Here is a 460233-nt window from a genome sequence, read left to right as displayed (position 1 = left end):
ATCGGGTGGCGGCCAAGCAAGGGCTGTGGGCAGTGCAGTCCTCCTCTTCTGCACTGTCGACGGAGTATGGTGGCACCGCCCTGCCAATGGCAATTTACTCCTGGTTGAACGCACAAGCCCCGCCGGTCCTTGAGCAGGACCGGCGGGGCTTGGGTGGTGCTGTGGCGCAGTTACTTGGCCATGTGGAGTGCGAGGTAGGCCTTGATGACCTGGTTGAACTCGGTGGCGCGCTCAACCTGGGACCAGTGGCCGCACTGGTTGAAGATGTGGGAATCGGCAGTCGGGATGACGGCCTGGAGTTCGTGGGTGCGAGTCACCGGGATGACAACGTCCTGCATGCCGTGGATCAGCAGTACCGGGATCTGAAGCTTGCTCAGGACATCGAAGTCCAGCGGCAGAGCGTCGCGGTCGCGGTCTCGTGCCGTGACAACTTCGACGAGACGATCGCTGGCGGTGTCGTTCAACGCCGAAGCGTAACGCAGGGAGACGAGTTCGTCGGTGACTAGGGACTTGTCGACAACGAACTGCTCCAGGGTGCGGCGGATGCCGGCCTCGGAGAGTTCGGGCTTGGCGTGTCCGGAGAGTGCTGCGGTCTTCTTGGCTCCGCCGGTGCCCATGGAGACGATGCCGAGCAGACGCTCGGGAAAGTCGATGGCGAACTGCATGGCGACCCAGCCGCCGATCGAGTTGCCGACGATCCAGGTCTTCTCGATGCCCAGGGCGTCGAGGACGCGGACCGCGTGGCGGACCCATTCCTTGATCCCGTATTCGATGCCCTCGGGCACGACGGTCTGGCCGTAGCCGACGGAGTCGATGGCGATGCAGCGGCCGGTCTCGGCTAGTTCGGGGAGGTTTAGCCACCAGTTGGCTGCGGCCGTCACTCCGGTTCCCGAGCCGTGCAGGAAGAGCATCGGGGTGCCCTCGCCGAGCTCGTGGTAGTGGGTGATTTCGCCTTCGGCGGTTTGAAGCCACTTGTCTTCGAGGCCGAAGAAGGCGTCGGTGGTGTAATCGGGAATCTGAGTGACTGTCATCGTGAAACTCCTAAGTTGGGACTCATGCACAAGGATGCTGGCTTGCTTCAACCCTAGACGCGGAGGGCTTGGAGATGGATGGGTTGTGCCATCCTTCGGCACACAACGAGGACCTGTTACCTCGGGGGATGGGCAGATTTTGCCGTGAGACTGGCACAAAGGTGCATTAGTGCAAATTTTGTGTCGTGATCAAGGTGTAGTCCGCGACTTGGGTACATCGGCTGCAACACGCGATGATAGAGAGCAATAAACCCTCCCCGAAGGATTGGCCGTTCCCATGAGTATTGATTCCATCCTGATCATTGGAGGCGGCCTGGCCGGATTCACCGTGGCTCAGAACCTACGTACCCGCGGTTACACGGGTCAACTGAGCATCATTGACCCGGAGGGGATTCCCTACGACAGGCCTCCGCTGAGCAAGGGCTATCTGCTGGGGGACAAGGATGCGTTGGGCATCGAGTTGGCCCCGGCGGCGTGGTTCGCCGAACACGAGGTCACATTGGTGAGCTCCACGGTGCGTGAGTTGTTGATCGAGCCGCTGGGTGTGGAGCTCTCCGATGGTTCGCAGCTGCTGGCTGACCGTCTGGTGTTGGCCACCGGTGGCACCGCGCGTCCGCTGCCTGTGGACGGCGGGGACCTGGATACAGTTCTGGTGCTGCGCAACCGGGATGATGCAGATGCGTTGCGAGCCAAGCTGCGCCCTGGGGTGCGGCTGGCCATCATTGGCGCTGGACTCATCGGAGCGGAGGTTGCGTCCTCCGCGCTGCACTTTGGTGCGCAGGTCACCCTGATTGATCCGGTGGACCCGCCGTTGGTCCCGGCCGTTGGCGAAGAACTGGCCAAGCGCCTGCACGAGATGCACACCCAAGCCGGAATCACGCTGATTAACGGCGCCCCAAATCGTATTTCTCGTACTGTTGATGGCCACCTGGTCGAGCTTCAGGATGGCAGCAGCGTGGAATGCGACGAGGTATTGGTGGGCATCGGCATCATCCCCAATGCGGAGTTGGCCCAGGCCGCGGGACTCGCCAACGAAAACGGCGTATTGGTCGATGAAAGCCAAAAAACTTCCCACCCCTTTATTTACGCGGTGGGTGATGTCGCCCGGGTGAAAACTTCTGATGGAACGCTGCTGCGCCGGGCCGAACATTGGGAGCATGCTATGAATACCGGTGCAACGGCTGCCGCGGCACTGCTGGGCCAGGAACTGCCGGTGCACGGTGCCTCCTGGTTCTGGTCGGACCGCCACGGGACCCATGTGGAGGGGACCGGAGATATGAATGCTCCCGGAAAAACCATCCTGCGATCCATTGAGGGTCAGCCGATGGCAGCTTTCCGCGTGGATGACTCTGGAGCAATGCAAGGCGCAGCGGCCATCGACGGGGGACTGACGATCAGGGCGGCACGGCGCATCATCGACAAGGGCATCGTGGTTGACCCCGAGCAACTTGCCGATCCCGGCATTCCACTGAAAAAACTAGCGCGCTAAATTCCTACCGGGCACCGGGGATGGCTACTCTTCGGGCAGGAATCCCTGCAGTCGATCCACGGCCTCATCGGTGCCCAACTCGGCGCGCTGCTCAGTATTGGCCCAATAGTGGTTGATGGCTCGGTGCAACTGATCCGGGTTAGCGGCAAGCTCGTGAATGGTGATGGCCAAGGGTTTTGGGCTTCGGCCGTTCTGGGCGTGGGGCAGCACCAGGATCCATGCCGGTCCACGTTTGCCCAGGGGCTTGCGGCGGGGTGGATCTGCCGCCTCGATGTCCGCGACGTCGTTCCAATAGATTTCTCGGGTGCCGCGTGAACTATGGATGACAATGCGGCTGCGAGTGAGGTAGACCCCCGGCTCCTGGGCGGTGACGGCCAGCCGGGCCATGCGGATCCCGCGGTTCAATACGTACACACCGATCGCCAGCAGCAGCGCCGTCAGAGCAAGGATCAGGCCTCGGGGTTCGTAGTTGTGGATGAGCAGTAGTCGGGCGCTCAGTGACACCGTCGCCACCAGAATCACCACCGACAGTCCCATGATTGCTGCCGCGCCCTTGGCAGAAGTGCGGAACATCGGGAACCAGGTGGCGGCCCGCGGTCCGCTACTGGTGAGAACGGCCATGTTTACCACGGCGCGATCCGCGGGTGAACGCCGGAAAGCAGCGGCCACACCCAGCAAAAGGGCCAGCGCGCTTGCCAACAATCCGGTGGCCAACACCGACTTTTGACTCAGCAGGGCATAGGTCCCGCTGCCGGCCAAGAAGGCTAAAAGAATAAACGAGGCGAACAAATGGTGAGCAAGACGCCAGCCACTGTGCCGTGGTGCCCACAGCGACGGACTAGATTCCATTTTGCTCATGTCAGTAGCCTAATCCGCACTCACGAGGAAAGCCGCACCAAATGCAGAATTGTCGCGAGACATGCACTGCACAGCGCAGGTAAATTTCGCCTACGATAAATGCACTATGAAATCGATTCGCAAAAACGGAAAAATGATCGCCTGGGTGCTCATCTGTGCCCTAGCCCTATCGGTTGGGGCCGGCTTGGTTTCGGTCGTGGTCTAGATGCCGCGCAACTCCAACGACTCCACGGCGCTCAGCGGTGGTGAAGGCTCGCTTCCCGAAGCTTTATCTGTTCCCACAAAGGATGTGACCCGTGGGTGGGTCGCCTCGATTGTGGCCATCAATATCGGTATCAATGTCATCTTCTTTGCACCCATCAACGTCCTGTTGGGCTTGCAGGCTACCGCGATTGATGCTGGATCCAAGGAAGCCATTCTCTCCCTGGTCACGGCCTGTGGCGCGTCGGTGGCCTTGGTAGCCAACCCACTTTTTGGGGCCTTGTCAGATCGCACCGTCTCGAAGATGGGCCGTCGCTCCCCATGGATTCTTGCCGGTGCGATCCTCGGTGCCGCATCCTTGCTGCTGCTCTCCGGAGCCACCACCGTCGCTCTGATGCTCTTGGGCTGGTGTGCCCTGCAGGCCGCAGCCAATGCCGCCTATTCAGCCGTGACGGCAACCATCCCTGACCGAGTTCCTGAAGGTCGGCGTGGCGGCATTGGTGGTCTAGCCGCCATGGGTCAAACCGTTGGTGTGCTCCTGGGTGCCGTTGTCGGTTTCGTGATTTCCGGAAACATTGCTGTTGGATACATGATTTGTGCCGCTGCCCTGATTGTTTCGGTCATTCCCTACGTCCTGCGGCCCAACGATCCCGTGCTGCCGCGAGAGTTTCGTCCTTCCTTCAACGTCGTAGATTTCCTCAAGGGCTTCTGGATCAACCCGCTCACGCACCGCGACTTCGGGTGGGCCTGGCTGACGCGGTTCATGATGAACACCGGCAATCAGATGACCATTGTCTACCTGCTCTTCTTCCTTACCGATGTGGTGCGCTATCCGGATCCGGCCGGTGGGGTACTCATTCTGACCGGTGTTTATGCCGTCATGGTCATCATTAGTGCCGTCATCCTGGGACCCATCAGTGATAGGTCCGGGAAACGGAAGATCTTTGTCATCATCTCCTCGATCGTGATCGCTTGTTCGGCATTGATCATCGCCGTCACCCAAAACTTCACCGGAGCTCTGATCGGAGCGGCCGTGTTGGGCCTTGGGTTTGGCGCTTACTTGGCCGTGGACTTCGCGCTCTTAACGCAGGTTCTGCCCTCTGCTCGCTCCCGCGGGAAAGACATGGGCGTGATCAATGTTGCCAATTCGCTACCGCAGGTCATTGCCCCCACGCTCGCATTCATCTCCGTGCGGATCCTGGGCGGCTACACTGCCCTGTTTATCGTGGCCGCCATCATCGGCATCTTCGGTGCGCTGTTGGTACGCAATATCCGTTCCGTCCCGTAATTGGGCGAAATGCGGATCCTGACGGATCGGCACCCGACGTTAGGCTGATGACATGGCATGGTTACGCGAAGCTCCGTTTGGCTGGGCGTTCCTGTTCCTCTTCTTGCTGTCGATGGCCCGGGCCAACGTCACCTATTGGGCTGGCCGAGGCATCGCGGCAGGAGTGAAGCACACCAAGTTCCAACATGTGCTGACCGGACCGATTTACCAACGCGCGGAACGATTCATGCAGCGCTGGGGCGTTTATGCCGTACCACTGTCCTTCATGACGGTTGGCATCCAGACAGCAGTCAACGCCAGTGCCGGTGTCTCGCGCATGCCCTTGTCACGCTACCTGCCCGCGGTCATCGTGGGATGCCTGATCTGGGCCACCATTTATTCCACCGTCGGAATGGCCGTGGTGTACGCCTGGCTTGCGCTGGGTTGGCAATGGATCGTGGCAGGTGCGCTGGTACTGGGCATCGTTACGGTCATCTGGATTCGACACCGCAGAAAAGAACGCTGAGTCACCTGCGCGCATTCTGCGGCGCGTTGTGGGTATTGGTGAATATTCATCGATAGCATTCGGAAAACTCATGAATGATTGCGAAAGTAGGGCAGGATCGTGGCCGTCGCTGCACGGAATTACCAGCAAGGAAGCTCGGTGGAGCTTGATGACATCGACCGCGGCCTGCTGCGCATGCTCACGGAGAATTCCCGCCGCACCAATAACTCCCTGGCCGAGGAGTTGGGCATTGCCCCCTCAACATGTTTGGCCCGACTGAATGCCTTGCGCTCCGCCGGGGTGATCCGCCGCTTCACGCTGGAAATCGATCCCGAGGTTCTGGGCCATGCACTGGAGGCGCTGATCTTCGTGAAGATCCGGCCCGGGGCTCGTCACCTCATGTCGAGTTTCGCCGAGGAGATGCGCGCCAAACAGGGCGTCACCCAGTTGTTCTTCCTCGGTGGAGCGGATGACTTCCTGATTCACGTTGCCGTGCGCGACTCCAAGGACGTGCGCCAATTTGTGCTTGATAACCTCTCGGCGAACCCTGCGGTGGCCACCACCCAGACGTCCTTAGTGTTCGAGCACAGCCAGGGCGCGGTGCCCTGGCTGTAACGCGGTGCCCCTTCTACCAAGACGTCTCGCGCGGCCGCCCTTCCTCGTAGCCTGCGGCTGACTGCACACCGACGATGGCTCGTTCGCGGAATTCAGTAATGGAATCGGCCCCGGCATAGCTGAAGGCGGATCTGACGCCCGAAATAATCGAATCCACGAGGTCCTCAACACCAGGGCGCTGCGGGTGCAGATACATGCGTGAATGCGAGATGCCCTCCTCGAAGAGTGCAGCCCGGGCACGCTCAAAGGCGCTCTGATGGCGGGTGCGCTGGTTGACCGCACGCGCCGAGGCCATGCCGAAGCTCTCCTTGAAGAGTCGGCCCTCGCCGTCCGAAGCGAGGTCACCAGCGGATTCATAGGTACCGGCAAACCATGAGCCGATCATGACCGAGGCAGCCCCGGCGGCCAAGGCCAGAGCCACGTCACGAGGGTACTTAACTCCTCCGTCGGCCCAGACCTCGGCACCTAATTCGCGGGCGGCTTGTGAGCATTCGAGCACGGCCGAGAACTGTGGGCGTCCCACTCCCGTCATCATTCGCGTGGTGCACATGGCGCCGGGGCCAACGCCGACCTTGATGATGTCTGCACCGGCGGCGATTAAATCCCGGGTGCCTGCGGCCGAGACAACATTCCCGGCGGCAATCTGGATGCGGCGCCCGGTCTGGGCGGCAAATTCATCGCGGGCTGCGGCTGCCAGCGGCAGGGCCTCAATCATTTTTTCTTGGTGACCGTGGGCGGTATCAAGCACGATGACATCCACGCCGGCGTCAAGGAGCTCCCGGGTCTTGGTCTTCACATCTCCGTTGATTCCTACGGCAGCTCCAACCATCAGTCGGCCTTGCGGATCAACGGCGGGGGAGTATAGACCCGAGCGCAGAACACCCTTGCGCGTGAGCACTCCTGCCAAATGTTCGCCGTCCAGTACCGGGACCATAGGCAGGTGGCGGGTTGAGAGAGTTTCGAACACCGAATCCAGATCCGCCGACTTGTCTACCGTGATGATTTCGGAGGTCATCACCTGGTGGATCGGGGTGAAACGGTCCACCTCGAGGCAGTCCTTTTCAGCGATGATACCTACCGGCCGGTGTCCGTCCAGAACGACGGCGGCACCGTGTGATCGTTTGCCCAAGAGTGCCAGAGCGGTGGAGACGGAATCATTAACGTCCACGATGATGGGCGTTTCGAACACCGTGTGAGCGCCCTTAACGCGAGCGACCATGTCTTGGATGGCCGATAGGGAGATATCTTGTGGAAGGATCGTGATCCCTCCACGCCGTGCCACGGTTTCGGCCATGCGCTTGCCAGCCACCGCCGTCATATTGGAGACCACTAGCGGGATGGTCGTGCCCACGGAGTCTGGCGTCAGCAGATCGACCCCGGAGCGGGAGACCACGGCGGAACGCGAGGGAACCATAAAAATGTCGTTGTAGGTCAGGTCATGTGTCGGCTCTAGGCCATTAAGGAACTTCACTTGCTCAGGCTACCGCCGAGTGTGACGAACGCGCGTGAGGCGCATCACGTTCCGCAGTGGAGCGGACAATCAACTGAGCAGGTGCTGTGCGCTGTGCCGAGTTTTATCAGTTGTCGTGCGAGGTGAAGGGATACTGTGAATTAGGTGCAAAAACCGGCACTAATTTGTTGTGCGGTTTTGGGGTTACCGTATGGGCAGGAGCGGTTCGAAATCCGTGTAACCGCCAGTTCGAGGAGCAGCACCATGACCGTCACCGTGCCAGTTACCGAATGCGCAGTTTCCAATTGTTCGTTTAACGACCACACCCACTGTGGTGCCGCCGGCATCACCATTGGCGGGGCCTCGGACCATGCCCAGTGCGCCACGTTCATCGACACTGGTGTGCATGGTGGGTTGCCCAAAATTCTTGCATCCGTAGGAGCCTGCCAGCGCGCCGAATGCTCCCACAACGAGGGCTTGATGTGTGCAGCTGACTCGGTGCGGGTGGGGCCCGGCGCGGACAGCGCGGATTGCCTCACCTACGAGCACCAGTAGCCACGGTCGATTCACTGTGAAAAAAGGGGGCAGCCGCCGATCAGCGGTTGCCCCCTTTTTTGCGTGTTTGGGATGTCAGGACCGCGGCGGCCAGCATCTAGTTCGACGAGAAATTTTTGTTGCATTCGTCCGAATTCTCAGACCGCGGTTGAGGTGCTGACTTGCGGTGACCAGGATTTCGTAGCGTCCGCGGAGGGATTTTCCTGATGGTCTCTTTCAAAATTGTTGAACAACATCTTGTCAAGATTGTTCAACAACCTGTAATGTACCGTACATCGCTCCTCCCTGTGACAGCAGTCACCCGCACCCCTTGATGGATGGATTCTCATGGCTATTCCAAGCGTAAAACCGAAGCTCAGCCCTTCAGCCAGACGCACCGCAATGCTCGGTGCCATGTTCCTTATGGCCACCAGCGCCATCGGTCCGGGCTTCATCACCCAGACCACCGAATTCACGGTCAGAATCGGCGCCTCGTTCGCCTTCGCGATCGTCGTCTCGATCCTGGTGGACATCGCTGTCCAGCTGAACGTGTGGCGAGTCATCGGGGTCTCGGGCCTGCGCGCCCAGGAGCTAGGCAACAAAATTCTTCCCGGTATCGGATGGGGCCTATCGGCACTGGTCTTCATCGGTGGCATGGTGTTCAACATCGGCAACATCGCCGGGACCGGCCTGGGGGCCAACGCCATGATGGGTATTGACCCCAAGGTTGGCGGCATCATCTCCGCCGCGGTCGCCATCCTCGTCTTCCTGTCCAAGCGCGCAGGCATGGCGCTGGACAAGATCGTGGTCATGCTCGGTGCCATCATGATCTTGCTGATGCTTTACGTGGCCATCGTTGCCGCACCCCCGGTGGGCGAGGCCCTGAAAAACTCGGTCATGCCGGAGAACATCGACTTCCTGATCATCACCACCCTGATCGGCGGCACCGTTGGCGGCTACATCACCTATGCCGGCGCCCACCGCATGCTCGATTCCGGCGCTGCCGGCGTAGAGAACGTCAAGGACATCACCAAGACCTCGATCTTGAGCATCATCGTCACCGGCGTGATGCGCGTGCTGCTCTTCCTGGCCATCCTCGGCGTGGTTGCCGGCGGCGTTGTGCTCACCAGTGACAACAAGGCTGCCGAGGCCTTCGGCCACGCAGCCGGCGAGATCGGCATTCGCTCCTTCGGCGTGATCCTCTGGGCCGCGGCCCTGACCTCGGTGATCGGCGCCGCCTACACCTCGGTTTCCTTCATCACCAAGTCCACCACTCCCGAGCGCACCCGCAACCTGATCACCGTGGCCTTTATCGCTGTCTGTGCGGTCATCTACCTCTTCTTGGGTCAAGCCCCGCAGACGCTGCTGATCTTCGCCGGCGCCTTCAATGGATTGATCCTGCCCTTCGGTTTCGCGATCCTGCTCTGGGCAGCATGGCGCCGTCGTGACCTGCTTCAGGGATATGTCTACCCCAAGTGGCTGCTGATCATCGGAGTGCTCACCTGGTTGCTGACGCTCTTCCTGGGCTGGAACTCACTCGCTGGCCTGTCCAAGCTTTGGGTCTAATCCTCGGATTCCCCTCGCACCACGACACCGCCCGTTAGCCAAAGGAAAGGCACCGTTATGACCACGAGCCCCGAGACCCACCAGCTGCCGCCGGATCGTGCTGCGCTGTCACCAGCGTCAGCCCGTCAGCTCTTCCGTGACGGACTGGTGGTACCGACAGCAGGATTCTCCCTCGGTTACGCTCAGGCGAACCTGATCATCGTGCCCAAGGCTCAGGCCTTCGATGTATTGCTCTTCGCCCAGCGCAACCCCAAGTCGTGCCCGATTCTGGGAGTGCTGGACGCCGGCGAGGTCAGCGGTGAGTTGCTGCACGGCGGGGATATCCGCACCGATGTGCCTGCGTACATTGTTTATGAGAACGGTGTGAAGGTCGCCGAACCCACGGACCTGTCCGCGTACTGGCGCGATGACCTGGTGACGTTCATTGTCGGCTGTTCGTTTACCTTCGAGACGGCGCTCATGGAGGGCGGAATCTCGGTCGCCCACATCGATCAGGGCGTGAACGTGCCCATGTATAAGTCAAACATCCGCTCGGTCTCGGCCGGATCGATGAGCGGGCCCATGGTCGTTTCGATGCGCCCGATCCCGGCCTCCCAGGTGGCCGACGCCGTGCGCATCACCTCACGCTACCCAGCCGTCCACGGGGCACCGGTGCACATCGGCAACCCCGAGGAACTGGGCATCACAGATCTCTCGAAGCCCGACTTCGGAGACCCGGTCCAGATCCCGTCCGGGTATATCCCGGTCTTCTGGGCCTGTGGAGTCACCCCGCAGGCAGCGGTCATGGAATCTAAACCGGTGCTGGCCATTGGCCATGCTCCGGGGCACATGCTCATCACCGATGCCAAGGACAGCAACTACCTGGTTCCCTAGGGGGCCGCGGGTAAGTACCCACAAGGCATCAAGGAAGGACCCGTTCCCCCCAAAACGGGTCCTTACTTGATGCCTTTAAAGCTCGGCTTCCGCGCTGTCGTTTGCCTCCAACAGCCACTGTTCTACCTGATCCACGAGGTCTGCCTTTGCCTCCGCGTCCAGGAACGAAGACGTGATCGAGTTCCGTGCCAGGGTGGCCCGTTCCGAACCGTTCAGGCCAAGTGCCTGATGCACGGCCTCGAAGTTGGCATCAAGATAACCGCCAAAGTACGCCGGGTCATCGGAATGAATCGAGACCATCAAGCCACGCTCAAGCATTTTTTTCAGCGGGTGGTCCGCCATGGTATCAACGGTGCGCAGCCGGACATTTGAAAGCGGGCAAACGGTCAGTGGCATCTGCTCGGTCACCAAACGCTGAACCAGGGCGTCATCCTCGAGGCAACGAATGCCATGGTCAATGCGCTCAACCTTGAGCAGATCCAGTGCTTGGATGATGTATTCGGGAGGACCTTCCTCGCCAGCGTGCGCCACCACGTGCAGGTTGTGCTCACGGGCAAAGGCGAAGACCTCCTGGAAGAGGACCGGTGGGTAACCAAGTTCGGAGGAATCCAGCCCGATTCCATCAATCTCGTGCTGCTGCTCCACCATCAGGCGCAGGATCTCCATGGCAGATTCGGCCGGAGCATGCCGCCAGAAACAGGCGATGAGTTGGTGGGTAATCCCGAAGAGCGCTTCGCCTTCACGAAGCCCGGAGCGGATGCCACCGATGACCTCAGCCAGCTCGATTCCGCGTTCCAGATGAGCCTGCGGATCAAAGAACAATTCAACATGCCGCACGCCGGATGCGTGGGCCCGGCGCAGGTAGGCGATGGTCACATCATGAAAATCGCCTCGAGTCCGCAGCACGGCAAGGTTGGTGTAGTACAGATCGAGGAACGTCTGCAGATTGCTGAAGTTGTACTGTTCCTGGAGATGTTCCAGCGATGTCCACGGAAGAGTGACGGCATTCTGCTTCGCTAGACGGTCGATGACATCGGGCTCCAGCGTCCCTTCAAGGTGGATGTGCAATTCGGCAACTGGCAACTTCATGTAACTGACTCCTTGAGGTGTTTGAATAACGATAATCCCTTAGACCCGATCGCTTGGTGCCACGCTCCCGGTAAGAGCCTATTTGTGCGGGACGTCATGGACATCGGCCGTGCACTTTGACCATGAAACACTGAAACAAGAAGCGCTTGAATCGAGGATGAGTAGGGCCTCGGACTCCGCGGACCCACAAAGATGTGAAGGCAGAATAGTGACAGTGCATCCCGGACGTAAAAGAGCATGGTTTCCCGCCGCGCTGAGTTTGATGCTGGTGGGCTGGGGCGCCAATCAGTTTGTTTCGCTGCTGGTGTTCTATCGGCAAGAACACGGTTTCTCCGAGCTCATGGTGACCTCGATGCTGGGCATTTATGTCGTTGGTCTGGTGCCAGCGCTTCTACTCGGCGGGCGGTATTCGGACCGAACAGGGCGCAAGCACATCACGCTCTTCGCTATTGGCCTCTCCATGGCTGCCAACGTGGCCATGATGGGCTCGGTCTTCGGCACCTTCCCACTATTCGCCGGACGATTCATGGCGGGCATTGCTACCGGGCTGGCGATGGCCGCGGCCACCAGTTGGGTAAAGGAACTGTCCCAAGCCCCATGGGACACCACCTCCGCTGCCGGATCGGGTGCGCGGCGTGCCTCGCTACTGACCAGCGCCGGTTTCTGGCTGGGACCGGTCGTGGGCGGACTATTGGCTAACTATGCTCCGGCTCCAGCGATTCTGCCCTTTGCCCTGCACATCATCTTGTGCGTTCCCTTGCTCTTTATTGTGGCCAAACTGCCCGAGACTCGGATCGCCAGCGAACTCGGAGATGCCCACCACGTGCCATTGGAGCATCATCCACATTCTGCTCGACGGTTCGGGGCCGTCGTCGCACCGGCTGCCCCCTGGGTCTTCGCCGCGGGGACCACCGGATTCGCCGTGGTGCCTGCGGTGATTCCGGGGTTGGGGGATGGACGCCTAGCGTATGCCACTCTCGCGGTGGCGATTACGCTGGGCCTCGGGGTACTGATCCAGCCCTTGGCCAGGCGGCTGGACACTGTGCTCAGTGCGAGGTCGCTGCTGACCGGAACCACCACGGCCTTTGTGGGGTTAGCTACCTTGCTGGCGGCAATCCTGCTGCACAACCCGGCACTTGGACTGGTGGCCTCGGGGATCTTCGGATGCGCCAATGGCCTGTTGATGGTGGGAGGCCTGCTGGAAATTCAGCGGATGGCAGCCCCTCACGAGCTCGGCCAACTCACCGGCTACTTCTACACGCTGGCCTATGTCGGTTTCTTAACCCCGACGATTGTCGCCCTCTTGGCCCAATGGATCACCACGTCCTGGATCATCGCTGGCATGATGGTCCTCTGCCTCGGATCCATGTTCGCCATCACCTTCAACTCGCGCAAGTTTCTGCCACATCACCTCGTAGAGGTCGATAGCGAGTAATCCGCTCGCGGCACCAACGGAATCGAGTCTTAGCCCCAATTTCGCCTGTGCCTGCGCGACGGACTAGAGCACTGTCACGGTGATTCGCAACGCGGCAGGGGATGGCACGTGTTCGGCTAGCACGTCGAAGATGCGTGACTGTACGGCGGTGGCGACCTCAACGGCGTTGGAGTGATCCTCGATGCCGATATCCAGCTCGGTGTTAACGAATTCTCCGCGGAACGTGATTCGCAAAAATTCATATTGGGCGGGCTGCGATCCGACAAGGGTCATCCACGTCGAATAAGGCGGGGGATGAATGGTGGAGACACCCGGCACACCCCGAGCGGCACTCACCACCAGGGCTCGAACCGGCTGCGGGATCACGGCGATGGGGCTCGGATCAATGCTCATGAATGACGTCCTCCACAGAGATGTCGATGGCTCCAAGGGAAATGCCGATGCGTTCCGCAAAATGTGTCAGCAGTGCTTCGCGCGCCTGTTGTGCCAATGCAGTGCCGTCCTGACCGGCCTCGATGGCAATTTTTAGGGATAACGAGATGGTGTCCGGCAGCTCGCCGGGCAAAATCTTATGGCTCCCCAGCGAGATGTACGGCAATTGATCAACCGCGTCTCGAAGCGTTTCGAGCAATAGATAGCCGCTGATCATGAGGGGTCCGTGCGGAGTGATCCGGATGGTGAAGCGGACGCCGCGGCGGACCTCGGTGCGGACTCGATCCATGACTCGGTCCAAAAGTCCGCCGAGTAGTTCCTCATCTGCTTCCGAGTCAGTTTCGGCGCTCCACTGTCCAGCGGCCAACGATAGAGTGGCAAGTCGTTTTCGTTGAGCTTGGCAGTTGGGGCAACCTTGTTCGTGCTCGTCCGCTGGTTCGGAAAGCTTGGACCACAGCTCGTCTTCGGTGCGTTCACAGCTGTAGGGATTCTCTGGCAATGCTCTCACCTCCATGGCTGCATTCTTTCAGCAAGGGTAGTACGTGCACGAGCGATCCGCCCACGTACCGTGGCTACGGGTTCACCGACGATCTCAGAAATGCTGGCGTAGGACAAATGGTGAATCTCCTTCAGAACCCAGGATTCGCGTTGATTTTGGGGGAGCTCGCCTACATAGCGTCGTAAATCCAGCATAGCGACCCGGTTCTCTGCGTATGTTTCCGGAATTTCGGTGCTGCGCTGTCCGTGAAGCGGAACGGATCCGGTGCTGTTCTCCTCGGTATGCAGGTCATGCGGCACGGGTGTCCGTTTGCGTAGGTGATCGATGCACCGGTGTCGGGCAATTCGATATAACCAAACGCCCAAAGCCTCGGAAGATTTTAATGTCGACAGCTGACGCCAGGCGCCTAGATAGACATCTTGCAATACATCTTCGGCTTCGCTCGAGGATCCCAGCATGCTTCTGCAGAATCGCAGCAATCCGTGCTGATGAAGTTTCAACAGTTTCTCAAAGGCACGCGCATCGCCGGATTGTGCTCGCGCGACCAGTGAACGGATTTGCTGTTCGTCTGGTTTTTCAGAACCCGGCATGGCACCTTCCTTCAATTCCCATAATGATTAGGCGAGCTAGTTACTTTTCGGTAGCACCAAATCTACGTGCAAATCTTTAGAGAGCAAACCTTCGGATGTTGGCGCGCCAAGAAACTTTCAAAGTTTTTTCGAGAAGGGCGTGACGAATTCCCCTTGGCTCTCGTCTGTATCTGTGTAAGACATCGAATCTCACGAAGAAACGGATGGACGAACAATGTCTGAGAACAACAACCGAGCCCTTCCCAAGACCACCGAGGAAGCCAAGGCCGCTGAGTCTGTAGCTGTGCAGGAACGCCCCAACGGGCCACTGCACACCGAGTTTGGTTCAACCACCATTGCCGACACCGTGGTGCAGAAGCTCGCTGGCATCGCTACCCGTGAAGTCCCCGGCGTATACGCCATGGGCAATGCCGCACGGCGTGCACTGAACTCCCTGGCAGAACGTATTCCAGGATCACAGACCAATGTCAGTGGCGGAGTCACGATCGAAAAGGGCGAACGCCAAACCGCCATTGATGTGAACGTTGTTGTCGAATACGGCGCAGCGATCGCCGAAGTCGCCGAGGAAATCCGTCGCAGCGTCATCACTGCCGTCGAGCACGGCACCTCACTTGAGGTCCTCGAGGTAAACGTGAACGTCAGCGACGTCCACTTGCCAGAGGACGACGAAGAAACCACCGAGCGCACAGATCGATTGGCCTAATCCCATGACCACCACCCGTTTCAGTGTCGTGGTGGGATTGGTGCTGGGAACCGTGTGGGTGTTTGGCGGGTTCTGGGCAATGATCCTCGTGGCAGTCGTTGCAACGATTGCTTTTTGGGTCGGCCGACTTCTTGAAGGTCGACTAGATCTCAATGAAATTGTTGGCCGGCTTCAGGGGCGACGCTGAATATGATTGGCGACGGCACTGATCCGGCCCAGCGCGGACGACTGAACATCGACGTGAAGGTGATCCAACGGATCGCGGCGAAGGCGGCTGCTCGGCACCCACATGTGGGTGCCAGCAGTGGCGGGTTGCTGGGAATCGGTGAAAAGCGCGATTTTGGTGCGTTGCCACCGGTTGAAGTGAACCTCGCCGGCAATATCGCCTCGGTCAAGCTCAAGGTGGGGATTCGATTCCCCGCGGATTTGCGCAACATTACTGCGGAGATTCGCTACGGAATCATCAACGACCTACAGCGATTCACCGGTGTCACCGCGGCTCCGGTCGACATCGATATTCAGTGGCTGGAGAACGCGCCCGCGGCAAGGAGGATCCTATGAATACCGCACCCCTAGCGCAGACGCGCTCTTCATCGTCGGCTGCCGGCCACCGGTCCACGCGATGGCTCGCTTCTGGCATCGTCGCCCTGCTACTCGGGGCCGCAGCAGTCGGACTGATTGCCATGGGCATCAACCGGTATCGAGATGGACAATGGCCAGAAGCCATTGAATCTCTGTCTCGAGACAGCTCCCTGACGTGGGGGAGTGCTTGGGGCTTGGCCGGCGCTATCGCTCTGGTGATCATCGGACTAACCTTGCTGCTCCTTGCGCTTCTGCCGGGGCCACGACGCAACTTCGTGGTGCCGTCCGATGACCTGGGTGCGGTTCGGATCAATGCCGCAGGTATTACCCGACTCATTGAGCACCGCACCGATTCGATCGATGGCGTGACCAATGTGAAGGTCCGAACTCAGCGTGGATCGGTCGCGGTAAACGTGTCCACTCCGCTGCGTGAAACGGCGGAACTTCGACGGATCGTTAAAACAACGACCGAAGCGGTGCTGCAGGAGAGTCTCCAGCCACCATTACCGCGCATTAACGTCAATGTCAGGAGCCTGTCATGAGTCGATCACCGGGCGTGGGAAACCGAGTCGCCTTGAGCCTGTGGGCTTTGGTGCTTCTTGGAGCTGCGAGTTGGGTGCTGGTGCCCGCAGTGGCGAGCCTCCTAGAGGCGAAGCTTCCGACCGGAGCCGAAGGCACGTGGCTTGCTCAGCCGTCGCGACGCATTCTGGATGTTCCAGGAAGTATCGCCGCCGAGCCGTGGTTTGCCGCCGCGGTCATTGGGCTGGGCGTTCTGCTGCTGCTGCTGGCGGTTGCTTGGTTGATCAGGCAGCTTCCGCGCTCATCTCGGGCTGGCACCTTGAAACTGTCGAACGACGTCGTCGCGGGGGTCACTCTGATGGAGCCCAACGTTTTGGAGCGGGCCTTGAAGCAGATGGCTGAGGAAGATCCGGCCGTGCACAGCGCACAGGTGACTTTGCAGGGCAGCGCATCATCCCCGGCCCTGGCCGTACATCTCACCACCGAGCCCTGGGCACAATTGCCAGAGCTCGCAACGGCCGTCAGTGACCGCCTTCGTGAGGCAGTGCGCATTTCGCTACGTGAGGATTTGCGTTCGCTCACCCTAGATTTTTCCGTAGCACGTAAACAGCGCCAACGCTCTGAACGATCAGATTTGGCGAGAACCGCATCATCGGGGGACGAAGCATGAGAAACAGGATTTTGATGGGCATTGGAGTGTGGGTGCTGGGTTGGCTCCGCGGAAAATACCAGCGTCGTCGGGGACAAACCCCGACGAAAGATCAGTAACACTAGCTCTTCACTCGCACGAGTAGTAGGCAAGAACTTAGGAAGTAGGACATTATGTCGATTTTGGGTTGGATTCTTATAGGACTTATTGCCGGTGCACTAGCCAAGGCCATTCTGCCGGGCCGTCAGGGCGGGGGCTGGATAGCTACACTCGTTCTGGGCGTCGTCGGCGCACTTGTGGGTGGCTTCATCGGAAACTCACTCTTCAGTGTCGGACTGGAGGAATTCTGGTCGATCCAGACCTGGCTCGTAGCCACCGGCGGCGCTATCGTGGTGTTGCTGGTTTGGGGAATGATTACCAAGAACCGCAAAGCTTAAGCATCACTAGCTAACAAATTTAGGTAGGGCCCCCGGAAAATTATCTGGGGCCCTACCTTTGTTGCAGGCGCCCTAGCGCAGTGCGCGAGGAGGGACGGGCTATTCAGTCCGCCACAAATCGATAGCCCATGCCGGGCTCGGTGAGCAGGTATCGTGGTTCGCCGGGAACCGGTTCTAGTTTTTTGCGAAGCTGTCCCAAATAAAGACGTAGGTATCCGGTTTCCTTGATGAGATGTGGCCCCCAGACCTCGAAGAGTAGCGTCTGTTGAGTCACTAACTTTCCGGGGTTTTTGAGCAATACTTCTAGGACTCGCCATTCGGTTGGGGTCAAGCGCACCGGATGTGGCGGAATTCCGCGGGTGACCTGCTTTCCGGCCAAATCGACACGAACATCTCCAAATTGAATGGACGGTGCCTCGGCAACGCCGGGAGTGCGCCGCGAGAGAGCCCGAATCCGGGCCAGTAGTTCCTCCGTGGAAAATGGCTTGGTCACGTAGTCATCGGCACCAGCATCCAGAGCCGCAACCTTGTCCGAGGCATCACTGCGGCCAGATATCACCAGAATCGGAATCGTGGACCAGCCGCGCACAGCAGCGATCACCTCCAGCCCGTCCAGTTTCGGCATACCCAAATCCAGCATCACCAAATCAGGATGCGTATCCACCGCGAGACGAACCGCTGCTGCGCCATCCGCGGCAGTGACCACTTCATAGTCATAGGCACCCAGAGTAATGCGCAAGGCACGCAGAATCTGCGGATCATCGTCGGCGATTAGGATCTTCATGGGTCTGGGCCTTAACTAGATTCGGCGGTCGGTCGGATCGTGCTTTCCTCTGGCACGGACGGCAGTGACAGTACCATCGTTAGGCCCCCGCCAGGAGTGTCCTCCGCGGCCAGTGAGCCACCCATGCCCTCGGCAAAACCGCGGGAAAGTGCCAGACCAAGACCCAAGCCCGTGAGATTATCGGTATCCCCGTGGCGTTGGAACGGGACGAAAACCGCATCCTTTTCGGCGGCCGGGATGCCCGGGCCAAAATCAATGACACGGACCTCGATGCGCCCGGCAAATTGGCTGGCGGACAGGATCGGGCGCCGGGTCCCCGCCCCGTGGCGCAGCGCATTGAGTAAAAGGTTCACCACGATGCGTTGCATCAAGACTGAATCCGCCGTGACCTGCGCCAGATCCTGTGGCACCTCAACCTCGATATCCGCCGGGCCCAGCCCCGCCTCCTCGAGCGCGGGCAGCAGCACATCCTCCACCGAGATCAGGGTCTTGTTTACCCCCAGCATGCCGGCCTGCAGGCGCGAAACATCCAACAGATCCGTCACCAGCACCGAGAGTGCGTGCAGTGACTCGTCGGCTGTTTGAAGCAGTTCGGCCCGATCCTCTAATCCATAGGCAACCTCGGTGGAACGCAGTGCGGTCACGGCAGTGGTTGCAGCCGCCAATGGGCGGCGCAGATCGTGCCCCACGGCCTGCAGCAGGGCGCTGCGCACCTTGTCGGCCTCGGCCAGCGGGCCCAGTTCGCTGGCAGCGGCGGAGACGGTCCTGAAATCCAGGACCGCCTCCAATTGTGAGACGATCGCCGCCAGGGCACGACGGTCGGAGGCCGGAAGGTCCCGCCCGTAAAGCTCCAAGGTCGCATTAGCGCCAATCGGCACGGTGTCGTTCGCGGAGTCGGCCCCGGGGTTTCCTGCCACATGGATCTCGCCGCTGCTTTCCACCAGCCGAACTCCCTGCAGAGAGAACGCCTCGCGGGTCTGGTTCACCAGCGCTTCCAACGCATCGGCCCCGCGCAACACGGACCCGGAGACGGTGGCCAGCAGCGCAGACTCGGCAACGGATCGCGTTGCGATACGGTGCCGCCTGGCCGCCTGGTCCACCACTACGGAGACTAGCGCGGCAATCAGGATGTAGAGGATCAGCACCACCAGGTGCGTGGGCTCGGCAATGGTGATGGTGTAAAGCGGGTCGATGAAGAAGAAATCCAGGGTCAGTCCGGAGAGCAGCGCCGCGAAGACCGCAGGGAAAAGCCCGCCGACCAAGGCCACGATGACCACCAACAACTGGTAGGCCAGCACCTGCACGGTGATCGCATCGTCCGAGGACTGCAGCGCCTGCAGGAACCAAGTCAGCAGCGGTCCGCCCACCAGCGCCAACCCGAATCCGGCCAGCATCCGGCCTCTAGGCAGCGCCCCGCGCGAACGCGGGAGCCGGTGCCCGGCGGCCGCCGCCGCGTGGTTGACCATGTGCACATCGATGTCCCCACTCAACCGCACGATCCCGGCCCCGATGCCCGGCCCGGTCAGCGCTGCGGCGATCTTCGAACGCCGTGAGGCACCGATGACCAGCTGCGTGGCGTTCGAGGCTCGCGCGAACTCGACCAGCGCGGTGGGCACGTCCTCCCCGATCACCTGGTGGTAGGTGCCGCCCAGTCGTTCCACCAGCAGGCGCTGGTCCGCCAGCACCTGTGGACGGGCTGCCAGCAACCCGTCGGGGGTGCTCACGTGCACCGCGGAAAGTTCTCCGCCGCTGGTGCGGGCAGCGATCCGTGCCCCGCGGCGCAGCAATGTCTCGCCTTCCTCCCCGCCCGTCAATGCGACCATGACGCGTTCGCGGGTGTCCCAACGGGTGGAAATCCCATGTTCGGACCTGTACTTCTCCAGGGCCGAATCGACCTCGTCGGCCAGCCACAGCAACGCGATTTCGCGCAGCGCTGTGAGGTTGCCCAGGCGGAAGTAGTTCGAGAGCGCCGCATCGATGCGCTCGGGCGGGTAGATGAGCCCCTCGCCGAGCCTGGTGCGCAGGCCCTGCGGGGTCAGGTCCACCAGCTCGATCGCATCCGCGGCCCGCAGCACCGAGTCGGGGATCGTTTCGCGTTGGGTGGCCCCGGTGATATCGCGCACCACGTCAGCCAGGGACTCGATGTGTTGCACATTGACCGTGGAAATGACGTCGATTCCCGCGTCGAGCAGCTGATGCACATCCTGCCAGCGTTTCTCATTTCCGCCGGTGCCCACATTGGTGTGCGCCAGTTCGTCCACCAGGGCGATCTCCGGTGCCCGGGCCAGCACCGCGGCCAGGTCCATATCTCCCAGGGACACCCCGCGATGGGTGAACTCGCGCCGGGGGACCAGCTCCAGTCCTGTGACCAGGGCGGCTGTGGGTTCCCGTTCATGGGTTTCCACCAGTGCCAGGACCACGTCGCGGCCCTCGTCCGCCAGCCGGTGGCCCTCCTGGAGCATGGCATAGGTCTTCCCGACTCCGGGGGCGGCACCCAGCATTACCCGCAGCGTTCCGCGTGTCATGTGCTAATTCTCCAACCCCAAAAGCGCTATGTTCAGCTTCAACACGTTTACTCGGGGTTCCCCGAGGAACCCGAGGTCCCTGCCCGTGGTCTGCGCGTGCACCAAGGTGATCACCTCCGCCGGTTCCAGGGAGCGGGCAGACGCCACCCGTGCCGCCTGGCCCAGGGCGTTGGCCACGGAGATGTCTGGGTCCAATCCGGAGGCCGATGAGGTCAAGGCATCGGCGGGAACCACGGTGATGCCGGGGTTTTGCGCCAGATAGCTCGCCTTGGCCTCGGCGATGGCCTTTAGGAAGACGGGGTTCTCCGGGCCGAAGTTGGACCCTGAAGAGGCCTCGCCGTCATAACCGTCGCCCGCGTTCGAGGGGCGCGGCTGGAAGAAGGAAGGGTCGGGGTTTCCTTCCTTGTCGGTGAATCTCTGCCCGATCAGGGCCGAACCCACGGGTGCTGCGCTCTGGGCGGGCGCATCGAGCATGGAGCCGTTGGCTTGGGCCGGGAAGGCGAGCTGCCCCACGGTGAGCATCAGTGCGGGGAAGAGCACCCCGAGCAGAAGGGAGAAGATGAGCATGGTGCGCAGAGACACCCAGAAGGTGCGGGGCCAGGATCGTATGGTAACCATGAGGTGGTGAAAACCATTACCTTTCGAATGAAAATCGGTGGGTGGTTGGGGGGTGAAGAGGTGCGCCCTAGAACCCGGGGAGCAGGGACACGAGCATGTCGATGAGCTTGATGCCGATAAACGGAACCACCACCCCGCCGAGCCCGAAGACCAGCAGGTTGCGGTTCAGCGTGGCGGCCGCTGACCGCGGACGGTATTTCACCCCGCGCAGCGCCAGCGGGATCAGGAAGATGATCACCACCGCGTTGAAGATCACCGCGGAGAGGATCGCGGAGGCAGGGGTGGACAGGGACATGATGTTCAGCACCGCGAGGCCCGGGAACACCACGGAGAACATGGCAGGGATGATCGCGAAGTACTTGGCCACGTCGTTGGCGATGGAGAACGTGGTCAGTGCGCCACGGGTGATCAGCAACTGCTTGCCGATGCGCACGATGTCGATGAGCTTGGTGGGATCCGAATCCAGATCCACCATGTTCCCCGCCTCCTTGGCAGCCGAGGTGCCCGAGTTCATGGCCACACCCACATCCGCCTGGGCGAGCGCGGGGGCGTCGTTGGTGCCGTCCCCGGTCATCGCCACCAGGTTTCCACCTGCCTGTTCGGTCTTGATCAGCTCCATCTTGTCTTCCGGCGCGGCCTCCGCCAGATAGTCATCCAGGCCTGCCTCCGCGGCGATGGCTGCTGCGGTGCGCGGATTATCTCCGGTGATCATCACGGTGCGGATGCCCATGGCACGAAGTTGCGCGAAGCGTTCCTTTAATCCCTCCTTGACCACGTCCTTGAGGTAGATCACCCCGAGCACCGCGGCCGTATCCCCGGTGCGGGTGGCCACCACCAGCGGGGTGCCGCCGAGGGCGGAGATCTTCTCGATGACCTCATCTAGTTCCTTGGCCCGCGATGCATCCAAGGGTGCAACCTCATTGACCCAGGCGAGGATCGATGAGCCGGCACCCTTGCGCAGGGCACCGCCGTCGGGGAAATCGACACCGCTCATGCGGGTCTGGGCGGTGAACTCGATGGCTAGGGACGCGGCGTCCGCAGCTGGGACAACACCTAAGGTGGCGGCCAGGGCCACGATTGATTTGCCCTCGGGCGTCATATCGGCGCTCGAGGCCGCGGAGGCAGCACGTGCCAGCTCAAGCTCGGTGCATCCGTCCAGCGGGTGGAATTCCGCCGCCTGGCGGTTGCCGTAGGTGATGGTGCCGGTCTTATCCAGCAGCAGCGTTGTCACATCCCCTGCGGCCTCCACCGCGCGGCCCGAGAGGGCCAGCACGTTGTGCTGGATGAGCCTATCCATCCCGGCGATACCGATCGCCGAGAGCAATGCCCCGATGGTGGTGGGGATCAGGCAGACCAACAGGGCGATGAGCACCGGCAGCCCCACCGCGGCGTTGGAGTAGGCGGCGATCGGGTTCAGCGCCAGCACCACCACCAGGAAGATGATCGACAGGGTGGCCAGCAGGATGTTCAGCGCCACCTCGTTGGGGGTCTTCTGGCGTTGCGCGCCCTCGACCAGCCGGATCATCTTATCGACCAGCGAATCGCCCACTGCAGTGGTGATCCGCACGAGGATCGAATCCGAGATGACCCGGGTGCCGCCGGTGACGGCCGAGCGGTCGCCACCGGATTCGCGAATGACCGGGGCCGATTCTCCGGTGATGGCCGATTCGTCAACGGCCGCGATGCCGCTCACGATTTCCCCGTCACCCGGAACCAGTTCTCCGGCGACAATCAGGACGTGATCGCCGATGCGCAGCTCGGTGGAGGGGACCAGGGTCGTTTGCTGGTCGGTGCCGGAAGGATCCGCTCTCGGATCGTAGTGATCCAGGCGTGCGGCAAGGGTGCTGGTGCGCGATTGGCGCAGGGAAGCGGCCTGGGCCTTGCCCCGGCCCTCGGCGACCGCCTCGGCGAGGTTGGCGAAGAGCACCGTCAACCACAGCCACAGGGCCACCATGGCGGTGAAGCCGGCCGGGGTGTCGGCAGTCGAAGCCCCGGGATCGGCCGGCAGGAACGGCTCGGCTACAGCCAGTGCTGTGGTGAGCACCGCGCCAACAAGCACGATGAACATGACGGGGGAGGACCACATCTTCCGCGGATCCAGTTTCTTGAAGGCACCGGGCAAGGCAGCCCGCAGTTGGGCGAGGTTCAGTGCACCTTGCCGTGGAGGATGGGGTTGGTCAGTGGCATCGGACCGGTGGTCGACGGGCGGTTCGAGCGGAGGCTTGGTGAGTGTGGACATTGGAATCTAGAGCAACCCTTCGGCGAGTGGTCCCAGAACAAGGACCGGGAAGAACGTCAGCGCTGTGACGATGAGGGTGATGCTGCCCAGAAGCATCGAGAATTGGGGCTTGTGGGTGGGAAGGGTTCCGGCGGTGGAGGGGACACGATCCTGTGCTCCCAGGGTCCCTGCCAGGGCCAGCACCCAGAGGATGGGCAGGAATCGGCCGAGCAACATCACCAGGCCCAGCGTCGTAGTGAGCCATGGGGTGTTTGCTGTGAGCCCGGCAAAGGCCGAGCCGTTGTTGTTGGCCGCTGAGGTGAATGCGTAGAGCACCTCGGAGAATCCGTGCGGGCCGGGGTTCAGGATGGACACCGATTCGATCTCCGCACGGATGACCGGGATCGCGAAGCTGATGGCGGTGAAGGAAAGGATCAGCGTGGGGACCGTGAGCAGGTAGAGCGAGGCAAGCTTGATTTCGCGTGTACCGATCTTTTTGCCCAGGTACTCGGGGGTGCGGCCCACCAACAGTCCGGCGATGAACACCGTGATGATGGCCAGTACCAGCATGCCGTAGAGTCCGGACCCGACACCTCCCGGTGCCACCTCGCCGAGCATCATGTTCAACAACGGCAGCATGCCGCCCAGCGCGGTGAAGGAGTCATGCATGGAGTTCACAGCACCGGTGGAGGTCAGCGTGCTGGTGGTGCCAAAGAGCGTGGAACCGCCGATGCCAAAGCGTTGTTCCTTGCCCTCGAGCGCGGCGCCCGCGGCCTGTGGACCGGTTCCTGCTCCGGCATATTCGAGCAGGGTCAGTACGGTGAGGGAGATGAGGAAGAATCCGCCCATCACAGCCAGGATCGTGTAGCCCTGCTTCTTGTTTCCAACCATGACCCCGAACGTGCGGGTCAGCGCGAAGGGGATGGCAAGCATCAACACGCACTGGAACAGGTTGGTCAGGGGCGTGGGATTTTCGAAGGGGTGGGCGGAGTTGGCGTTGAAGAATCCGCCGCCGTTGGTTCCCAGAAGCTTAATGGCTTCCTGCGATGCCACGGGCCCGCCGGGGATGGATTGCACACCACCGCTGAGCGTGGTGACATCGGTGAATCCATTCAGGTTTTGGATCACCCCGCCGGCCATCAACAGGATAGCTGTGATGGCGGAGAGGGGCAGCAGCAGGCGCATGATGCCACGGATAAGATCCACCCAGAAATTCCCCAGGGTCAGGGTGCGTCGTGCCGCCAGGGAGCGGATCAAGGCCACGGCGACCGCGAGGCCGACAGCGGCGGAAGCGAAGTTCTGCACTCCCAGGCCGACCGCCTGAACCAGGTAGCCCATGGTTGATTCCCCGGAGTAGGACTGCCAATTGGTGTTGGTCACGAAGGACGCTGCGGTGTTGAAGGCGAGCCCCTGCGGAACCGCAGGCAGGCCCAGGGCCAGTGGCAACCAACCCTGGAGGCGTTGGAGCGCGTAGAGCAGGAGGACCCCGACCAGGGAGAATGCCAGGATGGATCGAGCGTAGGCCTGCCAGGTTTGGGAGGCGGAGGGATCCACGCCGATGATCCGGTAGAGGCCGCGTTCGACCTTAGTGTCCCGGGTGGAGGTATAGACCCGGGCCATGTAGTCGCCCAACGGGCGGTAGAGAACCGCAAGGACCAAAACTAGGGTCGCCGCCTGGGCGATGGTGAACCACATTAGAATCGCTCCGGCTTCAGCAGGGCAACCACGAGATACACGACACCCGCGATGCCCAGGGCGAGGGCGGTCAGCTCAAAAATGATCAAAGCTTCTCCACCGCCCGGACCAAGAGTCCCAAGGCCCCGAAGAACGCGAGGGTGGTGAGTAGATACAAGATGTCGAGCATGATGAACGACGGCCTTCCTGAGGGAAACGGTGATGATGTTTCCATCAGATACCCGCCGAGGTGCCGTAACGTCGATCCTCACGAATTCCTTACGCCCACCGACCAAAGCCATACGCCGAACTGACGGCAACAGTGGTGTTGGACACCGGCTAGGTCAGCTGGTGACTACCAACTCCAGCAGCGGCAGCGCACAGGAAACACGGTCCAGATCCAGCAGTGGAGCTCTTTGGCCGGCTGATTCCACACGGTTGTTCTTTCCAGTGTCATCGCACCAATCAGGAACGAAGGGCGTTGCGGAGACCCAGTAGTGACCGGTTTTACTCGCCGTTGGGACCACCAACGAGTAGCTAAATGCCCCCGCGTCGCTCATGGGTGAGAGCGCGGTGGAGAGGATCTGAGAATTACTGTCCAGCAGCTCGATGTGTACCTGAGCGTTCGTGCCGTACCGCGGGTTGCACGTGGCATCGGGTGCCGAAATACTTACGCTTGAGCCCGCTCGCACACTCTGGGAGCTGAGCTTATAGGGTGGTGGCATGCATCCACCGCTCCGTTCAAAAACCACTGAACAAGCTGTCGTGCCCAGACCTAGGCCCATGACCATCGCACCGACGAGCAAGAATCGGGTGCGATCGGGCAACCGAAGCGTTGTCACCGCGAAGTAGTTCATCTTCCCAGTGTTGATCGCGGCCACGCACTTTGACCAGCAACCTGCTTGATCGTTGGGCAGTTGTTGCTTTATCGGTGGGCAGTGGGAAGCTCCGTGGCTGGCGATCCGCCAGCCACGGAGTGCAGCATCATGAGTCGGGTGGGTGACTAGATATAGATCTCCGCTTTTGCTGGCGACCTCGTGTCCACGAACACCGATTCGTCTAGATGCGAGACCGAGGTTTTGCCAACGAAGCCCATGGCGCCCTTGAATTCATCGCGGAAGATCGTAAAGGCCTTTTCGACGGCTGCTTCACCGCCGGTGGCGAGCGCGTAGGCAAACGGGCGACCAGCCAGAGCGGCAGTGGCCCCGAGGCTCACGGCCTTGGCCACGTCGTGACCACGACGAATTCCTCCGTCGATATAGATTTCAGCACGGCCTGCCACCGCGTGGACGATGGAGGGCAGAACGTCGATGGTTGCCGGTTGAGAGTCGAACTGACGGCCACCGTGGTTAGAGACGAAGATTCCGTCCGCTCCTTCGTCGACGGCTCGAGCAGCGTCCTCGGCATCCATGATGCCCTTGATGACCAGCTTGCCCGACCACTCCGAGCGGAGCTTGGCGAAGTCATCCCAATTGGCCGACGCGTTCTTGTTTTCTGCCATCCAACTGTTCATCTCGCTCATGCGTAATGGGCGGCCGTCAATGTTGTAGTTTCCATAGGTCATTTTGCGGCCCGTGAGCCAGCGCCAGACCCATTCCGGACGTGTGGCGGTGTTGAAGTAGTCCAGGACTGGTGGGCGGGGCGGCATCGACAATCCGTGGTGCAGGTCGCGCTCACGCTTGCTCGATGACCCAACATCACCGGCCACCACCAGCGTTTTGACCCCGGCGTTGCGTGCTCGCTGAACGTAGCGATGAGTTTCGGCTTCGTCTTTCCAAAACGCCATCTGCGCCCAAAGATGTTCGGGGGCCACCTTCATCACTTCTTCAAGTGAGCATCCGGCCCACGCACTATGAATAAAGATGGTCCCGGCGCGCACCGCCGCCCGGGCCACGGCCGGGTCCGAGCCCGGATGGAAGATGGTCAGCATACCCATGGGGGAGACCATCAGTGGAAGATCGATGTTTTGTCCCAACACCGTTGTGGAGGTGTCGATGTTTGCAACATCAATCATGGAACGCTGTCGAAGTTGAAGCCTGTTCAGTTGGGCTTCATTGGCCTTGAGCGTGATCTCATCCAGGGCCCCGCCTTCGAGGTAATCCGAGATCATCTTAGGGAGTTTCTTCCGTGAGGCCAGCCGGTAGTCGTTAAGGCTGACGATCCACTTGTTCCTCATGCTTGTTGCTCCAATGCGGGGTTCAGGACGGGAGTCAAAGTACTTTTGCGAGAAATTGTTGAGTCCGGTGATGCTGCGGGGATTCCAAAACCGTGCGCGGATTTCCGTGTTCAACAACGTATCCGTCGTCCATGAAGATGAGATGGTCTCCAACTTCACGGGCGAAGCCCATTTCGTGGGTCACCACGATCATGGTCATGCCGCCTTCGGCGAGGCCGCGCATGACATCGAGTACCTCACCCACCAGTTCCGGATCCAGCGCGGAGGTCGGCTCGTCAAAAAGCATGAGCCGCGGCTCCATCGCTAGGGCCCGGGCAATGGCAACACGCTGTTGTTGTCCGCCCGAGAGTGATGCCGGGTAAGAGCCAGCCTTACTGGAGAGCCCGACTCGATCCAAGAGCTTTAACGCACGATTCTTGACGATGCTGCGGCTTTCCTTCTTCACACGAAGCGGAGCCTCACAGATGTTCTCGAGCACCGTCATATGGGGGAAGAGATTGAAGCTCTGGAACACCATGCCAATGTTTGCCCTCGACCTGGCTACCTCCGCATTTGATTGTAGATGAACACGGCCGTTCTTGACCTTGACCCCAATAGGTTCGCCCTCAACCAAAATGTAGCCGCCATCAAGGGTCTCCAGCTGGTTGATACACCGAAGGAACGTTGATTTTCCTGACCCGGAAGGCCCAATGATGCAGGTGACATCGCCCCTAGCGATGGTTAGATCGATGCCCTTGAGCACGTTGAGCGCACCGAAGTTCTTGACCACTCCGCGCGCCTCGACGACGATGTCGTTCATTTCGAGGTCTCCTGTGTCCTGTTGCGAATGCGGAAGGCGTTGATGACTCGTTCTCGATCCCATTTGGGTACGGGCCTGCCCGAACCGCGGTTGTAATGCCGTTCAATGAAGTACTGCCCGATGCTGAGGATGCTGGTCATCAGCAGGTACCAGAGACTTGCGGCAATGAGCAGCGGGATGGTCTTGAAGTTGGCGCTGTAGACCAGTTGCGCCGAATACAGCAGTTCGGGAAATGCCAATACGCTGACCAACGACGTGGTCTTGAGCATGGAGATTGTTTGATTGCCGGTGGGCGGGATGATGATCTTCATGGCCTGCGGAAGCACGATGCGCCGCAAAACGGTCAAGTTTCTCATGCCCAGTGCATTCGCCGCTTCGGTCTGCCCACGATGGACGCTGATCAGTCCCGCACGAACGATTTCGGACATATAGGCGCCCTCGTTGAGGCCCAATCCCAAGATCGCAGCCAAGAACGGTGTGATCAACGTGTTGGCGTCCACCGAGAAGAATTCGGGGCCAAAGGGAACTCCGATGATGATGCGAGGGTAGATCGCGGCAATGAAGCCCCAGAACAGCAGCTGAACAAAGACGGGAACACCACGGAAGAGCCAAATGAAGAAGGATGCCACCGCGGCCACAACGATGTTTTTGGACAGTCGTGCCAAGGCTAGGGCGACACCAATGACGATGCCGACCACCATGGAGATAATCGTCAACTGAAGGGTGCGCAGCAACCCGGTAAAGAGTCGTTCCGAGGCGAACCAGCCGAAAACTACGTCCCACTCAAAACGTGGGTTGGTGATGAGCGAATGGGCGACAACAAATACGAGGAAGAGCACGATGCCGGCGGTGATCCAGCGGGCGATGTGCAACTGCCGTGGGCGCTCGAGCAATAACGACCGGTCCACGGCATCGTCTTGTGTCAGCTCGTCGGTGGGTGTGTTGATGGAGCTCATGATGCTATTGCGCCTTATTAAAGGCGAAGTCGCTGATGGCTCCGCCGCCTACGCCCCACTTGTCCAGAATCTGCTGGTAGATACCGCTTTCTTCCAATGACTGCAGACCGAGCTCAATGGACTTTTCGAGCCCCGCGCCCTTTTTGAAGCCGATGCTGACCGGGGAGACGTCCAATTCACCCAAGACTTCGATCTGCCCTGCCTGCTGCACGGCATAGGCAAGCGTCGGGCCGTCAACGTAGACGGCGTCGATGCGTCCGGCGGTCAGGGCCAGATTTGGCGCCTGCATGTCCGCGTAGGTCAGAGGGATGATAGCTTCTTTTCCAGCCTTGGTGCATTTAGTGGACAGATCCGGCAGTCTCTTGAGGTCTTGGAAAGAACCCTTAAGTACTCCAACCTTCTTGCCGCACAGGTTGTCGAGTGCGAGTTTCTGCGGGTTGCCCGGCATCACGCCGATGCCGCTTCCGGACTGGTAGTAGTCAACGAAGTCCAAAACCTTCATACGCTCTGTGGACGGTGACATCTGCGAAACTGCCATGTCGAACTTTCCGGCGGCAATGCCCGGAATGATGGCGTCAAACGGGCCGCTGCTGACCGAAACGTCAAGACCCATGGCTTGACCCAGAGCGACGGCGAGTTCGGCGTCGATCCCGATCGTGGTGGTGCCATCCTCTGCCGCAAAGTGGAGTGGCGGTGAGCCCTGGCTCATCGTGGCGATCATCGTCCCTTTGTCACGAATAGCCTGGGGTAGGGCATCAGCGGCTGCCTGGTCAGTCTCGGCTTTGGGGATGACGATTTCAGAGGCCGAGGCCGAGGGATCCGTGGGTTTCGGATCATCGGGATTGGAGCAGCCGGTCAGGCTGAATGCAGCAAACGAGAGCGTAACGACTGCCAGCATCGTTGTTCTAAGTGGTTTTTTCACGGTTTGAGCACCTTATGTTGAAGCTTCGGAGTTGTCTCGGAGGAAGAGTCAATGCATGTAGAGAGTTCAAAGGAAAACGTGCGTGTGCTGGACCTGATGCGGAAATCCACACCCATCTATTCACCAGAACGTCCGAGGTGTGATTCAAGTCATGTAATCTTGAGCTATATCCTGCATCCTACACGATTTGGTACGGATTGAAATTGATCCGAGCCACCATGTTCAACACCCGCCCCGACTGGCACGGCAAGCGTCACAAGGGCCAGGTCCCGACGAATTTTTAGACAGTTCTGGCCATCAAAATTCGAATAGAATTCGGTCATGAGTCAAAGTTCTTCCCCCTTGGGAGTCTCCATGCTGCAGAAACGCCAGGTCCTTGCTGACCACGTCTTTGAGGCAGTGCTGTCACTGCTACTTGATGGGGAAGTGGCTACGGGTTCTGCACTGAGCATTGATGGCTTGGCCAAGCGCTTTGATGTTTCTTCCACGCCCGTGCGTGAGGCTTTAGCTCGACTCGAATCAACCGGAATGGTTCGACGTGAGGCCCTTCGCGGTTACAAGGTCACGGCCGGACCCACTGCCGAAGATGTCACCGACCTGCTGGTAACGCGACAGGTCCTAGAACCTGCCATGACGGCCTTGGCCTGCAAACGGGCAGATGACAATTTTGTTGCCGAACTTCGAGCCATCAATGCAGAACTCGAACGCTCGCGCCACGGAGGCGAGTCGTTTGTGGGTTACCGGCCGTATTGGAAAGCTGACGAACTTTTCCACCGACATATCGCCGAGTATGCGAACAACGAATTCTTGCTCCGAGCCTATGGATCTGTTGAGGGGCATATCCAACGGTTCAGACTTTTGGTTCACAATGACGAGGTCAGTGGTGAACACACGATCGGTGAGCATCAAGTGATCATTAACGCCTTCGCCGACCGGGACGAAACCGCGGCCAAGGAAGCAATGACCGCACATATCGCCGCCATCACGGCTCGAGCCGTGGACCTGCCCGTGTTCAACAAGCCCAACGAACAAGATTCGGTCTAAACCAGCCTGATTCCAAGCTCGTTGCGGTGGTGTTTTGGCGAACGGAAACGGCCATAACCAAGTCATAGCTAGGCCGTCGGACCTTGATATTTGGGCAGGGTAACGGGAATCCAAGGAAAATGCCAGAGCACGAAGAACAGCGGCTCGCTCATGCATAAAGCGCCCAGCCGAGCCTGTTAGTGTTCCAAGGGTTGTTCCAAAAGCTGGGAGTAGATGTTGCAGAAAAAGTTTGTTATTTCCTTGGCCCTGATCGCCTCGTTGGCGTTCACGGCTGGATGTAGTTCCGCCGCCGAATCAGATCCTGCCGCGGTCTCAAGTTCCGCCGCGGCTCCGGCCTCGGCCCCCACCCCCGATCTTGCCGGTGTCCCGGAGATCGTTGCGACGGTTAACGGTGAGGAGATCACCAAAGCGGACTTCACGCGGATTTATGAAACCCAGTTCGCGCAGGTTCAACAGCAGGCGCAAAGTTCCGGTCAAGAACTTGATCAAGCGCAGCTGCGAAAGCAAACGGCCGAAGGCCTGGTGAATACCGAGCTGTTGATCCAGGAGGCAGCCAAGAAGAAGATCTTTGCCACGGACAAGGATCTTGACGCTGCACTGGCCGATGTCGCCAAATCTAATGCTGTTTCCACGAAGGAATTCCTGAGCACCATGAAATCTCAGGGGCTCGATGAGGACGCGGTACGTTTGCAGCTCAAAACCCAGCTGGAAGTCGAACGGCTGATCGCCAAGGAAATCGGCGATTTCAAGCCCAGCGAGAAGGATCTCAAGGCCGCCTACAAGGTGGTGGAGGAGCAGTTCGCCGCGCAGGGAGCCACCGATGCAGCGGCCGCCAAGGCCCCTTCTTACAAAGAGATCAAGTCGGAGCTCTCTCAGCAGCTGAAGTTGCAGAAGGAAAGCGCTTCGGTGAAAAAGTACGCAGCGCAACTGCGCAAGACCGCGAAGATCACCACCAACATGTAGTCGTCGGTGGCAGTGCTAACTGATTTCCTCGGTCTCGAGGTGCTCCAGCAGCTCGGCCTCGGCCCGATCTAGATATCCGCGCAAGGATTCGGCGGCTTGCTCCCGGTCTCCGGCCTGTAGCAGCTCAACGAGTCCCGCGTTGAGTTGAACGTAGTGCGAGTGGAAGTCCGGGGCATCAATCATGGAGTGGAAGACCAGGCGCATCTGCGCCAGGACCTTGCCCATCAACTCCTGTAAATGGATGCTGCCGGTGGAAGCCACCAATGCCTGGTGGAAACACTGGTTGGCGTCGGCCATCTTGGCGATGTCACCGGCGTCGAGTGCGGCACGGGCATCAACGATGATTGCGGCCAAGGCCGCGACATCCTGCTTCGGCCCCCAGAGGATGGCAGCGGGTTCGATCATTCTGCGCACCGCGTAGATCTCCCGCACGCCGTCGGCACCGGGGGAAGCCACAAAGACGCCACGATTGGGGATTCGGGTGATGATCAGTTCCTGATCCAGGACGCCGAAGGCCTCGCGCAGGGTATTGCGTGAAATTCCCAGTTCTCCCGAGATCACCTGCTCGGAGAGTTTGGCTCCGGGAAGCAGCTGCCCCTCGGCAATGCGCGCGCGCAGCACCGCGGCGACCCAGGCACCGGTGTGTGCGTGGGTCGAGCCCTCGGCGAGGGCCAATGAGGAAAGCGCTGCGTTCAAAACCATCCCACCAATCTAATCGAGTCTCGCCGTACCCCTAGCAAGCGTTAAGCGATGGAACCGAGCGCTTCGCCGCGAGCGATGGTAGCACCTGGCTCCTGTGTGCCGCGCGTGAAGGTCCCGCCGCGATGTGCAGGGATGGTCGATTCCATTTTCATGGCTTCGAGCACCGCCACGGTGTCGCCCTCGGCAACTACCGCTCCATCCTCAATGACCCACTTCACCAGATTGCCGTTCATCGAGGCCACCACGGTCGCGCCGTCGCTGGCGGCCGGCAGGGAGACTCCAGCGGCGTTGAGGGCGGCACCGGCTCCACCGTGGCGGATGGCGTCAACCAGTGAGGCGGGCAGACCCAGCCCCATCGATTTTCCGTTGACCTCAATGGTCAGGGTTTCGCGTTCTGCCCCCGGCTCGGCAGCGGCGATCTCGGGAGAAGAGGCGAGCTCTTCGGCGAACTCGGATTCGATCCAGGTGGTGTACACCCCGTAGCGCTCGTTGTTCGTGAAGTCGGCATTGCGCACCACCGCACGGTGGAAGGGCAACACGGAGGGGACTCCGGTGATGACCATTTCATCCAATGCCACCTTGGCCCGGCGCAACGCCTGCTCGCGGGTCGCGCCGGTAACAATCAGCTTGGCCATCAGCGAATCGTAGTGCGAGGGAATCACCGAATTGGTGCGCACGCCCGAATCCACGCGTACTCCGGAACCGGTCGGTGCCTCAAAGGCGGTGATGCGGCCGGGGCCGGGCAGGAAGCCGCGGGCCGGGTCCTCGGCATTAATTCGGAACTCGAAGGAGTGACCGGTGGGAACCGGGTCCTGCGTGAAGCTGATGGCCTCACCGGCGGCAATCCTAAATTGCTCGCCCACCAGGTCAACACCGGTAGTTTCCTCGGTGATCGGGTGTTCAACCTGAAGTCGGGTGTTCACCTCCAGGAAGGAGATCAAACCGTCCGGGGCCACCAGATATTCGACGGTTCCGGCACCGTGATAACCAGCCTCTGCGCAAATGGCCTTGGCCGATGCATGGATGGAGGCACGCTGCTCATCACTCAGGAACGGGGCGGGTGCCTCTTCAACAAGCTTCTGGTTGCGGCGCTGCAGCGAGCAGTCGCGTGTGCCGACCACTACAACGTTGCCGTGGGTATCGGCCAGTATCTGGGCCTCAACGTGGCGCGGCTTGTCCAGGAAGCGTTCGACGAAGCATTCTCCGCGGCCGAAGGCCACGGTGGCTTCGCGGACTGCCGATTCGAAGGCGTCGTCGATGTCCTCGAAGTTGCGCACTACCTTGATGCCGCGTCCACCGCCGCCGAAGGCCGCCTTGATGGCCACCGGCAGACCGAATTCTTGGGCGAAGGCCCGGACCTCGGCACCGGATTCCACCGGTCCGTCGGTGCCCGGCACCAGCGGGGCTCCGGCGCGCACCGCGATCTCACGCGCTGTCACCTTGTTGCCGAGCGCACGGATGGATTCGGGGCTCGGGCCGATCCAGCTGAGCCCGGCGTCGATCACGGCCTGAGCAAAGTCGGCGTTCTCGGACAGGAAACCATACCCCGGGTGCACCGCATCGGCCCCGGAGAGCTGGGCGATTGCCAGGATCTTTTCGATGTCGAGGTAGGTTTGGGCGCCGCTTGTCCCGTTCAGTGGGTAGGCCTCATCGGCGCGACGCACGTGTAGTGCATCGGCGTCCGGGTCCGAGTAGACGGCCACGGACATCAGGCCATGATCCGCTGCGGCACGGGCAATGCGGACGGCGATTTCGCCGCGGTTGGCGATCAGTACTTTTTTCATGCCGAGACTCCTTGGTGGTTTGTTGCCCGTGACGATGTTGGACGATGGGTGAGCGGGTCAACCAGCTCAAAGTGGAGGCGTGCGCCGGGCGGTAATTGTGCGGCTGCCGGTAGGTCCTCGGCGATGACCGTGGCGATCACCGGGTAACCTCCGGTAACCGGATGATCGGCCAAAAATAGGACCGGTAGTCCGGAGGGTGGGACCTGCAGAGACCCCACGGCTACGCCCTCACTGGCCAATTCCCCGGTGCGGATCCGCTGTAGGGGAGCTGCGCCATCGGTGAGTTGGAGGCGAACACCCACGCGGTTCGATTCGGCCGAAGCGATCCAGTCCTGCGAGGTGAGACGTTCTAGTCCGGCGGGGCCGAACCAGTCATCTCGCGGTCCGGCGCTGATGCGCAGCGTGAACACACCGTTGGCATCGGGCACCGGCAGCGTGGAGGGCTCCGGGTTGCCCACCACGTGGGAGCCGATGATGGCCCCGATAGGCAGGATGCTGCCCGTGATGAGGGGTGCCGGACCGATCCCGGACATCGAGTCGGTGGAGCGCGAGCCCAGCACCGGGGTTACATCGATGCCTCCGCGGACACCCACGTAACTGCGCAGTGCGGATCCGGTGGGGCTCAGCCGCAGCGTTTCGCCGTTCAGCAGGGCAAAGGGAGTGTTCATCTCCACGCTACGGGTCTCATGGAAATCATCGTCCTGCGCGGCGGTGATGAGCAGTTCTGCGGTGGCGCCGGTGACGGCCAGCACCGCATCTTCGTGAGCCAAAAACGTTGCCGTACCCAGCAGATTTTCCACCACTGCCGCGGAGGCCACATTGCCCACCAATCGGTTGGCGGCGCGTGCGGAGGAGGTATCTGCTGCTCCCGCAGCGGAAACGCCCAGATCACCCAATCCCACGCGGCCCAGATCTTGGATCAGTGACTGCAATCCGGGATCCAGCACCTCAAGGTGCGCACCGCTAAGAGCGGGAACATTTTTGGGTTCGCTGGGGGCCGCGCCCGTTGACATCGTCAGTGAAGTGCGTGAGGCGATGAACCGCACGCGGTCCTGCGGACGGATCAGCGCGGGGTTTTCCCGCTGAAGGTCCCAGAGCACGGCATCGGTGTGCCCGATCAGCTGCCATCCGCCGGGGGACTGGCGGGGGTAAACCGCCGAATAGTCACCAGCCAGAGCCACGGCTCCGGAGGGCACGACCTTGCGGGGGGTGTCGCGGCGCGGCACGTTAAGTGTTTGGTTCTCGCCACGTAGGTAGGCGAACCCGGGGGCAAAACCACCAAATGCGGCACGCCAGATCTGCGCGGTGTGGGCGTTGATGACGCCTTCGATGCTCAGCCCGGTGAGCGCTGCCACCTCGGCGAGGTCTTCGCCGTCGTAGTGCACCGGGACCTCAACCAGAGACCCGCTGTCCGTGGGGGCGGAGCCGAGTTCCAGTGCCGGGATCAGTGCGGCGATCTTTTGAGCCGCGGCCCAGGAGTCGGTTTTGATAAAGATGGTGGAGGCGGCTGCCAGCACATCAAGTTGCCCCGGCAGTGGGGCGGTCTTGAGCAGGGCGGCCAGAGCCAGCACCGAATCAAGATCCGAGAGTTCTACGAGTACCGAGCGCGTGCCGGCAAAACGGGTGTTGAGGATGCTCATACGAAGCTCTTGATTGTGATGCCGGCATTGATCAGACCGGCCCGTACGGCGGCGGCCATGGCCACGGCACCGGCGGTGTCGCCATGTACGCAGATACTTTCGGCTTCCATGGGGATCACCGTTCCGTCGATGGCCACGACGGTCTTTTCGGTGGCCAAGCGGATCATGTTGGCAGTGACAATCTCTGGGTCGTGCAGTACGGCGTTGGCCTCGCGGCGGGAGACCAGGGTGCCGTCGGGGTTGTAGTTTCGATCAGCAAAGGCCTCGGCCACCGGACGCAGACCAGCGCTCTTGGCCTTGGCTAGGGCCACGGAGCCGGGCAACAGCAGCACCGGAAGATCGGAGCCGAAGGCGCGGATGGCGTCAATGACGGCTTGGGCGTGGACCTCGTGATGCACGATGGTGTTGTAGAGGGCACCGTGTGGTTTGACGTACTTGATGGTGGAGCCTGCGGCCCGGGCCAGAGCCTCAAGGGCACCAAGCTGGTAGAGCACATCATCTGCCAGTTCGGTGGGGGAGCAGTCCAGGAACCGGCGGCCAAAGCCGGCGAGGTCGCGGTAACCCACGTGAGCGCCGATGGTGACATTTGCACCCACGGCATCTCGGCAGGTTTGGGCAATGACGCTGGGGTCTCCCGCATGGAATCCGCAGGCGACGTTCGCCGAGGAGACGGAGGCAAAAATGGCAGCGTCGTCACCCATGGTCCAGTTGCCGAAAGATTCTCCAACGTCGGAATTCAGGTCGATGTAAGTCATTTGTGACCCCCGTCTCGTGGTTGTGTTTCATTAAGAATGCACTACGAACGCAGATTGTTCAACAATCCACCGACATCTTTTTGTGGGCGGGGCCAATCCGCGGAAAAATTGGTCGTGGTGTATCGGGCGCTGACGTGCCTAGGATGGGAAAACATAGGGGCAGGGTCCCGATTACGGGGCAGCGTCCGGACCAAGGGATGTGGGTACATGAGATTTATCTTTGAGGTCGACATGAACACCGAGGCAATGAAGCTTAATCCCGAGGCCGAGCTGGGCCGGGTGCTGCGGTATTGGGCCGGGAACCTGAAAAATTATCCAATGGAGCCGGGCACCGGCGAAGAGATCGTTGATAGCGAATACAAGGATGCCGGCAGCTGGGCCATCGTGGGTGACTAGCCGATCCGTCGTCCCGACTGCCGCGCGTCACCGGATGCACGGAAAGATCACTGCAAGAATGTGACTCATGGATTTACAAGTCATCACCACCGTTGTTGCAGGGTTGCTATTGGCCGTCGCCGTAGTTGGAACCATCGTCCCGGTGCTTCCCGGAAGCCTGCTGGCCATTGGCACGCTTTTGGCCTGGGCATGGATCATCGGCAGTCCCGCGGCATGGTGGTGCGCGGGCATTGGAATGGCACTGGCGCTCGCCGGGTTCAGTGCCTCCGCGGTACTGACCGGACGCAATATGAAACAGCAAAAAATTCCGCGCGGATCGATCGCGCTGGGTATCGCGCTGGCGGTGGTGGGAATGTTCGTCATTCCCGTGCTGGGCTTGTTCCTGGGTTTTGCGCTGGGTCTGGTGCTGGGCGAATTTGCTCGACGTAAGGACTTTGGGGCAGCCTTGGCCGCCTCCGGCTCGGCACTCAAGGCCATGGGATGGGGAGTTCTGGTTGAGTTTGGTGCCGCGGCGCTGGCCTCATCGATCTGGATGATCGGCGTGATCGCGCACTTTATGACCCGCTAGCCTCCTTTGTGGGGCCCGCCACGCATTTCTGGCGGTCTAGACCACAGGCCCCTGTGAGCTTGCCAACCGAAAGGTGGATATATCGCCCTCGGCGCAAAAAACGCACGTAACCTCAAAGAGAAGATGGAAAATCTTGCGGGTGTGTAGTTCCCCGCTCAAGCGATTTTTGAGGGGTTAGCTATGCGTTTGGCACAAAGAAGAATGCCGCTGGGCGAGGACATCTTGCTGGCACGTCACGGCTCGAACATCGCCGAGATGACCCAAGACCGCAAGCACAATCTCACCCGAGCACGTCTGTGTGATGGAAGCATTGACACCGCCTCGAACCACCTGGTGAACCTCAACGCCATGGCATCGCTGACCCCGGCCGAGCGGATGAGCAAGGTGGCCGAGAACTACACCGAAGATCGACTTTTGGTCAGCCGCAGCGAGATCCGCTTCATGGCCAAGTTGTCAGGGATCTGGTTGGTCGCATCAAGCGCCCTGATCATCGGATTCGGTTGGGCAATCTACAACTACGGTGATCCGGAAATGCTCGTGCAGATGATGAACACCCCGATTATGTAATCACGGTCCGCACCACCCTTGACGCCTTGTTGGCACCGCCCTTCGGATGATCCGGAGCTGGTACCGACGGGGCGTTTTTTGTTTCTGTGGTGCGGCTCGGTGCTTGCGGAATAAGAATCCCGAATCAAACGCAGATGACGACGGCGGAGATCGTGGCCCGGGGTTAACGTCATGATCGAGGACCAAGCAAAACACTGGCCAACGTTGCTTCGGCACTGATGGTCTTTATGATTGCTGCCATTCTTCCGCGCTAAGGTGATGACTACTGAAGGTGCCCCAGAACTCCCCACGCGGTCGAAAAATGGAGATCACACGATGTCGGTATTGCCCGAGCCCACAACCAACCGTTCACGGACCATCCACTTCCAGAGTCCCGAATCGGACAAGGCCAAGGTATTTGAGCGCAGCGGAATCGAACAACTGCGTGCCATCGCCTCGGGGCTCGTCGCGGCGCCGCCGATCAGCAGTCACATCGGGTTGGGATTTGTTTCCGTCGCCGATGGAGACGTGGTGATGACCGCGGAACCTGACGAATCACACTACAACCCCATCGGATCGGTCCACGGCGGGTTCTTCGCCACGGTCCTGGACTCCGTGTGCGGATGTGCCGTCCACAGCACGCTGCCGGTGGGAGTCGGATACACCAGTCTGGAAATCAAGGTGTCATTCCTGCATCCCATCACCGCCGAAACCGGCACCGTCACCGCTCATGGGTGGGTCACCCGGCGAGCCAAGAATGTGGCCTTCGCCGAAGCTGAAATTCGGGACACCGAGGATCGGGTGCTGGCCACTGCCTCGAGCACGTGCCTGATTATTTACCCGAAGAGCGCGGCTACCGGCACTCCGAGCAGCGTCGTCCGGGACTGATCGGCGGCGTCGTCGCGAGCCAGCGTGAACGCTGCTCGGGCACAACGGCGTTTGATGCTCTTGACTACGTGTTACCGGGTGAAGGTGAGGTGGATGGTGCCGCTCTCGGCGACTTCTGTTCTCACCTTGTGCGTAAGGTCCAGGCCAGGCAGCTCGTCCCACAACCGGGTTCCTCGGCCAAGCATAATGGGGGCGACCAAGAGGTGCAGGTCATCAATCAGGCCGGCACGTAGGAACGCGCGCGCGGTGCCCATTCCACCGCCGACGCGCACATCTAGACCGCCCGCCGCTTCTCTCGCTTCGGCCAGCACGTCTTCGATGGGGCCGCTGCGGAAGTGGAACGTGGTTCCGCCCTCCATCGGGATCGACGGACGTGGTGCGGTGTGTGTCAGGACGTATACCGGTGCGCCGAACGGCGGCCGGTCGCCCCACCAGCCCTTCCACTGCGGATCGTCGGGGAACGCATGCAGGCCGAACATCGACGCGCCCATGATTTCCGCCCCGACGCCCTCAAAAAACGCCGCGGCGTAAGCATCATCGATTCCGGTCGTGCCGCTACCGGTGGTGTCACCGAAAACGTTCTGACGGAATGTGCGGGTCGCGGAGTAGGCCTCCGTGAGGCGGCCCCAATCATCGCCCATCGGATTTTCGGGTGACTGGCCGGTCGTCGAGGTGTATCCGTCCAGCGCAACAAACAGGTCCATACGAACGCGTGTCATATCTATTCTCCTTCGGGGATGGTGCCGGTTAGATGGGTGACGAGCCGGTCGGCATGGTGTTGAGCGTCGGTTCGCGAGACCTTCCGGTCAGCTGATGCCGGTGCCATTCTCCGGTCGATGCGGGCGCTAGCGAGGACTATTCAGACTCGGAATCGTCGTTTTTTGTGGTCGGCAAAGCCTTATCTGCGGCTGGTGAACGCTGAGAGGCATACTTACCAATTTTGACTAGCACCCACACGACGAGTGCTAGAGAGGCGAATCCTACGATATAGATGATGATGTCGTAGGCGTTTAGTTCCAGGGGGTTCATCTGGCAAGCGTACCTAGTCGCGCTGCGTCTGCGCAGGACGACCATTCCCGAATCAGGTGTTTGGCTGCATTGGCTACCTCCGTGGCTAAACGCGCGGGCATGACTCAGCTGGGACCTATCCGAAAATGGACGGCTCTATGGGCTCACTTGTGGCCGGCATCGCGGTGCAAGAACTCCGTAGGCACGTCCTTAATCGAGTTCTGCGTTCGCCAAGAGTCCGGTAATCATGGCTCGCAAACCAGTGATGAAGGCATCCTCGGCACTGTTGTTTCCGGTCGCTCGTTGCGCGGCTAGGGCGCCCTCGAAGTGGGGGATATTTCCGGCGTTGGCTCCCGGGTCAAAGATATCCAAGGGTGCGGTGGCGTCGAGTGCGGACCCGAAAATGAACGACTCGATGGCAACGATGCTCGGGATGATCTGTGACTGCTTCCAGCCTGCTCGGGTGAAGCCGGCGGCAACTTCCTCGTACATCTGAAGCGTCCGTGGGGACCCGGAGACCGGTAAGACGGCAATAAGCGGAATTAGGGGCGCGTGATCAACAAAAATATCGCGGTAGCTCGCCGCCCAGCGAAGCAGGGCCTGCTCCAGCGGATGTGTCGCGAAGGCCGAGGAGTCGACCCCGTCCATCACGATTTCCTGGATCCATTGCATGAGTTCCTGTTTGGATTCCACGTGGTTATAGAGCGCCGACGGTGAGACGCCGAGTGCCTTGGCCACCGCTGACATGGTCAGGGCGGTGTAGCCGCCGGAGGTCACTAGCTTTAGTGAAGCCCGTGCGATCAGTTCGCGGTCAAGCACGCCCGAGCGCGGGCGACCGACGCGGCGCCGTGGCGCCCCGCCGGGAGTAGCTGATTCCTGCATTAAAGTCCGCTCCTGACGTGGTCCACTTCACAACGGCCCATCTTATGATCTACCATTGAACCAGTCTAGTAAATGAACGTCATTCATTTAGTAATCGAAAGAAGTGGGCATCATGACTATCCTGGATCGCGACGTCGTTATTATCGGAGCCGGCCCCTCGGGCCTGACCGCAGCCTACGAGCTGCGCAAGGCGGGCAAGTCCGTGGCCGTGCTGGAGGCCCGCGATCGTGTTGGTGGTCGCACTTGGAGCCAGAACATGGACGGGGCCACCATCGAAATCGGTGGCCAGTGGATTTCTCCTGACCAAACCGGGCTGTACTCGCTGATCGAGGAATTGGGCATCGAGACGTTCGAACGCTACAAGGAAGGCGCCTCCGTCTACCTCGCGGACGACGGAACCCGCTCGGTCTACACCGGCGATGACTTCCCGGTGGCCGAGTCAACCGTTGCCGAAATGAACAAGCTCATCAAGGAAATGGACCGACTGACCGCGCAGGTGGATCCCGACGCTCCCTGGGCGCATCCGCAGGCGGCCGAGCTGGATATGATCTCCTTCCACCACTGGCTGCGCACCATCTCCGGTGACGAGGTAGCCTGCAACAACGTTGGCCTGTTCATCGCCGGTGGCATGCTCACCAAACCCGCACACACTTTCTCCGCACTGCAAGCACTGTTGATGTCCTCCTCCGCGGGATCCTTCTCCAACCTGGTTGACGAGGACTTCATCCTTGACCGCCGCATGGTCGGCACCATGCAGGGTGTTTCCATCGCCGTGGCCGAACGACTGGGCGAGGATGTCTTCCTGAACAACCCGGTACTTAAGCTCGACTGGTCCGAGGATGGGGTCACTGCCTACGGCACCGACGTCACGGTGCACGCCAAAAAGGTGATCATCGCCGTGCCGCCGAACCTGTACTCGCGCATCTCCTACAACCCACCGCTGCCGCGCCGCCAGCACGTGACCCATCAGCACCAGTCCATGGGCCTGGTCATCAAGGTGCACGCAGTCTACGAGACCCCGTTCTGGCGCGAAGAGGGCCTCTCGGGTACCTGCTTCGGCCCCTCGGCGATCGTGCAGGAACTCTACGACAACACCTACCATGAGGAAACCACCGGCACCCTGGTCGGCTTCATCTCCGATCTTCAGGCCGACGCCATGTTCTTGCTTCCCGAGGCAGAGCGCAAGGACGCCATCCTGGCCTCCATGGCCAAATTCCTGGGTGCCAAGGCGTTAGAGCCGAGCGTCTTCTACCTCTCCGACTTCGGTGCCGAGGAATGGACCCGCGGCGCCTACGCCACCAGCTACGATCTGGGCGGGCTGTTCCGCTTCGGGCCGGACCAGAACAAAAACGTCGGCCCGATCTACTTCTCCTCCTCGGATCTCGCCGGCGAAGGCTACCAGCACGTTGATGGTGCGGTTCGGATGGGACGACGCACAGCGGTACGCATCAACGCAGCCATCGAGGGTACCGAGCCAGCGGCGAATTACGACGGAGTGAAATCCCTCTTCGGCACCCTCGCCGCGTCCGGAAACTAAGCGTCATGCGCTTACTTGTTGGATACACCGCCGATGACCGGGGTGCCGAAGCAATCGCTTTGGCCAGTGCCCTGGGCGGAGAAGGTGCTCACTTGGACGTAGCCATCGTGCTGCCGCAAAGCACCCCGTTTTCCGCCAGCTACCCCGGGGGAGACCACGGTTACCGGTCGATCCTGGCCGAAAAAATTGATGGCTGGGCACAAACTGCCCTCGGCCTCGTACCCGCGGGAATCAGCGCCCGAGTGATAGCCCGCTCGGTGGCTTCCCCCGCGCAGGGGTTGATCCTGCTGGCACAGGAAACTGGTGCCCGGGCCATCGTGCTGGGTGGCCGCGCACGCCACGTGGCTGGCTTCTTTGTACCCGGCTCGGTGGCCAGTTCGCTGCTTCATGCCTCCCCGGTTCCGGTGGCCATGGGCAATCCGGGTGCCGTGGCCGCTCTGGCTCGAGCGGGTGGAAAGTTGGGACGGGTTACGGCATTTGTCGGAACGCGTGCCGGTGCCCGGGGAGTGATCCAGGCCGCCGCCAGTGCCGCTGCACGTCGGCCACATCTCACGCTGCGCGTGGTGTCCCTCGTGGCCCAGGATGAGCTCGGCGAGGGGAAAACTGACCTGCCAACGGCCATCTCCGCGGCCGAAGCACGGGTGCGCGATGTGCTCACCGAACACCGGATCGAAGCGGAAATTTCCATTGCCTCCGGAAATAGCATCGACGATGCCATTGCGGAGTTGGAGTGGAATGACGGCGATATTGCCTTCGTTGGCTCCAGCCGTCTAGCACGTAAAAAACGGCTTTTCCTCGGCTCAACGGGTCAGCGCATTTTGCGCACCCTTCCGGTTCCCCTCGTGGTGGTTCCCAAGAACCACACCTCGGAGCCAACGCAGTCCTAAACCCACCCGCCGCACAACGCTGGATACTCACCCTCGGATTTTTTTGAAGGTGAGGTGCCCTCCACCGTCCGGATGAAGGAAGAAAAACATGAGTCGTGAATCAGCGACCGAGGCCAGCTCGGTATCAACGGGGGAATCCGGTCTGGGTGAGAAGGGCCTGTCCAAGGGAACCGTCGGTGTGATTGGTGCCGTGGTCATCGGAATTTCCTGCATCGCCCCCGCCTACACCCTGACCGCCGCACTCGGCCCCACCGTGGCGGAGGTGGGCACCCAGCTACCGGCCATCTTCATTGCCGGCTTCCTGCCCATGCTGCTGGTGGCCCTGGGCTACCGCGAGCTGAATGCGGCCATGCCCGACTCGGGTACCTCCTTCACCTGGGCGACTCGGGCCTTTGGCCCGTGGATCGGCTGGATGGGCGGCTGGGGGTTGATCGCGGCAACCGTCATTGTGCTGTCAAACCTTGCTGCGGTGGCCGTGGACTTCTTCTACATCCTGCTGGCTCAGCTCACCGGAAATGCGGGAATCGCGGAACTGACCAAAAACCTGTGGGTCAACATCCCCACCACGTTGATTTTCATCGCCGCCGCCTGCTGGATTTCCTATCGCGGCATGCAAACCACCAAAACCTTCCAATACGTGCTGGTGGCCTTCCAGCTGGTGGTGCTCGCCTGGTTTGCCATCGCCGCATTCAGCCACGTGAACAACGGCACCGCCTTTGATCCAACACCCATCTCGCTGGACTGGTTTAACCCCCTAGCGGTTGAATCCTTCGGTGCCTTCGCCGCTGGTGTTTCCCTGTCGATCTTCATCTTCTGGGGCTGGGATGTCACCCTGACCATGAATGAAGAAACCAAGAATCCGGACAAGGTACCTGGCCGCGCGGCAACACTGACGGTACTGATCATCATGGCCATTTACATGATCATTTCCTTGGCAGTGATCGCTTATGCGGGAACCGGCACCACGGGATTGGGCGCGGGTAACCCGGATAACCAAGAATCGATCTTCGCCGTCTTGGCGGGCCCGATCATGGGCCCGTTTGCGATCCTGATGTCCCTGGCCATTCTCTCCTCCTCGGCCGCGTCGCTGCAGTCCACGCTGGTCTCTCCGGCTCGTACGCTGCTGGCCATGGGGTACTACAAGGCATTGCCCGATGCGTTTGGCAAGATCTCTCCGCGCTTCATGTCCCCGTCGGTGGCCACCATCACCGCCGGAGCCGCGGCGGCCGGTTTCTACGTCATCACCCGGTTGTTGAGCGAAAATGCCCTCTGGGACACCATCACCGCCCTGGGCCTGATGATCTGTTTCTACTATGGAGTCACCGCGCTGGCCTGCGTCTGGTACTTCCGACGTGAGTGCTTTAGCTCGCTGCGCAACTTCTTCTTCAAGTTCCTAGCCCCGCTGGTGGGCGGCGTGATCCTGTTGGTGATGTTCCTGAGTACCGCACATGACTCGATGGATCCGGATTACGGATCGGGTTCCAACATTGGCGGTCTGGGCATGGTGTTCATCCTCGGCATGGGCGTGCTGCTACTAGGTGTTGGCATCATGGTCTACATGCGGATCAAGAGCCCCGGATTCTTCAAGGGTGAAACGCTCAAGCGACTGAAATAACCGCCGCAGAATTTCTTCGCACCACCGAACGCTGTCCACCGGATGCTCTTGGCCTCCAGAAGGTGGGCAGCGTTTGGTGCGTTCAGCCCGAGCGTCACCGTGGGCATGGGAGAATTGAGGCTAACGATGCCCCAGTGGTGAGTATCAAACACCCCAGCGAAGAAAGAGAGCCATGAACGAGGAACTTGTGGTGCTATTGGCCGCCGATGGCACCCGCATTGGAACCGAGGCCAAGGCGCGTGTGCACACCGAATCCACGCCCCTGCATCTGGCCTTCTCCTGCTACCTCTACAACGACGAGGGGCAGATCCTGCTGACCCGTCGGGCGCTATCTAAAAAAACCTGGCCCGGAGTGTGGACCAATTCCTTCTGCGGCCACCCCGGGGTTGCCGAATCCTTCGAGGCGGCCATCGCGCGGCGTGCCGAGCAGGAATTAGGCACACACATCACGCAAGTTCGCGAGCTGCTTCCCGACTTCGCCTACCGCGCGGTCGACGCCTCGGGCATCGTGGAAAACGAAATTTGCCCTGTCTTCACCGCACGGATCTCCGGGGAGCTGGCACCACATCCGGACGAGGTTGCCGAATACGTCTGGGTGACGCCAGCTGATCTGTTGACCGCGGCCACGGCAACACCCTTCGTTTTTTCGCCCTGGCTGCTGGAACAAATTACCCAGGGTTCACTCAAAAATATCTAAGCACTCCCCACGTTGCCCCGCCGGCATCCATTGGTGGGTGTGCCAAAGCATCAAATTTAGTAGGAAGACCTAGTAAATTTGGAGCCTTCCTAGTAGTCTCGCGATGGAGCACACAGACCAGCATCGCAAGGAGAACTCGGATGAAGATCGTGGTTTTGATCAAGGCGGTTCCCGACACCGCCGATGAACGAATCCTGGACCCGCAGACCTATCGCGTTGACCGCGAGGAAGGCGACCAGATCATTGACGAAATCACCGAACGAGCCCTCGAACTGGCTCTGAGTGTTAAGGACCGGGACAAAACCACGGAGGTCATCGTGGCCACCATGGGTCCGGCGCACGCCATCAAGGCCATTCGCAAGGCGCTGTCCATGGGCGCGGACTCCGGGATTCATGTGCTTGATGACTCCCTGATTGGGGCGGACCTCGTCCTCACCGCGGCCACGCTGGCCGCGGCGCTACGCGATCTCGGCGCGGAGCTGATCATCGCCGGCAACGAATCCACCGACGGCCGCGCTGGCATGCTGCCGGCCATGCTGTCCGAACACCTCGGCCTTCCCCTGCTCGGCTCGCTGACAACCGCTGAGATGAGTGCGCAGGGCATCAGCGGCCAACGGCAATCCGAGGCCGGAACCCAGGAAGTCACCGCTACCTACCCGGCGATCATCACCGTCACGGAACGTTTTGCCGAGGCCCGATTCCCCAACTTCAAGGGCATCCTTGGTGCCAAACGCAAGCCCGTCGCCACAAAATCTGCCGCAGAACTTGGCGCTGGGGCCCAGAGCCTGACTACCGTGGCCCAGATCCTTCCGCGGCCGGCGCGAAGTGCCGGAGCCAAGATCATCGACGACGGCCAGGGCGCCGACGAACTGATCACCTTCCTCACCGCCCGGCACCTGATCTAGCAAAGGCACAGCCATGGAAAACATTGTTGTACTCATTGAACTCACCCATCAGGCTCACCCCACCGCAGCCGGACGGGGACTGCTGGCTCTGGCCTCCCGGTTAGGCACCCCCGTTGCGCTCACCGTCAGCGATACTGAACTACCACCGGAAACCATCACCACGTTGGGCCAATGGGGAGCCGCACGCATTCACGCGGTGCAGAGCCCAGATGCCACTACCGTGCTGCTTACCCCGCTAGTGGATGGGCTCAGTGATGCGGTGCGCACCCATGCACCCCAAGCGGTGCTCACCTCCGCTTCGGTGGATGGCCGCGAGGCCGCAGCCCGGCTGGCGGTACGCACCGGTTCCGGCATTTTGGCCGATGTGCTTGATGCCAGTGTGCAGGACTCGGTGATCACCACCGTGCATTCGGCCTTTGGTGGCGCCTATAGCGTGCAAGCCAGTGTGCCCGACGCCATGCCGATCATCACCGTGCGGATCGGGGCGATCGACGATGGGGCTCCAGCACTCACCCCGGAGCTCACCCGCGTGGTGTTAGAACCCGGTAGCTGCGCGTCCGCCACCATCACCGCTCGCACCGATGCCCCGGAAACCTCGGCACGCCCTGAACTGCGCGGCGCGGCCACTGTGGTCTCCGGTGGCCGCGGACTAGGCTCTACTCAGAACTTTGTGCTGGTGGAGGAGTTGGCCGATGCGCTCGGTGGTGCAGTTGGTGCATCCCGTGCCGCGGTCGACGCGGGCTACATGGCCCAGACGGCGCAGGTCGGACAGACCGGCGTCAGCGTTGCCCCGCAGCTCTACATCGCGCTGGGAATTTCCGGGGCGATCCAACACCGAGCCGGCATGCAAGGATCCAAGACCATTGTGGCGATCAACAAAGACGAGGATGCACCCATCTTCGAGATCGCCGACCTGGGCATCGTGGGCGACGTCTTTAGCATCGTCCCGCGGGTCATCGAGCTCCTCAAGGCTCGTGCCTAGCCCACATCACCACATCACGAATCCAAGGAACAATTCATGAGTGCACGATCCACCTCCAGGAACAAGCTGCCAACCAGCACCTTGGCGCGCGCCGGCATCATTGCCGGCTCCCTGATCATCGTCTTGGTCATCGGCGTGCTGGTTGCACGCTGGCTGGTGGGCATGGAGGGCGTGAAGAGTTGGATGGAAACGTACACCGGGCACTCCGAGCTGCCGGTGAACACGCCCGTCGGATTCCCCGCATGGCTGGGCTGGCAGCATTTCCTCAATCTCTTCTTCCTGGTATTAATCGTGCGCACCGGCATGGCCGTGCGCACCACCACCCGACCCGCGGCCCACTGGGTACGCAATAACAAGGGGCTGATCCGCACCAAGGGTGCCCCGACCCGCATCAGCCTGGACCTCTGGTTCCACCTCACCCTTGATGCGCTGTGGGTACTTAACGGGATTATCTTCATCGTGCTGCTCTTCGCTTCGGGCCAGTGGGCGAGGATTGTGCCCACCAGCTGGGACATTATCCCCAATGCCCTTTCGGCCGGCCTCCAGTACCTCTCGCTAAACTGGCCGACGGAATCCGGCTGGGTCAATTACAACGCGCTGCAGGTGCTGGCCTACTTCGTCACCGTCTTTATTGCCGCCCCGTTGGCGATCATTACCGGTCTGCGGATGTCGGGTGCCTGGCCCAAAAAGGCTGTGGCACTGAATAAGGCCTACCCCATGGAACTTGCCCGGGCACTACACTTCCCGGTCATGATCTACTTTGTTGCCTTCACCGTGGTGCACGTGGCGCTGGTGCTGGCCACCGGTGCCCTGCGGAACCTGAACCACATGTACGCCTCCAACAACTCGGACGGTTGGACGGGGCTGATCCTGTTCATCGTCTCCATCGTGGTGATCGTGGGCTTCTGGTTCCTGGCCCAGCCCGTCTTCCTTCGCCCGGTGGCCTCGCTCACCGGAAAGGTCGGCAAGTAGTACCGGCTGCGCATTTTCTTCCATCCCGCCCGCCAGATTAGTAGCAGGAGTCGAGCATGTTTGAACTCACCGAAGAGCAGCAGGCCATCACCGAGATGGTCTCCGACTTCGCCACCGAACACATCGCCCCGCAGGCAGCGGCCTGGGACCGGGACCACCATTTCCCCATCGACGTCCTGGCCGAGGCCGGGTCGCTGGGTATGGGCGGGATTTATGTGCGCGAGGAGTTCGGTGGCTCGGGCATGAGCCGACTGGATGCGGCGCTGATCTTCGAGGAGCTGGCCAAGGCCGACCCGACGATTGCCGCATACATTTCCATTCACAACATGGTGGTGTGGATGATCGACAAGTTTGGCAACGACGAGCAGCGCGCGGTGTGGGTTCCGCAGCTCTGCACCATGGACATGCTGGGTAGCTATTGCCTCACCGAGCCAGGAGTCGGCTCCGACGCTGCAGCACTGAGCACCCGGGCCGTGCGCGATGGGGACTTCTACGTCCTGAACGGGACCAAACAATTTATTTCCGGCGCCGGGTCCTCGGGTCTCTACCTCGTGATGGCGCGGACCGCCGACACCGGCAGCGCAGGTATCACCGCCTTCTTAGTGCCCGACGGAACGCCGGGGCTGTCCTTTGGTGCGCTGGAGGCCAAGATGGGCTGGAACGCCCAACCCACCCGACAGGTGGTCATGGAAAACCTCAGGATCCCGGTGGGTAACCGGCTGGGGGAGGAAGGGACCGGATTCGGGATCGCCATGCGGGGTCTGAACGGTGGCCGCGTGAATATCGGTGCCTGCTCGATTGGCGGAGGTCAGGCGGCCTTGGATAAATCCATCGCCTACCTGAAGGAACGTGAAGCCTTCGGGAAACCGCTGATCGCTCAACAGTCCCTGCTCTTTGCGATCGCCGACATGGAGACCGAGCTGGAAACCGCACGGACCATGATTTGGCGTGCCGCAGATGCTTTGGAACGCGGGACCGCTGACACCGTGCGCCTGTGTGCCATGGCCAAGCGGGTGGCTACCGATGCCGGATTTAATGCGGCCAATACGGCGCTGCAGCTCCACGGCGGCTACGGTTACCTCAGCGAATACGGGATCGAGAAGATTGTGCGGGACCTTCGGGTGCACCAGATCCTGGAGGGCAGTAACGAAATCATGCGCCTGGTGATTGGGCGTTTGGCCGTGGAGAAATAACGTTCCGGACGGTCAACGGGGTCCGGGGTTCTGCAACCACTGTGTGGTCGAAGAACCCCGGTCCGTGCGGTGGGTTATGGCCCTTATGCGGTGGGGATGACGGCGACTGCGTCGATCTCCACCAGAAAATCGCCCAGAAAGGATCCGACGGTGGTGCGCACCGGATACGGCTTGAGCACGAACTGCTCGTAGATCGAGTTGAAGCCCGAGGAATCACGGCCCGGGTGATGCAGGTGCACCGTGGTCTTCACCACGTGTGAGAAGTCCAGATGGTGGGCCGCCAGCACGGCCTCAAGGTTGGCCATGGCCCGAGCCGTTTGTTCCTCGATAGTGATCCCAACGGTTTCATCGGTGATTGGGTCGTGCGGAGTCTGCCCGGCCGTGAAGAGGAAGCCGTTGGCGATGATGCCCTGCGAATAGGCCCACGACGGCGGCGGTGCGTGACTCGTGGAGATAGCTTGGCGCAGCGGGTGGGTGGTGTCTTTCATGAAAGCTTTTCCTATCGTGTTCGTGATGAGGGGGGAGAAAAAAGATTTAGAGGACCTTGGAGAGGAAGGCCTTGGTGCGTTCGTGTTGGGGGTCATCCAGGACTTGGGAGGGCGGCCCTGACTCCACCACGACGCCTTGGTCCATGAAGATGACATGGTCAGCGACCTGGCGGGCGAAAGCTAGTTCGTGGGTCACCACCACCATGCTCATGCCCTCTTCGGCCAGATCCTTCATGACGTCTAGGACTTCTCCGACAAGCTCCGGATCCAGCGCGCTGGTGGGCTCGTCAAAGAGCATCAGCTTGGGTTTCATGGCCAGCGCACGGGCGATCGCCACGCGCTGTTGTTGCCCGCCGGAGAGCTCCTGCGGGTAGGAACGCCCGCGATCGCCCAGCCCCACCCGGTCCAGCAGGACCTGGGCCTCGGCGATAATTTCCTTGCGGGGCCGCCCCTGGACCTGGATGGGTGCCTCGATGATGTTCCCCATGATCGTCATGTGCGGGAACAGATTAAAGCGCTGGAACACCATGCCCGAGGCCCTGCGGGAAGCCGCGGTCGCCTTGTCCCGCATCTCATGCAGGCGACCGTTGCGCTCCTCGTAGCCGACCAATGACCCATCGACGTAGAGGCGCCCGGCGTTGATCTTTTCTAGGTGGTTAATGCAGCGCAGGAACGTGGTCTTGCCCGAACCGGAGGGGCCGATCAGACAGGTGACCGAGCCGTGTTCGACCCGAAGATCGATGCCCTTGAGAATTTCGAGGTTTCCGTAGCTCTTGCGAACTCCCTTGGCCTCGACCATGGCGGTGCTCATCATGCGCTCCTGACTTTTCGTGAACGCTTGCGCTTGATGACCGAGTCAAAGCCGCGTCCGTAGTGACGTTCGAGTTTTTCTTGGAAGAAGCTCAGGATCGTGGTCATGAGCAGGTACCAGAGGCTAGCGACGATCAGCAACGGGATCGTCTGGTAGTTCTCCGAGTAGATGATCTGCGCGGAGTACAAGAGGTCCGAGATGGCCAGCACCGAAACCAGCGAGGTGCCCTTGAGCATCGAGATGACTTGGTTGCCGGTCGGGGGCAGGACCACGCGCATGGCCTGGGGCAGAATGATGCGGCGCATCAGCTTGGACCCGCTCATGCCCAGCGCCTTCGAGGCGTCGTATTGGACCCGGTCCACCGAGCCGATCCCGCCGCGAATGATCTCGGCCATGTAGGCGGCCTCGTTCAGCGACAGACCCAGCAGCGCGGCCCCCAACGGGGAAATCAACACGTTTGCCGAGCCCAGCACCATCGAGGGGCCGCCAAAGGGTAGCCCCAAGGCGATGACCGGGTAGAGCGCGGCGATGTTGTACCAAAAGATCAGCTGGACCAGCAGCGGGGTGCCGCGGAAGAACCAGATGTAGGCCCGGGCGATCATGCTCAGGATCGGGTTTTCGCTCAATCGCATGATGGCCAGCACGGCGCCCAGGCTGATACCGACGCTCATCGAGACGAGGGTCAGCACCAGGGTCAACACCGCACCGGTGAGGATGCGCGGGGCGAAGAGATATGAGGCGACGACGTCCCAGTGATAGCGGTCATTAAGCGCCACATCGATGGCCGCCAGGGCCGCGACGACGACAATAAGAACGGCAATGGCGTTGCGCACGGGGTGTTTCAACGCAATGACCGGTGCCGATTCCTCGACGGCGGTGGCCGGAACGTGCCCGGCCTGTTCAAGAGGTTTCTGGGTTTGCATGATATTCACTCCCATTACTGCGCGAAGTTGACGCGAGCGTCGGTAATGGCGCTGGTTTCCAGGCCGTACTTGGCCAGCACCTGCTGGTAGGCATCGGACTTGATGATCTCGGCCAACGCCGCCGCCACGGAATCCTTGAGTGCGGAATCAATGGGAACGCCGGCCGCAACAGAGGTGAAGTCATACTCCGAGGCGATCTCGATGCTCGGATTCTGCGCGACAGCAAAGCCAAGGATGGGCGAATCGGCAAGCACGGCATCCTGGCGTCCGCTGGTGAGTGCGGAGATGGCCTGACGGGTGTCCTGATACTGGTTGGAGACGATTTCCGGCTTGCCCGCCTCGACGCATTGATTGTTGTAGTCCGGAACGTTGACGGTGAGCTGGTAGGAGCCGGTGAGCAGCCCCACCTTCTTACCGCACAGGTCCTGGTACTTCTCAATTCCGGCCGGGTTGCCCTGGGCCACGGCGACCGAGGTGCCCATCTGCATGTAGTCGACGAAGTCAAGGACCTTCATGCGTTCCTTGGTGGGAGTCATGGAGGAGACAGTCATGTCGTACCTGTCGGCGGCCATTCCCGGGATGATCGAGTCGAAGTTGGCCACCTGGATCTGGACCGTGAGCCCCAGGGACTCGCCGATCAGCCGGGCAACGTCCGGGTTGATCCCGGTCATGTCCTGGGTGCCGGGAATGTAGAACTGCGTGGGCTGCTCGTTGGTGGGAATGCCCACGCGGAGGGTCTTGGACGCCTTCACAGATTCCGGCAGCAGCGCGATGGCGGCCTCGTTGAGCGCGATCTGCGGCACGGTGGTGCCTGTGGCCTCGGATTCCCCTGAGGCCGGGGTCTGAATGGCGGAGCAGGCCGTCATAGCCAGAAGGGCGCCCGCCGCCAAGGCGGTCGCTGCAGCAAAGCGGCCGCGCCGTGAACGGAGGCGGATTGACTCGTTTTTCATGGTTACAGGCTCGATTCTGCATAGCTGTGGTTGGTCGACGTGGCCCTCGTTGCCCCTGCGGTGGGGAAGGCGTCGGAATAGTGGCGCAGTAGTTCGCGGCCGTCGGTGCGAAGTTCCTCGATGCTGGTGACGCCGAGCATCATCATGGCGCGCATCATCTCGTCACGGAACAGGTTGATGACGTGGGAAACGCCGGCCTCGCCGGCGGCGGCCAGACCGTAGAGGTACGGGCGGCCGATGGAGCAGGCGGTTGCGCCCAGGGCAATCGCCTTGACCATGTCCGAACCGCGGCGGATGCCGCCGTCGAGGATGATTTCCATCCGCCCGTCCACCGCTGCAGCGATATCCTCCAGCACGTCCAACGGTGAAGTCATATGGTCGAGCTGGCGTCCACCGTGGTTGGAAACCTGGATGGCGTCGAATCCGTACTCGGCCGCAAGTGCCGCGTCTTTCGGGTTGACCACGCCCTTGAGGATGATCGGTCCGCTGAAGCGCATGCGGATCTCGCGCAGGTCCTCCCAGTTGGTGGGCTCGTAGGCGCCCGCGAGCAGGGTGCGCCACATGTCCGGGCTGGACGCGAGCGGGCCTGTGGGCTCCTCGGCATCGAGGTTCGGGAAGGCAATGGCGTCGTTGGCCAGGAATCCCAGAGCCCAGCGCGGGTGCAGAGCGCCTTCCACAACGGTTTTGGGCTTGATGGTAGGCGGGGCGGTGAATCCGTTGCGGTAGTCGCGTTCGCGGTGGCCGATCGAGCGGCAGTCGACGTTGACGATCAATGCCTCGTAGCCGGCGCGGGAAACACGGTCCAAAACCGCCTGCAATTCGACCTTATCGGCGATCGGCTCAAGATTAAACCAGCGGCGAAGCCCCGGGGCGGCTGCGCTGACATCCTCCATGGTGGTGGTGCTCAGGTGCGCTAAGCCGTAGGGGATTCCCTGAGCCAGGGCGGCTCGCGCCACAGCGGTTTCGCCCTTGGGGTTGAACAGCCGGGTGCCGCCGGTGGGGGAGAGGTAGAACGGAAGCGACGATGGGCCGCCCAAAAGGGTGGTGCCGAGGTCCATCTTGTCGACCGAACCCCACTTGGGCATGAACGACCAATCATCGAAAGACGAGCGGTTTCGGCGCATCGAAAACTCGTCCTCGCCGCCGCCTTCGATGTAGTCAAAGATTGACTTGGGAAGGCGTTTCGATGCGAGTTTACGCATGTCAGCCACGTTGTGGCAGCTTCTGCGGAGCCTTTCGGCTGTGGACCGGGCCGGGGTCTGGAAGGACGCGAGCGCCGTGATGTCTTTCAATCGCATGGTGGGGTTTCCTCATATCCGTGGCTGGGAACGTCTACTGTTCGCTGCATCAATAGTGACCCACATCTCGGCGCCGGAATATGTACATACCTACATAAGATCCTCGATTCTCTTGTGATAAGTTCCAAGCATGGACTCACAAGAGCGGGACCGGTCGGTTTCGGAACACAGTGCGGGTACGGTACGGCTGGCGGACTGCATCCAGTTCATGCAGGCGGACCTCGTTCACGCCAATCCCACACCGGAGAACTTGGCACACGAGGTCACCGACGTACTGATGTATGACCCGTTGGATGAGTGGACGAACGCGGATAACCGCATCATTCTCGCCGTCGGGTTCGCCTATGGATCGGCGGATTTTGACCAGTTGCTGCACCGGGCTGCCAACAGCAACGCGGCAGCTGTCATCGTCAAGGCGCACGGGGCACATATCGAGCAACTTCGTGATGCCGCGGTCCGCCATGAATTGGCTGTATTGGTAGCACCAGGGAATGCGGACTGGACGCGACTGGTGGCACTGGCCAGGGCCTCGGTGGTCGGTGCCGCAGCAGATTCGGTATCGGGTGTCCGATTGGGGGACCTGTATGCCTTTGCCAATGCCGTCGCATCGATGACCGACGGGGCTGCAAGCATCGTCGATCCGCTGGGGCGAATCTTGGGGTATTCCACCTTGCCCGGCCAGCCGATCGACGAATTGCGCCGCGTCACGACCCTCGCGCTCCAGGAAAGCGGCGCACCGGCCTTTGATGCTGACTTCAAGGCGGTCTACGCCGCCGCCGAGGCGCTGTATATCCCCTCCACCAAGGAGGGAGTGGCACGATTGGCGCTGGCTGTGCGAGCCGGGGGTGAGTTGTTGGGTTCCATCTGGATCATTGAACCGGGTGAAGGGCGCCAGCAAGCGGCGCTGGAGACGCTGAACCGCATGGCCCCGCTGGCCGGTCTGCACATGCTGCATGCACGTTCGGCCTCCGACTTTGGCGAACGCCGAAACGGGGATCTCATTCGAACGTTGATCGACGACCCCGAGCATGCATCCTTTGCCGCTGCCCAGCTTGGCCTGGATATTAATCAGGGGCTCGCTGTCGTGGCCCTGACCATCGCCCAGCCCCAATCTGGAAGCCTTGACGCAGTGCGCGAAATCCATCGCTTACTGCACCTAGTCACCACCGTGTGTAACGTCAGGTTCACGACCAGCCACAGCGCCCTCATCGGCTCGGTGGTCTACGCGCTATTTCCCTGTCAGGGCGAGGAACCGAGAGCAACGCAGCGCCGCATCGTGCACGAGATTGCCGCCTACGGCCATTCCATCAGTCCACACCCGTTGGTTGCTGCGGTGGGAAGTATAGCCCGCCGGATCCAGGACCTCCCGGAATCGCGGGAAAGTGCATCGAAGACTCTGCAGTACCTCTTGGGCCAATTGGCACAGCAGGTTCCTGATCGTGACGAAAAGACGTCAGCGGTGGCACTTTTTGAGGACCACCGGATTCCGCTGGGCCTGCTGCAGGTGGGGAAGTTCATGCACGAGCGGGGACTTGCCGGGCCGGACCAGTTGGCGGCTGTTCAGGCCTATGACGCGGACAACCAGACCGATTATGTGGAGACGCTGCGGGCTTATCTGGCCAGTAACGGCAGCATCTCTTCCATGGCAGGGACGCTCAATGTCCACAGCAACACAGTCCGCTACCGCGTTGCGCAGCTGGCGAATATCTTTGGTATAGATTTAGCTGATTCGCAGAAGCGCCTGTGGCTGTGGTTGCGCCTGGTTACCGAGGACTTGGGATATCAGATGAACCCGCAGGCAAGGCGCGGGAAGTAGCGGTCCCGGAACCCCTGGCCCGCCGGCTCGGGCGGAAGATTATTTCCCTGCCCAAGCGGTCGCTTGAACCTCAACCAGAAGCTTGGGTGCCAGCAGTGGGGCGACGATGGTTGCACGCGACGGGCGGTGGCCGCCGAAGGTGTCAACCCATGCACGGTTGTATTCGCCGGCCATGGCAGCATCGTTGATGTACACCGTGGCAGTGGCGACGGCATCGAGCCCGAGCCCATAGCCGGCCAGTACCCTCTGCAAGTTCTTGAGGGTCTGGACAGTTTGCGCGTAGATGTCACCTTCGCCAACCAAGACTTTGTTTTCGTCCTTGGAAACCATGCCCGAAACGAAGATAAAGTCGCCAGCGCGGGTGGCACTCGGGAACGGGCTTGTCTCGAGGGTGATACCTGCAACGTCAATATTGGTGAGGCCTGAAGTGCCCATGGTGTTCCTTAATTGGAAGTCGTTCGGTGGCGAGGTGATGCGCAGAACAAGCCTAGAGCATCGGGCATTTAGCCGGGGCTTGGTACATCGTTGAGCCGGTTAATCTAGGTGATCCAGCAGCGCCGTGGTGCGGTAGGGAATAACGTCGCGCAAAATCATTGAGGTGGACGTCCGGGTGATGCCGGGGCAGAGGCGGATCTCCTCGCTGACTCGGTACAAATCATCGGGGTCCTTGGCGACGGCGCGAATCAAAAGATCCGTGTCGCCGGCCGGAGCTACACATTCAAGGACCTCGGGAATCAGGCTGAGTGCCACAATAGCTTCTTCCAGATGCGCCTGATCAAGCTCGGCGCTGACCACGGCCGAGACTCCGCGGCCCACCGAAGAGGGCTTCACACGGCTGGAATTTGGACGCAAGGCACCGGAGCTTGCGAGTCGTTCCATGCGGGTTTGTACGGTGCCGCGGGCCAGACCCAAACGCTGGGCCAGCATCATCGTGGGAACACGAGGATCCGCATCCAAGGCCAAAAGAATGCGCCTGTCCGTATCATCCAGTTGGTACGATTCCGGCGTCATTCCGACTCCTAAGCTGTGGTTCGGTCAAATTGACCAAGTTGTTCGACAGGTACCGCTCCATGTTAGTCAAAATGATCAGTGATCCCCAACTGTGTTGCACGGTATGCCCGGTTGTTGCTTTAGTAGCTGTTAGAAGCTTCTCCAACGCCACAAGCGACGGGGAACGGACCCCGCAACGGAACCTCATCCCGGAGACTTTGCAGGTTGGCCCACAAGGTCTCAGGTCGCGCATAAGAGCGGTCCGCAACGATTCCAAAAAACTTGGAGTCATCGCGGGCCTCTCTTGTTTAATTGCAGTCGCGGCTGCCCGCGGGGCGAACCGATAAAAGGCAGTTATCCACAAAAGTGTCTGCGGACGGTTATCTCAATTCCGAACCGGGTAGCCTTCAATGCATGAGGTTCTTGCGTCTAGAAGATGTTGCCGACGAGTTGAATGTAAACCTGCCCCAGGTCCGCTCATTGGTGCGCGGTGGGGATCTACCAGCGATTAAGATCGGTGGACGCGGGGTGTGGCGGGTCGAACGCACAGAACTCGAGGCCTATATTCAACGCCAATACGCAGCGGCTAGGGAATCGATAGAGGCTGGTGCCATAGAGGCAGAACACGAGGAGTAATCGTAAGGATTCCTCGATTTTGTGTGGCGGTCACCTCGGGTTTAGGCTAAAAATATTACGGCTCCAAGCCGTAAGACGGGGCATTAGCTCAGTTGGTAGAGCGCTTCGTTCGCATCGAAGAGGTCAGCGGTTCGATTCCGCTATGCTCCACCGAGATACCTGACCTAACGAATCTTTTGAAGAGGAGTTGGGTCAGGTATTTTTTTGCCGAAGACTACTCTGCGGATGTCGACGTACGTTCTCCGAGCGCTCGTGGCCTCAACGCCCGGTGATATCAATTCACGGCGACCAAGTCATCGAATAGCATCTAGATTCTGCGGTGGATCGCTGCCGCTTCGACATGAGGAGCAGCTGTGGCGGCTGGCAAGGTTGGCACATCATGACGCTTGTAATGATTCTTATCTTCCTCGTGGCCGTCATCGTGATTGTGGTCGTGGCCATTAATGTCACGAAGAAGCCTCCCACGAATATGGGGACAGGCATGGGCCAAAACCCACAGAGTCAATTTTCACCAGCGCAGGAGAATATCACGCACCAGAAACTGCACGGCGGTGCACCACTAATCGATTACGCCACATTTGGTCAGCCGTTGTACAAGCAACCGGTCGTACAGCGCATGAATCACTTTGCAATACACGCTCTGATATTTGGGCTGTCCACGGGGATACTTGGCATAATTTTCGGACACATGGCACGGTCGCAGATCAAAAGGACCGGTGAGCGTGGCAGTTCTCTGGCCCTAGCGGGACTGATCATCGGCTACGTCTGGGTCGGTTTGGTCGTCTTGCTGATAGGTGTTTTCTATTCAACGGGCTCACGAACAATGTGATTCGTGTTCTTGCCACTCACGCGCTAGCGGCGTACCCCTCGGAAAACGGGGGATACGCCGCTAGCGACCGATGCTTGTTGGCACGGGCATATGTTGCTATTTCTTAGGTGTACCAGGACGGCTCTGGCAGTAGGCCGAGCAGTTCGTATTCGCCGACCTCGCGGCGCTTGAACGCCACCGGATCGTGCAAGGAGTGGGTACGGATGTTGCGCCAGTAGATATCCAACCCCACGGCATTTGAAGTCGCCCGAGCACCGGTGACCTCAAAGATCCTGTTGGTGACCTCGAGCGCGACGGTTGATGCAACCTGCTTTGAAGCGGCAACGCGCACGGCAATCAACCCGCGTTGTCCCGCGGTGAGTGCCTCACGATCGGCGTGAAGGATCAGGGAAATTTCCTCATCAACCGACTTGGCCAGTGCCTGAGCTGCCCAGAGCTTGGCACGCAAATCACCATAGGTCTCCAGCACATGCGCCTCGGCGGACGCGCTGTCCTTGGGGTCGGTGCTGTAGGGCCATGCGCGAGAACGATCTCGGGTGTAGGTTCCGGCGGTACGCAAGGCACCTTCGGCGATGCCCAAGTAAATGGCCGTAAAGATCTGCTGGATCAACGGTACATTCAACGTGTTGTAGACCAGTGGCTGGAATTCCTTGTTCACGTATCCGGCGGCACCGGCCCAATCGACCTCCACACCGGTGATCTTGATGCCACCGGATTCGGAGAGACGCTGGCCCAGATTGTCCCAATTGCCCAGGAACTCAATGCCATCCTGTGCGGTGGGAACAATGGCGAACACATGCGCACCGTCGGGCAACGTACCTTCCAAGACCACGAGGTCCGAGACCCTGGCCCCGGTACTGAAGGACTTCTGGCCCGTGTAAATCAGGTGGTCCCCGGCATCCTCGATGTTCAGGTCGCTGTCACGCGGATTCACCGCGCCACCAAAGAACAGGTTTTCGCTCGTGTAAAGCTGCTCAACGGCGGCGATCTGATCGTCTGTGCCTACCAAACGCACGGCCCAAGCCCACAGAAGGTGATAACCGAGTAGTTGGCCCACCGACGCATCGGCTGCGGAGACCACCTGGATGATCTGTAATGCGGTCTGCCAGCTTTGTGAGCCACCGCCGAATTGTGTTGGCCCCAGGATGGTGGTGAGGCCCGCGTCTTTAAGTAGCCGAACTTCGTGTGTGGCGATTTCCGCGGCCCGATCACGTTCCAGAGCATCTACGGCGAGAATCGCTGCCACCTCATCGGCACGTTGAATCCAACTGGCGGCGTCGTGGGGCACCGGCTGGTTCTGCCAAGGGGACTGCTTGAGGGCTTCGTGAAGTGGAAGCGTCATGAGGTGTTCCTCCGAAATCGGATTGAAGTGTGGCCGTGCCGCCCCGAACTGCCAGGGCTGTGTATATGGACCGAGCCTAGGATCGGGGCGGCCGACCCCGCGAACCTTGGTCGCGAGATTTCATGGCGTCACGAAAAATGTCCGCCCGCGACGGGCTCACCGTTACTGGGAGTCATACGAGGTCACACGAAGGGTCTTGCGGAGTAACACCGAGTCAACGGCGGACATCTCGTGGATGTGTCACCGCGAAGTCTCCTAGGCTCGGCTCAGTAGCCTCATCGGCATGTAATTCAGACCGGGTAATCCTTCGGTCATCCAAGGACGAATATCAAGGTGTTGCCCGGTGACGGCGGCAGGAGAAAGAGGAAACATGACGGCGCAGATCCAGCTAACGGAGCCAACCACGTCAGCGACGGACTCGGGACAAGCAACCTTCGCCGAGGCTGCTCGTGAGGCTGCGAAGGTCGCTGCGGTGACGCAGCGAACGACGCAGCAGCCGGACTACAACGAATTGGCTCTCCACTTTCGACCCATCTTTGAACGCATCGCAGCGGGCGCATCACAGCGCGAACAAGACCACGTCCTGCCGGTAGCGCAGATTCGCGAACTCGCGGAAGCCGGTTTCGGAGCGCTGCGAGTCCCAGTGGCCGAGGGCGGATTCGGCGCAACGTTGCCACAGCTTTTTGATTTGCTGACGGAACTGGCTGCCGCTGATTCCAATATCCCGCAGGCACTGCGCGGACACTTCGCGTTTGTTGAGGATCGAATCCTCGTCGAATCCGGTCCCGCCCGAACGATGTGGATTGATAGGTTCGTACGCGGTGAATTGGTAGGAAATTCGTGGACCGAGATCGGTGCCGTGGAGGTTGGCGACGTGCAGACCAAGGTGGTCCCGGCGCCCGAACTCGGCGAAGGAAGTTTCAGGGTTAACGGCACCAAGTACTATTCCACCGGCAGTATCTACGCCGATTGGCTCGATACCTACGCCGAGCGCACCGACACCGGGAAACGGGTGATTGCCGCTGTCAGCGCTCACCAAGCTGGTGTCACACATCGTGATAACTGGGATGGCTTTGGCCAGCGCACCACCGGTTCGGGGACCTCAACTTTTGTTGACGCGGTCGTTCACGAAGATCACCTGATCAACTTCGATGAGCGATTCAAGTACCAGACGGCGTTCTACCAAGTAGTGCTTTTGGCAGTGCTCGCCGGAAGCGTGCGTGCCGCGGAACGTGAGTTCGCCACCGAGGTGCGCCAGCGCACCCGTACCTTCTCACACGCCGCAGCGGGCATCTGGCGCGAGGACCCGCAGATCCTGCAGATCATTGGCGAACTGGGTGCAGCTGGTTTTGCCGGTGAGGCAATTGTGCACCGAGCGGCCCAGACCCTCCAGGGCGCCCATGATGCTGCGCTGGAGCTGCGTGCGGGACAAATCGACGTGCAGAGGGAAGAAGAATTTAACGACGTCGCCGAGTTGGCATCGGCCGAGGGTCAAATTGCCCTCACGCCGCTGGCAACAAACGCTCTGTCACATGCCTTTGATGCCTTGGCGGCCTCGGCAACCTCGGTAAAGAAGAACCTAGATCGTCACTGGCGCAATGCGCGCACCGCTGGAAACCATAACCCCTGGGTGTACAAGGCTCGTTTGGTGGGGGACCGATCCGTGAATGGTGTGCAGTTGCCGCGGGTGTGGGCCATCGGCGCGAGTTCCACCAAGGCCTAAGCCTCTAGCCTCATCCCGGTGCCACCTCCAGTGAAGGTGAAAGGTGGCGCCGGAATGATGCGCCGGACAGCGGCACGAATGCCGACTATTTGGCAGCTATTACGGGTTCCCAGGCTGTCACTGACACCGCTCCACCATCAATAATGTCTAGGTCCACCGGTGAGCTCTGGCGTGGGGTTCCAGCGTAGGGAGCCACCAGCATGGTGCCGGTCCGGGTGTCTCCCGCGGCGGCCATGGCATTCCAGCCCAGGAAGGCTTGGGCACTGGTTCCGGGTTTCAGAGTGATGCTGGAAATTCCTGCGTCATCGGTCATGAATGAACCGCCCTGGACGATCAGTACATCGATGGCATTGCCGTTGGCATCATCGAAGGCAACATCGGGATATGAGGCCACCACGCACGGTGTTGAATCGGAGTTTCTCAGTTGGAAGCTCATGCCGCGATGGCCAGTCGCGCCCTCGGGTTCACCCCAGGTGATGCTGACTTGGTCTCCGGTGCACCAGTTCTCACCGACCTCCTGAAAAGCGCTCGAAACCTCTGGCGAGCCGAACGTTAAGGGCGCAGTAGTGGGCGCCGGCACCGGTTCGGGTGTGCTGGCCTTGGCGCCCTGCGAGGAATGTTCAGCAAGCGGTAGGGAAGCAGTTAGAACTGCGGCGATGAGCACCGCCGCGAAACTAAGAATGGCTCGTGGATGGCCACTCTCTGGGGCATCGCTGCTCTCTCGGTGCGCTAGCCGAAGGATACGTGAACCGATCAGAGCTGGCACCCAACCCCAAACGATTCCCCAGTACCCTGCTGAGGACAACGCGGGCTCAACACGTTCTAGCATCCATGCCAAACGTGCCGGTGGCCACGTGGCGATGATGTCGCCCAGCGAGGTCAGTAGCGCCGTGCCAAACGCTGCGATAACGATGCACATCCAGATCGCGAGGAAGCCAAGATGGGGCGGTGTCGTCTTTCCCTTGGTAGGTCGTGCGGAGAAAGCCAGAAGAAGTGCCGACAAGGAAATGAGGGCAAGGGCGGAAAATACGACTAAGAGCACTGGCCAGGGTTGGATCATTTGCCACGTGGTGTTGGCAAACGTTTTTGGGACCACCAAGTTCACGAATTGTGACGGGAGGGCTATTTGGCTTCTGAGTAGCCAGCCATTCAGTACCCCGCTGAATACCCAACCAAGTCCAGCCAATACCGAGATCCATGCCGTGACCATCGTCAAATGATTGCGCTTATCCATAGCTGAAAGGGTAGCTGACCTGACTAGGGACTTTCGTCAGCGATAAATTATGGTCAGAGAATCCGTTGGAAAACGTGCGCAAATAGTTTTCCGCCTCCATGGTTTTTTGACACATAAATTTGGCCGCAGCGTTGACCAATATACGTACCAAATCGTGGACTAAACGCCGGAAAAAATGTATTTTCCGTGTACCGTGAGCTTAATGGGGAGCGCCGATTGGCCCTCTCCACCTAGGAAGAGGCACGAATTTTGACCGTATCAAATGAACTTTCATTGGGCGTCATTGCAACCTCGAACAAGGTAGACGAGCGCCGCCTACCGATCCACCCAGCACATTTTGAACGAATTGATGAGCGCTTTCGCTCCCGAATAATCATCGAAACCGGTTACGGTGCATCGGTAGGCCTGGACGATGAGGCCTTGGCCCCGTTTGTAGGTCGGATCGCCACACGCAGCGAAATCTTTGCCAGCGCGGATATTATCCTGCTGCCGAAACCACAGCTTGCCGACCTGGAAGAAATGCGTGTTGGTCAGACCCTGTGGGGCTGGCCGCATTGTGTACAGGACACGGCTCTCACGCAGCTGGCCATCGAGAAGAAACTCACCTTGATCGCCTTCGAAGCTATGAACCACTGGGGTTCCGACGGCAGTTTTGGTCTGCACGTCTTCCACAAAAACAACGAAATCGCAGGGTATGCCTCGGTCATCCACGCGCTGCAGCTCTGCGGGTCCACCGGCGACTACGGACGCAAACTTAGCGCCGTTGTGATCGGATTCGGGGCCACCGCGCGAGGTGCTGTTACAGCACTGCACGGCCACGGCATCAACGACGTTCGGGTACTGACCGGAAGGTCGGTGGCAGCCGTTGCTGCGCCCATCCACTCCGTAGAAATGGTGCAATTTGAGCACGACGGCGGACCCCACCTGAGCGAAGTCATCACCGATGAAGGACGCCTGCCGCTGGCGCCCTTCCTGGCCGAGAGCGACATCGTGGTGAACTGCACCCTGCAGGATCCAAACGCTCCGCTGATGTATCTGCGCACCGGCGAATTATCTGCCTTCACTCCGGGAAGCCTCATCGTTGATGTCTCTTGCGACGAAGGCATGGGCTTCGAATGGGCCAAGCCCAGCACCTTCGCCGACCCGATGCACACGGTGGGCGGGAACATTAATTACTACGCAGTTGACCACAGCCCTTCATACCTGTGGAACTCGGCCAGCTGGGAAATCAGCGGAGGGCTTTTACCCTTCTTGGATGTGGTGCTTGATGGTCGTGAAGCGTGGTCAAAGAACGAAACCATCTCCCGTGCCATAGAAATTCGTGATGGCATCATCCAGAACCCAGCGATCCTCGAGTTTCAGAAGAGGTCGGGGGAGTACCCTCACCGAAAACTGATTGACTAGGTAAGCTTCCGGATCGCTCTTGTTCTGGCATGCTTGATAGCGGCATCACCGCACTAGCTAGCGTGTGGCAGCGACCCGGAGAGATAAGGGAACTGATCGTGAACATGCTCTTTTCGGAGAGTTTTCTAAGCCGTCCTCGGCGTGAACTAAGTCCTGGAGCCTACTGGGTGCCGGATTGGCTCAGCGCCGAGGAGCAGCGGTGGATCGTGGCACGCTTCCATGAATGGGGTGCAGGACCTGTGCCTCCGCGGGCGGCCAAGATCGGGGATCACGAAATGTCCGTGCAATCACTGTGTCTCGGCTGGCATTGGCGTCCCTACGAGTATTCACGCGAGGCCACCGACGTCAACGGCAATCGTGTCCTGGACTTCCCGGATTGGATGGTCCGACTGGGGCGTAAGGCGATTTTTGCCGCAACGCAGGACCAAGCTGCCGCCGAGCGCTACACGCCGGACGCCGCCCTCGTGAACTACTACGGGACAGATGCCAAAATGGGCATGCATCAAGACCGAGATGAGCACCTGGGGGATCACGTTGTCTCCCTCTCCATTGGCGACACCTGCAAATTCCGATTTGGCAATACCCAGCATCGAAACCAGCCCTACGAGGACATCGCCTTGGCCTCCGGTGACCTGTTCGTTTTTGGTGGTCCTGCCCGTCTGGCCTTCCACGGGGTCACAAAGATCCTGCCCGGAACGGCACCGGAGGATTGCGGTCTTGGCGCCGGACGGATCAACATCACCATGAGGGTGACCGGATTATCGGACTGAGACTCAATTACCCGGTAGATTCACCGTGGTCAGTACCGCTCGGTGGTCGCTGAGCCCGGCATTGGCCGTGGTGTTCGAAGTGACGTCCAAACCGCGGACCAACACGTGGTCAAGGCGCATCATCGCAAAGGGTGTTTGGGGCCAGGTAAATCCAAAAAGCCCGTTGTCTTGGTTGGGCTCGTCCAGAACATCCGAGATCTTTTGGAATGCTCGGTCGGTACTTGTTGCATTAAAGTCGCCCAGAGCAATGATGTTCTGGTGCGAGTCCGCGCTCACCGTCGTGGCCAACTGGCTCAGCATTTCATCACGATCCACGTGATCATTCGGGCGGGCCGAGGCAGCATGCACAACATAGATCTGGATATTTCCTGCATCGGTCTGGACCTGGGCCGACAACGCGCGCTTCCAACCCAAACCGAGATCCAGCGCACGAGAGTTCACCAAGGGGTACTTGCTCCATACCCCGACGGTGCCAACAACAAAATGATGTGGATACTGAGCATCGAGGGCAGTGGTGACACGCTGGGCACTGTTCTCGTCTAGCTCCTGAAGAGCAATGATGTCGCTACTGCCCGACGCCAAATCGAGTGCCGACTCCGTAGCAGTGCCGGTGCCCGCCTTGATGTTTTGGCTACCGAGGGTCAAGGTGCTGGATGCTGCCGCCGGTGCCGTCCACGACAGCGGAATAATACCGGGCCCGAAGGTGAACAGCCACGTTAATACGGGGATCAGGAGCACCACCAATGAGGTGCGGCTGCGCGAAATGATAGCGAAGAGACCCACCACGATTACGGCCAGCCCCAGCCATGGAGCGAAATTATCCAACAACAGACCCAGTCCAAACAGATCGGGTACGCGCTGGTGAAAGGCGATAAGTAGCGCGCTGGACAGCGCCCCAAGAATTACCAGGAAACGCAGGAAACGGTGGGACCGCGTCCGACGATGCCGCGATCGGGTCGCAACGCGTGGAAGGGCAGAATTAGAAGACATCGTTACCAACAATCCCACACTGAGCTGGATCGCGCATGGGGTCGAGCTGATGCCAACCCCGGAGTTTCGTGTGTAAACCCAGAAAATATGACACGTGGCATAGCCGGGTGTGAGCAAGAGGCCTATCGACTCCAAGAGCCTTAGATGCCATTGTGAGAACAAGGAATTCCTTTTGCCTGTGGCACTTGAAGGCGCTGTAGCGCATGGTGCGGTGGGCTCTTCGGTGACAGGACAGAAAAGATGAGCGAGCGGGACTCGAATAGCTCAGAAACCACCAACACCCTCGGGACGGTGGTGGTCGGGGGAGGGCTCAGTGCCGCACACTGTGTCCATGCCCTGCGAGAGGGTGGCTACACCCTCCCGATCACGCTCATCGCCTCCGAAAACGAGGTGCCCTATGAACGGCCCCCACTCTCCAAGGAACTCCTCCAGGGTAAAAAATCCGAGTCGGAGCTGGCACCCTTTCCTGCCAGTTGGTATGCCGAAGCGAACATCGACCTGCGGCTCTCGGTGGAGGCCGAAAGCATTGATGTCTCCGGCCAGAACGTCATTCTCTCTGATTCCTCCACCGTGGGGTACCAACACCTCGTCCTAGCCACCGGTTGTCGTTCACGCTTGGGTGGGCCAGAATCCAAGATGCCCGGCTGGGACCTTCCCGGAGTCTTATCATTGCGCTCACTCGAGGACTCCAAGAACTTGAGGGAACGTCTGGTCGCAGGCAAACATTTGGTCATCGTCGGATCGGGGTGGATCGGCATGGAAGTTGCTGCCTCCGCCCTGAGCGCGGGGATCGAGGTCACTGTGCTGACTCCCGGTCAGATTCCACTTGCCACAGCCATGGGTTCCGAATTCGGATCCCATGTGGCGCAGCTTCATACCAATGAGGGGGTGAAATTCCAGTTTGGGAGTGCCGTCAGCGGCATGAGCATAGATGCACGGGGCGGTCTCTTGGTGGAGACCGCCACCGGAGGGGTTCAGGCGGATCTGGTCCTGCTGGCCATCGGAGCGGTGCCCAATACCGAGTTAGCGGTGGCGGCCGGGCTATCAGTTGGATCCGGGGTGCTGGTTGATCAGCAGCTGCGCAGCAGCGATAAGAACATCTTGGCCATCGGGGACGTGGCGGAGGCCTACAACACTCGGCTGGGCCGCAGCCTGCGGGTCGAACACTGGGACAACGCGATCCGTCAGGGCAAGTTGGCGGCGGCAACTATTTTGGGTCGGAGCGAATCGTACGACTGGCTACCGTACTTCTTCACCGATCAATTCGATCTAGGTATGGAATACGTGGGGGACAGGGCCGCCGACGACGAGGCCGTTGTTCGTGGAGACATGCTGAAGGGCGAATTCATCATCTTCTGGCTGCGCACGGGAGTCATCACTGCCGCCATGAACGTGAATATTTGGGACGTCAACGATCATCTGCGAGACATGATCGGCACAGAGGTGGCGGTGGAGAGGCTCCAAGACTCCAGCAACGATCTCTTTGCGCTCTAGCCCAGCATCCGGCTTGCAGGGTGTTAGTCTCTGGTCACGAACGCCAGTGGTCATGCTCACTTCTGGTGCGCCGTACTTATTCCCCCACGTAGGGTTAAGACTGGTGGGGAGACCGGCTTCATGGACCTCACCGTTGACTGCCCACTGAACCATCGAAAAGGCACCCGTGAAATCCGACGCCAAAGTCCCGGAAAAAAACAGCTCAAACCACAGTACTCATCTTTCCGGCACGCCACTGCTACTGGCCGTCGTGGCCTTGGCCATGGGTGGATTCGGAATCGGAACCACGGAATTCACCATCATGGGCTTGCTCCAGGAGGGTGCCACCGATCTTGGTGTCAGCAATGCACAAATGGGCCTGCTGATCTCCTCCTACGCCATCGGCGTGGTGGTCGGCGCACCGATGCTCACCGCCTTGGGTGCCCGAGTGGCTCGCAAAACCATGGTGCTGTGGCTCATGGCCTTCTTCACGCTGGCCAACCTCGGCTCACTCTTTGCCGCTAACTATGAGTGGATGATCGTCTCGAGGTTTCTGGCGGGCCTGCCGCACGGGGCCTACTTCGGAATCGCAGCGATTTTGGCTGGCACCTTGGTGCCAGCGTCCATGCGTGGGCGGGCCATCGCGTGGGTCATGATGGGGTTGGCCGTTGCCAACGTGATTGGTGTTCCGGTGGTGACATTCATCGGGCAAAGCTATGGCTGGCGCTGGATGTTTGCCATCGTCGGACTCGTGGGTGCACTGACATTTGTTGCCATCAGATTCTTCGTTCCCTACGCCCCGGCGCAAGAAGGTGCCAGCATCCGCAGGGAGCTTTCGGCACTCAAGAGCGGACAGGTCTGGATGGCCATGCTGACCGGAATTGTCGGGTTCGGTGGGTTCTTCGCCGTCTACTCCTACATCAGCCCCATCCTCACCGACGTCACCGGGCTGCCCATTGGCGCCGTTCCGCTGGTGTTGGGACTTTACGGAATCGGCATGGTCATTGGTTCGGTGATTGGTGGGCGATTGGCCGACTGGTCGGTGCTCGGCGCCATTTACCTCTCCACCGCGGCGATGGTGGTCTTCATGTCGATCTTTGGTCTGGTGGCCACGCAGCTGATCCCCACCCTGATCCTGATCTTCATTCTGGGTGGCACCGGATCACTGCTAGTTCCCGCATTACAAGCCCTGCTGATGGATTCGGCACCCCGCGCGCAATCTCTAGCCGCATCATTGAACCACTCGGCCCTGAACGTAGCTAACGCCTTGGGCGCAGCTCTGGGAGCCGCCGTCATTACCGCCGGATTCGGCTACCGCGCACCGGCATTCCTCGGTGCCGGCTTAGCCCTAGTCGGGTTGCTGTTGGCACTGGCCACCGGGCTTCGTGCCAAACGCATTGCCGCGGCAGAAACGCGATAGCGACCAGCACCGTCGCGGTAATGGACTATTTGTGGTTGGCCCCAGCACTGAAGGTCTTCATTGAGTCGAAGATCTGCTTGAGCAGCAGCTGCATGGTGCCCGTTACATCGACGGTACGGTCAACGAGCCATTGCTGCTGCAGGCCGTCCGCCGTGGCTAGCGAAATTCGGGTCATGGCGAGGAAGTATTCGAGCTCTTCGGCCGAAGGCTGAGGCTTGTCCTCCCTGTAGTAAGAAGTTTTGGCCAACTCGAGGAGGCGGGCATAGCGCTCTTGGAAGTACGCTGCAGCAGGATGGTTCGGGTCGGTCGCCGCTGCGGACATGGTCACGTAGAGGGCGACCAAACCGGGAGCTGCGGTGTCCTGAGTCAACACCTCGATGAAACGCCGAGTCTGTTCTTCCGTTGTCCCGGTAATTTCATTGCGTTCGTCACGCTTGCGCAAGATCTGGACCAACAGATCTTCCTTAGAGTCGAAGTAATGCATCACTCCGGCAAGGGAAAGATCGCAAAGACTCGCAACCTTACGAAGAGACGTTCCTCGGTATCCCTCAACTGCGAATACCTCCAACGCCACATCAAGTATCTCGGCACGCTTTGCGATGCCCTTTGCATATGAACCACGATTTGCCATGGAGCTAAGAATAGCCAGATTTCAGGGCAACGCTTACATACCGCTCAAATATCAGCTTTGGCTCCCCTCCCGAGTTCCTCCCGGGGGTGGGGCTTGCGCGGGAACATGGGAAACACTACTGTGAAGACCTGTTTACTCAGGTGAGATCCGTATTTCAGGGCAAAAAAACCGGTTTTGACTGGTCTGTTGACCGGCAGAGAAACGAGCAAAAAACTCATAATGAATACCGGGTGACCGACGTCATAATGTGGCGAGTTTGCCCCGGTTTTCCAAGGTTTTCTCATGCTTCCTCGTATGATTTTGAAACTGAGAAGACCGCTGCGTGGCGGTCGATTGGCATTCGAGGGCTGTTGTGCTGTAGATTATTATCTCGGTTCGGCAGCCCTTCGGGAAAGCTTGAAACTAAACCTTTCGGGGGTATGGCGCAGTTGGTAGCGCGTCTGCATGGCATGCAGAAGGTCAGGGGTTCGAATCCCCTTACCTCCACCGAAAAAAAGGTCCCAAACACTTGTTTGGGACCTTTTGCATTGGGCCGGGATTCTCAGCTTGCTATGGATCGATATCCGGAATATCCAATCATGGCTCGCAACCACGTCGCTAAAGGATCTAGACCGATTCTCTGAGCGCTTGGTGTTCCGATTGCGAAGACGGGGACTTCACCTCGCATGCGCCCGGGCAGCAAGCGCAGTACCCGTGCAGGGTCTCGCGACCCTGTCACTAGCAGGGCGACCGGTCGGTATCCGAACACTGCCTTAATGAGTGCCAACCCGTGCAGGCGTGAAAAATGCAGAGGCCCCGCCAAGACGATGGCGTCGAAGAAAATGAGTTCGTGAGCCGAAGCGCTAGCCACCTCAAAAAGTTCGCTGCGCAGCTCAAAGGAACGGAGCTTCGAGGAGAGCTCAGTAGCCTGCTTCTTGGCCTGCTCATCACGTTGGTAATAGACAATGGCGACGCGATCCATGTGAATCCCTCTATCCCTGCGAAAAATGCATACCGTTGGCAAAAAGCTCGGTCCATTTCACTCCACGCTAGGCCCGATTCCCGGGAATTGGCTGTGAGCCTGGGCCTGACACTCAATACGTTATTTTTGCCCCCGATTTCACGGTGGGGCCAACGATTGGGATAAGAGTTGGCACGTCGATTGCCTATGTATGAACCGAAGAAGATACTGGCCCCAAGGGTCTTCATGGGGAAGTACAACAGGGGTGAATTCATTGTTGGGGCATTGGGGAAAAAATAGGATTATTCAGAGTGCCGTGGGAGTGCTCGGGGCCGTGGCCTTGGTCATTTCATTGGCACCGGGACCACAAGGTTCGGCTCGTGCCGATACCGCGGTGGTGCAGCAGATTCAGAGAGCTGCGACGGCTCTTCCGGCATCGCTGACCACTACGGCAAACCTGAATATGAGATCTGGTCCGAGTACCGCGTATCGGATTTTGCTTACCATTCCGTCGGGGACAACGGTGAAGGTCTTGGATCGCGCGTCCACGGGTTGGTACAAAGTTAGCTACGGGGGACTCAGCGGCTGGATCAGCAACGCCTACGTGAAGGTTTCAACATTGCCCGCCTCGGTTCGAACCACCGCGAGCCTCAACATGCGCAGCGGTCCAAGCACCGCGTATCGAATCCTCGCGACCATTCCGCTCGGGACCACCGTGAAGGTTCTGGATCGTGCGTCAACGGGCTGGTACAAGGTCAGCTACGCCGGAATCAGCGGCTGGATCAGCAACCTCTACGTCACCACATCCACCGCACCCAGTGCGCCGCAATCCACGGGCCCAAATCGCACCTCGCGAGTGGTGCTGACCTTCGATGATTGCCCCAGGACGCTGAGCGCCTTCAATGCAGCCATTACCTACGCTGCCGATCACAACATGGGTCTGGTCCTGGCCCCGACCGGTGATTGCATCTCTTCGTTCAAGTCGCGCTATGGCGTGGACATCGCGGCATTGGCCCGGGCTAAGGGGCAGTGGGTGATTAACCATTCGGTCAGCCATCCCGATTTGCGGCCGCTGAGCTGTGCAGCTGCTGCAGCAGAATTGGGCGGCACCGGGGTGCACACCAACTTTGGCCGCCCGCCATATGGCGCCGTTGATGCCAGTGTCCGCTGTGCCTACGACCGGGTGGGCATGGCAATTTGGACTTGGTCGCGCGACACCGAGGACTGGAGCACAAAGTCAAAGTCCATCACGGTGGCCAGAGCTTCGGCCGCCCAACCACGTGACACAGTCTTGATGCACATGCAGTGGTACGGCTTCGCGCCGGACTCACTGCGGCAAATCAAGGCGAACCTCGCCGCACGCGGCGTCCAGGTGTGTCGTGCCTACCGCGGTACGGACGGTGCCGGCGCTGTGGTCAGAACCCCGCAGCTGCTGCCAGCATCCCTTCCCTGCTAGTGAGAAGCCGGAGCCCGACGGTGTCTTAGGACAGGCGCCGGGCCCCGGCTCCCGGGATGACCGAGAAGATATCGGGTCTCAGGTAGCCGGCCGCGTCAAAGGCTTCACATACAGCTACCGATATCTCCTCCGTGCGGGAGGCCTCGAGCAGAGCGATGGCCGATCCGCCAAAGCCGCCGCCGGTCATACGGGCGCCAATGGCGCCGGCGGCCATGGAAGTGGTCACCGCCAGATCCAGCTCGTCACAGGAAATTCCGAAGTCATCACGCATGGAGGCGTGGCTGGCGACCAGCAGGTCTCCGATCGCAGCTGGCCCGTGCGTGCGCAGCAATGCCACGGTATCCAACACTCGCTGGTTCTCGGTGACGATGTGCTTGACCCTGCGGTAGATGTCGGGCACCAACGCTCGCTGAGCCTCCTCCAACCTGTTCGTGCCCACGTCGCGCAGGGCAACAACACCCAATTCTTGGGCTCCTTGGGTGCAGGCGCGAACCAATTCCTTGTAGCCTCCGGAGTCATGTGAGTGGCTGACCTTGGTATCGATGACCAACACCGTCAGGCCGTTGGCGGCCAGTGGCAACTGAATCTGCTCCGTTTCCTTGGTGCGGCAATCAAGGAACAGTGCGTGCTCGGTGGTGCTGAGTAAGGAGGCCGACTGATCAAGGATGCCAGTCGGTGCCCCCACAAAATCGTTTTCGGCGCGTTGACAGATCAAGACCAGCTCATCGCGTTCCAGACCCAGCTCGAGCAGCTCGTTAAGCCCTAGCGCCACAGCGCATTCGATGGCGGCCGAGGAGGAGAGTCCTGCCCCGATGGGAACATTTGAATCCAAGAGAATGTCGGCGCCCGGCAGACGGTGGCCGCGGAGTTCAAGTGCCCAGAAAACCCCTGCCACATAGCGAGCCCACGGCTCCACCGATGCCGGGCTCAGACCATGGAGCTGAACCTCGATGACGGGACCACCGTGGGTGGACGCGATACGCAGACGCCGCTCGGCCTTACCATCGTGGATCTTCACACCGATCATCGCGAGCCTGTCGATCGCAAATGGGAGCACGTAGCCCTCGTTGTAATCGGTGTGCTCACCGATGAGGTTTACCCGCCCAGGGGCGGCAAAGCAGGCATCGGGCGTTTGACCGAAGTACGTGGCAAAGTTCTCGGCCAGGGTATTCATGCGGTGGTCCTTCATTTGGTCAGTACTTCTGGTGGAAGGGTGGCCATGGCGGTGCGTAGTGCCGCGGCCGTGGATTCGGGGGTGACATCCCCGATGAAAGCGCCCATGGCGGCCTCCGAACCAGCGAGGTACTTAAGTTTGTTTTCGGCACGACGGGGTGAGGTTAACTGTAGGTGGAGCCATGCCTCGCTGCGGTGCGGGTGCCGAGTTGGTGCCTGAAACCATCCGGCAATGTAGGGAGTCGGTGTGGGATACAGCGCGTCAACCGTGGATAACAAGCGGTGGTACATCCGTGCCAGTTCATCGCGCTCTTCACCGTTCAGCTCCGAAAGATCGGCAACCTGGCGGTGTGGCACGAGGTGAACCTCAATGGGCATGTGCGCGGCGAAGGGGACAAAGGTGGTGAAGTGAGTGCCGCGTTCGAGCACGCGGCGGCCGTCGGCGACCTCAAAATCCAGAACATCGGCCATGAGCTGGTGCCCGGTTCTCGCGCGATGTGCGGCGGCGCGCTCCAACTGATTTTCTGTGCGCGGGGTTGTATAGGGGTAGGCATAGATCTGCCCATGTGGGTGATGCAAGGTCACGCCAATTTCAGCTCCACGGTTCTCGAAGGCAAAGACCTGTTCAATTCCCTCAAGCTGGCCGAGTTCGCGTGTACGGTGGGCCCAAGCTTCGATGACCGTGCGGATGCGCCGCACGCCGAGGGACGCCAAAGAATCGGTATGCGAGGGGCCGAAAGCGATGACCTCACAGCGTCCGTCGGCCGGTCGCACTGCTCCAAGGACCGCTGGAACATCGGAGACATGCTGTTCGGGGCCGAAAGACGGGAAGCGGTTTTCGAAGACCACCACGTCATAGGTGTCTGCCGGAATTTCGCTGGCCATCTGGGCACGGGTGGGGCACAGCGGGCATTCGCTGGCGGCCGGAAGGTGGGTTCGTGACTGGCGGTGTGCAGCGAAGGAAACCCATTCCCCGCTCAATGCGTCGTAACGCAGTTCAGAGGTGGGCGGGCGCAGCGAAAGCTCACGGTCATCCGTTGGTGCTATGAACCCTGCGGGCCTTTCGGAGTTGTCAAAGAAGTAGAGAAGTTCTCTTCCATCGCCGAGGCTGGCGCGTACCGGCGGCGTTGCTGTCGAGTTCTTATCCACGGTTTCTCCTTGACATGAGCTAAATCAAACAAATTCGATCATATTCTATCGGAAAGTAACGCCTTGAGGTAGGTGTGGGGAGACTCAATGCACCGTACTTGGCAGCGAAAGAAGGGGGAGATTCGCGAATTGTCGGGTCACGGACGACCTAGAAGTTCACGCAATGTCGTCCATTTTCGAACACGTTACGACACGACATGTTCGTTTCTCGCTACGATGGAGACTGAACCAAACATCGATCACCCAGTGAATGGACGACCATGACCGAGATGCTTGCCAGTGCCAGGCAACAACGCATTCTAGATGCGCTGCGGGAACGCGAACAGGTTCGCGTCACCTCCATGGCCACGGAACTTGGCGTCTCGGAGATGACGGTGCGCCGAGATCTAAACGTCCTGGCCGCTCGCGGCGCGCTGGTCAAGGTTCATGGCGGTGCCACTTTGGACGCGGCACCGACAAGCAGTGAACCCGGCTTCACGCACAAACTGGCGTTGCGTGCGGCGGAAAAGCGGGCCATAGCTCAGGCCGCTGTTGAATGGGTGAAGCCAGGTATGTCTATCGCACTGAACTCGGGGACTACCACCTACGCGCTGGCAGCCCAGTGTGCCGGCATCAACGATCTGACGGTCATCACCAATTCCCCACGTATTGCCGAGGTCTTCTACGCTGCCTCGACCCCGGGGCAAAACATCATTCTCACCGGCGGAATCCGCACCGTGTCTGATGCCTTGGTGGGACCGCTGGCGCTCTCCGCGTTGTCGCAACTACACGTTGACCTCTTGTTCTTGGGGGTGCACGGGATGACCGCCGAGGACGGCTACACCACCCCCAACATGTTGGAAGCGCAGACCAATCAGGCATTTATCCGCTCCGCTGCGCGCCAGGTGGTGCTGGCCGACCACACCAAATGGGGAGTGACTGGCTTGTGCCAGATTGTTCCGTTGGCAGGCATCGACGCGGTGGTGACCGGTGCGCAACTGGACCCGCATGCCCAACAGATCTTGCGCGAGCTCATTGACTCACTGATCCTGGCCTAAGCCCGGAAAGGGGCGAGTGCCGCAACCGACGAGTGCTTGACGCCGAGGGCGCTGTCCTCCAGTACTTATCCGCTAGAACAGTGTTGCCTCGGGCGCGGGCAAAATCCCCTCGAGGCGCAGGAGAAACTCCTTGTTTTTCAGCCCGCCGGCATAACCGGTCAACGAGCCGTCGGCGCCGATGACCCGGTGGCCGGGGACGACGATAGAAATGGGATTCCGGCCATTGGCCGTCCCCACCGCACGGGTCAACTTTTCATCCCCGAGTGCCAACGCGAGTTCACCATAGGTAGCCGATTGTCCATAGGGGATGGTCGCCAGCTGTGCCCAGACCCGTTGCTGGAATTCGGTTCCCAGCGCGTCGGTGGCCACGGTAAATGTTTGTCGTTCAGACGCAAAATACTCGGCCAGTTCGCTGGCACATTGGGCGATCAACGGGTCATCGGATGGTGAGTCCAGAAGCTCGCCAAGAACTTCCGGCGCGGGCGGGTGGGAATGGTTGTCCATGAAGATGCCGCTGATCCCACGCGGTGATGCCACCAGACGCAGTGCGCCCAGCGGGGAGTCGATGATCGCGTGGCGCAGTGCGCGATCGTTAACCAAAGATCGCACCGAGGGCAGTATCAAAGTCGGGGTGTTCGAAGACGAAACCAGCATCTGCCAGCACTGCGGAACTCACGTGCCGAGACGTGGTTCCCAGCGCCGGGTCGGTGCGGAGCACCACCGCACCGACAGCCACCAGCGGTGCCGGTGTAGGCAGCGAGAAGCGCCGCAGGGGACCGGGTGCCACCTGCGAACGCACTGCTGCCATCATGTCGGCATTGCGGACCGGGTGCGGAGCAGCCAGGTGCAGCACCCCGTCGGGAATGGTCAGTGATTCCTCTAGACCCAGGCATCCGCGCACGATCCGCAACCAATCGGCGAGATGGATCCAGCTGACCCACGCGGTTCCACCTGCGACGGGTCCTCCCAGTCCGACGCTGGCCAACAAGGACAGCCTGCTCAGCAGTGGGCTCTCCTGTTCAAAGACCAGCGAGGTGCGCAGGATGTGCAGATGCGCAGCCCGCACGCCGCTCACCGCGGCTTCCCACGCCGTGGCCACGCCCGTCATCTGGGCCAGGGCCTTGGTCCCGGTGGGGAGCTCGGAGTGCTCGGAGAGTCGCTCGTCCCCGGCATCGGAGAAGATGGCGGTGGTACTTGACTGCAGGAAGGCCACCAGCGGTTCCGGTGCTGCCGCTGCGGCATCCACCAGGGCGAGGGTGGAATTGACCCGAGAATCACGCAGCAGCGCGATATTGGCAGGTGTAGGTGGAAGGTCCACCAATTCCCCGGCAAGATTCAGCACCGCGGTGTTGAACCCCGCACGGTACAAGGAGTTTGACCACGGACCCTGGGCTCGACCATCCCAAAGCACCTGCTGGTAGGGACTCGTCGCACGGATCGTGCGAGTGAGGATGATGACCTCATGGCCGCGGCAGTGCAGGTCCGCCGCTGCGCGACTGCCCAAGAAGCCGTGGCCTCCGGCAATGACGATGCGCAATTTCTCGTTGACCTCGCCACCGGCCAGGGTGTAAAGCCTGGCGCAATTCTGCGCGAAATCGTTGGCCAGTGGCGCAGCAGCGGTCCGGGCGAAAACGGCCGACGCGGCTCCCGCCACCGAGACCCGCTGGGTCAGCTCGGTGCCGCCGCTGACCTCGCGCAGGCTCCAGTCCACCAAAAGGTGTCCACCTGGCTGCTTTTGGCGCCAGCTGAGCCGGGTTCCGGGATCCACTCGGGTGATTACCGCAGGTGGTGCGGTGGCCGAATGGATCCGCCCCAGGACCTCTCCGGCCGGCACCCAATCCAACTCAGTGCCCGGGCCCACGGGGGCCTCCAGCGGCTCAAGGAGCACCACCGCGTGGTTCCATTCCGGAACTCGTGCGGGGTCACCAAGAACTTCCCAGAGCTCGGATGCGGGTAGTGCGAAAAAGTGGGTTTGCGTTCGCTGCCAGGCCATGGACCTAAGCCTACAGACTTGCTGGTGCCCCCGCAGTGACGAAGTCAGCCAGTGCTGCCAGCTGTGTCTTACGGATCTGCTCATTGAGGTACATCATGTGCCCCGCCGCGTGGTGATGATGGGTGAAACGGGCATGGGCCGAGGGCGGAAGCTGCAGGTGCGCCCACACATATTCGGCGGCAAAGTGTGGTGTCGCCCCGTCGTGGTAACCGTAATCAACATGGACCCGCAGTTCGGGGATATCGATGAGTAGTCGCTGAAGATCCTCCGTCACATCGATCGGCTTGCCCTCGAAGGTATCAAAGCTCCACGGGTGAACCCGCGCGGTGAGTACCTCATAGGGCAAATCGGATTCGTAACCGAGCTCCGCGCGCACATAGTGGTTGATGGCTGCCGCATAGGGCCCCGTGATGGCACGCATCGAGGGGTCGTCCCAGGTGTGTGACTGCTGCAGCCGGGGTGGGGCGGCGGTGAAGCGGCCGTCGATGCGCCCGACCATGAGCCCGGAGTCACGCAGGAGCTCGGTGGCGAACTCCATGTAGTCCCAGCGCAGATTGGTACGGCGGATGAAGGCTTCGGAGAGCGTGGTGAGTTCGGCCAGGTGTTTCACCACCGAATCGTAGCGGCGCTTGGAGATGCGGTTGCCCAGATGCAGGGCCACCACGTAGTCGCCGGCGGCGTAGTCCTCGGCGTCCCGCACAATCTCGTGAAGCGGGCGATTGCCGTGGCGTCCGTGATAGTGGGCAATCGCCGCATAGGTGGGCAGGTGCAGCGGGTAGGGAGTGTCATTGCCCGGCGCAAAGTCGAGGGTAGACATGTTCAGAACCGCGGAGATGAGCCCCAAGCCGTTCACCGCCATGCCATAGGCCTCCTGCAGGCGACGGGCCACTGCCACCGCGCGCATCGTTCCGTAGGACTCACCAATGAGGTACTTGGGGGAGAGCCAGCGCTGGTTACGGGTGACCCAAAGTCGGATGACCTCGGCGATCAGATCGCGGTCGGCGGTGAAGGAGTGGAATTCATCGGCGCTTCCGCCCTCGATCACCCGGGAGAATCCGGTATTGACCGGATCGATCATCACCACGTCGCTGTGTTCCAGCAGGGATTCGGGGTTATCGACCACGCCGTAAGGCGCCGCGGTCATCGCTCCCACGTCACCCGAGTCAACGATGCGCGGTCCCAGCAGACCCATGTGGAGCCAGAGGCTGGCCGATCCGGGGCCGCCATTAAAGGCAAAAACGACCGGTCGGCGGTTGGCCACCGGAGGGGAAGCTGGTTTGCGCGCCCGAGACTTGGCGCCCTGTCCGGTGGTGGGTGCTTCCTCGGTATCGGCGGTGTAAGCGATGAGGAAGACTTCGGCCTTGGCCTTAAACCCGTCGGTTTTCCCCTCCGTCGTTTCCTCCGCGCGCAGCACCATGCGTCCGGTGCTGCTGGTGTAGCGCAGGCCCGAAATGGTGCGATGGCTGCGGGTGACGAAGTCATCGGAGAAGACCGGACCGGGGGTGGGCGTGGAAACGGGGGAAGCGGGGGAAGCATCAGGCATGCGACGATCCTACAGCCCGAGGCTACCGTTTTGCCGTGTAGAGAGGGCCGAGGCAGCGATCTCGAAGGTCATCGTTTGGGAATCTCCGGGAGCAACCAGCCAAAGTGGTGAAATCCGTCGCCCGCTAGGCCTTTTCGCGAACGCTGACGCGGCGCCCGATGGTCAAAGTTAAGGGAGGGGCTGAACAACTGCGAGCCCTGCGACCGGCGCACGCTTGAGGTAAGCGCATCGATTGACGCCCAATGCCATGGAGGTTCAGCGCCTCTTGCCGACGCCCGGTGCCAAACTGATTTGCCTCATCCAATCCGCAATCTGCTGCTCGTCCAGGTCAGTCAGGGATCCCAGCTCTACTCCACGGGTCGCCTTGCCCATACCCACCGGGGTCACCGGCGGTATGGGATCCAGTAATACCGCGCCGTTGATGAACATGAGCTTTACGTGGCCGACAAAGCCGCCGGAGCTAAAGCACCACCCGTCCCCTACGCCGTAGTACGCCATTCCCCATTTCACCGAGCGTTGGAGATCCGGCAGAGTCCTGGCCGCGAGGGCATCAATGGCTTCGGCGATGCCTCGTTGTGGCTCCGGGAGGCTCGAGATGTATGCGAATACGGGCTGATCACCCACCGCAGCTTTCGCTGGGCTCGCCCGGCCGGTCATGCCCGTCTTCAACATCGCGGCGCTAGCTACGGTAGTTTTCCCGTCACCTTTTGGTTTCCGTGATTGGCTCGCGCTGGATTCATGCTCTGACATGCCGACTCCTTTTAGCTGCCTCGCGAACAACGCCTGCTCCACCGCCAGGCGTAGCGAGCGTGGCCACGCGGTACACCACTCTAAGTCGAAAGACATAAGAAGAGCGGCTCCCGGAACATAACATTCCGGAAGCCGCTCATCAATACCTCGCTACACATCTGCTGCCAGATTAGGGCTGCGGCGTTTGGTACGGGTTTGCTGGCGGGGCCTGCGGACCGGCCGGCCCGCCAAACGACGGTCCACCCGGGTAGCTGCCGGGTGCCGGAGGATTGTTTCCTGGTGCCGCGCCGCCGGCCATACGTACCAATTCACCGGTGTTCTGCGCGGTACGGATCGTGGCGATCAACGATTCCAGCCCCATGCGTGCCAGTGCCAGATAGATCAGCACCACCAGCGGTCCCACGACGATCAGGATAAGGAATCCAAGTGCTGGCTCGCGCGACGCGAAGGCAGCGATCACCATGAACAGGTACATGATGCCCAGTCCGATGGTGATCAGGATGTAAACAAGCTTGACGACCTTGGGGGTAACGAAGCTGTCGAAGTTGAAATCAAAAAGTTCTTTCACGACTCGTTGGTCCCTTTCTCAAATTTTATATAAGCGATTGATGATCCTTCACCGCAAGTCAAACACAACTGCCCCCTCACCCGAAAGGGCGAGGGGGCAGTTGCTGCAAAGTTACGGGGCTACGATGCAGCCACGTACGGAGCGTTTTCCTCGATTTCCTTCTCCATCGCGGTAAATTCTTCCTCGATGAGTGCATTGTGCTTGTAGGTGGCGTTGGAGACCACCACGGTGACGATAAGGTTCAAGATGAAGCCTGGAACAATCTCGTACATGTTCGAGGCGAGCACGTCGATGTTGCCCCAGATGAAGACGGTCAACGCACCGGTGATCATACCGGCGAGTGCGCCGGTCGAGGTGAGCTTGCGCCAGTAGAGGCTCAGCAGCACGATCGGGCCGAATGCGGCACCGAATCCTGCCCAGGCGAAGGACACCAGTTCGAGGATGCTCGAGTTCCGGTTCAGCGCCAGCACTGCTGCCACAACGGCAACCACCAGCACGCCGGTACGTCCGAGCATGACCTCGCGCTGGGGGCTGAGCTTCTTGCCAGCGATGTTGTAGAGGTCCTCGACCAGGGCCGAGGAGCACACGATCAGCTGCGAGGACATGGTGGACATGATGGCCGCCAGCACCGCGGCGAGGACCAGACCTGCAACAAAGGGGTGGAAGAAGATCTGACTCAACAGCAAGAAGACAGTTTCCGGGTCGGTGATTTCCTTCTCCGGAGTGCCAGCGAAGTAGGCGATGCCCACCAGAGCGGTGACGATCGCACCCAATGCCGTCAGGACCATCCAACCGACGCCGATACGCCGAGCGGTTTTGGCCTCGGAGGGGGAGCGAAGCGCCATGAAGCGCACAATGATGTGCGGCTGGCCGAAGTAACCCAGACCCCAGGCCGCGGTGGAGAAGATGGCCACGGCGGCCAGGAACCCGTTGGTGGTATTAAAGCTGGAGAAGAGGTTCAGCGCGTCGGGGTTAACCTGCTTGATCGATTCGCTAATGCCTCCGATGCTGCCCATCTGGAAAATGGCCACGATTGGCACGGCGATCAGTGCGGCAAACATCAACAGGCCCTGGGCCACGTCGGTGAGGGTGGCACCGAGGAATCCGCCGAAGAGCGTGTAGAGCAGCGTGACGCCGGCAACCACGAAGAGGCCGGTGAAGTAGTTCCAGCCGAAGGACGACTCGAAGAACTTGCCCGCTGCCACCATGCCGGAGGAAACATAGAAGGTGAAGAAGGCCAGGATGATCACCGAGGCGGCGATGCGCAGGAAGTGGCTATTGTCCTTCAGGCGCTTCTCAAAGAAGCTCGGGATGGTGATCGCGTTCTGTGCCACGGCGGTGTAGGAGCGCAGACGCGGAGCGACGAACTTCCAGTTCAGCCACGCACCGATGGTCAGGCCGATGGCGATCCAGGCCTCGATGAGGCCGTTGAGGTAGATGGCGCCGGGAAGGCCCATCAACAGCCAACCGGACATGTCCGAGGCTCCTGCGGACAGAGCGGCCACTCCTGGCTTGAGCCCCCGTCCCGCGAGCATGTAGTCGTCGATGTTGTTGGTGCGGCGGAAAGCGAAATAGCCAATACCCAGCATTGCTGCCAGGTATACAGCGATGGCTATCAGCTGAAATGTTGTATCGGACATGTTGTGGTCCTCATGACGGTTGGCGAGCCGGAGAAACTTCTCCCCGAAAATGATCTGTGCTGCCGGGCGTCACGATAACGCTGCCGCTCGGCATGTGCATGTTTCTTAGCAACAGTCCTCGAGTATGTCAGGAAAATCCATGGTTATGTGGGAGTCGATTTGCCGCTGTTACCTATTTGTGATCTGAATTACACTCCCTGCGCCGTGGTGATGGCCGGCTCAAACGCCTCGGCCTGCTGGTGGATCGCGCTGCGCACGGCGAGGATCCCCGGGTGCTGGGAGGAGGAATGGCGCATGGAGGTAAAAAGCGTGCGATGTGGCGCCCCCGGCAAATCAATGATCCGCAATTCGCGGGTGCGCGCCGCCCAGGCCAAGTCCGGCAGCAGGGCAACGGCGTTGCCCGATTCCACCAGTCGAGCGTGGGCCTGCATGTCGGCGGTCTCGTAGCGGATGTCCGGTTCAAAGCCGGCGGTGCGGCAGGCCTGCTCGGCCCAGTGCCTTGATGCCGCGCCGCGCGGTTCCATGACCCAGGGCAGGGATGCGGCGGCCTCGATGGAGTTCACGTGGTGAAACTCCGTCGGCATCTCATCGTTGCGGGCCGGCAGCGCGAGTCGGATCGGGTCATCGGCCAGGAATTTGCGGTCCAGAGCTGCATAGTGAGGTGCGGCATGTCCCGGATATTGCTCGGCGACCACCAGATCAAAATCCCGGGCCCACGTGTCATGAAGTGCAGTTTCGGGTTCGTGCTGGACCGCCTCCACCCGCAGGTGTGGGTAGTGCTGACGCAGTTGACGCAGGACCGCCGGCAGCAGCGTGAGCACGGCCGTTTGAAAAACGGCCAAGCGCACCGTGCCGGCAATGCGTGGCTGGGTCGAGGCCAGATCCGCCTCGGCACGTTCCATCGAATCCAACAGTTCATCGGTATGGGCCACGAGCACCTCGGCCTGCGGGGTCAGTTGCAGGCGTCGGCCCACCTTGCGCAGCAACGTCACCCCCGTCTCTTTTTCCAACAACGAGAGCTGTTGGGAAATCGAAGAGGGACTGTAGCTCAGCGCGTCGGAAACCTCGGCGATGGTGCCGCGGATGCTGAGCTCGCGCAGCAGTCTCAGGCGACGGATTTCCAGCATGATGTGCTCCTTGGATTGGGGTGTTCTAGCGGTGAAAAACGGTGACGTGTGCAACCTTCAGAATACATTGGTAAACCCGAAGTAAAACCTTTGGGTTTGTTCACTTTTGCCGAAGTGATGATTGGGTTCATACTGACTGTTGAACCGATCTATCCACGCGATATTTTTCTGCGCATTATGGGTAGAGGTAGCTCAACCGTCTTTGCCAAATCACTTCCTTCAAGGAGAAGCATTCGTGTCCCTAACGACTCCGCACGCGCGTGTAGTCCCGCCGGCTCTCGCCGCCGACGGCACAGCCCTGGTCCGCCCTCAGGACCTGGCCGATGAAACCATCAAGTTGGTGCGCCATTGGCTCACCGAAGGCTCAAAAGTTCCGGTTGATGCCTCCGCGGCCCAGCTGGCCGGCGTGCTGAAGGACCCCAACGGACTGGACTTCACCGTTGGTTTTGTTGACGGAGTGATTCGCCCCGAGGACCTGAGTGTTGCCGCGGCAAACCTCAAGGCCTTGGCCCCCAAGGTGCCTTCCTTCCTGCCCTGGTACATGCGCTCTGCCGTTGGACTCGGTGGCGCCATGGCACCGATCTTCCCGAGCATCGTCGTCCCGATCGCCCGCAAGGTCCTGCGCGAAATGGTCGGTCACCTGATCATCGACGCCACCGATGCCAAGCTTGGTTCCTCGATCTCCAAGATCAAGAAGGAAGGCATTGACCTCAACGTCAACCTTCTGGGCGAAGCCATCCTGGGTGAGGGCGAAGCCGCTCGCCGCCTTGACGGAACCCACCAGCTGCTCTCCCGCGACGATGTTGACTACGTGTCCATCAAGGTTTCCTCCACCGTGGCACCGCACAACCACTGGGCCTTTGACGAGGCTGTTGAGCACATCATCGAAAAGCTCATCCCGCTGTACCGCTTGGCAGCGACCTCCAGCCCCAAGAAGAAGTTCATCAACTTGGACATGGAGGAATACAAGGACCTAGACCTGACCATCGCGGTCTTCACCAAGATCCTTGACCGCGCCGAATTCCTCGACCTCGAAGCCGGCATCGTGCTGCAGGCCTACCTGCCCGACGCACTGTCGGCGATGATCCACCTGCAGGAATTCTCCGCAGCCCGCGTGGGCGCCGGCGGAGCCCCCATCAAGGTCCGCGTGGTGAAGGGTGCCAACCTGCCGATGGAGCAGGTCGAAGCCAATGTTCACGGCTGGCCGGTGGCTACCTGGAACTCCAAGCAGGACTCGGACACCTCGTACAAGTCCGTACTGGATTACGCACTGCGCCCGGGACACATTGAGAACGTGCGCATCGGCATCGCCGGGCACAACCTCTTTGACGTGGCCCTGGCCTGGCTGTTGGCCCAGGGTCGCGGCGTCACCGCCGGCATCGAATTCGAGATGCTGCTCGGCATGGCGACCGGCCAGGCCGAGGCCGTCCGCAAGGACGTTGGACGCCTGCTGCTGTACACGCCGGTCGTTCACCCGGGCGAGTTCGACGTGGCCATCGCCTACCTGATCCGCCGCCTTGAAGAAGGCGCTAGCCAGGAAAACTTCATGTCCGCGGTCTTCGAACTCGATAAGAACGAAGCACTCTTCGAGCGCGAAAAGAACCGCTTCCTGGCCTCGCTGGCCGATCTGGATAACAGCGTTCCCGCTCCGCACCGCATCCAGGATCGCAACCTTGTTGACGAAACAGCCATCGAAGCCAAGCTGGCCGGTCTGGCCGATGGCAGTCTGGACTTCGAGAACACCCCCGACACGGATCCGGATCTTCCGGGCAACCGGGCCTGGGGTCGGAAAATTGTGGACAAGATGCTCAGCTCCACGCTGGGTAACGATGCGGTGGCCAAGTCCCTGATCCACACACCAAACGAATTGAACGCGGTAGTTGATTCGGCGGTTGCCGCCTCCGACTCCTGGGTTGCCATGGGAGCAGCGGCTCGCGCCGCCATCTTGCACCGCGCCGGTGCGGCTCTTGAGGCACACCGCGCGGATCTTCTGGAGGTCATGGGCTCCGAATGTGGCAAGACGCTGGACCAGGGTGACCCCGAGGTCTCCGAGGCCATCGACTTCGCCCACTACTACGCCCAGCTCGGCCTGGAGTTGGAGCATGTTGAAGGTGCCACCTTCGTCCCCTCGAAGCTGACGGTCATCACCCCGCCGTGGAACTTCCCCGTGGCCATCCCGGCAGGTTCCACCCTCTCGGCCTTGGCCGCCGGCTCCGCGGTCATCATCAAGCCCGCACGTCAGGCCGCACGCTCCGGTGCCGTCATGGTCGAAGCACTCTGGGAAGCCGGCGTTCCGCGCGATGTATTGCGGCTGGTTCAGCTCTCCGAGCGCGATCTGGGTACCGAGCTCGTCTCGCACCCAAGCGTTGACCGTTTGATCCTCACCGGTGGCTACGAGACGGCGGAACTTTTCCGCTCCTTCCGCAAGGACCTGCCGCTCTTGGCAGAAACCAGCGGCAAGAACGCCGTGATCGTTACCCCGCACGCCGACCTTGACCTTGCGGCCAAGGACGTTGCGGCCTCCGCCTTCGGCCATGCCGGCCAGAAGTGCTCCGCCGCCTCGCTGGTCATTCTGGTGGGATCCGCCGCCGAATCCAAGCGCTTCCACAACCAATTGATCGATGCTGCTCGCTCGCTGAAGGTTGGCTACCCGAATGATCCACAGACCCAGATGGGTCCGGTCATTGAGAAGGCCACGGGCAAGCTGCTGCGCGGTTTGACCGTATTGGGTGAGGGCGAAAACTGGGTGCTTGAACCGAAGCAGCTCGACGATTCGGGCAAGCTCTGGAGCCCGGGTGTGCGTTCGGGTGTGAAGCGTGGTTCCGAATTCCACCTCACCGAGTACTTTGGTCCGATTCTGGGTGTCATGACCGCGGCAACCCTTGAAGAGGCCGTCTCCATGGTCAACGACACCGACTTCGGATTGACCTCCGGATTGCACTCCCTGGATTCCGGGGAAATGGATTACTGGTTGAAGAACATTCAGGCCGGTAACCTCTACATCAACCGTGGCATCACCGGCGCGATTGTGCAGCGTCAGCCCTTCGGTGGCTGGAAGAAGTCGGCCATCGGTGCCGGCACCAAGGCTGGCGGACCCAACTACCTGGTGGGCATGGGCTCCTGGCAAGACGCTCCCGTGGTGACCTCCGGTGTACTGGGAGCCGGGGCTTCTGCGCTGTTCAACGCAGCCCGCTCCAGCGACATCAACGAGGCCGACCTTGCCTGGCTTGAGGCCGCCCTGGTATCGGATAACAAGGTCTGGATCAACGAGTTCAACACCGCTAAGGATGTCTCGGGTCTGCACGCGGAACGCAATGTGTTCCGCTACCGTGCGCTGCCGGTGACGGTTCGCTACGAGAACGAGACCTCGGCTCACGGCATCGCCGAGCTGATCCGCGTCATCGGAGCCGGAATCACCGCCGGATCCCGCATCACGGTCTCCTCCTCGGTTGAGGTTCCGGCAGCGATCCGCACCGTGCTGGCACAATCCTCGGTCACCGTGGTGGTTGAGGATGCCCAGGCATTCGGAACACGTGCAGCACGTTTGGCCGCCAAGACCGGTCCGGACTCGGGTGTTCGTATCCGCCTGATCGGCGGCTCGATCATCGATGTTGCCGAGGCAACCAACGGCAAGCCCGATGTAGCGATCTACGCCAACAATGTGGTCTCCGCGGGACGTGTGGAAATGCTGACCTTCCTGCACGAGCAGGCAATCTCCATTACCGCGCACCGCTTCGGTACCCCGAATCACCTGAGCGACGCGCTTATCTAGTCCTCAGCTTGTGAACACGAAGGTCCGCCACAAGCTCCCAATTGGGTTTGTGGGGGACCTTCTGTGTTTAAACCGTTGCCGAGCAGAACCCGCCCCACCAGATGCTAGGTCTTCGAAAACCCGGCTTAGAGATGGTTGGCCGCAGCGTGGTGCGCCCAACTGGAAACTGCAGGCTTACGGATTTGAAATGGGTGCGCCGATGGCAACAACGATGAGCACGCCAAAAACCAACAGCGTAACAAGCCCACTTCCTATCCAGTACTTCCTGGTCGACCCTTGAGGAGGCATGAATAGTGCAAATAGCGAGGCAATCAACAGGGGGATTGCAACAGGCAGGAAGGACATGATCTTCGAGCTGGTGTTTAGCGGCAACAAAATAGTTGCGCTGTATAGGGCGAGGAAAAGAGCAGGTACACCCAATCCGATAGAGACTAGCCCCACCAGCAGATTAAAACGTGTTTGAGCATCTGCCTCACGTGAACTAGAAACACTGGACGCGGAACTGAGCAACGCGTGGATCGAGGTTGATTCGGCTTCCAGTTGTAGCTGCATCTGCTGGCACTGGCGTATGGCGGCATCGTGAATTCTCATCCATGTGCGCATTTCATGATTTGCCGGTTCGAAGGCATTCACAATGGAGGGATCCTGCAGTTTTCGGTAGGCATGATAAACCTCAGAATCCGGACCATGGACCCATAAACCTTCTCGAACTGCCTCTCTCGCCTGATCGGCGGCCCGACCGCAGATTACATTTAGCTGCAGCAGGTTGGCGACCATGTTGGTGTAGTTTTCCGTCGCTAAACTATCGCGGCTCGATTTCGCCAAGTCACTCTCCAGGCCATATCGCAGGTCTCGTATCTCTGCGACGTTGTTCCTTGAGAGCTCGCAGAGCCGTTTCGCGATTTCTGGAGCCCGGTCAAGATGATTCTCAGACGTACATGAGTCGGTCAGCAGACGTAGAATCTTTTCCACCGAAGTGGTGATTTCATTTCTGATATCTGAGCTGGACTCGGCAATGGAAGTCGCCTCTAGCTGCTTGGTCGTTGTGTTTTGGCGCCGATCAGTGCGACGAGATTTTCGTCGTGATGTCGCCGACTGAGTATTCTTGATGGTCCAAGATTCCACCACATGGGCACTGATCTGAGTCCTTCCGGATGCACTGGTTAATATCTGACAGTTCCCTACTGTGATGGATTGCTGACCGTCCACGTCAATGATGAACAACGTCGGCGCTATTCGGAGGTCACTAAAGCCGTCGGGGCCTTCGGCTTTTCCGTTGATGATGACTTTCTTGAGATCTACCGACGGGATGCGCGGGAAATCGAACGCGGCATGAATATCAGTGATAGGGGATACTGCGGTTGGCGCAGGTACAGATTCGATGGGCAATCGATGATCCTAGGCATCTAGAGGGAAGCATTTTTTGCAGTCTAGTTCCCGGAATGACAAGTTCCACCACAGCGCACGGCTGTGACGTGGGATTTCGCGCGTCGTGGTTTTCCGTCTCATCGATGAATGCCATTCGAGAGCTGAGAAAGTACCGAACGCAGAAATCGACGGTGGGAGGTTTTTGCTTCCGGCCACTGCCAGTTTGTTTTTTTCCGCTACTCAGCAGCGCGTGAACGTGTTCACTTCCGTTCAATTCACGGGTCCGCTGGGTTTCCCATGAAAGTTTGTGGCTCGTGTGAGCCGCGTTGAGGTTGACCCGGCTGGGGCAAATGAGTATGTTAACGATTATCGTTATTATCGACAATCGTTAAGGTGGGGTCGTGGGCGCGGAAATGAGCACCAAGATGCTAAAACTTGGACACATCGGCGGACGAACATTCCTGATGACAGCGGCGATCATCGCGGCCATAGCTGGACTATTTGGCGTGCTTTACTTGGCGTGGTTCACCGAGGAACACTTCACAAGGTCTTTCGTTTTTGAAGCTTCGATGGCTACCCCCATGAACGAGGTTCCCCAGCTTCGGGGAAGCATTGGGGAATCGCACCTGACGTATGGCAGCGCATTCGTGGAAAGCGACGAAAAGCTTTTCGCCCCACGACTGATACTTGCCATATCCGAAGCGTTGTACTTCCTGTTGTTCATTGCTGGCTGCGCCTCCATCATCATGATCTGCCGCAGGTTGTGGAAGAACCATCCGTTCACGGCGCTAGCCCATTGGGCGATGCTGGTTCTCGGCGCGATGGCCGGTATGACCGCTCTTTTTGCGCCTTGGCTTGCGGACGTATCAAACCACCTAGCGGCTGCCGAACTCGGGATACCCGGCACAGCAACGCAAATTCCAGAGAATGCTGGAGATGTTAATTGGTTGGTGACCTCCGCGGAATTCAGCTTCCAAGATGCTAACCACCCCTTGTTGGCCCTCGGTATTGTCTTGATCCTCTTGTCGTTGGTTCTGCGTCGCGGTCAACGTTTGCACCTTGATACAGATGGTTTGGTGTGATGGCAGGCAATAATGAGGACATTGATCTGAGCAGTGGGGTCCATTGCCGACTAGATGCGCTGCTGCACGAACGATCCATGACACTGACCCGTCTGGGTGAGCTTGCTGGGGTGAGCATCGTGAATCTGTCGGTTCTGAAAAATGACAGGGCGAAGGCCATCAGATTCAGCACTCTTGTCTCGATCTGCCGGGTCTTGGAATGCGAGATCGGCGAGCTGCTGGTGCTTGAGAAGTAGGGACTGGCCATGGAACGAAAATGACCGTGGCGTGCGATCTCCATAAGAGGTCGCACGCCACAGCCGTTATTCGTCAAAGCTTTGAAGCTAGTCCTCCAGCTTCAGCGCCTTGCGCCAGGACAGGGCCGAACCGGTCTGCATGATCGCTCGGCGATAGATGCGCTCACCGAGCAACACCATGGCCCACGCGGCAGCGATGGCGATAGCCAACGACGCGATGGGTTCCCACAGCGGAACGTCGCTATTAAGTAGACGGATGGGCATGGCGACCGAGGAAATCACCGGGACGTAGGAGGCAACCACCAGTAACTGGCCCTTGGCATAAATGCCGGTGAACAAGACGGCGATCAACACCATGATGACCGGACCGGTGGACTGCTGCAGGTCTTCGGTGCGTGACGCCATGGCCCCTAACGCCGCCCACGCGGCGGCCAGCAACAGGAAACCGGCGAGGAAGAAGGCCAGGAACCAGCCTGCGGTGGCAAAGACGACCGAGATGAACGGAATCTCCGTGGGCATGAGGCTCAATGCCAGCAACCCGATCCCGACGAACAGGCACAACTGCCCCATGGCCAAGATCAGGTTGCCCAAAATCTTGCCGGCCAGTAGCTGGCGGATCGGGATGGCCGTGGCAAGAATCTCCACCACGCGGTTCTGCTTTTCCTCCACCACGGAGTTCGCAATTGGCATGCCGAAAATCATCGCCGACATGTAGAAGAGGAACGAGAAGATCAAGCCCATGATCAGGGCCATGGAGTTGCGTTCTTGGCTTCCCTCAAGCAAGGCCTGAGTCAGGGTTGAACCCTCCTTCAACTGCTCAAGGGTGACTCCCAAGGTGCCGGCATTGGTATCCAATGCCCGAGCCTCTGCCGCCTCCGACAGCAACGAAGCGATGTCGGTTGGTACGTCGCTCAGCCCGGTGAGCGTGTAGCCGTCGGGTGCTGGGGTCAGGACCAGATCAACATTTTTGTCCCGAAGCGAGTCCAATGCGAAATCATTTGAACCCAGCGGATTAGCGGTCAAGACGATCTTTTGATCGTTTTCAACCGCCAGGTCGTTCGCGGTGTTGATCAGCTCTACCGCTTCTGTGCCGGGGCCAAAGGCCACGGAGGCTTCGGTGGTTCTATTACCCATGAAACCGGAGATGACCACAGATCCGACAATGAGGACCAGGGTGATTAGCGTGGAAATGATAAATGACTTGTCACGGAGCTTCACCGTCACCTCGCGTAGCGTGACGATCAGCCACGGTGCGCCCTGCGACTTCGGTGCCGCAAGCTTTGACGGTGCGTCCTTGATATCTAACTCGGTGGTGCTCATCGGATGACTTCCCGGTAGATTTCCGCCAACGAGGGACGTTGCGGGGCAAATTCGGTGACGGCGCCGCGATCTACCGCGATACGCAAAATGCGCTGGGCTGTTGCCTCGTCGCTGAACTCGACCAGGGCACGTGGGCCAGCAACATCAAGAACGCTAACGCCCATCTGTTCGCGCAGCCAGCCGGCATCCGGAGGGGTCACCACCACATGTTTTGCGCTGGCCCGCGCCCGCAGCTCGGCGGCAGTACCGGACGCGACGATCTTGCCGTCGGCCAACACCACCAGGTTGTCGCAGAGCTGATCGATCAAATCCAGCTGGTGGCTGGAGAACAGGATGGGTACCCCGGTGGCTGCGCGTTCGGCCAGCAGCGAGGTCATCGAGTCCACGGCCAGCGGATCCAGTCCCGAGAAGGGCTCATCGAGCACCAACGCGGTGGGGTGGTGCATGAGCGAGGCAGCGACCTGGACGCGTTGCTGGTTGCCCAGCGAAAGGGATTCGAGTTTGTCCTTGATCCGATCGGCAATGCCGAAGCGATCCAACAGGTCAAGTGCCTCGGTGCGGGCATCACCGCGGCTCATGCCGTGGAGCTGGCCGAGGTATTGGAGCTGATCCAGGACCTGCTGTTTGGGGTAAAGTCCGCGTTCCTCGGGCATGTAGCCGAAGCGAGCCCGATCCGCGTCAACAATTTGTGTGCCGTTGAAGTACACCGACCCGGCGTGGGATTTCAGCACCCCCATGATGATGCGCATGGTGGTGGTCTTGCCGGCACCATTGGCGCCGACAAATCCCGTCATGCCATTGGCCGGAACGCTGAACGAAACATCGTTGAGCACCACCCGATCCCCGAAGCGCCGGGTGAGATTCTTGACCTCTAACACGGTGTTCTCTTTCCTGTGATCCCTGATGGTTCAAGCCATGCTGGCCCAAACCCTTCCTAGCTTCCAATCTACGTTCTGGCTTGGGGACAAAGGATCGTTCAAAGGAATGAACTTGGGAGTGCCCGGCGGTGGCGCGCGGACTTAGACCTCCGTCGAAGGGATGAGCCCCACCCGGTAGGCGAAGACCACCGCCTGCACCCGATCGCGCAGCCCGGCCTTGGACAGGATGTTCGACAGGTGAGTTTTTACCGTTGCCTCGGAAACAAATAACGTCCCGGCAATCTCTACGTTGGATTTGCCGCTGGCCAATGCGATGAGCACCTCACGCTCCCGCGCCGTCAATTCGTCGAGGATCCGTTGGTCACCGGCGGTGATGCTTCCACTTGCTGGCTGTGCCACCGAGCTCTGAGCGGCGACGGTGCCACGCTGGATGATGCGCAGCGTGACCTCCGGGGAGAGTAATGCCTGTCCGTCGGCCGCCGCGTGCACCGCAGAAATGATCATTTCCGGTTCGGTGTTTTTCAGCAGGAAGCCACTGGCCCCGGCATCGATGGCGGCGAAGAGGTAATCATCGCGATCAAAGGTGGTCAGCACCACGACCTTGGCCGTGCTCACCGAGGTGATCTGCGCTGTGGCTCCGACGCCGTCGAGCACCGGCATCTGAATGTCCATAAGCACCACGTCGGGGGTTAGCTCCAGCGCCAAGGTGACGGCTTCGCGTCCATCAGCGGCGGTGCCCACCACCTCAAAGTCCTCCTCGGTGCCCAAGATCAGGGCCAGGGAGGACCGGATGAGCGGCTGGTCATCGCAGATCAGAATGCGGGTTTTCCTCATGAGGCAACTCCTGGTGTGGTGCTGGGTGCGGTGGCGGAATGCAGCAGGCGCAGCCGTGCACGAGTCCTCCAGCCGGTGGGGGAGCGCGGACCGATGTCCACCAGACCGTGGTGCAATTCGGCGCGCTCACGAATGCCGCGCAGCCCAAAGCCGCTGCCGGCGGTTCCGGGGCGGGGCGCACCATCGTCGGTGACCTCAACCTCTACCCACTCGCCGTGCGTGTCACCGCCGCTGCGTAGCGAAAGCACCGCGCTCCGGGCGGTGGAATGCTCGCGGACATTCGCCAGGGATTCGGCGGCGATGCGGTAGAGCGCCAGACCCAGTCCGGCGCTGACCTCCTGGAGGGCATCACTCCGGTGCTCAACGGTAATGAGTTCAACCCGCAGGCCGGCACGCGAACACTGTTCCATCAGGGCCGGCAACTGTTCCAGTGAGGGTTCCGGAGCGCGCTGAGCGGTGGGATCGGTGGAAACGGATTCGTCGGCACCCTCATGTCGCAGCACGCGCAACAGCGACCGGGTCTCACCCACCGCCTGCCGTGCGGAGTCCTCGATGCCGCGCATGAGTTCGGCGGCGCGTTGTGGATCCCGGGGCTGAACCATGCGCGCTGCTGCCGCCTGCACTCCAACGGCAGAGATATGGTGGGCCACCACATCATGTAACTCGCGGGCAATGCGCAGACGTTCGTCAATGACCGCACGTCGGGCCAGTTCCGCGGATTGGGCCCGGAGCTGATCTGCCTGTTCCACCACCAGCTCGTGCTGCCAGGCTCCGCGCCATGACATCAGTCCCATGAAGATGGCCCCACCGAAGTAGAGCAGGTTAATCAGAAAGTTGTACGAGGCATAGGCGATCACCGGATCAAGGAATCCGGAGGTCTCGATGGAGGTGGGCAGATCAAGTTCGGTTCCGAAAAGGAGCTTGGCGTTGGTGATTCCAATGACCAGCCAGAGGAACATGGCCAAAATGACCGCCGCGAGCGCTAGCCGCAGTGAGCGTCGGTCCCTGGCCCAGGTGACGGCCGAGTACAGTCCAACAAAGTAGGTGACCTGCGGCGTCAGCTGAACCATGACCTGCGGCATCCAAATCCCGAAGCCCATGAACATTCCGGAGAGCAGAAGCATGGCGATAATCGGGTAACGGCGTCGCACGGCCAGCGGCGCCGTGAGTGCGCACATGGCCAGATAACTGGGGATTCGATCCGGTGCGTTTTCCGTGGGGCCGAAACTCAGAATCATTTCCATGCCCACAACGGCGATCACCATCACCACCAGCGCTACCCACACATCGCGGCGTAATGCCGCGGCGCTCGGTTGCTTGCGTTCCCAACCCTCGGGCGGTAAATCGCCGGGCAACAAGCGGTGGCGCAGGGCCAGAAGTTTCATACTCAGTCCTCAGACAGACACAGTGGTGGGCCGGTGGTCCAAACCTCCGGCATCTTGAACCTATCGCAGGTGAGGTGCCGCGGGGAAAACCCCTTGTCTGTCATCCCTTAATGCGGTTGTGTGGGAAGTATGGGAACCGGAATCGAAGACTACGCGTTGCTTTCTGACCAGCGGACCGCCGCGTTGGTCTCCCGCTGGGGCTCGGTGGACTGGCTGTGTTTCCCGCGCTTCGACTCCGCCTCGGTGTTCGGAGCCCTCGTGGGCAACCGCGAACATGGTCGTTGGTTGTTGGCCCCCATCGAGGGTGAAGTGCTCAGTCGGACCTATCTTGATTCCTCCTTTGTCTTGCGTACCCTCTGGGCTAGCGGCGGATCTCAGGTACTTGTCACCGATTTCATGCCGCTGGGCGATGGCGGCTCCAGCATCATGCGCCGAGTTGAGGGATTATCGGGCTCCATGAGGATGGAGCATGAGCTGATCATCAGGTACGACTACGGCAAGGTGCTGCCGTGGGTGCGGCGCAACTTTGACGCGGTGAAGGGCACCGAATCATTGGTGGCAGTCGCCGGACCGCACGCTGCGGTGCTGCACGCCACCCGACTCCCCAAGGCCAAAAACCACACCCATCATGACGAGTTTGAGGTTAAGGCCGGGGAGGTCTACGACTTCGAGTTTGCCTGCTACCCCTCCCACACCGGGATCCCGGAACCCAACGACGTGGGCCTGGCCATGACCCAAACCTCCCGCACCTGGCGCCAGTGGGCAGCAAAGATCCCCACCCACGGGGCCCACGAGGCCCTGGTGCGCCGCTCGCTTCTGGTGCTCAAGGCACTGACCCACCGGGAGACCGGCGGCATCGTCGCGGCCCCCACCACATCGCTTCCCGAATTTTTTGGTGGCGAGCGCAACTGGGACTACCGCTTCTGCTGGCTGCGTGATGCTGCGTTGACCCTGCAGGTGATGATGACCCACGGTTATGAGGATGAAGCGCTGTGCTGGCGTGACTGGCTCCTGCGCGCTATCGCGGGGGATCACCGCCGATTGCAGATCATGTACGGAGTGGGCGGGGAACGAGAATTGCCGGAAAAGATTCTGCAGCACCTGCCGGGTTATGGCGACGCCAAACCGGTGCGCGTGGGTAATGCCGCGGTGTATCAGTACCAGGGTGATGTTATTGGTGAGGTCATGGTGGCCCTGGATGAACTTCGCACCATGGGCGGTCGCGAGGACCACTTCTCCTGGCCGCTGCAGAAGGCACTGCTCGAGGACGTGCTGGCCCATCTAGATCGCAAGGACCACGGCCTGTGGGAGATGCGCGGGGAACCGGCCTACTTCACGCATTCGAGGGTCATGATGTGGGCCGCGCTGGATGCCGGGGTGCGGGCAGTAACGCACCACGGGCTTTCCGGAGATGCCCCGGCGTGGGAAATGGCGCGTGATGCGCTGCGGGAACAGATCATGGTCCAAGGCTTTAACGAGGAACTGAATTCGTTCACGCAGACCTATGGCAGCACGGAGGTGGACGCCTCGCTGCTAGTGCTCGCCCAGGTGGGTTTCCTTGACTACTCAGATCCGAAAATGCTGGGCACGCTGAAAAGGATTGAAACGGATTTGCTGGACGATCATGGTTTCCTCCGCCGCTACCGCAGCGAATCCGGGGCCGACGGACTGCCACCGGGGGAGTACACCTTCATGGTGTGCACCTGCTGGCTCATCGAGCAATACGCCCACTGTGGTCGCCTCGATGATGCGCGAAGACTGTTGGCGAGACTGGCGACAATCGTGAACGACCTGGGTCTGATGTCCGAAGAGTTTGACCCGGTCACCGGACGAATGGCCGGCAATTTTCCTCAGGCACTCTCACACCTGGGACTGATTCGTGCCGCCGACGCCATCGAAGAAGCGGCGGGGATGCGCGCGGCACGGCCGCGCCGCGGACCAAAGTAGCCCGCGGCGCGGTTCCCGGCACTTAGTCCTGGGGAAGTGGCAGTGGCTGATCCAGGGGTTTGCGGGCCGGATCCATGTTGATGCCCAGATCCTTGGCAAAGATCGTGCGGGTGCCGGTGTAGACATTCTTCGCATGCTCGTCGAGCTCAAAGACTCGAGCCCCGCGCAGGCTGTGCTCTTGCGCCCCGCCCACACCATAGGGACCAAATCCAGTGCCCGGGCCGTAGCCCAGCTCGATCCCGAAGTAGTTACCCATGTAGGTATTGATGTGATCATGTCCGCAGTAGGCGCCACGTACATCCCCGCGTTCCTGCAAGGCAGCAAACAGGCCCGAGTTGAAGGCGCCGACATAGACTTCCTCGTTTTTCACGCCCACGATGCCGTGCTTCTTGACCGCCTTGGCATGGTCTGCCTCGTTGGAGGTGAACTGCGAACCGAACCACATGTGATGGTGTTCCCACAATGGGATGTGGAAGAACATCAGCGAATCAACCTTGCCATGCCGGCGTTCGGTGGCACCTGAGGCCTCGCGGTACCAGTCGATCTGTTCGGGACGGATCCAGTCATACGACATCAAGCCCTCAAAGTCCTGTCCGCCCACGGAGTCCGGGGCGTAGCGGCCGGAATCCAAGAGCCAAATGCCGAAGGCCGGCTTATTGCTCCGTGCCGAGGCGATCAGCAGTTGCGAGTTTGAGGAGCCGTAGACGTCGTCTTCCTTGGTATTGAGGTTGTAGTCGTAACGGCGCACAAAGTCGAGGATCTTGGCCTCGGTCATCTTGGTGCCATGCGAGGTGGAATCCTCGTCGTGGTTTCCGAAGGTGAGCGCCCAAGGGATCTTGCGGGACTCCATGGGCTGGACGACGTTGTTGATGGCCTGCTTGACCTCGAGTGGCGAGTTCGGAGAACCATCAATGACATCGCCATTGATGACCACGAAGCCGGGCTTCTCGGCATCCAGAACGGCCTCCATCAGTTCAAGGGTGCGCCGATCGGTGCGCGGACCATCCTGGGTGTCATTAAACTGGACAATCTTAAATTTCCCGTTCGCCCCGAACTTGAGTTTTGCGCTCGCCGGGGAGGCCTTAGCCAGCGGCACCGAAGCGGCGGCGGGACGCGCCCCGGCCAGTATGCCGGAGAGGGCTGCGGCGGTTCCGCCGAGCAAGATGCCGCGGCGGGGAACGGACGTGGAAGTGGACTTCATGAAAATGCGTGCCTTTCGGGAAACCGGCCGGGGGATGTCGAGCGCTAATGGCTCGAAGCCGTGTTCATGAGAGTAGACAGGCAGCATGAAGTTCAAACGACGAAACAGCAACGGGACGGGGCCCCGGAGATAAACTCCGGCGTCTCGCGGCTTGGGCTTGAAGCAACCTTGGCGGACGTGGCAGAATCCTTGGTGTGCCCCAGATGGGCTGAGCTTCCAGGAGGTAACGGCAACACACGTTGTCGCCATATTGCAGTAGCGCAGGGCCTTGCCCTGAGCGCTCGCCGGCGACAGTCTTGCCCTTGGCAGGAGCCCCTCCGTATCCGGCACACACTTCCTTTTACTTTGCCTTGCAGCTGGGCCATGCGTTGCCTGCGCGCTTCGGACTCTCCGAACCGAAAGCAGAAACACACCATGAGCATTTCCTTTAACCACACGATCATTGCCGCAAAAGATCCGACAGTCTCGGCCCAGTTCTTTATCGATCTGGCCGAGGCCCACAGCGTGACTAGCTGGGGCCCCTTCACCAACATCCAACTTGATGATGGGGTGATGTTGCAGTTCGCTTGCCCGCCCATTGATTTCCCGCCGCAGCACTATGCCTTCTTGATCGATGACGAGCACTTCGCCCGGACCTATGCCAAGATTCAGGCGCAGGGCATCGAACATTGGGCAGACCCGCAGCGGGCGTTACCCGGGAAGACCAATACCGAGCATGGAGGTCGCGGGGTGTACCTGTTGGATCCGTCGGGCCACTACATCGAGTTCATCACTCGTCCGTACCTCTGAGGTTCATTCGAAGAGCGAGGCGCAACCTGGCGTCCTCGCGCCTTCGTTGCAGTTCTCCGCAACGAGGATCTTTTTGGTCCGCCAGACGCTCATTGTGATTTGTTCGCTGGGCACATTGGCGACTCCAGGAATTGGAGTCCAGGGTCCGCCCTCGGTGGAGTATTCGCCGCGGAACCGCGTGGTGAGTCCGACAGCAAAATCACCGGTTTCTGTGTAGACGTGGCTGGTGGTTGTCGGTTCGTCGAATCCGCGTTGTGCCATGGGTTGCCCCGGAAAACTGAAGGATCGGGTTGCTCCGTCGCCATAACTCCACGCGTATGACACTGGGATAGCTCGCACCCGTACGTTCTGGTCAAAGATGGTGACGGCAAAGTTCTGGGATTCAGCATCCGCAAACATGTGGGCATTGCCGTTACGGAGCGAGAAACTCTCTGGCTGGCTAATGATGATTGAAGCGAGGATATTTAGGCGTCGAAAATCCGCCAGAGTCATCTTGGCGATATCGTCTTCCGCGCCGGGAATCGTCGTCGGGGGTTCGGCGCTGCAGTATTGCGTGGTCGAAACGATCTGGCCGGCTCTGGGGCCATTTATTGCACGTATCGTCCTGATAGTTCTGTACCCACCATCAGGACAAGTCGGGTCCGCAATCGCATCACAGGATAGAACCAAAGTGAGATCGGGTGTGCATTCGCTGTAGTAGTTCACCGAGTATCGAAGCTTGGGTCCGTTCGAAATGGTCTTTGATTTTTCGTTGTTTGGCACGAAATGCGCTGAATTTTCCTCGTTCTCGTCAGAACACTTGACGTGGGTCTCAATGAAACTATTACCCATGCGTTCAATGACTGTGCAACGGTTTTCCCCTGCTGCGAATGTCGAAGCTTCAAATGGGGATGTCATCAGTGCGAGTGCAAAGACGATCGTGAATACAGACATATTTCTAAGAGTCTTCATCGAGATACTCCACGCTTTCGACCATCCATCCACGGTCGAATCTGAGAATCATCATTAGGGGCGCGGGTTTTGGGGTTGCTGGAAAGGTGCCTTGAAGTGTCCCATCGCTCATGAACAGATTCATCTCACCTTGCGTCGTTGTGTACAGCGAGATACCTTGAGGCAGTTGAAGAATGGCCCTAGTTACGGTGACATTGAATTCTGCACCTGTCATCCAGGAGCCGGCTTTCTTATTATTGTCGAATGGATCAATAAATACGTTTCCGCATTCAAGGCAAGTTCGTTTTGACACCTTTTTGATCGGTTTCGTGTCGTTCGTTTGGATCGTGTATTCAACGAGTTCGTAGTAGTGCTCGGTAAACGCCTTGATCCCGGCTTCGGTGTTTTTCTTCGCCGCGTCGGGCATGACCGGAACGGGCCAGTTCTTCGCAGGCCCAGTCGAGCTCGCCGGAATCGGTTTCGGCGTGGGCTTGATACTCGGGCTTGATGATGTTGTGGGTGGAGAGCTGGATGCGGTGGCCGTGGGATTCGAGGCGGTAGGCGTGGGCTCAACCGGGTCTGCACTTCCCACACATCCCGCTGCTGCGAAAACCAATGCGGCGGAGCAGAAGATGAGACTGACCTTTTTGATTTTCGTAACCATGCCAACGGCCTACGATTCGGTGGGGGTCGATTAGCTGTCATCCTAGCCCCGAACGGGGAGCATTGGCAGAGGTTTTCCACAGGCTCTTTTGGGCAATGCACAGTGGGCATTTCCCCCGCAAAAACACCGAACGGCTCCGGGTCGACCAGCTACAGGTCAGAGACCAGCTTGTCGGATTTCTCATGATGATCAAGCGGGTGATCGATCTCGTCCTGGTACATTTTCCCGGCGAACCACGCGATGGCCCCGACCACCGGCGATGCTACCCCTGCGACCACAAAGATGATCCAGATCGGCATGATGGCTCCGAGCGGTCCGGCCAGCGCCATTGAGACCGGCATGAGCGCCAGCGAAACGAAGAAGTCCAACGACGAAACTCTTCCGAGCATATGAGCGGGAACTCGCCGCTGGAGCAACGTGCCCCAGATGACCTGACCGAGCCCGCCCGTAATGCCCACGACCACCAGCAGAATCGCCAGCGCGAACGGTGTGCTGATGATGCCAATTAGAGCCAGTGGCAAGGTGCCAAAGCCCCAGAACGCCATCATGAAACTCAGGTAGCGGCGCGGCAACGGGAGGGACGCCGTCACGAACGATCCCACGGCACTGCCGATGCCGAAGGCCGCCAGCATAAAGCCGAAGGTCTTGGCGTCGCCGCCGAGTTGATCCTCCACCACGAAGGGAAGTAGCACCTCGATCGGGCCGATGAAGCTGAGTACCGAGATGACGGCAAAGAGCAACGTCCATAGTAGCCACGGCGTTCCCACGGTATACGAAACGGCTTCGCGCAGATCGGCCAGGGCACTGGGGCGCTTTTCGCCCGGTGCCAGATGTTCGTCATAGGCGCGGTGATGACCCAGAAGGTTAAGCACGCCGAAGGCCAGCAGGTGGCAGAGTGCTATTCCGGCGATCGCCATTGATGGTGCGAAGGACGCGACGATAACACCGGCGACCGCAGGTCCCGCCGCCTGCTGCAGGACCGGGCGGAACATCCCCTCCATGCCATTGGCTGCCAGCAAATCCTCGGACGGAAGAATCCGGGGGAGCAGTGCCGAGTAGGCAGGGAAGAAGAATGCTGCACCGGATCCCTGAATGAATCCGGCCGCGGCAAGGTGCCAGAGCTCCATGGTTCCGGTGAGAGCCAGAGCCGCCACGGTGATCATCACCAACAATGAGATGGCCTCGACGGTGATGATGATTTTTCGGCAGCTGATCCTATCGGCGGTGATGCCGCCGATCAGCACGAAACCTAGGAGTCCCAAGGAAGTGGCCGTGGCAACCACCGAAAGTTGAGCGGGTCCGCCGCCGAGGTGTTTGACCTGATAAACCATCGCGACTGCCCACATGCCATGGGCGAAGACGCTAATGGCCATGGCGATCAGAAGGATGCGGTAATCGCGATGAGCGAAGGGGCGAAGCGCGCGCGGGGTCATGATGGTGATCCTGAGGATGCTGGTGATGGTGGGGAATACGGTGGTGTTCCCCGTCTAATCATGGGGCAACTCATTGAATAAAGTCAATCACTAGCATGTTGAATAATGGGTGACAGCTAAGTTACCAACGAGTAGGGTTGGCTTCATGCACGCAATCTTTCGTCTTCTGCTCCTGATCGCCACCGCACGCAAGCGCCCCAAGCTCTCCATGTTTGATCTCTCGTCGGTGCCCATGCGGGCGCTGCTGACCGACATCGATATTGCCGGTCATATCAACAACGGTATGTATTTCTCCCTCTTCGACCTGGGGCGATTTGATCTCATGGTCCGTTCTGGGACCTGGGATTTGATGAAAAAAAACAAATGGACGCCGGTGGTGCAGGCCGAGACCATCACCTTCCGCAAGTCCGTGGTGTTCAACCAGAAGTTCACCCAAGAAACACGAATCTTGGGCATTGACGATAAGTGCATCTACTTCGAACAGCGGATGGTCGTCAACGGCGAAATCTACGTGCAGGCGACCATCGCCACGCGGCTGCTGTCAAAAGAGGGCCCGGTCGCCAACGAAGAGATTCTGCGCCAGCTGGGCGTTGAACTCCCGAATGATCGGGTGCTTCCCGACTGGGTCCAGCGTTGGCGTGATGAGACCGCGCTTCCCGGGACGCGCCGCCCGGCCCCACATCTCTGGCGCTAAATCAGCGGGTAGGCGTGCCACTGACCCAAGACTCCGCGGCGTGCACCACCTGCTGGGCGTGCTGCTGATAAATGAAATCCACGGGCCGTTCGTCATCTAGGACCGGATTCTTGTCCCGAAGCCAGGTCAGTGCGCCATCGCGGTCCTCGGCCGCCTGCAGCGTTAGCCACACCCGGTAGCCCAGGCGGAGGCGTTCTTCGGTCAGCGTGTCGGGTTCGGTGCTTTCGGGATGCGCCCAGCGGTGCGGCGCGGTGTTGTCCTTGGCACCGGAGAGAATCTGGACCAGAGGTGCGCCAATGGCGTCAACCATGGTGCGGACCAACTGGTGGATATCGGCACGTGTCGCTTCCACAAACACGGCGCTGTGGTTCAACGTTGTCATGAACCAAGCATGATCCCGCGACGCCGCAAAAACCATGCCTACTTGGGCACTGAGTTTCCCGAATCCCAGCTGAAGTTCGCGAGTCTGGCGCGGATGCCGTCGAAGTGCCGCCCGAGCAGATCGCTGGCCAGCGTCTGATCTTCATTGCGGACCGCCTCGAGCAAATCACGATGCGCCTGAGCCGTTTCGATCAACGTCGCGTTGGTCGGGACCTGGGTGCCAATGCCGCGGTGGATGCTGCGGTAGACCTCCCAGAAGACACCCAAGAGGTCGCTGAGCAGCTGGTTGTTCAGCGGTTCAAAGAGCAACCGGTGAAAATCCTTGTCTTGCTCGATGAACACTTCACCGGCCGCGGCAAGACTCTCCATGGCGCGCACCACGTCCTCCAGCTTTTCGAGCTGATCATCCGTCATCGCGATGATGGCGGAACCGACCAGACCGGCCTCCAGTGCCTGGCGCACATCCACCAGCTCATTGGCCTCGTGCCCCTTGTGCCGCAGGGACATCTGTCCGCGGAAGGTCAGCGAGTCCGCCAGCGCCACTAGATTCTCGGCGGCCACAAACATGCCGAAGCCGTGTCGAATCTCCACCACGCCCTGGGCCTGAAGCACCTTCAGCGCCTCGCGCAGCGTATTTCTTCCCACGCCGAGTTCCGCAATGAGGTCCTGTTCCGTGGGCATCGCGTCGCCCGGCAATAGTCCACGTTCAAGGATGAGATCGGTGATATCGCCGGTCAGTGCCCGCAAACGTGCGTGGGCATCAAGGCGGGGGCTACGAGGGCTGTTCATGAGCAGGTTGGTGCCTCTTTCGTATGAAGTGCCGAGATCTGTGTGCTGAAAACTTTTCCTTGCGGTGCGAGGTTTTTTGTGTGATGTGGTTGACGTTCATTGGTGATCACGCTTACAGTCTAATGCATGGCGTAGGACATCCTACGTCCCACTTTTCCGGAACTGGAAACGAAAGAGATTTAAAATGACCCTCAAGGATTTGGCCAGCAAGCCCCGTGGCCGTCGTGAATTTCTGAAGCTGACGGGCATGCTCGGTGCCGCTGCCGCCTTCTCGGCAACCGTCGCCGCCTGCTCTAGCCCGTCCACGACTACCGGTGCCACCGGTGCCGGGTCCACGACGCTGCTTGAAGCCGGCATCTCCTACGCGCTGTCAACAGGTTTTGACCCGATGACCTCCTCGGGTGCCACCCCGTTCGCCGCCAATATGCACATCTTCGAGGGTCTTGTTGATCTTCACCCGGCAACCCGCGAACCGTACCTGGCCCTGGCCAAGGCCGATCCGAAGCAGGTGAACGACACCACCTGGGAGGTCACACTGCGCTCGGGTGCCAAGTTCCACAATGGCGATCCCGTCACCGTCGACGACGTCATTTACTCCTTCGATCGCGTGACAGACACCAAAAACGCCTCGCTCTTCGCGCAGTTTGTCCCGTTCATCAAGTCGGTCAAGGCTAAGGGGGAAGACACCGTCGTCTTCACCCTGAACTACGCCTTCCCGCTGTTCGCCACCCGCATCTCCGTGGTCAAGATCGTCCCGAAGAAGCTCGCCTCCGCCGACCAGCCAGCGTTTGACGCGGCCCCGGTGGGCTCGGGCCCGTACAAGTTGGTCTCCGCGACCAAGGACGACAAGATTGTCTTCGCGAAGTTCGACGACTACAACGGTGCCTACCCGGCCAAGGCCAACGACATGATCTGGTACCTGCTCTCGGATGCCGCGGCCCGCGTCACCGCCGCAGAATCGGGCCGCGTCTCGGTCATCGAGGATGTCCCGTACCTGGACGTTGATCGCCTGAAGTCCAAGATGACCGTCGAAGCCGTACAGTCGTTCGGCCTGCTCTTCCTGATGTTCAACTGCGAATCGGGTCCGTTTGCCGACAAGCGCGTGCGTCAGGCCTTCCACTACGCCACCGACACCCAGACGATCATCGATCGTGCGCTGCTGGGCAACGCCAAGGCGGCCACCTCCTACGTGCAGGACACCCACCCGCAGTACGTCAAGGCCGCCACCACCTTCGCCTACGACGCGGCCAAGGCCGAGTCCCTGCTCAAGGAAGCCGGCGTCACCAGCCTCGAATTTGAGCTGCTCACCACCGACACCTCCTGGGTGAAGGACGTGGCACCGCTGTTGCTCGAATCCTGGAACAAGCTGCCCGGCGTCAAGGTCACCATGCAGAACCTGCAGTCCGGGTCCCTGTACACCGACTACGTTGACACCGGAAAGTTCAAGGTGGTTGCTGCCCCCGGTGACCCCTCGGTCTTCGGTAACGACCTCGATCTGCTCCTGAGCTGGTTCTACCGTGGCGATGTCTGGCCCACCAAGCGCTTCCGCTGGTCCACCAGCGCCGAGTACAAGAAGCTGCAGGGCATGCTCGACACCGCGGTGAAGGCCAAGGACGAGAAGGGCGCGGTTGCGGCCTGGACGCAGGCGATCAACCTGCTCGCCGACGAAGTGCCGCTCTACCCGGTCTTCCACCGTCAGCTGCCCACCGCCTGGAACCCGGACAAGCTGGATGGCTTTAAGCCGCTGCCGACCACGGGCGTCTCCTTCGTTGGCGTAGCCCCGAAGGCCTAGGCTCCCGGCAAGCGGGCGCGTTCTCTCCCAAGCGCGCGCCCGCTTGCGCCTTCTTGATCACCCGCACCACCCTCTATCCATCGGAGTTCTTTCGTGGGAACCCTCCTACGGTTGCTGTTGCGCCGCATAGCTGTCCTGCCCGTGATGATCCTGGGAATCACCTTCCTAGTTTTTGTCATCCTCAAACTTTCTCCCGGCGACGAAGCCACCTCCGCCCTGGGCGAGGGTGCCTCCGATGCAGCCAAGGAGGCCTACCGCGAAGAACGCGGGCTGAACAAGCCCCTGGTCCTGCAATATGTCTCCTTCCTGGGCCGACTGCTGACCCTCGACTTCGGCAAGACCACCCCACCGGCCCGCCCGGTGACGGAGATGATCTTCAACGCCTTCCCGCTGACGCTGCAGCTGACCTTTTATGGTGTGCTGATCGCCGTGGTGATCTCGCTGGTCTTCGGTGTCCTGGGCGCCCTGTATCGCGACCGGCTGCCCGACCAGCTGGTGCGCATCTTCTCCATCGCCGCCGTGGCCACCCCCTCCTTCTGGCTCGGCATCCTGCTGATCCAGTGGCTGGCGCTGGGCAAAAGCCCGATCTTCCCCTCCGGTGGATCCGCACCCATGGGCAGCGGCATCGGTGGCTGGTTTATGCACATGACCCTGCCGGCCCTGGCGCTGGCCATCCCGGTCTCCGCCTCGCTGATTCGCGTGGTGCGTACCTCGATGGTGGAGGAACTGGACAAGGACTACGTCCGCACGGCCATCGGCAACGGCGTGCCACGCGGCGAGGTACTCACCCGCAACGTGCTGCGTAATGCGCTGGTCACCCCGGTCACCGTGTTGGGCCTGCGCATCGGCTACCTGCTCGGCGGCGCCGTGGTGATTGAAATGATCTTCTCCCTGCCCGGTATGGGGCAGCTGATCATGAATGGCATCACCAACTCCGACGTCAACCTGGTCCAGGGCGTGGTGCTCACCATCGCGATCACCTTCGTGCTGGTCAACATCCTCGTCGACATGCTTTACCTGCTTATCAACCCCCGCATCAGGACGGTCTGACCCTCATGACTTCCCTCGCCCCCCGTAACGGACTCGTGACTCGACTGAGCTCGGGCACCACGCGCTTTACCTCGCTGCCACTGGGTTCCAAGATTTCCCTGGTCTTCTTGGTGCTGATCTCTCTGGCCGCCATCCTTGCCCCGCTGCTGGCCCCGCACGACCCGCTGGCTACCGGCATCCCCGCCCAGCGACCGGGTCCCGAGCACCTCTTCGGCACCGACCGTCTGGGCCGCGACATCCTCTCCCGCCTGCTCTTTGGGGCGCGCTCCTCGATGCTGATCGGCATCGGCGCCGTGGCCCTGGCCCTGGTGGTCGGCGGACTGCTCGGCGCCCTGGCCGCCACCAGCGCCAAGTGGGCCAATGAAACCATCATGCGCATCATGGACATGCTCATGGCCTTCCCGGGCATCGCCCTGGCAGCGGCCCTGCTGGCCTCGCTGGGAAATAGCCTCCCGGTGATCATCATCGCGATCGCGGTGATCTATGTACCGCAGATCGCCCGCGTGGTCCGAGCCAATGTGTTGGCGCAATGGGGCGAGGACTACGTCCGCGCCGAACGTGTCATCGGAGCCTCCCGCTTCCACATCCTGGGTCGGCACGTGCTGCGCAATTGCGCCGCCCCGGTCCTGGTCTTCGCCACCGTGATGGTGGCGGATGCGATCATCCTGGAGGCCTCGCTCTCCTTCCTCGGCGCCGGCATCCAAGACCCGGCACCCAGTTGGGGCAACGTGATCTCCTACGGTCGCACCCTGGTGCTTAACGGCGCCTGGTGGGCCACCACCTTCGCCGGTCTGACCATCCTGGTCACGGTGCTCGCCCTGAACATCCTGGCCGAGGGCATGACCGATGCCCTGGTGAATCCCAAGAGCACCCGCAAGAGTGCATCGAGCAGCGAAACCACCACTGCGGTTGCTGCCAAGCCGGCCGTTGACACGATCGCGCTGGAACGTCTGCGCGGCGAGCTGCAACTGCTCGCTCGCACCGAAGAACAGCGCAGTGACAGGCTGGTCCTCGACGGGGATCCGAAGGTCATCCTCGAGGTCAAAAACCTCTCGATCCGTTTCCCCGAACGCTTTGGGGACACCCGAATCGTTGACAACGTCTCCTTCACCGTCCGTGAGGGCGAGACCATGGCATTGGTGGGCGAATCCGGTTGTGGCAAGTCCATCACCTCGCTGGCGATCATGGGCCTGTTGCCCAAGACCGCGTCGATCACCGGATCGATCACCTTTGGAACCAAGGAATTGCTTCCCCTCGGTGCCGATGGCACCGCCATCGCCGGGGATGAAAAGGTCTACAAGGGCCTGCGCGGAGAACAGATCGCGATGGTTTACCAGGATGCGCTGTCCTCACTGAACCCCTCGATGCTCATTGGGGATCAGCTGCGCCAGCTCACCCGCCGCGGGGGACGCAAAACCCCCGAGGAACTGCTGACCCTGGTGAAACTTGATGCCAAGCGCACGCTGCGCTCCTACCCGCACGAGCTCTCCGGTGGACAGCGTCAACGCGTGCTCATCGCCATGGCGCTTTCGCGCAGCCCGAAGCTGGTGGTCTGCGACGAGCCGACCACCGCCCTGGATGTCACGGTCCAAAAGCAGGTGGTTGACCTGCTCAACGAGCTGCGCGAATCCCTGGGCTTCGCGATGGTCTTCGTCTCTCACGACCTGGCGCTGGTGGCCTCGCTGGCCCACCGCGTCACCGTGATGTACGCGGGTCAGGTCGTGGAATCCGGTCCGGTTCCGGCCGTCCTCGCCGCCCCGGCCCACGAATACACCCAGGGTCTGCTCGGTGCGGTGCTATCGATCGAATCCGGCGCCAAGCGCCTGCACCAGATCCCCGGCACCGTCCCCTCGCCGTATTCCTTCGCGATGGGGGACCGGTTCGCCGAGCGCTCCCAGCGTGCGGATGCGGATCCGTCGGTGCCCACCGACTTTGTGCCGGCGGGCAATCACCCGGAACACTTCTGGGCCAGCCATAACATCGCTATTGCGCAAGGAGCCAAGTGATCATGGAAACCAACGTCCCCGTCGTCGAATTGCGCGACATCCACGTTCACCACCGCGTCCGCGGTGGGAAGCTGTTTTCCCCCAACATCGTGCGCGCCGTCAACGGAGTAAACTTCTCCGTCTCACGCGGTGAAACGGTGGGCATCGTGGGGGAGTCCGGTTGCGGCAAATCCACCCTGGCCTCGGTCCTGGTGGGCCTGCAGGAAACCACCAGCGGGACCGTACTCTTCCGCGGCAAGGACGCCTCCAAGCGTAATGCCGCCGGGCGCAAGGAATTCGGTCGCTCCGTGGCGGTGGTCTTCCAGGACCCCTCCACCGCGCTGAATCCCCGCATGAGTATCCATGACATCCTCACCGATCCGCTCAAGGTCCACGGCATCGGCAACGATGCCTCACGCTCCGCCAAGGTTTACGAGCTGCTCTCGGTGGTGGGCCTGCCGGCCTCCGCCGCCTCGGCGATGCCCAACCAGGTCTCCGGCGGCCAGCGTCAACGCGTGGCCATCGCCCGGGCCCTGGCCCTGGATCCGGACGTGATTGTTGCCGATGAACCCACCAGCGCACTGGATGTTTCGGTGCGCGCCCAGGTGCTGAATCTGCTCACCGACCTGAAAACCACGCTGAACCTTGGCATGGTCTTCATCTCCCACGACATCCAGACCGTGCGCTACATCTCGGACCGGATCTGCGTGATGAACGCGGGACAAATCGTCGAAGAGGGCACGGCCGAACAGGTCTTTGACGCTCCCTCCCACGACTACACGCGCACCCTGCTGGGCGCCGCTCCCACGCTGCTCCAGCTCTAAAACTTGGTGGGGGCGCCGCGCCGCCCCCAAGCACCGCAGTTCCACACACCTGCGGATGCGCGGCACCCCGCCAACACCCCCCCCAAAAAATGCTCCACCCCCAAAAGAAAGACATTCTCGTGGCTAACGCTAAGAACCCCAAGTACTCCGGCGTCATTCCTCCGGTGGTCACCCCGCGCACCGCGGCGGGCGACATCGATGTTCAAGGTCTGAAGAACGTTGTGGAACACCTGATCAACGGCGGGGTAACAGGTCTCTTTGTGCTCGGTTCCTCGGGCGAGGTTCCGTACCTGACCAATGCCGAGCGTGAATTGGTCGTCGGCACCATCCGCGAGGCCAACGCCGGGCGCGTTGCGCTGATCGTGGGCGCCAACGAGCAGACCACCGCTCGCGTCATCGAAGAGGGCGCGAAGATGATCGCACTCGGCGCCGACGCCCTGGTGGTCACCACCCCGTACTACGCGCTGTCCAACGTCGCCGAGGTTGAAGAGCACTTCCGCGCCATCCACGAGGCCCTGAAGATCGATATCTTCGCCTACGACGTGCCGGTGCGCACCCACGTGAAGCTGGCAGTTTCCTCCGCCGTGAAGCTGGCCAAGGAAGGGGTGATCGTTGGTGTGAAGGATTCCTCCGGCGATGATGTCTCCTTCCGCCAGTTGCTGCTGGCCACCGCCGACATTGAAGGCTTCAGCGTCTTCACCGGACATGAGGTCGTTGTTGACGGTGCGCTGCTCGGCGGCGCCCACGGTGTGGTCCCGGGTCTGGGCAACGTTGACCCGGCCGGCTACCGCCGCCTCTTTGACGCCGCGGTAGCGGGGGACTGGGCCACCGCGGCGGCGGAGCAGAACCGCCTGGCAGATGTCTTTGAGATCGTCTACACCCCGGATTCTTCCCGCGTCTCGGGCGGAGCCGCAGGTCTTGGCGCATTCAAGACCGCCATGGTGGCCATGGGCCTCTTTGACTCCAACGCCATGAGCGCCCCGATGGAGGCACTGAACGCGGACGAGGCCACGGCCATCAAGGCCATCCTCACCCGCACCGGACTGCTCTAAGTCCAGATGAATCACGCAACAGCATCAATGCGCCCCGAACACTCGGGGCGCATTGCCGCGTTCGGCATTGACTTGGGCGGCACCAAGATCGCCGGTGGTTTGGTGAATGAGCACGGCACCATTCTGGCTTCCGCCTCCCTTCCTACCCCGGCCCGCAGCGGAGCCGCAGCGGTGCTTGATGCTGTGGCCGCGGTGGTAAATCAGCTGCGCGAGGCCGCCCACGATTTTCGGATCACCGGGTTGGGCATCGGCGCGGCCGGGGTCGTTGATCCACGGAGCGCTCGCGTACTCTCGGCCACCGATACCATCTCCGCCTGGGCCGGTACGGACCTGGCCGCCGAGCTGGGGGCACGCACCGGATGCGCCATTCGTGCCATCAACGATGTGCACGCCCACGGACTGGGCGAAGCCTGGCAAGGAGCGGCAGCGGGCAAAAATCAGGTGCTGCTGCTGGCCGTGGGCACCGGGGTGGGCGGATCATTCCTGCTTAACGGTGTCCCACAGACCGGGGCACACCACATCGCCGGACACATGGGGCACTTCGCCTCACCGCTGGCCACATCGCTACCGTGCTCCTGCGGGCGCACCGGGCATCTAGAAGCCATCGCCGCGGGGCCGGCCATCCACCGCCACTACCTGGCCTTGGGTGGGGATTCGGCCGTGAGTGACACCCGCGCATTGACGGCTCGTGCCTATGACGGTGAAGAACTGGCCATCCAAGCATTGGAACTTGGTGGGCGTGCCGCGGGGATCGCCGCTGGCTCACTGGCCAACATCCTTGACCCGGACGTCATCGTGCTTTCCGGCGGGATGGCCGGGGCGGGGGAACTGTGGTGGGATGCGCTGCGCGCAGGCTACGAAGCAGAGGCCATCGACCCGCTGCAAGCCCTGGAGCTGATCCCCGCAGCGCTGGGCAATAACGCGGCAATCATTGGGGCGGCAGGACTCTTCCTGGCCCCCGGCAACCAAGAGAGAATCGGCTCATGATCTTAGAACCCGCAGTTTTGGAGGCCCTACGCGGCCGACTGATCGTCTCCGCTCAGGCCTACCCGGGTGAGCCCATGCGCACCCCCACCACCATGGCGCAGATTGCTGCCTCGGCGGTGATCGGCGGGGCCGCGGCGGTGCGCGTGCAGGGATTGGCGGATGTTCAGTTCACCCGCAGCGCCGTTGAGGTCCCGGTCATTGGGCTCTGGAAGGACGGGCACGAGGGCGTATTTATCACCCCCACCGCCCGGCACGCGATCGCCGTGGCCAACGCCGGGGCGCACATCGTGGCCATCGACGGAACCCGCCGTCCTCGTCCCGATGGGCTGGACCTGAAGACGACCATCACCATGATCCATGAGCAGACTCATGCGCTGGTCATGGCCGATTGTGGGTCACTAAAGGATGCGTTTAACGCCGTTGAGGCCGGTGCAGATCTGATCGGCACCACGTTGGCCGGTTACAGCGGGGAGCGGGAAAAGACTCAGGGTCCCGACCTTGATCTGATTGCAGCGATTGCGGCGGCCGAACTGGACCGCCCGCTGATCGCCGAGGGGAGGATCCATACTCCGGCCCAGGCCCGTGCGGCACTGGATGCCGGAGCCTTCGCCGTGGTGGTGGGAACCGCCATCACCCATCCGGCCTCCATTACTGGTTGGTTTGATGTGGCATTACGCGCCTAATGATCCCTTGCGCTTCCCCCGGTTAAAGTCATTTTGTATCGGGGGAAGCGAATCAATGATGGAATGGAAACATGAGTCTTATCCCTCCAGCGCTGGCAGTGACAGGATCTACCGGGGAACTCGGCGGCCAGGTCGCCAGACTGCTCAGTGCCGCTGGGGTGAAGCAACGGCTGCTGGCCAGAACCCCACGCAAGGCGCCCCCGCTGGATGGCGCCACGATATTGGCGGCGGCGTACGAAAACAGCTCGGCCACCCGGACGGCCTTGACCGGAGCGCAAACGGTCTTTATGGTCTCGGCTTCCGAAAGTCGTGAGCGGTTAGACCAGCATTGCGACTTCGTTGATGCAGCCGTGGCAGCAGGAGTTCACCATCTGATTTATGTTTCTTTTGTTGCTGCAGCGCAGGATGCGGTGTTCACCCTGGCTCGCGATCACTACGCGACCGAGGAATATATCCGGGCTTCCGGCCTGGGTTACACCTTCCTACGCGATAACTTCTACGCCGACTTCATGAGCGACACCGTGGGCGCCGATGGTGTCATTCGTGGCCCAGCCGGTGACGGTCGGGCAGCTCTGGTGGCGCGCGCGGATGTGGCGCGTACGGCTGCTGTCATCTTGCAGAACCCGCGGGCGCACCTCGGGGCCACCTATGATCTCACCGGCCCGGAGGCGTTGAACTTCACGCAGATCGCGCAGATTCTTTCTGCCGTTGGTCAGCGCCAGGTTTCCTTCCAGGATGAGACGATCGAGGAAGCCTATGCCTCGCGGGCAGAGTACGGAGCACCAAAGTGGCAGGTTGATGCCTGGGTGTCGACCTATTCGGCCATTGCCGCCGGTGCCATGGAAAACGTCAGTGGCGACATCGAACGCATCACCGGCATTCCGCCCCTGTCCCTTGAGCAGCTGTTGCGGGGCTAAATCGTCATCTCTGGATGTCTTCGCCCGCGCTATCTCCTGATCGGGACATCGAATCTTTTTCCTAGTATTGTCAGGTAGAAGTCCAAAGTGTCGTTGGGGTTTTCTATAATAGAGATATGGCAACGACGTCATCACCTCAGATTCCCGGCACCCTCTGTGCGGTGCCCGGTGAGGATGCCTCCAGCACTGCGTTAACGCAGCGTGGGGTAGAGATTGGTGCGCTCGTGGCTGAGTATCTTGCCACTGCCGGAGCTGCCGCACTGCGGGTCTTGGCCACCGTCGTGAATGAGACTCCAATAGAGGGGACGGCCTTTGATCGGGTCGAGGCGTTGGGGGCTTTTGAGTATTTGAAGTCTGCGGCCAGTGCCCGTCAAGCGGATCTTGCGTGTGCTCATGAGGACGCGGTGGTCGCTACGCGCAAGTCGGCAGGGGTTCGGGAGAAGAATCCGTCCTGGGGTATCGGGGCGGAGGTGGCGTTGGTGTTGCGGCAGCCGCGCTGCTCGGGGGTGGAGTTTTTGCATCTCTCGCGGGTTATTTCCCGAGATTTACCGCTCACGCGGGCCGCGGTGGGTGATGACACGATTACCTTCCATCAGGCCGAGATCGTGGCCCGTGGGGTGCGGCATCTGAAGAAGGAAAACCAGCGTCTCATCGAGGAGCTGTTGTTCACCGACTGTCCCCTGTGTTTTAGCGGTGGGGATGCCTTATTGCGTGAGTCGATTCATCAGTGGGCGCTGCTGTTAGAACCGGAGCTGGAGGAAGATTCGGAGCAGAAGGCTCGGGCGGGTCGTTATCTTCATGTGTATCGCTTTGATGCTTACCGGATGCGTATCGACGGTTTGGTCCCCGTGGAATATGGGGCGGCGATACTGCAGGTCTTGGCTCGGGAAGAAGGACGCGGGCAAGCGGCCGGGGATGAACGCACTCGGGGGCAAATAGCTGCCGACTACTTCTTGACCTCGATGACGGGTTTCACGGATCACGAGAATATGCGGGTCCGGTTGAATCTGGTGATGACGGAGGGAACGTTTTTCACGGGGGAGGGGGAGCCGGCATTGATTCCGGGGTTTGGATATATCAGTGCGGATCGCTCACGGAAGCTTTTGCTGGGAACGTGGCAGAATCCGGAGGATATTGAGGTGGTTCGGCTCTATACGGCACCTGGTGCGGGGGATTTGGTGGCTATGGATTCCAAGGCGCGGGTGATTAGCGGGAAACTGAAGTGGTTTGTGATGTTACGGGATCAGCATTGTCGGACGCCGGGGTGTAATGGTTTGATTCGGGAGATTGATCATGTGGTGCAGGCGGCTCGGGGTGGGCCGAGTTCGGTGGAGAATCTTGATGGTCGATGTCGTAGTTGTAATGCGACGAAGGAGTCTCCGGGGTGGGTGGAGGAAACGGTTCCGGGTGTGCGGCATGCTTTGCGGGTGACGACTAGTAGTGGGCAGATGTATGAGTCGGTGGCGCCGCGGTTGCCTGGGTTGGTGGAGCAGCTTTTGTGGCGACTGAACGCTGATCGAGCAGTGCATCCAGTGGCGAAAGACCACGACAAAGCGTAAAAAATGGTGAGGGTCCGGTGGATGATTCAATCGATTCATCCACAGGACCCTCACCGTGTGTGCTTAAGAAACAGCCGATGACTCTAGCGCCGAGTCTTGGGCCTTTCCAGACGCAGAAACAAATTCACCGCGAACCACACGCAACAACACCTCGGTCAAGAGATCAACCCCGGCCACCATGTCAGCGTCATGGGTCAGCTCGCGTTCGTTGTGGCTAATGCCCTCAACACTCGGAATAAACAACATGATGGTTGGGACAATGTCCTTCATATTTGTTGAGTCGTGTCCGGCCAAGGTGCGAACCACACCATGGGTCAGCCCCAAGGACTCGGCTGCATCCGCGGCCAACTTCAGTCCGGCATGGTCATAGGCTTTGGCACCCCAAACATGCTCGGCTCCACGCTCAATGCTCACATTCGCCATCTTTTCGATGGCGGCAATTCTGGCGTGAAGATCGGCATCTGCCGCCGCAAGAACATCGGGGTCCGTTGAACGGACATCAACCAACAAGTTCACCCGGCTCGCCACCACTACCGGGGAATTGGGGAAGACATTAAATTCACCGCAGGACGTGATCACCATGTGTTCATCCGTTGAGTGCTCCAACGCAATTTCCCGGGCCGCAACGACAAGTGCCGAGGCACCCAGCAAAGCATCCTGACGGTCCGCGATGATCGTGGCACCGGTATGCGCCTGATCCCCGTGGACAATGAATTCGTACTTATTGGCGCCCCAGGTGGACTCAACTAGGCCGATGCTCACACCGGCATCCTCCATGGAGCGACCCTGCTCAATATGAATCTCGACGTAGGCAGCCACCGGCAGTTCAAAGTCCCCAATGGTTCCGATGGCTTCCAACGCCTCGCGCACGCGAATGCCCGCCGGATCTGTCGTTTCGAGGACCTGCTGTGCCGAGAGCTTGCCGGTATAAACGGAGCTACCCATCATGGAAGGCTTAAATCTGCAGCCCTCCTCGTTAAACCAATTGATCACGACGATATTAAACGATGCGGTCTCGCTCGAGCCGGTCAGGGATTCCTGGACACGCGCTGCCGCATGCGCACCGGCCAAAACACCATAGGCACCGTCAAAGCGACCACCCAAAGGCTGGGAATCTAGGTGTGATCCCACGGCAATCCATGGGGCACCGGGTGTTAGCTCCAGCATCGAGTACTGGTTGCCCACCGCGTCGTAACGCACCGTGAATCCGTGACCCTCGACCAAACCACGGAACCAATTGCGGTTCTGTCCATCGGCAATCGTGGCGGCCTGGCGGTCAACACCGCCGCCAGCTGTTGCTCCATTGGCGCTCATGGAGGTGAAATCGGCAAGAAATGCTGTGCTGTTCAGGGTCATAACTACTCCAGCTCATTGGTGGGTCTTAGAGGATGAGATCAGGCGGTCGCGGCGACGGGGAGCGGGGCGTAACTTTGCTTCCCGCCAACAAATGTCCCGAGGATTGTGAGGGCAGAAATGTCGGAGGTCGTCAGTGGCGACTCGGAGAGGATGACAAAGTCCGCCAGCTTGCCACGAGTCAGAGATCCACGGTCGGTGAACTGACCGGTGGCCTTGGCCGCGTTGACGGTATAAAGCCGCAATGCCTCCAACGGGCTCAGGCATTCGGCGGCGCCTCCCAGAACCTTGCCCTTTTCGGTCAACCGGTCGACCGCCGAGGCCATGGCTCGACGCACATTGTTATCTGCCACCGGCAGATCCGAGCTTCCGGCGACCAAAACCCCTGCCTCCAGTAGCGACTGGCCTCGGTAGAGCCACCCCTCGCGCTCGGGGCCCACCAGTGCGGCAAATTGATCGCCCAGTGGGCCAATGAAGGAGGCCTGCGGAGTGACGGCGATACCGTGCTTGGCCACGGAGGTGACCTGATCGGGGCGGGCGATGCCGAAATGTTCGATGCGGTTCGGCAAGGCATTGGGTCCATGCTTGAGCTGCAACTCGGAAATGATCTCGATGGCCAGATCGATCGCCGCATCTCCGATGGCGTGCAGGGCCACCGGCCACCCGGAGCGATAGGCGCCCGCCACCCGTTCGCGGTACTCCTGCGGGTCATCAAGCAGGTAACCGGTATTGTGTTGGTGCCCGCAATAGTCCTCGGTCACCGCGGCGGTGGCGCCCAGCAGGGAACCATCCATAAACACCTTGACCGGGCCGAGGGAGAGATGTTCATTGCCGAACCCCGCCACGATGCCCAGATCCAGACCTCTTCCAGTTCCGGTGCCGTGAGCATCGGCAGCATGTGATGACTGCACTTCCAGCGCATCAAGAGTGGGCATGAGCTGGGCGCGGGCGCGGAGTTTCCCGGCGGCCAAAGCCAACTGGTAGGCGGTGACTTCCACCGGGGAGTGCCCAATCCAGCCACCACCAACGCCTGCTTCGGTGAAGGAGGTGATGCCCTCGGCGGCGTAGCGGGCGGTCGCCGCGTCCAGGGCCGAGACGATCTGCTCCAGAGAGTAGGGCAGCAGCATTTTTTGGATGATGCCCTGTGCTGCTTCCTCGACCAGTCCGGTGGGGGCTCCGTTGGCATCGCGCACCACGGCACCACCCACGGGATCGGTGAAATGAGGTTGCAGGGCACCGGCCAGGGCGAGGGTGGCGGTGTTGGTGATGGATGCATGCCCGGAGACGTGGCGCAGGTAGAGCGGCCGGCCGCCGGTAATCGCGTCGAGCCGCTTGATGTCCGGGAACAGCCCACCGTGGTTCTTGTGATTAAAGCCGGTGCCGTTAAGCCACACACCCGGCTGCTGCTCAAGTCGAAGCATTTCGGCCTCGAGCAGGGCGTAGAGCTCCTCGAGCCCGCGTGCCGGCGAAAGATCCAGCCCCGAGAGTCCCAGACCCCACCAGGTGGTGTGGCAATGTGCGTCGATGAATCCGGGGGTGATCGTTGCATCGCCGAAGTCCTCGAGGCGATCCGCGGTGCAGCCATCCAATTCCTCATCAAATCCCACCACGCGGCCACCGATGATGCCCATGGCCCGGGCCGTGGGGCGATCCTCATCCAGGGTGAGGATCGTACCGGCACGAACTAACAGATCGAGTCTCATCGGGTGGCCAGCTCGTGGTGTGCCACGGTGCCCGGACCCATGGTGCTCGGATCCGTTTTCAGGTGCAGCACCGCCGGTTTCCCGCTGGCCAGCGCGCGTTCAAGGGCCGGGGCGAAGTCTGCGGTCGTCTCAACAAACTCCCCGTGTCCACCAAAGGATTGAATCCACTGGGCAAAGTTCGGGTTCTCCATCGCCGTGCCGGAAGGACGCTGCGGGTAGTGGTTTTGCTGGTGGGCCACGATGGTCCCGAAGATGCCGTTATCTGCCACAATCACCAGCGGGGTCCCGCCGTGGGCGAAGGACACCGCCAGCTCCTGGGCGTTCATGAAGAAGTCCCCATCTCCGCAGATCGCCACCACATGGCGTCCGGGGTACATGATGCTGGCCGCCACAGCCGCTGGGACGGCCAGACCCATGGCGCCGTTGCGCGGGCCCACCAGGGACTTGGGTCCGTGGTGGGAGAGGTAGCGGTGGCCCCAGAGCGTGGCGTTGCCGGCCCCATAGGTCAGGATCCGATCCGGATCCAGTGCTGCCTCAAGAGCTTCGAAGGCGATGCCCAAGTCCACGCCGGTGCCACCGTCGGGGCCCGGTCGGCTAAAGGCCAGCTGTTGGGCCCGTTGGGTGTCCATCCACGCGGGGCCGCGGGTTCCGCGCACTGTCCCTCCTTGGGGCAGCGCGGTTACCAGTTCGGCGGGACTCACGCTCAGGTGAGCGTCGATCCGTCCGGCATGGCCGATGAGTTCGGCGTCGGTGGACACCACGATGGTTGGCGTGTTGAGGGCGGCCTTGTAGCCCTCGGAGAGCACATCGGAGCGGGTGCAGCCGATGAATATCAGCAGGTCGGCGTCGTTCAGCGCCTGGACGGTGCGCTCGGCCCGGCCATAGCCCAACCAGCCGGCATAGGCGGGGGATTCGTGGTTGATGACATCGTAGGCGCGCCAATCGGCGAGCACCGGTACGTGCGCGGCGGCGGCGAAGTCGGCCAGGGCAACCGAGGTGTGAGTCTCCCAATCATCACCGCCGGCGATGATGACCGGTCGCTGTGCGCTAGCCAGCGCGGTAGCGAGGGCATCGAGGCTCGCGGCACTGGGGGCGGAGGTGGGCAGCGGCAGCAGTGCCGGGAGAGGGGATTCGGTCAGCCGGACCAGAACGTCCTCGGGCAGACCCACCACCACGGGGCCCGGGCGGCCAGTGGAGGCCAAACGCAGGGCACGAGCCACCAGATCCCCGGCCTGATGCTCATCATCCAGGACAAAAACGCCCTTCGCGGTGGTGGAGAACCAGCCGCCCAGGCTGAATTCTTGGAAGGAGTCACGTCCCCGGTCAGCGAGCGGAATCAAGCCCACAAAGAGCACCATGGCAGTGGCATCCTGCCAGGCGGTGTGGATGGCGATCATGGCGTTGGCGGCACCCGGGCCGCGAGTGACCATGGCGATGCCAGGTGTCTGACCCAGCCGGCCCTCGGCCAGTGCCATAAATCCGGCACCACCCTCGTGGCGGGTGACCACGGTGTGGATGGATGAATCGTGCAGGCCATCAAGAACATCGAGGTAGCTTTCCCCCGGTACTGCGTAAACGCGGGAGATACCGTGGGCCTCGAGGGTCTTGACGATGAGGTGTCCTGCTGACATGGTCATGGGCTCTGGTGTTCCTTTGTGCTGGAGCGTAAAAAGAGATGTTCCGGTGCGTTCCGCAGGATCTTGGCCTAGACCTGCGGAACGCACCGAGGGGGAATGCTTAGTGTTTGAAGCCGGGCAGATCAACGCTCATGCGCGGGGCGATGACGCCTGCCACGGCGGTGAAGAGCGAGAGGAAGATCAACATGGCGGCCGCCGGCCACCAGTGGTTGGATGCCGCGGCGACCAGTGCGGTGGCGGCCAACGGGATGAACCCGGAGATCATGCCGGCGGTGTTCTGCGCAAAACCGACGCCGGTGTAGCGGGTCTTGGCCGGGAAGAGTCCGGTCAGTACCGTGCCGGAGGCGGCGTAGGGCAGCGAAAGCGCGGCGACGGCCAGCGTCATGCCCACGATGACCAGCACGCTGTTGCCCGAATCGATGAGCATAAATGCGGGCCAGGCGATGATGGCGGAGAAGATGCCGCCGTAGGTGATGACCTTGGAAGAACCGAAGCGTTCGCCGAGGCGCCCACCGAGGATCAAGACCGGGATTTCCACCACTGCGGCAATGATTCCGCCGAGCAGCATCAGTGAGCTCTCGTATTTCAGCACGTTGACGCCGTACCAGACCACAAACGCTGTGACGAGGTAGAAGCCGCCAATGCCGAGCATGCCGGCGGCCATGCCGATGATGATCTGCTTCCAGGATTCGACCAGCGTGGTGCGGATCGGGGCCTTTTCGGTTTCGCCCTTCTCCATGAGTTCCTTGAAGACCGGGGACTCATCCAGGCGGCTACGGATGTACAGGGCGACCAGCAGCATCGGGATGGCGGCGAGGAAGGGGATGCGCCAGCCCCACGCGTCGAAGTTTGCCTTCGAGAGCCAGATGGTCATCAGGAAGAATCCGCCGGAGGAGAGGATGGTGCCGATCGGGGATCCGATCTGTGGCAGGGCGGCGTAGCGGGCGCGGCGGTGCAACGGGGCGTTTTCCACCACGATGGTCATGGCGCCGGACCATTCGCCACCAACAAACAGGCCCTGGGCGATGCGCAGCAGCACCAACAGGATGGGTGCGGCGATGCCGATGGCGGCGTAGGTTGGCAGCAGGCCGATCAGCCCGGTAATGAAACCGATGCCAACGATGGTGATCATCAGCGTCTTGCGGCGCCCGATCTTATCTCCCATAACACCGAAGATCATGCCGCCGATGGGGCGAGCCACGAGCCCAACACCGAAGGTAGCGAAGGCTGCCATGGCCGCGGCCGTGGCGTTCTGGCTTGCGAAGAACTGAACGTTAAAGATCAGCGCGGCTGCCGCGCTGAAGAGGAAGAAGTCGTACCACTCCATGGCCGTGCCGATGAGTGCGCCGATGGCAACCTTGGTGGCCTCCTTGTCGGAGATTTGCCGGGTTGCACCCGCTTCGAGTGTTCCAGTGTGCGTCATGGGATTTTTCTGCCTGAATCTCAAGTGGAGGAGGGCCGATACTTCGCTGCGCGCCATCCGGGGAATGTGAGGGACGTTATTTATCTTCCCAAGGATCGCCGGTGATGTGGCGCACTTTTTACAACGAGTTGCACACCACAAACAGTGCAAAAGCACATAATATGAGGTCATGTTAACGCCAGATTTCTCAGAAATAACAGAAAGTCACCAAAGTGACGAGGCAATGCGCTGGACCGCTCTACTGGATCGGCTGGACGTGGGGAAGCTGACCCATGAATTTGTGCAACGCCTAAGTACCATTCCCAGCTACGCCAGCTCCCCGCTGCCGGTTAGCGAAATCATGCGCACCGGCGGTGCATCATTTGAGGCGTTGATCGTGGCGATGAAGGTTGAGCACGACGAGCCGGATTCCCTGCGCGAACGTGACGCCATTTCTCTGGATGTCGGGGTTACCCGGGCTCGGGCCGGAGTACCGATCGAGGCGCTGATGACGGCGATCCGGCTGGACTTCTCAATCCTCTGGGAAGCCATCACCTCACTCGCGCGCACCGAGGATGCGCTGCTGCTGGTGCGGCACACCGCCCGCGTGTGGGAAGTCGTGGACAGTTACGCCGGGGAAACCCAACGAGCCTACGTGCGGGAAGCGGCAAGAATTCAAGCCGAAGCTGCGAGCAAACGACAGGAATACCTCGCCACGCTCTTCAGCGAACGCAATCTTTCAGCCACCGCCCTGGAGCGCATTGCTCAGGAACTGGGACAGCCACTGGATACAAGGTACGTGGTGGTGGCAGCGCTAAGGGAGCAGATCCCCGCCCTGCGGCTGGCCCTGGCCAATGAACGAGCCAGCAATAAGGTGTACACCTATTCGGTATCCGATGCCTTGATCGTTTTTTACCCCGCCGAGACCAGGGCAGGCTCCGAGAGTCTGCGCCTGAGCGCGCGAGTTGAGAAGCTCAGCTGTGGGGTGGTTTCCGAATTATGCACCCTAGAAGATATTGGGCAGGCCTCGCAGGTGGCACGAGCACTGGCCAACCTTCTGGATCCGGCCGAAGAGGGCGCGATGACATGGAGCCGTGGCTGGGCGCGGATGGCTAGGCTGGCGCTCGCCGAGGCCGGAGCGCCGGGGCTGGGGGAAGTTGATCGGGCCCTGGAACAATGCGGAACCACTGAACGTCGACGTCTCACCGAGGCGGTGCACGCCTACCTACGCACGGGAAGTGTTGCCCATGCCGCTGATGAACTTTTTTGCCACCGAAATACACTGATGAACCGGCTCAAGCGTTTTGCCACGCTCACCGGGGTTGACCCAACCATTCCGCTTCAAGCGGCTCGGCTGGTGGTCGGTTGGTCATAGCGGAGGGCGAAACGGGCGAAACATCCGGGTCAGCCCCGACACCGGTGGGGGTTGGCTGAGATGGTGCTGACCTAAGGCGACCTCGTAACCGGGTTTTCAGGGCAGAGTCTTCACGCAAAGCAGGACAGTCATCGGCAGCAAGCCAATCTGCCCATCCATCATGCCGGTGACAAGCACCTCCCAAAGAGGATTCTTCGAGTGCTACTTTGGTGGCATGCGGACATTGAACGGCGTCGGGATCGGCGTGTTCTTCATAATTGTTATGGCGCTGGCGGGGTGTTCAGCCCCGCCGTTAGAAAGTCGGCGCGAAGAGTACCAAGACCGCGCCGAAGAGATTTACGCGGGGATGCTCAAACACGTGCCGGTGAACGACGCATTCGACGTTGGCATGACGTCCCAGCCGCAGTTCGGCGAGACCAAATTGCTGGTCGGTCCGGAACACGACACCGCCTTCTGGACGATCTGGTCGGCCGTCGAAGTTTCTACCGATGTGACGCCCGCGCAAGCGGCAGACGTGGCCGGCGAATTTCTTCTGGACCAGCGGTGGACTGTGGAGCCGACGGTTGACCAGGGCGGAACGATGGAGTTCGCCACCGTCTACCGCCTCGCCGAGCCGGACGGCGAGTGGATTGTGCAGATCTCGTGGCCCGGCAACAATGACGATCACCGAATTTCGGTCTCAGTCCAGAGCCCGCTCACCGTCCGTGGCGCCATGTCGAGTCAGGGGTGACGCCGGGCTCGAAGGAATTGATGTATCGGCGCGGAAACTTGATGGCAGTGGGACACTGCGCGGACTTTGAGGCAAAAACTTCGGGGCCAGTGCATCTTGCGAACGGGGCGGCCCTGCCTTCGACCCTCACCGAGAACGTGCTCGCCGTGGCATAGACACCGCCAGATTAACGGGTGGACAGTGTTTATCCGGTTCTCGGTTCGTCATAGCCGGGGATGGGGTACTAGATTGTCTAAATGCCACAAGCTACCCCTATAACCGTCTCCATCACACGGACGGTATTGCCCGAACATCATCGACGTTTCAACGCCTGGGTCCAGGCGGGTCAAGACCTGGCTCGCGAATGGGACGGTTACCTAGGATCCGGATGGATCCGCACGTCTCCGAATTCCAATGAATGGCACGTGCTCTACCGGTTCTCCTCGGCCGCAACGCTTGCAGCGTGGGACGATTCCGAGGAACGCCGCTGGTGGATCAACAGCGCGTCCGAGCTGGTAGAAATTACCAAGGTTGAGCACCGCACCGGGATCGAGGGCTGGTTTGAGCATCCCGGGGAAACCACCGTGAATATTTCCGAAACGGTAGTTCCCCCGCGCTGGAAACAAGCGGTTTCCATCTTCTTGCCGTTCTTCCCGCTGAGCCTGCTCGCCAACCTCTTGCTGGTGCCGCACCTGCGCGCTTGGCCGGTGGTCCTAGTGGTCTTGCTGACCACATGCATCCTCACCCCGCTGATGACCTATATTTTCCTGCCGGTCACCACACGCTTGCTGCGTCCCTGGCTCAGTAAGCCGCGGCGGCCCAAACGCGACTAGTTTCCCAGGCCCGACTCGATCGCAGCGATGATGGCCGGGTCATCCGGTTCAACCTTCGGGCGGAAGCGTTGAGTCTCCCCGGTGGGCAGGATCAGGAACTTCTCGAAGTTCCAGGTGACGCGCCCGGCCTTCCCCGCGGCATCCTTGGTCTTCTTCAGTTCGGTGTACAGCGGGTGGGCGTTCTTGCCGTTGACTCGCACCCGGTCTAAGACCGGGAAGCTCACGCCGTAGGTGCTGGAGCAGAATTCGGCGACGGCCTCATTGCTACCCAGCTCCTGCAGGAATTGGTTGCTGGGGAAACCGAGCACGGTGAAACCGCGTTCCCCGTAGGTCTTCTGCAAGGCTTCGAGCTTTGCGTATTGCGGGGTGAGTCCGCAGCGTGAGGCGACGTTGACGACCAAGACCACCTGGCCTGCATAGTCGGCGAGGGATGTGGTTTGCCCGTCCATCGTGGAGATGGGAATGGTGGTGATGTCCATGCCAACTACAGCACCGTGCGGCTCCGGTCCATTCCCGAACGTTCAATGTTTTTTGCGAATTTATTCGTATTGCACCACAACAAGCGCGGTCGGTCAGTTCCCTGAGAGGGAACTGACCGACCACGCTTGTTGTAAGAGTGGTACTAATTAGCCGCGAAGGTGTCGGCGATTGCGGATCATGATGACCGCCGGGATCAACAGCAACAGCAGCGGAATCAAGAGCAACAGGGCGCTGGGGCTGCTACCGATGCTGGAAGCTGCCACGGCCTGGGTGCTGGCTTCCAGGCGTGAGGTGCCGCTGGCCAATTGGGTGGATCCCTCGTTGAGCGAGCTCAGCCCGGTGGCGAGCTGCGAATTGCCATCGGCCAACTTGGTTGCACCCTCATCAAGGGCGGTGGCACCGGTGGAGAGGGTCGAGGTGCCCTTGCGCAATGATTCGAGACCAAGGTCCAGAGATTCGGTTCCTCCGGCGAGCTTGGCCGCTCCCGCATCCAAATCCTGCGCGCCACGGGCGATCTTGCCATTGCCCGCGGCCAGGCTTTGTGCGCCATCCTTGATCTTGTACGCACCGGCAGCTGCCGATTCGGCACCCTGAGCCAGAGCGGGAGTTTTGGTGGCCAGCGTGGAGGTGCCAGCAGCCAAGGTCGAGCTACCATCCTGCAATTTCTGCGTTCCGGTGGCCAGCTTCTTGCTTCCGTCGGCCAGCTTCGCGGCACCCTGATCAAGGGCGGTAGCGCCAGTTTCCAAAGCAGAGGTGCCATCGGCGAGCTTGGTTCCACCGGCTGCCAGTTTCTGCGCGCCGGTGTTGAGCTTGCCCGTGCCCTCGCTCAATGACGTGGTTCCCTGTGCGAGGGAACCTGCGCCGGTGCTGAGCTTGGTGGATCCGGTGGCCAGAGCGTCGGTGCCCTCGGCCAGCGCCGAGGCGCCATTGCCCAGCGAATCTAGTCCCACCAGCAGGCCGGCTTTCTCATCGTTGAAGCCCGCATCAAGCTGGGTGAGTCCCGAATTCAGACTCTGGGCACCGGCGTTCAGGGAGGTGGCGCCGTCCTTGAGTGAACCGATACCTACACCCAGAGCCTTGGAGCCCTCGCTGAGTTTGCCGAGCCCACCATCGAGTGAGCTGGCACCGGACTTGATGGCCTGAGCACCCGCGTTCAACGCTGTCGTCTGATCTTTGAGATCCTTGGTCCCGGTCTTGAGTTGAGTCATGCCGTCAACCAACTTGCCGGATCCGGTCGCGAGCTTGGTGGCTCCGGCGGAGAGGGTAGTGGTGCCAGCATCCAATTTGATCATGCCGCCGTTAAGCTCTGTGGCACCAGCATTCAGCTTCTCGATCTTGTCCTGTAAGAGGCCCACCGGAACTGCTGGGTTCTCCTTGATGAAGGTTGCCAGCTGATCCATCCCGTCGGCAAGACGAGTTGAACCAGCAGCCAATTCGCCCGCTTTACTGGCAGCGGTCTGCAGCCCACCATCAAGATTCTTGGCGCCGGTTTCCACTGCTACCGAGCCTTCCTGAGCGGCAACAATGCCCTCACGCAACGCGGGAGCAGCGCCCGCCAGCGCCTTGGTACCCGCGGCCAGCTTGGTGCTGCCGGTGGCCAGCTGATCGGAGCCGTCCTTCAGGGCGCCGACGCCTTCAATCAGTGCGGGAGCCTTGGCGGCGAGCTCTTCGACGCCGCCGAGCAACTTATCGCTGCCGTTAGCAAGCGCGTCGGAGCCTGCCGCCGCACTGCTGGTGCCGGTGGCGAGTTTCTGTGCACCGGCGTTTGCAGCCTGGGTGCCTGCGGCGATCTTCTGTGCTCCATCGTTGGCGGCACCTGCTCCAGCGGAGAGTTGCTGGGCACCGGTGGAGAGTTCTTGGGCGCCGGAATCAACCTTTGAGGTGCCTAGGCCCAGCGCGGAGAGTCCGTCGGAAAGCTCGTGAGAACCGGACTTGAGCGCCTGCGCTCCATCATCCAGTGCGCCGGTGCCGGTCAGCAGCGATGAGGTGCCATCGGCCAATTTAGTGGAACCTGCACTCAATGATTGTGCACCCGTATTTGCGCTGCCTGCTCCGGTGGCCAATTTGGAAGCGCCGGAGTTCAGTTTGTCCGCTGCTGCATCAACCTTCTGCGTGCCGTCGGCAAGCTTGTCCACACCTGTGGCCAGGGTTCCCGCGCCGTCGCCGAGCTTCGTAGCACCGGCCGAAGCATCAACTGCACCCAGCATGAGCTTGGAGGTTCCAGCGTTGAGCTCGGTGGCTCCTTCGGACAGCCGGGTAGCTCCGCTGGCGGCCTTATCCGTGCCGTCAAGCAGTTTTTGTGCCCCGGCGGAGAGCGCCGAGGTGCCGTCGGCCAGTTCGGTGGCACCGGAGGCGGCGGCATTGGAGCCGTCGGCCAACTTGATGACGCCGTCGTTGGCCTTGCCCATTCCGTCGTTGAGATCCGAGGCGCCGGTGGCCACCTGTGAGGAGAACATGGTGTAGAACGCCAGGAAGGCAACGAGGAATAGGCCGAGCAAAACTGTGATGATGGCATGCAAAAGCGTGTGCCGTTTGGCTGCTAAATGTGCATTCAACTGGACTCCTTGGGGGCGAAGCGTTGGATGGTGCAATGGGATGATGACCTGTTTTTTGGCGCAGAAAAGCACGCCACGTGTTCATGCGCGGTGGAACGGGAGGTGCTAGCCCGGATTGCGAGCGAGCCCATGGTTCGTTGTGATCTGGATTACAAAAGGAACTAGAGTCATTGAACCTACTCGCGGGTAAGTTTGCAAGGGGTTTCGCGAATTAACTTACCCGTGGGTAGGTTAAGGCTCCGCGGCGCGTGGAATTCTGCAGCAGATTCTTGCGCCCGTGTGTGGCCCCGATTGAGCTGCTGATCGGCCGCCAGGAAAGGATCTAGGGGAGTCGATCAAGGAGCGCGATACTCAAGTCCTGCCCTCGCGCTGCCGTCTCAGTCGAACCTCTTCTACTTCGAGTCGTGGTGTGATCTGCTGAAGGCAACGGGGATTGCCGGTATGCGGGAATGGCACCCACGCGAGGCGGATCATTCGCTGGTGCGAATCATCCCGTACGTGGCCACATACGGTGCCAAATGGCCGGAGCTTCCAGTGTCGTTGCGCCCCTAAGCTGTAATTGAACACCGACCCAGACCTGGAGGAACGAATGCTGTTGGCCGTCATGCAGGCGCAAGCGCAGGTACTCGATAGCGCGGCGAATCTAACCGCTATCGAAGAGGCTGCCCAATCCGCTGCCACGGCCGGGGCCGAGCTCTTGGTGACCCCGGAGCTCTTTGTGGTGGGTTATGCACCGCGGAAATTACGCGCCGAACTGGATCCAGCCTCGCTGCCGGCACTGCATGATTCCGTGGGAAAGATCGCCGCCCGCCACGGTATAGCCATCGTCTACTCCTTGCCGGCGATTACGGGAAACCGTTGGGAAATCACTTCGACGTTTGTTGATGAAAACGGAAACCAGTGCGGCACCTACGTTAAGGTTCATCTCTTTGGCGATGCTGAAAAGGAAGTATTCAGCCCCGGAACTCAACCCGCGACCATCATTGACTACCGAGGTTTGAAGCTGGGCATGATCATTTGTTTTGATCTTGAGTTCCCGGAAACGGTGCGTGCCGCAGCCGTGCGCGGTGTCCAAGTGCTTCTGGTCCCCACCGCGCTGGGTCGTGGCTACGATTCGGTGAGCAATACCCTGGTGCCCGCTCGCGCGATCGAATCTCAGCTTTTTATTGCCTACGCCAACCACACGGGTGTGGAAGACGGTTTTGCCTTGGGTGGCGGCAGCGTCATCGCCGACCCGTTTGGCAACGTACTGGCGCGTGGTTCAACGAACGCTGAGCTGCTTTTTGCACAGATTGATCCGCAAACTTTGACCGCCGCCCGTGCAGAGATCCCGTACCTGAGTGATCGCCGCCCCGACCTCTACCGAGTGTGGGGCATCTGAGGCGCTTCCGGGACTCAGGGTAAGAACACTCAGGGTAAGAACCTTAAGGCGAGGAACAACTCGTAACGCACCTCGGCCCGGGCAAGATCCAGACCCAAGATCTCACTGATCGCGGTGATGTGGCGCCGCACCGAGTTGCGGTGCATATCGATGGCCGTCGCCGTGGCATCCCAGGAACCGTGCGCATCCAGCCATGCTCGCAGCACCTGCAGATACAGGTCTTGACGTTTGGCGGGCAGCTCCAACAAATTGCCCAACAACGACTGGGCCAGTTGCCGGCTGGCTGCCTGGGGCAAGAGGGCAGCAAAGGACTGCGGCAGGCTCTCTGCGCTGAGACTGCGTCCCTCATCAAGTAGTCGCGGCACCAATCCGTGAGCCTCCGTGGCCATCTCGCGCAGGCTGGCGGCCAGCGAAACTCCTGGCCCCTCATGTTGAAGTTGATCTACTGGCCGGCTAAAGGCCGCCCAATAGCCGGCGGCCTCGATGCGATTGATGACCTCTCGGCTGGGTTCGGTGCGCGTAATGGCCGTCAGTCGACCCTCGGAGTGAATTACCAGCTTGGTTTCCAACAGCGAACGGAAACGGGTGAGGGCGTGGCCCGGATCGTGAGGTGCCGAGTCGGGGCGGGGGATGGCGAGCACCACTCGCGGCGCTCGGCGTGCGGAACCTGCGAGGGAGCCGTTAAAAAGTTCGAGGGCTTCGGCGTCCAACGACTCGGAGCCATCAAGTAAGAGCGCGGTGGCCAACTGTGTGGGAGCGAAGGAACCGAGCACCCGTTGGCGCGCCACCACCTCCAGCAGTCCCAGCGCGGTGGACATGAGGTTGTGTTCAGCGGATCCCGGCTGGTGCCCGAAGCTCAGCTGCAACACTCCCAACAATGGCGGAACCCGCGACCCCCTCGGTGCCGTCGGGCGGATGGGGAAAGCCAGATGGTGTTGCCCGGCGGATTCGCTCAGAACTAGCTTGGGCCCCTGCGGGTCGGCCGCCTGCATCAGTAGCGACTCTAGCTCCATGCCTTGGAGGGCGGATTGGCCAGCTGTGGTGGCGAAATATCGCAGGCGCCCGCCCGCATCAAGTAATTGCACCGCCGCCGTCGCCCGCTGGGCGAGCACCGTGATAATTTCCTGCTCGGGGTTTTCGCCACTGACACAACGCATCAGCAGTCGATTGGCGTCGGCGTTCTGCCGCATCATCCGCGCGCTATCGGCCTCCATGAGATTCGCGAAGGCCAGCCCGATCGCCGCGAAGGGCAGCGTGCCGGGAATTTGCCACAGCGGAAGGTTCAGTTCGCGACATGCGGTGATGAGCGTGGGTGGAACGGCGGAGAAATAGGGGTCAAGTCCAAAACCTAATGCCGAGACATTTGCCGCCACCAGACGGGCGACAAATTCGTGGACCGCTTCGGCGTCGTTGATCCTCTCCAGTAGGGGGAAACCACTGGTCAAGATGAGTTCGTGGTCAACCAAATAGGGGGTGGGGTCATCGATGTCGCTGGGTTCAACCCAGCGCAGCGGTCGGTCGCCAGCATCGTGGAGCACGGTGATTCCGCTGGGCAGCTGGCGTAAAAACCGGGTCAGGGTAATGGAGTCCCAGGGTCTGGCGAAGTCGAGGTTCGGGCTGGATATGGATTCGTCCTTCGGTGCAATTTGTCCCATGCTGAACAACTTTAGTTCAATTTGGCTCGGCGTGAGATTGAGGTCACACGTTTAGGCTGGGAACCGGAAAGCGCTAGAAACCGTTCAACCAAGGATTCGCATATGCAAACCACCACCGATACCGGACAGCGTGCGCCGCTGCGCCTCGGTCAGCAGCTGAAGCGCCAAAAGTCGATCTCCTCGATGGCCCGGGAGGCCGAGGACAACGGCGGCAACGGCAAGATGCGCCGCAGCCTGGGGCTGATGCAGCTAACCATGATCAGCGTGGGAGCGACCATGGGCACCGGCATCCTCGTGGTGCTCGGAGCCACGGTTCCGGTGGCTGGACCGGCCATCTGGATCTCCTTTGTGCTGGCCGGTGTTACGGCGCTCTTCTCCGCCTTCTCCTACGCGGAAATGGCGGGCATGGTTCCGGTCTCCGGCTCCAGCTACTCCTACACCTACGCCACCATGGGTGAGGGCATCGCCTGGGTCTGTGGCTGGTGCCTGGTATTGGAATACGCCGTCTCGGTCGCCGCCGTGGCCGTGGGCGCCGGAGAATACGTCAACGAGGCGCTGCACACCCTGGGCCTAGAAATCCCCACCGCCCTAGCCGGCGGACCCAGTGAGGGCGGAGTGGTGAACCTGCCGGCACTGATCGTCGTGCTGCTGGCCACTTTGCTGCTGGCCCGCGGGGCGAAGGAATCGGCCATCGTGAACACCACGGTGGTCATCATCAAGACCTGCATCCTGGTGTTCTTCTCCATCGTGGCCTTCACCGCCTTTGATGCCGGAAACTTTGAACCGTTGCTGCCCATGGGTGCCGCGGGTGTCACCGGCGCCGCCTCGATCGTCTTCTTCTCCTACATTGGCTTTGATGCGGCATCAACCGCCGGTGAGGAAGCCATCAACCCCAAACGCGATCTTCCCAAGGCCATCCTGCTCTCGATGATCATCGTGACGGTGGCTTACGTTTTGGTAGCGGTATCCGCCATCGGAGCCCGCGACTGGACCTGGTTTGAAGGTACCGAGGCCGCACTGGTGCAGATCATCGGTGAACTCACCGGACAAAGCTGGATCGTGCTGCTCTTTGCCATCGCCGCGGTGCTGGCCATCGCCTCCGTGGTGCTCACGGTACTCTACGGTCAAACCCGCATCCTGCTGACCATGTCGCGTGACGGCCTCGTTCCAGCGATCTTCTCCCGCGTTTCGCGGCGTACCGGAACTCCGGTGGCCGGCACGTTTATTACCGGTGGCATCGTGGCGATCACCGCCGGGTTCATCCCGCTCGGCGCCCTGGCCGAAGCCACCAGCATCGGTACACTCTTCGCCTTTGCCCTGGTGGGCGTCTCGGTCATCTACCTTCGCCGCAAGCAGCCACACGCCCCACGCACCTATAAGGCGCCGCTGTATCCGCTGACGCCTATTCTGGGCATCGGGGCCTGCCTGTTCCTGATGGCCAACTTGTCTTGGCACACCTGGCTGGTGTTCGGGATCTGGATGATGGTCGGGGTGGGACTCTACCTCGGTTATGGTCGGTCTCGATCACGTCTGGGTGCCCTGAGTAAGGCGCAGTACATTGAAAGCCATACGGGCGATTCATAAGCTTTCCTCGCTGTCGCGAACCACTTTTTAGCTATAACAGAAGGACGCAGGACGATGAACAATTTGCCGCAGAGTGATGGCACGATCAACATGTTGAACCCCGACTTCCCCTTTAACTACGATCTGTTCCTGGCCCATCCGGCCGGTCTGGGCAGTGTTCCGCCGGAACTCTACGGCACGGAAGTTGCCGTCATCGGCGCGGGACTCTCCGGATTAGTCACGGCGTACGAGTTAATGAAGTTGGGTCTCAAGCCGGTCATCTACGAGGCCGATCAGATTGGTGGACGGCTGCGCACCGCCAGCTTCGCATCCGCACCGGAGATCACCTGCGACCTCGGTGGCATGCGCTTCCCGGTCTCCAGCAGGGCGCTGTACCACTACATCGATTTGCTGGGTCTGGAAACCTTCGATTTCCCCAACCCGCTGGCCGCGCCGACCGACTCCACGGTCATCGAGCTCAAGGGCAAAAAGGTCTACGTAGAAAAGGAGGGAGACCTGCCGGCCTTCTTCCACGAGGTCGCCGATGCCTGGAAGCGGGCGCTGCGCGAGGACGCATCGTTTGATGAAATGCAGCAGGCCATCAAATCGCGTGATGCGCTCGAGGTCAAGCGGATCTGGAACTCGCTACTCGAAGAATTTGATGAGGAGAGCTTCTACGGCTTCATCGCCAACTCGGCCGCATTCAAGGAGGCGGGCTTTGAACACCGCGAGGCCTTCGGTCAGGTTGGCTTCGGCTCCGGTGGCTGGGACACCGACTTCTCCAACTCCATCCTGGAAATCCTGCGCGTGGTCTACACGGACGCGGATGATAATCACCGCGGCATCATCGGGGGAGCAGCGAAGCTGCCCCACGGTCTGTGGAACCACGCACCGCAGGAGCTGGCCCACTGGCCGGTAGGTACCACGCTGGCCTCGCTGCATTCCGGTGCACCCCGCGGGGCGGTAGCCACGATTCGCCGCTCGGAAGAGCCAGGCTTTAATGGCAGTACGGCCATTGAGATCACCGAACAATTCGGCCGCACCCAGACTTACCCGGTGGTCGTGTCTTCCGTACAGTCCTGGTTGCTCTCCACCGGGATCGACACCGAGGAAGATTTGTTCCCCGCCGAGCTCTGGACGGCGATCGAGCGCTCGCACTACATGCAATCATCTAAAACCTTTGTCATGGTGGACCGCCCCTTCTGGAAGGACCGGGACCCGGTCACCGGCGAATTCCTGCTCTCCATGACCCTGACGGATCGACTGAACCGCGCCACCTATCTGCTGGATAACGGCGATGACGCCCCGGCCGTCATTCTGCTCTCCTACACCTGGAATGATGACGCGCTGAAGTGGCTCTCGCTCTCGGCCGAACGCCGCATGGAGCTGATGCTGCATTCGCTGGCGAAGATCTACCCCCAGGTGGATATTCGCAGCCACATCGTCGGTCAGCCGATCACCGTCTCTTGGGAGGCCGAGCCGCACTTCATGGGAGCCTTCAAGGCCAACCTGCCCGGCCACTACCGTTACCAGGAACGCCTCTACACACACTTTGACCAGCGCGAAGCTCCGGCCGAACACCGCGGCATCTTCCTAACCGGTGATGACGTGTCCTGGACCGCGGGCTGGGCGGAAGGCGCTGTGACCACGGCGCTGAACGCGGTCTGGGGCGTGCTGCGTCACCTCGGCGGCGAAGACGCCGCGCAGAACCCGGGCCCCGGGCAATTCCTAGCCGAACTCGGTCCGCTGAAGCTTGATGAAAACCTGAGCGTGCGGAACTAGTTCTGCCAGCCGAGCGCGGTGCCTGCGGCGCCGCGCTCGGAGTTGGCGCTAGGCTCAAGTCATGGTGAGATTTCTGATTCTTGCGTTGTTGTCCCTGCTCGGCTTCATTACGATCATCGCCGCCTCCCTGGGGCCGGGCGGCTGGTGGGTGATCGCTGTGCTGATGGTGGGCCTGCTGGGGCTGGGCATTCACGACGTCATCCAGAAAAAACACGCCATCCTGCGCAACTACCCGGTTTTGGGACGAATGCGATTCCTCTTTGAATCCATTCGCCCGGAGATCCAGCAATACTTCATCGAGCGCAATACCGATGGTCGCCCCTTTGACCGGGACACCCGCTCGCTGGTTTATGCGCGCGCCAAGGGCGCCGATAGCCACAAGGCCTTTGGCACCGAACGCGACGTGAACGAGGTCGGCTACGAATACCTCCTGCACTCCACCGTTCCGGTAGAGGTCAGCGCCCAGCAGCACCGGGTTCGCATCGGCGGCCCGGACTGCACCCAGCCCTATGACATCTCGCTGATGAACATCTCCTCGATGAGCTTCGGTGCGCTGTCCAAAAATGCGGTGCTCGCCATGAACAAGGGCGCCGCCATGGGTGGTTTTGTCCACGAAACCGGTGAGGGCGGGCTGGCCTCCTACCACCTGGAACACGGGGCGGACATCTTCTGGGAGATCGGCTCGGGATACTTTGGCTGCCGCGATGAGGCCGGTAGATTCGACCCGCAGATCTTTGCCGTCAAGGCCGCCAAAGAGCACGTTAAAGGGATCACCATCAAACTCTCCCAGGGTGCCAAGCCCGGGTTGGGCGGGGTCTTGCCGGCGGCGAAAATCACCCAAGAAATTGCCGAGACCCGTGGGGTGCCGATGGGCATTGACTGCATTTCCCCCGCCTCGCATTCGGCCTTCTCCACGCCGATCGAGCTGATGGAGTTTGTTGCCAGACTGCGCGAACTCTCCGGCGGCAAACCGGTGGGGTACAAATTCTGTGTTGGCTCGCGTACCGATGTTCTGGCCATGTGCAAGGCCATGCTGGAAAGCGGGATCACCCCCGATTTCATCACCGTCGATGGATCCGAGGGCGGCACCGGAGCCGCCCCATTGGAATACGAAGACCACGTGGGAACCCCGCTGACCGAGGGCCTGATGCTGGTGCACAACGCGCTGGTGGGTTGCGGGCTGCGCGCCAAAATTCGACTCGGTGCCGCGGGTAAGGTCGCCACCGGCTCGGACGTGGTCAAGCGGCTGATTCAGGGGGCCGACTTCACCTTCAGTGCCAGGGCCATGATGATGGCCACCGGCTGTATTCAGGCGCAGAAATGCCACACCAACGAATGCCCCGTGGGTGTTGCCACCCAAGACCCGCGGCTCTTCCGCGCGCTGGACGTGGTGGACAAGGGCAACCGGGTCTATAACTATCACAAGCTCACGGTGCAGGAAGCTGCCCAGCTGATGGCCTCGATGGGCGTGAGTGATCCGGCCCAGCTGAACACCAGGATGTTGCGCCGCCGCGTTGATCAGCTGACCACCCGCAGCTACGCGGGTCTGCACCACTGGTTGGCGCCCGGCGAATTACTGGCCGATCCGCCGCGCGGTTGGGCACCGGACTGGGCGGAGGCTGACGCCGACACCTTCGGCGAACACGCGCCACTGCCCTGGCCCACCCCGCGTGAATCGGCCTCAGTGGTCGCGGGAACCGTGAGCCCGGCACGGGTGGAACCCAAGGATTCGACCCACCACACTGTCGCCCCGGTACACCCCGCGGCTGCGCGGCCGGAGGGCAAACTTGCGCCACAGCATGAGGTGTAGCTCCCGCCGATGCGCCGGGATGCCGCCCGGCTTGGGATAATGGCATTTATGGCCCCCAAAAACCCCGTTGCTGGCATCGGTTTCCCGTCCGTGCTTGCCCACGGCTTTTTATTGCAGGGGTCGGTTTTTTTGGTGCGGCCAGCAACCTCCTACAAGGCGCTGGAGCTAGGGGTAGATCCGGGGCTGCTGGGCCTGGTGGTGGCGAGCTTTTCCATTCTGCCGGTGTTCCTCGCCGTCTTGATTGGTCAGGCAGCGGATCGCGGCCGGGAAAAGAGCATCCTGTTGGTGGGCTCAGCGCTGCTGATCATCCCCGGTGCCGGATTACTTTTTGCTTCGCCCACCCTGCCAGCATTGCTGGGCTGGAATCTGCTCTTGGGTGTGGGACACCTGATGAGCCTGATCGGTGAGCAAAGTCGGCTGGCCTCGGCCCGGAATCGGAACATGGATCGAGTCTTCGGGCTGTACACCACCGTGACGGCACTGGCCCAGGCCGTGGCCCCGTTGTTGCTCGGTGTGCTGGGCGGGAGTGCGGTGGCCCCGGATACCTCAGTGCTGATGCGCGCCTACCTGGTGGGAGCCTTCGGCGTGCTGGCGGCCAGCATCTTTATGGCCAGGCACCCGGTCGGTGTGCCACGCGGTGAACTCACAAAGCAGGTGAAGCTGCGCACCGCACTGAACGTTGAACGTTCGGCCCGCAGTCCGCTGATCGCCTCGATCACGCTGAGCATGATGGTGTTATGCACCGTTGACCTGCTGCAGGTTTATCTTCCGGCGTTGGCCGTGGAACGCGGCATCTCCACCCAAACCGTCGGGCTCTTGCTGGCGGCACGAGCCGGTGCCACGGTGCTCTCCCGGTTGGGGTTGGATCACTTGGTCCGCAGATTTGGCCGGGGCACTCTCATGCTTGTCTCCACGGGTGCGGCCGCGGTGCTGGTGGCGCTGCTGGTGGTGCCGCTGCCGGTTATCGCGATGGCCGTGGCGCTGGTATTGGCCGGTCTGGCGTTGGGTATCGGACAACCATTGAGCATGAGCGTGGTGACGCTGATCGCCCCGGAGGGCACCCGCGGCACATGGATGTCGATTCGGTTGCTGGGCAACCGGCTGGGACAGTCGGTGATTCCCGTGGGCATTGGCATCTTTGCCACTACATTGGGCGCCGGCGGAGCATTTGCTGCCCTTGGTACTGCCATGGGTGTTGTGACCCTAGCCTCCGTGGTGCCGCTGCGCTCGCTGAAAAAGTAGACAGGCTGCAGCTCCCCGTCCTCATGTCAACTGCCATGTCAGCCATTTGGAATAGCGGTCTGTGGCACGAGCAACGGGCTGCTCAGGATTCTTTGTGGCACCCTCGCACAGCTCTGTCATCGGATAGTTGACGAATTGGGATCCGTAGACAGCCCGAGAATTCCACGGGAGACCTCATAGGGTCAGCTTCAAAGGATCAAGTCGAAGGCTAAACGCATGATCCGTTTAAACTATTACCCGGTCCCCTGAAATCCTTGGGCCCATCTAGCTGTTTTCACCCCCCCAGCCGGAATGCTGCAGCGGATCATCGGCCTTGAAGCAACAGCTCCGAGAAACCGGATGTATCCACCGGACGGGCGTAGTGAAATCCCTGCACCATCGTGAACCCCATGGCCTTGAGCTTTGCCGACTGTTCGATCGTCTCCACGCCCTCGACGATGCACTTGAGCTCACAGGCAGCGATCAAGTCCGAAATGGCGCGAAGAAAAGACTCCTGCGTCGGGTCCACGGCAATGTCATCGACCAGCGACTTGTCGATCTTGGCACCGGCGACAGGCAATTGCCGCAGGTAGCTGATAGAGGAGTATCCCGTGCCAAAATCGTCGATGAAGACCTCGACGCCCATTTTTCGCAGGGCTAGCAGCGTGTAGCGGTGCAGGTTGTCTCCTGACATCAAGCGGTTCTCGGTGATTTCCAGGACCAAGACGGTGGCTGGTAGGTCGTGGTGGCGCAAGGCCGTGCGCACCGCGTCGGCAAATCGCAGGTCATGAAGTTCACGCGAGGTGACGTTCAGATGGACTTTGAAGGTGTCGTCGATGAGTTTGGCGGCGCGCCAAGTCTTCACGTCGTACAAGACCCGGTCCAACAGGTATTCGGTCAGTTCCCCGATCATGCCCGATTCCTCGGCGGTGGGCAGGAACTGATCCGGCCGCACCAAGCCGTGGCCGGTGCGCTGCCATCTCACCAATGCTTCGGCACCGACGATTGACTCATCTGCTAAGGAGATCACTGCCTGGTAGGCGGGGAAGAACTGGTCGGTCCCCAATGCCTGTCGGAGATCTGCAAGCATTTCGGCCTTTTCGCGCCGTTCAAAGAGCATGAAGGGCTCGAATTCGACGACCTTTTCCGTGCTTAGGCATTTGGCCACGTACATGGCCGTATCCGCTTCCAGCACCAAGCTGTCGGCAGAATGGCTCGCAGTAGCCCTGACCATACCGAGGCTGGCGCCAGGGCTCAGGTGGATGTTGTCAATGACCATGTCCGCACTCATGGCCGCGACAATGCGCCGACCTGCTCGGATGGCACCGTGTTCTGGCATGCGCACCAAGATAGCGAATTCGTCACCTCCCAAACGGGCCACCACGTCCTCGGTGCGCACACAGCTGCGCAGCCTGTCGGCCAACTGGCGTAGGACCTTGTCGCCCATGGCATGACCGTAGGTGTCGTTGATGCTCTTAAACGCATCGAGGTCCAACAGCATCAGGATCGGGGCCGTATCGCCGGTGCGGGTGGCTTCGAGTGATTTTTCAATTTCATTCATCAAGGCCGAGCGGTTGGCCAGCGAGGTCAAAGGGTCAGTGTAAGCCAGCAACGCCATTTGGTCTCGGGCTGCCTCAAGCTGGCGAGTGCGTTCGGCCACTCGGCAATCTAGGGTGGAATACGTGGTTTCCAGGTCGGAAGCCATGGCATTGATCCCCATGATGATGGCATCGATTTCGTCGCGCTTGCAACTGGGGTGCAGCAAAGTGTTGAAATCCATGTCTGCGATCCTGAGGATGGCATCAACAATCTGGGGAATGCGAGGTTCGTCCGGCAACGATGGCTGAACTTCAGTCATTTTCCAGCAGGAACGCCAGCGCGTCCTGGCGCCTCTCGGTGTAGGTGAATCGACGCAGCGGATCGATCTTGCGCACGAAGAAGCGGGCCAGGACGCGATCGGTTGGCCCGGCGCCCAGCAAGGCGATGCGGATGCCCTCGGTAACGGAATTGAAGATTCGGGAGACTTCCACATCTATTCTGTCCAAGCTGCAAATGTCGATCAGCAGGTATTTGATCCTGTGTTCAAGCCGGGCGTTGGCAATGGCCAACAGCTCCATGGCCGTTGGGGCGGTGAGCTCCGTGCGGGGACTGAAACTGATTTCCAGCAATTCGTTGGCAAAGAACGTGAGTTGCGCGTGCTCGTTTTCCTGCGTCCATACCGGTCGGGATTCGGTGGAGTGGAGCATCGAGGGAAGGGCCTCAGGCCAGTTCATTGCCCCACGATTCATTTCGAGGGAAGGAATGCTGCTCATGGTTACTTGACCCCGATCCTCTTACGGCGGTCGTCATTTCCGCGAAGGTCACGATCCAAGCGGCGGTCGCCCTGGTACAACAAGGTCGACCAATCGGTATTCTCAGGTGTGGCCACCGGGTAGGCCATCGCGGCTTTCTTGACCTTCTTGGGTGAGACGAAGAGCCAGTTGACGAGACCAAGGGCCATGTCGACGATCGAGTTCTTGAAACCAATGTAGGCACGGATGGCGTAGAGGGCCAGCACGGAGTTCAACGCGGCAAAGGCAACATTGCCCCAGTTGCTGTCCTGGAAATCACGCCACATGGTGAAGAGCGAGAAGATGACGATCAGGTAGGGGATGGCCACATAGAGTCCCGGGGAAGCTGTCCGATTGCGGACCTTGGGGGTCCTGACAAAGGGAATCTTTTCCCCGGTAAATGCCTGTTCCGTGGATTTGAGGACGCCGGCCATGTTGACCGGCAAGAGAATCAGGTTGAATCCGTAGATTCGGAAGATGTCGCTGAACCGGTGACCGCTGTCGCGCAGGTCGCTCCCCATGGCGATGAAATAAGGTAGTGCCGCCGCAAAGATCAGTGGGCTGAGCAGACGACCGTCATAAGGGTAGGCCAAGAGGAAGATTAAGCCAACGCTTGCCCAAGCAATCGATGCCATGTAGTTGACCCGCAGCAACACCTCACGCAATCCAATGCGCTCATTGCGGCGCTTGCGGTCACTGATCTGCCGGCCAAACTTGGGAAGGATCAACAGACCGCCGTTGGCCCAGCGGCGACGCTGAACCACAAGGGAACCAAAATCGGGGGGAGTCGCACTGTAGCTCAGTCGCTCGGGGTAGTTGGACAGGGTCCAGCCGTAGGTTCCGAGGTCGATACTCGACTCGGTATCCTCGATGACGGTGCGATCCTGGATATAAGTTTGGATCTCATATCCGCCGACGGTGGCAGTTTGGCATATATCTAGCAAGGCCTGCTTGCGGATTACGGCATTGGCCCCGACCCAGAAGGTGGCGTTGTAGCGGGTCTTTCCCTGGTGCAGAATGTGTTGGATATCCGTCGTGGCACCGGCAAGACGTTCGATGCGGGTCGGTGCGCCGCGGAAGGAGGAATAGGGGGTTTGGGTTACGGCCACGCGGGAGTTTTCCTCGGATTCGAGAAAGTAGACCAGGCGCAGGCAGTAGTCCCGCAGTAGCAATGAATCGGCGTCCAGCGTGAGCAGGTATTCGGAGTCCGGTATCGCAAGGACCTGGCCCGTTTCCGGGATCTCTTGAGCTGGATCTAGGGCACGCAGAACCTCGATGTCCCCCCGCTGCTCAACGAGCCACTTTTGACCCATGAGGGAGATGTAGGCGTTGAGGTTCATTGCCTTGTTCACTTCTTGCGAGAGGTTCGCGTATTTCTTGCGTTCGAACGAGTGCATCTGCACGGAGAAAATTCGTTCCAACCGCAAATGGAATTCTTCGAGCCGGTCGCTGCCCGGTGAATCGTTTTGTGCAGCGGCCGCTTTGAGGGCCAACAACGTCAGGCGCAGTTCGCGTGCCAGGCCCATGATGACCGAATCGACGAAGAACTCGTCCACATGGTCCTCGACTTTTTCGTTGGCGGCCATGTCCTCGAGCCAGGTGGCTGCCGCATCGTAGGCCTCGATCGTGGTTGCCAACATTTGTGCGGACGAAGCTCCGGCCTCACGTTGTCGGGTGAGTAGGGTGTGGGAGGAATGGGCAGCGTTGAGTGCAGGCTCCAATTCCAGTTGGATATTCGTGGCCAGGTCGCGGGTTTCCTGCAGCTTTGCCAGGACCTCGGGATCCTGCGGGTAGGGATTGTCGTCCACGAGTAATACCACGTGCAGGTTCGTGAATTCCTGCAGGGCGACTGACCAGAGCGTCTGCCTGACCACCGAGGGTTCCTCGGCATAGCTGGGGACCAACGTCGTGATCGACTTCTCGTAGGTACGGAAGTGTCTGTCCAGCTCGCCGCGGGGCACCCGGCGGTGCTGGGAAAAGCGCAGAAGCGCGCCCTGCCGGGCGACGAGGTACATCAACGCAGAGAAGGTAAGGAAGGTGACCACTGCAAGGTACATGGCTGCCTCGAAACGAAACCGGAAGCCGGCATCTGGATTGTCTGCAAGTTGCCGCATGATCGTGCTGATGACGTAGCTAACCCAAGCCAGAATGGTCGTAACGATCCCAATGCGCCCCCAGGCCATTTTCCGGCGTGAAGGAATTGGATGAACTATTGATAATGGTTCAGATCGCTTCTCAGCCCCCCATTGACGTTTCCTTATTTCCGTGATGTTGCCCCAGCTGTCACTATCAGTGGTATTCAAGACTGTCTTCTCCCCAGCGAATCGACGTGCGCGCTAGGGCGTCTGATTACCCCTAATGCACTTCCAATCCTGATCCTAGCGTATGATCCTTGCGTGATATGAATTTTGAGATCGATAACTATGCTCAAGATTTGCACAAGATTTGCACAAGATTCCCGCGTCTACAAATTTATTCCCTTGGCGTTAAAATTTATCATTTCTCGTTGAATTAAATATCGATAAATTGCCTTACTGTGGAAAGTTTTTACAGATTGCGCGAAATGATTATGAATTGAGTTAGATGTGCCTAAAATGACCGCTGGCAGGCATCTGTCATGGATCCGCGTCTTCATTGTTGCCTTGGTGATCTCCGGATTGGTGGGGACCGGGATCTACTTGTGGAATACGAATCGCGATTCGGCCAGAGCCGCCGACACGGGGCGCTGGTACGGTTCCTACGTGGACGCGACTTCGACACCGTTCTATCCGATTGCCGAGAACGTAGCGCGGGGACAACGAGTTGTCCTCGGGTTCGCCGTGGCGGATCCTAAGGACCCATGCGTGAACTCCTGGGGTGGTTACTACTCCATGGACAGTGCCAATGAGACGTTCGACCTGGACCGCAAGGTGGCTCGGGTGCGTGAACAAGGCGGAGAGATCGTTATTTCCACCGGTGGGTTGAACAACGACGAACTCTCCACCGCCTGCACCGACGAAGAGAAGATCATCGCCGGATATGAGTCGTTCCTTCAGCGATACGATTCCAGCACGCTCGATCTGGATGTCGAGGGAAACGACCTCGAGGATTCCACAGCTTCCCTCCGGCGTGCTTCTGCGGTGACTGCCCTTCAAACCCGTGCCAAGGACGCAGGGAAGCCCTTGGAAGTCTGGGTGACCCTTCCCGTCGATACCAGAGGTCTGACCGAGTCCGGCCTCGGCGAAGTCAAGCGGCTCCTTGAAGGTGGTGTGGACCTGGCGGGAGTGAACTTAATGACGATGAACTTTGGGGCTACGCGCGCCGCGGGCGACAGCATGGCAGCGGCATCGGAGCAGGGCGCACGCAGCGCCCACGCACAGCTCAAGGCGCTGTTCGGCCAGTTGGGGCGAGAGATGGGGGACCAAACACTGTGGGCGAAGATCGGTCTCACACCGATGATCGGCCAGAATGACCTAATTGGCGAGGTATTCACGTTGGATGATGCCAAGGCATTGAAGGATTTTGCTGTCGCCACTGGCGTAGGCCGGATTTCGATGTGGTCAGCGAACAGGGACGCGGACTGCGGGCCCAACTTCCCGGACCTGCAAAGGGTATCGAACAACTGCAGCGGAACCAGTCAGGATGATGGAGCTTTCGCCAGCCTGCTCGCTGCCGATCTAGACTCCGCCGGCGCCCCGGCGAAGGCAAACCCGTCACCCATTCAAGCCCCCGCCGAGACGGCCATCGTCGATGACCCCGAGAAGAGTCCTTACCCGGTATGGAACGCCGAAGCCGCCTACCCAAAGTCGGAACGCCTCGTATGGCGCGGCAATGTCTACGAAGCAAAATGGTGGACCCAGGGAGAAGCTCCGGATCTGCCGGCCAGTGATGCGCGCGCGACCGCCTGGACGCTAATCGGACCGGTACTTCCCGGCGACAAGCCGGAGGAAACTGTTAAGGTGCCGGCAGGAACGTACCCGGCATGGGCGGCCGGAAAGGTCTATGAAAAGGGCGATCGGATCGTTTTCGACGGTCGGATTTTTGAGGCCAAATGGTGGAACCAGGCGCAGAGTCCAGACGCCGCGGTGCAAGGCGCCGTCGATTCACCGTGGTCTCGTCTGAGCAACGAGCAGGTTAAGACCATCCTCAAGGAATCCAAGAAGGCTTCGTAGGCTGACCTGGCACGGCGCCGGGTCAGTGCTCAGCTGTCTTTTCGATCCGGGCAGCGTGGTCGCGTTCCCGGCGAGCTTCGTCGGTGTACCCCAAAGCGTCGAGTATTTGTGACCATAAGAGGTGCACCGTCGCGTCCTCAGGGGCACCGCAGCCGTAGGCATCGGCCAGTGCCTTCTCCAACAAGGAGGACGCCTCTTCAAGATCACCGTTTGCCACGTACCATCGTGCCCGGGTTCCGGCCAAGCCCAGGAGTTCCACGGCGCTGCCTCCGATGATGTCGTAGGCCAGTTGGGCACGGACAATGCAGTCCTCGGTGCTTTGGTTGGCAACTCCAGCCTGCAATTGCACATCGGCGCTCGCATTGTTGAACCGGGCCCACATATGGATGTCGTTGATCTGTTGCAGTTGGTCGGCCGCGCGCTGGTGATAGGCGAATCCCTCGGCGACATGAGCCTTCGCGAACGCGAGGTTGCCAAGTGTCCAAAAACCCTGACCGGCCAGCAAAGTGTCCTCAACGTGTTCCAACGTGTCGGACAACCGGCTGTGGATGGCCCAGGCCTCGTCAGCCTTGTCCGCCTCAACCAAACACGCAATGATTCCCTGGTAGGCCTCGGCGCGGGCATGGTCGCTATCTTGGACTTCTGACATGACAGCAAGGGCCCGGCGTGCGGTTTCTACGGCTTCTTCGTGCCGGGACTGGTTGCGCAGGGCCGCCGCACGCAGGATCAGGACCTGGACCTTGAATACCAGGTCGCTTTGCATCCGCGCGAAAGCCATGAGGTTTTCGGCGGTTTGGAAAGCCGCCGCATACGCACCGGTAAGGATCTGGCTTTTTCCCAAGTCGTAAAGAAAGTCGGATTCCTTTGCTTCATCTCCCAGTTCCCCGTAGATGCGGGCACACGCCCTGGCTGCTTCCAGCACCTGCTGCTGATCTCCTGAAGTCCGGATCCTGCGGTGGTGCGCTTCCGCCTTGGCGGCAAGGAATTCGAGTGAACGGTGGGGCATGCCCTCAATTATGCTCCATGCGGCGATGGACAACGTCAGAATTCCCGTCCGCCGAAAGTCCGAGAATAGACTAAAGGGCAGGTGACACGGAAAATTTCTATGACGAATTCACTCGGATGAGCACAGGTGAGCACAGGTGAGCATTAGCATAGCTCTTTGGGGTTGCCGATCCGTTTAGGGTGCGGGCATTACGGGCATTGCCCCGATCACTCGCCCGAATATTGATTGAGATGGAGAATATATGAAGAAGATCTTGGGTTCGGCCCTTGCCGCAATGCTGCTTGCCGGGGCAGTGGTCGTTGGCGGTTCCGCCGGCGTTGTGCAGCCCGATAGCGGTTCGGCGCAGAGCGCTGGCATCGTTAAGACCTTGGGCGGAAACAACAACTGGCCGTTGTAGGTTCCACCCGCTTCGGCCAAAGCCAATACAAGTTCGGTTAGCCCGGATTTTATTTAGATGCAGGGGGCCGCTGAGTTCGGGAAAATCCCGGATCAGCGGTCCTTGCGTTTTTGGGTCATGACGGTGGCGGCCGTCTCGCTGGCCGGAGGGTCGGGTAACCACCGCCGAAACGCGTGTTCTGTCGTCTCTAAGGGACACTGCGGCGTGCCGGTCCTAAACCACGGTGCGCTCGTGGGTCCAGTGCTAGCGCAGCCGAGCGAATCCGTCATGAAGGAGGAAGAGCAGGAATGCTTCGGATTCAGCTTCGGAGAGCAGCATCTTTTTGCGTAGGGCACTGCCCTGCGACACTTCGCTCAGCTCGTTGATAGAGGTAAGAAACATTGCCTTCCGTGGCCGCGGACTCACATGCTACTGGGGCAGTGAGGCAGGACAAGACTTCAGCAGCGCTATTGCTCCACGGTGATCAGCGCTGCAATCTCCCGCTCGGTGGCCGGATCTACAGTCAGTGGACTCCAGCGTGGTGAGCGGTCCTTGTCGATGACCTGGGCGCGGATGCCCTCGGTCAAATCCCCGCGGTACATCAAGTATTCGGCCACCCGCAGTTCACGATCCAGTGCCGAGCGCAGATGATCCTCGGTGCGTGCTGCCCGCACGGCGCCCAGCGCGCAGTGCAGCGAGGTGGGGGAGTTGGCCTGAATGGCAGCAAGCGCCTCTGCGGCGGCCGGATGGCGCATCGTCGAAAGCCGCTGAATGATCTCCGGAACGGTGGGTGCGCAGAAGGCAGCATCAATCCACGGCTGTTGGCTGGCGAGCGGGGAAGCGGCAAAGAAGCCAAAAAGTACCTCGATGCCAGCGGCGATTTCCGCCGCGGGCATCGAATCGAAGTCGGGTAGTGCCTCAAAGATTTCCTCGAAGCGATCTTGGCTCACCATCATGTCGGCAAAACCCAGTTCTACCGCGTCGGCACCGGTGAAGCTGGTCCCGGTCAGGGCCAAGTATTCACCCACGTGCCCCGGGGCCCTGGCCATCAGCAGGGTGGATCCCACATCGGGAGAGTATCCGATGCGCGCCTCGGGCAAGGCAAAACGAGCCTCTGGTGTGGTGATGCGGATCGAAGCATGGGAGGCCAGGCCGATCCCGCCGCCCATACACAGGCCATGGACCATGGTGATCACCGGTTTGGGATAGTTGGCGATCATCTCATCAAGGGCAAATTCGAGTCTCAGTAACTCTAGGAAGCGTTGGTGTTCCCCGCTGCTGACCGCTGCGTGAAAGTCCTTGATGTCCCCACCGGCACAAAATCCGCGTGCCCCCGCACCCTGCAGGATGACCATGGAGATTTTGGTATCGGATCTAAAGTCCGTGAAGATCCGAGTGAGGTCTTCCAGCATGCCCAGGGTGAGGGCATTGATGGCCTCGGGGCGGCGCAACATCACCAGACCCAGCGAGCCATGGGTGGAAGCGGTGATGATGGACGAGATGACAAAACTCCTGTTTGATGGCGTGAAAGGTGCTGGTGCCAAGATATCGTGCACCACCGGGTGAGGCGAAACTGCTGCCGAGTTAATGCAGCTGAAGTATGATCAGATTTCATGGCCCCGGGTGTAACCGGACAACGCCGTCGCGCCGCCCCAAGGAAACCGATGAGACCTACCGCCCTGATGCTTGCTGCCACCTTGTTCGTCGGCGTGCTGATTCCCGGAACCGCGGCCGCGGCAGCTCCCTCGATCACCACGATGGTGCCGGCCGCACCTATCGCCGAGTCCAATGCGACATACCTGGCTAAGGCCGCCATAAGCCTTGGCGGCGCCGACGCCACCACCGGGAAGCTGAAGGACGGGCGACTGTGGCGTTCGCACGGCGACGGAATTGTGGTGTATTCCGATACTCGTAAGGCCTTGACGGTCCGCAATGCGTTGGCCCAGGCGTGGGCGGACACCGGCTGGGAAAACGGTAGGTTCGGCTACCCGACGGCCGAACAGTACAGCTACGGAGCCGACACCCGGCAGGCCTTCACCGGTGGCATTCTGGGTGCACGCAGCAACGGCACCAGCTACTGGCTACCGGCGCCCAAGCCGGGGGACTTCACCCTCGCAGGTTCCGGCTGGGGGCACGGGGTAGGGATGAGTCAATACGGCGCCCGCTCCATGGCCGAGGAAGGCAAAAGCGCCACCTCCATCCTGCAGTACTACTACAACCCGGCCACCGTCACGGCCAGCACCAGCTCGGCAGCCAGTGACATCCGTGTGCAACTGCTCAAGTCAGCGACCAGCTCGCTGAGCGTTGCCGGCGGAAAAATGCGCGTGATTGATCCGACGGCCAAAAAGACTTACACGGGGGCGGCGGGTTCCACACTGTCCTTCTCCCGTAGCGGCACCTCGCTGAGCTATACGTTTAAGACCCCGGCCGGATACGACGTCATTGCACGCGACCTGAACAAAGACGGGGTCAGGGACATAAACCCTGCCCCGCAAGCCAACTTGGTCACCGGGAAATTGCGCATCCAATGGGAAGGCACCCGGGCCTGGCCCGCATCTACCGCGGCAACCCTCTTGATCAACAAGTCCAACGCCGAATCCACCTCACCCGGGATCTACCGCCATGGCGTGCTGGAAGCCGGGATACTCAGCGATCAGGTCAATCTGGTGACCTCCTTGCGGCTCAACGATGAGTATCTCTATGGTCTGGCCGAGGTTCCCTCATCTTGGCCCTCGGCGGTGCTCCAAGCCCAGGCCATGGCCGGACGAACCTACGCGATGCGCAAGGTGAATACGCTCAAGTCCTCCTGTGACTGCAACGTCACCGATGAGACGCTGGATCAGAAGTTCACCGGATTTGTGAAAGAGAACGAACAGCTCGGTTACGGAGCCAAATGGAAGGCGGCAGTTGACGCCACCCTCACGCGTACCTCCACCGGTGTTCCGGCCACCGGGAAGGTCGTCATGTACGCCGGGCGACTTGCCGATACCCTGTACTTCTCCTCAAGCGGAGGGGCCACCCGAAACAGCGAAGATGTCTGGTCAACTCCATTCCCGTACCTGCGCTCACGGAGTGATCCCTGGTCACTGAAGACCAACGCGAACAACCCGTACAAGACCTGGAGTCAAAAAATCACCCAGGCGAAGTTGGCCCAGGTCTTTGGACTCAAGGAAGTGGCCTCGGTAGCCTTCACCAAGTCCGCGGATCTGACGATTAAATCGGCGACGGCAAAGTCCTCAACCGGCCTCAGCAAAACCCTGACCGGCAACGCCTTCCGCGGCTCGAGCACCGGTGTTGGTGCGTTCTCGGCGTGGATCACCAGCATCAAACCGATCGTGGCCGCCCCGGTAGCAACAACCATCAATCCGAGAAACTTCTGCACCACCACGGTGAAGGTCGGGGCCAACCTGGCCACGGCGGTTTCGGCTGCCGTCGAGGGAGCGGTGATCTGCTTGGACGCCGGAACTCACAAGCCGAACAACCTCACGCTTAAGCCTCGCCAGTCCCTGGCGGGTAATACGCGATCCAACACTCGTTTGGACGGAACCGTCGCGGTCAGCACCACCGTCTCCGGAACCCTGCAGCGGATCTACTCCACCAAGATTCCGGCCACGGCACCAACCGGGCTGGCCTGCACCACCGGCAACCTCTGCAATAGCACCCAGATACTTTATGCCAATGGGGCAGCCCTCAAAAGGGTCACCAGCAAGGCCGCGGTGGTGGGCGGAACCTACTGGATTGATCACAAGAACCGATCCATCTATACGACCAAGGCCAGCAGCACCACCAACAAATACACCATGGCCTCGGCCACCCGTTCGGTGAATCTGGGCACCTGGTCCAAGCTGGGCAATGTGTACATCATTGGCTACGCAAATCCGAGCAACACCGGTGCACTGTGGCTTAAGGGTGCCCACTCAACGCTGTATGCCTCGACCGTCGCCTGGAATCACGGCATTGGCGTGCAGAGCAACGGACAATCCACCACGATCAGCGGCTCCTTGGTCCGGCTCAACGGGCAGTCGGGAATCACCGGCTCCACCGGGAAGAACTCGATCATCAAGAGCACGGAAATCAGTGCCAATGGCTGGGCGGGGTACAAGCCGACCACGTTCACCGGTGGCATTGCCGCGTCCGGTTCGGCCACAATGAAGGTTTCGGGATCCAAGATCTTGGACAATCGCGCAGTGGGCAATACCAGCGGCGTGCGCACCACAAATGGGGCTGTCGTCTCGGTGAGCACCAGTACTGTCAGCGGCAATAGCTAACGAAGCCTACTCCACGGCGCAGTCTCTAGTTCTTGGTTGGGGCGATCTCTAGCTCGGCCAAGACTCCGGCCAGGCGATCCATGAAGACGCCAACCTTCGGGTTTTCTCGCGTCTCGGGGCGCAGGGCGAAAATGCTGCGGGCGAGGCGTATTTCCGGTGCATCGATGACTTGAATGCCGGCTGGCGCCTGGGCCATGGCCAATTGGGGAACCAAGGCAGCTCCGAGCCCGGCGGCAGCCATCTGCAGGGAAGCATTAAAGTCATCGCTATGTGCCACCACGCGTGGGTGGAGATTAACCGCGTCAAACAATCGCGAGATCACCGTTGCATCGGAGGTGCCGGGGTGGTGGATGATCCAGGGCATGTCCGCCAGCTGGTCGGCGCTGAAAATCGAGGAGCCATCAAGCTTCCATGAGGCCGGAACCACCACCCGGAACGGATCGTCCCCGAGCCATTGGCGTTGCAACTGTGCCGGCCAGGCCAGCCCGCCCTGGCCCACCTGGAAGATTAGGGCAACATCTAGATCGCCGTCCCGACGCAGTCCGCCGATGGTGAGTTGAGGTTCGCCCACATTCACCCGCAGGGCTATGCCGAGCTTGTCCCAATCGGCCGATCCCAGCAGTCGAGGTAGCGCATAGGTAGCCAGCGAGGGGAAGATCCCGAGGTTCAGTTCCTGCAGTGGCTTGCCACTGGCGTCCAAATCGGGGGTGGCCGTCGCCGCCATGAGCGTGTCGATATCGGTGAGGACTCGCCGGGCATGACGGATCATGGTCAGAGCGGCGGGAGTGGGGTCAATGCTCTTAGCCCCACGCGCAAAAAGCGTGGTTCCGGTGTCGCGTTCAAGAGCCGACATCTGCTGGGAGACGGCCGAGGGCGTGTAACCCAAGGCGAGCGAGGCTGAAGCAAATGACTTGTGCTTCACCACTTCGATCAGCGTGCGCAGATGAACCGGATTGACCACTGAAACTCCCGTGCCGTCCAAAAAAAAGGAAAGGGAGCGCGACCGGATCGGTTACGCTCCGCTTCCCATCCTATGGCTCAAGCGGCTATTGGTTTTCTTCTTCCGAGATTTCGTCGTCGGTCCACTCTTGCTCAACCGTTTCTTCATCACTGTCTTCGTCTTCGGCGGTGAGGTCATCATCCAGGAGATAAAGGTGTTTGCGCAGCGGGTCGAGGGCCGTCATGGACTCGGGACTATCGGAGGAGCCTTCATAGGGTTGCCCATCTCGACCATCACCGGGCTCGAACATGTCATCATCAAGCGGCTCGTCGAAGACCGTATCGTCAAAGGTACTGCTCATCGTTAACCCTCACTTTGCCATGGGACGGGATATTCGGATGAACCCCGATTGATTACAGCCTATGTCCCATCCGGGTCTATGGGAATGGGCATTTTTTGGACGCGGGATCGTGCCTTCGTTGGGCGTAGGCTCAAGGGATGGATAGTGATATTGCGGCACGCTTCTTCACCCCAAGGGTTGCGCGTTCGCCACTTCTTGCCGCGGCTGGCATGCTCCTGATCCGGCTGAGCATGGCGCTGGATGATGACTGGCCGTTGAAACAGTGATGGCCGCCGGGGTATCCCCGGCGGCCATCACTTGTGATCCGCGTGTTAGCTGGCCAGCTTCATGGCCTTCGCGGTGATCTTCACGGATTCCAGACGCTCGGCGGCGCTGCTGGAATTGTGCACGGTGATCAGTTCATCGGCGCCTGCGGTGCGAGCGAATTCTTCGAGGTAGGCACCAACGGTGGCCTCGTCGCCGACGGCCGTGTACTTGAGCATCTTCATGATCGATTCCCCATGGGAGGAGTCGAGCAGCATTTCCACCTCGGCATCGGTGAATTCGGTTTCCCGGTTTCGTCCCAGGAACATCCGGATGCGGTCGCGGCGGACCTGCTCCATGATGGTGTGGGCCTGCGCATTGGTGGATGCGGCGACCACACCAACGCCCGCAATCACATGGGGTTCGGCCAAGAACTCGGACGGACGGAACTCTTCGCGGTAGACCGAGACGGCCTGGATGAGTGCGTCGGGGGCAAAGTGCGAGGCAAAGGAATACGGCAGACCGAATTGAGCGGCCAGCCGGGCGCCGAAGAGGCTTGAACCCAAGATGTACAGCGGGACGTTGGTATTGCGTCCCGGGTAGGCGTGAATACCCTCGATGCGCGAAGCATCCCCGAGGAAGGCCTGGAGTTCAAGGACATCGTGTGGGAAGGCGTCGGAGGCCGCAGGGTCCCGGCGCATGGCCCTAAACGTTGCCTGGTCGGTGCCGGGCGCGCGTCCCAGGCCCAGATCGATGCGTCCGGGGAAAAGCGTTTCCAGGGTGCCAAACTGCTCGGCGATCACCAGCGGGGAGTGGTTGGGCAGCATGACGCCGCCGGCACCCAGACGAATGGTCTTGGTGTGGTGCGCGATGTGTCCGATGAGTACGGCCGTCGCCGAGGAGGCGATGGAACTCATGTTGTGGTGCTCGGCGTACCAGACGCGTTGGTAACCTACCGCTTCCGCGGTTTGCGCCAGTTCAACGCTCTCGGCGAAGGTTTGTGCGGCGGTACCGCCACGGCGGATAGGGGCAAGATCAAGGATCGACAAAGGAATGCTCACATCATCGGCAACTAGCCTGCACGGTGATTCATTCCCGTCAGTGGCTAGGAGCACACTCCGCAGGCCGCTGCACGCGTAGCATCAGGGAGTATGAAGCAGTTGGCCGCATTGCTGGTCGGTAGCTTGCTAGCCAGCGCCCTGAGTGGCTGTACCGAGTTGGTTCCGGATCCGCCCGATCCGGCGCCAGCCACCCGCACGGCCCCGAATCCGTTGCTGCAGCTGCCAGCAGATTGCCCACACAGTGGGGCCCTGGCCGAGTCGGTGAGACTGGGGGAGGGCAGCGAAGCGCAGCTGGCCGCAGATCTGTTGGCCGCGGTGGATCAGTGGGTGAATGCCGGAAGCGCCATGCTGACCAATGAACCGCAATGGGTGGATTCCTCTGTGCCCGATCATTGTCTAGCGGATCTGGCGCAGGTCATTGGCGCGATGCACGCCGGCACGCTAGTGGCCGGCGGTGGGGATCCAACCACGGCGGCATTCCAAAGAACAATCATCAAGGAAAATCTGCTTAACCTTCAGACGGCGCGCGCTCAGGGGCAGGCCAGTGATGTGAAGCGTGAATTGATGGTGTTGCAGCAGGGCTCGCGGTCAGCGGAGGGTGCCTTCTTGAATCTGATTGTGCGCCGGGTTAACGACGGGGAGCCGACGCCGCGGGCCGTGGAGGAATGGACGGTAATTTTGGCGCCGCAGGGGTCCCAGCTCTTCATCTTCCATGTGGAGAGAAAGGACGTGAAACACGGTTCCTACAGTTGGTAAACGGGACTTAAATAACATGAGCGCCTCTCCCGAAGGAGAAGCGCTCATATCAGTCAGCTAGAAGCTGCAGGTGATGATCCGGAGCTTAGACAGCGCGGATATCGGTGGCCTGCAGGCCCTTCTGGCCCTGGGTAACTTCGAACTCTACGCGCTGGCCCTCTTCGAGCGAGCGGAAGCCGTTCGACTGAATGGCGGAGTAGTGTGCAAAGACATCATCCGAGTTGTCGTCCGGAGCGATGAAGCCGAAGCCCTTTTCGGCGTTGAACCACTTAACGGTACCTGTTGCCATGATGGGGGTGTCCTTTCGAGACTGTCCTGAAATGGGACGTAGGGGAGCGAACTCCACTGTGGAATTCACTTGCAGCTACGTGATTCAACGCGGTTCAGAAAGGTACTCGCCCCGGCAACGGGGTATTTGCACTGCTTTACTGCGAGAAAAACTAGAACTACAAGCTCTACGGTACGCTACTTAGCGCCCGGTTGCTACCATCGGGGTACTTTTGGAGCAATGTTTGCCGCAAATACCCCGATTGTTTACCTCCGAGTTGACTGGTGGTACCGGCTAATAACGATATCCACCAGCTCCCTAGGAGGAGATTGTGTGGGAGCCAAAAGGGGAGCGCTCAGCACGTCAGGGGCGCTTAGGCCCGCCAAACGGGCGAAATATCCCGGCGCCAGCAGGTAACTTGCCACCACGGTGCGCCGCCCCGGATTGTGTGTTCGGGCATAGGCGAGAGCATCCTCTAGCCGAGGTTCCTCAGCTGAGATGTAAGCAACAGTTACCGGAACCTGCAAACTGCCCGCCAACAGTTGAGCCATATAACGGCAATCCTTGGTCCCTTGTGGATCGGTGGTTCCGGCGCAGGCCATGATGACGGCTTCCCCCGGCATCCAGCCCGCCTCTGTTAGTCGCCGGTGCATCAGTGCAGCAATCGAAGCATCCGGGCCCAATGGGGCGGCCACCGTGGTTCCGGCACGTAGGGCAGCTGCGGCAGTCAAATCTTTTGAGGCGTGGGTGCCGGCAGATAACAGCAGAGGAATGATGGCGGCTCGATGTTCGGTGCCAAGAGTGGAGGAGGCCAGTAGGGTCTCAACCCGTGGTTCCTGCACATCAACAAATGCGCCGTGCACCCTGATGCCATCAAGGGCCCTGGCCACCTCATTTACTAAGGAGAGAATGGCTGCGCGTCCGCTGGGGCTATCGGTCCCGTGGGATACGGCCACTAGTTCGGGATAGGGATCTGCCTCTACCCAGCCGAGCCAGGCCGAATGTTCAAGGCGTGGTGAAAGCAGCGTGTGAGCACGGGGTGCGGCGTCGATGCTCATGATCCGGTCTCCATCCAGAGGGTGTCATCCAGGTTGTGCACGGCGAAGATGGGCAATGCGACGCCGTTTGCGCTGAGGCATGCACCGGTGTCCAGGCGGTACACCTCCTTGTGCAGCGGGCAGGCGATCGTGGGAACGCGAGTGCCGCCGATCGTCTTATCTCCGAGGATGCCGCGGGCCATGACCTTGGCACCGGACCCCGGGCAGTGGTGGGAAGTGGCATAAAACTGGTTGGACTCGGTGCGGTACATGGCGACCTGTGTGCCGTTGACCCATGCTGCTTCACCCCACCCCGGTTCGAGGTCGCCGGTGGTGCAGACGGCCACCATGGACGTGGTGCTTTCGAGCGTGGTTTCTTGAACTGATGCACTCATCGCTTGTCCTTTCATCGGGGTGTTTGTTCGATGAATTGAGCTTGTCAGGCACGTGTTACAGCGGTGCGGGTCAGATATTGCCGATGCGTAAACCCCGGCTCACGGGTGCGGCCGTGGGGATGTGAACTTCGCTGAGTCATCAAAAACAGCCACGGCGCAAGCAATGGTCTTTCCCTCTGTTTCGAACGTGTTTCTCGATCCTCACGAGGCGGTATGCGCGGGGGATAGAGAGTTGTCACGAATGAAACAAAAGGGAAATTGGTAGGCAAAGCGCGTTTCCTAGGCTGAAGACAATCAAGCAAGCGTCACCAGCGCAAGAGTGAAAGTCGGGTAACAGACATGGGTACAGGAAACGGCATACGCCGCATCGTAGTCATCGGTGGCGGTCCAGCCGCACATCGCTTCACCGAAGCCATGGCAAAACGTGAACCAAGCAATCTCGACATCACCGTACTGACCGAGGAAGCACACGTTCCCTATGACCGTGTTGCCCTGACCAAGGCCCTGACTAATACCTCCGTGGACCTCACCCTGGGCGACCCGGGACTGTGGGCCCAAGAAAACGTCACGCTGGTGACGAATGCCGGCGTGAAAACACTGGACAGCATCAACCAGCTGGTCATCACGCACGACGGGCGCAGCTTCGCCTACGACGAACTGGTGCTGGCCACCGGATCAAATGCCGCAACCCTGCCGATCCCGGGCAATGAACACACCCACGTGTACCGCACACTCGAAGATGTCTGGGCCATCAATGCCGGCATCCAGCACCTCGCCGCCCAGCTGGGCCGCAAGCCGGTAGTCGCCACCATCGGTGGCGGACTGCTGGGACTCGAAGCCGCAGCCGGATCCCAATCCTTGGGCGCCGAGGCAGTGGTCATTGACGGCGGCAAATGGCTGATGGGCACCCAGCTGGATGAGGGTGCCGGCCAGGCCATGGGCCGACTGATCGCACAGACCGGATTTAAGGTTCACGGTGGAGTCTTCCCCAAGGAAGTCACCACCGAATCGGTGGACGGCGTTTGTCGGGTCACCGGCGTCCTGATGGCCGACGAGAACCACATCCCGGCCGACATGGTGATCGTGTCCATCGGTGTGCGTCCGCGTGATGAACTGGCCCGGAACTACAACCAGATGATTCAGGACACCGGCGCCCACGCACCGGTCTTTGGTATTGGTCCGCGCGGCGGGATCGAAATCGACGAGCACTGCGCCACCGCTGTCCCACATATCTGGGCCATCGGCGAGGTCGCCAACTTTGCTGGAATGTGCATCGGCCTGGTGGCCCCGGCCAACGCCATGGCCGAGGTACTCGCGGCTCACCTCCAGGGTGGGGAGGCAGCCTTCACCGGCTTTGATACTGCCACCAAACTGAAGCTTTCCGGTGTGGATGTTGCCAGCTTCGGTGACGGGTTCGCCCGCACCGAGGGCTCCCTGGAGGTCGTGTACGCCGACGCGGCCCGCGGCCTGTACCAAAAGATCGTGGTTTCCTCCGATGCCAAGGTTTTGCTCGGTGGCATCTTTGTGGGAGACGCCAGCCCGTACCAGGCGCTGCGCCCGCTGCTGGGCCGCGAACTGCCCGCCGAGGCCGGCGCCTACCTCAGTGCGCTCGGCGGGGAGGTGCCCGATGGGGATCTGCCCGATGACGCGGTGCTCTGCTCCTGTAATAGTGTCTCGGTTGGTGCCATCAAGGACGCGGTGGGTGGTTGCGGGTCCTGTGAGGGCAGCGAACCGGTGAACGATTTAGCAACACTGAAAACCTGCACCCGCGCCGGAACCCAGTGCGGCTCCTGCGTGCCGATGCTCAAAAAGCTCATGGAATCGCAGATGACCAAAAACGGCGTCGTCGTCTCCACCGCCATGTGCGAGCACTTTGAACTCTCCCGTTCCGAGCTCTTCGAAGCGGTCCAGGTTGCCGGGCTGCACAGCTACCCGGCCATCATGGAGCGCTTCGGCAAGGGTTCGGGTTGCGATATCTGCAAGCCGGTCATCGCCTCGGTGCTCGCCTCCCAAACCTCGGGTCACCCGATGGAAGCCGGATTGGCCGGCGCCCAAGACACCAACGACCGCGTCATGGCCAATATGCAAAAGGACGGCACCTACTCGGTGGTCCCACGCATCCCGGGCGGGGAAATCACCCCTCAAAAACTCGGAGTGATCGCGGCGGTTGCGGAAAAATACAATCTTTATACCAAGCTCACCGGTGGCCTGCGCATCGATATGTTTGGTGCCCGGCTCGAACAACTGCCGGAAATCTGGAAGGAGTTGGTGGACGCCGGATTTGAATCCGGACAGGCTTATGGCAAGTCGCTACGCAACGTGAAGACCTGTGTTGGTTCCTCCTGGTGCCGCTACGGCATGCTGGACTCGGTCGCCATGGGGATCGAGATGGAGCTGCGCTACCGCGGGCTGCGCGCCCCACACAAGTTCAAAATGGGTGTCTCCGGATGTGCCCGTGAATGCGCCGAGGCGCGTGCCAAGGATGTGGGTGTGATTGCCACGGCCGAGGGCTGGAACCTGTATGTGGGTGGTAACGGCGGGGCCAACCCGGCCCACGCCCAACTGCTGATCGGCGGGCTCGATGATGCAACACTGCTGCGCTACATCGATCGGTACCTGATGTACTACATCCGCACCGCGGATAAACTTCAGCGCACCGCTCGCTGGATGGAGGATCTGGAAGGCGGAATTGAGCACGTGAAGTCGGTGGTGGTTGATGACTCACTCGGCCTGGGCGCGGAGCTTGAGGCGGCCATGGAAAACCATGTGGGCAACTACCAGGACGAATGGGCTGCCACCCTGGCGGACCCGGAAAAGCTGCGCCGCTTCCGATCCTTTGTGAACGCACCGGATCAGAAGGATGAGGATCTCACCTATATCGCCGAGCGCGGGCAGCACCGCCCCGTCGAGCCGGTCTCACTCGGCTCTACCATTTCTATTGGCGCTCCGGCCACCGGGAGCGTGGCATCATGATTCCGGGACTTGATTTAGCAGGTCAGGGCGTCCTGATTGCCGGCGCCCCCTGGGCAGCTCGGCGCGCGGTAGCCAGCTACATGGCGGCCGGAGCGAAGGTCGCAGAGCTCTACACCAGCTCAGAATTCTCCTATCGAACCGGAATCGATCCAACCATCCGGTTAGTGATCACCATCGATGACGGTGCCTCCTCCTGGGCCAAGCTTCGGGCCGCGGCCCGGCACTCCGGAATCTTGCAGCTCAGCGAGCCGGCAGCGGCACGGGAAGGCAAAATTATTCTGGTGGGGGGAGGCCCCGGTAGCGCCGATCTGCTCACGGTGCGTGGCACCAACGCCCTGGCCATGGCCGATGTGGTGTTCCATGACCGCCTGGGTCCCGGGCAAGATTTAGCCGAATTGGCACCCGGAGCGCAGTTGGTGGATGTGGGCAAGGCTCCCGGGCACCATAAGGTTCCGCAGGAGCAGATCCAGGAGGGCATGATTAAAGCTGCCCGTACCGGGGCCACCGTGGTGCGGCTTAAGGGTGGAGATCCGTACGTCTTTGGTCGTGGTTCCGAGGAACGCGAGTCCGCCTTGGCTGCGGGTGTCAATGTTGAGGTGATCCCGGGGATCAGCAGTGCGATCTCGGTGCCGGGCGTTTCGGGGATCCCGGTAACGGCACGCGGAGTATCCAAGTCCTTCACCGTGGTGTCAGGTCACGATCCGTTTACCGAAACCGAGCTGAGCCACCTGGCCGGCATGGGTGGCACGGTGGTGGTGCTGATGGGTGTGGCCACGCTGCAGCAAACCGCGGCGGGCCTATTGCGCCATGGACTTGCTGCCACCACTCCCGCCGCAGTTATTGAACGCGGTTTTACCGATTCGCAGCGCAGCACCCGAGCCACCCTCGGCACGCTGGCCGAAGCGGTGCTCCGTGCCGGGTGCACCAACCCCGCGGTGATCATCATCGGTGGGGTCGCGGCCCTGGGCGAAGTGCCCGAAAATGTTGCGGCATTGCTCCCGGCGGCCGTGCGATGAGCGCGCTGGCGACCGGGTACGCCCCGGAAATGATCGATGTTCCGGCTGGAGTGCTCTCCGGTTTCCGTATCGCGGTGACCTCCCAGCGCCGCTCCACCGAACTCATTGAGGCATTACAACGCCGTGGGGCCACGGTATTACACGCCCCCACGCTTTCCATTGCTCCGTTGGAGGGGGACGAGGAACTACTCGCCCGCACCCGTCGCGTGCTGGAAATACGGCCCGACTACGTGGTGGTCTGTACCGCCTATGGTTTTAGGCGCTGGTTTGAATGTGCCGAGGCCGCGGGCATGGGCGATGAGCTGGCCGAGGTGTTCCGCTCCGCCAAGATCCATGTGCGCGGTCCCAAGGCCCTGGGCGCGGTCCGGGCTTTGGGCTTTGATGCCGAGTCCATGGCAGCGGACGAACTGACGGGGACCTTGGTGGCCGAGCTGGCCCCTGATCTGCAGGGCAAATCGGTGGTTTTGCAACACCATGGGTACTTCGATACCGAGGCCACCGCCGCGCTCTTGCGTGCCGGTGCCACCGAGGTCGTGAAGATTAGCCCGTACCGCTGGGTGCCACCGGCGGATCCGAGCAAGTTGGAGGTGCTGGTGCGCGCCCTGTGCGCCGGCTCCTTGGATGTCTTGACCTTTACCAGCGCACCGGCGGTACATGCCCTGTTGGACGCCGCACGGTTGCACAACCTGAAGGATGAGCTGTTGGCGGCCCTGCAGTCCTCGCTGTGTACCGTGGCGGTGGGCCCGGTGACCGCCGCACCGCTGCGGGCTCTGGGTATTGAACCGCTGGTGCCCGAGCGGCACCGGATGGGCGCCATGATCCGTACCCTGGTGGAACATCTAGGAGCCAACGGATCGATGGAATGTGTCACGATGCTGGGACTGTGCCAATTGCGCGGGGATACGATTCATCTTGAGGGTGTGGGCGGGCAATACGAGCTGGGGGATTCGCAATTACGCATCTTCAAGGCGCTGCTCGCGGCCGGGGGAAATGTGGTCGCTCGCCCCGCCCTGGCAGCATTGCTGCCCGAGGGTTCCTCGGATCATGCATTGGATATGGCCGTCAGCCGGCTGCGCCGGGCGCTGCCCGACGCCCGGCTGATCTCCACCGTGGTGAAGCGCGGTTACCGACTGAACACCTAGACGGCGGCGCGGCGCTGGCGTAGCACCACCGCTACGATCAGCGCCGAGGCCAGCGCCAACACCATGGCAATGGCCGCGGTGTAGAGCACACCGGTATCAAAGGCATGAGCAGCCGATTCCAGTAGCTTGCCAGCCGCAGTCGGATTCAACGTGGTGGCGATCTCGTGTGCCCCACCCAGGGTCTGGCTGGCCGTCTCGGCGGCGTCCTGTCCGAGATTTTCCGGAAGCTGCACATTGGTGCGGTACACAGCATTGAGGATCGAACCGAGCACCGCGGTGCCCAACACCGATCCCACCTCGTAGGCGGTCTCGGAGATTGCCGAGGCAGCCCCGGCCTGGGCCGGCGGCACAGCGGACAGGGCCATGTCATTGGACAGCGTCTCGCTCAATCCCACCCCGGCCCCCAGCACGCTGAAGGCAATCATAAGTAGCGGCACGGAACCCGACTGCCCGGTCAGCATCACGATGCCGTAGGCCGCGGCGTTGAGCCCCAGACCCCACGCCATCACGTGGCGCACGGCAAAGCGCCGGGTTAGGCGGACGGCCAACAGGCCGAAGATCACGGTCAGTGCCAGTCCGGGAAGCAGGAGCACCCCGGCCATCATGGGCGTGTAGCCGGCGACCAACTGCAGATGCTGGGAGATGAAGTAGATGAAGCCCACCAGGGCAAAGATGCTCATCAGGTTCACGGCAAGCGCCACGGAGAAATTGCGGTTCTTGAACAGGCGCACATCAAGCATGGGGTTCTTGCGCGCCAACTGACGTCGGGTGAAGGCCGCGCCGGCACCGATGCCCAGAGCGATCGCGAGTACGGGGATGACCAGCGAGTGTCCGCTGGTCATTTCCTTGATGCCGTACACGATGGGCAGCAGCGTCAGGATGACCAGGCCAATGGAGATCGGGTCAATGGGCCCGGGGCTCGGGTCCTTGGACTCCGGTACCAAGATGGGGGCAAGGATCAGCAGCGGCAGTAGCATGGGCACGGCGATCAGGAAGACAGATCCCCACCAGAAATGCTCCAGCAAGAACCCGCCAACCACCGGACCCAACGCCGCACCCCCGGAGAAGCCGGCGGCCCAGATGGCGATGGCCTTGCGGCGTTCCAAAGTATCGGTGAAGATATTGCGGATCAGTGAGAGCGTTGCTGGCATCAGCATGGCACCGAAGATGCCCAGCAGGGCGCGGGCCGCCACCAGCTGATCGGCGCTGGTGGCAAAGGCGGCCGCGGCGGAGACTGCAGCAAAGCCGGTGGAACCAATCAGCAGCAATCGGCGGCGTCCAAACCTATCCCCGAGTGAACCCATGGGGACCAGCAACCCGGCCAACACCAGCGGGTAGATGTCGATGATCCACAGCAGCTGGTTGCCGCTGGGCGACAGGGCGGCGGAGAGCGCTGGCACGGCAAAGCTGAGCACGGTGTTGTCGATGGAGGTCAGGAGCACCGGGAACATCAGGACAAGAAGAGCTGCCCACCGTCGGCGGTACATGGTGCCGGTAACAGGGTTGGAGAGGCGCTGGTTCAGGGGAGATGTGCTCATGATGCGTGACGTTTTCTGTAGAGAAGGATGATCCTGACAATCGTAACTGTACCGTCCGGACGGTATAGTTACAATGTGACGATCCAAACATCAAAGGGATAAGGTTCAGTACATGTCTCGACCGCCAATAGCCAAGGAAAAGATCATCGATGCCTACGCCTCGATGCTTTGTGATGACGGTGAACGCGCAGCCACCATCGAAGCCACCGCCGCCAAGGCAGGGGTTTCTAAGGGCGGGCTGCTCTACCATTTCGCCTCCAAGGAAGCCTTAGCCCTCGGCGTGATCGAGGCCCTGCACGCGATCGTGAAACAAGACCTCGAACTGATGGCATCAGCCCCAGAAGGCCCAGCACGGTATTTTGTGCGCACCTCCACCCTGGTGGGCTCGGAGCTAGATCGATTGTTCCTTGCCGTTTTGCGGCTGGCCCAAACCGGCCACGAGCCCTCGATTGAGGCGCTCGAATTGGTGCATTCGAGCTGGCTGGACCAAATCCGCACCGAGGTGAAAGACCAATACGCTGCTCAAACCATCATGCTCATCGGCGAGGGCCTCTACTACCAGTCCTCCATGCCCGGACCCTGGTCGCGCGGCACCTTCGGTAAGGATCTGGACCACCTGCTGGACCAGGTGGAACGACTCAAGAACGGTAGCTAAAACACCCCATGTCTCTGACTCCACGCCGCGAAAAGATCGCAGGCCGGATTGGTGCCCTGCTGGGCATCCTGCTGATGGCGCTGTCCCTGCGGGCGGCTGTCGTCTCGGTGCCGCCGCTGCTGGGGAGTATCGGCCCGGAGCTTGGCTTTACCTCCTTTAGCACGGGATTGCTGGCCATGTTGGCTCCCGTAGTCTTTGCCGCTTTTGGGCTGCTGACTCCGCGGCTGATCCGCTGGTTAGGCTTGGAGAAGGTGCTGCTGAGCGCGGTGCTATTGGCCGTCGCGGGGCAGCTGTTGCGTGCCACCGTCGGGGAGGTCAGTAGTTTCCTGTTGCTCTCGGTGATCACCCTGGCCGGCTATGGCATGGGCAACGTGGTGCTGCCTCCTTTGGTCAAAAAGTACTTCCCCGATCGGTTGGCAGTGGTGACCTCCGGTTATGTCACGATGCTGGCAGTGGGCACTTGGATGAGCCCGCAATTCTCCGTCCCGCTGGCCACTGCGACGAATTGGCGCACCTCGATTGCCGCGTGGTCTCTGCTCTCGGCAGTGGTCTTGGTGCCGTGGGGTATCCAACTGTTCCGGGATCGGAAAAACAAACGACCCGATACGCCGTTGGTTAATGGTCTGGTGGCTGTTCACCCCGTGCGCATTAACCCTTGGAAGTCGCCGGTCGCCTGGGGACTGGCCATTTTCCTTGCGGGTAACTCGGCACAAACGTATGTCTACTTCACTTGGCTGCCTCCGTATCTGCGGGACCAGGGTCTGGATGCTGCGGCGGCAGGTTCAATGCTTGCCCTCTTCGCCATCCTGGGTCTGCCGGTCAGCCTGCTGGTGCCCCTGATCGTGCCTCGGCTGCGCCACCCGGTGGCGGCGGTATTGGTCTTTACCGGCTGCTGGATCGTGGGGCACCTGGGGCTTTATCTATCACCTACCGATCACACCGTGGTGTGGATTATCTTCTCCGGATTGGGTCAGGGCACCTTTGCCATCGCCCTGTTGATGATGAACCTACGCTCACGCACCACCTATGGCTCCGGGGTACTCTCCGGGTTCAGTCAGGGGCTCGGCTATGCGGGGGCAGCGATCGTGCCGTTGCTCTTTGGGATTGTCAAAGATGCCACCGGTGGATGGAGCGCATCTTTTGCCATGCTTGCGGGGTGCATCTTGGTGATGCTCACCGGTGCTTTTATGATCAATGGGCCGCGCAAAATCGAGGACGGCAAGAATGGGCCCAGTCCCGCCATTGAACTAGAGCGCGTGCTTTAGCCCCTACCTCAGTTGAGTGTCGTGGTGCCACGGGCCCACGGCCTTGGGCACCCGCCAGTCCAGCTTCAGGGACAGAATGCGCAGTGCAAAGACCACGGCCGTAACACCCAATTCCCAGGTCCAGCCGCGAATCCCCAGCATCCAAAGCATCGCGATCAGTCCGGATCCCATCATGGCCGGTACCGCGTAAATGTCATGCGGATCAAAGATCGACGGGGTTTTGTTGGCTATGACGTCGCGGATCAACCCGCCGCCCACGGCCGAGGTGACGCCGAGCAGCGTGGCGGAGAAGGGGTTCATTCCGGCTTCCAACGCCTTGATGGTGCCCGAGGTACAGAACAGCGCTAATCCCGCCGCGTCAAAGATGAGTAGCGGGCGCACCAGTCGTTGTACCCCTGGTGCCACGAAGTAGACGAGCAGGGTGGCTATAGCTGGTGGGATGAAGTAGAACGGGTTCACAAATGCGGTTGGCACCACGCCGAGAATTAGATCGCGCACGATGCCGCCACCGAACCCGGTCATGCCTGCGAGCAAGAAGGAACCGACAATGTCGAAGCCACGACGGGCGGCCAAGAGGGAACCGGAGACGGCAAAAAAGAAAACACCCAATAGATCAAAGAACAAGGGGATGGTCACTTGGGGAACTTTCTCTCGTTCTGGTATTTCTCACGTGGTGAGTCGGACGCAACTGCACACTACGCCATGGCCACGTTGTGGCGGGCTTAGTTACGCACTGGCTGCGCGCATGGCCGCGTCAATTTTTTCGATGGTATTCATATTTCGGGTGGTCACTAGAAATTTGGAAGCCACCTTGGTGAAGTGTTTTGCCAAAGGGGTACCCAGGCTGTCACCGCGCTCGACCTCCCAGCAGATGCCATGCCCCAGCGCGGCAAGGCGTTCGGTGGCCGTGGGATCTGGGGCGTTGTTAAGGATCGCTGCCGCGTCTTCTGTGGTGCTGGTGAGTACCAGATAGCGGTGTCGGGCGATCCCATCTTCGGCTGGAACAAAAGGATACTCCTGGACAAAATGGTCCAGTTGCGCAGCGTCTTGCACGATCACCGGGATCTCTCGGCCGTAGTGCTCGAGCAGGGCAGCTTCAATACGATTCTTAATGACCAGGGGATCGGCTTCTTCGGCGGCCAGCACCACGTTGCCACTGGCTAGAAAGGTGCGAATACTTTCGAATCCTGTGTCTTGCAGCAGCGTGGTCAGGTCCTTCATGAGGACCTTGACGCCACCGACGTTGACCCCGCGCAAAAAGACAGCAAAGAAATTCATGTGGCCAAGTCTGTGCCGTGCTTGGGTGCTTGTCCAATGACGAGAGAAGAATGACGCTCGGGGCCCTAGACCGCCGGATACGGTCTAGGGCCCCGAGCATGGTGGAATCAGAGTGGCTAGGCGCCCCAGAGTGGCGAAATGGCCTTGTAGAGCTGCTGGACACCCAGGGAAATGAACAGTGCAGCGGTGATGGCCAGCAAGATGTTGGTATGCAACTTGTTGGACCAAGCTTTGGGGATCCGTTTGCCGTTAAGTAGGCCCAGCAACGTCACCGCAAGGAACGGCATGAATAGCGAGCCCAGCACGCCGTAAGCCAGGATCAGGCCGATCGGCTGCTCAAGCAGGAACAGGATCATTGGCGGGAAGGTCAACCACAGGACGTAGAACTTGAAGTACTTGCCGCCCACGCGGGTGTCGGGGTGACCCGATTCCTTGCCGCGCATGTTTCCCCAGAAATCGGCGAACATCAGCGAGACGCCATTCCACACGCCAATGATTGAGGAGAAGGAAGCAGCCCAGAAACCAATCAGGAACCCGGTACCCACCACGTCTCCGTACTTCTCGTTCAGCACATTCGTCAGGTCCAGAAGCCCCTTGTCGCCGGCACTCAGTGAGACACCCGCGGCGCGAACCACCTCGGCACCAACAATGAGCATGGCAATGACAAAAATTCCGGTGATCACGTACGCCATGGAGTTATCAATGCGCATGACCTTCATCCACTTGGGCGTGTACCAGCCCTTTTCACGGAGCCAGTAGCCGTAGGCCGCTAGGGTGATGGTGCCGCCCACGCCGCCGGCCAAGGCCAACGTGTAAACCAGACCGCCGGAGGGGATCATGGGGATGAGCCCCTTGAACATCTCGGGGATGTTCGGTACGGCAATGACGGCCAGACCCACGACGGTGACGAACATGATGCCCACCAATACGGCGGTGATCTTCTCGAAAATTTCGTAGCGGCCAAACCAGACCATGACGAATCCGGCCAGGCCCATCAGCACCGCCCAGATCTTCAGGTCAACCGCCGGGAACATCGCGGCCAGCGGCAGGGCGGCCGATGACATGGCGGTGGCGCCGTAGACGAAGCCCCAGATGATGATGTAGGGGCCGAAGTACCAGGTGGTCCACTTGCCCAGTGACTTCCAGCCTTCAAAGATGGTCTTTCCGGTGGCCAGGGTGTAACGGCCGGCGCCCTCGACCAGAATGATCTTCAGAATGACACCGATGATCACCGCCCAGAGTAGGCCGTAGCCGTAGCGGGATCCGGCCACCAGAGTGGCAACCATGTCGGCGGCACCGACACCGGTGGCCGCGACCACCAAGCCGGGGCCAACGATCTTCCATTTGGCTGGCTTTCCGCCATCATCATCGATGCGGTCGGAGTGGATAATTTTTGTTGGCGGTGGGGTGTTTCCAGTTGGCATGATTGACTTCCTTGTCCCTCGAAGTTGCCTGAGGTGCGAGTGTTGGAATCTGTTGATGGACTCCGGGCTGTTTTGGGTCGGCAGGTCTCCCGAAACAGCCATGCGGCGGTGCTGCCGCCGGGTTCATGAGGAAGCCGGTGGTGATGGACCTCGGCATCCTTGCCATGGCACCACCCCGCAATCCTCGTGCGCTGTAGGTCACATTCAAGCTACAGGTGCACGGCCGGAAGTGGGCCTGCCGCGCCGAGTATTAACACTTTCTTAGCACAACTGGTGCTGAAGCAGAGCGCTAAGGGTACGTCGGGTCGAGACAGCACCCCACGTCGCACGGGCATTCACGCCCGAGCACCGGGAGGCTAGGATCGCTTCATGACTACGCGTTTGCCCTATGGCTCCTGGCCCTCGCCCATTTCCGCTCAAGACGTCGCGGCCGGAACCACACCCGTGGGTGGCGGCACCTTCGTGGGAGAAGAGATCTGGTGGCTCGAAGGCCGCCCGGCTGAGGGTGGTCGGCTCACGGTACTGGCACGGGATGCGAAGACCGACCAAGAGCCGCGCGAACTGGTCTCTAGCCCTTTCAACGTACGCAGCAGGGTTAACGAATACGGGGGTGCAGCCTGGGCAGCCATCCAGGTGGGCGGTACCCAGAAGCTAGTATTTGTGAACTTCGCGGATCAGCGCCTATATCTTGCCGGTGCGGACGGCGGCACCCCGGTCCCACTGACCCCGGACAGTGCCGGTACCGATGGGGATCCCGCCTTCCGTTTTGCCGAAATCATTGAGGGCACGGATCCCAGAAGTGTCTTGGCCATTTGTGAGGATCACCGTACCGAGCTGCGCCGCTACATCGTGGCTGTGCCACTGGATGGATCGGCCGCCCAAGATGCTCAAAAGCTCACCGAAGTCACCCACTCATCACGCTTTGTTGCTGCTCCTCGCCTTAACCCCTCCAAGACTCGCCTGAGTTGGATTTCTTGGGAACACCCACAGATGCCGTGGGATGGCACCGAGCTGCACATTGCCGACGTGGAGGCGGGCAAGGCTATCAATGATTCGGTGGTGGCGGGATCCACCACCGAATCGGTGCTCCAGCCCGAATGGCTCAACGACGACGAACTGGTTTTCATCTCCGATTCCAGCGGCTGGTGGAATCCCTACCTATACACAGCCGCCACAGGAAATCGCCGGGCCTTGTGCGGACGTGCCGAGGAATTCGCCGGCCCGCTATGGACCGTGGGTCAAAGTTGGTACAAGGCCATGGATTCCAACACCTTGCTCCTCACTCACGGTACTCACGGTTCGGCACTGGCATCGTTGAACGTCTCTACGGGAGAGCTGAAGGAACTGCCGCTTCCCTTTACACGGCTATCGCCCTGTGCCGTGCGTGGGAACCAACTCCTAGCCACAGCCACCTCCTTGGTACAGGGAGATGGGTTGCGATTGATAAACCTCGAAAGCCTCGAGGCGATTAATGTGTCTCTGGCGCTGCGTGATTTGCCGGAACCGTTCGCGCTGCCCGGAGCCGAGGCCATGGAATTCACCACGACAGATGGCTCACCAGTGTATGCCCACGTTTATGCTCCCAAGCTGGGGGACCTGCAGGGCCAAGAAGGGGAGCTGCCACCCTATGTTGCCTTTGTCCACGGTGGGCCCACCTCCCAAGCCTTCGCCCAACTCTCGTTGTCCATTGCCTACTACACCTCCCGCGGCATTGGTGTGGTGGATGTGAATTATGGTGGCTCCACGGGCTTCGGACGTGCCTACCGTCAACGCCTCAACGGTGAATGGGGCGTGGTTGATGTACAGGACACCGTCGCGGTGCTCGACGGCATGGTGGCGGCGGGACTGGCCGATCCCCAGCGACTGGCCATCGAAGGCGGATCCGCCGGTGGGTGGACGGTATTGAGCGCGCTGACCACCACCAAGAGGTTCTCCGCCGGAATCTCGCGCTATGGAGTCTCGGACTTGGTGGGACTGGTGCGTGACACCCACGACTTCGAGTCCCGCTACATGGAATCCCTAGTGGGGCCCTACCCCGAGGCCGCACAGCTCTACGCGCAACGTGCCCCGATTAACCACGTGGAAGATATCAGTTGCCCGGTGCTGTTGCTCCAGGGGGATCAGGACAAGGTAGTTCCTCCGGCCCAGTCTCAGGTGGTCGCAGACGCACTGGCTGCCAATGGCATACCTCATGCGTATGTACTTTATGCGGGGGAGCAGCACGGCTTCCGGCGTGCGGAAACCATCATCAACGCGCTGGAAACCTCGCTAGGGTTCTACGCCGCAGTCTTCGGCTTTGAAGCAGATGTCCCGGTGCTTGACCTTTCCTAGAAATAAGAAAATGAGGAAATCGTGACCACTAACGGAAACGTATCGTTCTGGTATGCCGCCGACGGTCTGCCAACACCTCGGCCAGCGCTCGCCGGTGACCTGGATGTGGACGTAGCCATTGTGGGTGCCGGGTATACCGGGCTGTGGAGTGCCTACTATCTGGCGAAAGCCGATCCGACGTTGCGCATTGCGGTGCTGGAATCGCGTTTCGCGGGCTTTGGTGCCTCGGGGCGTAATGGAGGCTGGCTGGCCAATACCATCACCGGCGGTCGCGACGGATACGTAAAAACCCATGGGCGATCACTGGTGGGTGACTTCCAAAGAATGCTCAATGAGACCATCAACGAGGTCATTCGGGTTGCCGCAGTCGAGGGCATCGATGCTGACATTCACAAGGGTGGGGAGCTGCTGGTGGCGCGAAACCCCGCGCAGCTGAACCGTCTGGATGAACTGGCACTGGAGCAACAGAAATGGCCGGAGGATGATGCTATTCGGCTTTCCGCGGACCAGACGGCCCAGCGTATTCATGTCGCAGGGGCCCTGGGGTCCATGTTTATCCCACATTGCGCCCGCATCCACCCGGCCAAACTAGTACAAGGGTTGGCACAAGCAGTGGAGCGCCAGGGTGTGACGATTTTTGAAAACACCATGGTCACGCAGATCAACGCGGGGACACCAAAGCGCACACCGAGCGCGGTGACAGAACGCGGAGTCGTGCGGGCACAGCACATACTGAGGGCCACCGAAGGGTTCACCGCCAATCTGCCGCAGGCACACCGCGACTGGCTGCCGATGAATTCCTCGATGATTGTCACAGAACCACTGGAAGCTACAACGTGGGCAGAAATTGGATGGAAGGGCCGAGAAACTCTCGAGGATCTGGCCCATGCCTATGTGTATCTTCAGCGCACGATGGATGGGCGCATAGCTCTGGGCGGGCGCGGGGTGCCCTATCGTTATGGCTCGCGTACCGACATGGACGGCGCCACGCAGGAGAAGACCATTCAGACATTACGCCGCATCTTGCGCGAGATGTTCCCCGCGGTCGGTGGGACAAAGATCGATCACGCGTGGGCGGGCGTATTGGGAGTTCCACGTGATTGGAAGGCGAGCGTTAACTACGACCGAGCCACGCGGCTCGGCTTTGCCGGGGGATATGTGGGAACTGGTGTCACCGCCACCAACCTCGCCGGACGCACGCTCTCGGATCTTGTCCTGGGCAAGGACACCAAAGAAACGTCCGTGCCGTGGGTCAATCGCAGTGTACGTCGCTGGGAACCTGAGCCACTGCGCTGGCTGGCAGTGCAAGGCATGTACGCGATGTATCACCGGGCCGACGCGCAAGAAGCAGGTGGACGGGGAAACACCGCGTCGATCGCCCGCTTTGCCGACAGGATTTCTGGGCGGTAATCACTGACTCGGTGAAAATATGGGTCAGGGGCAGTCGACCTTGAACAGTTCTAGAACGCTTATTATCCGTTACGCGATGATACGACGAGCGCCTCAATCTCCTGAACACCGTAGACAATCGGAGAAGCAATCACCGGCTGTTGGGAACATCCAAGTGCCACAGCCGCGGGAACTCTGGAAGTTCCGAGCGCGGTTCTTCCCGCAAGCGCTCCTTAGCACATATCGGGTACGGCATTCGCAAGCATCACATCAACAACGTCTGGCCTTGACGACGTCGCGACTCTCACAAGAATCGGCGACAACCGATCGTTCCACTCTGGTACTAGATCTGCAATTGCTGCACAGGAGCCACATCCAGCACTGAGAAAAACGAGGAGAACCGGTCGTCCTTACCCTACATTTTTAGACGCGAAGTCCTTCAGTCACTGCTGACCAATTCTGTGTCGGGAATCTCTAGTCCCATCTCGACTGATGCATTTTCGAGCCGTTTAATCACAGGTAAATCGTTAGCTGGGCCATCCTTTGGTCAGCCTTTCCAGAGTTGGAACTGGGCAATACTTAGCGCAACAATTGCGGTGAACGCGCAACTAAGTACCATCCCCAACATGTCTCCGGTTTCTCTGGTCGCGAGAACTGCGACAAGGCTCGGTCTTCCCAGCCCCCAAAGAACGGTCAACAATGAGGCCAGAAACAGAACACAGTTCTAGGCCCACCCGGAATTTCCTACATTCGAGAAAAGACGCTTACTTAATTTTCCAAGCGCGACCAAAAGCCAAGTAGGCTAATGGGCCGAAGAAATTGATGAAGGTTGCAGCAGCCCAGAGACTTTTGGAACCACGTACATCAGCTGCTGGGCGCTTGACCAAGTCACGTAAGGCAACGAATTGAAGAGCCAGCTGTGCGAGCGCCAACATCGCGATCCTCCAGCGAGCGACAACAGAAAGTTCATTCCAGCTTTTATTCCGAGCCATACTTCTCCTCAGGCTAAATTGCGGTTGTGGCGAATTCCCTTCCACAGATGCGTTACCTTTCCTATCGTAGCTCTCAGGTCAGTGCATCTGTTCGCGAAGCCGTTCCATCTCACGGCGGTCCTTTTTTGTTGGCCGTCCAGCACCTCTATCCCGGACCGGAACCTGCGGAATGAATTCCTTTGGTCTTACCGGAGTGTGGTCGACGTAGCAGCGAACTGCAACATCCGCGCCGACTCTTTTGGCAATCAAGGCTGTCACCTCCAGAATTCTGTCAAATCCGGATTGCCTCACTCGGACGGTGTCACCAGACACGATGATTTGGGCCGCCTTGGCTGGCTTGTCGTTGAGACGCACGTGGCCAGCACGGCAGGCCGTAGTTGCTGCCGATCGCGTCTTGAAGATCCGAATGGACCAGAGCCATGCATCGATTCGAACTGCCTTAGTTTCCTGCTTCACCTCGATAGTCTATCCAGCACTGAGTGCAACTGCGGAGCGGTGCGTCTAGCGGCTCCAAACGGCACGCATTTGGATTTCCCCAATGGTTCCTATACCGATGCGTTTTCGCATGCCGTGATAAGCCGAGCCTGGACGTCGGCAGGTACTTTGTCGCCCGAAGCGGCAACGTCATCCAATGCACTGACAATTTCCTCGGGCAATCCGCCTTCACGAACCGCATCAACCATTGATGTGACGATCTTCAGATCATCTGCATTGACGGTGCCGTCTTTTATCGGAGCGCATACCTGCTTGATGAGTTCCTTCTTCGCGCCGTCGGCTAACTGCGTGGCCGCGGAAGAAGCAGCCGATGAAGCTGTATCGGCAATGCCTGCACAGCCGGAAGTCGCTAGAGCCAGGATGGCGAGGGATGTAGTCAAGGCTTTATTGGAGCGTGAAAAAGTCATGTGATCCATCGTAGTTGTTTGGTGTTGTGAAGATGCTGGGAGGCTGGGCCCCGTTTTCTTGAATTTGGCCGTTGTGATGGTACGACCTTAAGTGCGAAAAAGCCGTGACCGGTGGAATTAATTCAAATCCAAGATGCCCCGAAACCTACAAGGGTGAACATCAGGGTGAAAAGATTCCATTGTTTGACGGGTCATGGACCTTTATGGATACGAATGGTCTGAAGCATGAAACATCTCGTTGGAAACACAGAATTGGGGGCAGTCATGGGGAAACGCAATAATTACGGTAGGACGCCACTCGTTCCAATACTGTGGCAAAACATTGGCCTGGCCGTGTTGGCCGTGGCTGCGATTGGCGCAGCCATTTATCTATTGGTTTCCTGAAAATCCATGGGAAGTGACCGACCAGATTCGAGGTGCCGTGGGGATTGCAACATGAAAAGTTCAAACTAACCCACGAACGCTGGTCGGTCTCTAACTTCTTGCGGCGTCACGTTTGGCAACCACCAATTTAGAAGGTGACGTTCACCCAACAGATTGTCTGAAAACGAAAAAGACTGGCTGTGGCCATCCAGGGTTGGCAAGAATGCCACTTCCCGATTTCGAGCGACGTTGAGAATCATGGGACAAGGAAAGATCGCGGTTGAAGTGCCTCATTGCTCTATCTGGTCACTTTTGGCTCCATCGCGACACGCAACCACCGATATTGCTTTGGGAGCCCAGACGACATGCCAAATACGGCAAACTAGTGTGAGTGAGTCAGATGCGAATAATCCAGACAATTTCCACCGACCTATCCGCCGGGGGAGCATCTGTCGCAGACTGGCAAGTGAAAGCTGCCGTCGAATTGCTGGATGCCGGTTCAACGGTTCCGTTCATTGCTCGATATCGCAAAGAAGTCACGGGCACGCTAGATGATATTCAGCTGCGGTTGCTGGAAGAACGCCTGCGTTACCTACGCGAGCTAGAAGATCGTAGGGAAGCGATCTTGAAGTCCATCGACGAATCAGGGAAGCTCACTGACGAACTGCGGGGAGCCATCAATGCGGCCACCACCAAGTCAGAGCTCGAAGATCTTTACCTTCCCTACAAATCGAAGCGACGCACTCGCGCCCAGATTGCCCGCGAGGCAGGTCTGGAACCCTTGGCAGACTCGCTCATCAACGATCCCCAACAGGACCCGGAATCTCTGGCTGGCACCTTTCTGAATGCCGAGTACGAAGTTAACGCCGCAGCCGACGCACTAGCCGGCGCCCGAGCTATCCTCACTGAGAGAGCTTCGCAGGATCCCGTCTTAGTCGCCGAGTTGCGCGAAAGGCTGTGGAGCCGAGGAAAAATCGCCTCGAAGATTGCCCCAGGTGCTCCAGCCTCGGAAGCCGCCAAGTTCTCGGACTATGAGGACTTCGTTCAGCCCGTTGCCACACAGCCCTCGCACCGCATCTTGGCGCTGCTGCGCGGCGAGCGTGAGGGTGCACTATCCCTGGAACTTGCCGAGGCGGACCCTCGTTCCGAAGAAGCCTTAGCGGAGGCCCGAAGAGGCTATGAAACCGCGGTGGCCCATTCATTGGGGATCAAGGCAGCTACTGATGCGCCGGCCGGAAAATGGCTGGCGCAAACTGTTCGACTGGCTTGGCGCGGACGGCTGCTGGCCCGGATAGAATCCGATCTGCGCACCCGTCTCTTCGAGGCAGCGGAGGAAGCTAGCGTCAAAGTCTTCGCCGCCAACCTACGGGACGTATTGCTCGCCGCACCCGCCGGGAACCGTGCGGTGCTAGGCCTGGACCCGGGATTACGTACCGGCGTCAAGGTCGCTGTCGTGGATGCTACTGGCAAGGTCGTGGACATTTCCACTATTTACCCCCATGCACCAGCCAACAAATGGGACGCGGCCGTCGCCACGTTGGTCAGGCTGGCAGTCAAACATGGCACCGAACTCATCGCCGTGGGCAACGGTACTGCCAGCCGCGAAACCGATAAATTGGCCGGAGAAGTCATTGCCAAACTAACCAACAAGCCGGTCAAAGTCATCGTTTCGGAGGCAGGTGCCTCGGTGTACTCGGCGTCCGCGCTGGCAAGTGCCGAACTGCCAGATCTGGATGTCTCCATTCGTGGAGCAGTTTCGATTGCCCGCCGGCTGCAAGACCCGTTGGCCGAACTTGTCAAGATTGAACCTAAGTCCATCGGAGTTGGCCAGTACCAGCACGATTTGACCCCTGCCAAACTAGACCGCTCGCTGGACGCAGTGGTCGAGGACTGCGTGAACGCCGTGGGCGTTGATGTGAACACCGCTTCGCCGGCATTATTGGCGAGAGTTGCAGGTGTTGGTTCCTTGCTCAGTCGGAACATCGTTGAGCACCGTAACGCCAACGGCCCCTTCGCCACTCGCAGGGCCCTGCTGAAGGTTCCACGTCTGGGGGCCAAGGCCTTCGAACAGTGTGCCGGGTTCTTACGAATCACCGGTGGCAAGCAGCCCCTGGATGCCTCTGCTGTGCACCCGGAGGCTTACGGGCTAGCTGAGCGCTTGCTGGCTGCCGCTGCTTCCAAAGACCAATCCGTTGGTTCGTTGAATGCAGGGGACTTTGTCACAGAACAGTTTGGCCTACCCACCGTCAAGGACGTTATCTCTGAATTGGTGCGTCCTGCCCGCGATCCACGCCCCGACTTCAAGACCGCCAGCCTGAAGGAAGGCGTGGAAAAGATCAGTGATCTTGAAGTTGGCATGATTCTAGAAGGAACAGTCTCCAACGTCGCTGCCTTTGGCGCGTTCGTGGACGTGGGTGTCCATCAAGATGGTCTCGTTCATGTCTCGGCCATGAGCAACAAGTTCATCGCCGACCCACGCGAGATCGTTACCTCCGGCCAAGTTGTTAAGGTCAAGGTCCTTGAGGTGGATCCGGCGCGAAAGCGCATCTCGCTGACGCTTCGCCTGGATGATGAGCCAGGAGCCAAAGTTGAGCGGAACGAACGGTCCTCTCGGCCGCAGCGGGGTGCCGAGCCCCGGGTGCCGAGGACCAACAATGCCCCAGCACGGGGTGCCAAGTCTGCGACGCAGCGGGAAGCCAAGCCAAGCACCGGCGGAAACACCGCTATGGCCGAAGCTCTTCGTCGCGCCGGACTCGGTAAATAGAGGTATTTTCCCGTCTTCCGGACGTGGGCATACCCTTAAAAATGATGACCACGCATGCCTTTCACCGGCATGAACCCAGGAAACTGTAAAGGTCGCGCAAAACCATGAACACCGAACAACTGACATTACTCATCACCACCTTGATCATGGTCGTCATCATGGCCGCAATGATCTGGATGATGAAAGCAGTGGCAAGTGGAGCCATTAAACCGAACCCTTGGGTCGGGCTGCGCACCACGGCCTTGATGCATTGTGAAACGTGCTGGCTTCTTGGACACCATGCAGCGGCCAGCAAAAGCATATGGGGCTTCGCGAGCGCCGCAGTGGTGATGGCCGTCGCGGGGATTGCGACAGTCGCCGTGGAATTGTCGGAAGTCGTTCTGGCAATTGGGTTGATCCTTGGAATGGTCATCATGGTCACGGGATTGATATTGGGGCTGCGGGATGCGAACCGAGCGGTTGCCAAGATTCACGCCGGGGAGCGCATCATCACCGACTAATCTTTGCTACCGAAGATAGGTGAGGATCACCTTCACGGGCCCTTCCTACGAGCGGTAATGTGCCCATATTTACTGCAAGGTAAGTACGGCCATACTTCGGTGACAAGGCACTAAAGAGTGGGTAACGTACTTTCTATGGAACTCAACGGAAAGCTCGCAGACGCATTCAACGACCAAATCACCCTGGAACTTCAGGCTTCGACGGTTTACCGTCAGCTGGCCATTGAAATGGACGTTCTGAGCCTGCCCGGTATTGCCGGCTGGTTCCGCGCCCAGGCCGCTGAGGAACTGGAACACGCAGAGAAGTTCGCCACCCATATGACCGACCGCGGTGCCCACCCGACGATCGGTGACATCACGGCACCTGCGCTGAGCGTATCTTCCGTGTCCGCAGCCTTCGAAGCTTCGCTTGGCCACGAAAAGAAGGTTTCGGAGTCCATTCGAGATCTCTACCGTCTGGCACACAATGAGGGCGACATTGATTCGGTGCCGCTCCTGAACTGGTTCATCGAGGAGCAGGTCGAAGAGGAAGCCACCGTTGGTGGAATCCTTGACCGTGTCAAGATGATCAACAATGATGGCAACGGACTGTTGCGCCTCGACGGCGAATTGTCAGCACGCTAAAAACGACTCTCGTCGCATTGCTCGCGCCACCATGCAAGCGCACGCAAGATGACGATGTGACCAAGGCCCTCGGTATGCAACTGGGGGCCTTGGTCATGTGTGCATTAACATAGGGGAAAGGCATCTTTTGATGCCGGGGTCCGGACCACGTATTTCACGGCGCCTGGACAGTCGGTGGACCTGCGAATTCGTTCCAGCCACTTAGCCATGCTCCGGTCCATTACTCTTTCAGTGAGGTCAATTCCACGTGTCCCCAGTCCGTGCACGCCTGACTTTACGGAACCCCGAAGTGGGCACGGCTACAGCAGTGGTCTCAGCATGAAGAAATTTGATTCAGCTCGCATCTCGCAGGTTCCCGCGCCGGTAGAGACGCCAGGACCGACGCACCGGACCACCGCCGAGCTCAAGTTACGCAAGGGTGCTGGCCGGCACTATGCCACCCAGTACCTCATCGCTGAAAACACCGCGGTGTACCTGCTGCGCACCAATGGGCTATGGGCTAGCGTGCAACACGGCCAGACCTTTGGATGGCTCCCCAGCCAGTGCCTTGAACGCCTTGAAGTCCAGCGCTCCAAGCCTCAGATCCCCGTACGACCGGTGACCGGCAGCATCGCAGCCGGTCCCAGCGCGGCAAGTGCTCCCGAGATCCCGGACGAGGACTTCATTCCGACCCACCGCAGTACCGCGGATCTAAATCTCCGTAAGGGATCCGGTACCAATTACCCGGTGCTGCGTGTCTTGGCAGCCAACATCCAAGTGCGCCAGATCGACGAATTGGGAACGTGGGCCAAGGTCTCGACCGGAAAAGATGTCGGTTGGGTTCCGAGCGCCTACCTAGCGCGAATCAACGTACGTCGCCCCGCCACCGGGATCGAACCGATGTCACCGACGGAATTCACCACCACCGTGCGCCTGAATGTTCGTAAGGACGCGGGGGACAGGTTCGCCGTATTGCGCATCCTCCAGCCAGGAACCCTTGTGAGGGTTAATGGGAAGCTCGGTCCGTGGCGCAGAATCATGTTGGACCAAGAAACTGGGTGGGTTCCCGCAAGCCAGTTGCAATTGCGTTATGTGGTTTCCAAGACCCCGGTTACGGTCGCCGAAACCACGCTGTACCGTGGTGCCTCGGCCAACTATCGAGCCCTGGCTCAGTTGCCTGCTGGTGAGCAACTTGAAGTCATTGCCAGCCGTGGGCAATGGACTAAGGTACGTGCCGGTCGCCTTGAAGGCTGGGTTCACAGCACTCATCTGGGCTAAGCGAATTGTTGGGCCCGCTCCGCAACCGAGATTGGGTCTTAGGTATTCGGTAATAGCCGAAAGAGGCGGTGATCAAAACGCAATGCGTTTTGATCACCGCCTCTTTGGCGTTCGGAGAATTCTAGTTCCGAGCTACTCCAACGTGGTTGGTTAAGCTCTACGCGGTAGCCTCGCGCTGCTCGCCAACGTTTGCTGATTCATGGTCTGTTTTGGCCTCAAGAACTACCGAAGCCGGAGTCGGAATTTCTTCCGGAGTTTTTCCTTCACCAGAAGGGCTCGAACCCGGTGTTTCGGTTCGCTCATCACGATCGGACCAGATCTTGGTGATGGACCAGGCAACAGCCACCAACGGCACGGCCAAGATGGCGCCCACCAGCCCGCCGAGAACCGTACCTGCGGCCAGCGACAACAAGATCACCAGGGCGTGAAGGTTCAATGCGTGGGCCATGACGACTGGCTGCAGGAAGTTGCCTTCCAACTGGTTTACCACGATCACGGCACCGAGGACGATCAGGGCCACCAGCGGTCCGTTGGTGACCAAAGCGATCAACGTGGCCAGAATTCCGGCGAAGGTAGCTCCGACCAACGGAATGAAGGAGCTCATGAACACCACAACACCCAAAGGGATGGCCAGGGGAACGCGGAGGATCAGCAGGGCCGCAGTAATGCCGATGGCGTCAACTGCCGCCACAGTCGCTGTTCCGCGCATGTATCCACCGAGTGTCTCTACCGTGCGTTCACCGGTGGAGAGCCAGCGATGCATTTGGTGATCCGGCATCCACGAGAGGAAGAACTGCCAAATCTTGTCGCCGTCCTTGAGGAAGAAGAACAAGATGACCAGCAATAGCACCAAACCGGTGAAGAAGTTTCCGGCCGCAGACAACCCGTTGAGCGCGCCAGCACCAAATTGCGAGCTTGTGAGGAAGCTCGTGATTTGAGTGACTGCCTGGTCAACCTGATCGCTGGAGATGGTGAGAGGCAGCTGATCCAGCATGCCCTGGAGCTTGCCGAATCCTTCTACTCCCTTATCAACAAGGGTTGGCCATTCTGCCACCACTGAATAGACCAGCGCAGTGCCAATGCCGCCGAGAACCAACAGAGTGCCGAGGAAGACCACCCATGCTGCCAACATCGCAGACATGAACTTGCGCAGCAGCCGTACCAATGGCCAGAGAGCGCAGGAGAGGATCAATGCCAGCAGAATGGGCAGCGCAATGAGGCTGAGCTTTAGTAAGGAAAATACAACCGCAGATGCCAAGACGATAACCACAAGTAACTGGACCGAACGTGTGGCAACGCGGCCAAGTGGGTCGATCCACATCCCTGAGACAGTGTGCCTCGGTGTGGCGGCGACGGGTAGGGTGGCAGCACCTTCGGAAGGCATGGCCGAATCCGGCCGCGCCTTCCTCTTCAGGCGTAGCTTCGGTGACATCAATTGACTCCTTGAAATTGGCAACAGCTCCACTCTATGCACTGTGATGACGGAGTGGATGCCGAACACTACTACTTTGCAAAAAGGTTAGGCTAATAACATCCTAGTGGGCAGCGCATGTGCAGTCGCAGGATGAATCTAAATAGTACTTGTGGGGAACGTAAATGATCTGGTCAAGTTCACGTCCGCAACTCGGGTTCAAGCGGGTAGCGGTGGTTCTATTGGTGGCACCGATAGTTGCACTCGCGCCCTTAGACCCTGTTCAGGCGCAGCAGATTCCTTCCAGCAGCGTTAACGCCGCTGAGTTGATTTCCTCGTTGAAGGAAACAACGCTGCAGTCAGGTTTAACGGTGGCGGCAACAACAGTTCGAACGGTAGAAACCACCACGAACCTGAATCTACGCTCGTCCCCTTCGTCCTCGAGCAAAAAGCTCGCAGTGATGCCCAAAGGCACCGAGCTAAGTGTCAGCGCAACCCATGCTGGTTGGAGCCAAGTGAGGTACGGAGGCAAGACGGGGTGGGCCTCTAACGACTACTTGCGCACTGTCGCCAAAGCCATAAGGGCCGGTGAACTTGGCAAGACTACTGCCGAGCTAAAGTTGCGACAAAATGCGAACACAGTGTCTAAGGTGCTGACCACAGTCCCAAAGGCTGGGATCTTCACTGTCAAAAGAATTTCCGGTGGTTTTGCCCAAATCATTCGGCGTGGCAAAACTGGTTGGGTCCAAAGCAAATATCTTTCAACCGTTGCCCAGAAACCAGGCCGCGAGATTTATATTGATCAAAAATACACCTCAAACCGCGCAGGTCTGACCGATATATACTGGACCAGAGTTTCTGGAGGTGACCTCCGCGAGAGTGTCAACGGGAAAATCCTCATTGGCGATATCCCACGTAATTCGGTGGTTTATCGAGACTTGAAGCTGGAAAAGACTGCGGGCTCCGTTAGCGGTTGGATCTTTGTTCATACTCAGGGCATGACTGGGTGGATGAAAACAAGTCAGATGTCCCGCAAATCGACGGCAACTACGAAGCCAAGCAAATACACGGCAAAGCAGGTACTGGCCCAAACGAACGGGAAGGTTCCGGAAAAGATGCTCGCTGCAATTGCGTGGGATCCTGAAAAAACACTGATCGCGTCACCGGCGCTCAAAGACCTGAATCGGCTTAACGCGGCCTTCAAAAAGAAGTTTGGCAAGAATATTGATATTGACCTGGCCTACCGAACTCGGGCAACTCAGGATGCCTACTGGATAAAGCTAGGCCCATATGTCGCCGCGCGCCCCGGGACATCAAACCATGGTTGGGGTACTGCCATTGATATGCCAGAAACCTATGACTATTCATTCCGGGGCAAATACTTCAAGTGGCTGAAGGCGAATTCCAAGAATTACAACTGGGTGCACCGCAAGATCCTTGAAGAGGAATCACCCTATGCTGAGGCATGGCATTTTGACTATGTAGGACGGTAGCAGAAACGCAAGGAGGGCTGCGGTCGATACGACGAGTGGTGATATCGCCGAGGCAGGGTTGTAGGGGTCTACCCGTGCCGACTCGCTCCAAGTTCTCCCAATAACAGAAGTGGCTGCGGTTTTCATCCCCTAGGGGATGAAAACCGCAGCCACTTCGTCTTAGCTGTTCGAATTAGCCAGCCACGTAGAACAGTCGCTTGTTCACAAACTCATCCATGCCTAGCGGACCAAGCTCGCGGCCGAAGCCTGAACGCTTCACGCCGCCAAACGGCATCTCTGCACCCTCTGCTGATGGTGCGTTGACGTTTGCCATACCCGATTCCAGACCGGCGGCGACCTTGGCTGCGCGGGCTGGATCCGTGGAGAACACAGCGCCACCGAGTCCGTACTGGGTGTCGTTGGCCAAATCGAGTGCTTCCTCATCCGAGGTCACCTTGTAAACAACTGCTACCGGGCCGAAGAGCTCTTCGTAGTAGGCACGCATGTCCTTGGTGATCCCGGTGAGTACGGTCGGCTCGAGGTAGGCGCCCGGGCCCTCATGCAGGGTGCCACCGGCGTGCAGGGTTGCGCCCTTGTCTACGGCGTCCTTCACCTGGGCAGCGAGTGACTCGGCCGCCGCGCGGGAGGACAGCGGGGCGAACGTGCCAGCCACTTCTTCGGCCGGATCTCCCGGAACCAAATCGGTAGCCAGCGCGGTCAGCTCGGAGACGAAGTCATCAAAGATGTCCTCCATGACAATCATGCGCTTATTGGAGTTGCAGGCCTGGCCGGTGTTCTCCATGCGCGTCGCCCATGCGGTCGCCGCATCCGCCTTGATATCGGCAGAGTCGAGAATTACGTACGGGTCAGATCCGCCCAATTCCAGAACTGCCTTTTTCAGGTTTCGGCCGGCCTGCTCGCCGATAATGGCACCGGCGCGCTCGGACCCGGTCAGCGAGACACCCTGGATGCGGGGGTCGGCAATGATCGTGGCGATCTGATCATGGGATGCGAAAACATTGTTGTACACGCCCGCCGGTACACCCGCATCATCCATGATTGCCTGGATGGCCAAAGCAGATCGCGGGCAAGTCTCGGCATGCTTGAGCACAATCGTGTTACCCAGCATCAAGTTGGGAGCCGCGAAACGGGCGACCTGGTAGAAGGGGTAGTTCCACGGCATGATGCCCAACAATGGTCCGACGGGCAGACGCTCAATGATGGCCTTGCCACCGCCGAAGGTCTTAACTTCCTGGTTTGCCGCTAGGCCCGGGCCCTCGGTCGCGAAATACTCGAAGATGTCTTTGCAGAATTCTGCTTCACCCTTGGACTCGGAGAGCGGCTTACCCATTTCCGCGGTGGCGATTGCTGCCAATTCGTCGGCTCGTTCGGCGAATAGCTCACCGACGCGTGCCACGATCTTGGCACGTTCGTTGATGTCGACGTTCTTCCACGCCTGATAACCGTTTTCGGCGGCGGCGAGAGCTTCCTGAATATCGGTGTCGGTGGCCGTGGCGAATTCCTCGAGAATTGCTCCGGTGGCTGGATTGAGGACTCGGTATCCGGGGGCGGTCGGCGTCTGGGCGGTGGAAGTCACGGCCATGCTCCTTCTGGTGGTCGTTAGGCGGCAAAGCTGTATCTTGCGCGCCACGTACCCATCCATCATGTCGCGAAAGTGGCAATTTGTGAAGGCCATCACGCGTCGATCGTAACGATATCCGCCGTAAGCGAATTACTTTTTGTGGTTTTTCGTTGAAAAAAGCCAGAAACCCTACGGAATCATTGTTCGTAGGGTTTCTGGCTGTCGATCTGGCGCCTGCCTAACCGGTGGTCAGCTGAGGCTAGAGGTTGCTGGAGCCCTCGGGAATGGTGATCTTGTTGATCAAATCAAGCTCCTCGGAGGTGAACGAGGTGTTGGTGAGCGCGCCAAGATTCTCGTCCAACTGAGCCGTCGAGGAAGCTCCGATCAGCACCGAGCTCACTCCACCGTCACGCAAAAGCCAGGCGATAGCCAGCTGGGCCAGCGACTGACCGCGGGATTCCGCAATTGCGGCCAAGGCTCGAGCCTTGGCGAAATTCTCCTCGGTGAGGTGCGCTTGTACGGAGTTGCGACCGCCTGCGGGAGTGGCCGAATCATCGCCTAGGTACTTATTGGTCAACAAGCCCTGCGCCAATGGAGTGAAGGCAATAGATCCCATGCCATGTTCACTCAGCGTGTTGAGAAGCCCGTCCTCGACCCAGCGGTTCAGCATCGAGTACGACGGCTGATGGATCACCAGTGGCGTCCCCAACTCCTTGGCCACAGCTGCTGCCTGAGCCGTGCGCTCGGGGGAGTAGGAAGAAATTCCGACGTAGAGCGCTTTACCTTTGCGCACCAAGGTATCAAGTGCGCCGATGGTCTCCTCAATGGGGGTGTCCAAATCAGGGCGGTGTGAGTAGAAGATGTCCACGTAGTCAAGACCCATGCGGGCTAGGGACTCGTCCGCGGAGGCCAAGATGTATTTGCGTGATCCCAGGTTTCCGTAGGGACCCGGCCACATGTCCCAGCCGGCTTTTGAGGAAATGATGAGTTCATTGCGGTAGGCCTTGAAATCGGTGCGCATCATCCGGCCGAAGTTCTCTTCCGCAGAGCCGTACGGAGGGCCATAATTATTGGCCAGATCGAAATGGGTGATGCCGTGATCAAAGGCGTGGCGCAGGATTTCGCGCTGGGTGTCGAAGGGCCGGTTGTCACCGAAATTCCACCAAAGCCCCAAGGAAATCGGGGGAAGGATAAGTCCCGAGGTGCCCACGCGGCGGTAGCCAGTGGATTCATAACGGTCAGCTGCAGCCAGATACGGTGCGTGGGTTTCTGAGATGGGGGAGTACCGGAGTTCTTCGGCCATGGGGTGGGTGTTCTCCTGGATTTCGTGGGGAAAGCGGACAGATGACATTGCGTCCGCGGATCCCATTCTTGCCCCACATTCCCGTCACGTCCACGGTGTTGGGTTTCGGCATGCGATGGCGCGGTCAAATATGCAGCAATGTGACGCGGTTCCGAGTGGACGTCCTAAAGGTTAAAAGTGAAGAACCGGTCGTGACGGCAAAGGAGGTGAAACTCCGCCGCGACCGGTTCTTCTGATCATCACTCGCACCTTGAGAAGGTAATTACTAGCCTAAAATGGGAAGCTGTGTGGAAGCTGGGCGAATGGTGTCATTCGGCTTTGAGTCAGTAATTCGAGGGTGGATCCGAAGCAGGAAAAGACTCGTCTTCCCATTCCTCCACCAGCGCCTCGTCGTGCTCGCTCGATACATGCTCCGGCTTTTCGGTGGGTACTTCTGCTTCTTCTGCTTCTTCTGCTTGGTCGCCGACTGGTTGTTCACTCATCACGCGTGCTCCTTAATCCGTAGAACGTGCGGACTCTTGGCCAGCACAACCGATACCTTCAGTCTGGTCCCATGGGAGTTTATTGTCGAGTGGGCCGATCGTGTCGCCTGCACGAACGAATCTAGAGCCGTCGCTGTCTTATGAAATCGTGCGGCGGAGCAGCGGCCCGTTAACTGGCTGAACGATTCAGCAATCGTGTCGGGTAGCGACTTGTCTCAACCCGTGGCGTTTTCACTAGCTGGTGCCAACCCTGAGCATTAAAAGGATGAGCACCGGTCGGAAGACTGGGGAATCTTTAGTCCGACCGGTGCTCTCATCACTCGCACCTTCATGAGGTATCTATCAATTTATTCGGCGAACCTTTGAGTCGCCTGAAGACGAACAGTTAGTACCTTGTGAAATCAGGCGCGCAAGATGAGCGCGTCACCTTGGCCGCCGCCACCGCAAAGCGAAACCACGCCAGTGCCCGAACCTCGCCTGGCCAACTCCATTGCCTGATGAAGAACCAGACGCGCACCCGAAGCACCTACGGGGTGCCCTAGGGCAATGGCACCGCCTTCGAGATTGATGCGCTCTGGTTCCACACCCAAGTCCTTAGCCGACTGAAGAACCACCGAGGCGAAGGCTTCATTGATTTCGATGAGGTCCACATCTTGGATGGCCAGCTCTTCCTTTGCTAACGCGGCGAGGATCGAGGTGCTCGGCTGGGAATGGAGTTGTCCGTCAGGTCCAGCGGTCTGCCCGTGCGCCCCAATCTCGCACAACCAACTCAGTCCGGCTCGGCGGGCAGCGCCCTTGGATGCGATGATCACGGCGGCCGCGCCATCCGAAAGTTGCGAGGATGAACCAGCGGTGATCGTGGCATCCGGATCCCTAGAAAACGCGGGACGCAGGGACGAAAGCTGCTCTTCGGTGGTTTCGGGGCGCACGCCTTCATCAACAGACACCACCACGTCGGCACCTCGGCGCTGGGCAATCGTGATTGGTGCGATCTGGGCCTCGAAAATCGACCGGGCAGCATCGGCTCGCCGGTGCGATCTAGCCGCCAAGGCATCTTGATCCGAGCGCTTGATTCCGAGTTTGGCGTTGCCCGTCTCTGTAGCCGAACCCATCAACTCACCGGTGAATGGGTCGGCCAGGCCGTCATGGTTGAGCGAATCCTCCATCATCTTGTCGCCCGTCATCATCCCGGACCGCATTCCACGCACCAGGTGTGGAGCGTTTGTCATTGATTCTTGGCCCGCTGCAACGATGAAGTCGGCTTCTCCCGCGCGGATCATCCTGGCGGCATCAATCACCGCCGTCAGTCCGGAAAGGCAAAGTTTGTTGATTGTCACCGTGGGGACATCCCAACCAATGCCGGCCTTCAACGCAGCCTGGCGCGCAGGGCCTTGGCCGGATCCGGCCAGGATGACCTGACCCATGATGACGTGGTTAACATCCGTGACCGAAACCCCGCTACGCTCCAAGGCTGCCGAAATGGCATGGGCTCCCAACTCGACGGCTGAGAGTGAAGAAAGTGATCCGCGGAATTTTCCAAAGGGAGTACGTGCCCCGCCAACAACCACGGGAGTTAGATCATCATTCAAGGCGTTTCCTTCGCTTGGGTAAAGGGAGGTTCTGTGCCATAAGCTCACTCATATGCCCACTGCAGTGAACCCGGTTGATGCCCAGACTATCTACTTCGACACCAGTACCAACGGTGCCCCACCGGTTTTACTACTGCACGGTTCTGCCCTTTCCCGTTCCATCTGGCGCGGGCTGGGATATGTGAAGGCCTTGGAACCGGAATTCGACACCATCAGGATGGACCTGCGCGGTCACGGTCGCTCGAGTAAACCTCACGATCCGGCTTCCTACGCCATGGATTTGGTTGTCGCCGATGTGCTGGCCGTGCTTGAAGCCACCGGCCACCAATCGGTGCACATCGTGGGTTATTCATTTGGCTCAAGGGTCGGTTTGTCTCTAGCGATCAAGTACCCAGCAATGGTGCGTTCCCTGACGATGCTCGGTGGTACACACGCTATCGAAGCTCAACACATCAGTACCCTCTTCTTTGACGGCTATCTTGAAGCCTTAAAAACCGGAACCATGGATGCCTTCGTTGCCGGCATGGAATCAGATGGTGGCAAGCTTGACCCGGCCACTCGCCTGGCCTTTGCCTCCAATGATGCTTTGGCCTTGGCTGCATACTTTGAATCCACTGAAGCGGGAAATGCCGTCAGCGAGATGCTGCTGGCGCAGTTGGCTACTCCGACACTGCTGATGACCGGGACCCGGGATGTGCCACGCATTGACCACTCTCGCACCATGGCCTCGGTCATGCCCAACGCCCGAATGGTGGAACTCCCGGGCCGCACTCACGGAGGCACGCTGTTTCCGCCCGAACCCATTCTGGAGCAACTATTGCCTTTTCTGCGGGTAAACCCGTAGTCCACTTCCGTCAGGGCAGGTAACCGGAATCTGGGCTCTTGGGTTCTTCGGCCGGTGGGATAACCAACACCGGAACTCTGCGGTGGGCCAACAACCGTGCCACCGTGGAACGTTGAAGCCCAGCGACAGTGAATCCGAAGCAGCGTCGCTTGGGAGACCCGATGACCAGAAACGGGGATTGCAGTGCGATGGCGAATTCTTCTAGGGCAGCCACCGGATCACCGACCAGAATGCGCAGGGACCAAGCCACCGGTATCTCGTCCAACGCCGCACCCAAAGCGTTTTGTAGCTGGAGAACCTGTTCGACTCCAAGTTCCTCACGCGCGTCGGGTTCCAGTGTCTCGAAGTTGATGCCGCCGTATTCCCGCCACTCGGAGGTATCCAATCCCGTGACGGTGTAGGCGCAGACCAAGTCCAGCCCGAGCGTGGTTGCCAGCCTTGCGGCTGTATCTAAGACCTCGGGATGCTGGTGGTTGATCACGCCCACGAGAACCGCCGTAGGGGAAGCAGCGCTTGCTTCCGAGTGAAGTTCGCTCATCAGGTTCTCCCGATTCTGAACGGGTCTGTTCCGTGCAGATTCCTTTGAACCAGTATGCGTGGTTCCACCATATGAGCGGTAGTCAATGGCCCTGTGGTCAAGGTGGGAGGCGACCTTCCTACCGGCATTCGGTGCTCGGTCTTGACGGGGCATGAACGCGGGTCAACACTCAAAGAATGGATGACTCGAGCGCAGCGGTCGCAATCGCCGGACTTCAGGTGAAACGTGGAAAGGCACTCGTGTTGCCCCACCTTGATCTACAGGTACCACGCGGGGAAGTGGTGGGATTGTTGGGTCCCAGCGGATGTGGCAAGTCAACGTTGATGCGTTCGATCGTGGGCACACAAATCATTTCCGCTGGTGAAATCACCGTACTGGGGGAGCCCGCCGGATCTGTGGGGCTACGTCACCGCGTGGGCTATATGACCCAGGAAGCAAGCATCTACGACGACATCACGGTTAAGACCAACCTTTCCTATTTCGCCAAGATACTGGGTGCCAGCCCCTCACAGGTCCCCGACATCATCGAACGCACCGATCTGGGGTCGGTGGCAGATTCCATGGCGCGTGATCTCTCCGGAGGCCAACGCAGCAGACTATCACTGGGTATCGCGCTGCTGCGTAACCCCGAACTCTTGGTCTTGGATGAGCCAACAGTTGGACTGGATCCGGTGCTGCGGGTTTCCCTCTGGGAACTTTTTACCGACTTGGCTGCGGGAGGGGTGACCTTGTTGGTATCCAGCCATGTGATGGATGAGGCTACTCGTTGTGGTCGACTGATCTTGATGCGTGAGGGTCGCATTATTGCCAGTGATACCCCGGCTGACCTATTGGAGCGCACCGGAACTTCCACCGCCGAGAACGCGTTTCTGGCCTTGATACAAGGAACAGATGAGGCAAAGCTGCCTCCGGCAGGTAAGCACCGGGCAACAGGGGCGACAGCATGAAACTCTCGAGAATCCTTGCTACGGCAGCACGGGTACTGAACCAGGTACGCCACGACCACCGCACGCTGGCCCTTCTCTTGTTGGTCCCCGCACTGCTCGTGGGGCTGGTCGCTTGGATCTTTACCGATACCCCGGTCTTTGCGCGCATTGGCCCGGCGATGATTGCACTCTTCCCCTTTATCGTGATGTTCCTCGTGACTTCCATTGCGACCCTGCGCGAGCGGCGCAGCGGCACCCTAGAACGATTACTATCACTGCCTATGGGTAAGGCCGACTTCATTTTGGGCTATGCGCTGGCCTTCGGGCTGTTGGCCATTGTGCAGACAGGGATCGCGGTGGGATTCGCCGTGTGGGTTGCGGGGCTCGAGGTCAGTGGCAACGTGGGCCTACTCTTTATGGTGGCCATCGCCGACGCGTTGCTGGGCACCGCATTGGGGTTGCTCGCCAGCGCCTTTGCCCACAGTGAATTCCAGGTGGTCCAATTTATGCCTGCCCTAGTCTTCCCGCAGATCTTGCTCGGTGGGATTTTCTTGCCGCGCGAGCAACTGCCCGCGGTACTTGAAGCCATTGGGGATGTGTTGCCGCTGAGTCACGCTATTGATGCCTTGACCGCCGTGGCCAACGGAGATACAGATGCCGGATACATCTGGGTGCGCATCGGGTTCATTGCCGCATGGATCTTCGGCGCCATCATTATCGGTTCACTGACGCTGCGTCGCCGAACACCCTGAGTCCGCGGCGCCGGCGTGGTGCCGAAGGCTGGATAATGGGGCTGGTGAGCGAGCAAGCATTCAACAAGTCTTTATCCCCAGCGATAACGCCCTTTCATCTAGAGAAGATCTCCGCAGGGCTGGTCTTTGCCGGGTCGCTGCCCGAACTGGAAGCGGTACTTCAGGCCGGGGGAGATGCCGCCACGGCGCTGATCCAGGCACCTCCCGGAACGGGTAAGACCACGTTGGTGCCACCATTGGTGGCCAATGTTGCTGCAGCACGGGCAGGTTCCCCGGTGCGCATCATCGTGACCCAACCGCGCCGCGTGGCAGCACGCTCGGCAGCCAGACGTCTGGCCTCGCTAGATACCAGTGGGCCGGGGTTGAAAGTGGGATTCACCGTCCGTGGTGAGAACACCACGGGTTCGGGCACCATCGTGGAATTTGTGACCCCCGGGATCCTGTTGCGTCGGCTCTTGGCCGACCCTGGGCTGGAGGGCATCGCAGCGGTGATCATTGATGAGGTCCACGAACGTGGCCTGGAAACCGACCTGCTGCTCGGCATGCTGCGCGAGGTCCATGAGCTGCGCGGGGATCTAATGCTGATCGCCATGTCGGCAACTCTTGATGCGCCACGTTTTGCTCAATTGCTCGGCAACGCGGATGGCACAGGCCCTGCTCCGGTCATTGATTGTCCCTCGGCACTTCACGAACTTTTCATCCAGTGGGAGCCTGTTGCCGCCCCCAGATTGACTGACCGCGGGGTCTCGCGGACCTTCCTGACCCACGTAGCCGCCACGGCAGCCTCAGCTCACGCCCAAGCGCTACAGTCCGATCCCGGCATCGACGCCCTCGTCTTTGTGCCAGGGGCCTGGGAAGTGGCGGAGGTCGCCGCGCAGATCCGCACCCGGGCACCGGGGACCGAGGTTTTGGAGCTCCACGGGCAGATCACCGCCGCTATGCAGGATAGGGCGGTCTCCGGGCGGGAACCCGGCGGACTCCCACGCATTATTGTTTCCACCTCCCTGGCAGAATCCTCACTGACCGTCCCCGGAGTGCGCTTGGTCATCGATTCGGGCCTGGCCCGCGAACCACGCCGGGACGCGGCACGCTCAATGAGCGGACTGGTCACCGTCTCGGCCTCGCGGGCTTCCAGCATCCAGCGCGCGGGACGTGCTGCCCGTCAGGGGCCGGGACGCGTGGTGCGTGCCTTTGCCGAAAAGAGCTTTGCCGCTGCCCCCGCGCACGCCCGGGCCGAAATCACCGTCGCCGATTTGACCTCCGCCGCACTGACCCTAGCCTGCTGGGGTGCCCCGGGCGGCGCCGGTCTACACCTTCCGGAGGCACCGCCAGCCTTGAGTCTGCAAGCTGCCACCGTGGTGCTTGAACACCTCGGTGCCATTGACGCTTCGGGGCACGCCACCGCGCTGGGTAGGCGGCTGGCAGGGATTCCAGCGGACCCACGCTTGGGCCGTGCGTTATTAGATGGAGCCCCATTGCTGGGGAACAACACCGTGGCACAGGCCGTGGCCCTGCTCGCCGGGGACTACCGCGCCCAAGGCGCAGACCTAGGCGCATTGCTCTTAGCCTTGCGCAATGGGGGACACCCACAATCTGTTATCTGGAAGCGTGAAGCGGCACGCTTGGAATCCCTGATCAAGCGAGCCGCACCGGCGGCGGGCTCTGTAGCGCCGAGTGATCGCAGTCTTGTCGCGGGATTGGAATTGGGCACCGTGGTAGCGCTTGCCTACCCCGGTCAGGTGGCACGCCGGGTGCAACACGCAGCTGGCGCCACGTACCTCTTGGCTTCGGGAACTCGTGCCGGGCTACCAGCAGGAAGCCCGTTGGCTCACCACCCCTGGATTGCCGTGGCCGAGGTAGCCCGTGCCGCCGGCCGTGACGCGGCGGGTACCGGGGCGCTAATCCGTGCCGCAGCACCACTGGATGAGTCAGTTGCCCTATTGGCCGCCGCGCACCTTGAAAAAACCGAAGTCACCACCACCTTTGCCCGGGGCAAGCTCAACGCCCGAAAGGAACACCGCCTAGGTGCCATCGAACTAGCCAGCACACCGGTGGCTCCAACCCGTGCGCAGGGCAGGGCCGCGGTGCTTGATGCTCTGCGTGAAAACGGTCTGGGGATGCTCAGCTTCTCCGAGAGTGCATCCCTGCTGCGTAGCCGCCTAGCCCTGGTGCACCGCATTCTTGGTGACCCGTGGCCGGCAATGGATGACGTATCGTTGCTGGCGGATGCCGCGACCTGGCTGGCCCCGGAACTTGAGGCGCTCGCCGGCGGAAAGTCTCCCGGATCCTTGAATCTAACCGACGCCCTGCGCCGGTTACTTCCCTGGCCCGAGGCCAGTTCCATGGATGAATTGGTGCCGGAGCACCTCACGGTACCCAGTGGTTCGAGGATCCGCATCAGCTACCCATCCGTGGAGGAGTCCGAGGCTCCTCCCGTGGTGGCCGTGAAATTGCAGGAATGCTTTGGGCTGGCGATTTCACCTGCATTGGTCAAAGGCCGGGTTCCGATCCTCTTCCATCTGCTTTCCCCGGCGGGGAGGCCGCTGGCCGTCACCGACGATCTGGCCTCTTTTTGGTCCGGTCCCTATGCGCAGGTGCGTGCCGAAAACCGAGGAAGGTATCCTAAGCATCCTTGGCCCGAAGACCCTTGGACTGCTCCAGCAACTCGACATGTCAAGAAGCGGATGGGCTAGCAAGTACGCACGGGGTTTTCTCACACATCGTGTGGGAAAACCCCGTACTGAGAATCCGCCCGCAGGGATGGACTCTCAGGTGCGAAGGAGTCACACTCCTTCTGTGGGAGACATCCAGTTTGGGGCTGGTTGCCATCCCGGTGCAGGTTTGGTGCCTGGGGGGCGCCCTTATCCGCCTTTTGATCCTATTTTATGCGAAGGGTGGATATTGAATCCAGCATCATAACGTTCCGGTAACGGTATTTTTCGTTCTCAATAAAGCAGAAGCTGTTGGGTATTTGTACAAGAAAAATATCGTCATAGGAAGTAGCGTTTTTTCCAGAAATAAGCGTGCCTAAAAAACGAGGTGAGCATGCTGACGCGACGAAGGAAAACACGTCCAGAGTGTTCGAGATGGGGCACGTTGAGAAAATCATCGTCATGACCTGTGCCGCGGAGGCCACCCTGAAAGTTGTTTTGAACCACCGCTGACCGCGCCGCTTACCCCGCCGGTAGTGGCCGAAAGAACAGACGGTCAGCCATACAGCCTCAGTGTCTCTGTCGACATGTACCCGGTCGGGAACCAAGGACCAAACCTCCCTACGGGCAACACTCAGGTGGAAAATCCCGGCAAGTGCCAGAAATAAATTCATGACAATGCCTGGAACCCGGCGACCGGCAGCCGGGGATCAACCGATCTGCAGTAGTTTCTGGCTCCGGTTCCAGAGTTCTGCGCAGAGCGATGCATCATTGGCCTGCGGGTTGGTTACGGCGACCTTGCGGCGCGTGAAGAATTCACCGGAGGGCCAGGTTTTCCCATGGTCCTGCGAAGCGAGCCAAATCAGCGTATCCGCGCCCTTCCGCGGGCTTGCGAGGAACTTGGAGATGAACCAATTGCCGTAGATGCTTTCCATGGATGCGCCGGGTGCGCGGGAAAAGCCGGTGCTGACAATCCCCGGGTGGAAGGACGCTGAGACCAGTCCCTGCGGCCCGAAGCGGCGTTGCAGTTCTCGCGTGAACATGATCTGTTCGAGCTTGGCATTTCCATAGGCGCGCTTGGGATCGTAATAACGCTCGGCGTTCAGGTCGGAAAGATCCACGTTGCCGTAAAGCCGGTTGGCCACGCTCGAGGTATTGATGACCGTAGCGCGAGAGGCGACGAGTCGGTCCAGTAAAAGATGGCTAAGGAGAAACGGGGCAAGGTAGTTGACCTGGAAGGTCATCTCGAACCCGTCGGTGGTCTCCTGGCGCGCGGGGGTGAAGATGCCGCCGGCATTGTTGGCTAGGACGTCGATGCGCGGATACTTTTCCAGCAGCAGTGCCGCCAAATTCCGGACCTCGCCTAGATCGGAGAAGTCAACGAGGAAGTAATCGGCGTTGATTTCCCGGGCGACGGCAGCAGTCCTTTCCTGGTTCCTGCCCACGACGACCACTTCATGGCCTTGGCGGCCGAGCGCGCGTGCGGCCTCCGCTCCGATTCCATCACTTGCCCCGGTGATAATGATCGTTTGTCGTCGCATGTGTGTGCCTTTCGCCGGGGGAGCGGGGTAAGAACCCCGCTTCGAAGCCTACGCGTCCGGCCGGCGGTGCGTGGCCGTACGTATGCCGGAGCGGTCCGTGGCAAGGATCGTGCTTCCTGATGCGCCGGATTCTCGAACGCACTTCCACCACCGGACCCCATAGTCGGCTCTGGGTCCGATCACAGCTCTGGCAAATCCGGGCCACCTAATGTATTTATCAATTGACAAGGTGCCCCCTAGGGGGCGCAACCTAGAGCTTAGGACCCCATCACATGGCCATCCAGCACACGAACCCCTCGTCCACCTCGGGACACCCGAGCTACCGGGGCCGGGCGCTGCCGCGGCCCGACGAAGACCTCGAGGACCAGGGGTTGGGCTTTGATGTCCAGACGCTGCTCGGGCGCCGCACCGCACTGAAGGCCTTCGGCGCCAGCGCATTGGTCTTCACCCTGGCGGCGTGTAATGCCACCGGCAACTCGAGTGCCTCCAGCTCGGCCTCCAGCTCATCCACCGGCACCGCTTCCGGGGAAATCCCCGATGAAACCGCCGGTCCCTACCCCGGCGACGGCTCCAACGGGCCCGACATTCTGGAGCAAAGCGGCATTGTGCGCAGTGACATTCGCTCCAGCTTCGGGGACGCCAGCGGGACCGCCGCGGGAATCCCGATGACTATTGAACTGAACATCAAGGACATGGCTAATTCCTCGGCGGCCTTTGCCGGGGTGGCCGTCTACGTCTGGCACTGCGACCGGGAGGGAGACTACTCCATGTATTCCGCCGCTGTTGAGGAGGAAAACTACCTCCGCGGTGTGCAGGTGGCCGATGCCAATGGCACGGTGCGCTTCACCAGCATCTTCCCGGCTTGTTACACCGGTCGATGGCCGCATATCCACTTTGAGGTTTACCCGGACGCCGCATCGATCACCGACGCCACCAATGCCATTGCCACCTCTCAGGTGGCGTTGCCGAAGGATGTTTCGGAGGCCGTTTACGCGACCGCCGGCTACGAAACCTCGGTGCGGACTTTGGCCCAGGTATCTCTGGAGAGCGACGGCATTTTTGGCGACGATGGCGGTGCCAGCCAGCTGGCCACCGTTACCGGGGATACGGGCTCCGGCTACACGGTGGTTCTGGATGTTGGTGTGGATACTGCGACAACTCCCGCCGCTGGCGGCATGGGCGGTGGCGGCGGGATGGGCGGCGGAACTCCTCCTAGCGGCGCACCGGGCGCTCCGGACTCCAGCAGCTAGCCCCACCAGCAAAAACTGTTGGTGCGGTGGCCAGCGAGATATCATCTCGCTGGCCTACGCACTATTTTTCTGTGTTGGGCTACTCCGGGTTTAGGCGAAGGCGGAGATCCCGGTGATGGAGCGACCAATGATCAGTGCCTGTACCGTCTCGGTGCCCTCGTAGGTGTGGATGGCCTCAATATCGGCGATGTGTCGGGCCACGCGGTGCTTAAGCAGGATGCCGTTGCCGCCGAGGAGGTCACGGGCGTTCGATGCGATACCGCGCGCCAAGCGGGTGCAGGTGAACTTCGCCAGCGATGCCTGTACCGGGGTCAGTGTTCCGGCTTCTTCGCGTCGGGTAGCCTGCATAACGCTCAACTGCATGGTGGCGAGCTCCGAGTGCATGCGCGTCAGACGTTCCTGCACAATCTGGCTGGCCGCCAGAGGGCGGCCGAACTGGATGCGCTGGGCGGCATACTGCACGGCGCTCTCATAGCAGGCGGTGGCGTGACCGACCGCGGACCAAGCGACACCCAAGCGGGTGGCAAAGAGGACCTTGGCGGTGTCCTTGAAGCTATTGGCTTCGGGCAAAACGTGGGAATCCGGGACAAAAACATTGTCCATGCGGATGTGTGCCTGCCAGATGGCGCGCAGCGAGAGCTTGCCCTCGATCGTGGTGCCGGTGTAACCCTCCCACTCCTGCTGCACAATGAAGCCGCGGACCTTCTTCTCCTCATCGCGTGCCCACACAATGGTGATGCCACCGACCGATCCATTGCCGATCCACTTCTTTTCGCCACTGATTCGGTAACCGCCGGCAACACGCACCGCACGGGTTTCCAGGGACACCGAATCAGAGCCATGGGTGGGCTCGGTCAGCGCAAAGGCTCCGAGCACCTCGGCATTGGCCAACTTCGGGCCCCACTCGGCGATCTGTTCGGGGGAGCCGCACTCGGTGATCGAGCGCAGAGCCAATCCTGCCTGCACGGCGGCGATGGTTCCCACCGATCCGTCGGCGCGGGAGAGTTCCATGTTCACCAGTCCGGCGGCCAGCACGCTCATTGGGGCGTAACCCTCCAAGGTGAGGCCGTCGCGCAACAGATCTAGTTCGCCCAGTTGCTTGGCCAGCTCGAGCGGGTAGTCGGCCTTGTCCCAGTATCCGTCGATAACCGGGCGGACCTCATTGAGGCCGAAGGCGCGAGCACGGTCCCAGTAGGCGCGATCCGCGTCGTTGATGTCCTCAAAGAGGCCTGCGGGATCAACATCCACCTCGCCCCAGAGTTCGTAATCCGGTTCAATGACGCCGGCGGGAAACTCGATGCTCGACTCAGCTGCAATGTTCATGGCGCGGTGGTGACCTTTCGTGGGCTGTGATGATGAGCTAGATCACCAAGCATACTGGAACGCAGTGTCAGGTCAAGGCACTGCGTTTCATTGGCCTTGTTGGGTCTGCCATTCGTTCTTGAGCAACGCGTAAGAGTAGCCGTCCATCCATTGGCCATCACGGTGCAGGATTCCGGACACCAGATGCGCTTCCCGGCGCATCCCGATTCGTTCCATGAGCTTCCAGGAGGGAATGTTAGCGCTGAAACACCGTGCCTGAACGCGGTGCAGACCCAATTCTTCGAAGCACAGACGTATTGCCGCTGACACCGCCTCGCTGGCCAAGCCGCGCCCGGAAAATGCCGGATTCAACGACCAGCCAAGTTCGGCCTCGACTCCGCGGGCAGCCTTCCTCGATTCAGTCTGCGACCAGGCATCCTGGCGGCGAATTACCACCTCACCTACCACTGCGCCGCTCAACTCCACCACGAGGCGCTCACGCAGATGCTCGGGATCTCGATACGACCTCAGGTATGCGGCGTAGTCATCCCACGTGCTGGTCACCCAGCGCGAGGTCTCTGGCAGCTTGCGGTAGGCCCACGTTGCGCGGGCGTCAGCGATGGTGGCCGGGCGAAGCACCAGACGTTGTGTGCTCAGCGGCCAGCAGGGCACTTCGCGCAGCGATGGTGCCACGTGGGACTCAAGCTCGGGCATTATCCAGAGCATCGCGCACCTGGGCGAGCACTGCCTCGGTGTCAGGTGCACCGCCGGCGATCGTGATAACTACGGTGGTCGGCTCCGGGGCGGGCGCCGATTCCTGAGGTTCAAGCACCGGGGCATAAAGCGCACCGAGCGCGTTGAGCTCACGCTCCAACTCCGGACGCCTAGCCTCCTCGGGGTGGCGTAACCAGCGGCGCAGGTGGTCATTGTGCACAGCGACCACGCCGGAGGCAAAGGCTATACACATGGCCCGACCATGGGTCAGTGAATAGAGGCCGCGATCGCGCAGGTGGTTACGGAAGACGCGCTCGTAACGGTGGATCGAGACCAGTTCGCGATCACGCAGCGAGGGAACATCGAGCAGCAGTCGGTGCCGCAGCTCGGCGGCCTCGGGGCGTGCGGTGTGCTGATCAAAAACCGTCAGCCCGGCATTCACCAGTGAGCGGACGGGGCCGGCCGAAGAAGTAGCCAACACCGTTTCTAGGTGGTGAATGATGGTCTCCATATCGGCGAAGACCATTTCCTCCTTTGATCCAAAGCGCCTGAAAAATGTGGATCGCGAAATGCCAGCGGCCTGAGCCAAGGCATCCACACTCGTGGCATCAAAGCCCTTTTCAACCAACAAGCGCAGCGCGGCATCGGGAACCGCGGAGGAGGTAATCATGAACGCGAATTTAGCACGAGCAGCCAGCGGTGTGCCTGCCGATGACGCCGATAGAAGCAGAATGTGGCCAAGGCAATGCCGCCTGCCTCGCAGATAGTTGGCAGCCGCCACACCGGGGAGGCCCTAGCCTTGGTGAAGTTCCAAACCATAGGGTGGGGGTATACATCTAAATTTTCACCACCCAACGACCAGGAGAATCACCCATGGGCCTGAACATCGCCAACGTAGCACTACGACTCGTCGCGGGTGCCTATATCCTCAACAGCGGCATCGGCAAGCTGCGCCTTCCGGCCGAATCGGCCGAGGGCCTGCAGTCCATGACCGCCAACGCCATCCCGCAGGTCAACAAGGTTGAACCGGCACTCTTCGGCAAGGCACTTGCCGCCGGGGAAATCGCCGTGGGTTCGGCCCTGCTCACCCCGTTCATCCCCTCACGCCTAGCAGGCCTGGGACTCGGTGCCTTCGCCGCGGGTCTGGTCGCCACCTACCTCAAGACTCCGGGGATGACCGAGTCCGACGGCATCCGCCCCACTCCCAACGGAGTGGCCATGGCCAAGGACTTCTGGCTTGCCGGTATCGCCGTGGCATTGGTCTTTGGCCGAGGCAAGACCAAGACCAAAATCAAGGAAGTTGCTGTCAAGAAGTAAGCAAAACGCCCCCGCCTATGCCGTGGGGCAAACTCCGGGGGCGCGGGCAAGAACCTACAAACGTTAGTTCTTGTGCGCGCCCTTGCGGAACATCAGCGCCACCAGGGCTGCGGCCATGGCCACGATGCCCGGAAGCAGCAGTGCCTGGCCCAAGGCCAGCGAGAAGGCGTGATGCAGGAATTCCGGAACTGCCGAGCCGCTGCCCATTTCTGACGATCCCACACCACTTGGTGCACCAGCGGAACCGGCGGCCATCGAAGCCACGGCCTTTTCGGATTCAACGGCGATACGCGACTCCATCATCAGCGCAATCAGCGCCGAACCCAGTACCGCACCGACCTGACGGGTGGTGTTGTAGACGCCCGATCCCGCTCCGGCATCCGCCTGGCCCAGACCACGCGTGGCGGCCAGCGAGACCGAGGGCCAGATCATGGCCGAACCCACGCCCATAATCACCGGCGGGAGCAGCAATAGCCAGATGGGGGTGTCCTCGCGCAGGATCAGACCGTACACGGTGATGCCCGCGCCAAAGAGGAAGAATCCCGGGACGGCAAAGTACTTGGCTTCAAACTTGGCAATGTTCTTGCCCACCAGCGGAGCCAGCACACCGGCGATGACCGCCATGGGGGCCAGCATCAGGGCGGAGACGGTGGGGCTCATACCGCGGACCGACTGCAGGTAGAACACCATGGGGAAGCTCATGGCGGTGATGGCCAAACCCATGAACGCAATGGCGATGTTGCCGAGTGAAAAGTTGTGGTCCTTGAACAGGCGCAGCGGCACCAACGGCGCCGCTCGCGTGGCACTCTGCCACCATATGAAGACCCCCAGCAATACCAAGCCACCAATGATCAGGTGCCAGGAACCAATCGGGCCCATGAACGGGCCCCATTCATGAGCGTTACCCTCTTGAATGCCAAAGACCAGGGCGAACATGGCAGCGGCACTGAGAATGACTCCCAGCCAATCAAAGGACGTGGAGTGGCGTTCGAGTTCCGGTGCCTTAAGCAGCACCCGCCAGATGGCGATGATGCCTACCGGAACGTTGACGAAGAAGATCCATTCCCAGCCGAGGGTGTCAACAAAGATGCCGCCGAGGATTGGTCCCACCAATGTGGCGATACCGGCCACCGCACCCCAGACGCCCATGGCCGCGCCGCGGCGGGCATAGGGGAACATGCGGGTAATGAAGGTCATGGTTTGCGGGCTCATCATGGAAGCGCCCAGGCCTTGGACCACACGCGCAATGATCAGCGTGGTGATATTCCCGGAGAGTCCACACCACAGCGAGGCCAGAGTGAAAATAACCAGGCCAATCACGTAGATGGTGCGCGGGCCAAATCGATCGCCCAAGCGACCGGTGATCAGCAGCGGCACCGCGAATGCCAGCAGATAGGCGCTGTTGACCCAAATAACACCGTTGATGTCGGTGTCCAGTCCGTTCATGATCGCCGGCATCGCCGTGGAGACGATGGTGGAATCCACCAGGATCATGAAGAAGCCGATCACGAGCGCCCAAAGGGCACCCCAGGCTTGCTTGTCTTTTGTTGTTTCGGCCGTCGCCTTGTTCACACTCACCGCACGAGCCTACGCTCATCCACCACCGCTGGGAGGTCTCCTGAGCGCAAGCTCACAGCGGTGGTGGAGGAAGGGCTAATTAGCCGGGTCTACGGCAGGATGACGGTGCCATCGATGCAGGTCATCGAGTGCCCGGCAATCCAGATTCCGTCGGCGTCCGAATCCACCTGCACGATGGCGGCACGCCCCACCCGGGTTCCCTGACGCACGGTATAGGACGAGGGGGCTAACCCGGAACCGGTGAGCCAGGCACCAAAGCCGGCATTCAGTGACCCGGTCGCCGGATCCTCTTGCAATCCCTCACCGGGGCAGAAGGCCCGGACCTCGTAGTCGGCCGGTGCTCCGGTGACCACATTGCGGAAGCGCTGGGAACGTTGCACATCCGCTTCGGAGACCGGGCGCAATTCCTCACGGGCTCCGGCCGGACGCTGCTGGTGAACCATCGGGTCATAGGAGGTCGATTGCTTCGCACCGACGGTGTGTGCTCCGATCACGCCGATTTCCAGCCCGGCCAGCGCCACAAAGTCAGGTTCCAGGGACAGGACCAGCTCCGCGTCACGCAACAGCAACCCGGCCCAGTTCGGCCCGTTAACCAACCACTGGTGGGCCAGCACATCATCACGGGTGATGCCCAGTCCGGCCAGCGCCCAGTCGAGCACGTCCTCTTCCAGCTCACCGGTGCGCATCAAGGGTGGGGCCTTAAAGGCCAAAGACTCCGGATCTTGTGGGTGCTCGCCCGGTACCCGGCGGATCTCAATGAGCCCGGCCCCGCATTCCTGAATCAGCGCCTCGGGGTTTTTGGGTACACCGCCGGCCTCGAGCCACGCGTGGGCGGCTCCCAGCGTCGGGTGCCCGGCGAAGGGCAGCTCGGTGGTGGTGGTGAAAATGCGGGCCCGGTAGTCGGCGTCCGGATGGGTGGCGGGCAGCAGGAAAACCGTCTCCGCCAGGTTCGTCCAGTTGGCGAACGCCAGTAGCTGGGCGTCGCTGAGGTCTTCGCCGTCAAGGACCACGGCCAGACCGTTACCGGTGTAGGGGGAGGAGGAAAAGACATCCACTTGCTTGTATGGGCGCGCAATACTCATAAATGAATCGTGACACAAAGACCGCGCGGAGGGGGAGGATGACGTGGTTTTGTCATCCAACCGCCTCCGCGCGATCCATTCGCCGCTGGCCTACTTACCAACGGTGGGCCACATCGATCACCAGTCGACTGGTTCCGTCGGTTCCGGTGAGTACTAAGGTGCGGAACGGCAACCTGGCCCGGACCCCGACTCCGAAGGAGCTCTGTCCCTCAAAGCTGCCCAGGAAGGCCACCTGCCTCAAGGTGGTGTAGCCGGAGACGTCCCTGACGTTGAGCCGATTGCTCGGGTTGTACGTGGGGGTTCCGGAGGAATTGTAGGCCGGAGCCCGCACGATCACGCGCAAATCAGCTGCGCCGGCCAGCGGTACCAATTTGCCCTGACCCTCGGTGTACACGGCGCTGACATACCGCACGTCGTAGCCCTTCACCTTGCCCTTGAGGTCAATGACCACCCGGTCGAAGCAGTCGTGTCGTCCGGTGCGCAGATTGGTGATGGTGGCGCTGGAGTAGCCGGCGACCGAGTCGGCAACCGATCCCCAGGTAATACCGCAATACGGAGCGGTGAGAGCGGTGGCGGTAGCAGCCGGTGAAACCGGGCTGAGGCCAAGTGATGCGACAAGCAGTGCGCCGGCAACCCCGGCGCCGATACGGGTTTTCATGATGTGCCTCTGAAGTGGTGTGGTGTTGCGAGTGGAAGGGGTGACGGATTCAGCATGCGCGCGGGGCAAATGGTGCGGCAAGGGGGTATGCGTACACTCCACGTCATTGCAATGCACAGGAGATATATAGGCGAATCAGCAACTGCGGTGGGCGGAGGCACATCTTGATGTGACACCCTTGTTGATATGCAGATTTTTGCCTCTTCAACATTGGATGACACCGTCAGCGACGTTGTTCAGAACACAGATGTATTACCCGAGATGCTGAAGCCATGGGTAGTTATTGCGATCGGGTTACTCGCCGCAGTGCTGCTCACCGTGGTGCTGGGCTTCATTATTAACCGGATGCTGCACCGCGTCCCGGGGCTAGCCCCGGAACGCCGGATGCGGCGGATGCCGTTGGCCCTCACCCTGGTTTTTGCTTTCACCAAGGTCACCGTGGCGGCGTCCTTTGCCGCGCACCCCTGGGTGAACATCTGGCAATTTGTGCTGCTGCTGGGATTGATCTGTTCCATCGCCTGGCTGCTGATTGTCATCATGGGCATCTTCGAAGAGATTGTGCTGGCCAAGTACCGCGAGGATGAGGGCAATCCGAGACGTCTGGCCAAGATCCAGACGCAGGTCGGATTGCTGCGCCGGGTAGCCACCGCACTGGTCATCACCCTGGCGGTGGCCGGCGCCCTGCTCACAATTCCCGAAGTCAGGGCGCTGGGCGCCGGCCTGCTGGCCTCCGCCGGCCTGATCTCCGTGGTGGCCGCACTGGCCGTCCAATCCACGCTGGCCAACGTTTTTGCCGGTTTGCAGATCGCCTTCACCGACGCCATCCGGGTTAATGACACCGTGGTGGTGGAGACCCAACGCGGGGCCATTGAGGAAATCACTCTCACCTACGTGGTGGTGCTCTTGCTGGATGGTCGCCGGCTGATTATTCCCTCGACCTACTTCACCACCACTCCCTTTGAGAACTGGTCGCGGCGCAGCAATGAGATCAGTGGGACGGTGTTGCTGGATTTGAACTGGAATGCACCCATCGAGCACCTGCGCACCCGTACCGAACAGCTGTTGGCCTCCACCGATTTGTGGGACGGACGCACCGGCGACTTGAACGTTACAGATGCCATCGGTGGCATCCTCAAGGTCACGATTGCGGTATCCGCGCGCAATCCGGGGGACCTCTACGATCTGCGCAACTTCATCCGCGAACACCTGATCTCCGAGCTGCGCCGGGATCACCCCGAGGCACTGCCCAAGCCGTTGGCTCCCGGGACTGCCCCGGCGGCCTAGCCCCGAACGGATTTAGAGGTACAGGGCCGCCGGTCCGTAGTCCTCGCGAGCGCGGGCCGCGGCGGTGCGCTCGCGCAGGATTGCCACCATCGCATCGGCCTTGACGATCAGATCGCTGATCTCCGCGTCGTCTCGATCCACCCAGCGGGTCAGCGGCTCATCGTGGGTGGGCACAAAATCTTTATGTGGTTCCCAGACAAAGAGGGTGCGTTGCGCTCCCAAGACGTATTGCTGCCAAAACATCTGACGCAGGTAATTTCGCGGAATCGTTTTGAACGGCTTGTTGGTGGTTTTGATTTCCGCCAATTCCACGTGTCCGCCGGCACGGATGCCCAATCCATCGGGGGTGGCCAGATGGATGTGATTCTCCGCCGCATGGAACAGTTGGCTGGAGGGCAAAATGTCAAAGTTTTCTTGCACCCACGCGGCGATTACCGGTTCCCGGGCCCGCCCATGGTCGGTATACGGATTCCCGCCAAAGCCCGAGCCGTGGAGCTTGTCCCAGGCCGCGGAGGCGATCGACTTCGGGGTGGATAGCTTGGCCACGTCGGTGGCGGTGATGCCCTGCGAACGGGCCCGGAGCCATGCGATGCGATTGGAAGAATCGGCAACGATGCGTTGCAGGCAGGCTGCGTGGGCTGGCTCAACGGGGGAGGGGATCACCTGACCCATTGTTCACAATAAAACCCACCACCGCGAACCCACTCATCGTCGCCCCGCTGGCACACCGGCCCGAAAACGGTCCGGGGCGATCGCTCGATCCCACGTCAGGTCGGGAAATTCGCTAGTCGAGGGCGAGTGCTGCGGCCGCTAGAAGCTGGGGAACGCTTGGCACACCGGTGGCCCGAAACACCTCGATGCCGCCCCGGCTCACCACCAGGGTGGGCGTGGAGGTGATGCCCGCGGTCTCGGCTTCCTCCAGATGTGAGAGCACATCCACCTCAATGATCTGGGCGGCGGGTAGTAGCGCCCGGGCCTGACCGAGGACGGAGCGGGCACGCACACACGGTGCGCAGAAGGCTGAGGTGTAAAGAACGAGTTCCATCACCGTGCTTCAACCACCCCGGGGCCCGGGACATTCCCGCGCTTCCCGGCACCAGCGCCCGGGCGGGCTCCACCCTGGGTAGGAGAGTGAAGGCTGCGAGATCATCATCTGCTCCGATGCCGCAGGCCATGGGATTTGACAAGCTTGTTGCATGATCGAAGCTCATCCCGCCTCCGGGAACACTCTTAACACCCACCCCGTGCTCAGTGCCCGGGACCTACGCCGCGCCTATGGATCTACCTTGGCGCTAGATGGCGTGAACCTGGATATCCGTGCCGGAGAATCCGTGGCCATCATGGGCCCCTCGGGTTCGGGAAAATCCACCCTGTTACACACCCTGGCGGGTATTGAACGGCCCGACTTCGGTTCGGTACTCCTGAGCACCTCCGCAGCTACGCCGCGGGATATTGCCACGCTGGGAGAAAAGGAACGCTCAAAACTCCGCCGCGAATCCTTCGGCTTTGTTTTTCAGTCGGGGCTGCTGATCCCCGAACTCACCGCGGTGGAAAACGTGATGATGGCGCTGATGATTAATGGCGTACCGCGCGCTGCCGCACAGGAACAAGCCACACAGTGGCTCGGCGCACTGGGTCTGGCTGGCATGGAGGAGCGGCGCATTGGCCAGCTCTCCGGCGGCCAGGCACAACGTGTGGCGATTGCCCGTGCCCAGGTGACCGGCGCGCGGGTGACCTTCGCCGATGAACCCACCGGTGCCCTCGACTCGGCGACCGGTGCCGAGGTTTTGAGCATCCTGCTGAATTCCACCGTGGGGCGCGGGAACACCTTGATCATGGTCACGCACGACGCGGATGTTGCCGCCCAATGCGATCGCGTCATCCACCTGCGGGATGGACGCATTCTGGCCCAGGTGGCAGCCACCCAGGGTGCCTCGACCCAGCGGTCCGCTGCGGGAGACACGAACTAATGCGCACTCTTTCTCTGGCCTGGCTCCTGGGCAAACCCAGCCGCGGACGTCGCGGCCCTCTGTTACTCACGGCCGGGGCCTACACGCTGGTCTGTGCCCTGGTCCTCATCGTCACCGCCGGAGCGCTGTCCTTCGATCGTGTGCAGAACGAGCTGACGGGGATGTACCAAGTGCTCGCCGCGCTGGCGGTGGTCTTGCTGGTGGTGCCCCTAGCGGTGCTCGGCGCCGCAGCGGCCCGCCTCTCGGCCCGCAGCCAAGACACTCGTCTGTCCACCGTGCGCCTGCTCGGCGGAACACCGGGGCTGGTCGTGGGCATCACCATGCTCGAATCCGCGGCCACGGCGCTCGCCGGAGCACTGGGCGGCGTGCTGCTTTATGCCGCAATGGCACCGGCTGTGGGGCTGGTGCACTTTCAGGGATCGGCCATCGGATCGGCGATGTGGCTAGATCCGCGCATCATCGCCCTGGTCATTGCCGGCGTGGTGCTGGTCGCCGCGCTCTCCGGTGCGGTGGGACTGCGCAAAATCATTGTCTCCCCACTGGGCGTACGCAACCGCACCGTGACGCCGAAACCGCGCTGGATCCGCGCGGTGGTGGTACTGGGGCTCATCATTTGCATCTCGCTGGTCTTCTCCGTGATCGGTTCCGTGGCATCCCTGGCCATCATGGTGGGTGTTCTGCTCACCGGGTTTGCCATGGGAATCGGTGCGCTGAATCTGGTGGGACCGTGGGCGGTGGCGCTGATTGGCAAGGCCAAGCTGAAGAAGGCGAAGTCGCCGGCGCAGTTACTTGCCGCGCGCATGATCCTAGAAAACCCGGCCCAGGCCTGGCGACAGGTCTCGGGTATCGCCATGACCGCATTTGTGGCGGTGGTCGGTGGCAGCGGAGCGGCACTGATGAACTCCACCGGCACCGGGATGGATCCGAATTCTCCTGACGCACTTCTGGCAACCGATGTGATGACCGGTGTGCTGCTGACCATCGCGGTTTCCTTCATCTCGGTGGCGTGCTCCACCGCCATTACCCAGGCGGCGGCAACCTTAGACCGAGCTGACCTCTACGCGGGATTGCACAAACTCGGCATGGAACCAGCGGTCATGGAGCGTGCCCGCGTCGGTTCGGTCATGGCCCCGGTCATTGGCATGGGCATTGGCTCGATCATCGTCAGTGCCGCACTGGTCTTCCCGCTGGCGGGTATGGCGATCATCTTTGCCCCGCTGTCGGTGGCGGTGATCCTGTTGACCCTGGTGGTTGGCGTGCTGGCCGTCCGCGGCGCGGTGGCCATGACTCCCGTGAGCCAAACGTTGGCTCACTAGAGGCAATCGGCGGTGCCACAGACGGCTGCGAACACCAGCCGACCGCGGCAGAATCGGTCAAAGGCAGACAATGGGTAGTTTTACGTCACAAAGGGCGAGTGAGTGTGGTTCCCATCACGCTAACTCGCCCTTGTGGTGTGCCAGGCATCCGCAGCGGTCGGCGGCGCCTGCGCCGCGTATTTACGGGTCAGTGGTGGTCAGGGGGCCAAAATTTCATTGTGCCGAGTCCTTGTGGAGGGCTGAGGTGGGCCGCTATAGCGTCAGCCGGCAAGGGCATGTTTCATTGGTTTAATTGAGTAAGGCTAGGCTAAGCTACCGGAAGAACTTGAAAGATAAACGATGTCCCCAATGATTGTGGGCATCGCACCACGGTTAGGAAATCATGTCTTCTCTGAAATTGCGTCTTGGCGTACTCATCGGTGCAGCTGCTCTCACATTGACTGCTTGCGGTTCCACGAGCGAGGCTCCGACGGAAAATGCCGCAGCAGCCGGCTCCACCATCACCGTGGAAGACAACAACGGTGAGCAGAGCATCAAACTGCCGTTGAAATCTGTCGTTGCTACCGACAACCGCACCTTTGAGACCCTGGCCGACTGGGACGTGAAGCTGAGCGCCGGCGCCGTGGCACTGATGCCAGGCACCTCCAAGTACAAGAAGGATGCCAGCATCATCGACTTGGGCAGCCACAAGGAGCCCAACCTTGAAGCAGTGGTAGCCGTGGAACCGGATCTGATCATCAACGGTCAGCGCTTCGCTCAGTTCCACGACAAGTTCACCACGCTGGCCCCCAACGCCACCGTCCTGGAACTGGACCCGCGTGACGATCAGCCGTTGGACGCCGAACTGAAGCGTCAGACCACCGCACTGGGTGAGGTCTTCGGCAAGCAGACCGAAGCCAAGAAGCTTAATGATGAGCTCGACGCCGCCATCGCCCGCGCCAAGGCAGCCTACAAGCCCGGCGAAAAGGTCATGGCAGTGATCACCTCTGGTGGCGAGATCGGTTACGCCGCACCCTCCAACGGCCGCACACTCGGCCCCATCTTTGACATCTTGGGTCTGACCCCGGCCCTTGAGGTAAAAGACTCCTCCGAAGATCACCAGGGTGATGACATCTCCGTTGAGGCCATCGCCAGCTCCAACCCGGACTGGATCCTGGCCATGGACCGCGACGCTGCCGTCAGCGCCGATGACCCGAGCTACGAGCCGGCCAATGAACTTTTGGACAGCTCCGAGGCACTGAAGAACGTGACCGCCTCGAAGAACGGCAACATCGTGTACATGCCGGCCGATACCTACACCAACGAGGGCATTCAGACCTACACCGAGTTCTTCAACTCCGTGGCTGATGCGTTTGAAGGCAAGTAACAATTTCCAACGATAGTTGAGCGGAAAAGTGGTGGTTTTGCCTCGCGGAGGCATAACCCACCACTTTTCTGCGTCCGGAGACGACGTGAAATGACGAACAAGACATGAGCACCACCGCGCTGCGCGCAGCCTCCAAGGGCAGGCTCTTTGAACCCAAATTGATCATCGGCATCGTGGTGGTGGCCGTCCTCTTGGTCATTTCCTTGTTTACCGGTGTGTATGACATCTTTGGTGCCCAAGACGGCGGGGAAATGTTTGCCATCACCCGCATTCCGCGCACCATCGCGCTGGTCTTGGCCGGTGCGGCGATGGCCATGAGTGGACTGGTCATGCAGTTGCTGACGCAGAACCGCTTTGTGGAACCCACTACCACCGGAACCACCGAGTGGGCCGGCCTGGGCCTGCTGCTGGTGATGATCGTGAACCCCGGTGCGGATCTGCTGACAAAGATGACCTTCGCGATTCTGGCCGCGTTCATCGGCACCATGGTCTTCTTCCTCTTCCTGCGCCGCGTCTCGCTCAAGGCTTCTCTCACCGTACCAATCGTGGGCATCATGCTCGGATCCGTGGTGGGTGCCATCTCCACTTTCATCGCCCTACAGACCGATATGCTCCAGTCCCTGGGGATCTGGTTCGCGGGCTCCTTCACCTCGATCCTGCGCGGCCAGTATGAGGTGCTGTGGATCGTGGCCATCGTCGCTGTGGCCATCTTCCTGGTGGCCGACCGCTTCACCGTGGCGGGACTGGGTGAGGAAATCGCCACTAACGTCGGGCTGAACTACAAACAGGTGATGTTCCTGGGCACCGGGCTGATCGCCATCGCTACCGGTGTTGTCACCGTGGTGGTGGGCAACCTGCCCTTCCTCGGTTTAATCGTGCCCAACATCGTCTCCATGTTCCGCGGTGATGACCTACGCGGGAACCTCCCATGGGTGGTGCTGCTGGGCGTAGGCATCGTGACGGTCTGTGATCTGGTGGGCCGCACCATCATCATGCCCTTCGAGGTTCCGGTCTCGCTGATCCTCGGCGTGCTGGGCGCGGTCGTGTTCATTGCACTACTTCTAAGGCAGCGTCGAAATGGCTGAAACAACGATCACCGCACCGCGCACCACCCCGAAGCTTCGGGCAGGAAATAGGCGTTCCTCCGGGCCACTGCCCAGTAAAAAAGTGGGCAAGCGCTACTGGATCGTGCTGTCCATCCTCATCGTTTTGTCCCTGGGCTTCGGCTTCGGCCTACTGGCCTGGGATAACCCGATGCCTCCGGGATCCCGGGGCTTCTGGCTGATCGCGCAGATGCGGGCCAGCAATGTGCTGGTCATGCTGGTGGTGGCTTTCTGCCAGGCCATTGCCACCGTCAGCTTCCAAACCGTGACAAATAACCGCATCATCACCCCCTCCATCATGGGTTTTGAATCCCTGTATGTTGCGGTGCAGACCGCGGCGGTCTTCCTGCTGGGAGCCGCCGGCGTGGTCGCGATCCAGGGTGTGGGGCAATTTGTGCTCCAGGTGCTGATCATGGTCGCGCTCTCGGTGGCACTCTACGGGTGGCTGCTCTCGGGCAAGTACGGCAACATCCAGATCATGCTGCTGGTGGGCATCATCATCGGTGCCGGGTTGGGGTCGGTCTCCACCTTCATGCAGCGCCTACTTTCCCCGAGCGAATTCGACGTACTCACCGCCCGACTTTTCGGTTCGGTGGCCAACGCCGACCCCTCCTACTTCCCAATTGCCATCCCGCTATGCCTGCTGGCCGGCACCGGGCTGATCCTCAATGCCCGACGCCTGAACGTGGTGTCTCTGGGCAAGGAGACCAGCATCAACCTCGGGATCAATCATCGCCGCGAGGTCATGAAGACCCTGCTGTTGGTCTCGATCCTGATGGCCGTCTCCACCGCATTGATCGGCCCGATGACCTTCCTCGGCTTCCTGGTGGCCACCCTGGCCTACCAACTGGCCGACACCTACGATCACCGCTACATTTTCCCCGTGGCGGTGTTGACCGGTTTTGTCATCCTGTCCGGCGCCTACTTCATCATGAAAAACCTGTTCTACGCCCAGGGCGTGGTCTCGATCATCATCGAGGTCATCGGTGGCACCGTCTTCCTCATCTTCATCCTGCGAAAGGGCCGCTTGTGATCACCCTCGAGAACGTCCACAAGAAGTACAGCAACGACGTCGCCATTGGTCCGGTCAGCATCAGCATCCCCGCCGGTGGCATCACCGCGCTGGTGGGTCCCAACGGTGCCGGTAAATCAACACTGCTGACCATGGTCGGGCGGTTGATGGGCATCGATGAGGGCACCATCTCGATTTCCGGCTTTGATGTGGCCTCCACGGCCTCAAAAGATTTGGCCAAAATCGTCTCGATCCTGCGCCAAGAAAACCACTTTGTCACCCGCCTGACCGTGCGGCAGCTGGTGGGTTTTGGCCGTTTCCCACATTCCAAGGGACGGCTGAGCGCGGCGGATGAGCTCATCGTTTCCCGCTCCATCGACTTCCTGGATCTCGGTGCGCTGGAGGCTCGGTACCTCGACGAACTTTCCGGTGGACAGCGTCAGCGCGCCTACGTGGCGATGGTGCTGGCCCAAGACACCGAGTACGTGCTGCTGGATGAGCCGCTGAACAATCTGGATATGGCGCACTCGGTGCAGATGATGGCGCACCTGCGCCGGGCCGCTGAGGAATTGGGCCGCACCATCGTGATTGTGCTGCACGATATCAATTTTGCCGGGCACTATGCCGATCACATCTGCGCGGTGAAGCACGGCAAGGTCGTTGAGTTTGGCACCCCGGCGGAGATCATGCGAGACGATGTCCTCACCCGGGTCTTTGAGACCCCTGTGACGGTCATTGACGGCCCGCGCGGCCCGCTCGCCGTTTACTACTAAACGCTGCTCCAACCTGGCGATCTAACCGCCCTGACGGGCAGGCAAAAGCCCGGTGGACAGAACCGCAAACGGTTCTGCCCACCGGGCCTTTTTTGTGACTCACCGAAGGTCAAGCTTGAGCGAAGATCAAGAGCTAAGCGTTAGGACCTTCTGCTAACTCCCATTCCCATCCAGTGCCTGGCTGCGTGGAGAAGATGAGGGTGCCAGTTGTTGCGGGCACATCAAGTACGATCCACCCCGTGGCCTTCTGAGCTGGCCCGATGCTGTTCGGCAATTGATCGTCATCTTCGAGGCACATGAAGGCAGATGATGTGCCGAGATCGCCATTGAATGTTGTTCCTTCTTTGGATATGAATGTCCAAGAACTTGGATGCGCGTCGAAAGTCATACCCGGATAGTCTGGATCATTGAGCTCCTTGAACGTCTGTACGTCCATCTTGATGCCGATCAAATGACCGTTCTCAGCCTTCGTTGCATACGGAGCATTGCACTTGATCTTCATATCGATTTTCTTTACAACAAAGCTCACAGTTTGGTCGCCTGCGGTATTGACGGTGCCCGCTGGTTGACCAATTACTTTAATCAAGTTTCCGCGATCACTTGTTTCCGCAGTAGCGCTTGGCGTAGCCGCTGAAGGCTCCGTCGATGCGGAAGATGGGCTGCCCGATGCGATCGGAGTAACATCAGGCGCCGTGGGGGCCTGGTTAGTGTCTGCGCAGCCGGTGAGTAGCAGCGTCGCAAGCGAAGCGACAGCTAGAAACTTGTGGTTCATGAATCCTCCAAGGAAGTTGTATATTCAAGTAACCATAGCCTGAGTGCCTGACGAACCAAGATTATTTCTCTGCATTCGGAATTAACATTGGCAAATTTTTCGACGTCGCTGGAAAATCCAGGAAAAACGTGGAATCTCTTAGCAGGCGTCATTGCTAGGCCAATCTTCGAGTAATAAACGGGGGGTGGCCGGATTGTTCGAAGCGTGCGCTGGAGCCGTTGCAATAGGCACACCGGCAGCCGCTCCAACTTCGCGATCTACGGATACTTAGGGCAGGCAAATGCCCGGTGGGCAGAACCGAAAACGGTTCTGCCCACCGGGCATTTTTGTACCTCACACAGAGCACACGGTGCTCATGGTGGTGTCGGCGGTACTTAGCGCCGCGTAGTGACACCCGCGGAGGCCAGCACCGAGTGGCGGCGTCCGTAGCCCAGGTAGAGCGCGGCACCGACGAGGATCCAGATACCGAAGACCACCCAGGTGATCACTCCGAGGTTCAGCATCAGGTACACGCAGAAGATGATCGCCAGGATCGGGGTCACCGGGTACAGCGGCACCTTGAAGGTACGCGGCAGCTCGGGGGAGGAACGGCGCAGGTAAATCACCGCGAGGGACACCAGCGAGAACGCGAAGAGCGTACCGATGGAGGTGGCGTCGGCCAGCTGCCCCAGCGGGACCAACCCGGCCACGACCGCCACCACACCACCGGTGATCCAGGTGCCGGCGACCGGAGCGCCATTACGCGCAGAGATTTTGCCGAACACCTTCGGGACCATGCCATCGCGGCTCATGGCCACCAGGATACGAGTCTGTCCGTAGAGCACCGTGATCACAATCGAGACGATGGCCAACACGGCGCCGATGGCAAAGACCAGGGCCACCCAGCTTTGTCCGGTGACCTCCTCCAGCAGCTGCACCAGGGCGGCTTCCTTGCCGTCGAACCACATCCACTGGCGGGCGCCGATCGCCGTGATCGCCACCAAGATGTACAGCGTGGTGATGATGATCATCGAGAGGATGATGGCGCGCGGCAGATCCCGCTGCGGGTTTTTTGCTTCCTCGCCGGCCGTGGAGGCGGCATCAAAGCCGATGTAGGAGAAGAACAGGCGGGCGGCTGCCGCCGAGACGCCTGCCGTGCCCATGGGCAGCAGCGGGTCGAAGTTCGAGGAAGTGAAGGCGCTGAACGCGATGACGATGAAGAAAATCAGCACGGCGATCTTGATCAGCACCAGCACGGTGTTGACCACCGCAGATTCCTTGGTGCCGCGCACCAGCAGAACCGTGGCGAACAGGACGATGGCCAGCGCGGGGATGTTAAAGACGCCGCCATCGGTGCCCGGGGGATTGGTCAGCGCCGCGGGCAGATCAAGGCCGATGGTGTTGGCCATTTCGTTGATGTATTCACCGGCACCCACGGCGATGGCCGCCACGGAAACGGCGTATTCAAGCACCAAGCACCAACCACAGATCCAGGCCAGCCCCTCACCCATGGTGGCGTAGGTGTAGGTATAACTAGACCCCGATACCGGGACGGCACCTGCCATCTCCGCATAGGAGAGGGCGGCAAAAAGCGCGGCCAGGCCGGCGATTGCAAAGGAAATCCAGACCGCGGGACCCGCCAGCGGAACGGCGGAAGAGAGCACCACAAAGATGCCCGTTCCCAGGGTGGCACCCACACTGATCATGGTCAGGTGCAGCAGTCCTAGTGAGCGGCGCAGTTTCGGGCCGCCGGTTCCGGAACCCGCATCGGCAATGAATGCCTCGATGGGCTTGCGGGCGCCCAGCTGCTGGCGTAGGGATGGCCGGGTGGATCCCGGTGCAATCTTTTGCGTGGTCATGCATAAATCATCGCACCAGACGTCGATCCATGATTATCAGATACTCGCCAGTAATCTGGCGAAATTCCATCAATAGATACTGGTCAAATGCCATTTATGCGATTCTTGGGAAAAGTCGGATTGTGGCCAACCTTACGCTCCGGAGGCGTCCTGGTACCGCGAGCATCACTGGGAACTATGCAACGAAATGTTGATGCCGTGTTCCAACTCAGCGTCCGCGTCGGGCCAGTCGTTCCACCAGCGCGTCGGGAGCCAGGCGCGAAAGCCCAATAACAAATCTGTAGCGCTTGGAGGGGATGGATACCGACTTTCCCGCTTCGCTGGCACTCAGACCCTCACGCACCACCCGAGCGGCATCAAGCCAGCCCCAAGTGGGAATCGCGGCCTTGTTGGCCCCCATTCGATCGTGGAATTCCGTTCGGACAAATCCCGGGCAGAGGGCCGTGACGCTGATGCCGCGGTCCTTATAAAAGACGTTGGCCCAGCGGCTGAAATTCACGATCAGTGACTTGGCTGCCGAGTAGCTGCCCCGCGGAGTGAAGGCGGCGACGGAAGCGACGTTGATGATGCGTCCACCGCCGGAGGCCCCCATGGCATTAAGAGCCGCGTGCATCAACGTCAGTGGTGCCTGGTTGTGAATGTAGAGATGGCCAAGTTCGGCCTCGAGGTCGTTATCGGCGAAGTTCCCCAGCAATCCGAAACCAGCGTTGTTGACCAATACGGAGATGGGCGAGGGTTCCGCGGAAATGCGCTCCGCCACCGCGGTCGTACCGACGGCCGTGGTCAGGTCTGCGCCCAAGACCTCAACATGGATAGCGAATCGTGCGTGCAATCGGGCGGCCAACTCTTCGAGTCGCAATTCGTCACGTGCCACGATCACCAGGTCGTGGCCGGCGGCGGCAAGTTGGGTGCAAAATTCTGCCCCAAGTCCAGCCGTGGCCCCGGTGATGAGGGCGGTGCCACGTGAGCGGTGGGGGTTGGTTCGGGCTGGTAGCGTCGATTCACTCATAATGTGAGCCTAGTCACTGTGGGTGGATTTGATGCGCGAGATGACGGCGATTGACCCTCGAATGACCTGGAGTCGACAAATCAAATAGGGATGATCCGTGTTGCGCAATTAGAGGAAGGAAGGCTAGCCTTACTTCGCGGTTGCTTGCGAAACGATTATGCCCGGCAAGCACCGATTCACCAGCTCGCCCATCGCAAGATTGTTAAGGATTGCCCACCACATGAAATTCATTCGACGCACCGGCCTCCTGGCCGCAGCAGCCGCACTTGCCCTGACCCTGAGTGCATGTGGCGGAACCGCCGAAAGCGCCCCCGCCAGCAATGCCGCCGCCGATGCCGCCTTCCCGGTGAGCGTCAAGAACATCTACGGCACCGCCGAGATCGCCAAGAAGCCCGAGCGCGTGGTGACGATCTCGTGGGTCAACGCCGACGCGGTGCTAGCACTGGGCGTGGTCCCGGTGGGCATGGCCGAAGACGTCTGGGGCAGTAACAAGCAGGGTTCCACCGATTGGAAGGATGCCAAGCTCGAAGAGCTCGGCGCCTCCATCGGCACCGAAAAGGCACCGAAGCAGTACTCCGAAGCCGATGGCGTGAACTTCACCGCCATCGCCGAGCTGGAACCCGATGTGATTGTCGCCGGCTACTCGGGGTTGACCAAGGACGAATACGACAAGCTCTCCAAGATCGCACCCGTCGTAGGCCCCGTGGCACCGAGCTACACCGCCGGCTGGCAGGATGTGACCACCGCGGTGGGTCAGGCACTGGGCAAGGACGCCGAGGCAGCGGCGGTCATCACCGATGTTGAATCCAAGATCAGCGCGGCAGGCGAAGCCAACCCGGTCTTCAAGGACACCTCGTTCATCGCCGGTGACCTGGACGTGGTCAAAAGCGAGATCAACCTCTACGCCACCGGCGACTCACGCCCGCGCCTCCTCACCGCTCTGGGCATGACCCAGGCCCCGATCGTGGACGAAAACGCCAAGGACGGCGAGTTCTACTTCGCCTGGGCAGCCGAGCGCGCCAACGAACTTGATGCCGATATCTTCTTCACCTCGGCCACCGCGGGCGTTGATCCCATCAAGGCCAACAAGCTCTTCGCGCAGATCCCCGCGGTCAAGAAGGGTGGGCTCGTAGGAATCAGCAGCGACGCGGATGTCCTGGCCATCTCGGCAGCATCCCCGCTCTCGGTTCCGTACGCCATCGATAAGATTGTTCCGGCGTTGGCCGCCGGTGCTCAGGCAGCAACCGGCAAGTAGTCGGTATCACCGCCTGTTACACCCGAGGGAAGTTGCAGTACCGAATGTCAGAACGCTTCAAACTCGAGCAGGTAGCGCCGTTGCGCTGCCACCGAGGTCTCCGCGGCGCCACGAACTTGTGGATCCACGTCCCGGTAGACCAGATCGGTGATCTGCTCGATCGTGGGATCTTCGCCGCCGTTGGCGCGCAATTGTGCCAACGCGGCGCGGATCTGTTCAAGACGTTCGTGCCGATGAGTGCGGTAGCGATCCACCACCTCATGCAACGACGGCAAGACCGGCCCATGGGCCGGGAGCACCAGCGCATCGGGGGCGGCGCTCAGGGCATCAAGGGATGCCAAATAATCGCCCAGAGTCCCATCCGGGGCATCGATGATGGTGGTGCCCCGGCCCAGGATCGTATCTCCGGTGAGCATCGAGCCGGTGGGCCCATCATCGGGCAGCAGGAAGCTCAGCGAATCGGAGGTATGCCCGGGGGTGGCCAGAACATTCAGCCGCAGTCCCGCGGCACCGATTTCCTCCCCGGGTTTCAGCGGTTGCGCATCACGGCAAAACTCCGGCAAATACGCACGGACCGGGGCGCCGGTGAGTCGATGCAAGGTATCAATGCCGGCGGTATGATCCCCATGGCGGTGCGTAATCAAGATCAGCTCAACGGATTCGGCGGCCAGGGCACCGAGGTGCCCGGCATCCTCCGGCCCCGGGTCCACAATGATCGAATGTTCTTCTCCCGGAGCCCGCAGGATCCAGGAATTGGTACCGTCCAGCGACATGGGACCGGGGTTGGGTGCCAGCAGGAACGCTGCCTGATCGGACACTTTGGTGATGTGCGGGTTGCTCATGGGCACCAGTCTAGGGCCGGAAATCATGATATTAGCTGTGGATGGAGCGTGAAAATCCGATGACTCACCTCCGTCGCGCACCGGTACTGGCCCTCGTCTTGCTGGTTGCCCTGCTGGTGATGGTGTTCGCCTCCCTGCTTATTGGGGCCCGGACCATCGCTCCGGCCACCGTTTTTGAGGCGCTCTCCGGAATGGATCCGGCCAATGGGGATCACGCGGTGATCGCCTCGCGCATCCCACGAACCATCGCCGGACTACTAATCGGTGCCGCGCTGGGACTTGCCGGCGCGGGCATGCAGGGCATCACCCGCAACCCGCTGGCGGACCCCGGCATTCTGGGCGTTAACGCCGGGGCTGCCCTGGGTGTGGTGGTGGGTATCCACTTCTTCACCGTGGCCACCCTGCACGGTTATATTCTGTGCGCCTTCCTGGGTGCCGGCGCCGCGGCACTACTGGTGTACGCGGTAGCGGCACTGGGCCGCGACGGCGCCACCCCCTTGAAACTCGCGCTGGCCGGGGCCGCCATGGCCGCCGGGCTTGGCTCGCTGACCAACGCGGTGCTGATGATCGGGCAGCAAACGCTGGACCGTTTCAGGTTCTGGCAGGTCGGAACCCTCGGTGCCCGCGAGGTCCCCGACATGCTCTCCGTCGCGCCATTGCTGATCCTGGGTGCGGTGCTGGTCCTCGGTGGAGCCCGCCTCTTGAATGCGCTGGCCTTGGGTGATGATTCGGCTCGCGGACTCGGCTTTAAGGTGGGGCGCGGTCGCGGGATCACCGCGGCCGGAGTGGTATTGCTCTGTGCCGCCGCCACCGCGCTGGCCGGGCCCATCGGTTTTGTGGGGCTCATTGTTCCCCACGCCATCCGCATGATTGCCGGAGCCGACTACCGCTGGCTGCTGCCGCTTTCCCTGCTGGCCGGACCTCTCCTGCTGTTGGGTGCGGACGTGGTGGGCCGCGTTATTGCCCCACCGGCCGAAATTCAGGTGGGCGTCATGACGGCGATCATCGGAGCACCACTGTTCCTGTGGTTGTTGCGTCGCGGAAAGAAGATCTCACTATGACCCGCGCTCAGCGAGGCGGTACAAAATTCACCGCCCTGAAGCCCGCTCCCGTCCCCGCACTCGAGCCGGCCGGTGCCCAGCGCTCCGGACGCACCATCGGTGTGGGTCGGGTGAACCTGCTCCTCGGAGTCGGGATCCTGCTGGCCATTGCGCTGAATCTGCTCACCGGACGCCACCCCATCGAATTCTCCGACCTTCTGGCCGCCCTTGGCGGACAGCGCGTCCCAGGCGTCTCCTTCATGTTGTGGGAGGACCGACTGCCGCAGGCGGCGGTGGGAATTCTTGCCGGTGCCGCATTTGGTGCCTCGGGTGCCATCTTCCAGCGCCTCCTGCGTAACCCGCTGGCCAGCCCCGACGTGATTGGTGTCGGCTATGGAGCCAGCGCGGCAGCCGTCGCCGGCATGCTGTTCTTCGGCGCCCAAGGAATTGGCCTGTCGCTGCTGGCCTTTGCCGGTGCGTTGGTGGTGGCACTGGTCATTTACGTCATTGCCGATTCGGGTAAACATACCGGTGCGCGGCTGATTCTCGCCGGCATTGCCGTAGCTGCCCTGCTTCAAGGCATCATTCAATACCTCCTGACCCGCACCGATGTGCGCAACGCTTCCGACGCTCTGCGCTGGCTGACCGGCTCGCTCTCGGCCAGCACCTGGGAGCGGGCGGGGCTGCTGGGCTGTGCGCTGGTGATTCTGCTGCCCCTCTTGATGCCCGCCGCCTCGCGCCTGCGCATTCTTGAACTGGGCGATGACACGGCCGCCGGCTTGGGCCTGCGGGTACGCGGTACCCGGCTTGGCCTGATCATTCTTGGTGTTGCCCTCACGGCCGTTGCCACAGCGGTCACCGGCCCGCTGGCCTTCGTCTCCTTCCTAGCCGGGCCCTTGGCCCTGCGCCTGTGCCAGGGCCGAAGCCATCTGGGCGCCGCGGCACTGACAGGCGCCCTGCTGGTCACCGCCGCCACTTACCTTGCAGGAAACGTCCTGCCCGAGACACCATTGCCAGTTGGCGTCGTCACCGGCGCGCTGGGAGCACCATTCCTGATCTGGGTTTTGGTGCGCACCAACAAGGAAGGAACCTGAGGTTTCCATGGCACTTCTTCAAGCCGAAGACCTAACACTGGCCTACGACGGGCCCAGCATTGTTGATGAACTGTCGTTGGAGATTCCGGCCGGCGAGGTGACGATCATTGTGGGCGCCAACGGTTGCGGCAAATCTACCCTGCTCCGTGGCCTGGCCCGGCTGTTGAAGCCGGCCGGTGGCAAGGTGCTGCTCGATGGAGAAGACATCCACACCCGTGGTGCTCGTGAGGTGGCCAAGATGCTCGGGTTGCTGCCGCAGACACCCACCGCGCCCGACGGTATCACGGTGCGCGAACTGATCGGCCGCGGCCGTTACCCGCACCAGGGTTGGTTTAAGCGTTGGAGCGCCCAGGATGAGGACGCCGTGGAGCGTGCCATGACGCTGACCAGCACCGTGGAGTTGGCCGAGCGCGCGGTTGATGAACTCTCCGGTGGGCAGCGCCAGCGGGTCTGGATTGCCATGGCGCTGGCTCAGGAAACCGAACTGCTACTGCTTGACGAGCCGACTACCTACCTGGACGTGGCACACCAGTTGGAGGTGCTTGATGTGATCTCCGAGCTGAATCGCTCACGCGGCACCACCGTGGTGATTGTGTTGCACGATCTGAACCTGGCCGCCCGTTACGCGGATCATTTGGTGGCGCTGAAACACGGCAAGATTGTTGCCGCGGGGCACCCCAGCACCGTGGTCACCGAGGAACTGGTCAAAAGCGTTTTTGGGATGCCCTGCCGGGTGATTCCGGACCCGGTGGCCGGCACCCCGTTGGTACTGCCCATAGGTCGGCACCGTGTGCTGCGCGCCGAATCGGTGTTGGCCGCCAACGGCATCCACCGCACACGCCAGCCCGACGCCGCCATCGGCGAAGACACAACTAGCCTTCTCACCGCCGAAGAACTCACCACCAGGGAGCCTCAAATCGATACCATCACGGCCACCGACACCGCCACCGGCGCTACACCGCAGAGCGTTGAGCCGCTGCCCGTTGCCGAGGATTCGAGCCTGAGACGTGCGGAGGAAATCAGCGCCATGCTGGCCTTCTCCACCCGCGTGCTGGCCACCGAGGATTTGAGTGCCAACTTCAAGCGCGTCACCCTCAGCGGCGCGGACCTATCGCACTTCGGCGCTGGCGCCCACCCCCTGGACCTGCGCATCAAGCTCATGATTCCGCCGGCTTCGGCTGCCTCCTCCACGGCGGAACCCGAAAGCGTGTTGGGGTCCGACTTTGCCGCGCTGCGCCCCGGTGCGCTGCTGAACAGTGAGGATGCCGGCGGCTGGTACAAACGTTGGCTGGCGCTGCCGACCGAGAGCCGGGGAGATATGCGTACCTATACGGTGCGGGCACTGCGCCCGGCCGGTCACCGAGACAATCTCGGTGAGCACCCGGAAATAGACATTGACTTTGTCCTTCACCTGCAAAAGCTTGATGGTCAGCTCACCGGCGGCCCGGCCACCGTGTGGGCGGCCACTGCGGAGGTGGGCGATGCGATGCTGGTGCTGGGCCCGAATAAGGCCCTATGCGATGAGACGTACGGCGGCATTGAGTTCCGTCCCGGCACGGCCAAACGCATCCTGCTGGCCGGGGATGAGACGGCCGCTCCGGCGATCTGTTCCATCTTGGAATCCCTGCCCGCGGGGATCACCGGTCACGCGCTGATCGAAGTTCCGGACACCGGCGACATTCTGGGCTCCTCCACCCGTTCGGGTGTGGGGGTGCAGTGGCTGCCGCGTGGTTCGCATCCGCACGGTGAAATGCTGGCCGCCGCGGTGCGCTCCATCGTCGCCATTCCCGCGGCCGGCGCCGTGGTCACCGGTGCCGATCCGGAAGACGTTGATGTTGATGAACAGATTCTGTGGGAAACCACCACCGAATCGACGCAGCCGTTTTATGCCTGGTTGGCGGGGGAGGCGAGCATGATCAAGGAGATGCGCCGCTACTTGGTCCGCAATGCCGGCATCGATCGCAAACAAGTGGCCTTCATGGGCTACTGGCGCCGCGGGAAGTCCGAGCTCTAAGGATCTCCAACACCGGCTGATCCACCGTTACAAACCGCGGATCACACCAAAGGTCAGGCAGCTGAGGGAAATTTCGCTGTCTGGCCTTTGTTTTGGGCTCATTTAGGAATCGGAAGAGCCAGCCAATTTGCCCAAGATACGGGCCAGCTCGGCGCGTTCTTGGGCGTCAAGGCGACCGAAATATTCCTCGGTGTGAGTGCGCCGAGCGGATCGAACCTGCTGTGCCAGTGCGGCTCCTTCATCACTCAGGGACACCAAGGTGGCACGTCGATCCAGCGGATCTGCGTTGCGGGTGACGAGTTTTTTGGCCTCGAGCTGATCGATGACCTCGGTGGCCGAGCGCGGGGCAATGCGCATGCGTTCGGCAATGTCTTTCAGACGCAAGCCGGCCGTGGCACTGCTCTCGGTTTCCCAGCGTTGTTGGTCAAGACAATTCAGTGCGCGGGACTGGTACGGGGTCAGTTCGAACGGGGCGAGCTTGGCGGTCCAGGTTCGACGCAAGCGGTGCGTCGAGCGGCGAAAGAGCTCGGAAAGATCCCTGGGCGGAGTGATATTGGCACTGGTTGGCATACCATCACTCTACCGGAAGTTTGACGGGTTACCACATAGTGAGGTAACCTCATTAAAGAAGCGGTGCCAATCCCGCACCCCACAACCACCACGAAAGGTGGTGCACATGACGGAATCGAGACTCTCTTCCGCAGCTGCCCCCACGGGCCCCACCCACAACACGGTTGATTCCAAACCGACCGGCGGCGGCCAAGGCCGCGGCGGCGGCCAGATATCCCGTGTGAACCCCGCAGACCTGAAACAAGTGAGCGCCCACCCGGTGAAGCTCTCCCGGATCGCCGCCCTCTTTGCTCCCCACAAACTGAGCATCACCATCGTGGTGTTGCTGATTTCTCTGGCCTCCATCATTGGACTGGCTCAACCGTTCATCATCCGCTCGATCATTGACGATGCGCTGCCGCACCAAAATACCGGGTTGTTGGCCTGGCTGGCCGGCGGATTGGTGGTTGTTGCGGCATCCACTGCCGCCGTCGGGGTGGTGCAGACTTGGATGGCCACCTCCATGGGTCAAAAGGTCATGCATGCCCTGCGCACCCGACTCTTCACCCACCTGCAGGCGCAATCACTTGGCTTCTTCACTCGGACTCGCGGGGGAGAGGTGCAATCTCGGCTCACCAACGACATCGCCGGGATGCAGAACGTCGTGACCTCCACCGCCACCTCGGTGGCCTCCAACTTGACCACCGCCGTGGCCACCGCCATCGCGATGGTGGCCCTGTCCTGGCAGCTGAGCATGCTCTCTCTGGTGGTCCTGCCACCGGCCATCTGGCTGTCGCGCAAGGTGGCACTGCGCCGCCGGGACATCACCAGCGCACGGCAGCGGGAACTGGCCGGAATGTATACGCAGATCGAGGAGGGACTGTCGATTTCCGGCATCCGCCTGGCCAAGACCCTGGGCACCACCGGACGCGACGTGGACCGCTTCGCCGCCTCCTCACACCGCCTGGTGGATCTGGAAATGCGCAGCCAATTGGCCGGGCAATGGCGCATGGCCACCATGAGCATTGTCTTCGCGGCCATTCCCGCGGTCATCTACCTGGCCGCCGGGTTCCCCGCCACCTCGGGAAACATGAGCATCGGTACGTTGGTGGCGTTTACCGCGCTGCAGGGTGCCATCTTCCGCCCCATCATGGGTCTGCTCAACGTCGGGGTGCAGTGGGTGACCGCCATGGCACTCTTTAGTCGTATCTTTGAATATCTGGACATGGATCCGGAGATCAAGCCCCCGCGGCAACCGGCGACGGTGGATCTGGAGGCGATCGAGGGACGAGTGCGCTTTGAGGGCGTGGGCTTTGGCTACAAAGATTCGGCTGATGTGCTGAGCTCGATCGATCTGGAGCTGGCTCCTGGCACCGCCACTGCCATCGTGGGGCCCACCGGATCGGGCAAATCCACGCTCGGTTCACTCTTGCCGCGTTTGCACGAGGTTGGGCGCGGGAAAATCACCATTGACGGGATCGATATCCGTGACATGGCACCGGCTGACCTGAACAAGATCGTGGGCATGGTCTCGCAGGAGACGTATTTGATTCACGCCACGATCCGCGAAAACTTGCTGTTGGCCGATCCCGACGCAGATGACGCCACGCTCTGGCGGGCGCTGGACTCGGCGCAGATTGCCACACTGATTAGTGGGCTGCCCGACGGGTTGAGCACCATGGTTGGTGCCCGCGGCCATCGATTCTCCGGAGGTGAGCAACAGCGCTTGGCCATCGCCCGCACCATCCTGCGCAACCCCAAGGTGCTGGTGCTGGACGAGGCCACCAGTGCTCTGGACAACACCACCGAGGCCCTCGTCCAGGAGGCGTTGGACCAACTCGCCGTGGGACGCACCACGCTGATGATCGCCCACCGTCTGTCCACCGTGGAAAATGCCGATCAGCTGGTGGTCCTTGAGGGCGGACGAATCATTGAGCGCGGAACTCCTGCGCACTTGCGGGACGCCGATGGTGCGTTTGCCCGGCTCCTGGCCGCCGGGGATTCAACCGCCGAGCGGGTCACCGAGATGGCCGTGAAGGTGGCCTCTCGCCCGCGGGAGAATGCCAGCGTGAATGGCTAGGGCGGTTTACTGGTCTAGGCAACAATAGCGCCGCTGACGTGGAATCCTGCACTAATCTCAGGGCCACGCCAGCGGCGTTTGACTCTCCAATTTCTCTCCAATTCCAGTCCCCACAGATGCAAAATAGGAGAATTCTCTACCGGGGGATTAATCGCCTAAAAATAGGCTCGATGTTCGGAAAAGTATTGCCCCAGAAGTAGCGCCGAGTGGGGCTGGCTCCAGTAGGCATAGGGGCGCGGGAATTGCTCCGGGTTACCTTATTTTGGTAGCGGAACACGGACGGTCGTCGTTGTCAGTCCGCAACGCGCGCCGCATATTTTCCGGTGCTAATCGCTGTTCCATTCCCATAGACATTCGGGGTGGCAACGTCGGTGGCGCGTCGATGGTGGAACTAGGAAATGGGTATTAGTAAGGCCTAGGAAATCCGTTCCGCACGGCCGACACGCTGCTGAGGTAGCTGTTCTAAAACCGCGGATAACATTCGATGAACTGGAGCATCCGCCGAGCCCAAGTTGCGGCGACGATCGGGGGCCAGAAAAATATTCACCCGCCAGCGGAGTCATACTTGGCCGAGCTTCGGGCCAAGTGGACAGATTCAGTGGCAGACTTTAGTCATGGATCCGAACCAAAAAATCGTTGATGCAGCCATTGAACAGCTCCGAAGTAGGTGGCCGGGGGCTCGCGATTCGGTAGCCGCGGCGGCGCTGATGCTCGAGGGCGGAGACATTCTTACCAGTGTCAGCTTTGATAATTACAACGCGGCGGCCACCCTATGTGCTGAAACCGGCGCGGTTGCGCAGGCCTATACGCTGGGCAAAGCGGTCATTGCCTCCGCCTGCGTTACCGCCGGAACCGCGGAGGGGACCTACCAGGTGCTGGCCCCCTGCGGGATCTGCCAGGAGCGTTTGGCTATCTGGGGTCCTGAAGTTTTGGCCGCGGTGCCCGGATCCGCCGGTGGAAGCGCCTGGGAAATGCGGACCCTGCGAGAGCTCAATCCGTTCTACTGGGCGACATCCTTCACCCCGAATGGTCAGTGGCCCTCGGTCGCCGAACACGGGGAATAACTCTTCACGCCTACCAAAGATCGCGTTCCACCACGGCGGCACGGATCTTGTTCAGCATCGCGCTGAATTGTTCCTGTTCGGTGGGGGAGAGCGAGTCAAAAACTGTCTCCCGCACGAAATTCACGTGTCCGGGAGCGGCACTGCGTACCGTCTCCCAGCCGGCCTCGCTCAGCGTGATGTCCTGACCGCGCCCGTCGCAGCTGGAGGCACAGCGACTGATCAGGCCCTTGGCTTCCATGCGGCGCAGGAGGTGCGAGACGCGCGAGCGTTCCCAATTGAGCTGCGCTGCAAGATCGCCCGAACGCAGGGCCTGAGGTGCCGCCTGCGACACTGCGGCCAGCACCGAGTATTCGCCACTGGACATTTCCGCGTCCCGGGCGAGCTGACGGTCCATCGCGCTGGGGAAGCCCCAGAGGAATTCGCGGATTTCCAGCCAGCGTTGTGCTTCTTCTTCACTGAGCCATCGGGGCTCGGACATGGCATGCCTCACATTTGTTTTCATTTAGTTGACACGTCAATCTTCTCGCGGCAAGATATAAATATCAAGTTCTAGTTGATGCGTCAGCAAAGTTTCGGCGCATCGACCCTCACTTCCAAGGAGTTCACGCATGACTAAGATCGCGATCATCACAGGTTCAACCCGTCCGGGACGCAACAATGCCGGCGTTGCCCAGTGGGTTTTGGAGCAGGCTCAGCTGCGCGGCGATGCCGATTACGAGCTTGTAGACATCGCGGACTTCAACCTCGCGTTGCTTGATGAAGCTTACCCGGCTGCCTACCAGAACTACCAGAATGAGGCCACCAAGACCTGGGCAGCAAAGATCGCCGAGTTTGATGGTTACGTCTTCGTCACCCCCGAGTACAACCACTCCGTCGCTCCGGCTCTGGCCAATGCACTGTCCTACCTGAACGCCGAATTCGCCAACAAGGCAGCGGGCATCGTTTCCTACGGCTCGGCCTTCGGCGTGCGTGCCGTTGAGCACCTGCGTGGCATCCTCTCCGAGCTCCAGGTTGCTCACGTGCAGAAGACCGGCATGTTCTCGCTCTTCACCGACTTCGAGAACTTCTCGGTGTTCAAGCCGACCGAGCAGCAGGCAGCTTCTCTCGCCCCGGTTCTGGACCAGCTGGTGCCGTGGACCGTTGCCATGAAGTCCGTGCGCGAAGCAGCCCTGGTTTCCGCCTCGGCCTAAATCAACTCCCTGAAGTGATGGAGGCACCGAACCCGAGCACCTTGGGCTTGTTCGGGCTCCAGAGCCCCTCATGACTTCTTTTCCCCTGACCATCCGGTTCTCCGCTACCCTCGCAAGTAGCGGCGAACCGGCCGGTCGCAGCGGGCCCGCCCCTTGAGAACGATCTTGGGACGGGCCCGAACTTTTTCTCCCATGGTGCTTCGCGGCACAAAATTCTAAGGTGGAATGATGAGCGACGATCAATACAGCACCGCGGGTGCCTATGTCACTGGCGCGGAATTCACGCGCGACACCCAATACATTCAGGACCGAATCGTTGCGGATCCCGCCGCGGTACGTGCCTCCGGCGGTTCAACGGCCGGAAGTATCGGCAATGTGCACGCTGGCATCGCCGAGGGCGCCGAGCTCTGGCCTGTTGAGGCCGGACGCTACCGCTTGGTGGCAGCACGCGCCTGTCCCTGGGCCAACCGCACCATCATCGTGCGACGCCTCCTGGGCCTGGAGGACGCCATCTCCTTGGGCACCCCGGGACCCGTGCACGATGCTCGCTCCTGGACGTTCGACCTCGACGAGGGCGGAATCGACCCGGTGCTGGGCACCGAGCGCATCCAGGAGAACTACTTTAAGCGCTTTGCCGACTACCCACGCGGCATTACCGTACCGGCCATCGTTGATGTGCCCAGCGGCGCCGTGGTGACTAATGACTACCCACAAATCACCATGGACCTCTCCACCCAGTGGAAAGAATTCCACCGCGCCGGTGCCCCGGATTTGTTGCCGGAGGATCAGCTCGAGGAGATGATGCCGATCATCAAACGCATCTTCACCGAGGTGAACAACGGGGTCTACCGCTGCGGCTTTGCCGGCAGCCAAGAAGCCTACAACCAGGCCTACGATCGTCTCTGGGACACCATGGATTGGCTCGAGGAACGCCTCGCGACTCGACGCTTCCTGATGGGGGATTCGATCACCGAGGCCGACGTGCGCCTGTTCACCACGCTGGTTCGTTTTGATCCGGTGTACCACGGACACTTCAAGACCAACCGCAACAAGCTCACCGAGATGCCGAACCTTTGGGCCTACGCCCGGGACTTGTTTGCCCTGCCCGGGTTCGGCGACACCGTGGACTTCGAGCAGATCAAGGCGCACTACTACGTGGTGCATGAGGATATCAATCCCACCCAGATCATTCCGGTGGGCCCGGACCTTGCCAATTGGCTGGAACCGCACGGCCGCGAATCCATGGGTGGAAACCCCTGGGGTGCCGGAACCGCGCCGGAACCCGTTCGTGAATCCGAGCGTGTGACCTCCGGCCACAATCCGCTCTACCCCGCGTAGTTAGAAGCAACGGCAGGTACCTGCCGTCCGCGGCCTCGCCCCATCAGGGGCGGGGCCTTATGCGTGGGCCAGGAAAATCAGTTCCCCGGCGCCATGACCCACCGGCTCGTGGCTCCAGCCGCCTAACACCTCATCAACCTGCAGGCCGGCCGCGGTCAGGTCGGCGCGTAGTTGATCTTCGCTACGGAAGGCCAATAGCGCATCCTGCATTTCTCTAGAACTGTCGGCAAAAAGCCGGTGTTCGGTGATCTTAATGAGTCCCTCATCGTGCAGGGCCGAATCAATCCATGACTGCAGGTGGGTGCCGTCGGAAAGTGTGAATTCGCTGCGCGTCTGTGCCGGAGTCCAGGTTTCCCAGGCGCGTGCCGCGGGATCCCGCGAATCAAAAACCAGTCGTCCTCCGGGGACCAAGACCCGCTTGATGTTCGCCAGCGTACGGGTCCATTCATTCTCGTCCACGATCGCCTGGGCCACGTGCGAGGTCATCAGCACCGTGTCAAAAACTTCCTCTTCACCCAAGACCGAGGAGGTGCCGTCAATCCAGCGCACCGCATCGGCGCCCGGCTTGGCGCGGGCGGCGGCCATCGAACCGGAGTGCGGGTCAATACCGCTGACCTCGTGGCCGGCTTGGGCCAGGGCGATGGTCAGGCGACCGGTGCCGCAGCCCAGATCCAGCACACGGGATGCGGGAGTGGCATTGGTGAACCGGAGAAAGAAGTCTTCGGCAGTGGTCCAGAGATTCTCCGCATCGTACAGATCTGCGTGCTGTGCGGCGGTAAGGAGAGATTCCATGGGGAGATCATAGGCCAATCGGTGGACTTATGGCACCACTGGGATTCCAAGGCTTCCGAAACCGTGACACTGCATGGTTTAGGCGTAGCAGCGCAGGTATTCACGAACCGCCATGTCAGCATGGACCTATGGAGATCATCACCGAACGCCTGCGGCTGCGTGAATTCACCATCTCGGATGTGGGCTCTGTTCATGAATTTGCCTCCGATCCCCGGGTTTGCGCCTTTGTAGAATGGGGCCCTAATACCCTGGCGGACAGTACGGCGTTCATCTCCGACTGCTTGGCCGAACAATTGGTGCACCCGCGCACCACCTGGACGCTGGCGATCACCCAAGATGCCCAGGTCATCGGATCGATCGCTCTGATGTGCGGGGCATCTAATCTCTTAGAGCACGCCTCTGATGCCGAGATCGGATTTGTCTTGCGTGCAGAGTCCTGGGTGCTGGGTTATGTCACCGAGGCCGCCACCGCACTGGCCGCCGCGGCGGGTGAGAAGCTGGGTATCACGCGCCTGTTGGCGACCTGTCGACCGGATAATATCGGCTCGGTCCGCGTCTTGGAGAAGCTGGGGTTGCTGCGGATCGGCTATCTGAGAGGGCACAAACTCATTGATGGTGTCGCGCGGGACTCGGTGGTCTTTGCCCGTTCCCTTGCCTCAGTGAATCCGGCGGCACTATCGATCCGCGAAGCATAACCGCCGAGCAGCATCCGCGCCGTGATGATCTGTGGCGCCATGCCCTCGCACGGGGCGGCCGGCGTGGGGCTTAAAAATGGCTGACCGACTTGTGGCGCCGCTTACCTCGGCTTTTTACCGCCAACCGATAGACTATATATCGAGTGAGGCAATTGAGTGGCTAGCGGAATCTAGGCCTCGGGTGATATTTGCATCGTGGCAGACCTCGAGACTGGAACCTTGGTTGTTCTCGCCTTTGAATCATGCTGCGCCGATCGGCCCGGCAAGGACCTGACGAAAGAAACCGCATGCTGGCATTCGCAGTGATCGGAGGCATCGGCCTCCTGCTCCTCATCGTGTCCATGACCCTGGGAGAGATTGTCGACTTCTTCGACGGAATCATCTCCACCACTGCTGTCGGTGCGGCAGCCACGCTATTTGGCGCCGCGGGCGCGATTGTGTTGCTCAATGACGGTCCACTCTTTCTGGCCTACACCGCCGGAGCCCTGCTGGGAATCATCGGTATTGTCGGCGTCGCGTTCCTGGCCCGCAAGATGGCCCGCATCTCCAACGTCCAGCCGCACGAAGTCATCGGACTTCTTGGTGTAGCCACCACAGACATTAACGAGAACGTCGGGAAAGTTCAGCTGGAGCACCCCGATGAAATCAATCAACGCCTCGTATTTTCAAGCAGCCCCATTGAGAAGGGCACTCCAATTGTCGTTGTGGCAATTGTTGAAGACCGCATCAGGGTCGCATCCACCTCAGAACTGAACGGATATTAACCATGGACTCTCCCATCAACGGAACCGTCATCGCCATCGTCGCGATCATCGCCGTCCTTGTTGCCCTCGTCTGGTACGCCACCACACGACTGGTCACCGTCGCACCCAACCAGGCAGTGATCCGTGCCGGTAAGGGCGCCAAGGGGCAGGTCCAGATCTTCACCAAGGGCATTGTGCTCTTCCTGCCGATCATCCACCAGAAGTTTGTGATGTCCCTGGAGCAGCGCCAGGTGGAACTTGCCGTGGAAGGCGTGGATAAGAACTTCATCACCACCTCGGTGACGGCCAGCCTGAACTTCAAGTTTGATGACTCGGTAGAGGGCATGAGCAAGGCCGTCCAGCGTTTCCTTACTCACTCCAAGGAAGACCTCAACGCCTCGGTGACCAAGTCCGCCGAAGGCGTACTCCGCGGCATCGTCTCGGCGATGTCGGTGGAGGATGCGAATAACAACCGTAAGGAATTCCAGGATCAGTCCCTGGAATCGGCAGTCACCCAGTTCGCAGAGCAGGGCATTCAGATTGACGCCTTCAACATCTCCTCGGTCAGCACCCCGTCGCGTACCGTCATCGGCCCGGACAATATGCCCACGACCATCGATTACCTCGAGGAAGTCGGAAAGCCGGGTCTGGAACGAGCCAAGCGTGAAGCACGCGTGGCCACCTCCAAGGCCTTCCAAGAATCGGAAGCAGCACGCATTGAGCAGGAAGGCGCCACCGCCGCCCTGATGCGTGACCTCGCAATCAAGAAGTCCGAGTTCAAGGCCGAGCAGGACCGCGCCGAGGCCATCGCCGATGCCGCCAAGGGAATTGCCAAGGCAGAGCAGGACGTCACGGTTGCCGCCCTTGAGCGCAAGGCACTGACCGAGCAGGCATTGGTGGAGCAGGAACGCCTGGACATCGAGGTCCACAAGCCAGCAGATGCTCAGGCCTACAAGATGCGTACCGACGCCGAAGCCAAGCGTGATGCCGACGTCTTCAGCGCCACGGCGCGAGCCAACTCCAAGACCATTGAGGCAGAGGGTTCCAAGAAGGCGTCCATCGCCGATGCGGAAGCCCGGGCAGCATCAAAGACCGTTGAGGCGGAGGCCTCCAAGAACGCCGAAGTCTTCCAGGCACAGGGCCAGGCCTCGGCCATCGAGCTGAAGGCCAAGGCCGAAGCCGACGCCGTACGGGTGCGTGGTGAAGCCGAGGGTGCAGCGATCGCCGCTATCGGTGAGGCCACCGCCAAGGCCGAAGACGCCAAGGCCGTGGCCCTGACCGGTCACACCCAGTCCTCGCTGGCGTTCCTGGCAATCAACGCGCTGCCGGAGATCGTCAAGGCGAGCTCCGATGCCGTCGCCGGCATCGACAACTACACGGTGATCAGCTCCGACGGAGCCTCGGATGCCGTCAAGCAGGCCAACCGCATCGTCACCGAGGGACTGGCCATGATCAAGGGCAGTACCGAAATCGACCTCGCGGCCATGCTCTCCGGTCTGCTGGGAAGCAACGGGGCAACTGAAGCTCCGAGCGAGGCCCCGGCTTCGGCCCCGGCTTCGGCCAAGGCTCCCGCCAAGGCTCCGGCAGCAACCGTGGCACAGGATGAAGCGGTAGCCGAGCTGTACTAGTAACCCAGCGGTACTCAGCGACACCCACTCAACACGAAACGCCCTGCCGGTCATGCCGGTGGGGTGTTTCGTGTTGTGCCGGTGTTTATGCCTGGGCTGGTTGTTAAGGTGAAAGCGTCGGTGGGGCCGTGGCAGGATTGATATATGACGATCACCGCAGCCGCAGACGGATCAGCACTCGGAAACCCAGGACCCGCCGGATGGGCGTGGTACATCGATGATGCGCATTGGCGCTCCGGTGGCTGGGCGCACGGCACCAACAATATGGGCGAGCTCATGGCCGTTCTTGACCTCTTCCGCTCCACGGCTCACCTGCCCGATGAGGATCTGCACATCCTCTGCGACTCGCAATACGTGATCAACTCCGTCACCAAGTGGATGCCGGGATGGAAGAAAAAGGGCTGGAAAAAATCCGACGGCAAGCCGGTGCTCAACCTGGAGCTGCTCAAGGAAATCGACGAAGCCATCAAGGGACGCAAGTACACCTTCGAATGGGTCAAGGGCCATGCCGGACATGAGCTGAACGAGGCCGCCGATGTGCGAGCGCGCGATGCAGCCACCGCCTACCAGGCCGGTAAGGAACCGAACTCCGGCCCCGGGCTTGAGGGTGCCGCGAACCCGGCCGATAGCACCGCAACCACCCCCGAGACCGAATCACCGATCGCCCCGGCAACGGATACGGAGGCCGTAGCCCCGGCTGCTGCCCTGCCCGTCGCCCCGGTACCGGCGGCAAGTGCCAAACGCGCCACCGATCCGGCGGCGAGCACGACGGCCGCGGTGCAGATGGTCTTCGAGCTGGAAACCGAGTTGCAGTCCCCGACGGTGCGCGGAGATCTGGGTGAGGTTTTGGCGTTCCTGCACCCAGAATTTCAGGAGATCAGCCGGGACGGCTCGCTGACCGACAGGTCATCTATCATTGCGGCTTTTGACGGTGGCCACGCACTTCCCACCGGTGGCCCACTGCAAGTCTTGGCCGCCACCCCGTGGGGCGAAGACCAAGTTCAATTGGCCTATCGCTTGCTCGCCGGCGAGCGTGCCATCCTGTGTTCCTCCTTCTGGCAACGGGTGGGGGAGAGCTGGTTGTTGCGTTACCGGCAGGAAACGCTGGCGAACTAAGCACAGCGCCGCCCATCGATCTGTAATGTGGAACAGGTGAGCACGCAGATGAAAAACACCCAGGTCATTGATCAGCGCTTTGCCCCCGTGGCCGAGCTGATGGAATCCTTCGCCGCCGAAGACCCGAGCTATTCGGGACAGCTGGCCATCTACCAGGGCGGAGTGCTGGTGCTTGATTCCGTGGTGGGTCAGGATTCCACCCCCGAGTCGATGACCGGTGTCTTCTCCTGCTCCAAGGGAGCAGGAGCCATGGTCATGGCACTGCTGGTACAAGAAGGAATCCTTGATCTGGCCGCGCCGGTGGCCCTGTACTGGCCCGAATTTGCCGCCGGAGGCAAGGAATCAATGACCGTGGCTCAGTTGCTGAGCCACCAGGGCGGACTGCCCGGGGTTAACGGCGGATTCACCCAGGAAGAACTGATTGATTCGCGTCTGGCTGCGAGCATTCTTGCCGCTACCACCCCACTCTGGTCGGCCCCGGGAACGTATTCGTATCACGCGCTGACCATGGGTGTCTTCATGGAAGAACTGGCCCGGCGCGCGGCCGGGGAGTCGCTGCAGAGCATCTTCGAGCGCCGCATCCGTGCCCCGCACGACATCAACTTCTATTTGGGGCTGCCCGAGGCCCTGGAGCCGCGCTTCCTCCCGGTATTGATTCCGGAAGGCGGAGAACCGGCACCCTTCATTGACCCCTATTCACCGCTGGGCCTGGCGCTGAATTCCACCGGTGGCTTTGATGGACCGCAGGGTCCGAGTTTTGAAATCCTTGAGGTGCCAAATGTCCGCGCCATCCGTGAAGCCGGACTCGCAGCCATTGGTGGGGTGGCCAGTGCGCTGGGCCTGGCGCGGCTCTACGCGGCGGCAACCACAGGTTTTGTTGATGAGGCCGGGGACGAACATGCACCGTTCCTGACACCGGCGACCATCACCGCCGTCTCGCAGGACCAGGTTTATGGCATTGATCGGGCCAGGTCGGCCCCGGGTGCCTTTGGTATTGGCTTCATGAAGGCCCACCCGATTAACGACTTTGGCTCTGCTTGGGCCTTTGGCCACGACGGCGCCAACGGCTCGCTCTCCTATGCCGACCCGGCCTACGGGCTGGCCTTCGGTTATATTCCGGCGCGCGGCGAGCCCAACGGCACCGGATCGCGCGGTGGACGTCTGAGCGTCCTGACCCGTCAGGTGCTACTCGGCGGCTAAGACAATTCACTGCTGTGGTGCCTGGTGCCACGGTGGAATCGGTGGAGTGAAAGAGGGGAAGTATCAGCCGTGCACGGCTGATACTTCCCCTCTTCGGTTCCTCACATCATTCGGAACCGTGACTCTGCTTTCGCCCTCGGAGGTAGCGCGCCACGATCAGTGCCAGCACCAGAGCCAGCAGCACCACGAACGATCCGATGATCGGGCTCACGGGGAAGGCGCCGGATGTTGGCGATTGCGGCGCAGCGGAAGAATCCGCTGCCGGTTCCGATTCCGGTGTCAGGGCCGAAGTAGCCCCGGCACCGCCAGCTGCCGCGCTGAAGACAAAAGTGCCCTCGATCGGATGTCCGTCGGAGGACACCACACGCCAGTTCACTGTGTATTTCCCACCGGGTGTTGCGGGGAGCAGCGGTTGGCTCACCACGTTGTCCACGATCTTGACCTCGCCGGAGGCCCAGTTCTTTCCCGCGGCATCTTCGATGGCCACCTCGGTCCCGATGGCCAGCGGCATGTTGTTAAACGACAGCTCAATGGCTTTCGGGAGCACCTTCACCGTTTGTCCGTTCCCGGGCTGTGTGCCGGTGAGGACATCGTGTGCCGAGGCAGCCGATACCGGAAGCAACACCGTCAACCCCAGGGCGAGTGCGAAGGTGAGTAATCGAGGCGCCGCCCGCAGGAGACCGGATCGCCGGTGCTTAGGGGAATCCATCATCACGGGTTACTTGCCCGCGTTTTTGCGCGTGCGGCTCAGGGCCACGCCACCGGTCAGCAATCCCAAGACTCCGGCGCCCAGACCCAGGTAACCGGGAATCGGGGAGGCAGTGTTGTCCGACTCCAGCACGATTTCCGCACCGGCACCGTGGTGCTCTTCCTCCGCGGTGGCAGCCGTCAGTGTGTAGCTCGGGGCGGGGGCCTCAAGCTCGTGTGGGTCAGCACCTTCGGCTGGCAGCTGCGACCAATCGGTCTGACCCTTCACACAGCTCTGCAGCGTCGGGAAAGCCAGGGTTTCACCCTCGGTATCGGGATTCTTGATCTGGATCTCAAAGGCCATCCGGTAACCGTCTTCCAACGGGGTTTTGGCCGTGTAGACGATCTTGCCGATGTGCTTGGTCACGGTGGAACCATCGGCGGTAGTCATGGGTTCCTTCAACTTTTCCTCGACCTTTTTCACGTCCCAGCCGGGATAGATGGTGGGTTTGGCGTCGCTGATGGACTCGGGGATCGAGATGGTGAAACTAGAGGTGGGTGATCCTTCGCAGCCGTGTGAGGCCGCGAAGGTCAACACGGAATATGCGCCGGCATCGGTGGTGTCGGGGGTGACGGTGACGTGGGCACTGGCCGAGGCCAGGCCAACGGCCATCAGACCGGCGGTTGCTGCGGACACAAAGAGGGTACGACGGAGTTTCATGGCATGCCTTTCGCTGTGCACGGCCTCATAGGGCCGGCACGAAATATGGGAAGAAGTCGGAATCAGCGAAAGGCAGGTGGTCCGCGTAAAGGCGGAGAGATGAGGAAGGCCACCGCATGCAGGCGGGGCACGGTGAGCACCGGAGCGATGCGAGCCGGTGGGTCGATGGGGGAGGGCTGCAACACCGTGAACAGGGGGCGCAGCCAGCGGGCTACCGCGCCAAGTGCTTCTTCACCACGGGCAATCAGCATGGCGGTGGCCAGGGTGGCAATGGCGTGGGCCGCGAACATGGCGATGTTGATCCCGCCCGCGTGGGCGTGAGATTGAATTTCGGTGGACCCGAGGGCACAACTCAGCGCCGCGGAATGTCCACTGTGCGTGGCATCCGGATGGCACACCATGGTGGTGGCCGTGCTGCTCAGCAGCCCAAAGGCGTGGTGCAGTGCGAACTGCCCGCCACCTAAGACCGTCAGCAGGGCCGGAAGCCTGAGCCTGCGCTTGGCGAGGACCGTCACCGAGAGCATGGTCAGGGCGCCGAGGCCGAGCAGGACACCGGGGTGCGGCAAGATGCCGCCGCCGCCCAGGTGCGCGCCGGCGGAAAGCAGCAGCACCACTAGGCTCACCACGGCGGCACGGAGCATGCGTGCGTGCCGTTCCGGCATGGCAGCACCCCCGCTTTTCTATCGCTTGTAAAAGTCGCTCCCCACTGTATGTTGTGGTCGGCACTTTGGCTTAATCGAACGCTCATGCGTCGTCCGCCCAGGTCTTGTCGATCAACACATCGTCAACACATCGTCAACACATCGGCCAGGACCCTGCTGAGGATGCGCGGGAATCGTCCCACTCGGGCGGCCGGTTCCAGCCCCGGCGGAATGCGGGGCTAGGCTAGAGCCGTGGAATTTACGAATCGATATCTGGCATTGGGCGACTCCTTCACCGAGGGCATGGGTGACGTTGAGCCTCAACGTCCGAACCAGGTACGCGGCTGGGCCGATCGGGTCGCCGAGGTGTTGTGTGCCGATCCGAGCTGGGGATATGCCAATCTGGCGATCCGCGGCAAAAAGATTAACCAGGTGATCACCGAGCAACTACCGGCGGCGCTGGCCCTGAAGCCGACACTGATCACGTTGTATGTGGGTGGAAACGACATTTTGCGTCCGGCCGTGGACATCGACGCATTGATGCTCAGGTACCGAAAAATGATCATCCAACTGGCTGGCACCGGGGCCACCCTGGTGCTTTTTACCGGATTCGACTCCGGAGACTCGGCCATCTTCGGTACCACCCGGGGACGCACCGCCATCTACAACGAAGCGGTACGTGAAATCGCCGAGGACACCGGCGCGCTGATCGCCGACTACTGGCGATGGCGTGAATTTTCTGACTTACGTTATTGGGCCACCGACCGGCTGCACATGAACACCGCCGGGCATACCCTTATGGCCGCAAAGGTGCTTGAGCTGCTCGGCAATCAGTCGCGAATTTCGCTGCCGGTACTCACCGACGCTGCCGCTCTCACGCGCCTGAATAAGTTGCGTGAGGATGCGGCCTGGGCCAAGGAGCACCTGGTGCCCTGGGTCAAGCGCCGACTGACCGGTACCTCCTCGGGAGATGCCCTGAGCGCCAAATACCCGCACTTCACCTCGCTTCAGCCGCCAGCGGGAGCCTGAGGACTGGTTAGTGGCCGCCGCGCTGGCGCAAGCGAGGCGCACATGTACTGGTCAGGGGATCCACAAGATGATTTGCTGGGGACCATGAATGAGCTAGAAAGTGCGCACGAGGATGAACCACATGGCCAGGGAGTGGCCGAACGGCTGAACTGGCTGCGGGCCGGAGTCCTCGGTGCCAACGACGGCATCGTCTCGGTCGCGGCGGTGGTGGTTGGTGTTGCCAGTGCCACCCCGGCAATAGGTCCGGTGCTCACCGCTGGCGCGGCGGCAGCCATTGGCGGTGCGATCTCGATGGCGCTGGGGGAGTACGTCTCGGTCTCTAGTGCCTCGGACTCGCAAAGGGCCCTCATCGAAAAGGAACGTCGTGAGTTAGCGGAAATGCCGGCCGAAGAGCTGGTCGAACTCACCGGACTCTACGAGGCCAAGGGACTCAGCCCGGCCACCGCGAGCCTCGTGGCCCAGGAGCTGACGGCGCACGATGCGCTCAAGGCTCATCTGGATGCCGAGCTTCAGTTGGATGAGGACGAGGTGTTGAACCCGTGGCATGCCGCCCTTGCCTCGGCACTGGCCTTTACCGTGGGAGCGATATTACCTTTTGCCACGGCGGTCTTTTTGCCCGTGGGACTGCGGATCCCGATCACAATTATTGCCGTGTTGTTGGCCCTGGGTATTACCGGTGCGCTCGGTGCCAAGCTGGGCGGGGCGCCGATACTGCGCCCGACGCTGCGGGTGCTGATCGGTGGAGCGGCCGCACTGGCCGTCACCTTTGCCCTCGGCACCTGGCTGGGTACCTCCGGGCTCATTTAGCTCGTGTTTCTCGGGATAAAAAGATGGGATCCGGTAGACCATGGTGGTCTTCCGGCTCCCATCTGGCGGAGCTAGCTCGCGCCGTCGAGGGGGAAATTAGCCAACGATCTTCAGCGCGGTGCCCCAGTTGAAGTCGGGCAGCGCCGGGTTGACCTGCATGGCCATGACCAGCAGCTGGAAGCCCTCGAGCTCACGGGCGTGGTGCAGGGCGCCGACCTCGATCGGACGCATGCCGGCGGCGGTGATGAAGGAAGCGACAGTGTTGCGGGCGGATTCCTCGCCGGCAACAAAGACGTCCAGCGGAGTTCCCTCGGCGGAGCCTGCGGTCAGCGGTCCGGCGAAGGTGGTGTTGAAGGCCTTCACAACGGTGGCGGAGGTGAGTGCGGAGATTTCCTCGGCGGCAGAGCTGCCCGCGACGGTGGTCAGCGAATCGAAGGTGGAGAAGTCCACGGGGTTGGAGATGTCGATGACGATCTTGGAATCCAGTGCCGCACCCTGGGCCGAGACATATTCCTTGGCCGCGTCGAAAGGTAGGGCCAGAATGACGATCTGGCCGGCCGGAGCCTCGGCGGTATTGCCGCTGGTAATGCTCGAGCCGAGTTCTGCCGCGAAGGTAGCGGCGGTCTCGGTGGAGCGGGCCAGGACCTGAAGGCTCTTGCCTGCGGCGATGGTGCGGGTGGCAAGGGCGCGGCCCATGTTGCCGGTACCGATGATGGTGACGTCGATGTTCATGGTGTGCTTCTTTCCGAAGAGTTGAGCGAGGAAGTTCTTCATCAGATCCTCAATCCGTTTAGTTGAAGGTTCAATAAAAATGATAGAACCAAAAGGTTGATGTGTCAAGTATTTTCTGATGACTACGATGCATCCATTTCTAGCGCGCTGGCGGGTTCCGGCATCCTGCACGAGGGTGCGTGGCTCGGGTCATGGGAATATCCGGTGGGCGAGAATGACCCGGATCTGCAGACCGCTTGGCTTTCTCGCACCGAGCTGCCGGCCACCCTCGGTGACGGGCCCAGTGATTCGATCATGATGGCCCTTGAACCCGTCGATCTAAACCACGAGTCCTCGTTGCATGCCGTGCGCCTGCGCCTGCGCTACAGCAACGCGTGGGGACTTCCGTATTCCATCGACGTCGGACCACGCTTCGAGGCCAAGCCCAACTGCTAACTCGAGAACGATGACAACGGGCAGAGCTACAGGCAATTCGCCTCTTCGCAGGGCGAGGAAGTGCCGGCTGAGAGTCGAAAGTTCCCTGCTTCATCCGCAAACCTCGATGCTGGCTTGGGGCGGAGCGATCCATGTTGTTTAGCTCACGCTTCGCCGGTAGGATAAGAGCCGTGCCTCTCACGAGGCACAGCCACTGACATGCGGCGGGAGAGTCCCGTTCAGCGAAAGTTGGTCGGGCGCCGTAGGAGCAATTCCTCCCCGGGAAACTCTCAGGCCCCCGTACCGCCGCGAAGAGGCAACTCTGGAAAGAAGTAACATCGCCTCGCGGCGGTGCTGCTCACCGAAGGTGCAAGCGTGTGCCGGATCCCCACTAGGATGCGGACCATCGCGGAAACTCTCAGGTCACAGCAACAGGGTCGGGGAGGAACTTGCAGCTCGTTCGGTGTGCACGCGCGCCGATGACCCAATGGAGTTCCCCATGACCGTGACCCCGTCCGCTGAGTTCGTCGCCCGCCATATTGGCCCGCAGGGCAGCGACATTGACACCATGCTTTCGCAGCTTGGTTATTCCTCCATCGACGAACTCGTCGACACGGCCGTACCGGCCGATATTCGTCAGTCCGAGCCATTGGATCTGCCCGCTCCCCGCACCGAAGCCGAAGTTCTGGCCGACCTGCGCGTGCTGGCCAACAAAAACGTGATGAAGACCCAGATGATTGGTCAGGGCTTCTCCGACACCTACACCCCGCCGGTCATCCTGCGCAACGTGCTCGAAGATCCAGCCTGGTACACCGCGTACACCCCGTACCAGCCGGAAATCTCCCAGGGCCGACTCGAGGCCCTCATCAACTTCCAGACCATGGTCATGGACCTGACCGCGATGCCGATCGCCAACGCCTCGATGCTTGATGAAGCCTCGGCCGTCGCCGAGTCCGTCCTGCTGATGCGCCGCGCCAACAAGGCCAAGGGCTCGGGCAAGACCGTGCTGGATGCCAATCTCTTCCCGCAGTCCATCGCCGTGGTGCTCGGCCGCGCCGAGGCCCTGGGCTTCGAGGTCGAAATCGCCGATCTTTCCGCTGGCCTGCCAGAGGGTGACATCTCCGGCATCGTGCTGCAGCAGCCGGGCAACAACGGCGCAGTGGTTGACCACACCGCCATCATCGCAGCAGCCAAGGAACGCGGCGCGATGGTCACCGTTGCCGCCGACATCCTGTCCCTGACCATGATCACCGCCCCGGGCGAGCAGGGTGCCGACATCGCCGTTGGTAACACCCAGCGCTTCGGTGTTCCGCTGTTCTTCGGTGGCCCGCACGCCGCCTACCTGGCCGTACGCACCGGACTGGAACGTCAGCTGCCCGGCCGCCTGGTGGGTGTGTCCAAGGATGACGCCGGATACCCGGCCTACCGCCTGGCACTGCAGACTCGCGAGCAGCACATTCGCCGCGAAAAGGCCACGTCCAACATCTGCACCGCCCAGGCGCTGCTGGCCATCACGGCCTCAATGTACGCCGTTTACCACGGCCCGGCCGGCCTGAAGCGTATCGCTCAGCGTACCCACAACCACGCCCGCACCATCGCCACCCTGCTCTCCGGAGCCGGCCTGGAACTGGCCTCGGATTCGTTCTTCGACACCGTCCAGGTGAAGGTGACCGACGCAGATACCATCATCACCAAGGCCGAGGAAGCCGGCATCAACCTGCGCCGCGTAGATGCCACCACCGTGGGTATCTCCACCGATGAGGCCACCACCTCCGCTCACGTTGCGGCCATTGCTGCGGCCTTCGGCATCGAGGGCGAGTCCTTCACCGCAGAGGGCTTTGAACTGCCCGCCGCCGTGCAGCGCACCAGCGATTACCTCAGCCACCCGATCTTCAACACCATCAAGTCCGAGACCCAGATGCTGCGCTACCTGCGCAAGCTCTCGGACCGCGACTTGGCGCTGGACCGCACCATGATCCCGCTGGGCTCATGCACGATGAAGCTGAACTCCACCGCCGAAATGGAATCCATTTCCTGGCCGGAATTCGCCTCGATCCACCCGTACGCCCCGGCCCACCAGACCGAGGGCTGGCGCGAACTGATCACCGACCTCGAGGGTCGCCTGACCACCATCACCGGCTACGCCGGGGTCTCCATCCAGCCGAACGCCGGTTCGCAGGGCGAATACGCTGGCCTGCTGGCCATCCGTGGTTACCACCTCTCCAACGGCGATACTGCCCGCACCGTCTGCCTGATCCCGGCCTCCGCCCACGGCACCAACGCCGCCTCGGCAGTACTGGCCGGCATGAAGGTTGTGGTGGTCAAGACCGCCGCCGATGGAACCATCGATGCAGCGGACCTGGACGCCAAGATCGAGGCAAACAAGGACGTCCTTGCCGCCATCATGATCACCTACCCCTCCACCCACGGTGTCTACGACGCCGATGTGCGCGAGGTCTGCGACAAGGTCCACGCGGCCGGTGGCCAGGTCTACATTGACGGCGCCAACATGAACGCCTTGGTGGGCCTCGCCCAGCCGGGTCAGTTCGGCGGCGACGTTTCGCACCTGAACCTGCACAAGACCTTCTGCATCCCGCACGGTGGCGGCGGACCGGGCGTGGGCCCGATCGGCGTTGCCGAGCACCTGATCCCGTTCCTGCCGGGCGACGCCTCGGGCAGCTACTCGATGCGCGACGGCATCCCCGTGGTCGCCACCATGTTCGGCTCCGCCGGCGTGCTGCCGATCTCCTGGGCCTACATCGCGATGATGGGCGGCGAAGGACTCACCGACGCCACCAAGACCGCGATCCTCTCGGCGAACTACATCGCCTCGAAGCTCAACGAGTACTTCCCGATCCTGTTCACCGGTAACAAGGGCCTGGTCGCACACGAGTGCATCCTGGATCTGCGCGAGCTGACCAACAAGACCGGCGTCACTGCCGAGGACGTGGCCAAGCGCCTGATCGACTTCGGCTTCCACGCCCCGACCCTTTCCTTCCCGGTGGCCGGCACCTTGATGGTGGAGCCGACCGAGTCCGAGGACCTGGGCGAGATCGAACGCTTCATTGAAGCCATGATCGCCATTCACGTCGAGATGCATCAGGTACTGGCCGGAGACTTCACCATCGAAGAATCCCCGCTGCGCAATGCCCCGCACACCGTGGCAGCAGTGGTCAACAGCGCCTGGGATCGCAAGTACACCGTCGAGCAGGCGGCCTTCCCGGTTCACGCCCTGCGCGTGGATAAGTACTTCCCGGCCGTCGGACGCATCGATGGTGCCGGTGGCGACCGTAACCTGATCTGCTCCTGCCCGTCGCCCGAAGCCTTCGAAGACTAAAACCGCCACTCATTATTTAGCCCCACGAAAGGTAGCTTGATGAGCGACCCGAAAAAAACCTCCCTGCATGCAAAGCATGCGGAACTCAACGCGTCCTTCACCGACTTCGGTGGCTGGGACATGCCGCTGAAGTACGGTTCGGAATTGGCTGAGCACAATGCAGTGCGCGCCACTGCTGGCCTCTTTGACCTCTCCCACATGGGCGAAGTCTGGGTCGAAGGACCGGCAGCAGCAACCTTCCTGAATACCGCACTGGCCGGGAACATGGCAGTGATGAAGGTCGGTAAGGCCAAGTACTCGGTGATCTGCAACGAAGCTGGCGGCATCATCGATGATTTGATCACCTACCGCCGCGGGGAAGAAAAGTTCCTCGTGGTACCCAACGCGGGCAACGCCCCGGTTGTTGCTGCGGCACTGGCCGAACGCGCGGCAGGCTTCGACGTCACCGTCACCGACGCCTCCGCGGAAACCTCGTTGATCGCTGTGCAGGGCCCGAACGCCGTGGCCATCTTGCACGAACTGGTTGACGAAGCCGGCAAGGCCGTAGTGACCGAGATGAATTACTACGCCGCAGATGAACTGACCGTTGCCGGTATCAACGTGCTGTTGGCACGCACCGGTTACACCGGTGAGGACGGCTTCGAGCTGTATGTGCCGAACGAGCAGGCCGCCGAACTCTGGGACGCAGTCATGAACGCGGGCACCGCCCACGGACTGATCCCCGCCGGTTTGGCCTGCCGCGACTCGCTGCGCCTTGAGGCCGGCATGCCGCTGTACGGCAACGAATTGTCCCTGGAAGGTAACCCCTTCGAGGCCAACCTTGGTCCCATCGTCTCCTTCAAGAAGGAAGAGAACTTTGTGGGCCGCGCGGCATTGGAAGCCATCAAGGCCGAAGGCGTCAAGCGTGTGTTGGTGGGCCTGAAGGGTCTGGGCCGGCGCGCAGGTCGCGGCGGTTACGCGGTGTCCGTAGATGGGGCGCAGATTGGCGCCATCACCTCCGGTCAGCCGTCCCCGACCCTTGGATTCCCCGTGGCCATGGCCTACGTGGAACCCGCCTTTGCCGAGATTGGTACAAAGGTCGATGTTGACCTTCGTGGCAAGGCAGAGGCCTTTGAAGTCGTTTCACTGCCGTTCTACACCCGAGCCAAGTAACGTTGTCGGTGGCGGGGGACGCTAATCGTCTTCCGCCACCGGTTACCGGCTTACTTCTTTACCCACATTCTTTGAGAGGAAATACCCCCATGAGCAAGGTTCTTGCCTCCCTTCGTTACTCGGCCGAGCACGAATGGGTCGATGCCTCGACCCCGACCAAGGTCGGCATCACCGCCGTTGCAGCAGACGCACTGGGCGACGTTGTGTACGTTGACCTTCCCGAGGTTGGCGACACCGTCACCGCCGGCGAAACCTGTGGTGAGGTCGAATCGACCAAGTCGGTCTCCGATTTGTTCGCTCCGGTCACCGGCACCATCGTTGAGGTCAACCAGGAAGCCATCGACAACCCGGCCGTCCTGAACGAAGACCCGTACGGTGCCGGCTGGCTCTTCACCGTTGAGGTCACCGAAGAAGGCCCGCTGCTCTCGGCAGCCGACTACGCCTCGGCAAACGGCGGCGACGTAGCGTGACCGCAGTGTTCGAATCCCTAGCTCCGGCGTCGCTGACGCAGGACATTGGGACGTTGGATCCGGAGATCGCGGAGCGTATCGACGCGGAGCTCGCTCGCCAGCAGCGTGGCCTGGAAATGATCGCCTCGGAGAACCACACGGCCCTGGCCGTGATGCAGGCCCAGGGTTCGGTGCTGACTAACAAGTACGCCGAAGGCTACCCGGGACGCCGCTACTACGGTGGCTGCGAAGAGGTCGACGTGGTGGAAACTCTGGCACTCGAGCGGGTCAAGGCCCTCTTCGGTGCCGAATACGCGAACGTGCAGCCGCACTCCGGTGCCCAAGCTAACGCCTCGGTCATGCACGCGCTGATCCGCCCGGGTGACACCATCATGGGCCTGAACCTGGCGCACGGTGGTCACCTGACCCACGGCATGAAGATCAACTTCTCCGGCCGCCTCTACAACATCGTCCCGTACGGTGTGGAAGAGGACACCCTGGTGGTGGACATGGACAAGGTCGAAGCCCTGGCCATTGAACACTCCCCGAAGATGATTGTTGCCGGCTGGTCCGCCTACCCGCGGCAGTTGGACTTCGAACGATTCCGTGCGATTGCCGACAAGGTCGGTGCGTACCTGTTTGTGGACATGGCGCACTTCGCCGGACTGGTCGCCGCCGGGCTGCACCCCTCACCGGTGCCGCACGCTCACGTGGTGTCTTCCACGACGCATAAGACCCTGGCCGGTCCGCGTGGCGGGATCATCCTGACCAACGATGCGGATATCGCGAAGAAGATTAATTCTGCGGTGTTCCCCGGTCAGCAGGGCGGCCCGTTGGAGCACGTGATTGCCGGTAAGGCCGTGGCGTTTAAGATCGCCGCCTCCGAGGAGTTCAAGGATCGTCAGGTCCGTACGCTGGCCGGTGCTCACATTCTGGCCGAACGTCTGAATGCTCCGGATGTTGCTGCGGTAGGCATTTCGGTGCTCACCGGTGGCACCGATGTGCACCTGGTCCTGGTGGACTTGCGTCACTCGGAGCTCAATGGGCAGCAGGGTGAAGATCTGTTGGCGAAGGTGGAGATCACGGTGAACCGTAATGCGGTTCCCTTTGATCCGCGTCCGCCGATGGTCACCTCGGGGTTGCGTATTGGCACCCCGGCACTGGCGACCCGTGGTTTCTCCGAGGCAGCGTTTGTGGAGGTCGCGGACATCATCGCCGAAACCCTCATCGCTGGTACGCAGGAGAACAACGAGGCTACCCTCGCGGCCCTGAAGGACCGTGTGCATGCCTTGGCGAACGCCCACCCGCTGTACCCGGAACTGGCCAAACTGGCCTAACTCGGTACCGCACATCATGTGACCGCGAGCCCGGGTATCCGCATGGAGCCCGGGCTTGCGGTTTATGCGCAGCACCTTAATCTTTCTCCGCACCACCAGCTATCGACACCAACCAGCAACACTCCTGAAGGAAGCATGTTCCATGGCTATCAGCGTTTTTGACCTTTTCACCGTAGGTATCGGGCCATCGTCGTCGCACACCGTGGGACCGATGCGGGCCGCCTACGCCTTTGCTTCAAAACTTGTCCGCGAAGAGCACCTCGCGAATACCGAATCGCTACGCGTTGATGTCTACGGATCCCTCGCTGCGACGGGCCGCGGCCATGGAACCTTCACCGCCATCATGTTGGGCTTGGAAGGCTATGAACCCGAAGCCATCCTGCCCTCCGAGGTGGATGAACGCCTTGACGCCATGACAGCCACGGGCAAACTTCAGCTCTGCAAGGCACTGGGTGCGGTGAAGGAACTCGACTACAAGGTCGAGGACATGATCCAGCACCCGCTGACCGTGCTGGCGCGGCACACCAACGGCATGAAGATGGCAGCCCTGGATGCCAACGGCAACGTTTTGGCCGAAGACACCTACTTCTCGGTCGGCGGCGGCTTCATCGTGCGCGAGGGCGCCGAAGAAAAGCTTGCTGCCAACCTCGAGGACGCGCTCAATGCGCAGCCCTACCCCTTCACCACCGCGGCAAAGCTGCTGGAACACTGCGCCACCTCGGGTCTGTCCATCGCCGGGGTGATGGCCGCCAACGAAGAGGTCTACCGCTCGAAGGAAGAGATCCGCGCCGGGCTGTTGCACATTTGGCAGGTCATGGAGGATTGCAAGGATGCCTCCCTGGAACGTGAGGGTGTGCTGCCCGGTGGGCTGAAGGTCCGTCGCCGTGCTCCGGAATGGCACCGCCGCCTGGCCAAGGAAGACAAGGATCGCGATCCGGTGTTCTGGCAGGAATGGGTGAACCTGGTGGCCCTTGCCGTCAACGAGGAAAATGCCTCCGGCGGTCGTGTGGTCACGGCCCCGACCAATGGGGCAGCGGGCATCATCCCCGCGGTGATGTTCTACGCGACCCACTACGCACCCGGGGCCAAGTACTGGAACCAGGAGGAACGCGAGGACCTGATCGTGCGCTTCCTGCTCACCGCCGCCGCCATTGGTGTGCTCTACAAGGAGCAAGCCTCCATCTCCGGCGCCGAGGTCGGCTGCCAGGGTGAGGTCGGTTCTGCCTCCTCGATGGCCGCCGGTGGACTCGCCGAGATCTTGGGCGGCACCGTGGACCAGGTGGAGAACGCCGCGGAAATCGCCATGGAACACAACCTTGGCCTGACCTGCGACCCGATTGGTGGGCTGGTGCAGATTCCATGCATCGAACGCAACGCCATTGCCGCGTCCAAGGCCATCAACGCCGCCAAGATGGCGCTGATGGGCGACGGGCAGCACCATGTCACCCTCGACGAGGTCATCATCACGATGCGCGAAACCGGCAAGGACATGAGCTCGAAGTACAAGGAGACCGCCCTGGGCGGTCTGGCCGTGAACGTCATCGAGTGCTAGTTCTCTAGCCGCACGAATAGCAGGCGGGTGTCCCATCGCGGGACACCCGCCTGATACTCTTCACAACATGCTTGTGATTAGACCTTTCACCTTTCAAGACAGCGATGAAGCGCTCGCTGCGCGCACCGAGCTGGATGCCGATGACTTCGATTTCCTGCTGGGATACTCGAGCCGGCGCGGTTTTGATGAATATCTTGAGCAGCTCGCCGCCCACGAACAGGGCCTGGGCTTGCCACCGGGATGGGTGAAGTCGGCCCTCTGGGGCGCGTTTGTTGACGGTGAACTGGTGGGGCGCACCTGCATCAGATTTGAACTCAACGATCACCTGCGATCTGTCGGTGGTCATGTTGGTTATGCGGTGCGACCACAACATCGCCGCCGGGGCTATGCGACCCAAATCCTGCGCCAGTCACTGCACGTCTTGGCCCAGCGGGGAATCGAGAGCGCGCTGGTGACCTGCCGGGTGGATAATATTGCCTCCGCTGGCACCATCGAAGCCAATGGGGGAGTGCTGGAAAACGTCGTTGAAGCCAGCGACGGGATGACCAATCGCTACTGGGTTCCGACCCACTAGCAGCGCACTCGCACTGAGAGCTCGGACACAGCCATTGGCTTAGTTCCGATCACTGTGCCTAGGATGGGGCGTACCCTCAAACGATCCGGGTATCAGCGCGTGCCTCGAGGGACGTAGTTCACACCGGATCCCACGACATCTGATGATTCGCCCGAAGGAGGTGAGAGCACGCATGGACGACGTTCCAAGTCGATCTATCGCACCGCGTGTGTCTCACCGCCGTGCCAGCATCATCCTCTCCGTCATTCGGTTCTAACTCCTTGCACCCAGCTATGGGTGTTGCGTCCATGCGGCGCCGCTACGTTGAAGGTAGCAAAGGTGGGCCATTGATCATCCGGGAAATGATGTCTGGTTTTGGTGCGTGGGTAACACGCGGTTGCGGTGAAGATACACCCCCACACCACCAATGACTGGCATGCGCCGCGTGTAAACGCGTCAGAATACGTGTGCCCCCACCGGAGGGACCCGGATCATGATCAAATCTCCCAGCATATCCTTTGATATCACCGCCGATCAGCTCGCTCACGCGCTGACGGCTCACGATGAACAAGGCATTGCCGCAGCCCTGGCGCCATTGGATACCACCGAAGTCATCGAACAGTTTGAGCGGCTGAACGCCGCCGAGCGCGGACTGGTTTATGCGGCGCTTCGCCCCGAGGTGGCCCAGCACGTTTTTGACCGCCTCGACACCTCACTGCAGGTGGAAATCGTTGAGCAACTCAGCGAGGCCGAGGCCGCAACGGTGTTCGCCTTGATGCGCCCGGATGACCGCGTGGCACTTGCCGATGAGCTTCCCGAATCCATGGTGGCCGCGCTGATGCACGGACTGGATGAGCGTTCACGGACGCTGACCACGGCTGTGCGCAGCTACCCGCACCGGGCCGTGGGACGTTTTATGAGCCCGGAATTTGTCACCACCGATCCGACACTCAGCGCTGGACAAACCCTAGAACGCGTGCGGGCCAGGCTCGATGACGCGGAAAGCATTTACACCATTCCGGTCACCGATGCGCAGGCACGCCTGATCGGGGTCATCTCGCTGCGCGATGTCCTGCGGGCAGATCCGAGCACACCCATCAGCTCGATCATGAAGAAGCCACTGAGCGTGGTGGCCTCGATGAACGTTGAGGATGCGGCACGTTACTGCGCCGAAACGAAGGTGTTGGTGCTCCCGGTCATTGATGAGGGCGATCGTCTGGTCGGCATCTTGACGGTGGATGATGCGCTGCGGATCTTGGAGGATGCGGAGAGCGAGGATGCTGCACGCTCCGGCGGAAGCGAGCCGTTGCGTCGGCCCTACCTGGCTACCCCGGTGCGCTCGATCGTGAAGGCTCGCGTCGTCTGGCTACTGGTTTTAGCCCTTGGCGCGACGCTTACGGTGAAGGTCATCGGTGCCTTCGAGGCAACACTTGAGGCGCAGGTGGTGCTCTCCTTGTTCATCCCGCTGCTGATTGGCACCGGTGGCAACACCGGGAATCAGGCGGCGACCACCATTACCCGGGCGCTCGCGCTGGGCGATGTGCGTCCCCGAGATGTCTTTAAGGTCTTCACCCGCGAGGTCCGGGTTGGTGCGCTGCTGGGATTGCTGCTCGGGTCCCTGGGCTTTGTGATTGCCGCGCTTGCCTTCACCGTGCCCTTGGGCCTGGTTATCGGGTTGACGCTCTTGGGAGTCTGCACCATGGCGGCGAGCCTGGGCGGGTTGATGCCGCTGCTGGGCAAGGCGGTGCGCGCGGATCCGGCGGTATTCTCCAATCCGTTCATCTCCACCTTCGTAGATGCCACCGGCTTGATCATCTACTTCCTGGTGGCCAGCACGGTGCTGGGGCTGTAGCCACGCGGTGCCCCAAAGGCCGAAAATCGAGGTTGATAACGGTGTTTGGGGCCCCGTTCGGGGAGCCCTGAGGGGCCAAGCGTACCGACTAAAAACCCTTTTCAACAGCCCCTTTCGGCAAGGCATCAAGCGGTGCTACGGTGAGCAGAAGGATCGATTGGGCACGCGGGCTTCCCCGCGTTGGAAGGAGTTCCCTCATGGCATCACGCGCAGGTTCCACAGGAATCGACGCCACGCTTTACCGTCGAGAAGGCCAATGGTGCACGGCCCTGGTAGACGTTTCACTCGGAACAACCGCAGCTCAAGAAGCGGTTGACGCCCTCCCCGAGAAGGTGAGAAAAATCCTCGGTTCGCAGCAGGCATCCGAGGCCGACATTCTTGCACTCACCGAAGTTTTGGTTCCGGCCGCCGGACATGCTTCCCCGGTCGCACGATTTGTGGCGGTAAACAACGGCGAAGTGGTGCTGGATGAAGTGATCAGCGGTTTGCAGGTACAAACCTCCGATATTGATTGTGGACCCTTCCCGAATCTGGTGGCCTTGGCCCGGGCACGCGGTGGACAATTCCCATATCTGGTGGCCGAAGCCAGTAAGGACGGCGGGGAGGTGCGGCTGTACCACTCCTCCGTGAAGGGATCCGAGGAAAGTCGCGGGGTGACCGGCGATCCCGAGGAAGCACACCACGCCCGCAAGGTTCCGGGGCGGTACGATGAACCGAAAAACCAGTCGAGCACCGAAGAAATCTGGCGACGTAATGCCGAGGACCTGGCCCAGCAGATTGATGAGTTGGCCAGAGATCACAGGGTTCGACTGATTGTGCTCGCCGGAGATATTAAGGCCCGCGAATTGGTGGCCAGCAAACTCGGAGCAGCCAACAAGCCGATCACCAGCATTCTTGAGCAACATACCCGTACCGGCGGCGCAGATCAGCGGGCCTTTGCCCAAGCCGTGCAGGAAAAAGTGGATGAGGTGCTGGGCCGAGACCTCCAGGAACTCTCTGCCCGAGTATCAAATCGCAGTGGCAACGGGCGGACCGACCTTGCCTTGGGCTTTGAGAGCGTTGTCGCGGCGCTACAACAGGCGCAGGTGGAAACGGTGTTGGTCAGCGAATATCAGGATGATCAGACGCTGATCGCGCTGAATGCCGATCCGTGGCTGCTCAGCGAAGAAGCGGAGGACCACGCCGACTTGGTCATTGGTTCATGGCCGGCTCCGGAAGTGCTGTTGCGTGCGACGGCGCTCACCGACGCCAGCATCCGTTATGTTCCGGCCGGAGTGCTTCCCGGTGGTGTGGGCATCGCGGCGTTGCTGCGCTGGCCGCAGACCGCGGAGACCAGCGCCTAAGAACCGCGTATGACAACTCATTAACTAGCGAAGGTCCGCAGGGCAGTCGAACCAAATGGTTCAGTTGCCCTGCGGACCTTCGTCGCATCACTTGATGCGATGCCTACGCCGGCTACTTGTCCAGTACCTCAAGGGCGTGGATGTTCGATTCCATCCACGTCACGTAATCCGTGTTGTCCGGCAGGGTCTCGGTGAAGTCAACGACCGGCACCTTGGCGCTGGTAGCCTGCTCGCGAATGCGCTCGGTCTGCGGGCTTTGTGTCTGTGTGTTGTAGGCCAGCACATCGATGTCTCCGCTGGTCAGTAGCGTACCCATCTGGTTGAAGGCCTGCGGTGAAATCTCGCCGTCACCCTCGATGGATTCGCTCAGCCCCTCGGGGGTTGCATCGCTCATGCCCAGATCTTCGAGCAGGTGGAAGGGGACGGGCTCGGTCATGGCGAAGTGCTTACCATCCAGCTTCTTCCCCAGACTGGTGAGCTCGGTGCTCAAACCCTTCAGCTTCTCCGTTAGCTCCGCAGCATTGGCCTCGAAGGTGGCTGCTGCCTCCGGCTTCAGCTCGGTGAGATGCTTGGTGATCTCCTTGCTGAGCAATTGCATTGACTCGACGTCGTACCAAACATGCTCGTTGTAGGCTGCGTGATTGTGGCCGGCATGAGGATCTGCCTCCCCGCCGGTTTCCGGGGATTCGCTGGCCGCGCTTTCCTCGGCGTGGTCGTGACCCTCCTCTTCCACCAGGGCCACGGGCGAGGTATCGACGGCACTGATGAGCGTTGAGTCATCAATTTTCAGATCCGTGGCCAAAACATTCATGAATTCGTCGTATCCGCCGCCATTGGCGACCACGAGCTGGGCCTTGGACATGGTGAGCTTGTCGCGGGATGTCGCCTCATAGGAGTGTGGATCCTTCGCCGCTGAATCGATGATCGGGGTGACCGTGACCTGATCCCCGCCGATCTGCTGGACCAGATCCGCGTAGACGGTGGTGCTGGTGACTACCTGGAGTTCTCCGGCGGCCGCGGCGGGATCTTCACCGGTACTGGTGTTTCCGCAGGCGGCCAAGGCAAGGGTCCCGGCAATGGCGAGGGGGAGCAGGCGAAGTGTCTGGCGATTCATGGGCGAGCTAGTCCTTTGGAGCGAGTGGGTTCTCTATCTACTCACCAGACTAACTTAAACAAGAATCATTTGCATTATCGATCGTATTGGTCTGGCTCACCAGACCACCACAACCGGCACCGAGACTAGTGTTGGTCGCTGCTCTCAACCTGTAGTGCACGCCGACCCGATGGCTTGGGAAGCTCCACCGCAGGCTTAGCGCTGCCGGTTCCGGTGGCCTTGACCACTGCCACTGCTATCGCGGTGGTGACGGGGATGGCCAGCACCAAACCGATGGAGCCGACCAGAATGCGGATGACCTCCTCGGCCATCTGTCCGGTGGTGAGGATATCAATCAGTGGCCTGTTGTACAGACTGACCAAGACCAAAATCGGTAGGGCGGCCCCCGCATAGGCGAAGGCGATGGTGTAAACGGTCGAGGCGATATGGTCGCGGCCAATGCGCATGCCCGAGGCAAAAAGTTCCCTGGCCGTGGAATGCGGAGCGATCTCCGCCAATTCCCACACGGCCGATGATTGGGTGATGGTCACATCGTTGAGCACACCCATTCCGGCAATGAGCAGACCACAGAGTAGTAGCCCCGAGAGGCTGAGATTCGGCACCACGGTACTGAGCGTCATGGCCGATTCATCGGTGGCTCCGGTGAGGGCCGCGGCATCCGTCGCCCACACCGCAATCGCGGCGGTGACACCCAGTCCGAACAGCGTACCCAAAAGTGCGGTGGAAGTTCTGGCCGAAAAACCGTGCGCAAAATACAAGGCGGCAAACATCACGACGGTCGAGGTAGTGAGTCCCACCAGCATGGGGGACTTGCCCTCCAACAAGGCCGGGACCATGAAGGTGACAATAAAGGTCAATCCGCCGACCAGTCCGGCCAGAGCGCGTAATCCGCGCCAGCGCGCGACCAAGCACACCACCACCGCATAGAGGATTCCCAACAGTGCTAACGGTGTGGAACGCACAAAGTCGACAAAAACGTAGGGGGCGCCGGTGTTGGTGGCCGTCTGGGACAGATCGAGGTATTTAATCCGGTCACCCTGTTCCAGGGGACGGGACTGCGAGGTCTCCGGCGGCACCTCCATGGGGAACGAAGCGCCGCCGGCATCCGGGGCGATGTAGGAGATATCGCAGAGCAGCTCGGTGCCTCCGACGTCTTCCAATCCGGCGCTGGAGAGGCATGGTTCATTCACGGTGCGGGTCACCGTCCCGATGGACAGCTCGACCCCCTCGGCAGTGCCATAGGGGTTATCAAGGATCCCGGCCGCGACATTGCCTTGGGGCCACAGCATCAGGGTGGCCACGAAGGCCAATATTCCGATGGGGGCCAGCAGGACCCAGAGGATCAGGTTGGCACGGCGGCGCCTTACCGGGTCAACAAGTACATCTCCATGGTGGTGTCCACCCATAAACTGTTCAGCTCCAGATCGATTGCGGGCCAGATTTCCCCGACGAGTGGCCCAAGAGAACAGTGTAGCGATTCGAAAAGAACCGGCGGTGGCAGCCCGTTCTAGTGGCCGGTCTTCCGCTTGCTCGGTTGCCCGTTACCAACGTTGTTCCGGGGCAGTAAGAAAGTGAAGAACCGTGGCTCGTCATATTTCGGTGGGGCGTTGCCGGTCAGTTCCAGCGAAGTGAAAACCTTAGGGTGCGCGCAGTACAAAGAAAATGAAGCTGATGAAGGCATCTCTTTCCTTGAGACGATCGGGGACCAGCTCCGCGGGGGCCTCGGTTGAATACGGTGGCTCGCTGATGACTTCGATCCCGAACCCCGCCTTGGCAAAGGCATCGGACATGGCGTGCAAGGGACGGTGCCAATAGGTGAGGATGGCCGGTTGGCCATTAAACGAGTGATCATCCGAGTACTTCGTGAGCTTGAAATAGTCCTGGCCTGGGTTTGTCCAGGGGTAGAGGATCGGATGATTTACCGACATGATGAGTCTGCCGCCGGGACGCAGGACACGCCTAATCTCCTGTAGGGCGCTAGACCAGTCGGGCAAATAGTGGAAGACCAACGAAGCGACAACATCATCAAACGAATCGTCGGCAAACGGAAGCGGCTGTCCCAGATCGGCGACAAATAGTTCTGCGGCATCGCCGACTCGCTTCGTGGCCAGGTTGATCATGCCCTGGCTCGAATCAAAACCACTCACGTGAGCACCGCGTTCAAGCAGCGCTTCGGTCAAGGGACCCGACCCACATCCAGCGTCAAGAATCTTACGGTGCCGGACGTTTCCCGCGAGTTTTAACATCGCCGGTCGTTCATAGTATTGATTCATCAGACTTGACTCGTTTTCTTTCGAGTAGTCCTCGGCAAAGGTGTCGTAATCGGTGTTCTGAGACATAAAACGATTCCTCCGGGTCGCAACGTGGAAGCCAGCTTTGATCCGAGGCTAACAGCCCCGAACTGCCACCGGTGCGCGAACCGCCCGCAGGGGATCAATCCCCGGGAGATCCGAAGTTACTTCCGCCAACGTGCACCGGTGCGGTGCGTGGTTTTGTATCGTCACGTCAACGGAAGCTGGCCTAGCGCTGGCGGAAGACGGTATTTTGCCACTGTTTGTGCGCGTCGGTATCGTGCGAAATGAGCACATGTTTGATGTTGGTGTACTCCTCGAAGGAATAGGCGCTCATATCTTTTCCAAACCCGGAGGCCTTGTATCCACCATGGGGCATTTCCGAGACGATCGGGATGTGCTCATTAATCCATACGCAGCCGGCCTGGATCTCGGCCGCCACGCGCATGGCCAGATTCACGTCGCGCGTCCAGGCAGAGGCCGCCAATCCAAAGGGAGTGTCGTTGGCCAGAGTGATGGCTTCGTCCTCGGTCTCGAAGGGCAGAGCCACCAGGACCGGGCCGAAGACCTCGGCTTGGACAATCTCGCTGTCCTGAGCCGCCGAAGTGATCAGCGTGGGCCGGTAGAACGCACCGGGGTGATCCGGTGCCCGGCCGCCAGCCAGCACCGTGGCTCCCGCGGCGCGGGCCCGATCCACCATGGCGGTGATCTTCTCACGATGGGGATACGAGATGAGTGAACCCATGTCGGTGTTCGGGTCGGTGGGGTCCCCAAGGATCATCGAATCCATGAGCTCGGCGACCCGAGTGGTGAAGGCATCAAAGAGTGATACGTGCACGTAGGCGCGGGTGGCGGCGGTGCAGTCCTGGCCGGCGTTGATGGTGGATCCTGCCACCGCTCCGTGGGCTGCTGCTTCCACATCCGCGTCCTTGAAGACCACCAGGGGTGCCTTGCCGCCGAGCTCCAGGTGCACCCGCTTTCCCGTCTCCGCGGCCATGGCCATGATGTGCCGTCCCACTGCGGTGGATCCGGTAAAGGAGCTCATGACCACGAGCGGGTGACGAACCAATGCCTCACCGATATCTGCTCCCGCACCCACCACAATGTTGATGACCCCCGCCGGGATGCCGGCGGCATGCGCGGCCTCGGCAAAGATCAGCGAGGTCCCGGGGGTCAGCTCGCTGGGCTTGAGCACAATGGTGTTGCCGGCGGCGATGGCCGGGAGGATCTTCCAGGCAGCCATCTGCAGCGGGTAATTCCAGGGGGAGATGGAGCCGATGACCCCGATCGCCTCGCGACGGATCATCGAGGTCGAATTTCCGGCGTAGTCCCCGGCCGCCAGGCCGGTAAGGTGGCGGGCGGCACCGGCGAAGAAGGTGATGTTATCCAAGGTGCCCGGCACATCAAACTCGGTGGACATCCGGATGGTTTTCCCGCATTGCCGGGTTTCCAGTTCGGCCAGTTCCCGACTGCGGGCACCGAGTTCCCGGGCAAAATTCAGCAGGTGATCCGAACGGGCTCCCGGGGTCAGCTTCGACCAGCCGGGGAAAGCAGCTGCCGCCGCGTTCACCGCGTCATTGAGGTCAGCAAGGCTGGCGTAGTCGATGCTTCCATCACTTTCCCCGGTGGCGGGATTGATGCGTTCGACGGTTTTTCCGCCTCCGACGCGGTAGGAACCGTTGATGAATTGGTGGCCGTGGGTGGTGGTGCTCATGGGGTACTTTCCGGGGTTAGGCGAGGCGTGAAATAGGCCTTACGCAGCGGTTCGGTGATGGTCCAGGTGGTTCTCATCCCGGTCTCCAGGCGCATGATGGTGCCCGGGAGAAGCTCGGCGGTGCGTGCCGGGTGTCCGTTGAAGGGCTCAATAAGTACCCTGCCGTGGCCGGCGATGACCACAAAGATCTCATCAACCTCCACGTCTTGCATCGATCCGAGCGACATTTCCCAGATCCCAAATTCGCAACCAGCCAGGGATCCCAATTCCACCGCGGCGGTGGTGGTTCCGGCGGTTAGAACATCATCGGTGGGCTTTTGGTGCTCCATGGGTACCTTGTTGATGAGCAGCGCTTGGCCGCCGAGCAGGGGTGGGAACGGTTCGGGGATCATGAGTCGAACCCCATGCCTACCGCGTCCATGACCTTCAAGAACGGGCCGCGTTTGCCCTGCTGCCGATCGGCCTTTGCGAGAGCGTGAGTCATGAGTTTCACGCCCACCCACGCAGCGGGTTCAGGTGGGAACGGCAAGGGTTTTTTCCTCACCATCGCCAGCTGGGTCAGTTCGGTGGTGTTCCCGGAGAGCAAATCCAACATGACGCGGGCACCAAAACGGGTGGCACCCACACCCAGGCCGGTGAATCCGGCACAGTAGGCGACCCGCCCATCATGGGAGGTATCGAAGAAGGCGAAGAACCGGCTGCAGGTGTCGATGGCCCCGCCCCATGCGTGGGAGAAGGAGATGCCTTCGAGCTGGGGGAAGGTACCGATGAAGTGGGCGGCCAGCTTCCGGAAGGTTTCATCGTGCCGGTCATGCTCGGGGTTCACCTCACGCCCGTAGTGGTAAACGGCGTCGTAGCCCCCATAAAGCAGTCGCCAGCCGCCGTTCTCATCAACGGTGGGCCGGGAGTAATGGAAACGATTGCTCAAATCTGCCAGGCCAATGTCCTCGCTCCACCCGATGGACTCGCGTTGGGCAGCTGTCAGTGGTTCGGTCATCAACGCGTAGTCGTAGACCGGGATGGTGTGTAGGCGGTGCCGTTTGAGCAGGGATGGGAAGGCGTTGGTGGCCAGTGCCACGCGTTGGGCTCGGATACGTCCAGCCTTGGTGCGGACCTGAATAAAATCGGCGGTGGAGGTGAGGTCCTCGCCGCTGGTGTGTTCAAAGATTTTGACGCCCAGTTCCAGTGCAACCCGGCGCAAACCCCAGGCGAGCTTGGCCGGATGCACCAGCACCGTGCCATCCTTCTCCCACGAGCCGGCCTTGAAGAGTGGGGAATTGATCAGTTCCCGGGTGGCGGCGGCATCCAAGAGATCATCGGTGGCTTTGGTATCTGCTTCCTCGTGCAGCCACGGGACTTGGTGCTCCTCGGTGGCCACGTTCAGTACTCCGCCGAGCCTTAGATCGCAGTCGATGTCATAGCGTTTGATGGTGTTGATGAGGTCGGCAAGGTTTTCTGTGCCAAGCTCGGTCAGTCTGTCATTCTCGGCCGGAAGGTGTTTTTCGCCGTTGGATTCTCCGTGCACTAGGGAGGCCTCGCAGAAGCCGCCGTTGCGTCCCGAGGCAGCCCAACCGATGCGTTGGGCCTCGATGAGCACCACCTCGCGGTCGGGTTGTGCCTCCTTGGCCAACAGCGCCGTCCACAACCCGGTGTAGCCGCCACCAATCACCAAAAGGTCGGTCGTGATGAAGCCCTCGAGTGCCGCTAATGCCTCGGGGCGTTGTGAATGCTCCAACCAATAGGGGGAGTAGTTAGTTGATTGCAGTGAAGCGTCGACGGTTGAACTGCTCACCGTGGATTCGAAGCGCTCGTAGGAGACGGGGGTGGCGCCGGTTGCGGTCGTAGCGAGTTTCATGAGGTAACGGGAGTTCCATTCCGAGGATTCGAGCAATGGTTCTGGGGTGCAGGAGCAGCGTCGATCTTTGGGGCAGCGTGGTGATCTGCCCAACGATGGATCATCCGGTCAGCACCTCTAAAGCCTCTGGTGTGTTCCTGTTCATAAAATCGCAGTTCAACAGTAAAGTCAACGGTGTTGACTTTACGATCGGGTCAAGGAAACCTAACACCATGGATCAAAAAGAAAGCGTGCCGACGGTACCGCGCCGCCGCGCCCAGGGCCTGGGCCGCGAAAGGATCCTCGAAGCTTGCCTGAATCTGGCCACCGGAACAACTCCCGACGCCCTGTCCTTCCGCAAGATCGGCAAGGAACTTGGTGCCGATCCCACGGCGCTCTACCGCCACTTCGCCGACAAGGACGAACTGCTGCTCGCGCTCGCCGACAAGGTGATCTCCATGGGCATGATCGGGTACGTTCCGGCACCCGACTGGGAAGAATCACTGCGGGACTTGATGTTGCGCATTCGGTCCAGCTTCTTGCAATACCCTCAGGTCGCGACGCTGGCCGCCTTGCGCGTGACGGGGCAAGGCGGGGAACTTCAATTTGTTGAAGCCATGCTCAGCGCGTTGGCGCTGGCTGGTTTTTCACGGCACGAAGCGGCACTGGTGTTCCGAGCCTGTGGCGACTTCATGCTGGCCTGGACCGGTTTTAGTGCGGGTCTGTTGCTTCTGGGACAAAAATCAGAGCAGGACGATGCGGCGTGGGTGAGCAGCTATGACCAAGTGGCCGAACACGATTTCCCCCTGGCCGTCACGTCCGTGCGGGAAATGGCCGCGGTGCAGGACGAAGAGAACTATCAATTCGCACTCGAGCTTCTGCTGGGCGGGATCGCCGCCCGCTTGCAACACTGACGGTGGGGACAGCCGGAGAATGGCGACCGGCTCTCCCCACCAAAGTGCGCCGTTACCTCGGTGAGTAGTCTGTGCTCGCCTTGCTTGCGCGGGAGATTCGTAGCCCCAGAGAGCAGAGCATTACCAGCACCAACTCGGCTGCCGCCACACCCAACATCGCGGCGGCACCGGATCCCGCCGCCGCCACGCCACCGGAACCGTGGTGATGATCGTGAACACCAAGTGCCATGAAGGTGTGCGTGATGGCCATGAGCGCCGACATCACCAGTAGCTGAGTCAGTGCCACGGGATGGTCCCAGACTCGATGCGCGCACTTTAGGCAGATCAGCACCATGATGCCGAATAGTGTTCCGACCCAGAGGCCGTGAGGAAAGAGCAGCAGAAGCCAGAGGTGCAGAACGGACATTAGCGCGGCTAGTACCGCGAGCAGACGCACGAACACCATCGCTCGCGGCAGCCGGGTGACCCGGGTTTCGGAAGCCATCCGCACTGTGGACCACGTCGCGGCGGTAAGGTGCGTACTCACGACACCGCTACTAGCTGTGGCAGGACTTGGTGGTTGCGGGCGCCGGAACGTCAAGCACCGGGGACCGGTCGAAGAATCCCTCGGGACGCAGCTTGAAGCCCACGGTGTCCACCGGCATGATGGGCCAGTCCTCCGGGCGGGGGAAGTGGGTGAGTCCGAAGGTGTGCCAGAGGACAACGTCCTCACCATCGATGTTGCGATCGGCCTTGACCCATTCGGGCAACCCGCCCCCACCGGCATGCTGGTTCACGAAGTCTCCGGTCGGGTAACGCTGGTCCGCCGTTGCCGGGGTAACCCACAGGGCCTTGGAAGCAAAGGTGGCGCGGCGATGGATCGACGACCCCTCATCGGCCAACAGTGTGGGGTTGCCCGCCGGGTGCAGCTTGTACCCCACCGGATGTCCCAGCCGGTTTGTGGATTCTGGGTTGGTGATGACCCAGGTGCGTCCCTTGGAGCCATCGGCATCGCGGATCGCCTCGGACTCACGCGCCAAAAGGGTGCGCTGGCGGGAGAAAGCATTGCCCCGCAGATTCTCCGGGCCGGTGGCAAGGCGCACCACGTCTTCCTCCTCAACACGTCCCGGACCGGAATCGAGGGCAAAGTCGAGCCGGGCACCAAAGAGATGCTGGTGGTAGGGGGCGCCGAGCCCGGGAGCGATTTCGGAGGCGTAGGGAGTTTGGCCCTCGGGCAGTGCGCTGGTGAAGACGATGCCGGTCGCCTTGGCTTCAAACTCGATGGTGCCATCAAGGTAGAGGTACCAGTAGAAGCCGTAGTCGTAGTTGCCGATGGTGGTGAAGAAGGAGATGACCAAGCGGCGGTTGCGGCGGGTGTAGTTGATTCCGGTCCACAAATCCGAGTGCTTGGCCAGGATCGAGTAGTCCTCCTCGTGCATGCAAATGCCGTTGCGGATGCTGCGGGCCTCACCGCGGGCGTTAGAGACCACGGGGGAGATGTAGTGGATTTCGCCCAGGCAGTCACAGCCCAATTCCAGAGAATTGGCGAACTGGCCTACCAGGTACTCGCCGGTGTCGAAGTAGTTCTGCCAGCTGCGCACCGGGGATGGATCCCCATACGGGACAACCATCTCGGCGATGGAGGCACGATTCAGAATGCGGCGTGGGGCACCCTTGTCTTCGAAGGAAATGTTGTGCAACACCAGGCCTTCGCGTACATCAAAGCCCACATCAAGGCTCCATTTTTCCCATTCGACGTGATTGCCGTCGGTGACGCTGAAGCTGGGACCCTCGGGCTGGGTGATGGAGATGGGTTTTTGGGTGGTCCGCAGTTCACCGGTCAGTTCCGGGTCGGTGTAGTTGCCGTGCTCGGTGGGAATCGGCACGACGCCGAGATCAATGACCTGATCCACCGAGCGGTTAGTGACGTCCACGTAGCCGACCAATCCGTCCACCGGGTGCGCCCAGGCTGAATCTTGCGGGTGTTCTTGCATGAAGGCCAAGCCGCGCAGGATCCGACGACCGGATTCCTCTGGGTACTCAAAAACGCCGGCGGAGAGCGGTGCCACACGAACCGTCTTCACATCGAGGTTGCGTTTGGCCAGCGCCTCTAGCCAGCGCGGGTCTTTGGCCAGCAGCTGCTCCACGACCTCGAATTCCTCTTCCAGCACCGGCAGTTCGCCACTGGTGGCAGTATCCAACTCGATCACGGATTCGATGGCGCCGGTGGTCACCGAGACTACGAGGTCCTTGGGCTGGGCACCGGCGACATCTAGGAGGAAGACGCGGAAACGGCGGTCGATCGTCGAACTATCACGCAGCGGATCTTCCAGACCAAGATAGGCGATTCGGGCCGATTCGGGAAAGTGTCCGGCAGCGGCCAGGATCTCTCTGACGGATGAGATTTCCTCTTCGGTGGCCAGCATGTAGGAACCCGTTGTGGTGCGCGGGGCCGTGACGTTTTCGAGGGTCATCGTGGTGCCTTTCGGAAGGGTGCCCGGGGGCATTGAATCGCAGATTCCGTGACCTAAGCCACTTTTATATTCTCTGCTTGTAGAGAATAACCATGATTGGCCTCCGTGGCAAGGGGTCCGGGTTTGCGCCGCATGATGTTCCGAGGGCACCCACGTCATCCGTAGGATGGGGGATATGCCCAAGATTGTTGATCATGACGCCCGCCGACTCGAACTCGTTGAGGTCACCTGGCGAGTCATTGCCCACCGTGGTTTTGACGGGGTGACTTTACGTGACGTCGCCGCCGAGGCAGGCTTTGCCAATGGGGCGCTGAAGCCGTACTTCCCAACCCGCGCGAGTTTGATGCGCGCAACCTTTACCCACGTCTTTGGACGCACGAATGCCAGAGTTCGGGCCTCAACGGAGGGTCTCGTGGGCCTCGAGGCGCTTGCAGCATTCGCCACGGAGGTTTTGCCCCTGGATGAGGATCGACTTGATGAGGCTCGGGTGGTCATCCCGTTTTGGCAGAGTGCCATCCACGAGTCGGATTTTGCCGCACTCAATGACGAGGCCATGGCACAGTGGCGAACCTGGATCAAGGGATGGATCGCGCAGGCGGGCGCTTCGGGCGTCCTGCGCGCGGGGGTGGTTCCGGATTCTGCTGCCGAATCGCTACTGACCTTCCTGCTGGGTTCCCAGGTGGTGGCAGTTTTGGATGCGCGCTTCAATGACCCCGTGCAATTGCGCGCTCAGTTGGGACATCAGCTTTCGCTGCTACGCACGGACTGATAGCCAAGCGAAATTTAAAACCTACAACGAGAGAAAAAACGTGACTTTGGGTGTTTTTGCGCGTACATTGACTCAAATGTGATGCCGTTCACCTCCCTTGTGTTGGAACCCGTTGAGGGAGGTGAGCGTTATTGGGGAAAGGTCTCTCGCTCATGTATCAGATGCAACACGTTGAATCCTTTGGTGATTGGAAATCGTTGGTCTCGCGCGCCTTCGTTCCGCTGACCAGCGAACCGGTGCGGGCAGGCGCCTTCGCCGGCAGCATCGCTGGAAACCAATTTGGTTCCGTCGGTGTGATGGAAGTTGAAGCCACCGCGCATACGGTGAGGCGCACAGAGGAACTATTGGCCGCCGGGGGAGCGCCCCAATTCAAATTGAACCTGCAGCTCAGCGGGCATGGAATCCTGCTGCAGGACGGACGCGAAACCGTACTCCGCCCCGGACAATTGGCGATTTACGATACACAGCGCCCCTACACCTTGGTCTTCGAAGAGAACATCAAAACCCTGGTGCTCATGTTTCCCCAACAACAGCTGGGACTTCCCGTGGCACAAATCCGCGAGATGACTGCCACCTCCATCGGTGCCGAGCATCCTCTAGGGCGCGCCATTGCCCCCTTCTTGGGGCAGCTGGCTGGTTTGTTGCCTCAGCTGCAGGACCCTGTGGGACAACGACTGGCCGCCAACGCAGTGGATCTACTCAGCACGTTGCTCGCTGCCGAACTTCACGAGCGCGATGACCTAGGAAGTGACGCTGCGCAGCGCCAATTTCGGACCATCCAGGGGTACATTGATACCCATCTTGCCGATTCTCAGTTGTGCCCCGGGGCCATTGCCGACGCCCACTTCATTTCCCTGCGCAGTCTTCACAAGATCTTCGCCGAATCTGGGCACACCGTCTCCGAATGGATTCGAACCCGGCGCCTGGAACACTGCCGACGCGACTTGAGTGATCCCTTTCAGCACCACGTGCCGGTGGGAGCGGTGGGTGCGCGCTGGGGACTACCCGACGCAGCCCACTTCAGCAAGGTTTTCCGAGCCACCTACGGTAGCTCTCCCTCGGCATTCCGAGCCCAATCCTAACTACGGTTCGGCTGCTGAACCGGGGTACAGCGCAACGCTGCACGATTCGCCTATAGCTGCTCGCGCAAAGACAAGCGCTTGGCACCCCATGAAGCGCACGCTGGTACAAAGACGCTTCAAGGAGGGAATTCCCATGGCAGCATTCACCGCACCACCCACCACCGAGGCTCCGAGCCTCGGTAAACGAACACTCGGGGTGCCGTCGCTGGTCTTCATGATCATCGCGGCCTCGGCACCACTGACGGTGGTGGCAGGAGGCATCACCAGCAACTATGCCGTCACCGGCGTGCTGGGCATCCCGCTCTCCTTCATCTTGCTCGGACTTGTCCTGCTGATCTTCGCCGTTGGATACACCGCAATGAGCCAACATGTGCGTAATGCCGGTGCCTTTTACGCCTATGTAGCCAGAGGCCTTGGCAAGGCGGCGGGAATCGGTGCCGCCTGGATCGCATTGATCAGCTACAACGCCATGCAAATCGGCATCTATGGCCTCTTCGGATTCGCTCTTTCATCCTTCCTCGCCGGAACCTTCGCCCTGAACCTCCCTTGGTGGGCCTGCGCCCTCATCGGGTGGGCGATTGTCGGAGTGCTGGGTGTTAATAAGGTGGATCTCTCGGCCAAGCTGCTGGGCATCGTGGTGGCCTGCGAATTCCTCGTGGTTATCGTCTACGACGTACTCGCAGTAAAGGTCGCACCCGAAGGGGTAAGCACCGCGTCGCTGGAACCTGCCAGCTTGTTCACCGCGGGAATTGGCGCCGCATTGTCCTTCAGCATCGCTGCCTTTATGGGCTTTGAATCGGGAGCCATTTATGGCGAAGAGGTCAAGGATCCCAAAAACACTCCTCGCCGCGCCACCTTGATTGCGGTGGGCATTATCGCGGTCTTCTATGCGGTGTCCGCCTGGGCCATGGCCGTGGGCGAAGGCGATTCTGCCGTGGTGGGTAGGTCGGCTGAATTTGGCCCGGATCTAGTCTTCGTCTTCCTCTCGGAGCATGTTCCGACATGGTTCGTGGACCTGGGCAACGTCCTGTTCATCACCAGCCTGTTGGCAGCACTGATCGCATTCCACAACGTGGTGGCCCGTTACCTGTTTTCACTGGGTCGCGAGGGTGTGATGCCGAGGGTCTTGGCCCACACCAATCCGCGCACTCATGCTCCGATGGCCGGGTCCTTGACTCAGAGTCTATTGGCGCTGATCGTTCTGGCGATCTTTGCGCTCATTGGAGCCGGAAAAGATGTGATGTTCCCGGTGGTGACGCTCTTTACCTGGCTCACCAACATGGGGGCCTTTGGTCTGGTCATGCTCATGGCATTAACGTCCTACGCCGTGATCGGCTACTTCCGCAGTGAGCCGCACGGCCTGGGTCCCTGGGCCGCGCAGGTGGCACCGCTGATTGCCGGAGTGCTGCTCAGCGTGCTTTTTGTCGCCATCCTGATGAACTTTGATGTACTGATCGGGCTGCAGGAAGCCAGCATCCTTGGCTGGTTACTGCCGGTAATCGTGGTGCTGCCCGGGGTCTTGGGGGTGTTCTGGGCCCTGCGGCTACGCAGGCACCGACCAGAGGTCTACGCCCGCGTGGGCCGCGGCGGTGACCTCTAAAACCAACCAGCAGTTAGCAAAGACTGGGGGCTCAACGAAACCGGTGTGCAGCCGTTGCTGCACACCGGTTTTGCTGCGAGGTCCGAGCCACGCCACGACGAGGTTTACTTTTCGGCCTGCTGGATATTGGCCTGTTCGGTGAGGACGTGTTCGGCGATGCTCTTCTCCTCAGGGGCGAAAGCATAAACCTTCTCGCCAACGGTGGACACCCACCACTTGCCGCATAAATGCGTGGCACGAGACTCTTGTCCCGTGGGCCACCAGTCCGCGGAGAGCAAGGGGATTTGATACTGCTGCTGCACCATGTCAGCCAGGCCATTGGCATCTCTGGGTTCTTCATGATTAAGACCTGCGGTGAGCTCATTGACCGATGGCTTGCCGGCAACAGAGATCTTCGTACAGGTCTCGGGCAACGCTCCGCTGTAGTCCAGGCGCAGGATTCGTTCGTTGCCTGTGGTTCGCACCATTTCCTTGATATCCGAGGCCTCGTCCGGGACCCACAAGGGGAGGGTGCCCTTTTCTTTGCCCTCGGCACCGGTGGTGAAATCGTGGCTGGTGCGTTTGTCGTACTTTGACTCGATTCCCAGTGCGCTGCAGCTGCTCAGGGCAAGTGTTGCAACGATGGCTGTGATGCCCAAAGCAAGGGTCTTGGGGGTACCGGGAATTGAGGTCAAAGCGGTGGACGTTGTTTTCATAATTTCAGCCTATGTAGGGGCGGGCGCGCTCCGCATCGGAGGAGGGATGCACATCTGCGAAGAAGAATGGGACCTAGGGTGGAGAAAAGAACTCCATGGGACTGGTCTGGAGTACCAGCAGTGAGGTATTGAATCAACGAAGATTCAGTGCAAGTTTCACGGTATGGTGCCCATCCTCGCTGGCTGCAGGTTCCCCGAGTACTGGGTGTCCTACTGCATCAAAGGAGACGTCAATGCCGTATCCCCGAACGCCGTTTGCATCCGTGAGGTCGACCTTCGCCGTTGAGCCATTCCATAAGGTCATCGACACATCGGTGACCACGTAACGCGTTTGGACGTTGGCCACCAAATTGGCTGCAGAACTCTTCCACCCCACAGAGGCAATGACAACACAGAGCAGCACCATCAGTAGTCCGATCCCAGCGAGACTGGACTCGATGGCAATATCGCGACGACGCACGTAGGTTCGAGAGTTCTCGGTGTCCTTGCGGTATTTTCTGAGCCGATACAGTGCATGCATCCCCAGGGGGATGGAAAAAACCGTCAGGATGACGGCCACGGCAAGAATGATCTGCGGTGTTGTGAAGTCGACGGGTTGGTACATTTCACCATGCTAACAACCGTATGGTTTTCGTGGCATCGACCTTAAGACGTATTTCTGGCCGTTCGATGAATTGTGTCTTGCTGTGCCTTAGGCTCGTTAAAAGAATCGTGAAGGCGAGAGGCGAAAACCCTTTGCGACCTCATCTGTTTACCACGAGGGCGGAGAATCTCCACATGAAAAAATTCGGGACAAAAGAGGCGTTGGCACCCATACTGGTGCTTTGTCTTGGGACTCTGCTAGCCGGCTGCACCACGTTGACCGACGAAGCGCCGGAGCCAACAGCATCGGCGCCCGCCACGGCACCACCAGCGCCCACAATCGAGGCAACCCCCGAATGGGAATCTACGCAGTTCGTCGATGTCACGACCGGTGCTGTCGTCCTCAAACCATTAGCCGGGCAAAAAGCGGTTCTCGAGACTATGGGTTCCGGCGACGCAGGTGCCGCTACGGAATCGATGCCGAAGGGTGAAACCTTCGTGATGTGGACTTGTACGGGAACCGGACCGATCTCCGTCAGCACGAGTGATGGAGCACGGGTTGAGGGCGAGTGCGGCGACAGCGACGCGGGACACGTGAGCATGAGTAGCTTCGTGAATCACGAGGAGGGGAAGTTCGAGGTGGAAGTTAAAGCCGATCCCCGGGTGAAATGGCAGGTACTGGTGACCCAGAAGGAAGCCAAGGGATAGCGTGGCCCTCAAACGAGTGGCCGCATCCGGAAGTTCAACTTCCGGATGCGGCCACTATCGGTTGTGGTGAGCGGTTAGTCGGTCACAAAGGAGTCGGCAACATCCAGTGCCTCATCCAGCATCGCAAGACCGGTACGCAGATCCGCATCGCTGATGTTCAGCGGCGGAACCACATGGATGCGGTTGAAATTCACAAACGGCAACATGCCAGCCTTCTTTAGCGCAGCGGTCACGGCAGCCATGGCCGGCGATGAGCCTCCGTAGGGTGCCATGGGCTCGCGGGTCTCACGATTGGTGACTAGTTCCACCGCCCAGAAACAGCCGGTGCCGCGCACGTCCCCCACGGACGGGTGCTTGGCCTTCAGCTCGGCTAGGACCGGGCCGATTATCTGTTCACCGAGGCGCGCAGCATTTTCCACCATGGATTCGTCCTTCATGGCATTGATGGTGGCTACGGCCGCGGCGCAGGCCAGCGGGTGCCCCGAGTAGGTCAGCCCACCGGGGTAGGGACGTTCCCGGAACGTTTCGAAGATCGCGTCGGAAATTGCCACACCACCCAGCGGCACGTAGCCGGAGTTCACTCCCTTGGCGAAGGTGATCAAATCCGGGGTGATATCCCAGTGGTTGATGGCGAACCACTTGCCGGAGCGGCCAAAGCCGGCCATGACCTCATCGGCGATGAAGATGATGCCGTACTTGCGGGTCAGTGTCCGCACGCCTTCCATGTAGCCGGCCGGCGGGACGTAAATGCCGGCGGTACCGGGGATAGATTCTAAGATCAGTGCCCCAATATTTGCCGCTCCCTCGAGAGTAATCAGATCCTCGAGATGGCGCAGCGCGCGCTCAGTTTCCTCGGCCTCCGTGGTGGCAGCAAAGTATGAACGGTAGGGATAAGGAGGCATGAAGTGCACGACCCCGGAATCTCCCCGGTCATTGGAGAAACGGCGGGGATCCCCGGTCGCGTTGATAGCCAATTGGGTGCCTCCGTGATAACTACGGTAGGCCGCCAGCACCTTGTGCTTACCGGTGTGTAGACGGGCCATGCGAATGGCATGCTCCACCGCATCCGCACCACCATTGGTGAAGAACACATGATTCAAGTCCCCGGGTGTCAGCTCGGCGATCAGCCGGGCTGCCTCCGAACGGGCATCGTTCACGTGCTGCGGAGCAATGGTGCACAACTTACCCGCCTGCTCCTGAATGGCGGCAACGACCTTAGGATGTTGATGGCCAATATTGGTGTTCACCAGCTGGGAGGAGAGATCAAGGAGTTTGTTCCCCTCCCCGTCCCAGACCCAAGAACCCTCGGCCTTCAGGATGGTCATGGGGTCAAACGGTCCCTGGGCCTGCCAAGAATGAAAGACGTGCTCGCGGTCCAACTCGTGGGCGCGTTTCCCGACGGCGATCTGTTCCGAGGTGATGGAATCGGTGGCTGCAACTGTGCTCATGATGGATCCTTCCACAAGGGTGGTTTTAGACGTTCTGCGGGAAGCCGAGGTTCAGCCCGCCGTGGCTGGGATCCAGCCAGCGGGAGGTGACGACCTTACCGCGGGTGAAGAAGTTCACACCCTCGGAGCCATAGGCGTGGGCGTCACCAAAGAGCGAGTTCTTCCAGCCGCCAAAGGAATAGTAGGCCATTGGTACGGGGATGGGCACGTTGATGCCAACCATGCCGACCTGGATCTCGTTCTCGAAGCGGCGGGCAGCCCCACCATCGTTGGTGAAGATGGCAGTGCCGTTGCCGTACGGGTTGGCATTGATGGTGTTGATGCCTTCATCAAAGGAATCCACACGCACCACCGAGAGGACCGGGCCGAAGATCTCGTCGGTGTATATCGACATGTCCGTTGTGACGTGATCAAAGAGCGTCGGGTTCAGGAAGAATCCATCACCCTCGGCATCTGGATCCACCGTCCGCCCATCTAGGACCATGGTGGCACCTGATTCCTCGCCAGCGTCAATGTAGCCGGCGACCTTGTCCCGGTGTGCCGCGGTCACCAGCGGGCCCATATCGCAACCGCGCATCCCATCACCCACACGCAACGTGGCTGCACGCTCGGCGATCTTGGCCACCAGTTCATCGGCGATCGAATCGATAGCCACGATTGCGGAGATGGCCATGCAGCGCTCGCCGGCGGCACCGAACCCGGCGTTCACGGCTGCATCGGCGGCCAGATCCAGGTCCGCGTCGGGCAATACCAGCATGTGGTTCTTCGCCCCGCCCAGGGCCTGGACCCGCTTACCGTGCGCTGTGCCGGTGGCGTAGACGTACTGGGCGATCGGGGTGGAACCCACGAACGAGACCGAGGCAATGCGCTGATCGGTCAGCAGGGTGTCAACGGATTCCTTGTCCCCGTGAACCACATTGAATACGCCGTCGGGAAGCCCTGCTTCCTTCCAGAGCTCGGCCATCCACTGGGCTGCCGTCGGGTCCTTTTCGCTGGGCTTGAGGATGACGCTGTTCCCGGCGGCGATGGCGATGGGGAAGAACCACATCGGGACCATGGCCGGGAAGTTGAAGGGGGAGATAATTGCGGCAACTCCCAGGGGCTGACGGATCGAGTGCACATCAATCTTGGTGGAGGCATTCTCCGTGTAGCCGCCCTTGATCAGATGCGGAATGCCGCAGGCGTACTCAACAACTTCCAGTCCACGGGCAATCTCGCCCATGGCGTCGTCAAGCACCTTGCCGTGCTCGGCGGTGATAATAGCAGCGAGTTCACCCTTGCGCTTGTTCAGCAGCTCGCGGTAGTTGAACAGGATCTGCGAGCGACGAGTCAGCGAGGTGTCGCGCCAGGCGGGGAACGCGGCGTGGGCCGCGGCGATGGCTTCCCCGGTGGTGGCCGCGGAAGCCAGGGCAACACGTGAAGAGACCTTGCCGGTGGCTGGATTCATTACGTCGGCAAAACGTGAATCGACGGGGACGTCCAGGGTGGTTCCGTTGATCCAGTGGGAGAGGGTCTGCATGTCGTGTGAGCCTTTCAAAGCGAGGGGAATCGGTATTGAGTCAATTGTGTCGCCCGAAAGAGCCCCGCAACACCGCCAACCTGTAACGCCTTAGGGTCCAAGCAATACACTTTGTCCATGACTTTCGCCATCAGCCAGCAGAAGCCCGCGATTGCCGGGACCGTGAGCATAAATCGGATCCTTGACCTGCCCGCCGTTGCCGCGGGGGAACCCGAGGTGCTGGCGGGTGCGGAGCTGTTGGACAACTCCGTGCGCTGGGTGCACGTGGCCGAAACCCCTGATCTTGCCGAACTGCTCTCCGGCGGGGAGCTGGTCTTGACCACGGGAATGGCCTTCGGCGAGGCCGGGGCCGGGGTCGCTGGATTCCTGGCCCAGGTGCGGTCCGCGGGTGCGGCCGGGCTCATCGTCGAATTGGTAACTGGGGTGGCCAACGAGAGTGACGCTTCGGTTGCCGCGTTGCGGCAGCTGGCACGGCAAAGCGACTTTCCCGTCATCTTGTTGAAGCGACGCGTGCGCTTTGTTGAGATCACCGAGGTGGTGCACCGGATGTTGGTCGCCGACCAATTTGCCGCGCTGGAACGCTCGCGGATGATCCACGAGGTCTTCACCTCGCTCAGCTTGCAGAACGAGACCGAGGACGGGATTGTGGCACGGGCCGCCGAACTTATCGGGGCGCCGGTGGTCCTCGAGGATGTGGCTCACCTAGTTCTGAGTTTTGCGTCGGGTCCGGCTCCCGATGCTGCGTTGCTTTTCCACTGGCCCGAACGCTCGCGCCGGGTGGGGTACCTAGATAGCACGGGCCGCGGGGCCGGGGAGGAAAGCTGGCTCCAGACCCCGGTCGGCATCCAAGGACAACGCTGGGGCCGACTCGTGGTTCCCGGCGCACTGGAGACTGACCCGGATGCGGCCATGGTGCTTGAACGCGCCGGGCAGACGCTGTCCATCGCCCGACTGGCCGGACGCGATCAAAAAGAACTGCTGCACCAGGCCAGGGCGGGACTGCTGCACGAACTTCGCCAGCAGCACGCCCTCGGGGAGAGTGAGGTGTTGATCCGCGCCGGCGCCCTGGGCCTGGCTGAGTCTGCGCACTACGTCCCGGTGGTGTTCCGGCTGGATGAACGGCCTGATCAAACGCCCACGGGCGTGCAGCTGCGCGAGCGCGCTCTCTTGGACGCACTGAACGTCGTGATGAATTCGGCCAGGACCACCGCTCTGGCCGCGAGTCTGCAAAGCGGCCAGATCGGCATGCTGTTGGGCGTGGGCGCCAAACAACTGGAGGAGCCGCTGCTGGAGCGGATCTGCCGACAGCTGGCACGGGAGCAGGACGTCGTGGACTGGTCGGTCGGTGTGGGGCGCGGGCACAAGAACCTTTCCGAAGCTGCTCACTCGCTGGCCGAGGCGGCCCAGGTGGCCGAGACCGTGGCAACCTTCGACACCCGGGCCCGGCCCTTCTACCGCTTTGCCGACGTGCGACTGCGCGGACTGCTGGCGCTGATGCACGAGGATTCGCGTCTGAAGTCCTTTGCCGAGGCCGAGCTGGCCGGCATCCTGGACCCGCTCGACGAACCCGCCCTCGAATTGCTCGGCCTCTACCTGAAGCATGGCGGCAACAAGTCGGCGTTGGCCCGCACCGGCTTCCTCAGTCGGCCCGCACTTTATGCACGCCTAGGGAAACTCCAAGACAAGCTCGGGGTTTCCCTCGATGATGCCGAGTCGCGGACCTCCCTGCATGTTGCGTTGCTGTGGCGCTCCTTGGCCGGGGCCTAGCCTGGTAGTGCTGCCCCGGCGGCTAGTGGCCGTAGGGACGCCGCATGTCCGGCATTCGCTCGGTGGACCACTGCGCGATCCATTCGCCGGTGCCTTCCGAGGTATCCAAGACGCCAGCTTCTAGCCAGGTGAAGTCCCCGGCGAGAACCTTCTTGGACAACTTCCGATCGGTTGTGTCGCTGTTCGCCCATAGGTCCCGGAATAGGGTTTCGCAGCGGTGCTCGGACTGTTCGCAGAACGCCAGGGCCAGCAGCTCGGCCGAGGTCGCGTTGGCCGGGTCGCTCGTGCGCATGAGTTCCACGCGGGAGATGCAGGCGGCCATGGCAAAGAGTTCGGCACCCAGATCGACCACCCGGCCTAGGAACATCTGGTGGTTTTCCATGGAGGCCTGCCAGGTGGCCATTCCGGCGAAGGTATGGCGGGCCAGCCGGCGCGAGGCTCGCTCAATAAAACGCAGGTGCTTGGCCAGTCGACCGTGCTGTGCATAGGAATTGGGCAGTAGTCCCGAGCCCACGGCGAGTTTGGGAAGCCATCTGGCGTAGAAGCCGGAGGCACCTACCGCGGCCTTGGCCTTGGCCGCCATATCGGAGTCCTTCTCTGCCAGTGCGCCAGCCGCCCTCAGGTGGGCATCCACTGCCTCGCGGGCGATCAGCAGGTGCATGATCTCGGTCGAACCCTCAAAGATGCGGTTGATGCGTAAATCTCGCAAGAGTTGCTCCACCGGGACAGCACGTTCACCGCGAGCCCGCTGCGAGGCGGCCGTCTCATAACCGCGTCCGCCACGGATCTGCAGCAGCTCGTCGGCGATCTTGTAGGAAACTTCCGAGGAGAAAAGTTTGGCCAGTGCCGCCTCGATGCGCACGTCCTTCATGCCCGCGTCGGCCAGAGAAGCGGAAAGTTCGAAGACCGCTTCAAGAGCGAAGGTACTCGCTGCAATGTAAGCGATCTTCTGACCCACTGCCTCATGTTTCCCCACGGGCTTTCCCCATTGGATCCGGGCGTTGGACCATTCGCGGGCAATTTTGAGGGACCACTTTCCCGCACCGGCACACATCGCAGGTATCGAAAGTCGACCGGTGTTCAGCGTGCTCAAGGCAATTTTGAGGCCAGCTCCCTCCTTGCCCAGACGGTTCTCCGCCGGCACCACCACATCACGGAAGCGGGTCACGCCGTTTTCTATGCCGCGTAAGCCCATAAAGACATTGCGATTTTCCACGAGGATGCCTTCGGAGTCTGCTTCCACCACGAAGGCGCTGATGCCGCCGCGGGCGGTGGTTCCGTCCACTTGTAGGTGGGCAGGCACCGCCGCCATGACTACTAGCAGCTCGGCCACCACCCCGTTAGTCGTCCAGAGCTTGGCGCCGTTGATGGTGTAGCTGCTGCCGTCTGCCGAAAGCGTGGCGGTGGTGCCCAGCCGGGCGGGGTCGGAGCCGACGTCATTTTCGGTCAGCAGGAAGGCCGAGATGGCACCCTTGGCGCAGCGGGGGAGGAACGCCTGCTTCTGCGCATCGGTGCCAAACATCTTGACTGGCTCCGGAACGCCGATGGATTGGTGGGCTGAGAGCAGGGCTCCCAGGCTGGGGCTGAGGGTCCCCAGGAGCATCAAGGCTCGTCCATAGTCGGCCAGATTCAAGCCAAGGCCGCCGTATTGAACCGGAATTTTCATGCCGAAGGCGCCGACCTCGCGCAGGGCGTTGATGTACTCGTCAGGAATCCTGGCTTCACGCTCGATGATGGCCGGGTCAAAGTCCTTGATGGCCGCGCGCAATCGAATCATGAAGGCTGTCCCGCGTGCTGCCGCCTCGGGGTCGGGGGTGGGGTGCGGGTGAATCAGCTCCCAATCAAAGGTGCCCATGTACAGGCCCTTGGCGAAACTTGGCCGATCCCACTGTTGTTCGCGTGCCGCTTCCGCCACCTGGCGCGCCACCTTCTCATCAACGCGTTGGCCAATATGAGTTTCATCAATGCTCATGGCACTTCTCCCTGGTTGAATACCAAGGGCCTGCCCTGCGGACTGACAAGCCCCGATGTGTTGCGCTCAGCCTAGTCGCGGGTTCCGATTGCCGATAGGGGAGTGAGGGTTCGTTGTGTTTCTAGGCTGTTGGATAGCAGCTGCTGGCACTTGGCGATGAAGAGATTCCTATCCGGTGCTGTTCCACAAAAGCCGGTCAGAGACAACGGTGTAGGAAGTTCCGTTTGAGTCTAGGAAGAGTTCGTGTTGATCTGTCCACCCCGACTCGTCGCTGATGCCGTTATCTTGCGTGGTGAGTGAGGTATTGATGGTGACGGTCGCGATGATCTGTTCCCCTTGAAGCCGGGAATCGTCGATCGTGGCCACCTCGGTGAGGACTTCGGCGACGGGACAATTTGCAGATCCCGCACCTTGGCGACAGTCTTAGTCGCAAAACATGAATTGGTCGGGGACCCCCGATATGGAAGGCTTTGGCCACTGAGGTCGGGGAGGATGGCAAGCATCGTGGCCTCGTTCGGATTTTTTGCTTGTGCAGATCTCTAATTCGATTCCTAGTTGAGTCCAAAGATGACCACAAACTCTATGATTGACTCAGATTCAATAGCACCGGGTCCTCCTCAGCTGAAGCGCTGACCGGTATTCAGCTGACAATGGCTCGGGAACCGAATCCTAGAAAGCGAGCGAAATTCATGACACGTCCGGCCGCAATCGCCACCGTCCAGATCGAGAATGAACGCGTTCGAGTCACCGAATGGCGTTTCGCACCGGGAACAGAAACCGGCTGGCACGTCCATCCCACCGATTATGTGGTGGTCCCGATGACCACCGGGGAACTCGGACTGGAATCGAAGGACGGTCTGGTGATGAACTCCCTGCAGGCGGGTGTCTCCTATACCCGGGTCGCTGGCAGCGAACACAACGTCTTCAACGATGGGGCAGCCGAATTCGTCTTTGTTGAGATCGAGTTAAAGTAGTCAACTTTTAGCAGCGCCGGCGGTCTGCACGATGCGGACTCCGAGCATGAAGTAGGGGCGGGAGCATGTCAATTGCGTCCCGCCCCTACTGCTGGCTCATCGTTACCTAGAAGTGGTTTTCCGCCTCGGTAAGCACCGAACGCAGGATCGATTCCATCTGGTCGAACTCCGGTGGGCCCACCGTCAGCGGGGGAGCCAGCTGGATGACGGGGTCCCCGCGGTCATCGGCGCGGCAATAGAGCCCGGCATCGAAGAGTGCGGTGGACAGGAAGCCGCGCAGCAGGCGCTCGGACTCCTCGTCGTTGAACGTCTCCTTGGTCTTCCTGTCCTTGACCAACTCGATGCCGTAGAAGTAGCCAGCACCCCGGACATCACCGACAATCGGCAGGTCCTTGAGCTTCTCCAGGGTCGATTTGAAGATGGGGGCGTTGTCCTTCACCCGCTGGTTCAGGCCCTCGCGCTCGAAGATGTCCAGGTTCGCCATGGCCACAGCGGTCGAGACCGGATGCCCGCCGAAGGTGTAGCCGTGATAGAAGGTGGTGTCCCCGTGCTTAAAGGGCTCGAAGAGTTTTTCCGAGGCGATCATGGCTCCAAGCGGTGAGTATCCACTGGTCAGGCCCTTGGCGCAGGTGATGATGTCGGGAACATAGCCGAAGTCATCACACGCGAACATCGAGCCAATGCGCCCAAAGGCACAAATGACTTCGTCGGAGACCAGCAGTACGTCGTTCTCGTCGCAGATCTCGCGCACGCGTTGGAAGTAGCCCGGGGGAGGAGGGAAACATCCGCCGGAGTTTTGCACCGGTTCTAAGAAGACCGCCGCCACGGAATCTGCACCCTCAAACTCGATGGCCTCACGGATACGCTCCGCGGCCCAGAGACCGAAGTCCTTCTCATTATCGGCAAACTGCTCCGGGGCGCGGTAGAAGTTGGTGTTTGGTACTCGGAAAGTTCCGGGGACCAATGGCTCGAACGGAGTTTTCATATCCGGCAGCGAGGTGATCGCCAGGGCGCCCTGCGGCGTGCCGTGATAGGCCAGCGCCCGGGAAATGACCTTGTGTTTACCGGGCTTTCCCTTCAACTTGAAGTACTGTTTGGCCAGCTTGAAGGCCGATTCAACCGCCTCACCCCCGCCGGTAGTGAAGAAGACGCGATTCAAATCGCCCGGCGCATAGTTGGCCAGCCGCTCGGCCAGATCAATGGCCGGTTCATGGGCGTAGGACCATAGCGGCATGAAGGAAAGTTTCTGTGCCTGCTTGGCTGCGGCCTCGGCCAGCTCCACTCGGCCGTGGCCGGCGTTCACCACAAAGAGGCCGGCCAGGCCATCGATGTAGCTCTTGCCGGCATCGTCGTAAAGCATATGACCCTCACCGCGGGTGATGATCGGGATGTGGGCCCCACCCTGCGAAGGAGAGTGGCGGGCCATGTGCATCCACAGGTGATCCCGGGCCGCGTCCTGACGATCGGTGCCCAAAGGAGTGGTGCTGGTTGCTGATTTGCTGGAAATGCTCATCGTGTACCCCAGTTGTATTCCTGTTTACGTAGCGAGAGATACATGAACGTTTCGGTTTCACGTACCCCTTCCACGGATCGAATTTCGGTGATGATACGAAGGAGGTCCTCATCATTGGCGCAGATGACTTCCGCAATGATGTCCGATGGGCCGGCCACCACAACGCAGTAGTCGACCTCGGGTAGGGCAGAGATCCGATCGGCTGTGGCAATGATGTCGCCGGTGGATTTAATACCCAGTAGGGCCTGTCGTTTAAAGCCAAGCTGCAGCGGATCGGTGACCGCGACAATTTGCATGACTTTACTGTCGACGAGTTTTTGGACCCGTTGCCGCACAGCGGCTTCGCTCAGACCCACGGCCTTGCCGATGGCTGCGTAAGAGCGGCGCCCGTCTTGTTGTAATTGCTCAATGATTGCTTTTGACGTTTCATCCATGACAAAGCCATTGGATGAGCCGTGGGGCGCGGATTGGGTCACGTCCTATCGACCTCCTGATCGAACGAATGGGTGGCCTTACTCAGCGGTGTGGCACCACCATGCCGCTGAAAAAGAGCATAGCCCGAAGGAATCAGTTGTGGAAGGGTCTTTTCGCAACGGGTTTCATTTGTTTCAGAAATGTTAATCAACGAAAACTATTGTCAGGGCACGGTATTCCTGACATGATCCTTTTCAAGAGACGCGGTGACTGGTGTCACGCTGATCCAGCGTTACCCACGAGAAGATGCAGGGCCAGCTGAAGGGGAGCTTCAAAATGTCAAAGCAGAATCAGCGTGAAATGCCTCGGGATCCAGCCGTTCGAGCACTGATTGGTCAGATGCAACGCATGCAACTCTCCCGTCGCAAGGTCCTCGCGGGCGCCGGAGGCCTGGGGCTAGCAGCGTTTTTGGCCGCCTGCGGAACCGGCGGTAAGTCCGGAAGTTCTGAATCTTCGAAGGTAGCGGTCACCGACCTGTCCGAGAGCGAGAAGAAACTCGCCTTCGCCAACTGGACGTTGTATCTGGACTACGACGAGAAGACCAAGAAGTACCCCTCACTTCAGGAATTCACCAAGCTCACGGGTATCGACGTGAGCTACTCGGAGGACATCGACGGTAACGACACCTACTACGGGAAGGTTCAGGCTCAGCTTTCGGCCGGCCAAGACATCGGACAAGACATCATCGTCCTCACCGATTGGATGACCGACCGCGTTATTCGCCAGGGGTTCACCCAGGAACTGAACCATGCGAACATTCCCAACTTCAAGAACCTGCTGCCGACGCTCCAAAACGTTGACTTTGATCCGGGACGCAAAAATTCGTTGACCTGGCAGAGCGGCTACGCCGGCATTGCGTGGAATAAGGCGAAGCTCCCGAAGGGACTGCGTAGCGTGGCGGATCTGTGGGCTCCTGAGCTTAAGGGGCGAATCACGGTCTTGGACGAAATGCGAGACACCATCGGTCTGCTCATGCTCCAAGACGGTGTGGACATCGCCGGAACCTGGGGTGACACCGAATTCGCCAAGGCCACCGACACCCTCAAGGCACAGATCGACAACGGTCAAATTCGTCAGGTGAAGGGCAACTCCTATAAGGAGGACTTCATTTCCGGGGACGCCATCGCCGGCATTGTGTGGAGCGGGGATTTGACCCAAATGAACTTCGAGAACAACGACCAATGGGAGTTTGTTATCCCGGAGGCCGGTTGCACCTTGTGGAGCGACAACATGATGGTCCCGGTGGCTTCGCCACACAAGACCAACGCCGAGAAACTCATGGACTTCTACTATGACCCGGAGATCGCGGCCCAGGTCGCCGCGTACGTCAACTTCATTTCACCCGTGGCTGGCGCAAAGGAAGCCATGGAAAAGATTGATCCGTCGCTGATGGACAATCCGCTGATCTTCCCCTCCGACGAAGATCTGGCCAATGCCCACGTCTTTAGATCTTTGAGCGCCGAGGAAGAAACGAACTACGGTTCCCAGTTCCAGACTGCGATCGGCGCCTAATGTTGCGGGCCACCCACCAACAACCAGCGCTCCGGCTCGTCCTTGGGGAGAGCAGGAGCGTTCGGAAATCCCGTCGCGCAGTCGTAACCGGATCAGGTGGAGTGGCCCTTGCGGGTGTGGTTCAAGCGCGTGGAAGAGTCGAGCCAGCATCGGCTGAACGGAAGCTGCATCAGAGCCAGCCACCGCACAAAGTCCGGTTCCAGCTGGCCGGGGGATCGGTCAGGACGACATGACCCCGATAGAACCGATGTACGAGTGCCTGATGCGTGAGATGAGTCTTGAAGTCAAAAATCAATTCCAGAACATGTTCCAACCAATGATTGGCGCCTGATTATGACCACCGTGACCACTAACAAGAGTGAGCCCGGCACCACCACGTCCTCGGGCGCAGATCTACACCTACAAAACATTTCGAAACGATTTGTGGATTTCACCGCCGTGGACGATCTGACCCTCACGGTACCCAGCGGTACTTTCTTCGCTCTGCTTGGACCATCGGGCTGCGGCAAGACCACCACCTTGCGCATGATCGCCGGACTGGAACAACCCACCAGCGGCAGCATCAGTATTGGCGGGCAAGACGTCACGAAGCTGCCCTCCTTCCAACGGCAGGTAAATACCGTCTTCCAGTCCTACGCCCTGTTCCCGCACATGAGCGTGTTGGATAACGTGGCCTTCGGTCTCAAGCGCAAGCGAGTTAAGGACACCCTGCAACGCGCCAAGGCAGCCCTGGCCATGGTGGAACTTGAACACATGGCGTCCCGAAAACCCACCCAACTCTCCGGCGGACAGCAGCAGCGCGTGGCACTAGCCCGCGCGCTGGTTAACCGTCCAGCGGTGCTTCTGCTTGATGAACCGCTCGGGGCTTTGGACATGAAGCTGCGCAGGCAAATGCAAGTTGAGCTCAAATCGATCCAGACAGAAGTGGGGTTGACCTTTATCCACGTCACCCACGACCAGGAAGAAGCCATGACCATGGCCGACACCGTCGCGGTAATGAATAAGGGCAAAATCGAGCAGATGGGGGCCCCGCGAGACCTCTACGAATTGCCCAAGACCGCCTTTGTTGCCAACTTCCTTGGCAAGTCCAACCTGATGTACGGGACGGTACTTGAGGATCTGGGTGACGCCGTAGCGGTGGACGCTTCGGGCCACCGGCTCGTCATGCCCAAAAATCGCGCAGTGGCCCACAGCGGTGCTGCGGTGGTGGGGGTCCGCCCCGAAAAGATGCGGGTTATGACCCTAGAAGCCGAGTATTCACCCAGTGCCAACATGCTCACCGGAACCGTCCTTGACGCATCCTTTACCGGGGTCAGCACCGAATACCTTGTTGATGTCCCCGGGATCGGAACCCTAGCAACCTTCTCGCAGAACATGGGCCAGGCTCCTGCACAACGCGGCGAGACGGTGCGCATGACATGGGAGCCGGAATTCTCCTTCGGCCTTGATGGGAATGAAAAGGCCACCGAAGGGAAGGATGCGCTATGACCGCCACCGCCACGCGTCGTGGCGACAAGAAAAAGCAGAAGCTCGAGGACCCACGCAGCACCGAGGAAATCTCAGCGGAGCGTCGTAAGGGCAGAATGGGGCTCTACCTCATCCTGCCGGGCATGATCGTCCTTGCCCTCTTCTTTGCCGCCCCGGTTCTGGTACTGCTGAGCATGTCGCTCAACGCCAAGCCGCCGGGCGGTGAAATCGGCGAGTTTGTCCCCGCCCTAGAATTCGGCAACTATGTCACTGTCATCAGCGCCTATTGGGATGTCTTCCTGCGCTCCTTCATCTTTGCGCTGATCGCCACCGTCGCGGCGCTGGTCATCGGATTCCCCATGGCCTACCTGGTGGCGGTGCGGCTGCGCGGTCGTCAGCTATTGCAAGGCATCCTGTTGGTGCTACTCATTGCACCGTTCTTCTCCAGTTTCATCTTGCGCACCCAGGCCTGGAAGCAGATTCTTTCTGATGAGGGTCCGGTGGTCACCGTCCTGCGGGCCATTGCCATTCTGCCCGCCGACGGACACCTCACCGCCACGGCCTTTGCCGTGGTCTGCGGCTTGACCTATAACTTCCTACCGTTCATGACCCTGCCGATTTACGCGAACCTTGACCGGCTGGACACCAACCTCTTGGAAGCATCGGGAGACCTGTATGCCAGCCCACTGACGACCTTTTTCAAGGTGACGCTGCCGCTCTCTGCGCCCGGCATCTTCGCCGGCACCCTACTGACTTTCATCCCGGCCGCGGGCGACTACGTAAATGCGGCGTTGTTGGGCAATAACAGGGACACCGCGATGATCGGGCAGGTCATTGATTCTCGCTTCTTCAAGATCGTTGATTACCCCGGTGCCTCGGCCTTGAGCTTCATCCTGATGATCCTGATCCTTGCCTTGGTCTTGATCTACATCAAACGCTTTGGCACCAAGGAACTGTTCTAGGGAGGTTTGGCATGAAACGCGTAATTGGACGTTGGTTGATTCCGGTCGCTGGAGGACTGGCCTTTGTGTACCTGTTGGTGCCGATCGCCTATATCTTTGTCTTCTCCTTTAATGACGCGGGCCGGACCAACCTGGAATGGCGGGGCTTCACCCTCAATAACTGGCAAAACCCCTGCGGAGCACCCAACGTGTGCGAATCGCTGGTCAACTCGCTGCAGGTCGGTGTGGTGGCCACGGTGATCGCCACGGTATTGGGTACCTGCATTGCCTTGGGGTTGGTGCGTTACAAGTTCAAGTTCCGCAACACCGCCGATCTCTTGATCATTCTTCCGCTGGCAACCCCCGAAGTGGTCCTGGGTGCTTCATTGCTGGCCCAATTCCTGAACCTCGGTTGGGAACTGGGATTCACCACCATCGTGATTTCTCACGTCATCTTCTGCATGTCATTTGTGGTGGTCACCGTCAGGGCCCGCGTCTCGTCCTTGGATCCACGACTTGAGGAGGCAGCATCTGATCTTTATGCCAGCCCCTTGGCGACGTTCTGGAAGGTGACCTTCCCGCTCTTGCTCCCGGGTGTTGTGGCAGCGGCTCTGCTCTCCTTCGCGATGAGTTTTGACGACTTCATCATCACCAACTTCAACTCGGGAAACTTCTCCACCTTCCCCAAGTTCATTTACGTCTCGGCCACTCGTGGCATTCCCGCCCAGGCCAACGTCATTGGATCGGCAATGTTCCTGCTGGCCCTCGCGGTGGTCATCACTTCACAGGTCATCGCCTACCGCCGACGCAAGGTGCTCGCCGCACGGTAGAGCGAGAAGGTGTTGAGTGCGGCACATTCGCGAAGTGCGCGCTGGGGTGAGAAGGCTCCAAGAACATATGCCGGCGGCTGCTATGCAAAGATAGTTGGCATGAGTGAACAAAAGTGGCTGTCTCCCGTGGAAAGAGAGGCGTGGCTGGCCCTCGTCTCGGTGGCGACATTGTTGCCCGCAGCACTCGACAGCGAGTTGCAGGTCCAGTCGAAGATCACCCTCTTTGACTACAACGTCCTGGCAATGTTGTCCGAGGCGCCGAACCGCGTGTTGCCCATGAGCGAGTTGGCCTCGCGTACCAGCGCTTCACTTTCGCGTCTCTCACACGTCGTCAAGAAGCTGGAGACCCGTGGCTGGGTAGAACGCAGTCGATCCGAGCAGGACGCACGGGTCACCATCGCCCAACTCACCGAACAGGGCTGGGACACCTTGGTATCCCTGGCACCCGAGCACGTTGCCTCGGTACGTCGGCTGATCTTCCAGGGCTTGGATGAGCACGATGTTGCTGAATTGGCACGAATCGGTCGCAAGGTCGTCGTCCAATTGGAGCCTGAACACTGGATCCTGCGTTAGCCAGAAGCAGGCGTGAGGCAGATCGCAGGCTGGGAAGCCAAAAAGGCAGGTTGTCGATTTGGCCCCGGATGTGTTAATCGCCTAGAATGATTAGGCGTTAAGTCGTGCATGCCCAATCGGGTGTGTGCGGTTACCCGTAAAACCGAATATCATGGTCGCCGAGTAGGGAAAAGTACTCATTGACCATGAGGTTCACCGTCTTTCACGCTAAAAAAGGCTCTTCGGTTGGTTCTCACCCAGCCTGGTTACCTTCTGCAGTAATAACGGTGTCACAACTGGTGGCGGGACTCTTATACGCAGATTCAGAGGCAGCAGTTTCCGCTGTATCTGTAAAACGAGTACCGCCAATATTTACTACAACTGAGGAGTGATCATGGCAGCAGTATGCCAGGTGACTGGTGCAGTTCCGAACTTCGGACACAGCATCTCCCACTCGCACCGCCGCAACAAGCGTCGGTTCGACCCGAATATCCAGAAGAAGCGCTACTGGGTTCCGTCCCTGCGCCGCAACGTTACGTTGACCCTGTCGGCAAAGGGCATCAAGCTCATTGACGTTCGTGGCATCGACGCCGTTGTAACCGGACTCATTGCAAAGGGTGTGAAGATCTAGTGGCTAAGGATAAGGACGTACGTCCCATCATCAAGCTCAAGTCGACCGCCGGTACCGGGTTCACTTACGTGACTCGCAAGAACCGCCGCAATGACCCGGACCGTCTCGTACTGAAGAAGTACGACCCGGTAGTCCGCAAGCACGTCGAATTCCGAGAGGAGCGCTAAACATGGCCAAGAAGTCTATGATCGCTAAGAACGACCAGCGTAAGGTCATCGTTGAGCGCTACGCCGAAAAGCGTGCAACCCTCAAGAAGACCCTTGTTGACCCGAACGCAACCGACGAGGCACGCGAAGAGGCCCGCTTGGGTCTGCAGAAGCTGCCCCGCAATGCATCGCCGGTACGTGTTCGTAACCGCGACGCCATTGACGGCCGTCCCCGCGGTACCCTCCAGAAGTTCGGTATCTCCCGTGTTCGCTTCCGCGACATGGCACACCGTGGCGAGCTTCCGGGCATCACCAAGTCTTCCTGGTAAATTCCAGAAGATGTCGAAGGCCTCAACCATTCGTGGTTGGGGCCTTCGGCCGTTTAACGGCTCATAATGTTGTCGAATCCGAGTTCAGCGTTCGGGGTGTGAAGCGAAAAGTCGACGCAACCATCCGCCACGAACTGTAGGTACCGAGTCGATCCTTTCGGTGACGGGCGCCGCGCGGATGGCGGATCGTCGTTCTTCCCAAGCGTTCAGCTCCGCATCGATATCCCGGAGCGCGGTCACCACGGGAGGTCCGCCCAGCAATTGCCGGCGTGCCTCGATGATGCGGGAATTAAAGTCAGCCAGCGCCTCACGGACTGCTTTCTTGTTCGGCAGCTGATCCAAGGTCGCTTCCAACTCTGCATCTTCCTTGCGCAGCATCAATGCCGGGGGACCGAGGCCGCTGACGTTTTCCCGTTCCATGAGCCCCTTCACCCACCAATCGGGATCATTGGTGGTGCCCAAACCGGGAATCGGTTTGCCGGCGTAGGCGAGGTTATCAAAATCCCCGCGGGCAAAGGCAGCGTCAAGGGCGCTGTTGGCGACCTCCCAGACCTCATCCTCGGCATTAAATCGAGGCGTCTGCGGGGGAGTCTGATCGGAGCCGAACCTCCTGCCCGTTTGTTGAGCGTATTCGTCAACGGGAACCGGTTCTGCCTCCGAGTCGCGGGCTAACCGATAGCGGGCCGAGCGCAGGGCTGCTTCACTGTTTTCTTCAAGATTTTCTCTCGACATGTGCTCTTCACACCTTTCGCTACACCAATGACCTTCAGCTTAACGAGGTGTGGACCCCTGGGCAACGAAGGCAACGGACCGGATGCTCGGGTGCGCAATCATCCTGGAGGATCACTGCGGCGAGTTGGCCCCGCCACGACCTCTAGCAGCTGCCAGCACGCGCCGAATCGGCGCCCAGAGGGTAGTTTTAGATAACATGAGCGAGCCTTACAGCACACAGACACTCCGCAGGGCACCCGTCGAGCACAATGCACCGTACCGGGCTCCGGGCGATGCCACTGGGTTGCGAATATTGGTCACCGGAGCGAATGCAGGCATCGGATTCTGGACCAGTCTCCAACTGGCCCAGCGCGGAGCCGAGGTCATTATGGCCTGTCGCAACGAGGCGAAGGCGCAAGCCGCCGCGAGCGCGATCTTGGCGAGAGTACCGAATGCCATCCTCCGACACGTGAGACTGGATGTTTCCAGCCTTGCCTCGGTAGCCAACGTCGTGGAGGAACTGGGAACTCGTGAGCGTCTGGATGTTCTGATTGCCAATGCCGGGATGGTGCACGCGCCACGCACGCGCCAGCTTAGTGTGGATGGCTTGGAACTGGTGGCCGCCACGAACTACTTCGGTCATTTCGCGTTGATCACCGGGTTGCTTCCGGCGCTTGAGCGAGCTGCCGCCGCCCGTGTGGTGACGCTCGGATCACTCGCAACCCTGTTAGTTGGCCGCCCACAGCTGGAGGATGCCCAACTGGTCCGCAACTATTCAGCGTGGCGCGCCTATGCCCAATCCAAGGTGATGACTCAATCTTTCGGTTTTGAACTTGACCGGCGTTTGCAGCTGGAAAAAAGCAGTATCCGGGCGCTGGCGGCACACCCCGGATACTCGATCTCCGGTCGTACCGCTGTGATCGACGGGGTTAACGAACCACGTATTGGCAAACGGGCATTGGCCCTGACCCAAGGTGCGTTCACCCAAGGCAAGAATCAGGGTGCCTGGCCTGTGGTGCGCGCGGCGTTGGATGCACAAGCTTTCAGCGAGGGTGGGCCGGTATTTTATGGGCCGAGGGGATGGGTACGTGGAGGTCCCGTGAGAACGAGACCGGCCTCGATCACCACCGATCGCGCCAATGCAGAACTCATTTGGGAGGCGGCCGAATCGGCCACCGGAATCCGCCTGTTTGGCTAATTTTCACCGTCGGCCATGAGTCTGAGCGAGGCATTGCAAAAGCCAACATGGGGCACAGAGGAGCGCAGTAATTTGGCGAAAAGGTGCCAACGGAGACTCGTCGAGTTTCACCGCCGCAGAGTGCCGTTCGTCTCTCTTTGGCCTCAAAAAATACTGCTAAGAGCGAAAAAGCAGCAAAACTTCAAAAAAAACCCCGGAATTCGGCCCAATTCGGGCGTTTCGCGCAGGATCATTTGGTAAGTTCTCACACAGAAGTCCCCGCGAACGCGAGGCGGCCCGCTCCGTAAAAGGGCGGGAAGATTAAGTCCAGGAGGACATACTTTGGCTATGAACCGTAGTGAACTTGTTGCAGCTGTCGCCGAGAAGACCGGCAACTCCCAGGTAGCCGTAAACGGCGTTTTGGACGCAGTGTTCGACGTATTCGTTTCCCAGATTTCCAAGGGCGAAAAGGTTTCGATCCCGGGATGGCTCGCAGTTGAGCGCACCGACCGTGCAGCTCGCACCGGCCGTAACCCGCAGACCGGCGAAGCCATCCAGATTCCGGCTGGCCACTCGGTCAAGTTGACCGCTGGCTCCAAGCTGAAGGCTGCCGTTTCCGGCAAGTAGTCTGCGCTCGTCGCAACAGCTTCGAAACCGCTCCCTGCACTGGTCCTATGGCCGGGTGGCAGGGAGCGGTTTCCGCGTTAACGAGCTGTCACCTGCATGATAATTCTACGAATCGTAGAATCTAGTAGACTGATTTGCTGGAACCGATGGGCAATACTAGTCCTAGCACCGGGTGGAGGAATGCGGCATGAACGATCACGGCCTGCGCATCATGCGTGGCTGGATTGGTGCGTTCGTTTGCACGAGCCTTGCCGCTGCATCCCACAGCCTTGTGGACGGTGCCAGACCACCGCTGGCGATTCTTGGCCTGATGTTCTGCATCAGCGCAGTGATCTGCACGGCGTTGGCCTCCAATAAGATTTCGCTGCTCCGCACCACCGGGGCGGTGGGTTTGAGCCAAGGCATCTACCACGGCGCCTTCGCCTTGTTCGGCCACCAACACCAGGTCTTCGGAACGCTGAATGCCACCGGGGAGCATGCCGGGCACGCGCAGCAACTCACGCACCTGAGCATCAACAACTCCGTTTCCATCGCGGCCTCCGTTGAACCCGCCACCGGGCTACTCATGCCGTTGGCCCACCTCCTTGCTGGCGCTCTGACGGTGCTGGCCATACGCCGCGGTGAGATCGCCGCCCGCGCAATCGCGCAAGCCATTCTCCTCTGGGTGCCGCGCCTGATCCTCTTTGCCCGTACCATGCAGCTGCCACGCGGCAGCCAGCCGCTGCTGGGCAGCTACCGCCCGTCATTTGTCCTGCGCGACGTGCTGCGTCCCAGTCTTTATCGCCGTGGTCCGCCACGGGGTCCTGCTTTCGCCATCTTGTAAAAGCATTCCCAACCGTCCGCGGCACGACGACGCCGCGGTGAAAAGGACCACAAAAGCCATGACCCATGTAATCCACGCCCCACGCACACTCACCCGCCTCGGCCTGCTCTTCGCAGCGGCCCTGCTGTGCCTGATGACGGTGTTCGGCGTGTCTAGCGCCCAGGCTCACGACGAATTGATTTCCTCGACACCGGCCTCCGGAGATGTACTTAAGGCTGCTCCGAAGTCGTTGGTGCTCACCTTCACTGGAGACATCAAGAAGATCGGCACGATTCTGGAATTGACCGATGAAGCAGGAAAAAGCTTTGACTCGACATTTGCCGTCGCGGGCCGCGAAGTCACGGTCACTCCGACCACGCCGTTGATTAATGGCAGCTACGTGCTCGACGCCCGTGTGGTTTCCTCCGACGGTCACCCGATCAACAAGGAGATCGCCTTCGAGGTCAAGGACCCCGCTGCGGCGGCCAGCTCCGCACCGGCCACAGCTTCGGCACCGGCGGCCGAGCAGGCTCCCGCAGCACCAGCGCCGCAAGCCAGCGAAGACGCCGCCGCTACCCAGCCCTTCGCTGGTATGCCGGCCGGTCTGATCTGGACGATCGCCGGCGTTGCCGTCATCGGGATGGTGCTGCTGGTGCTGCTCAAGGTCCGCCGCCAAAACAAGTAAGTAGCAGCCCCGGGGCCGCCACCGTTGGTGCACCCGGGGAAAGGCGTACGTGCTGCTTCCCGGGCCAACGTGGCACCTGCCACTTTGGCCCGCTCCTAGGTTGAACGGTGGGAGAATGGTCGGGCAGGAAGTTGAAAGGACAACGTGAACACGTCACTGAACACTAAGGCCGACGCCTCAACGGGGCGTTTGTGGCCCCTGCTGACCCTACCGGCACTGGTGGTGGGCATACTGGTGCTGATCACTGCCAGCTATTTTGCCGGCACGGCACAGGCAAGCGAGCTGGGGGACCCCGGTCCGCTGATCCGCTGGGCACTGCCCGCGGCTAAAGCCATTCACCACTCGAGCATGGCCATCACCATCGCCTCGCTGGTCTTCGCGGCCTGCATTCTGCCGCGATCCACCAAACCCAAACGCCCGGTGCCCGGCGAGACCAGCACCGACGGCGGTCAAACCCATCCGGCCTTCGCCCGCGTGATGAACCTTGCCGCGGCCGCCGGAATGCTCTGGACCGTCTCGGCCGCAGCGGTACTGGTGTTCAACTTTTGGGACTTGGTGGGTAAGCCCATGAGTGCAGACCCCAGCTACACCTCCGCCATGCTTGACTACGTCCTGAACATTTCCGTCGGACGGGCCTGGGCTTGGATGATCGTGATCGCTGCGATTACCTCGTCACTGGCCTTCGGTGTCCGCTCTCCAGCCTGGGTCGGTGCTACGGCTGTCTTCTCGCTGGCAGGAATTCTTCCCCTGTCCTTGATCGGCCATGCAGCCGGCGGAGATGACCACTGGGGCGCCGTCAACTCGATTATGCTGCACCTGGTCGGGGTATGCCTCTGGTTCGGTGGCATCGTGGTGCTCGCCGCGCTGGCACCACTGCTGGTGGGTAAGAGTCCCGGACGCTTCTCCGGCCCCCGCCCCATCCTTGCCGGCACGGTGCTGCGCCGCTTCTCGACCTTGGCCACCATCGCCATCGTGCTGGTCGCCGGCTCCGGCGTGGTCAACGCCACCATTCGCATTACCGGGTGGGAGCAGTGGCTCTCCCCTTATGGTCTGCTCGTGATCGCCAAGGCTGTAGCAACACTGGCCCTTGGTGCGTTGGGCCTGGCCCACCGCCGCCGCGTCATCCCTGCCCTTGAAGCGGGGAAAATCGCAGCAACCCGCGCCGCCTGGTTGGTCGTCGGAGCCGAAACGATCATCATGGCCATCGCCATGTCGCTGGCCACCGTCCTGGCCCGCACCGCGCCTCCCACCCCGGATACCGCGCCGGAACTTCCCACACCGGCCCGACTGCTCACCGGCTACGAGCTACCGCCGGAACTCACCACGGACAGCTGGACCCAGGTCTGGCGGATGGACTGGCTGTGGATCGCCATTGCCCTCTTCCTGGCCGTGGTGTACCTCTGGGCCGTGGTGACGGTGCGCCGTCGCGGCGACAAATGGTCGATCCTGCTGACCATTTCCTGGCTTCTTGGCCTCGGCTGCCTCTTCTACTTCACCTCCGGAGCTCTGGCCGTCTACGGCAAGATCCTCTTCTCCGTGCACATGGTTGACCACATGGCCATGACCATGGTGGCGCCGCTGCTGTTGGTCATCGGCTCGCCCGTCACCCTGATGCTCAAGGCCCTGAGCTCACGCACCGATGGGACCCGGGGACCGCGCGAGTGGATCCTGGTGCTGGTGCACTCCAAGTATTCGGCGCTGATCACCAACCCGATCTTCGCGGCAGCCAACTTCGCCGGATCCATCATCATCTTCTACGGAACGGACATCTTCGGCTTCGCCCTGCGTAACCACGTGGGCCACGAACTGATGAATGTGCACTTTTTGATCACCGGTTACCTCTTTGCGCTCTCGATGATCGGCACCGACCCGGTGCCCCGTCGTGCGCCTTACCCGCTGCGCCTGGTGATCCTGCTGGCCACCATGAGCTTCCATGCCTTCTACGGTGTTTCCATCATGAGCTCCACTTCGCTGATGCAAGCCGACTGGTTCGGCAATATGGGACGGACCTGGGGCGTGGACGCACTGGCGGACCAACGCCTGGGTGCCGGGGCCATGTGGGGGATTGGCGAAATCCCGACGCTGCTGCTGGCCTTGGGCGTGATGGTGTCGTGGAACCGCGACGACACCAAGGAAACCAAACGCAAGGACCGGCAGGCCGACCGCGACAACGACGCGGAGCTGCACGCCTACAACGACATGTTTGCCAAACTTAAGCAACAGGATCAGGAGCTGCAGCAACGTGGCCGCTAGGACTAAAATCGGCGCTTTGCGCACCATCTCGCTGGGTGCGGCCCTGCTGCTCGCGCTCTCCGCCTGCTCATCTGGGGACACCAGCCTCGAGCTGCCCAAGGGACACACCCCGGTGAACACCGATGCCCCGGCCAGTGCCCCGGCCAGTGCACCGGCTGCTGCCAGCGCTTCGGCCAGCACTCCCGCTGCCGCCAGCACGGCGGCGAACATGTCCACGGCCGAGCTGGCGGTGGCCTCGGGCATCTCCATGGCCGCGCTGCTGGGCTTCGACCAGGCCCGCGTGATCACCGGGGACGAGCTGGATGCACTGCGCAAGGCTCCGGAAGACACCCTCGGCGGTGTGGCGGTGCTTCCTACACAATGCGGTGAGGTCATCGAGTCGCTGAACTGGTCACCGGTGCAGATGGGCGACGAAGGCGCACGCAGCGACTTCCTCAACACCACCGTTTCGGCCACCGGATCCGTGGAGGTCGCCAAAATCTCGGACCGCTCGGTTCTTGATAAGCACTACGCCACGGCCCTTGCAGTACTCTCCGAGTGCCGAGCTGCAAACATGAATCAGGGCACCGAAACCGGCCCCTTCATCGCGAAAAAGCCGCAGGTTTCCGCTGCCCAAGCAGATTCGGCGATCCTGTGGGAGCGCGGAAACACGGGGCAGGGAATGCGCCAGCAGGCTTTGGTGTTGATCAAAGCCAAGGGAGATTATGTGGCCATGGTGTCCTTCATCGCCCAAGACGGGCTGGAAGCTACCGAATTTAGTGAATTGGCGGCCCAGATCCTGAACGCGGCACTGGTCCAGGTCAACTAGCTCGGTGTTTTAATTCTCAGATCATCGGCCACTACCTGTGGTGATCGACCGATTCGTTACATCGCGTCATTTTCTCCCCTCCCGAGAAGCAACACCGGGATAATTGCAGTACAGCATCGTGTCAGCCGACAAGCTCTAGGAGTACCCCCATGACAGTGACCCCCAGTACCGGAACCGATTCCGTGCGCACCTCCTATAAGGTCCGCGCCTCGGAACTAGTTGGCCGCAATTGGCTGAACACCGGCGGGAAACAACTTTCGTTGCAGGACTTCCGTGGCAAGATCACGATCCTGGACTTCTGGACCTTCTGCTGCATCAACTGCCTGCACGTCCTAGACGAGCTGCGTCCGCTGGAGGCCAAGTACTCCGACGTCGTGGTGACCGTCGGTGTGCATTCCCCAAAGTTTGAATACGAGGCAGACCCCGTCGCGCTGGCCGCCGCGGTGGAACGCTACGAGATTGCGCACCCGGTGCTTGATGATCCCGAGCTCGTGACCTGGCAGGCCTATGGTGCTCGCGCTTGGCCGACCCTGGTGGTTGTTGATCCCGAGGGCTACATCGTCGCTCACCTCTCCGGTGAGGGCCACGCCAGCGGTCTGGAATCCCTGGTGGAAGAATTGATTACCGAGCACGATGCCAAGGGCACTCTGCACCGCGGCACAGGCCCCTACGTGGCGCCGCCGGCACGCGAGGGTAACCTGCGTTTCCCGGGCAAGGCAGTTGCGCTGGAGAACGGAAACTTTCTAGTCGGCGATTCGGGGCACCACCGCATTGTGGAGCTCAGCCAGGATCTAGCCACCGTGGTGCGCAGCTTCGGCTCCGGCACTAAGGGCTACGCAGATGGCGACGCCGACACCGCTCAGTTTAATGAGCCACAGGGCCTGACCCTGCTACCGAGCGATGTGGCCACCCAGCTGGGATACCACGCGGTCATCGCCGATACGGTGAACCACCGTCTGCGTTCGTTGAATTTGGACACCGGAGCGGTGGGGACCCTGGCCGGCAACGGCATCCAGCGCCTGCTCGACGTTGATCAGGCCCGTGCGGCGGTTGACGAAAACGATGCAGAGGGCTGGATCAGCGATCTTGGCAATGCTCCGCTGGAGACCTCGTTGTCCTCCCCGTGGGATGTTTTGTGGAACCAGAAGGCTAACGCCGTCATCATCGCGATGGCCGGCACCCACCAGATCTTCTCCTTCAACCCGGTCACCGCGGTTTTGTCGGTCTTCGCCGGTACCGGCCTTGAGGGCCTTGCCGACGGAGCGCCGGGGGAGAGCTGGTTTGCGCAGTCCTCCGGTCTGGCCAGTGACAAGGAGGGGAACATCTGGGTGGCCGACTCGGAGACCTCCGCGCTGCGCCGTCTGGTCCTCAACGACGAAGGAACAGTGGCGGCGGTAGAGACGGCCATCGGTGCCGGACTCTTCGACTTTGGCTTCCGTGATGGTGCCGCCGCCGAGGCTCGCCTGCAGCACCCGCTGGGTGTCACCGTCCTACCCGATGGCTCGGTGGCGATCGCTGACACCTACAACGGCGCGGTGCGTCGTTATGACCCTGCCACCGCAACGGTCAGTACGCTGGCGCGCGGTCTTAACGAGCCGGCCGATGTGCAGCTTGATGACTCGGTAGACGGGGAACCGGTGTTGTTGGTCGTGGAGACCAACAACCACCAGCTGGTCCGTCTGCCGCTTCCGGCCGAGGCTCTGGTGGTGGACGAGGGAGCGAGCCAGACCCAGCGTCCCAAGACCAAGGTCACCGCGGGAGCTCATGCGCTCACCGTGCGTTTCTCCGCCCCCAAGGGACAGAAGCTTGATGATCGTTGGGGAGATCCGACCCAGCTGAAGATCTCCTCCTCACCGGAGAATTTGCTGCTCTCCGGCTTTGGCACCTCCCCGGGATTGACCCGCACCCTTGAGCTGAACCCGGATGTCAGCGAGGGCGTCCTGCACATCACCGCCCGCGCCGCCTCCTGCGATGGTGAGCCAGGTGGCGAGATCCCGATGCACGCGGCCTGCCACTTGTACCAGCAGGACTGGGGCATCCCGGTGATCTTGGATGCCGAGGGTGAATCCGAGCTGATTCTGGATTTGCGCGGTCTGGATAACTAGGCACCACTGAGCAGTACAAATAAGGCAAGGTAACTCCCCAGTGGGGGAATTACCTTGCCTTTTTTGTGCGCGATTGTGGGCCGGGCAACCAGCCTGCGTAAGCGATGTCACCGGTGGTGGGGATCAACTTCGTGAGACAGCTCATGGCAGAGAGTTGCCACTGAGCGTATGGTTAGCATTGCTAAGTAACTATCAAGGTCAAAACTAAAGCCGTGAAAGACATCGGCGACACGAAGGAGGATCCGTGGCTCGCCCGGATCATTTGAACGAAACTACACCTGCCCCACAACCCATCCAGGACCCAGCATCGGATACTCCCGAGGCAAACACCACCGGCGATCTGGCCGCCGAACTACGCCTCGCCGTCATGCGAGCAGCACGACGGATGCGCATAGAATCCAGCTCCGACGCCGTGAGCCCCGGACAATACTCGGTACTCGCCGGACTACGCAGCGAGGAACGCACCATTGGTGAGCTGGCCGCGATCGAACGCGTCAGCGCACCGTCCATGACACGAATCGTCAAGGGTCTGCTGGAAGCCGGATTAATCACTCGCACCGTCAGTGCACAGGACGCGCGACGCGCGCTGGTGGCTCTGACCCCCGCCGGCACCGTAGCCTTCAATGCGGCACGAAACCAGCGGACGGCCTGGATGGCACAGCGGGTTGAGGCACTTGATGCAGCCGATCGTGCCACTCTGGCCCGCGCCGCGGTGCTGCTACAGGCGATGAGCGCCAAATGAGCAAGATGTTCAGCGCCCTCAAATTCCCGAACTACCGGCTCTGGACCGCCGGCGCCCTGGTCTCAAACATCGGTACCTGGATGCAGCGCGTGGCCCAGGACTGGCTGGTACTCACCATCCTCACCAATAACGACGGAACCGCGGCCGGCATCACTACCGGCCTGCAATTTTTGCCCATCCTCTTCCTCGGCCCGTTTGCCGGGGTCCTGGCCGACCGCATGAACATCCGCAAACTGCTGCTGATCACCCAGAGTGCGATGGGCATCTGCGCCACCATCTTGGGTGTCCTGGTGATCACCGGAACCGCAGAACTGTGGCACGTGTACGTGCTGGCCTTGGGGCTGGGCATCGCCAGTGCCTTCGACGCCCCGGCACGTCAGTCATTTGTCTCCGAGCTGGTTCCCTCCACCCACCTGGCCAACGCCGTAGCGCTGAACAGCGCATCATTTAACATGGCCCGGCTGGCAGGCCCCGGTGTGGCCGGATTACTGATCGCCTGGTTTGGTACCGGTCCGGCGTTCCTGATTAACGCCGCAAGCTTCGGCGCGGTACTCTTCTCCCTGTTCAAGATGCGCACCCAAGAACTCCAACCCACCATCCTGGTCAAACGGAGTAAGGGACAGATTCGCGAGGGCATCGCCTACCTGGGCACCAGACCGGATCTCCTGCTGATCTTTGCCCTGGCCTTTGTTGTGGCAACCTTCGGGTTGAACTTCCAGCTCACCAACGCGCTGATGGCCACCGATGTCTTTGAGGTGGGTGCCAGCGAATTTGGTTTGCTCGGCAGTGTGATGGCCGTAGGTACCCTCGGTGGAGCACTGCTCGCGGCACGACGTAACCGCCCGCAGTGGCGCTATCTGCTCGGCGGCGCCGTCGGCTTCGGGGTGCTTGCCCTGGTGGCCAGCCTGATGCCAACATTCTTCTGGTACGCGGTCATGATGGTGCCCGTCGGATTGGCGTCACTGACCTACCTGACCAGCTCCAACACCATGATTCAACTCTCCGTCGAACCGGCATACCGCGGCCGCGTGATGGCCCTGTACATGATGGTGATCCAGGGCGGAACACCGATCGGAGCTCCGTTGGTGGGATGGATGGGAACCATGTTCGGAGCCCGTTGGTCGGTTGCCGGAGGCGCCATCATTTCGCTCATTGCGGGTCTGATCGCCGTGATCTTGGTGCTGCGCAAACGACGCAAGACCCCGAAGAAGAGAAGCATCGATCACACACCACAGACCGCAACGATCACGCTCAAGCCGGCGCTGGGTCACTAATTACGACCCGGCCGCCGGGGCGGGCGATTTATTCGCTGGAAACCGGGGTGACCTTTACTTCGGTGGTACTAACATCCAACTTTGCGGTGAATCCGAAGCTGTCTTCAATGGTCTGCTCGGTGTAGATCCCGGTGCGCAGATTCTGCTCGGTGAGTTCCAGCCGCGACTTGACCGTCAGCGGACGGATGACCCAGCGGCCGTCGAAGGACACGATCTCCGCGGCCGGGTAGTCCACGATGCTCCAGTGGATGGAGTCGGACTGCACCCGAGCAATGGTGGAATAGCTCATCGGGCATGCCGACGGCATCAGCACCTGTTGCTTGGCACAACCGTCGAGGTACGCGGCGATCTGTTTATTGACCTCATCCTTGAGCGCCTGAGTCGGCTGCGTTTGCAGCTTAACCGCGGTGCCCTTCTTCTTGAAGTCGGTGATGGCCAGGCCCCGGGAGTCGGCCATAAAGTTGGTCGTTGTGAATCCGGTGTCAATGACGGCTGGAACAAACACCGGAACCGTCGTCTGGCCCTTGACTAAGGGTGCGGGCCTAGAATTCACGACCACTTCGTTGGTGGTGTTCGCGCTGATGGCCACAGTGGGAAGCGTGGTGGGGACAAATTCCCAGGTATCAAAGAACAACCAGCTGCGGCCGGTGCGCTTGAGCTGGTAGTTGGTCTGCTGCTCAACGCCATGGATGGAGTAGGTGGCGAGGACGTTAACCATGTTGTTATCGCCCGGTTCGTCCTCGGGTTTAGCCACGGTGAAGTCCTTGATGTCCGCACTGGCGGCCTTCAACCCGGCACCGTCCAGCAACAGCGCGTTGCCGCTCGGGACGGTGGCATGAAGCAGGCCCAAGGCCTTGGCTCCCTCGCCCTTGACCAGGTGGTCCTGAAGCTGCAGTACCTTTTGGGCAGGCCCAAATACCTTCTGGTTCACCAGAACCACCGAGGCGAAGGCGATGACGACCAGCACCACAAGGGCCGCTGCCCATGTGGCAGCGACCCGAGTGGGGGATAAACGTTTACTCATTGATTCCTAGGCTACCGGGAAAGCTACAGCGTTCGCACAAAACACCCGCTTAGCGACGGCGCCTCTTGGTGCCGAACATGCCGCGAAGCATTTCTCGACCAAAAAGATTGGCTGCCTGCAAAGCCATGTCCATGAGGGGATTGTCGGCTTTTTGGGGTGCGGCCGGTGGACGTGTCTGACGTCTCGGAGCACTCTTGGTGGCTTCCGGGGCTTCGGGCATGGCGTAGTCATCGGCACCCGGTGCCGGCGCCGAATTGGGGATCGAGGAGGGCCTGCCCAAAATCGATTCCTCAATGCTGCGCGCTGCGGCGTCAATCTCTGCCTGAGTCTGACCCGCCGCTGGCACACGCGCAGCCACGGAACCGCCGGTTGAAACCGTGGCAGGGCCCGCGGTAGGCGCGCCACCCCCAGAGAGCTTCTCGAAGGCCGACTCGCGATCAACGCTCGTTCCGTAGACCTGCATCAGCGCGGAGGCTGCGACAATCTCCGAAATGGTTTGTTCATTGGAGGGACCCATGGTCGACTCTGGGCTCCACATCCGCGTCCAGGCCACCGGTGTTGGTGCACCCTTCTCATTCATCACCGTCACCACTGCTTCGCCGGTGCCGGCCTGAGTCAGCGCATGTTCGAGGTCGTACTGACTGGTCGGGAACGTGGAAATCGTCGACTTGAGCGCCTTGGCATCATCCGGGGTGAAAGCGCGCAGCGCATGCTGAATGCGGTTGGCCAGCTGACCGAGTACATCGGCCGGAACATCCTTCGGAGTTTGTGTCACGAAGAAGACACCAACACCCTTGGACCGGATCAGTCGCACGGTGGTGGTGATCGAGGTCAGGAACGCCTTGGAAGCTCCGTTAAAGAGCAGGTGGGCCTCGTCCAGGAAAAATACCAGCTTGGGCTTTTCGGCGTCGCCCACCTCGGGCAACTCGGAGAAGAGGTCGGCCAACAGCCAGATCATGAAGGTGGAGAACAGCAGCGGCTTCTGCATCAGCGTGGGAAGCTCCAGGGCACTGATGACACCGCGTCCATCGGGCGACTGACGAAGCAGCTCGACGGTATCAAATTCTGGTTCCCCGAAGAAGGCATCCATGCCTTGAGCCTGCAAGGTGACCAGCTCGCGCAGGATCACGCCGGCAGTCGCCTTGGAGACGCCGCCCAGTTCCTCAAGCTCGGCCTTGCCCTCATCGCTGGTGAGGTGCTGAATGACCGCACGCAGGTCCTTCAGGTCAAAAAGTTCCAGATCCTTGGTATCCGCATAGTGGAAGATCAGCTGCAGGCACGATTCCTGAGTCTCATTCAGTTCCATGATGCGTGAGAGCAAGAGCGGGCCAAAGGAGGAAATGGTGGCGCGAATCGGAATGCCGGTGCCTTCTCCGCCGAGTGAGTAATACTCGACGGGGAACGACTTGGCCGACCACTCCATACCCACCGATGCGGTGCGCGCGGTGAGTTTTTCCGACGCGGTACCCGCGGTGGAAAGACCGGTGAGGTCGCCCTTGACGTCCGATACGAAGACCGGGACACCTTGGTTTGAGAGCTGTTCGGCCATCAATTGCAGGGTGATCGTCTTGCCGGTGCCCGTGGCTCCGGCCACGAGCCCGTGGCGGTTCATCATGCGCAGCGGGAGGCGTACCTGCGCGGCGGGGAAGACCTGGTCATCGACAAGTGCCGCGCCCAGGTTTACGGCTGGTCCCTCGAAGGAATAGCCGGCTTGAATGGATGCGGCATGCTCGTCTGTAGTCATCTTGGCCATGTCCATAGCCTACGGTCTTGCAAGTTTTAGTGGTGGTGGGCACGCCAATTGTTTTTGAATCGGTGTTCTGGCCTCAGCCCGCGGCCAGATCCTTGGTAAACGGAAGATGGCCAATGGCCTCCGGATCGGCCTCAAGATCAAATTGCGGCGCGTAACCCGTACGGAGGTACAACCCGACGGCTTCTGGCTGCCGAGGACCGGTGGTGAGGTACACCTTGCTGTAACCGAGCCTGCGCGCCTGATCCTCCAACGCGGTAAGGACCGCGCTAGCCAGACCGCGGCGTCGGAAATCCCGATGTGTCCAGATCCGCTTGAACTCCGCGGTGTCCGAGGAATATTGGCGCAAGGCGCCCCCGGCAATGGTTAGGTTTTCGTGCAGCAGCAACAGCAAACTGCCGGTGGGAGCCATGAACTCCGCGGCGGGATATCGCAGCATTTCCTTCTCGGTGCCGCCGAAACGGTCCCCATAACGTTCGGTGTACTCCACGGCAAGTGCAGCCAACAACGGCTGTGCTCGGGGATCATCGAGCTGGGCGCTAAAGATGGTGTGTTCGAGGTGGGTTTCGGTGGGTGATGCGCTCATTTTTCCTATCCTACGTATCGGTGCATCGCATCGAGGCTCGCTGCAAATGCGGTTTCGCTCATGGGTGGTGCAGTGGCAGTATCCAGGGCCACGGTAGTGGACAGCAGGATCGTCCTGGCCAAGGCATCGGTGGTGCGGAAGGGGGCAGAATTTGAATGGGGGCGCGAGAAAGCCCCGGCATTCCAACCCGATACTCCTGCACCGACCGCGTAGAGCCACGAGGATTTCTCTCCCTTTCTACCCACCACACGGCACTGATCGTCAACAAGCATTTTTCCGGTGCCGGTGGACTCGGCGGTGATAACCCCGCGCGAGTACAGCGAGGACAACAGCTCATTCGTCGTATCCTGAAGCGCGGTCTCCGGAAGCCTGGCTTCGATCAATGTCCGCGCCGTAAGGCGGTGTCCTTCCACGACACCGTCGGCGCTAAAACTCCCGGAGACCTCGTCCGTTGAAAACCTGACGTTGGGACCGAGGAAATGGATGAGCCCGGCATCTTCCAGAGCCAAGAGTTCTTGCAAGCGGTGAGCCGGCGGCCCGGAATCCACGTAACTGAAAAATCCGTGCCACCATCCCGATACCTCGCGGCGGCTCAGGTCATCAAGCTCATCGAGGGAAACGACCTGACCCAGCCCCATGTAGGCGCCCAACAAGCCGAGGAACAGGCCCAAGGTTTCGGAATTCTCCCCTCCGTCCCGCAACTGCAGATCCCTGAGTATCACTTGCCGCACCGCGCGATGTACCTGTTCGGGGGAGTCGAAGGTCGTGGAGGCGAGCGGCTGATCCAGCGCTTCGAAGTCCAGCCGGTCCGCTGCCTGTGGGACGGAGTCTTCCACCAGCATCGTGCGCTCCGTGGAGTACCAGGGCAAGACGGCAAAGGCCCGGGCAAAGGAATCCCAGGATGCGCAGGTGCGCTGCGGATGGGCGGTGAACAATTCGCGATAGTAGGAGTACGCGGCATCCTTGGCAATCAGTGGCCACAGGTGCTCCCTGAAATTCAGCCGTCCATGGTCGGCCAATAATCCATCGATGGCCGTCCGGTTCAGGAAAGTTGGCGCGGCAGCGGTATCCCCGGCCAGCGCACCGCGGATTTTGGAAAGGTACGGAACACCCCGGCGTGAACCCACGTGGAGCACCGGTTCATCACCCGATGGGTGGTAGCTGAGGGTCGAATCGGGGTTAGGCGTAAATCGGCCGCCGCGCCCTTCCATGAGCAGGACAAATAGATCAATAAAGGCCAGACCCATGCCCGAGACCAGGACATCTTCCCCGGCCCGAAGCACGCTGAGATCGAGGTCATTGGTGTAGGCCGGCGGCACATAGGTTACCGACGAGCCGATGCGGGCAGCGAATTGGGCAAAGCGTCGGGACGAGGCCGCGGGATGCGACTCCGTGTGGCCGACCGCCAGGACCACCGCATCGGTGAGCAACACCCTTGAGTTAGCCAGCACCACGCTGTGGCCACCGCGGGAACTTGCGGGACGAATCTCCACCACGGTGTCCCGATGGATCTTTACGCTCACCCCCGGGGGCAACGAATTAATGGTGTGCCGCAGGAACCAATCCAAATAGGCGCTTTGCAGCCGCCGCGTGGGAAAGTCATCGGCATTCAGCGAACCAAGTTCGTGGGCGAGCTCATTGCCACCGGCGGTTATGGCCGCCGCGTCCGCGGGATATTCCCCGTTGCGTAGCAGGCAAACCCATTCCCAGAGGGAGGGACCGGGCACCGCCGGGCCCTGGCAGGAGACCGAATCATCGGTAAACATGCTCACGTCCATGGCCATCGAATTCAGTTTCAGCAGTCCCGACTGCTCATCCCGCCAGATTCGCCCGGCGCCCGCCGGGAACGGATCAACAATGTCCACGTGCAGCGGACCCCTAGCAACCTCACGATGGTTGGCGGCAAGTCGTTCCAGCAGCATCGCAGCACGCGGCCCACCGCCCACCAGCAACAGGCGCGCGGGATCGTTTCCATCCTCCCTCCGACGTGCGCCGCGGTTGCCCTGCTGAACCATGGTGAATCTCCTGTTCTACGTCTGCTGGGGTGAAAAGCTTTGGACACTGCACGGACCAAGGGTGGTTGCGTGAACCGTCGATCCGCACCGTGTTCAGCCAGCCTAGGCATGCTGCGGGGATGGCCGAAAGCGCCCACGACGTGCAAGGTGACCTAGCGCAATGCCACGAGACAAGTCGTCATAAAACGTCGTGAAAACCATGCAGCTGGCGGGTTCCACAAGGGAACTGTTGCGCCATATTGCCCGAAGCGGCCCACCAAGTAGCCTCGTTTGCCGGTCCCGAAACCAGCCCCATAGCTTGGTTGAACACCGCGGAAAAAACTTCGCAGTTCACCACAACCAAAGAACCCAACAATGCACCGCAGCAGCCGTGCAGCGCAGAAGGAGGTGGCACATGGGTGCCGCAACACCAACCACGCAGATCGATCCCGAACTTCATGAAGAGTCCGGGCCAATAGCGGAATCCAGTACTCCGGCATCCTCCCAGGAACAGTTCAACCCCACCAGCGAATCGACCTTCGGCCCGGACACCTTGGCCTCCTTGCGCCCCGGGATTATTCCCGCGCGGCACCCAGCCCGTTGGGTGGGAACCGCAGTGGTTGGCCTGCTACTGGCAGCGATCCTCTATTCCCTGTTCACCAACCCACGGTGGGAATGGGGAGTGGTCGCCCAATGGTTCACCGCCGAATCCGTGATTCGCGGACTGGGCGAAACCTTGAAGCTCACCATCATCTGCGGCGTCCTGGGCTTTGTTCTCGGATTCATCTTGGCGCTGATGCGGCTGTCGGCCTCTCCGCTGTTCTCGTCGGTATCTTGGACCTTCTCTTGGATCTTCCGTTCAACCCCACTGCTGGTCCAGCTGCTGCTTTGGTACAACCTCGGTTACCTCTACGAAAAGGTCAGCCTCGGCATTCCCTTCACCTCGCTGACGTTCTTTGAAATCAACACCACCACGCTCATCAGCCAATTCGCCGCTGCCGTGCTGGGACTGACCTTGAACCAGGCCGCCTATTCGGCCGAGATTATTCGCGGTGGCATTCTTTCGGTGGACCAAGGACAGCTCGAGGCAGCGGCAGCCCTGGGCATCCCGCCGTGGCGCCGATCCACCCGGATTGTGCTGCCACAGGCCATGCGTTCGATTCTGCCCACGGCCTTCAACGAGATCATCGGCCTGGTCAAGGGCACCTCGATCGTCTACGTGCTGGCCTACGGCGAACTGTTCTATACCGTCCAGGTCATCTACTCACGTACCCAGCAAGTCCTGCCGCTGTTGCTCGTGGCCACCTGCTGGTACATCGTGATCACTTCGGTGCTTTCGGTGGCCCAGTACTACATCGAACGCCACTACTCCAAGGGCGCAGTGCGCACGCTGCCCGATACCCCGGCGCAGAAACTCCGCCGTTTCTTCACCATCCGCACCCGGACCACGATTGGAACCCGATGAGCATTACGTCCACCGAAGCCCCCACCCGTGGCCTGGTTGAAATCCGCGACGTCCACAAGGCCTTTGGGACCAACCAAGTGCTCAAAGGCATTAATCTTCGGATCAATCCGGGAGAAGTGGTGGCCATTCTGGGTCCTTCCGGATCCGGAAAATCTACCCTGCTGCGCACCATCAATCACCTGGAAAAGCTTGACGGCGGCACCATCACCATTGACGGTGCTCTGATGGGCTACAAGATCCGCGGCAACCAGCTGCACGAGTTGCGTGAAAAGGAGGTGCTGCGTCAGCGCACGCACGTGGGCATGGTCTTCCAGAACTTTAATCTGTTCCCTCATCTCACCGCGCTGGCCAACATCATCGAGGCCCCCATCCAGGCCCAGGGCCGCGACCGAGGCGAAGTGACAGCACAGGCGCTGGCCCTGCTGCGCCGTGTGGGACTCGAAGATCGGGCAGACGCCTACCCCCGGCAGCTTTCCGGCGGGCAACAGCAGCGCGTGGCCATCGCCCGTGCGCTGGCGTTGAATCCCAAGGTGGTGCTATTCGACGAGCCAACCTCCGCGCTGGACCCCGAGCTGGTTGGTGAGGTGCTCGACGTCATCCGCGCACTGGCCAAGGACGGCACCACGCTGATCGTTGTCACCCACGAAATGGGGTTCGCCCGCGATGTTGCAGACCGGGTGGTCTTCATGGATGCCGGGAACATCGTTGAAGAGGGAACTCCGACACAGATTTTTGGTGCACCACAACAGGCACGAACCAAGGAATTCCTCTCCAAGGTCATCGAACCAGCCTTCCACCTCTGAGCCCCCGGACCACTTGTCCACTCACGCATAAGGACCCTTGATCATGAAGAAACTCTCACTTTCGGGCACCACCGCACAGAATTCGCAGCGCCACGTTCTAACGGCGGTCACTGTGGCAGCAGCCGCTGCCCTGTCGTTGAGCGGATGCTCCGACCCGGGTAGCGCCACGGCTGGCACACCAAGCGGCACCGGTGCGGCGCCCGCCGCCGGATCCATCACCTACAACACCTCCCCGGAACAGAACCGTATCCGCTCCACCAAGGATAAGAAACTGGCCGAGAGCCTCCCGGACTCCATCAGCAAGGACGGCAAACTGACGGTTGCCACCTCCGCGGGTTCAATTCCATTAACCTTTCATGCCACGGATAACACCACCTTGGTGGGAACCGAGACCGACCTGGCGCAATTGGTCGCCGACAAACTCGGCCTCGAGTTAGACCTGCAACTTACGAGCTGGGAAAACTGGCCGCTCAAGACGGACTCTGGCGCGGTGGAGGTGGTCTTCTCCAACGTGGGCATCAATGCCGAACGCGTCAAGAAGTATGACTTTGCCCCATATCGTGCGGCCTTCATGGGATTTGAAGCGAAAAAGGACTACTCCGGGACGGTCGAGGGGGCAGAAGACATTTCGGGCAAAAAAATCTCCGTGGGTGCCGGGACAAATCAAGAAAAGATCTTGATCGCCTGGAACAAGGAACTTACCGACGCCGGCAAGGCACCGGCGGAACTTCAGTACTACTCCTCGGACGCCGATACCATCCTGGCGCTGTCCTCGGGGCGCATCGATTTGAACATCGCGCCGTACCCTTCCACCGTCTACCGCCAAAACAGCCGTGATGACCTCAAAGTGGTTGGCAAGATCAACGCCGGTTGGCCCGCCTCAACCTTGGTGGCAGCCACCTCCAAACGTGGCAACGGGCTGGCAGAACCCATTGCCAACGCGATTAACGAACTGATCTCCGAGGGCACCTACGCCCAGGTCCTGGACCATTGGGGACTGGGCGAGGAAGCGGTGAAGTCTTCGGACGCCGTCACCGCCGAGAACTTCTCAGCAAACTAACCACCAGTCACCGAGCCTCAGGAAGAAGAGAACCATGACGACCTCACCGGTACACCACGCAGTGTTGATCCTTGAAGTGGATGGGGCAGGTGCGCATCCCGCGGCCTGGCGCCTTGACCCCGCAGGACCGGCCAACGTGCTTCAAACCAATCACACGGCCCAAAGCGTTCTGGCCGCCGAATCCGCCGGCTTCCACGCGGTGAGCTTTCAAGACTCCCGGTTGGCTCCCGAGCACGGGCCGGAGGCTCGACTTGATGCCATCCAGCGCGCCGCCTACCTCGGCCCATTGACCCACAGCATTGGACTGCTCCCCGTAACCGACGCTATTTACACCGAACCATTCCATCTCGCCACTCAGCTCTCGGCCTTGGACTCGGTCTCCGCCGGACGCGGCGGTTGGATCGTGTCGGGTACCGGCAACCCCGTTGAGGGTGCGGCCGTGGGACGCGATGCGGTAGCGTCCGAAGATCTGCGCGCCGAGATTGCCGATGTTGTGGAGGTCGGTCGCCGACTCTGGGACAGCTGGGAGGACGACGCGGTGATCAAGGACGTCGACACCGGGCGGTACCTGGATAGGGCCAAGGTCCATTATGTGAATTTCACCGGTCAACGCTTTTCCATCAAGGGCCCGGCCATCAGCCAGCGTCCCATTGCCGGACAGCTGCCGATCTTCGCCCCCGAGCAGCTTGCCGAGGGCCACGACGCCGTGCTTTTCGGGGCTCCGGATCTTGATGCCCTGCTCGCGGCCGCCCACGAGGGGGCCGGGAGCGGTCGGCGCTTTGCCGAAGTCGAGTTTCTCCTCGACGCCGCGGGGGAGAGCGCCGCCGCACGGCTCGAAACGTTGAATTGCTGGGACAACACTGAACCGGCGCATGCCCGCTTTGTGGGTAGCGCCGAAGACTTCACCGAATTCCTGCGGACCTTGCTGCCGTTGGTATCGGGGGTACGTCTGCACCCCGCGGTGCTATCCATTGATGCCGCGGAATTCGCCGCGCTGGTGCTTCCCGAGCTGCGCAAATCCCAGCTGCTGGCGCCCATCACCACCGGTAATACGCTGCGCGAGGTGCTCGGCCTGCCGGTGGCCACCAACCAGTTCGCCGCGCTCTAGGCCCGCGCAAAACCTTGAGACCCAGGAGAAAAACATGAGCACAGAGCAGACCACCAAAAACTACATCCGCCTAGGAGTCTTTTTCCAAGGCGTGAATTCAAATACCGTATGGAAGACTCCCGAAGCTGGATCTCAGACCGATTTTGAGTCCTTCCGTCGTCTGGCCCAGACCGCCGAACGCGGGCTGTTCTCGGCGTTCTTCCTCGGCGAGGGTCTACGCCTGCGCGAGCACCTAGGGGCAGTGCATGACCTTGATGTGGTTGGACGGCCCGACGCCCAAACCATGCTGGCGGCCCTTGCCGCGGTGACAACCAACATCGGCTTGGTGGCCACGCAGAACACCACGTATAACGACCCGGCGGATCTGGCCCACCGACTGGCATCGCTCGATTTGCTCTCCGGGGGCCGTGCCGCCTGGAACATCGTGACCACAGACAATGCCTGGACCGGAGCGAACTTCCGTCGTGGCGGTTACCTCGACCACCAGGACCGGTACACCCACGCGGAGGCCTTTGTGGAGACGGCCAAGGCCATCTGGGATTCGTGGGGCTCCGAAGACATTGCCGCCACCGGGCGTCAGGCCTCGTGGCTCAGGCCCGGAGCGGCAACGCCGATCGAGCACCAGGGTGCCCACTACACCATTGATTACACCTCGCGGCTACCGCGCAGCGCACAAGGGCGGCCGGTGCTCTTCCAAGCCGGAGACTCCGCCGAAGGCCGGGACTTCGCAGCGCGCCAAGCCGATGTCATCTTTTCGGCCCATACGGGGCTACAGGCCGCCACGGACTTCCGCACCGACATCACTGCTCGCACGCTGAAGGCAGGACGCGCCGCCAGCGCGGTCAAGATCATGCCCGGCGCGGAATTCATTCTGGCCGAGACTCCGCAAGCTGCCGAGGAAAAGCGACGTTGGGTCAAGGAGCAACAGATTGGCCCGCAACAGGCACTGGCCTACCTCGAGCAGTTTTGGGGTGAATCGCTGGAGGGAATCGACCCGGAGGGCCCGTTGCCGAGCTTCGACCCGAAAATCAGCGAATCGGATGTGACCCGCGGCAGTGGTTTCCAAGGGGCCAAGGCCGTTGAGCTGACGCGCGAATGGCGGGAAACCGCCACGGCCCAGGGCCTGAATATTCTGGAATTTGTGCGAGTAAAATCCGGACGTTCCGACGGCACCTTTGCCGGTTCCTACACCCAAGTTGCCGACCGGCTCGAGCAATTCGCCGCTCGGGGAGTGGTCGATGGATTCAATGTCACCCCGTGGTTAATTCCCAATGGCCTCGATGACATCGTCAACCATCTGGTTCCCGAACTTCAGGAACGTGGCATTTACCCCACCGAATACAGCGGGAACACATTACGCGAAAATCTGGGGCTGGATGCTCTTGAACCAGCCACCACAAAACGTCACTCAGACAAAACGATTATTGAGGTAGGAGCATGAAAAAAGGTACAGGCACTTCGCTGCTGATCGGGGTTGCAGCACTGGGGTTATTGCTCTCGGGTTGTTCCGATCCCGGGGCGGCCACCGCGGCTGGCGAATCAACTCATGCCACGGGGTTCAATCTTGATCCCGAGCAGCACCGGACGGCTGCCGCCCCGGTGCAAGCAGCAGAAAAGTTGCTGCCGAAAGCCGTTGCGGCGGACGGAAAACTGAGTATTGCTATCGTTCCGGGGGCTGCCCCACTGGCCCTCTTTGCCACCGACAACAAAACCGTCATCGGCAACGAGGCAGACATCGCCGTGGCCCTTGCCGAATCTCTCGGGCTGCAGGCCGAGCTGGTTCCGGTGTCGTGGCCGGACTGGCCGCTGGGAGTGGAATCGGGCAAATACGAAGCAGCGATCATCAACGTCACGGTGACCGAGGAACGCAAGAAGAAGTTCGATTTCGCCACATATCGCGAAGACAAACTTGGCTTCTATGTTGCGACGGACTCCAAGATCACCGAAATCAAGGAGCCCAAGGACGTTGCCGGATTGCGAATCATCGTCGGGTCCGGGACAAATCAGGAAAAGATCCTGTTGGCATGGGACAAGAAAAACAAGAGTGCGGGTCTGGCACCGGTTGACTTCCAGTACTATGACGACGAGGCCCTGGGCACCATTGCACTGAATTCTGGGCGGGCGGACGCATCATTTGGCCCCAATGCCACGGGTGCCTACAAGGCGATCACCGACGGTAAAACTCGTCTGGCGGGCCTCGTGCCCGGCGGCTGGCCGGATGCCGCAAACATCGCCGTAACGGTGAAAAAGGGCAGCGGATTGGCCGAGGCTTCCCAGGCTGGCATCAACGGCTTGATCGAATCGGGTCTGTACCAAGAGATCCTAGACAAGTGGTCGCTGGGTGAAGAAGCGATCAAAACCTCGGAGTTGAATCCCGCGGGGCTGAAAGACTAGTTCCGCTCTCCGACGGCTCCCCTTCGGACATGACAAAGGCCCAGTACCGGGGTCCCCGGCGCTGGGCCTTTGTCATGCTTCCCTGTTGTGCCTCGGCTACCTAAAACGGGTTGAGCAGGCGGTGCACAAACTGCTGGGTACGTTCATTCTGTGGTGCACGCAGCACCACATCGGGGTGGCCACGTTCGACGACCACGCCTTGATCCATGAACACAATCTCGTCGGCCACCTCGCGGGCGAAAGCCAACTCGTGGGTCACCAGGACCATGGTCCAACCCTCATCGGCCAGCTCCTTGATGACCCGCAGGACATCTCCGACCAATTCCGGATCCAGGGCCGAGGTCGGTTCGTCAAAGAGCAACAGTGACGGCTTCAACGCCAAGGCCCGCACGATCCCGACGCGCTGCTGCTGTCCTCCGGATAGCTGGTGCGGGTACTGGTCGCGCTTTTCGGCCAGACCTACCCTAGCCAGGAGTGACTCGGCCTCGGCGATGGCCTCTGCGCGCTTGCGCTTCTGTACCCTTACCGGACCCTCAATGACATTTTCTAGGACGGTCATGTGGGGGAAGAGATTATAGTTCTGGAAAACCATGGCACTCTGTGAGCGCAGAACCTGAGCCTGCCGTTGCGTCGTTTTGGACGTGAAGGACACCGTCGGGCCTTTATCGAAGGCCACCTCGCCACCATCCGGGATTTCCAAGCCGTTGAGGCAGCGCAAGACCGTTGTCTTGCCAGAACCGGAGGGACCGATCAGGGCAAGCACCTGCCCCTTACCGATCTGCAGATCAATGGAGGTGAGGACCTCGTGGTCACCAAAGCTCTTTTGCAGACCCGTGGCCTTCAGCAAGACCGTGGCTTCGGGGGAGTTGCTAGCGTGCGACATATCGATCAAACCTTCTTTCCAAGCGAGTCTGGCCCATGGAGAGCACCAGACAAATCACCCAATAGATGAGGGCAGCTTCGATGTAGATCAGCATGAATTCCTGGCTGAACGCCGCAATCTCTTGAGCCTTACGGAACGCCTCCGTCACCAGGACCACAGAGGCAAGGGAGGTGTCCTTGACCAACGAGATGAAGGTATTGGACAGCGGCGGAACAGCTACCCGAGCGGCCTGCGGAAGAATCAGTCGGCGCAACGTCAGCGTTCGTGACATTCCAATCGTGTAGCCAGCCTCCCACTGCCCCTTGGGGACCGAAAGAATGGCCGCCCGGATAACCTCGGCAGCGTAACCACCAACATTAAGCGAAAAAGCAATGACGGCACTGGGCCATGGGTTCAACGTAACTCCGATGGATGGCAGCCCATAGAAGATCACAAACAGCTGAACCAGTAGCGGGGTTCCCCGAATGGCGGAGATGTAAGCCCGGGCAATGAATGAAATAACTGCATTGCCGCTCAACCGCATCAGCGCCATGAGCAGCGCAATGGCCAGACCAATAACGAAGCTGATCAGCGAGAGCGGGATGGTTCCCTTCAAGGCGCCCTGCGTTATGGGCCAGAGTGAGTCGAGGAAAAGATTCCAGTCGACTGTCATGGACAGCTCTCCTTGGATCGTTGGAAAGACGCCGGAGATCTCCAGCGGTCGTGCATACGGGGAAGCCTACTTGGTGACGTCTTCACCAAAGTAGTTATTAGAGATTTCGGCCATGGTGCCGTCAGCCTCTAATTCGTCGATAGCCTTGTCGACTGCCTTGACCAGATCTTCGCTTCCCTTGCGGAAAGTGAGGGCGCTTTCGGACTTTTCGGTGGTTTCGGCCGCGATCTTGATGCTTGGATCATTCTTGGTCTTCTGTGAATCCAAGTAGGTCAACTTGTCATTGATCGTTGCATCCACGCGTCCCTGCTTGACCAAGGTCACCGCCTGCGCCCAACCTTCAACCGCCTGAACGTTGGCCCCCGACTCCTTGGCCAGCGCGTTCCAGTTGCTCGTCTGTGACTGCGCCGAGCTCTTGCCCTTCAACGCCTCGAAGGAAGTGATATCGGTGTTATCGGACTTGGTCACCAAGACGCCCGTGCTCACGGTGTACGGAGTAGAGAAGAGGTACTTGGCGCTGCGCTGCTCGTTGATGGTGACCTGGTTGGCGATCACATCGAAGCGATTTCCCTCCAGACCAGCAAAGATGGCGTCCCACTGGGTTTCTTCGAAAGATGCCTTGACTCCCAACTTGTCGGCAACGGCGGTAATGATCTCAACATCAAAACCGGTCAAGGCACCCGTTCCACCCTCATGGAACGAAAACGGCTTGTAGGTTCCCTCAGTACCGACCTTGAGCACGCCGGCGTCCTTGACCTGCTGCAGGGTCAGACCCGCGGCAGTTCCTGAAGCCTTCGAGGACGCCGACGGTTCGGTTGTTGAAGCGCAACCGCTGACGGTGATCGCGAGCAGAGCGGTGGATAGCAAGGCAACGAGTTGACGTTTCATGGAGGTGGAGGTCCTTTCAATGACCAGATGATCTACGAGTTCGGTGTAGCGGCACAGCTGATCCAAGACACCGTGAAAATAAAAGCTTGATGCGACGCTAACACGGCCAACGTCAAGGCATAAGGCACTTATTCCGAAGTGCGTCGAAAATCCTTGTCACATCCAATCTTGACCGGTCAATTTTGGTATGCCGGGAACGCACCGTGCCTCACAAGGACCGTAGCTACTCGGCCAGCTCAACATGCTGGGGCTAGGAAAGATCAACGTGCTCGTTCATGGTGACCACCGCATCGATCTGCACCTTGGCACCTAATGGAAGACCGGCTACCTGCAGTGTGGTCCGCGCCGGATAGGGAGCTTTCAAAGCAGCTGCGTAGATGTCATTGATGACGCCAAAATCCTTGTAGTCCGTCAGGTAAATGGTGGTCCGCAGCAGGTTAGCCAGGGTGAGGCCAAGTTCTTCGAGCAAGGTTTCCACATTTCTCAGCATGGCGGTGCATTGTTCGGCGATGTCGTCCGAAACGAGGGCGCCATCCTCGGGACGCTGGCCGATAATGCCAGAAACATAGCCCGTGTCGCCGTCGCGCACGAGATGAGAAAACGGCGCCGTTGACTGGTGTAGCGCAGGGCTGAAATGGTGATTCTTCATGCTTCTCCTCGCTAGCTGCGGTAAAAGGTTCTGGAGACCCCGGGCCACATTCAACGATGATGTCGCTCGACGAATGTTGAAAGTTCGGTAAGCGGTGCCCGTGCCTCAGGTCAAAAGCAACGGCACAACCATCATGGCCGGAACCGCGACGATGGTGGTGAGCAAGACCGTATCCTTGGCCAAGACAATGCCGCGCTCATAACGTGAGGCGGTAACGAAGATGTTTTGAGCCGTTGGCAGGGCGGCCATGATCACCGCAGCAAAAACGGATTCGCTCTCAAGGCGGAAGACCCATACGGCCAGTACCCAGGCCACGACGGGTTGGAACACCAATTTCATGGCGGTGGCCACCAACGTATCGGCCCGGCGCCCGCCCGAGGCTTCCAAGGGCTTGGAACCGACCAGCGAGATGCCGAAAGCAATCAACATGGCGGGGATGGATGCTCCGGCGATGAGATCGATGGGATCTGCCAGCGGTTGGGGAAGGCGAAGATCAAAGAGCGCACACATCAGACCGGCCAGGGAACCGACGATCATCGGATTTTTGGCCGTCTGTACCAGCATCGAGACAACGGTGGTGCGGTGCCGAGATGTGCTTGCGTCAAGGATGGCCAGACAGATCGGTGAGAACAGCGCCAACTGCCACAGAATTACGGGTGCGGCATGAGCCATATCGCCCAAAACATACAACGCAATCGGTAGACCCAAGTTGGCGGAGTTCACGGTGGAGGCGCTCATGGCCCCGATGGTGGTTTCGGTCAGGTCGCGGCGTAGCCACCAACGGGTGATCAGTACGTAGGCGATGGCCGTGAGCAGGGCGGATGCCGCTGCCACACCCAGAAATGGGCCCAAGACCGAGGCCGGGTCAGATTCGGAAAGCGTGGTGAAAAGCAACGCGGGGCTGGCAACAAAAAATGTCAACCGGTTCAGTACGTAGCGCGCATTTTCGCCCAGGACCCCCGTTCGCCCGACGAAGTACCCCACTGCTATGACGGTCCAGACAACGGCAAAACCTGAGAGTACACCGCTCATGAAGTCTTCCCTTCCGGTGAGGATTCAGCACCGCATGGCGCACTTAAATACGTGGGGACCCGGTCAATGACCGAGTCCCCATGTCCCTAAAGAGCGGGCGACGGGAATCGAACCCGCGTGTCCAGCTTGGGAAGCTGGCGCTCTACCATTGAGCTACGCCCGCAATGCTCCGAGAAGCCTAATGGCGCCTCGAGCGAAAAACAGCATATCTCAAAGTGGGGTGCAAAGACCTAATCGACGCTCCCACCAGTGGTAACGAGGCGTCAGATTGCCGCATCGGGGCTCGGACTGCGTTTGGGCAGGAACGGCCGAGAAAGATGTTCGGCGAAGCGGGCGGCAATCGGACCGAAGACCGCCAGCAGTAGGACGTAGGCGGTAGCAAGAGCGGCCAATTCTCCGGTGACGGCACCCGAAGCAACGGCCAACCCGGCGATAACGATCGAGAACTCGCCGCGAGCAATCAAGGCCACACCGGCTCGAACGCGGCCAGGGATCCCAATGCCGGCCCGTTTGGCTGCCCAAGCTCCGGTGGCAACCTTCGTCAGTGAGGTGACGACCGCCAGCAGGATCGCCAGGGGAAGTACCGCGGGGATCGTGGTGGGGTCGGTGTTTAGTCCAAAGACCACAAAGAACATCGCGGCGAACAGATCCCTCAGCGGCTCAAGAACCTTCGTTGCCGAATGTGCGGTGGAACCGGAGATCGCAATGCCCAACATGAAGGCACCCACGGCGGCCGAGACATGCATCGCGGAGGCGAGTCCAGCGACCAAGAGCGCCGCACCGATGAGCTTGAGGAGGAAGTTTTCCTGGTCGGAGGAATGGATTAGCCGGGAAATTTGCGGACCGAAGCGCAGCGCCGCCAGCAAAACTAGGGTGATGGTTGCCATGGCAACCCCTACGGTCCGGAGCCCGCCCCAGAAGCTGAGACCGGCCAGAGTTGCCGTGAGCACCGGCAGATAGATGGCCATGGCCAGGTCCTCGAGGACCAAGATGGAGAGCACCACGGGAGTCTCACGGTTACCTAAACGACCGAGGTCCGAAAGTACCTTGGCGATAATGCCGGAGGAGGAAACATAGGTGACGCCACCCAGAACCAGGGCTCCGACAAATCCCCACCCCATGAACAGGGCCAGTGCGGCTCCGGGTGCGAAATTCAGGACCAGGTCTACAACTCCGGCCAGCCACGAACTTTTCAGCCCCGTGACAAGTTCGCGGGCCGTGTATTCGAGCCCCAACATGAGCAGGAGCAGGATGACGCCGATTTCGCTGGCGATCTCCCCGAACTCAGAGATCCCCTCTAAATTGATCATGCCGCCGCTGCCAAAGAGCAGTCCGCCGACCAAATACAGCGGAACCGGTGTCATCCCGAATTTTGCAGCCAAACGGCCAAGTAATCCAAGCCCCAAGAAAACGGCGCCGAGCTCAATGAGTATTAGCGCAGTGCCGTGCATGAACCGTGCACCTCCCCTTAGCCGTTGTTAATCAGGTGCGCCGCTTTTTCTAACCCCGCCGAGGTGCCGACGATGATCAGTACGTCCCCCGCATTAAGTTCAAAACCGGGAGTGGGGGAGGGGAAGACCTTGCCACTGCGGGAAATTGCGACGACGGAAGTGCTGGTTCGCGTGCGCAAATGGGTGTCACCAAGAGTCTGGTTAACGTACGGGCTTTCATGGCTGAGCACGAATTGCTGGGTATTAACACCGGGCAGATCGCGGTGCTGATCGCTCAGTTGTGTCACCAACTGGGGAGCGCCGAGCATGGCACCAATGGCACCGGCTTCCTCAACGCTCAACGGAATCGACGCGGCACAGGCGTCGGGGTCATCTCGTTGAGAAATAATCAACTGCATGGTGCCGTCACGCAGGATCACCACACCCACTCGGCGCCCGGACGCGAGGATGATTTCGCGCCGGACACCGAGCCCGGGCAGGGAGGTATCTTCAAAATCCATATACACACTCTAAACCTCGCCGCCGTCTAAACGGTGCGAGGTAGCGAAGCGCACATTTTTTGAGGTTGTTGCCTTTACTTCGTGGGGTTTTTCGGCGTTCCGTCGAGGTTGAATTCTTCACGAATGGTGCGGACTCCCGCGTCGTCAATCTCGAAACATAGTTCGTCTCCGGGGTTGATCACCAGACCGGTGTCCTGCAGGGAACGGATGACGGTTCCGCCCAGAACCTGGACGCCGTACGGTGCCACGTCGATGTAGGCGCCGGGGATGCGACCCAGATCGGTGAACAGCGCGATGACCGGACGGCCCTGAGCATTTTGGAGCAGCATCGGCTGGGCATTATGCGATTCGCCGGTGACCTTTTCACGGCTGAGGAAGAACACCTCAGAATTCATGAAGGTGGCAATGACTTGGCCATTCAGCGCCGGGTCATGCTGTGCGGCGCGGATCATCATTTCAAAGTGGTTGGCCGGGCCGGTGGTGGCCGCAGTGGTTTCGGGGCCCGCGGTAGCTGTGGCTTCGGTGGTCTCGGAGGTGCTTGTGGCTGATTCGTTCTCTTCGCTCATGCCCCCAAGCATCCCTATATTGCGCCCGGCAATGCAACCCGATGTCTGGTTGTAGGGCCCGGCGTCCTAGAATGGGTGCATAAGTTTTGTTTCAGTTGCGAGGAAGCCTGATGCCCGAATTCCAGTATGAAGACCTTTTGCCCATTGGGGCAGACGAGACCACCTACCGCCAGATTTCGACTGATGGCGTGCGCACCGTGGAGGGCCCGGGAGGCCGAACCTTCCTCGAAGTGGATCCGGAGGCGCTGGAAAATCTGGCCACCACCGCACTTCACGACATCTCGCACTACCTGCGTCCGGCGCACCTGCAGCAGCTGCGCAACATCCTTGATGATGAGGAAGCCAGCCCGAACGATAAGTTCGTGGCCCTTGACCTGCTGAAGAACGCCAACATCGCCGCCGGCGGCATCCTGCCGATGTGCCAGGACACCGGAACCGCGATTGTCATGGGCAAGCGGGGTCAGCAGGTGCTGACCCAGGGCCCGGATGAAAAGGCTCTGTCCAAGGGCATCTACGATGCCTACACCACGCTGAACCTGCGCTACTCGCAGCTCGCGCCGCTGACCACGTGGGAAGAAAAGTCCACGGGGAACAACCTGCCGGCGCAGATCGAGATTTACGCCGACACCGAGGCCGGTCACGAAAACCAGTACAAGTTCCTGTTCATGGCCAAGGGTGGCGGATCGGCTAACAAGTCCTTCCTGTACCAGGAAACCAAAGCCATCCTGAACGAAAACTCGATGCTGAAGTTCCTCGACGAGAAGCTGCGTTCATTGGGAACCGCGGCCTGCCCGCCGTACCACCTCTCCATCGTCATCGGCGGAACCAGCGCCGAATTCGCGCTGAAGACCGCCAAGTACGGTAGCGCCAAGTACCTGGACAACCTGCCGACCACCGGCGCGATGACCGGCCGCGGATTCCGCGACATCGAGCTGGAGGACAAGGTCCTCGAGCTGACTCGTCACTTCGGCATCGGTGCCCAGTTCGGTGGCAAGTACTTCTGCCACGACGTGCGTGTTGTCCGTTTGCCGCGCCACGGTGCCTCGCTGCCGGTGGCTATTGCCGTCTCCTGCTCCGCCGACCGCCAGATGCTCGCCAAGATCACCCCCGACGGTGTCTTTGTGGAGCAGCTGGAAACCGATCCGGCGCGCTTCATGCCAGATGCCTCGCACCCGGCTCTCGCCGCGCACGACGAGGAAACCGACGGTGTCACCGGAACCGGTGGATCCTCTGTGGTGAAGATCGACTTGAATCAGCCGATGGAGCAGATTCTGGCCGAGCTGGATAAGCACCCGGTCAAGACCCGACTCTCGCTCTCGGGCCCGTTGGTCGTGGCGCGCGATATCGCGCACTCCAAGATCAAGGACCGCCTGGACGCCGGCGAAGAAATGCCGCAATACCTCAAGGATCACCCGGTCTACTATGCCGGTCCGGCCAAGACCCCCGAAGGCATGGCCTCGGGTTCCTTCGGACCGACCACGGCAGGACGCATGGACTCCTACGTGGATCAGTTCCAAGCCGCCGGTGGTTCCATGGTCATGCTGGCCAAGGGTAACCGTTCCAAGCAGGTGACTGATGCCTGCAACACCCATGGTGGTTTCTACCTGGGTTCCATCGGTGGCCCCGCTGCACGTCTGGCTCTGGATTGCATCAAGAAGGTTGATGTTCTTGAATACGAAGAGCTCGGCATGGAAGCCATCTGGAAGATCGAGGTTGAGGACTTCCCGGCCTTCATCGTGGTGGATAACAAGGGTGAAGACTTCTTTGCCGAAACCCTAAAGCCGACCTTCACCGGTATTCCGGTGCGCGCCAAGTAGTTTTTGCCGCCCCGCGAACCCGAGGGGCAATAAATGAGGGGTGTGGGAGTGAATATTAATTCACTCCCACACCCCTCATTTGTGTGTACTGTCAGTTCTTGGCGGAGGCAGATTATCCGCGGATGGTCAGCACGATCAACAGCACGTTCAGTGAGACCAGCAACACCGAGATCAGGATCCCTGCGGCGGTGGTGAACCAGCGGTTGGCATGCTGGCCCATCACGCTGGTGCGGGCCGTAAGGTTGACCAGCGGAATCAGTGCGAAGGGAATGCCGAAGGACAGCGCCACCTGACTCAGGATCAGGGCAAGGGTCGGATCCACACCCGCGGCAAGAATCACCAATGCCGGAGCGAGCGTGACCAAGCGACGGCCCAACAACGAAATGTTGCGATGCAACAACCCCGCCATGATTTCTGCGCCAGCGTAGGCACCGACGGCGGTGGAGGCCAGGCCCGAGGCCAGCAGGCCGACGGCGAATAGCGTAGCGATGACCGGACCCAGGGCGGCGCCGAGCGCGGCATGGGCGCCCTCCAAGGATTCGGTTCCTTCAACACCTGCCAGGTTCACAGCGGCCAGCAGCAGCATGGCCACGTTCACCGATCCGGCAATGAGCATGGCAATGGAAACATCCCAACGCGTGGCCCTGAGCAGGCGCGGAATGGCCAGCATGTTGGGAACCTTGCCAAATCTGTCCCGAGCCAGGGACGAGTGGGCGTAAATGGCGTGGGGCATGATGGTGGCTCCCAGGATGGAGACCGCCAGCAGTACCGAATTAGTGTCGGCGAAGCGGGGGATCAGGCCGCCGGCCAAACCGGCTGCCTCGGGTGGGGCGATCACCACGCCGGCGCAGAAGCCCACCGCGATGATCAATAGCAGCCCAATGACAATGCGTTCAAAGACCCAGGGACCGCGGCGGGACTGGATCAGCAACAGGCTCATCGAGATCACCCCGGTGATCAGACCGCCGGCCAGGAGCGGCAGCCCGAAGAGCAGGTAGAGGGCGACGGCTCCGCCAATGACTTCGGCGATGTCGGTGGCCATGGCCACCGCCTCGGCCTGAATCCAGTAGGCGAGCCGTCCGGCCCTGGAGCCGAAGCGTTCACGCAAAACCTCGGGAAGTGACTTTCCCGTCACCACCCCGAGCTTGGCGGAGAGATACTGCACCAGCCAGGCCATGATGTTTCCGCTGATGACCACCCACACCAGGAGGTATCCGTACTGGGCGCCGGCGCTCATATTTGCTGCGACATTGCCCGGGTCAAGGTAGGCCACGCCGGCCACCAGCGCTGGGCCCAGCATCCAGAGCAGGCGCTTGGCCGGTGGCAGTCGTGTGCTGGGTGATGCGGAGGTGTCGATGACTACGGTGGCATCGGAGATCTCTTTGGTCATGGTCCAGAGTAACCTGTTTTAGGCGTGTCTAAAACAGTGTGGTGCCAAGGCCGTAACAACGGATTTTAGTCAGCGGCTCCGCTGCCCCGACCAACCACTCGGCCGATCCACGAGTGCCAGTTCTTACCCCGACCATCCACGGGCGCGGGCAGAGGATCTGCTGCGTTGAGATGCGGCCAGGGCTGCCGGGTCATCTCCAAGTGATCGAGTTCCTCCAGCGGAACATAGCCGTACCAACTGCCCTGATCCACCCGCTCCAGGCGCTGGATGCCGTGGGCCCGTGATTCGAAATCACGATCCGCACGGTCAATGAATCCGCCAATGAGGTTCCCCTCCGGCAGATACGTCGGGTCGCTGAAATCGATGGAGTGCCACGTGGCTTTCGCGCTACAGCTAAAAAGTTCCTCGGCCTCGGATTGCTCGATCACCTTGCTCCATTGCGTGATGGGGCTGGAGCCAAACACCGGTTTTAGCTCCCAGCCAGATCCCGGATTCTCTCCGGTAGCGAGCAAAACAAGACGTTCCCGGGGGCCCAACGAGCTTCCGTTTTGCTCCGGACGGCAGAGAAACAAGACGCCGTTAACGCGTGCGAAATTTCCGTGGAGTGGACTTCCGTCGGGCAGGAACCATTGATTCGGATAGAACCGTATCTTCGGAGGTTCGTCGTTGTTGGCCATTACCAACATGCTACGTCGGGTTGGGTGACCACGGCGATTTGGGACGATCGGTCTAGCGGAAGAATCTCCAGAACGGCTTTTGCGGCGTCTCGGGCCATGGCTCGCGACGAATCTCTAACTTCTCAAGCTCGTCCAACGGAACAAATCCGTGCCACGTTCCGACATCGAGCCGGTGGAGGTGCTCCATGGTTTGGCGTGTGGCCTCGAGGTCCTTGTTGATGAAACCCATGTAGCCGCCGACCAGATTTTCTTTCGGAAGATAGTCAAGACCCGTGATGGTGATGCCGTGCCACACGATGCTGCCGCTACACGCGAAGGTTTCTTCGGCATCGGTGCGCGCGATCGTCTTGGTCCATTCGGTGTGAGAGCAGCTCGGGTACTCCCGCGTGAGCTGCCATTCGGTTCCCGGACGTTCCGCGGTGGAGATGAGGATCAACTCTGTGACCTCGTCCGTGCCGAGTTGTGGACGCACCGATCGGCAGGCATATAGTCTTCCGCCATACCGCGCGTACGTCCCATCAAGTGGGATGCCGCCGGGCAGGAAGGGTGAATACGGCAGGAAGTTCTCCACCATTGGGGCGGAATCATCGCTGGGTATGATCGGCATGCTATCGGAAAATTTTGGGTCGGCGTGGAACCGGCACCACGACGTGGAAGCCTAGCGGGCGAAGTCGTATCCGATGGACCAGTCACGGTAGGGCGGCAAGAAACGAAGGACCAGCAGTGATTCACGCTGGGCTTTGATATCCGATGCGCTGGGAGTCTTGACCTTGGAGGCCTTGAGTAGGGCAGCGTGGTAGTCCTCGAAGGTCCCGGCACCGGAAGCGTTCATCGCCTTGGCATGCTCAACGCCGATGTAGCGCAAGTGCCATGGTTCGTACTTGTATCCGGTGACCTTCTCACCGTCGGAGGGGTAGCGCACGATGAAGCCGAATTTTTCGGCGTTGGCAGCCAGCCACTTGCCACCCTCGGTCTCCCCGAAGCATGACTTGAGATTGCAATATCCGCTGCTGAGCCCCACATCCGCGGCAAGACCCAACTGGTGTTCGCTGGTTCCGGCCTCCGCGGAGATGCGCATGGCGTAGTCGGTGCCGTAGCTGGCAACGTAACCGTTAAAGAGAACCTTTTGGCGGTCGTAAGAACGGTAGGCACTCAGCGCGCTCAACGACTGGGAGTCGGCACGAGCCGCCTGGAGCAGTTTTTCCAGGGCAGTTGCCGCTTCTTGACGCAGTTCGAGGCTGGTTCCCGAAACCGATCGAAGATCCTTGGGGGTGTAATTGGCCGGGGACAGGGGCTCGGCCCGACTGACCAGGGCCAGCACTGAAGCGTGATTCTTGGTCAGTTCCCCGGTCGTCGGTGCCTTGGGGGCACCGGCAATCTGCACCGTATTCACGGGGTCCAGGGGAGTGGCCTGGGCACCAAGGGGTGCCGCCGCAAGGCTGACGCCGAGCACGAGCGCGGAGATACCGACACGAAAGAAAGACACAAGGCCCCTTCGGAAAAAGCTGGATGGAACTATCTCAGGATAGCCGTTACCTACCGGTTCTCGCCTAGCTCGGGCCATGAAAGATGGGCGAGGATCGAAGATTGTGGCCATAGTTGATGATGGAGCTCGGGTCACCAATGCCGCGCGGACGGTAGGGATGCGATAATTTGTTACTGTGCTGATTTCTGATGGTGATATTCGACTCGAGCTCGCTTCCGGGCGTATTAAGCTCGACCCCTTCGACCCGGCGATGGTCCAGCCGGCAAGCGTGGATGTGCGCATTGACCGGTTCTTCCGGCTCTTCGACAACCACAAATATGCCCACATTGACCCGTCGATCGACCAGCCGGATCTGACCCGCCTGGTTGAGGTGGATCCCGACGAACCCTTCATCCTGCACCCGGGCGAGTTTGTGCTGGGTTCAACGTACGAAACCGTGACCCTGCCCACCGATGTTGCCGCCCGCTTGGAAGGCAAAAGCTCGCTGGGCCGACTCGGCCTGCTGACCCACTCGACCGCCGGATTCATCGACCCGGGATTCTCCGGCCACGTGACCCTGGAACTGTCCAATATGGCCACCCTGCCCATCAAGCTGTGGCCCGGGTCGAAAATCGGCCAGTTGTGCTTCTTTAAGCTTTCCTCACCGACCGAGCACCCCTACGGCTCCGGCGCCTACGGCAACCGCTACCAGGGGCAGCGTGGTCCCACCGCGTCGCGCAGTCACCTGAACTTCCACCGCACGATCTTAGAAAAGTAGTCATGCGATGCGGGGTGCCGCCAGAAGGCGCCACCCCGAATCGCGCGCAGCATTTTTGGTACCCGGCGCCGCTAGCCTCCTGCTCACCGTTTGCGGGTGAGCAAACCCAACGCCGTGACCATCTCGCGTTCCTCGATGAGTTCTTGAACCGAGCGATCGATACGAGCGCGCACCTCGGGATCCACGCTGAGCCCCTGCACGATTTCCAAGTTCCCGTGCTGGCCCCGAACCGGGAATGAACTGATCAGTCCCTGCGGCACGTTGTAGGAACCATCGGAAACCACACCCGCCGATGTCCAGGCGTCCTGGGTGCCCACAACCCAGTCGTGCACATGATCCACGGCCGCTGCCGCCGCCGACGCGGCAGATGATGATCCTCGGACGGTGATGATTTCCGCCCCGCGCTTGGCCACGCCCGGAATGAAAGACTCGGTCAGCCACGAGCCTACCGCGGTGCTTCCGCCCAGTTTTTCCTGGAGCACATCGCTCAGGTGGCGCGTGGTGCCGTCGCTGGAGGTGAGTAGACCGTGGGTGATGTCCGGGACTTGGGTCGACGAGTGGTTTCCCCAAATGATGACGTTGCTGAGGGCCTTCACCGGGACTTCCAGCGTGAGGGCCAGTCGGGCGAGTGCCCGGTTGTGGTCAAGCCGGGTCATGGCGGTAAATCGTTGAGCCGGGACATCGGGTGCATGTGCCGAGGCGATCAGGGCATTGGTATTGGCTGGATTACCGACAACCAGGACGCGCACATCATCTGCCGCGGCGGCATTGATGGCCGCTCCCTGCGGCGCGAAGATCGCTCCATTGGCCGTGAGCAGGTCCGCGCGTTCCATCCCCGGACCCCGGGGCCGCGCCCCGACCAGCAACGCCACGTTCGTCCCATCGAAGCCCTGCGTGGGGTCATCGGTGACCTCCACGGAGTTCAGCGTGCCGAACGCGCAATCGACTAGTTCCAAGGCGGTGCCCTCGGCGGATTTCATCCCCGCCGGGATTTCCACTAAGCGCAGATCCACCGATGTTCCTGGACCAAACATGGCACCCGAGGCGATGCGGAAGAGTAGGGCGTAGCCAATCTGGCCTCCGGCACCGGTCACTGTCACTTTCATGCGATCTGCTGAGTTCATGTTTTTATGCCACTACGCTAGGCGTTGTTTTGGCTAGGGTTGCGGTGGGCACCAACGCGGGGGCCTCGCACCGGAATGAGCAACAGCAACCCGAGAAGTAGGACCACCAAGATGCCCAGGATTCCGTAGCGTTGAGCCTCGGCGACGTGTGGGGCTGCCAGGGCAATGGCTGCGGCAAAGAGGGCAGGCGCCAGGAAACTGACGGCGCGGCCCGTGGTGGCATACAGGCCGAAGAGTTCACCCTCCTGACCCTGGGGAGCCAACCGGGCCAGGAAGGCGCGGCTGGAGGACTGGGCCGGGCCGACAAAGAGGCACAGCATCAATCCGAAGAGCCAGAATCCCGAGGCATCGGGGGAGAGGAAGACTCCCATGCCCGCGATCAGCAGCCCAATGAGTGATCCGATGATCACGCGTTTGGGGCCGATCTTGTCATCAAGCAGTCCACCGAGCATGGCCCCGAGCGCGGCGACCACGTTGCCGGCGATGGCGAAGATGATCACCTGCTGCAGCGGGAACCCGAAGGTTCCAGCGGCGATGATGCCGCCGAAGGTGAAGACCGCCGCCAATCCGTCGCGGAAAACGGCGCTGGCCAGGAGGAAGAAGACGGTGTGGCGATCCGTGCGGGCCAGAGCCACCACCCGGCGCCACAACTCGGCGTAGGACTGCAGGATGCTGAAGCGTGCACCGGATGATGGACCGGGGATCTCCGGAACGGCAAAAAGTACCGGAAGCCCGAAGCCGAGGAACCACAGAGCCGAGAATACCGCGACCAGACGAAGGTTCAAGGCGTTAGTTTCGGAGGCGCCGGCCCAGTCAAAGAGCGGGGTCACCAGGGTGAACAGCACGATGGCCAGGGCCAAAATGCCACCGAGGTACCCCATGCCCCAGCCGAAGCCGGAGACCTTGCCAATGGTTGCTGGGGTGGAAATCTGCGGGAGCATGGCGTTGTAATTCACCGTCGCGAACTCGGAAAAGACCGAGGCCAGAGCGATGAGGCTCACGCCGAGAATCAGGAACCGTGGCTCCGGGAAGACGAAGAAGCAGGCGGCCGTCAGCCCGGCAACGATCACAGTGTTCACGCCCAGCCAGAAGCGGCGGCGCCCTCCGGCATCCGAACGTAGACCCGTGATCGGGGCCAGCAACGCAATGGCCAAGCCGGCGATGGCTAGGGCATTTCCCAAGACGACGGAATTGGCGTCCTTGTTCCCAAAAAGATCACTGGTCAGATACACGGTAAAGACAAAGGTGGTCATGACGGCGTTGATCGCGGCTGACCCCCAGTCCCAGGCTGCCCATGCCATGACGGGTTTGGTAATAATTTTCCGGTGGTCGGCCGAAGCATCAGATGCAACAGGAATCTCGCTCATGGGTGAATCGTAGCCGCATTGGAATAACTAGTGGTGTTAACCACGCTTTGGGCGCTACAGCACCGGGCACATTTCATTCAAATACCCCGGCATTAACAAACTGGCTTCCAGCATTATTCCCTTGAATACGGCCGGTACAACAGGGTGTTTTACCCATTTGCGGCGGCACGCGGCTGATAAGCTGAGAGCTGTCTTTTTGACCGTTTATTGCCAGTACGCTGGCCTATCGAACATAGGAGATCGTGTGCTCCTTGTCCTGATTGCGCTTTTCGCTGTTGCGGGAATTGCTCCATTTCTATTCCGGATGCTCGGCCGTTCAACGTTCTACGTTTTGGCTGCGGTTCCCGCTTTGGCCTTCGTCTGGCTTTTAGCTAATTTCTCGAGTTTCATCGAGGCCGATCAGGGTGCTGCCAGCGGTTCACCCAATGCTCCGCCGGTTCAGATGTTCAACTGGCTCCCGTCTCTGGGTGTGCACCTTGATTTCCGGATGGACGCGCTCGCCGCGGTGTTGTGCCTGCTGGTTCTCGGAGTCGGCGCCCTGGTGCTGTTCTACTGCGCCCGCTACTTCAAGAACGAAGATCCGCACACCGGAGCATTTGGTGCGCAATTACTCGCCTTCGCGGCCTCCATGTTCGGTCTGGTGACCGCCGATGACATGATCCTGATGTTCATCTTCTGGGAATTGACCACCATTCTTTCGTTCCTTTTGATCGGCTTCAACCGCACACGAATGGGCGCACGACGTTCCGCGCTTACGGCCCTGATGGTCACCACCTTCGGCGGTTTAACAATGTTGGCCGGGCTGATCATGCTCGGCACCGCCGCCGGTACTTATCGCATCTCCGAGGTTTTGGCACTGGCGCCGGAACTCACGAGGATGGGTACCTACATCGACGTGGCCATCGTCTTGATGTTGGTGGGTGCCATTTCCAAATCGGCGCTGATCCCGTTCCATTTCTGGCTTCCGGGCGCCATGGCGGCACCCACCCCGGTCTCCGCCTACCTGCATGCCGCAGCGATGGTCAAGGCCGGAATTTACCTGATTGCCAGATTCGCACCGGGATTCCACGAAACAGCGTTTTGGCAGCCGGTGCTGCTCTGGCTCGGATTGGCCACCATGCTTATCGGTGGTTGGCGAGCGCTGAAGCAAAACGACCTCAAATTGGTTTTGGCCTACGGCACGGTGTCCCAATTGGGTTTCCTGGTCTTGATCCTAGGCATCGGAACCCCCAACGCCGCCATGGCCGGGCTGGCCATGATGTTGGCCCACGGATTCTTCAAAGCAACGCTCTTCTTGATCGTGGGAATCATTGACCATAAGTCGGGTACCCGCGATATTCGTCAACTTTCGGGCTTACGCTCTTCCTCACCGGTGCTTTTTGTTGTAGCAGTCATTGCCGCGGCGTCCATGGCCGGCGTACCGCCACTTTTCGGTTTTGTGGCCAAGGAAGCCGTCTACGAGTCGCTGCTTGAACATGCCAGCAGCAACGGTGCTCCCGGCATGGTGTTGCTGCTGGGCGTGATGCTCGGTTCAGCGATGACCTTCGCCTACGCTGCACGCTTCCTCTGGGGCGGCTTCGCACGTAAGGCCGGCATGAAACCCACTCCGTTCCCTAAGGTGCCGTGGCTTTTCCTGGCCCCCTTGCTGGTACTCACTCTGGCTACCGTAGTCTTTGCCTGGGTCCCGGGCAGCCTTGAGGCGGCCATCACCCCCTATGTGGGGCTATTCCCCGCCGCCGATCACCCCATCCACCTGGCCATCTGGCACGGATTCACCCCGGCGCTGGGACTGAGCCTGGTGAGTATGAGCGCCGGTGTCGTGATCTTTGTGGCACGCAAGCGGATCTCCAAGGTCCAAGCGATGGTGCCTGCTTACTTTGATGCCGAGCGTGACTACAAACTCATCATCACCGGCGTGGATAACCTGGCGATTTGGCTCACCGGACGAACCCAGCGTGGTTCGCTCTCGTTCTACCTCGTGGTAATCCTGATGACGGCACTGGTACTTCCAACCGTTGTCTCTTTGTGGCTCCAGACCCCGGCGCCGGGAAACCTGATCGCCTTTGATACCCCGGCCCAGCTGGTCATCGGCTGCATCATGATTCTCGGTGCCCTCGGCGCCCTGCAGGCCAACCGTCGATTCTTGGCCGTGCTGATGGTCTCGGTCAGTGGTTACGGCATGGCAGCAATCTTCGCCCTCCAAGGCGCCCCCGATCTGGCTGTCACCCAACTCTTGGTGGAAACCATTGTGCTGGTCGCCTTTGTTCTGGCGCTGCGTGCCTTGCCGGTAGAACTCTGGAGCAAAAACCCCACCGGGCACCGGTTGGTTCGAGCCCTCATCGGGATCGGCTTCGGAGCGTCGATGATTTACATTGCCGCCACGTCGATGGCCTCGCGCATCGCCGATCCGATTTCCCTGGCTTACCCGGAATTGGCCTACACCGGGGGAGCTGGCAAGAACATCGTGAACGTCACCCTGGTGGATATGCGCGCCTGGGACACCTTCGGTGAAATCACCGTGTTGGCGGCAGCCGCCACGGGTGTGGCATCACTGATCTTTGTCCGCGGACGCGGGGACAAAACCCTTAATGCCGCCTTAGTACCGCGTGGCTCGGTTGACCACGGCTCGGAGGCCATTGGCGGAGCAAGCCACAGCCGCTCGGGCATGGCGGTGGCCAAGAATTTTGCGATCTCCAGTAAGGACTCGTGGCTGGTCGCCGGGCATACCCTGGCTCCGGAACGACGTTCCATCACCTTTGAGGTGGTGACCCGGCTGCTCTTCCACACCATCTTGCTGGCCTCGGTCTATCTGCTGTTGGCCGGGCACAACACTCCCGGTGGTGGTTTTGCCGGTGGACTGTTGGCCGGCCTGGCGCTGGCCATCCGGTATCTGGCCGGGGGACGCGTGGAATTGGCCGAGGCCATCCCGGTCAGCCCCGGAACGCTGATGGGCTCCGGCCTAGCATTGGCAGCGGCCAGCGCCGTGGCGCCACTGTTCTTCGGTGCGCAGATCTTCACTTCCGCTGCCATCGAATTCAGCTGGCCGCTCTTCGGGGATCACAAGTTTGTCACCTCCACCATCTTCGACATCGGGGTGTACCTGGTGGTGGTCGGGTTGGTCATCGATGTGCTGCGCTCCTTGGGCTCGGAAATTGATGAACGCTCGGAGGGCCGCAGCCCTACCGATACCCATGACCTAGTTTCCGACGCAGAAACGGGGGTTGGTCGATGAGTACCAACGTCACCTTGTTGATCGTGATGGGTGTGCTCTTTGCGGTGGGCATCTATCTCTTACTCGAACGCTCCCTGACCCGGGTCTTGTTGGGCATTGTGGTGCTCGGCAACGGGGTAAACCTGTTGATCCTGGCCTCCGGCGGTCGCCGCGGAGAGGCTCCACTTTATGAGGCGGACTTGGGGGCCGAGGAATACTCGGATCCGCTACCGCAAGCATTGATCCTCACCGCCATTGTGATCACGTTCGCCGTCACCGCCTTCATGCTGGGGATGATCTACCGTTCCTGGGCCATCTCCCGGGCCGACGTTGTGGCGGATGATGACGAGGATCTTCGTGTCTCGCAGCAGTCAACCTTCGACTTCGAGGAAGACTCACCGGTCCCCGAAGACACCACCGAATTTGATGGGGACGAAATCCAACCCGACACGATCCAAGAAACGGGGCCACGCGCATGATCGATGCACCGCTTTCGGCCGTGTCCTTTGCCCCGTTGGCCGTTGCCCTGCCGATTTTTGGTGCGGCACTGGCCTTCATCATGCGCCGCAAGCGCCGCACCCAGATCACCGTAACCATCAGCGTTTTGGTCATCACCCTATGCCTGGAAATCTGGATGCTGGCCACGGTCTGGGGCGGCGGCACCTACGCCGTCACGCTCGGCGGCTGGGCACCACCCTTCGGCATCTCGATGGTTGTTGATGGATTCTCCGCCTTCATGCTGGTGGTCTCCTCCGTGGTCTGCCTGGCGGTGCTGCTCTACGCCACCAGTCAGGGCATGGCCGATGGGGACGAAGATGGGCCGGTGTCCATCTTCCATCCCGCCTACCTGATTCTGGTGGCGGGCGTATCAAACGCCTTCCTGGCCGGGGATCTGTTTAACCTCTACGTGGGCTTCGAAATTCTGCTCACCGCATCCTATGTGCTGCTGACCCTGGGCGGCACCGTGGCCAGAATCCGGGCCGGGACCACCTACGTGGTGGTTTCGGTGCTTTCCTCGATGCTGTTCTTGATCTCCATTGGCATGATCTATGCCGCCACCGGCACCGTGAACATGGCCGATCTGTCGCTGAAATTGGCAGAAATTGCCCCCGGCACCCAGACGGTCTTGCACGTGATGCTGCTGGTCGCCTTCGGGATCAAGGCAGCTGTCTTCCCGCTGTCCTTCTGGCTCCCAGACTCCTACCCGACGGCTCCGGCCCCGGTGACGGCCGTTTTTGCCGGGTTGCTGACCAAGGTCGGGGTGTACGCCATCATTCGCACCGAGACCCTGTTGTTCCCGGGGAACAAATTCTCCACCGCCCTGTTGGTGGTGGCCGGGTTGACCATGCTGGTGGGGATCCTGGGTGCCGTGGCGCAGACGGATATCAAACGTATGCTCTCCTTCACCCTGACCAGCCACATCGGTTTCCTGATCTTCGGGGTGGCGGTGGGTAACCAGCTGGCCATGGGAGCCACCGTCTACTACGTGGCGCACCACATCGTGGTACAGACATCGCTCTTCCTGGTCGCCGGGCTGATTGAACGCCGGGCAGGAACCTCCAACATCGATCGGCTTGGCTCGCTGGCCAAACTCTCCCCGCTACTGGGCATGCTCTTCTTCATCCCCGCCATCAACCTCGGCGGCATTCCGCCGTTCTCCGGGTTCCTGGGCAAGCTGGGGCTGGTGCAAGGTGGTGCCGAGATGGGGACCCCGCTGGCCTGGGTCCTGATAGCGGTCTCGTTGCTGACCTCGCTGCTCACGTTGCTGACCATCGCGCGCATCTGGAACAGGGCGTTCTGGCGTAAGGCAGAAGACGCGGTGGATCCGGATCCGCTGTTGCTCGTTGGCGTCGGGGCGAAGCGCGGGGCCACCTACGACATCGTGGCCGATGAGCCCGGGAGCAAATACTCGGACCGCGGGGATTCGGCGTTGCTGCCCAAAGGCATGCTGGCCATGACCGGGGCACTGGTGTTGGTGGGTGTGGCCCTGACGGTGTTCGCCGGCCCGCTCTTTGACTTCAGTGACAGGGCAGCGGAGCAATTGCTGAATCCGGGACACTACATCGAAGCGGTGCTGGGTAGTACCGAGGGGAATTCGCCATGAGTCAGGATCAACGACTAAACGACGCCAAGGATGAGCAGGGAACACCGCAGCATGCCACGCTGCGCCAGGAACTTCCGCTGCTCGTGGGGATGATGCTGGTCTGGGGTGCCCTCTGGCAGGACTTCGCTCCCGGCAACCTGGTCTTTGGGCTGCTGATTTCGCTGCTGCTGGTGCGGGTCTTTAGATTACCGCCGGTCATCCTCTCCGGGCGTTTTAATATTTTGCGTGCCATCGGGTTCATCGGTATCTTCCTATGGGACGTGGTCCGCGCCAGTTTTGAGGTCATGTACCTGGCGATCTTCCGTGGTCCGCGCACCACCAGTGCCGTTGTTGCGGTGGAATTGCGCACCGAATCTGACCTCCTGGTCACCTTTGTCGGTCACGTGCTGACGCTGGTGCCCGGCTCCTACATTGTGGAGGTGGACCGACGAACCTCCACCTTGTACCTGCACGTGTTGAACGTGAACAGCACGCAGGACGCGGAAAAGGCCAGGGCCGCGGTGCTGAAGATCGAGGAACGGTTAATTCGCATCATGGGAACCAAAGAAGAACTTGCTGCCCTAGCGACCGAGAAGTCCTCCGTTAGCAAGGAAGAGGGATAAGAATCATGCACATTGTCTTGTGGATTTGCGGCGTGATGCTCTCGATTGCCGGAGCCTTGGCCATCATTCGGCTCGCCAAGGGGCCATCGATTCTGGAACGTGTCATCGCTACCGACGTTTTGCTGCTCATCGTCTCCGCGGCGCTCTGCATTGAGATGACGGTGAATCGGCACATCGACAATCTGATCTTCGTGTTGCTGGCCGCGATCGTCGGCTTTGTCGGCTCGGTGACGGTCTCGCGCTTTGTGACGGATCGGAGGAACGCCTGATGTGGGACACCATCATTGACGTTATTGCCGGGACCTTTATGATTCTGGGCTGCATGATGTCCCTGGCCGCGGGGATTGGCATGCTCCGCTTCCCGGACCTGCTCTCGCGCCTGCATGCGGCCACCAAGCCGCAGGTGCTGGGCCTGTTACTGCTGCTCAGTGCCCTGGCCCTGGAGCTGCGCTCCTGGTCCGTAGTGCCGGTGCTCATCTTGGCCTGGTTGTTGCAGCTGCTCACCGCGCCCATCTCCGCGCACATGGTGGGTCGGGCGGGCTATCGCACGCGTCACCTGAAGCGTGAAACTCTCGTCACCGATGAATTGGCCGCGGTGGTGGCCGCAGCGGGGGAGCGCGAGGACCACGAGAACGTGACCAAGCCCTCGACGGACCGCACGGACTTTATCGATTAAAAAGACTCCGCCAGAGACAGCGAAGGGGACAAGAACGCGAGTTCTTGTCCCCTTCGCTATATCAGCGGGGCGAAGGCCGCCGCCGGCAGGAGACTACTTGGTGAAGCGAGCGATGGCCTTCTGGGTGCCGCGGTCGGTGAACACCTGAATGAGGGCAGCGGTGATGGCCGAAAGAACTGCGAAGCCGATGATTTGACGCATACTGGCCTCGGCCTGGGCTTCCTTGTTGCCGCGTTTGGGCGGCTGCTGACCGGTGAAACCCATCCATGCCTTGTCAACGAGCTTTCCTCCAAGGAAGCCTGCGGCAAGAGAAATGGCCGGACCGATTAGTTTCATTAAGCTGTTCATGGGCTCTCCCGACGTCTGGCGAAAATTTTACCTTCCCCAGCCTATCGTGAGGTAGCATCGAACAACTGAAACCATCACGACAGGGGAGCGTCGCAGCGAAGTTATTCGCTGTAGGCGCTGAGAGTGCGAATAGTCGCAGACCCTCGAACCTGCTCCGGCTAGTACCGGCGAAGGAAGTCGAGTTCTCAGGGGTGCCAGTAACGGTTTTCCCTCCCCTCCTTGTATCCAAGGAGGATCATCACCATGAGCACCACCCACCAACCCACCGGGCAATCTTCGGCGCCAGCAACCTGGCGAGTGGTTGACATTGTTATTGCCGCAGTGATCGCCGTTTCATCCGGCGTCATCTTCTGGGCCTGGAACACCGGGCACCATCTGCTAGATGTACTCTTTTTGGCCTTCCCGCCGTCCTCGGCACTGCTGTCCGGAATGTGGCTATTTCCCGCGGTCCTCGGCGCACTGATCATTCGCAAGCCCGGCGCCGCGCTCTTCTGCGAAATGGTCGCAGCCTTGGTCTCGGCCCTACTGGGCTCCGAATACTCCTGGACCGTGCTGGTCTCCGGACTGATTCAGGGATTGGGCGCCGAAGCGGTCTTCGCCGCGTTCCGCTACCGCCGCTACAACCTGCCCGTTGCCCTGCTGGCCGGGGCCGCCACCGGATTATTCGGCGGCATCAATGACGCCTTCATTTTCCGTTGGTTCCCCGAATACACCACCAACATGCTGGTGATCTACGTGGTATTCATGACCATTTCCGGTGTCATCATCGCCGGACTGCTCTCCTTCTTCGGTACCCGTGCACTGGCCAAGACCGGTGCACTGGGAGCGCTGTCCAGCCGCAGGGCAGCCACCGAGCCGATCCTCTAGGACCGCGGAGCACCTCATGGGAACCGCATCGATGTTGCATGCCGCGGAAAGTGGAAACCGGCCATTGCGCCCGAACGCCACGGCCGTGTCTATCAGCGCCAAAAATTGGGGCTGGAGACATGCGGACCGTGCTGCCCCAGCGCTTTCGGGTCTGAATCTTCAGATCCCCGCCGGGTCCAGGGTCCTTCTGGCCGGGCCCTCCGGCGCGGGAAAATCCACGCTGCTCTACGCGCTGGCCGGTGTCCTGCACGAGGATGACGAAGCCCATTCGGAGGGCGAGCTGCTTCTTGACGGTGCCCCCGCGGGGTTGGGCCGCGGCTTGGTAGGACTGATGCAGCAGGACCCCGAAACTCAGGTGGTCCAGGCCCGGGTCGGGGACGATGTGGCCTTTGGCGCCGAAAACCTCTGCGTTGAACCGGAGGAAATCGCCCGACGCATCACCGAGGCGCTTGCCGCGGTGGGCCTTGAGGTGCCACTAGATCACCGCACCGCTGCCCTTTCCGGCGGACAAAAGCAGCGTTTGGCCCTGGCCGGGATCCTGGCCATGGGCCCGGGGCTGGTGCTGCTCGATGAACCCACCGCCAACCTGGACCCGGACGGGGTGCTGGAGGTGCGTGATGCGGTCATCAGTGCCGTGAACGCCAGCGGGGCAACACTCGTGGTGGTGGAACATCGCCTCGATGCATGGGCAGAACACATGGATACGGTGATCGTCTTGGAACCTGGCGGGGGAGTCGCCCATCAGGGAACCCCCGCGGAACTTTTTGCCCCCGGAGCCATTGCCGAGGAACTGAGCAACGCCGGAGTCTGGGTCCCCGGTTACACCCCGATGCTCGATCCGCTGCCGGTGTCTCAAGGCCGCGGCGCATTATTGTTGGAGGCCAGCGACGTTTCGGTGAGCCGACATCGCGGCGGGGCGCCCGCCGCCAGTAACCTTTCGCTGCGCATCAAGAGCTCCGAGGCATGGTGTATCAGTGGGGCCAACGGGTCAGGGAAATCAACCTTCGCCCTGACCCTGGGCGGACTATTGCCCCAAGCCTCCGGGAGCATCCTGGCCGCCAAGGAGCTCGCCGCAGGCGGTGAAAATAGGCCATATAACTGGCGGGCAGCGGAACTGGTGGGCCGCATTGGCTCGGTCTTTCAGGAACCAGAACACCAATTTGTGACCAATACGGTGCGAGAGGAACTGGCCTTCGGGCCGGCTCACGCCACCGATCCGACCAACGGCAAGGCACTCTTTAGCGTAGAACAGATCGAGGCGAAGGTCTCCGCGCTCTTGGAACGTCTGGGGCTGGAACACCTCGCCGAGGCCAACCCGTTCACCCTCTCCGGTGGGGAGAAACGGCGACTCTCCGTCGCCACGGTGTTGGCTGCCTCTCCGCGGGTGCTGATTCTCGATGAACCAACCTTTGGCCAAGACGCCAACACCTGGCGCGAACTGGCCCAGCTGCTGCGTGAGGAGCTCAGCAGCGGAACTGCGATCATCGCGGTGACCCACGATCAGGATTTTGCCGACGCCTTGGGTGCCCACAGCTTTGTGCTGGAGCCTGCTGCCCGCCCGGAAACGGTATCCGATTCCGCGCAGAAGGCACCGGCGGGATTATTGGAGGCAGATGCCCGCGGAAGCGCCAGCTTCCTGGGCAAGGCCAACCCGCTGGCCAAGCTGGTCGCGGTGATCCTGGCGACCCTCCCGCTGATCGTTTCCATGGATGCCGTCTCCAGCGGTTTGGTAGTCCTGGGCACCCTGCTGGCACTTCCGCTGGCGGGACTGTCCATCACCCGCTTTGCCGCCCGCGGCTGGCCATTGCTGGTGGCGGCGCTCTTTGGCGCCTGGGGCACAGCCCTGGTGGGAAACGACTCCGGGGCACTACTAGTGAATCTCGGAATCTTCACCATCACCCAGGGGTCGGTGGAGGCCGGCATCGCGACGGGTCTGCGCGCCTTTGCCGTGGCCATCCCGGCGGTCTTGGTGCTCTTCACCACCGACCCCACCGATCTGGCGAACGCGCTGGCACAGAAGGCCAAACTGCCACACCGCTTTGTGCTTGGCGCGCTGGCCGGCATGCGGCTGCTGGGATTGCTGATCGAGGAATGGACCACCCTGGGCATGGCCCGGCGGGCCCGTGGAGTGGGCGCACGCGGTTCGCTCACCGCTCGTCTGCGCGCCAACCTGGGCCAGGTTTTCGGGTTATTGGTTCAGGGAATCCGTCGGGCATCGCGGTTGGCGGTGACCATGGAAGCCAAGGGATTCGGGACCAGCGAGCGGACCTGGTTGCGGGCCTCCACCTATACCTTGCGTGATGCCGGAGTCGTGGCGGTCGGGCTGCTCGTGGGAGTCGGAGCCACCATCGCGGCCATGCTAATGGGAACCTGGAACCTGCTCTGGGCGTAGTAAACGCTGCACAAGGGTCGGTGGCACAACTGGTGCCACCGACCTATGTGCATAATCAGCCCTCGCCAAAGCCCAGCGAAGCGATCGCCGGCAGGGTGCCAGCGGCCAGATGATCTAGAACAAAGCGTTCGTGCTCGGGCATGGGCTCCGGTAACCGAGCCAGATCAAACCACTGCAGGTCGGCGCATTTGTCCGGTTCCATGATGGTGGCACTGCCCTCCCAGACGGTGGCACGGAAAAAGAAGTCAACACGTTCACCGCGCGGTGATCTCCCAGAATTACTGCGATGCAGCGTGCACAGTGGGAGCAGATCGTTGGGACGAATCCGCACACCCATTTCCTCACTGGCTTCGCGCACCGCCGCAGCGGAGGCGGATTCACCCGCCTCCACATGCCCGGCGGCCGCGCACGCCCAGTGCCCATCAAGGAACCCGGTATTCTGCCGCAATTGGAGCAAGACCTGATCCCCACGCAGAAAAACCACGTAGGAGGCGGGGACCAACTGCACCAAGGCTTGGCTCACGGTATCTCCCGATTTGTTGGTGCCGTGCCTAGGCGATGTTGTTAACCATGGCGGTGAGTTCGGCGTGCAATTCCCGATCCAGCGTCAGCGTGGTGCCGTCGATGGAATTCACCGGAGCGAGCAGCCGGATGCTGGAGACCAGCCACACGCCATCGGCATCCATCAGGTGTTCGGGGGTCAACGGTCCGTAACCCAATTCCCACCCGGCCGCACGAGCCGCCTCAAAAATGGCCCCCTGCGTGGTTCCCGGCAGGATCCCCGTTTCCAGGGTCGGGGTGATCAATCGCTTGATATCTCCGTCTCGGTGGGCCAGCAAAACCGTTGAGGTCGGGCCCTCCAGCACAATGCCGTCGCTGGAGGTGAAGATGACCTCGTCCACTCCCTGCTTTTTGGCGTGGCGCAGGGCGGCCATGTTCACCGCATAAGACAGCGTCTTGGCACCCATGAGCAACCAGGGGGCGCGCTCGGCGGCCCGCGAGTCATAACCGCGATCCAGCAGCATTACCGAAACGCCGTTCTCACGCTGCAAGCGCCCTGATTCGGCGGCGGCGGAGACCATCACCCAGCAGGTTCCCTCCGAGGTGCCCTCGGGGCCACGGGTGGCCACCAGTTTCACTACCGCTTCGTCGCTCGGAGTCGCCGCATCAAAGGCGGCCACGGCGGTGCTGATGGCCGCGCGCCAGCGCTCCTCGTGGGGGAGGATGAGGTCGCAGGTTGATGCCGAGACGCGCAACCGCGCGAGGTGAGCATCAATCTTGCGCACCACCCCCTTGGTGTAGAGCATCGATTCGAAAATCCCGTCCCCGCGCGTCACCCCTTGGTCAAGCACGGAGAGCTGGGCGGTGGCGGCGTTGGCGATACGGCCGGTAGAAACGTCGGCGTCAAGGAACACAAGTGCAGTCATGGATACCAGATTACCGCCGTCGGGGTGCTCTGCGCTGCGTTCATCGACTGCTGCCGGTAGGCTGAGATCCATCGGGTAAACGCCCGCTGGCAAGGAGGGGCCTGAATGAGCGAGGGCAACGACGCGGTGAATATTTGGGCCGCCCTGTGGTCAATCGCCGTCGGTGTGGAGCTCACGATCAGGATCCTGATGATCGGTGTTGTGCCGGGGAACAGGCGACCGACCACCGCGATGGCGTGGCTGCTGACCATCTTCCTGTTGCCGGGCTTTGGGTTACTGCTCTATCTCATGATGGCCAACATCAAACTTTCGCGCCGCCGCATCGAGCGCCAGAGTCGAGTCAACCAGACCATCCTTGACGCCACCCAGCACCTCATTGGGGAGCGGTGGGCACCGGATGCCCCCGATTGGGTGAGCTCGGCGGTCGAACTCAATAGGACCCTGGGCGCCTTGCCGTTGCAATCGGGTAATGCCGTGGAATTTATTACCGGCTACCGCGAATCCTTGGATCAGATGCGCCTGGAAATCGACAAGGCCCAACACTACGTTCACGTGCAGTTCTACATCATCGGGTTAGATGAGAATTATGTGGAACCGATCCTCGATGCGCTCGAACGCGCGGTCGAGCGCGGGGTGAAGGTCCGCGTGCTCTTTGATCACCTGGGGACAATACGCGTCAAGGGCTATCGATCGCTGGTGAAGCGGATGAGCACCTCGGGGATCTTATGGCGTCGGATGCTGCCCCTGGCACCCTTCCAACGCCGGTGGCGTCGCCCGGATCTGCGTAATCATCGCAAGATTGTGGTCGTTGATGGCTCGGTGGCCTTCACCGGAAGTCAGAACCTTATCGAGCCGGGCTACAAGCGGGCCAGTGCCCACGCCATCGGCCGGCAGTGGGTCGAACTCATGGTGAAGGTTCGAGGCCCCCTGGTCACGAGCCTCGACGTCGTTTTTGCCACCGACTGGTCGCAGGAAACCGATGAAGACCTGCTCCAGGACCTGGTCCAGGATCATGGGGATGAGAACCTGGACACCGACGCGGGTGAGGACATTGGTCAGCTGGTACCCAGCGGGCCGGGGTTCGACGCGGAGAATAACTTGCGACTCTTCAACACCCTGATCTATTCGGCCACCGAACGTCTCTCGATCACCAGCCCCTACTTCGTTCCCGACGACTCGCTGCTCTACGCCATCACCACCGCCGCCCAGCGTGGTGTGGCGGTGGAACTCTTCGTCTGTGAAAAAGGTGACCAGGCTCTGGTCCAGCACGCCCAGCAGTCCTATTACGAGGCCTTGTTGCGGGCGGGGGTGCGCATCTACCGGTACCACGCACCGGCGGTGCTGCATTCAAAATGCATGGCGGTCGACGACGAGGTGGTGGTGATGGGCTCCTCGAATATGGACATGCGCTCCTTCTCGCTAAATCTTGAGATCACGCTGATGCTGCTGGGTGCGGATCTGGTCAGCGAGCTGATGAAGGTCCAGGACGGGTACCGGGCCAATTCCACCGAGCTGACGCTGGCTCAGTGGAAGCAACGCTCGATCTTCAGCCGTTGGATCGATAACGTGGCACGGCTTTCGGCCACCCTGCAATAGCTGGGCGCGCTGTGCTCACTCGCCGGGGAAAACCGAGCCGAGGGCAGAGAGCACACCAAAGGCCTTGGTGCGTACCTCGTCCCACTCCTCCTGCGGGTCCGAATCTGCGGTGATGGCCCCGCCCACACCGAGGCTCAGGTCCCAGGTTTCGGCATGCTTATTCCTGAGCATCACCAGCGTGCGGATGACCACCGAAAGATCCGCTGCCCCGGTGGCGGAAAAGTAACCGACGGATCCTGAATAGAGCCCGCGGGCCTGACCATCTTCCAAGGAATCAAGGATGGCCATGGTCGAAACCTTTGGCGCACCGGTCATTGACCCGGCCGGGAATGCCGCGGCGATGGCCTCGGCGCGCGGGGCACCGGGGCGTAGTTTCGCGTCGATGGTGGAGACCATCTGGTGGACGGTGGCGTAGGACTCGATGGCGCACAGTCGTGGCACCGACAGCGTGCCGGGTTGGGCGAAGTGGGAGAGGTCATTGCGCAAGAGATCAACGATCATGATGTTTTCCGCGCGATCCTTGGGAGATGTCTCCAGCTCGTGGATCAGTGCGGCATCCTCCTGCGCGGTTTGTCCGCGTGGCCGGGTTCCCTTGATGGGTTCGGCCCGTAACCAGCCCTCGGTACCGACCGAGAGGAAGCGTTCGGGGGAGGTGCTGGCGACCGCCAGGTCCCCGAAACGCAGGTAATGAGCGAAGGGTGCGGGGTTGCGCTCACGCAGGAGCAGGTAGTTATCCCATGGGGTGCAGGGGACGGCTGCGGCATGTAGCGAGGTGGTCAGGCAGACCTCATAGCTATTACCGAGCCAAATCTGTTCCTTGGCAGCCAGTACCTTGGCCAGGTAGCTTTCGCGGTGATCTCGCACGCTGAATTGTGGGGCGAGCGATACCGGTAGTGCCGGAGGTAGGCAGGCCCCAAGCTGTTCGAGGAGCGTGCTGACGCGGGCAAAAAACGCCGTCGTGTCGCTTTCCGGGGAGGCGAGCAGGTGCACGGTGTCGCTGTGGTGATCGATGATGACCACCTGAGCGGGGCGGATCAGTGCCGCATCCGGTGGCTGTGCGTCACTGGCTGCGGCGGGGTTGTTGCTGCCTCCGGTTTCGCGTTTGAGTTCATACCCCAGATATCCCAGCCATCCGGGGAGAAACGGCAATGAAGGAGCCCCGGGCAGCGTAGCACCGGTATCCCAGGCCGAAGCCAGCCAGCTGAAGAATCCGGCGGAGGTGCGTGCCGTGGCACTTCCGGTGCGCAGCACCCCGGAGCCGGCGCGGTGTTCGTACACGGCGCAGGCATCGGTGGTGGCGGCGGCCATGATCGAGTACCTGTTGCGGGCGCGAGGATCGGCAAAACTGAGGTTGCTGGATTCAAGGAGCACTGCGTGCTGCTCCTCGGGGTAAAGTGCAGCAAAAAGCGCCGCGGCATCCGGTGCCGCGGTCAGGCAGCGATGCTCCGGGGCAAGCGCCGCAGCCTCGGCCCGCTCGGCGGCCATGACCACCTGTGCGGCGGGCAGGGTGAGCAGTGCCCGCAAGACATGGGTCGGGGCGGAACCATCCGCCCGGTTGTCCACCGTGATATCTGCATGTTCTGGTACCGGGTCGGCGCTCAGGTAGAGGTTTTCCTGCTCAGCCCACTGCTCCCAGTGCGCGGCAAAAATCTCCCCGTCGCGCTCCAGCGCCCGCTGCTTGCGGGTGGCATCGGGGACCTGGACGTAGATCAGTACATCAAGTAATTCGCGGGCGGCGGCGCATCCTGCCCCAACGCCCTCGATGATGATCACCGGGGCAGAATCAAGGGTGGAAGTCGGCCCGAAGGAGTTGGTGTTCCAGTCCCAGCTTTTCCATGCCGCGGCGTCGCCGCGGGCCAGTGGTGTCAGAACCTGGTCGACGTAATCTTCGGTTCCTGCCTTCAGACCATCCCAACCGGGGTAGATGTCCTCAAGGTGGAAGAGCGCTACCTCACGGTGGCGGCGTAACTGGGTGGCCAACTCGGCGGCAAGCGTGCTTTTTCCGGCGCCGGAGCGGCCATCGATGCCAAGGACCAGTACGGGGCTAGTTGCCACGTTGGGGCATGATGTGGGCGCGCACGTAGTCGAGCACTCCCGGTAGGGCAGCATTGATCATTTGCCAGCACAGGCGGAAGTCGGCCGAATCGCCGAACCACGGGTCATAGATGCCTTGGCCTTCTACCGGGGCGCTGGCGAGGGTGGAATCGAAGGAACGCATCATGCGTAGTTGGGGGTGCGGGGCAGTGGCATCGGTGGGTAGCAGCTTGCCCAGCGCGTTGAAGTGATCCTGGTCCATGGCCAGTAACAGGTCCACCCCGGAGATGGTTTCCTCATCCAGAACGCTGGCCCGGTGCCGCTCGGCATTCATACCGTGGGACTGCAGAATGGCGGCGGCCCGTGGGTCGATGGGTTGACCCGCTTCGCCGTCGCTGATGCCGGCGGATTCGACCGAGACGTCGGTGATTCCCGCATCGTCGAGGGCTGTGCGAATCATGTACTCGGCCATGGGGGACCGGCAGATGTTGCCCGTGCACACTGTCATTATCCGGAACATGGTTTTAGTCTAGGGCCCTTACGCACCTAGTGACAGGCATAAACACGACGGGTACGGATGGTTATCGGATTGTGCCCTTCGTCCATGGGCCTTACAACACCGAGTTGTGGCGGATCAGTGGATGAAGACCAGCAGGGCGGCAACAAAGATGAATAGTGTGCCGAAGGACAGGTTCAGGATCCGTTGCCCGCGTTCGGTGGCGGTGAAGCGAGAAAAGCTCTTGGCGGTGGCAGCAAAAAAGAACCACATGACCATGATGTCCACGGCAACAATGGTTCCGATGAAGATGAGATACTGCGGCACCGGTGGGGCATCAAGGCGGATGAACTGCGGGGTGAAGGCCAAGAAGAAGACGATGGCCTTGGGATTAAGCAGGTTGACCCAGAATCCACGCCGGAACATCGAGAAGGCCGGTTCGCGGTCACTCGTATCCAGCGCCTGAGATCCGGTGGCCTTGGCAAGGATGAGCCGAATCCCCAGATATATCAGGTATCCGGCACCCGCATAGCGGATGACCGTGAAGGCCAGCTCGGAGCGGGAGACCAGTAGGCCCACGCCAGCGGCAACAATCACCACATGGACCAACAACGCGGACTGTTGGCCCATGATGCCCCACAGGGATCGGCGGAAGCCCGAATTCATGGAGTTGGTCATGGTGTTGATTGCCCCGGCTCCGGGAGTGAAGCTGATCAAGGTGGAGGCGCCAAGCAGGGAAAGCCATAAGGAAAGTGTCACTCAAACAGTTTAGATGAGCACCGACAGACACCTTTCATCGTGGCCACAGACCGTGGAGTCATATGTTTCGGTGATCTCTGGACCCCGGGGAGATGGCTGGGACGGTGTGGGAGCGGGCCACGTCCGCGTACCAGCGGGCCGATGCCTTGGGAATGCGCGCTTGCGTCTTGTAGTCCACGCGCACGATCCCGAAGCGTTTGCCGTAGCCAAAGGCCCACTCGAAGTTATCCAGTAATGACCAGAGCAGATACCCGCGGACATCGGCCCCGCGGGAGATGGCGCGGTGCGTGGCTCGCAGATGCGCGTCGATGAAGGCCAAGCGGTCCTTGGTGTCATCAACAAAACCCGCGGCATCTGGCTCATCGTTGTAGGCGGCGCCATTCTCGGTGATCACCATCGGGATGCCCGCGGGACCGGTGTAGTGCTCCTGCAAGCGGAGGAGCAATCGTTCCAGGCCCTCGGGTTGCACCTCCCAGCCCATGGCGGTTTGTGGCAGTGAACGAGAGCGGTCCCGCACCCGTTCACTGCCGACCGCGGGGGAGCGGCGCAGTAGCCCACGCTCGGAGGGGAAGGTTAATGCCGATTCCGGGACCGGGGGAGTCTGGGGGGCGGTGACCTGCACCCCGTTGTAGTAGTTGACCCCGAGCATGTCGATGGGGGTGGCAATGATTTCCAAGTCGTTGCCCTGAATATGTTGTTCTAGCCCTGCCGCTGCCATGTCGTGGAGAACATCGGCGGGGTACTGACCGCGGAAGATGGGGTCCAAGAATACGCGGTTGAAGGAGCCATCGATGCGCCGCGCGGCATCAATGTCCGCCTCGTTGGTTGGATCGTGAGGATCCGCGACGGTGAAGTTCAGGGTGATCCCCAGCTGCTGATCCTTGGTGGCGGCTTCGCGCATGGCCGAGGTGGCCAGCCCGTGGCCCAAGAGCAGATGGTGCGCGGCGGCCACAGCCTCGGCCGGGTTGGTGTGGCCCGGGGCATGCTCACCGGCGGCGTAAGAGAGGAAGGAGGAACACCAGGGTTCGTTGAGTGTTGTCCACTGTTTAACGCGGTCGCCCAGATGATCAAATACTTCCACGGCGTAGTCGGCAAAACGGTAGGCGGTGTCGCGGTTGGCCCAGCCACCGTGTTCCTGCAAGGCCTGTGGCAGATCCCAGTGATAGAGCGTGAGCCAGGGGGTGATCCCGTGTTCCAGCAGTTCATCAACCAGGCGGGAGTAGAAGTCCATGCCCTGTGGATTCAGTCCGCGGTCCCCGGGCTTGATCCGCGCCCAGGAGGTGGAGAACCTGTAGGTGTCGAGCCCCAGATCCGCCATGAGTGCCACATCCTGTGGCATTCGGTGATAGTGGTCGGCGGCAATTGAACCGTCATGCCCCTCGAAGACGGCTCCCGGTACCCGAGCGAAGGTGTCCCAGATCGAATCCTCGCGGCCGTCCTCATGGCTGCCGCCCTCAATCTGGAAGGCTGCGGTGGCCGAACCGAAGCTGAAACTCGGTGGGAAGTGGAGTTCTTCGGCCGTGTTGTACGGGGCGGCTAGGTTCGAGGTGGGGTTCGTGCGGGGGCGATCGGTCATGATGGGGCGATCCTCACTCATTGGTGGGCGGCACATGGCACGGTGGGTGGTGATTCCGAGCCTAGTGGGCAATGCCCTTTTGATCCATGGTGAACTTTCCACCTCGGGGCCTGCGGAGCGGCGCTCGCCGAGGAGGGAGCGCCGATCCGAAACGTGGTCAGTCTTCAGGCCCCGTACTGTGTGCCCGATCGACCCCGGCGGTGGCCTGGGCCATGAAACGTGAGATGAGCTCCACCTCTGCGGAGCTGTAATGGGAGATGACCTCGCGCATGGATTCTGCTAGGGGGACAAACATGGCTCGTCCGTCGGCGAGCGCTAGGGGCGTCAATTTGATGCGCTGTACTCGGCGGTCCTTGTCGATCTGCAGTCGCTCGATGTGTCCCCGGCGTTCGAGCCGGCCAAGCATGGCGCTGGTAGCGGGAGAACTGAGCTGTAGGGCGCGGGAGATTTCGCCGGGTGTCGGTGGGGTGCCGGCGCGCTCGAGGCGCATGATCAGCGCCAGGGCGTTCATTTCGGTGCGGTGGGTTTTGTGGAGGGAGCCGGTTGCTTCCACATACCTATCCGACGCCTGACCGAATTCTTGTAGCAGCAAGATGAGGTCGAAAGAAGCGGTGGAATCCATGGCAACAAGTGTAGTGGGTCAACTTGAATTAGTTCCATTGTGGAAATACTATCTAAGTTAACGTCTTGCAAAGCATTCGGGCTTAGGCCGAAGCATAAGAGGAGAAACTCGTGATCGATCAGCCCCAGGGCACCGGCAAACATGTCGGGCACCACCAGAAGGAACCCGGGTCCACAACCCGCATAAGCATGAGATGGATCAGGGCCCTGCTGGCGGCTGTCTTGGTGGCACTCTGGCTGGGAGTCTCGGCAGTGGGTGGACCGACGTTCGGGAAACTCGGCGACGTGCAGACCAACGACCAGGCCGCGTTCCTGCCAGCCAGCGCCGAGGCAACACGGGCCCTGGAATGGCAAAGCAAGTTCCGCACCTCCGACGCCATTCCCGCTGTTGTGGTCGTGGTGGGCGAGACAAAACTTGATGAGGCCACCATCAAGGATCTGAGCACGACGCTATCGAAGTCTGGCGACCTCGACGGTGACGTGGCCGGACCCTTCCTCTCCGAGGACGGATTGGCCGCCGAATGGGTTCTGCCGTTAAACGGTCAGGCTGAGGTTGACGCCGCCGTTGACACCCTCCGTACCGAACTCACCGATAGCGCACCTGCTGGAATCCGAACCTATGTCACGGGTCCGGCAGGATTCAGTGCGGATTTGGTGGAAGCCTTTGGTGGAATCGATGGGGTATTGCTGGGTGTGGCACTCGGTGCCGTCTTCGTGATCCTTCTGCTGGTGTATCGCTCGGTACTGCTGCCGCTCACGGTGCTCTTCACTGCCGTGGCCGCCCTCTGTGCCGCGGTTCTGGCCATGTACTTTATGGCCAAGGAAGGCTGGATCCGGCTCGACGGCCAGAGCCAAGGCATTCTTTCCATCCTGGTGATTGGTGCGGCGACCGATTATTCACTGTTGCTAGTCGCCAGACACAAGGAGGCCCTGGCTCTGGGGCAGGATCGCTGGCAAGCTGTCTTGACCGCGTGGAAGCGTTCGGTTGAACCGATTCTTGCATCCGGCGGTACCGTGACGGTCGGCTTGTTGTGCCTGCTCTTCTCCGACCTGAACTCGAACAAGGCACTGGGTCCCATCGGGGCCAGCGGCATCGTGCTCTCGGTGATTGCCGCACTGACCTTCCTGCCAGCGGTGCTTGCCCTTTTGGGACGAGCCGCTTACTGGCCATTTATGCCCAAACCGACACCCGAGTTGGCCCCCGAAGAACTGCCAGCTGGCTTGTGGGGACGAATTGCGGCATTTGTCGCTCGTCACCCGCGACCCATTTGGGTGCTGACGGCACTGGTGTTGGCGGCGGGCGCCTTGGGATTGACTCAGCTCAAGGCATCCGGTGTTCCGCAGAGCGACATTGTCTTGGGGCAGACCGACTCCCGGGACGGGCAAGTTGCCCTGGGTGAGCATTTCCCTGGTGGGACCGGGAGTCCGCTGTTCGCGGTGGTGGAAGAGTCGGCTGCCGCTGACCTGCTGCCGTTGCTGGAGGCCAGCGATGGGGTGGCCTCGGCCTATATTCAGGCTGCCGATGGTGGGCCGGCGGTGGCCCAGGCTGGCCGCGATCCACAGGTTGTTGAAGGTCGAGTGTTGTTCTCCATCACCCTGGATGATCCCGCGGACTCCGACGCGGCCAAGGCGACGTTGCTCAACGTCCGGGACATTGCTCATGGGCAGGACTCCGAAGCCCTGGTCGGCGGAACGACGGCAACACTGAGCGACACAGCCACCACGGCACAGGCCGATCTGCTGAAGATCATCCCGCTGATTCTTCTGGCCATCCTCATTATCCTGATGTTGCTGCTGCGCTCGATTCTTGCCCCACTGCTCCTGGTGGCGACCACTGTGCTGTCCTACGGGACGGCGATGGGCGTTTCGGCCTGGGTCTTTAATGGCATCTTTGATTTCGCAGGCGCCGATCCGTCGGTTCCGCTCTTTGGTTTTGTATTCCTCGTCGCACTGGGCGTGGACTACAACATCTTCTTGATGACTCGGGTCCGCGAGGAGTCACTCATCCACGGCACGCGCAACGGTGTGCTTCGCGGGCTCGCGGTCACCGGAGGGGTGATCACCTCCGCCGGAGTGGTTCTTGCCGCTACGTTTGCGGCGTTGGGCATCATCCCCATCATGTTCCTGTTGCAGCTGGGCTTCATCGTGGCCTTCGGAGTCCTGCTTGACACCTTGGTGGTCAGGTCGCTGTTGGTACCTGCACTGGTGCACGACATCGGTCAAAAAGTTTGGTGGCCGAGCAAGCTGGGCTCCAAAAGGTAACGGAACTCTCGTTGGGCGGTGGGCGGGGTACTGCTAAGCTGGATACTTGTAGATCGGTAAGGTGCGATTTTTGTGCCCGAAGGTCTATGCGTCGACTGATTAGATTTCCCGACCCGCCGCGTGCCCCGAGATTACTTGGGAGCGACTACGGCCGGTCGATGTGCGCTTTGCGCCATCTTGGCTCTCTCTTTCTTCGGCGACCACGCGCGCCGAAACCGTCGTGCGAAGCTTTGATAGAAAGTATTACGTGAGTCCTTCATTCACTTCCCTTGGTGTGCCCGCAATTTTCGCCGATGTTCTTGCCTCGCAGGAAATCGAAGCGGCATTCCCCATTCAGGAAGCAACGCTTCCCACCACCCTTAACGGTGGCGACGTGCTCGGACGCGGTCAGACCGGCTCGGGCAAGACCCTTGCTTTCTCCCTTCCGGTGGTTGCACGCCTGGCTGCTAACCCCAAGCCACGCAAGGCACGCTTCCCGCGTGCACTGATCATGGCACCTACCCGCGAACTGGCCACCCAGATCGCCAAGGTTGTTGAGCCGTTGGCCAAGGCCGTTGACCTTCGCGTTGCCGTTGTCTTCGGTGGCGTCTCGCAGCAGCGTCAGGAAAAAGACCTGAACGCCGGCGTTGACATCCTCATCGCTTGCCCCGGTCGCCTCGAGGACCTGCTCAAGCAGCGCGTCGCCGACCTTTCCCGCGTGGAAATCTCCGTACTCGACGAGGCCGACCACATGGCCGACCTCGGCTTCCTGCCGGTCGTCAAGCGCATCCTGGATCAGGCCCCGCGTGGCATCCAGCACATGCTCTTCTCCGCCACCTTGGATAACGGCGTAGACAAGCTGGTTCAGCGCTACCTGTCCAACCCGACCGTTCACTCGGTTGACGCTCCGACCGCCGCCGTGAACACCATGGAACACCACGTGTTCATGGTGTCCAACGACGACAAGAAGGAACTGGTTCGCACCCTGGCCTCCGGCAGTGGCCGCCGCATCATGTTCATGCGCACCAAGCACCACGCCAAGAAGATGGCTGTCTGGCTGACCAAGTGCGGCATCCCGACCGTTGATCTGCACGGCAACTTGAGCCAGAACGCTCGTGACCGCAACCTCGCGGCCTTCTCCGCTGGCGACGCCCGCGTATTGGTAGCCACCGACGTTGCAGCCCGTGGCGTACACGTTGATGGTGTGGAGCTTGTTGTCCACATTGATCCGCCGGCCGAGCACAAGGCTTACCTGCACCGCTCGGGCCGTACCGCCCGTGCCGGTTCGGATGGCATTGTTGTCACCATCGCCACCCCGGATCAGCAGAGCGACGTGAAGTCCCTGATCAAGGCCGCTGGCCTGAAGGTTCCGATGGTCAAGGTCACCCCGAACTCACAGGTCGTCATGGAGGTTGTGGGCGACGTTGCCGCTCCGGTTGCCTACGTTGCTCCGCAGCTGCGCAGCACCGCCTCCGTTCGTAAGGAAACCCTGACGGACTCCGACGCAGCAGGCGGCCGTGGCCGTCGCCGCGGCGGTCGTGGTACCGCCAAGAGCGCTTCCGGTGAGGCTCCGCGCGGCCGGGACGAAAATCGTGGTGGCGAACGTCGCACCGAAAACCGCAGTGAAAACCGCGGTGGCGAACGTCGCACCGAAAACCGCAGCGAAAACCGCGGTGGCGAACGTCGTAGCGATAACCGTGGCGAGGGTCGCGGCAACGCTGCTCCCGGCTACCGCAGCGAACGTCGTAACGACAATCGTGGCGCCTCGGCTCCGCGTGCCGGCGACCGCCGCACCGATAACCGTGCCGACCGCCGTGCAGATATGCAGCAGGATGACCGCGATGTAGCTCGTCGCACCAATCCGGCAAACCGCGGTTCCGCCGCAGCACGCAACAACTCGGGCCAGCGCCAGGGTGGCGCAGCGAGCTCACGCCCGCCGCGCAGCAACAACACCATCGGTGACGCCCTCGGCGCCTCCAAGGTTGAAGCAGCCAACGGTGCAGGCCGTGGCGCAGGTCGTGGCCGCGCTCCGCGCCGCGCGACCTCACCCGCCTCGGGCAACCGCAACAACTACTAAGGATCATCCCGCAGCTGTGCTGCGGTAGAACCTGAACGCCGATGGGCCCGGTCAAGCAACTGAAACGTTGCTTGACCGGGCCCATCGGCGTTTAAGGAAAGGTCATGAAACTCGGCGGTGAAGATTCATCCCTTTGTCTGAATCCGCAACTAATGGGGTCGGTAGAGATCATCCTTTGGTGGCACCGGTTTGCCGGGTGCAGACCAATAATCTGGGAGGGAAGAACAGGCCGCTGGTGCAACGTCGCCCAACGGACCAAGCTGAACCACCACCACTACTGATGGCCGCGGCGCGGGCTAGGAGATTGACCATGATTGAGTCATTGCAGGATTTCACCTCAACGTTTCCTCCGGCACTTGCGTGGCTGGCGGTGATGCTTGCAGCCGCCATTCCGTTTGTGGAGTCGTACTTTGGTGCAGCGATCGGGGTCGTCATCGGCGTTAACCCAGTGATCGCGATCCTTGCGGCCGTGGTGGGCAACGTGGCCTCGATGTTACTCATGGTCAACGGGGCTCACTTTCTGCGTCGAAAAGCGAGCAAAGGTACTAATGAACCTTCGCAGAAGTACGTCAAATTGCGTGCGGCCTTCGAGAAGTATGGCATTGCCGGAGTTAGTCTCTTGGGCCAGACAATCCTTCCAAGCCAGATCACCTCGGCCGCGTTGGTGTCCTTTGGTGCGTCCAAGGAGAAGGTCATTTTCTGGCAGGTTATTTCGATCATCCTGTGGGGAACCGCGTTTGGTCTGCTGGTGTACCTGGGCATTGACGTTATCGGCGGCCGCTAGCCGGACACCGAGGCTAGCCGGTCAATCGGGGCGACTGGTGTCCCCGCGGGGACAGCTCTTATAACGGGTCAGAGTTGCTCGGCGGTGCTCTGAGGTGGTGATCACTGAGGGCGAACGCGACTCTCAGCAAACTCTAAGTTCCCTGTCATTCCGGGGATTTTCTAGCTCCATAGCGGCAAATTTGAGCCTTCAAACCCAAACTTGAGCCATGCGCGCTCAACTTTGAATTGACATCGTTTTGCTCTTCGGTAAACTTGAGTGCAGAACGCTCAACCGATTGAATTCGGGTTGGTCGTTGGTTCATTTCCCCAGGTAAGAAGGAGCATCCTCATGTCTCGTGCCGTAGGTATTGACCTCGGAACCACCAACTCTGTTGTATCCGTCCTCGAAGGTGGCGAGCCGACCGTTATCGCTAACGCCGAAGGCAACCGCACGACCCCCTCGGTCGTAGCCTTCTCCAAGAGTGGCGAAGTTCTGGTTGGCGACATCGCTCGCCGCCAGGCCGTAAACAACATCGATCGCACCATTGCTTCAGTCAAGCGCCACATGGGCACCGACTGGACCGTCAACATCGACGACAAGAAGTACACCGCGCAGGAAATCTCCGCACGTACCCTGATGAAGCTCAAGGCCGACGCCGAGTCCTACTTGGGCGAAAAGGTCACCGACGCGGTTATCACCGTTCCGGCATACTTCAACGATGCCGAGCGTCAGGCCACCAAGGAAGCCGGCGAAATCGCTGGCATGAACGTTCTGCGTATCGTCAACGAGCCGACCGCAGCCGCACTGGCCTACGGCCTGGATAAGGGCAAGGAAGACGAGCTCATCTTGGTCTTCGACCTCGGTGGCGGAACCTTCGACGTTTCCCTGCTCGAAGTTGGCAAGGACGAAGACGACTTCTCCACCATCCAGGTCCGCGCCACCTCGGGCGACAACCGCCTCGGCGGCGACGACTGGGATCAGCGAGTTGTTGACTGGTTGCTGGCTCAGGCCAAGCAGAAGGGCGCAGACCTGTCCAAGGACAAGATCGCCCTGCAGCGTCTGAAGGAAGCAGCGGAGCAGGCCAAGAAGGAACTGTCCTCGGCTACCTCCACCAACATCTCCCTGCAGTACCTCTCGGTCACCTCCGATGGCCCGGTTCACTTGGACGAGCACCTTTCCCGTGCCAAGTTCCAGGAACTGACCAACGATCTGCTCGAGCGCACTCGTAAGCCGTTTAAGGACGTTATCGCCGAAGCCGGCGTGAAGGTCTCCGAGATCGCTCACGTGATCCTCGTTGGCGGCTCGACCCGTATGCCGGCAGTTGCCGAACTGGTCAAGGAATTGGCCGGCAAGGAAGCCAACAAGGGTGTGAACCCGGATGAGGTTGTTGCCGTTGGTGCAGCACTGCAGGCTGGCGTGTTGAAGGGCGAGCGCAAGGACGTTCTGCTCATCGACGTCACCCCGCTGGCACTGGGCATCGAGACCAAGGGTGGAGTGATGACCAAGCTGATCGAGCGCAACACCGCGATCCCGACCAAGCGTTCGGAGACCTTCACCACCGCCGAGGACAACCAGCCTTCGGTTTCCATCCAGGTCTTCCAGGGCGAGCGCGAGTTCACCCGCGATAACAAGGCCCTGGGCACCTTTGAGCTGACCGGTATTGCACCAGCCCCGCGTGGCATCCCGCAGGTTGAGGTCACCTTCGACATCGACGCCAACGGCATCGTCCACGTGTCCGCCAAGGACAAGGGCACCGGAGTCGAGCAGTCGATGACCATCACCGGCGGCACCGCGCTGTCCAAGGATGACATCGAGCGCATGGTTCGCGAAGCCGAGGAGCACGCTTCCGAGGACAAGGCTCGCCGCGAGGCAGCCGAGACCCGCAACGCCGCCGAGCAGTCTGCTTACTCGGTTGACAAGCTCATCAAGGACAACGAAGACAAGCTGCCCGAAGAGGTCAAGACCGAGGTTCAGGCCGACGTTGACGCCCTGAAGAAGGCCCTGGAATCTCAGGACAACGATGACGAGGTCAAGGCCGCGTTTGAGAAGCTTCAGGCTTCGCAGACCAAGCTGGGCGAAGCCATCTACTCGCAGGCTCAGACCGAGTCCGAGGGCGCCGAAGGTGCAGAAGCACCGCAGGCCGAAGAGGACATCGTTGACGCAGAGGTCATTGACGAAGACGAAAAGAAGTAAGGGGCGCATCGACCATGTCAGAGGAAAATCACGACGAAGCAACCTCCCACGAAGAGGTTACTCCGGTCGACGAAGCCCATGACTCGGGCGACGCGTTGAGCCAGGCCGAGGCCATCCTCAATGAGGCTGGCCTCGACACCGAGGAAGCAACCCCGGTGGTGGACAAGGAAGCCGAACTGCGCGATGACCTATTGCGTCTGCAGGCCGAATACGTCAACTACCGCAGGCGTGTTGAACGTGACCGAGATGTAGCGCGTGAAAACGCCATCCAGTCGGTCATCGTCAACCTGTTGCCGGTGGTTGATGACATCGACGCCGCTCGCCTGCATGGTGACCTGGTTGATGGCCCCTTCGCGTCGATTGCCAACAAGCTCGACACCGTGCTTGAAGGCCTTGGCCTGCTGCGCGTTGACGAAGCCGGAGTGGCCTTCGACCCGAACATTCACGAGGCACTGATCCAGCAGCCAAACGCCGAAATTCCGGCGGATCACGTGGCGCAGATTCTGCGTCCGGGCTTCAAGAAGGGCGAGCGCGTCCTGCGTGCGGCCCAGGTGATCGTCTCCCTCGGAGAGTAATTACCACGGTGTGGCACCTGCCTTAGGCAGGTGCCACACCACCTACCAGATATGCGGCGGTTCGCATCAGGATCCAGTGATGGACCCCGCGATCCGTCGCATACTTGGTGGAGTCAACATCCTAGATTTCTCCCCGCCGCGATCGATGAGCGGGTGAGCCACAGATTTTTTTACAGCAAAGGAGGCGCCCGGTGGCAAGTCAGGACTGGGTCGACAAAGATTTCTACGCCATTCTTGGCGTCTCCAAGGACGCCAGCGACGCGGACATCAAGAAGGCGTACCGGAAGATGGCGCGCAAGTTCCACCCGGATACCAACGCCGGTGACCCCGAGGCCGAGCGCAAGTTCAAGGACATCACCGAGGCCAACGCGGTCCTCTCCGACAGTGAAGAGCGTCAGCAATATGACGGCATTCGGGCCATGGGCTCCGGGGCACGCTTCAGCGCCGGCGGACAGGGTGGGCCCCAGGGCAACGCCGGCTTCGAGGATGTCTTCTCCAACCTCTTCGGCGGTGGCGGCGGATCCCGACGTGGTGGTCAGGTTCCGCCGGACTTTGCCGACCTCTTTGGTGGCGGTGGCTTCGGCCAGCAGGCACCACGCAAAGGTGCCGACCGTACGGCAAGCACCTCGATCTCCTTTGCCGGTTCCATGAAGGGAACGACCATTGGGCTACGCGAAGCCAATGGCGAGATCATCGACGTTCGGATCCCTGCCGGCATCAAGGACGGACAATCGGTCCGTGTGCGCGGCAAGGGATCCCCGGGCGGTGCCGGCGCGGGTGACCTGATTGTAAAGGTCACCGTGAAGCCACACGGGTTCTTCACCCGTGAGGAGAACAACATCCGGATTCACGTCCCGATTTCCTTCCCCGAAGCAGCCCTCGGCGGCCAGATCGAAGTCCCCACGCTCACCGGGGAACGGGTCAAGATGAAGGTTCCCGCCGGTTCGGCCACCGGTCGTACGCTGCGTCTGAAGGGCCGTGGGGTCGTCACGTCCAAGGTCAGCGGCGACCTGCTGATCACCCTGGACGTGGTTATCCCGCAGAACCTCAGCAAGGAAGCACAGGAGGCCGTCGAAGCCTTCGCCGCGGCCACCAAGGATGAGGATCCGCGCGAAAGCCTGTTCACCCGCGCAACACTCTAGTTAACCAAGCGCCTCGTTCCGCCACTGCGCGGCGCGGGGCGCTTGTCCGTACCAGGATTTTGGCTACGGTGGAACATATAAAACGGAAGGGCAATGATCATGGCTACTGACCGACTGAGACCGATCTTTGTCATTTCCATGGCAGCCGAGTTAGCGGAAATGCACCCCCAGACGCTGCGGCAATATGACCGCCTCGGTCTGGTGTCCCCCTCGCGGCAGGGCGGAAAGCAGCGTCGCTACTCGGAGCACGATGTTGAACTGTTGCGCGAAATTCAGCGGCTTTCCAAGGACGGTGTCTCCCTGGAAGGCATCAGGCGCATCATGGCCCTGGAAAACCAGGTGGCCGCTCTGCGCTCACGCGTGGGGGAGTTGAGCAACGAAGTGTTTGCCCTGCGCAGCGCCCACCAGGCCATGGGCCTGGGACGAGTTTTTGCCGCCGGCAGCACCGGCGATGTGGTTTCTCTGGCCCGCGGACAGCGCCCGCGCGGCCGCAGCCAGGCCGTGGTGGTGTGGAAACCGCGTAGCAAGTAGCAGTGCCCACCGTCGGCAAGGGATAAGAGCATGACACCAGCTTCTAACTATGCCGGGTTATCGGCCATGGCCCATCAACGATTCGAAGCGCTCTGCGCCATCCGTGGGCACCTGCGCGGCACTCACCGGCAGGCACTGGATGGGACGGCCCATGCGTTGCGTCAAAGTTCCATGGACTCCGCGATTCCGTCCCGTCATCTTCTCTTTTTGGACCTCTCGGCCAGGGAGCCACTGGCAGCGATTGTTGTCGGCGATCTTGACACCGCCAGCCACGTGACATTTCAGCTCTCCGGGACGGGGATTCGAGCCCGCAGCGCCCTGTGGGGGTCGGTGCGCGAGGCCGGGCAGTTATACCTTGAACAGCTCCGCGTCGGAGCACCAGCACCGGCCGTGGTGGCCTGGCTGGGGTATCGGACGCCCAACCTCGCGAGCGCCCTACTGAACATCGCCGCGCGGCGTGGAATCAGCAGGCTAGCGGAGGACCTGAGTACCTTTGCCCGGCTACGGTCAGATCGCCCGCACCTGGCCATCGAGGCCCATTCCTATGCCGCATCATTGGCCGCCCAAGTCCTTGATGCCCAATCCGACTTTGGAGCTCAAGCGCAGGCTCTGGCCATGATCGGATCGGCGGGAATTCCCAGGATTCTCTCGCGCACCCCGGATCGGTTAAACGTCCCGAATCAGAACATTTATGAGGCCATCGCGCAGGGGGATTACCTGGCACGGTTGGGGCGCGCATTCTCGGGACGAAAGCTACTGAACGGCCACGCATTTAGTGTGGGGGCTATGCCCGAGTTGGGTCTCTACGCGGCCCGGGGGCATAACACCTCCCGGTTCTTGGACGGAAATTTAGATTCACCCAGGGGCTACCGGGATCCGCAAACTCTGTCCTTGCGGAACCTTGCCTTGATCACGACCGGACAGCAGCCCTTGGCTTAAAGCAGAACGGGGCGGTGTGAGGCCTGCGCCTGTGCACCGCCCCGCCGATGATGTTCTAGAGTGCCTTGCGGTAGGTCAAATCGAAGATCAGGCGGCCAGCCTTCAGGGCCTTGCCCTCGAAACTGGTCAAGGTGCGTCCCTCGAAGCGTGGGGCCCAACCGCCGAGCTCATCAATGAAGTCGGGGTCAGGGTCCTCGTTTTCCAGGCCCAAGCGGCGGACCTGGGTGAGGTTGCTGTCCTCACCGGATAATTCACCGGCGTGCAGATTGGTGAACGCGGGGGAGGCGTCAAAAACTTCACGCATTTGTTCGGCATAGTTTGACCAGTCGGTGGCCAACCGGATGACTCCACCGGGTTCCAATACGCGCTCGAGTTTGGGCAGGAAGCTTTCCTTGATCAAGCGGCGCTTGTGGTGGCGGATTTTGTGCCACGGGTCGGAGAAGAAGATCCAGATCTCGGCGACGGATTCGGCCGGCAGCAGGGAGTCAAGGGCTTCTGGCGCATTGGCTTGCACCGCTCTCACATTGCTCAACTCGCTATTTTCAACGCGCACCATCAGTGCTGCCAGACCGGGCAGGTAAACTTCTACCGCCAGGAAATCGGTGTCGCTATTCTGGCTGGCGGCAAAGGCCATGGCCTCGCCGAGGCCTGAACCGATCTCAACAATCAAGGGGGCCTTACGGCCGTAGAGAGCCTCGGCATCGAATCTGTAGCCTTCGCCCACCGAGGTGTCGGTGCGCTCACGCGGAGGATCAATGATGTACTTGCTGGCCGTGCGTTCCCAGGCATCGGCGCGACGACCATGCAGACGGGTGCCGCGTCGAACAAATGACACAGGCTCGGGCTGATAGAAGCTGAGGTCGTCGACGGCGCGGCCGCTGGTCGGCGCCTTGTGCTCTGGGGGAATGCTCATGAGCTTAAGCCTAGCGAACTTCAGCGTCTATCTTTCCCCGCCTTGTGTGCCGCCTTGGTCACCGGATGTGGCCCAGATGAGTAGGTTTCTCCGGGCAACAGGCCCGTTCGACCCATCAGTTCCCCGACGGTGACCAGCGTGTATCCCTTGGCCCTGAGACCCGAAATAACCGCGGGAATTGCGTCAACGGTGCTCGAATGGATGTCATGCATCAGCACGATGGACCCCGCGGTGCTCTGTTGTACCGCGGCCTTCACGACCTTTGTGGTGTTGCGGTGCTTCCAATCCAGGGTGTCGACATCCCACAGAATGACCGGAGCCTTTGCCGCCCGATCAACGGCGGAATTGCGAGCCCCATAGGGAGGTCGTAACAAGGCGGCAGGTGACCCCACGGCCTCGGTGATTACGGTGTCGGTGCGGTCAATCTCACGTCGAATCTGGGCGGGGGAGAGCGATGGCAGTGATCGGTGGTTCCATGTGTGATTGCCAATTTGGTGTCCCTCAGAGACGATGCGCTGCAAGATGTGTGGCCGCAGCTTAGCGTTGGGCCCCGTGACGAAGAAGGTCGATGGGGCATTGCCCGCCTTCAAATGGTCTAATAGCCTCGCTGTCTTTGGCCCCGGACCGTCATCAAAGGTCAGGGCAACACATTTTTGGGTGGAACAGTCGATCGAGCGTCTCTTCGGGGCCACCTTGCGCTCCGGCGCTTGCGGCGCGGCAGGATTCGCTTGAGGAACCTTTGCCGCGGTGGAGAGTTGGGAGTGCAAACGGCTTAAGGTCCGTGGCGACGTCAGCGCGGAGCGTACGCTGGTTCCGAAATTCGATAATAGGTCGGTGACATCTTCGGCCTTGACCGAAACGATACGAGGTCCACGGGCTTCGGTGCTCAGTGCATCGTCGTCCAGCTGGACCAGCGCGTTTCCGCGCAGATCAAAGATCACCGAGTCCAGCCACGCATTCTTCAGCAATAGGGGGCTTCCGGTGTGAGGTTGAGGATCGTTGTTAAGCTCCCTGGTCACTAACTTCTTGAACGTTACCCAGTTGGCATCGGTGTCAAAGAGATCTCGCGTGGTGCCTTCGGCATGATGTTTCAGATCAAACCACTGAGTCTGATAGCTGGTCCCACTGGAGGTATCGGTGGACGCAAAGCTATCCACTCGGATGCCCATGATGTTCTCGGAAATGGCGACGAGGTGACTACGTACGTTCAATTCCGCCCGCGGGGTGACAGCGATCCGTGCTTCGGTGTCGACTGAGGTTTTGAACGATGACGTTTTTGCTGCAACGAGTGCTCGCTGGGCCTCGGTGATTTCGGGGTTCGAAGAGACCTCAAGGTGCTTGGTGAAGATGTGCCGGTGCTCGTCGGATAGAACAACGGCTTCTAGCCCGGGCATCAGGATCAGGGGGAGCGAATTGAAATGATGCTGATCGTTTCCGGTCTCGCTGGCCGCCTCTTCCTGCACTAGCGGCGGGGGCGAGGGGGCTTTGGCGACGGATGCGCAACTGGTGAGGAGCAAGAGGGAAACGATTCCCCAGAGGGTCAGCGGAGATTTTCGAGCAAACGCGTGCGGCATTCAATTATTTTCGCATTTTCAATGGAATTAATTGAATCAACTCAACTGGGTGATGAGTCAGGGGAACCGTGGATTCGTAAGTTCGGGGGAAACTCAGGGTGTTCCCCGATGGCGTGGTGAGGGTTTGTGTACCAAGCTGTAAATATGCGAAACACTCTCTCCATTGTCCTGAACATCATCTGGCTCGTTTTTGGCGGCATCTGGCTATCGATCGGGTATATGGCGGCGGGCATCATTTGCTGCATCCTTATCGTGACGATTCCCTTTGGCATCGCGTCCTTCCGCATTGCCATCTACGCCTTGTGGCCGTTCGGGCGCACCGTGGTCGATCGTGGCAGAGTGGGAGCTTTCTCCACTATTGGAAATGTCATCTGGGTCCTGGTGGCCGGTATCTGGATTGCCATCGGCCATGTGCTGACGGCAATCCCCATGTTTGTCAGCATTGTGGGCATTCCCCTAGGCATCGCCAACTTGAAGATGATTCCTATTTCACTGATGCCCTTGGGCAAGGTCATCGTTCCGAGCACCCAGTACCTTCCGATGGCGCGCTAGCTCCACCACGACATTCATCAACCGCGGTGGGCTGTCTCGGGTTACTGATCGCTCTTCATGCGGGCTAACTTGATAGGCGTCTGCCTGCGTCCCTCACCCTCGGTCAGCCCGCTCGCCACACGGCGCGGGCTGATTCTTTTGAACACGGCAATTTAGGTTCGGGCGCACCACCTCATGATTATCGGTGGAAGAAGGAGCTCGAGAAGCCCCCGCCCCCTTGTTTATCGGCGAATCGATTTCTAGTCTGGGGAGTGGCAAATTCTGCCAATGACCGAGGGATGGAAACGACTCATGAGGGACCTCATCAATTGCCTGTGGTTTGACGGCCGTGGAGCTGAAGCAGCCTTGTACTACACGAGCATCTTTCCGAATTCAGCGATTTCATCGCACCTAGACATCAACACGGAGGGGGAACCTTCCAGCGAGCCGATGACGGTGGAATTCAACCTAAACGGAAGAGCCTTTGTTGCTCTCAATGGTGGGCCGCAATTCACCTTTAACGAAGCAGTCTCCTTCCAGATCATGTGTGAAGATCAGGCCGAAGTTGATCATTACTGGGAGAAGCTCACCGACGGTGGTGAAGAAAGTCAATGTGGTTGGCTCAAAGACCGTTTTGGTGTGTCGTGGCAGGTCGTGCCCGTGCGGATGGCTCAGCTACTGGGGGACCCAGACCCGGAGGTCGTTCGTCGAGTGGTGGAGGCCTTCATGCCCATGAAGAAGCTGGACATCGGTATCTTGGAGGCAGCTGCCAGGGGCTAGCCCCATTTTGATGCACACCCGGGGCCGAGTCACTTCCTGTTTCTTGATGAATGCGTGGTTCGAGACAAGAAAACGGCAGAGGGATGTTCTAGGAAGCCGTGGGTAGGTGCGGTGTGTTTCGGTTGAAACGCAGAAGCGTTGGAGATCCGTGATCGGGTTGCCAACGCTTCAGTGTTTTAACAGGAATATTTGCCTTCAGCGCATAGTTGAGTGATATAGACTCAAGTTTGAGCATAGAGCCAACCACGAAGGGATGAGCATGGATACCAAGCTGACCACCAAGAGCCAGGAAGCACTCTCCGCATCGGGAATGAACGCCTCAACGGCAGGAAACCCCCAAGTGGAGCCCGCGCATCTACTGAAAGCCTTGGTCGACCAACGCGAGTCCGTCGCCGTGGCCCTGCTAAAAGCGGCGGGCATCGACCCGGACCAGGTCTCCGTCCAAGCCAGCGCGGCCATCAAGGCGTTGCCCGCCTCCTCCGGAAACAATGTGGCCCAAGCTCAGTACTCCCGCGCCATTCTGCAGACGATCACAGCTGCCCAGCAGGCGGCAGCAGCCCTGGGCGACACCTACGTATCCACCGAACACTTGCTGCTGGGACTCAGCGAAGATACCGGGGCCGCCGGTAAGGCGCTGAGGACGGCCGGTGCCACACGTAAGATCCTCGATACCGCGCTGCCGACCATTCGTGGAGATCGCAAGGTGAACAACCCCGATCCCGAAAATACATTCCAGGCACTGGAGAAGTTCGGTACCGATATGACCGCTATCGCTCGGTCGGGAAAACTTGACCCGGTCATCGGCCGCGATGCCGAGATTCGGCGCGTCGTCCAGGTGCTCTCACGCCGTACGAAAAACAACCCGGTACTGATCGGCGAACCCGGTGTGGGTAAAACAGCAGTCGTCGAGGGGCTGGCTCAACGCATGGTCGCCGGAGATGTTCCCGAATCCCTGCGAGGCAAAACCCTGATCTCCTTGGATCTGGGTTCCATGATCGCCGGAGCCAAGTACCGTGGTGAATTCGAGGAACGACTCAAGGCAGTTTTGGAGGAAATCAAGGCCTCCGATGGGCAGATCGTCACCTTCATTGACGAGATTCACACCGTGGTGGGGGCAGGTGCCTCCGAAGGCGCCATGGACGCCGGCAACATGCTCAAACCCATGCTGGCCCGCGGCGAGTTGCGCCTGATCGGTGCCACCACGCTGGACGAATACCGCAAGAACATCGAGAAGGATCCCGCCCTCGAGCGTCGCTTCGCTCAGGTGTATGTGGGGGAGCCGAGTGTTGATGACACCATTGCCATCCTGCGCGGGCTCAAACAACGCTACGAAGCCCACCATAAGGTCACCATCGCCGACTCGGCGCTGGTAGCGGCGGCGGGGCTCTCCAATCGCTACATCTCCGGACGTCAGCTTCCCGACAAGGCCATCGACCTCGTGGATGAGGCAGCGAGCCGGCTGCGCATGGAGATTGACTCGGCACCGGAGGAAATTGATGCTCTGCGGCGCTCCGTGGACCGGCTGACCATGGAGGAACTGGCATTAAGCGGGGAAACCGACCCCGCATCGCGTGAACGCCTCGAGGTATTGCGTGCCGACATGGCCGATAAAAAGGAAGAACTTGACGGACTCAACGCGCGCTGGGAACAGGAGAAGGCTGGCCTGAATCGAGTTGGTGATTTGAAGGTGCGGCTTGATGAATTGCGATCACGCACCGAAAAGTTGCAGCGCGAAGGTGACCTGGAAGGTGCCTCGCGCCTGCTCTACGGGGAAATCCCCGCACTAGAGAAGGAGGTCTCCGACGCTGCGCAGGCGGAGGCCACCGCGGTGCCCGTGGAACTGATGGTCGCCGAAGAAGTCACGGCCGATGACATCGCCGAGGTAATCTCTGCCTGGACCGGGATTCCGGCCGGAAGGATGCTGCAGGGCGAAAGCCAGAAGCTGCTGGAAATGGAGCAGTTCTTGGGCCATCGCCTCATCGGTCAGGCCAAGGCGGTGGCCACCGTCTCCGATGCGGTGCGCCGTGCCCGCGCCGGGATCTCCGATCCCGACCGGCCGACCGGATCCTTCCTGTTCTTGGGCCCCACCGGCGTGGGTAAGACAGAGCTGGCCAAGGCACTGGCCGACTTCCTCTTTGATGACGAGCGCGCGATGGTGCGTATCGACATGTCCGAATACGCAGAAAAGCACTCGGTCGCCCGGCTGGTCGGTGCCCCTCCGGGCTACGTCGGCTACGAAGAGGGTGGCCAGCTCACCGAAGCGGTACGCCGCCGGCCCTACTCGGTGGTGCTACTCGACGAGGTAGAAAAGGCCCACCCCGAGGTCTTCGACATCCTGCTCCAGGTTCTGGATGATGGTCGGTTAACCGATGGTCAGGGCCGCACCGTGGACTTCCGTAACGTCATCTTGATCATGACCTCGAATCTTGGTTCGCAGTTCCTGGTTGACCAGACGCTGGAAGAGGACGTTAAACGCGCGGGTGTGATGAACCTGGTGAATGCCGCGTTCAAGCCCGAATTCCTGAATCGGCTGGATGACGTGGTCATGTTTGATCCACTCTCGCTGGATGAATTGGGCTCGATTGTTGCCCTGCAGGTTGACGCGCTGGCTGGCCGTTTGGCGGCTCGACGGCTGTCCCTGGTGGTGGATGAAGAAGCCCGCGATTGGTTGGCCTTCACCGGCTTTGATCCCGCCTTTGGTGCTCGTCCATTGCGTCGCCTGGTGCAGCGTGAGATCGGAGACAGGCTGGCCCGCGCACTTCTGGCCGGCACCATCCAAGACGGAGATACCGTTGAGGTGGGGATCGACGCGCAGGACGCAGGGCTGACGCTGAGCTCGCGTCGCGGCTAGGCTCGCAAACGAAGAAGGCTAGTGCCCGGGGAACGGAAATAGCCCCCGGGTACTAGCCTTCGGTGGGCTACGTGTTCTGTGCGGGAGTTTGAGCGGGCAGCATCGAGATGCGCACGCTACCGTCGTTCAGAGCCAGAAAGCAGTCGACAACCCTGTCACCTTTTTTCCAGGACTGCTCGGACGGTCGAGAAAAATGGTATGACCAACCGGCATCCAAGGGGCTGGAGGGATCCAGTGCAATGGACTTACAGAGCTTCTCGGAGGTATCCAAGATTTTGGCCGAGCCTGGGAAGGTGTCCCCTTCGAGGCTAAAGCTTCCGATCAATTGCGCGTTGTGCGCCGTCTGACAGGTCACCACCGTTGAGGTGTCCAACGGGCTGGTGAATCCCTGGAGACAATCGGCGCTTTCCAATTGGTCGGCCGGAACCTCGGTGGCGATGACACCGTCGATCCCCGGTGATGCGTTTCGTGTCACTTCTGTAGGCGCGTTTGAGGCAGCGTCCTGGCCAAAGAACTTATTGGCGCCGTAGATGACGACCAGCATGATTCCCAGCGCGCCGATGAGTGCCCAAAGCGCCGGAGCGCGCCACCATGAACGGGCCGTTGACGAGGCACTGAGAGCCGGAAGAGCGGCGTTTGACTCCGGCTGTGGCAGATCAGGCAAGCAAGCTCCCCGGTGGGTGGCAGTCGACTCGGTGGACAAAATAATACTCTACCGGCGGAACGGCGCTTCGGGGCAGGCACTCGCCGCCGAATCATGTTAACCTTGAGACACGAAAGAATTAGTCACATATTCTGGGGCCTCCGCCTACTTAAGACCGGACCACCTCCAGATCTACTGAAAAAAGGGGGTCACGCCATGGGGCGCGGCCGTCAGAAGGCAAAAGCGACACGGCAGGCCAGGGACATGAAGTATTTCTCCCCGGCCACTGATTTGTCAGCCTTAGAACGCGAGCTTGGAAAGAATCGTGGGCATAGTGCCACGATCCCAAGCCCTGTCGAAGTACCTTACGAGTCCGATTATTCGGATTACGAAGATAAGTACTCAGACGAAGACGACGAGGACGACCAACGGCGCATCAGCTGATGTGCCGACTCCCTGTAGTGACCCCGGAGTAATCCGTGGTCAACGGTTCTCCAAAACGTATATACGGCAACCGTGGCCGCCACGCAGAACTTGCGTTGGTGACCACGGTCTTTGTCGTACCCGATGAGTTGGGTGTGTGACGATGCTTCACGAAGGAAAACTCGGCATAGAGATGGCCCACCGTGCTGCCATCCGTTCCATCGAACGGGTGGTGGGGGAGAGCGCGCCGCTCCAAGACCCCGAGGTGGCACGTGGGGGCATCGCCAAGATGCTCGCCGCGGGTTCGGTGCTGGTGCTCACCGGGGCGGGTGTCTCCACCGACTCCGGAATCCCCGACTATCGAGGTCCCAATGGATCCCTGCGGCGCCACCGGCCCATGACCTACCAAGAGTTCCTCCACGAACCCGCTGCCCGCCACCGGTACTGGGCGCGCAGCTACGTCGGTTGGCGACACATGGCGCTGGCAACGCCGAACCCCATCCATCAACGTCTGGCGCGCTGGGAAACCGAGGGGTTGATCGCAGGCATCGTGACCCAAAACGTTGATGGACTGCATCTGGCCGCCGGATCGCAGAACGTCATCGCGCTGCATGGGGATCTTGAACAGATTGCCTGCCTGAACTGTGGCGCCACCGAACCCCGAGTCTCTCTTGATCGTCGTCTCCACGAAGCCAACCCCGGTTACCTCGAGGCCGTTGACCTTGATGTTTCTCTGGTCAACCCGGACGGGGACGTCTCGCTGGATGAGGGGCACGTCGCTCAGTTCATCATGGTTTCCTGCCTGGTCTGCGGCTCACTGGCGCTGAAACCCAACGTGGTCTATTTCGGGGAAAACGTTCCACCCGAGCGTAAGACCCAACTCAAAGAACTTGAAGCAGTCTCCAGCTCCTTGCTGGTCATTGGGTCCTCGCTGGCAGTGATGAGCGGCTACAAGCTATTGCTCGACGCACGGGCCGCTGGCAAGCGTGTGGGGCTGATTAACGGCGGTCCCACCCGTGGGGACGCCAAAGCTGATTTTCGTTGGCGCGCAAACATCGCTCAGGCGCTACAAACGCTGGAGGCCAGCGACGCCGTGGAAGCGAAACGACCCATGTAACAACGCTGGAGCAGACGTTAAGACACTGATGGACGGTACCCAGAGGTACCGTCCATCAGCGTCTTAGAGCTTTTTGTCCTAGACGGCGAAGGCTCCGCGCATCAATACTGCGCCACCGTCAACACCCTTGGCACCCTGAACGTAGTCCAGTCCAGCGCCCTTGGCCTCGTCGGTGATCGATCCAACGGTGCCCATGACCCATGAGGTCATGCCGCGAGCGTTCAGGCGGCTCAGTGCAGCGTCGGCTACCGAGGCATCCACGATGGCCACCATGCCCACGCCAAGGTTCAGCGTGCGCTCCAGATCCGGCTGCGGTACGGAACCGAGCTCGGAGATGACCTTGAATACCGAGGGCAGCGCCCAGGAGTTGCGCTCAACGGTGGCCATCAGACCCTGCGGCAGCACGCGGGCCAAGTTGGCAGCGAGGCCGCCACCGGTCACGTGGCTGAAACCGTGGATATTGATGGCCCCATCAACGTTGAACGCGCGGATCAGATCCAGGCAGTCAGCGGTGTAGATGCGGGTGGGCACCAACAGTTCCTCACCGAGGGTGCGACCGAACTCCGGTACGTGGCGGTCAAGGGCCCAGCCGGCGTGCGCAACAACGCTGCGGACCAGTGAGTAGCCGTTGGAGTGGATGCCCGAGGCGGCCATGCCGATGATGACATCACCGTTTTTCACGCGCTCCGGGCCCAGCAGGCCGTCGGCCTCGACGATGCCCGTCGCGGCACCGGCAACATCGTATTCGTGCTCACCGAGCAAGCCCGGGTGCTCGGCGGTTTCGCCGCCCACCAGAGCCGTGCCGGCAATCTTGCAACCCTCGGCGATGCCGCGGACAATGTCAGCGATGCGCTCGGGAACTACCTTGCCGCAGGCGATGTAGTCGGTCATGAACAGCGGCTCGGCGCCGACCACCACGATGTCATCAACCACCATGCCGACCAGGTCCTGGCCGATGGTGTCGTGAATGTCCATGGCCTGGGCGATGGCCACCTTGGTGCCCACACCATCGGTGGAGGTCGCCAGCAACGGCTTCTTGTAGGAAAGGAACTTCGAGGCGTCGTACAGGCCGGCGAATCCGCCGACTCCGCCCAGAACGTTGGAGTTGTGAGTGGCCTTGATGGCACCCTTCATCAACTCAACGGCGCGGTCACCGGCCTCAACATCAACACCGGCCGAAGCATAGGTGATACCGGAATTCTCAGGGGTGGCGCTGGTCATCTCTGAAACTGTCCTTTACTTAGTTGCTCGGGGTTTTGTCTTCGGCGGTGAGGGTGGACTCAAATTCAGCATCCGGGCCCGGCTCACATCCCGCCTGGTTGCTACTTTCAAGCAAGTTCTTGCCGATGCGATCCGATGCCGGCAGTGCGATCGGGTAGTCACCGGTGAAGCACGCGGTACACAGACGTTCACGCTTCTGCAGCGTGGCGTCGATCATCCCGTCCTCGGAAATGTACGCCAGGGAATCGGCGCCGATGGACTTGCCGATTTCCTCGACGGCCGCACCATTGGCAATCAGCTCCGCGCGGGTGGCGAAGTCGATGCCGTAGAAGCAGGGCCATTTCACCGGGGGAGAAGAAATCTTCACGTGAACCTCGGCGGCGCCGGCCTCGCGGAGCATCCGCACCACGGCACGCTGCGTATTACCGCGCACGATCGAGTCGTCAACGACGACCACGCGCTTGCCCTTGATGACCGGCTCCAGGGCGTTGAGCTTGAGCTTGATGCCCAGCTGACGCAGCGTCTGGGACGGCTGGATGAAGGTTCGACCAACATAGGCATTTTTCACAAAGCCATGGGCGAAGGGGATACCCGATTCCTCGGCGTAGCCGATGGCCGCCGGGGTGCCCGATTCGGGGACAGGGATCACGATGTCTGCATCGGCGGAGTTTTCGCGGGCCAGCTGACGACCCATTTCCACACGAGATTCGTAGACCGAGCGGCCGTTGATGGCAGCATCGGGACGGGCCAGGTACACGTATTCAAAGACGCAGGCCTTGGGAGTGGCAACGCCGAAGCGCTGCGAACGCACCCCATCCTCATCGATGGCGATGAATTCGCCGGGCTCGATTTCGCGGATGAAGCTGGCACCAACGGTGGCAAGTGCCGCCTGTTCGGAGGCCACTACCCATCCGCGTTCCAGCCGGCCGAGCACCAGCGGGCGGACACCGTAGGTGTCGCGTGCCGCGTAGAGGGTGTGTTCGTCCATGAAGACGAAGCAGAAGGCACCGCTGAGCTTGGGCAGCAGTGCGAGTGCTGCTTCCTCGAGTGATTCACCCGAGTCACCATTGAGCAACGCCGTCACCAATGCGGTATCGGTGGTATTGCCCTGGGCGATTTCGCCACGGATCTTTTCGCCGGATTCGGCGTGGACTGAGTTGACCATCTCCAGCAGTTCTGCGGAGTTGGTGAGGTTTCCGTTGTGGGCAAGTGCCACGGTGCCAGCGGCTGTGGGGCCCAGCGTCGGTTGGGCGTTGGCCCAGTGGCTGGCTCCGGTGGTGGAGTAGCGGCAGTGGCCGATGGCCAGATGCCCGGGCATCGCATTAAGGGTGTTTTCATCAAACACCTGCGAGACCAGACCCATGTCTTTGTAGACATTGATCCGTTCGCCGTCACTCGTGGCCAAACCGGCCGATTCTTGCCCGCGATGCTGCAGCGCATACAGACCGTAATAGGTCAGTTTCGCTACTTCTTCGCCGGGGGCCCAAACTCCAAAGACGCCGCATTCATCCTGCGGGCCCTTCTCGTTGGGCAAGAGGTCATGATTAAGGTTTCCATCGCCACGCGCCATAGAAATTATTCTCTCACGAGCCGCTGGCTGCATTTCCCGTGAAGTGACGCACAACCGATGTTCTACTGGTGTTCTGCGGCACCCATAGGCACGGCAAGCGCTCGACGTGCCTTTTTGCGTGTGATGCGATCCACAATGAGGAAGGCGATACAGGCCAACGTTACGCCGACAAAGGCAAAACCGACCGAGAGGAAGCCAGCGACCGCCGCACGAGTGAAATCCGCGGACTCCTCGCCGGAATAGGCGGAGATGAAGGCGATGATCACGCCGAGTAGGGCACCAATGCCCATAAACGGCCAAAACTTTGGTGCTGCGTAAACGAGCACCTCAACGTCGCCGGATTTCTTACTCGCCGGGTTGGGGGTGCTGGGGTGCTGACTGGATTCCATAGCTACAAGCGTACTAAACCAGTGGAAGCTCGTCAGACAGGTCAGCACGCAGCCCCGAGGCGGTGACCCTTCCGGTGGCCAGCGCGGCATCCCACGCCAGGGTGCCGGCGGCTAGGGCCAGCCAGAGCTCGGCCGGCAACTCGATGACATTCGGTGGGGTGCCACGGGTGTGCCGGGGCCCGGGGATGCATTGGGTCACTCCAAAGGGTGGCACCCGCACTTCCACGGAGTTTCCCTCGGCGCGAGTTGCCAGTTCCTCCAGGGTGTAACGCACAGCCATGGCCAGCACCGGACGCGGAAGTGCTTCGGTCCCGGAGGCTGCGGCCTCGATCCACCGGCTGAAGGCCCTGGAGCCCTCCGCCGGATCGATGCGTCGTTTGATGGCCAAGATCTAGCTCTCCAGCTGGTTGATCACGTGGCTGGCCAGCCGCACCGAACCGACCGGGACCTCGCCCCCGAGTACCGGACGGGTCAGCTTGGGAAGTACCGATTCCAATTGAGCGGTGGTGATGGCTCCGGCATTGGCCAGCAGCGTGAGCCCCAGAAGATCGGACCCGCGGCCGGATCCATCAAGCATTTTTACCGCGACCGCGGTGCCATTGGGCGCGGCCATGACCAGCACACCCTCGGCACCCAGCTTGGCTATCACTTCAAGATCCTCCATCACCACGGAGTTGGGCAATCCATGACCCTGAACCGCCCAGGGGTAGTCAAGCATCGCGGTGGCGATCGTGGCGGCACGTGCATCTGCATGCTTATTGCCCGGGGCCAGCGCCAGCTTGGACACCGCGCGGGCCAGGCCCGCCAGCGAAATGACGGGAACCGGTGCTCCGCAGCCATCTACGCCCAAATGTGAAATCTTTTCGCCCGCGTATTCCTCGATCACGGAGATCACCCGTTGTTGAACCGGGTGATCGGCGGAGAGGTAGTTTTCGGTGTCCCACCCATTTTCGGTGCAGGCCCACAGGAACGCTGCATGCTTGCCCGAACAATTGAAGGCGATCTTCGACTTGCCTCCACCCTGACGGATCAACTCGCTGCGGGTTGCCTCGTGTGCGGGCCAGGCCTCGGGGCAACGCAGATCAGCTGAGCTGAGACCCGCCGCCGCGAGCATGGATTCGACCACGTCGGTGTGCTCGGTGCTGCCCACATGGCTGGCGCAGGCCAGGGCCACCTGGGCACCACGCAATGGCACACCCAACTGCATCGAGGCCATGGCCTGGAAGGGCTTGAGCGTGGAGCGCGGGAAGATCAGCGTGTTGGGGTTGCCCAAGGCGAAGGTGATCTCGCCGGCGGCATTGATGACAACGGCCGTGCCTCGATGCCGGGACTCGATGAAGCCATTGCGTTCAAGGACAACAAGATCAACGGTTTCGGAGGCGAGCTGCGTTTCGGACATGTGATTTAGTTTACGTGCTCCGCACGTTGAAGCAGCGCAACAATGAAGTCCGCGTCGGGATCGGCCGGGCGCATGTCCCACGTGGAAAACTGGGCCGTACATTCGAGCCCCACCGCGCGCACATCCGCTGCGAAATCAGCTGGCGCGTAGCCCAAACTCGGCGAAAATCCCAAGACCAAACGGGCCTCGGGAGCCAGATGCCGCGCGAGTGAGCTCAGCACCTGCACCTGGGTGCCGGGAGCCACAAACGCCAGGACATTTCCTGCGGCAAACACCACATCAAATTCCTCGACACCACCGTTGACTGCACGCAGCTCGAAGCTGGCCAGATTCCCCGGTATCCACCGCGCATCGGGAAAGTCGTGGGCCGCGGCGCCCAATAACTCCTCATCCAAATCCACACCCGTGACCCCGTGCCCCAACCGGGCTAGGGCACCGCCCACCCGACCGGTGCCGCATCCAGCATCAAGCACCCTCGCGCCGCGCGGCAGCAGCGCATCGATAAAGCGTGCCTCACCGTCAAGGTCCACTCCCTGCGCCCGCAGCTGGGCAAAACGTTTAATGTAGTTCTTGGCCTGCTCCGGGTTGCTCTGAGCCCGTTGCTGCCACAGCGTTTCTTCGTCCATGACTTGAGCATAGGCGCAGCACCCGGTGGAAGTTCAGCGCGGCGGGCCAAGGCACATTACGTCGTGGTGAGGTCTTTTGTCCGCTGCGCCCGGGTCAAACCCGGTAGGCTTTAGCCTCGTGAAGGTACTGGTTATTGGCCCCGGCGGCCGCGAACATGCACTGATCCGCGCACTAGCTGCGGATCCCTACGTCACCGACCTACATTGCGCTCCAGGCAATGCTGGGATCTCGCGTGATGTCTCCACCCACCAAATCGATGCACAGGACCCGGCCGCAGTGCTGGCGCTGGCACGCGAACTGGGCTCGGATCTGGTGGTGGTCGGCCCCGAGGCGCCCCTGGCGGCAGGAGTCGCCGACGCCCTGATCGAAGCGGGCATCCCCGTCTTTGGTCCCACCAAGGCCGCGGCCCAGCTCGAAGCGTCCAAGGCCTTCGCCAAAACCGTGATGGCAGCGGCAGAGGTTCCCACGGCCATGGCTCGGGTTGCCACCACCACGCAGGAAGCCGCCGAGGCGCTTGACGCCTTTGGCGCTCCCTATGTTGTTAAGGACGATGGCCTGGCAGCCGGCAAGGGTGTGGTGGTCACGTCCGACCGCGCCGAGGCTCTGGCCCACGCCGAATCCTGCTTTGAGGCCGGCGGCACCGTGGTCATCGAGGAATTCCTCGACGGCCCGGAGGTTTCCCTCTTTGTCATCTGCGATGGCACGCACGCCGTCCCACTGGCCCCGGCCCAGGACTTCAAGCGCATCTTTGATGGTGATCAGGGCCCGAACACCGGCGGCATGGGTGCCTACTCGCCGCTGCCGTGGCTTCCGGCCGGCTTCGTGGACGAGGTCATGGAACGTGTCGCCTACCCGACATTGCGCGACATGGAACACCGTGGCACTCCCTTCACCGGCGTGCTTTACTGCGGCCTGGCCATCACTACCCGCGGCATCCGCGTCATCGAATTTAACGCACGCTTCGGCGACCCCGAGACCCAGGCCGTGCTCGCTCGCCTCAAGACACCGTTGGGCGGCCTGCTGATGGCCGCGGCCAAGGGTGAACTTGATGACGCAGAGCTCTTGCACTGGCGTCCCGAGACCGCCGTTGGCGTGGTCATGGCGGCAGAAAACTACCCCGAATCACCCATCAAGGGTGCCACCATCACTGGCATCGACACCGCTGAAGCCATCGAGAACGTTTCGGTGCTGCACGCGGGAACCACCAACAACGCTGCCGGCGAGGTCATCGTGGATGGCGGCCGAGTGCTGGCAGTTGTTGGGCTGGGCGCAGATCTTCATGCAGCGCGCAATTCGGCCTACGCCGGCGTGGCAGCTATCTCCTGGGACGGTGCCCAGCACCGTACCGACATTGCGCTGAAGGCCGCCAACGGCCAGATCAGCGTCTCGGAAGGAACACACTAAATGTCAGGCCTGCAAACCGAAACCCTGGATCTGCCTGGATGGACACACCACTATTCGGGCAAGGTCCGCGATCTATACATCCCGGCCGGTTCCACCTTTGAGGAAACCGACCGGGTCCTGGTCGTGGCCTCCGATCGCATCAGCGCCTTTGACTTTGTGCTGGAATCCGAGATCCCCGACAAGGGTAAGGTCCTGACCCAGCTGAGCCTGTGGTGGTTCGAGAAGTTGGCACAATTCCCCAACCACGTCATCTCCACCGACGTCCCCGACGCCGTGGTGGGCCGGGCCATGGTCTGCAAAAAGCTGGACATGTTCCCGATTGAATGTATCGCCCGCGGATACCTCACCGGTTCCGGCCTAGCCGAATACCAGAACCGCCAGACCGTCTGCGCGTTGCCGCTGCAGGCCGGCATGGTGGATGGTTCGAAATTGGATCCGGCGATCTTCACCCCCTCAGCCAAGGCCGAGGTCGGCGAACACGACGAGAACATCACCTTCGAGGAAACCGCTGCCCGCATCGGCGGCCAGCAGGCCGCCGATCTGCGCGATGCCACCCTGGCGTTGTACACCCGCGCCGAGGAGATCGCCCGCGAACGCGGCATCATCCTGGCCGATACCAAGGTGGAGTTCGGGATCGATCCGGCCACCGGAGAGATTACCTTGGGCGATGAGGTGCTCACCCCCGATTCTTCACGCTTCTGGGATGCGCAGACCTACTCACCGGGCCAGGCTCAGCCATCCTTCGACAAGCAGTTTGTCCGGGACTACCTCACCTCTGCTGCCTCGGGCTGGGACAAGAACTCCGGTGAGGAACCTCCGGCACTTCCGGAAGACATCATCGAGCTCACCCGTGCGCGCTACATCGATGCCTACGAGCGCCTGACTGGTTTGACCTTCAGCGCCTAAGTCACTCATCAACAAAGCCCCAGTTCACTTGTGAACTGGGGCTTTGTCGTGTCGTGCGGCGGCCGGTGTCTTGCTCGCTGGGTCAGTGAGGCCCCGGGCTAGACCAACGAGTCGCGCCAGGCCTTGTGCAGGGCGGCGAAGCGGCCTTCGGAGCTGATCAGCTCCGCCGGAGTTCCGTCCTCAACAATGTGCCCGTCGTGGACCACCAAGACGCGATCGGCGATCTGCACCGTGGAGAGTCGGTGCGCGATGATCAGCGCGGTGCGGTTGCCCAGCAGGGTCTGCAGCCCGCGCTGCACCGCCCGCTCGGAGGGAATATCCAACGAGCTGGTCGCCTCATCAAGGATCAGTACCGCCGGATCGGCCAGGAAGGCTCGAGCGAAGGAAATCAATTGGCGCTGACCCGAGGAGACGCGCCCGCCACGCTTATTCACATCGGTCTCGTAGCCCTCGGGCAACGCCGTGATGAATTCGTGGGCACCCACGGCGCGGGCCGCCAGAATGATCTCCTCGATGCTGGCCCCCGGTTTGCCCAAGGCGATGTTTTCGGCCACGGTGCCGGAGAACAGGAACGCCTCCTGCGTCACCATCACCACGTGCCGACGCAGATCGTTGTTGGCAATGTGCTCGATCCGCACCCCGTCCAGGGACAACGAACCGGAGCGCAGGTCATAGAATCGTGCGATCAACTTGGCCAGCGTGGATTTACCCGCGCCGGTCTGCCCGACCACCGCAATGGTCTGACCGGCCGGAATCGTCAGGTCAAAGCGGTCCATGATGACCGGCCCGTCCCCGTAGCCAAAGACGGCATCCTTGAACTCCAGCTTGCCCAACACACTCTCCAAGGGCTGCGGTTTGACCGGCTCGATCACCGTCGGCTCCTCCTCCAGGAGCCCGGAGACCTTCTCCAGGGCGGCGGTGGCCGACTGCAGGGACTGGTAGAACATGGCAATGTTTTCTACCGGTTGGAACACGCGCTTGGTGGCCAGCAACAGCGCCACCAGCACGCCCACACCGAGTTGGCCATCGAGGATGCGGAAGCCGCCCCAGGCCAGTACCGCGGCGACCGACAAGTTGCCGATCAGCACCAATGATGGCTGCAACACCCCGAAAAGGTTGATGGAGCGGATGGAATTGTCCCGGTATTCCCCGGCGACCTTGGAGTAGCTCGCATCGTTAATGCTTTCCTTGCGGAAGGCCTTCACCGCGCGGATACCGGTCATGGTTTCCACGAAGGAGCCGATGACGCGGGCGGAGACTACCCGCGACTCGCGGTAGACAACCTCGGAGCGCTTCTGATACCAGCCAAAGAGCAACCAGATGGGCACGGCCGCGATCATCACCACCAGTCCGGAGCGCCAGTCCAGCACAAAGATCGAGATCAGGGTGAAGGCCACAAACACTCCGGCGGAGACCAGCTCGGAGATGCCCTGGTCCAGCAGCTCACGCAGCGTTTCCAAATCCGAAGTCTGACGCGAAATAATGCGACCGGAGGTGTAGTTTTCGTGGAATTCCAGGCTCAGACGCTGGGTGTGTCTAAAGACGCGCAGCCGCAGATCCAGCAGCATGGCCTGGGAGATTTTTGCGGTGCACAGAATGTACCAGCCCAACAGGGACCCGGCCGTAATGGCGGCCAGCACGTACGCGCCGCCGGTGATACCCAGCGCCGCCCAGTTACCGTTGCGCACCTGGGGCAGGCCCCAGTCGATGGCCCAGGCAATGAGTAGCGGGAACGCGACGCGGGCAACGTTGGAGATGACCACCAGCACCACGGTGAGCACCAGCATCTTCTTCTGGGTGCTGGCCAGCACGGCCAGCAGCTTCCACGAGCGGGCGCGGACGCGTTTTCGTTCCTCAAGGCTCAGGGTGATGGCATCCTCATTGGCCACCCCGGTGTGCTGGCTCATGCTTCGGTCCCGCCTGTCAGGGAGATGATGTTGGATTCCTCGTCCTCGAGGCTGGCGATGACGTAGCGGTAGTGCTCGTTGCGCCCCAGGAGTTCGGAGTGGGTGCCCACGTCGTTGATCTCCCCGTCCTTGAGCAGCGCCACCCGATCGGCCAGGGCCACGGTAGAGGGGCGGTGAGCAACAATCAGCGTGGTGGTACCGGCGAGGGTACTGCGCAGCTTCTGGGTCACAGCTTCCTCGGTACGCACATCGAGGGCGGAGAGTGGGTCATCGAGCACCAAGACTCGTGGTTTGGCGGCGATGGCGCGGGCCAGCGCGATGCGTTGGCGCTGACCACCGGAGAGCGAGAGCCCCTCCTCGCCGATGACAGTATCCAGTGATTCGGGCAGGGTGCGGGCGAAGCTCGCCTGAGCCGTATCGATGGCTTCATCCAGCAGGGCATCCAATTTTTCTTTCTCGTATTCGGGCGCGCCAAGCAAGACGTTCTCTCGGATGGAGGAGGAGAACAAGATGGTGTCCTCGAAGGCCACCGCGACGTCCTGGCGCAATTCGATCAGATCGCGATCTCGCACGTCGATCCCGTCGATGAGTACCTGCCCGCCGGTGGCGTCGTACAGCCGGGGGACCAGCTGCAGCAGGGTGGACTTGCCGGTGCCGGTCATGCCGACCAGCGCCATAGTTTCCCCGGGGCGGACCAACAGGTTGATGCAACGCAGCGTGGGTGTTGCATCCTGGGCGGTATCTGGGAAGCGGAAGGCCACGTTGCGCAGCTCGAGCTCCCCGCGCCGCTGGGTGGGTGTCACAGGCGAAACGGGGGAGGTGATGGTGTTTTGGGTGTCCATGACCTCGAAGTGGCGGTCCAGCGCGGTCTTGGTGGTCAGCGTCATGCCCATGAGCATTCCCATATTTTCCACCGGTCCGGCCAGCACCATGGCGGTGGCGAAGTAAGCCACCAGCGCACCAACGCTCAAATCGCCCTGTGCGGTGAGCCAGAGACCGGCCGCAAGACCTAAGCCCAACGTGGTTTCGGGAATGGCGACAACAAAAAGAATGAATCCGGCCAGGGTCTTGGCCTTGGAAACCTCGGTGTCGCGGAGTTGTTTCGCCTGGGAATTGAAGCCGTCGTACATGTGGCGGCCACGGCCAAAGGCCTTGATGACGCGAATGCCGTGGACCGATTCCTCGACGGCCGTGGCCAGGTCGCCGGCCTGGTCTTGGCTCAGGCGGCTGGCGGCACGGTAGTTGGAACGGAAGTGGAATGCCTTGATGGTGATGGGGATGGCCCCGGCCAGGTAGATGGCGCCCAGCACCCAACTGGCGCTGAACATTAGGCTCAGGCCGGCAATCACCGTCACGGTGGAAACCACCAGCATCAGGGCGCCAAAGGCGAGCCAGCGGCGCAGCAGGCTCAGATCGGACATGGACCGGGAGAGCAGCTGACCGGAGCCCCAGCGTTCGTGGAAGGCCACGGGAAGCTGTTGGAGGTGGGCGTAGAAGCGCACCCGCAGCTGAGTTTCGAGGCGGGCCGCGGGGGTGATCACGAATTGCCGACGCAGGAACACCAGCAGCGCCTCGAGGAATCCGAGCCCGCCGATCAAAGCCACCGCGTACCAAACCGCTGAGCTCTTGCCCTCGGGGTGCAACACGTCGTTGACCAGTGTGGCTAGGACCTGGGGGATGGCAAGCGCGACGAGGCCAGCAGCCAACGCGCACAAAAAACCGCAGAACAAGCGCGGCAAGATGGGTTTAACGAAGGGGCCAAGCCGAGCAAAGGTCTTGCGCAGAGTGGGCGTTCCCGCCGCGGGTGAGTGTCCTTGTTGTCTTGCCACCGGTGTCCGACCTCACTTAATGCGCGCGTATTCGCTACGTAAAATACCTTACAGTGTGGGGTTGGGATATTTCAATCGGTTGCGAATGCCTCAGGGACGAGCGCTCAGCGTGAGCAGAACCGCTTCCGGCGGGCAGGCGATCCGCACCGGTGCAAATCGTGAGGTGCCGATGCCCGCAGATACGTTGACTGGCGTGCTTTTCCCCGCCCATTCCCACGTGGTGAGCCCACTGGCCCGCCACGTCGGCAAATCACAATTGGTCACCAGCGCCCCATAACCGGGGATGCAGACCTGTCCGCCGTGGGTATGCCCGGCCAGTATCAGGTCCGCGTCCGAGGCAGTGAAACGATCTAGGACACGTTGGTACGGGGCATGGGCCAAAGCGATGCGAAGATGCGGGGCATCAAAAGAGGAGGCCGAGCCGGCCGGCCAACCAGCAAACCGGTCATAGGAGAGATGCGGGTCATCAACTCCGGTGAAATCAAGGCGTGTGCCCCGCACCGGCATCGAATAGTTCCTGTTGGTCATGTTGACCCAGCCCGCGGCGCCAAAGGCACGGTGCATTGCTTCCCAAGGCAATTGATACTTCGGGGAGTTGCGGGGGAGAGCGGAATCCTTCCTCAGGTACCGCAGGGGATTCTTCGGTCGGGGACCAAAGTAGCAATTGGATCCCGGAACAAAGGCACCGGGGAAAGCCATTAGCGGGCCCAACGCAGCCAGTAGTGAATCAAGTCCCCGCAGATGCCCGAGGTTATCTCCGGTGTTGATGACCAGATCCGGATTCAGATCTGCGAGCGAGTGCAGCCAGCGGCGCTTGAGTTCCTGTCCCGGCACCATGTGAATGTCCGAGAGGTGCAAGATCCGGATGGGGGCGGACCCCGTGGGGAGCAGGGCTAAATTTTCCTCGCGCACCACAAAGCGGGTGGTCTGGCTCAGTCCATAACCGAAAAGTGCCGTGCCTGCAGCAGCGGCAGCACCAACCGCCAAAGCGGCCCCACGCGCTGTGCGTGAGACCGCTTCGGTCAAGGTCGTCGAGACCGGGAGAGGATTAGTCATCGCTCTTAGCATCGGTTGAATTGTTGTTCCCGTTGCCATTGCCGTTGCCGTTCCCGTTGGAGTTCCCATTACCGTTGTTGCCGGTGTCCGAGGACTCGGAGGTGCTCGGAGCCGAACTACTCGGTGCCGAGGTGCTCGGAGCGGAGCTAGCCGGTGCATCGCTGCTCGGGGCATCGCTACTCGGTGCGGAGGTGCTCGGAGCCGACGTGGCCGGCGCGTCCGATTCGTTGCTCGAGTCGCTCTCCGTGGAGGTGCTGGAAGGAGTCGACTGGGGAGAGACTGAGCCCTTGCCCAATGAATCCGTCGAGTACAGGTCCCCGACTTTCTTCATGTAATTGACCCACAGCGGGCTCGCCCAGGTGCCCGAGTCAACCCAGGAACGTGTGACTCCGGCAATCTCATAGCCCGGAGTCTCCAGGTTCCGCTGCTTGTCCCAGCGGCCGACCCAGGCCGCACTTGACATGCCCGAGGTGTAGCCAACGAACCATGTGGAGTTGGCATCGTTGTTCGTACCGGTCTTGCCGGCGATCTGGTAGTCGATCGCTCCCTTGGCTACCTTTTGGCTGGCGATCTTTTTCAGTGTGCCGTTCAAATCGGACACCACCTTAGGGCTGAGTTCTTGGCTACAGGTCACCGGTTTGACCTTGTATTCGTTGCCGCTCGCGTCGGTGACGGAGGTCAGCGCTCGGTTCTCGCAGTACTCACCGTTGTTGGCGAATGTAGCAAATGCGGTGGCCTGGGCCAGCGGGGTGATTTGAGCCGAACCAATGACGAAGGACGGGTTGGCCGGGGAAATCGGCTGTGCGGTGGTGGTCTTCTTACCGGTGGCCAGGTCGGTGTAATTTGCGTAGTCGACTAGACCCAGATTCTCCGTGTTTGCGGAGATGTCACAGAGATCAAGCTGGGACGCCTCAGCCACCGTGAAGGAGTTGACGGAGTTGAATAGACCGTAGTCAACCGTTCCTGAAGAGGCCCAGGAGTTCACTGCGTTGGCAGGATCCCAGCCACCGCCCACCGTGGTGTAACCGGCGGGCAAACAGGAAGCCTCCCAATGGAATGATTGTGGGTACATTTTTCTGTTCGGTGCACTGATCCGTTGGCTCATGGTGTTTCCGGCTTGGAGCCAGGCCAACGTGGTGTACGGCTTCATCGTGGAACCACCCTGGAATCCTCCGGCTCCACCCTTCGAGGCTTCAACGGCGAAGTTGTACTCGGTGAATTCCTTGCCCTCAGCGGGGGAATACGTCTTGTTCTGGCCCATAGCTAGGATGTTGCCCGAGCCGGGTTCAACGGTCACGATGGAGGCACCGATGTTCGACTTGTCATCGGCCGGGATCATGGCCTTGGACTGCTTTTCGGCTTCCTTCTGAAGCTTGGGGTCAAGCGTGGTCTTGATGGTCAAACCACCACGGTAGAGCAGGGACTCGCGGGCCTCTGCGGTCTTGCCGAAAGCGTCGTCGCTGACGATCAGCTTGGTGACATAGTCACAGAAGTAGGCGGCCGAATCGGCGGCGATACATCCGGAGAGCGTCTTGTGCGGCTTCAAATTTAGGTCCGAAGCGACGGCCTTTTTGTACTCAGCCTTGTCAATGGCACCGGTGCGCAGCATGGCGGCGAGCACGGTGTTGCGGCGCTTAATGCTTCGTTCCGGGTAGCTTTCCGGGTTGTATGCGTTGGGCAGCTGAACCATTCCAGCAAGCATCGCAGACTGCTGAAGGTTAAGATCCTTGGCATCGATGGAGTAGAAGCGCTGCGCCGCTGCCTGAACGCCATAGTTACGTCCGGAGAAGAGTACGAGGTTCAAGTAACCCTCAAGGATCTCGTCCTTGGACATTTCCTTTTCGATGGAGATGGCCAGCTTGGCCTCGCGAGCCTTGTCGGCGATGTTCTTGGTGCCGGAGATCGTCATCTCCGAGCGGTCCACGCCATTAACTGAGTCAGAATTGATCAGCAGGTTGTTGACGTATTGCTGGGTCAACGTTGATGCACCCTGCTGGGAAGATGAGGTGAAGTTGTTCACTGCCGCGCGGGCGATGCCGCGCATATCCACGCCATTGTGCTGATAGAAGCGTTCGTCCTCGATGGAGACGATCGCCTTGCGCATGACGGGAGAAATATTCTTCAGCTTTACTGGCTGGCGATTCTCCGAGTAGAACGTGGCGATAGTCGACCCGTCCTTCGCCAAGATTTTGGAGGGTTCCGCAATCGGCTCACCGGCGAAGCTTGCCGGCAAGGCGTTGAAAATATCCACACCTGCGTTGGCGCCGCTGCCGGCGAGAGAAGCGACCGGGACCATGAGTCCTGCCGCAAGTACGCCACATAAGGCGCTCACCCCAAAGAAGGCAACGATCTTGCCAAGGGTGGTAGCCGTATCAAAAAACGGGGACTTTTTAGCTGCCATGCGTACTAGTTTACAAGGACGCGCTAACGTATCGGTTATGACGAAATGGGAGTACGCCACTTTACCGCTCATTATTCACGCCACGAAGCAGATTCTGGACCAATGGGGAGAGGACGGTTGGGAGCTAGTTGCCGTCGTCCCCGGACCCAACGGAAATGCACCGGTCGCCTACCTCAAGCGCCCCAAGGCCTAAGAAAAGAAACGAGTAATTTCTATGCAACAAGAGACTTCCTCCGCAGTTGAGGCACGTCTGGCTGAGCTCGGCCACACCCTTCCGGCCGTCGCTCTTCCGGTGGCCGCCTACGTACCAGCGACGATCACCGGCAACCTCGTTTACACCTCGGGGCAGCTGCCATTTATTAATGGGGAACTCACAGCCAGCGGAAAGGTCGGTGCCGCAGTTACCGCTGAAGCAGCGGCCGAACAGGCACAGGTTTGTGCTCTGAACGCCCTGGCAGCCATCAAGGGTGCCATCGGCGACCTGGACCGCATCGTCCGCGTGGTCAAGGTTGTCGGCTTCGTTTCCTCCGATCCGTCCTTCACCGGGCAGCCGGCCGTCATCAATGGAGCCTCAGAGTTCTTGGGCGCAGTCCTGGGCGAAAAGGGCGTACACGCCCGCTCGGCCGTCGGCGTGGCAGCACTGCCGTTGGACGCACCGGTCGAGGTCGAACTGATCGTTGAGTTTGCGTAACAATACTGAAAACGGTGGCCCCGTGAACAAGGATCCTGTGGTGAAACCGCGGAACCCGTCCACGGGGCTTCTGCGTAGACTTTTTGACCTCCCGCCGACCCAATATGACGCGGCAGAGAATTGGGTTTCCTTTGGAAATCGCACCCCGCGGACCGTGCGTCGCGCCTCTTCGGTGGTGCTGATCCGAGACTCGCCAAAAGGTGTTGAAACTTACCTTGGATATCGTCCCGGTGGTTCGCCGCTCGGGAGTGTCGCATTTCCCGGCGGAAGCTTGGAAAATGTTGATGATCACGATATCCCTTGGTACGGACCAAGCCTGAGCGAGTGGTCCAAGAGGTTAGGCATTCTTGATCAGCGCTTGGTCAAGGCGCACATTGTGTGCGCCATCCGGGAACTCTTCGAAGAAACGGGTGTTCTGCTGGCAGGAACCGACGAACTGTCCGTGGTGGAAAACTGCGACAGTGAGGACTGGATGGCAGTGCGCGAAGCGGTGGCCGGGCAGGACAAGACCCTAGCCGACGTGTTGGCCAAGCGCGGGCTAGGTCTGCGCACCGATCTGTTGCGCCCGCTATCGCACTGGATTTCCCCGAACTTTGCCCTGCGGCGTTTTGACACCCGCTATTTTGCGGCGGCACTACCGGTTCGTCAGGAACCAAGCTTGCTGCGTGGCAAGGGCGTCTGGGCTGGTTGGAAGGTAGCTAACGAGGTCATCGCACAACGCCACTCAACAACGTTGGGCGACGAAGCGGATGCCTCCGACACCCGGGGGCTGCCGCTGAGCAAAATCACCACGCCCGCGGTGGAAGTCATTCTGGAAAAGATTGCCTTCACTCGTGGAACCGTGGCGTACCTCTCCGTGCGCCGTGAACTCAAGAGCTACCATCCGGAGCTGGTTCAGGTCGATGGAAAGTTTTATTTGGACGTGACCACCACGACCGCTGCCGAAGGCGGCGGACTGGGTCGAGGCCGCTAGACACTCCCGCGACCTCGGGCGTCCCCAACGGTTAGTTGAACCATGTAGAAACGGCTGTGGCCGGGAACCCCGTCAAGGGGTTCCCGGCCACAGCCGTTGATGCACTGATGCGTTTTAGCGTGAACGCTGACGCAAGCGCTGAATATCCAAGATCACGACTGCGCGTGCTTCCAGACGCAACCAACCACGCTGGACGAACTCGGCCAATGCCTTGTTCACGGTTTCGCGTGAGGCGCCAACCAGCTGAGCCAATTCTTCCTGGGTCAGTTCGTGGGCAACCAAGATGCCGTCGGTGGCGGGACGGCCGAAGCGGTCTGCCAAATCCAGCAGTGCCTTAGCGACACGGCCCGGAACATCCGAGAAGACCAAGTCGGCCAGCGACTCGTTGGTGCGGCGAAGACGGGAGGCCAAGGCCTGCAGCAGCTGCACCGAAACCTCCGGGCTGGTCTGGATAACTTTGCGCAGGTTCTCGTGGCGCAGGCCAGCCAGACGCGTTTCAGAAACCGCGGTGGCGGTAGCGTTACGCGGGCTCGGATCGAAGAGTGCCATTTCGCCGAACAACTCGCCCGGGCCGAGGACGGCAATCAGATTCTCACGACCGTCCGAGGAAGTGCGTCCCAGCTTGATCTTGCCCGAAACAATGAAGTAGAGCTGGTCGCCCTGGTCGCCCTCGCGGAACACGGAGGCACCACGGGAAAGATCTACTTCGGATAGTTCTTCAGTCAGTGCAGAGAACACCTCGTCGCTCAATGAAGCGAAAAGTGGTGCTCGACGCAATACCTCGATGTCCATAAAATCTCCTGTCAACTGTCGTTAGCGCTGTTCTAATTGTGCCGTACGGTTGCCCCGTGTGACAGCTTCCACACGCCAAAAGGCCCTAAATGTGGTTAGAATCGCGGGCATTTGATCCATGCCCGACTAGACTCAGGGCAAGAAATAGTGTTTTAGGCCCGTTTTGGTGCGCTACAACACCGAATGAAGGAGTGGAGTCCGGACTTGATATTGGGATTGTCATGGTTGGACCTGTTGCTCATCATTTCATTGATCAGCTTTTTGGCCTCTGGCCTGCGTAAAGGCTTCTTTGTCACGTTAGGGGCCATCATTGGCTTCCTCGCTGGTGGTATCGCAGCCTTCTACGGAATTCCCCTCGTGGCAACCTGGGTCAGCAACCCCGGATGGCGCATTTTCTGGATCGTAGCCGCGGCCGTGGCCTTCATTTTGATCGGCCAGGGACTTGGCGCGGCCATTGGAGCCAGAATCCGCTTATGGCTGAACTTCCCGGTGCTGAAGTCCTTTGATCGCTTCTTGGGTGGCATTGCCAACACCGTCATGGCGGCATTGGTCATCTCCGCCATCGCGCTGTCGGCGGCGACCATGGGTGTGCCCTTGGTATCCCAGCAGGTGGCAGACTCCAAGGTCCTAACCACGATCCAGAAGTTGACTCCTCGCCCCCTCACCGACTTCGTGACAGAGGCTCGAGCCCAGGTCATGGGTCAAACGATTCCCGAGCTTTTTGAACCCTTCGCACCGCAGGTGGAAGTCGAGGTTCCGCAGGAATCAGAACTCGGCAGCGCGGTTGATGCAGCCGCCGGATCGGTGGTCAAGATTATCGGCACCGCTTATGCCTGCGGCGTGAACCAGTCCGGTTCAGGCTTTGTCTTCGCACCGGACCGCGTCCTCACCAATGCGCACGTGGTGGCCGGAATCACCGAACCCTCGGTGACCACACAAGACGGTAAAGTGCTCTCGGCCAGCGTCGTCTACTTCGATTCCGTCAGCGATACCGCGGTTTTGGATGTCCCGGGATTGGGCTTGGAACCGCTGCAGCGAGGTACCGACCTCGAGCGCGGGGACACCGCTGCTTTCCTCGGATTCCCCGGTGGCGGTTCATTCCATGCCAGGGGCGCGGTGATTGAATCACTGAGCACCATCGCCATTCAAAACATCTATGGTGCCGAACCATCGCCGTTACGTATCTACCAGCTGGCCGGTGATGTTGAACAGGGAAACTCCGGCGGTCCGCTGCTGGATGAGCAAGGCCAGGTTGTGGGCATGGTCTTTGCCAAGGCCAAGGGCGATACCAACGTCGGATACGCTCTGGCCCTCGAGGAAATCAACACGGCGATCAGCCATTCGACTCGTGCTCAGGACTCGGTTCCGACCGGGGCTTGCTCGCCCCACTAGCCACAAACGACTAAGGCTTCGCCGGGCTGGAAGCGGAACTAATTCACTGGCTCCGCTTCCAGCCCGTTGCCAGATCTGGGCCCTGGGTGCGCCGCTAGCGGGTCAGGTGAGCCAGCTGATTGATGGCTAAGGAATACCCGTTAGTCCCGGCTCCCACAATCACCGAAGCGGCAACGGGGGAGATGTACGAGTGGTGACGGAATGACTCGCGACGGTGCACATTGGAGATGTGGACCTCGATGACCGGCAGCTCGACCCCGGAGATGGCATCGGCCAGGGCGATGGAGGTGTGGGTGTAGGCGCCGGGGTTAAAGACGATGCCGCTCACCGTGCCACGTGCCGCGTGGATGGCATCGATGAGCACACCCTCATGATTTGACTGCAGGAATTCGACCTCGAAGCCTGCCGCAGTTGCCGTAGCCCGGCAGAGTTCTTCAACGTCTTTCAGGGACTCGTGCCCATAGACGGCGGGTTCCCGGGTGCCCAACAGGTTCAGGTTTGGTCCATTCAGGACGAGAATGCGTTTGTTTTTCTCTTCGCTCATGGCATCCACTGTAGGTTGTGGCCCCACACAATGTGGGCAGCGCCTTTGCACCTTTGCGTTAAAAGACGTCGGGGGCGCGAAAGGCTCTTGCCCTTCCCGCCCCCGACGTGTCTGGGTCCTGCGGTGCTACTACTTGCGCATGGATTCGGCGATCTGCGCCATGACGGTGTTATCCGCCAAGGTGGTTGCATCCCCGACCTCGCGGCCCTCGGCAACATCCTTGAGAAGCCGGCGCATGATCTTGCCCGAACGCGTCTTGGGCAACTCGGGAACCACCAAAATGTGTCGCGGCTTAGCGATCGGGCCGATGTCCTTGCCCACGTGGGCGCGCAACGTTGCCACCACGTCCTCGCCCTCCGGTGGGTCAATCTGCAAGATGACAAACGCGACTACTGCCTCGCCGGTGGTTTCGTCCTTGGCTCCCACCACCGCTGCCTCTGCCACGTATGGGTGAGCAACCAGCGAGGATTCGATCTCGGTGGTGGACAGGCGGTGGCCGGAGACGTTCATGACGTCATCCACGCGGCCCAGCAGCCAGATGTCCCCATCCTCGTCCTTCTTGGCGCCGTCGCCCGCGAAGTACATGCCCTCAAAACGTGACCAGTAGGTTTCCTTGTAGCGGTTCATATCGCCCCAGATGCCGCGCAGCATGCCCGGCCAGGGGTCGCGGATAACCAAGAAGCCACCCTCGCCGTTGGCTACCGACTGGCCCATTTCGTCAACCACGTCCACGGTGATGCCGGGGACGGCAGTTTGTGCCGATCCGGGCTTGGTGACGGTGACCCCGGGCAGCGGGGCGATCATGTGCGCGCCGGTTTCGGTCTGCCACCAGGTATCAACAATCGGGGTCGGGTGCTCTTTGCGTTCCCCGTTGGCTCCGTTATTGGTGCCGATGACGTCGCGGTACCACATCCAGGCCTCGGGGTTGATGGATTCGCCCACCGAACCCAGCACGCGCAGCGAGGACAGATCGTAGGAATCCGGGATGCTTCGGCCCCACTTCATGAAGGTGCGGATGGCGGTGGGGGCGGTGTACAGGATGGTCACCCCGTACTTGGCCACGATCTCCCACCAACGGCCCTGGTGGGGAGAATCCGGGGTGCCCTCGTACATGACCTGGGTGGCGCCGTTGATCAACGGGGCGTAGGTGACGTAGGAGTGGCCGGTGACCCAGCCGATGTCCGCGGTGCACCAGAACACGTCGGTCTCCGGGTGCAGGTCGAAGGTATCGCGGTGTGTGGTCGCGGCCTGCGTCAGGTAACCGCCGGTGGTGTGGATGATGCCCTTGGGCTTACCGGTGGTGCCGGAGGTGTAGAGCACGAAGAGTGGGTGCTCGGATTCGTGGCCCACGGCGGTGTGCTCGGTGGAGGCCGAATCAACGACATCGCTCCACCACTTATCCAGTGAGTCGTTCCAGATCACGTCCTGGGCGTTGCGCTTGACCACCAGCACGTTTTTCACGCTGTGGCCTTCCTTGGCCAGGGCCTCATCCACTGCCGGCTTCAGGGCCGAGGGCTTGCCGCGGCGCCAGGTGCCATCGGCGGTGACCACGAGCTTGGCCTGTGCGTCGTCGATACGCGAGCGCAGTGCGTCGGCGGAGAACCCACCGAAGACCACCGAGTGGATGGCGCCGATGCGAGCGCAGGCCAGCATGGTGATCACTGCCTCCGGGATCATCGGCAGGTAGACGGCCACGCGGTCGCCCTTGGTCACGCCGAGGGACTCGAAGGCGTTGGCCGCCTGCTTCACTGCGGTGGTGAGCTGCGCGTAGGTGTAGGTGCGGGTGTCGCCCGGTTCGCCCTCAAAGTGGATGGCCACCCGGTCTCCGAGTCCGTTTTCCACGTGGCGGTCAAGTGCGTTGTACGCGGCGTTAACCTTGCCATCGGCGAACCACCTGGCCACGGGAGCCTGTGACCAGTCCAGAACCTCGGTGAAGTCGGTGTCCCAGGTCAAGACGCTGCGGGCGGCATTCGCCCAGTACCCCAGGCGGTCGGCGGCGGCCGCCTCATATTGCTGCGGCTTGGCGATGGAGGTGGCGATGAATTCGGCGCTCGGGGCAAACGAGCGAGTTTCATGCGAGAGGTTATCCAACGCGGGGGTGTGGGTTTGCGACACGAGTATGGTCCTTCCAATAACAGACAAAAGTTTCCTGTGACTAACGTTACAGCCGCACGGGTTCTCACGTGCGCTCCGTCACAAGCATGACAGTGGAGGGTGGTAATTCTGCGGTGAACGGTGATTTTCGGCGATTGCTGGGTACTAGCGGTCAACTGTGCCCCGGCAACTCCATCTCAGAAGTGTGGTGCCGGAGGTTCAATGCCTTCACGGCCGTGTCATGTACAACACCTCGGGCAACCCGAGTGCCGAATCACTGCGTTGGTGCCCCCGCGCGGATAGTGTTGGACGTGATCAATGTGGTCCGCCGACCGTATTTACTCGCCGGCCACGAGACACGAGCTAACAAGAAGCGGAGTCTTCCAATGGAAACGGTGCATGCCAAGGCACAGGGTTCGCAGCCCGACCACACGCCCAAGACTGTCATCGGACCGCTGACAGCACGCGATGTTGTGGTGCTGCTCGGCGGGCTGCTGGTGCTCGTAGGCTCCTTCCTCCCGATCCCGTGGAGCAAGACCGTTGCCGTCAACATGTGGATTTTCCCGGGCCTGCCCTTCCACTTTTTTGTCTCGGTACTGCTTCCCCTCGCGATTGCGGCGGGATTCCTCTGGCGTCGACTCCAGGGCCATTCGCGGGTTCGCGTTGGCTCCCTGAGCCTTGATCAGGCCGCTTCCGTGGTGGCGATCATCGCCTCCGCCTACTTCTTAAACTCCTACGTGGCCTCCATGGCCCCTGCCTACCTGATCGGGTTGTTTGGCGGCCTGGCCATGGTTGCCGGCACCACGCTGGCCAGCTACCTCGGTGCCTTCCGCGGTGATTTTGTGAGCGGCGGTGAATCGGTGCTTGGCTCCGATGTCTACCCGGTGCCCATGACCAAGAAGGAAAACAAAGATGCTGCCGCGGCAGCCGTGGCTACCGACGATCACGAAGAGTTCATCGGCGCCAGCAGCACTGGGGATTACCACGCACCGTCGGTGCCGCGGACTTCGCACTCAAGCACCGCCACCTCCGATGACGCTCACTCCGATGACGCTCACGCCGATCACGCTCACGCCGTCGTCGATGTCGATTCTCACGTTGAGGCCGACCCGGTTGCCAAGGTTGTGACCCCGGTCCCGGCGGTTAAAGCACCCGTTGTTGTTGCACCGACGTCCACTTCAGCTTCTGCTGCCGCCACTGATAGTTCCGCCGCCGATGCGGATGAGACTACCCCGGCCGAGTCGGATAATGTTCTGTCCGAGGCAGAGGTTGCCGACCCGAAGGCGAAATCCGCCGTGGCTGCCTCCGCAGCCGAGAATGATGCGAAGCTCAAGGCACCGACCACCGGGACCGAGGCTGCGCGCGAAACTCAGCTGAAGGATGTACCAGCGGTGAAGGGAGAAACATCCGACGCCCGCGCAACATCTGCCGTTTCGAACGATGAATCTGCCTCCGCCGGGTCTCCCGCTACTGAGCAGAAGCAGTCCACGAAGCTCGACGATGTCGATGTCGATGCCGTCGCAGTAAACGACGCCAAGAACACCACCGATGTCAAGGGCTCCGAAGCCCCCCAGAGTGCCGGGGCAGCGAGGCTCACCGAGTCCGAAGCTCCGAAGGAAACTGCCACGGACAGCCCACACGCCGGCGCGGAAGAATCCGACAAGCCGGCGGCATCACTCACCGCGACTTCAGCTGCGCAGAGCCCGGTGGCAAAAACTACGACCTCGGGAACCGAAGCCAAGGTGCCAACGCCCGGTGCAACATCCGGCGTGAAGCCTGCCGCTCAGCAGTCGGCTGCCGCACATCCGGCCACCAGCTTGAGCCCGGCGGCACCGGTAGACATCAAGGCCACAGCGGCACTATCGCGTGCCGACATCCAGGCGCACCAGGAGGCAGCGGAGAAGGCGAAGGCTCGGGCCGCTGCCGAGTCCGAGCAGGGCTTCGGAGCCCGCGCCGAGGTGCACGAACCGGAAGAAAAGCACACCAGCTTCTGGTTTGCGCTCAACGCCCCGCGCCCGGTGTTCCACCCCGGCAACGGAAAGCAGCTGACCATGATGCAGCCGGGTACCTGGATTCTGTGCCTGGAGGACCGTGGCACCGAATACCTGATCAACCAGGCCAACGGAACTCCCGCGGTACTGCGCAACCTGGATGACCTTCAGTTCCCGGAAAAGTAGGAATGCACAGCCAAGAAACCCCGCTGGGGCGTAAACGTCGGGCCCGGAAAATTAACCGGGTACTTGCCGATGCCTACCCATATGCGGTGCCGGAGCTCGATTTCACCAACGCCTTCGAACTCTTGGTGGCCACGGTGCTCTCCGCCCAGACCACCGATGTGCGGGTCAACGCGATCACTCCGGCACTGTTTGCCGCGTACCCCGACCCGCTGGCCATGAGTCAGGCGGCCCCGGAGGCCTTGCAGGAACTCATCCGGTCCACCGGTTTCTTCCGCGCCAAGGCCAACTCCCTGCTTTCACTGTCCAACCGTCTGGTTGATGTTTATGACGGGGTAGTTCCTGGACGGCTTGAGGACCTGGTGACCCTGGCCGGGGTCGGGCGCAAGACCGCCAACGTGGTGCTCGGCAACGCGTTTGGGGTTCCGGGCATCACCGTTGATACGCACTTCATGCGCCTGTCGAAGCGCTTTGGCTGGAGCAAGGAAAGCGACCCGGTCAAGATCGAGCATGAGGTAGCTGAGCTCTTTGAGCCGGGGGACTGGACCATGCTCAGCCACCGCGTGGTCTTCCACGGCCGCCGCGTCTGTCATGCCCGCAAGCCGGCCTGCGGCGCCTGCCCGCTGACCACACTCTGCCCGGCCTACGGGGAGGGCGAGACCGACGAAGTGAAGGCGCTCAAGCTGCTCAAATATGAGCTGGCACCGGGCCGTGAGGAGCTGGCCGCCAAGATGCGCGCCGGAGCCACACGCGTTCAATTGCGTGAAGAAGGATACGGGTTAGAAGCATGAGTGTACGCAGCGAACTACGCGAGATGATCCGGGCCAAGGCGCACCTGTCCGGGCGTGGTCCGGAAGCTGCCACCAAGATGCCTTCCACGTGGGTGTTCAACCCGCTGAATCCGACCACCGCGAAGCATGCGGCGGTGCTGATTCTCTTTGGCCGGCTGGATGATGTTCCGGCGGCCAGCGGGGTGAAATCCGTTCACGAGGACCTCGATGTGCTTTTTGTGACCCGTGCCGACACGCTGCGCAAACACGCCGGCCAGGTGGCTTTCCCTGGTGGCAAGGTGGATCCGGAGGATACGGATGCGATCGCCGCTGCCCTGCGTGAGGCCGAGGAAGAGACCGGGCTGGATCCGGCGGGTGTGGAAATTTTGGGTGTGCTGCCCGATGCGGAGCTGCCCATCACCAACTTCATCGTCACCCCGGTCATCGGCTGGTGGCACCAGACCTCCGAAGTTTTTGTGGTGGACACCTCCGAATCCTCCACCGTTTTCCGCGCCCCGGTCGCCGACCTGCTGGATCCGGCCAACCGGGTCTCCTCGGTTATTCAACGCGACGGGCAGCGCTTTTGCGCCCCGGCCTTCGACGTGGACGGCGGCTTCATCTGGGGCTTTACCGGGATCCTGCTGGATCGGATCTTCAACGACCTGGGCTGGACGCTGCCCTGGGATGCTCAGCGCGAAGTGCATATCGGCGTTGGTGGGCGGCACACGCCCTAGCGGGCCACCCGCCGGGTCCTACTTGGCCTGGTCGTAGGAATTCACGATGACGGCGGTAACCGGGAAATCCACCGGGATTCTGCCAAAGAGCAGCTCGGAGGCCGCCTTGGCCGACTCATGCACCAGCGCGATCACCGTCTCACCCTGGTCGGCCGGGACGTGGAGCATGATCTCATCGTGCAGGAAAAATACCAGCTGACCGGCATCAATGCCTGCCGCCCGGCTCGCAGATAGGCGCCTGCGCAGCTCACTCATCCAGCACAGCGCCCATTCGGCGGCGGTGCCCTGCACAATGAAGTTGCGGGTGAAGCGTCCACGGGCCCGGCCCTCGGCCTCCACGGCACGCGCTTCGGCCTCCGAGGTGGTGCGCGTCTTGGCCTTCAGCCACGCTTCGGGCGCCGGCGGGGTGCCGCGGCCCAGGAACGATGACACGCCGGCACCGGCCTCACCCTGGGCCGCTGCCCATTCCACCAATCCCACGGCCCGCGGGTAGGTGGCCTTCAACTTGGGTAACAGCCGTCCGGATTCGCCACTGGTGGCACCGTACATGGCCCCGAGCATGGCCACCTTGGCGTGCGCCCGATCCCCGCCGAAGCCGGCGTCGGCAATGCCCTGGTACAAATCCTTGCCGCGGGCGGCGGCAGCCAACGCGTCATCACGCGAGAGTGCGGCCAAGATGCGTGGCTCCAGCTGCGCGGCATCGGCGACCACCAGCACCTTGCCCGTGTCGGCCCGCACCGCCGAGCGGACCTGATGGGGGATCTGCAGTGCCCCGCCGCCATTGGAGGCCCAGCGCCCGGTGACCACTCCGCCCACAATGTAGGTGGGGCGGAACCGACCGCGATCCACCCAACGATCCACCCACACATAACCGTTGGCGTTGGCCAGCCGGGCGATCTTTTTGTAAGCCAGCAAGGGTTCGATGACCGGGTGCTTGATCTCCGTCAGTTCCCAGGCCCGGGTGTTGCTGATCGCGATGCCGGCCCGGTTCATGGCCTTAAGTAATTCCGCGGGGGAGTCGGGGTTGAGCCCCGGGGCATCAAGGAGTAAACGCAATGTTGCTGCCAGGGCTTCCATCTTCGGCGGGCGTACTCCGGGAGCGACTCTGGGGCCCAGCGCCTCGGTGAGCAGCCGATGGTGTTCGGCCACATCCCAGGGCACCCCCGCATGGGTCATCTCCGCACCGATCAGCGCTCCGGCCGATTCGGCGGCCAGCAGCAGGTTCAGCCGCTGACCGCGCTCGGTGGGCGGGACGGCGGCGCGCTGAGCCAGAAATTCTGCGAGCACATTTTCCAGCGCGGCACTGTGGTTTTTGGGTTCACCGAACAGCTCACCCTGATTCTCCGCGACCCGGGCCGGCGGCAACAGGTGGGCGGGAGCGGTGGTGGAGGGATCCGGCAGCGCGCGAATCGAATCGAGGTAGGCGCTGGGTTGAGCAAAGGGGGTATTGCGCAAAATGGTGCGGGCCAGTGAGAGGTCATGGACGCGTTCGATCATCACACCGGCGGCCAACAGCTTGGGGTACCAGCCCTGGACCGAGTCGAAGACCCAGCGCGGTTTTTTTCCCTCCAGCTCTGCCACCACCGTGGCCAGGGTATCGCCATAGACCTGAACCGGGGGAAATAATGCGGTGCCCGATCCGTCCACGATGGACACCACCGCGGTGGCTGCCTCGGCTTCGGCGTCTGACTGAGAGATGGAGTGGGTGGCCACTACCGCAAATTGCTGCACGCTCCATTCTTGCAGGCCGCACCACCGCCTTGGCATCGCGCCTCGCCTTCCCCGAACCTTCCCGCACCATCAACTGCCGTGCCTCGCTCAGACTTATCCAGTGGCGGAACTCAAGGGGCTTATGCCCGATGGTCCACCGCGACCACGCTGGGAGACATGAAGGAACCCAGCAGATTTGTCGCCCGATCCACTCCACGCCCGCGAAGCCTACAGCTGCCAGCGCTGGTTGCTGCCCGTGAACGGGATCAAGAACGCCTGATGCCGCCCGCGCCGGTGCCCGCGCTGGTGCCCGAACCCCTGCCGGTGCCCGAACCGGATCCCGAGCAGGAGGCACGAACGCTCCCGCTGCCGTCGACTCCCATCCATGGCGTCCGCGTCTCGGCGCGTGTGCCATCGGCCGCCGGAACCGCCGGGGCCCGGCCCGCCGCGTTGGCTCGCGCCGTGTTGCTCAGCCGCGATGTAGAACTGGCCCAAACGCTGGCCTCCATCGCCGTGGGGGCGGGCATCGAATTGGTCTTGGCTCACGACGGTGCCCACGCGGCGGCGTACGGCAACGAGGTTATTTTGGTGGGAGCCGACGCGGTGGCCGAGCTGGGGGCAATACCGGCCGGATGCACGCTGATCCTCACCGGCACCCAGGAACACCAAGACATCCTCTGGCGCGCGGCGGCGGCCTCACCCGGAGCACGCGTCGCGATCCTTCCACAGGCCACCGCCTGGCTCGGCGAATACCTCGGGGAACTGGGACTCCATGCTGGGCGAGCGCACGTCTCGATCGTTGCCGGAGCCCGCGGCGGCGTAGGGACCAGCACCTTCGCCGCACTGCTTGCCGCGAGCGCAACACTGTCCGGCCAGCGCACCCTGCTACTGGACGCCGATCCTCACTCTCCCGGATTCTGGCCGGTGCTCCGCGCCCGGGAGGCAGAGGGCCTGGGCTGGGAGGACCTAGAGAATTCCCGCGGGCAGCTCTCACCCGGACAACTTGCCGAAATCCTGCCGCTGGCACAGGGCACCGCTGTGCTCACGTGGATCCGCGACCCCGGCGCCTTTGTGCCATCCATGGCGCTGCTGAGCGAGGTCCTTGCCGCCTCACGGCGCATCTATGAACGCATCGTGATTGATGCCGGGCGCATCGGCTCCGTCCCGGCGGCCATGACGGCGCTGGCCACGACCCGGCTGCTGCTCTTGGGTGCCGGGTCGAGTTATGCGCAGGGTGCCGGGCAACGGTTGGGGGACCAAGCCCACCCCTGGCGTCTGATCGTCACTGGCAAACTCAGCAGCGGAACCGATACCCGCATCGTGGCACAGCGGGCGGGACTCGAATTGGCCGGCTACTTCGCCCCACGGCGTTCCATCGCGCGGGCTGCCGCGGCGGGAGGGCTGATGAACGTGCTGGTCCATCGCTCCTTACGGCGAACTGTGGCCCAATTGGGGAAGGGCTCAGAACCGGCGCAGTTCGTTGAAACCCACGAAGCGGCCGCGGCATGAGTCCCGAAGGGGCCCCGGGCCGCCGCCGCTGGGAAGCAGCCACGGCGCTGCCGATGTCGCTGGCCAACGCCGAGGTGCTCGAAGAAGTGCGTCTACGCGCCATGGGCCAGCACGGAGAACTCAGTGAGGTGGATCTGGCGTCAGCGGTACGGGCCACGGGGCGGGTCATCGGTTCAGCGAGCAGCACCGAGATGCTGCGTTCGCTCAGCGATGACATCCACGGGCTGGGCATTCTTGAACGGCTGGCCGAGGTCCCTGGCACCACCGATATCCTCATCGACGGCCGCGGACGAGTCTGGGTGGATGGGAGTAGCGGACTACACGCCTCGGATACCGCCTTCAGCGACCCCGGGCAGATTCGCGCCCTGGCGGTGCGCCTCGCGGCCGCCGGCGGGCGCCGGCTTGATGACGCACAACCCTTTGCTGACGTGTCGCTGGGCAACTACCGCATCCACGCGGTGCTGCCGCCGATCTCCACCGGCGGGCCATTGCTCTCCATCCGCATCAAGGGGAGCAAAAACCAGCCGCTCGATGCTCTGGTCGAGGACCCCGACTGGTTAGCGGCACTGAAGGCCATCGTGGCAGCCAAATTGAACGTCCTGATCTCCGGCGGCACCGGGGCCGGGAAAACCACGTTGCTCTCGGCCCTGCTGGCCACCGTGCCAGCGAACCAACGGATCGTCGTGGTGGAGGACTCCGCGGAGCTCGCCCCGGCCCACCCACACCTGGTGGGGTTGCAGTCCCGCAGCGGAAACGTGGAAGGTGCGGGAGAAATCTCGCTGGAGGTCCTGGTGCGTCAGGCACTGCGGATGCGACCGGACCGGCTGGTGGTTGGGGAATGTCGAGGAGCGGAGGTGCGTGAATTCCTCGCCGCGATGAACACCGGGCATGAGGGTGCCGCCGGAACCGTGCACGCCAACAGCGTCATCGCCGTCCCAGCGCGACTCGCCGCGATGGGTGCGCTGGCGGGAATGGACTCGGCAGCCACGGCACTACAAGCGGCCAGCGCCCTAGATGTGCTGGTTCATCTGCGCCGGGATCCGGCCACGGGCAGACGTTCTCCCATCCAGCTCGGACGCCTTGTCCTGACCACTCACGGAACCCTGGCGGTACAGCTGATCCACGCTCAAGGCAGCGAATCAGCCGACCCCGAGGCACTGACCTGGTTCCGCGAGCGGCTCGACGCAGCAGGTGAAAGGAGCCCCTGGTGATCACCTTCCTTGCCGTGCTCCTGCTGGGGACAGCGGTCTGGCTCTGGACGGCACCGGGCCCCACCGCCAAGCCAAGCCAGCAGCGCCCGGCGCCTCGGCTCCGGCGTCGAGGGCCCAGACGTTCTAACCTCGCCCTGGCCACCGAGCAAAACGCCACGTTCATTCGGCAGCTCGCGGCGTTACTTCGTGCCGGTATCGCACCGGCCGCAGCGTTTGGCCTTCTGGCGGATATCTGGTCAACGGGCACGAGCGCCGGTGATACGGACATCCAAGCGGGCTGTACCCGGGCCCTGGCCCAAATACATACCGGGGGAACGCTGCAAGAGGGCTTGGCCGCCCATGGGAGATCGCACACCCTCCTGCGTCCGGAAAATCGGCGCCTGTGGAATCGTTTGGCCTGGTGCTTTGCCATCTGCGAGCAATCCGGGGCCGCGCTCGCCGATCTGCTCGACACCCTGGCCGAGGAACAGGAAAGCGCGGCGGATATGCACAGGGCACTGCACGCGGCCCTGGCCGGACCGCGGGCCACCAGTCGGTTGCTGACGATTCTTCCCGGCATTGGGTTAGGACTCGGTCAACTGCTGGGCATCAACCCCTTCGTCATCCTCACCATGAATCCCGTGGGCCGCATCGCCCTACTCTGCGGAATCAGCCTATGGCTGGTTAACAAACTTTGGTGTGCCCGGATGCTGCGGGCCATCACGGCGAAGGTGCCATCATGAGCGCCGTGTTGGCTGCGGTGCTGCTCTGCGGAGCGGCAGTATGGATAGCACTGGGCTCCCCGACGAACCGCGGCACACCACGATCCGGACGTGGACCCGGGCAGCTAACCACATCCGGTGAATCGGAGACGGCGACAGAGCCCGAATCCGTACCGCTGGTCTTGGAGATGTGTGCGACGTTGCTGGAGTCGGGGCTGCCCCTGCGTTTGGTGCTGCGCATCATCGGGGCCAACGTTCCTGGCTACGGCTCACTGGGCAGGGTGGCTCGCGCCCTGGAAATGAACGTGGACTGGGACCGCGCTTGGACCCAGAGCAGCACCGTGGTGCGTGAACTTGAATCCACGCTGCGCTTTACACAACTGTCGGGGGCACCAGCGGCGGCACTCTTGCGCTCCTGCGCAGCCGCCGCCCGCAAACGAGGTGTTCGTGAGGCCGAGGCCCGGGGCGCGGAATTCGGCATCAAATTAGTGGTGCCGTTGGGGTTGTGCGCGTTGCCTGCCTTCATCGCCCTCGGGGTGGTGCCCGTGGTGATTTCCTTGCTTCCCCGAATATGACCCGTCATGCTTTCTAGCGCATCGGGGTTATCCCCAACCGGACCGGCGGCCGCTGCACCACCAATGGTTATCCCCGCACACTCGTAGTGAAGTTCACCGGAGCGCACCCGGCACCGGACGAGCTTCCAGATCTCCAGGAGCCCACCTCAACTCAACGTGAAGGACCCATCATGGAAAATTACACCAACGAAGCAACACCCGGCCACATCGATCTGCAGCACAACGCGGAATCGAGCACCGGTCTGCTCCACGACGAGGAAGGCAGCACCACCGCCGAATTCGCCATCGTCACCCTGGCCGCCGTCGCCTTCGCGGGACTCTTGGTCAGCATTCTCTCCAGCGGGGATGTTCGCGGGCTGCTCATGGGCCTGATCCGTCAGGCCCTGTCCTTCTAAGAACGAAGTGAGACCATCATGGCCACGAAATCACAATCCGGCAGCGCGACAGCGGAAGTGGCGGTTCTTCTGCCGGCCGTGGCCATCTTGGTGGCACTTGTAGTGGGTGTGGGCGCCGTGGGCGGGGAACAGGTCCGCATCCAGCAGGCAGCTAGTGCAGCGGCACGAGAGCTGGCTCGCGGCACCGATGAGGCACAAGTTATCGGAACCGCCCACCGGATCGCCGGGCCGCACATCAGCGTCAGCAGTTCCTACGGTGCCGGTTATGGGCACGTGGTGGTTCTCTCAGGAGTCGAGTTGCCGTTACTCGGTGAAATTCAATTGCGGGCCGAAGCCAACGCCCGCCTAGAGCAGCAACCATGAGCAGCGCCAGAAACCACACGGAGGAAGGAAGCGGAACGGTGCTCATGCTCTCGGTCGTATGCGTGGCAGCGCTCGGACTCATGGTGGTGCTGATCTTCACTTCGGTGGCGAAGGCCGGGGCCACGGCAGGAACCGCCGCTGACCTGGCGGCATTGGCCGCGGCCGATGCCGCGCGCGGGCTGGCCCCCGGTGATCCGTGCGGTGTGGCCTCGCGCACTGCCTCCGCGAACTCGGCCGCACTGGTGGGCTGCACCCGAGCTGGGCCCAGCGGAGAGGTCGTGACCGTCAGGGTCAGCGTTGCTGTTGCGCCGATCGGATGGCTACCCGATCTGACCCGAGCCTTTTCGGTCGCCCGGGCAGGACCACCACCGCAACCGTGGATATTGCCCTAAACGTGGCGGGAACTGATCCGGCGGGCCGGCGCGGGTACTTCTACTGGGGTGCCGCGTCCGCCCGTTGTGCTTCGTGCAGGATGGCGCTGAGCAACAGGACGGCTGCGGCTTTGTTCAACGGGTTGTTCTTGTTGCCGCATTTGGGCGACTGCACGCATGAGGGGCATCCGGTGGCGCACTCACAGGCGACGATGGCATCGCGGGTGGCACCAAGCCATCGGACCGCTCGATCAAAGCCGCGCTCGGCGAACCCTGCTCCACCGGGATGCCCGTCGTAGACGAAGATGGTCGGCATCCCGGTGTCCATATGTAGGGCAGTGGAGACCCCACCGATGTCCCACCTGTCACTTGACGCCACCAATGGAAGCAGGCCGATGGAGGCATGCTCGGCAGCATGCAGAGCACCGGGGAAATCTTCCGGGGTGATACCCGCAGCCAGCAGCCGCTTTTCGGGAATGGTGAACCACACCGACTTGGTGTGCAGGTCGCGAGCCTCAAGTCCGAGAGGTTCTTCCGAGAGGATTTCGTTGCTCATCACTGATTTGCGCTGGAAGGACACCACCTGGGTAGTCACCACCACTTCGCCGAAGTTCGCGGTGATCGGACCCCACGTTGCGGTGCGTTCGGTGTTGATGACCTCCACCGTGGTGATGTCCCTGGCTTGGGTGTAGAAGTCGGGGTTGGCGCGGGTGACCATGACGCAGTGGTCGGTTTCGTTGAGTTCATCCACCACGTAGGTGGCACCTTGGTGAACATAAATGGCACCGTTGTGCGCTTGGTAGTGAGTTTGCGGGGAGTCCATCGTTCCCAACAGGGCTCCGGTCTCCGTTTCGATGATGCTGACCGGTCCGCCTCCGTCGGCACGTAGGTTCACCATGGATGCAGCATGCTCGGGGTGGGTCCAGAACCAGCCAGCCGGTCGGCGGCGCAGGAATCCGCGCTGAACCAGCGAATCAAGCAACGCCGGGGCGGTGGGGCCGAAGGCGGACAAATCCTCGGAACGCAGGGGAAGTTCCTCCGCCGCAGCGCACAGGTGCCCGGAAAGCACATAGGGGTTCTCTGGGTCAAAGACGGTGGCCTCAACTCCTGCCTCAAAGATTGCTTCCGGGTGATTCACCAGATACGTGTCCAGGGGGTCGTCGCTGGCTACCAATACGGCCAAGGAGTCTTGACCTGCTCGACCTGCCCGTCCGATCTGCTGGAAAAAGGAGGCCCGAGTTCCGGGCCACCCGGCCACGAGCACCGCATCGAGTCCGGCCACGTCAATGCCCAGTTCTAGGGCCGAGGTTGAGGCAACCCCCAGGAGGGTGCCGTTGCGTAGCGATTTTTCCAACTCGCGGCGTTCGGCGGGAAGGTAACCGGATCTGTAGGCTGCGACGCGCGCTGGTAATGATGGATGGACCTGGTCGACCATCGACCGGGTAATTGTTGCAATGGTTTCGGCGCCGCGGCGGGACTTGATGAACGCGAGGGTGCGAACCTGGGAACAAACGAGGTTTGCCAACAAATTGGAGGTCTCGGCGATCACCGTGCGTCGGGTTGGAGCGCCATTCTCTCCGTGGAGATCGGTCAGCGGAGGTTCCCATAGTCCGATGGTCACAGATCCCTTGGGGGAGAAATCGTGGGTAACCTCCGTTGCCGGTGCGCCGATGAGTTTGGAAAAGGACGCAGCAGGTTCGGAACTGGTGGCTGAGGCACCGATGAAGACCGGGTTGGCACCGTAGTGTTCACAGATACGACGAAGACGCCGCAAGAGGTTGGCGATGTTCGATCCGAAGACCCCTCGATAGGAATGGGCTTCGTCGATGATCACGAACTTCAACCGACGCAACATTCTGGCCCACCAGGTGTGGTTGGGAAGGATGCCGTAGTGCAGCATGTCCGGATTCGACAGGATGAAGTTGGAATGGTCGCGGATCCAGCGTCGAGCCGATACTTCGGTGTCCCCGTCGTAGCCGGCAGCACGAACCGTGGGTAGGGAGTAGCCTTCGATGGCGCTGAGTTGGTCTGCCGCCAGAGCCTTCGTCGGGGCGAGATAGAGCACCGTGGCGTCGTTGGGAATCAGGGTGGCTTGATTCTCCAGCGAGGAGACATGAATCGCGTTCAGTGCCGGCAGCTGATAGGCCAACGACTTTCCCGATGCAGTTCCTGTGGCCACGATAATGTTGTGGCCCTCATGGGCGAGATTGGCGGCTTGGACTTGGTGGAGCCATGGCGTTTGAACTCCCGAATGTTCAAACGCTGATCTGACATCGGGGTGCACCCATTCGGGCCAGGGACCAGAGACTGCTTCGCGTGCCTCGATGATCCGAGAATGGAGCAGCGCCTTGGGGGTGGGCCCATGGCCGAGAAGGGCGATCTGTTCCGAGTATTCGTTCACTGCTTCATTGTGGCATCACCTGCGGCCCAGCCATGTCATGTAAGACAAAAGTGGTGGACCCCGCTGTCGCGGGATCCACCACTTTCATTGCTTATTAGACGAAGCTTAAGCTTCCTGTTGGCCCTCGAAAAGCACAACATTGCCCAGATCGGTCCAACCCAAGAACTTGTAGAGCTGCTGGCCATCAATGCTGGCAATCAGCAGGCCTTCTTCAACATCGTGTTCAAGGGCTAGCGAGACAAGGGTGCGCATGATGAGGCTGCCCAGACCGCGTCGGCGGAAATCCGGAGCAGTGATAATGCGGTCGAAGATCGCATAGCCGTTGACTGCCGAAACGTGGCCACTAGCGGCAACGATCGACGGGTCATCTTCGGGGTGGATAGAGACGTATGCGTGTGAATCGTCGCGCTCAATTTGGAAGGCAAAGCCTTCGGCGGGCAAAGGCGCCTCGACATCGTGGCCGACCATTTCGGTCACCATCAGGATCTCATTAGCGTTAATTACGGTAAGACCAGCCGCCTGAGCGGCGTCGATGAGGCTCGACGTCTCGTTGGCGAAGGCAGTTAGCCGACGCTTGGGGTGCTTGTTGAGCGTCTCAGCGACGGCCACCAATTCCTCATTGGACGGTTCATAGATGACGTACTCCCAATCACCGGAAGTGTCGTGACGAAGGGCAGCGTGAACGCGGCCCTCATGCCGACTTTCGTAGCCTCGAGCACCGGCCCAGCCGGTAACCCATGTGCCAATTAATTCATCGCTTGCAGTAGATCCCATACATCGACCCTACCCCGTGAACAACCTACTTGCAGTGCATTTATGACAACTGTTGCAAGCTTGAAACACAGTGTTTACCCGGTGATGGTTGCCACTTCACGCGCACACCAGTGGTTTTAGGCCCTACCCTTAATAGCGTGTCGCAGAACCGAATTGTCTTGTATTACGCATTTACTCCACTTGCCGATCCAGAGGCTATACGCCTGTGGCAGCGGGCCCTGCTCGAACGGTGGAACCTTCGCGGTCGCATCATCATTTCCAGCCAGGGGATCAACGGAACCGTTGGCGGTGAAATCAAAGATGTAAAGGCCTATGTGAAGGCCACCCGGGAGTACCCGCCATTCAAAAAAATGGATATCAAGTGGTCCGACGGCTCAGCCGAAGACTTCCCGAGAATCTCGGTCAAGGTTCGTGACGAAGTGGTGTCCTTCGGGGCTCCATCCGAGCTCGAAGTCGACGAGAACGGTGTGGTCGGCGGCGGCGTCCATCTCAAGCCCGAAGCCCTGCATGAGTTGGTGGAAACCAAAAAAGCAGCCGGTCAAGAGGTGCTCTTTTTCGACGGGCGCAACGCCTTCGAAGCGCAGATTGGCAAGTTCAAGAACGCCATCGTTCCAGACGTCGAAACCACCCATGATTTTATTGCCGAGATCGAATCGGGCAAGTACGACGATATGAAGGACCAGCCGATCGTCACCTATTGCACCGGTGGTATCCGCTGTGAGGTGCTTTCCTCGCTCATGGTTAAGCGTGGCTTCAAAGAGGTTTACCAAATGCAGGGTGGCATCGTGCGTTATGGCGAGACCTATGGAGACAAGGGCCTGTGGGAAGGATCACTTTATGTCTTCGATAAGCGCATGCACATGGAATTCTCCGAAGATGCCGTGACAATCGGGAAATGTGTTGGCTGTTCGGCACCCACGAATAAGTTCGAAAACTGTTCCAACCTCACCTGCCGCAATCTTCGTCTTTTCTGCGCGGACTGTGCTGCCAACGACGAATTGCGCCAGTGCACCGAATGCGTGCCCGAACCGAAGGGCTCACTCGTCCAATAGAGCGGTTCGATAGGTGGCGATCTGCCGATGATCTCCACGATATGACGTGCCGTTAGTCGCCAAAGGGTCGTCATCATGCCCGCCGATTTGCCCCGGGACTTCGGCGACGAACTCTGGGTTACGTGCTTGGCATGATCTCTGGCCACATGCCAGCGGTTCCGTCACCGGGCTCCAGCATTTCGCTTTCGGTGTGGAAGATCTGCAGTCCGCGGGCCAGATAGTTCGCCAAGGCTGCAGGTCCATCCAGCGAACAGGTATGTACCCAGATTCTGCTCACCGGTGGGAAGGATGCCCAACGCGCGTCAAGATCCCAAGCCCGTGCCATCCCCTCGGATAAGAGTGCCCCGCCCAACCCGTGACCAATGCTCTGTGGAAAGAGCCCAAAGTACATGATTTCCACCTCGGTCACCGATCCTTCGACCCGGCCGACCAGCTCTATGTATCCGGCCGGTGCACCATGAAGGTAGACGACGTACGTTTCAACTCCTGGGGCTTCAAGCAGGGAGCTCCACTCGGCGCGAGTTAACGACAATCTGTCGGACCAGTTCCAGCCACTACCCACACCCTGGTACAGGTACTTGCTGAACTCCGGAGTCATGGCCTCGACGCGCTCGATTCGTGCCCCTGCAGGCAATGTTCGTGTGCTTGGACGGAGCTCGGCGACGGAGAGTTGCTGCAAGTGGGTGGTGGTGACCTCAATCATGAGTTCTATCTTAGGCATCGCCGTCCCGTGCCGGGGAGCTGATCGCTAGACTGTGAAGCGTGACTTCCACCGAAAACTTTGCCCAAGTTCCCGATGCCCCGCGCAGTGACGATGTCAGGCTCCTTGAGCATTTGGCCGGTGATTTGCGCCGCGCCGCATTCAACCATGAGGCGATCACCGAGTTTCTCGGTGACACCGCGCACGATGCATTGCTCCGCGATCAGCTCATTCCGGCGCTACGCACCCTCGCGGTGTTGGATGCCCCCACGCCGCTGAGCACCACCCTGGGCTTGTTTATGCTCGGCGTCGAGGTGCCGGAGGGCGAACTTGCTGCTGCCTTCCCGGCCACGGGGATCGCAGGGCTTCACGGCCTGGGCCTGATCGAACCGGCAGAATCGGGAGAACTCTGGCGTGCACGCGTTGATTTGCGCACCCATGCCTCCGATGCTGATGAGGAAATTTGGGTAGCCAGCGATTTGGGTGCCCACCAGCGTGCCGGGGTACTGCGCCACGATCACGTGCTGGGCATTGGCCAAGCGTCCTTGACCCTAGCTCAGACCACCGTGCGCCCGCAGGTCCGGTACGCCCTGGATTTGGGCACCGGATGCGGCATCCAAGCTTTTCACTTGCTGTCTCACGCAGACAGGGTGGTTGCCACAGATATTTCGGCACGTGCATTGGGGTTCACCCGCTTCAATTTATTACTCAATCACCAAGCGTTGGCCATCGATCCACATGACCTGCAGGCACGTGTTGACCTGCGTTTGGGGTCCCTATTAGATCCGGTGCGGGGTGAAGAGTTTGATCTGATCGTCTCCAACCCGCCCTTTGTAATCACTCCACGTTTTGCCGGCGAACAGGATGCGGATCGTTTCACCTACCGCGACGGTGGGATGCCCGGCGATACCCTGGTGTCCACGCTTGTCAGCTCCCTTCCCTCGATTCTTGCCCCGGGCGGAAGCGCCCAAATGCTGGCCAATTGGGAGATCACCGAAGCGGTGGATGAGGAGCAGTCTCGGGACTGGACCGCCGGCCCGCGTTCCTGGCTCAGTGCCGATACCGAAGCCTGGTTCATCCAGCGTGAAATGGTCAGCCCAACCGAATACGCCGAGACCTGGCTGCGCGACGCTTCGCAGGGCAGGGACCCGTTGGCGTTTGCCGAGCAATACGGTGCCTATCTCGATGACTTTGCCTCACGTAATGTCGGGGCCATCGGTTTCGGCATGGTCTGGTTGCGCCGGCCCGCCGAAGGAAAAAACGGGATGGGAGTCAACTTCGAAGCGATCGGTTATCCCATCGAACAGCCCATCGGTTCGTACCTGACACGCGACATTTCCGTGGCCGATGAATTGGCCGCTCGTGATGTTCGTGACCTGCATTTGGTGGTGGCCGAGGACGTGACCGAGGAACGCCACCAGCGACCGGGTGCGGAGCACCCCGGCGTGATCTTGTTACGCCAAGGTGCAGGTTTACGGCGAACCGAAATATTGGACACCGCACTGACCGGGTTTGTTTCTGCCTGCGATGGTGATTTGAGCGTATCGTCACTAGTCATCGCGCTTAATTCGTTGATTGGCGAGGGCGATCCTGAGTTTTCATCGCGGCTACATGAAGGAGTTGTCCGGCTTATTAAGCACGGGTTTCTTTTGGAGATGCGAAACAACCGCTAAAGTTTTTTGATATGAGTCAGAACACATCCCCGGAGGCAGGCGTAAAAACCGTCAGCGTGTCCCCGGCGCCCGCCGCACCGGTGTCGATTAGCGACCCGCAAGCCATCCGCGCCCTTGCCCACGAGGCGAGACTGACGGTGCTGGAAGAACTTTTTGCATCGCAGGCAACACGCACCGCTACGGAACTGGCCACGCGCTGTGCTCTGACTCCGAGCGCCATGAGTTATCACCTGCGTGCCCTGGAGAAATACGGTTACGTGATCCGTGCGGCAAGCGAGGGTGATGGCCGCGAACGCCGCTGGAAGGCAGCCGGCAGCCAACTGGTGCTCGGCTCACTCTCGGACTCGACCAGTGCGAAGAACGCCTACCTCAACGTGCAGCTCAACGCCTTCCGTGACCGACTTTCGGCGGAGATTAACCGTCGTGATAAAGAACGCAAGGAAGGTCACGAACCTGCGCCGGATCGTGCTCCGGTACTGACCACCGGTGTGGTGTTCCTCTCCGAGACTCAGCGCAAGGAATTCATCAAGAAGGTCTACGACCTGCTGTATGAGTACGAGGATTTGGCTGAACCCGAGGCCCGTGGCGTGGATGGGGACCGGCTCTACTATATGCTTTCATTTCTCCCCGAGATCCGCCCCGAAATGGGTGACTAGGTTCCTCTTGTGGGCCGGGAAAACGCTATTTGAGGTTCCCAGCTTGCCGAGGTGCGCAAAATTGCGGCTAACCTAGATCAGGGAATGTGCTGTGCGCCCACTTTGGTGCACCACTGGTTGCTAATAGGAGTGCTGTGCCCGCCAAGGCCAAGGAAAAGACCGGTATGAAGCTCGTGATCGTGGAGTCTCCTGCTAAGAGCAAATCTATCGCCAAGTATTTGGGCGATGGATTTGAAGTTGATGCCTCGGTGGGGCACATTCGCGATTTGGCGCAACCCGCCGATCTGCCCACGGAGATGAAAAAGGGTCCGTACGGCAAATTTGCCGTGGATGTCACCAACGACTTCGACCCCTACTACGTCGTATACCCGGATAAGAAGAAGCGTGTGGCCGAGCTCAAAGCGAAGCTCAAAAATGCCGACGCACTTTATCTCGCAACCGATGCGGACCGCGAAGGCGAAGCCATCGCGTGGCACCTACTTGAGGTGCTTAAGCCCAAGGTTCCGGTCTACCGCATGGCCTTCACGGAGATCACCCAAGAGGGCATCAACCGTGCCATGGAAAATATCCGCGAACTCGACACCGACCTGGTTAATGCCCAGGAAACCCGTCGAGTGCTGGATCGTCTTTACGGTTACGAGATCTCCCCGGTGCTCTGGCGCAAGGTGGCCCGTGGACTGTCCGCCGGTCGCGTGCAGTCAGTGGCAACTCGCCTGGTGGTCGAGCGCGAACGCGAACGCATGGCGTTCCGCAACGCCTCCTACTGGGACTTGACCGGAACCTTCGCCACGAATGCCGGCGAATCCTTCGGCGCAAAGCTCTCCAGCGTTGACGGTGCCCGCGTGGCCACCGGCCGCGACTTCACCGACCGCGGCGAACTGAAGACCCCTAAGTCCGGCTCCGTCGCTCACCTGGACGAGGCCGGTGCCACGGCACTGTCCAACGGCCTGGCCGAGGCCGATTTTGCCGTGACCTCGGTGGATGAAAAGCCCTACACCCGTCGACCCGCGGCTCCATTCACCACCTCAACGCTGCAGCAGGAAGCCAGCCGCAAGCTGCGCTGGAGCTCAAAGTCGACCATGCAGGTCGCCCAGCGCCTGTATGAAAACGGCTACATCACCTACATGCGTACCGACTCGGTATTCCTGTCCAACGAGGCAGTGAACGCCGCCCGCAAGCAGGCTGCAGAACTCTACGGAACCGATTCGGTGCCGGATAAGCCACGCGTTTACAAGGCCAAGAGTGCAGCGGCGCAGGAAGCCCACGAGGCCATCCGCCCCGCCGGTGACTCCTTCCGCCGCCCGGCCACCGTCCGTGCCCAGCTCTCGGCCGATGAGTTTAGGCTCTACGAACTGATCTGGAAGCGCACCGTCGCCTCGCAGATGTCGGACGCCAAGGGCTTCACCGCCACCATCAAGCTGGCCGGTGAAGCCACCACGGGGCAGGTCGCAGAGTTCTCCGCCTCCGGCACCGTGATCACCTTCCGCGGCTTCATGGCCGCCTATGAGGAAGGCCGGGACGCAGCCCGCGAGGCCGAGGCTGCCGACGCGGCAGAGGAAGCACGCCTGCCCCAGCTCAAGGTCGCCGACCCGTTGGCTGGCACCGGCATCGACGCCATCTCCCACACCACCTCCCCGCCGGCGCGCTACACCGAAGCCTCGATCGTCGCGGAGCTTGAAGCCCGCGAGATCGGTCGCCCCTCGACCTTCGCCCCGACCATCTCCACCATCATGGATCGCGGATACGTGACCAAGCGTGGCGGCGCCCTGGTGCCCAGCTGGATCGCGTTCTCCGTGGTGCGCCTGCTGGAGGAGCACTTCGGCAAGTACGTCGACTACGACTTCACCGCACGCCTGGAAGATGACCTGGATGAGATTGCGCACGGCCAGAAACATCGCACCGCCTGGCTGAAGGACTTCTACTTCGGTTCCGAGGCCACCGGCGAGGCCGGCCTGGAATCGGTGGTGAACAACCTGGGTGACATCGACGCTCGCGCCATCAACTCCATCGACATCGCCCCGGGCATCGTATTGCGCGTGGGCAAGTTTGGCCCGTACCTTGAAAAGCCGTTGCCCGCCGATGCCCCCGAGGGCACCGACCCGCAGCGTGCCAATGTGCCAGAGGATCTGGCTCCGGACGAGCTCACTGCCGAAAAGGCCATCGAGCTGATGGAGCAGCAGGGTCCGAGCGAAAACGTGCTCGGTGTTGACCCGGAGACCGGGCGCACCATTGTGGCCCGCGACGGACGCTACGGCGCCTACGTCACCGAGGTCATCGTGGAGCCCACGGTCGAGGAATTGGCCGCACTGCCCGTTGAGTACTACAAAAACGGCAAGCCCAAGCCGCCGAAGAAGCCCGTTAAGGCCAAGCCGCGCACCGGTTCGCTGTTCAAGACCATGAGCGTGGAATCGGTCACGCTGGAGGAGGCACTGCGCCTGATTTCGCTGCCGCGGGTGCTGGGAGTCGACGCCGAGGGTGTGGAAATCACGGTGCAGAACGGCCGCTTCGGGCCCTACCTGAAAAAGGGCACCGACTCGCGCTCCATCGGCACCGAGGAAGAAATCTTCACCATCACGCTGGAAGAAGCGTTGGAGATTTACGCAACGCCGAAGGTTCGTGGCGCGCGGGCGGCCGTGCCGCCGCTGGCCGAGTTTGGTGTGGATCCGGTGTCGGAGAAGAACATCGTGGTCAAGGAGGGACGTTTTGGTGCCTACATCACCGACGGCGTCACCAACATCACCATCCCGCGGGACACCACGCTGGAGGAGCTGACCCGGGAGCGGGCCATCGAGCTATTGGCCGACAAGCGCGCCCGTGGACCGGTCAAGCGCAAGACCGCTGCCAAAGCCCCTGCCAAAAAGCCGGCCGCCAAGAAGGCTCCGGCCAAAAAGCCAGCGGCCAAGAAAACTAGCAAGTAGCCCTCGCTAGCGAGGACCGAGCAAGAGCATGAAGGGCACAGAATGAGGCTGGGCGTACTGGATATTGGATCGAACACGGTCCATCTGTTGTTGGTTGATGCCTATCCGGGCGCCCGCCCCGTGCCCTTTGCCTCGCACAAGCGGGCCCTGTCGTTGGTGTCTTTCCTGGATGAAAACGGGGCCATCAACGACGCCGGGCAAACCGAGTTGTTGGACTTCGTGCATGAGGCCGCACAATTTGCCATCAATCATCATGCCGAGGACCTGTTGGCCTTCTGCACCTCCGCCATCCGTGAATCGGCCAATGGTGAGATGGTGCTGGCTCGGGTCGTAAATGAGACCGGTGTCCAGCTCACCGAGCTCACCGGTGAACAGGAAGCCGGCATGACCTTCCACGCGGTGCGCCGCTGGTTTGGCTGGAGTGCCGACACCATCTTGAACCTGGACATGGGTGGCGGTTCCTTCGAACTCGCCCTGGGCGGAGACGAATTTCCCACCGTGGCGCACTCGGTACCACTGGGTGCTGGACGGTTGACCCGCGAATGGCTGCCCGAGGATCGTCCATCGATCCAACGGCTCAAGGAAATGCGCCACTATGTGCGCGAGGTTTTGGCCGAACCCGCGGAGGAGCTGCGCCAATTTGGCAAGCCGTCCATGGTCACCGGCACCTCCAAAACCTTCAGATCCCTGGCCCGGATCACCGGTGCTGCGCCCAGCGCCGATGGACCCTATGTGAAGCGCGTGCTGCGCGCCGATTCGCTCAAGCTGTGGACCAACCGGCTGACCGCGATGAGCTGGGATGAGCGGGTGGAATTGCCGGGAGTCTCGGCGATCCGTGCCCCGCAGCTGCTCGCCGGTGCCGTCGTCGCTCTGGAAGCCATGAACGCGCTGAAGGTTAAATCCCTGCGGATCTGCCCGTGGGCACTGCGTGAGGGTCTGATGTTGCGCCGTTTTGACCACGTTTTATTTGACTCCACTGCGCCGCTCAGTAGTAGCGTGGGTGTTGGTGAAGTTGCCTTGGGTAGGGCCTCGGCTCTGTCCTTGGCGCAGGGAAGCACCGTTCTTTAGGACCGAAATATAAGGGGCACGTTCCATGATTGATTCAGGTACACAGGGCAGCGCCCCCATTCCCGTTGCGCTCTCCAGCGCCTCGGTTTATCCGCTGAACGTCCATGACGCCTTCTCCGTGGCCCACGATTTGGGCTACGACGGAGTGGAGGTCTTGGTCACCGGAAACCAGATCTCGCAGGATGCCGCGGCGCTGAATCGGTTAGCCGAACGCTACGAACAACCCATCATGGCCATCCACGCGCCCACGCTCCTACTGACCCAGCAGGTCTGGGGCACCGCGTGGAACAAGATCGAATCGGCGGCAGCGATGGCCGTTGAGGTGGGTTGTGATGTGGTGGTGGCCCACCCGCCCTTCCGTTGGCAGGGTACCTACGCCACCGAATTCGCCACCGGCATCCGCCGGATCATGGAGGAGTACGGGGTGAAGATCGCGGTGGAGAACATGTACCCGTGGCGCGCGAGGGGACGCGAGGCAAAGATGTATCTGCCGCACTGGAACCCGATCCCCGAACCCTATGAGTTTGTCACCTGGGATTTCTCCCATTCGGCGATCGCCGACATGGACTCGGCCGTGGCCTTCCGCGAGCTGGGGCAACGACTGAGCCACGTGCACCTGTGCGACGGGATGGACAACGGCAAGGACGAGCACCTGGTGCCCGGCCGCGGCACCCAACCGGTGATCGAAGCGATTCAGTACCTCCGTGATGCCGCCTGGGACGGTGTGGTGGCCGTGGAGGTCTCCACCCGTAAGGCCAAGGGCGCCGGAGAGCGCGAGGCCTGGCTGGGCGAGACGCTGGAATTTGCTCGTCGCCACCTATCCCAGGTGAGCACCGGCGCGCAGAGCGGGACACATTCGATCTAGGCTCCCGGGAAGCCGTGGAAGAATGGGCAGATGACTTCAGCGCCTTCAACTTCTGCCCGTATCGAGAACAAACTTGCCTTCCTGGGCACCGGTTCCATGAATGGGGCGGTGCTGCGCGGCATCATCGCCTCCGGATATGACCCGCAGGCGATTACTGCCACCCTGCGCAGCGATGACAAGGCCGAGGCCTTGCGCGCCGAAACCGGTGTCACGGTGTTGATTGGTGCCCAAGATCCAGAGGCCAACCTCAAGGCGGTGCAGGATGCCGACATCGTCTTCTTGGGTGTAAAGCCCGTGGGCATCACCGCGTTGTGTGACGAAATCAAGGATGCCCTGAAGCCCACCGCCGTTATCGTGTCGGTTGCCGCGGCCATCACCATCAGCATGATGGCCGAGCACCTGAATCCGGGACAGCCCGTGGTGCGTTCGATGCCCAATACGCCGCTGAAGGTTGGTGCCGGCGCGGTGGGCGTTAGCGCCGGGGAATCCGTCTCCGCGGACGCGCTGGAGGCCGTCGTGCAGCTGTTTGCCGGATCCGGTGTGGTGCACGTGGTTCCGGAGTCGCAGCAGGACGCAGTATCCGCAATCAGCGGCTCGGGACCGGCGTACGTGTTCTACCTAGCCGAGGCCATGGCTGCGGCGGGCGTCGAACTGGGCCTGGAGCCCGCTCTGGCCACCGATTTGGCCCGTGCCACCGTTGCCGGGGCGGGAAAGATGCTTTCCGATGCGCAGGCGGACCCTTCTGCTCTGCGTCGGGGCGTCACCAGCCCCAACGGCACCACCGAGCGGGCCATCGCGGCCTTTGATGAGACGAACCTTTCTCAGATCATTGCCCGCGGGGCGGCAGCAGCAGCCGCACGTGCCGCTGCCATCACCAAGGAACTGGCTTAAGCACCACGGCACTAGCTTAACAAAAGCATGGTCCCCTCGTTCGAACGAGGGGACCATGCTTTTGTGCTGCCGGTGGTGTCTTGCGGGTTAGGCTCGGAGCGGTGGGTGCCGAGCTCTTTTAGGGCCGTGCGGCGAAGCGTTCGAGCAAATCCACGTGGCCCGAGACGATCAGCACGTCGCGCCGGGTCACCTTGGTATCGGGCTGGGCGTAGGTGAAGTCCTCGCCGGGGGACTTGACGCCCACCACGGTGATTCCGTACTTGGAGCGGACCTGGGATTCGGCCAGCGTGAAGCCCTGCGTTTCCTTCGGCGGGTACATTTTCACGATCGCGAAGCCATCGTCGAACTCGATGAAGTCAAGCATCCGTCCGCCGACCAGGTGGGCGGCACGGACTCCGGCATCGGCCTCCGGATAGATCACGTGGTTGGCGCCGATGCGCGTGAGGATCTTGCCGTGGGAGGGCGTAATGGCCTTGACCCACAGGTGCTCGATCCCCAGGTCCACCAGGTTCACGGTGATCAGCACCGAGGATTCGATGGAGGTACCCACCCCCACCACGGCCGAGGCGAATTCCTGGGCTCCGAGCTGGCGCAAGGCATCGATGTTTGTCGCATCTGCCTCCACGACGTGGGTCAGCACCGAGGCCCACTTCTGCACCAGTTCCTGGTTCCGTTCGATGGCCAGGACTTCGCGGCCCTGTTTGACCAATTGTTCGGCCACCGAGGCGCCAAAGCGGCCCAGCCCAATGACCAGCACCGGGGCGTTGTGGTCGGTGTTTTTCTCAGCCAATGATGGGCCTCTCTTCGGGGAAGTGGTAGAGCTGGTTGCGTTGGCGCAAGGTCAGCGCGGATGCCAGGGTAATCGTACCGATGCGACCGGCAAACATCAGTGCGGCGAGCACGTATTTGCCCGAGGGCGGCATTTCGGCCGACAGATTGGTGCTCAGCCCCACGGTGGCGAAGGCCGAGATGGACTCGAAGAGCGCACGGGAGAGTGAGGTGCCGCTGATGATCAGCAGGGAGGCCGTCGCCAGCATCACCAGTGTGGCACCAAGGACGATGACCGAGATGGCCACGCGCATGGTTCCCTCCGGGATGCGCCGGCCAAAGGCGCGCAGATCTGTGTCACCGCGGGCCTCGGCGAAGATCGCCAGGAACATCACCGCGATCGTGGTGACCTTGATGCCGCCGGCGGTTGACGCCGAGCCACCACCGGCAAACATCAGGGCGTTGGTGAGCAGCATCGTCACCTGATTCATCTCACCCTGATCCACCAGGTTAAAGCCGCCGGAGCGGGTCATCACGGAGGCGAAGACCGAGTGGATGACCTTATCCCCGGCGTTTAGGCCGCCGATAGTGTTGGGATTACTCCATTCCGCGGCGGCCCAGAGCAACGTGCCGCCCACCAGCAGGATGCCGGTCACCAGCAAGGTCAGCTTGGCGTGCAGCGTCCACTTCTTGGAGTTGAAGCGGTGGGCCAGCAGCACCATCAGCACCGGGAAGCCGAGCGAGCCCAAGAACACGCCGAGCATCAGCGGCACCAGGATCCACAGGTCCATCTCGTAGGGGACCAGCCCGTCGGAGTGGGGTGTGAAGCCTGCGTTGTTAAAGGCGGAGATCGAGTAGAAAACGCCATGCCAGAGGGCCTGGCCAAACGGCTCACCGAGGATCAAAAAGCGCGGGATCAGCATCAACGCCAGCGCCACCTCGATGGCCACCGAGGTGGTGATCACGATGCGCAGCAGCGAGCCGACCTCGCCCAGGGTGGATGCAGCGGAGGTATTCATCGAGTTCTGCGCCATGAGCTTGCCGCGGACGCCCAGACGTTTGGATACCGCCAAGGAGAGCACCGAGGCGAGGGTCAGGATGCCCAAACCACCAACAAAGACCGCGATGATCATCACCAATTGGCCAAAGAACGACCAGTGGGTGGCGGTCGAGACAACGGTAAGGCCCGTGACACAGACGGCCGAGACGGCCGTAAAGAAGGCGTCAACAAAGGCCGTGCGTTCGCCGCTAGCCGATGCCGCAGGAAGTGATAACAGGGAAGCGAACAGCGCGATGACCAGAACAAAGGCGAAGAGCGCCAGACGGGCGGGGGAGCGGACGGTGAAATCCGCAATCATTCGCCGCCAGAGGCCCAGTCGCTTGCGCCACGGGGCCGGTGCACCGGATTCGGTGGTTGGCCGTCGTGTTGCGGCGGTAGAGGGAGTGATTCCCATGGTGATAGCTCGGCTCCAAGACGTCGACATCTTCGGTGCGGAGGCCCTGCCCCGCAAGTTCCCACAATAAACCATGACGGGTCTTTGGTCCTTAGCATGGCCCCACTGGGTGTCTTGGCACACACACGCCTCACCGATCGCGTAGCCTGAAGGGGTGTTTTCTGATACCAAGCCCGCGCCTCCCACCCAGGTGATCTGGAGCGATGAGATGCTGGCCTATCGCTTTAGTGAAACTCATCCGATGCACCCGCTCAGGCTGGAGCTCACCGCACGACTGTGCGGTGACCTTGGCCTTTTTGATCGGGAGAATCTGCGTGTTGTTGCCCCGCGACTCGCCACCGACGATGAGCTTGGCCGCGTTCATGAGCCCGAATACATCACCGCGGTGCGTGCCGTCAGCGCGCACCCCGAGATTCCCAATGAAGCCCGTGGGCTGGGTACCGAGGACAATCCCGCCTACGAAGGGATCCATGAGGCCAGCGCCAGACTCGCCGGCGGCTCACTGCAGGGGGCCACTGCGATCCTCGAAGAACGTGCCCTGCATGTGGTGAACTTTGGCGGCGGCATGCACCATGCGGCCCGAGGCAAGGCCAGCGGCTTCTGCATCTACAACGACACCGCCTTGGCGATTCAGCGATTGCTTGACGGTGGGGTCTCCAAGGTCCTGTACATCGATGTTGATGCCCATCATGGGGACGGTACAGAATCGATCTTCTGGGACGATCCGCGCGTCATGACGATCTCCCTCCATGAAACCGGCATGTCTCTCTTCCCCGGCACCGGCTACGCCAATGAGATCGGCGGGCCGGCGGCGCAGGGCACGGCCGTGAACATCGCCGTGCCACCACGTACGGGGGATGCGGGGTGGCTGCGCGCCTTCCATGCGGTGGTTCCGCAATTGGCTCAGGCCTTTGCCCCGGAGGTCATCGTTTCCCAACACGGTTGTGATGGACATAAGGATGACGAGTTGTCCAACCTTCGCCTGAGTGTTGACGGGCAGCGGCAGAACGCGTTGGATATTTGCGAGTTGGCGGAGCGGTTATGTGCCGGACGCTGGATTGCCACCGGTGGCGGCGGATACAACATCACCGCCGTGGCCCCGCGAGCCTGGAGCCATCTGGTGGCTATTGCCTCGGGCAAACCTGTGCCCTTGGCAACACCCGTCCCCGGTCCTTGGCGTGTCTATGTTCATGAGCGCTATGGTATTTGGCCGCCGGAATTCATGGGGGATAACGCCGAATTGTGGTGGCGTAGCTGGGAAGTCGGTTATGACCCGGCAGATCCGGTGGACCGCAGCATCATGGCCACCCGCAAGGAGATCTTCCCGCTCTTTGGGCTGGATCCCTGGTTCGACTAGGACGCACGAAGATGCCCCCACGCGTATATGCAGATAGGGTTATGTGGTGGCTCATGATGATATTTTTACCGCGCTGGCCGACCCGACCAGACGACGGTTGGTCGATACCCTGCGCGAAGAATCGCTGTCCGTAGGATCCTTGGTCGAAGAATTGGGTGTTTCCCAGCCGACCGTTTCCAAACACCTTAAGGTCCTGCGAGAGGCCGGGCTGGTCTCCATGCGCGCCGATGGACAGCGCCGCTTTTATGCCTTGGAAACCGAGACCTTCCTCGAGCTGCAGACCTGGCTTAGTGGATACCTTCCCGCTGCGCCCGAGCTGGTTGTGGTTCCCGAGAAGAATCAGGTGGAGGTGCACGCTTCGTCCCACGACGTGACAAGCGGCGCGACGGTGGCAGCGGCACAATTGGGTAGAACTGTCGGCCGTTCCCTTGAGCAGGTGACCGGCCGTGCCCAGGACTTCCTCGAGCGCTTTCCGAAACGCAAATTTGGGCGAAAGCGCTAGGCTCAGCGGCACCAATTACCGGAGTATTTGAGCACTCTTTTGTGTCGAGTACGTTACGTCCTGATGCATTATTGATGACGCCCGGTTATGCCCAACCCGTGGCGTCATGACATTCTCGTTCGGGGCAGCGTTGCCAGAGACGGCGTAAGCGTGCCCTTATGCCTGCCCCAAGTGATGAGGAGAATAAGACTTGGACCAGCAACTAGCGATAATTCGCGACGAAGTGTTCCGTCGTAACCCCGGTGAAGCAGAATTCCACCAGGCGGTAACCGAGGTATTTGACAGCCTTGAAGCGGTGTCACGCAAGCACCCCGAATACGCCGAAGCGGCAATTCTTCAGCGCATGTGCGAACCCGAACGCCAGATCATTTTCCGTGTGCCGTGGATGGACGACGCCGGCCGCGTGCAGATTAACCGTGGTTTCCGCGTTGAGTTCAACTCGGCGCTTGGCCCGTACAAGGGCGGGCTCCGCTTCCACCCCTCGGTGTACCTGGGGATTGTGAAGTTCTTGGGCTTTGAACAGATCTTCAAGAACTCACTGACCGGTATGCCTATCGGCGGCGGCAAGGGCGGCTCGGACTTTGACCCGCGGGGCAAGTCGGACGCCGAAGTCATGCGCTTCTGCCAGTCATTCATGACCGAGCTCTACCGCCACATCGGTGAATACACCGACGTGCCGGCCGGCGACATTGGTGTGGGCGGCCGCGAAATCGGTTACCTCTTCGGACAGTACAAGCGCATCACCAACCGCTACGAATCCGGAGTTTTGACCGGTAAGGGCATCAGCTGGGGAGGATCTCTGGTTCGCCCAGAGGCCACCGGCTACGGCGCAGTGATCTTCACCGACGAAATGTTGAAGACTCGTGGGGCGTCCTTCGACGGCCAGCGCGTCGTGGTCTCGGGATCGGGCAATGTTGCCATCAACGCGATCGAAAAGGCCCAGGCCCTGGGCGCTCGCGTGGTGACAGCCTCGGATTCCGGTGGCTACATCGTGGATGAACGCGGTATTGACGTTGAACTGCTGCGTCAGATCAAGGAAGTCGAACGCGGACGCATCAGTGATTACGCCGAGCGCGCCAAGTCCAAAAAGGTGAGCTATGTGGCTGGCGGAAACGTTTGGGACGTTGACGCCACCGTAGCCCTGCCGTGCGCCACGCAAAATGAACTTGATGCCAAGGACGCCAAGAAGCTGATCAGCTCCGGTGTCATGGCCGTGGCCGAGGGCGCGAACATGCCGTGTACTGCCGCAGCAACCTCGCTCTTCCAAGATGCCGGTGTGCTCTTTGCGCCGGGCAAGGCAGCAAACGCCGGTGGCGTGGCTACCTCCGCGTTGGAGATGCAGCAGAACGCCAGCCGGGATTCCTGGAGCTTCGCACACACCGAAGCGCGCCTGACAGAAATCATGGTGGGAATTCACGATCGCTGTGCATCGACTGCCGACGAGTATGGTGTCCCGGGCAACTATGTCGCGGGCGCCAACATTGCCGGCTTCGTCAAGGTCGCCGACGCCATGCTGGCACAGGGCCTGATCTAGGTCGGTAGCACCAGCTAAAAACGACTGGCATTTGAAGCGGGTTGGAAGGAATGGAACAGCGATGTTCAACTCCTTCCAACCCGCTTTTGTGTATCAGTGACGAATTGTGAAGCCCTGCCTGCGGGCAGTATTTGTCAATCGTTCTTCGCGGTTGTATGTTTCAACCCATGACTAATCGTTGGTATGCGTATTTTGTGTCGGCTCTGGAGGAGCCTAGGACGCGGTAAATTCGCATACCCACCTTCAGAGTCGACAAGGGCCGCAAGCTATTGCTTGCAGGCCCTTCGCTATTTTCACGATAGCGGCCCTGAAGGAATTGCAGCGAGGATCAACGGGGCCGCAAACAAACTACTCGGCCCCCGTTGAATCGCGGGGTCTCACCGAAAGGCCACCGATCATGAGCACCAACATCAGCCCCGCCGTAAAAGAACAACCGCGCTTCAACACCAACGAGCGCATCACCTCCATTACTGAGCTGCCAACCCCCGCGGAACTGATAACCGAGCTCCCGGTGGGGGACGCACAGGGCTACCGCATCATGAGGGCCCGTCAGGAGGTCCGTGCGGTGCTCTCAGGCCTTGATCAGCGCCTGCTGGTGATCATCGGACCATGCTCCATTCATGACCCCGTAGCGGGCCTTGAATACGCTGCAAAGCTCGCTGCTGCTGCCAAGACGCATGAAGGTGAGTTGCTGGTGGTCATGCGAAGCTACTTCGAAAAGCCACGCACCACGGTGGGCTGGAAGGGTCTGGTTAATGATCCCCACCTTGACGGTAGCCACGACATGGCCGCCGGCTTACGTGCCGCCCGCGAATTCACCCTCGCCGCCAGCAACTTGGGGCTACCGTTGGCCACCGAGTTCCTCGAACCGCTGAGCGCTCAGTACCTCGCTGATGTGATGAGTTGGGGAGCCATCGGGGCCCGCACCACCGAAAGCCAAACGCATCGGCAGTTGGTCTCTGGCCTTTCGATGCCGGTGGGCTTCAAGAACGGCACCGACGGATCGGTTCAGGTCGCGATTGACGCCTGCCAGGCCGCTAGTGCCCCGCAATCGTTCCTTGGTATTAGTGATGACGGTCGCACCGCGATCGTGACGACCACGGGAAACCAGGACTCCCACTTGATTCTGCGTGGAGGAGCGGATGGGCCAAACTACGGTGTCGAGCAGGTTGCTGCGGCGTCCGCGGCCATGGCCGGATCCGGTATGAATCCGCGTCTGATCGTCGATGCAAGCCACGCGAACTCCGGAAAATCAGAGGTTCGCCAGGCCGAGGTTATCGGCGAACTGGCGGCCCGCATTGCCGCCGGCGATCAGAGCATAGCCGGGATCATGGCTGAAAGTTTCCTTGTGGCGGGCGCGCAGAAGCACGATCCCGACGCAGTGGCAGTGGGCGCTGATGTGCTCGGTGGGTTGCGTTACGGCCAGTCGGTCACCGATGCGTGCATGAACTGGGAAACTAGCTCCGACTTGCTGGACACCTTGGCCGCAGCGGTGCGCGCTGCATGCTAGTTCTGTGACTTGCAGACGAAATGCAACCGATTGATGGCTCATAACGGGTGAGAATCGTTCACATTGGCCCCGCGAGCCACTAAAGTAACACTAAAGGACATAGGGTATCTTGGGGTGTTGGCACGGACCGGAGTATTCCGACGTCCGAGCCACGGCATGACTGCTATGTGAATATTGTCAGGAGAATCAAGGAATGGTCGAATCGCAAAACTTTGCCAGCGCGCGTTTCATGACGGTGGCCGAGGTTGCCGATGTGATGCGTGTTTCAAAGATGACGGTTTATCGACTCGTCCATTCCGGTGATTTGCCGGCCGTTCGCTTCGGTCGCTCCTACCGAGTCCCAGAGAACGCCGTGCAGGAATACCTGCGGGCAGCCGGATTCGGTCGAGACTTCAACACCGGTTAATTCCGGAGGTTTTCACGAGTGGTCAGAATCCGCTCTGGAAGCAGGTAATCTGTTAAGGAACGTTTAACGTCCAGTTGGCTATTCTGGTGCCTTGGTGCCGCGGTAGTAGTAGTCGGCAATCGAATCAGTTTGTGAGGAACCAGTATGGGCTCTGTTATTAAGAAGCGCCGCAAGCGTATGGCTAAGAAGAAGCACCGTAAATTGCTTCGTAAGACCCGCCACCAGCGTCGTAATAAGAAGTAAATACCAGTTTCCGGGCTTGCCCGGAGTTGAGTATGTAAAAAGGTGTGTTTCCCCCTCGGGGGAAACACACCTTTTTCATTTATTCGGTAACTGAAATTCAGCGCCCGCGAATGGCGCTAATGCTTCGCCATAGTCCCCAAAGAGCACCGGAGACTCCTGCCGCCTTCAGGCCAAAGGCCGCAGCTTTGCGTCCGGTCCGGAAATCGTAGGTCGGCCAGCTTCGGTCCATGGCGTAACGACGCAGCCTGCGATCGGCATTAATGGCTACCGGGTGTCCCACTGCCTCCAACAACGGAATGTCGTTTTGCGAGTCGCTGTACCCCCAGCAATGTTCAAGATCTAGGCCGTGTTCCTTGGCTAGCTCTCGCACGGCTGTCGCCTTCGCTGCTCCATGGAGGATCTCGCCGACGAGCCGACCGGTGTAGGCCCCCTCAACATGTTCAACGCTGGTCCCTAGCGCGCCACTGAGACCCAGTCTTCGCGCCATGACCGAAGCGACTTCAAGAGGAGTGGCTGTTACGAGCCAGACCTGGCGACCGGCGTGTAGGTGCTGTTCGGCGATGGCGCGAGTTCCGGGCCAGATCTTCGACTCAATGAACTCGTCATAAATCTCGTCTCCCAGCGCAACCATGTCCTCAACGGAGAATCCTGCTGCCATTAAAAGCGCACGGTCACGGATGGCATGAATGTCTCCGAGGTTTTCTCCTCGGGTCAAAAACCGCAATTGGTGGATGGCGAACCAGAGGACCTCACGCAGCGTAAAGGCGCGGCGTTGATAGAGTTTTCGGGCCACCGCGAAAAGCGATGCCCCGCGCATCATGGTGTTATCCACGTCGAAAAAGGCCGCAGCTGCGACTGGCTGGGCGGGTTCATGCCCGAGCTCGGATGGGGAAGGAAGGGTGGAGGGCATCCGCCCAGTCTATTGCAAACTTTTTTGACCATAGCGGTAGCGTTGGTTCATGAGCAGCGTGAAGAGACCCCGAGAAATAGTTCTGTTGGTTCGTTCGGGATGCCATTTGTGCACAGCGGCTAAAATTACCCTTGATGAGGTCACCAGCAGACTGGGGTACAGCTGGAAAAGTGTTGATATTGATCAGGACGCGGATCTCTTATCCAAACACTCCGAAGAAGTTCCCGTGCTCGTAGTTGACGGACGGGTCCGGGACTTTTGGGTGATCGATCCGCAACGCTTGGAGTCCTTGCTGTCCAGCTAACCGTGGTGCCACCGATGAGGGTGGTTGGTAAAAGTTGTTGTTATCCAATGAATTGAGTTAGAACACAATGTCCACCGAGGACCACACCGAAGACAATGGAGTCCCTGCGGGTGTCACGGAACTGCCGGCCGCGCACGGTCAGTCGCTGGACCAGGCGTCAGCTCAGCCAGTCACTGCTTCGCTTACGCGGATCCTGCCCGAGGCGACGTTGGCGCGTCTGACCCAGTATCTACGGGCCCTCATCAAATTGAAGGCCAGCGGCGAACTCCGGACATCTTCGGGGGTGCTGGCAACGGCGGCCGGAGTCAATCCGGCGATCTTGCGCAAGGATCTTTCTTTGCTGGGCTCGTATGGGACCCGGGGCGTGGGATATGTGGTGGTTGAACTGACCGAGCATATTTCTAAGGCGCTCGGTTTGTTGCAGCAGTGGCGTGTTGCCATCATTGGTGCGGGTAACTTGGGGCGTGCGTTGTCCGGATACGGCGGATTCCGTAGTAGAGGATTCGAAATCGCGGCGCTATTAGATGCGGCACCGGAGGTTATTGGTACCACCGTGGGTGACATGGAGGTCCAAGATATTGCCGACCTAGAAAGTATCGTCCAACGGTCTAAGGCCAATATGGCAGTGTTATCTGTTCCGGGCATTTCTGCCCAGGATTTGTGCGACAAACTGGTGGACTGCGGGGTGCGAAGCATCTTGAGCTTTGCCCCAGTGGTACTCAACGTCCCAGCCGGAGTGAATTTGCGCAGAGTCGATTTAGCCACGGAGCTACAAATCTTGGCTTACCACGCCCAGAATCTAGAAGCTTAGGGCCCACAGCCATGGACTGGCATGTTCAAGGTGCCGGGTCAAACGAAAAGTGGTCCGTGACCACGCCAAGTTTTTTGGCGAGGTCACGGACCACTTGCTTGTTAGGGACGCTTAGCCGCGGAAGCCAGCTGCCCGTGCGGCCCGACGTGCGGCGATGTACTGGCTGGAGGGACGCAACCAAGCGAACACGACGCCGACGATGCCGAGGATTACCGAGACGACCATGATCAGACCACCAGCGAGGTTGAACAGCGACAGAGCGGCGAGTACTGTCGCGAAGATCCGGGCAACGTTGCTACCCTTGCGAACCATGAACGCGAGCAAGACGTAGATTCCCAGGCCGATGAGCCCGAAGACGATCACAAAGATTCTCACCATGGGAATCATCTGTTCCAAGCTGCTGCCGGACTGGGCGAGCAGATCGTCCATTCCGGGTGTCATCGTGAGCGAATCGCGGATGGCCGAGTCGGTCAGGGTGAGAACCATCGAGGCGAGGAAGAAGACGCCGGCGGCCAAGATAGCCCAGAACGACCTGTCCAGCTCCTTGGGACGTTGGGTTGGCATCTGAGGAGCGGGGAAGTTGCCCTGCGGTGGTACCTGGAATCCACCCGGATACGGCTGCTGTCCGTAGGGGCTATTGGACTGCTCCGGCTGGCCGTACGGGTTAGGATTCTGGCCATACGGGTTTGGCTGTTGAGCGCCAAACTGTGGTGTCTGCCCAGCAGCGTTGGGATCAAGCGGCGCGCGTTGCCCATACTGCGGCGGGGTGGGATCTCCGGACGGAGTCTGTGGGTTCTGGGGATTGTTCTCTGGGGTGGACATGAGATGCTCCTCGTGTTGGAAACTATGACTTACTACTCACGATATCGGTTAGAGATTGGTTTAGGCCCCCTCCAAAAGGATGGTTTTTCTTGGGCGAGGTGAAATCACTCCGAGGTCAACATCCGCAATAATTCGCCCAATATGGCCATATTCCGATAGTACGGAGGCGATGAGCTCCGTGTTGTCACCAGCAAGGTGGACCGCCGCGCGCGCCGAAGGCCGCGATAGGCCTGTTTAGGTTACAGAACAAAGTTTTGAGACACTTAAGCCATGTCGACTGCCACCGTTCACCTGCTGCGTCACGGCGAAGTGTATAACCCGGACAGGGTGCTTTACGGTCGTCTACCTGAATTTCATCTTTCCGATCTTGGCCACCAAATGGCCGACAGGGCGGCCGAGTATTTCACGGCGCAACGGAACGCTGGAGCAAACATCACCCATTTGGTGTCTTCTCCGCTGGTTCGTGCGCAGGAAACAGCCAAGCCCACGTCTGATGCCTTGGGCCTCGATATTGTTACGGATGATCGAATTATCGAGGCAGCGAATCGCTTCCAAGGTCTTTCTCAAATTAAGCGTCGACTCAAGGAACCAAAGTACTGGTCCTACGTCGTCAATCCATTCCGACCATCCTGGGGGGAGCCCTACCGGGACCAGGTGGAACGAATGATGACCGCCATAGTTGAACACCGCGATCGTGCGGTAGAACTTGGTGGCCCGGGCGCGCAAGCCATCCTGGTCAGCCATCAGCTGCCCATTTGGGTGACACGCCGCTCTGCCGAGGGCAACGCCCTGTGGCATGATCCGCGGAAACGCGAATGCACTCTCACCTCCGTGACTAGTCTGGACTTTGAAGGTGAAAGTCTGGTCGCAGTCCGTTATGCAGAACCTAGCGTGGATCTTTTGGTCAACGCTGCGAACATCCCTGGAGCTTGAGATCATGACCGATCCCACCTCGTCACAAGCCGCGCGCTTGGGACGACGAACACTGTTGCGTGCTGTCGTGCTCGGCGCAGCGATCATCCCGTTGGCTGCATGCGTCGGCGAAGAAGACCCGCTGGCCAAGCAGGCCCGTGAAGGCAATAACAAGAACTACATTGCCGGCGACGGATCGGTCGAGGAATATGCTCCGGAATCCCGCACTGCACCGGTTGAAATAAAGGCAGTTGCCTATGACGGATCTGCGATTGATTCGGCTGATTGGGCTGGCCAAGCCACCATCTTGAACTTTTGGTATGCAGCCTGCGCTCCGTGCCGCATCGAGGCCCCACACATGGTGGAGTTGAATAAGGAATTTGGCGACAAAGCTCAGTTCATCGGCATCAATGTCCGAGATGAGAAAGACGCTGCGGAAGCCTTTGAGCGAAACTTCGGTATCAAGTACCCCTCGGTGCAGGACACCGAGGGATCCATCCAGCTGGCGATGACCAAGTACGTTCCCCTTAAGGCGGTACCGACCACTCTTGTTCTGGACAAACAGGGCAGAGTCTCGGCTCGAGTGCTTGGCGCGGCGGATAAAACGACGCTCAAGGCTCTGATCAATACGGCACTGACCGAGTCATTGTGATCAGCCCCGCGCTGGTCAATGCGATGATGCTTCCTGCCCAAGGAAACCAGTTCGCCGAGATCGTTCAAGATGGCTCGCTGGTTCTTGCCGTTCCCGTCGCCATTCTTGCCGGTTTAGTCTCCTTTCTTTCCCCCTGCGTATTGCCCCTCGTGCCTGGATATCTGGGTTATGTGACGGGGTTGTCCGGTGCCGACCTTGCCGATCAGAAGCGTGGGCGCATGGTGGCAGGCATTGGCCTGTTTATTCTTGGCTTTACTGCCGTGTTTGTCATGGCGGGTGTGGTCTTTTCACAGGTAGCCGCGTGGATGCAGTTCAAGGGTTCCTGGATCACCCAGATTCTTGGAGTGGTCGTAATCCTCATGGGCGTGGTCTTCTTGGGCGGTTTTTCGTTCATGCAACGCGATGCGAAGATCCACAGGAAGCCACCGGCCGGCCTCTGGGGAGCCCCGGTCTTGGGAGTCACCTTCGGCTTGGGATGGGCCCCCTGCATCGGTCCTACGTTGGCTGCCGTTCTGGCCATGAGCACGGGCGTTGACCCGAACCCCGCGAAGGGCGCTTTATTGACGTTCTTCTACTGCATGGGTCTTGGGCTGCCATTCCTGTTCATCGCCATGGCTCTTCGCCGTGGCATGGGAGCCATGAAATTTTTCCGCCGTCACCAGCTCGCGATTATGCGCTTCGGCGGGGGCATGCTGATTCTTCTCGGAATTCTCATGGCCACCGGCCTGTGGGGCGTGTGGGTTACGCAATTGCAAGACTGGTTCGCTAACGAAGTGAAGTTGCCCATTTAATGAAAAAGCAAGACATGAAAAAAGATGTTGCCGTTCCAGCACTCGGTTTCCTAGGGATGATCCGCTGGGCATGGACTCAGCTGACGAGCATGCGAACGGCACTTTTCCTGCTGTTGCTCTTGGCCGTGGCAGCTGTGCCCGGCTCCCTGTTCCCGCAGCGGTCGATCAATCCAGAAGATGTCACCACTTACTTGGCGAACAAGCCGACGCTGGGCGAATGGCTTGATCGCTTCCAGCTCTTCGACGTCTATTCCTCGGTGTGGTTCTCGGCAATCTATCTATTGCTGTTCATCTCGTTGATCGGCTGCATCCTGCCGCGTGTTAAGAAGCATGCGAAGGCCCTGCGCACGCCACCGCCACGAACACCGTCACGGTTAAACCGACTGCCTGAGTACGGAACCATCGAGATCCAGTCGGCTGAAAAGTCGGGTCTGAGTGACGTAAATATCGTCCAACAGGTTACCAAGCTCCTGAAGAAGCGCGGTTACCGGTCGGAAGCCCGGACGAAGGGTTCCAACCCTTCGGTGGGTGCCGAACGTGGATATACCCGAGAAATCGGCAACTTGCTGTTCCATATTTCGCTCGTGGGCCTGCTGGCTTCGGTAGGCATCGGTGGCGCTTTTGGATACAGCGGTCAGCGTGCGCTGGTCGAAGGGGAAACCTTCGTGAACTCGTTAGTTTCCTACGACAGCTTCACACCGGGGAACTTATTCAAGGACGATTCCCTTGACCCATATTCGGTCAAGCTGGATAAATTCAACATCACCTTCGATCGTGAATCGACCACACACTTCGGTCAGCCCATCGATTTCACTGCCGAGGTAGAGACCCGGCGAGGACCTGACGCCGAACCGGTAAAGGAGCTCCTTCGGGTTAACCATCCGCTGCGCATTGATGGCGCCGATGTTTACCTCGTGGGCAACGGCTACGCCCCGGTGGTCACGGTCCGAGACGGCAAGGGAGATATCGCCTTTAGCGGTCCTGTTATTTCGGTGCCACAGGATGGCATGTACACCTCGTTGATGGTCATCAAGGTTCCCGATGCGACACCTGACCAGCTGGCTTTCCAAGGATTCCTGTTGCCGACCGCCATGACGGACGAAACAGGGTTTGCCATTTCCGGTGATCCGAACGCCATCAACCCACAACTGCAGCTGAACTCTTTCTACGGCGATCTGGGCTTGGACGACGGAAATCCGCAGAACGTCTACGTCCTTGAAACCGATCAGCTCAAGGAGCTCAACAGCAGGAACCTGGACGCGGGCGGCATCGTGCTGAGCGCCGGCCAGACCTATGATTTGCCCGACGGTAAGGGGAGCATCTCCTTCGACGGGCTCAAACGCTTCATCGGCGTTGACGTCGCCTATGACCCGAGCAAGAAGCCAGTGGCAATCTTTGCTGCCTTGGCGCTCTTGGGTCTAACCATCTCGCTCTTCACCCCGCGTCGTCGTGTCTGGGTGAAGGTCAAGACGACGGTTGACGATTCTGGCCGTGAAGAGCGCATAATCGAATACGGACTGCTTGCCCGTGGTGAAGACCACCGGCTTGATTCCGAAGCCAAGGAATTGCGTAAGCTCCTTGAGCAGCAGTGGCCCGCCGTTGAGCGAGCCGGAGTTTAGGAGAACTTATGGATATCAACACACCCACCATTGATGTGGTCTTAGGACAGTACAGTGACCTGTTCATGTTGCTCGCAGCAATGGTCTATGCCTCGGCCTTTATTGCCTTCGCCTGGGATTTAGCCAAGTCCAGCAAGCTCATCCAAGAAATTGACGCTGCGACGGTAGCTTCCGAAAAGAAGCTCCTTGTTGCTGCGGGGTCGGTTCAGGCTCCGGCTGCGGACAGTACGTCAAATAATGCGTTGGTGAATGACGCAATGACCTACACGGTTGCTTCAAAGAAGCGCGGTGCGGCTAAGGTTGCTGTCGCTTTGACTTGGCTCGGCGTCATCATGCAAGCCTTTGCTGTGATCTCCCGAGGGGTAGCTGCACACCGTGTGCCGTGGGGAAATATGTATGAGTTCCTTTCGACCGGCTCCTTCCTAGTGGCTTTGGTCTTCTCACTCGTATTGCTGAAAAAAGACCTGCGTTTCATGGGTACCTTCGTCATCGGTCTGGTGACGGTGATGCTTTGCGGAGCAACCATGGGCTTCCCGACGCCTGTCGCGCACCTAGTACCGGCCCTGCAGAGTTACTGGCTGATTATTCACGTTTCCATCGCCGTGCTGGCCTCTTCTTTGTTCACCATCACCTTTGCCATGAACGTTCTTCAGCTGTTGCAACATGCTCGAATTGATGCCCTCGCTGCCGGTAAGCCGGACAAGTTCCCGTTCATGAAGCTTGTTCCTGGAGCTGCTGCGCTGGAGAACTTCGCATACCGGATCAATGCGGTGGCCTTCGTGATGTGGACCTTCACCGTGATGGCGGGCGCCATTTGGGCAGAAGCCGCATGGGGCCGCTACTGGGGCTGGGACACTAAGGAGGTCTGGAGCTTCGTGATCTGGGTTGTCTACGCAGGTTACCTGCACGCCCGCGCAACCGGTGGCTGGACGGGCGCTCGCTCGGCATGGCTGAGCATCATCGGCTACCTCTGCATCATCTTCAACTTCACCGTAGTGAACATCTACTTCAATGGACTTCACTCGTACGCGGGCCTCTAAGCCACGCGTTCCACACTGGTGGCTCCGTACCCTCCCTACGGCGGGTACGGAGCCACCAGTGCGTTAAGCCCCGGCCAAATGGCGGCTGCTACCCTGTGGCCAAAGGTCCTGAAAGCGTTGGCCGAAGGTATGCAGCGAAATGAAGATCAGTCGAAATCCCACGGCCTGGCGCAGAGAATCGCCCGAGGGCACCTGTCTGGTCGTCAACTCGATCGCTCCTGAACCGACGCACTTTCTAACGGAAGTCTTTATCCGTGAGGAATCTCAGTGGCGCGCATTGTTATGCGCCCCCCATCGACGACCAACGGGTTTTGTCACTTCTCGAGCGTTTGGAGAGTTGCGGCGACGGCACAGAAGTGTCTCTGCCACAAGATCTTCCCGATTCGCTGGGTAGGGGAGATGGTGAATCGTGGGTGCAATATCGAAGCCAGGGGATTGCGTCCTGAGGTCCAGGCAGCACTCGATGGCAACGGTTTAAACATCGGGTCTGCGGCTGGCTACCGGCCACAGCTCCCGGAGGGGCAGAAATCAACGATGGCTCGTGACGAGGCTCACTGTTGGAAATTCTATGTTTTAGCCGCTGAGCGTGCGAAATGTTGCCCAGAAGGTCACTCGATCGTCTAAAAAAGGTGATTCCCTAGGGGATGTCGACGAATTGACCCCTCGATTAGGTGACTGGGCAATCCACTGTTATTGTTGTATCTACCGACGCGGGGTGGAGCAGTTCGGTAGCTCGCCGGGCTCATAACCCGGAGGTCACAGGTTCAAATCCTGTCCCCGCCACAAAGAAAATGATCCACTCTCCTGATTCGGGAGAGTGGATCATTTGGTTTAAGCCGTGAATCGCCGCCCGCCGACGCTGGAGCCAGAGCAAACGTGCCGTTCCGCAGATTCGAGGCAATGTGCCCGGGCTAAATTTCTGCCAATTAATTGGTGAAAGATCCTAAAATAAACCCGACATCTCATCATCTCGTCGAGGTCCAATGAACCACATTAATGCCGAGAATTGCTTGATTCCTTGCAACATTTCAATTTGGGCTGTTATGCTCAACAATTGTTGGCCTGAGCTCAACGCTGACGAATAAACATCCCGATCCACGGGAACCGGCCCGAACTGAAGGGAAAGTAACATGTTGAAATTGCAAGCGACTCAACTTGATACTTTCTCCCTGCGCGCGTTTAAGCGCCAGTACCAGCAAGAACTAGGCCTACGGTTGCTCACGCTTTAGATCTCTGCATGCCAGCAGATATCAAAACCCCGCAACCACACCATGGTTCGGGGTTTCTTTTTTGGATCCGATTGTCTCCCCGAATCTATCCCTTTGCCGCGGAATCGCCATGGCAAAAGACCTCATCAGAAAGAGAAATCGTGGAGACCATCAACAGCCGGCTCAAGAACTGGGCGTCCATCCTGGATGAAAAGACCCGTGAGCAGGCCATCACCACCGCGAAGATGCCATTTATCTTCCCCCACCTTGCCCTCATGCCCGATGCGCATCTGGGTAAGGGAGCCACCGTCGGGTCGGTGATCCCAACTCTCGGTGCCATCATCCCCGCCGCCGTGGGCGTCGACATCGGTTGCGGCATGATCGCGGTAAAGACCCAGTACACCGATGAGCAGCTTCCGAAGGACCGTAAGAGCCTTCGTGAGGAGATCGAACGCGCCATTCCACTCTCCGCGGGTAAGTACAACCGCAAGATCGTAGCCACGGCTGCACCGCGCATTGCCGCGCTGAAGGCGTTGGCCGAAACTGCGGGATTTGACCCGGGGGACTACGCCAAGAATTGGGAACTTCAGCTTGGCACACTGGGCTCGGGGAACCACTTCATCGAGGTGTCGCTGGATGAGGACAATAACGTGTGGCTCTTTTTGCACTCGGGCTCGCGTGGCGTTGGAAACCGGATTGCTACCAAGCACATCAAGGTCGCCCAGCAGGTCGCCAAGAAGTACTGGATCGATTTGCCCGATCCCGACCTTGCGTACCTGGTGGAAGGGACGGAGGAATTCGATTCTTACATCCGCGAACTGCGTTGGGCTCAGCACTTCGCCTTGCTGAACCGTGAGGAAATGATGGATCGGGTGATCCGGCAGTTTACCGAATGGGTGGGAGCAGAGGTACAGGAAATTGAACGCATCAACTGCCACCACATGCTGAATAGCGTCTGTTGGTACCTATGTTCTGACGACTTGGTACCGCACCCGCCGCGTTGCTGGTACTGACTTTCTGGCGAAGTGGTACCGCATCGAGCTTTTGTTGTATTGGCCAAGAACCGATGACGGGCTCTTGGCCAATACTATTTAGGGGGAAGGCTCGGGAGTTAGCTGTTCAGGAACGGACTGCAAACCTATTCCCAAAAATTAGTTGAGTCCCGGGCCTTTTCATGTTTGAGCTTGCGCATGTCGGTATCTCCCAGCACGAGCCACCTGGTGTTATTGGCCAGCCGATTCACAATCGAATCCCCAGCCACGCGGTCAGGTAGTACCTGAACCCAATACGCCGGATCGGTCTGGCTGACAATCGCCGTCGGCAACCGATGCTCCCGATCAGCCAAAACCCCGAACAGGTCACTGGCAATGTTCTGATCGATACCCACGGTCAAAAAGTCGTCAATGATCAACACATCTGCCTCCCGTAACTTTTCAAGCAGGGCATCATGAACTTTGCTATCACCGCGTGCGATGAGCAGCTTTCTGGCCAGGACGTCCATCCGCGTGTAAAACACCGAGTGCTCGCTATGGCAGGCAGCAATCCCTATCGCGCAGGCGATATAGGTTTTGCCTCCACCGCTGGGGGCGATGATCAACAAGTTCGTCGGATCATCTCGCCACTGATGCATCGCGTAGCGTTTCATCCGTGCCTCATCGATCTTGCGACCCGGAACATAATGCAGCTCGGCAATCGATGCGCCCGGTAGGGGAAACCGTGCCTGTTTGATGAGTTTGTCGATCTTGTTCGATCGGCGCAGATCCAAGGAATGGTTGACCGCCTGCATGAACACTTCCTCCGGCAGCAACGTGTCGTTGGCTTCGTCGTTGGTCAGCTCCAAGAACTTGTCGGCAAACGTGGTGAGTCGAAGATCCTTGATCTTCTGATGATCTTCACTATTCAGCATGGGAACCACCGAACCCCTTGTAGTGCGCCGCATCGCGAACAAACACTCCGGACAGGTTCTGGACGTCCTTCAGATTCTTCACGTTCTGCGCTGCCGGAGCTGCCGCAGCCGGTTGGGCCTTGGCCGCGGCCAACGTCGCCATCACTCGTTTGAGCGAGGTGTAGTTGGGATACCCGTTGATGTTCAGCATTTCCTGGCACGCTTCCTCCAACGAGGATTTCTTCCCGCCCAACTCCGAGAGGATATTGCGGCACGCCAAGAAGGCTTGGGCTTCAATCTTGCTCCGGTCCAAAATCTGCGTGATGACTTGCACGGTAGCCGGTCCATAATTCCGGGCACGGTTCAAGAACCACTCCCTGGACCACAACCCCTGAACCTGCTGGTGATGCTTGGGAGCATGCGATAACTCCGAGGAATATTGACCCCGGCGCCCGAGCTTGCGCGGGTGCTCACAAATTTTGGCTTGCCCGTCAAAGATGCTCACGGTGGTTGCGGTGATCCGGACTGAAAGAATCTTGCCGGCCAACTCATACGGCACCGAATAGTGTTGGTAGTCGCTGGTGACGTGATAGTTCCGCCCGACCTTCAACTGCTTATATTCCACCGATTCAAACGGATGATCCGGCAGGGGCTGTAGCAACGCTGCTTCCTCGGCGTCAAAGACTTCTCGCCGCGTGGTCCCGTTGACCCGGCGTAGTTGTTCGTTCAGATCCAGCAGTCGTTCCTGCACGGCGTCGTTGAGTTCCTCGAACGAGGTTCAGGTCTGGGAGGCGAGATAACCGATGACTCGGCTCTCCACCGCTTGAACCATTCGCTCGACATGTGCCTTGTCACGTGGCTTATTTGATCTCGCCGGCACGATTGCTGTTTGGTAATGCTCCGCCAATTGACGGTAGGACTTGGTCACCACCAACTCGTTATCTGCCCGGGTGCGCTTATGGGTGGCGGTGCGGGCATTGTCGGGGACGATCAGCTGCGGGACGCCGCCGATGAATGCCAGCGCGTTCACAAGCGCCTGGTTCCACGCTTCCTGTTTCATGGTGCTGAACGCCTGGCAGAACACCAACCCTGAGTACGGTAGCGAAGCGACGAAAAAGTACGCCTTGCTGACTTCCCCGGTCACGGTGTCCACCACCGGTAGCGTGGGGCCGACCCAGTCCACGAACATTGCTTTGCCCGGTTCGTGTTGCAGGGTGGCCACGACGTCGGTGACGGCGGCGAACCGGCTGAATAGTGCGCAGTATTGGGAGTAACTGTATTTCTTCTGCTCGCTGGTTGAGCCGAGGTATTTCACCCAGCCCTGCTGCAAGGTGAAGTACCGGTTGTGTTTCATCTCTTCGACGACTGAAACGAAATGCGGGTCCGCATAGTCCTGGGAAACGGTCTTGCGCCCGTCCGGGAAGAGCTGCTCAATGTCTGCTGCTGTCATCGTTGCAAAGCGTTCGGCGGAGATGCCGGCTGTGGTGACGGTTTTCTTCACGGCCGAGACATCACGACGTGAACAGCCCACCGAATCGCTGATTTCCTCATAGGTGAGGCCTTTGAACACCAAGGACATTATGGCTTGATAATCCACCAAGGGATTTCTCCTCTGATCAATTCGCCGCACCGTGTTGTGTGGCGACCAGATCAGAGGATCACAAAAGGTCCTCGAACGGTACCGTGTTCCCAGAACAGCAGTACCAACAAGCCAGAACAGACGTACCGTCTGACGCTATTCAGCACACAACTTTACGGAGCGCGAAACGCACTTTGGAAAGTCGGTATGGCTGTCCCGTAAAGGCGCCATCCGTGCCCGCGAGGGGGACCCTGGCTTGATTCCGGGCTCAATGGGCACCGCGTCTTACGTTGTTGTTGGCAGGGGGAACCCGGTGGCGCTGTGCTCGTCACCGCATGGGGCAGGACGGGAATACTCCCGCACGGCCGCACGCAAGGCGTTTACCATCGACCAGCTGCGTATTGCTATGACAGGCATCGAGTACAGGGATACCGACGCCTTCCTTGACGAGATTCCCGGAGCCTACAAGCCGATTGACCAGGTCATGGAGGATGCTGCCGACCTCGTGAACGTGCGGCACAAGCTACGACAGATCATTAACGTCAAGGGCGATTAGGGGCCATTAAGTCTAAGGGGCTGGGTGGGTCAGAACTATGCTGGCCCACCCAGCCCCTTGGCTGTCCTCGGTCTAAATGAATGAAACTACGGAGTGTGCCGAGGGGTGTCCTCGGTGGGGTTGCCGCCTTCGTCGCTCTGGTCCCCGGTCTCCTCGGCCTTGCCTTCACGGGCCTGAAGTTCGGCCTCCTTGCGGCGCAATTCCTCCTCGCGCGCCTTCTGGCGTCGCTGTACTTCGAGGTTTCGAAGGAACTCCGGATCATCGTCCGGAGCGCCGGTTGCGGCACGCGTTTCTTTTTTTGGGTTGCTGTAAGCGGACGCCGGTGGCCTGCCCAACCAGAACCACAACCCTGCACCCAGCAGGGGCAGCAGAATGATGACCGCCACCCAGGCCATCTTGGGCAGCGAACGGACGTCGTTCGGACGCGCTCGCACGCATTCGATCAAGGCATAGATGGTTACTGCGAGTGCAACCAACGCCAAAAAGATAAAGTTCCGGACCATAGCTATAGTCTAGTGAATTTATCTGTGTACCAGCTGCGTCTAGACTGGAGTGGTGCAGTTCCTAAAATTCTCCCTGATTCGGTTGGTCATCTTCTTCGTAGTATTCCTACCCTTGGTCTATTTTCTGCGCTGGCCCGTTTTCACGGCCGGCCTCGTTGGCCTCGTGTTTGCCTTTGCGTTGAGCTATCTCTTCCTCAACAAAATGCGATTGGCAGCCAGTGCGGATGTGCAACAGATGTTTGCCTCCCGCGGCCCCAAGAAGTCCAAACACGATTTGGACGACGAAGAAGCCGAAGACCGTTTCCTCGACGGCGGTAAGTAGCCTCAGTACCTCCCCGTGAGCCAGATCGCTGGTTGATGTACCGCGGGCGCCGCTGCAATAGCGGTCAATATAAATCGACGACGTGTTCGGGTCATCTCGCTGCGCCATAGCAGCGCTGACGGGACGCGACGCCACAGCTCCACGTCCTCGACGTGGACGTTTCTGTCGTAAATCATCAGGCCCGAGGCGCTCGCGACAGTCTCCGTGGGGGCAAATGCGTGTGAATGACGCCAGCCCAGCGGCTTGAGTGTCTGTTCTGTCGCGTCGAACCTCCGCGGCCCGCCAATTCCTCGAGTCCCGCCTCGGCTCATGCCAACACGAAGGGCCCGGTCAGCAACGACCGAGCCCTAGGATCTTCATGACTGGGCTTCTGGGGCCAGCCATTATTGTGCGAACTATTTGAGGACGATCTCCATGAGGATGGCCACGGTGAAGAGCGCGGCATAAACCATATTGATAATGCCGGTCTGCTTCAGTACCGGGATCAGGGCACCTCGTTCGTGGTTGCGTAGCACCGTCCAGCACGGGAAGATGCTCACCAACATGGTGAGCAGGATGATCCACATCCAGGGGTGGGTGGCGACCATGACCAAAGGCAACAGGATGGCGATGGCCAGCATCATGACGTAGCTAATGCGTGCCGCCGGATCGCCCAGCCGCACGGCCAACGTCATCTTGCCGACTTCTTTGTCGGTAGGAATATCGCGGATGTTGTTGGCCATCAGTAGCGCGGTGCCGATGAGACCGGTGCCTACGGCCCCCACATAGGAGCCCAGCGTGAGCTCGTGAATCTGTGTAAACGTGGTTCCCAAGGTGGCCACGAGACCAAAGAAGATGAAAACGAAAACTTCGCCCAGCCCGCGGTAGCCGTAGGGGTTCTTGCCACCGGTGTAGCCCCAAGCGGCAAAAATTGCCGCAACGCCAACCAACAGCAGCGGCCATGAAGCGGTGTATACGACTAGGAAAGCGCCAACGATTCCGGCAATACCAAAGCAGCCGAAGGCGGCATTTCGCACGGATGTTGGCTTGGCCAGTCCCGATCCCGTCAGCCGCAGGGGTCCAACGCGGACATCGTCTGTGCCCCTGATTCCGTCCGAGTAGTCGTTGGAGTAGTTAACACCGATCTGCAACAGCAGACCAACAATCAGTGCCAAGAGCGCTTCGAACCAAGCGAGCTTGCCGGTGACGTCCACTGCCGCAGCCGTACCAATAACCACCGGGGCAATCACAATGGGAAGGGTTCGCAAGCGTGCGCCAGCAACCCATTGGGCAATCGTAGCCACCATCTGTCCTCTCGCTACTTACAAAAAACGTGCAGCATTCATTCTCCCCCTTCCCACCAGTGGGGGAGAAATTAGCGATTTAGCCGGCGCTGGCCGCCAGCAGTGCGGCGAGCAACATCCGGTCAATTTTTCCATTGGGTAGCAACGGCAACTCGTCGAGCCTTTGCACGCGACGAGGAACCGCTGCGGCACCGAGTGATTCACGCACCGCGTCGGCCAAGGAATCGGGGCTGGCGGTGCCAGCGTAGGCCGCGCCGATCTGCTGGCCCCATTGGGCATCGGGCACAGCAACAACCTGAACCGCGCTCACACCTGGTACGGATTCGATAATGCGTTGGACCGCCGCGGCCGAAACCTTGACGCCGCCGGTGATGATCACATCGTCCGCGCGGCCACTGACCGAGAGCACCCCGTCCGTGTAGCTTCCCAGATCGTCGGTGGCGTACCACCGTGTGCCCGCGGCATCGGTGCTGAAATGCTGTTGCGTGAGCTCGGGGTTTCCGAGGTAGCCAGCGGCAATGGTGGGACCGCCCAGCATGATCCGCCCGTCGATGACCTTGACCTGTACCCCGGGCAGCGCTTTGGCGTCGTACACACACCCTCCCGCAGTCTCGCTGGAGCCATAGGTGAGGTGCAGATTAAGTGAGTGCTTGGCCGCCTCCGCAAGCACCGCACGCGGTGCCCGGGCACCGCCAAGAAGGATCGCGTCAAAGCGCTGCAGCGTGGAGATCGTTTGTGCGTCGGGATCCGTGAGCAGACGCTGCAGCTGGGTGGGGACCATAGATACCAGTCGCCGGCGATCGGTCAACGCGGAGGCAGCGTCGTTAAACCCCTGTGCGGCGAAACTCTGCTCCAGATCCATCGCCCAGGGGCGAGTCCCGGCGTAGAGACTGCGTGTGAGTACGGCAAGGCCTGCCACAAAATGCAGTGGCAGGGCCAGCAGCCACTGCCCCTCGAAACCCAAGTGCTCCGCGGTGGCCATCGATGACGAAGCGAGGGCCTCGACGGACAGCGCGGTGCGCTTGGGCGTGCCGGTGGAGCCCGAGGTGCGAACCACCGCGGCGATCTCCTGATAATCCACTAGCTCCGCACTCGGTACCTCTTCAATCAGGTAATGATTGCCGGTTCTCCCGGGAAGGATTTCCACGGCAGCGCCCTCGCCGTTAAGCGATGCGGTGAGGGCCTGGAGTGCGAGTTCTGGATTCATGGAGGAGTTGAGCTGCCTTTGTACAGGTGGGGGACTGGTTAGCCGAGCAGGGGAGGGAGTACCGCTTAGAAGTAGTACGGGTGCCCGGACCAGTCCGGATCGCGCTTTTCCAAGAACGCATCACGGCCCTCGACCGCTTCATCGGTCATGTACGCCAAGCGTGTGGCTTCCCCGGCAAAGACCTGCTGGCCTGCCAGACCGTCGTCGGCTAAGTTGAAGGCAAATTTCAGCATGCGGATGGCCTGCGGGGACTGACGTGCGATGTCTGCCGCATATTCCAGGGCAACCTCTTCCAGCCGTGCGTGATCCACGGCCTCGTTGACAGCTCCCATGCGCACCATGTCCTCGGCGGAGTATTCGCGGGCCAAGAAGAAAATTTCCCGGGCTGCCTTCTGTCCAATTTGGCGGGCCAGCAGGGCGGAGCCGTATCCGGCGTCGAAGGACCCAACCGTCGCATCCGTCTGCTTGAACTTGCCGTGCTCGCGGGAGGCGATGGTCAGGTCCGAGACCACGTGCAGCGAGTGTCCGCCGCCGGCTGCCCAACCGTTAACCACGGCGATGACCACCTTGGGCATGGTGCGCATCTGACGCTGAACCTCAAGAATGTGGAGGCGTCCGGCGCGGGCGGGGTCAATGGAGTCTGCCGTCTCGCCCTCGGCGTAGCGGTAGCCGTCGCGGCCGCGGATGCGCTGGTCCCCGCCGGAGCAGAAGGAATGCCCGCCGTCCTTGGGGGAGGGGCCGTTGCCGGTGAGGAGCACCGTGGCCACGTCCGAGCTCATCCGGGCGTGGTCCATGATGCGGTAGAGCTCATCAACCGTGCCGGGGCGGAACGCATTGCGGATCTCTGGGCGGTCAAACGCGATGCGGACGGTGGGGAGATCGCGAATGATCTTCCCACCGGCATCTCGTTCCACCTGACGGTGATAGGTCATGTCTTCAAGCTCAAAACCTTCGACCACACGCCAACGCGTGGGGTCAAAAATATCGGAGACTTTGGCTGGCAGCTGGGTGTTTGATTCAACGATGCTCACAATGATGAATGCTAGTGCCTTACCCGTTGCTCGGGCGAAATGAGCGGATAGCGCGATCGATGCTCTCCGTCGCGCGGGGTCGGGGTCGATTCGCTGTTAGTTTTTTAGGGACCTCGCGGTCGTGGCCGGAGCCGAGGTACCAGAACATCGATCCTGCCGTCGCGACGGGGTCCAAGTCGGTGGCTCGAGGGACGATTTGAACACTATTCGTCGAACGTTACCCTGCCACACATACGACGAAAAAACAGCCTTTCACCTGATACGTTGTGCGATTACTGGGCCTGAACTTGAGGGGCCGGTGATGTGGCTCGTAACACATGGTTGTATATTACGCGACCGCACATGGTGTAAGTTTGCCGATTGCGTCCCTAGCCGTGTGACCGGCCACTCTCAGTCTGACCTAGTGGGCGCCTCCTGCCTTTATCCAAGCGGGATTTTTCAGTGATAAAGGAGTCACGCGTTGGAATCACGCAATGTGAACGAACACCAGCACCACACCTCGACCCAAGACGCAGGAGTCACGGCGGAGGGATATAAGAAAACCCTGACTCGACGTCACGTCCAGATGATTGCCATGGGCGGCGCGATTGGTGTTGGTCTGTTCATGGGAGCTGGTGGCCGGTTGGCCACCACCGGCCCCGCCCTGATTTTCTCTTACGCCATTGCCGGGGTCATCGCCTACTTCCTGATGCGTGCGCTGGGCGAGCTCATCATGTACCGCCAGTCCTCGGGATCCTTTGTGTCCTACGCCGGCGAGCTCTTCGGCGCCAAGGGCGCCTTCCTCTCCGGGTGGATGTATGTCCTGAACTGGGCCATGACTGGCATTGCCGAACTCATCGCCATCGGGTTGTACTTCACCTACTTCTTCCCCGGAGTTCCCGTCGAAGCCGCGGCGCTGTGCGCCCTGGGCCTGCTGGTTGCGGTGAACCTATTCAGCGCCAAGGCGTTTGCCGAGTTCGAGTTCTGGGCATCGTTCCTGAAGGTTGCGGCGATTGTGCTCTTCCTGTGCATCGGCATTTACTTGGTGGTGACCAACGCCCAGGTCGGTGACGGACATGCTTCGGTGTCCAACCTCTTTGCCGGCGAGGGTGGCATGTTCCCCCGCGGGTTCATGATCACCATCCTGGTCCTCAACGCCGTCATCTTCGCCTACAACGCCATTGAACTGGTCGGTATCACCGCCGGGGAAATGGAAGACCCAGCCAAGGAAGTGCCGGCCGCCATCCGGGCCGTGGTGGTTCGTATCGTCGTTTTCTACGTCGGTTCGGTGACCCTGCTGGCCATGATCGTGCCGTGGAACCAATACAAGGCCGGGGAAAGCCCGTTTGTCACAGTCTTCGACCAGCTCGGCTGGGGCTGGATCGGCGGCGTGATGAACTTTGTGGTCATCACCGCCGCCCTCAGTTCCTGCAACTCGGGCCTGTACTCAATCGGGCGCATCTTCCGCGCCATGGCCAACAACGGCCACGCACCGAGGTGGCTGACCAAAATGAACAAGCGCTACGTTCCCTACGCGGGCATCCTGGCGATCGCCGGCGTGTACTTCGTAGGCATCATCCTCAACGTCTGGCTGGGCGGAACCTACGCCTTTGACCTGGCGCTGAACACCGCCTCGATCGGCGTGCTGTTCACCTGGGCCTCGATCTTCGCCTGCCAGCTGATGCTGCGCAAAAAGCGCGGCAAGGTTTCTTCGCTGCCCATGCCCGGGTCACCGTACACCAGCTGGGCGGGCCTGATCGCTCTGCTCGTGATCACCGTGCTGATCGGTTTCGACACGCTGACCGGTCCCGACGGCGAGGTCTTTCACCTCGGTCTCTACACCATTGCCTGCATTCCGCTGATTGCCATTGGGTTGTGGATTGGCTGGCAGAAGGCCAAGCACAATACGGCCAAGAGCGAGCTCTACTCCTAGGTAAGCGGCGGAAAGCCACGGTTCGCCGGGGCAAGACGGTGGGTGGGTCGTTCCCGGAGAATTTTCGGGAGCAACCCACCCACCTTTTTGTTGGTGCCCGCTTTGACCCATGAGCGAGGATTCGGCCCGGTTAGGTCCGGGCGTCGGCCGCGCCGGTGTCGGCCAGGATTCCCGTCTCGTGGGCATCGGGGATCTGCGTACCGCGCAGCGATGCCCCGGCGGTTTCCGGCAGGTAGCGTGTGGCCACCAGACCGATAGCGCAGGCGACCATCATGTAGACGGCCGGGAACAGCAGGAAGCTGGTCTTGTTGATGACCGCCTCGTTGACCATGGCCGCGGTGCCTCCGAAGATCGCTGTTGCGACGTTGTAGGTCACCGCAAAGCCGGCGAATCTGACATGTGATGGGAACATGGCCGGGAAGGTCGCGGTGATCGTGGCAAGTTGCGGGATGTAGAGCAGGCCCAGGATGGCGAAGCCAAGTATCGCGAGCGGGAAACTTCTGCCCATGAGCCAGAACAGCGGCAGCGCCAGCACGAACAGACCGATCAGCGATGCAAACCATAGCGGTTTCCGGCCTACCTTGTCAGAGAGTGATCCGGCAAAGGGGATGACTGCCATCATGGCGACCTCGCCGATCAGGATCACCATCAGCGACGCCTTCGGATCCAGGCCCAGCTGGCCCTCGAGGTAGGTCGGCATGTAGCTCAGCAGCGTGTAGTTCACGACGTTCAGGGCGATGACCAAGCCGCTCATGATGAGCATCGGGCGCCAATAGGTACGGATGAGTTCAAAGAGCGAACTCCGTTCCTGGACTTCGCCGCGTTCCTCGAGCTCCTGGAACACCGGGGTGTCTTCGAGCTTGTTCCTGAGGTAAAGGCCGATCAGACCCATGGGCAGGGCGAGCATGAAGGGCACGCGCCAGCCCCAGGCCATCATGGCCTCCTCGCTCAGGGCCACCTGGAAACCGAGCATGACCGCGGTTCCCAGAGCGAAACCGCCGAGCGTCCCGAATTCCAGGAAGGACCCGAAGAAGCCGCGCTTCTTGTCCGGGGAGTACTCGGCCATGAAGGTGGCGGCACCGCCATATTCACCCCCGGTGGAGAACCCCTGAACCATGCGCAGGAGCACCAGAAGGACGGGTGCGAGCACGCCAACCTGATCGAAGGTAGGCATCACGCCGATCAAGAATGTCGCGAGAGACATCATCAAAATGGTCAGCGCGAGGATGTGCTTGCGGCCCATCCGATCGCCCAGCGGCCCCCACACCAGTCCGCCCAGCGGCCGGACGAGGAAGGACAAGGCAAAGGTGCCCAGCGCCATGAGGGTTCCGCCCTCGGTGGGGAAAAAGTGGACGGCAATGTAGGAAACTGCGACGGCGTACACGCCGTAGTCGAACCATTCTGTCAGGTTGCCCATCGCCGAAGCGGCAGTGGCATTGCGGATTTCTCGGCGTCCTGCCGCGGTGCCCAGGTCGGGTCCGATGCCCTGGCTCAGATCCACCGGAGTCGGTGTTGCGGGGTGGTTGGGTTGGCTGGTGTCCGGTTGCATTACTGCTCCGTTGCTATTCAGCTTTCCGTCGACCGGATGCCCGTCTGGTTCCCTGTCACGGTCCCTGACGGTGACGGTCCACGATCCAGGGGGAGCCCCGGAGTCGGTCAAGTGGAAGACAATACGCCTGCCCATGGCCCGCGTCAACGTGTGCGGATTTGTGTCCCGAGGTGATTGACCACACATGTGGCACCATGGGATTCTAGGTGTGATTCAATTAGTGAACGAATGGTCGGTAATTATGGCGTCTCCACGCGGGACGGCAAACCGGACCACTAAACGGCCCACGAACCGGTCCTTCCGCTGGACAAACCAACCGGAGGGACCCTGCCGTGCGCCGAACGACAAAGGAGTTGTGATGACCGAGGCATACTTGGTGGGCGGAGCCCGCACCCCGGTGGGACGCTACGGCGGAGCATTGAGCAGCGTGCGCCCGGATGACTTGGCCGCACTCGCGATTCGGGCCGCTGTAGAGCGCGCCGGCATCGATCCGGCTGACGTTGACGAGGTGATCTTCGGCAACGCCAACGGTGCCGGGGAGGAAAACCGCAACGTCGCTCGCATGGCCTGGCTGCTGGCCGGGTTCGAGGACACCGTCCCGGGCATTACGGTGAACCGCCTCTGCGCCTCAGGCATGAGCGCCATCACCATGGCCAGCCATATGATCAAGGCCGGTGCCGCCGACATCGTCGTCGCTGGCGGGGTCGAGTCCATGAGTCGCGCGCCGTGGGTCATGGAAAAGCCGGACAAGGCCTTCGCCAAGCCCGGTGCCAGCTACGACACCTCGATCGGCTGGCGCTTCCCGAACCCCGAGTTCGTCTCCGGAGAGCTCTCCCGCGAGGGCAAGGCCACCTTCTCGATGCCGGAAACCGCCGAAGAAGTTGCCCGAGTTTTCAACACCAGCCGTGAGGACTGCGACGCCTTCGCCGTGCGCTCCCACGAACGTGCACTGGCCGCCATCGCGGCCGGGCACTTCAAGGACGAAATCGTCCCGGTCATCGTCAAGACCCGCAAAGGTGAGAGCGTCGTCGACACCGACGAGGGCCCGCGCCCCGGCACCACCTTCGAGGTGCTCTCCGCATTGCGCCCCGTGGTCAAGGGCGGCACCGTGGTCACCGCAGGCAACGCCTCAACCCTCAACGACGGCGCCTCAGCGATCATCGTCGCTTCCGCGGCGGCCATCAAGAAGTACGGGCTGGTGGCGCGTGCCCGCATCATCGACGGCGCCTCCGCCGGCCTGGCCCCGGAGATCATGGGCGTCGGCCCGGTTCCGGCCACCCGCAAGGTGATGGAGCGCTCCGGCTACAAGATCGAGGACCTGGCCGCGGTCGAACTCAACGAGGCCTTCGCCTCGCAGTCGCTGGCCTCCATGCGCGAACTGGGCATCGACCCAGAGATCGTGAACAACGACGGCGGCGCCATCGCGCTCGGCCACCCGCTGGGTTCCTCCGGCTCCCGCATCGTGATCACCCTGTTAGGCCGTCTGGAGCGCGAAGCCAAGGAGGGCGGGTCCAAGCTCGGGCTGGCCACCATGTGCGTCGGCGTTGGCCAGGGCGCAGCCTTGCTCATCGAGGGAGTTTAGGCGTGGGTGGCACCTTGGACACGACCGGCTTTCAGGCGCTGAAGGTCACCGAGACCCTCGACCGGCTGGAAGTACAGCTTGACCGTCCCGAGGTCAAGAACGCCATCGACCAGGCAATGGTCGATGAGCTGCACGCGGTGTGCGCCTACCTGGAACGCACCCCGAAGATCATGGTGCTCTCGGGCACCCCGGCCGACTCGGAATCCGGTGCCAAGGGCATCTTCGCCTCCGGCGCCGACATCGCGCAGCTGCGTGAACGCCGCCGCGACGATGCCTTGGCAGGAATCAACTCGGGCATTTTTGACCGTATCGCCAAGCTGCCGATGCCCGTCATCGCCGCTCTCGACGGATTCGCCCTGGGTGGCGGCGCCGAGCTGGCTTACGCTGCGGACTTCCGGATCGGCACCCCCGAACTGCGCATGGGCAATCCGGAGACCGGACTCGGCATCATGGCCGCAGCGGGAGCCACCTGGCGCCTGAAGGAACTGGTGGGCGAGCCGCTAGCCAAGGAGATCCTGCTCGCGGGCAAGGTGCTCACGGGCGAAGAATGCCTGAAGGCTGGACTCATCACCGAATTGGTTCCCGGTGCCGAATTGCTGGCAGCGGCTTCGGCTCTGTCCGACCGGATCGGCAAGCAGGACCCGTTGGCGGTACGCATCACCAAGTCGGTGTTCCATGCCCCGCGAGAGGCACACCCCGTCATCGACACCCTGGCCCAAGGAATGCTTTTTGAATCCCAGGCAAAATTCGACCGCATGCAGGCCTTCTTGGATAGGAAGAAAAAATAATGGAAACACTTCCCAACTCGCTGCCCGCCAAGGTCGGCGTGCTCGGCGGCGGCCGGATGGGCGCCGGCATTGCCCACGCCTTCTTAATTAATGGCTGCGACGTCGTGGTCGTTGAGCGTGATGAGGCTTCCGCCCAGGGCGCCCGGGAACGTGTGGAGTCTGCGGCAGCCAAGTCGATCGAGCGAGGATCGGTCGACGGGAACCTCGGCGAGATGCTGACCCGGTTCGATGTTTCGGTGGACTACGCGGCCTTTGCCGACCGCGGGCTCGTCGTCGAGGCCGTTCCCGAGATCTGGGACCTGAAGGTCTCCTCGCTGAAGAAGGTTGAGGAGAACCTCAGGACCGACGCGATCCTAGCCTCCAACACCTCCTCATTGTCGATGAGTGGGCTGGCCGCCGAACTGCAGCGTCCGGAAAATTTCTTGGGCCTGCACTTCTTCAACCCGGTACCCGCCTCCACGCTCATCGAGGTGGTCATTGCCAAGCAGAGTGCACCCGAGTTGATTGAGCGCTCCCGCGGCTGGGTTGCCGGGCTGGGAAAGACCGCCGTGGTCGTTAACGACGCACCGGGGTTCGCCAGCTCACGCTTGGGCGTGGCCATTGCCTTGGAAGCCATGCGCATGGTCGAGGAGGGCGTGGCGAGCGCCGAGGACATCGACAACGCCATGGTGCTGGGCTACAAGCACCCGACCGGTCCGCTCAAGACTACGGACATTGTCGGGCTGGATGTGCGTCTAGGCATCGCCGAATACCTGCATCAGACCCTCGGTGACCGCTTTGCCCCGCCGCAGATCCTGCGCGACTTGGTGGAGCAGGGACACCTGGGCCGCAAGACTGGGCGCGGCTTCTACGACTGGTCCGAGTCCGCGAGTTAGCACGTGATGGCCAGAAGCATGGGTGCCGCGTTGCGCCTCGGCGCAACGCGGCACCCATGCTTCATCCGGCGTGATACATCGGGGCGAAAATGGGTCGGCGCCTAAGTATTCGGTAGCGTGGTGGCAGAGTCGTCTGGGCACAGTGGCGACCAGAGTGGAAGGCAATCACCATGTACGTCGTCACCAACCGCATTGAGGTTCCCGCTGAACGCGCGGCAGCTTTCGAAGAGCGTTTCATTTCCAACATGCGTAATAATCTCCCCAAGGTTCAGGGCCTATCGCGCGCGACCCTTGATAAGCCGGTAGATCCCGCGGCCGCCTACAAGGTGACCATGGAATTTGTCGCGGAGTCAGATTTTATTATCTGGCGCGATTCCGAAGCTTTTCGCACCTCGCACGGCCGCCCCGGCGCCACGACACAGGAACCTTCGAACCCGGCAGCTTCGAGCCCCGTGGCACCGGCCGAGACCTCAGACCCGCGACCTGCCACCGGGCCGGAGCACCACACCCGCCTCGAAACATTTGACGGTACACCGGCCTAGAAACGACGGAGCAGCGTCATGATTCAATCCGGGGACGAGCCGCAGTGGGAGGGCGCAGTCAACGCACGCCACGTGCTGGGCAGCATCTATCGCATGGGCCGACGCGAGTGGCTCACCAATGTTGGCTGGCAACAAGCCCACGCCGACGGCGTAGAAACGGTCATTGACCTGAGGAACCCCGAGGAGGTACGTCGGCGTCCCACCGATCCGCAGATTGATGAGGCGGCCACCGCCGGAATCCTCATTATTAATGCCCCCACCGAGGAACCCGGACATCCGGTCTTCGAGCGGCTGGCCGTGCCCTATATGAACCATCCGCGGATGTATCCGGTGAACCTCGAGATTTTCCCCGAACGCATAACCGAGGTGTTCCACCAGATCGCTGCGGCCCGAGGAAAGATCGTGCTGCATTGCTCGGCCGGGCGTGACCGCACCGGATTAATTGTGTCCATGCTGCTCAAACTGGCGAATCGGACCGATCTGCTCGAATCCCAATATGCTGCATCACTGCGAGGGATCAACGAGTGGCACAAGATCAGCCCGGTGAAGCATCCGCACGAGTCCTACATCGAGGAGCCTGATCTCATCGCTCCGTTGAACGAGCGCTTGGAAGCGCTCGGAGTCTTTCTCGACTCCCTCGGTGTGGAATCTTTCCTGTTGGAGAACGGGCTACACCCTGACGAGTTGGAAGCCATCAAACAAAAGATGGTGTGAGTCAGAGCGGAAGCGTGCCCAGGCCGCGTCTTAGGCTAGTGCCATGACAAAGATTGAACCGTTGGTGTTGCGCGGTCCCCTGGTGACACTGGAACCGCTGCGACACGAGCACCATGATGAACTGAGCGAGGCGGTGCGCGACGGGGAGGTCTACAAGCTTTGGTACACGGCGGTGCCCACACCGCAGCTGATGCGCGTCGAGATCGATCGCAGATTGGCGTTGCAAGAAGCCGGATCGATGCTGCCATTTGTGGCCCGGCGCAATGCGGATTCCCTGGTGCTGGGCATGACAACCTACATGGACATCGACCCGACCCTACCGAGACTCGAGATCGGTTCGACCTGGAACCGAGCCTCGGTGAGCGGGACCGGGACTAACGTTGATTCCAAGCTTTTGCTACTCACCCACGCCTTCGAGGTCCTGGGCTGCCCAGCGGTGGAATTCCGCACGCACTGGATGAACATGGCCTCCCGGGCGGCGATCGAGCGGCTCGGGGCAAAACTTGACGGGGTGCTGCGTGCGCATCGGCGCATGGCCGATGGCTCGCTGCGCGACACCTGCGTTTATTCGATCATCGCCTCCGAATGGCCCCAGGTCCGCTCCGCTCTTCAGTACCGGCTCAAGCGGCATCTGGAATCCGCGACGTAGCGTCTTCGGAGCTATTCCTTGAACCCAAAGGGCTGCCCGGGAGGCTCACCACGGAATCCGGGTGGCCCAAGAACCGCCAATGACGGTGCTGCTTGGGACACCCGGAGAATCCGCTGAGTTCGCTTAGAGCCCGCGACCGGCCAACGGGTTGGCCAACGTGCCGGCGTAGATCAGGCCGCCGGACTGGTCGGTGAGATCAAGCATCTGCGCGTTATTACGCAGCTGAAGCCGGTTCAGGCAGGAAAGCTCGAAGGAATCGGCGAACAACTCGAGCGCGTCAAAGGCCTCGGCGGTTTCCGGGTTCCGGTTGCGGTAGGCGAGCAGTCGATCCGCCGCGGTGCCCCAGAACTCATCCTCTGAGCACACGCCCTCACGATTCAGTGCGGGAGCCAAGAACCGCAAGAAGCAGTCCACCACATCGGTAAAGATGACCAGTCGCCGTTCCGGGCCAGAGACCTGGGCGCGGATCCGTTCAACCTCGGGCGGCAGGTCCTGGTCGTTGCCGAGCACCGCCACCTCCTCGGCGAGATCCTTGTGCAGCACGCGCACCGGCACCGAATTCTCCAAGACCAGGATGACGTTTTCCCCATGCGGCATAAACGCCAGGTCATAACGGCACAGGCAGTGAACCAGGGGCACGAGGTAGGCGTCGAAGTAGCGCGTGAGCCATTCGGAGGCAGAGAGTCCCGAACGCCGGATGTGCGCAGCGGTTAGTGAGGCGCCGGCGGCGTCGATATGCAGCAGCGAGGCCATCGTGGCCAACTGTTGGGTGGGCTTGATGAGTGCGGCGGGGGACTCGCGCCACAAAGCTGCGAGCATTTTGCGCTGCGGAGCATTGGCACCTGCCGCCTCGAAGAGCGGGGTGGAATACCCGACAGCGGCAATCTCGCGTAAGAGGCCCAGGTTCTCCCCGTTGAGCTCAGCATCGCCCGCGAAGAGCTCCGAAAGCCACAGGTTGATGGCCGGAGTGCCTGCCATGTAGGCGGCCGATAGTCCGCGCATAAAGCCCATGTTCAGCACCGATAATGCCGTCTTGACGTAGTGGCGGCTCGGAGAGCTGCGGTTGAAGAAGGTACGGATGGACTGCTGTGGCTGGTAGCGATCCTCACCGGCACCCAGATGCAGCAGGTGCCCGCTGGCGATATCAGCGGCGAATACCACCGCAAGCTTGTTTTCCCACTGCCAAGGGTGGATGGGCAGCAGGATGAAATCGGCCGGATCCAGCGTGCTACCGGCACAGGCCGCGGTTATCCGAGCCTCAAAAAGCTCCAGTTGCTGGATTCCAAGTTCCTGAGTGAGCAGGGTAGTGATATCAAGTCCGGGCAGCGCGCTGAAGTGGGCCCGGGATTTGTGGGCCGCCAGCCATTCCAAGGCGATCACGGCACCGGTTTCCGGAGCGAAGGATAGATAATCGTTGGCCCCGAGTCCCAACCGTCCGTTGTTGGCCACGAAGCAGGGATGTCCCTCGGTCATGGCCGCTTCGGTGCGCTGGAAATCCACGATGGTGTCATCGGTGCCGGCGGCCAGCTCGGCGGAACTGAGCGTGGAGTGCAATTGTTTGTAGCAATGTGAGGCGAGGGTGCTGCTAATTTCCTCGAGGTACACCGGCAGTTGTGCGGCGGAGATGCCCAAGACTTCGCGGAAGGTGAGGATAAAGCCGGCCGCATCAACCGCGGCGTCCCGTCCCTGAATCTGTACAGAGAGCGAAACCGGGTCGATGATCCAATGCTCTAGCTGGTGCCGCGTGGCGGTGAAACGGTATTGATGATCGCCGTAATTCACCAGCCAGCCCGTCTCGGTGGCTTCGGGGGTGAGGATCCGCTCATGGGTGAACTCGGCGATGGCCTTGGCTAGCAGATGCCGGTTGGCTACCTCCCAACGTTCGGCGGATAGGTGTGCGGTGACGGTGGAGGCGCGCCCGGTGGCCGCCACAAAGTCGGCACGAGTGCACCAGGACAGCAGCGCGGTTTTGGCCGGGGTATCGGGGCCGGCCGGCAACTTGATGCGGTGCTGGGCCCGGAACCCGAGCCGCGAGTTCAGCGAGTGGATGGCCGTGTTGGCTGCGTCGGGCTCAACCACCACGCGTAGCACCGCCGGATCGCTAAAGAGGTGGGCCAGTGCGGCTTCCATGACCGCTGCGCTGAATCCCGGTAGGGGACCGTCGGTGCCGGGGCCAGCGAGCAGCAGATGCATTCCCACATCACCGTGTTGGTGGGCGTAGCGCCCGGCCAGCACCGAATGCTCGGGGGCGTAGTGCTCCAGCAGGAAGGCAGGGGTCGCGGCGGATTCATGCCCGTGGGCGGTTTCCAGACCCAGAAGTACGTGGTGGTGCGGGTCGGCCTCCAAGGCCTCGTAAGCGTCGCGCACCTGTTGATGGGTGCAGCCCAGCATTCCCCAGTAGCTGGCACGTTCGGTATTCACCCAGCCGTGGAGCAGCGCCGAGTCGGTGAGTGGGTCAAAGCGGCGGAGGGTGAAGTCCGTAGCTGCGGGGATGGTGAGACGTTCAAGGGTGGAGATCATGCTCTGGCTCCTAAAAGTGCGGGGGCAGGTTGGGCGCTGGTAGCTGCCTCGGGGCTACCGAAGTGCTGGAAGCCGATGCGTTTTTCTACCAGGTAGTGTTCGCGGCCCAGGATGCGGTTGATGATCACCGCATTGCGGTAAGCACCCATTCCGAGATCCGGGGCGGTAAAACCGTGGGTGTGCAGCTCGGCATTTTGTACGAGGATGTCGCCGGCGGGACTGATGGCATAGTTGCGATCCACCGCCAGACGCCCGTCGGGCAGCCTGTTGACGCGGTCCCCGAGTCCGGTGAGAAATTCCGGTTCGCGGTAGGTATAGCCGGTGGCCAATACCAAGGTGTCCGTGACGGTGGAGAATTCCCCGCCGTCGTCCTGATTGCGCAGGTTGATGTGCAAGGCACCGTCGCGGTGCTCCACCCCTTGCAGGGCTGTTGCGGCGCGGAGGGTCACCGGAGCATGCCCGGAAACCTGTCGGCGGTAGAGCATCTCGTGGATCTCGTCGATCAGATCCGCATTGATGCCCTTGTACAGCCCCTTCTGGCTGGCGGACAACGCATCGCGTGTACCCTGCGGCAGTGAGTGGAAGTGATCGATGTACTCCGGAGAGGTCATTTCGAGGGTCAGCTTGGTGTATTCCAGCGGGAAGAAGCGCGCAGAGCGTGTTACCCATTGCAGGTGCTGATCCGGGCGCAGACTTCCGAGCAGGTCGGCGAAGACCTCCGCGGCGCTTTGCCCGCTGCCCACCACCGCAATGCGGGAGCCGGATGCGATCGTTTCGCGCGCCGGGCGGTAGCCGCTGGTATGTACAGCTGCCGGGGAGGAGATCACACATTCGGGAACGGAAGCGGGAACGTACGGGGAGGTGCCGGTACCCAACACCAGATGCTTAGTGAGTACGGTATGCACGCCGTCGCTGGTATGCACGTCGAGCTCGTAGACCCCGTCAGCGAAGCGGGCGGCCGCCACATGGGCGCCGAAGCGTACCGAGGGCAGGCGGGCCGCGGCCCAGCGCAGGTAGTTGTTGTACTCCTCGCGCAGCGGGTAGAAGTTCTCGCGAATGTAGAACGAGTAGAGGCGCCCGCTCTCCTTGAGGTAGCTCAGGAATGACAGCGGGTTCGCCGGATCGGCCATGGTGACCAGATCAGCCATGAAGGGAACCTGCAGGTGAGTTCCCTCGAGCATCATGCCCGGGTGCCACGCAAATTCCTCGGCACTCTCGAGCACCAGCACCTCCAACCCGTAAACGGGATCGGCTAGGGCCGCGAAGCCGAGATTGAAGGGGCCGGCGCCAATGCCAATGGCGTCGTAGATGCGTTCGGTATCCAATGCGGTGATGCTCATGCCGACACCTCCATCGGTGTGCGCTCGCCGGACAATCTACGGCCGTGGCTCACGATGGCCTCAAGGATGGCGGTGACGTCGTTGATGGTGGTCTGCGGGTTCAACAGCGTTAGCTTAAGGTAGCGCACCTGATTGATGGTGGTGGCGGCAACCATGGCTTCGCCCGAGTCATAAAGTGCGCTGCGGATCTTATTGCTCAGCGGTTCCCCGCCGGTCTCGGGGACCTGCGGCACATAGCGGAAGACCACGGTGCTCAATTGGATCTCAGCGGCCAACTCCAGCTCGGGATGCGCGGTGACAATTTCACCCGCAGCCGTGGCCAAATCCATGACGGTATCAAACATGGAACCCAGCGCGTCGGCGCCAAGGGTTCGCAATGTCACCCAGAGTTTCAGCGCGTCAAAGCGGCGGGTGGTGGCCAAGGACTTGTCGACCTGATTGGGTGCGCGTCCCGCCTCGGCGGCCGGGTTGAGGTATTCGGCGTGGTGCGAGACCAACGCCAATGCCGCGCGGTCCCGCACCAGGATGGCGCTCGAGCCGATGGGCTGGAAGAACGACTTGTGGAAGTCAACCGTCACGGAGTGCGCCGCCTCGATTCCGGTAAGCATGTCGCGGTGCCGGGGGGAGGCGAGTAAGCCGCCACCGTAGGCGGCATCTACGTGGAACCAGGCACCGTACTGGGCCGCGAGGGCACCAATGTCGTGCAGGGGATCAATCGCCCCGAAGTCGGTGGTACCGGCCGTCGCCACGATGGCCATGGCGCAGAATCCGGCTGCCCGGTCTGCCTCCAGGGCGAGTGCCAGTGCGTGCGCATCCATTCGGTGAAGCTCGTCAACGGGGACGGAAACCACTGCCTCGGCGCCCAGCCCCAGCAGGGACGCGGAGGTGGAAATGCTGAAGTGGCTGTCGGCGGAGGCATAGATCCGCAATCCGGTCAGTCGTTCGGGCAGACTCCCCACAAGTCGTGCCGTGGCGGTGTTGCGGGCCAGCAACATGGCCTGCAGGTTTGAGGCCGTACCGCCACTGGTGAAGACACCATCGGCGTCGGGGCCAAGGCCCGCCAAGGACGCCGCCCAGTCGATCAGACGCTGTTCGATGAGTGTGGCACCGGCACTCTGATCCCACGTGTCCATCGAGGTATTCACGGTGGTGACTAGGGCTTCGGCGGCAATGGCGGGAAGCACGATCGGGCAATTCAAATGCGCTGCATAACGCGGATGATGGAAGTACACGGCGTCGCGCAGGTAAAGCTCGGTCGCTTCATCAAGCGCAGCGGCGGTGCTTCCCAGTGGTGCGCGCAGGTCTACGGCATCAAGCCGAGCGCGCAATGCAGCGGGACGTGGTCCGGTAGTGGGGCCGCTGGCCGCCGCGATGGATCGTGCCGCAAGCTGAGCCGCGGCACCGAATTCCTCGGCCATACGTTCGGCGGTGTTGCTGTCGAGCAAATACTCGGCGGCGATGTCGGTCGGTGTGGACAGGGTCTGCGCCAGGGGACGTGGGGGCGTCATGGGGCTCCTTTAAGATCGGGGATCGCCACGAGACGGCAAGCAAAGGTTATGCTTACCTAACTCGTGACGTGACATTAAAGGCATGCCAAAGGGTGTTAATACAACTTAAGTTCAATCAACAACCAATAAACCCCTAGTCGGGCGGGCAATAGTGTCCGTCCGGCTGACCTGTACCCACCACCGGGTGCCGTGGGCCCCAACGCACGCGTCACACTTCGCAAAGTTGTCCCAAGGCTTCATCCCGCACGATCTCACCTCGGGTGGTGCCATGTGCGTGTCAGTTCCCGGCGGGGTGTTTCTCCTCAGCTGAGGTGAAGGTCGTGGCGCTCAACTCCATGAAGGACTCCTTCACGTAACTGACTTCAATCTGGCGGGCAGGATGATTCTCCGATATGCCGAAGCTAAAGCCGGAGGGCCCCTCTGGGGAGCAAGAAGAGTTACCGCCTCCGACACTCCGCCCCGTCACGTCGTAGGCCTCAAAACGAGCATCGGTTCTCTCCGAACACGTCATTTCAATGATGATCGTGTCGCCCGACTGTTTTTCGGGCAACTCAAAGCGCATGCCTTGGGCAAGGCGTTCGGCCAGAAGCACCCGTTCGCTCCCGGGCACGGCATAGTCGAGAGGGTGTTTTCCCTGTTGCACTTGGTAGGCAACGGAGGACTTATGCAATGCGGTGATTCGTTGTTCCAACCCGGCGGTAGGGCTTAACTGCGACGGCAATTCCGGCGCTTGCGAAGACGCTGTGATGTGAGGCGGGAGAACCGGTTCCGCGGAACTGGAAGGGGTGATGGGATCCGCCGAATTCTCGTCAAGGGGTACGCAAGCCGTCAGCAGCAGTCCCAGACCCGCGAGGCCGGCCACCATCCAGAGGATTCGGTTCATGACCTGAGCCTAGGCAATAAAAGATGACCTTGGTGAGTCTCTGAGATAACAATCCGAGCAGTTTCGGATTGAGCAGGATCCAGCTACGCCCACCGAGCATTCCCCTGCACTGGGATGCGGGGGATCGGTTTACTAATCTCGAGCTCGAGCCCGAGCCCGAGCGCTGAGCAGGAATCGAGGCTGGTCGCCGGTCGATAACCTAGGTGGATTCCCTGGCTGTGCAGGCCGGACATTTGACAGTCGTGGTCTCTCGGCCGCAGGATTGAGGGGTCCCATTGTCTTTCGTCAGGACCACGACGTGTTGCTAGTTCTCGCCTTCGCCTAATCGCGCCAAGGAAACACCATGATCTCCACCCCGAACGCGGGGCAGCTTGAGGTTGTGGTCATGTTTCGGCGCATCCTTCGCCGAAATGAGAACCACCATGCAACACCCAAACCCCATCATTATTGACCGCCTAGGCTTTTCATGGCCCGATGGCGGAACCGTCTTTGATGACGTCTCAACGACATTCTCCCGTGGCACCACGGGCCTGATCGGGCCCAACGGATCGGGCAAATCCACGCTGCTTCGGCTGATCGCCGGAGAACTCGAGCCCACACGAGGCACAGTCCATACTCACGCGCGCCCGTCCTACCTGGCGCAGGACGTTGTCCTGGACACCAGCCGACGCGTGGCAAGCCTGATGGGCATCGCTGACACCCTGGCGGCGCTGCACCGAATTCTGGACAACAGGACCGAGGACCTGACCCAGGATATGGATCTGGTTGGTGATGACTGGGACCTCGAGGAGCGGTCAGCCGCACTGCTAAACGGCTACCTGAATGCGGAGGTGACACCCGAATTCCTGCGGCGCACCGTCGGTACCCTGTCCGGCGGGGAGACCATGGCAGTGGCGCTGGCCGGCATGGAAATCCGCGGCGGTGGAATCGCCTTACTTGATGAGCCGACGAATAACCTTGATCGTTCCGCCCGCCACCGACTCTACGAGATGATTGAACGCTTCTCGGGAACCATGCTGGTTTCCACCCACGATAAGACACTGCTGAAGATGCTCGATTCCCTCATCGAGCTGCGCCCGGTCAACGTGCGCGCCCAGCGTGCCGAGAGGATGGATCTGGTGCGCTTCGGCGATTGGGATTCCAGGGAGGAATCCCTGGGTCACGAACGCGAAGGTGCCGCCAGAAGGCTCAGCGATGCGCGCCGCAAGTTGGCGCTCGAGACACGGCAGAGCCGCGAGGCCGAAACCAAAATCGCTCGGCGTTCCAAACAAGGGCAGAAAGCAGCGGAATCCATGCCAAAGATCCTGGCCAACTCGTTGCGCAATAAGGCAGAAGTTTCCGCGGCGAAGAACCGCGGCATCATGAAGTCTCATGAGTCAGAAGCCCGCACGGAATTCGAAGAGGCCCGTAATGGGTTACCCGTGGAATTGCGCATCGGAATCGAACTGCCGCACACCCGCGTTCCCGCCGGGCGCAGCGTGGTTGAGCTGCCGGTCGCTGTGATCAGTCGCGGCATCGTGCTCGAAGACGGCGAGCCTCTGGACGAGGACTCGATGCTGGGCATCAGGGGACCAGAACGCATAACCCTGGTGGGTGGAAACGGCGTGGGAAAGTCGACGTTGCTGAATCAGCTCCAGACGCGATCGCGGGTGCCGGTCGGATTCCTGCGTCAGCGACTTGCTGCCGGGGGAGGGGAGGACTGGGTGGGGCTCCATGACGGAATGAGTATGTTGGAAAACCTCCGGCTTTCCGCGCCAGGTGTGGAGCCGCGGTTCTTGCGGGATAAGTTAGCAGCGTTCCATTTTCGGGGAGCGCGCGTTGATGAACCGGTAGCTCAGCTGTCGGGCGGGGAGCGGTTCCGGGTGGCGCTGGCGATGATTCTGCTGGCCGAGCCTGCCCCGCAGTTGCTGATACTCGATGAGCCGACCAACAATCTTGACATGATCACCATTGAGCAGCTGCTCTCGGCGTTGGAATCATTTGCCGGTGCCATGGTGGTGGCCAGCCACGACGAGGAATTCCTCGCCGCGCTGGCCACGGATCGTGAATGGGAAATGCAACGAGGCACTACACGGCCGGTCGCATGATCTTCCGAGCATGAGGCACATGTACCGGGGCATGTGCCACGGCCCGTGCGCCAACCTCGGCCAAGGCAATCACGGCAAAGGCGTTCAAGCCATGCAGGATCCCCACCCAAGCGACCTCGAATGCCATGAAAGCCAAAGAAATTTGCAGCGCGACGGCGAGCAGTAGCCACAAGGACCACTTCAGACCGGCGTGGGCCAAAAGTGCGATGACCAACAAGACTAGCGCCAACACCGGGACTACGTACATCCCTACCATGCCATGCATGATTCCGGCCAGCGGTGGGCCGTCCGGAACATTTCCGGCGGTAATCATTCCAATAACGTCAAACGTGCCCCAGGCGATTAACGCGGCCTGGACCACAACAAATGCGGCAATGATGTGAGCAACAACCTTGTATGCGGTACGCAAGGTAAAAGTCCTTTCTGGAAATTGCTCAAGGTGCTTACTGAGTGAAGGCCGATCGGGGCCACGTGGCCGCTGCCTCAACAGCTGGGTGCGAGTGGAAAGTTCCGTATGGGCGGCCCAAGCAGAATGGTGGCACAACCATAGTCCTCCACTGACACCGATACCAGCACGGTTGAGCTGTCAAAGGTGGCTTAAAGCTGTCCGTTCGGCGGCACGACTCGACTACCTCACCAAGCCTCCGCCAGTAACTCCGCCAGCAGCTCGTCACTGTCCACTTTTAGGCCGCGGGACTGGAACCACGTGCAGATATTCTGACAGTCACGGTCAAGTAACTCGGTGCCTCGATCGTTACCCGCTAGATCAACACATTGTGGAAGATCTATGACCACGATCCGGTCACCGGCGGCCAAGATGTTGTATGGCGAAAGGTCGCCATGCGCAAAGCCGAGCCGGGCAAAAACCAACATGGCCGCGACGATTTGGTCCCAGTATCGTTGCAGACGTTGTGGGTCGGGATGGGTGTTTTGCAACCGCGGTGCTGCCGCCCCGGGGAATTCTGGGTCCTCGACAAATTCCATCAGGATCTCGGTGCCCATGATTTGCACCGGATAGGGAACAGGAGCTCCTGCTTCGAAGCACATTCGCAGGAATCGCCACTCGGAATCGGCCCATCGTGATGCCTCCACCAGTCGACCGTAGGTGCTGCCATTTTTCAGGGCGCGGGCATCACGCGAGCGCTTCACGCTCCTGCCCTCGGTGTAGGTAGAGGATCTGGTGAAGGTTCGTTCCTCGAGGCCACGGTAACGTTTGGCTGCCAGTAGCGTTCCGTACTCGGGTGTAGCTCGCTCTATCAGAAAGACGTCTGCTTCCTTGCCCGTTTTGAGAATGCCGAGTTCGGTATCGATGGCGCCGGCGTCTTCGATGACAAATTCCGGATAGGGCGCGGGGCCACGCATGAGTTTTTCCGTTGCCGGCCACGTCGACCAGCGTTGGTCTTCGGACAGCTGATCATCAAGGTAATTCCAGTCGTCCGCACGATCCGAACGTTTAGTTCGGTTGCCGGGTGAACGAGGTTCAAAGGTTTCTGGAGAGAAGGTGTTTCGGTTTTTCTGCATTGCTTGAGCAACTCCTGGAGGAAAGAAGAGTAAGTACCGGGGTCATCGTTAGGACACTCATCGGGTTCCTCCTTGGATAGTTGCTTATTGTGGTGTTCCTAGAACACCACAAGTCATTGAATTTTGTCAATCACATGATCAAGTTGATGGATTCGGAATTTGAACTACTTCTTGATGTCGATGATCAGGTTCGTGATCCGCAGGGTGCACAAACGCTCGCCTGCCTCGTTCTCGATGATGACCTCATGACTGGCCATGCGCCGACCCAGGCTGATGGGTGTCGCCGTAATGGTGATCAGACCGCTGCGGGCACTCTTGTGATGAGTTGCCGACACATCAACGCCCACCGCCGATTTCCCCATCGTTGAAGCGTGTTTCACCGCAGCCCAGGAACCCACGGCTTCACCTACTGCCAACGATGCGCCTCCGTGCAGCAGTCCGAAGGATTGGCGATTTCCCTCCACCGGCATCGTGGCGATCACACGCTCAACCGATTCCTCGATGATCTTGATGCCCATCTTGATATCCAATTCACCTAGGGCAATTTGCCAGACCCCATCAATGGAGGATGCTGCGGTAGGTGCGGTTGGTTGCACTGCGTTCATGCTGTACTTCTCCTGAATGTTAGGGCTGGATCAAGCCCGAGGCTCGTGGTGTTTCAACTCATACTGTACTGTGGTTGCTAATACTGACCGATCGTTCAGGAAGGATTTCGTCGATGACGACAACTCCCATGGCTCCACTGGTTCCCAGCTTCATCCAAAACTCGTGGTGGACCCCCGCCGAGATCACCGGCGGCACCGCTGTACTTGACGCCAACACCGGATCGGAACTGGTCACGGTCAACAGCGACGGGCTTGATTTGGCGGCAGTTGTTGACTATGGTCGCACCGTCGGCCAGCGCGAACTGGGCAAACTCAGCCTGCACGAACGAGCACTAAAGCTCAAGGAGTTGGCGCAGTTCCTCAACGAACGCCGCGAAGAGCTCTATATACTCTCCTACCAAACCGGCGCCACCAAATTTGACTCGATGGTCGACATCGACGGCGGCATCGGCGTGCTGTTCACCTTCTCCTCCAAGGGGCGACGCGAACTGCCAAACTCCAACGTCATCCTCGACGGGCCCATGGAGGTGCTCTCCCGCGACGGATCCTTCGCCGGCGAACACATCTACACCCGCATCCCCGGGGTCGCGGCCCAAATTAATGCATTCAACTTCCCGGTCTGGGGCATGCTCGAGAAGTTCGCACCCGCCTTTATCGCCGGAGTGCCGACCATTGCCAAGCCAGCCACACCCACCGGCTATGTCGCCGAGGCCGCCGTGCGCCTGATCGTTGAGTCAGGAATCCTGCCCGAGGGCTCGCTCCAACTAATCTCCGGATCCGCCCGCACCCTGCTTGACGTGCTGGACTACCGCGACATGCTCTCGTTCACCGGTTCCGCCTCCACCGCCTCCGCATTAAAATCCCACACCAACGTCATTAATGGGGGAGTGCGCTTCACCGCCGAAACGGACTCGCTTAATGCCGCTATCTTGGGTCCCGACGCGGTGCTGGGCACCCCGGAATTCGACGCTTTCGTTAAGGCCGTCACCACGGAGATGACCTCCAAGGCCGGTCAGAAGTGCACGGCCATCCGCCGCAACATTGTGCCAGCTGCGCTGGTTGACGATGTGGTCAAGGCGGTGGGCGATCGCCTCAACGAGCGCGTAGTCATTGGTGATCCGCGCGCCGAAGGCGTCACCATGGGCGCCTTGGCATCATTGGAGCAGTTGCGAGACGTGCGAGCCGCAGTCGAAGCCATGATCGCAGCAGGCGGCGAAATCGCCTACGGCACACTCGACGCCCCGGTGGTCCGCACCACGCACGGCGAGGAAAAAACGGTTGATGCGGGAGCGTTCATGTCTCCACTGCTGTTGACCTGGGACGACGTCGAAAACGAAGCGGTACACAGCCTCGAAGCATTCGGACCGGTGTCCTCTGTCATTGGTTATTCGGACCTCGAGGACGCCATCCGCTTGGCCGCCAAGGGCTCGGGATCGCTAGTGGCCACCGTGTGCACCAATGATCCCGATACTGCGCGCGTCCTCACCACCGGCATTGCCTCGCACCACGGCCGTGTCCACATGCTTAACCGTGAAACCGCGCGCAGCTCCACCGGCCATGGCTCCCCGGTTCCGCATCTGGTTCATGGTGGACCGGGTCGCGCCGGCGGCGGCGAGGAACTCGGCGGCATCCGCTCGGTCAAGCACCACATGCAGCGCACCGCCATCCAAGGCTCGCCCAACATGCTTACCGCCGTCACCGGTATCTGGCACACCGGTGCCGACCGCGTGATCGCTGGGGATGCTGCGTTTGGCGCCGTGGAAGGGGCCATTCACCCCTTCCGTAAGTCGTTGGCCGAACTACGGATCGGAGATGCCTTCGCCTCGCCGCTGCGTGTGGTCAGCCTCGAAGAAATCACCGCATTTGCCAACGAAACCGGAGACACTTTTTACGCGCATACCGACCGTGCCGCCGCTGAAGCCAACCCGTTCTTCCCGGGCATCGTGGCGCACGGATACCTCTTGGTCTCGTGGGCGGCGGGACTCTTTGTCCAGCCAGCACCGGGACCCGTGCTGGCCAACTACGGCCTGGAGAACCTGCGCTTCATCACCCCGGTGCCGGATGGCGACTCCATCCGAGTCACGCTAACGGCCAAGAAGATCACCCCGCGCGTCACCGACGAATACGGAGAGGTTGCCTGGGATGCCGTGATCAACAACCAAGACGGCGAGATCGTGGCTACCTATGATGTGTTGACTCTCGTGGAAAAGGAAAACACCACCTACGCCAACTGGGCCTAGGCACCTGGCTGCCTCACCTCGCCGGACAACAACAGTGGCTGGCCGCCAGCACCCCTCTGGAGTGCGCGCGGCCAGCCTTTGTTGTTCCCATCAGCCATCGTGACGCGCCCACACTGCTCGCCGTGTCCGCGGGTGTGTCGGATGTGAGAGGGTAACGACAGAGAACACGAATGCACACGGTCCGCGAACCGAGCGAACCGACCGTTGGCACCAGGAACGAGGGTTAATGAATTCACAAGCGCTTCACGAAGCTACCTCGTGGACAGAACGCGAGCAGATCGACTTCTTCGAATCCGTCGAATTCACCGAAATCTTGACCGACGTGGTCCGTCCCATGGGCCTCGACGAAGCCACCGTCACCCTCGCGGAGCTACACCACCGGCCCGGAGCCGGGGTATCGGGGGTCTTCACAGCCACCAACGGCTCAACAAATCTCTATCTTGGGGCTACCGCAGAAGCCCTCAGCTCCGTACCCGCCGGCACCGTACAACTGGACAGCGGACGGGGAACCGTCATCATCTGGTTGCATCCGGCAGACCCGCTGCTGCCGGGTCTGGCGCTGGCCACTACCCCCGAACTCGTCGAAGCGAACTGGGGTAACGGCCAGTCCCTGTCGAAGCTGCAGACCTTGGCCTACCGCCCGCTGCGCCGTGCGGTCCTGCTGGCGCACTTCGATGACGGAGACGACCTGTTTCTCAAGGTCCTGCGCAAGGACGCACAGCTTCTCTACGACAAGCACCTGACACTACTGCGTGCTGGAATCCCGGCATCTCGACCCGCTGGGCCGCCGGTGCAGGGCGTTGTGGCTTTTCATCGGGCTAACGGGGTGCCGCTGGCCGAAGACCTGATGGCAGCAGCCGACCTGTCGTTAGACCCGCAACACATCATCGAGCTCCTTGACTCACTACCGGAAGCACTCATGGAATTTCCCGCTCGGCCGGCTTGGTCCGACCGCATGGATTGGTACGGCCATGCTGCGCAAACCGCCGTGCCCGATCAGGCGGCGCGCATCGGTGCCCTGAGCCAAGAACTGGCCATGGTCCTAAAAACCGCAAACCGCGGGAAATTAGTGCCCAGCCATGGGGACTTTTATGAGGCCAATATCTTTGTCACGAGCGGACAGATTTCGGGGCTCTTGGACATCGACTCAGCAGGTCCCGGCTATCTCGTTGATGATCTGGCCTGCTTCCTCGGTCATCTGGCGGTGCTGCCCAGCTTGGACGCGCGATACAAGCGGGTGGACGATTACCTGGAGCGCTATGCCCAATTCTTTGGGCGGGAGCTGGAATCACGTGGCGTAGCAGCGCAGGGGTTGTATGCCCGGGCGGGGTGCGTGGTCTTGTCCCTCGTGGCAGGCGCCCGTGATGAAACGAATCCCGACTGGCACGACGTAGCCATGGATCGCTTGAAACTAGCCGAGGAATTCTTGGTTCGGGCCAGCTAGCGAGAAAGATGAGAAGCTTCTCATTCGGCTCTCCCTTTCACCTCATCTTCATTGGCCATGATGGAAACATCATAAGAACATCGCCACGAATGAAGGGTTAGACACCATGAAGAAGTCACGCACATTTTGGTCCATTACCGGAGCGCTGGGCGTAGTTGCCATCGGAGCCGGTGCCGCCGTCGCCCAGCCAGCTGTTCCCGTCAAAGAGTCGGTGGTTGTCCAAGAGCAGTCAATACAGCAGAATTCCTCGGCCTCAGGACAAATGACCGCCGCGGCGGAAACTTCTGCACCGTCGGCCGTGTCTGCGAAATCAGCGACGTCTCCGGTGTCGGCCCAGACTGCGGTGTCGCCCGTTTCTGCAAAGTCAGCAGTTTCGCCGGTGTCGCCCGTTTCTGCACAGTCACCTGTTTCGCCGGTGTCGCCCGTTTCTGCACAGTCACCTGTTTCGCCGGTATCAGCCCCGTCTGCAGCAAGCGCTGCATAGCGACTAGAGGCAAGGACGTACACGCCAAAGGTGAGCAGCGGACTCCGGCCTGACGCGTGTGATCGGATGGCCCGGAACTATTTAGCGGATTGCCGAGCATGCCAAAGGGTAGGGTGACTGCATGAGCTACGCCTTGATAATAATCGTTGGGCTGTCCGTTGGCATGCTCTGGGTTAGCACTCAGATCCCCAAATTCCGCTTAGTGCCGATGATCGCAGCAACGGTGGTTATGCTGGCGTGCATCTACTTCATCAACCTTATTCCTGCACTGAATTCAAACCAGTCGACGTTGTTTGGAATTTCAGGGATTACCGGCGCGCTCGTAGCTCCAGGAATTTTATGGAAAGGGCATCCACTACTTGAAGGTCTTGGCTTCTTTGAGCGGCTGAAATACTCCTCAAGAAACACGCAAATGTTGCGTGAAAGCCTTGACGATCGGGCTCCGCAAGATTGACTAATTTGTCATCGATCTGCCGTTTGCGCAAGACATCATTCTCGAGATAATTCAATTGCTGGCACGATGACCCAACAACCATATTTGGTCGTCGCGGTCGCTATTTTGGGATGATACGTCGGTGGTCAGGGGATCATGCCATCGGGATGAGGAGCCTTTTTAGGAGGGGTCCTCGAAACGATAACCCATACCCCGAACTGTGGTGAACCATTCTGCGCCCAATTTGTTGCGCAGATAGCGCACGTAAACGTCCACGACGTTTGATCCGGGGTCAAAGTCGTAGCCCCACACACGGGAGAGCAGCTGCTCACGGCTGAGGACTTGGCCCGGGTTCCGCATGAATGCCTCGGCCAGACCGAATTCCCTGGCGGAGAGGTCAATCTCATGACCGTTCAAGCGGGTGCGGCGGCTGCCACAATCAAGTTCCAGTGGTCCCACTCGTATCACTTGGTCTTCCATGGCAGTGGCCTGCGGACGTAACCGCAGGCGGACCCTGGCCAAGAGTTCTTCGAAGCGGAATGGCTTAGCCATGTAGTCATCCGCTCCACCTTCGAGCCCAGCCACGGTGTCCTCGATGCTCGAACGGGCAGTCAGGATGATGACAGGGGTGTCAACGTTGGTGCTTCGAATGCGTGACAGGACGGAGAATCCGTCCTCGTCGGGCAGCCCGATATCAAGGATGATAAGTTCGAAGTCGCCAATTTGGGCTAGATAGCCACCCTCCTTGCCCGTGTCGGCCACTGTCGGTATATAGCCGGCAGCCTTGAGTCCCTTGGCAACAAAGGAGCTAATCCGACTTTCGTCCTCAATGATCAGTATTCGGCTCATCTTCTTCTTTCTGCGGTGTTGTGGGGATCTCTATGACGAATGTTGAACCGATGCCGACATCGGAGCTGACCCCAACGGTTCCACGGTGAGCTTCGGCAATGGCCGAGACAATGTTCAAACCCAGGCCGGAACCTTCGGTTCGTTTGGAATTCTGACCGCGCCCGAACCGTTCGAAGATGCGATCTTGGTCGGATGCATCTATGCCGATTCCCTCGTCGCGTACCCAGAAACGCAGTACCGATCCGTTGTGCTGCTCGGTGGCGATGTTAGTTCCGAAGGTAATTGTGGACCCGACGGCGGAGAATTTCACCGCGTTGGAACACAGCTGAAGCATCGCTTGGGTGATGCGCTGGGCATCAAGATCGGCGGTGGCTTCCACCCTGTTTCCGATGCGCCAATTGCGCTGACCAAGCGTCCGGGCCTTGTCCAGTAAGTCATCGAGCAGGGTTCCGACATTGGTGGGTGCGAGCTGGACAAAGCCGTCGCTGTTGGAGGTGGCGAGGGTGACCAGATCATTGATGAGGAAAGACATTCTGTCCAGTTCCGCCATCGCGATCTCACGTGCCTGGCCAACATCATGGGGGTCATTAACATCCATCAGTTCTAAATGACCCTGGATCACGGTGACGGGTGTTCGGAGCTCGTGGCCAACATCGTCCAGGAGCTGGCGTTTGGACATCATCGCGTTTTGAACGCGGTCCAGCATGGCGTTGACGGTGATCGTGAGCTCAGCCAAATCATCCCGGCCAACCACTTCGATGCGTTGGGACAGATCGGATTCGGAGATCTGCCGGGCGGTGTCGCGCAATAGCGTAACGGGGCGCAAGAGGCGGCCAACCAGTAGCCAGCCGACGGCTCCGGCTCCCAGCAGAATGACGAGCCCGACCAGCAGGTACATCATGAAGCCCTGATTCAAAGCGCGCTTTTCGGCCGTGTAATCGTAGGCAAAGAACAAGTGTGGAGTCGATTGATCGCGTTCAAGGGATAGCGGAATGCTCACCACCCGATAGATGGATTGACTGGTCGGCACCGTCTGAAGCATCACGCGGTCGGTTGGGGCCTGATGCACTGCCCAGTCGATGAACCCCGGGTCATTTTCCGGACGCATCTTCACAATCTCGGGGGCTGTCCAGCGCACCGAACCGTTAAGCAGACTCAGCATTCCCTCATTTTTCGCGGGCAAGGTCTGTTGCATTGCGGCATACAGGAGTGCCTCGGCCGTGAGCGGTTCGACGGTTGTCGCCATCTGGCTGCTTCGATCGGTCAAGACCTGGAATTCTTGCACGCTGCGCTTGAGTGAGTCGTCAATACGAGCATCCATGGAGCTAACCTGCAAGAGGTAGACCACCGTTCCGGTGACGGCGAAGGCCAGCGTGATTAACCCGAGCATGCCGGCCAAAACACGGGCGCGCACAGAGAATCCGCGGCGCGGGGTCCGTACCTTTTTATCTGTAGCGGACAGCAACTTAACGGGATTCTTGAGGCTAATCATCAGCGTCATCCCCGTCGTCATCGTCATCGCCGTCATCGTCATCATCGTCGTCCGCGTCGGAGGGCGGAAGCGGTTTTACCGGTGCCCGCTTGGTCGGCAAGGGTGTGGACTTCGGCTTGGAAGTGGTCTGAGGCGCGGGGGTGGACTGTGGCTTCGAGGTGGTCTCGGGCGCGGCGGAGGTTGAGGGAGCGGCTGAGCTGCTCGACGGTGATGGGCTGGGCTTAGTCGATGAGGGCGAGGCCGTGGTCGGCAAAGGCGTTGGGCTGGCCGTAGCCGTGCCAGGCTCGAGCGTGATCGCGGGCCCCAGATTTACCGACGGCGGATTGGATAATTCGGAGGATACCCAAAAGGCGGTAAACCCCAACACCAAAAGGGCAGCCAATCCGGCCGCCCACTTGCCCCATCTTCCCAATCCCATGACAACCAGTATTGCCGATATTGATGAGACCCACATGAGAAGCCAAGTTCTGGGGTGCGGGCAGACCAAGAGGCCCAGATCATCGAGCAATTTATCGAGGGCGGGAAGACGCCGAATCTCCGATCAGGAGCATCGTGAGAGAAAAACGCGGAGGCCCACCTCACCCAGCCCGCTTTCAATGAAATCGGTGGGGGAGGTGGGCCTCCGCGAAAGGAGCGCAGCTGGCCTAATAGGCCTTGACGCGCTGTTCCACGATCAGGTGGATGAGCGCGAACTGGCCCTTCTCATCAATGGCTTCGAGGGCTGCCTGCAGTGCTGCCGGGACGTCGCTGTCTTTCTCGACGCGCACGCCGAATCCGCCAAAGGCCTGGGCCATCAGGGCGAAGTCGGGGTTCTTAAGCTGAGTGCCGGAAACACGATCGGGGTAGTGGCGTTCCTGGTGAGTACGGATGGTTCCGTACTCCTGGTTGTCCATCACGATGACCAGCGGGGTGGCACCATACTGCGCCGCGGTGGCCAATTCCTGGCCGTTCATGAGGAACTCGCCATCGCCGGCAATCGTGACCACGCGGCGGCCCGGGAAGTTCAGTGAAGCGGCAATGGCCGAGGGCACCGAGTAACCCATGGAACCGTTACGTGCAGAAATCATGGCCGCGTAGACCTCGGTGGGGAAGTAGCGGTGCGCCCAGTTCGTGTGCTCGCCGGCACCCAAGGTGATCATGGCGTCGTGCGGCAGGCCGGCCACTAGGTTGGCCATCATGGTGTCCATGCGTGCCTGGCCATCGGTGGGAGTGGCGGAGGGCAAAACGGCAAACTTTTCCTGCTCGCCGCGCATGCGATCGGTGAAGGACTTCCATTCCGGCTTGTCAGCCAGGTCCATCATGACCAGATCACGCACGAAGACGTCGGGCTTGGAAACGATCTGGTGTGAAACCGGGCCCGAACGACCGCGCAGGGACGGGTCGATGGTGACTAGGAAGTTCTTCTTAGTCCAGTCCTGGCGGACAAGGAATCCATCGGTGATAACGTCGCCCGGGACGGTGCCCACGAAGACCAACAGGTCGGTTTCCTCGAGCAGGTCATAGGTGGGCTTCGGGCGGCCATAGCCGATCGGGCCAACATAGGACGGGGAGCTGAAGGGGATGGTTCCTTCGCAACGCCACTCGACGGCTGCGGGCAAGTGGTGCTCTTCGAGCCACGAGGTCAGAGCGGTGGTGCCTTCCTGGGTCCAGTCGTTGCCACCCAGAACAAACAGCGGCTTGGTGGATTCTTCCAGGGCTGCCTTGAGCTGCTTCCAGTCGGTAACCGTCATGCCGCCGGTGGCCACCGGGATGACCGGGTGCAAGGCGGGGTCGACCATTTCGCGAATAATGTCTTCGGGGAGGCCAACAACGACGGGGCCCGGGCGACCGCTCATGGCGGCGAACATCGCTTCGGCAACAATCTCCGAGGCGCGTTCCGGGTGGTCAAGGACCATCACGCGCTTGGCGCCGGTATCAAACCAGCCCTTGATGTCGAATTCCTGGAAGGCCTCGCGGTCACGGTGGGCGAAGGGGATCAGGCCGACAAAGAGCACCATCGGCGTCGAGTCCTGCCATGCGGTGTGCAGACCTACGTGGGCGTTGGCCGCGCCGGGTCCGCGGGTCACCATGGCGATGCCGGGGCGCTGGTGCATCTTGCCGTCTGCCTCGGCCATGTAGGCGGCCCCGCCCTCGTGGCGGCAGACGATGGTTTCGATGGGGGACTGGTGCAGCCCATCGAGAACCTCGAGGTAGCTTTCACCCGGAATGACATAGGTGCGTTCCACACCGTGGGCCACCAGGGTGTCCACAATGATGTGACCAGCTGATTTATTGGCCGTGTTCTGGGCGTCGGTCTGTACTTCTAGCGTTTGGGCGCTCATGGCGTGTGCTCCTTGCTGTCTCCGTGGAGTGCGGGACAAGTGTTGCAGTGGGCGGTACTACGTTGTGCCGCACACTGTCGAACGAATTCTCAAGTTTCAGCAAATGTACATGATGCGCGCCACAAGCCTGCATTATGGGACGAAACGCTTCTGTCATATTGGGTCGTTGATCACAATGACTTGTTTTCATCGCGAAATACCCCGATTTGCTTGCCCGCACCCGGGCATGGTTGCCCCGGTGCGACTTTCAGCAGCGAACACGCCGGGGTGTGGCCTGATTTGTAGCCGGTCGGCGTGGTTGAGCATGAGTGAGGAGGCCGCGGCAAAAATCCCGCGGCTAGGGTGGTTTCATGAGCAAGGAAGAGAAACCCGCAACAGGTGCCCGCTTGCGGCCCTGGACAGACTCGGACGCCGACATTGATGCAGTCATCACCGCCTTTGAGGCTGATGACATGGCTGCCCAGGCCGCAGAACCCATCAATGGTGAGAATGCGGCCAGACGTTGGCTGGCACCCTGGCTCGAACCCGATAGCTCCCACGTGGTGGCCTTTGCCATCGACTGTGGCGGAACGGCATTCGGCCATGTCATGGCCGGTGCCATTGATCGGCGTCATCAAACTGCCTGGATCTCTTATTGGGTCTCACCTCGTGGGCGAGGAAAAGGTCTGGCTTCGGCGGCGCTAGCGACGTTGGCCGAGCATTGCTTCGGGACCTTAGGCCTGCACCGTCTGGAATTGGCTCACCGCACCAACAACCCTGCGTCGGGGAGGGTGGCGCTGACGGCCGGCTTCCTCGTTGAAGGGCTGGAGCGAGAAAAGCTCATGTACCTCAATGAAATGGGGGAGCCCGTGCGCTTTGACGTGCAAACGCTCGCACGACTACGTACCGATCCAGCACCGAAGATCACCGCGCTCGAGATCGTGAACGTGCCAGTGTAGCGACATACAACAAGGGATCCCAGCGCCAAAGGCTGGAGTCCCTAGATTCGACGTTGTGGCCGAGGTTCTTGGCTAAGCGGAGTACGGGCTCGGCGGGTACTTCGCGTCTGCGGCGGCGGTATTATCCGCGCTGCCGGCCACGGGCAGGGAGCGCCAGGAAATCCAACCGTAGATGCCGACCAATGCCTGGAAGACGTTCAGTCCCAGCAGTGCGAGCGCCGGATTGTTGCCGAAGAGCACTGAGACATAAACAATGCCAGCTACGGTGGCAGCCAACCATGCCCAGCGGTATCCGCAGGCGATGCCGATGAAGGCAACCACCAGAGTTGCCTCGGCGATAAACGACATCCAGATCGAAGCGTTTCCGTCGCCGAAGATGAATCCTTCGGTCAGCATGCGGCCCATACGCAGGGCGGTGAAGATGACGACGAGGGCCAGGCCGATCAGCAGCGACTTGATGCTGAATCCTTGGACGAGGACCTTGCGTCCAAACTTCCCCGCCGCATCAAAGCGGGAGAACCGCCAGAGACCAAAGGCCGCAGCGAGCAACGCCGGCACCGCGTAGAAGAGTAATGAGGCTTCGTACTGCAGCGCGATCACCAATGGGCCGGCGAAGATCGCCAGAATCTGGGCCCACCAGCCGAGATCATTGCCTCTGGCCAGTACCACCAGAGCAATGCAGCTGAGCAGGGTCGAAATCGCAAAGAGTGCTACCTGGGTGCCTGAATCGGTCCCGGGTGCCTGAGAAAAAAGATTGTAAAAAATTACGTCCACGAAGAATGACTGCCTATTCACAAAGAAAAACGGTGGGGGTGCGTTGTGCTGCCTCAGCTACTGATCGTAGCGCGACTTGCTGAGACGTACCCTATTTCGTGTTCCTGTGTAAGCCATCGAACATCATGGTGATGGCGTGCTCTTCGACCTGTTCGGCCGTGACGTTTCCATCTTCTCTGAACCACTCGACCAGCGAGTTGATGGTGCCAAAGAGCAGGCGCGTGGTGGTGCGTGCGTCGATGTCGCTTCGCAGGGAGCCCTCTTGCTGGGCCTCGACCACAAGATCCGATACCCGGCGGTCCACCGCGCGGCGACGTTCCAGGGCGTCACGTTCAATCTCGGTATTGCCACGCAGTCGAAGCAGCAGCGTCACGTACCTCTGGCGCTTAACGAGGACCTGAATCGTGGAGCGGAGGAAGAACTTCAGGCGCTCCTCCGCGGTGCCAACGGTGGCGCGCTCGTCCTCGGCGATGGCCTCTAAGGGAATCAACGCCTCATCGAGGGCCAAGCGCAGCAGATCACCCTTGGAGGGAACGTGGTGGTAGATAGCGGACTTGCTGATGCCTAGGCTCTCCGCGAGCTTGCCCATCGAGGTGGCATCAAAGCCATGCTTGTTGAATAGCTCCACGGCGATAGAGAGCACGGAGTCCTGGTCGTATCCGGGACGTCCCCGCTTGGTCGGTGAAGAGTTATTAACGCTGACAGTCATAATTGCTCATTCTCTCACGATCGGTCGGTCGGAAAATGGCGATGGGTGAGAAACCAAGGGGCGGGAAACGGTGACCCATCTCCCGCCCGCCCATGTTGGTGTCCGCTGCGCTACTTATTGCGCAGATCGTAGATGCGGCGCAGCTTGCCCGAGGACCGCGCGAGTGTGCCCGGCTCCACGATGTCGATGGCGCAGGAGGAACCCACATGGATCTTGATTTGAGCGGCAAGTTCCTTGGCCGCTGCCTGGGCCCGCTCGGTGCTGCATTCCTCGCGACGCTCGATGCGCACGGCAAGTTGGTCCATGCGCCCGGGGCGGGTGATCTCCAACTGGAAGTGCGGGGAGAGGCCGTCAATCCGCAGGGCGATCTCTTCGATCTGCGAGGGGAAGAGATTGACCCCGCGCAGGATTATCATGTCGTCGCTGCGCCCGGTGATGCGTCCCATGCGGCGATGGCCAGGACGTGCGGAGCCGGGCAGCAACCGCGTGAGGTCGTGGGTGCGGTAGCGGATGATCGGCAGCGCTTGCTTGGTGAGCGAGGTGAAGACCAGCTCACCGTGCTCCCCGTCGCCCAGGACCTTGGTCGGGTCAAAGGCGTCAATGATCTCCGGGCGGAAGTGATCCTCCCAGATGTGGCTGCCGTCCTTGGTTTGATTTGATTCCCCGGCAACGCCAGGGCCCATCACTTCGGATAATCCGTAGATGTCGCAGGCGTCGATGTTGAACATGACCTCGAGTTCGTGACGCATTTCCTGCGTCCAGGGTTCGGCGCCAAGTACGGCGGTCTTCAACGAGGTTTTACGTGGATCTAGTCCGGCGCGCTTCATCGCATCACCGATCGTCAGCAGATAGGTCGGGGTGCACAAGATGGCGTCGGGTTCGAAGTCCTGGATGAGCGTGATTTGTTTCTCGGTCTGTCCGCCGGACATCGGGATCACCGTGGTGCCAAGGCGTTCGGCCGCAGCGTGGGCCCCCAGACCGCCGGTGAACAGGCCATAGCCGTAGGCGTTGTGAACCTTCCATCCGGGCTTAACGCCGGCGATGCGCAGGCAGCGAGCGCCCAACTTGGCCCAGTCATCCAAATCCTGTTGGGTGTATCCGACCACCGTGGCTCGCCCCGTGGTGCCGGAGGAGGCGTGAATGCGGGCTACCTCGTGCTGTGGGACGGCAAACATGCCAAACGGGTAGGTCTTGCGCAGGTCTTCTTTTTCGGTAAAGGGGAACTTGGCAAGGTCGGCCAGTTCCTTCAAATCGCTCGGGTGCACGCCGGCGGTGTCGTACTTTTCCTTGTACAACGGAACGCGGTCGTAGGCATAGGCCAGCGTGTCCTGCAGGCGAGTGAGCTGGATCGATTCGATCTGATCGCGGCTCATGGTTTCTTCGGGATCTAACGGGTTAGGCAGTTCGATCCGAGCGGATGGCTGGTTCATCATGTGACCTTACGTGCGAGGTGGGGAGGGGAAGAGTTTAAAGTTTTGGCGCGGCTGCGGAGGGCTTGGGAATGGTGCGGGAACGGCCGCGGAATTCTGCCAGCACCTCGTCGTCGGCCTCAGGGACGCTTTGTAGGACCTGGATGTCATAGATGCCGCTGCGTCCGGTTTGTTGGCGACGTTCTGCCACGGCGGTGAGTGTGCGGCCCGGGATCCCGGGCTTGAGGAAGTTGATATCAACGCCGGAAGCCACGGTGATGGTGTCGGTCGAGCCGAGGTGCGAGTTGCAGGCCATGGCGAAGGCGGTATCGGCGAGGGCAAAGATCATCCCGCCGTGGGCGATCCCGAATCCGTTAAGCATTTCGGGGCGCAACGTCATGGAGATGGTGGCCCGTCCCTCGGAAACCTTCAGCACCTCGATGCCCAACCATTTGGCTGCATTGTCGTTACGCAGGATGGGATGAATCAGCTGTGCATCGATGCCAGTGTCGCTCATGGAAGACCTCTCATTTATTTACCGAACGATCATTAGGTAATCCTGAAATGTGAGATAAGTCAAGACGAAGGATCCACAATGCCGAATTTTCGGGGAACAAGACGTGACTTACTTTCTCCGCACAGCACGGAGTGTCCAATCCCGATCCTTGGTTGTGACCGTCGGAATCGAGCTCACCGGTCGGGACGAAAGTCCCTACCGGCGAGCAGTCCGCGGCGGCAGACTGAAACTAGCGAAGCACATCGTGAAATTCAAAGGGGCTGAAACCAATGCGTGGTTGGAGACGTTGGGAAGATTGGACAGTGGTGGTTGTTGGCTTGATCATGGCGTTAACACCACTATGGTCGACCGCCATGGGGGATTCGGTGCCGATGCTCATCACCGCCGGTGCCTTGCTATTTGTGGTCGGGATGATCAACCTCGCCGGACCCAACCTCTATGGCATAGAAATTGGGCAACTCTTGGCGGCGGGCATCGCGATTATGCTGCCGTGGCTGGGCAATTTTGCCGGATCCAATATCCCCGCAATGACGGCTTGGATTGGGGGCGGCATTGCCGTGATAGCTACCGTGTTGGCTATGAAGCCGAGTGTCGATGCCTCGCATCGGTTGGCGCGCCAGTAACGATAGATCCGGAGAAAAATGAGGTTCCCAGCGGAGCCGGTGAGCTTTGGTGGGGACCGGCCCGTGCCGCAACTTCGCCGGTGGTTAGGCTTCGCTCGAGTCATTCCGAAGGATCCGTTGGTAGAGCTCGCGGATAAACGGTTCCTTGTCTCGGTTATAGTCCATCACCAGTCCCATCCCGCCGCCACTCTCATTAATGAGTGCGGCACTGGCAAGCTTGATACGCGCATAGGCCTCGCGGTCGGTTTCATGGGTAGTTAACCAATCGCGGAACAATCGCATCCTGGAAGTCTCTGGGGATCCGATAGCAAAAATATGAATGTTCGCCGCCTGCTCACCGGGCCCGGCAACAAACAATCGGTGACCATACCAACCAGATTCACGCAGCCGGAAGATGAAGCCAGCGGCGATCAACGCGTCAACGTAGTCGGCCTCGGACTCGGGGTCCGCGACGCTGAGCACTACATCGATCACCGGCTTGGCCGGCAATCCCGGCACCGAGGTAGACCCCAGATGTTCAATGGCTAGTGCCCGCGGCCCCAGTGCTTGGCCGATGCGTTCGGCGAGCGCGGCAAAGTCCTGCGGCCAGGAAGCCGATGGGGGATGCACCAATACCGGCGCCGGCGCCGGTTCCCCATGGATCCACTCCACGGGGCCGTCATCTGTCAGCGGGTGACGTAGCAGGGGAAGGTGGGGCAGTACGCAGAGGTAGCGGCGGCGAGCTGACCAGCGGGGATCGGATGTCGAATCGCTGATCTGGAAGCCGGTGGCCCGGTAGAAGCCGATGGCGTCGTCGTCGGTGCGGGCGAGGACCATGGCTGCTTCGTTCTCTTGGATCCGGCGCACTAGGGCGGTGGCCACCCCGTGGTGCCGCACTTGCGGGGCCACGGCGAGGTACTCGATTTCCACCGTGAAGGCATTGATCCGCCGGTACACGGCCAGCGCGGAGGGTTCTCCCGCCGTATCGAGTACCACGAGCAGGTCCCAGTCCTTGATCTCGTCGAGAAGAGCGTCGAGGTCAGCGCCGGTGGCATCCGAAGCCGCGGTGAGCAATGCCCGGAACGCGGGGTTCGTGGTGAACCCCGCGCTTCGGGCGCGGCTGATGTGCGGTGTGCTCATGCGCCTTCGGAGTTCAGACCCAAGGTGTCAAGAGCGAAGGCGTAGTCCCAAGCGCGAGTCTTCCAGCCTTCATAGCGTCCCGAGGCACCGCCGTGCCCGCCATCCATCTCGATCTTCATCACGATGGGGGCGGTGCCGGTGGTTTCCTCGCGCAGTTTTGCTACCCATTTTGCCGGCTCGACGTAGAGCACGCGGGTGTCGTTCAGCGAGGTGACGGCGGCAATCTTCGGGTACGGCAGGGCGGCCACGTTCTCATACGGGCTATAGGACTTCATGTAGGCGTAAACGTCCGCATCTTCGATGGGATTGCCCCATTCCTCCCACTCTAGGGCGGAGAGTGGCAGCTCCGGATCCAGAATGGAGGTCAGTGCGTCAACAAAGGGGACCTGGGCGATGATCCCGGAGTAGAGCTGTGGGGCGAGGTTAGCGATCGCGCCCATCAACAGTCCGCCGGCCGATCCGCCCAGGGCAACAATGCGCGCTGGATCGGCCCAACCGGAATCGATGAGGTAGGTGGTGGCGTCGACAAAGTCGGTGAACGTGTTTTTCTTGGTCAGTTTTTTGCCATCCAGGTACCAGGCGCGGCCGAGCTCGCCGCCACCGCGTACGTGGGCGATGACAAAGACGACGCCACGGTCCAACAGGGACAACCGCGGGATGCCGAAGCCCGGATCCATCGATGCCTCGTAGCTGCCGTATCCGTAAATCAGCACCGGCTGTGGCGTTGTTTTGGTGACATCCTTGCGGCGCAGGATGGTGAGCGGAATCTTGGTGCCGTCGGACGCACTGGCCCATTCGCGGGTCGCGAGGTAATTGCTCGGATCGTAGTCATTCACCTGGGTCTGCTTGCGCAGGGTCAGCGTTCCGTCGGCCAGCGTGTAGTCATACACTCGCGCCGGGGTGAAGTCGGAGGTGTAGGACAGGCGGATCATCGGCGCATCAAGTTCGGCGTTGGCCAGACCGGCGGTGTAGAGCTCCTCGTCGAAGGAGGGTTCCACCGGTTCTTGCTGCTCCGGGGTGCCCAGATTCGCCAAGGGGAGGATCGCGATGCGTTCGGTGGTGTCCTTGCGGACGGCGATGATCAGGTGGGTGGCGGTGGATGCGGTGCCCTCCACCTTGACGGTGTCCCGATGTTCAATCACCGTGTCCCAGCGCTGCTGCGCATAGGGCAGAGTCAGTTGGTCGGCGCGCAGCAGCGAGACCATGTTGTTCAGCGCATCGCGGTCATGGGTAATGACGTAGCAGCGCTCGGCATTCAGGGTCACCGGATCCACGGTGTGCAGGATCTTGTGCTCACGCGAAATGAGCATGACGGGTTGGGCCGACTCGTTGAGCAAATCGAGGGTCAGTGTCTCGGAATATTCGGAGTTACCGATCGAAATCAGCAGCTCCGTGCGGTCGGCCGAGAGGTCAAAGCCCAGCCACATGCCCGGGTCATCTTCCTGATAGATCACGGTGTCGGTGTCCGGATCGGTGCCCAAGGTGTGGGCCTTGATCTGGTGGGGGCGCCAGGAGTCATCCACCACGGTGTAGTAGACGCGCGTCCCGTCGGGGGAGAACACCAAACCATAGAACACATTTTCGATTACGTCGGTCAGCAGTTCATCGGTGGTCAGGTTCTTGATGCGCAGGGTAAAACGCTCATCCCCGGCATTGTCCTGTGCATAGGCCAGCAGCGTGCCGTCTTCGCTCACGGCCATGCCGCCCAGTGAGAAGAAGGGTTTGCCCGCTGCCTCTTTGTTTCCATCAAGGAGCACCTGTTCGCCCTCGATCTCGATTCCGGCCTCAATGGCCGGTGGGGTCCAGTCCACTTCTAGATCACCGGTATCGGTGGCGGCGACGCGGCATTGGATGGCGTATTGCGAGCCTTCGGCGGTGCGGGTGAAGTACCACCAGCCGCGCTTACGGGCGGGAACCGAAAGATCGGTTTCTACGGTGCGAGCCTTGATCTCGTCAAAGATCGCCTCGCGCAGGGGAGCCTGATCGGCCGTCACCGCCTCGGCGTAGGCGTTCTCCGCCTCAAGATGCGCAACGACCGTGGGGTCTTCCTTTTCACGCAACCATTCGTAGTCATCTCTGAAGGTATC

Annotated in this window: 419 protein-coding genes, 4 tRNA genes, 2 pseudogenes and 2 riboswitches (1 of these 427 cut by a window edge); of the genes and pseudogenes, 224 read left to right on the top strand and 201 right to left on the bottom strand. The window is 60.7% G+C overall.

The window, feature by feature from the left end; translation table 11 throughout:
* Positions 1 to 170 precede the first annotated feature (170 nt).
* The gene (locus HED64_RS02380) at positions 171 to 1031 is read right to left on the bottom strand and encodes an alpha/beta fold hydrolase (protein WP_168150490.1); all 861 of its coding nucleotides are present in this window, start codon (positions 1029 to 1031) and stop codon (positions 171 to 173) included.
* Between the two features lie 277 nt (positions 1032 to 1308).
* On the opposite strand from HED64_RS02380, the gene HED64_RS02375 reads away from it, so the two are divergent.
* Entirely contained in the window at positions 1309 to 2520 is a 1212-nt protein-coding gene (locus HED64_RS02375; RefSeq protein WP_168150489.1) for an NAD(P)/FAD-dependent oxidoreductase, read from the top strand.
* A 24-nt stretch (positions 2521 to 2544) separates the two neighbouring features.
* Here the strand turns inward: HED64_RS02375 and HED64_RS02370 are convergent, their stop codons facing one another.
* Entirely contained in the window at positions 2545 to 3378 is an 834-nt protein-coding gene (locus tag HED64_RS02370) for a hypothetical protein (protein WP_168150488.1), read from the bottom strand.
* 205 nt (positions 3379 to 3583) lie between these two features.
* Between HED64_RS02370 and HED64_RS02365 the strand changes: the two genes are divergently transcribed.
* The 3 genes from HED64_RS02365 (at position 3584) to HED64_RS02355 (ending at position 5966) form a co-directional block, all read left to right on the top strand.
* Positions 3584 to 4867, top strand: coding sequence for an MFS transporter (locus HED64_RS02365; protein ID WP_168150487.1), 1284 nt, complete (start codon positions 3584 to 3586; stop codon positions 4865 to 4867).
* A gap of 52 nt (positions 4868 to 4919) precedes the next feature.
* The gene (locus HED64_RS02360; protein ID WP_168150486.1) at positions 4920 to 5372 is read left to right on the top strand and encodes a DedA family protein; all 453 of its coding nucleotides are present in this window, start codon (positions 4920 to 4922) and stop codon (positions 5370 to 5372) included.
* Positions 5373 to 5471: 99 nt separating this feature from the next.
* Positions 5472 to 5966 carry an Lrp/AsnC family transcriptional regulator gene (locus HED64_RS02355; RefSeq protein ID WP_168150485.1) on the top strand — a complete coding sequence of 165 codons (495 nt, stop codon included), beginning with the start codon at positions 5472 to 5474 and terminating at the stop codon, positions 5964 to 5966.
* A 13-nt stretch (positions 5967 to 5979) separates the two neighbouring features.
* Here the strand turns inward: HED64_RS02355 and HED64_RS02350 are convergent, their stop codons facing one another.
* Positions 5980 to 7437: a GuaB1 family IMP dehydrogenase-related protein gene (locus tag HED64_RS02350; RefSeq protein WP_168150484.1), complete on the bottom strand. Its 1458-nt coding sequence runs from the start codon at positions 7435 to 7437 to the stop codon at positions 5980 to 5982.
* Between the two features lie 243 nt (positions 7438 to 7680).
* Between HED64_RS02350 and HED64_RS02345 the strand changes: the two genes are divergently transcribed.
* The 3 genes from HED64_RS02345 to HED64_RS02335 all read left to right on the top strand — a co-directional run bounded on the left by HED64_RS02345 (position 7681) and on the right by HED64_RS02335 (position 10389).
* Positions 7681 to 7971, top strand: a complete 291-nt coding sequence (locus HED64_RS02345; protein ID WP_168150483.1) for a DUF1540 domain-containing protein — start codon at positions 7681 to 7683, stop codon at positions 7969 to 7971.
* A 327-nt stretch (positions 7972 to 8298) separates the two neighbouring features.
* Positions 8299 to 9516 carry an NRAMP family divalent metal transporter gene (locus HED64_RS02340; protein ID WP_245325603.1) on the top strand — a complete coding sequence of 406 codons (1218 nt, stop codon included), beginning with the start codon at positions 8299 to 8301 and terminating at the stop codon, positions 9514 to 9516.
* A gap of 57 nt (positions 9517 to 9573) precedes the next feature.
* A complete protein-coding gene (locus HED64_RS02335) occupies positions 9574 to 10389 on the top strand; it encodes a putative hydro-lyase (RefSeq protein ID WP_168150482.1) in 816 nt (271 codons plus the stop codon).
* A 75-nt stretch (positions 10390 to 10464) separates the two neighbouring features.
* On the opposite strand, the gene HED64_RS02330 is transcribed toward HED64_RS02335, so the two are convergent.
* Positions 10465 to 11478, bottom strand: coding sequence for an adenosine deaminase (locus tag HED64_RS02330; protein ID WP_168150481.1), 1014 nt, complete (start codon positions 11476 to 11478; stop codon positions 10465 to 10467).
* A gap of 82 nt (positions 11479 to 11560) precedes the next feature.
* Between HED64_RS02330 and HED64_RS02325 the strand changes: the two genes are divergently transcribed.
* Positions 11561 to 12913: an MFS transporter gene (locus HED64_RS02325; RefSeq protein WP_342590630.1), complete on the top strand. Its 1353-nt coding sequence runs from the start codon at positions 11561 to 11563 to the stop codon at positions 12911 to 12913.
* A gap of 63 nt (positions 12914 to 12976) precedes the next feature.
* Here the strand turns inward: HED64_RS02325 and HED64_RS02320 are convergent, their stop codons facing one another.
* From HED64_RS02320 to HED64_RS02310, 3 genes are read right to left on the bottom strand one after another with little or no spacing between them, the layout of a single operon-like run.
* Complete coding sequence (locus HED64_RS02320) at positions 12977 to 13306, bottom strand: hypothetical protein (RefSeq protein WP_168150479.1); 330 nt, start codon at positions 13304 to 13306, stop codon at positions 12977 to 12979.
* Complete coding sequence (locus HED64_RS02315) at positions 13296 to 13859, bottom strand: hypothetical protein (protein ID WP_168150478.1); 564 nt, start codon at positions 13857 to 13859, stop codon at positions 13296 to 13298. Before HED64_RS02315 ends, HED64_RS02320 begins: the two co-directional genes overlap by 11 nt.
* Positions 13850 to 14434 (bottom strand): RNA polymerase sigma factor, encoded by a 585-nt coding sequence (locus tag HED64_RS02310; RefSeq protein ID WP_168150477.1) that lies wholly within the window; start codon positions 14432 to 14434, stop codon positions 13850 to 13852. The genes HED64_RS02315 and HED64_RS02310 overlap by 10 nt, the downstream gene beginning before the upstream one ends.
* A 214-nt stretch (positions 14435 to 14648) precedes the next feature.
* Between HED64_RS02310 and HED64_RS02305 the strand changes: the two genes are divergently transcribed.
* The 6 genes from HED64_RS02305 (at position 14649) to HED64_RS02280 (ending at position 17324) form a co-directional block, all read left to right on the top strand.
* Complete coding sequence (locus HED64_RS02305; protein ID WP_168150476.1) at positions 14649 to 15137, top strand: Asp23/Gls24 family envelope stress response protein; 489 nt, start codon at positions 14649 to 14651, stop codon at positions 15135 to 15137.
* Between the two features lie 4 nt (positions 15138 to 15141).
* Positions 15142 to 15324, top strand: a complete 183-nt coding sequence (locus HED64_RS02300; RefSeq protein ID WP_168150475.1) for a DUF2273 domain-containing protein — start codon at positions 15142 to 15144, stop codon at positions 15322 to 15324.
* Between the two features lie 2 nt (positions 15325 to 15326).
* Positions 15327 to 15698: an Asp23/Gls24 family envelope stress response protein gene (locus HED64_RS02295; RefSeq protein ID WP_168150474.1), complete on the top strand. Its 372-nt coding sequence runs from the start codon at positions 15327 to 15329 to the stop codon at positions 15696 to 15698.
* Positions 15695 to 16261 carry a DUF6286 domain-containing protein gene (locus tag HED64_RS02290; protein ID WP_168150473.1) on the top strand — a complete coding sequence of 189 codons (567 nt, stop codon included), beginning with the start codon at positions 15695 to 15697 and terminating at the stop codon, positions 16259 to 16261. Before HED64_RS02295 ends, HED64_RS02290 begins: the two co-directional genes overlap by 4 nt.
* Positions 16258 to 16908 carry a hypothetical protein gene (locus tag HED64_RS02285; RefSeq protein ID WP_168150472.1) on the top strand — a complete coding sequence of 217 codons (651 nt, stop codon included), beginning with the start codon at positions 16258 to 16260 and terminating at the stop codon, positions 16906 to 16908. The genes HED64_RS02290 and HED64_RS02285 overlap by 4 nt, the downstream gene beginning before the upstream one ends.
* A 152-nt stretch (positions 16909 to 17060) precedes the next feature.
* Positions 17061 to 17324 carry a GlsB/YeaQ/YmgE family stress response membrane protein gene (locus HED64_RS02280; RefSeq protein WP_168150471.1) on the top strand — a complete coding sequence of 88 codons (264 nt, stop codon included), beginning with the start codon at positions 17061 to 17063 and terminating at the stop codon, positions 17322 to 17324.
* Positions 17325 to 17427: 103 nt separating this feature from the next.
* On the opposite strand, the gene HED64_RS02275 is transcribed toward HED64_RS02280, so the two are convergent.
* From HED64_RS02275 to HED64_RS02225, 11 genes are all read right to left on the bottom strand, one after another.
* Entirely contained in the window at positions 17428 to 18108 is a 681-nt protein-coding gene (locus HED64_RS02275; protein ID WP_168150470.1) for a response regulator, read from the bottom strand.
* Between the two features lie 11 nt (positions 18109 to 18119).
* Positions 18120 to 20633: a DUF4118 domain-containing protein gene (locus HED64_RS02270; RefSeq protein ID WP_168150469.1), complete on the bottom strand. Its 2514-nt coding sequence runs from the start codon at positions 20631 to 20633 to the stop codon at positions 18120 to 18122.
* Between the two features lie 3 nt (positions 20634 to 20636).
* Complete coding sequence (kdpC, locus tag HED64_RS02265; RefSeq protein ID WP_168150468.1) at positions 20637 to 21251, bottom strand: K(+)-transporting ATPase subunit C; 615 nt, start codon at positions 21249 to 21251, stop codon at positions 20637 to 20639.
* A gap of 67 nt (positions 21252 to 21318) precedes the next feature.
* On the bottom strand, positions 21319 to 23490 hold the full coding sequence (kdpB, locus tag HED64_RS02260) for a potassium-transporting ATPase subunit KdpB (RefSeq protein ID WP_168150467.1): 2172 nt from the start codon (positions 23488 to 23490) through the stop codon (positions 21319 to 21321).
* A gap of 6 nt (positions 23491 to 23496) precedes the next feature.
* Positions 23497 to 25164: a potassium-transporting ATPase subunit KdpA gene (kdpA, locus tag HED64_RS02255; protein ID WP_168150466.1), complete on the bottom strand. Its 1668-nt coding sequence runs from the start codon at positions 25162 to 25164 to the stop codon at positions 23497 to 23499.
* The gene (kdpF, locus tag HED64_RS19730; RefSeq protein ID WP_168150465.1) at positions 25164 to 25253 is read right to left on the bottom strand and encodes a K(+)-transporting ATPase subunit F; all 90 of its coding nucleotides are present in this window, start codon (positions 25251 to 25253) and stop codon (positions 25164 to 25166) included. The genes kdpA and kdpF overlap by 1 nt, the downstream gene beginning before the upstream one ends.
* A 234-nt stretch (positions 25254 to 25487) precedes the next feature.
* On the bottom strand, positions 25488 to 25868 hold the full coding sequence (locus HED64_RS02245) for a hypothetical protein (protein ID WP_168150464.1): 381 nt from the start codon (positions 25866 to 25868) through the stop codon (positions 25488 to 25490).
* A 278-nt stretch (positions 25869 to 26146) separates the two neighbouring features.
* Positions 26147 to 27319: an alpha-hydroxy acid oxidase gene (locus tag HED64_RS02240; RefSeq protein WP_168150463.1), complete on the bottom strand. Its 1173-nt coding sequence runs from the start codon at positions 27317 to 27319 to the stop codon at positions 26147 to 26149.
* Between the two features lie 34 nt (positions 27320 to 27353).
* Positions 27354 to 28118: an amino acid ABC transporter ATP-binding protein gene (locus HED64_RS02235; protein ID WP_168150462.1), complete on the bottom strand. Its 765-nt coding sequence runs from the start codon at positions 28116 to 28118 to the stop codon at positions 27354 to 27356.
* A complete protein-coding gene (locus HED64_RS02230) occupies positions 28115 to 29074 on the bottom strand; it encodes an amino acid ABC transporter permease (RefSeq protein WP_168150461.1) in 960 nt (319 codons plus the stop codon). The genes HED64_RS02235 and HED64_RS02230 overlap by 4 nt, the downstream gene beginning before the upstream one ends.
* Before the next feature lie 4 nt (positions 29075 to 29078).
* The gene (locus HED64_RS02225) at positions 29079 to 29996 is read right to left on the bottom strand and encodes a transporter substrate-binding domain-containing protein (protein ID WP_168150460.1); all 918 of its coding nucleotides are present in this window, start codon (positions 29994 to 29996) and stop codon (positions 29079 to 29081) included.
* Between the two features lie 321 nt (positions 29997 to 30317).
* Between HED64_RS02225 and HED64_RS02220 the strand changes: the two genes are divergently transcribed.
* On the top strand, positions 30318 to 31040 hold the full coding sequence (locus HED64_RS02220; protein ID WP_168150459.1) for a GntR family transcriptional regulator: 723 nt from the start codon (positions 30318 to 30320) through the stop codon (positions 31038 to 31040).
* 213 nt (positions 31041 to 31253) lie between these two features.
* A complete protein-coding gene (locus tag HED64_RS02215; RefSeq protein WP_168150458.1) occupies positions 31254 to 32003 on the top strand; it encodes a SurA N-terminal domain-containing protein in 750 nt (249 codons plus the stop codon).
* A gap of 15 nt (positions 32004 to 32018) precedes the next feature.
* Here the strand turns inward: HED64_RS02215 and HED64_RS02210 are convergent, their stop codons facing one another.
* From HED64_RS02210 to HED64_RS02195, 4 genes are read right to left on the bottom strand one after another with little or no spacing between them, the layout of a single operon-like run.
* Positions 32019 to 32705, bottom strand: a complete 687-nt coding sequence (locus tag HED64_RS02210) for a GntR family transcriptional regulator (protein WP_168150457.1) — start codon at positions 32703 to 32705, stop codon at positions 32019 to 32021.
* 41 nt (positions 32706 to 32746) lie between these two features.
* Complete coding sequence (locus HED64_RS02205; protein WP_168150456.1) at positions 32747 to 34489, bottom strand: acetyl/propionyl/methylcrotonyl-CoA carboxylase subunit alpha; 1743 nt, start codon at positions 34487 to 34489, stop codon at positions 32747 to 32749.
* Positions 34486 to 36129, bottom strand: a complete 1644-nt coding sequence (locus HED64_RS02200) for a 5-oxoprolinase subunit B/C family protein (RefSeq protein WP_168150455.1) — start codon at positions 36127 to 36129, stop codon at positions 34486 to 34488. Before HED64_RS02200 ends, HED64_RS02205 begins: the two co-directional genes overlap by 4 nt.
* Positions 36126 to 36884: a LamB/YcsF family protein gene (locus tag HED64_RS02195; protein WP_168150454.1), complete on the bottom strand. Its 759-nt coding sequence runs from the start codon at positions 36882 to 36884 to the stop codon at positions 36126 to 36128. Before HED64_RS02195 ends, HED64_RS02200 begins: the two co-directional genes overlap by 4 nt.
* 207 nt (positions 36885 to 37091) lie before the next feature.
* Between HED64_RS02195 and HED64_RS02190 the strand changes: the two genes are divergently transcribed.
* The 4 genes from HED64_RS02190 to HED64_RS02175 all read left to right on the top strand — a co-directional run bounded on the left by HED64_RS02190 (position 37092) and on the right by HED64_RS02175 (position 39282).
* A complete protein-coding gene (locus HED64_RS02190) occupies positions 37092 to 37280 on the top strand; it encodes a hypothetical protein (RefSeq protein WP_132359574.1) in 189 nt (62 codons plus the stop codon).
* 67 nt (positions 37281 to 37347) lie between these two features.
* Positions 37348 to 37848: a DUF456 domain-containing protein gene (locus tag HED64_RS02185; RefSeq protein WP_168150453.1), complete on the top strand. Its 501-nt coding sequence runs from the start codon at positions 37348 to 37350 to the stop codon at positions 37846 to 37848.
* 180 nt (positions 37849 to 38028) lie between these two features.
* Positions 38029 to 38415 carry a hypothetical protein gene (locus tag HED64_RS02180; RefSeq protein WP_168150452.1) on the top strand — a complete coding sequence of 129 codons (387 nt, stop codon included), beginning with the start codon at positions 38029 to 38031 and terminating at the stop codon, positions 38413 to 38415.
* Positions 38416 to 38730: 315 nt separating this feature from the next.
* Positions 38731 to 39282, top strand: coding sequence for a PaaI family thioesterase (locus HED64_RS02175; protein ID WP_168150451.1), 552 nt, complete (start codon positions 38731 to 38733; stop codon positions 39280 to 39282).
* A gap of 71 nt (positions 39283 to 39353) precedes the next feature.
* On the opposite strand, the gene HED64_RS02170 is transcribed toward HED64_RS02175, so the two are convergent.
* Positions 39354 to 40001, bottom strand: a complete 648-nt coding sequence (locus HED64_RS02170) for a dihydrofolate reductase family protein (protein ID WP_168150450.1) — start codon at positions 39999 to 40001, stop codon at positions 39354 to 39356.
* A gap of 499 nt (positions 40002 to 40500) precedes the next feature.
* The gene (locus HED64_RS02165) at positions 40501 to 41172 is read right to left on the bottom strand and encodes a TetR/AcrR family transcriptional regulator (RefSeq protein ID WP_168150449.1); all 672 of its coding nucleotides are present in this window, start codon (positions 41170 to 41172) and stop codon (positions 40501 to 40503) included.
* Between the two features lie 112 nt (positions 41173 to 41284).
* Here HED64_RS02165 and HED64_RS02160 point away from each other — a divergent pair, with 112 nt between their 5' ends.
* From HED64_RS02160 to HED64_RS02125, 8 genes are all read left to right on the top strand, one after another.
* Entirely contained in the window at positions 41285 to 42709 is a 1425-nt protein-coding gene (locus HED64_RS02160; protein ID WP_168150448.1) for a flavin monoamine oxidase family protein, read from the top strand.
* Positions 42710 to 42714: 5 nt separating this feature from the next.
* Positions 42715 to 43596, top strand: coding sequence for a universal stress protein (locus HED64_RS02155; RefSeq protein WP_168150447.1), 882 nt, complete (start codon positions 42715 to 42717; stop codon positions 43594 to 43596).
* 88 nt (positions 43597 to 43684) lie between these two features.
* A complete protein-coding gene (locus tag HED64_RS02150) occupies positions 43685 to 45211 on the top strand; it encodes an APC family permease (RefSeq protein WP_168150446.1) in 1527 nt (508 codons plus the stop codon).
* Positions 45212 to 45383: 172 nt separating this feature from the next.
* Positions 45384 to 45908, top strand: coding sequence for an isopentenyl-diphosphate Delta-isomerase (idi, locus tag HED64_RS02145; protein ID WP_168150445.1), 525 nt, complete (start codon positions 45384 to 45386; stop codon positions 45906 to 45908).
* Positions 45909 to 46048: 140 nt separating this feature from the next.
* The gene (locus tag HED64_RS02140) at positions 46049 to 46813 is read left to right on the top strand and encodes an electron transfer flavoprotein subunit beta/FixA family protein (protein ID WP_168150444.1); all 765 of its coding nucleotides are present in this window, start codon (positions 46049 to 46051) and stop codon (positions 46811 to 46813) included.
* Between the two features lie 13 nt (positions 46814 to 46826).
* Positions 46827 to 47795, top strand: a complete 969-nt coding sequence (locus HED64_RS02135) for an electron transfer flavoprotein subunit alpha/FixB family protein (protein WP_168150443.1) — start codon at positions 46827 to 46829, stop codon at positions 47793 to 47795.
* Between the two features lie 36 nt (positions 47796 to 47831).
* Positions 47832 to 48767, top strand: a complete 936-nt coding sequence (locus HED64_RS02130; protein WP_168150442.1) for a cytochrome b/b6 domain-containing protein — start codon at positions 47832 to 47834, stop codon at positions 48765 to 48767.
* Between the two features lie 56 nt (positions 48768 to 48823).
* Positions 48824 to 49960 (top strand): acyl-CoA dehydrogenase family protein, encoded by a 1137-nt coding sequence (locus tag HED64_RS02125; RefSeq protein WP_168150441.1) that lies wholly within the window; start codon positions 48824 to 48826, stop codon positions 49958 to 49960.
* Between the two features lie 83 nt (positions 49961 to 50043).
* On the opposite strand, the gene HED64_RS02120 is transcribed toward HED64_RS02125, so the two are convergent.
* The 5 genes from HED64_RS02120 to HED64_RS02100 are packed head-to-tail and all read right to left on the bottom strand — an operon-like array spanning position 50044 to position 54334.
* On the bottom strand, positions 50044 to 50448 hold the full coding sequence (locus tag HED64_RS02120; protein WP_168150440.1) for a RidA family protein: 405 nt from the start codon (positions 50446 to 50448) through the stop codon (positions 50044 to 50046).
* Between the two features lie 46 nt (positions 50449 to 50494).
* Entirely contained in the window at positions 50495 to 51259 is a 765-nt protein-coding gene (locus HED64_RS02115) for an amino acid ABC transporter ATP-binding protein (protein WP_281069191.1), read from the bottom strand.
* Positions 51259 to 52182, bottom strand: coding sequence for an amino acid ABC transporter permease (locus HED64_RS02110; protein ID WP_168150439.1), 924 nt, complete (start codon positions 52180 to 52182; stop codon positions 51259 to 51261). The genes HED64_RS02115 and HED64_RS02110 overlap by 1 nt, the downstream gene beginning before the upstream one ends.
* Positions 52183 to 52196: 14 nt before the next feature.
* The gene (locus HED64_RS02105) at positions 52197 to 53132 is read right to left on the bottom strand and encodes an ABC transporter substrate-binding protein (RefSeq protein ID WP_210149162.1); all 936 of its coding nucleotides are present in this window, start codon (positions 53130 to 53132) and stop codon (positions 52197 to 52199) included.
* Positions 53133 to 53134: 2 nt separating this feature from the next.
* Positions 53135 to 54334, bottom strand: a complete 1200-nt coding sequence (locus HED64_RS02100) for an alpha-hydroxy acid oxidase (protein WP_245325602.1) — start codon at positions 54332 to 54334, stop codon at positions 53135 to 53137.
* 226 nt (positions 54335 to 54560) lie between these two features.
* Here HED64_RS02100 and HED64_RS02095 point away from each other — a divergent pair, with 226 nt between their 5' ends.
* On the top strand, positions 54561 to 56246 hold the full coding sequence (locus HED64_RS02095) for a PucR family transcriptional regulator (RefSeq protein ID WP_168150437.1): 1686 nt from the start codon (positions 54561 to 54563) through the stop codon (positions 56244 to 56246).
* Between the two features lie 39 nt (positions 56247 to 56285).
* Here the strand turns inward: HED64_RS02095 and HED64_RS02090 are convergent, their stop codons facing one another.
* Positions 56286 to 56681, bottom strand: a complete 396-nt coding sequence (locus HED64_RS02090; RefSeq protein ID WP_168150436.1) for a RidA family protein — start codon at positions 56679 to 56681, stop codon at positions 56286 to 56288.
* 99 nt (positions 56682 to 56780) lie between these two features.
* Positions 56781 to 57257, bottom strand: a complete 477-nt coding sequence (locus HED64_RS02085) for an Lrp/AsnC family transcriptional regulator (RefSeq protein ID WP_168150435.1) — start codon at positions 57255 to 57257, stop codon at positions 56781 to 56783.
* Positions 57258 to 57650: 393 nt separating this feature from the next.
* On the opposite strand from HED64_RS02085, the gene HED64_RS02080 reads away from it, so the two are divergent.
* The 3 genes from HED64_RS02080 to HED64_RS19630 all read left to right on the top strand — a co-directional run bounded on the left by HED64_RS02080 (position 57651) and on the right by HED64_RS19630 (position 58701).
* Positions 57651 to 57872: a helix-turn-helix domain-containing protein gene (locus tag HED64_RS02080; RefSeq protein WP_132359548.1), complete on the top strand. Its 222-nt coding sequence runs from the start codon at positions 57651 to 57653 to the stop codon at positions 57870 to 57872.
* Positions 57873 to 57949: 77 nt separating this feature from the next.
* Positions 57950 to 58022, top strand: a tRNA-Ala gene (locus HED64_RS02075).
* A 229-nt stretch (positions 58023 to 58251) separates the two neighbouring features.
* The gene (locus tag HED64_RS19630; RefSeq protein WP_245325601.1) at positions 58252 to 58701 is read left to right on the top strand and encodes a DUF4190 domain-containing protein; all 450 of its coding nucleotides are present in this window, start codon (positions 58252 to 58254) and stop codon (positions 58699 to 58701) included.
* 103 nt (positions 58702 to 58804) lie between these two features.
* On the opposite strand, the gene HED64_RS02065 is transcribed toward HED64_RS19630, so the two are convergent.
* A complete protein-coding gene (locus tag HED64_RS02065; protein WP_168150434.1) occupies positions 58805 to 60043 on the bottom strand; it encodes an acyl-CoA dehydrogenase family protein in 1239 nt (412 codons plus the stop codon).
* Positions 60044 to 60413: 370 nt separating this feature from the next.
* Here HED64_RS02065 and HED64_RS02060 point away from each other — a divergent pair, with 370 nt between their 5' ends.
* On the top strand, positions 60414 to 61766 hold the full coding sequence (locus tag HED64_RS02060) for an acyl-CoA dehydrogenase family protein (RefSeq protein ID WP_168150433.1): 1353 nt from the start codon (positions 60414 to 60416) through the stop codon (positions 61764 to 61766).
* 85 nt (positions 61767 to 61851) lie between these two features.
* On the opposite strand, the gene HED64_RS02055 is transcribed toward HED64_RS02060, so the two are convergent.
* A complete protein-coding gene (locus HED64_RS02055) occupies positions 61852 to 63000 on the bottom strand; it encodes a DUF4232 domain-containing protein (protein WP_168150432.1) in 1149 nt (382 codons plus the stop codon).
* 246 nt (positions 63001 to 63246) lie between these two features.
* Between HED64_RS02055 and HED64_RS02050 the strand changes: the two genes are divergently transcribed.
* Positions 63247 to 64404 (top strand): Rossmann-fold NAD(P)-binding domain-containing protein, encoded by a 1158-nt coding sequence (locus HED64_RS02050; protein WP_168151099.1) that lies wholly within the window; start codon positions 63247 to 63249, stop codon positions 64402 to 64404.
* Between the two features lie 104 nt (positions 64405 to 64508).
* A complete protein-coding gene (locus HED64_RS02045; protein ID WP_168151098.1) occupies positions 64509 to 65174 on the top strand; it encodes an alpha-ketoglutarate-dependent dioxygenase AlkB family protein in 666 nt (221 codons plus the stop codon).
* Between the two features lie 3 nt (positions 65175 to 65177).
* On the opposite strand, the gene HED64_RS02040 is transcribed toward HED64_RS02045, so the two are convergent.
* Positions 65178 to 66164 carry an endonuclease/exonuclease/phosphatase family protein gene (locus HED64_RS02040; protein WP_168150431.1) on the bottom strand — a complete coding sequence of 329 codons (987 nt, stop codon included), beginning with the start codon at positions 66162 to 66164 and terminating at the stop codon, positions 65178 to 65180.
* A 240-nt stretch (positions 66165 to 66404) separates the two neighbouring features.
* Here HED64_RS02040 and HED64_RS02035 point away from each other — a divergent pair, with 240 nt between their 5' ends.
* Both HED64_RS02035 and HED64_RS02030 read left to right on the top strand, forming a co-directional pair.
* Complete coding sequence (locus HED64_RS02035; protein ID WP_168150430.1) at positions 66405 to 67658, top strand: NAD(P)/FAD-dependent oxidoreductase; 1254 nt, start codon at positions 66405 to 66407, stop codon at positions 67656 to 67658.
* Between the two features lie 262 nt (positions 67659 to 67920).
* Positions 67921 to 69057 carry an MFS transporter gene (locus HED64_RS02030; RefSeq protein ID WP_168151097.1) on the top strand — a complete coding sequence of 379 codons (1137 nt, stop codon included), beginning with the start codon at positions 67921 to 67923 and terminating at the stop codon, positions 69055 to 69057.
* Positions 69058 to 69082: 25 nt separating this feature from the next.
* Here the strand turns inward: HED64_RS02030 and HED64_RS02025 are convergent, their stop codons facing one another.
* The gene (locus tag HED64_RS02025; protein ID WP_168150429.1) at positions 69083 to 69688 is read right to left on the bottom strand and encodes a TetR/AcrR family transcriptional regulator; all 606 of its coding nucleotides are present in this window, start codon (positions 69686 to 69688) and stop codon (positions 69083 to 69085) included.
* 413 nt (positions 69689 to 70101) lie between these two features.
* On the opposite strand from HED64_RS02025, the gene HED64_RS02020 reads away from it, so the two are divergent.
* A tRNA-Ala gene (locus tag HED64_RS02020) sits at positions 70102 to 70174 on the top strand.
* A gap of 55 nt (positions 70175 to 70229) precedes the next feature.
* Here HED64_RS02020 and HED64_RS02015 read toward each other — a convergent pair.
* Positions 70230 to 70649 (bottom strand): hypothetical protein, encoded by a 420-nt coding sequence (locus tag HED64_RS02015; RefSeq protein WP_168150428.1) that lies wholly within the window; start codon positions 70647 to 70649, stop codon positions 70230 to 70232.
* A gap of 295 nt (positions 70650 to 70944) precedes the next feature.
* Between HED64_RS02015 and HED64_RS02010 the strand changes: the two genes are divergently transcribed.
* Positions 70945 to 72084 carry an SH3 domain-containing protein gene (locus tag HED64_RS02010; RefSeq protein WP_168150427.1) on the top strand — a complete coding sequence of 380 codons (1140 nt, stop codon included), beginning with the start codon at positions 70945 to 70947 and terminating at the stop codon, positions 72082 to 72084.
* A 25-nt stretch (positions 72085 to 72109) separates the two neighbouring features.
* Here the strand turns inward: HED64_RS02010 and galK are convergent, their stop codons facing one another.
* Positions 72110 to 73258, bottom strand: coding sequence for a galactokinase (galK, locus tag HED64_RS02005; RefSeq protein WP_245325600.1), 1149 nt, complete (start codon positions 73256 to 73258; stop codon positions 72110 to 72112).
* 11 nt (positions 73259 to 73269) lie between these two features.
* Positions 73270 to 74406 (bottom strand): galactose-1-phosphate uridylyltransferase, encoded by a 1137-nt coding sequence (gene galT, locus HED64_RS02000; RefSeq protein ID WP_168150425.1) that lies wholly within the window; start codon positions 74404 to 74406, stop codon positions 73270 to 73272.
* Between the two features lie 341 nt (positions 74407 to 74747).
* Between galT and HED64_RS01995 the strand changes: the two genes are divergently transcribed.
* Positions 74748 to 75443: a DeoR/GlpR family DNA-binding transcription regulator gene (locus HED64_RS01995; protein WP_425351775.1), complete on the top strand. Its 696-nt coding sequence runs from the start codon at positions 74748 to 74750 to the stop codon at positions 75441 to 75443.
* A gap of 72 nt (positions 75444 to 75515) precedes the next feature.
* On the opposite strand, the gene HED64_RS01990 is transcribed toward HED64_RS01995, so the two are convergent.
* The 7 genes from HED64_RS01990 to HED64_RS01960 all read right to left on the bottom strand — a co-directional run bounded on the left by HED64_RS01990 (position 75516) and on the right by HED64_RS01960 (position 83064).
* Positions 75516 to 76043: a methylated-DNA--[protein]-cysteine S-methyltransferase gene (locus HED64_RS01990; protein ID WP_245325599.1), complete on the bottom strand. Its 528-nt coding sequence runs from the start codon at positions 76041 to 76043 to the stop codon at positions 75516 to 75518.
* Positions 76036 to 77436 (bottom strand): DUF1731 domain-containing protein, encoded by a 1401-nt coding sequence (locus HED64_RS01985; protein ID WP_168150423.1) that lies wholly within the window; start codon positions 77434 to 77436, stop codon positions 76036 to 76038. Before HED64_RS01985 ends, HED64_RS01990 begins: the two co-directional genes overlap by 8 nt.
* A 10-nt stretch (positions 77437 to 77446) precedes the next feature.
* Positions 77447 to 78979: a S10 family peptidase gene (locus tag HED64_RS01980; RefSeq protein ID WP_168150422.1), complete on the bottom strand. Its 1533-nt coding sequence runs from the start codon at positions 78977 to 78979 to the stop codon at positions 77447 to 77449.
* 255 nt (positions 78980 to 79234) lie between these two features.
* A complete protein-coding gene (locus tag HED64_RS01975) occupies positions 79235 to 79729 on the bottom strand; it encodes a DUF1801 domain-containing protein (protein ID WP_168150421.1) in 495 nt (164 codons plus the stop codon).
* 169 nt (positions 79730 to 79898) lie between these two features.
* The gene (locus HED64_RS01970; RefSeq protein WP_168150420.1) at positions 79899 to 80297 is read right to left on the bottom strand and encodes a DUF4282 domain-containing protein; all 399 of its coding nucleotides are present in this window, start codon (positions 80295 to 80297) and stop codon (positions 79899 to 79901) included.
* Positions 80298 to 80416: 119 nt separating this feature from the next.
* Positions 80417 to 81937, bottom strand: a complete 1521-nt coding sequence (gene putP, locus HED64_RS01965) for a sodium/proline symporter PutP (RefSeq protein ID WP_132359518.1) — start codon at positions 81935 to 81937, stop codon at positions 80417 to 80419.
* 188 nt (positions 81938 to 82125) lie between these two features.
* Positions 82126 to 83064: a LysR substrate-binding domain-containing protein gene (locus HED64_RS01960; RefSeq protein WP_168150419.1), complete on the bottom strand. Its 939-nt coding sequence runs from the start codon at positions 83062 to 83064 to the stop codon at positions 82126 to 82128.
* 235 nt (positions 83065 to 83299) lie between these two features.
* Between HED64_RS01960 and HED64_RS01955 the strand changes: the two genes are divergently transcribed.
* Positions 83300 to 86836: a proline dehydrogenase family protein gene (locus HED64_RS01955; RefSeq protein ID WP_168150418.1), complete on the top strand. Its 3537-nt coding sequence runs from the start codon at positions 83300 to 83302 to the stop codon at positions 86834 to 86836.
* Positions 86837 to 87010: 174 nt separating this feature from the next.
* On the opposite strand, the gene HED64_RS01950 is transcribed toward HED64_RS01955, so the two are convergent.
* Positions 87011 to 88225 (bottom strand): hypothetical protein, encoded by a 1215-nt coding sequence (locus HED64_RS01950; RefSeq protein ID WP_168150417.1) that lies wholly within the window; start codon positions 88223 to 88225, stop codon positions 87011 to 87013.
* A 392-nt stretch (positions 88226 to 88617) separates the two neighbouring features.
* On the opposite strand from HED64_RS01950, the gene HED64_RS01945 reads away from it, so the two are divergent.
* Together HED64_RS01945 and HED64_RS01940 are read left to right on the top strand one after the other, a co-directional pair.
* Positions 88618 to 89286: a hypothetical protein gene (locus tag HED64_RS01945; RefSeq protein WP_168150416.1), complete on the top strand. Its 669-nt coding sequence runs from the start codon at positions 88618 to 88620 to the stop codon at positions 89284 to 89286.
* A complete protein-coding gene (locus tag HED64_RS01940; protein WP_168150415.1) occupies positions 89286 to 89522 on the top strand; it encodes a helix-turn-helix domain-containing protein in 237 nt (78 codons plus the stop codon). Before HED64_RS01945 ends, HED64_RS01940 begins: the two co-directional genes overlap by 1 nt.
* Before the next feature lie 87 nt (positions 89523 to 89609).
* Here the strand turns inward: HED64_RS01940 and HED64_RS01935 are convergent, their stop codons facing one another.
* The 4 genes from HED64_RS01935 to HED64_RS01920 form a co-directional block, all read right to left on the bottom strand.
* Positions 89610 to 90842, bottom strand: a complete 1233-nt coding sequence (locus HED64_RS01935) for an ABC transporter permease (RefSeq protein WP_168150414.1) — start codon at positions 90840 to 90842, stop codon at positions 89610 to 89612.
* The gene (locus tag HED64_RS01930; protein WP_168150413.1) at positions 90839 to 91720 is read right to left on the bottom strand and encodes an ATP-binding cassette domain-containing protein; all 882 of its coding nucleotides are present in this window, start codon (positions 91718 to 91720) and stop codon (positions 90839 to 90841) included. Before HED64_RS01930 ends, HED64_RS01935 begins: the two co-directional genes overlap by 4 nt.
* Positions 91721 to 91861: 141 nt before the next feature.
* On the bottom strand, positions 91862 to 92554 hold the full coding sequence (locus HED64_RS01925; RefSeq protein ID WP_168150412.1) for a response regulator: 693 nt from the start codon (positions 92552 to 92554) through the stop codon (positions 91862 to 91864).
* Positions 92551 to 93939 (bottom strand): sensor histidine kinase, encoded by a 1389-nt coding sequence (locus HED64_RS01920; protein WP_168150411.1) that lies wholly within the window; start codon positions 93937 to 93939, stop codon positions 92551 to 92553. Before HED64_RS01920 ends, HED64_RS01925 begins: the two co-directional genes overlap by 4 nt.
* Before the next feature lie 129 nt (positions 93940 to 94068).
* Here HED64_RS01920 and HED64_RS01915 point away from each other — a divergent pair, with 129 nt between their 5' ends.
* Positions 94069 to 95886 (top strand): glycoside hydrolase family 15 protein, encoded by a 1818-nt coding sequence (locus tag HED64_RS01915; RefSeq protein WP_168150410.1) that lies wholly within the window; start codon positions 94069 to 94071, stop codon positions 95884 to 95886.
* A gap of 22 nt (positions 95887 to 95908) precedes the next feature.
* Here the strand turns inward: HED64_RS01915 and HED64_RS01910 are convergent, their stop codons facing one another.
* Positions 95909 to 97087 (bottom strand): metallophosphoesterase family protein, encoded by a 1179-nt coding sequence (locus tag HED64_RS01910; RefSeq protein WP_168150409.1) that lies wholly within the window; start codon positions 97085 to 97087, stop codon positions 95909 to 95911.
* A 414-nt stretch (positions 97088 to 97501) separates the two neighbouring features.
* On the opposite strand from HED64_RS01910, the gene HED64_RS01905 reads away from it, so the two are divergent.
* Positions 97502 to 97876, top strand: coding sequence for a VOC family protein (locus HED64_RS01905; protein WP_132359498.1), 375 nt, complete (start codon positions 97502 to 97504; stop codon positions 97874 to 97876).
* A 3-nt stretch (positions 97877 to 97879) separates the two neighbouring features.
* Here the strand turns inward: HED64_RS01905 and HED64_RS01900 are convergent, their stop codons facing one another.
* From HED64_RS01900 to HED64_RS01890, 3 genes are all read right to left on the bottom strand, one after another.
* A complete protein-coding gene (locus HED64_RS01900) occupies positions 97880 to 98809 on the bottom strand; it encodes a hypothetical protein (RefSeq protein WP_168150408.1) in 930 nt (309 codons plus the stop codon).
* A gap of 4 nt (positions 98810 to 98813) precedes the next feature.
* Positions 98814 to 99470 (bottom strand): DUF6318 family protein, encoded by a 657-nt coding sequence (locus tag HED64_RS01895; RefSeq protein WP_168150407.1) that lies wholly within the window; start codon positions 99468 to 99470, stop codon positions 98814 to 98816.
* A 149-nt stretch (positions 99471 to 99619) separates the two neighbouring features.
* Complete coding sequence (locus HED64_RS01890; protein ID WP_210149158.1) at positions 99620 to 100903, bottom strand: MFS transporter; 1284 nt, start codon at positions 100901 to 100903, stop codon at positions 99620 to 99622.
* A 145-nt stretch (positions 100904 to 101048) separates the two neighbouring features.
* Here HED64_RS01890 and HED64_RS01885 point away from each other — a divergent pair, with 145 nt between their 5' ends.
* Positions 101049 to 101597, top strand: coding sequence for an acyl-CoA thioesterase (locus HED64_RS01885; protein WP_168150406.1), 549 nt, complete (start codon positions 101049 to 101051; stop codon positions 101595 to 101597).
* A gap of 1 nt (position 101598) precedes the next feature.
* Here HED64_RS01885 and HED64_RS01880 read toward each other — a convergent pair whose 3' ends face one another.
* Complete coding sequence (locus HED64_RS01880) at positions 101599 to 101979, bottom strand: antitoxin Xre/MbcA/ParS toxin-binding domain-containing protein (protein ID WP_168150405.1); 381 nt, start codon at positions 101977 to 101979, stop codon at positions 101599 to 101601.
* 38 nt (positions 101980 to 102017) lie between these two features.
* Positions 102018 to 102767, bottom strand: a complete 750-nt coding sequence (locus HED64_RS01875; protein WP_168150404.1) for a FadR/GntR family transcriptional regulator — start codon at positions 102765 to 102767, stop codon at positions 102018 to 102020.
* 184 nt (positions 102768 to 102951) lie between these two features.
* Here HED64_RS01875 and HED64_RS01870 point away from each other — a divergent pair, with 184 nt between their 5' ends.
* From HED64_RS01870 to HED64_RS01830, 9 genes are all read left to right on the top strand, one after another.
* Positions 102952 to 104559, top strand: coding sequence for an ABC transporter substrate-binding protein (locus HED64_RS01870; RefSeq protein ID WP_168150403.1), 1608 nt, complete (start codon positions 102952 to 102954; stop codon positions 104557 to 104559).
* A gap of 93 nt (positions 104560 to 104652) precedes the next feature.
* On the top strand, positions 104653 to 105609 hold the full coding sequence (locus HED64_RS01865; RefSeq protein ID WP_132359483.1) for an ABC transporter permease subunit: 957 nt from the start codon (positions 104653 to 104655) through the stop codon (positions 105607 to 105609).
* Positions 105610 to 105614: 5 nt separating this feature from the next.
* Positions 105615 to 107615 (top strand): dipeptide/oligopeptide/nickel ABC transporter permease/ATP-binding protein, encoded by a 2001-nt coding sequence (locus HED64_RS01860; RefSeq protein WP_168150402.1) that lies wholly within the window; start codon positions 105615 to 105617, stop codon positions 107613 to 107615.
* Positions 107616 to 107617: 2 nt separating this feature from the next.
* The gene (locus HED64_RS01855) at positions 107618 to 108418 is read left to right on the top strand and encodes an ATP-binding cassette domain-containing protein (protein WP_132359479.1); all 801 of its coding nucleotides are present in this window, start codon (positions 107618 to 107620) and stop codon (positions 108416 to 108418) included.
* 119 nt (positions 108419 to 108537) lie between these two features.
* Positions 108538 to 109470, top strand: coding sequence for a dihydrodipicolinate synthase family protein (locus HED64_RS01850; RefSeq protein WP_342590628.1), 933 nt, complete (start codon positions 108538 to 108540; stop codon positions 109468 to 109470).
* Positions 109471 to 109476: 6 nt separating this feature from the next.
* Positions 109477 to 110457, top strand: a complete 981-nt coding sequence (locus HED64_RS01845) for an ROK family protein (RefSeq protein ID WP_245325598.1) — start codon at positions 109477 to 109479, stop codon at positions 110455 to 110457.
* Positions 110454 to 111140, top strand: a complete 687-nt coding sequence (locus HED64_RS01840; RefSeq protein WP_168150400.1) for an N-acetylmannosamine-6-phosphate 2-epimerase — start codon at positions 110454 to 110456, stop codon at positions 111138 to 111140. The genes HED64_RS01845 and HED64_RS01840 overlap by 4 nt, the downstream gene beginning before the upstream one ends.
* Before the next feature lie 71 nt (positions 111141 to 111211).
* On the top strand, positions 111212 to 112057 hold the full coding sequence (locus HED64_RS01835; protein WP_168150399.1) for an SDR family oxidoreductase: 846 nt from the start codon (positions 111212 to 111214) through the stop codon (positions 112055 to 112057).
* Positions 112058 to 112173: 116 nt separating this feature from the next.
* Positions 112174 to 113616, top strand: a complete 1443-nt coding sequence (locus HED64_RS01830; RefSeq protein ID WP_168150398.1) for an HNH endonuclease — start codon at positions 112174 to 112176, stop codon at positions 113614 to 113616.
* 63 nt (positions 113617 to 113679) lie between these two features.
* On the opposite strand, the gene HED64_RS01825 is transcribed toward HED64_RS01830, so the two are convergent.
* From HED64_RS01825 to HED64_RS01810, 4 genes are all read right to left on the bottom strand, one after another.
* A complete protein-coding gene (locus HED64_RS01825) occupies positions 113680 to 114972 on the bottom strand; it encodes a M20 family metallo-hydrolase (protein WP_168150397.1) in 1293 nt (430 codons plus the stop codon).
* Between the two features lie 38 nt (positions 114973 to 115010).
* Positions 115011 to 116672, bottom strand: coding sequence for an amidohydrolase (locus tag HED64_RS01820; protein ID WP_168150396.1), 1662 nt, complete (start codon positions 116670 to 116672; stop codon positions 115011 to 115013).
* On the bottom strand, positions 116669 to 118309 hold the full coding sequence (locus tag HED64_RS01815; RefSeq protein ID WP_168150395.1) for a thiamine pyrophosphate-dependent enzyme: 1641 nt from the start codon (positions 118307 to 118309) through the stop codon (positions 116669 to 116671). The genes HED64_RS01820 and HED64_RS01815 overlap by 4 nt, the downstream gene beginning before the upstream one ends.
* Positions 118310 to 118409: 100 nt before the next feature.
* Positions 118410 to 119732 (bottom strand): MFS transporter, encoded by a 1323-nt coding sequence (locus HED64_RS01810; RefSeq protein ID WP_168150394.1) that lies wholly within the window; start codon positions 119730 to 119732, stop codon positions 118410 to 118412.
* A 223-nt stretch (positions 119733 to 119955) separates the two neighbouring features.
* On the opposite strand from HED64_RS01810, the gene HED64_RS01805 reads away from it, so the two are divergent.
* The 3 genes from HED64_RS01805 (at position 119956) to HED64_RS01795 (ending at position 122628) form a co-directional block, all read left to right on the top strand.
* Entirely contained in the window at positions 119956 to 121086 is a 1131-nt protein-coding gene (locus HED64_RS01805; RefSeq protein WP_168150393.1) for an RsbRD N-terminal domain-containing protein, read from the top strand.
* 214 nt (positions 121087 to 121300) lie between these two features.
* Positions 121301 to 121816 (top strand): hypothetical protein, encoded by a 516-nt coding sequence (locus tag HED64_RS01800; protein ID WP_168150392.1) that lies wholly within the window; start codon positions 121301 to 121303, stop codon positions 121814 to 121816.
* Between the two features lie 236 nt (positions 121817 to 122052).
* Positions 122053 to 122628, top strand: coding sequence for an antibiotic biosynthesis monooxygenase (locus HED64_RS01795; RefSeq protein WP_168150391.1), 576 nt, complete (start codon positions 122053 to 122055; stop codon positions 122626 to 122628).
* Here the strand turns inward: HED64_RS01795 and HED64_RS01790 are convergent.
* Positions 122625 to 123107, bottom strand: a complete 483-nt coding sequence (locus HED64_RS01790; RefSeq protein ID WP_245325597.1) for a glutathione peroxidase — start codon at positions 123105 to 123107, stop codon at positions 122625 to 122627. The genes HED64_RS01795 and HED64_RS01790 overlap by 4 nt on opposite strands.
* Positions 123108 to 123254: 147 nt before the next feature.
* Positions 123255 to 125663 (bottom strand): YhgE/Pip domain-containing protein, encoded by a 2409-nt coding sequence (locus HED64_RS01785; RefSeq protein WP_168150390.1) that lies wholly within the window; start codon positions 125661 to 125663, stop codon positions 123255 to 123257.
* A 559-nt stretch (positions 125664 to 126222) separates the two neighbouring features.
* On the opposite strand from HED64_RS01785, the gene HED64_RS01780 reads away from it, so the two are divergent.
* The gene (locus HED64_RS01780) at positions 126223 to 127044 is read left to right on the top strand and encodes a carbon-nitrogen hydrolase family protein (protein ID WP_245325596.1); all 822 of its coding nucleotides are present in this window, start codon (positions 126223 to 126225) and stop codon (positions 127042 to 127044) included.
* Positions 127045 to 127073: 29 nt separating this feature from the next.
* Here the strand turns inward: HED64_RS01780 and HED64_RS01775 are convergent, their stop codons facing one another.
* The gene (locus HED64_RS01775) at positions 127074 to 128699 is read right to left on the bottom strand and encodes a PucR family transcriptional regulator (RefSeq protein WP_168150389.1); all 1626 of its coding nucleotides are present in this window, start codon (positions 128697 to 128699) and stop codon (positions 127074 to 127076) included.
* A gap of 102 nt (positions 128700 to 128801) precedes the next feature.
* Between HED64_RS01775 and HED64_RS01770 the strand changes: the two genes are divergently transcribed.
* The 4 genes from HED64_RS01770 (at position 128802) to HED64_RS01755 (ending at position 135096) form a co-directional block, all read left to right on the top strand.
* Positions 128802 to 130283 carry an APC family permease gene (locus HED64_RS01770; RefSeq protein WP_168150388.1) on the top strand — a complete coding sequence of 494 codons (1482 nt, stop codon included), beginning with the start codon at positions 128802 to 128804 and terminating at the stop codon, positions 130281 to 130283.
* A 54-nt stretch (positions 130284 to 130337) separates the two neighbouring features.
* Positions 130338 to 132044 (top strand): flavin monoamine oxidase family protein, encoded by a 1707-nt coding sequence (locus tag HED64_RS01765; RefSeq protein WP_245325595.1) that lies wholly within the window; start codon positions 130338 to 130340, stop codon positions 132042 to 132044.
* Between the two features lie 61 nt (positions 132045 to 132105).
* Positions 132106 to 133854 (top strand): FMN-binding glutamate synthase family protein, encoded by a 1749-nt coding sequence (locus HED64_RS01760; protein ID WP_168150387.1) that lies wholly within the window; start codon positions 132106 to 132108, stop codon positions 133852 to 133854.
* A 48-nt stretch (positions 133855 to 133902) separates the two neighbouring features.
* Complete coding sequence (locus tag HED64_RS01755; RefSeq protein ID WP_168150386.1) at positions 133903 to 135096, top strand: MFS transporter; 1194 nt, start codon at positions 133903 to 133905, stop codon at positions 135094 to 135096.
* Between the two features lie 304 nt (positions 135097 to 135400).
* Here the strand turns inward: HED64_RS01755 and HED64_RS01750 are convergent, their stop codons facing one another.
* From HED64_RS01750 to HED64_RS01740, 3 genes are all read right to left on the bottom strand, one after another.
* Complete coding sequence (locus HED64_RS01750; protein ID WP_168150385.1) at positions 135401 to 136855, bottom strand: putative bifunctional diguanylate cyclase/phosphodiesterase; 1455 nt, start codon at positions 136853 to 136855, stop codon at positions 135401 to 135403.
* Between the two features lie 70 nt (positions 136856 to 136925).
* Positions 136926 to 137387: a hypothetical protein gene (locus HED64_RS01745; protein WP_168150384.1), complete on the bottom strand. Its 462-nt coding sequence runs from the start codon at positions 137385 to 137387 to the stop codon at positions 136926 to 136928.
* Between the two features lie 2 nt (positions 137388 to 137389).
* Positions 137390 to 139588, bottom strand: a complete 2199-nt coding sequence (locus HED64_RS01740; RefSeq protein ID WP_132359447.1) for a glycosyltransferase family 2 protein — start codon at positions 139586 to 139588, stop codon at positions 137390 to 137392.
* A 411-nt stretch (positions 139589 to 139999) separates the two neighbouring features.
* Between HED64_RS01740 and HED64_RS01735 the strand changes: the two genes are divergently transcribed.
* Positions 140000 to 141556 carry a chitinase gene (locus HED64_RS01735; protein ID WP_210149254.1) on the top strand — a complete coding sequence of 519 codons (1557 nt, stop codon included), beginning with the start codon at positions 140000 to 140002 and terminating at the stop codon, positions 141554 to 141556.
* A 22-nt stretch (positions 141557 to 141578) separates the two neighbouring features.
* Here the strand turns inward: HED64_RS01735 and HED64_RS01730 are convergent, their stop codons facing one another.
* On the bottom strand, positions 141579 to 142562 hold the full coding sequence (locus HED64_RS01730; protein ID WP_132359444.1) for a tetratricopeptide repeat protein: 984 nt from the start codon (positions 142560 to 142562) through the stop codon (positions 141579 to 141581).
* Positions 142563 to 142803: 241 nt separating this feature from the next.
* Here HED64_RS01730 and HED64_RS01725 point away from each other — a divergent pair, with 241 nt between their 5' ends.
* Positions 142804 to 142959, top strand: coding sequence for a hypothetical protein (locus tag HED64_RS01725; RefSeq protein WP_168150382.1), 156 nt, complete (start codon positions 142804 to 142806; stop codon positions 142957 to 142959).
* Between the two features lie 243 nt (positions 142960 to 143202).
* On the opposite strand, the gene HED64_RS01720 is transcribed toward HED64_RS01725, so the two are convergent.
* Entirely contained in the window at positions 143203 to 143340 is a 138-nt protein-coding gene (locus HED64_RS01720) for a hypothetical protein (RefSeq protein WP_168150381.1), read from the bottom strand.
* A gap of 65 nt (positions 143341 to 143405) precedes the next feature.
* Positions 143406 to 144482 (bottom strand): enoyl-CoA hydratase/isomerase family protein, encoded by a 1077-nt coding sequence (locus tag HED64_RS01715; protein WP_245325594.1) that lies wholly within the window; start codon positions 144480 to 144482, stop codon positions 143406 to 143408.
* A gap of 120 nt (positions 144483 to 144602) precedes the next feature.
* On the opposite strand from HED64_RS01715, the gene HED64_RS01710 reads away from it, so the two are divergent.
* The gene (locus HED64_RS01710) at positions 144603 to 147206 is read left to right on the top strand and encodes a SpoIID/LytB domain-containing protein (RefSeq protein ID WP_168150380.1); all 2604 of its coding nucleotides are present in this window, start codon (positions 144603 to 144605) and stop codon (positions 147204 to 147206) included.
* Between the two features lie 25 nt (positions 147207 to 147231).
* On the opposite strand, the gene HED64_RS01705 is transcribed toward HED64_RS01710, so the two are convergent.
* On the bottom strand, positions 147232 to 148167 hold the full coding sequence (locus tag HED64_RS01705) for a LysR family transcriptional regulator (RefSeq protein WP_168150379.1): 936 nt from the start codon (positions 148165 to 148167) through the stop codon (positions 147232 to 147234).
* An 85-nt stretch (positions 148168 to 148252) separates the two neighbouring features.
* Positions 148253 to 148507: a hypothetical protein gene (locus tag HED64_RS01700; RefSeq protein WP_132359438.1), complete on the bottom strand. Its 255-nt coding sequence runs from the start codon at positions 148505 to 148507 to the stop codon at positions 148253 to 148255.
* 137 nt (positions 148508 to 148644) lie between these two features.
* On the opposite strand from HED64_RS01700, the gene HED64_RS20015 reads away from it, so the two are divergent.
* Positions 148645 to 148773, top strand: coding sequence for a hypothetical protein (locus tag HED64_RS20015; protein ID WP_255557069.1), 129 nt, complete (start codon positions 148645 to 148647; stop codon positions 148771 to 148773).
* A gap of 45 nt (positions 148774 to 148818) precedes the next feature.
* Here HED64_RS20015 and HED64_RS01695 read toward each other — a convergent pair whose 3' ends face one another.
* The gene (locus tag HED64_RS01695; protein WP_168150378.1) at positions 148819 to 149811 is read right to left on the bottom strand and encodes an LLM class flavin-dependent oxidoreductase; all 993 of its coding nucleotides are present in this window, start codon (positions 149809 to 149811) and stop codon (positions 148819 to 148821) included.
* A gap of 90 nt (positions 149812 to 149901) precedes the next feature.
* Here HED64_RS01695 and HED64_RS01690 point away from each other — a divergent pair, with 90 nt between their 5' ends.
* Positions 149902 to 150567 (top strand): hypothetical protein, encoded by a 666-nt coding sequence (locus tag HED64_RS01690; RefSeq protein WP_168150377.1) that lies wholly within the window; start codon positions 149902 to 149904, stop codon positions 150565 to 150567.
* 85 nt (positions 150568 to 150652) lie between these two features.
* Here the strand turns inward: HED64_RS01690 and cspE are convergent, their stop codons facing one another.
* The 3 genes from cspE to nirD form a co-directional block, all read right to left on the bottom strand.
* Entirely contained in the window at positions 150653 to 150856 is a 204-nt protein-coding gene (gene cspE / locus HED64_RS01685) for a transcription antiterminator/RNA stability regulator CspE (protein ID WP_007271190.1), read from the bottom strand.
* 245 nt (positions 150857 to 151101) lie between these two features.
* Positions 151102 to 151893: a sirohydrochlorin chelatase gene (locus HED64_RS01680; RefSeq protein ID WP_168150376.1), complete on the bottom strand. Its 792-nt coding sequence runs from the start codon at positions 151891 to 151893 to the stop codon at positions 151102 to 151104.
* Positions 151890 to 152267: a nitrite reductase small subunit NirD gene (nirD, locus tag HED64_RS01675; protein WP_168150375.1), complete on the bottom strand. Its 378-nt coding sequence runs from the start codon at positions 152265 to 152267 to the stop codon at positions 151890 to 151892. Before nirD ends, HED64_RS01680 begins: the two co-directional genes overlap by 4 nt.
* Before the next feature lie 339 nt (positions 152268 to 152606).
* Here nirD and nirB point away from each other — a divergent pair, with 339 nt between their 5' ends.
* The 3 genes from nirB to HED64_RS01660 are packed head-to-tail and all read left to right on the top strand — an operon-like array spanning position 152607 to position 157398.
* A complete protein-coding gene (gene nirB / locus HED64_RS01670; protein ID WP_168150374.1) occupies positions 152607 to 155240 on the top strand; it encodes a nitrite reductase large subunit NirB in 2634 nt (877 codons plus the stop codon).
* Positions 155237 to 156256: a uroporphyrinogen-III C-methyltransferase gene (cobA, locus tag HED64_RS01665; RefSeq protein ID WP_168150373.1), complete on the top strand. Its 1020-nt coding sequence runs from the start codon at positions 155237 to 155239 to the stop codon at positions 156254 to 156256. The genes nirB and cobA overlap by 4 nt, the downstream gene beginning before the upstream one ends.
* Positions 156253 to 157398 (top strand): uroporphyrinogen-III synthase, encoded by a 1146-nt coding sequence (locus HED64_RS01660; protein WP_245325593.1) that lies wholly within the window; start codon positions 156253 to 156255, stop codon positions 157396 to 157398. Before cobA ends, HED64_RS01660 begins: the two co-directional genes overlap by 4 nt.
* On the opposite strand, the gene HED64_RS01655 is transcribed toward HED64_RS01660, so the two are convergent.
* Positions 157395 to 158936, bottom strand: coding sequence for an MFS transporter (locus tag HED64_RS01655; protein ID WP_168150372.1), 1542 nt, complete (start codon positions 158934 to 158936; stop codon positions 157395 to 157397). The genes HED64_RS01660 and HED64_RS01655 overlap by 4 nt on opposite strands.
* 112 nt (positions 158937 to 159048) lie before the next feature.
* Here HED64_RS01655 and HED64_RS01650 point away from each other — a divergent pair, with 112 nt between their 5' ends.
* A complete protein-coding gene (locus HED64_RS01650) occupies positions 159049 to 159591 on the top strand; it encodes a TetR/AcrR family transcriptional regulator (protein ID WP_168150371.1) in 543 nt (180 codons plus the stop codon).
* 8 nt (positions 159592 to 159599) lie between these two features.
* Positions 159600 to 160856, top strand: a complete 1257-nt coding sequence (locus HED64_RS01645) for an MFS transporter (protein ID WP_168150370.1) — start codon at positions 159600 to 159602, stop codon at positions 160854 to 160856.
* Positions 160857 to 160859: 3 nt separating this feature from the next.
* Here the strand turns inward: HED64_RS01645 and HED64_RS01640 are convergent, their stop codons facing one another.
* From HED64_RS01640 to HED64_RS01630, 3 genes are all read right to left on the bottom strand, one after another.
* Positions 160860 to 161492: a trimeric intracellular cation channel family protein gene (locus tag HED64_RS01640; RefSeq protein WP_425351763.1), complete on the bottom strand. Its 633-nt coding sequence runs from the start codon at positions 161490 to 161492 to the stop codon at positions 160860 to 160862.
* Positions 161493 to 161582: 90 nt separating this feature from the next.
* Positions 161583 to 162134, bottom strand: a complete 552-nt coding sequence (locus HED64_RS01635) for a DUF1697 domain-containing protein (RefSeq protein WP_168150369.1) — start codon at positions 162132 to 162134, stop codon at positions 161583 to 161585.
* A 116-nt stretch (positions 162135 to 162250) separates the two neighbouring features.
* The gene (locus HED64_RS01630; RefSeq protein WP_168150368.1) at positions 162251 to 163558 is read right to left on the bottom strand and encodes an Nramp family divalent metal transporter; all 1308 of its coding nucleotides are present in this window, start codon (positions 163556 to 163558) and stop codon (positions 162251 to 162253) included.
* A gap of 369 nt (positions 163559 to 163927) precedes the next feature.
* Between HED64_RS01630 and HED64_RS01625 the strand changes: the two genes are divergently transcribed.
* Both HED64_RS01625 and HED64_RS01620 read left to right on the top strand, forming a co-directional pair.
* Positions 163928 to 165889, top strand: a complete 1962-nt coding sequence (locus HED64_RS01625) for a S9 family peptidase (RefSeq protein ID WP_168150367.1) — start codon at positions 163928 to 163930, stop codon at positions 165887 to 165889.
* A gap of 21 nt (positions 165890 to 165910) precedes the next feature.
* Positions 165911 to 167299, top strand: coding sequence for an FAD-dependent oxidoreductase (locus HED64_RS01620; RefSeq protein WP_168150366.1), 1389 nt, complete (start codon positions 165911 to 165913; stop codon positions 167297 to 167299).
* Between the two features lie 743 nt (positions 167300 to 168042).
* Here the strand turns inward: HED64_RS01620 and HED64_RS01615 are convergent.
* The 3 genes from HED64_RS01615 to HED64_RS01605 form a co-directional block, all read right to left on the bottom strand.
* Positions 168043 to 168270, bottom strand: coding sequence for a PLDc N-terminal domain-containing protein (locus HED64_RS01615; protein WP_132359410.1), 228 nt, complete (start codon positions 168268 to 168270; stop codon positions 168043 to 168045).
* A gap of 78 nt (positions 168271 to 168348) precedes the next feature.
* Positions 168349 to 168726 carry a S4 domain-containing protein gene (locus tag HED64_RS01610; protein WP_168150365.1) on the bottom strand — a complete coding sequence of 126 codons (378 nt, stop codon included), beginning with the start codon at positions 168724 to 168726 and terminating at the stop codon, positions 168349 to 168351.
* Between the two features lie 89 nt (positions 168727 to 168815).
* Complete coding sequence (locus HED64_RS01605) at positions 168816 to 169172, bottom strand: hypothetical protein (RefSeq protein ID WP_245325592.1); 357 nt, start codon at positions 169170 to 169172, stop codon at positions 168816 to 168818.
* A 763-nt stretch (positions 169173 to 169935) separates the two neighbouring features.
* Between HED64_RS01605 and HED64_RS01600 the strand changes: the two genes are divergently transcribed.
* From HED64_RS01600 to HED64_RS01585, 4 genes are all read left to right on the top strand, one after another.
* On the top strand, positions 169936 to 172299 hold the full coding sequence (locus HED64_RS01600) for a Tex family protein (protein ID WP_168150363.1): 2364 nt from the start codon (positions 169936 to 169938) through the stop codon (positions 172297 to 172299).
* A gap of 104 nt (positions 172300 to 172403) precedes the next feature.
* Positions 172404 to 172799, top strand: a complete 396-nt coding sequence (locus tag HED64_RS01595) for an SdpI family protein (RefSeq protein ID WP_168150362.1) — start codon at positions 172404 to 172406, stop codon at positions 172797 to 172799.
* Positions 172800 to 172934: 135 nt separating this feature from the next.
* On the top strand, positions 172935 to 173423 hold the full coding sequence (locus HED64_RS01590; RefSeq protein WP_168151090.1) for a ferritin: 489 nt from the start codon (positions 172935 to 172937) through the stop codon (positions 173421 to 173423).
* Positions 173424 to 173741: 318 nt separating this feature from the next.
* A complete protein-coding gene (locus HED64_RS01585; RefSeq protein WP_168150361.1) occupies positions 173742 to 174680 on the top strand; it encodes an SH3 domain-containing protein in 939 nt (312 codons plus the stop codon).
* Between the two features lie 157 nt (positions 174681 to 174837).
* Here HED64_RS01585 and HED64_RS01580 read toward each other — a convergent pair whose 3' ends face one another.
* Positions 174838 to 176112, bottom strand: coding sequence for an AI-2E family transporter (locus HED64_RS01580; RefSeq protein ID WP_168150360.1), 1275 nt, complete (start codon positions 176110 to 176112; stop codon positions 174838 to 174840).
* 164 nt (positions 176113 to 176276) lie between these two features.
* Between HED64_RS01580 and HED64_RS01575 the strand changes: the two genes are divergently transcribed.
* Complete coding sequence (locus tag HED64_RS01575; protein WP_168150359.1) at positions 176277 to 177584, top strand: SH3 domain-containing protein; 1308 nt, start codon at positions 176277 to 176279, stop codon at positions 177582 to 177584.
* A gap of 172 nt (positions 177585 to 177756) precedes the next feature.
* Here the strand turns inward: HED64_RS01575 and HED64_RS01570 are convergent, their stop codons facing one another.
* The 4 genes from HED64_RS01570 to HED64_RS01555 all read right to left on the bottom strand — a co-directional run bounded on the left by HED64_RS01570 (position 177757) and on the right by HED64_RS01555 (position 182519).
* Positions 177757 to 179166, bottom strand: coding sequence for an NAD-dependent succinate-semialdehyde dehydrogenase (locus HED64_RS01570; RefSeq protein ID WP_168150358.1), 1410 nt, complete (start codon positions 179164 to 179166; stop codon positions 177757 to 177759).
* Between the two features lie 238 nt (positions 179167 to 179404).
* A complete protein-coding gene (locus HED64_RS01565; RefSeq protein ID WP_168150357.1) occupies positions 179405 to 180448 on the bottom strand; it encodes an aldo/keto reductase in 1044 nt (347 codons plus the stop codon).
* 323 nt (positions 180449 to 180771) lie between these two features.
* Positions 180772 to 180930 (bottom strand): hypothetical protein, encoded by a 159-nt coding sequence (locus tag HED64_RS01560; RefSeq protein ID WP_168150356.1) that lies wholly within the window; start codon positions 180928 to 180930, stop codon positions 180772 to 180774.
* 401 nt (positions 180931 to 181331) lie between these two features.
* Positions 181332 to 182519 (bottom strand): acetyl-CoA C-acetyltransferase, encoded by a 1188-nt coding sequence (locus HED64_RS01555; protein WP_168150355.1) that lies wholly within the window; start codon positions 182517 to 182519, stop codon positions 181332 to 181334.
* Between the two features lie 52 nt (positions 182520 to 182571).
* Here HED64_RS01555 and HED64_RS01550 point away from each other — a divergent pair, with 52 nt between their 5' ends.
* Positions 182572 to 183363 (top strand): alpha/beta fold hydrolase, encoded by a 792-nt coding sequence (locus tag HED64_RS01550; RefSeq protein WP_132359388.1) that lies wholly within the window; start codon positions 182572 to 182574, stop codon positions 183361 to 183363.
* Positions 183364 to 183373: 10 nt separating this feature from the next.
* Here the strand turns inward: HED64_RS01550 and HED64_RS01545 are convergent, their stop codons facing one another.
* On the bottom strand, positions 183374 to 183901 hold the full coding sequence (locus tag HED64_RS01545) for a universal stress protein (RefSeq protein ID WP_168150354.1): 528 nt from the start codon (positions 183899 to 183901) through the stop codon (positions 183374 to 183376).
* A 176-nt stretch (positions 183902 to 184077) separates the two neighbouring features.
* Here HED64_RS01545 and HED64_RS01540 point away from each other — a divergent pair, with 176 nt between their 5' ends.
* The 3 genes from HED64_RS01540 to hrpB are packed head-to-tail and all read left to right on the top strand — an operon-like array spanning position 184078 to position 188272.
* Positions 184078 to 184848, top strand: coding sequence for an ABC transporter ATP-binding protein (locus HED64_RS01540; protein WP_168150353.1), 771 nt, complete (start codon positions 184078 to 184080; stop codon positions 184846 to 184848).
* Positions 184845 to 185579: an ABC transporter permease gene (locus HED64_RS01535; protein WP_168150352.1), complete on the top strand. Its 735-nt coding sequence runs from the start codon at positions 184845 to 184847 to the stop codon at positions 185577 to 185579. The genes HED64_RS01540 and HED64_RS01535 overlap by 4 nt, the downstream gene beginning before the upstream one ends.
* Before the next feature lie 44 nt (positions 185580 to 185623).
* Entirely contained in the window at positions 185624 to 188272 is a 2649-nt protein-coding gene (hrpB, locus tag HED64_RS01530; RefSeq protein WP_342590627.1) for an ATP-dependent helicase HrpB, read from the top strand.
* 668 nt (positions 188273 to 188940) lie between these two features.
* On the opposite strand, the gene HED64_RS01525 is transcribed toward hrpB, so the two are convergent.
* Entirely contained in the window at positions 188941 to 189771 is an 831-nt protein-coding gene (locus HED64_RS01525) for an SDR family NAD(P)-dependent oxidoreductase (protein WP_168150350.1), read from the bottom strand.
* Between the two features lie 272 nt (positions 189772 to 190043).
* Between HED64_RS01525 and HED64_RS01520 the strand changes: the two genes are divergently transcribed.
* Complete coding sequence (locus tag HED64_RS01520; protein ID WP_168150349.1) at positions 190044 to 191021, top strand: intradiol ring-cleavage dioxygenase; 978 nt, start codon at positions 190044 to 190046, stop codon at positions 191019 to 191021.
* A gap of 90 nt (positions 191022 to 191111) precedes the next feature.
* On the opposite strand, the gene HED64_RS01515 is transcribed toward HED64_RS01520, so the two are convergent.
* From HED64_RS01515 to HED64_RS01505, 3 genes are all read right to left on the bottom strand, one after another.
* Entirely contained in the window at positions 191112 to 192344 is a 1233-nt protein-coding gene (locus HED64_RS01515) for an acyl-CoA dehydrogenase family protein (protein ID WP_168150348.1), read from the bottom strand.
* 87 nt (positions 192345 to 192431) lie between these two features.
* On the bottom strand, positions 192432 to 193037 hold the full coding sequence (locus HED64_RS01510) for a GNAT family N-acetyltransferase (RefSeq protein WP_168150347.1): 606 nt from the start codon (positions 193035 to 193037) through the stop codon (positions 192432 to 192434).
* Positions 193024 to 193707 carry a TetR family transcriptional regulator gene (locus HED64_RS01505; protein WP_168150346.1) on the bottom strand — a complete coding sequence of 228 codons (684 nt, stop codon included), beginning with the start codon at positions 193705 to 193707 and terminating at the stop codon, positions 193024 to 193026. The genes HED64_RS01510 and HED64_RS01505 overlap by 14 nt, the downstream gene beginning before the upstream one ends.
* Positions 193708 to 193910: 203 nt before the next feature.
* Between HED64_RS01505 and HED64_RS01500 the strand changes: the two genes are divergently transcribed.
* Positions 193911 to 194354 carry a DoxX family membrane protein gene (locus HED64_RS01500; protein ID WP_210149154.1) on the top strand — a complete coding sequence of 148 codons (444 nt, stop codon included), beginning with the start codon at positions 193911 to 193913 and terminating at the stop codon, positions 194352 to 194354.
* A 63-nt stretch (positions 194355 to 194417) separates the two neighbouring features.
* Here HED64_RS01500 and HED64_RS01495 read toward each other — a convergent pair whose 3' ends face one another.
* The 3 genes from HED64_RS01495 to HED64_RS01485 form a co-directional block, all read right to left on the bottom strand.
* The gene (locus tag HED64_RS01495; protein ID WP_342590626.1) at positions 194418 to 195932 is read right to left on the bottom strand and encodes a DHA2 family efflux MFS transporter permease subunit; all 1515 of its coding nucleotides are present in this window, start codon (positions 195930 to 195932) and stop codon (positions 194418 to 194420) included.
* Positions 195933 to 196021: 89 nt separating this feature from the next.
* Positions 196022 to 197014, bottom strand: a complete 993-nt coding sequence (locus tag HED64_RS01490; protein ID WP_168150345.1) for a PhzF family phenazine biosynthesis protein — start codon at positions 197012 to 197014, stop codon at positions 196022 to 196024.
* Between the two features lie 94 nt (positions 197015 to 197108).
* Complete coding sequence (locus HED64_RS01485) at positions 197109 to 197672, bottom strand: AMIN-like domain-containing (lipo)protein (RefSeq protein ID WP_168150344.1); 564 nt, start codon at positions 197670 to 197672, stop codon at positions 197109 to 197111.
* 186 nt (positions 197673 to 197858) lie between these two features.
* Here HED64_RS01485 and HED64_RS01480 point away from each other — a divergent pair, with 186 nt between their 5' ends.
* The gene (locus HED64_RS01480; RefSeq protein WP_132359360.1) at positions 197859 to 198956 is read left to right on the top strand and encodes a mechanosensitive ion channel family protein; all 1098 of its coding nucleotides are present in this window, start codon (positions 197859 to 197861) and stop codon (positions 198954 to 198956) included.
* 12 nt (positions 198957 to 198968) lie between these two features.
* Here HED64_RS01480 and HED64_RS01475 read toward each other — a convergent pair whose 3' ends face one another.
* Positions 198969 to 199628: a YqaJ viral recombinase family protein gene (locus HED64_RS01475; RefSeq protein ID WP_132359358.1), complete on the bottom strand. Its 660-nt coding sequence runs from the start codon at positions 199626 to 199628 to the stop codon at positions 198969 to 198971.
* A 112-nt stretch (positions 199629 to 199740) separates the two neighbouring features.
* Positions 199741 to 200001, bottom strand: coding sequence for a thioredoxin family protein (locus HED64_RS01470; protein WP_168150343.1), 261 nt, complete (start codon positions 199999 to 200001; stop codon positions 199741 to 199743).
* 151 nt (positions 200002 to 200152) lie between these two features.
* On the opposite strand from HED64_RS01470, the gene HED64_RS01465 reads away from it, so the two are divergent.
* The 6 genes from HED64_RS01465 (at position 200153) to HED64_RS01440 (ending at position 206496) form a co-directional block, all read left to right on the top strand.
* Positions 200153 to 200926 carry an ABC transporter ATP-binding protein gene (locus tag HED64_RS01465; protein ID WP_168150342.1) on the top strand — a complete coding sequence of 258 codons (774 nt, stop codon included), beginning with the start codon at positions 200153 to 200155 and terminating at the stop codon, positions 200924 to 200926.
* Complete coding sequence (locus HED64_RS01460) at positions 200926 to 202242, top strand: ABC transporter permease family protein (RefSeq protein WP_168150341.1); 1317 nt, start codon at positions 200926 to 200928, stop codon at positions 202240 to 202242. The genes HED64_RS01465 and HED64_RS01460 overlap by 1 nt, the downstream gene beginning before the upstream one ends.
* A 382-nt stretch (positions 202243 to 202624) precedes the next feature.
* A complete protein-coding gene (locus HED64_RS01455; RefSeq protein WP_168150340.1) occupies positions 202625 to 203608 on the top strand; it encodes a siderophore ABC transporter substrate-binding protein in 984 nt (327 codons plus the stop codon).
* A 104-nt stretch (positions 203609 to 203712) separates the two neighbouring features.
* Positions 203713 to 204693 (top strand): ABC transporter permease, encoded by a 981-nt coding sequence (locus HED64_RS01450; protein WP_132359348.1) that lies wholly within the window; start codon positions 203713 to 203715, stop codon positions 204691 to 204693.
* Positions 204686 to 205744: an iron chelate uptake ABC transporter family permease subunit gene (locus HED64_RS01445; protein ID WP_168150339.1), complete on the top strand. Its 1059-nt coding sequence runs from the start codon at positions 204686 to 204688 to the stop codon at positions 205742 to 205744. Before HED64_RS01450 ends, HED64_RS01445 begins: the two co-directional genes overlap by 8 nt.
* Positions 205741 to 206496 (top strand): ATP-binding cassette domain-containing protein, encoded by a 756-nt coding sequence (locus HED64_RS01440; protein WP_168150338.1) that lies wholly within the window; start codon positions 205741 to 205743, stop codon positions 206494 to 206496. Before HED64_RS01445 ends, HED64_RS01440 begins: the two co-directional genes overlap by 4 nt.
* A gap of 133 nt (positions 206497 to 206629) precedes the next feature.
* Here the strand turns inward: HED64_RS01440 and HED64_RS01435 are convergent, their stop codons facing one another.
* The 3 genes from HED64_RS01435 to HED64_RS01425 form a co-directional block, all read right to left on the bottom strand.
* Positions 206630 to 207268, bottom strand: coding sequence for a hypothetical protein (locus HED64_RS01435; protein ID WP_132359342.1), 639 nt, complete (start codon positions 207266 to 207268; stop codon positions 206630 to 206632).
* Between the two features lie 374 nt (positions 207269 to 207642).
* Positions 207643 to 209106, bottom strand: coding sequence for an amino acid permease (locus tag HED64_RS01430; RefSeq protein ID WP_132359340.1), 1464 nt, complete (start codon positions 209104 to 209106; stop codon positions 207643 to 207645).
* 208 nt (positions 209107 to 209314) lie between these two features.
* Positions 209315 to 210115, bottom strand: a complete 801-nt coding sequence (locus tag HED64_RS01425) for an SDR family NAD(P)-dependent oxidoreductase (RefSeq protein WP_168150337.1) — start codon at positions 210113 to 210115, stop codon at positions 209315 to 209317.
* 220 nt (positions 210116 to 210335) lie between these two features.
* On the opposite strand from HED64_RS01425, the gene HED64_RS01420 reads away from it, so the two are divergent.
* On the top strand, positions 210336 to 211370 hold the full coding sequence (locus tag HED64_RS01420; RefSeq protein WP_132359336.1) for an ABC transporter substrate-binding protein: 1035 nt from the start codon (positions 210336 to 210338) through the stop codon (positions 211368 to 211370).
* 47 nt (positions 211371 to 211417) lie between these two features.
* Here the strand turns inward: HED64_RS01420 and HED64_RS01415 are convergent, their stop codons facing one another.
* Positions 211418 to 212212, bottom strand: coding sequence for an MBL fold metallo-hydrolase (locus HED64_RS01415; RefSeq protein ID WP_245325591.1), 795 nt, complete (start codon positions 212210 to 212212; stop codon positions 211418 to 211420).
* A 59-nt stretch (positions 212213 to 212271) separates the two neighbouring features.
* Between HED64_RS01415 and HED64_RS01410 the strand changes: the two genes are divergently transcribed.
* Genes HED64_RS01410 through HED64_RS01400 form a run of 3 tightly spaced genes read left to right on the top strand, consistent with a single transcriptional unit; the run spans position 212272 to position 216360 of the window.
* Positions 212272 to 213273 carry a FecCD family ABC transporter permease gene (locus tag HED64_RS01410; protein ID WP_245325590.1) on the top strand — a complete coding sequence of 334 codons (1002 nt, stop codon included), beginning with the start codon at positions 212272 to 212274 and terminating at the stop codon, positions 213271 to 213273.
* A complete protein-coding gene (locus HED64_RS01405) occupies positions 213270 to 214346 on the top strand; it encodes a FecCD family ABC transporter permease (RefSeq protein WP_210149152.1) in 1077 nt (358 codons plus the stop codon). Before HED64_RS01410 ends, HED64_RS01405 begins: the two co-directional genes overlap by 4 nt.
* A gap of 7 nt (positions 214347 to 214353) precedes the next feature.
* On the top strand, positions 214354 to 216360 hold the full coding sequence (locus tag HED64_RS01400) for an SIP domain-containing protein (protein ID WP_168150336.1): 2007 nt from the start codon (positions 214354 to 214356) through the stop codon (positions 216358 to 216360).
* 102 nt (positions 216361 to 216462) lie between these two features.
* Here HED64_RS01400 and HED64_RS01395 read toward each other — a convergent pair whose 3' ends face one another.
* Positions 216463 to 216930 carry a MarR family winged helix-turn-helix transcriptional regulator gene (locus tag HED64_RS01395; protein WP_168150335.1) on the bottom strand — a complete coding sequence of 156 codons (468 nt, stop codon included), beginning with the start codon at positions 216928 to 216930 and terminating at the stop codon, positions 216463 to 216465.
* A 106-nt stretch (positions 216931 to 217036) separates the two neighbouring features.
* On the opposite strand from HED64_RS01395, the gene HED64_RS01390 reads away from it, so the two are divergent.
* A complete protein-coding gene (locus HED64_RS01390) occupies positions 217037 to 218989 on the top strand; it encodes an ABC transporter ATP-binding protein (protein WP_168150334.1) in 1953 nt (650 codons plus the stop codon).
* Positions 218990 to 219603: 614 nt separating this feature from the next.
* A complete protein-coding gene (locus HED64_RS01385; RefSeq protein ID WP_132359324.1) occupies positions 219604 to 220053 on the top strand; it encodes a cytidine deaminase in 450 nt (149 codons plus the stop codon).
* Positions 220054 to 220063: 10 nt separating this feature from the next.
* Here HED64_RS01385 and HED64_RS01380 read toward each other — a convergent pair whose 3' ends face one another.
* The gene (locus tag HED64_RS01380; RefSeq protein WP_132359322.1) at positions 220064 to 220531 is read right to left on the bottom strand and encodes a MarR family winged helix-turn-helix transcriptional regulator; all 468 of its coding nucleotides are present in this window, start codon (positions 220529 to 220531) and stop codon (positions 220064 to 220066) included.
* Positions 220532 to 220661: 130 nt separating this feature from the next.
* Here HED64_RS01380 and HED64_RS01375 point away from each other — a divergent pair, with 130 nt between their 5' ends.
* Both HED64_RS01375 and HED64_RS01370 read left to right on the top strand, forming a co-directional pair.
* Complete coding sequence (locus tag HED64_RS01375) at positions 220662 to 221243, top strand: NADPH-dependent FMN reductase (RefSeq protein ID WP_132359320.1); 582 nt, start codon at positions 220662 to 220664, stop codon at positions 221241 to 221243.
* A gap of 228 nt (positions 221244 to 221471) precedes the next feature.
* Positions 221472 to 222581 carry a glutathione S-transferase family protein gene (locus tag HED64_RS01370; protein ID WP_168150333.1) on the top strand — a complete coding sequence of 370 codons (1110 nt, stop codon included), beginning with the start codon at positions 221472 to 221474 and terminating at the stop codon, positions 222579 to 222581.
* 57 nt (positions 222582 to 222638) lie between these two features.
* Here the strand turns inward: HED64_RS01370 and HED64_RS01365 are convergent, their stop codons facing one another.
* Complete coding sequence (locus HED64_RS01365; RefSeq protein ID WP_168150332.1) at positions 222639 to 223373, bottom strand: class I SAM-dependent methyltransferase; 735 nt, start codon at positions 223371 to 223373, stop codon at positions 222639 to 222641.
* Positions 223374 to 223501: 128 nt separating this feature from the next.
* On the opposite strand from HED64_RS01365, the gene HED64_RS01360 reads away from it, so the two are divergent.
* The 5 genes from HED64_RS01360 to HED64_RS01340 all read left to right on the top strand — a co-directional run bounded on the left by HED64_RS01360 (position 223502) and on the right by HED64_RS01340 (position 228755).
* Positions 223502 to 224068, top strand: a complete 567-nt coding sequence (locus HED64_RS01360; protein ID WP_168150331.1) for a GNAT family N-acetyltransferase — start codon at positions 223502 to 223504, stop codon at positions 224066 to 224068.
* 287 nt (positions 224069 to 224355) lie between these two features.
* Complete coding sequence (locus HED64_RS01355; protein WP_168150330.1) at positions 224356 to 224832, top strand: NfeD family protein; 477 nt, start codon at positions 224356 to 224358, stop codon at positions 224830 to 224832.
* Between the two features lie 2 nt (positions 224833 to 224834).
* Positions 224835 to 226439 carry an SPFH domain-containing protein gene (locus HED64_RS01350; protein WP_168150329.1) on the top strand — a complete coding sequence of 535 codons (1605 nt, stop codon included), beginning with the start codon at positions 224835 to 224837 and terminating at the stop codon, positions 226437 to 226439.
* Between the two features lie 144 nt (positions 226440 to 226583).
* Entirely contained in the window at positions 226584 to 227555 is a 972-nt protein-coding gene (locus HED64_RS01345) for a ribonuclease HI family protein (RefSeq protein WP_168150328.1), read from the top strand.
* Between the two features lie 36 nt (positions 227556 to 227591).
* On the top strand, positions 227592 to 228755 hold the full coding sequence (locus tag HED64_RS01340) for a serine hydrolase domain-containing protein (protein WP_342590625.1): 1164 nt from the start codon (positions 227592 to 227594) through the stop codon (positions 228753 to 228755).
* 106 nt (positions 228756 to 228861) lie between these two features.
* Here HED64_RS01340 and HED64_RS01335 read toward each other — a convergent pair whose 3' ends face one another.
* The 3 genes from HED64_RS01335 to HED64_RS01325 form a co-directional block, all read right to left on the bottom strand.
* Entirely contained in the window at positions 228862 to 229467 is a 606-nt protein-coding gene (locus HED64_RS01335) for a copper resistance CopC family protein (RefSeq protein ID WP_245325589.1), read from the bottom strand.
* 6 nt (positions 229468 to 229473) lie between these two features.
* Positions 229474 to 230163, bottom strand: a complete 690-nt coding sequence (locus HED64_RS01330; protein WP_168150327.1) for a YcnI family copper-binding membrane protein — start codon at positions 230161 to 230163, stop codon at positions 229474 to 229476.
* Between the two features lie 62 nt (positions 230164 to 230225).
* Positions 230226 to 230825, bottom strand: a complete 600-nt coding sequence (locus HED64_RS01325; RefSeq protein WP_168150326.1) for a hypothetical protein — start codon at positions 230823 to 230825, stop codon at positions 230226 to 230228.
* A gap of 231 nt (positions 230826 to 231056) precedes the next feature.
* Between HED64_RS01325 and HED64_RS01320 the strand changes: the two genes are divergently transcribed.
* Both HED64_RS01320 and HED64_RS01315 read left to right on the top strand, forming a co-directional pair.
* Positions 231057 to 231833: an SGNH/GDSL hydrolase family protein gene (locus HED64_RS01320; RefSeq protein WP_168150325.1), complete on the top strand. Its 777-nt coding sequence runs from the start codon at positions 231057 to 231059 to the stop codon at positions 231831 to 231833.
* A gap of 84 nt (positions 231834 to 231917) precedes the next feature.
* Entirely contained in the window at positions 231918 to 232640 is a 723-nt protein-coding gene (locus tag HED64_RS01315; protein ID WP_168150324.1) for a VIT1/CCC1 transporter family protein, read from the top strand.
* Positions 232641 to 232736: 96 nt separating this feature from the next.
* On the opposite strand, the gene HED64_RS01310 is transcribed toward HED64_RS01315, so the two are convergent.
* The gene (locus tag HED64_RS01310; protein ID WP_245325588.1) at positions 232737 to 233414 is read right to left on the bottom strand and encodes an NADPH-dependent F420 reductase; all 678 of its coding nucleotides are present in this window, start codon (positions 233412 to 233414) and stop codon (positions 232737 to 232739) included.
* A 57-nt stretch (positions 233415 to 233471) separates the two neighbouring features.
* Between HED64_RS01310 and HED64_RS01305 the strand changes: the two genes are divergently transcribed.
* The 9 genes from HED64_RS01305 to HED64_RS01265 all read left to right on the top strand — a co-directional run bounded on the left by HED64_RS01305 (position 233472) and on the right by HED64_RS01265 (position 245361).
* The gene (locus HED64_RS01305; protein WP_168150323.1) at positions 233472 to 233807 is read left to right on the top strand and encodes a hypothetical protein; all 336 of its coding nucleotides are present in this window, start codon (positions 233472 to 233474) and stop codon (positions 233805 to 233807) included.
* Positions 233808 to 234001: 194 nt separating this feature from the next.
* Positions 234002 to 234102: riboswitch (glycine riboswitch) on the top strand.
* A gap of 183 nt (positions 234103 to 234285) precedes the next feature.
* The gene (gene gcvP / locus HED64_RS01300) at positions 234286 to 237123 is read left to right on the top strand and encodes an aminomethyl-transferring glycine dehydrogenase (RefSeq protein WP_168150322.1); all 2838 of its coding nucleotides are present in this window, start codon (positions 234286 to 234288) and stop codon (positions 237121 to 237123) included.
* Between the two features lie 39 nt (positions 237124 to 237162).
* Positions 237163 to 238275 carry a glycine cleavage system aminomethyltransferase GcvT gene (gcvT, locus tag HED64_RS01295; protein WP_168150321.1) on the top strand — a complete coding sequence of 371 codons (1113 nt, stop codon included), beginning with the start codon at positions 237163 to 237165 and terminating at the stop codon, positions 238273 to 238275.
* A gap of 89 nt (positions 238276 to 238364) precedes the next feature.
* The gene (gcvH, locus tag HED64_RS01290; protein WP_168150320.1) at positions 238365 to 238745 is read left to right on the top strand and encodes a glycine cleavage system protein GcvH; all 381 of its coding nucleotides are present in this window, start codon (positions 238365 to 238367) and stop codon (positions 238743 to 238745) included.
* A complete protein-coding gene (gene glyA, locus HED64_RS01285; RefSeq protein ID WP_342590624.1) occupies positions 238742 to 240061 on the top strand; it encodes a serine hydroxymethyltransferase in 1320 nt (439 codons plus the stop codon). The genes gcvH and glyA overlap by 4 nt, the downstream gene beginning before the upstream one ends.
* 142 nt (positions 240062 to 240203) lie before the next feature.
* Positions 240204 to 241613 carry an L-serine ammonia-lyase gene (locus HED64_RS01280; RefSeq protein ID WP_168150319.1) on the top strand — a complete coding sequence of 470 codons (1410 nt, stop codon included), beginning with the start codon at positions 240204 to 240206 and terminating at the stop codon, positions 241611 to 241613.
* 67 nt (positions 241614 to 241680) lie between these two features.
* Positions 241681 to 242187: a GNAT family N-acetyltransferase gene (locus HED64_RS01275; RefSeq protein WP_168150318.1), complete on the top strand. Its 507-nt coding sequence runs from the start codon at positions 241681 to 241683 to the stop codon at positions 242185 to 242187.
* 472 nt (positions 242188 to 242659) lie between these two features.
* The gene (gene mgtE / locus HED64_RS01270; protein ID WP_168150317.1) at positions 242660 to 244018 is read left to right on the top strand and encodes a magnesium transporter; all 1359 of its coding nucleotides are present in this window, start codon (positions 242660 to 242662) and stop codon (positions 244016 to 244018) included.
* A 197-nt stretch (positions 244019 to 244215) separates the two neighbouring features.
* Positions 244216 to 245361, top strand: a complete 1146-nt coding sequence (locus HED64_RS01265; protein WP_168150316.1) for a baeRF2 domain-containing protein — start codon at positions 244216 to 244218, stop codon at positions 245359 to 245361.
* Between the two features lie 112 nt (positions 245362 to 245473).
* Here the strand turns inward: HED64_RS01265 and HED64_RS01260 are convergent, their stop codons facing one another.
* The 6 genes from HED64_RS01260 to HED64_RS01235 all read right to left on the bottom strand — a co-directional run bounded on the left by HED64_RS01260 (position 245474) and on the right by HED64_RS01235 (position 252335).
* A complete protein-coding gene (locus tag HED64_RS01260; RefSeq protein WP_168150315.1) occupies positions 245474 to 246475 on the bottom strand; it encodes a metal ABC transporter solute-binding protein, Zn/Mn family in 1002 nt (333 codons plus the stop codon).
* A 125-nt stretch (positions 246476 to 246600) separates the two neighbouring features.
* Positions 246601 to 247881, bottom strand: coding sequence for a YibE/F family protein (locus tag HED64_RS01255; RefSeq protein ID WP_168150314.1), 1281 nt, complete (start codon positions 247879 to 247881; stop codon positions 246601 to 246603).
* A 231-nt stretch (positions 247882 to 248112) separates the two neighbouring features.
* Positions 248113 to 248814 (bottom strand): class I SAM-dependent methyltransferase, encoded by a 702-nt coding sequence (locus HED64_RS01250; protein ID WP_168150313.1) that lies wholly within the window; start codon positions 248812 to 248814, stop codon positions 248113 to 248115.
* Positions 248815 to 248995: 181 nt separating this feature from the next.
* The gene (locus tag HED64_RS01245) at positions 248996 to 250480 is read right to left on the bottom strand and encodes a gamma-aminobutyraldehyde dehydrogenase (protein WP_168150312.1); all 1485 of its coding nucleotides are present in this window, start codon (positions 250478 to 250480) and stop codon (positions 248996 to 248998) included.
* Positions 250477 to 250872, bottom strand: a complete 396-nt coding sequence (locus HED64_RS01240) for a cupin domain-containing protein (RefSeq protein ID WP_168150311.1) — start codon at positions 250870 to 250872, stop codon at positions 250477 to 250479. Before HED64_RS01240 ends, HED64_RS01245 begins: the two co-directional genes overlap by 4 nt.
* Positions 250869 to 252335, bottom strand: a complete 1467-nt coding sequence (locus HED64_RS01235) for an NAD(P)/FAD-dependent oxidoreductase (protein ID WP_168150310.1) — start codon at positions 252333 to 252335, stop codon at positions 250869 to 250871. Before HED64_RS01235 ends, HED64_RS01240 begins: the two co-directional genes overlap by 4 nt.
* A gap of 212 nt (positions 252336 to 252547) precedes the next feature.
* Between HED64_RS01235 and HED64_RS01230 the strand changes: the two genes are divergently transcribed.
* Positions 252548 to 253228: a TetR/AcrR family transcriptional regulator gene (locus HED64_RS01230; protein WP_168150309.1), complete on the top strand. Its 681-nt coding sequence runs from the start codon at positions 252548 to 252550 to the stop codon at positions 253226 to 253228.
* 52 nt (positions 253229 to 253280) lie between these two features.
* Here the strand turns inward: HED64_RS01230 and HED64_RS01225 are convergent, their stop codons facing one another.
* Together HED64_RS01225 and HED64_RS01220 are read right to left on the bottom strand one after the other, a co-directional pair.
* The gene (locus HED64_RS01225; protein ID WP_168150308.1) at positions 253281 to 253754 is read right to left on the bottom strand and encodes a hypothetical protein; all 474 of its coding nucleotides are present in this window, start codon (positions 253752 to 253754) and stop codon (positions 253281 to 253283) included.
* Positions 253755 to 253764: 10 nt separating this feature from the next.
* Positions 253765 to 255681 (bottom strand): primary-amine oxidase, encoded by a 1917-nt coding sequence (locus tag HED64_RS01220; protein ID WP_168150307.1) that lies wholly within the window; start codon positions 255679 to 255681, stop codon positions 253765 to 253767.
* A 175-nt stretch (positions 255682 to 255856) separates the two neighbouring features.
* On the opposite strand from HED64_RS01220, the gene HED64_RS01215 reads away from it, so the two are divergent.
* The 3 genes from HED64_RS01215 to HED64_RS01205 all read left to right on the top strand — a co-directional run bounded on the left by HED64_RS01215 (position 255857) and on the right by HED64_RS01205 (position 259132).
* Positions 255857 to 256450, top strand: coding sequence for a TetR/AcrR family transcriptional regulator (locus HED64_RS01215; RefSeq protein WP_168150306.1), 594 nt, complete (start codon positions 255857 to 255859; stop codon positions 256448 to 256450).
* 152 nt (positions 256451 to 256602) lie between these two features.
* Complete coding sequence (locus HED64_RS01210; protein ID WP_168150305.1) at positions 256603 to 257532, top strand: AraC-like ligand-binding domain-containing protein; 930 nt, start codon at positions 256603 to 256605, stop codon at positions 257530 to 257532.
* A gap of 133 nt (positions 257533 to 257665) precedes the next feature.
* Positions 257666 to 259132, top strand: a complete 1467-nt coding sequence (locus HED64_RS01205; protein ID WP_168150304.1) for an APC family permease — start codon at positions 257666 to 257668, stop codon at positions 259130 to 259132.
* A 104-nt stretch (positions 259133 to 259236) separates the two neighbouring features.
* On the opposite strand, the gene HED64_RS01200 is transcribed toward HED64_RS01205, so the two are convergent.
* Entirely contained in the window at positions 259237 to 259827 is a 591-nt protein-coding gene (locus HED64_RS01200) for a hypothetical protein (protein WP_168150303.1), read from the bottom strand.
* Positions 259828 to 259960: 133 nt separating this feature from the next.
* Entirely contained in the window at positions 259961 to 260431 is a 471-nt protein-coding gene (locus HED64_RS01195) for a hypothetical protein (RefSeq protein WP_168150302.1), read from the bottom strand.
* A 173-nt stretch (positions 260432 to 260604) separates the two neighbouring features.
* On the opposite strand from HED64_RS01195, the gene HED64_RS01190 reads away from it, so the two are divergent.
* Positions 260605 to 261117, top strand: a complete 513-nt coding sequence (locus tag HED64_RS01190) for a hypothetical protein (protein WP_168150301.1) — start codon at positions 260605 to 260607, stop codon at positions 261115 to 261117.
* 74 nt (positions 261118 to 261191) lie between these two features.
* On the opposite strand, the gene HED64_RS01185 is transcribed toward HED64_RS01190, so the two are convergent.
* Positions 261192 to 262565: an aspartate aminotransferase family protein gene (locus HED64_RS01185; protein ID WP_168150300.1), complete on the bottom strand. Its 1374-nt coding sequence runs from the start codon at positions 262563 to 262565 to the stop codon at positions 261192 to 261194.
* 25 nt (positions 262566 to 262590) lie between these two features.
* Positions 262591 to 264084 carry a CoA-acylating methylmalonate-semialdehyde dehydrogenase gene (locus HED64_RS01180; protein WP_168150299.1) on the bottom strand — a complete coding sequence of 498 codons (1494 nt, stop codon included), beginning with the start codon at positions 264082 to 264084 and terminating at the stop codon, positions 262591 to 262593.
* A 117-nt stretch (positions 264085 to 264201) separates the two neighbouring features.
* Here HED64_RS01180 and HED64_RS01175 point away from each other — a divergent pair, with 117 nt between their 5' ends.
* Positions 264202 to 265851: a PucR family transcriptional regulator gene (locus tag HED64_RS01175; protein WP_168150298.1), complete on the top strand. Its 1650-nt coding sequence runs from the start codon at positions 264202 to 264204 to the stop codon at positions 265849 to 265851.
* 22 nt (positions 265852 to 265873) lie between these two features.
* Here the strand turns inward: HED64_RS01175 and HED64_RS01170 are convergent, their stop codons facing one another.
* Both HED64_RS01170 and HED64_RS01165 read right to left on the bottom strand, forming a co-directional pair.
* Entirely contained in the window at positions 265874 to 267823 is a 1950-nt protein-coding gene (locus HED64_RS01170; protein WP_168150297.1) for an acyl-CoA dehydrogenase family protein, read from the bottom strand.
* A 168-nt stretch (positions 267824 to 267991) separates the two neighbouring features.
* A complete protein-coding gene (locus HED64_RS01165; protein WP_168150296.1) occupies positions 267992 to 268189 on the bottom strand; it encodes a hypothetical protein in 198 nt (65 codons plus the stop codon).
* A 323-nt stretch (positions 268190 to 268512) separates the two neighbouring features.
* Here HED64_RS01165 and HED64_RS01160 point away from each other — a divergent pair, with 323 nt between their 5' ends.
* On the top strand, positions 268513 to 268797 hold the full coding sequence (locus HED64_RS01160) for a cupin domain-containing protein (RefSeq protein WP_168150295.1): 285 nt from the start codon (positions 268513 to 268515) through the stop codon (positions 268795 to 268797).
* 106 nt (positions 268798 to 268903) lie between these two features.
* Here the strand turns inward: HED64_RS01160 and HED64_RS01155 are convergent, their stop codons facing one another.
* Together HED64_RS01155 and HED64_RS01150 are read right to left on the bottom strand one after the other, a co-directional pair.
* The gene (locus HED64_RS01155; protein WP_132359237.1) at positions 268904 to 270310 is read right to left on the bottom strand and encodes an aspartate aminotransferase family protein; all 1407 of its coding nucleotides are present in this window, start codon (positions 270308 to 270310) and stop codon (positions 268904 to 268906) included.
* Positions 270307 to 270744, bottom strand: a complete 438-nt coding sequence (locus HED64_RS01150; protein ID WP_132359235.1) for an Lrp/AsnC family transcriptional regulator — start codon at positions 270742 to 270744, stop codon at positions 270307 to 270309. Before HED64_RS01150 ends, HED64_RS01155 begins: the two co-directional genes overlap by 4 nt.
* Before the next feature lie 316 nt (positions 270745 to 271060).
* On the opposite strand from HED64_RS01150, the gene HED64_RS01145 reads away from it, so the two are divergent.
* From HED64_RS01145 to rpsN, 8 genes are all read left to right on the top strand, one after another.
* Positions 271061 to 272296, top strand: a complete 1236-nt coding sequence (locus HED64_RS01145) for a polyamine ABC transporter substrate-binding protein (protein WP_210149150.1) — start codon at positions 271061 to 271063, stop codon at positions 272294 to 272296.
* 333 nt (positions 272297 to 272629) lie between these two features.
* Complete coding sequence (locus tag HED64_RS01140; RefSeq protein WP_168150294.1) at positions 272630 to 273784, top strand: ABC transporter ATP-binding protein; 1155 nt, start codon at positions 272630 to 272632, stop codon at positions 273782 to 273784.
* A complete protein-coding gene (locus HED64_RS01135) occupies positions 273781 to 274725 on the top strand; it encodes an ABC transporter permease (RefSeq protein WP_168150293.1) in 945 nt (314 codons plus the stop codon). The genes HED64_RS01140 and HED64_RS01135 overlap by 4 nt, the downstream gene beginning before the upstream one ends.
* An 11-nt stretch (positions 274726 to 274736) precedes the next feature.
* A complete protein-coding gene (locus tag HED64_RS01130; RefSeq protein ID WP_168150292.1) occupies positions 274737 to 275534 on the top strand; it encodes an ABC transporter permease in 798 nt (265 codons plus the stop codon).
* A gap of 99 nt (positions 275535 to 275633) precedes the next feature.
* On the top strand, positions 275634 to 276107 hold the full coding sequence (locus tag HED64_RS01125; RefSeq protein WP_168150291.1) for a MarR family winged helix-turn-helix transcriptional regulator: 474 nt from the start codon (positions 275634 to 275636) through the stop codon (positions 276105 to 276107).
* Between the two features lie 373 nt (positions 276108 to 276480).
* The gene (rpmB, locus tag HED64_RS01120; RefSeq protein ID WP_132359223.1) at positions 276481 to 276717 is read left to right on the top strand and encodes a 50S ribosomal protein L28; all 237 of its coding nucleotides are present in this window, start codon (positions 276481 to 276483) and stop codon (positions 276715 to 276717) included.
* On the top strand, positions 276717 to 276884 hold the full coding sequence (rpmG, locus tag HED64_RS01115) for a 50S ribosomal protein L33 (RefSeq protein WP_068733060.1): 168 nt from the start codon (positions 276717 to 276719) through the stop codon (positions 276882 to 276884). Before rpmB ends, rpmG begins: the two co-directional genes overlap by 1 nt.
* Positions 276885 to 276886: 2 nt before the next feature.
* Positions 276887 to 277192: a 30S ribosomal protein S14 gene (gene rpsN, locus HED64_RS01110; RefSeq protein WP_132359221.1), complete on the top strand. Its 306-nt coding sequence runs from the start codon at positions 276887 to 276889 to the stop codon at positions 277190 to 277192.
* An 84-nt stretch (positions 277193 to 277276) separates the two neighbouring features.
* On the opposite strand, the gene HED64_RS01105 is transcribed toward rpsN, so the two are convergent.
* Positions 277277 to 277924 carry a DnaJ family domain-containing protein gene (locus HED64_RS01105; protein WP_168150290.1) on the bottom strand — a complete coding sequence of 216 codons (648 nt, stop codon included), beginning with the start codon at positions 277922 to 277924 and terminating at the stop codon, positions 277277 to 277279.
* 196 nt (positions 277925 to 278120) lie between these two features.
* On the opposite strand from HED64_RS01105, the gene HED64_RS01100 reads away from it, so the two are divergent.
* From HED64_RS01100 to HED64_RS01060, 9 genes are all read left to right on the top strand, one after another.
* Positions 278121 to 279101, top strand: a complete 981-nt coding sequence (locus HED64_RS01100) for an SDR family NAD(P)-dependent oxidoreductase (protein WP_168150289.1) — start codon at positions 278121 to 278123, stop codon at positions 279099 to 279101.
* A 321-nt stretch (positions 279102 to 279422) separates the two neighbouring features.
* On the top strand, positions 279423 to 279707 hold the full coding sequence (locus HED64_RS01095) for an HU family DNA-binding protein (protein ID WP_132359215.1): 285 nt from the start codon (positions 279423 to 279425) through the stop codon (positions 279705 to 279707).
* 187 nt (positions 279708 to 279894) lie between these two features.
* On the top strand, positions 279895 to 280530 hold the full coding sequence (locus HED64_RS01090; RefSeq protein WP_168150288.1) for a hypothetical protein: 636 nt from the start codon (positions 279895 to 279897) through the stop codon (positions 280528 to 280530).
* A 58-nt stretch (positions 280531 to 280588) separates the two neighbouring features.
* A complete protein-coding gene (locus HED64_RS01085; RefSeq protein WP_168150287.1) occupies positions 280589 to 281194 on the top strand; it encodes a copper resistance CopC family protein in 606 nt (201 codons plus the stop codon).
* A 144-nt stretch (positions 281195 to 281338) separates the two neighbouring features.
* The gene (locus HED64_RS01080; protein WP_342590622.1) at positions 281339 to 283447 is read left to right on the top strand and encodes a bifunctional copper resistance protein CopD/cytochrome c oxidase assembly protein; all 2109 of its coding nucleotides are present in this window, start codon (positions 281339 to 281341) and stop codon (positions 283445 to 283447) included.
* On the top strand, positions 283437 to 284255 hold the full coding sequence (locus HED64_RS01075; RefSeq protein WP_168150286.1) for a hypothetical protein: 819 nt from the start codon (positions 283437 to 283439) through the stop codon (positions 284253 to 284255). The genes HED64_RS01080 and HED64_RS01075 overlap by 11 nt, the downstream gene beginning before the upstream one ends.
* A 149-nt stretch (positions 284256 to 284404) precedes the next feature.
* The gene (locus tag HED64_RS01070) at positions 284405 to 286360 is read left to right on the top strand and encodes an NHL domain-containing thioredoxin family protein (protein WP_168150285.1); all 1956 of its coding nucleotides are present in this window, start codon (positions 284405 to 284407) and stop codon (positions 286358 to 286360) included.
* A 244-nt stretch (positions 286361 to 286604) separates the two neighbouring features.
* Positions 286605 to 287102: a MarR family winged helix-turn-helix transcriptional regulator gene (locus HED64_RS01065; protein WP_342590621.1), complete on the top strand. Its 498-nt coding sequence runs from the start codon at positions 286605 to 286607 to the stop codon at positions 287100 to 287102.
* Complete coding sequence (locus HED64_RS01060; protein ID WP_245325587.1) at positions 287099 to 288376, top strand: MFS transporter; 1278 nt, start codon at positions 287099 to 287101, stop codon at positions 288374 to 288376. The genes HED64_RS01065 and HED64_RS01060 overlap by 4 nt, the downstream gene beginning before the upstream one ends.
* 28 nt (positions 288377 to 288404) lie before the next feature.
* On the opposite strand, the gene HED64_RS01055 is transcribed toward HED64_RS01060, so the two are convergent.
* The 4 genes from HED64_RS01055 to HED64_RS01040 all read right to left on the bottom strand — a co-directional run bounded on the left by HED64_RS01055 (position 288405) and on the right by HED64_RS01040 (position 293751).
* A complete protein-coding gene (locus tag HED64_RS01055; protein WP_168150284.1) occupies positions 288405 to 289400 on the bottom strand; it encodes a hypothetical protein in 996 nt (331 codons plus the stop codon).
* A 49-nt stretch (positions 289401 to 289449) separates the two neighbouring features.
* Positions 289450 to 291153: a helicase HerA-like domain-containing protein gene (locus HED64_RS01050; protein ID WP_168150283.1), complete on the bottom strand. Its 1704-nt coding sequence runs from the start codon at positions 291151 to 291153 to the stop codon at positions 289450 to 289452.
* A gap of 73 nt (positions 291154 to 291226) precedes the next feature.
* Positions 291227 to 291736, bottom strand: a complete 510-nt coding sequence (locus HED64_RS01045; protein ID WP_168150282.1) for a GNAT family N-acetyltransferase — start codon at positions 291734 to 291736, stop codon at positions 291227 to 291229.
* A 5-nt stretch (positions 291737 to 291741) separates the two neighbouring features.
* On the bottom strand, positions 291742 to 293751 hold the full coding sequence (locus tag HED64_RS01040) for an FAD/NAD(P)-binding protein (RefSeq protein ID WP_168150281.1): 2010 nt from the start codon (positions 293749 to 293751) through the stop codon (positions 291742 to 291744).
* A gap of 394 nt (positions 293752 to 294145) precedes the next feature.
* Here HED64_RS01040 and HED64_RS01035 point away from each other — a divergent pair, with 394 nt between their 5' ends.
* Genes HED64_RS01035 through HED64_RS01010 form a run of 6 tightly spaced genes read left to right on the top strand, consistent with a single transcriptional unit; the run spans position 294146 to position 300560 of the window.
* Positions 294146 to 295195: an amino acid ABC transporter permease gene (locus HED64_RS01035; protein WP_168150280.1), complete on the top strand. Its 1050-nt coding sequence runs from the start codon at positions 294146 to 294148 to the stop codon at positions 295193 to 295195.
* Positions 295192 to 295998 (top strand): amino acid ABC transporter ATP-binding protein, encoded by an 807-nt coding sequence (locus tag HED64_RS01030; RefSeq protein WP_281069190.1) that lies wholly within the window; start codon positions 295192 to 295194, stop codon positions 295996 to 295998. The genes HED64_RS01035 and HED64_RS01030 overlap by 4 nt, the downstream gene beginning before the upstream one ends.
* A 43-nt stretch (positions 295999 to 296041) precedes the next feature.
* Positions 296042 to 297058, top strand: coding sequence for a transporter substrate-binding domain-containing protein (locus tag HED64_RS01025; protein ID WP_168150279.1), 1017 nt, complete (start codon positions 296042 to 296044; stop codon positions 297056 to 297058).
* A gap of 34 nt (positions 297059 to 297092) precedes the next feature.
* Complete coding sequence (locus HED64_RS01020) at positions 297093 to 298166, top strand: LLM class flavin-dependent oxidoreductase (protein ID WP_168150278.1); 1074 nt, start codon at positions 297093 to 297095, stop codon at positions 298164 to 298166.
* 34 nt (positions 298167 to 298200) lie between these two features.
* Positions 298201 to 299607, top strand: coding sequence for an NtaA/DmoA family FMN-dependent monooxygenase (locus HED64_RS01015; protein ID WP_168150277.1), 1407 nt, complete (start codon positions 298201 to 298203; stop codon positions 299605 to 299607).
* Positions 299604 to 300560, top strand: coding sequence for an ABC transporter substrate-binding protein (locus HED64_RS01010; RefSeq protein WP_168150276.1), 957 nt, complete (start codon positions 299604 to 299606; stop codon positions 300558 to 300560). Before HED64_RS01015 ends, HED64_RS01010 begins: the two co-directional genes overlap by 4 nt.
* 100 nt (positions 300561 to 300660) lie before the next feature.
* On the opposite strand, the gene HED64_RS01005 is transcribed toward HED64_RS01010, so the two are convergent.
* The 9 genes from HED64_RS01005 to HED64_RS00965 all read right to left on the bottom strand — a co-directional run bounded on the left by HED64_RS01005 (position 300661) and on the right by HED64_RS00965 (position 307181).
* A complete protein-coding gene (locus tag HED64_RS01005) occupies positions 300661 to 301443 on the bottom strand; it encodes an amino acid ABC transporter ATP-binding protein (RefSeq protein WP_281069189.1) in 783 nt (260 codons plus the stop codon).
* Positions 301430 to 302095 (bottom strand): amino acid ABC transporter permease, encoded by a 666-nt coding sequence (locus HED64_RS01000; RefSeq protein WP_168150275.1) that lies wholly within the window; start codon positions 302093 to 302095, stop codon positions 301430 to 301432. The genes HED64_RS01005 and HED64_RS01000 overlap by 14 nt, the downstream gene beginning before the upstream one ends.
* Positions 302096 to 302161: 66 nt before the next feature.
* Positions 302162 to 302983 (bottom strand): amino acid ABC transporter substrate-binding protein, encoded by an 822-nt coding sequence (locus tag HED64_RS00995; protein WP_168150274.1) that lies wholly within the window; start codon positions 302981 to 302983, stop codon positions 302162 to 302164.
* A gap of 250 nt (positions 302984 to 303233) precedes the next feature.
* Positions 303234 to 303632, bottom strand: a complete 399-nt coding sequence (locus tag HED64_RS00990) for a RidA family protein (RefSeq protein WP_168150273.1) — start codon at positions 303630 to 303632, stop codon at positions 303234 to 303236.
* A 105-nt stretch (positions 303633 to 303737) separates the two neighbouring features.
* A complete protein-coding gene (locus HED64_RS00985) occupies positions 303738 to 304664 on the bottom strand; it encodes an AEC family transporter (protein ID WP_168150272.1) in 927 nt (308 codons plus the stop codon).
* Between the two features lie 92 nt (positions 304665 to 304756).
* Positions 304757 to 304827: transfer RNA gene (locus HED64_RS00980), tRNA-Gly, on the bottom strand.
* Positions 304828 to 304927: 100 nt separating this feature from the next.
* On the bottom strand, positions 304928 to 306115 hold the full coding sequence (locus HED64_RS00975) for a cation:proton antiporter (protein WP_168150271.1): 1188 nt from the start codon (positions 306113 to 306115) through the stop codon (positions 304928 to 304930).
* A 17-nt stretch (positions 306116 to 306132) separates the two neighbouring features.
* On the bottom strand, positions 306133 to 306615 hold the full coding sequence (locus HED64_RS00970; RefSeq protein WP_168150270.1) for a cation:proton antiporter regulatory subunit: 483 nt from the start codon (positions 306613 to 306615) through the stop codon (positions 306133 to 306135).
* Positions 306616 to 306689: 74 nt separating this feature from the next.
* Positions 306690 to 307181, bottom strand: coding sequence for an SseB family protein (locus tag HED64_RS00965; RefSeq protein WP_168150269.1), 492 nt, complete (start codon positions 307179 to 307181; stop codon positions 306690 to 306692).
* Positions 307182 to 307291: 110 nt separating this feature from the next.
* Between HED64_RS00965 and HED64_RS00960 the strand changes: the two genes are divergently transcribed.
* Positions 307292 to 308998 carry a fumarate hydratase gene (locus tag HED64_RS00960; protein WP_168150268.1) on the top strand — a complete coding sequence of 569 codons (1707 nt, stop codon included), beginning with the start codon at positions 307292 to 307294 and terminating at the stop codon, positions 308996 to 308998.
* 112 nt (positions 308999 to 309110) lie between these two features.
* On the opposite strand, the gene HED64_RS00955 is transcribed toward HED64_RS00960, so the two are convergent.
* From HED64_RS00955 to HED64_RS00940, 4 genes are all read right to left on the bottom strand, one after another.
* Positions 309111 to 310388: an Nramp family divalent metal transporter gene (locus HED64_RS00955; RefSeq protein WP_168150267.1), complete on the bottom strand. Its 1278-nt coding sequence runs from the start codon at positions 310386 to 310388 to the stop codon at positions 309111 to 309113.
* A gap of 65 nt (positions 310389 to 310453) precedes the next feature.
* Entirely contained in the window at positions 310454 to 310816 is a 363-nt protein-coding gene (locus HED64_RS00950; RefSeq protein ID WP_168150266.1) for a hypothetical protein, read from the bottom strand.
* Positions 310817 to 311117: 301 nt separating this feature from the next.
* Positions 311118 to 311672 carry a hypothetical protein gene (locus tag HED64_RS00945; protein ID WP_132359163.1) on the bottom strand — a complete coding sequence of 185 codons (555 nt, stop codon included), beginning with the start codon at positions 311670 to 311672 and terminating at the stop codon, positions 311118 to 311120.
* A gap of 51 nt (positions 311673 to 311723) precedes the next feature.
* Positions 311724 to 312551, bottom strand: a complete 828-nt coding sequence (locus HED64_RS00940) for a D-alanyl-D-alanine carboxypeptidase family protein (protein ID WP_168150265.1) — start codon at positions 312549 to 312551, stop codon at positions 311724 to 311726.
* A gap of 175 nt (positions 312552 to 312726) precedes the next feature.
* Here HED64_RS00940 and dcd point away from each other — a divergent pair, with 175 nt between their 5' ends.
* Positions 312727 to 313308 (top strand): dCTP deaminase, encoded by a 582-nt coding sequence (dcd, locus tag HED64_RS00935; RefSeq protein ID WP_132359159.1) that lies wholly within the window; start codon positions 312727 to 312729, stop codon positions 313306 to 313308.
* Positions 313309 to 313391: 83 nt separating this feature from the next.
* Here the strand turns inward: dcd and HED64_RS00930 are convergent, their stop codons facing one another.
* Positions 313392 to 314432 (bottom strand): malate dehydrogenase, encoded by a 1041-nt coding sequence (locus HED64_RS00930; RefSeq protein ID WP_245325586.1) that lies wholly within the window; start codon positions 314430 to 314432, stop codon positions 313392 to 313394.
* 17 nt (positions 314433 to 314449) lie between these two features.
* Complete coding sequence (locus HED64_RS00925; protein ID WP_132359155.1) at positions 314450 to 315799, bottom strand: MFS transporter; 1350 nt, start codon at positions 315797 to 315799, stop codon at positions 314450 to 314452.
* 244 nt (positions 315800 to 316043) lie between these two features.
* On the opposite strand from HED64_RS00925, the gene HED64_RS00920 reads away from it, so the two are divergent.
* From HED64_RS00920 to mnhG, 6 genes are read left to right on the top strand one after another with little or no spacing between them, the layout of a single operon-like run.
* On the top strand, positions 316044 to 319031 hold the full coding sequence (locus HED64_RS00920) for a Na+/H+ antiporter subunit A (protein ID WP_168150264.1): 2988 nt from the start codon (positions 316044 to 316046) through the stop codon (positions 319029 to 319031).
* The gene (locus HED64_RS00915; RefSeq protein WP_132359151.1) at positions 319028 to 319489 is read left to right on the top strand and encodes a Na(+)/H(+) antiporter subunit C; all 462 of its coding nucleotides are present in this window, start codon (positions 319028 to 319030) and stop codon (positions 319487 to 319489) included. Before HED64_RS00920 ends, HED64_RS00915 begins: the two co-directional genes overlap by 4 nt.
* Positions 319486 to 321114: a Na+/H+ antiporter subunit D gene (locus HED64_RS00910; RefSeq protein WP_132359149.1), complete on the top strand. Its 1629-nt coding sequence runs from the start codon at positions 319486 to 319488 to the stop codon at positions 321112 to 321114. Before HED64_RS00915 ends, HED64_RS00910 begins: the two co-directional genes overlap by 4 nt.
* Positions 321111 to 321716: a Na+/H+ antiporter subunit E gene (locus tag HED64_RS00905; RefSeq protein WP_132359147.1), complete on the top strand. Its 606-nt coding sequence runs from the start codon at positions 321111 to 321113 to the stop codon at positions 321714 to 321716. Before HED64_RS00910 ends, HED64_RS00905 begins: the two co-directional genes overlap by 4 nt.
* A gap of 5 nt (positions 321717 to 321721) precedes the next feature.
* A complete protein-coding gene (locus HED64_RS00900; RefSeq protein WP_210149144.1) occupies positions 321722 to 321985 on the top strand; it encodes an MrpF/PhaF family protein in 264 nt (87 codons plus the stop codon).
* Positions 321985 to 322392: a monovalent cation/H(+) antiporter subunit G gene (gene mnhG / locus HED64_RS00895; RefSeq protein WP_132359143.1), complete on the top strand. Its 408-nt coding sequence runs from the start codon at positions 321985 to 321987 to the stop codon at positions 322390 to 322392. The genes HED64_RS00900 and mnhG overlap by 1 nt, the downstream gene beginning before the upstream one ends.
* A 93-nt stretch (positions 322393 to 322485) precedes the next feature.
* Here mnhG and HED64_RS00890 read toward each other — a convergent pair whose 3' ends face one another.
* Complete coding sequence (locus HED64_RS00890) at positions 322486 to 322740, bottom strand: DUF4235 domain-containing protein (RefSeq protein ID WP_168150263.1); 255 nt, start codon at positions 322738 to 322740, stop codon at positions 322486 to 322488.
* A gap of 71 nt (positions 322741 to 322811) precedes the next feature.
* A riboswitch (TPP riboswitch) is annotated at positions 322812 to 322933 on the top strand.
* Between the two features lie 50 nt (positions 322934 to 322983).
* Here HED64_RS00890 and HED64_RS00885 point away from each other — a divergent pair.
* Together HED64_RS00885 and HED64_RS00880 are read left to right on the top strand one after the other, a co-directional pair.
* The gene (locus tag HED64_RS00885; protein ID WP_132359139.1) at positions 322984 to 323607 is read left to right on the top strand and encodes an ECF transporter S component; all 624 of its coding nucleotides are present in this window, start codon (positions 322984 to 322986) and stop codon (positions 323605 to 323607) included.
* Positions 323608 to 323623: 16 nt separating this feature from the next.
* Positions 323624 to 325999 carry an ATP-binding cassette domain-containing protein gene (locus tag HED64_RS00880; protein WP_245325585.1) on the top strand — a complete coding sequence of 792 codons (2376 nt, stop codon included), beginning with the start codon at positions 323624 to 323626 and terminating at the stop codon, positions 325997 to 325999.
* 55 nt (positions 326000 to 326054) lie between these two features.
* On the opposite strand, the gene HED64_RS00875 is transcribed toward HED64_RS00880, so the two are convergent.
* Positions 326055 to 326522 carry an NUDIX domain-containing protein gene (locus HED64_RS00875; protein WP_168150262.1) on the bottom strand — a complete coding sequence of 156 codons (468 nt, stop codon included), beginning with the start codon at positions 326520 to 326522 and terminating at the stop codon, positions 326055 to 326057.
* A gap of 28 nt (positions 326523 to 326550) precedes the next feature.
* Positions 326551 to 327426 carry an aminodeoxychorismate lyase gene (locus tag HED64_RS00870; protein ID WP_168151074.1) on the bottom strand — a complete coding sequence of 292 codons (876 nt, stop codon included), beginning with the start codon at positions 327424 to 327426 and terminating at the stop codon, positions 326551 to 326553.
* Between the two features lie 105 nt (positions 327427 to 327531).
* Here HED64_RS00870 and cls point away from each other — a divergent pair, with 105 nt between their 5' ends.
* Entirely contained in the window at positions 327532 to 329022 is a 1491-nt protein-coding gene (gene cls, locus HED64_RS00865) for a cardiolipin synthase (RefSeq protein WP_210149142.1), read from the top strand.
* 15 nt (positions 329023 to 329037) lie between these two features.
* Here cls and HED64_RS00860 read toward each other — a convergent pair whose 3' ends face one another.
* From HED64_RS00860 to HED64_RS00840, 5 genes are all read right to left on the bottom strand, one after another.
* Positions 329038 to 331077, bottom strand: coding sequence for a chorismate-binding protein (locus HED64_RS00860; RefSeq protein WP_342590620.1), 2040 nt, complete (start codon positions 331075 to 331077; stop codon positions 329038 to 329040).
* Positions 331067 to 331564, bottom strand: a complete 498-nt coding sequence (locus HED64_RS00855; RefSeq protein WP_281069188.1) for a low molecular weight protein-tyrosine-phosphatase — start codon at positions 331562 to 331564, stop codon at positions 331067 to 331069. The genes HED64_RS00860 and HED64_RS00855 overlap by 11 nt, the downstream gene beginning before the upstream one ends.
* A 126-nt stretch (positions 331565 to 331690) precedes the next feature.
* On the bottom strand, positions 331691 to 332311 hold the full coding sequence (locus HED64_RS00850; RefSeq protein WP_168150259.1) for a LysE family transporter: 621 nt from the start codon (positions 332309 to 332311) through the stop codon (positions 331691 to 331693).
* A 58-nt stretch (positions 332312 to 332369) separates the two neighbouring features.
* A complete protein-coding gene (locus tag HED64_RS00845; protein ID WP_168150258.1) occupies positions 332370 to 333887 on the bottom strand; it encodes a glycoside hydrolase family 1 protein in 1518 nt (505 codons plus the stop codon).
* Positions 333888 to 334044: 157 nt separating this feature from the next.
* Entirely contained in the window at positions 334045 to 334509 is a 465-nt protein-coding gene (locus HED64_RS00840; protein ID WP_168150257.1) for a MarR family winged helix-turn-helix transcriptional regulator, read from the bottom strand.
* Between the two features lie 188 nt (positions 334510 to 334697).
* On the opposite strand from HED64_RS00840, the gene HED64_RS00835 reads away from it, so the two are divergent.
* From HED64_RS00835 to HED64_RS00800, 8 genes are all read left to right on the top strand, one after another.
* A complete protein-coding gene (locus tag HED64_RS00835; protein WP_168151072.1) occupies positions 334698 to 336770 on the top strand; it encodes an MMPL family transporter in 2073 nt (690 codons plus the stop codon).
* 247 nt (positions 336771 to 337017) lie between these two features.
* The gene (locus tag HED64_RS00830) at positions 337018 to 338826 is read left to right on the top strand and encodes a DEAD/DEAH box helicase (RefSeq protein WP_168150256.1); all 1809 of its coding nucleotides are present in this window, start codon (positions 337018 to 337020) and stop codon (positions 338824 to 338826) included.
* A 310-nt stretch (positions 338827 to 339136) separates the two neighbouring features.
* Positions 339137 to 339610: a hypothetical protein gene (locus HED64_RS00825; protein ID WP_168150255.1), complete on the top strand. Its 474-nt coding sequence runs from the start codon at positions 339137 to 339139 to the stop codon at positions 339608 to 339610.
* A 330-nt stretch (positions 339611 to 339940) separates the two neighbouring features.
* The gene (gene dnaK / locus HED64_RS00820; RefSeq protein ID WP_168150254.1) at positions 339941 to 341785 is read left to right on the top strand and encodes a molecular chaperone DnaK; all 1845 of its coding nucleotides are present in this window, start codon (positions 339941 to 339943) and stop codon (positions 341783 to 341785) included.
* A 14-nt stretch (positions 341786 to 341799) separates the two neighbouring features.
* Positions 341800 to 342360 (top strand): nucleotide exchange factor GrpE, encoded by a 561-nt coding sequence (locus HED64_RS00815; RefSeq protein WP_168150253.1) that lies wholly within the window; start codon positions 341800 to 341802, stop codon positions 342358 to 342360.
* Between the two features lie 191 nt (positions 342361 to 342551).
* A complete protein-coding gene (locus HED64_RS00810; protein ID WP_168150252.1) occupies positions 342552 to 343502 on the top strand; it encodes a DnaJ C-terminal domain-containing protein in 951 nt (316 codons plus the stop codon).
* Between the two features lie 99 nt (positions 343503 to 343601).
* The gene (locus tag HED64_RS00805; RefSeq protein ID WP_168150251.1) at positions 343602 to 344033 is read left to right on the top strand and encodes a heat shock protein transcriptional repressor HspR; all 432 of its coding nucleotides are present in this window, start codon (positions 343602 to 343604) and stop codon (positions 344031 to 344033) included.
* Between the two features lie 30 nt (positions 344034 to 344063).
* Complete coding sequence (locus HED64_RS00800) at positions 344064 to 344972, top strand: alpha/beta hydrolase (RefSeq protein ID WP_168150250.1); 909 nt, start codon at positions 344064 to 344066, stop codon at positions 344970 to 344972.
* Positions 344973 to 345027: 55 nt separating this feature from the next.
* Here the strand turns inward: HED64_RS00800 and trmB are convergent, their stop codons facing one another.
* Entirely contained in the window at positions 345028 to 345885 is an 858-nt protein-coding gene (trmB, locus tag HED64_RS00795; protein WP_168150249.1) for a tRNA (guanosine(46)-N7)-methyltransferase TrmB, read from the bottom strand.
* A 20-nt stretch (positions 345886 to 345905) separates the two neighbouring features.
* The gene (locus HED64_RS00790) at positions 345906 to 347459 is read right to left on the bottom strand and encodes a polysaccharide deacetylase family protein (RefSeq protein ID WP_168150248.1); all 1554 of its coding nucleotides are present in this window, start codon (positions 347457 to 347459) and stop codon (positions 345906 to 345908) included.
* Between the two features lie 144 nt (positions 347460 to 347603).
* Here HED64_RS00790 and HED64_RS00785 point away from each other — a divergent pair, with 144 nt between their 5' ends.
* The 3 genes from HED64_RS00785 (at position 347604) to clpB (ending at position 351621) form a co-directional block, all read left to right on the top strand.
* Positions 347604 to 348011, top strand: a complete 408-nt coding sequence (locus tag HED64_RS00785) for a YccF domain-containing protein (protein WP_168150247.1) — start codon at positions 347604 to 347606, stop codon at positions 348009 to 348011.
* A 291-nt stretch (positions 348012 to 348302) separates the two neighbouring features.
* Positions 348303 to 348770, top strand: a complete 468-nt coding sequence (locus HED64_RS00780) for a VOC family protein (RefSeq protein WP_168150246.1) — start codon at positions 348303 to 348305, stop codon at positions 348768 to 348770.
* Positions 348771 to 349029: 259 nt separating this feature from the next.
* Positions 349030 to 351621, top strand: a complete 2592-nt coding sequence (gene clpB / locus HED64_RS00775) for an ATP-dependent chaperone ClpB (protein ID WP_168150245.1) — start codon at positions 349030 to 349032, stop codon at positions 351619 to 351621.
* Positions 351622 to 351688: 67 nt separating this feature from the next.
* Here clpB and HED64_RS00770 read toward each other — a convergent pair whose 3' ends face one another.
* Positions 351689 to 352285, bottom strand: a complete 597-nt coding sequence (locus tag HED64_RS00770; protein WP_168150244.1) for a septum formation family protein — start codon at positions 352283 to 352285, stop codon at positions 351689 to 351691.
* Positions 352286 to 352480: 195 nt separating this feature from the next.
* On the opposite strand from HED64_RS00770, the gene HED64_RS00765 reads away from it, so the two are divergent.
* A complete protein-coding gene (locus tag HED64_RS00765; RefSeq protein WP_132359097.1) occupies positions 352481 to 352708 on the top strand; it encodes a DUF3073 domain-containing protein in 228 nt (75 codons plus the stop codon).
* Positions 352709 to 352880: 172 nt separating this feature from the next.
* Positions 352881 to 353804 (top strand): Sir2 family NAD-dependent protein deacetylase, encoded by a 924-nt coding sequence (locus tag HED64_RS00760; protein WP_210149140.1) that lies wholly within the window; start codon positions 352881 to 352883, stop codon positions 353802 to 353804.
* A 78-nt stretch (positions 353805 to 353882) separates the two neighbouring features.
* On the opposite strand, the gene purM is transcribed toward HED64_RS00760, so the two are convergent.
* From purM to HED64_RS00730, 6 genes are all read right to left on the bottom strand, one after another.
* Positions 353883 to 355025, bottom strand: a complete 1143-nt coding sequence (gene purM / locus HED64_RS00755; protein WP_168150242.1) for a phosphoribosylformylglycinamidine cyclo-ligase — start codon at positions 355023 to 355025, stop codon at positions 353883 to 353885.
* 19 nt (positions 355026 to 355044) lie between these two features.
* Positions 355045 to 356595: an amidophosphoribosyltransferase gene (gene purF / locus HED64_RS00750; RefSeq protein ID WP_168150241.1), complete on the bottom strand. Its 1551-nt coding sequence runs from the start codon at positions 356593 to 356595 to the stop codon at positions 355045 to 355047.
* Positions 356596 to 356657: 62 nt separating this feature from the next.
* Entirely contained in the window at positions 356658 to 356984 is a 327-nt protein-coding gene (locus HED64_RS00745) for a hypothetical protein (protein ID WP_168150240.1), read from the bottom strand.
* Between the two features lie 13 nt (positions 356985 to 356997).
* The gene (locus HED64_RS00740) at positions 356998 to 357372 is read right to left on the bottom strand and encodes a sterol carrier family protein (RefSeq protein WP_210149139.1); all 375 of its coding nucleotides are present in this window, start codon (positions 357370 to 357372) and stop codon (positions 356998 to 357000) included.
* 3 nt (positions 357373 to 357375) lie between these two features.
* Positions 357376 to 358383 (bottom strand): asparaginase, encoded by a 1008-nt coding sequence (locus HED64_RS00735; protein ID WP_168150239.1) that lies wholly within the window; start codon positions 358381 to 358383, stop codon positions 357376 to 357378.
* Between the two features lie 5 nt (positions 358384 to 358388).
* The gene (locus tag HED64_RS00730; RefSeq protein ID WP_168150238.1) at positions 358389 to 359009 is read right to left on the bottom strand and encodes a class I SAM-dependent methyltransferase; all 621 of its coding nucleotides are present in this window, start codon (positions 359007 to 359009) and stop codon (positions 358389 to 358391) included.
* A 118-nt stretch (positions 359010 to 359127) separates the two neighbouring features.
* On the opposite strand from HED64_RS00730, the gene purD reads away from it, so the two are divergent.
* The gene (gene purD / locus HED64_RS00725; RefSeq protein ID WP_168150237.1) at positions 359128 to 360414 is read left to right on the top strand and encodes a phosphoribosylamine--glycine ligase; all 1287 of its coding nucleotides are present in this window, start codon (positions 359128 to 359130) and stop codon (positions 360412 to 360414) included.
* Positions 360415 to 361320 carry a phosphoribosylaminoimidazolesuccinocarboxamide synthase gene (locus tag HED64_RS00720; protein WP_168150236.1) on the top strand — a complete coding sequence of 302 codons (906 nt, stop codon included), beginning with the start codon at positions 360415 to 360417 and terminating at the stop codon, positions 361318 to 361320.
* Positions 361321 to 361418: 98 nt separating this feature from the next.
* Here HED64_RS00720 and HED64_RS00715 read toward each other — a convergent pair whose 3' ends face one another.
* The 4 genes from HED64_RS00715 to HED64_RS00700 all read right to left on the bottom strand — a co-directional run bounded on the left by HED64_RS00715 (position 361419) and on the right by HED64_RS00700 (position 368513).
* Positions 361419 to 363227: an ABC transporter ATP-binding protein gene (locus tag HED64_RS00715; RefSeq protein WP_168150235.1), complete on the bottom strand. Its 1809-nt coding sequence runs from the start codon at positions 363225 to 363227 to the stop codon at positions 361419 to 361421.
* Positions 363224 to 365056: an ABC transporter transmembrane domain-containing protein gene (locus tag HED64_RS00710; RefSeq protein ID WP_168150234.1), complete on the bottom strand. Its 1833-nt coding sequence runs from the start codon at positions 365054 to 365056 to the stop codon at positions 363224 to 363226. The genes HED64_RS00715 and HED64_RS00710 overlap by 4 nt, the downstream gene beginning before the upstream one ends.
* A gap of 90 nt (positions 365057 to 365146) precedes the next feature.
* Positions 365147 to 366112, bottom strand: a complete 966-nt coding sequence (locus HED64_RS00705; protein ID WP_168150233.1) for a metallophosphoesterase — start codon at positions 366110 to 366112, stop codon at positions 365147 to 365149.
* Positions 366105 to 368513 (bottom strand): transglycosylase domain-containing protein, encoded by a 2409-nt coding sequence (locus tag HED64_RS00700; RefSeq protein WP_245325583.1) that lies wholly within the window; start codon positions 368511 to 368513, stop codon positions 366105 to 366107. Before HED64_RS00700 ends, HED64_RS00705 begins: the two co-directional genes overlap by 8 nt.
* 37 nt (positions 368514 to 368550) lie before the next feature.
* Here HED64_RS00700 and sp36 point away from each other — a divergent pair, with 37 nt between their 5' ends.
* Genes sp36 through HED64_RS00685 form a run of 3 tightly spaced genes read left to right on the top strand, consistent with a single transcriptional unit; the run spans position 368551 to position 370177 of the window.
* The gene (gene sp36, locus HED64_RS00695; protein WP_168150231.1) at positions 368551 to 368706 is read left to right on the top strand and encodes a Sp36 family protein; all 156 of its coding nucleotides are present in this window, start codon (positions 368551 to 368553) and stop codon (positions 368704 to 368706) included.
* 21 nt (positions 368707 to 368727) lie between these two features.
* On the top strand, positions 368728 to 369204 hold the full coding sequence (locus HED64_RS00690; protein WP_168150230.1) for a RidA family protein: 477 nt from the start codon (positions 368728 to 368730) through the stop codon (positions 369202 to 369204).
* Between the two features lie 37 nt (positions 369205 to 369241).
* Positions 369242 to 370177 carry an NUDIX hydrolase gene (locus HED64_RS00685; protein WP_168151070.1) on the top strand — a complete coding sequence of 312 codons (936 nt, stop codon included), beginning with the start codon at positions 369242 to 369244 and terminating at the stop codon, positions 370175 to 370177.
* A gap of 114 nt (positions 370178 to 370291) precedes the next feature.
* Here HED64_RS00685 and HED64_RS00680 read toward each other — a convergent pair whose 3' ends face one another.
* On the bottom strand, positions 370292 to 370969 hold the full coding sequence (locus tag HED64_RS00680) for a Crp/Fnr family transcriptional regulator (protein WP_132359058.1): 678 nt from the start codon (positions 370967 to 370969) through the stop codon (positions 370292 to 370294).
* Between the two features lie 204 nt (positions 370970 to 371173).
* On the opposite strand from HED64_RS00680, the gene HED64_RS00675 reads away from it, so the two are divergent.
* Positions 371174 to 372361, top strand: a complete 1188-nt coding sequence (locus HED64_RS00675) for a MarP family serine protease (RefSeq protein ID WP_245325582.1) — start codon at positions 371174 to 371176, stop codon at positions 372359 to 372361.
* A 94-nt stretch (positions 372362 to 372455) separates the two neighbouring features.
* Here the strand turns inward: HED64_RS00675 and aroQ are convergent, their stop codons facing one another.
* Entirely contained in the window at positions 372456 to 372905 is a 450-nt protein-coding gene (gene aroQ / locus HED64_RS00670; RefSeq protein WP_168150229.1) for a type II 3-dehydroquinate dehydratase, read from the bottom strand.
* 129 nt (positions 372906 to 373034) lie between these two features.
* Positions 373035 to 375020: an acetate--CoA ligase gene (gene acs, locus HED64_RS00665; RefSeq protein WP_168150228.1), complete on the bottom strand. Its 1986-nt coding sequence runs from the start codon at positions 375018 to 375020 to the stop codon at positions 373035 to 373037.
* Between the two features lie 365 nt (positions 375021 to 375385).
* Between acs and HED64_RS00660 the strand changes: the two genes are divergently transcribed.
* From HED64_RS00660 to HED64_RS00650, 3 genes are read left to right on the top strand one after another with little or no spacing between them, the layout of a single operon-like run.
* Positions 375386 to 377176 carry a hypothetical protein gene (locus tag HED64_RS00660; RefSeq protein WP_168150227.1) on the top strand — a complete coding sequence of 597 codons (1791 nt, stop codon included), beginning with the start codon at positions 375386 to 375388 and terminating at the stop codon, positions 377174 to 377176.
* Positions 377177 to 377178: 2 nt separating this feature from the next.
* The gene (gene nth / locus HED64_RS00655; RefSeq protein ID WP_168150226.1) at positions 377179 to 377964 is read left to right on the top strand and encodes an endonuclease III; all 786 of its coding nucleotides are present in this window, start codon (positions 377179 to 377181) and stop codon (positions 377962 to 377964) included.
* Positions 377961 to 378677, top strand: a complete 717-nt coding sequence (locus HED64_RS00650) for an NUDIX hydrolase (RefSeq protein ID WP_168150225.1) — start codon at positions 377961 to 377963, stop codon at positions 378675 to 378677. Before nth ends, HED64_RS00650 begins: the two co-directional genes overlap by 4 nt.
* A gap of 18 nt (positions 378678 to 378695) precedes the next feature.
* On the opposite strand, the gene HED64_RS00645 is transcribed toward HED64_RS00650, so the two are convergent.
* The gene (locus tag HED64_RS00645) at positions 378696 to 380408 is read right to left on the bottom strand and encodes a bifunctional 3'-5' exonuclease/DNA polymerase (protein WP_342590618.1); all 1713 of its coding nucleotides are present in this window, start codon (positions 380406 to 380408) and stop codon (positions 378696 to 378698) included.
* Between the two features lie 156 nt (positions 380409 to 380564).
* Between HED64_RS00645 and HED64_RS00640 the strand changes: the two genes are divergently transcribed.
* From HED64_RS00640 to HED64_RS00610, 7 genes are all read left to right on the top strand, one after another.
* On the top strand, positions 380565 to 381896 hold the full coding sequence (locus HED64_RS00640; protein WP_168150224.1) for a CpaE-like family protein: 1332 nt from the start codon (positions 380565 to 380567) through the stop codon (positions 381894 to 381896).
* Positions 381893 to 383107 (top strand): TadA family conjugal transfer-associated ATPase, encoded by a 1215-nt coding sequence (locus HED64_RS00635; protein WP_168150223.1) that lies wholly within the window; start codon positions 381893 to 381895, stop codon positions 383105 to 383107. Before HED64_RS00640 ends, HED64_RS00635 begins: the two co-directional genes overlap by 4 nt.
* Complete coding sequence (locus HED64_RS00630) at positions 383104 to 383829, top strand: type II secretion system F family protein (RefSeq protein ID WP_168150222.1); 726 nt, start codon at positions 383104 to 383106, stop codon at positions 383827 to 383829. The genes HED64_RS00635 and HED64_RS00630 overlap by 4 nt, the downstream gene beginning before the upstream one ends.
* Entirely contained in the window at positions 383826 to 384383 is a 558-nt protein-coding gene (locus HED64_RS00625) for a type II secretion system F family protein (protein WP_168150221.1), read from the top strand. Before HED64_RS00630 ends, HED64_RS00625 begins: the two co-directional genes overlap by 4 nt.
* A 170-nt stretch (positions 384384 to 384553) precedes the next feature.
* Entirely contained in the window at positions 384554 to 384778 is a 225-nt protein-coding gene (locus HED64_RS00620; protein ID WP_168150220.1) for a DUF4244 domain-containing protein, read from the top strand.
* A gap of 18 nt (positions 384779 to 384796) precedes the next feature.
* Positions 384797 to 385141 carry a TadE family type IV pilus minor pilin gene (locus HED64_RS00615; protein ID WP_168150219.1) on the top strand — a complete coding sequence of 115 codons (345 nt, stop codon included), beginning with the start codon at positions 384797 to 384799 and terminating at the stop codon, positions 385139 to 385141.
* On the top strand, positions 385138 to 385533 hold the full coding sequence (locus HED64_RS00610; protein WP_168150218.1) for an Rv3654c family TadE-like protein: 396 nt from the start codon (positions 385138 to 385140) through the stop codon (positions 385531 to 385533). Before HED64_RS00615 ends, HED64_RS00610 begins: the two co-directional genes overlap by 4 nt.
* Before the next feature lie 40 nt (positions 385534 to 385573).
* Here HED64_RS00610 and HED64_RS00605 read toward each other — a convergent pair whose 3' ends face one another.
* Together HED64_RS00605 and HED64_RS00600 are read right to left on the bottom strand one after the other, a co-directional pair.
* Entirely contained in the window at positions 385574 to 387913 is a 2340-nt protein-coding gene (locus HED64_RS00605; protein ID WP_168150217.1) for a DEAD/DEAH box helicase, read from the bottom strand.
* A 105-nt stretch (positions 387914 to 388018) separates the two neighbouring features.
* The gene (locus tag HED64_RS00600) at positions 388019 to 388687 is read right to left on the bottom strand and encodes a GNAT family N-acetyltransferase (protein ID WP_132359017.1); all 669 of its coding nucleotides are present in this window, start codon (positions 388685 to 388687) and stop codon (positions 388019 to 388021) included.
* Between the two features lie 137 nt (positions 388688 to 388824).
* Between HED64_RS00600 and trhO the strand changes: the two genes are divergently transcribed.
* On the top strand, positions 388825 to 389739 hold the full coding sequence (gene trhO / locus HED64_RS00595; protein ID WP_168151067.1) for an oxygen-dependent tRNA uridine(34) hydroxylase TrhO: 915 nt from the start codon (positions 388825 to 388827) through the stop codon (positions 389737 to 389739).
* A gap of 118 nt (positions 389740 to 389857) precedes the next feature.
* Here the strand turns inward: trhO and HED64_RS00590 are convergent, their stop codons facing one another.
* Positions 389858 to 390442 (bottom strand): GNAT family N-acetyltransferase, encoded by a 585-nt coding sequence (locus HED64_RS00590; protein ID WP_210149127.1) that lies wholly within the window; start codon positions 390440 to 390442, stop codon positions 389858 to 389860.
* 59 nt (positions 390443 to 390501) lie between these two features.
* Here HED64_RS00590 and HED64_RS00585 point away from each other — a divergent pair, with 59 nt between their 5' ends.
* From HED64_RS00585 to proC, 6 genes are all read left to right on the top strand, one after another.
* On the top strand, positions 390502 to 392112 hold the full coding sequence (locus HED64_RS00585; protein WP_342590617.1) for a DUF7059 domain-containing protein: 1611 nt from the start codon (positions 390502 to 390504) through the stop codon (positions 392110 to 392112).
* A gap of 11 nt (positions 392113 to 392123) precedes the next feature.
* Positions 392124 to 392768: an ArsR/SmtB family transcription factor gene (locus tag HED64_RS00580; protein ID WP_168150215.1), complete on the top strand. Its 645-nt coding sequence runs from the start codon at positions 392124 to 392126 to the stop codon at positions 392766 to 392768.
* Between the two features lie 134 nt (positions 392769 to 392902).
* Positions 392903 to 395686: a type I DNA topoisomerase gene (gene topA / locus HED64_RS00575; RefSeq protein ID WP_168150214.1), complete on the top strand. Its 2784-nt coding sequence runs from the start codon at positions 392903 to 392905 to the stop codon at positions 395684 to 395686.
* Between the two features lie 42 nt (positions 395687 to 395728).
* The gene (locus HED64_RS00570) at positions 395729 to 396754 is read left to right on the top strand and encodes a Ppx/GppA family phosphatase (RefSeq protein WP_168150213.1); all 1026 of its coding nucleotides are present in this window, start codon (positions 395729 to 395731) and stop codon (positions 396752 to 396754) included.
* 25 nt (positions 396755 to 396779) lie between these two features.
* Entirely contained in the window at positions 396780 to 397619 is an 840-nt protein-coding gene (locus HED64_RS00565) for a sugar phosphate isomerase/epimerase family protein (RefSeq protein ID WP_168150212.1), read from the top strand.
* A 30-nt stretch (positions 397620 to 397649) separates the two neighbouring features.
* Positions 397650 to 398510, top strand: coding sequence for a pyrroline-5-carboxylate reductase (gene proC, locus HED64_RS00560; RefSeq protein ID WP_210149125.1), 861 nt, complete (start codon positions 397650 to 397652; stop codon positions 398508 to 398510).
* A 118-nt stretch (positions 398511 to 398628) separates the two neighbouring features.
* On the opposite strand, the gene HED64_RS00555 is transcribed toward proC, so the two are convergent.
* Together HED64_RS00555 and HED64_RS00550 are read right to left on the bottom strand one after the other, a co-directional pair.
* On the bottom strand, positions 398629 to 399267 hold the full coding sequence (locus HED64_RS00555) for a potassium channel family protein (RefSeq protein WP_132361103.1): 639 nt from the start codon (positions 399265 to 399267) through the stop codon (positions 398629 to 398631).
* A gap of 25 nt (positions 399268 to 399292) precedes the next feature.
* Complete coding sequence (locus tag HED64_RS00550) at positions 399293 to 400732, bottom strand: TrkH family potassium uptake protein (protein WP_168150211.1); 1440 nt, start codon at positions 400730 to 400732, stop codon at positions 399293 to 399295.
* A 208-nt stretch (positions 400733 to 400940) separates the two neighbouring features.
* On the opposite strand from HED64_RS00550, the gene HED64_RS00545 reads away from it, so the two are divergent.
* The 6 genes from HED64_RS00545 (at position 400941) to HED64_RS00520 (ending at position 406284) form a co-directional block, all read left to right on the top strand.
* Positions 400941 to 402089 (top strand): acetoin utilization protein AcuC, encoded by a 1149-nt coding sequence (locus tag HED64_RS00545; RefSeq protein WP_168151064.1) that lies wholly within the window; start codon positions 400941 to 400943, stop codon positions 402087 to 402089.
* Between the two features lie 46 nt (positions 402090 to 402135).
* Entirely contained in the window at positions 402136 to 402591 is a 456-nt protein-coding gene (locus tag HED64_RS00540; RefSeq protein WP_168150210.1) for an ArsR/SmtB family transcription factor, read from the top strand.
* 190 nt (positions 402592 to 402781) lie between these two features.
* A complete protein-coding gene (gdhA, locus tag HED64_RS00535; protein WP_168150209.1) occupies positions 402782 to 404125 on the top strand; it encodes an NADP-specific glutamate dehydrogenase in 1344 nt (447 codons plus the stop codon).
* A 397-nt stretch (positions 404126 to 404522) separates the two neighbouring features.
* Positions 404523 to 405635, top strand: a complete 1113-nt coding sequence (locus HED64_RS00530; protein ID WP_168150208.1) for a 3-deoxy-7-phosphoheptulonate synthase — start codon at positions 404523 to 404525, stop codon at positions 405633 to 405635.
* A 193-nt stretch (positions 405636 to 405828) separates the two neighbouring features.
* A complete protein-coding gene (locus tag HED64_RS00525) occupies positions 405829 to 406041 on the top strand; it encodes a helix-turn-helix domain-containing protein (protein ID WP_132358982.1) in 213 nt (70 codons plus the stop codon).
* A gap of 144 nt (positions 406042 to 406185) precedes the next feature.
* Positions 406186 to 406284, top strand: a complete 99-nt coding sequence (locus HED64_RS00520) for a 30S ribosomal protein bS22 (protein WP_003792170.1) — start codon at positions 406186 to 406188, stop codon at positions 406282 to 406284.
* Positions 406285 to 406381: 97 nt separating this feature from the next.
* Here the strand turns inward: HED64_RS00520 and HED64_RS00515 are convergent, their stop codons facing one another.
* A complete protein-coding gene (locus tag HED64_RS00515) occupies positions 406382 to 407194 on the bottom strand; it encodes an HAD family hydrolase (protein WP_168150207.1) in 813 nt (270 codons plus the stop codon).
* A 49-nt stretch (positions 407195 to 407243) separates the two neighbouring features.
* Between HED64_RS00515 and HED64_RS00510 the strand changes: the two genes are divergently transcribed.
* Together HED64_RS00510 and HED64_RS00505 are read left to right on the top strand one after the other, a co-directional pair.
* Positions 407244 to 407498 (top strand): glutaredoxin family protein, encoded by a 255-nt coding sequence (locus HED64_RS00510; RefSeq protein ID WP_168150206.1) that lies wholly within the window; start codon positions 407244 to 407246, stop codon positions 407496 to 407498.
* Between the two features lie 67 nt (positions 407499 to 407565).
* Entirely contained in the window at positions 407566 to 408309 is a 744-nt protein-coding gene (locus HED64_RS00505) for a redox-sensing transcriptional repressor Rex (protein ID WP_168150205.1), read from the top strand.
* A gap of 111 nt (positions 408310 to 408420) precedes the next feature.
* On the opposite strand, the gene HED64_RS00500 is transcribed toward HED64_RS00505, so the two are convergent.
* Positions 408421 to 409131, bottom strand: a complete 711-nt coding sequence (locus HED64_RS00500) for a hypothetical protein (protein ID WP_168150204.1) — start codon at positions 409129 to 409131, stop codon at positions 408421 to 408423.
* 270 nt (positions 409132 to 409401) lie between these two features.
* Between HED64_RS00500 and HED64_RS00495 the strand changes: the two genes are divergently transcribed.
* From HED64_RS00495 to HED64_RS00465, 7 genes and pseudogenes are all read left to right on the top strand, one after another.
* Positions 409402 to 410064 carry a histidine phosphatase family protein gene (locus HED64_RS00495; RefSeq protein ID WP_132358970.1) on the top strand — a complete coding sequence of 221 codons (663 nt, stop codon included), beginning with the start codon at positions 409402 to 409404 and terminating at the stop codon, positions 410062 to 410064.
* A 4-nt stretch (positions 410065 to 410068) separates the two neighbouring features.
* Positions 410069 to 410695: a TlpA family protein disulfide reductase gene (locus tag HED64_RS00490; RefSeq protein ID WP_168150203.1), complete on the top strand. Its 627-nt coding sequence runs from the start codon at positions 410069 to 410071 to the stop codon at positions 410693 to 410695.
* A 26-nt stretch (positions 410696 to 410721) separates the two neighbouring features.
* Entirely contained in the window at positions 410722 to 411486 is a 765-nt protein-coding gene (locus HED64_RS00485) for a cytochrome c biogenesis CcdA family protein (RefSeq protein ID WP_168151063.1), read from the top strand.
* A 14-nt stretch (positions 411487 to 411500) separates the two neighbouring features.
* A complete protein-coding gene (resB, locus tag HED64_RS00480; RefSeq protein ID WP_168150202.1) occupies positions 411501 to 413105 on the top strand; it encodes a cytochrome c biogenesis protein ResB in 1605 nt (534 codons plus the stop codon).
* Positions 413106 to 413113: 8 nt separating this feature from the next.
* Positions 413114 to 414145, top strand: coding sequence for a c-type cytochrome biogenesis protein CcsB (gene ccsB / locus HED64_RS00475; RefSeq protein WP_168150201.1), 1032 nt, complete (start codon positions 413114 to 413116; stop codon positions 414143 to 414145).
* A gap of 709 nt (positions 414146 to 414854) precedes the next feature.
* Positions 414855 to 414928 (top strand) — tRNA-Met (locus tag HED64_RS00470).
* A gap of 586 nt (positions 414929 to 415514) precedes the next feature.
* Positions 415515 to 416294: pseudogene (locus HED64_RS00465) on the top strand (RtcB family protein); the annotation flags it as partial.
* 197 nt (positions 416295 to 416491) lie between these two features.
* Here HED64_RS00465 and HED64_RS00460 read toward each other — a convergent pair.
* Genes HED64_RS00460 through istA form a run of 3 tightly spaced genes read right to left on the bottom strand, consistent with a single transcriptional unit; the run spans position 416492 to position 418835 of the window.
* Entirely contained in the window at positions 416492 to 417259 is a 768-nt protein-coding gene (locus HED64_RS00460; RefSeq protein ID WP_168150200.1) for an ATP-binding protein, read from the bottom strand.
* Positions 417249 to 417989, bottom strand: a complete 741-nt coding sequence (locus HED64_RS00455) for a Mu transposase domain-containing protein (RefSeq protein ID WP_168150199.1) — start codon at positions 417987 to 417989, stop codon at positions 417249 to 417251. The genes HED64_RS00460 and HED64_RS00455 overlap by 11 nt, the downstream gene beginning before the upstream one ends.
* Positions 417990 to 418016: 27 nt before the next feature.
* A complete protein-coding gene (gene istA, locus HED64_RS00450; protein WP_342590659.1) occupies positions 418017 to 418835 on the bottom strand; it encodes an IS21 family transposase in 819 nt (272 codons plus the stop codon).
* 148 nt (positions 418836 to 418983) lie between these two features.
* Here istA and HED64_RS00445 point away from each other — a divergent pair.
* Positions 418984 to 419373, top strand: a pseudogene (locus tag HED64_RS00445) (RtcB family protein); the annotation flags it as partial.
* 86 nt (positions 419374 to 419459) lie between these two features.
* On the opposite strand, the gene HED64_RS00440 reads toward HED64_RS00445, so the two are convergent.
* Entirely contained in the window at positions 419460 to 419876 is a 417-nt protein-coding gene (locus tag HED64_RS00440; RefSeq protein ID WP_168150197.1) for a PLD nuclease N-terminal domain-containing protein, read from the bottom strand.
* A gap of 52 nt (positions 419877 to 419928) precedes the next feature.
* On the opposite strand from HED64_RS00440, the gene HED64_RS00435 reads away from it, so the two are divergent.
* Positions 419929 to 420198: a DUF4229 domain-containing protein gene (locus HED64_RS00435; protein ID WP_168150196.1), complete on the top strand. Its 270-nt coding sequence runs from the start codon at positions 419929 to 419931 to the stop codon at positions 420196 to 420198.
* Between the two features lie 395 nt (positions 420199 to 420593).
* On the opposite strand, the gene HED64_RS00430 is transcribed toward HED64_RS00435, so the two are convergent.
* From HED64_RS00430 to HED64_RS00420, 3 genes are all read right to left on the bottom strand, one after another.
* Positions 420594 to 421481 carry a 1,4-dihydroxy-2-naphthoate polyprenyltransferase gene (locus tag HED64_RS00430; RefSeq protein ID WP_168151062.1) on the bottom strand — a complete coding sequence of 296 codons (888 nt, stop codon included), beginning with the start codon at positions 421479 to 421481 and terminating at the stop codon, positions 420594 to 420596.
* Between the two features lie 79 nt (positions 421482 to 421560).
* Positions 421561 to 422688 carry an AMP-binding protein gene (locus HED64_RS00425; protein ID WP_168150195.1) on the bottom strand — a complete coding sequence of 376 codons (1128 nt, stop codon included), beginning with the start codon at positions 422686 to 422688 and terminating at the stop codon, positions 421561 to 421563.
* A 65-nt stretch (positions 422689 to 422753) separates the two neighbouring features.
* Complete coding sequence (locus tag HED64_RS00420) at positions 422754 to 423719, bottom strand: 1,4-dihydroxy-2-naphthoyl-CoA synthase (protein WP_342590616.1); 966 nt, start codon at positions 423717 to 423719, stop codon at positions 422754 to 422756.
* Between the two features lie 460 nt (positions 423720 to 424179).
* On the opposite strand from HED64_RS00420, the gene HED64_RS00415 reads away from it, so the two are divergent.
* The gene (locus HED64_RS00415; RefSeq protein ID WP_245325581.1) at positions 424180 to 425631 is read left to right on the top strand and encodes an amino acid permease; all 1452 of its coding nucleotides are present in this window, start codon (positions 424180 to 424182) and stop codon (positions 425629 to 425631) included.
* Positions 425632 to 425761: 130 nt separating this feature from the next.
* On the opposite strand, the gene HED64_RS00410 is transcribed toward HED64_RS00415, so the two are convergent.
* On the bottom strand, positions 425762 to 427180 hold the full coding sequence (locus tag HED64_RS00410; RefSeq protein WP_168151059.1) for an MFS transporter: 1419 nt from the start codon (positions 427178 to 427180) through the stop codon (positions 425762 to 425764).
* Positions 427181 to 427538: 358 nt separating this feature from the next.
* On the opposite strand from HED64_RS00410, the gene HED64_RS00405 reads away from it, so the two are divergent.
* The 6 genes from HED64_RS00405 (at position 427539) to HED64_RS00380 (ending at position 432330) form a co-directional block, all read left to right on the top strand.
* Complete coding sequence (locus tag HED64_RS00405) at positions 427539 to 428762, top strand: thiolase family protein (protein ID WP_168150194.1); 1224 nt, start codon at positions 427539 to 427541, stop codon at positions 428760 to 428762.
* 2 nt (positions 428763 to 428764) lie between these two features.
* On the top strand, positions 428765 to 429550 hold the full coding sequence (locus HED64_RS00400) for an enoyl-CoA hydratase/isomerase family protein (RefSeq protein ID WP_342590615.1): 786 nt from the start codon (positions 428765 to 428767) through the stop codon (positions 429548 to 429550).
* Positions 429550 to 430425, top strand: a complete 876-nt coding sequence (locus HED64_RS00395; RefSeq protein ID WP_168150193.1) for a 3-hydroxyacyl-CoA dehydrogenase family protein — start codon at positions 429550 to 429552, stop codon at positions 430423 to 430425. Before HED64_RS00400 ends, HED64_RS00395 begins: the two co-directional genes overlap by 1 nt.
* Positions 430426 to 430595: 170 nt before the next feature.
* Positions 430596 to 430967: an antibiotic biosynthesis monooxygenase family protein gene (locus HED64_RS00390; protein ID WP_168150192.1), complete on the top strand. Its 372-nt coding sequence runs from the start codon at positions 430596 to 430598 to the stop codon at positions 430965 to 430967.
* Positions 430968 to 430985: 18 nt separating this feature from the next.
* The gene (locus HED64_RS00385; protein WP_168150191.1) at positions 430986 to 431681 is read left to right on the top strand and encodes a tyrosine-protein phosphatase; all 696 of its coding nucleotides are present in this window, start codon (positions 430986 to 430988) and stop codon (positions 431679 to 431681) included.
* A gap of 43 nt (positions 431682 to 431724) precedes the next feature.
* Positions 431725 to 432330: a GNAT family N-acetyltransferase gene (locus tag HED64_RS00380; protein WP_168150190.1), complete on the top strand. Its 606-nt coding sequence runs from the start codon at positions 431725 to 431727 to the stop codon at positions 432328 to 432330.
* A 123-nt stretch (positions 432331 to 432453) separates the two neighbouring features.
* On the opposite strand, the gene HED64_RS00375 is transcribed toward HED64_RS00380, so the two are convergent.
* The 4 genes from HED64_RS00375 to HED64_RS00360 all read right to left on the bottom strand — a co-directional run bounded on the left by HED64_RS00375 (position 432454) and on the right by HED64_RS00360 (position 438581).
* Positions 432454 to 434850 carry a GNAT family N-acetyltransferase gene (locus HED64_RS00375; RefSeq protein ID WP_168150189.1) on the bottom strand — a complete coding sequence of 799 codons (2397 nt, stop codon included), beginning with the start codon at positions 434848 to 434850 and terminating at the stop codon, positions 432454 to 432456.
* On the bottom strand, positions 434847 to 436190 hold the full coding sequence (locus HED64_RS00370; RefSeq protein WP_168150188.1) for a lysine N(6)-hydroxylase/L-ornithine N(5)-oxygenase family protein: 1344 nt from the start codon (positions 436188 to 436190) through the stop codon (positions 434847 to 434849). The genes HED64_RS00375 and HED64_RS00370 overlap by 4 nt, the downstream gene beginning before the upstream one ends.
* Positions 436187 to 437698 (bottom strand): pyridoxal phosphate-dependent decarboxylase family protein, encoded by a 1512-nt coding sequence (locus tag HED64_RS00365; protein WP_210149119.1) that lies wholly within the window; start codon positions 437696 to 437698, stop codon positions 436187 to 436189. Before HED64_RS00365 ends, HED64_RS00370 begins: the two co-directional genes overlap by 4 nt.
* Positions 437699 to 437975: 277 nt before the next feature.
* Positions 437976 to 438581, bottom strand: coding sequence for a hypothetical protein (locus HED64_RS00360; RefSeq protein ID WP_168150187.1), 606 nt, complete (start codon positions 438579 to 438581; stop codon positions 437976 to 437978).
* A gap of 422 nt (positions 438582 to 439003) precedes the next feature.
* Here HED64_RS00360 and HED64_RS00355 point away from each other — a divergent pair, with 422 nt between their 5' ends.
* Positions 439004 to 440668, top strand: a complete 1665-nt coding sequence (locus HED64_RS00355) for an ATP-binding cassette domain-containing protein (protein ID WP_168150186.1) — start codon at positions 439004 to 439006, stop codon at positions 440666 to 440668.
* Here HED64_RS00355 and HED64_RS00350 read toward each other — a convergent pair.
* The 3 genes from HED64_RS00350 to HED64_RS00340 all read right to left on the bottom strand — a co-directional run bounded on the left by HED64_RS00350 (position 440649) and on the right by HED64_RS00340 (position 442794).
* Positions 440649 to 441077 carry a hypothetical protein gene (locus HED64_RS00350; protein WP_168150185.1) on the bottom strand — a complete coding sequence of 143 codons (429 nt, stop codon included), beginning with the start codon at positions 441075 to 441077 and terminating at the stop codon, positions 440649 to 440651. The two genes, HED64_RS00355 and HED64_RS00350, sit on opposite strands and share 20 nt — an antisense overlap.
* Positions 441078 to 441301: 224 nt before the next feature.
* Positions 441302 to 442189: a serine protein kinase RIO gene (locus HED64_RS00345; protein WP_168150184.1), complete on the bottom strand. Its 888-nt coding sequence runs from the start codon at positions 442187 to 442189 to the stop codon at positions 441302 to 441304.
* Positions 442190 to 442353: 164 nt separating this feature from the next.
* Positions 442354 to 442794, bottom strand: a complete 441-nt coding sequence (locus HED64_RS00340) for a PaaI family thioesterase (protein ID WP_168150183.1) — start codon at positions 442792 to 442794, stop codon at positions 442354 to 442356.
* A 113-nt stretch (positions 442795 to 442907) separates the two neighbouring features.
* Between HED64_RS00340 and paaZ the strand changes: the two genes are divergently transcribed.
* Entirely contained in the window at positions 442908 to 445034 is a 2127-nt protein-coding gene (gene paaZ / locus HED64_RS00335; protein WP_168150182.1) for a phenylacetic acid degradation bifunctional protein PaaZ, read from the top strand.
* A 226-nt stretch (positions 445035 to 445260) separates the two neighbouring features.
* A complete protein-coding gene (locus tag HED64_RS00330; RefSeq protein WP_168150181.1) occupies positions 445261 to 446478 on the top strand; it encodes a phosphotransferase in 1218 nt (405 codons plus the stop codon).
* 69 nt (positions 446479 to 446547) lie between these two features.
* On the opposite strand, the gene HED64_RS00325 is transcribed toward HED64_RS00330, so the two are convergent.
* Positions 446548 to 446985 (bottom strand): hypothetical protein, encoded by a 438-nt coding sequence (locus HED64_RS00325; RefSeq protein ID WP_168150180.1) that lies wholly within the window; start codon positions 446983 to 446985, stop codon positions 446548 to 446550.
* Between the two features lie 98 nt (positions 446986 to 447083).
* Between HED64_RS00325 and HED64_RS00320 the strand changes: the two genes are divergently transcribed.
* Positions 447084 to 447416: a hypothetical protein gene (locus HED64_RS00320; RefSeq protein ID WP_168150179.1), complete on the top strand. Its 333-nt coding sequence runs from the start codon at positions 447084 to 447086 to the stop codon at positions 447414 to 447416.
* A 159-nt stretch (positions 447417 to 447575) separates the two neighbouring features.
* Here HED64_RS00320 and HED64_RS00315 read toward each other — a convergent pair whose 3' ends face one another.
* From HED64_RS00315 to HED64_RS00305, 3 genes are all read right to left on the bottom strand, one after another.
* The gene (locus tag HED64_RS00315; RefSeq protein ID WP_168150178.1) at positions 447576 to 448244 is read right to left on the bottom strand and encodes a response regulator transcription factor; all 669 of its coding nucleotides are present in this window, start codon (positions 448242 to 448244) and stop codon (positions 447576 to 447578) included.
* Entirely contained in the window at positions 448222 to 449772 is a 1551-nt protein-coding gene (locus HED64_RS00310) for a sensor histidine kinase (RefSeq protein ID WP_245325580.1), read from the bottom strand. Before HED64_RS00310 ends, HED64_RS00315 begins: the two co-directional genes overlap by 23 nt.
* A 608-nt stretch (positions 449773 to 450380) precedes the next feature.
* Positions 450381 to 452057, bottom strand: a complete 1677-nt coding sequence (locus HED64_RS00305) for a thiamine pyrophosphate-dependent enzyme (protein ID WP_168150177.1) — start codon at positions 452055 to 452057, stop codon at positions 450381 to 450383.
* A 350-nt stretch (positions 452058 to 452407) separates the two neighbouring features.
* Between HED64_RS00305 and HED64_RS00300 the strand changes: the two genes are divergently transcribed.
* Entirely contained in the window at positions 452408 to 452995 is a 588-nt protein-coding gene (locus HED64_RS00300) for a GNAT family N-acetyltransferase (protein ID WP_168150176.1), read from the top strand.
* 72 nt (positions 452996 to 453067) lie between these two features.
* Here HED64_RS00300 and HED64_RS00295 read toward each other — a convergent pair whose 3' ends face one another.
* The 4 genes from HED64_RS00295 to paaI all read right to left on the bottom strand — a co-directional run bounded on the left by HED64_RS00295 (position 453068) and on the right by paaI (position 456404).
* Positions 453068 to 453769 carry a nicotinamide mononucleotide transporter gene (locus tag HED64_RS00295; protein ID WP_168150175.1) on the bottom strand — a complete coding sequence of 234 codons (702 nt, stop codon included), beginning with the start codon at positions 453767 to 453769 and terminating at the stop codon, positions 453068 to 453070.
* A 91-nt stretch (positions 453770 to 453860) separates the two neighbouring features.
* Positions 453861 to 454478, bottom strand: a complete 618-nt coding sequence (locus HED64_RS00290; RefSeq protein WP_168150174.1) for a TetR/AcrR family transcriptional regulator — start codon at positions 454476 to 454478, stop codon at positions 453861 to 453863.
* 110 nt (positions 454479 to 454588) lie between these two features.
* The gene (locus HED64_RS00285) at positions 454589 to 455908 is read right to left on the bottom strand and encodes an AMP-binding protein (RefSeq protein ID WP_168150173.1); all 1320 of its coding nucleotides are present in this window, start codon (positions 455906 to 455908) and stop codon (positions 454589 to 454591) included.
* Between the two features lie 37 nt (positions 455909 to 455945).
* A complete protein-coding gene (gene paaI / locus HED64_RS00280; protein WP_168150172.1) occupies positions 455946 to 456404 on the bottom strand; it encodes a hydroxyphenylacetyl-CoA thioesterase PaaI in 459 nt (152 codons plus the stop codon).
* Positions 456405 to 456727: 323 nt separating this feature from the next.
* On the opposite strand from paaI, the gene HED64_RS00275 reads away from it, so the two are divergent.
* A complete protein-coding gene (locus HED64_RS00275; protein WP_168150171.1) occupies positions 456728 to 457027 on the top strand; it encodes a hypothetical protein in 300 nt (99 codons plus the stop codon).
* An 84-nt stretch (positions 457028 to 457111) separates the two neighbouring features.
* On the opposite strand, the gene HED64_RS00270 is transcribed toward HED64_RS00275, so the two are convergent.
* Positions 457112 to 458146, bottom strand: coding sequence for a GNAT family N-acetyltransferase (locus HED64_RS00270; RefSeq protein ID WP_245325579.1), 1035 nt, complete (start codon positions 458144 to 458146; stop codon positions 457112 to 457114).
* Positions 458143 to 460233, bottom strand: partial view of a S9 family peptidase gene (locus HED64_RS00265; RefSeq protein ID WP_168150170.1) — the 3' portion only. Its footprint extends 72 nt past the window's final position; only the last 2091 of its 2163 coding nucleotides appear in the window; its start codon lies beyond the right edge, outside the window — the gene reads right to left on this strand; its stop codon occupies positions 458143 to 458145. The genes HED64_RS00270 and HED64_RS00265 overlap by 4 nt, the downstream gene beginning before the upstream one ends.

It is taken from the genome of Paeniglutamicibacter terrestris, from assembly GCF_012271785.1.
Taxonomy (GTDB): domain Bacteria; phylum Actinomycetota; class Actinomycetes; order Actinomycetales; family Micrococcaceae; genus Paeniglutamicibacter; species Paeniglutamicibacter terrestris.
The sequence above is the reverse complement of the archived record's forward strand: the minus strand, read 5'-3'. Positions and strand labels throughout refer to the sequence as shown.

Excerpts from the sequence above, each read along its gene's own strand:
- HED64_RS01050 (WP_168150283.1), bottom strand. The coding sequence starts at position 291,153 with ATGGCCAAGATGACTACAGACGAGCATGCCGCATCCATTCAAGCCGGC.
- HED64_RS01405 (WP_210149152.1), top strand. The coding sequence starts at position 213,270 with ATGACCCGCGCTCAGCGAGGCGGTACAAAATTCACCGCCCTGAAGCCC.
- HED64_RS02315 (WP_168150478.1), bottom strand. The coding sequence starts at position 13,859 with ATGGAGGTGAGAGCATTGCCAGAGAATCCCTACAGCTGTGAACGCACC.
- HED64_RS01310 (WP_245325588.1), bottom strand. The coding sequence starts at position 233,414 with ATGAAGAACTTCCTCGCTCAACTCTTCGGAAAGAAGCACACCATGAAC.
- HED64_RS00270 (WP_245325579.1), bottom strand. The coding sequence starts at position 458,146 with ATGAGCACACCGCACATCAGCCGCGCCCGAAGCGCGGGGTTCACCACG.
- HED64_RS01010 (WP_168150276.1), top strand. The coding sequence starts at position 299,604 with ATGAAAAAAGGTACAGGCACTTCGCTGCTGATCGGGGTTGCAGCACTG.
- HED64_RS01020 (WP_168150278.1), top strand. The coding sequence starts at position 297,093 with ATGACGACCTCACCGGTACACCACGCAGTGTTGATCCTTGAAGTGGAT.
- HED64_RS02285 (WP_168150472.1), top strand. The coding sequence starts at position 16,258 with ATGAGTCGATCACCGGGCGTGGGAAACCGAGTCGCCTTGAGCCTGTGG.
- HED64_RS01215 (WP_168150306.1), top strand. The coding sequence starts at position 255,857 with ATGCCCAAGATTGTTGATCATGACGCCCGCCGACTCGAACTCGTTGAG.
- HED64_RS02210 (WP_168150457.1), bottom strand. The coding sequence starts at position 32,705 with ATGGTTTTGAACGCAGCGCTTTCCTCATTGGCCCTCGCCGAGGGCTCG.
- HED64_RS01580 (WP_168150360.1), bottom strand. The coding sequence starts at position 176,112 with ATGTCACCGAAGCTACGCCTGAAGAGGAAGGCGCGGCCGGATTCGGCC.
- HED64_RS00955 (WP_168150267.1), bottom strand. The coding sequence starts at position 310,388 with ATGACCAAAGAGATCTCCGATGCCACCGTAGTCATCGACACCTCCGCA.
- HED64_RS01170 (WP_168150297.1), bottom strand. The coding sequence starts at position 267,823 with ATGAGCATTGATGAAACTCATATTGGCCAACGCGTTGATGAGAAGGTG.
- HED64_RS01475 (WP_132359358.1), bottom strand. The coding sequence starts at position 199,628 with ATGGGTCAGGTGATCCCCTCCCCCGTTGAGCCAGCCCACGCAGCCTGC.
- cobA (WP_168150373.1), top strand. The coding sequence starts at position 155,237 with ATGATTCCGGGACTTGATTTAGCAGGTCAGGGCGTCCTGATTGCCGGC.
- HED64_RS01760 (WP_168150387.1), top strand. The coding sequence starts at position 132,106 with ATGGTGAGATTTCTGATTCTTGCGTTGTTGTCCCTGCTCGGCTTCATT.
- HED64_RS01200 (WP_168150303.1), bottom strand. The coding sequence starts at position 259,827 with ATGAAAACAACGTCCACCGCTTTGACCTCAATTCCCGGTACCCCCAAG.
- HED64_RS01435 (WP_132359342.1), bottom strand. The coding sequence starts at position 207,268 with ATGAACCACAAGTTTCTAGCTGTCGCTTCGCTTGCGACGCTGCTACTC.
- HED64_RS00320 (WP_168150179.1), top strand. The coding sequence starts at position 447,084 with ATGAGCTACGCCTTGATAATAATCGTTGGGCTGTCCGTTGGCATGCTC.
- aroQ (WP_168150229.1), bottom strand. The coding sequence starts at position 372,905 with ATGAGCGAAGAGAAAAACAAACGCATTCTCGTCCTGAATGGACCAAAC.
- cls (WP_210149142.1), top strand. The coding sequence starts at position 327,532 with ATGAGCGAGGGCAACGACGCGGTGAATATTTGGGCCGCCCTGTGGTCA.
- HED64_RS01975 (WP_168150421.1), bottom strand. The coding sequence starts at position 79,729 with ATGTCAGAGCATGAATCCAGCGCGAGCCAATCACGGAAACCAAAAGGT.
- HED64_RS02105 (WP_210149162.1), bottom strand. The coding sequence starts at position 53,132 with ATGAAAAACGAGTCAATCCGCCTCCGTTCACGGCGCGGCCGCTTTGCT.
- kdpC (WP_168150468.1), bottom strand. The coding sequence starts at position 21,251 with ATGGTTACCATACGATCCTGGCCCCGCACCTTCTGGGTGTCTCTGCGC.
- mgtE (WP_168150317.1), top strand. The coding sequence starts at position 242,660 with ATGATCAAATCTCCCAGCATATCCTTTGATATCACCGCCGATCAGCTC.
- HED64_RS01410 (WP_245325590.1), top strand. The coding sequence starts at position 212,272 with ATGACTCACCTCCGTCGCGCACCGGTACTGGCCCTCGTCTTGCTGGTT.
- HED64_RS02245 (WP_168150464.1), bottom strand. The coding sequence starts at position 25,868 with ATGCCACCACCCTATAAGCTCAGCTCCCAGAGTGTGCGAGCGGGCTCA.
- HED64_RS01135 (WP_168150293.1), top strand. The coding sequence starts at position 273,781 with ATGACCGCCACCGCCACGCGTCGTGGCGACAAGAAAAAGCAGAAGCTC.
- HED64_RS02375 (WP_168150489.1), top strand. The coding sequence starts at position 1,309 with ATGAGTATTGATTCCATCCTGATCATTGGAGGCGGCCTGGCCGGATTC.
- galK (WP_245325600.1), bottom strand. The coding sequence starts at position 73,258 with ATGAATACCCTGGCCGAGAACTTTGCCACGTACTTCGGTCAAACGCCC.
- HED64_RS00680 (WP_132359058.1), bottom strand. The coding sequence starts at position 370,969 with ATGGACATCGAGGTATTGCGTCGAGCACCACTTTTCGCTTCATTGAGC.
- HED64_RS02085 (WP_168150435.1), bottom strand. The coding sequence starts at position 57,257 with ATGACGCCGGAATCGTACCAACTGGATGATACGGACAGGCGCATTCTT.
- HED64_RS01875 (WP_168150404.1), bottom strand. The coding sequence starts at position 102,767 with ATGAACAGCCCTCGTAGCCCCCGCCTTGATGCCCACGCACGTTTGCGG.
- nth (WP_168150226.1), top strand. The coding sequence starts at position 377,179 with ATGCACAGCCAAGAAACCCCGCTGGGGCGTAAACGTCGGGCCCGGAAA.
- HED64_RS00800 (WP_168150250.1), top strand. The coding sequence starts at position 344,064 with ATGACACCAGCTTCTAACTATGCCGGGTTATCGGCCATGGCCCATCAA.
- HED64_RS02345 (WP_168150483.1), top strand. The coding sequence starts at position 7,681 with ATGACCGTCACCGTGCCAGTTACCGAATGCGCAGTTTCCAATTGTTCG.
- HED64_RS01330 (WP_168150327.1), bottom strand. The coding sequence starts at position 230,163 with ATGAAACTCCGTCGTACCCTCTTTGTGTCCGCAGCAACCGCCGGTCTG.
- HED64_RS02185 (WP_168150453.1), top strand. The coding sequence starts at position 37,348 with ATGGATTTACAAGTCATCACCACCGTTGTTGCAGGGTTGCTATTGGCC.
- HED64_RS01885 (WP_168150406.1), top strand. The coding sequence starts at position 101,049 with ATGCACGCAATCTTTCGTCTTCTGCTCCTGATCGCCACCGCACGCAAG.
- HED64_RS01635 (WP_168150369.1), bottom strand. The coding sequence starts at position 162,134 with ATGAATTTCTTTGCTGTCTTTTTGCGCGGGGTCAACGTCGGTGGCGTC.
- HED64_RS01765 (WP_245325595.1), top strand. The coding sequence starts at position 130,338 with ATGAACAATTTGCCGCAGAGTGATGGCACGATCAACATGTTGAACCCC.
- HED64_RS01600 (WP_168150363.1), top strand. The coding sequence starts at position 169,936 with ATGCGAATAATCCAGACAATTTCCACCGACCTATCCGCCGGGGGAGCA.
- HED64_RS01180 (WP_168150299.1), bottom strand. The coding sequence starts at position 264,084 with ATGCAGACCCTCTCCCACTGGATCAACGGAACCACCCTGGACGTCCCC.
- HED64_RS00925 (WP_132359155.1), bottom strand. The coding sequence starts at position 315,799 with ATGAGCGAGATTCCTGTTGCATCTGATGCTTCGGCCGACCACCGGAAA.
- HED64_RS01505 (WP_168150346.1), bottom strand. The coding sequence starts at position 193,707 with ATGATTACCTCCTCCGCGGTTCCCGATGCCGCGCTGCGCTTGTTGGTT.
- HED64_RS00970 (WP_168150270.1), bottom strand. The coding sequence starts at position 306,615 with ATGGATTTTGAAGATACCTCCCTGCCCGGGCTCGGTGTCCGGCGCGAA.
- HED64_RS01145 (WP_210149150.1), top strand. The coding sequence starts at position 271,061 with ATGTCAAAGCAGAATCAGCGTGAAATGCCTCGGGATCCAGCCGTTCGA.
- HED64_RS01945 (WP_168150416.1), top strand. The coding sequence starts at position 88,618 with ATGAGCACCAAGATGCTAAAACTTGGACACATCGGCGGACGAACATTC.
- HED64_RS00990 (WP_168150273.1), bottom strand. The coding sequence starts at position 303,632 with ATGAAGAATCACCATTTCAGCCCTGCGCTACACCAGTCAACGGCGCCG.
- HED64_RS00315 (WP_168150178.1), bottom strand. The coding sequence starts at position 448,244 with ATGAGCCGAATACTGATCATTGAGGACGAAAGTCGGATTAGCTCCTTT.
- HED64_RS02160 (WP_168150448.1), top strand. The coding sequence starts at position 41,285 with ATGACTATCCTGGATCGCGACGTCGTTATTATCGGAGCCGGCCCCTCG.
- HED64_RS00425 (WP_168150195.1), bottom strand. The coding sequence starts at position 422,688 with ATGAATCCAGAACTCGCACTCCAGGCCCTCACCGCATCGCTTAACGGC.
- HED64_RS01985 (WP_168150423.1), bottom strand. The coding sequence starts at position 77,436 with ATGGCCTGGCAGCGAACGCAAACCCACTTTTTCGCACTACCCGCATCC.
- HED64_RS01150 (WP_132359235.1), bottom strand. The coding sequence starts at position 270,744 with ATGGATGAAACGTCAAAAGCAATCATTGAGCAATTACAACAAGACGGG.
- rpsN (WP_132359221.1), top strand. The coding sequence starts at position 276,887 with ATGGCCAAGAAGTCTATGATCGCTAAGAACGACCAGCGTAAGGTCATC.
- HED64_RS02055 (WP_168150432.1), bottom strand. The coding sequence starts at position 63,000 with ATGGATAAGCGCAATCATTTGACGATGGTCACGGCATGGATCTCGGTA.
- HED64_RS00305 (WP_168150177.1), bottom strand. The coding sequence starts at position 452,057 with ATGAGCGCCCAAACGCTAGAAGTACAGACCGACGCCCAGAACACGGCC.
- HED64_RS00975 (WP_168150271.1), bottom strand. The coding sequence starts at position 306,115 with ATGCACGGCACTGCGCTAATACTCATTGAGCTCGGCGCCGTTTTCTTG.
- HED64_RS01840 (WP_168150400.1), top strand. The coding sequence starts at position 110,454 with ATGATCTTAGAACCCGCAGTTTTGGAGGCCCTACGCGGCCGACTGATC.
- HED64_RS00870 (WP_168151074.1), bottom strand. The coding sequence starts at position 327,426 with ATGACTGCACTTGTGTTCCTTGACGCCGACGTTTCTACCGGCCGTATC.
- HED64_RS00405 (WP_168150194.1), top strand. The coding sequence starts at position 427,539 with ATGACCGAGGCATACTTGGTGGGCGGAGCCCGCACCCCGGTGGGACGC.
- HED64_RS02330 (WP_168150481.1), bottom strand. The coding sequence starts at position 11,478 with ATGAAGTTGCCAGTTGCCGAATTGCACATCCACCTTGAAGGGACGCTG.
- HED64_RS01890 (WP_210149158.1), bottom strand. The coding sequence starts at position 100,903 with ATGACCCCGCGCGCGCTTCGCCCCTTCGCTCATCGCGATTACCGCATC.
- HED64_RS00615 (WP_168150219.1), top strand. The coding sequence starts at position 384,797 with ATGGCCACGAAATCACAATCCGGCAGCGCGACAGCGGAAGTGGCGGTT.
- HED64_RS00285 (WP_168150173.1), bottom strand. The coding sequence starts at position 455,908 with ATGAACCAGCCATCCGCTCGGATCGAACTGCCTAACCCGTTAGATCCC.
- HED64_RS01190 (WP_168150301.1), top strand. The coding sequence starts at position 260,605 with ATGAAAAAATTCGGGACAAAAGAGGCGTTGGCACCCATACTGGTGCTT.
- HED64_RS01130 (WP_168150292.1), top strand. The coding sequence starts at position 274,737 with ATGAAACGCGTAATTGGACGTTGGTTGATTCCGGTCGCTGGAGGACTG.
- HED64_RS02170 (WP_168150450.1), bottom strand. The coding sequence starts at position 40,001 with ATGACACGCGTTCGTATGGACCTGTTTGTTGCGCTGGACGGATACACC.
- HED64_RS01375 (WP_132359320.1), top strand. The coding sequence starts at position 220,662 with ATGACTAAGATCGCGATCATCACAGGTTCAACCCGTCCGGGACGCAAC.
- HED64_RS01035 (WP_168150280.1), top strand. The coding sequence starts at position 294,146 with ATGGGTGCCGCAACACCAACCACGCAGATCGATCCCGAACTTCATGAA.
- HED64_RS01395 (WP_168150335.1), bottom strand. The coding sequence starts at position 216,930 with ATGCCAACCAGTGCCAATATCACTCCGCCCAGGGATCTTTCCGAGCTC.
- HED64_RS01125 (WP_168150291.1), top strand. The coding sequence starts at position 275,634 with ATGAGTGAACAAAAGTGGCTGTCTCCCGTGGAAAGAGAGGCGTGGCTG.
- HED64_RS01000 (WP_168150275.1), bottom strand. The coding sequence starts at position 302,095 with ATGACAGTCGACTGGAATCTTTTCCTCGACTCACTCTGGCCCATAACG.
- HED64_RS00760 (WP_210149140.1), top strand. The coding sequence starts at position 352,881 with ATGGCCCACCGTGCTGCCATCCGTTCCATCGAACGGGTGGTGGGGGAG.
- HED64_RS00890 (WP_168150263.1), bottom strand. The coding sequence starts at position 322,740 with ATGAACAGCTTAATGAAACTAATCGGTCCGGCCATTTCTCTTGCCGCA.
- HED64_RS00635 (WP_168150223.1), top strand. The coding sequence starts at position 381,893 with ATGAGTCCCGAAGGGGCCCCGGGCCGCCGCCGCTGGGAAGCAGCCACG.
- HED64_RS01540 (WP_168150353.1), top strand. The coding sequence starts at position 184,078 with ATGGATGACTCGAGCGCAGCGGTCGCAATCGCCGGACTTCAGGTGAAA.
- gcvH (WP_168150320.1), top strand. The coding sequence starts at position 238,365 with ATGAGCAAGGTTCTTGCCTCCCTTCGTTACTCGGCCGAGCACGAATGG.
- HED64_RS01825 (WP_168150397.1), bottom strand. The coding sequence starts at position 114,972 with ATGACCCTGAACAGCACAGCATTTCTTGCCGATTTCACCTCCATGAGC.
- HED64_RS02180 (WP_168150452.1), top strand. The coding sequence starts at position 38,029 with ATGCGTTTGGCACAAAGAAGAATGCCGCTGGGCGAGGACATCTTGCTG.
- HED64_RS02320 (WP_168150479.1), bottom strand. The coding sequence starts at position 13,306 with ATGAGCATTGATCCGAGCCCCATCGCCGTGATCCCGCAGCCGGTTCGA.
- HED64_RS00840 (WP_168150257.1), bottom strand. The coding sequence starts at position 334,509 with ATGGATTCCACCGCTTCTTTCGACCTCATCTTGCTGCTACAAGAATTC.
- HED64_RS01625 (WP_168150367.1), top strand. The coding sequence starts at position 163,928 with ATGACTACGCGTTTGCCCTATGGCTCCTGGCCCTCGCCCATTTCCGCT.
- HED64_RS00545 (WP_168151064.1), top strand. The coding sequence starts at position 400,941 with ATGCTGGCCTATCGCTTTAGTGAAACTCATCCGATGCACCCGCTCAGG.
- HED64_RS00995 (WP_168150274.1), bottom strand. The coding sequence starts at position 302,983 with ATGAAACGTCAACTCGTTGCCTTGCTATCCACCGCTCTGCTCGCGATC.
- HED64_RS01980 (WP_168150422.1), bottom strand. The coding sequence starts at position 78,979 with ATGCCTGATGCTTCCCCCGCTTCCCCCGTTTCCACGCCCACCCCCGGT.
- HED64_RS02040 (WP_168150431.1), bottom strand. The coding sequence starts at position 66,164 with ATGTCTTCTAATTCTGCCCTTCCACGCGTTGCGACCCGATCGCGGCAT.
- HED64_RS00355 (WP_168150186.1), top strand. The coding sequence starts at position 439,004 with ATGCAACACCCAAACCCCATCATTATTGACCGCCTAGGCTTTTCATGG.
- gcvP (WP_168150322.1), top strand. The coding sequence starts at position 234,286 with ATGACCGTGACCCCGTCCGCTGAGTTCGTCGCCCGCCATATTGGCCCG.
- HED64_RS01500 (WP_210149154.1), top strand. The coding sequence starts at position 193,911 with ATGGGCCTGAACATCGCCAACGTAGCACTACGACTCGTCGCGGGTGCC.
- HED64_RS00855 (WP_281069188.1), bottom strand. The coding sequence starts at position 331,564 with ATGACAGTGTGCACGGGCAACATCTGCCGGTCCCCCATGGCCGAGTAC.
- HED64_RS00380 (WP_168150190.1), top strand. The coding sequence starts at position 431,725 with ATGACAAAGATTGAACCGTTGGTGTTGCGCGGTCCCCTGGTGACACTG.
- HED64_RS01525 (WP_168150350.1), bottom strand. The coding sequence starts at position 189,771 with ATGCGACGACAAACGATCATTATCACCGGGGCAAGTGATGGAATCGGA.
- HED64_RS00620 (WP_168150220.1), top strand. The coding sequence starts at position 384,554 with ATGGAAAATTACACCAACGAAGCAACACCCGGCCACATCGATCTGCAG.
- HED64_RS02300 (WP_168150475.1), top strand. The coding sequence starts at position 15,142 with ATGACCACCACCCGTTTCAGTGTCGTGGTGGGATTGGTGCTGGGAACC.
- HED64_RS00835 (WP_168151072.1), top strand. The coding sequence starts at position 334,698 with ATGAGATGGATCAGGGCCCTGCTGGCGGCTGTCTTGGTGGCACTCTGG.
- HED64_RS01755 (WP_168150386.1), top strand. The coding sequence starts at position 133,903 with ATGGCCCCCAAAAACCCCGTTGCTGGCATCGGTTTCCCGTCCGTGCTT.
- HED64_RS00395 (WP_168150193.1), top strand. The coding sequence starts at position 429,550 with ATGGAAACACTTCCCAACTCGCTGCCCGCCAAGGTCGGCGTGCTCGGC.
- HED64_RS01520 (WP_168150349.1), top strand. The coding sequence starts at position 190,044 with ATGGCCATCCAGCACACGAACCCCTCGTCCACCTCGGGACACCCGAGC.
- HED64_RS01745 (WP_168150384.1), bottom strand. The coding sequence starts at position 137,387 with ATGAGCAGCATTCCTTCCCTCGAAATGAATCGTGGGGCAATGAACTGG.
- proC (WP_210149125.1), top strand. The coding sequence starts at position 397,650 with ATGACTTCAGCGCCTTCAACTTCTGCCCGTATCGAGAACAAACTTGCC.
- HED64_RS00715 (WP_168150235.1), bottom strand. The coding sequence starts at position 363,227 with ATGAGCCAGCACACCGGGGTGGCCAATGAGGATGCCATCACCCTGAGC.
- HED64_RS01605 (WP_245325592.1), bottom strand. The coding sequence starts at position 169,172 with ATGACTTTTTCACGCTCCAATAAAGCCTTGACTACATCCCTCGCCATC.
- HED64_RS01250 (WP_168150313.1), bottom strand. The coding sequence starts at position 248,814 with ATGTCTCAGAACACCGATTACGACACCTTTGCCGAGGACTACTCGAAA.
- HED64_RS02230 (WP_168150461.1), bottom strand. The coding sequence starts at position 29,074 with ATGAGCTCCATCAACACACCCACCGACGAGCTGACACAAGACGATGCC.
- HED64_RS01450 (WP_132359348.1), top strand. The coding sequence starts at position 203,713 with ATGAGCACCACCGCGCTGCGCGCAGCCTCCAAGGGCAGGCTCTTTGAA.
- HED64_RS01660 (WP_245325593.1), top strand. The coding sequence starts at position 156,253 with ATGAGCGCGCTGGCGACCGGGTACGCCCCGGAAATGATCGATGTTCCG.
- HED64_RS00790 (WP_168150248.1), bottom strand. The coding sequence starts at position 347,459 with ATGCCGCACGCGTTTGCTCGAAAATCTCCGCTGACCCTCTGGGGAATC.
- HED64_RS00785 (WP_168150247.1), top strand. The coding sequence starts at position 347,604 with ATGCGAAACACTCTCTCCATTGTCCTGAACATCATCTGGCTCGTTTTT.
- HED64_RS01385 (WP_132359324.1), top strand. The coding sequence starts at position 219,604 with ATGGATCCGAACCAAAAAATCGTTGATGCAGCCATTGAACAGCTCCGA.
- HED64_RS01770 (WP_168150388.1), top strand. The coding sequence starts at position 128,802 with ATGCAAACCACCACCGATACCGGACAGCGTGCGCCGCTGCGCCTCGGT.
- HED64_RS02295 (WP_168150474.1), top strand. The coding sequence starts at position 15,327 with ATGATTGGCGACGGCACTGATCCGGCCCAGCGCGGACGACTGAACATC.
- HED64_RS01445 (WP_168150339.1), top strand. The coding sequence starts at position 204,686 with ATGGCTGAAACAACGATCACCGCACCGCGCACCACCCCGAAGCTTCGG.
- HED64_RS02115 (WP_281069191.1), bottom strand. The coding sequence starts at position 51,259 with ATGAGCACCGCCATGGTCGAGGCCAAGGGAGTTCGCAAGAGCTACGGA.
- HED64_RS00490 (WP_168150203.1), top strand. The coding sequence starts at position 410,069 with ATGACCGATCCCACCTCGTCACAAGCCGCGCGCTTGGGACGACGAACA.
- HED64_RS01345 (WP_168150328.1), top strand. The coding sequence starts at position 226,584 with ATGACGATCACCGCAGCCGCAGACGGATCAGCACTCGGAAACCCAGGA.
- sp36 (WP_168150231.1), top strand. The coding sequence starts at position 368,551 with ATGACGAAATGGGAGTACGCCACTTTACCGCTCATTATTCACGCCACG.
- HED64_RS00365 (WP_210149119.1), bottom strand. The coding sequence starts at position 437,698 with ATGACGCCCCCACGTCCCCTGGCGCAGACCCTGTCCACACCGACCGAC.
- HED64_RS01960 (WP_168150419.1), bottom strand. The coding sequence starts at position 83,064 with ATGCTGGAAATCCGTCGCCTGAGACTGCTGCGCGAGCTCAGCATCCGC.
- HED64_RS00565 (WP_168150212.1), top strand. The coding sequence starts at position 396,780 with ATGATTGATTCAGGTACACAGGGCAGCGCCCCCATTCCCGTTGCGCTC.
- ccsB (WP_168150201.1), top strand. The coding sequence starts at position 413,114 with ATGGATATCAACACACCCACCATTGATGTGGTCTTAGGACAGTACAGT.
- HED64_RS01025 (WP_168150279.1), top strand. The coding sequence starts at position 296,042 with ATGAAGAAACTCTCACTTTCGGGCACCACCGCACAGAATTCGCAGCGC.
- HED64_RS00660 (WP_168150227.1), top strand. The coding sequence starts at position 375,386 with ATGGAAACGGTGCATGCCAAGGCACAGGGTTCGCAGCCCGACCACACG.
- HED64_RS00360 (WP_168150187.1), bottom strand. The coding sequence starts at position 438,581 with ATGAACCGAATCCTCTGGATGGTGGCCGGCCTCGCGGGTCTGGGACTG.
- HED64_RS01070 (WP_168150285.1), top strand. The coding sequence starts at position 284,405 with ATGACAGTGACCCCCAGTACCGGAACCGATTCCGTGCGCACCTCCTAT.
- HED64_RS02155 (WP_168150447.1), top strand. The coding sequence starts at position 42,715 with ATGCGCTTACTTGTTGGATACACCGCCGATGACCGGGGTGCCGAAGCA.
- HED64_RS00275 (WP_168150171.1), top strand. The coding sequence starts at position 456,728 with ATGGCGTTAACACCACTATGGTCGACCGCCATGGGGGATTCGGTGCCG.
- HED64_RS00885 (WP_132359139.1), top strand. The coding sequence starts at position 322,984 with ATGAGCACCACCCACCAACCCACCGGGCAATCTTCGGCGCCAGCAACC.
- HED64_RS02380 (WP_168150490.1), bottom strand. The coding sequence starts at position 1,031 with ATGACAGTCACTCAGATTCCCGATTACACCACCGACGCCTTCTTCGGC.
- HED64_RS02215 (WP_168150458.1), top strand. The coding sequence starts at position 31,254 with ATGTTGCAGAAAAAGTTTGTTATTTCCTTGGCCCTGATCGCCTCGTTG.
- HED64_RS01920 (WP_168150411.1), bottom strand. The coding sequence starts at position 93,939 with ATGAAACTTCTGGCCCTGCGCCACCGCTTGTTGCCCGGCGATTTACCG.
- HED64_RS01585 (WP_168150361.1), top strand. The coding sequence starts at position 173,742 with ATGAAGAAATTTGATTCAGCTCGCATCTCGCAGGTTCCCGCGCCGGTA.
- HED64_RS00485 (WP_168151063.1), top strand. The coding sequence starts at position 410,722 with ATGCTTCCTGCCCAAGGAAACCAGTTCGCCGAGATCGTTCAAGATGGC.
- HED64_RS00690 (WP_168150230.1), top strand. The coding sequence starts at position 368,728 with ATGCAACAAGAGACTTCCTCCGCAGTTGAGGCACGTCTGGCTGAGCTC.
- HED64_RS01560 (WP_168150356.1), bottom strand. The coding sequence starts at position 180,930 with ATGAGTGAACAACCAGTCGGCGACCAAGCAGAAGAAGCAGAAGAAGCA.
- HED64_RS01370 (WP_168150333.1), top strand. The coding sequence starts at position 221,472 with ATGAGCGACGATCAATACAGCACCGCGGGTGCCTATGTCACTGGCGCG.
- HED64_RS00845 (WP_168150258.1), bottom strand. The coding sequence starts at position 333,887 with ATGACCGATCGCCCCCGCACGAACCCCACCTCGAACCTAGCCGCCCCG.
- HED64_RS02310 (WP_168150477.1), bottom strand. The coding sequence starts at position 14,434 with ATGCCGGGTTCTGAAAAACCAGACGAACAGCAAATCCGTTCACTGGTC.
- HED64_RS01045 (WP_168150282.1), bottom strand. The coding sequence starts at position 291,736 with ATGAGCGCATCACCCACCGAAACCCACCTCGAACACACCATCTTTAGC.
- HED64_RS01815 (WP_168150395.1), bottom strand. The coding sequence starts at position 118,309 with ATGACCATGTCAGCAGGACACCTCATCGTCAAGACCCTCGAGGCCCAC.
- HED64_RS02280 (WP_168150471.1), top strand. The coding sequence starts at position 17,061 with ATGTCGATTTTGGGTTGGATTCTTATAGGACTTATTGCCGGTGCACTA.
- HED64_RS01235 (WP_168150310.1), bottom strand. The coding sequence starts at position 252,335 with ATGAAACTCGCTACGACCGCAACCGGCGCCACCCCCGTCTCCTACGAG.
- HED64_RS02270 (WP_168150469.1), bottom strand. The coding sequence starts at position 20,633 with ATGACACGCGGAACGCTGCGGGTAATGCTGGGTGCCGCCCCCGGAGTC.
- HED64_RS01650 (WP_168150371.1), top strand. The coding sequence starts at position 159,049 with ATGTCTCGACCGCCAATAGCCAAGGAAAAGATCATCGATGCCTACGCC.
- HED64_RS02015 (WP_168150428.1), bottom strand. The coding sequence starts at position 70,649 with ATGGATCGCGTCGCCATTGTCTATTACCAACGTGATGAGCAGGCCAAG.
- HED64_RS01420 (WP_132359336.1), top strand. The coding sequence starts at position 210,336 with ATGAAATTCATTCGACGCACCGGCCTCCTGGCCGCAGCAGCCGCACTT.
- HED64_RS01855 (WP_132359479.1), top strand. The coding sequence starts at position 107,618 with ATGGAAACCAACGTCCCCGTCGTCGAATTGCGCGACATCCACGTTCAC.
- HED64_RS00550 (WP_168150211.1), bottom strand. The coding sequence starts at position 400,732 with ATGGGAATCACTCCCTCTACCGCCGCAACACGACGGCCAACCACCGAA.
- HED64_RS01465 (WP_168150342.1), top strand. The coding sequence starts at position 200,153 with ATGATCGAAGCTCATCCCGCCTCCGGGAACACTCTTAACACCCACCCC.
- HED64_RS00495 (WP_132358970.1), top strand. The coding sequence starts at position 409,402 with ATGTCGACTGCCACCGTTCACCTGCTGCGTCACGGCGAAGTGTATAAC.
- HED64_RS01425 (WP_168150337.1), bottom strand. The coding sequence starts at position 210,115 with ATGAGTGAATCGACGCTACCAGCCCGAACCAACCCCCACCGCTCACGT.
- HED64_RS00625 (WP_168150221.1), top strand. The coding sequence starts at position 383,826 with ATGAGCGCCGTGTTGGCTGCGGTGCTGCTCTGCGGAGCGGCAGTATGG.
- HED64_RS01400 (WP_168150336.1), top strand. The coding sequence starts at position 214,354 with ATGGCACTTCTTCAAGCCGAAGACCTAACACTGGCCTACGACGGGCCC.
- HED64_RS02100 (WP_245325602.1), bottom strand. The coding sequence starts at position 54,334 with ATGCGTAAACTCGCATCGAAACGCCTTCCCAAGTCAATCTTTGACTAC.
- HED64_RS00650 (WP_168150225.1), top strand. The coding sequence starts at position 377,961 with ATGAGTGTACGCAGCGAACTACGCGAGATGATCCGGGCCAAGGCGCAC.
- kdpA (WP_168150466.1), bottom strand. The coding sequence starts at position 25,164 with ATGTGGTTCACCATCGCCCAGGCGGCGACCCTAGTTTTGGTCCTTGCG.
- HED64_RS00330 (WP_168150181.1), top strand. The coding sequence starts at position 445,261 with ATGAATTCACAAGCGCTTCACGAAGCTACCTCGTGGACAGAACGCGAG.
- HED64_RS01430 (WP_132359340.1), bottom strand. The coding sequence starts at position 209,106 with ATGACCACGCAAAAGATTGCACCGGGATCCACCCGGCCATCCCTACGC.
- HED64_RS02220 (WP_168150459.1), top strand. The coding sequence starts at position 30,318 with ATGAGTCAAAGTTCTTCCCCCTTGGGAGTCTCCATGCTGCAGAAACGC.
- HED64_RS19630 (WP_245325601.1), top strand. The coding sequence starts at position 58,252 with ATGACGCTTGTAATGATTCTTATCTTCCTCGTGGCCGTCATCGTGATT.
- HED64_RS00460 (WP_168150200.1), bottom strand. The coding sequence starts at position 417,259 with ATGCTGAATAGTGAAGATCATCAGAAGATCAAGGATCTTCGACTCACC.
- HED64_RS00500 (WP_168150204.1), bottom strand. The coding sequence starts at position 409,131 with ATGTCCACCCCAGAGAACAATCCCCAGAACCCACAGACTCCGTCCGGA.
- HED64_RS02195 (WP_168150454.1), bottom strand. The coding sequence starts at position 36,884 with ATGACTTACATCGACCTGAATTCCGACGTTGGAGAATCTTTCGGCAAC.
- HED64_RS01090 (WP_168150288.1), top strand. The coding sequence starts at position 279,895 with ATGAACGATCACGGCCTGCGCATCATGCGTGGCTGGATTGGTGCGTTC.
- HED64_RS02135 (WP_168150443.1), top strand. The coding sequence starts at position 46,827 with ATGGAAAACATTGTTGTACTCATTGAACTCACCCATCAGGCTCACCCC.
- HED64_RS00390 (WP_168150192.1), top strand. The coding sequence starts at position 430,596 with ATGTACGTCGTCACCAACCGCATTGAGGTTCCCGCTGAACGCGCGGCA.
- HED64_RS02200 (WP_168150455.1), bottom strand. The coding sequence starts at position 36,129 with ATGAGCATCCTCAACACCCGTTTTGCCGGCACGCGCTCGGTACTCGTA.
- putP (WP_132359518.1), bottom strand. The coding sequence starts at position 81,937 with ATGTCCGATACAACATTTCAGCTGATAGCCATCGCTGTATACCTGGCA.
- HED64_RS01860 (WP_168150402.1), top strand. The coding sequence starts at position 105,615 with ATGACTTCCCTCGCCCCCCGTAACGGACTCGTGACTCGACTGAGCTCG.
- HED64_RS01185 (WP_168150300.1), bottom strand. The coding sequence starts at position 262,565 with ATGAGCACAGTTGCAGCCACCGATTCCATCACCTCGGAACAGATCGCC.
- HED64_RS01195 (WP_168150302.1), bottom strand. The coding sequence starts at position 260,431 with ATGTACCAACCCGTCGACTTCACAACACCGCAGATCATTCTTGCCGTG.
- HED64_RS01515 (WP_168150348.1), bottom strand. The coding sequence starts at position 192,344 with ATGAACATTGCAGCTGAGTCGAGCATCGAGTTTCCCGCCGGCGTCATT.
- HED64_RS02150 (WP_168150446.1), top strand. The coding sequence starts at position 43,685 with ATGAGTCGTGAATCAGCGACCGAGGCCAGCTCGGTATCAACGGGGGAA.
- HED64_RS01390 (WP_168150334.1), top strand. The coding sequence starts at position 217,037 with ATGACGGAATCGAGACTCTCTTCCGCAGCTGCCCCCACGGGCCCCACC.
- HED64_RS01575 (WP_168150359.1), top strand. The coding sequence starts at position 176,277 with ATGATCTGGTCAAGTTCACGTCCGCAACTCGGGTTCAAGCGGGTAGCG.
- HED64_RS02370 (WP_168150488.1), bottom strand. The coding sequence starts at position 3,378 with ATGAGCAAAATGGAATCTAGTCCGTCGCTGTGGGCACCACGGCACAGT.
- HED64_RS01490 (WP_168150345.1), bottom strand. The coding sequence starts at position 197,014 with ATGAGTATTGCGCGCCCATACAAGCAAGTGGATGTCTTTTCCTCCTCC.
- HED64_RS01595 (WP_168150362.1), top strand. The coding sequence starts at position 172,404 with ATGAACACCGAACAACTGACATTACTCATCACCACCTTGATCATGGTC.
- HED64_RS00765 (WP_132359097.1), top strand. The coding sequence starts at position 352,481 with ATGGGGCGCGGCCGTCAGAAGGCAAAAGCGACACGGCAGGCCAGGGAC.
- HED64_RS02335 (WP_168150482.1), top strand. The coding sequence starts at position 9,574 with ATGACCACGAGCCCCGAGACCCACCAGCTGCCGCCGGATCGTGCTGCG.
- HED64_RS01795 (WP_168150391.1), top strand. The coding sequence starts at position 122,053 with ATGCCACAAGCTACCCCTATAACCGTCTCCATCACACGGACGGTATTG.
- HED64_RS02235 (WP_168150462.1), bottom strand. The coding sequence starts at position 28,118 with ATGAACGACATCGTCGTCGAGGCGCGCGGAGTGGTCAAGAACTTCGGT.
- HED64_RS00385 (WP_168150191.1), top strand. The coding sequence starts at position 430,986 with ATGATTCAATCCGGGGACGAGCCGCAGTGGGAGGGCGCAGTCAACGCA.
- HED64_RS00915 (WP_132359151.1), top strand. The coding sequence starts at position 319,028 with ATGAGTACCAACGTCACCTTGTTGATCGTGATGGGTGTGCTCTTTGCG.
- HED64_RS01275 (WP_168150318.1), top strand. The coding sequence starts at position 241,681 with ATGCTTGTGATTAGACCTTTCACCTTTCAAGACAGCGATGAAGCGCTC.
- HED64_RS01175 (WP_168150298.1), top strand. The coding sequence starts at position 264,202 with ATGACTTTCGCCATCAGCCAGCAGAAGCCCGCGATTGCCGGGACCGTG.
- HED64_RS01265 (WP_168150316.1), top strand. The coding sequence starts at position 244,216 with ATGGCATCACGCGCAGGTTCCACAGGAATCGACGCCACGCTTTACCGT.
- HED64_RS01800 (WP_168150392.1), top strand. The coding sequence starts at position 121,301 with ATGCGGACATTGAACGGCGTCGGGATCGGCGTGTTCTTCATAATTGTT.
- HED64_RS00530 (WP_168150208.1), top strand. The coding sequence starts at position 404,523 with ATGAGCACCAACATCAGCCCCGCCGTAAAAGAACAACCGCGCTTCAAC.
- HED64_RS01030 (WP_281069190.1), top strand. The coding sequence starts at position 295,192 with ATGAGCATTACGTCCACCGAAGCCCCCACCCGTGGCCTGGTTGAAATC.
- HED64_RS01905 (WP_132359498.1), top strand. The coding sequence starts at position 97,502 with ATGAGCATTTCCTTTAACCACACGATCATTGCCGCAAAAGATCCGACA.
- HED64_RS00570 (WP_168150213.1), top strand. The coding sequence starts at position 395,729 with ATGAGGCTGGGCGTACTGGATATTGGATCGAACACGGTCCATCTGTTG.
- kdpB (WP_168150467.1), bottom strand. The coding sequence starts at position 23,490 with ATGTCCACACTCACCAAGCCTCCGCTCGAACCGCCCGTCGACCACCGG.
- HED64_RS01545 (WP_168150354.1), bottom strand. The coding sequence starts at position 183,901 with ATGAGCGAACTTCACTCGGAAGCAAGCGCTGCTTCCCCTACGGCGGTT.
- HED64_RS01240 (WP_168150311.1), bottom strand. The coding sequence starts at position 250,872 with ATGATCCCCGAACCGTTCCCACCCCTGCTCGGCGGCCAAGCGCTGCTC.
- HED64_RS01730 (WP_132359444.1), bottom strand. The coding sequence starts at position 142,562 with ATGCCCCACCGTTCACTCGAATTCCTTGCCGCCAAGGCGGAAGCGCAC.
- HED64_RS02080 (WP_132359548.1), top strand. The coding sequence starts at position 57,651 with ATGAGGTTCTTGCGTCTAGAAGATGTTGCCGACGAGTTGAATGTAAAC.
- HED64_RS01810 (WP_168150394.1), bottom strand. The coding sequence starts at position 119,732 with ATGACGCACACTGGAACACTCGAAGCGGGTGCAACCCGGCAAATCTCC.
- HED64_RS01725 (WP_168150382.1), top strand. The coding sequence starts at position 142,804 with ATGAAGAAGATCTTGGGTTCGGCCCTTGCCGCAATGCTGCTTGCCGGG.
- HED64_RS00905 (WP_132359147.1), top strand. The coding sequence starts at position 321,111 with ATGAGTCAGGATCAACGACTAAACGACGCCAAGGATGAGCAGGGAACA.
- HED64_RS01005 (WP_281069189.1), bottom strand. The coding sequence starts at position 301,443 with ATGTCGCACGCTAGCAACTCCCCCGAAGCCACGGTCTTGCTGAAGGCC.
- HED64_RS00580 (WP_168150215.1), top strand. The coding sequence starts at position 392,124 with ATGAGTCAGAACACATCCCCGGAGGCAGGCGTAAAAACCGTCAGCGTG.
- HED64_RS01355 (WP_168150330.1), top strand. The coding sequence starts at position 224,356 with ATGCTGGCATTCGCAGTGATCGGAGGCATCGGCCTCCTGCTCCTCATC.
- HED64_RS00745 (WP_168150240.1), bottom strand. The coding sequence starts at position 356,984 with ATGGAATCCAGTCAGCACCCCAGCACCCCCAACCCGGCGAGTAAGAAA.
- HED64_RS00520 (WP_003792170.1), top strand. The coding sequence starts at position 406,186 with ATGGGCTCTGTTATTAAGAAGCGCCGCAAGCGTATGGCTAAGAAGAAG.
- HED64_RS01210 (WP_168150305.1), top strand. The coding sequence starts at position 256,603 with ATGTATCAGATGCAACACGTTGAATCCTTTGGTGATTGGAAATCGTTG.
- HED64_RS02140 (WP_168150444.1), top strand. The coding sequence starts at position 46,049 with ATGAAGATCGTGGTTTTGATCAAGGCGGTTCCCGACACCGCCGATGAA.
- HED64_RS02365 (WP_168150487.1), top strand. The coding sequence starts at position 3,584 with ATGCCGCGCAACTCCAACGACTCCACGGCGCTCAGCGGTGGTGAAGGC.
- HED64_RS01230 (WP_168150309.1), top strand. The coding sequence starts at position 252,548 with ATGGATCAAAAAGAAAGCGTGCCGACGGTACCGCGCCGCCGCGCCCAG.
- HED64_RS02290 (WP_168150473.1), top strand. The coding sequence starts at position 15,695 with ATGAATACCGCACCCCTAGCGCAGACGCGCTCTTCATCGTCGGCTGCC.
- HED64_RS01325 (WP_168150326.1), bottom strand. The coding sequence starts at position 230,825 with ATGCCGGAACGGCACGCACGCATGCTCCGTGCCGCCGTGGTGAGCCTA.
- HED64_RS01940 (WP_168150415.1), top strand. The coding sequence starts at position 89,286 with ATGGCAGGCAATAATGAGGACATTGATCTGAGCAGTGGGGTCCATTGC.
- HED64_RS01155 (WP_132359237.1), bottom strand. The coding sequence starts at position 270,310 with ATGAGCATTTCCAGCAAATCAGCAACCAGCACCACTCCTTTGGGCACC.
- HED64_RS01915 (WP_168150410.1), top strand. The coding sequence starts at position 94,069 with ATGGGAACCGGAATCGAAGACTACGCGTTGCTTTCTGACCAGCGGACC.
- HED64_RS00900 (WP_210149144.1), top strand. The coding sequence starts at position 321,722 with ATGCACATTGTCTTGTGGATTTGCGGCGTGATGCTCTCGATTGCCGGA.
- HED64_RS01220 (WP_168150307.1), bottom strand. The coding sequence starts at position 255,681 with ATGACCCTCGAAAACGTCACGGCCCCGCGCACCACAACGGGTTCCTAC.
- HED64_RS00600 (WP_132359017.1), bottom strand. The coding sequence starts at position 388,687 with ATGGGATCTACTGCAAGCGATGAATTAATTGGCACATGGGTTACCGGC.
- HED64_RS00910 (WP_132359149.1), top strand. The coding sequence starts at position 319,486 with ATGATCGATGCACCGCTTTCGGCCGTGTCCTTTGCCCCGTTGGCCGTT.
- HED64_RS01690 (WP_168150377.1), top strand. The coding sequence starts at position 149,902 with ATGAAGCAGTTGGCCGCATTGCTGGTCGGTAGCTTGCTAGCCAGCGCC.
- HED64_RS02240 (WP_168150463.1), bottom strand. The coding sequence starts at position 27,319 with ATGAGGAACAAGTGGATCGTCAGCCTTAACGACTACCGGCTGGCCTCA.
- HED64_RS00515 (WP_168150207.1), bottom strand. The coding sequence starts at position 407,194 with ATGCCCTCCACCCTTCCTTCCCCATCCGAGCTCGGGCATGAACCCGCC.
- HED64_RS00345 (WP_168150184.1), bottom strand. The coding sequence starts at position 442,189 with ATGCAGAAAAACCGAAACACCTTCTCTCCAGAAACCTTTGAACCTCGT.
- HED64_RS02340 (WP_245325603.1), top strand. The coding sequence starts at position 8,299 with ATGGCTATTCCAAGCGTAAAACCGAAGCTCAGCCCTTCAGCCAGACGC.
- dnaK (WP_168150254.1), top strand. The coding sequence starts at position 339,941 with ATGTCTCGTGCCGTAGGTATTGACCTCGGAACCACCAACTCTGTTGTA.
- HED64_RS01140 (WP_168150294.1), top strand. The coding sequence starts at position 272,630 with ATGACCACCGTGACCACTAACAAGAGTGAGCCCGGCACCACCACGTCC.
- HED64_RS01740 (WP_132359447.1), bottom strand. The coding sequence starts at position 139,588 with ATGGCCTGGGGGCGCATTGGGATCGTTACGACCATTCTGGCTTGGGTT.
- HED64_RS00525 (WP_132358982.1), top strand. The coding sequence starts at position 405,829 with ATGGTCGAATCGCAAAACTTTGCCAGCGCGCGTTTCATGACGGTGGCC.
- HED64_RS01365 (WP_168150332.1), bottom strand. The coding sequence starts at position 223,373 with ATGGAATCTCTCCTTACCGCCGCACAGCACGCAGATCTGTACGATGCG.
- HED64_RS00410 (WP_168151059.1), bottom strand. The coding sequence starts at position 427,180 with ATGCAACCGGACACCAGCCAACCCAACCACCCCGCAACACCGACTCCG.
- HED64_RS02190 (WP_132359574.1), top strand. The coding sequence starts at position 37,092 with ATGAGATTTATCTTTGAGGTCGACATGAACACCGAGGCAATGAAGCTT.
- HED64_RS01510 (WP_168150347.1), bottom strand. The coding sequence starts at position 193,037 with ATGCCCGAGCTTGAGTCCCACGTGGCACCATCGCTGCGCGAAGTGCCC.
- HED64_RS02205 (WP_168150456.1), bottom strand. The coding sequence starts at position 34,489 with ATGAAAAAAGTACTGATCGCCAACCGCGGCGAAATCGCCGTCCGCATT.
- HED64_RS01710 (WP_168150380.1), top strand. The coding sequence starts at position 144,603 with ATGAGACCTACCGCCCTGATGCTTGCTGCCACCTTGTTCGTCGGCGTG.
- HED64_RS01380 (WP_132359322.1), bottom strand. The coding sequence starts at position 220,531 with ATGTCCGAGCCCCGATGGCTCAGTGAAGAAGAAGCACAACGCTGGCTG.
- HED64_RS20015 (WP_255557069.1), top strand. The coding sequence starts at position 148,645 with ATGGATAGTGATATTGCGGCACGCTTCTTCACCCCAAGGGTTGCGCGT.
- HED64_RS00735 (WP_168150239.1), bottom strand. The coding sequence starts at position 358,383 with ATGTCCGAAACGCAGCTCGCCTCCGAAACCGTTGATCTTGTTGTCCTT.
- purM (WP_168150242.1), bottom strand. The coding sequence starts at position 355,025 with ATGACCAGCGCCACCCCTGAGAATTCCGGTATCACCTATGCTTCGGCC.
- HED64_RS00300 (WP_168150176.1), top strand. The coding sequence starts at position 452,408 with ATGAGCAAGGAAGAGAAACCCGCAACAGGTGCCCGCTTGCGGCCCTGG.
- HED64_RS01360 (WP_168150331.1), top strand. The coding sequence starts at position 223,502 with ATGGAGATCATCACCGAACGCCTGCGGCTGCGTGAATTCACCATCTCG.
- HED64_RS01835 (WP_168150399.1), top strand. The coding sequence starts at position 111,212 with ATGAGTCTTATCCCTCCAGCGCTGGCAGTGACAGGATCTACCGGGGAA.
- HED64_RS01470 (WP_168150343.1), bottom strand. The coding sequence starts at position 200,001 with ATGGAACTCGTTCTTTACACCTCAGCCTTCTGCGCACCGTGTGTGCGT.
- HED64_RS01805 (WP_168150393.1), top strand. The coding sequence starts at position 119,956 with ATGCGCTGGACCGCTCTACTGGATCGGCTGGACGTGGGGAAGCTGACC.
- HED64_RS00965 (WP_168150269.1), bottom strand. The coding sequence starts at position 307,181 with ATGAGCGAAGAGAACGAATCAGCCACAAGCACCTCCGAGACCACCGAA.
- HED64_RS01280 (WP_168150319.1), top strand. The coding sequence starts at position 240,204 with ATGGCTATCAGCGTTTTTGACCTTTTCACCGTAGGTATCGGGCCATCG.
- HED64_RS00505 (WP_168150205.1), top strand. The coding sequence starts at position 407,566 with ATGTCCACCGAGGACCACACCGAAGACAATGGAGTCCCTGCGGGTGTC.
- HED64_RS00370 (WP_168150188.1), bottom strand. The coding sequence starts at position 436,190 with ATGAGCATCACCGCATTGGATACCGAACGCATCTACGACGCCATTGGC.
- HED64_RS00640 (WP_168150224.1), top strand. The coding sequence starts at position 380,565 with ATGAAGGAACCCAGCAGATTTGTCGCCCGATCCACTCCACGCCCGCGA.
- HED64_RS01455 (WP_168150340.1), top strand. The coding sequence starts at position 202,625 with ATGTCTTCTCTGAAATTGCGTCTTGGCGTACTCATCGGTGCAGCTGCT.
- HED64_RS01160 (WP_168150295.1), top strand. The coding sequence starts at position 268,513 with ATGACACGTCCGGCCGCAATCGCCACCGTCCAGATCGAGAATGAACGC.
- HED64_RS00815 (WP_168150253.1), top strand. The coding sequence starts at position 341,800 with ATGTCAGAGGAAAATCACGACGAAGCAACCTCCCACGAAGAGGTTACT.
- HED64_RS01335 (WP_245325589.1), bottom strand. The coding sequence starts at position 229,467 with ATGATGGATTCCCCTAAGCACCGGCGATCCGGTCTCCTGCGGGCGGCG.
- HED64_RS02125 (WP_168150441.1), top strand. The coding sequence starts at position 48,824 with ATGTTTGAACTCACCGAAGAGCAGCAGGCCATCACCGAGATGGTCTCC.
- HED64_RS02165 (WP_168150449.1), bottom strand. The coding sequence starts at position 41,172 with ATGCAGGAATCAGCTACTCCCGGCGGGGCGCCACGGCGCCGCGTCGGT.
- HED64_RS01590 (WP_168151090.1), top strand. The coding sequence starts at position 172,935 with ATGGAACTCAACGGAAAGCTCGCAGACGCATTCAACGACCAAATCACC.
- HED64_RS02060 (WP_168150433.1), top strand. The coding sequence starts at position 60,414 with ATGACGGCGCAGATCCAGCTAACGGAGCCAACCACGTCAGCGACGGAC.
- HED64_RS01935 (WP_168150414.1), bottom strand. The coding sequence starts at position 90,842 with ATGAGCACCACCGAGTTAGATATCAAGGACGCACCGTCAAAGCTTGCG.
- HED64_RS00700 (WP_245325583.1), bottom strand. The coding sequence starts at position 368,513 with ATGGCAGCTAAAAAGTCCCCGTTTTTTGATACGGCTACCACCCTTGGC.
- nirB (WP_168150374.1), top strand. The coding sequence starts at position 152,607 with ATGGGTACAGGAAACGGCATACGCCGCATCGTAGTCATCGGTGGCGGT.
- HED64_RS02065 (WP_168150434.1), bottom strand. The coding sequence starts at position 60,043 with ATGACGCTTCCACTTCACGAAGCCCTCAAGCAGTCCCCTTGGCAGAAC.
- HED64_RS02095 (WP_168150437.1), top strand. The coding sequence starts at position 54,561 with ATGGACTCACAAGAGCGGGACCGGTCGGTTTCGGAACACAGTGCGGGT.
- HED64_RS00730 (WP_168150238.1), bottom strand. The coding sequence starts at position 359,009 with ATGGACGAAGAAACGCTGTGGCAGCAACGGGCTCAGAGCAACCCGGAG.
- mnhG (WP_132359143.1), top strand. The coding sequence starts at position 321,985 with ATGTGGGACACCATCATTGACGTTATTGCCGGGACCTTTATGATTCTG.
- HED64_RS01565 (WP_168150357.1), bottom strand. The coding sequence starts at position 180,448 with ATGGCCGAAGAACTCCGGTACTCCCCCATCTCAGAAACCCACGCACCG.
- HED64_RS00340 (WP_168150183.1), bottom strand. The coding sequence starts at position 442,794 with ATGAACGCAGTGCAACCAACCGCACCTACCGCAGCATCCTCCATTGAT.
- HED64_RS01630 (WP_168150368.1), bottom strand. The coding sequence starts at position 163,558 with ATGCCAACTGGAAACACCCCACCGCCAACAAAAATTATCCACTCCGAC.
- HED64_RS01645 (WP_168150370.1), top strand. The coding sequence starts at position 159,600 with ATGTCTCTGACTCCACGCCGCGAAAAGATCGCAGGCCGGATTGGTGCC.
- HED64_RS01480 (WP_132359360.1), top strand. The coding sequence starts at position 197,859 with ATGCAGATTTTTGCCTCTTCAACATTGGATGACACCGTCAGCGACGTT.
- HED64_RS00590 (WP_210149127.1), bottom strand. The coding sequence starts at position 390,442 with ATGATTGAGGTCACCACCACCCACTTGCAGCAACTCTCCGTCGCCGAG.
- HED64_RS01900 (WP_168150408.1), bottom strand. The coding sequence starts at position 98,809 with ATGTCTGTATTCACGATCGTCTTTGCACTCGCACTGATGACATCCCCA.
- HED64_RS01040 (WP_168150281.1), bottom strand. The coding sequence starts at position 293,751 with ATGGTTCAGCAGGGCAACCGCGGCGCACGTCGGAGGGAGGATGGAAAC.
- HED64_RS00960 (WP_168150268.1), top strand. The coding sequence starts at position 307,292 with ATGCCCGAATTCCAGTATGAAGACCTTTTGCCCATTGGGGCAGACGAG.
- nirD (WP_168150375.1), bottom strand. The coding sequence starts at position 152,267 with ATGAGTGCATCAGTTCAAGAAACCACGCTCGAAAGCACCACGTCCATG.
- HED64_RS01750 (WP_168150385.1), bottom strand. The coding sequence starts at position 136,855 with ATGGATTTCAACACTTTGCTGCACCCCAGTTGCAAGCGCGACGAAATC.
- HED64_RS02130 (WP_168150442.1), top strand. The coding sequence starts at position 47,832 with ATGAGTGCACGATCCACCTCCAGGAACAAGCTGCCAACCAGCACCTTG.
- HED64_RS00290 (WP_168150174.1), bottom strand. The coding sequence starts at position 454,478 with ATGACTGTCAGCGTTAATAACTCTTCACCGACCAAGCGGGGACGTCCC.
- HED64_RS00825 (WP_168150255.1), top strand. The coding sequence starts at position 339,137 with ATGATTGAGTCATTGCAGGATTTCACCTCAACGTTTCCTCCGGCACTT.
- HED64_RS01085 (WP_168150287.1), top strand. The coding sequence starts at position 280,589 with ATGACCCATGTAATCCACGCCCCACGCACACTCACCCGCCTCGGCCTG.
- HED64_RS02175 (WP_168150451.1), top strand. The coding sequence starts at position 38,731 with ATGTCGGTATTGCCCGAGCCCACAACCAACCGTTCACGGACCATCCAC.
- purF (WP_168150241.1), bottom strand. The coding sequence starts at position 356,595 with ATGGCGCGTGGCGATGGAAACCTTAATCATGACCTCTTGCCCAACGAG.
- HED64_RS02025 (WP_168150429.1), bottom strand. The coding sequence starts at position 69,688 with ATGGCAAATCGTGGTTCATATGCAAAGGGCATCGCAAAGCGTGCCGAG.
- trmB (WP_168150249.1), bottom strand. The coding sequence starts at position 345,885 with ATGAGCATTCCCCCAGAGCACAAGGCGCCGACCAGCGGCCGCGCCGTC.
- HED64_RS01925 (WP_168150412.1), bottom strand. The coding sequence starts at position 92,554 with ATGAGGAAAACCCGCATTCTGATCTGCGATGACCAGCCGCTCATCCGG.
- HED64_RS01100 (WP_168150289.1), top strand. The coding sequence starts at position 278,121 with ATGAGCGAGCCTTACAGCACACAGACACTCCGCAGGGCACCCGTCGAG.
- HED64_RS01775 (WP_168150389.1), bottom strand. The coding sequence starts at position 128,699 with ATGGGACAAATTGCACCGAAGGACGAATCCATATCCAGCCCGAACCTC.
- HED64_RS01680 (WP_168150376.1), bottom strand. The coding sequence starts at position 151,893 with ATGAGCATCGACGCCGCACCCCGTGCTCACACGCTGCTTTCACCACGC.
- HED64_RS01845 (WP_245325598.1), top strand. The coding sequence starts at position 109,477 with ATGAATCACGCAACAGCATCAATGCGCCCCGAACACTCGGGGCGCATT.
- HED64_RS01820 (WP_168150396.1), bottom strand. The coding sequence starts at position 116,672 with ATGAGACTCGATCTGTTAGTTCGTGCCGGTACGATCCTCACCCTGGAT.
- HED64_RS01350 (WP_168150329.1), top strand. The coding sequence starts at position 224,835 with ATGGACTCTCCCATCAACGGAACCGTCATCGCCATCGTCGCGATCATC.
- HED64_RS02305 (WP_168150476.1), top strand. The coding sequence starts at position 14,649 with ATGTCTGAGAACAACAACCGAGCCCTTCCCAAGACCACCGAGGAAGCC.
- HED64_RS01735 (WP_210149254.1), top strand. The coding sequence starts at position 140,000 with ATGACCGCTGGCAGGCATCTGTCATGGATCCGCGTCTTCATTGTTGCC.
- HED64_RS02120 (WP_168150440.1), bottom strand. The coding sequence starts at position 50,448 with ATGAAAGACACCACCCACCCGCTGCGCCAAGCTATCTCCACGAGTCAC.
- HED64_RS00945 (WP_132359163.1), bottom strand. The coding sequence starts at position 311,672 with ATGCCGATCATACCCAGCGATGATTCCGCCCCAATGGTGGAGAACTTC.
- paaI (WP_168150172.1), bottom strand. The coding sequence starts at position 456,404 with ATGAGCGACACTGGCATCGATGCACAGCTGATTCATCCCATCCTGCGT.
- HED64_RS01485 (WP_168150344.1), bottom strand. The coding sequence starts at position 197,672 with ATGAAAACCCGTATCGGCGCCGGGGTTGCCGGCGCACTGCTTGTCGCA.
- HED64_RS01305 (WP_168150323.1), top strand. The coding sequence starts at position 233,472 with ATGTGTCAAGTATTTTCTGATGACTACGATGCATCCATTTCTAGCGCG.
- clpB (WP_168150245.1), top strand. The coding sequence starts at position 349,030 with ATGGATACCAAGCTGACCACCAAGAGCCAGGAAGCACTCTCCGCATCG.
- HED64_RS00440 (WP_168150197.1), bottom strand. The coding sequence starts at position 419,876 with ATGGTCCGGAACTTTATCTTTTTGGCGTTGGTTGCACTCGCAGTAACC.
- HED64_RS01205 (WP_168150304.1), top strand. The coding sequence starts at position 257,666 with ATGGCAGCATTCACCGCACCACCCACCACCGAGGCTCCGAGCCTCGGT.
- HED64_RS01315 (WP_168150324.1), top strand. The coding sequence starts at position 231,918 with ATGAATGAGCTAGAAAGTGCGCACGAGGATGAACCACATGGCCAGGGA.
- HED64_RS02360 (WP_168150486.1), top strand. The coding sequence starts at position 4,920 with ATGGCATGGTTACGCGAAGCTCCGTTTGGCTGGGCGTTCCTGTTCCTC.
- paaZ (WP_168150182.1), top strand. The coding sequence starts at position 442,908 with ATGACGACAACTCCCATGGCTCCACTGGTTCCCAGCTTCATCCAAAAC.
- HED64_RS00375 (WP_168150189.1), bottom strand. The coding sequence starts at position 434,850 with ATGATCTCCACCCTTGAACGTCTCACCATCCCCGCAGCTACGGACTTC.
- HED64_RS00930 (WP_245325586.1), bottom strand. The coding sequence starts at position 314,432 with ATGAACTCAGCAGATCGCATGAAAGTGACAGTGACCGGTGCCGGAGGC.
- HED64_RS01550 (WP_132359388.1), top strand. The coding sequence starts at position 182,572 with ATGCCCACTGCAGTGAACCCGGTTGATGCCCAGACTATCTACTTCGAC.
- HED64_RS01790 (WP_245325597.1), bottom strand. The coding sequence starts at position 123,107 with ATGGACATCACCACCATTCCCATCTCCACGATGGACGGGCAAACCACA.
- HED64_RS00510 (WP_168150206.1), top strand. The coding sequence starts at position 407,244 with ATGAGCAGCGTGAAGAGACCCCGAGAAATAGTTCTGTTGGTTCGTTCG.
- HED64_RS01255 (WP_168150314.1), bottom strand. The coding sequence starts at position 247,881 with ATGGGTGGACACCACCATGGAGATGTACTTGTTGACCCGGTAAGGCGC.
- HED64_RS01870 (WP_168150403.1), top strand. The coding sequence starts at position 102,952 with ATGACCCTCAAGGATTTGGCCAGCAAGCCCCGTGGCCGTCGTGAATTT.
- HED64_RS00780 (WP_168150246.1), top strand. The coding sequence starts at position 348,303 with ATGAGGGACCTCATCAATTGCCTGTGGTTTGACGGCCGTGGAGCTGAA.
- HED64_RS01830 (WP_168150398.1), top strand. The coding sequence starts at position 112,174 with ATGGCAACGACGTCATCACCTCAGATTCCCGGCACCCTCTGTGCGGTG.
- HED64_RS01245 (WP_168150312.1), bottom strand. The coding sequence starts at position 250,480 with ATGAGCACCACCACCCACGGCCACCAATTCATCAACGGTTCCTACCGC.
- HED64_RS01570 (WP_168150358.1), bottom strand. The coding sequence starts at position 179,166 with ATGGCCGTGACTTCCACCGCCCAGACGCCGACCGCCCCCGGATACCGA.
- gcvT (WP_168150321.1), top strand. The coding sequence starts at position 237,163 with ATGAGCGACCCGAAAAAAACCTCCCTGCATGCAAAGCATGCGGAACTC.
- cspE (WP_007271190.1), bottom strand. The coding sequence starts at position 150,856 with ATGGCAACAGGTACCGTTAAGTGGTTCAACGCCGAAAAGGGCTTCGGC.
- HED64_RS01880 (WP_168150405.1), bottom strand. The coding sequence starts at position 101,979 with ATGACAACGTTGAACCACAGCGCCGTGTTTGTGGAAGCGACACGTGCC.
- HED64_RS01260 (WP_168150315.1), bottom strand. The coding sequence starts at position 246,475 with ATGAATCGCCAGACACTTCGCCTGCTCCCCCTCGCCATTGCCGGGACC.
- HED64_RS01700 (WP_132359438.1), bottom strand. The coding sequence starts at position 148,507 with ATGAGCAGTACCTTTGACGATACGGTCTTCGACGAGCCGCTTGATGAT.
- HED64_RS00720 (WP_168150236.1), top strand. The coding sequence starts at position 360,415 with ATGTCAGGCCTGCAAACCGAAACCCTGGATCTGCCTGGATGGACACAC.
- HED64_RS01055 (WP_168150284.1), bottom strand. The coding sequence starts at position 289,400 with ATGAGTAAACGTTTATCCCCCACTCGGGTCGCTGCCACATGGGCAGCG.
- HED64_RS02030 (WP_168151097.1), top strand. The coding sequence starts at position 67,921 with ATGGGTGGATTCGGAATCGGAACCACGGAATTCACCATCATGGGCTTG.
- resB (WP_168150202.1), top strand. The coding sequence starts at position 411,501 with ATGAAAAAAGATGTTGCCGTTCCAGCACTCGGTTTCCTAGGGATGATC.
- HED64_RS02045 (WP_168151098.1), top strand. The coding sequence starts at position 64,509 with ATGCTCTTTTCGGAGAGTTTTCTAAGCCGTCCTCGGCGTGAACTAAGT.
- HED64_RS01015 (WP_168150277.1), top strand. The coding sequence starts at position 298,201 with ATGAGCACAGAGCAGACCACCAAAAACTACATCCGCCTAGGAGTCTTT.
- HED64_RS02110 (WP_168150439.1), bottom strand. The coding sequence starts at position 52,182 with ATGCAAACCCAGAAACCTCTTGAACAGGCCGGGCACGTTCCGGCCACC.
- rpmB (WP_132359223.1), top strand. The coding sequence starts at position 276,481 with ATGGCAGCAGTATGCCAGGTGACTGGTGCAGTTCCGAACTTCGGACAC.
- HED64_RS02090 (WP_168150436.1), bottom strand. The coding sequence starts at position 56,681 with ATGGGCACTTCAGGCCTCACCAATATTGACGTTGCAGGTATCACCCTC.
- HED64_RS00880 (WP_245325585.1), top strand. The coding sequence starts at position 323,624 with ATGGGAACCGCATCGATGTTGCATGCCGCGGAAAGTGGAAACCGGCCA.
- HED64_RS01535 (WP_168150352.1), top strand. The coding sequence starts at position 184,845 with ATGAAACTCTCGAGAATCCTTGCTACGGCAGCACGGGTACTGAACCAG.
- HED64_RS00310 (WP_245325580.1), bottom strand. The coding sequence starts at position 449,772 with ATGACGGCGATGACGATGACGACGGGGATGACGCTGATGATTAGCCTC.
- HED64_RS01910 (WP_168150409.1), bottom strand. The coding sequence starts at position 97,087 with ATGAAGTCCACTTCCACGTCCGTTCCCCGCCGCGGCATCTTGCTCGGC.
- HED64_RS01060 (WP_245325587.1), top strand. The coding sequence starts at position 287,099 with ATGAGCAAGATGTTCAGCGCCCTCAAATTCCCGAACTACCGGCTCTGG.
- HED64_RS00610 (WP_168150218.1), top strand. The coding sequence starts at position 385,138 with ATGAGCAGCGCCAGAAACCACACGGAGGAAGGAAGCGGAACGGTGCTC.
- HED64_RS01655 (WP_168150372.1), bottom strand. The coding sequence starts at position 158,936 with ATGAGCACATCTCCCCTGAACCAGCGCCTCTCCAACCCTGTTACCGGC.
- HED64_RS01720 (WP_168150381.1), bottom strand. The coding sequence starts at position 143,340 with ATGTTTCTTACCTCTATCAACGAGCTGAGCGAAGTGTCGCAGGGCAGT.
- HED64_RS00705 (WP_168150233.1), bottom strand. The coding sequence starts at position 366,112 with ATGACTAATCCTCTCCCGGTCTCGACGACCTTGACCGAAGCGGTCTCA.
- HED64_RS00985 (WP_168150272.1), bottom strand. The coding sequence starts at position 304,664 with ATGAGCGGTGTACTCTCAGGTTTTGCCGTTGTCTGGACCGTCATAGCA.
- HED64_RS01995 (WP_425351775.1), top strand. The coding sequence starts at position 74,748 with ATGGCCACGGAACTTGGCGTCTCGGAGATGACGGTGCGCCGAGATCTA.
- HED64_RS01105 (WP_168150290.1), bottom strand. The coding sequence starts at position 277,924 with ATGTCGAGAGAAAATCTTGAAGAAAACAGTGAAGCAGCCCTGCGCTCG.
- HED64_RS02035 (WP_168150430.1), top strand. The coding sequence starts at position 66,405 with ATGAGCGAGCGGGACTCGAATAGCTCAGAAACCACCAACACCCTCGGG.
- HED64_RS01460 (WP_168150341.1), top strand. The coding sequence starts at position 200,926 with ATGCGCACTCTTTCTCTGGCCTGGCTCCTGGGCAAACCCAGCCGCGGA.
- HED64_RS00805 (WP_168150251.1), top strand. The coding sequence starts at position 343,602 with ATGGCTACTGACCGACTGAGACCGATCTTTGTCATTTCCATGGCAGCC.
- HED64_RS01415 (WP_245325591.1), bottom strand. The coding sequence starts at position 212,212 with ATGAGCAACCCGCACATCACCAAAGTGTCCGATCAGGCAGCGTTCCTG.
- HED64_RS02275 (WP_168150470.1), bottom strand. The coding sequence starts at position 18,108 with ATGAAGATCCTAATCGCCGACGATGATCCGCAGATTCTGCGTGCCTTG.
- HED64_RS01895 (WP_168150407.1), bottom strand. The coding sequence starts at position 99,470 with ATGGTTACGAAAATCAAAAAGGTCAGTCTCATCTTCTGCTCCGCCGCA.
- idi (WP_168150445.1), top strand. The coding sequence starts at position 45,384 with ATGAACGAGGAACTTGTGGTGCTATTGGCCGCCGATGGCACCCGCATT.
- HED64_RS01615 (WP_132359410.1), bottom strand. The coding sequence starts at position 168,270 with ATGGCTCGGAATAAAAGCTGGAATGAACTTTCTGTTGTCGCTCGCTGG.